Genomic DNA, 461,373 nt, shown 5'->3' on the forward strand with positions numbered 1-461,373 from the left:
CCTTGCCGGCGAGGTCCTCGTCGGTGGTCCGGCGAGCCGCCAGTTCGTAGGCAAAGTTCGGCGCTGCTGTGACCACCCACCGGTCTTCGGCGGCCGCGACGTCGGTGGCCAACTGCTGAATCCAGCGGGCTGGTTTGAGCATGAAGCTGATCGGGCTCAGTAGCGTCGTCGGACAGCCGCTCATGACGCCGAGAAAAATGCCGATGATCAGGCCCATGTCATGATAGAGCGGCAGCCACGATACCGCGCGCAAGCCGGAGGGGTAGTCGATTTTGTTGCCACCGAAGTAGTCGGGGTTCAGCTGCTCGATGTTGCGAATAACATTTTTGTGGGTTACTTCCACACCGGCCGGCGCACGGGTGGAGCCCGACGTGTACTGCAGGTACGCAGTCTTCGGCAGTAAGTCCACATTCAGGTTGTCGCCGCTGAAATCGATATCGAGGGTGTCGACCTCAATGACTTTAGGGGCCCGCTGATGTGGCTGGTCCTTCGCGTATCCGCTGATCTCACCGACGATCGCCGAAGTGGTCAGGATGGCAACAGGAGTGGAATCAGCCAAGGTTCCGACGATGCGTTCGTCATGCTGCCCGAACAGCGGCGCCGAAAGAGGAACCGCGATGAACCCGGCGCGGATCGCGCCGAGAAATGCGACGACGTAGTCGAGGTTCTGCGGTGCCAAGATCACGGCACGGTCACCGGGCGAACCAAACTGGAGGAGCTTTGCGGCGACCGCATGTGTCCGGTCGTACAGTTCGTCCCACGAGATCGTCTCAGCGACTCCGAACGGATCGACGTCGTAGTTGATAGAGGTATAAGCCTCCCCGTGGGGATCCTTGTTCCGACGCTCGGCAAGCAAGGCGGGGATCGAGTACTCGGCAATCGCCATCAGGGACATCCTTCCCGGTCGACTCGGCCATTGCGATGAAGCTGCCGGGCGCTCGCGGTGAAGGGCCGGCAGAACATCGTAGGCATCACGTATTTGTTTCTGACTCAACGCTGTCGAAGAGCGAGTCGAGCAGGCTGTCACCCGCATCGGCGCCCGTGTCGTCATCGGCGTTGCCCTCGGCGTCCGTGGTCGGCGTGGGCGCCACCTTCTCCGCGAGGTGAGCCGCCAGCGCGCCGATGGTCGGGTAGTTCCACAGCATTGTGGCTGACAGTTCGATACCGGCGAGCGTTTCGACCTCGCGACGGATCGACATCGCCATCACCGAGTTGAGTCCCATCTCGGCCAGCGGTCGGTCTGAGTCGACCTCTTCCTCACCGATGCGCAGCTGGGTGGCCAGGATGGCCCGCAGACCCGTCTCGAGCGCGGCGATGACCTCCTCCGGCAACATCTGCGACCACGCCCGTTCCGGTCCGCGGACCTGCTCGGACCCGTCGTCCGTCGATATTGTCGGTGCCATCACGACGTGGGCGACGCCGAACCTGCTCGCGTACTCCCACGCCGCGAAAGCCTCGGCCGGGTCGACCGGCCGTGACCCGTGACGGGCAAGTTCGTCGATAACGACCTGTGCGTCGGCACCGAAGCCCAGCCCGCGCCAAGCCACCCAGTCGAGGCTTGTAGTAACGCCGCCCTGCCGGTGGCGGGTGCGCGCCAGCCCGTCGAGGTACGCGTTGCCCGCTGCATAGGCGCCCTGCCCGGGGACACCGAACACTGTGCCCGCCGACGCGGTGAGATAGAGGAAGTCGATGGTGTCGACCGGGAACACCTCATGCAGCGCTTGGGCGCCTGCCACCTTCGGCCACAGATTCCGACGGAGCCGCTCGTCGTCGATGTCGGTGAGCAGCTGACTGTCGGTCAGTCCGGCGCCGTGGACCACGCCGCGGATCGGCGGCGCGCCCTGATCGTCGCGCCTGTCGAGAAGCGCCTGAAGCGCCTCGCGGGAGCCGACGTCGAGCGAGGCCACCTCCACGGCCACTCCGCGTACCTCAAGCGCACGCAGCGCGGCGACCTTGCGTCGGGTGTCCTCGTCCAGATCGTCGTCGTCCCACCGGCGGCGCGGCGGCAGCGCCGTACGCCCGGCAAGCACGATGCGACGCGCGCCCCGGTCGGCCAGCCACGCGGCGGTCAGCAGGCCGAGCGCGCCCAGCCCGCCGGTGACCAGATATGCCGCGTCCGGACGGCACCGCAGTGCCTCGCGGACGGGTTCGCCGGACAGCGGCACCAGCGACGGCGCGAAGAGTTGTCCGTCACGTAGGGAAAGGATCGACTTCGTCGCAGCGGGCAGGATGCCGGTCAGGGCCGACACGGCAGCGGCCGGGACACCGGCCGACGGCAGGTCCATCAGACCGCCCCACAGGTGCGGGTGCTCAGCCCCGATTACTCCTGCGATTCCCCACAGGCAGCTCTGCCGTAACGCGTGTTGCGAATCCGCGTCGCGGACGCCCTCGGTGACAATCCACAGCCGTGGGTCCCCGCGGTTCTCGCGCGCGGCGAGCCGGCCGACCAGCGCGGCGACCTCACCGGACAGCCGGGCGGCGGTCGTCAGGTCATCGCCGTCGGAGGTGGCGGCGGACTCGGTGTCCGGCACGTACAGCACGCAGGCCGCGGTCGCCTCGTCGGCGGCCGTGTAGCCCGCCGCCTCGAGACCGCTGCGCAGCGCCGCCGCGAGGACGCCGCTGCCGATGACCGCAAGTGTCGTACCAGGGGCGCTGTGCCGCTCGGTGTCCCACGGCTGCCAGGCGAGCGTGTGGGCGACGGTGCGCGGGTCTGTCGGCGCAGACTCCGACGGTCCGGCCTGCACGTCCACGTAGCGCAGACCCCGGATGTCGACGGCGATGCTGCCGTCGGGCATCGTCACCGTGACGTCGAGGAGGAGGTCGTCCCCGCCGTTGGGCTTGCGGTGCACCGCCACCGTTCCGCTGAGGTCAGCCAGTTCGCTCCTCGCCGAGAGAAATTCGACGGCCGCCGGCACCAGGAGGCGTGTGTCGTTAATGTCGGCGAGCCGGGCGATCTGCACCGCCGCGTCGAGCAGCGCGACCTCCGAGGCGTCTTGCCACACCACGTCGGCCAGCACGCCATCGCTGGTGGCGCGGCACGACTGAGTGGTCCAGGGGAAGGGCTGTCCCTCGATGCCCCACTTGGCCTGCAACTGCTCGACGGTCGACCGGCCATAGTCGGTGGCGCCGGTGACGTCCACGGACTGGGCACTGCCGGTGGTCTGCACCGCGGCGATGCGAGCCGTCGCGTGCCGGACCCAGCGGTTCGCCGGGGCGTCCGCGCTCGGGGCCGAGGCCATCGTAACGGTGTTGTCGCTGGCTACGACCTGGATGACGCGGGCCTGGTCCAAGACGATGGGCCGGTCGAACCTCATGTCGGACAGCGCCGCCGCCCCCGCCTCGGCGGCCGCGACGGTCAGTGTACGCAGCAGCACCGACATCGGTACGACCTCGACGCCCTGGATCCGATGAAATCCGGGGTACGGCTTGGCCTCCGGCACCAGCCGGGCCTGCCACAGGTGGGTGGGCGGGCTGGTGGCCACCGACGTCAGATCGCCGAGCAGGGTTCCCGGTCGCGGTGCCGCCGGTCCGCGCCGGTCGGTCTTCGCCGCGGCGACCCAGTGCCTGGTGTGGTGCCATGGCGTGGTGGGCAACACCGGATGCGGCTCGGCTGCGTGGTCAGTCACCGGCGGCTTCGTCGTGTAGGTGCTGTTCAGGTGGGTGTGGAACGACAGCGTCTCGTCGGCAGTCCCATCGCTCTTGTCCGCGGTCTCCCGCACCAGCGTCGGCACGCTGTGGTGGTGAAGGGTGCCCAGGGTGTCACTGATGCCGTAGGTCAGCAACGGGTGCGGACTCACCTCGATGAACGTGCCGAGTTCGGCGCCCGCGGCAGAGACCGCCTGCTCGAAGCGGACCGGGTTGCGCAGGTTGTCCACCCAGTAGTCGGCGTCGAACACCGGCTCTGGGCCGTCGTGCTCGCGGGTGGTGATGAGGATCGGAATGTTGGGCGAGGTGGGCCGCAGGTCCTGCAGCGCCTCACGCAACTCGGGCAGGATCGGGTCGATGGTCGGATGGTGCGACGCGACGTCCACCTCGACCCGGCGCGCCAGCCGGTCTCGGGCGGAAACCGCGGCGATCACGGCGTCAACCTGATCCGGATGTCCGGCGATAACGGTCTGCCGCGGCGACGCGTACACCGCGAGGGTCACGTCGGGATAGTCGGCGATCAGCGCCGTGGCCGCGTCGGGGCCCAGTTCGATCAGGGCCATCGCGCCCTGGCCGGACAGGCGCGACATCAGCTTCGACCGTGTCGCGATCACCTTCAGCCCGTCGGCGACCGACAGCGCGCCGGCGACCACCGACGCGGCAACCTCGCCCATTGAATGGCCGATCACGGCATCGGGGTGCACGCCGTAGGAACGCCACAGCTCGGTGAGCGCGAGCTGCATGCCGACCAGCACCGGCTGGATGCGGTCGATGCCGGTCACGGTCTCGGCGCCCGCGATAATCTGCTGCAGCGAAAATCCGACCTGGTCGACGAACACCGGCTCCAGCTCGGCGATCGCCGCGGCGAAGGCGGGCTCGTCGGCCAGCAGACGCCTGCCCATGCCGGTCCACTGCGAGCCCTGTCCGGAGTAGACGAACACGGTGCCGGGACGACACCCACCCTGGTGAGGTGTCACCACACCGAGGGCGGTCCGGCCGTCAGCGAGCGCCCGCAGGCCGGCCAGCGCGCCCGCACGGTCGCGGCTGCAAACAGTCGCGAACTTGGTGTGCCGGGCCCGGTGGTGGTTCAGCGAGTGCGCGACCTGATAGAGCGGTACCTGCGCTCCTGCGCCGGCCATCCACTCCGCTAGAGTCCCCGCGGTTGTTGAGATCCGCTGCGGGGACTTGCCGGAAACTATCAGCGTGGTGACCGCCGAGCCGGCGCTGGCGCCATTGAGGTCCTGCCCCCCGGCGGCGCCGAAGGGTGCCTGCTCGAGCACGACGTGCGCGTTGGTGCCGCCGAAGCCGAACGACGACACGCCCGCGGTGCGCGGATGTGAGGTGCGGGTCCACTCGGTGGGCTGGTCGACGACCTTGAGTCGCAGGTTGTCAAACGGGATATGCGGGTTGGGCGATTGGTAGTCCAGGTTCGCCGGGATCTGCCCGTGCTGCAATGCCAGCACGGCCTTCGCGAAGCCGGCGATGCCGGCCGCGGCCTCGGTGTGTCCGAGGTTGGATTTGATCGCCCCGATCAGTAGCGGCGCATCGGCGGAACGGCCACGTCCGAGCACGGTACCCAGGGCGCGCGCCTCTATGGGGTCGCCGAGCAGCGTGCCGGTGCCGTGCGCCTCGACGTAGTCGACGTCTCGGGGGTCGATCCCTGCGGCCGCGTACGCCGACCGCAGGACCGCCATCTGCGCGGCCGGGTTGGGCGCCATGAGACCATTAGACCGGCCGTCCTGGTTCACCGCCGAACCGCGCACGACGGCCAGCACCCGGTCGCCGTCGCGCAGCGCGTCGGAGAGCCGCTTGAGTACCGCCACGCCGCAACCCTCGCCGCGCACGAAACCGTCGGCGCGCGAGTCGAAGGCGTGGCAACGACCAGATTGCGACATCGCCTCGGCCTGGTCGAAGCTGCGGGTGACAGCGGGCGAAAGGATCACATTGACGCCGCCGGCCAGCGCGACGTCGGAGTCTCCGGTGCGTAGGCTCTGGCAGGCGAGGTGAATGGCCACCAGCGACGACGAGCACGCGGTGTCGACGGTGACGGACGGGCCACGCAGATCGAAGTAGTACGACACCCGGTTGGCGATGATGCTGAGCGCACCACCGGTACCAGAGTATGCGTTGACTTCCGACAGTTCCTTGGAGGCCATCACGCCGTACTCGCCCAGGCAGGCGCCGACGAACACGCCGGTCTGGCTGTGGCGCAGCGCGTCCGGCCGGATGCCGGCGTATTCGAGTGCCTCGTGGGTCACCTCGAGCAGCAGTCGCTGCTGCGGGTCCATTTTGTCGGCCTCGCTGGGCGAAATTTCGAAGTAGTCCGCGTCGAACTCGTCGATGCCGGACAAGTACGAACCCCACCGTGTGGTGCCCGCCAGCGCGGCGGCGCCTTCGGCGGAGTCGCCGTCGTACCAGGACCAGCGCGTCGGCGGCACCTGGCTGACCGCGGAGCGCCCCTGGGACAGGAAATCCCACAGCTCGTCGGGACCGTGGATGTCGCCGGGAAAACGACAGCCTAGGCCCACCACGGCGATGGCATCCTCGGCGAGCCGGTGCGTCGGCGTGACCTCGGCGGCCATGTCGACCTCGCCCCCGGTCAGGAACTTGGCCAGCGCGTTGATCGTGGGGTACTGCCAGAACTCGACCGGGGACACCGTGCGGCCCAAGAGCTCAGAGAGCTCACCGGTCAGTACGACGGCATCGCTGGACCCGACCGCGAGGTCGTTGAGCGGTGCGTCGACATCGATCCCGTCGGGGCTGCACCCGATGTTGGTGACGAGGTAGTCGACCAACCAGTTCCGTAGGGTGTCCTCGTCGAAAGCAGAGGTCATCTAGTGACGTCCAGACGGCTGAACTCGTCCTGACGGTAGCGATCCACGCAGGCCGAACGCCGTATCTTGCCGCTGGTTGTAATCGGGATCGACCCGGGTGCGACCAGCACCAGGTCGGCCACCCGCACACTGTGGGTTTTCTTGATGGCCGAGGCCACCTCGCGCTTGACCGCACGCAATTTGTCCATTGCCTCGGTCTCGGAGCTGCCCTTCTTCTTCATCTCCACGACGGCGACCAACTGCTCGCTGGTGTCGTCGAGCACCGAGATCGCCGCGACCCGCCCGCCGGTGATCTCCTGGATGGTCGCCTCGATGTCGTCGGGGTAGTGGTTGCGGCCATCTACGATCAGCATGTCCTTGATTCGGCCGATGATGAACATCTCGCCCTCGCTCATCACGCCGAGGTCGCCTGTGCGCAGCCACGGACCCACGGGCGTGCCCTCCGACGGGTTGACGACCTCGCCGCCGAAGGTGCGCTCGGTCTGCTGCGGGTTGCGCCAGTAGCCCAACGCGACCTGGTCGCCGTGCACCCAGATCTCGCCGACCTTGCCGTCGGGGTTCTCGGTGCGGGTCTCGGGGTCGATGATGCGCACCGTCGAGGACCGCGGCTCACCGTACGTGACGAGCTCGGTGCCCGCTTCGGTGCCGCAGCGTTCGGCGTGACCGGCCGCGAGCTTCTCGTAGTCGAACCGCACCGTCGCCGGGCTGTGGCCGGTGGGCGCGGAGATGACGTAAAGCGTCGCCTCGGCCAGGCCGTAGGACGGCCGGATGGTGGTGTCGGGCATGTTGAATGCCTTGAACCGCTCGTTGAACCGCCGGATAGTGCTCGAGTGGATGCGTTCGCTGCCGCTGATGATGCCCAACAGGCCGCCAAGGTCCATGCCCTCTAGGTCGGCGTCGGTCGTCCGGCGGACCGAAAGCTCGAAGGCGAAGTTCGGCGCGGCCGACCATGCGTGCGGGTTGAGTGCGAGCTGCTGGATCCAGCGGGCCGGCTTCTGCAGGAATGCCACCGGGCTCATCAGGATCGCGGAGCGACCCCACTTCTCCTCGCCGGTGTCCGGCGGGCACAGCAGCGAGGCGAACACACCCTGGATGAGCCCCATGTCGTGGTAGAAGGGCAGCCACGACACCATTGTGGTGTCCTGCGGCGGCACCCCGCCGCAGTGTTCCATGTAGTCGGTAAAGATTTGCTCGAGGTTGGCGATCACGTTCCGGTGCGTGACGATCACACCAGCCGGTGCCCGGGTCGAGCCCGACGTGTACTGCAGGTAGGCAGTTTTGGGCAGCTGGCCGACGTTGATCTCGACAGTACGCGGCGAGTCGAAGTCCAGCGCGTCGACCTCGACTACTGCGGGCGATACCCCAACGGGCAGACCGCCGACGTAGGTCATGATGTCGTTGACGACGGCCGAGGTCGTCAGCACCGCGACGGGCTGGCAGTCCTTCAACGCACCGTTCACGCGCTCATCCAGCTGACCCAGGGCAGGTACAGGCAGCGGCACGGCGATGAAGCCGGCAGCCATGGCGCCGTAGAACGCGATGATGTACTCCAGGCTCTGCGGGGCCAGGATAGCGACGCGGTCGCCCTTGGATCCGTGACGCAGCAGCTCTTCGGCGACGACCTGGACGCGGTGGTGGACCTGGGCCCACGTCAGCGACTCGCGGTACCCGGCCGGATCGACGTCGTAGTCGATGAAGGTGTAGGCCACGTCGTCAGGCTGCGTGCGGGCCCGGTCGGCGAGCAGGCCGGGAATGGTCGACTCAAGCAAAGGCATGGCGACGTCCTTTCATCAATTAGTTCTGCGTCCCGGCCCCGTTGCCGTCTGGCAAACCGAATCGCAGCTCGTGGCCGCGCATCCCCCGCTCGCCCGAAGGCTAACACCGACCCGCCACAAATGTTGTGCGATCCGACCAAGGATTAGACCACAAATAGCTTGCCAGCGGGAAGCGGGCCGACCAGCGGAAGTATTGCCCACAGAGAGTAAACGCGGGTTAGCAATTTATTCCCGCCGATGGCGCTGCAATTTTGCCAGCTCTACAAACGCCCCACCTCACTCCGGGGTACCGGGTTGCTCGGACGGAGAACTGCCCGGTAAGCGGGGTGCTAACCAGGGCTGCTGAATACAATGCTCCTTTGGTCTCGACTTGTGCGTAAGAGGTTTGCGAGATCTGCGCGGACGTGTCGTGTTCGGTCCTGACCCGGCGGTAAGAAGCAGGTCCGGGGACGTGTGGACGGGCCCGCGGCCACGTGACGCCCGGACGCGGCGGGTGTGCTCTGCCGAAAATGACGGTTCCCGCCGACGGCTCTGCAGGTGTGGCGAAGACCACAGCCGTGTCGTAGGCTATCGGGCCGCACGCGCCCGGATTTTGCCCTCGATATCGGGCACCACCTCACCGAGGTGCTCGTTGAGGTAGAAGTGGTGCCCCGGCAACTCGGTGGCGGTGAATTCGGCTGCGGTGCGGTCGGCCCACGGCTTCACCTTCTCGGCCGTCGCGATCTCGTCGTCGTCCCCGTAGTAGGCGTGGATCGGGCAGGACAGCGTCACCTCGGGCGGGCAGCTGTACGACGCGATCGCCTTCAGCCCGCGCAGCGTCGGCAGGATCGCCGCCGCGAACCCCGGGTTCTTCATGAACTCGGGGTTGGCGCCCGTCATCGAGCTGACCGCGGCCAGCAGACCGTCGTCGTCGTCGGGGATGTCCTCGTAGCCGACGTGGCCGGGCGCGGCGACCGCCGAGACGAACAGTGCGCCGATCGGCCGGCCCGCCGCCTCGAACCGGCGTGCCACCTCGAAGGCCAGCAGGCCGCCCATGCTGTGCCCGAAGAAGAAGACCGGCCCGCCGTGATCTTTGGCCGGCGACACCATCGTCACCACCTCGTCGGCCAGCGCGGGCAGGCTGGTGAACGACGCGAAGTCCTGCTTGCCGCGCTGCCCGGGGTACTGCACCGCGGTCCGCTTGATGTCCATGGTGAACGTCTTGGCGAACGGCACGTAGTACTGCGCCGACCCGCCCGCGTGCGGGAAGATGAACAACCTGGGCTGTGTCACCGGGCCACCCTATCTTCTCCCCCTCGTCATCTACTCCCCCGCGTCGTCAGGCGTGAGTCCGACTGCCGACTCCTCCTCGCCTCGTTCCTCGGCGCATCGTCGTCAGGCGAACGCTTCCACGGGCGGGCACGAGCACACAAGGTTGCGGTCGCCGTACGCGCCGTCGATACGGCGCACCGGCGGCCACACCTTCGGCCGGAACCCATGTCCCAGCGGATAACCCGCCTCCTGACGGGTGTACGGATGCTGCCAGTCGTCGGCTGTCAGGCATTCCGCGGTGTGCGGGGCGCCGCGCAGAGGATTGTCCTCGGCCGGCCACACACCGGAGCCCACCTTGTCGATCTCGGCGCGGATCGCGATCATCGCCTCGCAGAACGCGTCCACCTCGGCCAGCGACTCGCTCTCGGTCGGCTCCACCATCAGCGTGCCGGCCACCGGGAAGCTCATCGTCGGGGCGTGGAAACCGTAGTCGGCGAGCCGCTTGGCCACGTCGTCGACGGTCACACCGGTCGCCTTGGTGATCCCCCGCAGGTCCAGGATGCACTCGTGGGCAACCATGCCGTTCTCTCCGGTGTAGAGCACCGGGTAGTACTCGTCGAGACGGCGGGCGATGTAGTTGGCCGAGGCGATCGCCACCAGCGTCGCCGACCGCAGTCCGGCCGCGCCCATCATCCGGATGTAGGCCCACGTGATCGGCAGGATCGACGCAGAACCGTACGGCGCCGCCGACACGGTCAGCTCGTCGGAGAGCTCCTCGGCCAGCGGGTGTCCGGGCAGGTACGGCGCCAGGTGCGCGCGCACCGCCACCGGACCCACACCCGGGCCACCGCCGCCGTGCGGGATGCAGAACGTCTTGTGCAGGTTGAGGTGGCTGACGTCGCCGCCGAACCGCCCCGGCCGGGCCAGTCCGACCAGCGCGTTGAGGTTCGCGCCGTCGACGTAGACCTGTCCGCCGGCGTCGTGCACGGCGGCGCAGATGTCGGCGATGTCGTGCTCGTACACGCCGTGCGTGGACGGATAGGTGATCATCAGGGCCGACAGCCGCTCGGCGTGCTCGGCCACCTTGGCGCGCAGGTCGTCGAGGTCGACGTCGCCGTTCTCCCGGCAGGCCACCACGACCACCTTCATGCCGGCCAGCGCGGCCGACGCGGCGTTGGTGCCGTGCGCGCTGGACGGGATCAGGCACACGTTGCGCCCGGCCTGGCCGCGCGCGATGTGGTAGGCCTGGATCGCCAGCAGGCCCGCGTACTCGCCCTGCGATCCGGCGTTGGGCTGCAGCGAGATCTCGTCGTACCCGGTGATCCCCGTCAGCCAGGCCTGCAGATCGGCGATCAGCCGGCGCAGGCCCGGGGTGTCCGAGGCCGGGGCGAACGGATGCTGGCGGCCGAACTCCGGCCAGGTGATCGGCTCCATCTCGGCGGCCGCGTTGAGCTTCATCGTGCACGATCCCAGCGGGATCATGCTGCGGTCCAGCGCGATGTCCTTGTCGGCGAGCGACCGCAGGTACCGCATCATCGCGGTCTCGGTGCGGTACGACGTGAACGCCGGGTGGGTCAGGAACTGCGAGGTTCTGGTTGCGATGTCCGCACCCGCGCGGGCGGCCGGAACCGTGGTGGCCCCCGCCGAGAACGCGGCGAGCACGTCGGCGACGTGCGCGTCGGTGGTGGCCTCGTCGCAGGCGACCGACACGTGGTCGGCGTCGACGAACCACAGGTTGATGCCGCGGCGCTTGGCGGCGTCGACGACCTCGCGCGCCCGGGCCGGCACATGGGCCAGCACGGTGTCGAAGAACGCGGGATGCACCACCTCGACGCCGGCCTCGGACAGGCCGCCGGCCAGGGCGCGGGCGTTGTCGTGGACGCGGCCGGCGATCGCGCGCAGGCCGTCGGCGCCGTGATAGCTGGCGTACATCGCGGCCATCACGGCCAGCAGCACCTGCGCGGTGCAGATGTTGCTGGTCGCCTTGTCGCGGCGGATGTGCTGTTCACGGGTCTGCAGCGCCAGTCGGTAGGCCGGCGCTCCGTCGGCGTCCACCGACACCCCGACCAGCCGGCCGGGCAGCTGCCGCGCGTGCTTGGCGTGCACCGCCAGATAGCCGGCGTGCGGACCGCCGAAGCCCATCGGGACCCCGAACCGCTGGGTGGTGCCGAACGCGACGTCCGCGCCGATCTCACCGGGCGGGGCGATCAGGGTCAGCGCGAGCAAGTCGGCGCCGATCGCCACCAGGGCGCCGCGCTCGTGTGCCTGCGCGACGAGGTCGCTCCAGTCGTCGACGGCGCCGCTGGCGCCGGGCAGCTGGGCGATGACGCCGAAGAAGTCGCCCTCGGGCAGGCCCAGGCGCAGATCGGCGGTGACGATCTCGATGCCGAGCGGCTCGGCGCGGGTGGCGAGCACGGCCGCGGTCTGGGGGTAGACGTCGGTATCAACAGCGAGGCGGCGACCGGATCCGCGCACCGCGCGCTGCATCAGTGTCATCGCCTCGGCGGCCGCGGTGGCCTCGTCCAGCATCGAGGCGTTGGCCACCTCCAGCCCGGTCAGGTCGGTCACCATGGTCTGGAAGTTCAGCAGCGCCTCGAGCCGGCCCTGGCTGATCTCGGGCTGGTAGGGCGTGTAGGCGGTGTACCAGGCCGGGTTCTCGAGGATGTTGCGCTTCAGCACCGGCGGGGTGAGCGTGTCGAAGTAGCCCTGGCCGATCATCGACACCGCGACGGTGTTCGACTGGGCCAGCGCCCGCAGCTCGGCCAGCGCCTCGGCCTCGGTGGCCGCAGGCGGCAGGTGGTCGAGGCCGGGGGCCACGCCGTCGCCGGTCAGTGCGTCGAGGATGCCGGCGGGCAGCGCCTTGGCGGCCAGTTCGTCGAGGGAGCTGACGCCGATGGTGGTGAGCAGCGTGGCGACGGCATCGGCGTCCGGGCCGATGTGACGGTCGACGAAGGCGAGCTCGGTGGGGGTGGGCTGATCAGACACTTAGGACGTCTCCCGACGTTCGGGCGCGAGGAGCGCACGCAGAGCGGCTCCTCCCCCTCTGTCGTCGGCCCGGTCCGGGCGGCCTGAGAGATTCGGCCACCTCGACGCGGGTCAAGATGCCCTTTCCCCATGGGCGGGTGCGGTGCACCGCTTTCCAGAGGCATCGGGGCCTGTCGCGGTCCGGGGTGCCTGAGAGGTTGACGGAGAGGTGTTGCTCCTTCGGCGTCCGTGGCTGGCGGCCACGGAACTCTCCCGCGAGAGGGCGATGCGGGCCCGAGTCTACCGGCCCCGTTTCGCGCTCGCCCGATCAGCCGATCTTGCGGTCGCGGTGCTTACGTCGGGACGCCAGCTCGTCCTCCGGCGCGGAGATCGATTCGCCGCCGTCGGCACGTTCACCGGGGAAGTCGGCGATCGCGCCCGTCAGTTCCCGCATCGCGCCCGAGACGGCGATGCCGAAGACGCCCTGACCGCCCTGCAGCAGGTCCACCACTTCCTCGGCCGAGGTGCACTCGTAGACCGTGGTGCCGTCGGAGAACAGCGTGATGTTGGCCAGATCGGAGACGCCGCGCTGGCGCAGATGGTCGACGGCGACGCGGATGTTGTGCAGCGAGATGCCGGTGTCGAGGAGCCGTTTGACGATCTTGAGGACCAGGATGTCCTTGAAGGAGTACAGCCGCTGGCTGCCCGACCCCGCGGCGCCGCGGATCGAGGGCACCACCAGTGAGGTCCTGGCCCAGTAGTCGAGCTGCCGGTAGGTGATCCCGGCGATCTGGCAGGCGCTGGGCCCGCGGTAGCCGACGAGTTCGTCGGGCACCGAGTCGTCGGGGAACAACCCGGCCTGCACCGGCTCGGCGGCCACCCGGGGAAGAGGGTCCGCCTGAGGAGAGCCGGTGCTCAGATCCAATTGCTCCTGGCGGGGCGTGTCTCCCACTTGTCGAATCCTCTCGCCGATCGAACTCGCGTCGCCTGACCTGCGTGGGCGCACGTTATCCCAGCCCGAACTTCGTTCGAGCATACGCTCGGACGCCTGTCCTGACTGCCCGTCGGGACCAAGTATGGCTGCCCGTCGTGGCGGTGCCGGAAACTCGCCCCGCGTGTCGAGCGCGACGAGACGCATCCGTGACCAATCGGTGCTAGGTGGCAGTCCTAGGTTGCCTTGAAGTCGTCCGGGGAGACGCTGTCGAGGAACTCCTTGAACTTCTCCACCTCGTCCTCGCGAACGGCGCCGGTGGCCTCGTCGTCGTTCTCGTCGGGGATCAGCAGCCCGGCTTCGGCGAGCACGGCCTCCTCGACGTAGATCGGTACCCCCACCCGCAGCGCGATGGCCACCGAATCCGACGGCCGCGCCGAGACCTTGATGTCGCGGTCGAAGATCAGGTCGGCGTAGAACGTGCCTTCCTGCAGATCGACGATGCGTACTTCCTTGAGTGAATGACCAAGTGCGGCAATGACATCACGGAACAGGTCGTGGGTCAGCGGGCGGGCCGGCTCGACCCCCTGCTGTTCCAGGGCGATGGCCGCGGCCTCGGACTGCCCGATCCAGATCGGCAGATAGCGGTCGCCGTTGGACTCCCGCAGCAACAGAACGGGCTGGTTCTGCGGCTGTTCCACGCGGATTCCGACGACGCGAACCTCACCCATGTGTGCCTGCCCTCCGCACCGGTGTTGCCCTGTTCCGTCCGGTCCTGTCGACGGCCCGGACGCGACGGTGAAGCCGTCGAATCGAGTCTAGTCCTCAGCGATCCAGAACGTCGCGTACGGCTGACTTGATCAACGACGTGTGCAACGTGATCGCCAGGGCCGCGACTTCGCGTGCCAGGTCATCGGCACGGTCGCGCGCACCGGCCTTGCCCGCCTTGACGACCGGGCCCGCGATCTGGGCGATCAGATCCGACTGGCGGTCGGCGGCCGACCGGAATGCCCGCAGATGGCGTGGTTCGACGCCGTAGTCGGCCAGCGCGCGGGCGCACTGGGCGATGACGACCGAATGCTCGTCGAAGAACGCCGTTCCCGCGCCTTTGAAGATCGGCGTGATGATGCCCGCCTTCACGAGGGAGTTCAGCAACTCCTCGTCGACGCCCGAGCGTTCCAGCAGCGCCTCCCGGCTGAGCCGGGCCTGCGTCGGGGCGGTCGGCAGCACCGCGTCCGCGCCGTCGGAGCCGCCCACCTGCACCAGCCGCGGGGCGGCGTATGCCGAACCGCTCTGTGGCAGTTCACCGTCGGGCAGCCCGTCCAGCTGGGCCTTGATCACCTTCAGCGGCAGGTAGTGGTCGCGCTGCGCGGTGAGGATGAACCGCAGGCGGGCGCAGTCGTAGGCGGTGAAGCGCCGGTACCCCGACGCGGTGCGCTGCGGCGTGACGAGCCCCTCGGCCTCCAGGAACCGGATCTTGGAGATCGTGACGTCGGGGAATTCCGACCGCAGCGTGTCCAGCACGACCCCGATCGACATCCCGGCGAGCGCCGGGGTCTCGGGTTGGGTCATGGCAGATCGCCGCCGCGGTCGGGTGGTCGGTTACTCGGAGGTGCCGTCGTCGCCCTTGGGTCCGGTCAGGAACACCAGGCGGAACTTGCCGATCTGCACTTCGTCGCCGTTGGCCAGCACCGCGGAGTCGACGGGCTCCCGGTTGACGTAGGTGCCGTTGAGGCTGCCGACGTCGACGACCTGGAACTCGCCGCCCTCGAGGCGGAACTCCGCATGTCGACGGCTCACGGTGACGTCGTCGAGGAAGATGTCACTGTCCGGATGCCTGCCCGCCGACGTGGTGGGCTGGTCCAGCAGGAAGCGCGACCCCGCGTTGGGTCCCCGCTTGACCACCAGCAACGCCGACCCCACCGGCAGCCCTTCGACGCCGGACACCGCGCTCTCGCCGCCCGCTGCGGGCGGCGCGTCGAGCTCGTTGAGGAAGTCGGCGCGGAAGACCGATGTCGTTTCCACGGTGACTTCGTCAGAGTCGGCCCCCGAGTTGAAGTCTTTTTCCGTCACCCGCTGCTCCTCACTGGCTGCTGTGGCGGTATCCGGCCGGGACATCCAGCCGTCGCTCCGCTGGTGTCGACCGTACCGTGCAGTGGACCGCGTTGTGTCCACCACGGCCGGATCCGCATCCTGGTCGCACCGACCCTAACAACACCTACTCGGTCACGTGGGCGCGGTAGCCCTCGGCGTCCAGCAGCGCGTCCAGCGCGGAGCGCAGCGACTCGCCGTCGGCCTGCAGTTCGACCAGCCAGCCCTCGCCGTACGGATCGGAGTTGACCAGCTGCGGGTTGGACTCCAGATCACCGTTGACGGCAACGACTTTCGCGGTGACGGGCGCGTAGAGATCCGACACCGACTTCGTCGACTCCACCTCGCCGAAGGACTCCCCCGCGCTGATCTCGGTGCCGACGTCGGGCAACTGGACGAACACCACGTCGCCCAGCGCGGACTGCGCGAAGTCGGTGATGCCGACGCGGACCGTGTCGTCGCCGTTGCGCGCCACCCACTCGTGTTCGGCGGTGTAGGACAGGTCGGCGGGAATCTCGGTCACGGTGCTCCTTGGTTCTCGTGCGACCTGACGGTCACGTCACTTGACGGGCTGAGCGTATTGGCGCGGTTTCGGTTGCCGCAAGGCGGTCACGTCGACCCGGTCGGACTGTTGTACCACCATCGTCCCGCCCACGCGTTCGATGCTGTCCATCGCTCCGCCGGGAATGTTCATCGCCGCCGCCAGCGTCGGCGGATCTCCAATGGCCACAACCGAATACGCGGGGTTCAGCGTGGCCGAATCGACGACGAGCGCACCCGCGGGGCCGACCACCCAGGTGTCGACGCCGATGCGCACGGACGCCTGCCCGCCGCGGATCTCCATCGCCTCGGCACCCGCTGCGCGCAGTTCGTTGATCACGTCGAGCATCGTCTCGGCGGCCACGCCCGGCGCGGGGTCGGTGATGGTCAGCGTCACCCCCGGCCCGGTCGCGGGCACGGTGCCGATGAGGATCGACAGCGCCGCCAGCCGCGCCCTGGCGTTCTCGATCGCGGCCTGGTCGCTGCTGCCCGACGCCTGCAGTTCGGCAAGTGTCCGCTGCAGGTCCGCGACCTCCGAGTTCAGCGCGGCCTCGCGCTGCTGCAGCGAGTCCAGCAGCACCAGCAGGTCGGCCGGGCGGGCGGTTTCCAGTGAGTCGCCCGAATCGGTCTGACGCACCTGGGTGGCGATCGCCACGCCGAGCACCAGGCACAGCAGCACCGCCAGCACGCCGAACACGCGCCGCCCGCTGCGCGGGGCGGGACGGGCGTCGGGCGGCATCTCGTGGCGGCCGTGCTGGTCGGCCGCGTGGTGGGCGGAGTGGTCGGCGGGCTTGTGCGGCGGATGCTCCTCGGTCACGTCACGCCCCGAACAGCCGCCGCCGCAGCGCCGCGGCGTTGCCGAAGATCCGGATCCCGAGGACGACGATGATCGCGGTGGAGAGCTGCGTGCCGACCCCGAGCTGGTCGCCGACGTAGACGATCAGCGCCGCCACCAGCACGTTGAACACGAACGACACGACGAACACCTTGGCGTCGAAGATCTTCTCCAGGTAGGCCCGCAGACCGCCGAACACCGCGTCCAGTGCGGCGACGACGGCGATCGGCAGGTAGGGCTGGATCACCTCGGGAACGCTGGGGTGGAAAACCACCCCGATCACGATGCCGACGGCGAGCGCGATGATGCCGATCACCCGGATATGCCTCTCACTTCGGCCCCATCTCTTCGGCGAAGTTGAGGTCGCGCACCGAGCCTGCGGGCAGGGTCAGCCCGTCGCCGGCGGCCACACTCACCCCGACCCCGTAGGACGACTCGAGCAGCCGCAGCCGCTGCAGGCCCGAGCTGCGGTCGAAGGTGTCGGCCATCGCGTGCGGCGGACCCACCGCGAGGATGACGTAGGGACTGGAGATGGGTTGATTGTCGACCAGGATGCCGCCGCCCGCCTGCCGGATGGTCACGTTGGGCCCGATGCGCACTCCGCCGACCGAGATCGCCTCGGCCCCACTGAGCCACAGCGAGTTCACCACCAGCTGCAGGTCCCGGTCCAGGATCACCTGCCGGCTGCCCTCGACACGCTGCTTGGACACGTCGGTGAGGTCGCGGGTGACACCGGGATCGGTGACGGTGACGGTCAGCCCTGGTCCGATCACCGGGGTCGCGGCCGCGGCGTAGTTCGCCTGGTCGAGCCCGCCGAGCAGTTGCCTGCCGGTCGCGTCGCCGGCCAGCCGGCCGCGGCGCTCGGAGTCCGCGTCGGCGGCCAGCGCGTTGCGCCGGGCGGTCAGCGCGTCGGTGGCCGCCTCGGCCGAGCGCACACTGGCGGCGAGCACCTGCTGGGATTCCCGCACACCCGGCGCGGTGGCCTTGGCCTGCGACCAGGCCAACGCGAAGACCGCGGCCACCAGCGCGGCGGCCGCCAGCTGCCACAGCCGGTCGACCCCGCGGCGCGGACGCGGTGACCGCGCCGCGGCGGCGTAGCCGGGGTCGAGGTGGTCCGACAGCAGGGACCGCAGCAGCGACGGCACCGGGATCAGCGTGCGGGCGCCCGCCCGGTGCGCGCTGCGCCCGGACGTGGGATCCCAGCCCCCCAGCTGGGTCACGGCACCGACGTTCGGGACGACACCCGGGGCATCCGCCGCGCCACCATGCCCACCTGCAGCAGGTAGAGCACTCCCGACCACAGGTACATCGCCATGCCCCAGATCAGGAAGCCCCAGCCGATGGCCAGCACCACGCGGCTCCACTGCGCGTCGCCCTGCCCGAGCAGCACCAGCGGCAGCCCGGACATCAGCGCGAACGTCGCGGCCTTGCCGATGTAGGTGACCGGCAGCGCCGTCAGCCCGCGGCTGCGCAACAGCGGCAGCGTGGTCGCCAGCACCAGGTCGCGGCCCAGCAGCGTCGCAACGATCCACCACGGCACCGCACCGGCGATCGCCATCGCCACCGGGGTCACGATCATGTAGATGCGGTCGACCGCGGGATCGAGCAGCGCGCCCAGCCGGGAGGACTGGTTGGCGAACAGCCGCGCGATCTTGCCGTCGGCCCAGTCGGACGCCCCGCTGAACATCAGTACCCCGACGGCCCAGGCGTTGGCGTGCAGCACGAGCAGCAGCACCAGGAACACCGGGACCAGCACGAGCCGGATCACAGACAGCGCGTTGGGCACCGTCCAGACCCGGTCGCGCGGCGCCGGGGCCTCCCCGTGTTCCAACCCGCGGGCCATGGGTAGAACCTAGCGGAACACCCCCGGCAGGCTCAGTGCCGAGAGAGTGTCGTCGTTGAGCGGGTTGTCGTGGACCATGTACGTCCACGTCGAGGTCGGCCGCGCCAGCTTCGACAGATCCACCCCCGGCTCGTCCTCGATCGACGGCGCGGTGTCGAAGGTCTGCTGAGCGGCCTCGATCGCATCGGCCGCCAGCGACCCGAACGCGTCGACGGCGAGGCGGTGGAACTCGTCGAGCGGGTTCTGCCGGCCCAGCGCGCGCAGGTGGATGCTCTCCCGGATGTCGGCCAGGTAGGCGAGATGATCGGCCCAGCCGCGGTCCAGGTGGTAGAGCATGATCAACCGGCAGACCTTCTCCAGCTTCTCTTCCCCGACCCGCTCGACTAGGTCGGTGTACCGGTCCGGGGACAGCGCGGCCAGCTCCTCCCGGGCGGTCGCGGTGCGCAGCAGCGTGTCCCGGCGTTCCACCAGGATCGCGCGCTGCTGGGCGATCAGCTGGTTGTACCGCCAGGTGTTGGCGTGCACGTCGAGCAGCCGGCCCTCGGCGATGCGCTGGGCGTGCTCGAGCAGGCTCGCGGCCTTGGGGCTGAGCACCCGGCCGTTCTCGTCGCAGTCCAGCGGCAGCTTGCCCGCGTCCAGGTGCGACACCACGAGGTCGTCCTCCCAGCTGGAGAAGAACACGGTGGAGCCGGGGTCGCCCTGCCGGCCGGCGCGGCCGCGCAGCTGGTTGTCGAGGCGCTCGGTGTGGTGGCGGCCGGTGCCGATCACGTGCAGACCGCCCAGTTCGGCGACGGCGTCGTGGTCGGCTTCGTCGGAGCCGCCCAGCCGGATGTCGGTGCCGCGGCCCGCCATCTGGGTCGACACCGTCACCGTGCCCAGCGTGCCTGCCTCGGCGATGACGGCCGCCTCCTCGGCGTCGTTCTTCGCGTTGAGCACGACCGCGGGCACCCCGGCTTTGACCAGGCGGCGGTGCAGGTCCTCGGACTCGGCCACGTCACGGGTGCCGACGAGGACGGGCTGGCCTGTCTTGTGCACCTCGGCGATGTGCTCGGCGACGGCGTCGTTGCGGGCGGCCGCGGTGACGTAGACGCGGTCGGGTTCGTCCTCGCGGATGTTGGGCGTGTTGGGCGGGATCGGCGAGACGCCCAGCTTGTAGAACTGGCGCAGCTGCTCGCCGGCGGCCAGCGCGGTGCCGGTCATCCCGCACACCGTCGGGTAGCGGTTGATCAGCGCCTGCACGGTGATGGTGTCGAGCACCTCGCCCGTCTCGGTGGTCTCGATGCCCTCCTTGGCCTCCACCGCGGCCTGCAGCCCGTCCGGCCAGCGCTGCAGCGTGGCGATGCGGCCGCGGGAGGCGTTGATCAGGTGCACGGCGTCGTCGCGCACGATGTAGTGCACGTCGCGCTGCAGCAGCACGTGCGCGTGCAGCGCGACGTTGACCTCGGTCAGCGTGGTCGCGACGTGCTCTTCGGAGTACAGGTCGATGCCGCCGAGCCGGGCCTCGACCTTCTGGGCGCCGGACTCGGTGAGGTGGACGTTGCGGCCCTCGGCGTCGGTGGCGTAGTCGGCGCCCTCGACGAGCTCGCCGACGAACCGGATCAGGTCGACGCGCGGCGACTCGCGGTGGCTGGTGCCGGCCAGCACCAGCGGCACCAGCGCCTCGTCGACGAGCACCGAGTCGGCTTCGTCGATGAGCGCGACGTCGGGGTTCGGCGACACCAGGTCGGCGACGTCGGTGACCAGCTGGTCGCGCAGCACGTCGAACCCGATCTCGTTGACCGAGGCGTAGGTGATGTCGCACTCGTAGGCGGCGCGGCGCTCGGCGGGGGTGGAGTCGGCGGTGATCCAGCCGACCGTCAGCCCCATCGCCTCGATAAGCGGTCCCATCCATTCGGCGTCGCGGCGGGCCAGGTAGTCGTTGATCGTGATGACGTGCACATTGCGTCCGGCCAGCGCGTAGCCGGCTGCCGCGATCGCGCCCGAGAGGGTCTTGCCCTCGCCGGTGGCCATTTCGACCACGTCGCCGGCGAGCATCCGCTGCGCGCCCAGCAGCTGCACGTCGAACGCGCGCAGGCCGGTGGCGCGTTCGGAGGCCTCGCGCGCGATCGCCAGGAACTGCGGGATGTCGGCGGAGTCGGCCAGGTCGTCGAGTTCGAGGAGGGTGGCGGCCTTGCGCAGCTGCTCGTCGTCGAGGTCGGCGGCCTTGTCGTCGAACTCGGCTGCCGCGCGGACCTGGTCCATCGAGCGGCTCTGATCCTTGTCCGTGCTGGCCCCGAGCAGTTTCCAGAACCGGCTGGACAGGCGCCCGGTCGAGGATTTGGTCGTCTTCGATGAGGTGCGTGCCACATGATCACGGTACGCGGGCGCGTTCGCCGGGTGCGTGGCTGCCGCGCGTCCCCGGCGCCTCGGCGGTCCTGCGGTAACTTCGCCGCAGGCCGGACCGCGGGAGGGGGTGCGCACACGGTGGACACAGAGTCCTTCCAGCCGACCCTCGACTGGGGCCGTGAGTGGGTCAGCTCGGCGATGTGGGTGCTCACCGCGTTCGCCTCGAGCGCGGTCTGTCTGGGCGTCGTCCTGGTGCTCATCGGGCGGTTCACCGAGTGGGGCCGTCAGTTCTGGCGGGTCACCGGCGAGTACTTCACCGGCCGGGCCAGCCTGAAGGTCTGGGGGCTGGTCGGGCTGCTGCTGTTGTCGGTGATCGTCTCGGTGCGCATCAATGTGCTGCTGACGTACTACGTCAACGACCTGTTCACCGCGTTGCAGATCGCGTTCTCGCAGGGGACGGGCCGGTCGAGCGGCATCGCGGGGTTCTGGGCCACGATGGTGGTGTTCGGCGTGCTCGCGGGCTGCTACATCGTGCGCCTGCTGCTCGACATGTATCTCACGCAGCGGTTCATCATGCGGTGGCGTGTCTGGCTGAGCCGGCGCTTCATCGACGGCTGGCTGGGCGACCTGGCCTACTACCGGGCGCAGTTCGCGGGCCGGCCGATAGACAATCCCGACCAGCGCATCCAGCAGGACGTGGACGTGTTCACCACCGGGGTCGGCGGCGACACCAACAACCCGATCTACAACTCCGGCAACACACTGCTGTTCGGTGCCGTCGAGGCCGTGCTGTCGGTGCTGTCGTTCGGCACGATCCTGTGGCGGCTGTCCGAGCCGGTCACGCTCGGCGGGGTGACGCTGCAGCGGGCCCTGTTCTGGATCGTGCTGGTCTACGTGCTCGTCGCGACGATCGTGGCGTTCGCGATCGGCAGGCCGCTGATCCGGTTCAGTTACCTCAACGAGTTGCGCAACGCCGGTTTCCGATACGCGCTGGTGCGGGTGCGGGACGGCAGCGCGGCGATCGGGCTGTACCGCGGCGAACCCGCCGAGCGGGGTGTGCTGCGCGGGCGCCTCGACGGGGTGATGGACAACTACCGGCACTGGCTGCACCGGATGATGCTGTTCTTCGGGTGGAACGTCTCGATGAGCCAGGCCATCAACCCGCTGCCGTGGCTGGTGCAGGCCCAGGGCCTGTTCGCGCAGCGGATCTCGTTCGGCGGGGTGTGGCAATCCTCGACCGCCTTTGGCGCGATCCACGACTCGCTGTCGTTCTTCCGCAATGCCTACGACCAGTTCGCGAGCTACCGGGCGGCGATCATCCGCCTCGACGGGCTGGCCGACCAGAACGAACGGGCGGGCAGCTTCACCTCGGTGCAGGTGTCCGACTCCGCCGACGGCGGCCTGGCGGTGGCCGGGGTGGAGGTCCGGAAGCCCGACGGCACGACGCTGCTGCACCCGCTCGACCTCGACATCGCGCGCGGCGAATCGGTGGTGATCGCAGGTCCGTCGGGGATCGGCAAGTCGGTGCTGCTGGCCAGCCTTGCCGGGCTGTGGCCGTACGCGACGGGCCGGGTGCGGCTGCCGCAGGGCCGCGACGCGGTGATGTTCGTGCCCCAACTGCCCTACCTGCCGCTGGGTGATCTGCGCGCCGCGGTCACCTATCCGAACCCGCCCGGCGACGTCGACGACACCGCGATCCAGCGGGCGCTGCTCGATGTGGCGTTGTCACATCTGATGATCCGGCTCGGGGACAGCCAGGACTGGGCGAAGGTCCTCTCGGTCGGCGAGCAGCAGCGCATCGCGTTCGCCCGGGTGCTGCTCGGGGCGCCCAGCGCGGTGTTCCTCGACGAGTCGACCTCGGCGATGGACGAAGGTCTCGAGCAGATGCTCTACGGCCTGCTGCGTGAGCGACTGCCCGACATGATCATCGTCAGCGTGAGCCACCGTGCCAGCGTTCACCTGCTGCACGACCGCCGGCTCTCGCTGATCGGCGACGGGCGGTGGCGATTGGAGAAACTCGCGCGTACGGGTTGACGACTCCGCCACGCCGCCACCAGGTTGTCGCGGTACCTTGCCCGCATGCAAGAAATGTTCACCCCGACGCTGGACTGGGGTAGCGAGCTGTGGATTTCGCTGTGGTGGATCGCCAAGGGTTGGGCTCTCGCCGCGGTGGCCACGCTGGTCGTGCTCGCGCTGATCGGCCGGTTCACCACGTGGGGGAAGCAGTTCTGGCGCATCTCGGGCGCGTATTTCACCGGGCCCGAGAGCGTCAAGGTGTGGATCTTCCTGGCGGTTCTGCTGGCCTCGGTGATGATCAACGTCCGACTCGACGTGCTGTTCACCTACCAGAGCAACGACCTGATGACGAGTTTCCAGGCGGTGGTCTCGGGCCTGACGTCGGACAACGACGCGGTGCGGCAGTCGGGCATCGACGGCTTCTGGTCGACCATCGGGATCTTCTCGATCCTGGCCGTGCTGTCCATCACCCAGCTGCTGCTGGACATGTACCTGTTCCAGCGGTTCTGCCTGCGGTGGCGCGCGTGGCTGACCGACCGGATGACCGGAGACTGGCTCGACGGGCGGGCCTACTACCGCGCCCGGTTCATCGACGAGACCATCGACAACCCGGATCAGCGGATCCAGTCCGACATCGACATCTTCACCGCGACCAACGGCCCGCTGCCCAACGTGCCGTACTACGGATCGTCGAGTTCCCTTCTGTTCGGCGCGATCTCGGCGGTGGTGTCGGTGGTGTCGTTCACCGCGATCCTGTGGGAGCTGTCGGGCCCGCTGACGATGTTCGGCATCACGCTGCCGCACGCGATCTTCTTCATCGGCATCGTCTACGTGCTTTTCGCGTCGGTCATCGCGTTCTGGATCGGCCGCCCGATCATCAATCTGTCGTTCCTCAACGAGAAATACAACGCGGCCTTCCGGTACGCACTGGTCCGGTTGCGCGATGCGTCGGAGGCTGTGGCGTTCTACCGCGGTGAGATCGCCGAACGCACCGGGCTGCGGCGGCTGTTCGCCCCGGTCGTCACGAACTACCGCCGATACATCAACCGGTCGCTGCGGTTCAACGGCTGGAACTGGTCGATGGGTCAGATCATCGTGCCGCTCCCCTATCTGGTGCAGTTCCCCCGGTTCGCCGCCGGCGAGATCCCGCTGGGTGCGATGACGCAGTCCGCATCGGCGTTCGGCGCGATCCAGAGCGGACTGTCGTTCTTCCGCAACGCCTACGACCTGTTCGCCGGGTACCGCGCGGCGATCATCCGTCTCGACGGGCTGGTGACCGCCGACGAGCAGGGCCGCGCGCTGCCTGCGCTCGACGTGGCGGGCTGCACCGGCCAGAACGTCACGCTCGAGGCCGTCGAGGTGCGTACCCCGGACGGCAAGCAGCTGATCGACCCGGTGAACCTGCGCCTCGAGCCGGGCGAATGCCTGATGATCACCGGCAAGTCGGGCACCGGCAAGACCACGCTGCTGCGCAGCCTGGCGCAGCTGTGGCCGTTCACGTCCGGGCGGCTGACCTACCCGATCGACGAGAACGAGACGATGTTCCTGTCGCAGATGCCCTACGTCCCGCTCGGCGATCTGCGCGCCGTCGTGTCCTACCCGAGCAAGGCCGGCGACATCGACGACGACCTGCTGCGGACGGCACTGCAGAAAGTCGCGCTGCCGCACCTCGTCGACCGGCTCGACGAGCTCCAGGACTGGGCCAAGGTGCTCTCCCCCGGCGAGCAGCAGCGCATCGCGTTCGCACGGATCCTGCTGACCAGGCCGAAGGCCGTGTTCCTCGACGAGTCCACCTCGGCGCTCGACGAAGGCCTCGAGCTGACGATGTACGACCTGGTCCGCACCGAGCTGCCCGACACGATCCTGGTCAGCGTCAGCCACCGCAGCACCCTGCAGCGGCACCACACTCGCGAGCTGAAGCTGCTCGGCAACGGGGCGTGGGAGCTCGGCGTGATCGGCGGGGAACCCGTCCGGGTCTAGGCCTTGCTCGCGGCGCGGGTTCCCGTCCGCCGCGCTGCGTGATTTCCCGCGCGCCTCCCGAAGAACGAGCCTTCGCCCAGCTGGGTGCCGCTGGCGTACCCCTTGCCGTCCTGGGCGATGTTGGAGGCGCACGCCCCGGCCGCGTACAGCCCGGTGACGGGGCTGCCGTCCTCGCGCAGCACCTCCCCGTCGATGGACACCTTGAGCCCGCCCATCGTGAACCCCGAATACATGGCCCGGCCCAGCGACAGGTCGAACGCCGCCCACGGGCCTTTGTCCTGTGCAGCCACGTATTCGGGCTGCTTGTGGAAGTCGGGGTCGGCACCCTCGCGGGCGTTGGCGTTGTAGCGCTCGAGCGTGGCGGCCAGGTTGCCGGCCGGGATGCCCAGCGCTTCTTCCATCTCCGCGACCGTCTCCCAGCCGTCGATGAACTTGATCAGCGGCATCTCGGGCATCTGCATGTGCGCCTCGTCGACGACCAGATAGGCGACCTGATCCGGTTGCTCGAGCACGAACGCCGAGGTCCGCGCGTGGTAGGAGTCCTCGGCGACGAACCGCTCGCCCTCGGCGTTGACGATCACCCCGGTGAGCAGGATCTCGGGCGGATAGGCCGCGGCGGTGATGAACAGCTCGTGCATGTGCGTCGCGACGCCCCCGGCCGACACGCCGAGCCCGATGCCGAGGCCGTCGTCGTTCGGGTTGCCCAGGATGTAGGGCGCCACGGTGCCGTGGTGCTTGGTCTTGCGTTCGGCCCCGAGTGCGGGGGTGTACTCGGCGACCATCGCGGCGTTCATCGCGAAGCCGCCGGCGGCGATCACCACCGCGTCGGCCCTCACGTCGCCGCTCTCGGCGAAGTGCTTCCACCGCACCCCGACCACGGCCCCGTCGTCGTCGACGACGAGCGCCGTCGCCCCGGTCTCGTAGCGGAACTGCACGCCCAGGTTGGCCGCCCGTTTCACCAGCAGCTCGATCACCATGGAGGCCCCGCCCAGTTCTCCGGGCACGGGCACGGAATGGCCGCGCGGGGCGGGGACGGCCTGCTCGCAGAACGGCCACACCTTCTCGTTGCCCGTGTAGGACAGGCCCTCGGTACCGGGCGGCACGACGACCTTGCCCGGGTAGTAGCTGCGCTCGAACTGGAAGCCGAGGTCCTCCAGCCAGGTGAAGTGCTCGACGCTGCCCTCGCAGTAGGCGCGGATCTTGTCGTGTTCGGGGTCGCGCGACTGGGAGACGAGGTAGTTGTACATCTCCTCCGGGGAATCGTCGTGCCCGGTGGCCTGCTGCACGGCGGTCCCCCCGCCCAGGTAGAAGTGCCCGCCGGCCATCGACGTGGTGCCGCCCGCGGCGGCCGCCTTCTCGAGGACCAGCACGCGCGCGCCTGCCGCGGCCGCACTGACCGCCGCGCATCCACCGGCGATGCCGAATCCGAGGACCACGACGTCCACCTCGTCGGACCACGACGTGACGTCGGCCGAACGGACGGTGTCGGGGATGTGCATGCTCACTTCTGCTCCTGTTTGATGTGGTCGAAGAATGCAGCGAATTCGGCAGGGATATAAGCGATTTCGATATACGGCACGCCGGCGTCGGCGGCCGAGAGGTAGGCGAAGCGCATCCCGCCCGGCATCGTGCCCGCCATCGCCACCTCTGCGCCGTCGCGCTGCGCGTCGCGCACCGCGGCGTCGAACGCGTCGGGGTCGGCGGCGGCCAGGCACACGTGGTGCAGGCCGGGTCCGCTGCGATCGAGGAATTCGGTGTAGACGCTGTCCCCGCTCACCGGGGCGATCACCTCCAGCTGGGTGTCGCCGGCATAGCTCAGCGCGATGTCGGCGACGTGGTCGGCGGGTCTGCCGCGGTAGGTGCACGTCTGCGGGCCGAAGTGAACGCCGGGCATGCGCGTCCACGTCTTCGCGCCGAGCAGCGCGCTCAGCGCGGCTTCGGTGGCCGCCAGGTCGCGGGTCACCCACGCAATCTGGACAGGTGTCTGGTCAAGCATCGGTTCGAGAATATCGCCAGCGGCGCGCCCAGGCTAGAACGTGTTCTACTTTCCGGCGCTAACGCGGGGACGGCGGTCCCCGATAGTCGTGTCATGCGCGCACTCGTACCGCTGGTGGTGGCGGCCGGACTCCTGGCCGGAGCCGCGCCGGCCGGGGCGGCGCCGCCGGAGTTTCCCGACGTCGACGCGTATCCCGCGGTCGACCCGACCGCCTACCAGGTCTTCGGGGCGCACCCGAGCATGTCCGGGTGGGTCTTCAGCACCCCGGCGGGCCTGCGGTGCCAGGACAGCTTGATCCCCGACCTCGGAATCTTCTGCCGTGGCCCGCTGCCCGGCTCCTCGTCCGGGATCTCGACGGCGTCGGTCTCGTTGACGCACGCCGGCGAGTTCGGGTACGACGACGTCGGATCCGACGTGGGGCCCTCCCCCCTGCTGCCGACGGGTTCGCGGTTCGCTGCGGGCAACGGTGTGGTCTGCGCCGTGCCGGCCGCGGACACGCTGGCCTGCCGCGCCGCCAAGCCCGACTCGTGGCCGGCCGATACCCCGGATCCGCCCGACCGGCGCTACGGCGAGCACGGGTTCGTCATCTCACCCGCCGGCAGCTGGACCTACTGAGCGAGCATCCCGGTCAGTAGAGCGACCTGCGTGTCGAAGGCGAGCGCGGGGTCGGTGAGCGTGTCGGATCCGTACTGCCCGAACACCTCCAGGCTGATCGCGCCGACCAGCGCCGCCCACAGCACCAGGCATTTGGTCAGCGCGCTGTCGTCGACGGCGACGCCGAACTCGGCCCGTAGATTCTCGAGGTCTGATGAGAGTGGTTGCGGTGCAGCGGTTTTCGCTGACGGTATGTCTCCGGCGGCGACACCGGCGGCGACGACGGTGAACAAGGCGGCGACGACGCGGGTGCCGGGGCCGACGGTCCGGTCCCGCGGAGCGTGGTAGCCGGGTACCGGGCTGCCGTAGAGCAGCGCCCAGCTCGCCGGCTGGCCGACGGCCCACTGCCGGGCGGCACGGGCGATGGCCGCCAGCTGCGTCCGCCAGTCATCGCCGGCCGCCCGCCGCGCGTCGTCGACGGCCTCGGCCAGCTCGGTGTAGGCGTCGACGAGCAACAGCGTCAGCAGGTCGTCGCGGCTGGCCACGTACCGGTACACCGCGGAGGACACCATGCCGAGGTCGCGAGCGATCGCCCGCAGGGAGAGACCCGCCGCGCCGTCGGTGATCAGATGGCGCCGGCCCAGTTCGACGATGCGGCGCTCGATCCGGTCACGGCTGTCCTGTCGGGTGCCCACGCCGCCAGTGTGGCATATCCGAGAGCACTGCTCTTGAAATCCGTCGCCAGTCGTGCCACTCTCTTTTGAGAGCACTGCTCTCGAAAGTCCAACCGAAGGGAAGCCACGATGTCCGAGCGCTACGACGTTCCGGGGCCGGCCACGCGCCTGTTCAACGGCCTGATCCGCCGACTGGCCGAGAAAGGAGTCAGCGTCCAGGGCAGCACCGCGCTGCGCGTGCGGGGCCGAACGAGCGGCGAGGTGCGCCCGGTGGTGGTCAACCTGCTCACCGTCGACGGCCGCGACTACCTCGTCTCACCCCGCGGCAACACCCAGTGGGCCCGCAACGTGCGCGCCGCAGGCACGGTGGAGACCGGTCCGCGCCGCCGCGCCCGGCGCCGCGGCGTCGTGGAGGTGCCCGACGAGGCGAAAACCGCGCTGCTGAGGCGGTACCTCGACCGGTGGTACTGGCAGGTCAAGGGCCACACCGGTGGGCTCACACCGACGTCGAGCGACGCCCATATCCGTGCGGTCGCCGCGTCGATCCCGGTGTTCGAGATGACGGGTTAGGGCTGCGCCGCCACCGGGGTGATCTGCGCGGATGCGGCGGAGATGGTGTCCGCGCGCGCCTCCTGGCTGGCCGTCTGCCAGGACACCGCCGCCGGGAACGTGCCCCAAGTGCTGTTGAACACGCCGATGAGCACGGTGCGGCCGTCGGGCGTGCTGGTGTACACCGGCCCGCCGGAGTCCCCCTTGCGGCTGACCACGCCGTTGGCCATCGTGAACCAGCCGTTGTTGACCGCGTCGACGGTGCCGCAGCTTTCCCCCGTCACCACGCCGAAGTGGCACACCGGCATGCCCGCCACCGGCAGCACGGCCGGGTCGGTGACCAGGACCCTGCCGCTGGGCAGCACGTTGTTGACCGCGGCGGTCGGCAGTAGCTGGATCACCTCCCAGTCGGCGATCTGGTGGTTGGTGTCGATCGTGGTGCCGTCGGGGGTGTTGTCCCGGAACGAGACCTGGGTGCCGATCACGGTGCCGCCCTTGTCGGTGACGGTGCCCGAGGCCCGGCAGTGACCCGCCGTGAACGCGATGCGGGTCTGCGGATCGACGTAGCCCAGGGTGCACAGCACCGAGTCCTGGTGGATCTCCATGCCCGGGTGGACCAGCACGTCGGGCTGGGCGTTCGCCGGAGCCGACGGCACCAGCAGTGTGGCCAGGGCGGCCAGCAGCGCGGGCAGCATCCTCGGTCCTCGCGACGGCGGTCGGTTCGACACAGCCCCTCCACTCTCCCCGGGTGAGTTCTCGGCGGCCGCCGGGACATCGGGGTGATACCCGTGTGCTCCGACGGTGTAACCGGCTCATCGCGGGTCGATAACGGGGCGTTACACCGGCGCAGCACAGGCTCGTGTCAGGAGTCGAAGCCCAGACCGGCGGCGTCGAGGGCGCGCAGCAACAGGTTGCGACGCCCCGCGGAGTGGTCGGCCCGGTCCAGCGACCACCGGGTGGCCTGGATCCCGGCACTGGCCAACGGCTCGGGCGGGAACGGCAGCGGCTTGCGGCGCACCATCTCCAGCCGGGTGCGCGGCGTGGAGACGCCGTCCAGCAGATCCAGGCACACGTCCGCGGCGAACCGGGTGGCTCCGACGCCCAAGCCGGTGAACCCGTTGACGTAGGCGACGCGGCCTTCCCGTGCCAGCCCCCAGTGGGCGCAGAACCGGGTGTTGGTGTCGATCGGACCGGCCCAGCGGTGGGTGAAGCGCACATCGTCGAGGGCGGGGAAGGTGAGGAAGAAGTGGGCGGCCAGCCGCCGGTAGCTCTCGGCGCGGTCCTCGTAGGTGGACTTGACCCGCCGGCCGAAGTGGTACACCGCGTCGTAGCCGCCCCAGACGATCCGGTTGTCCATCGACAGCCGGTAATAGTGGAACTGGTTGGCGGAGTCGCCGATCCCCTGCCGGTTGCGCCACCCGATGCGGTCGAGCTGGGCGTCGGTCAGCGGTTCGGTGGCCAGCACGTAGTCGTAGACCGGCACGGTGTAGAGCCGGTTGCGGCGCAGCAGGCTGGGAAACACGTTGGTGGCCAACACGATTTGCCGGCACGTCAAGGCCGGCCCGTCGGTGTGCACCCGGATCGACGCGCCGCCGGAGTCGATGCTGCGGGCCGTCGTGTGCTCGAAGATCTCCACGCCCGCCTCGCGGCAGGCCCGGGCGAGCTCGAGGGCCAGCTTCGCGGGGTTGACGATCGCGCAGTCGTCGGCGCTGTAGAGCCCGGCCAGATACGTCGGCGAGTGCACCTCCTCCCGCACCCGCGCGGTGTCGAAGAACTCGCCGTGCTTGTCGGCGGCGGCTTCGGCCAGCCAGGCCACCTGATGCTGCTCTGTGGCCACGGTCAGCATGCCGGTGCGCTGCCATTCGACGTCGAGGCCCAGCTCGGCGATCTCTGCGGCCATCCCGTCGAGGTTCTCCATGCCCAGCGCTTCGAGGGTGTCGATCTCGTCGGGCCAGCGTGACTTCCCGTTGTCGTAGCCATGAGTGAGGCTGGCGTCGACGAACCCTCCGTTGCGCCCGGACGCGGCCCAGCCGATGCGGTCGGCCTCGATCAGGATCACCCGCCGGTCGGGATGGCGGCGTGCGGCGTGCAGCGCGCTCCACAGCCCGGTGTAGCCGCCGCCGATGACCAGCAGGTCGGCGGTGACGGGACCCGACGGCGGCGGGTAGTCCGGCCGCGCCGTGTCCAGCCAGACCGAGCCCAGCGTGCTGCCGGCCAGCGACGTGTCGATCAGCGCGGGGTCGACAGGGGCATCGAAGACGGTCTTCACACCGCGCAGACTACGTCGTGGCGCGCGCCGCCGTGTCCTTCCCGGCCACGCTCGCCGGTTCCCACCCGGGCGGGCCGAAGATGTAGCCGAGCTTGTCCCGGAATCTCCGCGCGGCGCGCACGTCGCGGCCGATCGCGACGTACTCGCGCGTCTGCAGGCGCCAGATGTTGAAGGTGTTCACCGGTTTGGTCAGCCCGTAGTGCGGCCGGAACACCTCGGGCTGGAAGGTGCCGAACAGCCGGTCCCAGATGATCAGGATGCCGCCGTAGTTCTTGTCCAGATAGATCTGGTCCATGCCGTGGTGCACCCGGTGGTGCGACGGGGTGTTGAACACGAACTCGACGGCCCGCGGCAGCGTGCCGATGCGCTCGGTGTGGATCCAGAACTGGTAGACCAGGCTGACCGAGAAGCTGAAGAACACCATCCATGGCGGAACGCCCAGCAGCGGCAACGGGATCCACATCAGGATCTCTCCGCTGTTGTTCCACTTCTGGCGCAGCGCGGTCGCGAAATTGAAGTACTGACTGGAGTGGTGCGCCTGATGGGTGGCCCAGATCAGCCGGACGCGGTGGGCGATGCGGTGGTAGCAGTAGAACAGCAGATCCACCCCGACGAGCGCGATCACCCACGTGTACCACTGGGTGGCCGACAGGTGCCACGGCGCCAGATAGGTGTAGATCGCCGCATACCCCAGCAGCGCCAGGAACTTCCAGGCGCCCATCGTCGCGACCGACACCAGCCCCATCGAGATGCTGGCCCAGGAGTCGCGTGTCAGGTAGGCCCCGGCGGCGGGCCGTCCCGGCTCCGGTGACTGCCCTTGCGAGACAACGTGTTCGAGCTTACGTGCGGCAGTCCACTCGATGAGCAGCAACAGCAGGAAGAACGGGATCGCGAACAGCACCGGATCCCGCATCTGCGGCGGCAGCACGTCCAGGAAGTCCACGTCGCTCCCCCGCTCCTACCGGAAGCTCAGGACGTCGTCGCCCCAGGCGCGGCGTACCGGTCCGTCGAGGTCGTCGGTCACCGAGTCCTGCCGGTCGATGACCAGCGTGGCGCGGTCGTCGGCGCCGTAGGGCCGCCACTGCGGCTCACCGACGAGGCCGGCCGGCACCCCGTCCCTGGCGAAGTTCGTCCAGCGCGCGCGGACGCGGCGCGACACCTGCTCGCCCGCCGCGCGGCCGCCGAGGGCGAACATCGGGTCGCGGCGCACCGCGCCGAGGTTGCCCCAGACGAACGGCAACTCGGTGGCGTGGGCGGCGTGCAGGCGCAGCAACCGCAGCATCGGGGTGGCGAAGTCGAATCGGTACAGGTACACCGGCGCGGAGGTGCGGTGGCCGTCGGCGAACCAGATCGAGGGCATCCGGAAGCCCAGGTCGCCGGCCAGGCCCAGCCCCTTGCCCTTGCGGCGGCCGCGGTAGATGCCCTCGAGCCGGCGCTGCTCGGGCAGCGAGAGATCCGGCTGCTCGGCCGCGATCTCGGCGAACATCGCCCGGATCGATTCCGCCTTGATCGGCATCAGCGGCGACTTCATGTAGCGGAACAGGGCCGCCTCATTGCGGTTGGTGCCGATGATCAGCGGCACCGGATGGGTCTGTCCGGCCCGCGCCAACCGCACCGGGTAGTCGGGGACGATGTCGCGGTCGACGATCGGCGCGAAGGCCAGCCGGCCCGGGGTGTGCACCGGTACTTCGTCGAAGACGGTGCGCGACGCCGTCACGATCGCCTCGATGGGCAGTTCCGCGAGCCGGGACAGGTCGTCGCGGCCCACTCCGACGACGTCGAGGAAGCGCGCGGCGATCCGGCTGGCCGGCTCCGCATCGTAGGACGACGTGACCGGCGAGCTCTGCGCGATCGCGGCGTGGAACAGGCCCTTCGCCGCGGGGCTGCCGAGCAGCGTGGTCACCACGCCTGCGCCGGCCGATTCGCCGAAGAGCGTGACCCGTCCTGGGTCACCGCCGAAGGCGGCGATGTTGTCGCGCACCCATTCCAGCGCGGCGAGCACGTCGCGCAGGCCGAGGTTGGTGGCGAACCGTTCGGAGTCGGCGCCCAGGGTGGCCAGCTCGAGGAAGCCGAGCGCGCCGAGCCGGTAGTTGACGGTCACCACGATGACGTCGCCGTCGGCGGCCAGCCGGCGGCCGTGGTAGAGCGGCTGGCTGGCCGAGCCGAGGATGTAGGCGCCGCCGTGCACCCACACCATCACCGGCTTGGCGGCACCGGCTCGGGTGCCCGACGGCGCCCAGACGTTGAGGCGCAGGAAGTCCTCGCCCTGCGGGGCGCCGAGGTCGATCGGGATGCGGGGGTCGGTGGGCTGGGGGCAGACCGGTCCGACCCGGGTGGCGTCGAACGGTTCGGTCCACGGAATCGGCGGCTGGGGCGCCCGCCAGCGCAGATCACCGACCGGCGCGGCGGCGTAGCGGACCGCCTTCCACGACGCCACCACCCCGTCGTCGAGGCCGCGGACGGGTCCGTAGGTGGTGTCCACAACCGGCCGTCCACCCGCATTGCTGCGGGTCGTCGCCTCCGCGGTCATCGCTGATCTCCTTCGATCGACAGCCGGTACGTAACTGTACCAGCGGCGTGCGCCGCCGAGACGGCCCCGACGGCGCGGCACGACAAAGATTCTCGCTGCTCACAAGTCTCCCGCACCGCGCCGCCCCCTCCCTACGGTGCCGCCATGACCGCCGACATCATCGCCCGAGCCCGTCGACCGTCACCGCACCGCCGTTGCTGCGCACCGCGCGCGACGCGCTGGCCGCCGCAAACCGGGTCGCCGCCGCGATCGCCCCGGGCAGCGCCGAGCGGGAACGCGCCGACGCCGTGCTGACCCCGCAGCTGCTGCTGTCGCACTACGTCATCGCGCACAACATCGCCGGGCTGGGCGCCCGGCAGCCCGCTCCGCGGATCTTCGCCGACCTGCTCGCAGGCGCCCAGCTCGGCAACGCCACCGCCGAGCGGGGCACCGCCCACGCACTGGATCGCCGGACCACGGCGACCCGGCGCGTCGGCGACTGGGTGGTCAACGGCACCAAGTACTACGCGACGGGCACGCTCGGCGCGGCGTGGATCGCGGTGTCGGCGCGGATCGCCGACCGGGACTCGGCGGACACGGCCACGCTGTTCGTGCGGCCCGACCAGCCCGGCGTCACGCTGCATCTGGAGGAGTGGTCGGCCTTCGGGCAGCGCGGTACACGCAGCGGCCGGGTCACGCTGCGCGACGTGACCGTCCCCGCTGACCTGGTGATCGACGAGGGCCCGCCGCCGCACCCGGCCGACGCGCCGCCCAGCGTGGCGGGCGCCTTCGATCAGGCGCTGCACGGCACCCGGCCGCCCCGGCTCGGGCTGGTGTACTGACCCCTACCGCCGCCGGCCGGCCAGCACCCCGCCGAGCACGAGCAGGCTCACCCCGGCGACCACCACGCTGAGCAGCCCGACCCGCAGACTCGCCGCGTCGGCCACCACCCCCACGATCAGCGGGGCCCCCAGGAAGCCCACCCGCATCAGCCAGGTCAGGATCGTCAGCCCGGTGCCGGCGCGCAGTCCCGGCAGTTTGTCGGCGGCGCGCATCGCGGCGGGCACCGCGGTGGCGACCCCCAGACCGGCCGCCGCGAAGCCCGCGATGCTGCCGGGCACCGACGGAAAGGCCAGCGCCGCACCCATTCCCGCCGCGGTGACGGCGCCCCCGGCCCGCGTCACGGCCCGCTCCCCGAACCGGTCGACGAGGCGGTCCCCGATGAGCCGTCCCACGCACATGCACCCCACCAGCGCGACGTATCCCAGCGCGGCCACCGGGCCCGGCGCGCCCAGGCTGTCCCGCAGATACAGCGTGGCCCAGGAACTTCCGGCGTCCTCGACGGTGGCGCCTGCGATCGCGATCCCGACCAGCGCCAGCAGCGTCAGGTACACCGCGGCGCCGGCCGGTGCGGTCCCTTCGCGCCGGGCCGGGTGGTCGTCGTGGTCGGGGCCGTGCAGCAGGAACGGGTAGGCCGCGGCGGCGACGGCACAGAACAGCACCGCGGCGGCGCCCAAGTGGACCGGCCGCGGCAGGTGCACGGCGATCGCGCCGGCGGCCATCAGCCCGCCCGTGACGGCGCCCACCGCCCACACGGCGTGCAGCGAGTTGATGATCGACCGGCCGTACTGTCGTTGCAGCCGTAGGGCGTTGACGTTCTGGGCGACGTCGGTGATGGCGTCGGCGGCGCCGGCGACGAACAGCGCGGCGGCGAGCACCAGCGGCGCGGGAGCCGACGCGGCGATAACGATGAGCACGGCGAGCACCACGGTGGTGGCCAGCGACACGCGCGCGGAGTCGTACCGCCGGATCAGCGTCGCGGCTGCCGGGCCGGCGATCAGTGCGCCCGCGGAGAACGACGCGACCGCGCCGCCGAGCATCGCGTTGGACAGGCCCAGGTCCGTCTTGATCTCCGGCAGCCGGGGCAGCAGGTTGGCGAACAGCGCACCGTTGGTGAGGAAGACGGCGCCGATCGCGACACGGGCCCGCCGGTCGCGCGCCTCGCCGACGTCGAGCGGGTGTGGCGGCATGGTGCACCGACCCTACCGGGCGTCCTGCGCCGTCGACGCGACGCGGCACCGGCGGTGGGGGCAAGATTGCGCCATGCCCGAGCAGGAGCGCACCGCGTCGCTGATCGACCTCGCCACCCGGTACGGCGTGGCCACCGATTACGACGACTGGACCGGCCGGCGGGTGACGGTGCCTGCGACCACGCTGGTCGCCGTTCTGGCCGCGCTCGGCGTGCCCGCGGAGACGGAAGGGCAGCGCGCCGAGGCGCTCGCCGCTCACGAGCACGCTCACTGGGCGCGCTCCCTGCCCGCCTCGATCGTCGCGCGCACCGGGGTTGCCACACCGTTCTGGGTCCACGTGACGCACGGCGACCCGGTCGGCCTGTGGCTGCGGCTGGAGGACGGCAGTGTGCGCACCGGTCTGCGTCAACTCGAGAACAACCGGCCGCCTTACGATCTGGACGGTCGACTGATCGGCGAGGCGACCTTCGAACTGCCCGCCGATCTGCCCGTCGCCTATCACCGGCTGCATCTGCAGGTCGGCTCGTTCGACGCCGCGACGACGGTGATCGTGTCTCCGGCGCGGATCGCGCCGCCCGCGCGGCTGGGCCAGAGCCGGGCGTGGGGACTGTCCACCCAGCTCTACAGCGTGCGATCGCAGAAGTCCTGGGGCATGGGCGATCTGGCCGACCTGACCGATCTGGCGGTGTGGTCGGCCGCCCGGCACGGCGCCGGGTTCGTGCTGGTCAACCCGCTGCACGCGGCGGCTCCGACAGCCCCGATGGAGCCCTCGCCGTACCTGCCGACGTCGCGCCGGTTCGTCAACCCGCTCTACCTGCGGGTCGAGGCGGTGCCCGAATACGCCTACCTGCGCCACCGCAGCCGGATCCGCAAGGCCAGGGCCCAGGTGCAGGCGCGGGCCGACCGCTCGAAGCGCATCGACCGTGACGGCGTGTGGAAGGCCAAACGCGCTGCGCTGCAGAGCATTTACCTGGTCGAGTTCTCGGCCGGCCGCGACATCGCCTACCAGGCGTACTGCCGGCGCGAGGGCCGCAGCCTCGACGACTTCGCGACGTGGTGCGCGCTGGCCGAGCACCACGGCGCCGACTGGCACGGGTGGCCGGCAGAGCTGCAGCATCCGCGCGGTCCTGCCGTCGCCGACTTCGCCGCCGAACACGCCGCCGAGGTGGATTTCCATCGTTGGCTGCAGTGGCTTCTCGACGAGCAGCTGACCGCGGCGCAGGCCACCGCGCTGTCGGCGGGCATGGAGCTCGGCATCATGGCCGACCTGGCGGTCGGGGTGGATCCGGACGGCGCGGACGCCTGGGCGCTGCAGGACACGCTGGCGCTCGGGGTCACCGCCGGTGCCCCGCCCGACGAGTTCAACCAGCTCGGTCAGGACTGGTCACAGCCGCCGTGGCGCCCCGACCGCCTCGCCGAGGCCGCATACGAACCGTTCCGGGCACTCGTGCAGGCGGCGGTGCGGCACGCGGGCGGCGTGCGCATCGACCACATCATCGGGTTGTTCCGGCTGTGGTGGATCCCGCGGGGTGCGCTCCCGACGGAGGGCACCTACGTCCGCTACGACCATGAGGCGATGATCGGCATCGTGGCGCTGGAGGCGCACCGGGCCGGGGCGCTGGTCGTCGGTGAGGATCTCGGCACCGTCGAGCGCTGGGTGCGCGACTACCTGCGCGAGCGCGGCCTGTTCGGCACGTCGATCCTGTGGTTCGAGGCCGACCACGACGGTGCGCCGCTGCCCGCCGAGCGGTGGCGGGAGACCGCCCTGTCCGCGGTCACCACCCACGATCTGCCGCCGACCGCCGGCTATCTGGCCGGCGAGCACGTGCGGCTGCGCGACGAACTGGGTCTGCTTGCTCAGCCCGCCGCCGAGGTGCTGGAGACCGACCGGGCCCATCAGCGCGCCTGGCTGACCGAGCTGCGCCGCGCCGGACTGCTGCCCGACACCGACGCCGACGACGACACCGAGGAGGTCGTGCTGGCCCTGCACCGCTACCTGGGCCGGACGCCGTCACGACTGCTGGCGATGTCGCTGGCCGACGCCGTCGGCGAGACACGCACCCAGAACCAGCCGGGGACCACCGACGAATATCCCAACTGGCGGGTCCCGCTGGCCGGTCCCGACGGGCGGCCGGTGCTGCTCGACGACGTGTTCGACGACCCCCGGGCGGCCGCGCTGTGCGAGGTGATGCGCGCGGCGGTCAAGCCCGCCGCGGGCTGAGCCCCGACCGGCGATGTAACGCCTCGCGCCTGCGCAGCGGTTTCACATTCGTCACCGCTGCGATATGTTCGCACCGCGTCACCGACCCGAGGAGAGAGTTGTCGTGAGAAAGCTCGTCGTGTTCAGCGGTGGCCTGGTGGCCGCCGGAACAATCGCCCTGGTCGGGGCCGGTGCTGCGCTGTCCCAGCCGGCGGGGGCGCCCAGCCCGTACAACGTCACCGGCGAGCAGTACGGCCGCGCGCTGGCCATCCTCAAGAGCCAGGGCATCAAGGCCTACTTCGGCGGCTCCCGCGGCAGCGTGCTGCCGCAGTCGGCCTGCCTGGTCGACCAGCAGAAGGTCACCAGCGGCGGACGCATGCTGTTGTCGCTGGACTGCACCCAGGCCGCCGCCGACCAGATCAAGGCGCAGGGCCCCACGGGCGGTCCCACGGTGGGAGCCAACGGCGTCACCACGGTCACCCCCACGCCGGTCGTCCCGATCGCCGGCGCCCCGGGTGCCGGGGCTCCGGTCGCCGGTGCGCCTCAGCAGATCCCCGGCGGACCGGCGATCCCCGGGCAGCCGCTGCCCGCAGGCTGACCATCGTTCAGCTAACTGGTACCCGCGTTCCCACCAATCGTTCCGGGGGGTCGTAGACTCCCCGTCATGCTGCGACCGCGCCGATTCGCCGACGAGATCGATCCGGGCCCCGTGCAGATCCAGGCCCGCAAAGTGGCGTTCGACGTCGCCGATGTCCCCCTGCACTGGATTCCCGACCATCCGGTCGCCTCGCACGTCATCAGTGTGCTCAACCTGGTGCTGCCGGCCGGCGAACGCTGGTTCGTGCAGACCTTCAACGAGGCGCTGCCGATGGTCCGTGACCCGAAGCTCGCCGATGACATCCGCGGGTTCATCGGCCAGGAGGCCACTCACGCGGACGTGCACGACGCGATCCTGCACGACTTCATGGTCCAGCGCGGCGTCGATCCGGCGCCGATCCTGGCCCAGGTGGAGCACGTCTTCTCGCGCGTGTTGGCGCCGCTGGACTCCGCCGACCCCACCCGGCGGATGAACCACCTCTGCGACCGGCTGTGGATGATCGCCGCGATCGAGCACTACACGGCGGTGATGGGCGACTTCGCATTGAACTGCTCGTGGGACCAGCACGGCGCCGACCCCACGCTGACCGACCTGTTCCGCTGGCACGGCAGCGAGGAGGTCGAGCACCGCAGCGTCGCCCACGACGTCGCAACCTACTTCCACGACAGCTACCTGGCCCGGATACGGGCGATGACGCTGTCGGCCACGATGCTGTTCGTGTTCTTCCAGCGCACGGCGTGGTACCTGCTCAAGAACGATCCGGCCGTCGACGCCGGCTGGTGGGCGTTCAACCGGATGCGGATGCGCGACTCCAGGCTGGGCCTGCTGCCGCGCTACCGCCAACTGTTCGGGTCGGGCACGCTGACCTACTTCCGGCCCGGGTACTCGCCGGAGCAGTTCGGCTCAACCGCCCAGGCGGTCGCCTACCTGGCCACCTCGCCCGCGGCGCGCGCCGCGCACCTGTGATGCGGCTGCTGCCGCACTACCGGCAGACCCCGCCCAGCGCGTCAGGTCGCAGCAGGCACGACCCGGTGCTGGCGCTGGCCGGCGCCGGCATCTCCGGGCTGTTCGCCGCCACGGCACGCCGCCAGATCTCCCCGCCCGCGCGCCGCGACGACACCATCGCGTTGACCATCGCGCGGCGCCGCGTCGTCGCCCGCGACCAGGACGTGGTGGAGCTGACGCTGACCGCGGCCGGCGGCGGGCCGGTACCCCGCTGGTACCCCGGCGCCCATCTTGACCTCCACCTCCCCAGCGGCCTGGTCCGGCAGTACTCGCTGTGCGGTGATCCCGCGGTGGCCGACGCCTACCGGATCGCGGTGCGCCGGATCCCCGGCGGCGGCGGCGGATCGGGCGAGGTGCACGACGCGCTCCCCGAGGGCGCCGTCGTGCACACCCACGGCCCCCGTAACGCGTTTCCGCTGACCGTGCCCGGTCACGGGTCCCCCACGCGCCGGTTCCGCTTCGTCGCAGGCGGGATCGGGATCACCCCGGTCCTGCCGATGCTGCGGGCGGCCCGCCGCCTCGGGGTGGAGTGGTCGATGATCTACACCGGCCGCAGCCGCGACAGTCTGCCGTTCCTCGACGAGGTCGCCGCCTACGGGGCCGCCGTCCAGATCCGCACCGACGACGAATCCGGGTTACCCAGCGCCGCAGCACTTCTCGGTGACTGTCCGACGGGCACCGCGGTGTACGCGTGCGGTCCGGCGCCGATGCTGAGCGCGGTGCGGTCGGCGCTGGCCGGCCGCGACGACGTCGAACTGCACTTCGAGCGCTTCGCCGCGCCGCCCGTGATCGACGGCAGGGCCTTCGAGGTGACCGTGGCCTCGACCGGCGCGTCGATCGCCGTAGCCGAGGACGAGACCCTGCTCGGCGCGCTGCGACGCGCCGGCGTGCCGGCGCCGTACTCGTGCCGGCAGGGGTTCTGCGGGACCTGCCGCACCCGGGTGCTCGACGGTGCGGTGGAGCACCGCGACACGCTGCTCACCGATCCCGAGCGCGCCGTCGGCCAGATGCTGACCTGCGTCTCCCGGGCCGCCGGTACCTCGCGCCTGACGCTGGATCTGTAGGCACGTCGGTAGGATCCGGCCATGCCGTTGGCTCCGGGCGCGACAGTGCTGCCATGACCCTCGCGGTGGCCGACCGGCTGGCGCTGGCCGACCTGGTGCACCTCTACGCCTCGGCCGTGGACGACCGCAGGTTCGCCGAGGTGCCCGAATTGTTCACCGCGACAGCCGAATTCCACCTGCCGGCGCCGCCGGACATCCTCGAGCCGGTGCGCGTGCACCACGGTCATGACGGCGTGCGCACGGCGCTGGCGGCGCTGGCTGCGGTCACCCGGACCGAGCACGCGATCGTCGGGGAGGTCTACGCGCCCGGCCGGCACCCCGACCACGCCCTCGGCCGGATCACGTGCATCGCCCATCACTGGACGGGCGACACCGACGTGGTGTGGCACCTGCGCTACGACGACGAGTACCTGCGGACCCGGGCCGGGTGGCGCATCAACGGCCGCGCGCTGACCGTCAACGCGATCGAGACGCGTCCGGTTCGCCGGCTGCGAGCGCCTCGGCGAGACGGTCCAGCAGCGGGCGCTGGCCCTTCAGCATCTTGGCGCGAGCCGCCTCCAGGTCGAGCCACGCCACCCGGTCGATCTCCGGGAACTCCCTGAGCCGGCCCGAGCGGGGAGGCCATTCCAGCGTGAACGTGTTGCTGACGGCGCCGGAGAGGTCGAGGTCACCGCGCACGGCGAATGCGGTGATGATCTTGCCGCCCGGCTGTCGCAGCGGAGCGAAGTCGATGCGCGGGCCCTCGGGCGGCGGTGTGCCGATCTCCTCGGTGAACTCGCGCTGCGCCGCCTCCCACGGGTCCTCGCCCTCGACGTACTCGCCCTTCGGAATCGACCAGGCGCCTTCGTCTTTGCGCGCCCAGAAGGGGCCGCCGGGATGCCCGATGAGGACTTCGAGACCGGGGCCCTCGCCGCGGTAGAGCAGCAGGCCGGCGCTGAGCTTGGGCATGCGCGACGATAACCCGTGCGAGGATGGACGGTGATGACCCGTCCCGCGCGGTCCGTGCGCCGGTTCGACCCGTTCCGGCCGCTCGACATGCTCACCTCGCTGTGGTCGGCCACCGCGATGGTGCCGGTCAACAGCGGTGCCGCGGCCGCCTACCGGGCGCTGTTCGTGACCGTGCGCCGCCTGGTCGTCGGCAGGCGGCTCACGATGAGCCTGGACGACGGCGATCTGACGTTGACGGTCACCCGATTCGACTCCCGGCTCGACGTGCGGGGCCTCTCGGTCGGTCAGCTCAACGACGTCCGCCTCGTCGCCGGTGATATCCGGTGGCGGACAAGTACTTTCGAGACCGCCACGGTGGTGCTGCACAACGTCCACGTCCGGCCCGGCGCGCCGCCGGTGCTGGTGGCCGCGCCGGTGGAGGTGACACTGGAGGTGCCGACTCCGGTGCTCGACGAACTGTTCGGACAGGCCGCGCCACGGCTGGCCGGCGATGTCGGCGACGACGGTGTGGCCCGTATCCGGTTCGCGCGGCGCCCGCGGCTTGGGCACGTCGAGATCGACGTCCGTGTCGACGGGGCGACGCTGTGGCTGCAGGCCCACACGGTGGCGGTCGGTGCCACGCGCTGGCGGCTGCCGGCCCGCACCCCGGCGTATCGGGTACGGCTACCCGAGCTGGCACACGGCCTGACGCTGACCCGGGTGGAATTCGCACCGGGGGTGGTGCGGGTGTCGGGCAGGCTGCCGCAGTGGCGCACCGAGCTGGACCGGAAACGCTTGGAGGACATCATCACCCAGCTCAGCGTCGGCGTGGCGGTCAACCTGACCAAGCTGGGCCGCTCGCGTTAGAGTCGCCTGCGTGGCCTCCTACGCCCGCTACGTCGCGCTCGGCGACAGCCAGACCGAGGGCCTGTGGGACGGCGACGACACCTCCGGCCTGCGGGGTTTCGCCGACCGCCTCGCCGAGATGCTCGACGCGCTGTCCCCCGCGCTGCAGTACGCCAACCTGGCCGTACGCGGCAACCAGATCCGCGATGTGCTCGACGTGCAGCTGCCCCACGCTCTGGCGATGGGCGCGGACCTGATCACCGTGTGCATCGGCATGAACGACATGACCCGGCCCGGTCCCGGCTTCGAGCAGGCGCTGGTCCAGCTCGACGAGCTGCACAGCGGGCTGGCGGACTCGGGGGCCACGGTGGTGACCACCACGTTCCCCGACCTGGCCCGGATCCTGCCGATCGGGCGGGTGCTGGGCCGGCGGGTGCTCGCGATCAACCACGAGATCCGGGCCGCCGCCCAGCGGCACGGCTTCGCCCTGGTGGACCTCTACGCGGCGCCGTCGATGACCCAGCCGGACACCTGGAGCCCCGACCGGGTGCACGGTTCGGCGCGGGGGCATGCCCTGTTCGCCGAGGCCGCGGCCGAAGCGCTCGGGCTGCCCGGCAGCAGCCACGCCTGGGCCACCGCGGACCCGCAGGCGCGGCCGCCGTCGCTGCGCTCACGGACCTACTCGCAGCTGCTGTGGACCCAGAACATGCTGATGCCGTGGCTTTGGGATCACCTGCGAGGCCGGTCCGTCGGTGACGCGCGGGCGCCGCGCCGGCCGGTGCTCACGGACTGCTCCGACCTGGTGGGTTGATTTGCTCAGATCCCCGTCCACGTCGCGTCGAGTTCCGTCGCGACGTCGATGATCTTGGCTTTCTGCGACGCGGGGCTGTCGATCTCCCCGGCGACATGCGCGGCGATGAACCGCTTGATCTCGGCGTCCACGCCGCCGATGATCCGCACCACCTCGGCGCGCAGCGACTTCGACGTCACGTGGATCGCGATGTCGGCGGCCCGCGGCTTCTCCACGTCGATGATCAGCAGCAGCGGCTCAGCGGCCCGGGCCACCGCGCGCAGCGAGATCTCGCCGAACACCATGAACTTCGGTTTGTCGATCCGCAGGTCGACGATCATGTCGATCTCCAGCGGAATCCGGATCGCGAACGTGATCTCGTCGGCCACCCGCCGGTTCACCCGCGGCGGCAGGATCTGCACCTTGGCCGTCACCTTGGCGAGCCGGCCTGGCCCCTGGGCGATCGGACCCATCTCGAACGCGTCGCCGGCGATCTGGCCGATCGCGTCACCCACCCGTTCCTCGGTCACCGCGACCTCGAAGAACCGGCGGCCGAACTCTTCGTAGCTCATGTATGCGTCCGGAGCGCGACGGGTGGTGTCCATGGTTCTTTTACGTTCTCACGTTCCCGGGTCCGGGCGCGACAACACGGCCGTCCCAACCGCTAGGCGAGCTCCCCGAAGACCCGCAGCCGCGTCAGCGCAGCGCGATCCTCACCGCGCCTGCCGACTTCGCCGATCACGATGCACCGTCTCTCGTCGCGCCGCACGCGGGCCGCAACCGACCGTCCCGACCGGATCAGCTTGTCCCACCGTCCGCCCTCGAGCAGCCTCAGCAGCTCCGAGGCGTTGCGGGGGTCGTCGTCGCCTGCGGTGATCGGCACGTCGCCGACCAGGCGCCGGACGCCGACCTCGTCGCCCCCGCACGCGTCGTCGAGGAACCGGGCGAACACCGCCGCGGCGCCGGTTCCGGTGCCGGCGAATGCGCGCAGGAAGCCGAGGCTGCCGGCGACGCCCTGGTGGGTCACCATCGCACGGCCCAGGGCGAGCCCGGCCGGTGCGGCGGCGACGCCGCCGCTCAGGAAGCGGCGGATCATCGCGGGCAGTTCCCAGTACGCCGACAGCGCCGCGATCCTGAGGCCCTCGGCGGTGTCCTTCACGTCATAGCGGATGAAGGTGGGTACCTCCATCGTCAGCGCCGCGGCCATCCGGATCTCGAGGGTGAGGTCCCGGATCACGGTGGCGCCGACGACGATGTCGGCCTCCGGACGGTGGCCGATCTCGCGGGGCCCGATGAAGGTGTCGAAGAAATGCCCGATGGCCACCCGGCCGCGGTGAGGCCCCGAGCCGACCGGGTCCTCCACCCGCCCGTCCGCGGTGAACAGCCCGACCCACCCGTCGCGATCGTGCGCGGCGGCCGCGGCGAGGGAGCTCTGGGCGGCCGAGAGTACGTCGGCGCGCGTGAAGGGCATACGGTTGCCTACCACCTCGGGCGGCGGAGAGTCGACTGCACCCGCCGCCGCGGGCACACTGGTGTCATCCGCTGTGCTGAGGGCACAGCCTCGCGAGGAGGAACACCATGAGCGGTAACGGGCCTTTCGGCTTCGATCCCGAGGACTTCGACCGTGTGGTCCGCGAAGCCGGGGAGGGGCTGCGCGACGCCCTCGGCAAGTTCATGACGACCTCGGGCGAGCGCGCCGGATGGTCCGTGCTCTTCGACGACCTCGCCCGCGGTGGCAGGCCCCGCCGCCCGGAGACCACCGGGGAGACGGGTGACGGGGTGTGGACGATCTACACCGTCGACGAGTCCGGCGGCGCACACATCGAGCAGGTGTTCCCCACCGAGTTGGACGCCCTGCGGGCGAACAAGACCAACACCGACCCGACCCGCCGCGTCCGGTTCCTGCCCTACGGCATCGCGGTCAGCGTGCTCGACGCCGGCCAGAGCGGCACCGAGTCCGGCCCGGGCTCGACCACCGAGTAGACGCTCCCGCGCCCGATCTTCACTCCGGCCATGCAGTGACGTGGCCCGCATCTCCCGGAAAGCAGTTGGCAGCGCCACATTCACTTGAGCTAATCTGTCGCCGAGTGAGAACTTATATGGGCTAAGTTAAGATCACCCAAACACACGGACACGAGGCCAGGGGTCAGATTGCACGGCATACGTCGGGGGCGCATCGGGGGACACGCGTGATCAAGGTCGCCAGGAAAGTGTGGCTGCCGTTGCTCATCGTGTTCGTCGTGGTGGTCGCCGGGCTGACCGTCTCGCGGATCCGGACCTTCTTCGGTTCCGAGGGCATCATCGAGACCCCGCGCAACTTCGCCGATCTGCCCGAGCCGTTCGACCCCAAGGTCGTCCGTTACGAGATCACCGGCACCGGCAGTTACGCCGACATCAACTATCTGGATCTCGACGCCAAGCCGCAGCGGATCGACAACGCGGCGCTTCCGTGGTCACTGACGCTGAGCACCACCGAGCCGTCCGCGGCCCCGAACATCGTCGCCCAGGGTGACGGCAGCTCGATCACGTGCCGGATCCTCGTCGACGACGAGCTCAAGGACGAGCGCACGACCGACGGGCTGAATGCCCAGACCTTCTGTTTCGTGAAGTCGGCATGAGCACGCCGGTCCGACACGCTGCCCCCGACGCTCCCCCGCCCCCTCGCCCGTCCCGGCCGGTCATCCCCCGGCTGATCCGGACGCTGGCCCTGCCGATCATCCTCGGCTGGATCGCGGTGATCGTCATCCTCAACACCGTCGTCCCACAGCTCGAGACGGTCGGCCAGATGCGTGCGGTGTCGATGAGCCCCGACGACGCACCGTCGCTCATCTCGATGAAGAAGGTCGGTGAGGCATTCCGCGAGGGTGACTCCGACAGCTCGGTGATGATCGTCTTCGAGGGCGACAAGCCGCTCGGCGACGAGACGCACGCCTGGTACGACCAGCTGGTCAAGAAGCTGGAGACCGACGAGAAGCATGTGCAGTCGGTGCAGGACTTCTGGAGCGATCCGCTGACCGCGGCCGGCTCGACCAGCAACGACGGCAAGGCCGCGTACGTCCAGGTGAAGCTCGCAGGCAACCAGGGCGAATCTTTGGCCAACGAGTCGGTGGAGGCCGTCCAGAAGATCGTCGAAGAGGTGCCGCCGCCGCCCGGCGTCAAGGCCTTTGTCACCGGTCCCGCCGCGCTGGCCGCCGATCAGCACATCGCCAGCGACCGGAGCATGACGCTCATCGAGGCGGCGACGTTCACCGTCATCATCATCATGCTGCTGCTGGTCTACCGCTCGATCGTCACGGTGCTGATCACGCTGGTCATGGTGGTGCTGTCGCTGGCGACCGCGCGCGGCCTGGTCGCCTTCCTCGGCTACCACGAGATCATCGGACTCTCGACGTTCGCCACGAACCTGCTGGTGACCCTGGCCATCGCCGCGGCGACCGACTATGCGATCTTCCTGATAGGCCGCTATCAGGAGGCGCGAAGTCTCGGCGAGGACAAAGAGTCCGCCTTCTACACGATGTTCCACGGCACCGCCCACGTGGTGCTCGGGTCGGGTCTGACGATCGCGGGCGCGACGTTCTGCCTGAGCTTCACCCGGCTGCCCTATTTCCAGACCCTCGGTGTTCCGCTGGCGATCGGCATGGTCGTGGTGGTGCTGGCCGGCGTGGTGCTGATGGTGGCGATCATCTCGCTGGCCACCCGCTTCGGGCTGTTGGAACCCAAGCGCGCGATGCGGATCCGCGGATGGCGCAAGATCGGCGCCGCGATCGTGCGGTGGCCCGGCCCGATCCTGGTGGGCACCATCGCGCTTTCGCTGGTCGGTCTGCTGACGCTGCCCGGGTACCAGACCAACTACAACGACCGGAACTACCTGCCCGCCGACCTGCCGGCCAACGAGGGCTATGCGGTGGCCGACCGGCACTTCTCGCAGGCCCGGATGAACCCGGAACTGCTGATGGTCGAAAGCGACCACGACATGCGCAACTCGGCGGACTTCCTGGTGATCGACAAGATCGCCAAGGCGCTGTTCCGGGTGGAGGGCATCGCGCGCGTGCAGGCCATCACCCGTCCGGACGGCAAGCCGATCAAGCACACGTCGATCCCGTTCCAGATGAGCATGCAGGGCACGACGCAGCGGCTCAACGAGAAGTACATGCAGGACCGGATGGCCGACATGCTGGTGCAGGCCGGTGAGATGGACAAGACCATCGCCACCATGGAGAAGATGGCCGGCCTGACCAAGCAGATGTCCGAGATCACCCACTCGATGGTCACCAAGATGGAAGGCATGGTCGTCGACATCGAGGCGCTGCGCGACAGCATCGCCAACTTCGACGACTTCTTCCGGCCCATCCGCAACTACTTCTACTGGGAACCGCACTGCTACAACATCCCGGTCTGCTGGGCGATCCGGTCGGTGTTCGACACCCTGGACGGCATCAACGTGATGACCGACGACTTCAAAGAGATCATCCCGGAGATGAAGCGGCTGGACAGCCTGATGCCCCAGATGGTGGCGCTCATGCCCGAGATGATCTCCACGATGAAGACCATGAAGACGATGATGCTGACGATGTATCAGACTCAGAAGGGTCAGCAGGACCAGATGGCGGCCATGCAGGAGGACTCGGACGCCATGGGTGACGCGTTCGACAACTCCATGAACGACGATTCGTTCTATCTGCCGCCGGAGATCTTCGACAACAAGGACTTTCAGCGCGGGCTGGAGCAGTTTCTCTCCCCCGACGGCAAATCGGTGCGGTTCATCATCGCCCATGAGGGCGACCCGCTGACCGCCGACGGCATCGCCCGGATCGACAAGATCCGCAACGCCGCCAAGGAGGCGATCAAGGGCACCCCGCTGGAGGGCGCCAAGATCTATCTCGGCGGTACCGCGGCCACGTATGCCGACATGCAGGAAGGCAACAACTACGACCTGCTGATCGCCGGCATCGCCGCGCTGGCGCTGATCTTCATCATCATGCTGATCCTGACGCGGGCCGTCGTGGCCTCGGCCGTCATCGTGGGCACGGTGGTGATGTCGCTGGGCGCGTCGTTCGGTCTGTCGGTGCTGTTCTGGCAGCACATCCTCGGCCAGCCGCTGCACTGGATGGTGCTCGCGATGGCGGTGATCATCCTGCTGGCGGTCGGCGCGGACTACAACCTGCTGCTGGTGTCGCGCCTCAAGGAGGAGATCCACGCCGGCATCGGTACCGGCATCATCCGCGCGATGGGCGGCAGCGGTTCGGTCGTCACGGCCGCCGGTCTGGTGTTCGCGCTTACGATGATGTCGATGGCGGTCAGCGAGTTGACCGTGATCGGGCAGGTCGGTACGACGATCGGTCTGGGTCTGCTGTTCGACACGCTCGTGATCCGTGCGTTCATGACACCGTCGATCGCAGCGCTGATGGGTCCGTGGTTCTGGTGGCCGCAACGGGTGCGCAGGCGGCCCATTCCGGAGCCGTGGCCGCGGCCCGGTGGTCTACAGTCCGATCCGGCAGAGGGAGTGAGGGTATGAAGCGGATTCTGATGGGGATCGCCGCGGCGGCCATGACGGTGGGCGCGCTGGGCACCGCCGTACCCGCGGCGGCCGACCCGGACACCGATTTCGCGAACGAGCTTCACGTGTACGGGATCTACGGCCAGAAGGACTACAACGCCTGGATCGGCAAGATCATGTGCAAGCGCGTGTACACCGGTGTGGACCCCGACGTGTTCGCGACCGCGAACTTCGTGCACAACCAGCTGCAGAAGGGCACCACCACCGACCAGGCCTACCAGTTCGTCGCCGCGGGCCTGCGCACCTACTGCCCGGAGAAGCTGCCGATCCTCGACGCGGCAGCCAACCGCCCGGCCGGCTAGCCATGCCGTCGGCCACCCGCAGGCGGTTCAACGAGGCGGTCACCGGCTTCTGGAGCCTCGCGGCTCCGGTCTACGACACCGCCGTCGTCCAGCGCTGGGTGTACCGGCCGGCACAGGACGAGGTGATCGCGGCACTCACCGCGCACGACTCTCGTCGCGTCGCCGACATCGGTTGTGGCACAGGCATTCTCGCTGACCGGATCGCACGGGAGGTGCGGCCCGACGCGGTGTACGGGGTCGACCTGTCGGACGGGATGCTGGCGCAGGCCGCGCAGCGGTCGACGAGGGTGTCGTGGCTGACGGCGCCGGCCGAGGCGCTGCCGTTCGACGACGGCAGCCTCGACGCGGTGGTCAGCACGTCGGCGTTCCACTGGTTCAACCAGCCCGCCGCGCTGCGCGAGTTCCACCGCGTGCTGGCGCCGGGGGGCATTGCCGCGGTGGCGACGCTGAGCCCGCGCCGCTACGTGCCCGAGCAGATGCTGGCCGCGGTGCGGCTGCCGGCCTACGACGCCCCGACCCCGGCGACGATGCGCGCGATGTTCACCGACGCCGGCTTCACGGTGGAGGATCAGCACCGGGTCCGGCGTCCGCTGTGGACGCAGGTGTTGTCCGACCTCATCACGATCGGCGTGAAAGCCGGCCCCACAGCCTGATTCATCCCGGCCGTGCGACCCACGCCGCCGGGATCCGGCACCTCAGCCGTACAGCGACTGAAGTACAGCGCCTCCGTCTGCGTCGTCGACAAGAGGGGTGGCTTCGATGTCCATGAATTCGTACCACTGCGCCATCCAATGGAAGATGGCTTTCGGATCATCGCTTTCTGCGATGGCGAAACCCTTGCCATCACAGCCATGCCAGCGACCGATCAATTGAGCGCCGGCGGGAGGAGAGCCGCCGGTCTCGAGAAATCTCTTGACTGCTGCACGATAGGCGTCGCCGTGCGGCAGTGTCCATGACATCAAGAACTTCATGATCGACTCCTTCAGTACGTTGCTGATGAACCTCCGTTGACGCGAAACGTGTTCGACGTTATTGATGACGAATCTCGGAGAGTAGGGCCCAAGGTCCCGTCCGGGCGCCCGGCGACGATGCACGGGTGTCAGATTCATCCCCAAAGCCGGATCCATCCCCAGGCACACTCGCTGTGCCGTTGATCTGTCAGACCACTCGGCGAGGGTGGAGTCATGGCCCCGACGAGTTCTCTGGTGCAGGACGAGAGACTCTCCTGCCTGTTCGAGGAGTTGGCGGAGTTGACCGGCCGGCGCAACGCCATCGACGGGCGGATCGTGCAGATTTTCGCGGAGATCGACCGCGACGAACTGTGGGCCGCGGCCGGGGCGAGGTCGGTGGCGCATCTGGTGGCATGGAAGGCCGGGGTATCCCCGTCTCGCGCGGAAACCCTTGCCGCCGTGGCTCACCGGGCCGAGCAGTTTCCTCGCTGCGTGGCAGGGCTGCGGGAGGGTCGGCTGTCGCTGGATCAGGTCGGAGCCATCGCCGAGAGGGCCGCCGACGGCTCGGATGCGCATTTGGCCGAGTTGGCGGCCAGTGCCACGGTCGGCCAACTGCGCACCGCGCTCAAACTCCAGCCCGAGCCGGAACCTGAGCCCGCGCCGGATCGTGAGCCCGACGGTGAGTCCGAGCCCGTGCCTGCGCCGGATCCTGGACCGCAACCCTCGATCACGACGACGTCCGATGAGCAGTACACCTCCTGGCTCATCCGGCTCCCCCACGTCGAGGCCGCGGCGTTCGAGGCCGCACTGCAGTCGCACAGGGACGCACTGATCGCCGACTGGAAACAGCAGGCGCACATCATTTCTGCGCCGATGCCCAGCACCGCGGATGCCTTCCTACGACTGGTGAACGCCGGGCGGGACGCCGAGGCCACCGCCCGCCCGCACGGGCAGCGCACCACCGTCGTGATGCACGTCGACGTCAAGGATCGGATCGCGTCGCTGCACCTGGGCCCGCTGCTGACCGACGGTGACCGCCGCTACCTGTCGTGCGACGCCACCTGCGAGGTGTGGTTCGAGCGTGACGGCCGCACCATCGGGGCGGGCCGATCCACGCGCACGGTCAACCGGCGGCTGCGACGGGCGCTGGAGCATCGAGATCGCACCTGCGTGGTGCCCGGCTGTGGGGCCACCCGCGGCCTGCACGCCCATCATCTGCAGCACTGGGAGGACGGCGGCCTGACGGAACTGGCCAACCTCGCCCTGGTCTGCCCGTATCACCACCGAGCCCACCACCGCGGCCTGATCACGATCAGCGGGCCGGCCGATGCGCTGGCCGTCACCGACCACAGCGGTCGGCCACTGAGCTCGGCATCGCTGGCCCGGCCGCCCACTCAGCCCCCGCCGGAGGTCCCCCCATGCCCGGGCCCTACCGGGGAACGCGCCCAGTGGTGGTGGTACCAACCGTTCGAACCACCTTCCACCCGCTGAGCGTGAGAGCCGAAGGCTAGAGCCCGAATTGGTCGTCGACGATGCCCAGCCAGACCTGGGCCGCGTCGATCGCCACTTTCTCGCTGATGAAGGCGTGCTGGGTGCCGGTGTAGATGTCGCGGAACGCGCGCTCGAGCCGGCTGCCCTCACGGATCGAGGTGGTGCCCGCCGCCAGATGCGCCCATTCGGCGCACGCGCGGGCGGTGTCGGTGGCGAACACTGCCGCGACCCGCATGTCGGCCCGCATGGTCGGGGTCAGCTCCTCGCCGGCCGCGACGGCACCCTCCGCCGACCCGAAGGCGTCGACCACCAGGAGCCGCGCCGCGCGCCACGCCGCGACGTGGTGAGCGAGGCCCTTCTGGAAGGTGGGGCGGGTGGCCAGCGCGGCCATGTCGCTCATCCGGAACTTGGTGGCGGCGAGCTCGGCGACGTCGTCGAGCATGCTCTTGGCCACCCCGAGCGCCCACGCGGCGTGACCGGCCGCGGTCACCGGCATCATGCCCATCCGGGTCGCGGGCGAGCTCCCCCGCCGCGGCTCGCGCGTGAACAGCGCGAACGTGCGGCGCTGCGGGACGAACACGTCGTGGATCGCATAGTCGTAGGAGCCGGTGCCCTTGAGGCCCTGCACATGCCAGCCGTCGAGGAACTCGACCTCGGCGCGGGGCACGATCGCGACCTGCATGTCGGGCACACCCTCGCTGACCCAGCGGATCTCCCCGTCGACCATCGGCAGGAATCCCGCCGCGACATACTCGGCGTGCCCGGTACCGGAGCCGAAGCTCCAGGATCCGGTGAGCTGGTAGCCCCCCTCGACGGCGACACCCTGTCCGTTGGGGAAGAACTGTCCGCCCATCGTCACGTGGTTGTCGTGCGCCGTGAAGACCTCGTCGAACCCGTCGTCGGGCAGGTAGGTGGCGGCCGCGAACGACGACGGCATGTTGGCGATCCCGATCCAGCCGAAAGAGCCGTCCTGCCAGGCCATCTCGATCCAGGTGTCGATCATCTCGGCGAAGGACGGCTCCACCCCACCCGCCGGGGCGGGGTTGAAGGCCGACATCAGGCCCGTCGACCAGAGGGCGTCGACGATGCCGGGGGCCAAGGTACGGAGGCGTTCGGATTCGGCGGCGTGGGTGCGCACCACGTCGCGCATGTCGCGGGCCAGTCCGACCACCTGATCACGAGCAATGTGCGAGACCGCTGTCACGGCCTCGACGGTAGCCGGTCAGGGCAGCGCAGTGAACAGATTCACCGGAACTGTCATGTCGGTGTCGGGCAGCAACGGCGCCTCGGCGTCCGGGCCGGGCAACGGCGCGACCACCGGCTCCGCACCGGGAAGGTGCTGCTGGTCCGTAGCCGGCAGGTGCGCCTCGGCGGCCGCCTCCGGCACGGGCACCGCCTCCGGCGCGGGCACCGCCTCCGGCACGGGGACTGCCGCGGGCGCCGGCACCGCCTCCGAAACGGGGACCGCCTCCGGCACGGGGACCGCCGCGGGAACCGGAACCGCCTCGGGCACAGCGGCGGAGACCGGCGCGGCAGTGAGCGGCGCGGCGTACTGGACGTATCCCGTGGACGTCGAGGGTTCGCTGGGTTCGGTGACGACCTTGCGCAGCGGCTCCGCCGCGCCGTCGGCGGGCGCGGTGACGCTGACCCAGCCGGGGTCGGCACCGGCGGGCGGGGCGATCGCACTCGCGGCCGGCTCCACGTGCGGTACCGAACCCGCGGTCAGGAACACTGCACCCACCGCAGCGGCCGCGGCCACACCGAGTGCGGCGGCCACCACGCGGGCGGGCCGGCGCGGGCGCCGTGCGGGGGTCTGTCGCGGCAGCGGCACGGTGAGCGCCTCGGCCGGCTCGACATCGGCCAGCGCGGCGCCGTAGGCCAGAGCCACCAGCGGCGGCATGTCGCATTGGCCGGGGTCGACGAGCACCCGGGTCGCACAGGTCAGCGGGACCGCCTCGGCGTCGACGCCGAGCGACCCCAAGTGGGCGCGCAGCCGAAGGCCGTGAACTTCGGCGTCAGGAGTCCACACCAGCCGCACCCGCTCGACCTCGAGCCCACAGGCGCGGGCCAGCGCATGCGCGCCCCGCGCGGCGGCTGCGGCGGTCGCCGGGCTGGTGTCCCACTCGACCGCGTCGTGATCGGCGACGGTGCGCGCGGCTTCGTCCACCAGCGCCCAGACCACCTCGGTCGCGGTCAACGACAACCCCAGCACTGCGCCCACGGCATCTCCTTCGGTCGTCGAAGCCGGTGTCTGTGATTCATCGGGCGACCTGTGACCACTGTTACAGCGGTGGCAGGCGCTCACGGTCGGGGAGCCTAGTGCCGTCGGTCGGTCCCCGCTCGGCGGACAGCTCCGCTACTCCCCCGGCTGACCTGCCGAAACAGCGCCGGCGGAGCCGCCGCCCGTCGCCGCGATTGCTGGGTTCGACAGAGCTGCAGGTAAAGTGCCCGCCCGTGGGCAGACATCGCTTAGCCACCACACGGCGACGCCGCTGGTCGGCGCCTGCGGCCGCGGTCGCTCTGCCTGCGCTCGCCCTGCTCTCCGTCGGAGCGGATTCGCTGTCGGCGACGACCCACGACGCGCCCTCGGGGTGCTGCGCCGAACTGATCGCCGAGCCCCCGGCCGCCACGCAGTACCGCACCACGCCCGCCGACGACGGCCTGCTGCTGGCGGCCTCGCGGTCGATGCACCGCGACCTGGAGACCGCGCTGCCCCCGGCCGTCGGCTCCGAGACGGGGCTACAGGTGAAGACGATCCTGGTGGCCCGCGCCGTCAGCGCGATCTTCCCGGAGGTCCAGAGCATCGGCGGTGTCCGGCCCGACTTCCTGCGCTGGCATCCCGACGGCCTGGCGATCGACGTGATGATCCCCGACCACCGCAGCTCCGAGGGCATCGCCCTCGGCGACGCGGTGGTGGCGTTCGTACTGCGCAACGCAGACCGGCTGGGCGTCGCCCACGTGATCTGGCGCCAGACGCTGTATCCGGCGCACGGCACCCCGCACCGGATGACCGACCTCGGCTCGGACAACGCCAACCACTACAACCACGTGCACATCGCGACCGTCGGCGGCGGTTATCCGGACGGCCCGGGCCTGTATCTGGGCTGATCAGGCCGTGGTGTTGGCCAGCGCCTCGATGCGCCGGCGCGCCTGCTCGGCCAGCGCCGCGGTGTCGCGTCCGCCCCCGGCGCCGCACGCGGTGATCTCCACGGCGGCGTTGTAGGCGGCGACGAATGCGTTGTCACAGTTCCAATCCGCGGCACGCAGGCTCCACAGCGCGCTGTCAGGCGGCGCCTCCCCGGCCGACGGGGCCACGTCGAACACATAGGTGTGCCCGCTCATCGTCGTGACGGTCACTCGGGTGCCGCGGCAGGACCGGACCGTGTCGACGACGGTCTTCAGCGCGGCGGCCGGGTCGAAGTCGGACCGGTACACCGCGACCATCTCCTCGACGAAGACCGCGCCGTCATCGCTGGTCCAGTGGCCGCCGTCGGTGGCCAACGGTCGGCCTGCGGCGATGAAGGGCGGGTCGACCTCGCGGGCCGGCCCGGCGCACTGCGGCGGTTCGGCCGTGGTGAACAGGTTGCCCTCCTCGCGCTTGACGGCAGGGCTCAGCAGGTCGCCGACCTGCAGCACGGTGATCGGCGCTGCCAGCGCCGCCGGCTGGGGCCGCGCGTCGTCGATCTGACGCGTGCACCCGGTGGCGAGAACGATGGCGGCCGTCGCGGCCGCCACCGGTGCCAGCCGGGCCAGCGGGTTCACCGCCCGAAGCCGGCGTCCCGTAGCGCCTGCGCCATGGACCCGCCTGCGCGGGGATTCTCCCGCTGCGGTGCGCCGGAGCGGCGCGGGGTCTTGTCGGGCCGGCGCGCAGCGCCGCCCGTGCGGGCAGGCTTCGTGGCGGGGCGGGTCTGCTCGGTCAGTCGGAGGGTCAGCCCGATCCGTTGCCGGTCGATGTCGACGTCGACCACCTTCACCCGCACCACCTGGCCGGAGTGCACCACGTCGTGCGGATCGGACACGTAGCGGTCGGCCATCGCGGAGACGTGCACCAGACCATCCTGGTGCACGCCGACGTCGACGAAGGCGCCGAACGCGGCGACATTGGTCACCACGCCCTCCAGGATCATGCCCACTTTCAGGTCGGACACCTTCTCCACCCCGGCGGCGAAACTCGCTGTGGTGAAGGCCGGCCGCGGGTCGCGGCCCGGCTTCTCGAGCTCGGCGAGGATGTCGGTGACCGTGGGGATGCCGAACCGGTCGTCGGCGATCTCGGCCGGCCGCACCGCGCGCAGTGCCCGCTCGTTGCCGATGATCTCGGTCAGCGTGATGTGAGCCCGGTCCAGGATGCGGCGCACCACCGGGTAGGACTCCGGATGCACTCCGGAGCTGTCGAGGGGGTCGTCGCCGTCGCGGATCCGCAGGAAGCCGGCGCACTGCTCGAACGCCTTGGGACCCAGCCGCGGCACGTCGAGCAGGCTGCGGCGGCTGCGGAACGGCCCGGTCCGGTCGCGGTGGGCGACGATCGACTCGGCGAGGGTTTCGGTGATGCCCGAGACGCGCGCGAGCAGCGGCACCGACGCGGTGTTCAGGTCGACGCCGACGGCGTTCACCGCGTCCTCGACCACGGCGCCGAGGCTGCGCGCGAGGATGCCGGGCGTCACGTCGTGCTGATACTGGCCCACCCCGATCGATCTGGGCTCGATCTTGACGAGCTCGGCCAGCGGATCCTGCAGCCGGCGCGCGATCGACACCGCCCCCCGCAGTGTCACGTCGAGGTCGGGCAGCTCGTGCGCGGCGTAGGCCGACGCCGAGTACACCGAGGCGCCCGCCTCGCTGACCATGGCTTTGGTGGGGGCACTGGCGCCGACGGCGCGGATTTCGGCGATGAGTTCGGTGGCCAGCGCGTCGGTTTCCCGCGATGCGGTGCCGTTACCGATCGCGATCAGCTCGACGCCGTGCCGGGCGATCAGCGCGGCCAGCGCCGCCTTCGCGGTGTCCCACTGCTTCTGCGGCTGGTGCGGGAACACCGCACAGGTGTCGAGCACCTTGCCGGTGCCGTCGACGACGGCGACCTTGACCCCGGTGCGGAAGCCCGGGTCCAGACCCAGGGTGGTCCGGTTACCGGCGGGCGCGGCGAGCAGCAGGTCCTTGAGGTTGCGGGCGAACACGGTGACCGCGTCCTGTTCGGCACGCAGCCGCAGCCGCACCCGCGCATCCACCGACGCCGACACCGACAGCCGGGTCCGCCACGCGAAGCCCACCGCGCCGGCCAGCCACGGGGTGGCCGGCGCGCGGACGGTCAGGTCGATGCCGAGCGCCTCGGCGATCATCGCCTGGTATGCCGTGTCGTCGCCGCCGTCGAGGGACAGCGCGAGGACCTGTTCCTTCTCGCCGCGCAGCACCGCGAGCACGCGGTGCGACGGCATGGCGTCCAGCGGCTCGGCGAAGTCGAAGTAGTCGCGGTACTTCTGCGCCGTGGCGGATGCCGCGACGGCGTCGGAGGCGGGCTTCGTCCGTACCGAGCCGTTCTGCCAGAACCTCTCTCGCACCGCGCCGACCAGCTCGGCGTTCTCGGCGGCACGCTCGACGAGGATGTGGCGTGCCCCGTCGAGTGCGGCGGCCACGTCGGCGACGTCGGCGGACAGGAACGCCGCCGCGGCCTGCTCGGGCGCGACACCGGGATCGGTGAGCAGACGGTCGGTCAGCGGTTCGAGCCCGGCTTCCCGGGCGATCTGTGCCTTGGTGCGGCACTTGGGCTTGTACGGCAGATAGATGTCCTCGACGCGGGCCTTGGTGTCGGCGGCCATCAGCGCAGCCCTCAGCTGGTCGGTCAACGCGCCCTGCTCGGCGATCGAGGCCAGCACGGCGTCACGCCGCTCGTCGAGCTCGCGCAGATAGGCCAGGCGTTCGGCCAGCATCCGCAGTTGGCCGTCGTCGAGGCTGCCGGTGGCCTCCTTGCGGTAGCGGGCGATGAACGGCACGGTCGCGCCCTCGTCGAGCAGTCGCACCGCGGCCGCGACCTGGGCTTCGTCGACGGCCAGTTCCGCAGCGAGGCGGGCGTTTACGCTTCTCGGGCCGGAGATCACGGCGGCGCTCGTCGTCACCCGCAGGACCCTACCCAACACCGCCGACAGTTCGGTGCCGGACGCACCGGGTGGCGGCGTCGGCCGGCGTTACGCCACGTGCGCCCGCGGTGTGTCCAGCATCCCGTCACGCATCCGGCGCAGGGACTGGGCCAGCAGCCGCGACACGTGCATCTGCGAGATGCCCATCCGCTCGGCGATCTCCGACTGGGTCAGCGATTCGAAGAACCGCATCACCACGATCCGGTTCTCCCGCTCGGGCAGTGTGTCGAGCTGGGCGCGCAGAGCGTCGCGGTCCTCGACGAACCCGATACCGGGATCGGGCTGGCCCAGCCGGTCGGCGAGCGTGGGACCCTCGTCTTCGTCGCGCGCCGTGCTGTAGTCCAGTGAGCGTGGCTTGAATCCCGCAGCGGCGGTCAGTGTTTCGACGACTTCGCCGCGGTCGACGCCCAGTGCCTCGGCCAGTTCGCCCGCGGTCGGCGACCGGCCGAGCCGCTGGGTCAGCTCGGCGGTGAGCGGACCGAGTGCCGGATAGAGGTCCTTGAGCCGGCGCGGGACGTTGACCGACCAGCTGCAGTCGCGGAAGTAGCGCTTGACCTCGCCGAGCATGGTCGGGATCGCATAGGACAGGAACTCGTTGCCCGCGGTCGGGTCGAAGCGGTTCACGGCGTTCAACAGCCCCACCCGCGCCACCTGAACCAGATCGTCGTGGGTCTCGCCCCGTCGGTCGTAGCGGCGCGCGATCCGCTCGGCGATCGGCAGGCACTGCTCGATGATGTGGGTGCGCAGTCGCTCCCGCTCCTCCGATCCCTCCGAAAGCTCGTGCATCCGCACGAACGCTTCGTGTAGCTCGCAACCGTCGGCGTCGCGTGTGGTCATCATTCGCCTCCAGATCCTCGAATGTTCGGGAGTGAGGCGGGCAGCATCGGTGTTGAACCATCCGCGCCGAGGGCTGGGAAACGTCCTCGCGAGCGTCTCGAGGAACGTCGAACCCTTCGCCTCAAGTATGTCCAGTTCTCCGAGAGATCCTCGTCGAAAAGGCAACACTTCGTAAACTGACTCGGCCGGCGCGGGACAGGTTCGTTCGGCGGCCCTGACCCGGGGTACTCATCCGGACATGCCGTCCGTCACCGCCGCCGACTACGTTCCGCCGAGCAGAGATCTCGGCGATCTGACCGCGGCCGCCCGGGCCTGCCGGGGCTGCGACCTGTTCGAGAACGCCACCCAGACCGTGTTCGGGGAAGGACCGGCCGACGCCCGGCTGATGCTCGTCGGCGAACAGCCCGGTGACCGCGAGGACGTCGCGGGTGAGCCGTTCGTCGGCCCGGCGGGCAGGTTGCTCGACAAGGCGTTGCGAGAGGCTCAGATACCCCGCGAACCCGTGTACGTGACCAACGCCGTCAAACACTTCAAGTTCGTCCCGGCCGAACGCGGTGTCCGGCGCATCCACAAGACACCCAGCCGCACCGAGGTGGTGTCGTGCCGGCCGTGGCTGTTCGCCGAGATGCAGGCGGTGACACCCGAGGTGGTGGTCCTGCTCGGGGCCACGGCAGCTAAGGCGTTGCTGGGCAATGACTTCCGACTGACGGCTCACCGTGGCGAGGTGTTGCGGCTGTCCACCGACGAAGCGCCCGAGGGTGTCGATCCCTCGGTCGTCGTCACGCTGCACCCGTCGGCGGTATTGCGCGGTCCGGCCGACGCCCGCGACGAGTCGTTCGCCTCGCTCGTCGCCGATCTCCGCTTCGCGGCGACGCTGCTGGCCGGCTGAGCGACGTTTGTCCGGCACCTCGCCGGGCAACCGGTGTGTATGCAGCCCACACGTTTCCGCGCCCTGGTCGAGGCAGAGGGCCCCTTCGCGTCCGTGTACGTCGACGACAGCCATGACACCGCCGACGCCGGCAAACAGGCCGAACTGCGGTGGCGGGCCGTCACCGAGGAACTCGCCGCCCAGGGCGCCGACGACCAGCTCGTCGGCACCGTCCGGGCGGCGCTGGAAAGTGCGCCCGCCGTCGTGGGGCGGGGCGGGCGCGCGGTGGTCGCCACCCGCGACGGGGTGCAACTCGACCAACGGCTGATCCGGCCGCTGGAGACGGCGACCGCACGGCTGTCGAGGCTGCCCTACCTGATCCCCGCGGTGGTGCACGGCGTCGACGACCCGCCCTACCTGACGGTGATCGTCGATCACGCCGGCGCCGACCTCGCGATGCACCGCGGGTCCGCCATCCGCTCGTCGACCGTCGAGGGTGACCGCTACCCGGTGCACAAGGCGAGCGGCGCGGAATCGGCGGGATACGGCGACCCGCAGCGCACGGCCGAAGGCGCCCGGCTCAAGAACGTGCAGGAGGTCGCCGACGAGGTCACCGCGGTGTTCGAGGACAGCGATCCGGCCCTCGTCTTCATCGCCGGCGAAGTCCGCTCCCGCGCCGACCTGCTGGCCAATCTGCCGAAACGGGTCGCCGAGCGGGCGATCGAGGTCAACGCAGGCGCGCGGGGCAGCATCGACGACGACGCCCTCGCTCACGACATCGACACCCATCTACGGTTGCGCCGGGTCGACGTCATCGACGATGCGGCGCAGCGGTTCACCGCCGAGCTGCAGCGCGACTCCGGTCTGGCGACCGAGGGCGTGGCCGGCGTGTGCGCGGCGCTGCGCGAAGGTGCGGTGGAGACGTTGCTGATGGGTGACCTCGGCGACGCCACGGTGGTGGTGGGCGATTCCGCGACGATGGTGGCCCCGAATCCGGAGGTGCTGTCGGAGCTGGGGTCAGGCCAGGCGGTGACCGTCCGCGCCGACGAGGCGCTCCCCTTCGCTGCGGTGAGCATCGACGCCGACCTCATCGGCGTCGACGAGAGACTGACCCCGCGCGACGGCGTCGCCGCCATCCTGCGCTACGCGCCGCGCTCACCGGCGTCCTGACAGGGGTATGCCATGCGGAACGAATTCCACGACACACTCGAGAGCCTCGTCACCGATCTCGCGGAGATGTGCGGCCGCGCCTCGGCGATGATGCGATCCGCGACCAGGGCGCTGCTGGATGCCGACCTGTCCGAGGCCGAACACCTGCGCGTCGACCTGACGGAGCTGAGCGCACTGGGCGCCGGTGTGCACGACCGCGCGTATCACCTGCTCGCACTGCAGGCCCCGGTGGCGCGCGATCTCCGCACGGTGGTGTCGGCCCTGCACATCGGCGCGGACGCCGACCGGATGGGAGCGCTCGCCTCACATGTGGCACGCACCGCCGTGCGCCGGTATCCGGAGCGCGCCGTCCCTGACGAGGTGGCCGACCTGTTCACCGAGATGGGTTCGACGGCGGTGCAACTGGCCGCCGACGCCCGTGACGCGGTGCGCGCCAGTGACGCCTCGCTGGCCGAGCGGATCTGCGCCGGTGACGAGCGGATGGACGACCTGCACCGGCAACTGTTCGTGCGCGTGATGGGACCGCAGTGGCGCCACGGCCCGATGGGCGCCGCCGATGTGGTGCTGCTCGGCCGCTTTCACGAGCGTTTCGCAGACCACGCCGTGGAGATCGCCCGGCGCGTCTACTTCCAGGCCACCGGCGCGCATCTGGGTGCGCAGCCGGCCGGCCTCTAGAAGCCGTCCGCGCGTCCGTTGCCCAGATACCGCAGACCGGCCGCCTCCACCGTCGCGGGATCCAGCAGATTGCGGGTGTCGGCGACGACGGCGCCGGGGGCGTGTTCGGCGATCGCCGCCCAGTCGAGGTCGCGGAACTGCGGCCACTCGGTCAGCACCACCACGGCGTCTGCGGACTTCGCGGCCCGGTAGGGGTCGTCCACCGCGGTCACGCCGGCCGAGGACAGCACCGTCGCGTCGATGGCAGGCAGCTGCGGGTCGTAACCGTAGAGCGCGGCACCCTCGGCCGCCAGGTGTGCGCACACCGCCAGCGCCGGTGAGTCGCGGGTGTCGCTGGTGGCGGCCTTGAAGGTGAGGCCGAGCACCGTGATCCGCGCATCGCTCAGCGGGCAGGTCATCGACTGTCGCAGCGCGGCCTGGATGCGGGCGGGCTGTGCGGCGTTGGTGGTGCGTGCGGCTTCCACCTCGGCCATCGCCACCCCTTGCGTGTGTGCCGAATGCACCAGTGCCGCAGTGTCTTTGGGGAGGCAGGAGCCGCCCCACCCGGGTCCGGGCTTCAGGAAGCCGGCCCCGATGCGGGCGTCGGCGCCCATGCACGCGGTCACGTCGCCGATGTCGGCGCCGTACCGGTGGCACAGCTGGGCGAGGGAATTGGTGTAGGAGAGCTTGACCGCGAGGAACGCGTTGCTCGCGTACTTCGCCAGCTCGGCGCTCTCCGGACTCATGTGCAACACGGTCGCCGGGTCGGCGCCGTAGGCGGCGCACACCAGTGCCGCGTCGGCGTCGGAGTCGGCGCCGACGACGACGCGGTCGGGATGGGTGAAGTCGGCGATGGCGCGTCCTTCGCGCAGGAACTCGGGACTGGACACCACGCCGATGCCGCGTGGGCGCAGCCGCTCGGCGACGCGGCGGGTGGTGCCCGTCGGCACCGTGGATTTCACCGTGACGACCGCGCCGGCGCGCAGCACCTGCCCCAGCCGGCCGACGGCGGCGTCGAGGGCACGCAGGTCGGCGGCGCCGTCCGGGCCGCTCGGCGTGGACACGCACACGAACACCACGTCCCGGTCGGCGAGCGCCTCGTAATCGGTGCGGAACGTCAGCAGGCCTGAGGCGATCGTGCGCGTCAGCAGTGCGGGCAGATCCGCCTCGTCGATGATCGGGGTACCCGCGCTCAGCCGTGCGATCTTGTTCTCGTCGATGTCGACCGCGACGACGTCCTGGTCGCGCCCGGCCAGACAGACCGCCGTGGTGAGACCGACGTAGCCGACGCCGACCACCCCGATGCGAAGACAGCGACTCATGGGCACCCCACCAGAGCGGAGCGGGCGGCGTCGAGGACGCGCGGCACCGACAGCAGCAGCAACCCGGCGTCGGGCGTCCCGGCGTGCGGGTCGCCGCAGTCCCCGGCCCACAGCGCCACGTGCCGCCCGTCACCGCGCGGGCCCCACAGTTTCGGCGGGGTGGGGCCGAACAGCAGCACCGAGGGGGTTCCGGTGGCGGTGGCCAGGTGCCCGACGCCGGTGTCACCGCAGATGAGCAGGCGGCAATCACTGATCAGCGCGACCAGGGCCGGCAACCCCGCCGCCGCCGGCCAGGCCGCCGAGGGCGGCAGTCCCGCCCGGGTCACCACCTCGTCGACCAGGGCGGCCTCGGCCGCCGAACCGGTGACGACGACGCGGCACCCCTCGCCGGCCAGCGCCGCGGCCACCGCCGCGTACCGCTGGGCGGGCCACTGTCGGGCCGGGGCGCCCGCGCCGGGATGGAGGACGACGGCGTCGGAGTTGTCGGCGAAGCCCTCGGGCCGATCGAGCTTCAGATCGTCTGCGCGACAGTTGATTCCGGCCCAGTGCAGAAACGCACACCAGCGATCGACCTCGTGCAGGTCGGGCCGCCACGGCGGCCCGGCGATGTCGGGATGGTCGTCGTGGTGATGGGTCAGCAGCATCGCCGGCCGCAGCGCGGTCAGCGCCGTGATGCTCTGTGGGCCCCGGCCGTGCAGGTTCACCGCCAGGTCGGGCTCCTGTGGTGCATCCGGGATCGGGCCCAGTTCCGGCGTGTCCACGACGTCGTCGACCCCGCCGCTGAGCAGCGCCAGTTCGCGGTACTGCCTTGGCGCGGCCAGCAGCAGCCGCGCCGCCGGGTAGCGCCGGCGCAGGCCGCGCAGGGCCGGTATCGCGGTCAGCAGGTCGCCGAGCCCGAGCGCCCGCAACACCACGATGGTGCGGGGATCGTCGGCGGGGGATCCGCTCAGGGCCATGACGATTCCGTGGACGCGCACACCACGAGTTCGCGGATCTCGCATCCCGGCGGCTGGGTCAGCGCGAACAGTACGGTGGCCGCGACGTCGGCCGGCTGGTTGAGCTTGGCGTCGGCGGGCGGCTTGTACTGCTCGGTGCGGCCGTCGAAGAACGGCGTGTGCATGCCGCCCGGGATCAGCAGGGTGACGCCGATCTCACCGGCCAGTTCTGCCGCCAGCGCACGGGTGAAGCCGACGACACCGAACTTGGAGGCGCAGTAGGCGGTCGCGTCGCTGACCGCCTTGATCCCGAGCGTGGAGGCGACGGTGACGATGCGGCTGCGGCCGGTCTCGAGGAACGGCAGCGCCGAGCGGATCACGGCCGCGGTGCCGAGCAGGTTGACGACGACGACCTGCTCCCACTCCTTGGCCGGGACGTCGCGCAACGTGCCGCAGGAGTCGATCCCTGCCGCGGTGAACACGCCGTCGATCCGGCCGCCGGCCTGCTCGGCCAGGCTCGCGACCGCGGCGTCGACGGCGTCGGTGTCGGCGAGGTCGGCGCAGACGTGGATCACGTCGCCAGCCGGGCGCGCGCGGTCCAGGACCAGAGGCGTACCCCCCTGGGCGGCAACGGCATCCACGACCGCGGCGCCCAGGCCGGAGGCGCCCCCGGTGATCAGCACGGCACCGGGCGAGCGGGTGGAGGTGGTGGAGTCGGTCATGTCTTACCTTTCCGTGGGTTGGCCCGACCGCGCGGCGGCGATCAGGGCGGACGAGGAGTAGCCGGCGACCGTGGGCACGATCACGACGTCGCCGCCGTGGCGGGTCACCACGTCGGCCTCGGGCAGTTGGTCGGCGGTGTAGTCGCCGCCCTTGACCCAGATGTCGGGCGCGATGGCGTCGAGGAGGTCGGCGGGAGTCGCCTCGTCGAACACCGCGACGGCGTCGACGCACGCCAGCGCGGCGAGCACCCGGGCGCGGTCCTCGGCAGGCATCACCGGGCGGCTGGGTCCCTTCAGGGCGCGCACCGAGTCGTCGGAGTTGATCAGCACGATCAGGGCGTCACCCAACTCCCTTGCGGTGCGCAGCAATCGGATGTGCCCGGTGTGCAGCAGGTCGAAGCACCCTCCGGTGGCGACGACGGTGCGACCTTCGGCACGCAGCCGGGCGGCCAGCGTGACCGCGTCGGTGGTGCCGTGGTCGGTGTCGGCCAGCGGGCCGCCGTGTGCGGCGGGCACCGGGCTGGAGACCCCCGCCGCCCCGCCGGCGGCGACGAAGCGGGCGGCGGCGTCGACCGCGGCCGCGACGGCCGCCAGGGTGTCCGCGCCCTCGGCGAGCGCGGCGGTGGCGGCGACGGCGAAGCGGTCACCGGCGCCGCAAGTGTCCTCGCGCACCGATCCGGTGGCCAGGGCCGGGGTGACGACGTGGGTTCGGGTGCCGTCGGCGCCGAACACCCGTGCCCCGCGGGCACCCAGCGTGACGCACACCGCGTCGGCGTCCCAGCGGTCGCGCAGAAGCTCACCGGGCACCCGGCTCGCTCCGCAGAAGTGTTGTGCCTCATCCTCGTTCGGCGTCACGAGGCGGCAGCCCGGAACGGGGTCGGCCCCGCGCGGATGCGGATCCCACACCACCGGGGTGTGGGCGGCGGCCGCGCGCAGCGCTTCCCGCAGCGCGGGCAGTGCCGCCACTCCCCTGCCGTAGTCCGCCACGCAGATCGCGCCTGCGCCGGCCAGCGCCTCGGCGGCCGCCCGCGGCAGCGGGCCCGGCACCGGGGCCGCGTCCCCGCGGTCGATGCGCAGCACCGACTGTCCGCCCGCGCGCACCCGGGTCTTGCTAACCGTGGAACCGCGCATCGGCAGCGCGACCACCCGCACGCCAGAGGAGGTCAGCAGCTCCGAGAGCTGTCGGCCTGCCGCGTCGTCGGCGACGCCGGTGATCAGCACGACGTCGTCGTGGGTGCGGGCGGCCAGTAAGGCGGCCAGGCCGGCGCCGCCGGGCCGCTGCCAGCCCCGTTCGACGTCGACGACCGGCACCGGCGCCTCCGGGCTGAGTCGTGTTGCGCTGCCGTCGATGTCGATGTCGAGGAGGGCGTCGCCGACGATCACCAGCGGAGAGGCCGTCATGAGCGCACCGGCCCGAGGATGCGCTCGTCGACCGCCATGCACAACGCGTGTACCAGGAGCAGATGCACCTCCTGCACCGTCGCGGTCGACGGCGCCTCCACGCAGATCGCCTCCGTGCACGTGGCGGCCAGCGGATTGGGCGCGGGCCCGGTCAGCGCCCAGGTGGTCATGCCGATCTCGTGGGCGGCTTTGACCGCGGTCAGCACGTTGTGACTGGTTCCGCTCGTCGACAGGGCCACCAGGACGTCGCCGGGACGACCGTGCGCGCGGACCCCGCGCGCGAAGATCTCGTCGCCGCCGTAGTCGTTGACCACCGCGGTCAGCGCGGAGGTGTCGGCGTGCAGCGCGATGGCCGACAGCGGTCGCCGTTCGTCTTTGAAGCGGCCGACCAGTTCGGCGGTCAGGTGCTGTGCTTCGGCGGCGCTTCCGCCGTTGCCGCAGGCCAGCAGCCGCCCGTCGCCTGTCAGCACGTCTGCCAGGTGCCTGCCCCAGGCGTGCACCTGGTCGATGTGGCCGCTGGTGCGGCGCACGGCGTCGATCAGCTCGTCGAAATGCGTTGCGATCATCGGGATCCTCCTCGGTGCGCTGTGCTGTGCACTGCCTCCAGCAGCGCGCTGTCGGTGATGTCGTCGAGGCATGTGTGGCGGTCCAGCGGGCATGTCCGCGCCCGGGTCGCCCGGCACGGCGCCTGCTGGTCGCCGAGCACGGTGACGGGCACGCCGTGGGGAGCCCACTGCGAGGCGGGCACCACCGGGGCGAACAGCGACACGATCGGCGTGCCGACGGCCGCCGCCAGATGGGCGGTGCCGGTGTTGGGGGCCACCACCACCCGGGCGGCGGCGAGCACCGCGGCCAGTTCAGCGAAGGTGGTCCGGCCGCCCAGGTCGACGGCGTGCCCGGCGGCGACCTCGGCGGTCAGTTCGCGTTCGTCGGGTCCGCCGGTGACGACGACGCGGTGCCCGGCTGCGGTCAGGGCCGCGACCATCGCACGGGCGCGTTCGGTGCTGGGCCGCCGGGCCGGGACTGCCGCCCCGGGATGGAAGACGAGGAACTGGTCCGTCCCGATCCGCTGCCTCAGCTCGGCCGGCATCGACGGGATCCCGGTGACCCGCAGCGCCCCGGCGTCGGCATCGGAAAGCCTGCAACCCGCCGCCTCGGCCAGCGACAGCGCGCGCAGCGGCTCGGGGATGCCGTCGGGCACCTGGTGTCGCAGATCGAGCAGGCTGCCCGGGTAGTCGACGCTGATCGCGCCGACCCAGCCGATGTCGGACATCCGGCACAGCAGCGCCAGCGGCAGCGGTGACTGGTGAAACGAGGTGAAGATGTAGGCGCGGTCGGGTGCGGTGTCCCGCAGCCGCTTGATCAGATCGTCGGCGTGGGCCGCGGTGAGTTCGGGTGAGTCGAAATCGACCCAGGGCGCCTGCCATTCGATGATCTCGTCGACGCCGGGCAGCAGTTCGGCGGCGGCCCGGCCGCGGGGGCCCGCGAGCATCACGATCCGGTCGTGCCGCCGGGCCACCGCCCGGATGGCCGGGCCGGTGATGAGGACGTCGCCGGCGCTGTCGAGGCGGGCGACCAGTGCGGTGCTCATGTCCTTCGGCCCCATGCCGGACTCAGCACCATGTCGACGGCGGCGGTCAGGGTGGGCGCGACCTCGGCGCGCGGGTGCGACCGGGCCGCGGAGATCTCCTCGACCCGGGTGCGGTCGGTGGGCACCAGGATGGCGCGCGCACCCGCGCTCAGGGCGGCCCGCACGTCGCCGCCGGTGTCACCGATGAGCACGCACCGCTGCGGCGGAACACCCAGCGCGGCCGCTGCGGCCACCACCATGCCCGGCGCAGGCTTGCGGCAGGCGCAGCCTTCGTCCTCCCCGTGCAGGCACACATGCCAGCTGTCGAACGGCCCGAGCTGACCTGCCACCTCGGCGTTGACCTCACCCAGTTGCTCGGGGGTGATCAGCCCGCGCGCCACGCCCGACTGGTTGGTCACGATCGCCAGCAGCAGCCCCCGTGCCCGCAACCGGTCCAGCGCGCGCCGGGCGCCGGGCATCGGCACCACGCCGCGCGGGTCGTTGAGGTAGGGGCCGTCCTCGATCAGGGTGTCGTCGCGGTCGAGCAGCACCGCAAGCGGCGGTTCGGCGTCGGCGTTGCGGTGCTGCCATTCTCCGGCCACCCGGTGACCGACCGCCAGCGGTGGAATCAGCATGCTGCTGACCAGGATTCGGCCGAGCTCGGCCGCCGTGCGGGATCCCCCGCGGTATCGGCGGATCGCGAAATCGGCGGTCAGCGCCGCCCAGGCCGAACCCGCGACAGACGCCGCCCGGGGTCGGCGCGCGACGAGTGCAAGCAGCGCCCCGGCGGCTGCCGCCGTGGTGGCGGTGTGCGCGGGCAGTCGTCCGTTGCCCTCGCCGATACGCGCCCGCCAGCGCGGGCCGAATTTGCGTCGCATCAGTGCGTTGTCGCGGTTGCCTGCCTGGACGCGCAGTGACGTCCGCCAGGTCGCGGGCGCGACCGGGTGCTCGCTGCGACGGGCGCCGACGGCGATGCGGTGGCCCGCGGAGGTGATCCGCAGGGCGATGTCGGAGTCTTCCCGGTAGGCGCGCGGGAAGCGGGTGTCGAAGCCGCCGACCTCGACCAGTACGTCGCGGCGGTAGGCCATGTCGGCGGTGATCCACTGGGCGGTTGCCAGGCGCAGCGTGCGCTGCTCGTCGTCGGTGGGTCTGCCGGTGTTCTCGCGGGGGACGTCGAGACGGCCCTGCGACCCCGCGGCACCCGCCGCGTCGGCCGCCGCGAGATCGGTAGCCAGTGCGGAAAGCCATGTCGGCGTGGGCAGGACGTCGTCGTCGAGGAAGCACACCCAATCGGTGTCGGCGGCCCGCCACCCGACGTTGCGGGCCGCGGCCGGCCCGCGCCCTCCGCTCTCGAGCACCTTGACCGTCAGGTCGCACCGCAGTTCCAGGGTCCGGGGTGCGGGCCGGTCGTCGACGACGATCACCTGCGCGGGCCGGGGTCCCTCGCCCCGGTCCAGCGCGGTGATCAACCGCTGCAAGGAGTCCCGGCCGATCGTCGGGATCACGAGCGTGGCATCGAGCGTCACGGGTGCCGCCGGATCAGGAAGGGGCCCAGCACGAGCACGTCGATCGGCGCGCTGCCGAAGCACTCCAGTGCATCGACCGGGCTGTCGACCATCGGCCGGCCCGCGGTGTTGAAGCTGGTGTTGACCAGTACCGGCACCCCCGTTCGTCGGGCGAAGTGCTCGATGGTCGCGTGCAGCAGCGGGAGGCTCTCGTCGACGGTCTGCACCCGCGCGGTGCCGTCGACGTGCGTCACCGCGGGGATGCGGTCGCGCCAGGCCTCGGCGACGTCGTGCACGAACAGCATGTACGGGCTCGGCAGCGGTCCACGACCGAAGATCTCGGCGGCGCGGTCGGCCAGCACCATGGGCGCCACCGGGCGGAACTGCTCGCGACCCTTGACGTCGTTGAGCCGCTCGAGATTCTCCAGCCGGCGCGGATCCGCGAGCAGCGAGCGCCCGCCCAGCGCGCGCGGTCCGAACTCCGAGCGGCCCTGGAACCACCCCACCAGCTGGTTGTCGGCCAGCAGCTCACCGACGGTGTGCGCCAGGTCGTCGGGACGCTCGTAGCGGACCGCGGCGCGGTCGAGGACGGCCTGGATCTCTGCGTCGCTCCATCCCCGCCCCAGCTGCGCCGAGCTCATCGGGGTGATCGGCTCGCCCTCGTCGGCAGCGACCGACAGCGCGGCCCCCAGCGCGGTCCCGGAATCGCCCGCGGCAGGCTGCACCCAGATGTGGTCGAAGCCGCTCTCGGCGTGAAGACGGGTGTTCGCAACGCAATTGAGGGCGACGCCGCCTGCAAGGCACAGGCTGTCGGTGTCCACCCGCTCGCGCAGCCACGACACCAGGTCGAGCAGGACCTCCTCGACGACCTGCTGCACGCTGCACGCCAGGTCGGCGTGCACCGGTTCGGGCCGGGCCAGCGCCGATGCGTGCTCGCCCTTGGCGGCGACGCGCTGGGGTGCGAAGTCGGTCCACTCGATGGGCTCGGTGCGGAATCCGCCGTCCGGGCAGGCGTAGACGCGCTCGCGCATCGCCTCGATGAACCGCGGGCTGCCGTAGGAGCCCATCGCCATCACCTTGTACTCGTCGCTGGACCGGGTGAAACCCAGGTGCTCAGTGAGGCTTTCGTAGAGCAATCCGAGCGAGTGCGGAAGCTCCTGAGTGGCCAGCACGTCGAGCTTGTGGTCGCGGTACACCCCGGCGAGCATCGACGTGCGTTCCCCGCGGCCGTCGACGACGAGCACGGCGCTGTCGGGATACGGCGACGCCAGCGCGGTGGACGCGGCATGGGCGACGTGGTGGCGGACGTGCCGCACCGCCGCCGGATCCAGGCCCGGCAGTGCCGTCGCCAGGAAGCGCGGCGCCCGCTGGGCGTAGAGGGTGCGTAGATACTCCCAGTCGCGGTCCAGACCGTCGGTCTGGCCGGAGTCGTCGACCATCAGCGCCGGGTCGTAGGAGTAGCCGACGGCGTCGAGGTCGCCGGGTTCGATGCCGGCCTCGGCGAGGCACCACTTCGCGGCGGCGACGGGCAGTTCCCACGTGGAGAACGGCACGGCCTGCTTGCCGTGCTTGCGCCGGGAGAACCGTTCCTCTTCGGCGGCGGCGACGATCCGCCCGTCGATCACCAGGGCGGCGGCGGGGTCGTGGAACACCGCGTTGATACCGAGGATTCGCATCGTTTCCTCCTTCTTCAGGTGGCCTGGGCGGTGGGCACGTCGGCGGTCGCGAGGACGTCGCGGAACCAGTCGACGGTGGCGGTGAGCCCGTCGTGATAGCTGACGCTGGGTTCCCAGCCGAGCAGCTCGCGGGCCTCGGTGATGTCGGGGCACCGGCGCTGGGGGTCGTCGGTGACGGCGGGATGGTGCTCGATCGGCACGTCGGCGCCCGCGAGGCCCCGGATGATCTCGGCGATCTCCCGTACCGGCAGTTCGACCGGGTTGCCGATGTTGACCGGTCCGGTCACCGGGCGTGCCGCCAGCGCGATCAAACCGGCGACGGTGTCGTCGACGTAGCACAGTGAACGGGTCTGGGTGCCGTCGCCGGCCACGGTGAGCGGCATGCCGCACAACGCCTGCCGGCAGAAGGTGGGCACCGCCCGGCCGTCGTCGGGCCGCATGCCGGGCCCGTAGGTGTTGAAGATGCGGGCCACTCCGATGTCCGTGCCGTGGTCACGGTGGTAGGCGAAGGCGAGCGCCTCGGCGTACCGCTTCGCCTCGTCGTAGACGCTGCGGGGACCGATGGGGTTGACGTTGCCCCAGTAGCTTTCGCGCTGCGGGTGCTCCAGCGGGTCGCCGTACACCTCGCTGGTGGAGGCCAGCACCACCCGCGCCCCGCAGCGGTCGGCCAGGTCGAGCACGGTCGCGGTGCCCACCGCTCCGGTTCGCAGCGTGGCCAGCGGCAGCCGGAGGTAGTCGGGCGGCGAGGCCGGTGAGGCCAGGTGGAAGATCGCGTCGAAGTCCATGTCGGCCCACGGCTGCGGCAGCGGCGCGGTGATGTCGTGCTGCGCGAACTGGACACCGGGCGGCAGTTCGGCGAATCGCGGGGCGCTCGTCGACAGGTTGTCCACACACACCACCTGCGTTCCCGCGGCGGCCAGCGTGGCGCACAGATGGCGGCCGACGAAGCCCTCACCGCCGGTGACCAGGACGTGGCCGAACCGGGTTTCGGCCGGCGCGCTCCGGGTAGCACCATCGGCCATGACTTCAGAGCCGCGAGGTGCCCGCACGTCGTTCGTCATCGCCAGCCGGAACCGCTCCGCCGAGTTGGCCACGGTGCTGCGTCTGCTGCTCGACACGACGAACTCTCCGATCATTCTGGTGGACAACGCCTCCGACGACGACTCGGTGGACATGGCGCGACGCGTCGCGGACGGCTCGGCCGGCCGACTGACGGTGATCGAGCTGGAGGAGAACCTCGGTGCGGTCGGCCGCAACGTCGGGGTGGCCGAGGCGTCGACACCGTACGTGGCGTTCTGCGACGACGACTCCTGGTGGGACCCGGACTCGATCGGCTTCGCCGAATCGCTGTTCGACGCGTACCCCACGCTCGCCGTGCTGGCCGCGCGAACCCTGGTGATGCCGGGCAGGCGTGAGGACCCCATCGTGGCCGACCTGGCGTCCAGTCCGCTCGGCCATGATCCGGCGCTGCCCGGGCCGTCGATCCTGGGTTTTCTGGCCTGCTCGTCGATCGTGCGGGCGTCGGCGTTCGAAGCGGTCGGCGGGTTCTCGCCGATCATCCATTTCCGCGGGGAGGAGACCCTGCTGGCCTGGGACCTGGCCGCCCACGGCTGGGACCTGTGCTTCTGTGAACGGCTCACGGCCTTCCACCAGCCGTCGACCGAGCGGGCCACCACGTCGGCGCAGGACGCCCGCACCATGCGCAACGCGGTGCTGACAACCTGGCTGCGGCGGCCGCTGCGGTACTGCCTGCGCTCCGGTGCGACGTTCGTGCGGGCCGCCGCCGGCGACCGCGACCACGCGGTCGCGCTGGGCGAGGCGCTGCGCGCGTTGCCTGCGGTGCTGGCCGCCCGCCACCGGCTGCCCGCCGACACCGAGCGGTGCCTGCGCGTGCTCGAAAGCGCCTGAGCCGTCACGACGTCGACCCCGCCATGCGGTCGTAGACCGCTGCCGTCTCCTCGGCGACGCGCTGCCACGAGTAGCGTTGCTGGACGCGCGCCCGGCCTGCGCGCCCGAGCGCGGCGCGCAGGTCGCGGTCCGACAGGATCGGGTTGATCGCGTCGGCGCAGCGCTGCGGGTCGCGCGGCGGCACGAGGCGCCCCGTCACCTCGTCGACGACCGTGTCGAGCATGCCGCCCACCGCCGACGCCACGACCGGTACCCCGCACGCCATCGCCTCGAGGGGGACGATGCCGAACGGCTCGTACCAAGGGGTGGCGGCGACGACGTCGGCAGACCGCAGCAGCATCGGCATCTCGTCACGGGCGATCGCGCCGTACAGGTGCACCCGGTCGGCGACACCGCACTGGGCGGCAACGGAATTGAGGCGCTGAGCCTCGGCATCGGAATCGAGCTCGGATTTGTCGGGGCCCCCGACGATCACCAGCTCGGCGGTCGGCATCTGCGGCATGGCGCGGATGACCGTCTCGAATCCCTTGCGCGGCACCAGCCGGCCCACCGAGACGATGCGCTGAGGTTTTCCGTGGGTGGCGGCGGGCCCGATGTGGCTGAACTCGGCCGGGTTCACCCCGCAGGGCACCACCGACATCGCGGACTCCTCGCGCCCCATCCGCCGCAGCTCGGCGACCTCGTCGGTGCAGGTGGCCGCGACCCAGTCGACGCTGCGCGCCAGTTCCGTCTCCAACCGGATGCGCTCGTCGGGACTGGTGTCGTCACGGCCCTGGTGCCGCCGCTTGACGACGCCGAGCGCATGGAACGTCTGCACCACGGGCACACCGTGGCGCCGGGCCGCCCGAAGGGTGGCCAGCCCCGACATCCAGAAGTGCGCGTGCGCCACGTCGGGCCGCCACTGCTTCCACTGCTCGGCGAGGAAATCGCCGAACTCCGGCATGTACTGCAGCAGTTCGTCTTTGGGTAGCTTCTTCGGCGGCCCCGCAGGCACGTGCACCACCGCGTATCCGTGTTCGGTGTCGACGCGATCGAGCAGGTCGGTGTCGTCGCGCCGGGTGTACACGACGACCTCGTGTCCCTGCGCCGCCAATGCGGCCGACAGTTCCGCGACGGCCACGTTCTGACCGCCGGCGTCGACGCCGCCGAGTAGCGCCAGCGGACTGGCGTGTTCGGACACCATCGCGATCCTGCGCCGCGAACTCTGCGCATTCATTCGCACACCTCCTCGATCAGGCGGTCCCAATCGGCGAGGAAGCGATCGAGGCCGAAATGGGCCAGGGCGTGTTCGCGGGCCGCCTTGCCCGCGACCTCGGCGGCGGCGGGGTCGGAGACGAAGCGTGCCAGCGCTTCGCCGAGCACTCTGCGGTCGGCGCTGACCACCCCCGCGTCGGGCGGAACCGCCAACGGGGCCATCGTCGAGGCGACGGCCACCACCGGCATGCCCGCGCACATCGCCTCCAGCAGCGACAGGCCGAGCGACGTCCACCGTGCGGTGTGCAGGTACACCCTGCGGCGCGCCACCTCGTCGAGAACCGCCGCACCCGATATGTCCCCCCGGCCGGAAACTGTTCCGGCGCAGCGTGGGTCGGTGTTGAGCTCCTCGGTGCCCATGCCCCACACGTCGATCGGCGCGTGCCTGCTCAACGGCGCGAGCAGGTCGGCTCCGACGGTGCGCCAGCGCCGCACCGGCTCGTTGATCATCGCGGCCGCGGCGGCGATCTCCCCGGTGTAGCGGCTGCCCCGGTCGGCCACGCCATGCCCGATGACCCGGGTCGGCGCTGCGCCGCTGTCCCACATCAGCTCGTTGAACTCGGTGACGTGCACCAGCGGGATGTCCGACCGGTCGGCCAGCGGATGCACGCTGTCGACGGCGTAAGGCCGCGGCGCATTGTGCTCGACGTACACGGCCGCCACGTCGGTGCCCGGCCGGCGGCCCAGAAGCCTTGTGGCGAGGTCGATGTCGGCGGGCCGCTGCAGCACCACCAGATCGACGTCGGTGCCGGGGAGGTCCTCGACGCGGACCTCGCGGGCCTGCGGCCACTGTCGGCCGGCCAGCCCACGTCCGTCGGCGTCGCGGTGTTCGTCGACCGGGATCAGATACCGGTGCCTGCCCGCGACGAACGACTCCGTCCAAGAACCGTGCACGTGCCAGATCAGCACGTTGCGTGGCACCTGAAGCGAAGGCATGAGGCGCGAAATACCCTTAAGAGAATTCACCAAACAAGAAACGCCTGGAAAAGTTGGGACCGCTCTGAGCTGCGAAAATGCTGCGCCAACAGGTGAATTGGCGCAGCATCGACTGCCCGGGTGGCTCCGTCGGCGCTCTCAGGCCGAGATCGCGCCGGCACGCCGGGCGGCCGCGTCGTAGACCACCTCGGCGTCGGTGGCGACGCGGTCCCACGAGTAGCGCGAGCGAGCCCGGGCCCGCCCGGCCAACCCCATCCCTTGGCGCAGCACGTTCTGCGCCAGGATCGAGCGGAGCGCGCGGCTCAGGGCCGCGGGGTTGCCCGCCGGTACCAGCAGCCCCGTCACTTCGGCGATGACCGCATCCCGCGGTCCACCGGTCTCGGTGGCCACCACCGCGGCACCGCATGCCATCGCCCGCAACACCGTTCGCGCGTCCGGGTCGTACGGCGCCGGACAGACCGCGACGTCGGCGGACCGCAGCCAGGAGGCGACCTCGCGGTCGTCGGTCGTGGCGGCGACCTGCACGCGCCCGCTCACCCCGAGGCGGTCCGCGGTGGCGCGCAGATGCTTGATGCCGTCGTCGTCGGCACCGCCGTCGCCGATGACGACCAGTTCGGCGGCCGGTAGCGACGGCAGGATCGCAAGCACCTGATGGAGGCCCTGGTCGGCCGAGAAGTCCTGCCCGAGTGCGACGATGCGGTGGCGCTCGGCCCCGCGAGCCGCGGTCTCGCCGTCCGCGCTGTAGGCGTCGACGTCGACGCCGGAGGGCAGCACGCTCACCTGCGCCCGGGGGCAGCCCATCCGGATGACTTCGTGCATCGCATCGCCGCACGCCGTGGTCACCATGGTGGCGTTACGCGCCAGCAGCGTCTCCAGCTTGACGGCGGTGCCGTGCATCGACGGAGCGCCTCCCCGCGGCTGCTGTCGCGTCGCCAACTGATGGAAGGCCTGCACGATGGGCACCGGTCGGTGCTTGGCCGCCAGCTGAGCGGCCATGCCGTAGGCCCAGCCGTGGCAGTGCACGGCGTCGGGCGGGTCCGCGGTCCAGTCGTCGATCAGGAACCGGCCCATCTCTCCGATCATGGGCATCAGATTCTCGGCGCTCCCGTCGCCGTCGGCATCCACCGGAAGGGCGACCACACGGTAGCCGCCGTCCGCCACGCCGCTGTCGATCCGAGAGCCGGTGAGCACGCGCACGTCGTGGCCCCGCCGCGTCAGTGCCGCCGCCAGGCTCGCCACGTCGTATGCGCCCCGCGCGTTCGGGGCGCGGCCCGGCAGATCGCCCACTATCGCCAGCCTCATGCCTGTGGGAAGTCCACAAACGACTCGGGCCAAACCAACGACCGCGAGCACTTCGTTCAGGGGACCGGACAATTCGTGGACTGGATGACCAGATCGGCCGATGGGGGACTGCCGCCGCGGGATCCGGGTACACGACTCGAAATGAGCTTCGCGCGGAAAGGCAGTGCGGTTGCGGCATGCGGGCGCCGAGGACCTCCAGATGACTGACCGCCGTCAGCTGATGATCTCGGCGGGCCGGTCCTCAGGGGTCACCGTCATGGCGATCACCGGAACGTTGGACAGCCGGACCTATCGACAGGTGCGAGACAGCGTGATCGACGCCGCGGTGACCGGCCTGACAACGGTCATCGTCGACGTCAGTGGACTCGAAGCACCCGCGGTGAGCGCATGGACGGCGTTCAGTAGCGCACGCTGGCACGTCCTGACCTGGCCTGATGTCCCCATCGTGCTGGTGTGCGACAACGAGGTGGGGCGAGCACGGATCCGGCGCAGCGGCGTGACGCGGTATGTGCCCCTGCACGGCGATCGGGTGGCCGCGGTCGCCGCGGCCGGCGATGATCACCGCCGACGGCGGCGCGCGCAGACCCAGTTCGACGCGACGCCGTCGAGCATGCGCGCCGCGCGCCGGTTCACCGCCGACCGCCTCACGGCCTGGGCGCGCCCGGACATGGTTCTCACCGCGTCGACCGTGGTGACGGTGTTCGTCGAGAACGTGCTCAATCACACCCTGAGCCGTCCGGTGGTGCTGGTGGAGACCGTCGACGACGTCGTCACGGTCGCGGTCAGCGACTCCGATCCCCGGCCGGCGGTACGTCAGGAGAACCCGCGGAGCGGCGCCCACACCGTCTCCGGCCTCGCGGTGGTCACGGCGGTCAGCCGTGCCTGGGGCTGCAGCCCCACGGCGGGCGGGAAGACGGTGTGGGCGTTACTCGGTCCGGAGAACCGGCTCTGACCTCAGCGCAGGTCGAACCGGTCGTTGTTCATCACCTTGACCCAGGCAGCCACGAAGTCCTCGACGAACTTGCCGCGGCTGTCGTCCTGCGCGTACACCTCGGCGATGGCACGCAGCACCGAGTTCGAGCCGAACACCAGGTCGTTGGCCGTGGCGGTCCACTTCAACTCGCCGGTGGCCCGGTCGCGGCCCTCGTAGACGTTCTCGGTCGCCTGCGACGGCTTCCACTCCGTGCTCATGTCGAGCAGGTTGGTGAAGAAGTCGTTGGTCAGCGTGCCCGGCGTCTGGGTGAACACACCGTGCTTGGTGCCGCCGTGGTTGGCGCCGATGACCCGCAGGCCGCCGATGAGAGCGGTCATCTCCGGTGCGGTCAGGTCGAGGAGATACGCCTTGTCCACGAGCAGCTTCTCCTGCGGGGTCTTCTCCCCCGGACGCGCGTAGTTGCGGAAGCCGTCGGCCTGGGTCTCCAGCACCGCGAACGACTCCACGTCGGTGTCCTGCTGCGACGCGTCGGTGCGGCCGGGGGCGAAGTGCACGTCGATCTCGTAACCGGCGTCCCTGGCGGCCTTTTCGACCGCGGCGGAACCCGCCAGCACGATCAGGTCGGCCAATGAGATCTTCTTCCCGCCCGCCGCGGAGGCGTTGAAGTCCTGCTGGATCTTCTCCAGTGCCGGCAGCACCTTGTCCAGCTCGGACGGCTCGTTGACCTCCCAGTTGCGCTGCGGCTCGAGTCGCAGCCGCGCCCCGTTGGCGCCGCCGCGCTTGTCCGTGCCGCGGAAGCTGGCCGCCGACGCCCACGCCGTCTTGACCAGCTGCGGCACCGACAGCCCCGAAGACAGGATGGTGGCCTTCAGCGAAGCGATATCCGCCTCGTCGACCAGTTCGTGGTCAACGGCAGGCACCGGGTCCTGCCACAGCTGCGGCTCGGCGACCCACGGGCCGAGGTACCGGCTCACCGGCCCCATGTCGCGGTGCATGAGCTTGTACCACGCCTTGGCGAAGGCCTCGTTCATCTCTTCGGGATGATCGAGCCAGCGCCGGGTGATCTCGCCGTAGATCGGGTCGACACGCATCGAGATGTCGGTGACCAGCATGGTGGGCTTACGCGGCGGTCCGCCGAACGGATCCGGAATGGTGGCCTCGGCGTCCTTGGCCTCGAACTGCCAGGCGCCGGCCGGGCTCTTGGTCAGCTCCCATTCGTTGCCGTACAGGAGCTCCAGGTAGCCGTTGCTCCACTGCGTCGGCGTGCCGGTCCAGACGACCTCCAGACCGCTGGTGACCGTGTCGTTGGCATTGCCGGTGCCGAACGGGCACTTCCAGCCCAGACCCTGCTGCTCGATCGGCGCGCCCTCGGGTTCGGGGCCGACGTTGACATCGGCCGCGCCGTGGGTCTTGCCCAACGTGTGGCCACCGACGATCAGCGCGGCGGTCTCCTCGTCGTTCATCGCCATCCGGCCGAACGTCTCGCGGATGTCGTGCGCTGCCGCCAGCGGATCCGGCTTGCCTTCCGGCCCTTCGGGATTGACGTAGATCAGGCCCATGGTGGTGGCGCCGAACGGTTCGGCGAGCTTGCGGTCCTTGTCATTGCTGCCGCCGTAACGCTTGTCGGTGCCCAGCCAGGTGTCCTCCTGGCCCCACAGCATCTCCTCGGGCTCCCAGATGTCCTCGCGGCCGAACGCGAAGCCGAAGGTCTGGAATCCCGCCGACTCCAGCGCGGCGTTACCCGCATACGCGATCAGGTCGGCCCAGGAGATCTTGTTGCCGTACTTGCGCTTGATCGGCCACAGCAGCCGACGCGCCTTGTCCAGGTTGGCGTTGTCGGGCCAGCTGTTGAGCGGGGCGAACCGCTGCGAGCCCTGCCCGGCGCCGCCGCGGCCGTCGAAGATGCGGTACGTGCCGGCGGCGTGCCAGCTCATCCGGATGAACAGACCGGCGTAGCTGCCGTAGTCGGCGGGCCACCAGTCCTGTGAGGTGGTGACCACGTCGATGACATCGCGCTTGAACGCCTCGACGTCGAGCTCGGCGAACTCGGTCGCGTAGTCGAAGTCCTCACCGAGCGGGTTGCCCTTCTCGTTCTGCCTGTGCAGCACGGAGACGTCGACCTGCTCGGGCCACCAGTCCTTGTTCGTCAGCGGCGCATGGACTTTCGGCTCCGGCGAGTCGATCACCGGGTTCTCGCTCTCGCTGTGGCTGTGGGTCTTGGTGTCTGAATGCGGCGGGCGGGCATCGGACGTATCAGAGGACACAACATTCCCTTTCGGTGGTGGATGACGTGCTGATCACGGATGTGATCGGGTCTGCAGGGTGCAGTCGGGGCACAGGCCCCAGAAGATGACCTCGGCCTCGTCGACGTCGAACCCCAGATCGTCCGACGCGGTCAGGCAGGGCGCCTCGCCCACGGCGCAGTCCACGTCGGCGACCACACCGCAGGATCGGCAGACGATGTGGTGGTGGTTGTCGTTGACGCGGGCCTCGTAGCGGGCCAGGTGGCCTGCGGGCTGGATGCGCCGCACCAGACCGGTCGCGGTCAGCGCGTTGAGCGCGTCGTAGACGGTCTGGCGGGAGATGTCGGGCTGTTCGTCCCGCGCGGCGTTGATGATGACCTCGGTGTCGGCGTGCGGATGGTGTTCGACGGCGTGCATCACCGCCATCCGGGGGCGGGTCACCCGCAGCCCCACTGACTTGAGCGCGTCCGCGTACTGAGGATCGTCGGCCATCGGTTCGATCTTGGTCCCTTTTCTGGATGGGATCAAGTTTTTCGCGAAAACAGTTGGCCACGAACACCCAAACGCGTCGTGTGAGGCGCGCGCCGGCGGGTATGGGGCCGCGCATGAGCCAAGCAGAACTCGCACTCGTCACCGGAGCGTCCAGCGGCATCGGCCTCGAACTGGCGCGTAACTTCGCCCGCAACGGTTACGACCTCGTGGTGGCCGCAGACGACGACGCCATCCACGGCGTTCCCGCGGAGTTGGCCTCGCACGGCGGCGCGGTGCAGCCGGTCCAGGTCGACCTGCGCACCCCTGAGGGCGTCGAGCATCTTTTCGCCAGCACCGTCGAGGGCGGCCGGACGTTGACGGCCGCCGCGCTCAACGCGGGGGTCGGACGCGGTGAGATGTTCCTCAAGAGCGAACTGTCCGACGACCTGAGCATCATCGACCTCAACGTGCGCTCCACCGTGCACCTCGCCAAACTGGTGCTCCGTGACATGGCCAACCGCGACAGCGGCAAGGTGCTGTTCACCTCGTCGGTGGCTTCGATGATGCCGGGCTCCTACCAGCCGGTGTACAACGCGTCGAAGTCGTTCGTGCAGTCGTTCGTCAAGGCGCTGCAGGACGAACTGCGGGACACCTCGATCACGGTGACCGCGCTGCTGCCCGGGCCGACCGACACCAACTTCTTCGCCAGGGCGAAGATGCTGGACTCCCCGATCGGCAAGATGGGCAAGGACGACCCGGCCGAGGTGGCCCGCCAGGGCTTCGAGGCGTTGATGCGCGGCGACCGCCAGGTGGTCGCCGCATCACTGAGCTCCAAGCTGATGGGCACGGTGTCGCGGGTGCTGCCGGATCCGGTCAAAGCGGCCGGGAGTCGACTGATCTCGGCTCCGCTGGGGCGCTGATCCCCGAGACCCCCGCGGCCCCCGACGCGGCGATCCTCGCGGCCGCCACCGCCGCCACGAACGCCGCGAGCGCCACCCACCCCCACCCGGCGAGGCCGAACTTCGCGGTGAGCACGAGTGCCACCCCGGCCGCGCAGACCAGTGCGCCGGTGACCCCGGCGCGCGCGCCGCGGACCGGCGCCGGCGCGTCCCACCACGGCAACCGGCGGTGTTCCAGCGGCGAGAGCACCGCGAAGAACACGCCCATCACCAGCGCGAACACGACGGCGCGCATGGCCAGCAGCGCCCAGAAGTGCGGTGCGTGCACGTCGTAGGCGTCCAGCCCGAGGGCGTTGAGGCCGAAGGTGGCCACCGCGATCGCCGGGATGTGCCACAGGTACAGCGTCATCGCCCCGGCGTTGCCCGCGGCCACTGCGCGCCACACCCGCGGCCGCTGCGCCCAGCGCTGCAGCACCCCGGCCGTGAGCACGAAGGCGCACGACATCCACGTGCAGTGCAGCGCGAGCAGCAGCGTCGGCGGCGACACGTTGGAGACGTGCTCGGCGCCGGTCACCACGAGCGACACGTCATAGGGTCCGGCGGCTGCGAGCAGCAACTGCGCGGCGAAGGCGGCGAGCCCGGTCGCCGCGGCGACGCGGACGCCCAGGAGCCGACGGGCGTACGCCACGCCGAAGAGCACCGGGATCAACCAGACCACCAGGAAGTTGGAGACACCCGCCGCCGGGTCGCCGGTCGCGAAGCGTGCCGCGTCAGCGAGCGCAGCAGCGATCAGCAGGCCGGCGAGCACGGCCCCGACGGCACGGCCGGTTCCCAGCCTGGTCAGCGCCGGCACGAAGGCGAGCGCCAGGAGGTAGACACCCAGGAACCACAGCAGCGCCACGCTCTCGCGCCCCACCCGGTCCGCCGAGTCCGCACCGAGCAGCACGCGGAGCACGAGGAGGCCGACCATCCACGCGGCGAGGTAGACGAACACCGGTCGGCACAACCGCTGCGCCCGGGTGAACAGCCAGGCGCCCCACGGTGTGGCCGCGCGGTAGCCGTAGGCGCCCGCGGCGCCGCCCGCGAGGAAGAACAGCGGCATGACCTGCGCGATCCAGGTGACGGGCGCGATGGCGGGCAGCGCCCCGATCAGGTTGGCGATGTGCACGCCGCGGTCGTCGACGGTCGCCAGCAGCAGCGCGCAGTGCCCGAACATCACGACGACGAGGGCGGCGAGGCGCGCGACGTCGACGGCCCGGTCGCGATCGGGTGTCGTGGTGGTCATGGCGCCAGCATGCCCGCTGGACGGGCTTCGGCGAATGAGTAGTACTACGCCGGTGTGCTCAGGGCAGTGCGCCCAGGAAGACGCTCAACGGTCCGTTCGACGATTCGGCCGGGGTGGGCGCCGTCGCGGTCGGCGTCGTTGCGGCCGAAACCGGTACGGGTGCGACGACGGCCTGGACGGGACCGGCGGCCAGTTGAGAGCCGGTGAGGTGCGGCTCGCCGATCAGGCTCGAGAGGGTCTGCGGTTCGTCGGTGGTGATGCCGGCCGCGGCGGCGCTGGTGGCCGGGATCTCCTGAACGTCCTGCACGGTGGCGATCTGCGGGACGGTGGCGCTCGGTGTGTCGGTGTCGATGTCGGCCATCGCCGCCGCGGGCGTCTCGTCGGGGCCGGCGGCCGACACCTCGGCGGGCGTGGGCGGGGCGGCCTCGACGGGCTGAGCCATCGGGGCGGCCACGGGAGCGGCGGCCGGCGGGGGCGCGGGAGCGGCCGCCGGCGCCGCGGCGGGGGCAGGTACGGGTGCCGGTGCGGCGGAGTCGGTCACGGGTGGGGTCGAGGAGAAACCGCCGGTCAGCGCATAGATGCCGACACCGGCGACCGCGGCAACGCTGGCCGCGGCGGCGGTGGCGCTCACGGCCACCGGCACCCGCGACACGAGGCGGACGAGCATGTTGCGGTGGTCGGCGCCGCGCAGGTCGGCGCGAGCGGCGCCGTAGGCGAGGACCAGGTGGGGCGCGATGTGGCGGGCGGTGCGGTTGCGGCCCTCGCGCGCGGCGTCCTGCGACACCGTCTCGACGGTCTCGAATCCGAAGAGCCGCAACTTGGTCCGCAGCCTGATCCCGTGCGCGCGGGCGTCCTCGCTCCACGTCATCCGGACGCCGTCGATGTCGCGTTCGCTTTGCAGGGCGAACGACTGGATGCTGCGAGCGGCCGCCCTGGCTATCTCGTTCGCCGAGTCGAGGGTGACCACCTCGTCGGCGAGGATGGTGCCGTCCTTGGTGTCGACGAGCGCCCAGACAGCACTCTTCGCGGTCAACGAGAGACCCATAACCACGCGCATAGCTACCCCTAGACGACGGCCGGTGTTGGCCCTTTATTCGGCGCGTCTGTGACGGATGTTACGCAGTCGGCAAGGCGGTTTCCCGGATCGTGGCGAAACTGCAATTTACCGGCGCGGCGAATTCGCCGGGATAGCTGACCGAAAATCAGCTCGGCAGCGACTCCAGTGCGGAGTTGAAGGTCGTGCTCGGCCGCATCACCGCGGTGGTCTTCTCCCGGTCCGGGTAGTAGTAGCCGCCGATGTCGACGGCAGTTCCCTGCGCCTTGTTGAGCTCCTCGACGATGGTCTCCTCCTGCTCGGCCAGCGTCTTGGCCAGCGGAGCGAAGTGATCGGCGAGCTCCTGGTCCTCGCTCTGGTTGGCGAGCTCCTGCGCCCAGTACATGGTCAGGTAGAACTGGCTGCCCCGGTTGTCGAGCTCTCCGGTCTTACGGGACGGGCTCTTGTCGTTGTCGAGCAGCTTGCCGATGGCGGCGTCGAGCGTCTTACCCAGGATCGAGGCCTTCTTGTTGCCGGCCTTGTCGCCCATGTCCTCGAAGCTGGCGCCGAGCGCGAGGTACTCGCCGAGGGAGTCCCACCGCAGGTGGTTCTCCTCGACCAACTGGTGGACGTGCTTGGGGGCCGAGCCGCCTGCCCCTGTCTCGTAGAGCCCGCCGCCGGCCATCAGCGGCACGATCGAGAGCATCTTGGCGCTGGTGCCCAGCTCGAGGATCGGGAAAAGGTCGGTGAGGTAGTCGCGCAGGATGTTGCCGGTCACCGCGATGGTGTCCTGTCCGCGGACCACGCGCTCGATCGTGTACCGCATGGCCCACACTTGGGGCATGATCTGGATGTGAAGGCCCTCGGTGTCGTGGTCCTTCAGGTATTCCTTGACCTTCTTGCGCAGCTCGGCCTCGTGCGGCCGCTCGGTGTCCAGCCAGAACACCGCCGTCATCCCCGACGCACGCGCCCGCGTGACGGCCAGCTTGACCCAGTCCCGGATGGGCGCGTCCTTGACCACCGGCATGCGCCAGATGTCACCGGTCTCGACGTCCTGGCTCAGCAGCACCTCGCCGGTGTCGACATCGACGATGTTGGCGGTGCCGTCCTCGGGGATCTCGAACGTCTTGTCGTGGCTGCCGTACTCCTCGGCTTTCTGCGCCATCAGCCCGACGTTGGGGACCGTGCCCATCGTGGTCGGATCGAACTGGCCGTTGGTCTTACACCAGTTGATCATCTCCTGGTACATCCGGGAGAACGTCGACTCAGGGTTGACCGCCTTGGTGTCCTTGGTCCGTCCGTCCGCGCCGTACATCTTGCCGCCGAGGCGGATCATCGCGGGCATCGACGCGTCGACGATGACGTCGCTGGGCGAATGGAAGTTCGTGATGCCCCGCGCGGAATCGACCATTGCGAGTTCGGGCCGGTGCTCGTGGCAGGCGTGCAGATCGTTGATGATCTCCTCGCGCTGGGAGGCGGGCAGTGACTCGATCTTGTCGTACAGATCGGACATGCCGTTGTTGACGTTGACGCCGAGTTCGTCGAACAGCTTCTGGTGCTTGGCGAACGCGTCCTTGTAGAACACCTTCACCGCGTGACCGAACACGATCGGATGTGACACCTTCATCATCGTCGCCTTGACGTGCAGGGAGAACATCACACCGGTCTCGAAGGCGTCCTGCATCTGCTCTTCGTAGAAGTCGCAGAGCGCCTTCTTGCTCATGAACATGCTGTCGATGATGTCGCCGTCGTCCAGCTTCACTTCGGGCTTGAGCACGATCGTCTGACCCCCGGTGGTCACCAACTCCATGCGCACTGTGCGGTCTTTGTCCAGCGTCATCGACTTCTCACCGTGGTAGAAGTCGCCGTGCTTCATGGTCGCCACGTGGGTGCGCGACGCCATCGACCACTGCCCCATGCTGTGCGGGTGCTTGCGGGCGTACTCCTTGACCGCCTTGGGGGCGCGGCGGTCCGAGTTGCCTTCGCGCAGAACCGGATTCACTGCGCTTCCGAGGATCTTGGAGTACCGCTCCTTGATCTTCTTCTCTTCGTCGTTCTTGGGCTCACCGGGGTAGTCGGGCAGGTCGTAGCCCTTGCTCTTGAGTTCTTTGATCGCGGCGAGCAGCTGAGGCACCGAGGCGCTGATGTTGGGCAGCTTGATGATGTTGGTCTCGGGGAACTGGGTGAGCTCCCCCAGTTCGCTGAGGTTGTCCGGCACGCGCTGCTCTTCGGTGAGGCGGTCGGAGAACTCGGCGAGGATGCGGGCGGCCACCGAGATGTCGCGGGACTTGACGTCGATGTCGGCGGCGTGGGCGAACGCGCGGACCACCGGAAGGAAGGCATACGTCGCGAGCAGAGGCGCCTCGTCGGTCAGCGTGTAGAAGAGGGTGGGCTGCTCGGCGCTCATGTGGTGGTCTCCCGGCGTCAGTTTCGGTCAGTACTGGGCACGTCTCGTAGCGGGTGTCGACGGCACCGGCGGTGCCCCTCTCGGCGCCTCTCCCGATGGCATCGCCACCCTCTGGCGCAGCCTACCGAACCGGCCCGCCGCAGGGATCGGTCCGGTGCGCGGTCGAGCAGAGCCGGCGCTTGCGCGGACGACGGCGTCCGGTCAGTCGTTCGGTGTGATGACTGCGCGACCTCGGATCTTGCCGTCGTGCAGCAGCTGGTAGGCGTGTGCCGCATCGTCGAGGGAGAAGTGTTCGACAAGCATGGTGATCTTGCCCGTCTGGGCGAGGCTGATGACGTCGATCAGCTCCGGAATCGCGCCCCAGAAGGGCGAGGCGACTGAACATTCCTGCGCCGGGCTGTGAAAGTTGACGGGCAGGGCTGCGTTACCGAGCCCGACGATGGTGAGATGCCCGAGGACGCGTGACACCTCAGCGGCCATCCTGAGGGTCGGACCGACGCCGACCAGATCGAGCACGAGTTCGGCGCCCTGACCGCCGGTGATGTGCTTGATGCGGGTGATGGCGTCGTCACCGGAGATCAAGGCCTCATCGGCGCCCATCCTGGTGGCGATCTTCAACTTGTCGGTTGACGTGTCCACCGCGACAACGGTTGTCGCTGATGCCAACGCCTTGAGAACCTGGATCGCCATTTGGCCGAGGCCGCCTGCGCCGATGACGACGGCGGCGGAGCCAGGCCCCAGCAGATGCACGGAACGCTTCACGGCGTGATAACTGGTCAGTCCGGCGTCGGTCAGCGGCGCCGCCTCGGCGGGGATCCAGATCACCAAGAGGAATCAGATGGCGCGTCGCCGGGACGAGCAGGTATTCCGCCATGCCGCCGTCGGTGCCGCCGAGCCCGCCGGGACTGGGGTACCCGGGCGTCTGGCAGTAGTTCTCCATCCCCTGTCGGCAATTCATGCAGAGTCCGCAACCCCAGGGGCCGTAGACGATCACCGGGTCGCCGGTGGTGAAACCGGTGGCTCCCGGCCCCATCGTCTCGACCCAGCCGGCGTTCTCGTGGCCGAGGGTGAACGGCAGCGTGAAACCCTTTGTCCCGGCGGGTGCTTCCAACAGATGGAGATCCGAATGGCAGGCGCCGGCACCGCCGACCTTGATCAGCACCTCCCCCGGGCCCGGTTCGGGCACCAGTACGTCGCGAAGCCGGCCCGGCTGCTGCCACTCGACGAACTGGAAAGCCTTGATGGCGTTACCTCGCCTCGGCGATCCGGTCGAACTCGACCTCGAGATGCAGAGGGCCGCGGAAGACCTGGTTCACCCGGTATGGCGGCGGGTCGACGACCAGGCGCGGGTTCTCGACGCGCCGCAGGAAGGTCTCCAGCGCGATGTTGACCTCCAGCCGGGCCAGGGGACCACCCATGCAACTGTGCACGCCGCGACCCCAGCCCACGTGCTCGTTGTCGGGTCTGTGGACATCGAAGGTCTCCGGATCGGGGAACCGCTTCGGGTCGCGGTTGGCCGCGCCGTACAGCAGGTGCACCGCCGAGCCCGCCGGGATGATGGTCCCGCCCACCGCGATGTCGGCGGTCACGCTGCGGCTGGGGAAGAATTGCACCGCGGACTGCAACCGCAGCACCTCTTCGATCGCCTTCGGGATCAGTTCGCGCTTCTCGCGCAGCAATTCGATCGACTCGGGATTGCGCAGCAGGGTCAGCACGCAGTGCGCGATGGTGTTGACCGTGGAGTCGTGCCCGGCGATCAGCAGCAGCATCGCGTTGGCCGCGGCCTCCTGCGGCGTCATCGGCCCGTCGGGTCCGTCCGTGTCGTTGACCAACTTGGACAACACGCAGTCCTGCGGTTCCGTGAGGAACCCCTCGATCAGCTCGGCCATGTACGCGGTCAGCGCGGCACTGCTCTCCTGCCCTTTTCGCTTGCGCGCCTGGCCTTCCTCGGTTTTGGCGTCCGGGCCCATGTCCGTGCCGACCATGAAGTCGAAGATCCAGCCGTGGAAGGTGGGTTCGTCCTTCAGTGGGACACCGAGGATTTGGCAGATGACCGCGACCGGCACCGGATAGGCGTAGTCGTCGACGACGTCGAACGTGGCGCCTCCCCCGGCGATGACGTTGTCCAGCAGCTCGTCGCACAGCGACTGGATGCCAGCCGCCATGTCGGGAATGACGTGCGGCGAGTGCGGCGGCGCGAAGTGCCGCATCACCTGGCGGCGCTGCTTGTCGTGCTTGGCCGGGTCCGACACGATCAGGCTGGCTTCCCGGCCGTAGGCCTGCATGTGCTCGGCGCCTACATCGGGCTGCGCGTGCGCGCCCGGCTGCGCCGAAAGAGGACTCCGCGAGATGTCGGAGCTGACATGCGGGTCGTGCGCGAGCTGAAGCAGCTCGCGGTATCCGGTCACCACGTAGACCCTGTCGGCCACCTGTACGACCGGCGTCTGGCGGAGCTCGTCGAAGAACCGATACGGGTCGTGGCGGTTCTCGTATCTCATCGCCTCGGTCCAGGCGGTTTCCGCGGTTGTCATGGGTGCTCCAGTTCTGGCGGGCTAGCGGCTCTTGAGGCGGAACTCGGCGCCCCGCGAGGTCGGGTCGTGGCCGGTCAGCACGACGTCGGGGATCCCGGTCGGTTCCCGCGGATCCGGGAATCGGGCCGACATCACCTCGGAGTTCGCCGGCACGTCGTACCCCGCCGGTGGAGGCGGGAACGGTGCCGACTGCTCGATCAGCCTGCCGTAGTACTCCAGCCACTTGCCGTGGTTGAAGGTGATGGCGCCGACGATGCGGCCGTTCTTGCCGAACGCGGCGGCGAACCGGAGGTCCTCGACCGAGCCCTGGGTGAACACGATCTCGTCGCCGAAGGAGCACACTCCGACGCCCTTGATGTTGACGCCGAACTGGCCGGACCAGAACTGCGGCAGCGGCAGGTGCGGACGCCGGCCCTTCTCGAGGCTGACCATGTTGTGTGCCGCGGTCTGGGCGCCCAGCACGGCGGCGTCCACATGCTCGATCGCCATGAACTGATACTCGTAGAGCACGTGGGGTGCCCGCGCTATGTCACCGGCGACGAAGATGTTGTCGGTCACCACGCCGTTGATGTCGAAGGCCCGGCACCCGGCATCGCAGGCGACTCCCCAGAACCCGGCGGCGAGTTCGGAACCCTCGAGCCATTCGACATTGCGGATCGATCCCAGCGACGCCACCACCACGTCGACGTCGAGCAGCGTCCCGTCCGACAACTGGGCCTGCCGGACGTGGCCGTCGGCGTCGCCCTTCAACGCCTCCACAGCCACTCCGGTGCGCAGGTCGACGCCGGCGTCGCGATGCATCTTGGCGGCGATGTCGCCGATCACCCCGCCGAGCGGCCCCACCAGCGGGGCGCTCGAGCGCTCGGCGACCGTCACGTCCAGTCCGAGGTCTCGACAGACCGAGGCCATCTCCGAACCGATGAAGCCCGCGCCCACGATCAGGACCCGTTTCGGACGGGCCTTGAACGCCTCCTGGATACGTGCCGCATCATCGCTGGTGCGCAGCGTGAACAGGCCCTTCAGCTTGGCTTCTTCGGGGTTGAACCATGCGCGGGACCGGACCCCGGTGGCGATGAGCAACCGGTCATAGGGCACCGTGTCGCCGTTGGCCAGCACCACTTCGCGGTTGTCGCGGTCCAGGCGGGTCGCCGCGACGCCCAGGCGCCAGTCGGCGTCGACGGCACGCAACCGGGGAAGCTTGGTGTTGCCTGCCGGGACCCATCCCTTGAGCACCTGCTTCGACAGCGGCGGACGGTCGTAGGGCTCGTGGACCTCGTCGCCGATGATGGTGAGCGAGCCGGTGAATCCCTCATCGCGCAATGCCTCCGCGGCACGCAACCCGGCCAGCGACGCTCCGACGATCACGATCCTGCCTTCGGCCTTGAACGTTCTGACGAGCTCGTCGATCATCGGGTAGGAGGTCACAGCGTCGTCCTGTCCGCGGGCGGATCCATCTCGGCGATGATCGCCTGAACCGGGCAGGACGCCACCGCCCGCGCCACCTGCTGACGCTGCGATTCGTCGGGGTTCGGGTCGTAGGCGAGGGCTTCCTCGCCGTTGAGTTGCAGCACCTCGGGTGCGAGCGGGACGCATTGGGCGTATCCCAGACAACGATTGAGGTCGACGACGATACGCATGCCTACTCAGCTCCTTGTCAACCGGCGCTGAGGGCTGGATCAGCGCAGCCCCGCATTCGGAGCGGTCGCGCTGACGCTACGGTAAATGCAGCTTCCTCACGCTGTTATGGGCGAGGTTCTCCTTCCGGCCGAGCAGCGGTTGACCGTGTTCGGATCGCCCGTCCGGAAAGTCCTCGCGCAGAACGTTTCTCAGACGAGACTTCGTGGGCGATACCCGCTCACGTCAGTACCGCTCACCGACCGTGCAGGCGTCCGAGGTTGACGTGCCCGATTCGCGGGCATGGAATGGCAGTCATGCAGAAGGTGTCGATCGAAGCCCTGGCCCGCCAACAGCTCGAGCGCGCGCTCGCCGGTGGCCGCAACGCAGCCGACACGGTGGTGGGTGGGCACGAGCGCATCCTTCGCCAGACGGTCGTCGGCATGACCGCGGGTTCGGAGATGAGCGAGCACGAGAACCCCGGCGAGGCCACCATCTACGTGCTCAAGGGGTCGGTGCGGCTGATCGCCGGCGAGCAGCAGTGGGACGGCCGCACCGGCGACCTGCTGATGATCCCCGACAGCCGGCACTCGCTGCTCGCGCTGGACGATTCAGCGATCCTGCTGACCGTCGCCAAGCGTCCCTGACTCAGGTGGTCGTGGCCGGTTCCTCAGCGTGCGCGTGCCGCCGGTGCACGAACACCCCCAGTGCGACGATCACGACGGCCGACACCACCGACAGCCCGAACGACTGCTGCTGGTCGGGGTCGAAGGCCATCAGCACTAGGATGGCGACGATCGCGACGATCACCACGACCGTCAGGTGGGGGAACAGCCACATCCGCACCGGCGGACGCTCCCCCTCGGCGCGCATCCGGCGGCCGAGCACGAACTGGCTGGCCGCGATCGCCAGGTAGACGAACAGCGCGACGGCGCCACTGGTGGCCAGCAGGTACCCGAAGATCTTCTCCGGCAGCAGGTAGTTGCCGACCACGGCGAGGAACCCGACCGCCGTCGAGGCCACCACGGCCACCCATGGGGCGCCGTTGCGGGCGATCTTCCTGACGGCCTGCGGCGCGTCGTGACGCTCGCTGAGCGAGAACAGCATTCGCGACGCCGTGTACAGCGCCGAGTTCAGGCAGGACGCCGCCGCGGTCAGGATGACGATGTCCATGATCAGTTTCGAACCGGGGATGCCGATCGCCTCCAGCGTGGACTGGTAGGACCGTCGGCGAGTTGGTCGTAGGGCATCAGCGCGACGATGACGAAGATCGACCCGATGTAGAACAGCGAGATCCGCCAGATCACGGTCCGCACCGCTTTGCTGATCCCGTGCTGCGGGTCGGGTGACTCGGCGGCGGCGATGGTGACGATCTCGGTGCCCATGAACGAGAACATCGTGATCAGCATGCCGGCGATCACGGCGCCGAAGCCGTTGGGCATGAATCCGTCCGGCTGCCAGAGGTGTTCGATGCCGCTGACTTGGGAGTCGGGGATGACGCCGGTGATAGCGGCCACGCCGACGTCGATGAACGCGATGATCGCGACGACCTTGATCAGTGCGAACCAGAATTCGAACTCACCGTAGTTGCCGACACTGGCGAGGTTGGTGATGGTCAGCAGCAGCGTGACGGCCAGTGCCCAGATCCATTGCGCGCCACCGACCAGACCGGTCAGGATGTTCGCCGCGGCCGTGGCCTCCACGGGGATGACCAGCACCCAGAACCACCAGTACAGCCAGCCGATCGAGAAGCCGGCCCAGCCGCCGAGGGCACGGTCGGCGTAGACCGAGAACGAGCCGGTGTCCGGGTTGGCCGTGGCCATTTCCCCCAGCATGCGCATCACCAGCACCACCAGCGTGCCTGCCAGCATGTAGGAGATGATCACGGCGGGACCGGCTTCGGCGATCGCGTTGGCCGAACCCACGAACAGCCCGGCTCCGATGATCCCCGCGATCGAGATCATCGTGATGTGCAAAACGCCCACGGCGCCGAAAATCCAAACGCGCCGTCGTCAACATTGCCCGCGAGCACACCACGCGGCGTTAAGGTGCTGATCGTGCGCGCGAACCTGTTAGCCAACGGCCGTGGTCGCTGGCTGGCGGTCGCCGCCTCGCTGGTGATCTCCGCCGGCATGTTCTACGCGCAGGACACCGAGCGAGCGGCGCCGGCCGTACCGGCGCCGGTTGCCCCGGCGGCCGCCCCGTCGAAGGCGATGGCCGCCGCTCCCCCGCTGCCCGAGGCGGAGTTGCTGGCCGCGAGCGCGCCGGTCGACTCGCGGGTGTTCGATCTCTCCCTGCCCCGCGGCGTCGCCCCGGAGCAGGGATTGCAGGTCAAGACCATCTGGGCGGCACGCGCCATCAGCATGATGTTCCCCGAGATCACGACCATCGGTGGCTACCGGCAGGATCCGCTCAAGTGGCATCCGAACGGGCTGGCCATCGACGTGATGGTTCCGAACTATCACTCCAAGGAAGGCATCGAGCTCGGTAATCAGATCGCCGGTTACGCGCTGGCGAACGCGAAGCGCTGGGGGGTGCTGCACGTGATCTGGCGGCAGGGCCTCTATCCGGGCATCGGCGCGCCGAGCTGGACGGCCGACTACGGCAACGAGACCGCCAACCACTTCGATCATGTGCACATCGCCACCGATGGCGGCGGCTACCCGACCGGACACGAGTCCTACTTCATCGGGTCGATGCAGCGTTAGACGGCGATGCTCGGCGCCCCGCACCGCAGGAAGCTCGCCGAGGCCGGGTCGTCACCGCACACCGCGAACAGATCGAGCAGGGTGGTGCCCTCCTCCGGCTGCGGCTGCACCGACGGCGGGGCCGGCGGCCACAGCGGGAAGATGCTCGCGCCCTCCACTCCCGTGAGCTTCGCGACGATCTGCGCGGCCAGGTTGGTGGCCACATAGGCCAGATCGCCGACGAACTGCACCGGGACGATCGCGATCTTGGCGACCAGGCTGATCAGCGGGATGCCCTGATCGGCGAGGTCCTGCAGGCCGGCGGTGAGCTGGGTGGTGGCGCCGAACACGAAGTAGGGCACCGACGTGACGATCGTGCGCAGGCCCTGAGCGAGCTGGGTGCCGATGTCGGGGTAGCCGTACTTGGCGATGATGTTCTGCAGTCCGGCGCGCAGCGCCTCGTCGTCGTTGATCGGGTAGACGTTGTTGTCGGCCTGATCGGTCAGGGACTTGCCGTCTGAGTCGGCAGAGGGCTGCCCGCCGAAGAGGGTCACCACCGTCGGGGTGATGTCGACGATCGAGTAGGTCAGGTTGATCGCACCCGAGTCGAAGCCGCCCCCGTTCGCGATCACGAATGTCGATGTCTCCGGCGGGGATTGGAAGCCGTGGCCCAGGCCTTTCTGCGGCTGGTGGCCGTGGTCGGTGACCACGAGGATGGTCCACTGCTCCCCGCTGGCGGCCACCGCGGCCAGGATCTCGCCGATGTTCTCGTCGACGTTCGTGATGGCGGCGGCGTACTCCGGTGAGTCACCGCCGTGCATGTGCCCGTTCTCGTCGACGCCGACGAAGTAGCTGAAGACGAAGTTGGCGACGTTGAGGTCGGCGCCCGCGATCGCAGCCTTGGTGGCCTCGCCGACCCGATCGTCGCTCTTCGACCAGTCGGTGTCCCCGGCGACCTGGGTGAAGTAGACGTTGTTGTCCACCGGGTCCGAACCGGCGCCCGCGATGCCGGCGATGACGTCCCAGTCGGAGATCGCGGTGGTCTCGATGGAGCTGTCGAATCCCTCGAGCTGGTTGAACACCGTGGGCCAGGTGTCGTACGTCCACGGCGTGAAGACGTTGTTGATCACGCCCGTCTTTTCGCCCCACGCGCCGGTGAGGATCGACGTCCAGGACGGGTTGGAGATCGTGGTGTGCCCGACGATCGTCGATGCGGCCGTCGTCCCGCCCTGCATGAGAGCGAACAGATTGGTGTTGGCCGGATTGGCCAGGATCTTGCTGAGGTTCGTGCCGTCCACGCCGATCACCAGGACGTTGGGCGTGTCGTCCGCGGCCAGTGCGTTCGCCTGCGGTTGCGGGGCGACCGCGGCGCGGCGCAGGGCCTGCCGCTCCTCGCGGGAGGCGGCTGCCGCGGTCAGCAGGGTGGTGGCCGCGAGCGGGGCCGCGGGGTCGGAGTCGGACGGCGACTCGGCCCGCGACGACGCCTGGTTGATCGCCACATCGACGGTGTCCGAGTCGGTGTCGGTGTCGGTGTCGGTGTCGGCGGCGCGGGCCTCGCGTGCGGCCTGGCGTTGGGCCCGTCGGTCCGCCGCGGCGGCCCTGGCGTCCTCCCGGCGCTGCTCCGCGCGGGCCCGTCGCTCGGAACGCGCTGACGCCGCCGAGCTGCCGGTGTCCGCGGGGGCCGAGGCCGAGGGGGTGTCGCCGGTACTCGACGTGGCGGAGTCGTCGGCGTAGGCCACACCGGGCGCTGCGGTGGCCACCGCCCAGCCGACTCCGAGCGTGGCGGCCAGTGCCCCGACCCGTCCGACGTGCCTGGCGTGACTCATGAGGCTCCCCTTCGCCCGACCGTCGCCCATGTGGGTCGCAAATTACGCCGCCGTCAGCTGGCGGCGGCGGTGTTTGGCTCAGATCCGTGCCGTGTCGGCTCTACAGTCGGCCGATGGTGAGCACTCTCCGGTGGACCGGCGGCGCCCGTGTCGACTGACCGCGGCGGCTACCGAACCGAGAACCTGGTCCTCGGGGCGCTTCTCACTACGGCGGCGTTCTTCTGTGTCGCTCTGGTGGGTGCGCTGGCCAAGGTCGCGGGCAATCACACCTCGACCGGTGTGCTGCTCCTCGCCCAGAACGCGATCTGTCTGGCGGCCGTCGCGCCGGTGGCGTTGCGTCACGGGTGGGGTCCGATGCGGACGCAACGTTTTGGGTTGCATCTCCTGCGCGCCGCGACGGGGACCGCCTGCTGGTACGCGTTGTTCTTCGCGATCACGGTGATCCCGCTGGCCAATGCGACGCTGTTGACCTACAGCGCGCCGTTGTGGATGCCGCTGATCGCGTGGGCCGTCACGCGTCAGCGGGTCGCCACGGCCACGTGGGTGGGCGCCGGCGTCGGCTTCGCCGGGGTGGTGCTGGTGCTCCGGCCGCAAGGGCACGGTCTGAGCATGGGCGAGGTGTCGGCGTTCGCGGGGGCGGTACTGCTGGCTGTCGCGATGATGTCGGTGCGGTGGCTGGGGGCCACCGAGCCCACGCTGCGCATCCTGTTCTACTACTTCCTGCTGTCCACGGTGATGTCGATTCCGGTCGCGGCGGCGGATTTCCGGGCCGTCGAGCCGCAGGCATGGCTGTGGCTGTTCGCCGTCGGTCTCGCGCAGCTGCTCTCGCAGCTGCTCGTCGTGATCGCCTACCGCTTCGCGCCGGCGGAGAAGCTGGGTCCGTTCATCTACTCGGTCATCGTGTTCACCGCGCTGATCGACTGGCTGTTCTGGGACCATCGCCCCACCGTGTCGACCTACCTGGGGATGGCGCTGGTCATCGGCGGCGGAATGCTCGCCATGCGCGCCAAAAAGACTGCGGCGCAGACTGTTACGACGACCCCGCGGCGGGATCGCGCCTAGCGGCGCCGTCCTTCGCCCCCGCCGCCGCCACCGCCGCCACGGGGCGGCCTCACGATGACGAAGGTCAGGCCCCAGCCGTCGTTGTTGCACCACCAGCAGTAATTGGGGTTGTACGTCGGCACGGAGCCTGGGCCCTGGCCGGTGTTCGCGCCCCGCACGTCCCCCTGCGAGCACACGCTCGTGCCGGCCGAACTGGTGCAGTCCGCTGTCGCCGTGGGCGTGGCAGTGAGTCCGGCTGCGATGAGGATCGGAACGGTAGCGATAGATACGAGCCGCATGGCGGCCTCCTGTGCACGGTCGCGAGCTCCATATCGCGGAACCGTATGTACCGATGGTAAGCCCGTGGCTACACCGCCGAAGCCACTTCGACGGGCGTACTTCTGATGGGCTGCTGTCTGGCTTGAACTCAGGTACTCCTTGGCGGCTGGCAGCGACCCGCGTCTCCTTCGGCCTTCTCGGTCGCTACTGCGCTCTTGGTCGACTTGGCGCGATACATGGCACGGTCGGCTGCCCTGAGCAACAGTTGGCGTTGGTCGGCTGTGGCGGTGGTGACCCCGACGCTGACCGAGATCTGGACCGTGTGGGATCCCACCCCGTACGGCGCCGACAGCAGCGACGCCACGCGCCTCGCAACGACGACGGCTTCCTCGGGGTCGACCTTCGGTAGCCACACCACGAACTCGTCGCCGCCGAGCCGTGCGGCGAGATCCCCTTCGCGTATCGCCCGCTCGAGCCTGCCGGCGACGGCCTGGAGCAACATGTCGCCGACGTGGTGGCCATACGTGTCATTGACGGACTTGAAGTCATCGATATCGATGAACAGCATGCCGCTGCACGCGTCCGGCGGCAGCCGCTTGAGAGCCCGCTCGACCTGCTCATCGAATGCCGTGCGGTTCGTCAACCCGGTGAGGGCGTCATGGGAGGCCGTATGGATCAGTTTCTGGTGGGCGATGCGACGGATGGTCACGTCCTGGAGATGGACGAGATACCGGGGCTCTCTGCCGATCCGGGTGTCGAGTGCCGCCGTGGTGCGCAACCCCCAGAATGCGGTGCCGTCCGGACGCAGGTAGCGAGATTCGGATTCGTGTGCACCGGATCCTGCTTCGGGCAAAGGGGTAACCGCGTCGAGGCCGTGGTCGTCTCCGTGGGCGAAGGTGTGCAGCGGGCGGCCCACGACGTCGCCTCGTTGGCGTCCGAGCATCACACACAGCGCGTGGTTGGCATCCTCGATGACGCCGTCGGCGTCACAGATGGCGATGCCGATCGGAGAACTACTCCACACCGATCGGATCATTCGTGCCGCGGATTCGCGCTCCTCCTCGGCGTCTACGCGAACCGTGACGTCACGCCAGGTAGAACGCAACTGCGCGGGCTCGCCGGCCGCGTCCCGGATCACCTGTGTCGCCACGTCGAGCCACCGATAACAGCCGTCGCGATGGCGCATCCTCACCGTGCGCGGTGTCAGGACCGCCGCGTCGTCGTCATCGCGCATGAGGGCGACGTCATCGGGATGCAAAAGTTCATAGGCGGTGCGACCGATCATCTCCTCCGGCTCGTAGCCGAGGATGTCTCTGGACGAGTTGGACACCCACAAGAACGTGGTGTCCAAGAGCTGCCATGCGGCGATGTCCGGGGCATGCTCCATCAACAGTCTGTGGAGCCGCGCGGAGGCAGCTGACTGCAAGGCTGCGGCGCGCGCATCGGTGATCACCGCGAGCCGGGTCACGACCCGGTTCGGCCGGTCCTCACGAAAGTCGAAGGGGACGCTGTCCACGGTCAACCAGACGTGTTCTCCTGCTGGGTCGTGGCCGAGGCGGTGGACACCCATGATCGCACCACGGACGGGCTGCCCGGTGTCCACCGCCCGGGTCCAAGGTTGATCTTGTCGGCGCAGAGCGACGCCGTCCGCGCCGACGGCTGCCCACCGCGGGTCGGTCGAGTCACGGCCGAGCACTTCGCCGGGCTCGAGCCCCAGAATTTGCTGTACCTGCGGTGTAGCGGCGACGATCTTCCCGGACGCGGCCTGCACGATGACCGCGGCGGCATCGTCGTCGATGTTCAGACCCGCCGCGACCGCTGCCGCAATTGCCTGGGCGGACGTGCTGTCAGCCACCCGTCTGTTATAGCCGATCGACGGAGCCGTAAACCGAGTTGCTCACCGGACATCTCATGTTCTCCAGCGTTAACAGCGGTGGCGTCGATATTTGCGGATTTCGCACATCCCCGTAGCGAAACCCGCGGTGGCTATCAGCGATGTACATCTCGCCGGCGATGGCGGCAGCCCAAAGTCATCTCATCGCCATCCTTTTCGCCACTTGCGATGCCGAATGCCGGTGACGCTCGGCGCGGCCCCTGGCTCTCGGCCTAGCCTCTCGATGCTGCGCCCGGACACGCGGGATCGTCCCCCGAATCGCCCCCTTGTTCTCTACAGTCGGTACGCGGTCCCGCAGCGGCCCGCGGCATGTGCCGACATCGGGGGGACGCAGTGAGCGAGTGGTTGGTCACCCATCTGCCGTCCTGGCTGCTGCTGATCGTGATCGTCGCCTGCACCGCGGGCACCGCCATCGTCGTTCAGACCTTCGTTCGCCGCCGCTTCCCCGGTCTTCGCGGTGAAGAACACAACGACGTCACGAAGTTCGCCTTCGGCGTGGTCGGTTTCGTGTTCGCGTTCTTCGTCGGGTTCGTCGTCTCGGCCATGTGGGGACAGATCAGTCACGCCGACACCGTCGTCAGGACCGAGGGCGCGGCCGGGGCTCAACTCGCCCGAGACTCCCACATCTTCGACGAGCCGGACCGGGACCGGATCCGCCAGCACCTGTTGGAGTACGAGCAGGCCGCCATCACGGAGTGGGACGAGTCCAACGAGGGCAGGACCTACCCCGAGGCGGATCAGGCTCTCAACCGGCTCTACGGCGCCTACGAGAGCGTCCAGCCCCGTACCGACGCCCAAAAGACGCTTCTGGGAACATCATTCAGCAACTTGAACGACCTGAGCAAAGCACGCACCGAGCGCGTGCTGCAGTCCCGCACCGACACAGGACCGCCATGGTCGCTGTGGGCGGTGATCTTCGTGACCAGCGGCCTGCTCCTGGGCTGCGCGATCATCTACGGCGTCGAGAAGCCGGCCAATCACTATGCGATGGTCGCGATCATCGGCACCCTGGTCGGGGCGCAGCTGTTCCTGGTCACCGAGCTCTCGCATCCCTATGTCGGCGCGGTCTCGACGGTCCCCGACCCGCTGCAGCAAGTCATCCACATGCTCGAGGCCGAACCACGGACCTGAGGGACGGCTGTCGCGCTGCCTCACAGGCCTCGCGTCAACGGCCCTGGGGTCGATGCCGAGTCGATGAAACTTCGGTTGACCGCAATCGAACTCGAGACAAGCGCTGACCCCGGCACATGACGAGAGGACGAGTTTCAGCTTCCTTTCGGTGCTACCTCGCCGATAGGCCAGACATCGCTGATCAACGGTGACACGATACGGAAGGTGGACCCCAGCGGGGACAGTGGCGGCGGACTCACCACGGTAGAAGTGCAGTGTGCGTCCTGCGCTACCGCATTGCCGCCGAACTCCAAGTTCTGCAGCGAATGCGGTGTACCGGTCACCCTGGTCAGTCGATCCGCGGAGTACAAGCAGGTGACGGTCATGTTCGCCGATGTGGTGCATTCGATGGACATCGCGGCATCCGTCGGCGCGGAGCGCCTCCGCGAGATCATGACCGACCTGGCTGAGCGTTGTGCGGCGGTGGTGCGCCGCTACGGCGGCACAGTCGGCGGTTTCACCGGTGATGGCATCATGGCGATCTTCGGTGCACCGGCGGCGCTTGAGGATCACGCTGTTCGAGCCTGCCTGACGGCTCTGGGCATTCAGCAGGAGACCACTCGGTTGTCGACGGTGTTGTTACGCCGCGACGGTGTCGATCTTCGGGTCCGGGTGGGCCTGAACTCAGGTCAGGTGATCGCTGGTGAGATCGGGTCAGGGTCGCTGGGGTATGCCGCGATCGGTGAGCAGGTCGGGATGGCGCAGCGGATGGAGTCGATCGCACCGCCGGGCGGGGTGATGCTCAGCGCGTCCACCGCCCGACTCATCGAACACGCCACGGTGCTCGGGGACCCCGAGCTGGTGCGAATCAAGGGCAAGGACCAACCGGTGGTGGCGCGCCGGCTGATGGGGATGGGCCCGCGGGATCCGCTGGCCGGGCGCACGGAGGCGAGCCTGGTGGGTCGGCACTGGGAGATGGCCGTCCTCGACGCGATGGTGGACCGGACGATCAGCGGCCGCGGCGGTGTGGTGAGTGTGGTGGGACCACCGGGCATCGGAAAGTCCCGGGTGGCCCGGGAGGCCGCGGCACTGGCTGCGGCTCGCGGGGCCGACGTGTATTGGACGTACTGCGAATCCCACGCCAAGGACATTCCCTTCGATGTGGTCACGAGGCTGCTTCGGACAGGTAGCGGTGTAGCGGACCTAGATGACCAGGCCGCCCGCGATCTGGCCCATGAACAGGTCCCGGATGCCGACCCGCAGGATCTTCTTCTTCTCGATGATCTACTCGGCATCGCGCATCCGAATGTGCCGCTGCCCCAGATCGACCCGGATGCGCGGCGGCGACGGCTGACTGCGCTCCTCAATTCGGTGACGCTGGCCCGCACTGATCCTGTGCTTTACATCATCGAGGACACGCACTGGATCGACGAGATCAGCGAGTCGATGATCGCCGACTTGCTCGCTGTCATCCCGCAAACGCCGTCGCTGGTGTTGATCACCTACCGTCCCGAGTACGAGGGAGTGCTGATGCGGGTGCACGGCGCTCAGACAATAGCCCTTGGCCCGCTGGGTGATTCGGACACAGGGTCGCTGATCGGTGAGCTTCTGGGATCGGACCCCTCGGTCGGCGAGCTGAGCCAGACGATCGCGGAGCGGGCCGCCGGTAACCCGTTCTTCGCCGAGGAGATGGTGCGTGAGCTGGCCCAGGGCGGGGTGCTGGCCGGCGAGCGTGGTGGCTATATCTGTCGGATGGATGTCGCCGACGTGAGCGTGCCTGCCACGGTGCAGGCGGCCATCGAAGCGCGCATCGACCGGCTGAGCACCGCAGCCAAGCGGACATTGACCGCGGCGTCAGTGGTCGGAGCGCGCTTCGGGGCGGAGCTGCTAGCCGCGTTGGACATCGATGCAGTGGTCGACGAGCCGCTGAGCGCGGAGTTGATCGATCAGGTGCGGTTCACCCCGAGCGCCGAGTACGCCTTCCGCCACCCACTGATCCGCGCGGTGGCCTACGAATCACAGCTCCGATCGGATCGCGCCGAGCTGCACCGGCGCGTCGCGGCGGCGATCGAATCCCGTGACGCGGCTGCGGCTGATGAAAATGCCGCTCTGATTGCGGAACATCTGAAGGCGGCCGGTGATCTGCATGCGGCGTATGGCTGGCATATGCGCGCCGCAACATGGGCCACCTACCGCGACATCGCCGCGGCACGACGAGGTTGGGAAAGCGCCCGGGTGATCGCCGACGCACTGCCCGCCGAGGACCCCAACCGGACGGCGATGCGCATCGCACCGCGCACCATGTTGTGCGGGATCGCCTGGCGAGTCGAGACGAATGTTGCGGGCGAGCTCTTTGAGGAGTTGCGGGATTTGTGCGCCCTCTCCGGGGACAAGTCATCGCTCGCCATCGGCATGGCGGCGTTGGTGATCGATCACGGGTTCCGGGGGCGGATCCGTGAGGCGTCGCGGCTGGCGTCGGAGGCCTGGGCCCTCGTCGAGTCGATCGGCGATGCGACGTTGACGGTGGGGCTGTCCTTTCCGCCGATCTACGCCAAGGTTCACAGCGGCGAGTGGGATGACGCGCTGCGGTGGTCACAAAAAGTCATCGACCTGGCCGACAGTGACCCGTCGAAAGGGAACTTCATCTTCGGGTCTCCGTTGGCGCTCGCCTTGACGACACGGGCCGCGGGCCGGTATTGCCTGGGTCGTCCGGGTTGGTCAGATGACCTGTGTGACGGCGTGGCCATGGCGCGCAGCGCCGACCCGCTGTCGTACGCCATGGTTGTCGCGTACGTCTACTTCCCCGGAATACCGTTTGGCGTGCTCGCAGCCGATGACCGGTCGGTGCGCGAGATCGAGGATGCGCTACCGATTGCCGAACGATCCGGCGACGACATGGCGGTCGTTTTCGCCGCGGCGATACCGGGCCTTGCGCTGGTGCACCGTCACACGGATGCGGAACGTGAACGCGGGCGCAAACTGCTGGAGAGGTCCGTGACCTGATTCTGCGCCGCGGACACAGCCTGAGCGAGTTACGGCTCATCAACATGTACCTGGCACGTGAGAGCGTTCGGAATGGAGATCGCGATAAGGCCATAGCGTCTATGCGCGCCGCCGTCGACCAACTGGATCGCGAGGGACAACTGCTCTCGTGGGGCATCCCTGCCACGGGTGTTTTGGTGGAGACGCTGCTGGACGGCTGCGCAGAGGGTGACGTAGCCGAAGCCGAGGCTGCGATCGAGCGGTTGGCGGCCGCGCCGGCCGATGAGGGTCTCGTGATGCGCGAGATCTGGCTGCTGCGGATGCGGGCGCTGCTAGCGCGCGCACGTGGTGACGACACCGCCTATCGTGACGTTCTGGATCGCTACCGCTCCATGGCGAGATCGCTTGGCTTCGGGGGGCACACCGCCTGGGCCGAGGCGATGGTCGCGAGTGGGGAATAGTAGGTCACGGGGGCGTCGAGCGCCCTCAACCTCATCGGCTGTGGTAACGGTGTTGTGTGACTGTACATTTCGATGCCGGGAGCGCGCCAGCACGCTCGTGACCCCTCTCGGGGCTGGTTCGTCTACTTCCGCATCTACGGCCCGCGCCGCCGTCGAAGAGAGTGACGACGCCGGCATACGGAAGGTGTTCGATACGCACGTGTTCGGCGCCGCAGAGATGATCAAGGCCGTGCTGCCCGGCATCCGCGCCCGTCGCAGCGGAGCGATCGTCGACGTGTCGTCGATCGGCGCCCAGATCACTCCCGTCGGTTCGGGCTATTACTCGGCCGCCAAGGCCGCGCTCGAAGGTCTCAGCGACGCTTTACGCGGAGAACTTGCGCCATTGGACATCTCGGTGACCATCGTCGAACCGGGCGCCGTCCGCACCGACTTCGCCGGCCGATCCCTCACCCAATCCGCGACCATCATCGATGACTACGCCGATACCGCAGGCAAGCGCCGCAAGGAGCACGACAACGAGCAAGAAAAAGGCACCTCCTCGGAGCGAGAAAGTGCCTCTGACCTGTGTCGGGCTGACAGGATTTGAACCTGCGACCACTTGACCCCCAGTCAAGTGCGCTACCAAGCTGCGCCACAGCCCGCGGTGCCTCCCGGGGATCGCCGGTAGGCGGTCGAAAGCCTACCTCAGCCCCCGCCCCGGATCCCAACCGCCCGGCTCTGTCACCGCCCGCGCCTACCGTGGAGCGATGACTGACGACACCCCGCTGTGGCTGTTCGCCGATCAGCTCGGTCCCGCCGTGTACGGCGGTGAGCATGCCCACCGCGAGGTGCTGCTCGTCGAGGCCACCTCGGCGCTGACCAAACGCCGCTATCACCGGCAGAAACTGCACCTGGTGCTGTCGGCGCTGCGGCACGCCGACCGCGATCTGGGTGACCGCGCGACGCTCATCGAATCCGACACCTACACCGACGCGCTGCAGCAGTTCAAGCGCCCCGTGCTCGTGCACCAACCGACCTCCCACACCGCCGAACGTTTCGTCAACCGCCTGCGTGAGCGGGGGCTGGTCGAGGACGTCCTGCCGACACCGACATTCGCGTTGCCGCGCAAGGACTTCCAGGAGTGGGCCGGTCAGCGCACGCGCTTCCGCATGGAGGACTTCTACCGCGATCAGCGCCGCCGCTTCGACGTGCTGATGAACGGCGCCGATCCCGTCGGCAACCGGTGGAACTACGACGAGGAGAACCGCGAGTCCCCGCCCAAGAAGCAGGACCACCTCGAGGTGCCCGCCCCGTACAAGCCGCGCGAGGACGAGATCGACGAGCAGGTCCGCCACGATCTCGACCAGATGCAGCTGGACACCGTCGGCGCCGACGGGCCGCGCCTGTTCGCCGTCACCCCCGCCGAGGCGAAGCGGGCACTCAGCCGCTTCATCGAGCACCGCCTCCCGCTCTTCGGACGCTACGAGGACGCCATGATGGGCGGCGACTGGGCGATGTCGCACTCGCTGCTGTCGGTGCCCCTCAATCTCGGTGTGCTGCATCCCCTCGTCGCCGTGGAGGCCGCCGAGCGGGCCTACCGCGACGGCAAGGCTCCGCTGGCCGCGGTCGAGGGATTCATCCGGCAGATCCTCGGCTGGCGCGAGTACATGTGGCATCTGTACTGGCACTTCGGGCCCGACTACACCGAGAAGAACGAGCTGAAGGCCCGCACCCCACTGCCGCAGTGGTGGGCCGATCTCGACGCCGACACCGTCACCGCGCAGTGCCTCCACCACGCCCTCAAAGGTGTGCGCGACCGCGGCTGGACCCACCACATCCAGCGGCTGATGATCCTGGGCAGCCACGCCCTGCAACGCGGCTACCGGCCCGACGAACTGACCGAGTGGTTCGCCACGGCCTACGTCGACGGCTTCCGGTGGGTGATGCCGACCAACGTCGTGGGCATGAGCCAGCACGCCGACGGCGGCCTGCTGGCCACCAAGCCCTACACCTCGGGCGGCGCCTACATCAACAAGATGAGCGACCACTGCGGTGGGTGCGCCTACGACCCGAAGAAACGCCTCGGTGACGACGCGTGTCCGTTCACCGCCGGCTACTGGGCCTTCACGCACCGCCACCAGGATCTACTCGCCAAGAACATGCGCACCCGGCGGGCGGTCTCGTCGATGGAACGCCTCGGCGACCTCGAGGCCGTCCTCGAACAGGAGTCAGCGCGCGACCGGTTCTGAACTGACGTCCGAGGCGGTGACCTCCGCCGTCTTCGGTGCCTGCGACACGCGCCACGCGTAGACCACCAGTGACGCCCAGACCACGACGATCAGGGAGTAGATGCCCGTCGACCATGGCCACTGGATGTCGAAGAAGTGCACCAGTTTCTGGCTGTTGGTCAGCACGATGACCCCGCCGACCCCCGTGCCCAGCAGCGCCGGGCTGATCCGGCTGACCAGCCAGGCGGCGATCGGCGCGGCGACCACACCGCCGACCATCAGTCCGACCACCACCGGCCAGTTGTCGAGGAACTCGCGTCCCAGCCCGATCAGAAAGCCCAGCGACGCCGACACCGACACCAGGAACTCCGACGCGCTGACCGACCCGATCACGGTCCGCGGCGCGGTCTTGCCCTGCGACAGCAGGGTGCTGGTGGTCACCGGTCCCCACCCGCCGCCGCCCGAGGCGTCGATGAACCCGCCGAAAAGTCCCAGCGGCGCAAGGAATTTCACGCCATGGCGGGTGCCGCGGCCACCGATGGCGATCGGGGTGCGCAGCGAGAAGCGCAGCAGCACATAGGCCCCGATGGCGACCAGGATCGCGGCCATCAGCGGCGCCGCGTGCTCGGTCGACAGCGACGACAGCACCGTCGCACCGAGGAACGCCCCGACCGCCCCGGGCACACCCAGCTTGGCGACCAGCGGCCAGTCGATGTTCTTGAACCTCCAGTGCGACAGCCCTGAGGCAAGGGTGGTTCCGACCTCGGCCAGGTGCACGGCGGCGCTGGCCTGGGCGGCGCCCACACTGGAGAGGACGAGCAGCGTGGTGGCGGTGACGCCGAACGCCATGCCCAATGCGCCGTCGACGAGTTGGGCGCCGACACCGACGAGCGTGAAGATCAGAAGCGAACGCATGGTTGCCTTCGGAGGATGCGGTCACCGCGGGTGACCGGACGGACGGGTGCGCGTCAGGGACGCGGACAACACCATTCGTCGAACACCATCACGCGGCGAGACGGCCAGAAGGGCTCCAGAGCGGACACGTCAGACGGTGCGGGCGCCACCAGCGCGCTGTCGACCATCGATTTCCCCATCCCCTCGGATTCGGCCAGCCTACACAGCCAACAACCGGTACAGCCCGATCAGTCCCACCACAACGATGACGGCCCGCAGCGCGTTGGGTGAGAGCCGGCGGCCGTAGTGCGCACCGAGGAACCCGCCGATCAGCGAGCCGATCGCGATCAGTCCGGCCGCCGGCCAGCTGATCCGGTCGAAGGCGACGGTGGTGTAGGCGACCGCCGCCACGATGTTCACGATCAACGACAGCAGGTTCTTGGCGGCGTTCATCCGCTGCATGTCCTCGGGCAGCAGCGCCCCCATCGCGGCGATCAGCAGGATGCCCTGGGCGGCGGTGAAGTAGCCGCCGTAGACGCCGACCGCGAACGTCGCCGCCACCAGCGCCGTCATCCGAGCACCGGAGATGTGGTCGGCGGAGCGGCCGGACGCCTCGGCCCGTCGCCGCACCCAGGTCTGGATCCGCGGCCCGACGACCACCAACGCGAGCGCCAGCACCAGCAGCACGGGGACGACCCGGATGAACACCCTCTCGGGCAGGTGCAGCAGCAGCCACGCCCCGCAGCCGGCGCCGACGAACGAGGCCGGGATCTGCCAGCGCAGCCGGTGCCACTGACCGCGCAGTTCCCGCCGGTAGCCCCACGTGCCGGATACTCCCCCGGCGACCAGGCCGACCGCATTGGACATCGTCGAGGTCACCGGCGGATAGCCCAGCGCCACCAGGGTGGGGAACGTGATGAGCGTGCCGGAGCCGACGAGCGCGTTGATGGCGCCTGCGCCGACGCCCGCGAGGGCGATGAGGATCATGTCGACGACCGGCACTCGACTCACCCTATCGGCGCTTGGCGCCTCTCTTTTCGCGCACCCTCACGTTGATGCGGATGGGGCTGCCCTCGAAGCCGAACGTCTCGCGCAACCGCCGCTCCAGGAACCGGCGGTAGCCGGCCTCCAGGAATCCGGAACTGAACAGCACGAAGGTCGGGGGACGCGAGGTGGCCTGGGTGGCGAACAGGATCCGCGGCTGCTTGCCGCCGCGCACCGGCGGCGGCGTCGCCGCGACGACCTCTTTGAGGAACGAGTTCAGCTGGCCGGTCGTGATCCGCTTGTCCCAGGAGGCCAGCGCCGTTTCCAGCGCGGGCACCAGCTTCTGCACGGCTCGGCCCGTCTTCGCGGAGATGTTCACTCGCGGCGCCCACTTGATCTGCGCCAACTGCAGGTCGATCTCACGGTCGAGCAGGTAGCGGCGGTCCTCGTCGACCAGGTCCCACTTGTTGAACGCCAGCACCAGCGCCCGGCCGGCCTCGACCACCATCGACAGCACCCGCTGATCCTGTTCGGTCAGCGGCTGGGAAGCGTCGATCAGCACGATCGCCACCTCGGCGGCGTCGATGGCGCCGTGGGTGCGCACCGAGGCGTAGAACTCATGGCCGCTGGCCTGCCCCACCTTGCGCCGCAGCCCGGCGGTGTCGACGAAGCGCCAGAGCTTGCCCTCCATCTCGATCAGCGAGTCGACGGGGTCGACGGTCGTGCCTGCAACGTCGTGCACGACCGACCGTTCGTCCCCGGAGAGCCGGTTGAGCAGCGAGGATTTGCCGACGTTCGGCTTGCCCACCAGCGCGACGCGGCGCGGACCGCCGCCACCGCCGCCCATCTCGGAGATGGCGGGCAGTTCTTCGAGCACGGCGTCGAGCAGATCGGCCACGCCGCGACCGTGCATCGCGCTGACGGGGTGCGGTTGACCGAGCCCCAGTGACCACAGGGCGGCGGCGTCGGCCTCCCCGCGGTCGTTGTCGACTTTGTTGGCGGCCAGGAAGACGGGCTTGCCGGAGCGCTGCAGGATCTTGGCGGCGGCCTCGTCGGCGGCGGTGGCCCCGACGACGGAGTCGACGACGAACACGATCGCGTCGGCGGTGCGCATCGCCACCGACGCCTGCTCGGCGACCAGTTGCTGCAGGCCCTTCGCGTCGGGCTCCCACCCGCCGGTGTCCTGCACCACGAACCGCCGGCCGGACCAGGACGCGTCGTAGGAGACCCGGTCGCGGGTGACGCCGGGGACGTCCTGCACGACCGCTTCCCGGCGTCCGAGGATCCGGTTCACCAGCGTGGACTTGCCGACGTTGGGGCGTCCGACGACGGCCAGCACCGGCGGCGGTGACGACGCCTCCTCGATCGCCTCAGCGACGTCCTCGGCCCCGACTTCCCAGTCGCCCTCGTCGACCCACGTGCCGTCACCATCGCTCATCGGGTCGCACCGGCTCTCTGTTCGACGAGTTCGGTCAGATGCCCGATCACCTCGTCCTGGGTCATGTCGCTCGTGTCGACGACCACCGCGTCGTCGGCGGCGCGCAGGGGCGACACCGCCCGGGTGGAGTCGAGGTGGTCGCGGCGCTGGACGTCGGCGAGCACGGCCGCGTAATCGTCGGGGAGTCCGGCCGCGACGTTCTGGTCGTTGCGCCGCCGGGCCCGCTCCTCGGCCGAGGCGGTCAGGAAGATCTTGACGTCGGCATCGGGCAGCACGACGGTGCCGATGTCCCGGCCCTCGACGACCACGCGTCCCGGGCCGTCGGCCAGGGCCCGCTGCAGGGCGACCAGCCGGCTGCGTACCTCGGGGACCGCCGACACCGCCGACACCGCCTTGGTGACGGCGTCACCGCGGATCTCGGCCGACACGTCCTCCCCGGCCAGGTAGGACCGGTCCTCACCGGGGTCGTGCCCGACCGCGAGGTCCACATCGCCCACCGCAGCCGCGATCGCCGCCGCATCGCCGACGTCGACCCCGCGGCGCAGCACGCTGAGCGTCACGATTCGGTACATCGCGCCGGTGTCCAGGTACCGGGCACCCAGTGACGTTGCCAATCCCCTTGCCACCGTTGACTTTCCGGTGCCCGCCGGGCCGTCGATCGCGATCACCGTCGAACGGGTCACAAGCCCACCGCCTTGTACAGGTCGCCGATCTCCTTCTGGGTCAGCACCCGGATGCTGCCCGGCCGCTGGTCGCCGAGCGTGACCTCACCGATGTCGGTACGGACCAACTCCCGCACCGGGAAGCCCACCTCCGCCAGCAGGCGGCGCACGATGCGTTTGCGTCCCTCGTGCAGGGTGACCCGCACCAACGACTTGCCCGGCACCGTGTCGACGACCGCGAAGTCGTCGGCGCGCACCGGGCCGTCGTCGAGTTCGACGCCTGCGCGCAGTTTCTTGCCCAGCCCGCGCGGTACCGCACCGAGCACCGTGGCCAGATACGTCTTGGGGACTTCGTAGGAGGGGTGCATCAGCCGGTGCGCGAGCTCGCCGTCGTTGGTCAGCAGCAGCAGACCCTCGGTGTCGGCGTCCAGCCGGCCGACGTGGAACAGCTTCTTGTTGCCGCGGACCCGATGCTCGACCAGGTCGCCGACGCAGGGGCGGCCGCGGTCGTCGGACATCGTCGAGTGCATTCCGCGCGGCTTGTTGATCGCGAGGTAGACGCGGTCGTCGTCGACCGCGATCCGTGCGCCGTCCACCCGGATCAGCGACGCCTGCGGGTCCACGCGGGTGCCGAGTTCGGTGACCACCACGCCGTCGACCTCGACGCGGCCGTCGCGGATCATCTTCTCGGCGACCCGCCGGGACGCGATTCCCGCCTGGGACAACACTTTCTGCAGACGCACGCCGTCGTCGTCGGTCATCGTCAGTCTCGATCCACGTCGAAGGAGGCCCCGGCCTGCGGGGTGGGTGTGCCGTTGAGCTTCATGAAACGTGGCTCTTCACTGAGGGTTTCGCTGATGTCATCGATGACGTCGACGTCGGGCAGCAACGGGGCGATGTCGGGCAGGTCGGTCAGCGAGGACAGCCCGAGGCGTTCGAGGAACAGTTCGGTGGTGGCGAAGGTGACCGCGCCGGAGTCCGGGTCGGTGCCCGCCTCGGTGATCAGGCCGCGCGCCAGCAGCGTGCGCATCACCGCGTCGACGTTGACGCCGCGCACGGCGCTGACCCGGGCGCGGGTCACCGGCTGGCGGTAGGCGACGACGGCCAGGGTCTCCAGCGCGGCGCGCGTCAACCGGGACCGGGCGCCGTCGAGGAGCAGCTTCTCCACGTACGGGGCGTACCGGGCGCGGGTGTAGAGGCGCCAGCCGCCGCCTGCCTCACGTAGATCGATGCCGCTCGCCCGGGCCGCGAGGTCGGCGGCCAGCGCGTGCAGCCGCTCGGAGATCCGGCCGGGCGCCTGGTCGGTGGCGGTGGCCAGCGCGTCGACCGGCACCGGGGTGTCGACGACCAGCAGCAGCGCCTCGAGCACGGCGTCCAGTTCAGCCGTGTCCAGTTCAGCCGTGCCCAGGTCGGCGCCGGGCTCGGTGTCCGGCGCTGCGTCGTGCTCGGTGTCTACGGGAGGACCTTCTGTCATCGTCTTTCTGTTCCGCGTTATTCGGCGTCCGCGGTCGCCAACTGCTCGCTGTTGGGCCGCTCCCCGGTCCACGAAATCTGGAGCACACCAAGCGGTTCTGACTGGTCGAATGCTACCGCCCGCGCTCGATACAGTTCGAGCAGCGCCAGGAAGCGGCCGACGATCTCCATCGGCATCCGGCAGTCGGCCACCAGATCTGCGAACGAAGCCCAGTGGCCGATCCCCCGGTCCTGCAGCATCGACATCAGATTGGCGGCCTGCTCGGGCACCGAGACCGGCACTTGGTGGAGGTGCTCGGTGCCCACCGTCGGGACCGGCCTCGGAGTGAACGCGGTGGCCGCGATCTCGGCGAACCGGGCCGCGTCGACGCCCAGCATCACCTCGGGCAGCAGCTCGGAGTAGCGGTCCTCCAGCGCCACGGCCCGGGGGTAGCTGCGCAGCGCGGCCGACTCCAACTCGGCGAACATCACCGCGACGTGCTTGAACGCGCGGTACTGCAGCAGCCGGGCGAACAGCAGGTCCCGTACCTCGAGCAGCGCGAGGTCCTCTTCGTCGTGCACGTCGCCTGCGGGCAGCAGCCGGGCCGCCTTCAGGTCCAGCAGGGTGGCGGCGACCACCAGGAACGAGGTGGTCTCATCGAGGCCGAGGCGGCTCCCGATCTCCTTGGTGTAGGCGATGAACTCGTCGGTGACCTGGTGCAGCGCCACTTCGGTGACGTCGAGCCGGTGGGCGAAGATCAGCTGCAGCAGCAGGTCGAACGGGCCCTCGAAATTGCTCAGCCGAACCTGGAATCCGGTCGATTTGTCGGCGGACTGGGCGGGATCCGGGGGCCCGCTCACGCGCCGAACCGGTGGATGACCTCGCGCGCCAGCGCCCGGTACGCCTCGGCCCCAGCCGATTTCGGCGCCCAGGTGGTGATCGGCTCGCCGGCCACACTGGTCTCCGGGAAACGCACGGTGCGGGTGATCACGGTGTCGAACACCAGGTCGCCGAAGCGTTCGACCACGCGGGCCATCACCTCGCGAGAGTTGACGGTGCGCGGGTCGTAGCGGGTGATCAGGATCCCGCTGATCGACAGCTTCGGGTTGAGCCGGTCGTGCACCTTCTCGACGGTGTCGGTGAGCAGCGCCAGGCCGCGCAGCGAGAAGTACTCGCACTCGGTCGGGATGATGACGCCGTCGCTGCAGGCCAGCCCGTTGACCGTGAGCAGGCCCAGCGAGGGCTGGCAGTCGATCAGCACGTAGTCGTAGCGGTCGAGCACCGGGTAGAGCGCGCGGGCCAGCGACTGCTCCCGGCCCACCTCGTTGACCAGCTGGATCTCGGCCGCCGACAGATCGATGTTGCTGGGCACCAGATCCAGGCCCGGCACCCGGGTCGTGATCAACACCTGGTCGATCGACACCCTGGGCTCGACCAGCAGGTTGTAGACCGTGTTGTCCAGCTCGTAGTGCGGCACGCCCAGGCCCGCCGACAGGGCGCCCTGCGGGTCGAGGTCGACGAGCAGCACCCTGCGGCCGTACTCGGCCAGGCTGGCGCCCAGGTTGATCGTCGAGGTGGTCTTGCCGACCCCGCCCTTCTGGTTGCACATCGCGATGACCTTGGCCGGTCCGTGCGAGCTGCGCGGTGCCGGATCGGGGATCTCGCGGGGAAGGCGGCCGGTCAGGCCGGGTGTCGGTGCGGGGTCGATGGTGCCGGTGTCGTCGCTCATACCGGACCGTCGCTGGTCAGGCATCCTTGCGGCGTGGCGGACATCGCGGCAAGTTTAACGGTGAGCATCGCGCTGGTGAGGCAGACCCGCAGGCGAGATCGCCGCGAGTGTGCGCAGGCTTCGTAAGCTGGACCGTATGGGACTGACTCAACGGGTGCCGGTGCTGCGTTGGGCGCGCCTGGCACTGGGCATGCCGACGTTCGTCCGCACCGGCCAGATCGGCGACGGGCGGGAAGCCGCCTGCGCCGCGTTCGTCGAGTCCATCGCCCCGCGCGGGGACATCGATGCCGCGCTCTCGGCGATCGACACCTTCGCCCGCCGGGAGGCGATGCTGGTGAACATCGGCGACGAGAAGGGGCCGCTGCTCGATGCCGCGGTGCGCCGGGCGGCACCGGCGCTGGTGCTCGAACTCGGGACCTACTGCGGATACAGCGCACTGCGCATAGCGCGCGCAGCGCCCACCGCACGCGTGGTCTCGGTCGAGTTCTCCGCCGCGAACGCCGACGTCGCGCGGCGCATCTGGACCCACGCCGGCGTCGCCGACCGCGTCAGCTGCGTGGTCGGCACCATCGGCGACGGTGGCCGCACCCTCGACGCGCTGACGGGCGACCACGGCGTCAGCACGGGCAGCGTCGACGTGCTGTTCATCGATCACGACAAGAACGCCTACCTGTCCGATCTGCGGACGATCCTCGACCGTGGCTGGCTGCACCCCGGATCGGTCGTCGTCGCCGACAACGTACGGGTCCCCGGAGCGCCCGGGTACCGCGCCTACATGCGCCGGCACGAGGGCACCCGGTGGCGGACCGTCGAACACAAGACGCACGTCGAGTATCAGTCGTTGCTTCCCGACCTCGTCCTGGAGTCGGAGTTTCTGGGGCCCGCTACCGCGCCCGGGGATGGGCGCCCGCCCACACCTCCCGCAGCGCGTTGACCGTGACCATCGTGTAGATCTGCGTGGTGGTCACCGACGCGTGGCCGAGCAGTTCCTGCACGACGCGCACGTCCGCGCCGCCCTCGAGCAGGTGGGTGGCGAAGGAGTGGCGCAGCACGTGCGGTGACACCGTGGCGGTGACGCCGGCACGGTCGGCGGCGTCCTGGAGCACCTGCCATGCGCTCTGCCGGGACAGCCGTCCGCCGCGGGCGTTGAGGAAGATCGCCGGGGCGCCGCGGCCGCGCCGGGCCAGCTCCGGACGCGCCCGCACCAGGTAGGCCTCCAGGGCGGCCACCGCGGGGCGGCCGATCGGGATCAGACGCTGCTTGCCGCCCTTGCCGCGCAGCAGCACCGACCGGGCGTGTAGGTCGATGTCGTCGACGTCGAGGCCGACGGCTTCGGAGATTCGCGCGCCGGTCGAGTACAGCAGTTCCAGCAGCGCCCGGTTGCGCAGCGTCAGCGGCCCGTCGGCCTCGCTGTCACCACCCGCGGCCTCGAGCAGGGCGAGCACCTCGTCCAGCGACAGGCTCTTGGGCAGCCTGCGGCTCGGCGTGGGCGGTTTGACCTCCCGCGCGACGTCGATGGCGGCGATTCCTTCCGCGGCGGCGAACCGGTGCAGGCCGCGCACCGCGATCAGCGCCCGGGCCGCCGAGACCGCCGAGAGCGCTGGCACGCCGTTGTCGGGGTCGCCGCGGCGCAGCGCGACCAGGAACTCGCTGACATCGGCTTCGGCCGCGCCCGCCAGGTCAGAGACGCCCCGCGACGTCAGGTGCTCGGCGTAGCGCCGCAGATCGCGGCGGTAGGAGCTCAGGGTGTTCGCCGCCGCGCCGCGTTCGATCGCCAGGTGGTCGAGGTACCCCTGGATCTGATCGTCCAGGGTGGAGCCGACCGACGAGAACGTCTGGGTCACGCATGTCCCTTCCTCCGTGCGAACGCCGTGGGCCTGTCGGTCCACGGTGCGTCGACGGCGCGCAGCGCATCGATGCCGGGCATCGCGTGCGCGGCCAGGATGCCGGCGACGGAGATCGAATTTACGATCTCCCCCGAGTACACCTTGGCGACGGCCTCGTCGAGCGCGACACGCTCGACGGTGAGGTCGGCTTCTTCGTGTTCGGATTCGGGGCGGCCGACGTCCCGCAGGCCGGTGGCCAGGAACACCCGCACGCTCTCGTCGCTGAAACCGGGCGCGGAGTCCAGGTCGACCAGCGTGTGCCACGTCTGGGCGGTCAGCCCCGCCTCCTCGGTGAGTTCGCGGGCGGCCGAGACGTGCGGCGGCTCGCCACTCATGTCCAGCAGGCCCGCAGGCAGTTCCCACAGCCGCCTGCCGAATGCGTGCCGGTACTGGTAGACCAGCACGATGCGGCCCTCGTCGTCGAGGGCGACCACGGCCACCGCGCCGTAGTGCTCGACGATCTCGCGCCGCGCCGTCGACCCGCCCGGCATGCGCACCTCGTCGGCGCGCAACGCGAAGATGTTGCCGACGTAGAGCGTCTCCGAGCCGGCGACGGCGAAGTCGTGGTTGCCGGGCTGCCCGTTGCCCGTGCCCCCGTCAGCCACGGGCAGGGGCGTCTTCGAGGGCGTGCTCCACACCGTTGGCCTCGGCCTCGGCGTGCTCCGGGATCTCCGGCATCTCGACGGGCAGCCGTTCGGCGTTCTTGTAGTCCAGCGACGCGCCGACGAACGCGACGAACAGCGGGTGCGGCCTGGTGGGCCGGCTCTTGAGCTCCGGATGAGCCTGGGTGCCGACGATGAACGGGTGCACGTCGGGCGCGTACTCGACGAACTCGACGAGGTGGCCGTCGGGCGAAGTGCCCGAGAACCGCAGGCCGCTCTCGGCTATCTTGTCGCGGTAGGCGTTGTTGACCTCGTAGCGGTGCCGGTGCCGCTCCGACACCTCGGTCGCCTGATAGGCCTGCGCCACAATGGATCCCGGCGTCAGCGCAGCCGGGTAGGCGCCCAGTCGCATCGTGCCGCCCAGGTCGGCCTCGCCGGCGACGATGTGCTGCTGGTCGGCCATCGTGGAGATCACGGGATCCGGGGTGTCGGGGTCGAACTCCGCGGAGCTGGCTTCGGTCAGACCCACCGACCGCGCGGCCTCGATGACGATGCACTGCAACCCGAGGCACAGGCCCAGCACCGGCAGACCGCGCCTGCGCGCGTAGCGGATCGCGCCGATCTTGCCCTCGATGCCGCGAATGCCGAAGCCGCCGGGGATCAGCACCCCGTCGACGTCGGCGAGTGCGGCGGCCGCGCCCGGGTCGGTTTCGCAGTCGTCGGAGGGCACCCAGCGCATCTCGACGCGGGCGTGGTGGGCGAAGCCGCCTGCACGCAGCGCCTCGGCGACCGACAGGTACGCATCCGACAGGTCGATGTACTTGCCCACCAGGGCGATTCGCACGGTCTCACGCGGCTCGTGCACCCGTCGCAGCAGGTCGTTCCACTGCGTCCAGTCCACGTCGCGGAACGGCAGATTGAGCCGCCGTACCACGTACGCGTCGAGCTCCTCGCGGTGCAGCACCTTGGGGATGTCGTAGATCGACGGCGCGTCGGGGGTCGAGATGCACCCGTCGATGTCGACGTCACACATCAGGGCGATCTTGTTCTTGAGCGGTTCGGGCACGTCGCGGTCGCATCGCAGGATCAGCGCGTCGGGGCTGATGCCGATGCTGCGCAGCGCGGCAACGGAGTGCTGGGTGGGTTTGGTCTTGAGCTCGCCCGAGGGCGCCATGAACGGCACCAGCGAGCAGTGCAGGAAGAAGCAGTTCTCCCGGCCCACTTCGTGGCGCACCTGCCGGGCGGCCTCGAGGAACGGGAGCGACTCGATGTCGCCGACCGTGCCACCGATCTCGGTGATCACCACGTCGGGCCGGTTGCCGTCGGCGTCGGCCTCGGCCATCGCCAGCACGCGGTTCTTGATCTCGTCGGTGATGTGCGGGATCACCTGCACGGTGTCGCCGAGGTACTCGCCGCGCCGCTCCTTGGCGATCACCGTCGAATACACCTGCCCGGTGGTGACATTGGCGTATCCCGAGAGGTTCCGGTCGAGGAAGCGCTCGTAGTGGCCGACGTCGAGGTCGGTCTCCGCGCCGTCCTCGGTGACGAACACCTCTCCGTGCTGGAAGGGGTTCATCGTGCCCGGATCCACGTTGAGATACGGGTCGAGCTTCTGCATCGTCACCTGCAGACCACGGGCGGTGAGCAGTTGACCGAGGCTCGAGGCGGTGAGGCCCTTGCCGAGGGAGGACACCACCCCACCGGTCACGAAGAGGTGTTTGGTGGCTGTCAGCGGGTGCTTGCGCAACGGCTTCATTTGGCCTGGCACGGAACCCCACCCTAACACCGACTCCGACACCGCGTCGCTGACACGCGGGCGGCAGGCCCCGCTACTGCGGCACGGTGACGGCGGACGCGCCCTGCCCGGTGCCGTACTGGCCGGGTTTGCCGTTGTTGATCAGCGCGCTCAGCGCCAGCACGGTGGTGATCCGCCCCGATTCGCGGTCGACGTCGTCGACGGTGCTGACGGTGCTGTTCAACGCTTTGTCCGAGCGGGTGACCGCCACCGCGGAGGTACCGGAGGCGGCGCCGTCGCGGCCGGCGAGCACGACGCCCGAGCCGTGCGGCGCCAGCCCGGCGGCGAACCGGGCCACGGTGGCGCCCTGGTTGCCCGCATCGTCACCGAGGGCGCCCCCGGTGACGATCAGTGCGGTGTCGGCGGCTCCGATGCGCTCGGCGCCGTAGGTGATGAACCCGGTGTCGCGCAGCGCGGTCAGCACCGTGTCGCGCTGGTCGTCGTTGACGGGCGGGCGTTTGGGGTCCCTGTCGATCAGCAGCGCGATGCCCAGGAGGTCACCGGCCTGCGAGCCCTGGTCGACGGTGGTGGTGCTCAACTGGGTGCCCGCGGGCACGATCGGTGAATTCACCACCGACAGCAGCTTCTCGGCGGAGTTGGCGTCGACGAACTCCTGGGTCAGGCCTACGGTGCCGGTCACGGTGCCGCCGGCCTCGCTGACGAGCCGGGAGAGCGCGTCGATGTCGTCGTCGTCGGCATCCGGGGTGCGGAACAGCACCACCGATTTGTCCGCGAGGCTGCCGCGCAGAATCCGCGGCGCCATCTGGGCGTCGAAATCGCCTGCTGCGCTCAACTTCTCGTTGAGCGCATTGCGGTCCTCGGTCAGCGAGTCGATCTCGGTCTGCATCTGCGCCTTGTCGTCGCGCAGTCCGGACAGCACGGTGTTGGACAGCAGCCCGGAGCCCAGGGCGATGCCGATGGCCAGCGCCAGGAACACGGCGGCCAGCGAGATGGCGTGCGAACGCAGCGAGATCACGGCGTCCCTCCTACGAGACCAGACCCTGCACCCACAGCAGGAACTGGTTCCAGGTGTGGGTGATCCACTCGAGCACGGCGGCGTCGGCGCGCGACACCCACAGCGCGGCGATGACGGCGATCAGCATCGCCAGCACCAGCAGCGCGATCGCCCCGCCGGAGACGCGGCTGCGGTACAGCGTGGCGACGGCTTTGGCGTCGACGAGCTTCTCCCCCACCTTCAACCGGGTCAGGAAGGTCGACGGGTTGCTGCGCTGACGGGTGCGGTCGAAGAACTCCTCGATGCTGGCGGTGTGCCCGACGGTGACGATCAACGAGGCGCCGTGGTGATCGCAGAGCAGCAGCGCCAGGTCGGCCGCCGATCCGGCGGCCGGGAACGTCATCGCACCGACGCCGAGGTCCTGGATGCGCTCCAGTCCGGAGGCGTGGCCGTCGGCGTCGGCGGGCAGCACCACCTGGGCTCCGCAACGCAGTGCCTCGGTGCTGATCGTGTCCGGGTCTCCGACGATCAGCGCCGGCCGGTAGCCGGCCTTGCGCAGGATGTCGGCCCCGGTCCCGACGCCGACCAGCACGGGCTGGTACTCCTTGATGAACGGTTTGAGCGCCTTGAGGTCGGCTGCGGCGTGCGGTTCCTCGGCGACGATCACGACGTGCCTGCGGTTCAGGTCGACGTCGATGTCGGGGATGCCGATGCCGTCGATCAGCAGGGGGCTCTCGCTGCGGATGAACTCGATGGTGTTCCCGGCGAACGCCTCCAGGTGGGCGACCAACCCGCCCTTGGCCTCCTGCATCAGCTCGTGGATGTCGGCGTCGGTGCGCTCGGTGCCGAGGATCAGCCGACGGTCCCCGGAGTAGACGCCGCCCTCGTTGATCCGGATGCGGGCGCCGTCCTTGACCTTTTTGAAGACCTCGGGGCCGGTGTCGTCGACCAGGGTGATGCCGTTGGCGACCAGCACCTCGGGCCCGAGGTTAGGGTAGCGCCCCGAGATCGACGACGACGCGTTGACGACAGCCGCGATGCCGGCCTCGACCAGTGCGTCAGCGGTGACGCGGTCCAGGTCCTGTGCGTCGATGACGACGATGTCGCCCGGCGTCACCCGTCGCAACAGCCGGTCGATGTCGCGGTCCACACGGGCGGTGCCGGTGATGCCCGGCCGTGAGCCGGCGTTTCGGGAGAGCAGCGCTGACATCTTCATGGGCCGATTCTTGCCAGCAACCCTCCGGATCTGTCGGAGGCGCGCCGTAACATCCGCCCCAGAAGTCTCCTTCTGCCTCAGCAGTCACATAGCTCACGTGGTGAACGCCTGGAACAGTTCGACCAGGTTTCCGGCGGGATCCACGGCCAGGGCCTGCCGGCCGCCGCGTCCCTCGATGACGTCACCGCGGAAGTCGACGCCGGCGCCGCGGAGCGCGTCGACGACGGAATTCAGATCATCGACCCTGAGCTGGAACCTGTTCCAGCCGCCCGGTTCCGGCAGTCCGTCCGGCAGTCGCCGGCCGGCCCCGCCCCCGCCCTGCGGAGCGTTCAGCAACAGAGCCAGATCTCCACGGTGGAGCATGGCAAAGCCGCGTCCCGGGCGCATCACCACCTCGAAACCGAGATTTTTCGTGTAGAACTCGACAGCATCATCGACGTCGTCGACGATGTAGCGCACCCCGAAGTCGGTCATCATCGCACCTCCATCGGTTTACGATACGACTCTGTCCCACAGAAGGACAAGATGTCCCAAGGTAATGAGAGGACCGCGCATGAGCAGTGCCCGAGGCCGGCTGCCCGATCCACGGGTCGAGCACTCACGTCGCGCCATCTGCCGCGCAGCCCTCGACGAGTTCGCCGACAGTGGTTACGCCGGGTTCCGGATGGAATCGGTCGCGGCCCGCGCCGGCGTCGGGAGGAGCACCGTGTACCGGCACTGGCCCGATAAGGCGGCGTTGGTCGCAGACGCCCTGGACAGCGTTCATCAGCAGCCGGACCCTGCGCGCGAGACCGCAGGCAGCGCGCGAGCGCGGGCCGAGATCCTGCTGAACCATCTCGCGCGGGCGTTGACCGAATCAGCGGTCGCGGCATGCATTCCCGCGTGGATCCACGCGGCCGCGAACGACGCGGACTTCCGCGACCGCCTGCACCGGTTCTCGGCGCAGCGCCGTCAACGGCTCACCGACACAATCGCCGCAGGAGTCGCCGAGGGCGAATTCTCCCCGACAGTCGATCCGGAGACGGCGTCGGTCACGCTGTCCGGCGGTGTGTTCTACCGGTGCCTGATGACGCCCGAAGCTCCCGACGCCGGCTTCGTCGCGGACCTTCTCGACACCGTCCTCGGACGCTGAAACTCAACCGGCGTCGACGCGCTCGTTCCGGGCCGCATCCAGGAGTTCCCGCGCGTGCGCGCGCCCGCTGTCGGATTCACCGAGACCCGCCAGCATCCGCGCCAGTTCGGCCACCCGGTCGTCGTCGTCGAGGCGGCGGACCCCGCTGGACTTGGCCCGGGACTTGGTGCCCGCCGTCTCCCCCTCGATGACCAGGTGCGCGTCGGCGTAGGCAGCCACCTGGGGCAGGTGCGTCACGACGATCACCTGGTGGGTGCGTGCCAGCCGCGCAAGCCGGCGGCCGATCTGGACCGCGGCTCGTCCGCCCACGCCGGCGTCGACCTCGTCGAAGACCATCGTGGTGCCCTCCGTCGACACGGCGAGCACCACCTCGAGGGCGAGCATCACCCGGGACAGCTCGCCGCCGGAGGCGCTCTTGTGCAGCGGCAGCAGGTCCGATCCGCCGTGCGCGGCGAACCCGAACTCCACGGCATCGACTCCGTCGCGTCCGGCGTGCACGGTGTCTCCCGAGGCCAGCGTCAACGGCGCGCTGTCGTCGGGACGCGCCGGCAGCGGACCGACGGAGATCGTGAACTGGGCGCCGGACATCGCGAGCCCGGACAGCTCCGCGGTGACCGCCTTGGACAACCCCTTGGCGGCCTTGACCCGGACCTTGGTCAACTCCGCCGCGGCGGCTGCCACCGTGCCCTGCAGCTCCTCGACGCGGCGCGCGAGGCCGGCCAGCGTCTCCTCGGACACGTCGAGTTGGGCCAGGCGCTCACGCGACGTGCGTGCCCACTCCAGCACCCCGTCGATGTCGGGGGCGTATTTGCGGGTCAGCGTCCGCAGCTCGGCCTGCCGGGCCAGCTTTCCCTCCAATGTGCTTGCGTCGCTGGGCAATTCGGCGAGGAAGCCGCCCAGCTCGGCGGACACGTCGGTGAGCACGGTCAGCGCCGTGTCGAGCTGGCCGGCCAGCGACTTGAGCGCCGCGTCGTCGGTGTTCTCCAGCGCCGAGCGGGCCTGGCCGACGGAGTCCGCGGCCGAGAATCCCTCGCCCGCCACGTCGTCGCCGAGCCCCGACAGGGCGGCACGCGCGGTCTGCACCGCCTCGCGCAGCGCATCGAGTTCGGACAGTCGCCGGATGTCGGAGACCAGCGACTCGTCCTCCCCGGGTTGCGGCGCGATGACGTCGATCTCGTTGAGGCCGAACTGGAGCCGGTCGGCCTCCTGCGCCAGTTCGCGGGCGCGGCGCCGCCGTTCGTCCAGGTCGCGCCGGGCCGAGAGCCACTCGTCGCGCAGCGCGCGGTAGCCCTGCAGCTGCGCCGAGACGTCGGCGTACCGGTCGAGCGCAGCCCGCTGCTGGTCGGGACGCATCAGGCGCAGCTGATCGTTCTGGCCGTGCAGCGTGAGCAACTCGCTGGTGAACTCGCTCAGCGACTTCGCAGGCACGCTGCGGCCGCCCAGGTAGGCGCGCGACGGTCCGTCCCGGCTCACCGAGCGGGCGGCGATGACGCTGCCGTCGTCGTCGCGCTCCGCGCCCGAGGAATCGAGGATGGCGTCCACCTGCGCGACGACATCACCCAGATCGTCGGTGACGAACCGGCCCTCGACCACCGCCTTGGCCGAGCCCGACCGCACCCTGGCCGGATCGGCACGCGCGCCGCCGAGAAGGTGCAGGCCCGTCACCACCATGGTCTTGCCCGCACCGGTCTCGCCGGTCAGCACGGTCAATCCCCCGTCGAACTCCGCGGTCGCGGCGCTGATGGCGCCCAGCGACTCGATCCGAATCTCGGCTAGCACTACTGTCCGCGCCATCCTGTGACCGGCAACCGGAACTTGCGCACCAGCCGGTCGGCGAACGGCGCACTGTCCAGCCGTACCCATTTCAGCGGGGTGCCGCAGCGCGTGACCTCGAGCCGGCCGCCGGCGGGCAGCACCATCTCGCGGCGCCCGTCGCAGAACACCAGCGCGTCGTGGCCGCTGGCCTCGATCTCGATGGCGATCAGCGCGTGCGGGCTGGTCACCATCGGCCGGGCGAACAGGGCGTGCGCGTTGTTGGGCACCACGATGATGGCCTCGAGGTCGGGCCACAGCACCGGCCCGCCCGCCGAGAACGCGTACGCGGTCGAACCGGTCGGTGTCGAGACGAGCACCCCGTCGCACCCGAACGACGACACCGGCCGCCCGTCCACCTCCAGCACGACGCCCAGCACCCCGAGCCGCGGCCCTTTCTCCAGGCTGGCCTCGTTGAGCGCCCAGCCGCGGTCGAGCAGTTCGCCGCCGGCCCAGACGGCCACGTCGAGCGTCATCCGCTCCTCGACGCGGTAGTCGCGCCGGATGATGTGGTCCAGGACGGTGTCGATCGAGTCGGCCTCGGCTTCGGCGAGGAAGCCGATCTTGCCGAGGTTCACCCCGAGCACCGGGATCTCGACATTGCGGGCGAGCTCGGCCGCCCGCAGGAAGGTGCCGTCACCGCCGAGCACCAGCACCAGCTCGCATCCCTCGGCGGCACGCTGGTCGGCGTCGACGACCTCGATCTCGACCCCGAGGGCGCGCATGTCGTCGGGCGCGAGGTGCAACGGCCCGCGGTCGACGGCCTCGGCGGACAGCACCCGCAGCGCTATCCCGTTGTCGCTCAACACCTTCTCGACCCGACGGGCGACGTCGGTGGCCTCCTCGCGGCCGGTGTGCACCACCAGCAGGATGGTGCGTTCGAGCGTCATTGGGGACCCTCCTCGACGGCACGGCGAATCGCGGCGGCGAGCGCGTCGCCGTGCAGGGGATCCGCCGTGTCGGCTCGTAGATGCAGGAAGTACTCGACATTGCCCGCGGGGCCGGGCAACGGACTGGCCGTGACCGCCACGGCAGACCAACCCAGCTGGGCCGCTCGTTCGGCGACCGATCGGACCGCGTCGGCGCGCAGCAGCGGGTCGGAGACCACGCCGCCTGCGCCCACTCGGTCCTTACCGACCTCGAACTGCGGCTTCACCATGGGAACGATATCCGCGCCGGGAGACGCGCACGCGGTCAGCGCGGGCAGTACGGTCGCCAGCGAGATGAACGACAGGTCGGCCACGATCACCTCGACCGGCCCGCCGATGGCGTCGCAGGTGAGTTCTCGGACGTTGGTCCGCTCCATCACCGTGACCCGGTCATCGGTGCGCAGCGCCCACGCCAGTTGGCCGTAGCCGACGTCGACGGCCACGACGTGCCCGGCACCGCGGGCCAGCAGGACTTCGGTGAATCCACCGGTCGAGGCGCCTGCGTCGAGGCAGCGCCTGCCCGCGACGTCGACACCGAACGCGTCGAGCGCACCGATCAGTTTGTGCGCCCCGCGTGACACCCAGGACGGTTCGCCGGCGTCCTCCACGGTCAGGTGCGCGCTGACCGCGATGGCCGTCGCCGGTTTGGCGGCCCGCATGCCGTCGACGCTGACCCGTCCGGCACCGATCAACTCGGCGGCCTGCTGGCGGGACCTCGCCAGCCCGCGCCGGACCAGCTCGGCGTCCACACGAGCTCGCCGCGTCACGCGGATCAGCCTTTCTCGACCGATTCCAACGCGCGCACCAGCACGTCGTGCGCCTCTTCCAGGCGGGCGGCCACGGCATCGAGGTCGGCGGCCGTGGGCTCGGTCGGCTCACTCAGGAGTTCGGCGACGTGGGCGCGGATCTGCTCGGGGTCGGTACTCATGTCGTGGTTCACGCTAGTCGATGGCGTCCGACAGCAGCGACCACCGCCGGGCGGCCTGTCGCGCTGCGTCGTCGGCCGCTACGATCCGCCGCCGGCCCGCGGGCGTGTCCGCCGCCCAGACCGCGGCGGCGATCGCCCGCACGATGGACAGGGCGTCGCCGGGATGGTCCCCGGTGGAGTGCACGGAGACCGCGTCGCCGTCGAGGTCGACGCGCCACGCCGGGTGCGGCCCGACGCGCAGGGTGTCGGTGTCGTCGGACAGGGCGCGGAGGTCCTCGGCGAGAAGATGCGGTCGCTCGTCGGGAACCGCGAAGATCGCGTCCTCGGCGTTGTTGACGCCCGAGAGCACCATCAGGCTGGGCAGCTGCGCGGCGTTGGCGCCCGCGATGTCGGTGTCGAGCCGGTCCCCGATCACCAGCGGTGACTCGAAGTGCCCGCGCGCCAACGCATTCGCCATCAGCACCGGCGACGGTTTCCCGGCCACCTGCGGTTCTCGATCGGTGGCGGTGCGCAGCGCCGCGACCATCGAACCGTTGCCCGGAAGCAGACCCCGCTCCGAGGGCAGCGTCTTGTCCACGTTGGCGGCGATCCACAGCGCGCCGGCCCTGATGGCCAGCGCCGCCTCGGCGAGAGCGGGCCACGCGGTCTCCGGCGAGTGACCCTGCACGACCGCCACCGGCTCGTCGGCGAACTCCCGAACGGGCGTCAACCCGACTCCGCGGACCTCCTCGGCCAGCGCGTCCGTGCCCACGACGAGCACCTTCGCGTTCTGAGGGAGTTGTTCGGCGAGCAGCCGGGCCGCGCTCTGCGCACTGGTGACGACGTCGTCGGGCGCAGCGGTGAAACCGAGCTCGCGCAGATGGTCGGCGACCTGGGCGGCGTCGCGCGAGGCGTTGTTCGTCACGAACAGCACCCGGGACTGCACCGAGGCCAGCGTCTCGACCGCACCGGTAGTGGGTTCCTGGCCGCGGAACACTGTCCCGTCGAGATCGAGCAGCAGGCAATCATGCTGCTGCGCAAGTGTGCTCACGTCAGGACAGCTCCGTGATGCGCTCTTCGGCGTCGGTGACCCCGTCGGCGTCGGCGGCCGCGGCCTTGAGGAACCACTGCAGCGCCTCGTCGGCGCGCCCGAGCGCCAGCAGCGTGTCGGCATAGGCGTAGAAGAGCCGGGCGGCGGTCTGACCTGTCCGCGACTGGTCCAGCTGCGGGGTGGACAGGACCGCCAGCGCCTGCTCGTGCTGCCCCAGATCCGAACGGGCGCCGGCCACCACGATGCGCAGCTCGTCGGCGTCATCGCCGGTCAGCTGCGCGGCCTCGGGGCTGCGGGCCAGCTCGATCGCCCGCTCGGGCCTGCCGACCCCGCGTTCGCAGTCCGCGATCAGCGCGAGAAGCGGCGATTTACTGCCCATACGGCGGGCCGCCCGCAGTTCGGCAAGCGCCTGCGCCCAGTCGCCGCAGGCGTAGGCGGCGATGCCGACGGCTTCGCGCACCGCGGCGATACGGCCGGAGCGGGCACGAGCCGCGCGGGCGTGCTCGAGCGCTGCCTCGGGGTCGTCGTCGAGCAGGTCGCCGGCGGCGACGAGATGACGCGCAACGGCGTCGGCGGTGGCCCGATCCAGTGTGGTGAGTTCCCCCCGGATCTCCGGAGAGAGCTGGCGGGCTTCGATCTCGGCGGGAATCGGCGGTCCCGCTGGAGTTCTCGTGTCGTCGTGGGTCCGGGGCTGGGCGGAACGGGCACGCTGGGGTCCCGACGTGCGCGGCGCCGAGCGCTGATCGCGCCGCGGCCCTTGCCGGTTGCCGGCCGAACCGCCGCGCTGGGGCCGACGGTCGCCGCGGCCGTCCTGATTGTCGTGGGACACGACAAAAAGGATACGGCCAAAAAGGGCGGGGCCACAATTGACGAATTGTCGGGGCAATTCCTCGGAAATAGGAAATCGCCCCCCGCCAAATGCGGGGGGCGATTCCAATGTGTGTTCGGCGGTGTCCTACTTTTCCACCCGTGTGGGTAGTATCATCGGCGCTGGCAGGCTTAGCTTCCGGGTTCGGGATGGGTCCGGGCGTTTCCCTGCCGCTATGGACCGCCGTAACTTTATTCACTCGTTTTTGAGTGTGAACTCTTTGTGTCCCCTGTTGGTGTTATTGGTGGTGGGGTGTGGGTTGTTTGTGGTGTGGTTGCGAGGTTTTGTTGTTGTTGTAAGTTTTCGGCCGGTTAGTGCCAGTTCCCTGCGACCATTGCTGGTCTTGTAGGTCTGGTCTATCGATCCCGTGGTCTGCGGGGGGCCTTATCCCACTTGAATGGGTGAGAAGCCTGGTCTTGGAGGGGGTTTCCCGCTTAGATGCTTTCAGCGGTTATCCTGTCCGAACGTGGCTATCCAGCGGTGCCCCTGGTGGGACAACTGGTGGACCAGAGGTTCGTCCGTCCCGGTCCTCTCGTACTAGGGACAGATTTCCTCAAGCTTCTGACGCGCGCGGCGGATAGAGACCGAACTGTCTCACGACGTTCTAAACCCAGCTCGCGTGCCGCTTTAATGGGCGAACAGCCCAACCCTTGGGACCTGCTCCAGCCCCAGGATGCGACGAGCCGACATCGAGGTGCCAAACCATCCCGTCGATATGGACTCTTGGGGAAGATCAGCCTGTTATCCCCGGGGTACCTTTTATCCGTTGAGCGACACCCCTTCCACTCAGAGGTGCCGGATCACTAGTCCCGACTTTCGTCCCTGCTTGACGTGTCAGTCTCGCAGTCAAGCTCCCTTGTGCACTTACACTCAACACCTGATTGCCGTCCAGGTTGAGGGAACCTTTGGGCGCCTCCGTTACTTTTTAGGAGGCAACCGCCCCAGTTAAACTACCCACCAGGCACTGTCCCTGAACCGGATAGACGGTTCGAGGTTAGAGGCCCAATACGATCAGAGTGGTATTTCAACAACGACTCCACAATCACTGGCGTGACCGCTTCACAGTCTCCCACCTATCCTACACAAACCGTATCGAGCACCAATACCAAGTTGTAGTGAAGGTCCGGGTCTTTTCGTCCTGCCGCGCGTAACGAGCATCTTTACTCGTAATGCAATTTCGCCGAGTCTATGGTTGAGACAGTTGAGAAGTCGTTACGCCATTCGTGCAGGTCGGAACTTACCCGACAAGGAATTTCGCTACCTTAGGATGGTTATAGTTACCACCGCCGTTTACTGGGGCTTAAATTCTCCGCTTCACCCCCGAAGGGGTTAACAGGTCCTCTTAACCTTCCAGCACCGGGCAGGCGTCAGTCCGTATACATCGTCTTGCGACTTCGCACGGACCTGTGTTTTTAGTAAACAGTCGCTTCTCACTGGTTTGTGCCACCCCACTCCGCTTGGGCCGCAAGGGCTTACACGGTACAGGGTCCCCTTCTCCCGAAGTTACGGGGGCATTTTGCCGAGTTCCTTAACCATAGTTCACTCGTACGCCTCGGTATTCTCTACCTGACCACCTGTGTTGGTTTGGGGTACGGGCCGTGTGTGCGCTCGCTAGAGGCTTTTCTCGACAGCATAGGATCACCGAATTCGCCTCACTCGGCTATGCATCACCTCTCAGGATATGTGAAACCCGGATTTGCCTAGGTTTCTCCCTACAGGTTTGCCCCAGTATTACCACTGACTGGTACGGCTGCCTTCCTGTGTCACCCCATCGCTTGACTACTACCACCGAAGGTCCCGCGCAGCCCCAGAAACCCTTTGACCCGAAGGTCGCCGGTGATTCTGGTTTTGGGCGGTTAGTACCGGTGATTCATCAGGGACGCTCACACACGGGTACGGGAATATCAACCCGTTGTCCATCGACTACGCCTGTCGGCCTCGCCTTAGGTCCCGACTCACCCTGGGCGGACTGGCCTGGCCCAGGAACCCTTGGTCTTTCGGCGGGCAAGGTTCTCACTTGCCTTATCGCTACTCATGCCTGCATTCTCACTCCCACACCCTCCACCACTCGATCACTCGGCGGCTTCACCGGATGCAGGACGCTCCCCTACCCAGCACACACAAGGTGTGCTGCCGCGGCTTCGGCGGTGTGCTTGAGCCCCGCTACATTATCGGCGCACAATCACTTGACCAGTGAGCTATTACGCACTCTTTCAAGGGTGGCTGCTTCTAAGCCAACCTCCTGGTTGTCTTCGCGACTGCACATCCTTTTCCACTTAGCACACGCTTAGGGGCCTTAGCCGGCGATCTGGGCTGTTTCCCTCTCGACGCACGGAGCTTATCCCCCGCCGTCTCACTGCCGCATTACACCGTGTCGGCATTCGGAGTTTGGCTGACGTCAGTAACCTTGTGAGGCCCATCGGCCATCCAGTAGCTCTACCTCCGACACGAACACTGCGACGCTGCACCTAAATGCATTTCGGGGAGAACCAGCTATCACGGAGTTTGATTGGCCTTTCACCCCTACCCACAACTCATCCCCTCAGTCTTCAACCTAAGTGGGTTCGGGCCTCCACGCGGTCTTACCCGCGCTTCACCCTGGCCATGGGTAGATCACTCCGCTTCGGGTCCAGAACACACCACTACACCACACACTGTTGTGTGGATACGCCCTATTCAGACTCGCTTTCGCTACGGCTACCCCACCCGGGTTAACCTCGCGACATGTCCCTGACTCGCAGGCTCATTCTTCAAAAGGCACGCCATCACCCCACGACAAGTCGAAGGCTCTGACGGATTGTAAGCGCACGGTTTCAGGTACTCTTTCACTCCCCTCCCGGGGTACTTTTCACCATTCCCTCACGGTACTAATCCGCTATCGGTCACTGAGAAGTATTCAGGCTTACCGGGTGGTCCCGGCAGATTCACAGCAGATTCCACGGGCCCGCTGCTACTCGGGGAAAACATTCCACAACAGATGACGGGTTTTCGGTTACGGGGCTCTCACCCGCTCCGGCAGACCATCCCAGGCCACTTCACCTAACCCACCATTTTCTCACTGTCGCCCATCACGGCGGTGATGAGAAGAAACGCCCCACAACACCGCACACACAACCCCCGCCGGGTATCACATGCACACGGTTTAGCCATCCTCCGCTTTCGCTCGCCACTACTCACGGAATCACTTTTGTTTTCTTCCTACGGGTACTGAGATGTTTCACTTCCCGCGTTCCCCCGACACCTATGTATTCAGTGCCGGGTGACACGACATCACTCGTGCCGGGTTTCCCCATTCGGACATCCTCGGATCCACGCTCGGTTGGCAGCTCCCCGAGGCATATCGCAGCCTCCCACGTCCTTCATCGGCTCTCAGTGCCAAGGCATCCACCATGCGCCCTTAAACACTTACAACACAAAACCAAAAAAATGAGTCATCACCCACACACACCCACAAAGGGACGCGCGCAGGTATCAGAAAAATTTGCATTACAACCGGACACACCAGCCCACAAAAGCCAGCGCATCCAGATGCTCGCAACCACTATCCACAAATCAAACACCACACCCCACCACCAAAGCAGGGCAACAACACGACCCAATCCCAGCCCCGCCCACAACAGGCGAGACAGGGAACCAACGGGCTGTTGTCTCAAAGCCCAATAGTGTGTCTGATGGCCGCGCACCGAAAAACCCAGCCGAAGCTGAATCCCGTTCCGGCACATAAATGTTTGTCGAGTGCACCCGACGCGCCTCCACTACAGAGACCCGCCATCCAACGAATCGCCTGACACTCCCGAACTCCCACACGATGCGGGCGGGCCCAGGTCTCGTGGTGCTCCTTAGAAAGGAGGTGATCCAGCCGCACCTTCCGGTACGGCTACCTTGTTACGACTTCGTCCCAATCGCCGATCCCACCTTCGACGGCTCCCTCCCACAAGGGGTTAGGCCACCGGCTTCGGGTGTTACCGACTTTCATGACGTGACGGGCGGTGTGTACAAGGCCCGGGAACGTATTCACCGCAGCGTTGCTGATCTGCGATTACTAGCGACTCCGACTTCACGGGGTCGAGTTGCAGACCCCGATCCGAACTGAGACCGGCTTTGAAAGGATTCGCTCCACCTCACGGCATCGCAGCCCTTTGTACCGGCCATTGTAGCATGTGTGAAGCCCTGGACATAAGGGGCATGATGACTTGACGTCATCCCCACCTTCCTCCGAGTTGACCCCGGCAGTCTCTCACGAGTCCCCACCATAACGTGCTGGCAACATGAGACAAGGGTTGCGCTCGTTGCGGGACTTAACCCAACATCTCACGACACGAGCTGACGACAGCCATGCACCACCTGCACACAGGCCACAAGGGAACCGACATCTCTGCCGGCGTCCTGTGCATGTCAAACCCAGGTAAGGTTCTTCGCGTTGCATCGAATTAATCCACATGCTCCGCCGCTTGTGCGGGCCCCCGTCAATTCCTTTGAGTTTTAGCCTTGCGGCCGTACTCCCCAGGCGGGGTACTTAATGCGTTAGCTACGGCACGGATCCCAAGGAAGGAAACCCACACCTAGTACCCACCGTTTACGGCGTGGACTACCAGGGTATCTAATCCTGTTCGCTCCCCACGCTTTCGCTCCTCAGCGTCAGTTACTGCCCAGAGACCCGCCTTCGCCACCGGTGTTCCTCCTGATATCTGCGCATTCCACCGCTACACCAGGAATTCCAGTCTCCCCTGCAGTACTCCAGTCTGCCCGTATCGCCCGCACGCCCACAGTTAAGCTGTGAGTTTTCACGAACAACGCGACAAACCACCTACGAGCTCTTTACGCCCAGTAATTCCGGACAACGCTCGCACCCTACGTATTACCGCGGCTGCTGGCACGTAGTTGGCCGGTGCTTCTTCTCCAGGTACCGTCACTTGCGCTTCGTCCCTGGCGAAAGAGGTTTACAACCCGAAGGCCGTCATCCCTCACGCGGCGTCGCTGCATCAGGCTTGCGCCCATTGTGCAATATTCCCCACTGCTGCCTCCCGTAGGAGTCTGGGCCGTATCTCAGTCCCAGTGTGGCCGGACACCCTCTCAGGCCGGCTACCCGTCGTCGCCTTGGTAGGCCATTACCCCACCAACAAGCTGATAGGCCGCGGGCCCATCCCACACCGCAAAAGCTTTCCACCACACGCCATGAAACGCGCGGTCATATTCGGTATTAGACCCAGTTTCCCAGGCTTATCCCAAAGTGCAGGGCAGATCACCCACGTGTTACTCACCCGTTCGCCACTCGAGTACCCCGAAGGGCCTTTCCGTTCGACTTGCATGTGTTAAGCACGCCGCCAGCGTTCGTCCTGAGCCAGGATCAAACTCTCCAAACAAAAACCCCCAGGACCAAACCCAGGCAGAATTCGAATCAGAAAAATCCGATCACAAAACAAAAGACACCAAAACTGGCATCTGTAAAAAACGTTGCGCCCCCAAACGGGAAAATGCGGACACAACAAAAAACAACAAACAAAAACCACCAAACACACTATTGAGTTCTCAAACAACACCGCCGACTGACCGCGCACAGATCCCGCGGCGAAAGGCCGCGATCGCTGGTGCGGGCAGATGAGGACTCTCACCGAAGTGAGTGACCCTCTGGGAGTCGGCCGCGCTCTCCGGGCTGGGCCCGTGTCGCAGCGACTCCGATAAGTTACGTCAGGGATAACTCCGAGTCAAATGGCCTGCTAGGGCGTGTCTTTCGACCGGGAACCCAGCGCGCGCACCCCAAGGGTGCGTTGACTCTCGAAAGGCTCAACGCACCGGCCGGCACCTTTGTTCCCAAGCCGGGCGCAGCGCTCTGACCAGGGCATTTGGCCCCGCATGCTCATCCAACGCGTTCCACCCCGGCGATGTTCCGCTTGCCGCGGCGCAGCACCAGCCACCGGCCGTGGAGGAAGTCCGAGGGCTGCGGAACCCACTCGTCTGTGGCGATCTTCACGTTGTTGACCGACACTCCGCCCTCGGCGATGGTCCGCCGGGCGGCGCCCTTGCTCGCCGCCAACCCGGTGGCGACCAGCAGGTCGGTGATCGAATCCGGTCCACCCGGGGCGATTTCGGTGACTTCCCCGCTACTGGCCTCGCGCAGCGCTGCCGCCAGCGTCGGCTCGTCGAGGTCGGTCAGCTCGGCTCGGCCGAACAGGGCCTGGCTCGCGTGTTCCACCGATGCGGTCGCCGCCGCACCGTGCACGAGCGTGGTCAGTTCGCGAGCCAGCCGGCGTTGGGCCGCGCGTTCGTGCGGCCGTTCGCCGGTCGCCGTTCCGAGGTCGGCGATCTCCTGCGCGGAAAGGAAGGTGAACCACCGCAGGTACGGGACGACGTCTACGTCCGCGGTGTTGATGAAGTACTGGTACCAGGCGTACGGACTGGTCATGTCGGGGTCCAGCCACAGGCTGCCACCGCCGGTGGACTTCCCGAACTTCTTGCCCTCGGAGTCGGTGACCAGCGGCGTGGTCAGCGCGTGCACTCCGGCGCCGGTCTTCTGACGCACCAACCGGACGCCGGCGATGATGTTGCCCCACTGGTCGGATCCACCGATCTGCAAGGTGCACCCGTGGCGCTGGTGCAGTTCGACGTAGTCGTTGGCCTGCAGCAGCATGTAGCTGAACTCGGTGTAGGAGATGCCGTCGCCCTCGAGCCTGCGGCGCACGGTGTCGCGGTCGAGCATGACGTTGACCGAGAAGTGCTTCCCGACATCGCGCAGGAACTCGATGGCCGACATCTGCCCGGTCCAGGACAGGTTGTCGGCGATGACGGCGCCGGTGGCCGAACCGTCGAAGTCGACGAAGCGCTCCAGTTGCCCGCGGATCCGGTCTGCCCACTCGGCGACCGTGTCGGCGGTGTGCAGCGTGCGTTCGCCGACGTCGCGGGGGTCGCCGATCATGCCGGTCGCACCACCGGCCAGGACGATCGGCCGGTGTCCGGCCTGCTGGAAGCGCCGCAGCGTGAGCAGCGGGATCAGATGCCCCGCATGCAGGCTCGGCGCCGTCGGGTCGAACCCCGAGTAGGCGGTGACGGGGCCCGCCGCCAGAGCGTCGGCGAGTGCGTCGCGGTCGGTGGACTGGGCGATCAGCCCGCGCCAGTCCAATTCGTCGAGAATGTTGCTGCCCACGGCGTCGATCTTCCCGTACTAGTCGCTCTGGCCAGGAGCGGGTGCCCGTGGGCTGCGCCGGTAGGGCGAGACCTCCGGCCGGCCCGACACCCAGAAGCGCCACGGCCGATCCGCCGCCTTGCTGACCCCGGTCCGCGGACCGGCCGCCGCGCTGGGCGGTTGGCTCAGTGAAAGCCGCACTGGCGCAACGGGGTCGAACAGGTCGAGGCCGTTGTCGGCCATCTCGATGCCCAGCGCCGAGCACAGATTGCCCGGCCCGCGGGCCAGCGCCGACTCCTTGACGAGCTCTCCTCGCCTGCTCCACGCCACGTCGGCGCCGTCGTCGATGACCGCTGCGCGAAGCAACACCGCGCCCGCGACGCCGTCGGTGGCGCACACCACGTTGGCACACACGTGGATGCCGTGGCTGCGGTAGGTGTACAGGTGACCGGCCGGCCCGAACATCACCGTGTTGCGTCCGCCCGGCCCACGGAACGAGTGCGACGCCGCGTCGGGCCACGGTCCGTCGGCCGGCCCGCCGTACGCCTCCACCTCGACGATCACCGCGCTCACCCCGCGGGCGGTCAGTCGTGAGCCCAGCAGCAACTGGGCGGCACTGACCGGGTCGACGGCGAGCCGCTCGGCGCTCACGTCAGCGTCCGAACACGTCGCGCAGCGCTTCGGCGACGACGCGGTAGGCGACGTCCTCCTCGGGATGGACGCCGGGAAAGAAGTAGAACCCGTGCGGCATCCCCTCCGGAAAGTAGTCGACAGTGCGTCCGCCGGCGGCGCGGATCCGGTCGGCGAACGCCCGCGCGGAATCGACGATCGGGTCGTGGGTGCCGGCGACGACGACGGTGAGCGGGTAGCCGGAGAGGTCACCGTCGATGGGGCTGACCCACGGATGGTTCCAGCGTTGCGCGCCGACGTAGGCGCCGCGGATGAAGCCGGCGAATGCCATGTCGTAGACGATGCCCCGCGGCGCCAGCGCGAGAAACGACGGCCACCGTTCGAATTGGAAGTCGGCGAACGCGCCGAGCATCACCACGCCGTCGGGGACGCGCACCCCTTCGTCGCGGGCCCGCAGCGGGATCGCGGCCGCGAAGTTCGAGCCGGCGGAGTCGCCCGCGACCACCACGTGCGCCGGGTCGCCGTTGAGCTCGGGGGCGTGTCGGGTCACCCAGCGGTAGACGTCGAACGCGTCGTCGAGCGGCACCGGGAACATGAATTCGGGCGCGGAGCGGTAGTTCGCCGAGACCACCAGCGCGTCGTTGGTGTCCGCCAGCTTGCGCGCGAGGAAGTCGCAGTCCTCCGAGGATCCGACGGTGAATCCCCCGCCGTGGAAGTAGACGATCACCGGCAGAGGCGTCTGCCCCGACCTGACCGGACGGTAGAGCTGGCAGCGTGCGACGCCGTCGCGCACCGGCAGGTAGACCTGATCGACCGCGACGTCGGGCACCGCTTCGGCGCCGGACGCCGGCACCAGCGCCGGGTCGGGTTGCCGTCCGTCGCCGATGTAGCCCGACCGCACCGGCGCGATCATCAGATCGCGCAACGCGACGGGACGCCGGTTGTTGGCGATCACCCGGTACATCGGCATCGCGGGATCGCCAGGGTCGACATGGGACAGCCCGTCGATCGGGACCGGTGCGGTGACATCGACCGAGCCGGCCGGGATGACCCGCAGCGAATCTGGCACCACCGTCGACATCCTACGGACGCTCTTGACACGGTTCCGTACGCGGCGCACTATTCATCACATGATGAGTTCATCAGTCGATGAATTACCGCCGGGGCCAGTCGACGCGGCGATCGACATCGCCGATCTGCGCGTCCGCCGCGGCGGACGCATTGCGCTGGACGGCGTGACGCTGCGTGTGGCGCGCGGCGCCATCACGGGCCTGCTGGGTCCCTCCGGATGCGGCAAGACGACGTTGATGCGCAGCATCGTCGGCACCCAGATCGTCTCGGCCGGCTCGGTGACCGTGCTCGGGCTGCCCGCGGGCTGCGCCGAACTGCGGCATCGCGTCGGCTACGTCACCCAGAATCCGACGATCTATCCGGACCTGCGGGTCGTCGACAACGTGCGCTACTTCGCCGCGCTGTACGGCAGCGAGCCGAGCGACGTGGACGACGCCCTGGCGGCCGTCGGTCTCGACGACTTCCGCCGGTCCCTCGCCGGCAACCTGTCCGGTGGCCAGCGGACCAGGGTCTCGCTGGCCTGTGCCCTCGTCGCGCAGCCGGAGGTCCTCGTGCTGGACGAGCCGACCGTCGGCCTGGACCCGGTGCTGCGAGCCGATCTGTGGGACCGCTTCGCCACACTCGCGCGGCACGGGACGACGCTGCTGATCTCCAGTCACGTGATGGACGAGGCCGACCGCTGCGAGGACCTTCTCCTCCTGCGCGACGGCAGGCTCCTGGCCCACACCACACCGACCCGACTCCGAGAGGACACCGCATGTCAGTCGTTGGACGAGGCGTTCCTGTCCATCATCCGGCGCGACATCGCAGCCGCACCGGCCTGAGCGCGGCGAGCCCCCGCGCCTTTCTCGCAACGACGGTACGCATCCTGCGCCAGGTCGCCGCCGATCACCGCAGCGTCGCGATGATCCTGCTCGTCCCCAGCCTGATCATCACGCTGATGTACTTCATGTTCGACGACATACCGACCCGGCCGGGCGTGCCGTCCCCGTTCGACAACGCCTGCCTGGTCATGCTGGGCGTCTTCCCCCTCATCGTGATGTTCCTGATCACCTCGATCACCATGCAGCGCGAGCGCGTCTCCGGGACGCTGGAACGCATCCTGACCACGCCGCTGCGCCGCCTCGATCTGCTGGCCGCATACGGCACGGCGTTCTCGCTCGCCGCCGCCGCACAGGCGAGCCTGGCCTGCGTCGTGTCGTTCTGGCTGCTCGGTCTCGACACCGCGGGCAACCCGGCGTGGGTGTTCGCGATCGCGATCCTCAACGCCGTGCTCGGCGTCGGACTCGGCCTGCTGTGCAGCGCCTTCGCGCGCACCGAGTTCCAGGCCGTGCAGTTCATGCCGCTGGTCATCGCGCCCCAACTCCTGCTGTGCGGCATCATCGTGCCGCGCGAGCAGCTGCCCGACTGGTTGCAGTGGATCAGCAACGCGATGCCCGCCAGTTACGCTCTGGAGGCACTCCGGCAGGTCGGCGCCCACACCGAGCTGACATCGGTGGCCGTGCGCGACGTCGCGATCGTCGCCGGCTTCGCGATGGTGGCGCTCGGTCTGGCCGCGGCGACATTGAGGCGAAGGACACCGTAGGCGACGTGACGACCGACCAGGACCGCAAACGCCCGGGACGGCCGCCCGGCACCTCGGACACCCGCGACCGCATCCTGGCCGCTGCTCGAGACCTGTTCGCGCGCAACGGGATCGACAGCACCTCGATTCGCGCGATCGCCGCCGCGGCCGAGGTGGATCCCGCGCTGGTGCATCACTATTTCGGCACCAAGACGCAGCTGTTCGCGGCCGCGATCCACATCCCGATCGACCCGATGACCGTGATCGGCCCGCTGCGCGAGGTGCCGGTCGACCAGATCGGACACGTGCTGCCGTCGCTGCTGCTGCCCCTGTGGGATTCGGAACTGGGTAAGGGTTTCATCGCCACGCTGCGTTCGATGCTGGCAGGCAGTGACGTGTCGATGGTCAGATCGTTCCTGCAGGACGTCATCACCGCCGAAGTCGGCGCCCGCGTGGACGATCCGCCGGGCAGCGGCCCGATCCGGGTGCAGTTCGTCGCGTCCCAGCTGGTCGGGGTCGTGATGGCCCGCTACATCCTCGAACTGGAACCGTTCCGATCGCTGCCCGTCGACCAGGTCGTCGAGACGATCGCACCGAACCTGCAGCGATACCTGACGGGTGACCTGCCCGGGCTCCCCTAGGCCTGATCCGCCGCGCCGGCAAGACGCCGATGCTCGTCGTCGTCGACGGTGACCGCCTCGTCGACCAACAGCACCGGAATGTCGTCCTCGATCCGGTATTTGCGGTGCAGACGCGGGTTGTACAGGCAGTTGTCGATGTACAAGAGCGGCCCCCGATCCTCGGGGCACACCAGCAGCGACAGCAACGCGCTGTCGAGGGTCATCCCGTCCGACCGGGCATCGGGAAGATGTTGTCCCCGGGGTCCTTGATCATCGGATTGCCCGGTCCCCAGCCCGGCCCCATCGGCGCCTGCACGATGCCGGGCGTGGCCGGCGGTGCCACCGCAGGCTGCTGGACCTGGTTGGCGGATCGCATCTGCAACTTCCGCTGGTAGACCAGGGTCTGCTCGAGTGCCGCGATGAGCGGTGCCTGATTGGGACGCTTGTCCAGGGCCGCGGTGATCGCTTCCCTGTTGGCAGCCGACGGCTTGAACCCTTGGCCGCGCAGGATCAGGACCTGGTGGATCAGCTTGGACAGCTGCCCGCCACCGGCGCCGAGGTCATACTCGTTGGCGATGATGGCGAGTGCCTGGTCGGCCGTCATCGGCGGCTTCTGACCGTCGGTGGACGGTGCGGGGACCGGATCAGCCAGCGCCGCAGGTGCCGACATACCGGCCGCGAGACCTCCGACCAGCGCGGCACCTGCCACTGCGGTCGCGGTGGCGCGGCGCCAGTTGCGTGGTGACATCAATCCTCCTAGGAGTCGCCAGCGCGAGCCTAACAGTGCGGCTCAGGCCGGGCATCACTGCCGATTTCCTGCGATCTCGCTGCGCACGGCAGTGGTCAACCGCTTGTACCGATGGGTATCGGCGTCCCGGTACCAGGCGTTACGGGACGCCTTCGGAATGCCCTCGGCCTGCAGCGGGCCTGCCAGCGGGCGATAGGTCGCCGTCAGCGTCATCTCATTGACCACGTGCACGATGTCGGGGGCGGCGCCGACGGGAAGATCGGCCAGCGCCTCCGAAAGATCGGCCGACGGGACGCTGCCCCCCGGACGCAGGGCCAGCGCGGTGACCGCGAGCGTCTCGGAGCCGGCGGGGACGGCGTAGGTGAGGGCCATGTCCACCGCGTCCAGCTGGCCGACCGCGTCGTTGACCGTGGCCGCGAAGACCGGACCGCGGGCCGTGTGGATCACCGCGGCGCGGTTGTCGACGAGCCAGTAATCGCCGTCCTCATCCCGACGGAACAAATACTCCGTGGACACCCAGGTGTCGGCGGGGGCGAACACCCCGCGCTTGACCGATGCCAGCGGGTCGACCGGGCCGCGCGGATGAGCGAGCAGCATCCCGACCTCGTTGACCTCGGCGCGCCGGACGAACCCACGGTCGTCCTCGAGGATCAGGTTGTCCTCGGGATCGTAAGCGGCCAGCGCGATCTCGCCGCCGCCGGGCAGCGGCCTGCCCTTGCTGCCCCTCTTCGCGCCTGCGACGTTGGCCAGCACCGCCTGTCCGTCGGTGGTGGCGAAGAACTCGACGACGGTGGCCGGCTCGAAGGTCTCGACGACCCGCTTCCACAGCCCGACGGGCATACCCGAGCCGATGAACACACGCACCGGGTGGCTGCCCGTCAGCGAGAAGGCCGGGTCGTCGATGACCTCCCGCAGCATCGCCCACGTGTAGGACACCACCGTCACGCCGTACTGCCGGATCTCCTGCAGGAAGCGGTCGGGGCGCAGCTCGCGGGACAACGCGATGCGAGCGCCGGCCACCACCGCCCCGCCCAGGCTGACGAGCAGACCGGACTGGTGGTGCAACGGGGTCAGGCAGTACACGGTGTCGTTGCGGCTCAGGTTCGCCGCCGAGGCGGTGCCGAATGCCGACAGCGCCCATCGGTAGTTGGTGATCTGGCGCGCGACGAGCTCGCCGCTGATCGTGCTGAACGCGACGAACGCGAAATCCCGGGCCAGGCCGGGGTTGGGCCGGTACCACCCGGGCAGGTCGACGCGGTCCGGGTCGATCTTCTCCATGTCGATCACGTCGGCGTCTTCGGGCAGGTGCAGGTCGCGCGATTCGCCGCCGCCGAGCACCAGCACACGCGTGTTGAGTGTGCGCGCGGCCTCGAGATTGCTGGGGTCGGTGATGATCTCGGTGACCGCACCCAGCCGTGCGGCTTCGACGAGATCGGCGTCCGAGGGCATCAGCACTGCGACGGCGCCCAGCCGCGACAGCGCGGCGATCGCGACGAGCGCGCTGGGCCGGGTCTCCATCAGCAGGCCCACCCGGGCGCCCTGTCGCACACCGACGTCGATCAGCCCGCGCACGACGTTGTTGATGCGCCGGTCGACGGCCTCGTAGGTGTGCACGCGGCCGTCGAACAGCAGCGCCTCGCCTTGGGGGACGTCGCGCGCCTGCTCACTCATGATGCGGCCCAACGAGATCCGGGTGTGGTCGTTGACCTGGCCGAGACGGGCGAGTCGCGGCAGGGTGCGGGCGGTCTCGACGGCCAGGGTGCGCGCCGACCTGTTGGCCGACACCAGCGCGCCCGCCGCGGATTTGGCGAGGCTGAACGCCATCTCGGTGGCGGCGGTCGCGCCGTGCGCCAGCCGGGAGGTCAGCGACACCCCGTTGTCGTTGGGCTCGCCCGGCTGCAACGGCATCGGTGTGACGCCTTCGGGCATGCCACCGCCACCGTCGAGCCAGCGCACCCACTGCGCGACGGTCGGCCAGGTCTGGCTGGATGCCTTGGATCCCACCACGAGTCCGAAATGGCCTGCGCGGATGAGGAATTCGTAGACGTCAGCCTTCGGGGCGGCCCGCTTGATGCCGCGCACGGATGCCGGCTGCCCGATGTCGTCGACCTCGCCGATGACCGCGAGCACCGGGCAGTCGATATCGGAGAGCGTCACCAGATCGCCGTGGACGGAGAAGCCGCCGGTCATCATCCGGTTGTGGGCGACGAATTGTTTGAGCAGTTCGGAGATCGCCGGACCCGACCACGCGATCCAGCCCTCGGAGGCCAGGAACCGGCGCTGCTGTTCGCGCGGCAGCAACGCTTCCCGGTCGTGCAGCTGGCGAAGGAACTCCAGCCGCGACTGGGCGGTCTTGATCGGGTCGAGCATCTGGAAGCCGGTGCGTGCCATCCACCCGGGAATGTCGATCCGGTTGAAGACGTGGTCGGCCATGAAGTCGGCCGCGACGGGCGCCAGGCTCGCGGGCAGGTTCATCGGGAGCGCGGCGAGCGTGTCCACCGGGGAGCCGAACGCGATGATGCTCGCGAGATCCTTCGATCGCCGGTACGCCGCCGACTGGTAGGCGAACATGCCGCCCTGGGAGTACCCCGCCAGGTGTACGTCCCGGCCGGTCACCGTCTTGACAGTGTCGACGGCTTCGCTGAGCGCGACGACGTGGTCGGCCAGGTTGCGCTGCATGCCGCCCTCGACCTTGTCGGGCGACCCGAAATCGATCACCCACGGGTCGACGCCGGCGCGGTGCAGGATGCCCACCGCGCCGTCCTGGCGGGTGACGTCCCACATGTCGGCCGACATCATCATCGGATGCACCATCAGCACCGGCGGACCCGCGGGCTTGGACCCGGGGCGGGTGTCGGGCGGAAAGTAGCGGCGCAGCCGGTACATCGGGACGCTCTCGATGATCTGGAACGGCGACGGCACCGAGCCGGTTTCCAGGCCGCCGTAGCGCAGCACCTCGAGACCGTTCTGAGCAGTGGCGACCAGCCGGCCCACCGGTCTGGTTATCGCCGACAGATGCACCAACGCGCGCTCCCCTATCGCTGACCCCGCATCGCCTCGTCCCCGACTGCAGACGTCATCATGGCACAGGACCCGCCTATCATCGGCGGCTGATGGCAAACCTGATCAACCTGGAAAAGGCGACCGTGGGCTACGGCACCCGCACGTTGCTCGACGCCGTCAGCCTCGGAGTCGAGGAAGGCGACGCGATCGGCGTGGTGGGCCGCAACGGCGACGGCAAGACCACACTGCTGAAGGTGCTGACCGGTACGCAGGCGCCGGATTCCGGGCGGGCCACCCACACCTCCGGTCTCTCGGTGGGATACCTGCGGCAGTCCGATGACTTCGCGCCGAACGAAACCGTGCGCGACGTGATCGTCGGCGGCCGGCCCGACCACATCTGGGCCGCCGAACCGGACACCCGCGCGGTGGTCGAGCATCTGCTCGCCGAGGTGCAGCTCGATGCCGCGGCGGCTGCGCTGTCCGGTGGCGAGCGGCGCCGCGTCGCGTTGGCCGAGGTGCTGCTCGGTGGCCACGACGTGCTCGTGCTCGACGAACCCACGAACCACCTCGACGTGGAGGTGATCGGTTGGCTGGCAGGGCATCTGAGCGCGCGGCCGGCGCGGGCGCTGGTGGTGGTCAGCCACGACCGCTGGTTCCTCGACGCGGTGTGCACCAGCACGTGGGAGGTCCACGACGGTGTCGTCGACGCCTACGACGGCGGCTACGCCGCGTTCGTGCTGTCGCGCGCCGAGCGGATGCGGACCGCCGCGGGCACCGAGGCGCGGCGCAGAAACCTGATGCGCAAAGAGCTCGCATGGCTGCGGCGCGGGCCGCCGGCACGGACGTCGAAGCCGAAGTTCCGCATCCAGGCGGCCAACGACCTGATCGCCAACGAACCGCCGCCGCGCGATTCGCTGCTGCTGCAGCGGTTTGCCACGTCCCGGCTCGGCAAGGACGTCTTCGATCTGCACCGCGTCACGCTCACGGTGGGCGATCCGCCGCGCACACTGCTCGACCGGATCGACTGGTCGATCGGTCCCGGCGCACGCATCGGACTGGTCGGCGTCAACGGCACCGGCAAGACGTCGGTGCTGCGGCTGCTGGCCGGCGAGATGTCGCCGACGGCGGGCACCGTCAAGCGGGGTGTGACGCTGCGGATCGGCCATCTGAGCCAGGCGCTGGCCGAACTCGACGAATCCGCACGCGTCCTGGACGCGGTCGAGGACCGGCGCAGGGTCACCGAACTGGCCGAGGGCCGGGAAGTCACCGCCGACACGCTTCTCAAGGATTTCGGGTTCACCGGCGACAAGCTGACCACCCGGCTCAGTGAGCTCTCCGGCGGTGAACGCCGGCGGCTGCAGTTCCTGCGACTGCTGCTCGACGAACCGAATGTGTTGCTGCTCGACGAGCCGACCAACGACCTCGACATCGAAACCCTGACGGTCATCGAGGACTACCTCGACGGCTGGCCCGGCACGCTGATCGTCGTGACGCACGACCGCTACTTCCTCGAACGTGTCAGCGACGTCACCTATGCGCTGACCGGCGGCGGGCGGTGCGAGCTGCTGCCCGGCGGTATCGAGCAGTATCTGGCGGGCCGCGCGGCCTCGACAGCGCCGGAACCGGTCCGCGCTCAAGCCAAGAACGGCGAGTCCGCGGCGGCGAAGGATCGCCGCACTGGCAAGGAGATGGCGCGCATCGAGAACCAGCTCGCCAAACTCGAGGACCGCATCGCCGAACTGCACGAGTCGATGGCCGACGCCGCCGCCGACCACGTGCGCGCCGCAGGGCTCAACGCCGAGCTCGGCGAACTGCTCTCCCGCAAGCAGTCGTTGGAGGAGGACTGGCTGACGCTCGCCGAGGATACTTAACGGCGCCCCTCCCGAAGCCGTGACCGCAGCGACTCCGCGGTCTCCCGCACGCCGCTGAGCTGTCGGGCCACCTGGACCGGCGCCGTGCCGCCGCGCGCGTCGCGCGAGTTCACCGACCCTTCCACGGTGAGCACCTCGCGGACCTGCGGACCGAGCTCGGGGTGCAGGGCGGCGAGTTCGGCGTCCTCGAGCTCCTCCAAACCCACCCCGCGGGCTTCGGCCGCCCGCACCGCCGCACCGGCGGCCTCGTGGGCCACGCGGAACGGAACCCCGCGCCGCACCAGCCATTCGGCGACGTCGGTGGCCAGCGTGTAACCCAACGGCGCCAGCGCGGCCATCCGGTCCTCGTCGAAACTCAGCGTCGCCACCAGGCCCGCCATCGCCGGGAGCAGCAGTTCCAGTTGCGCCACCGAATCGAAGACGGGCTCCTTGTCCTCCTGCAGGTCGCGGTTGTACGCCAGCGGCTGGGCCTTCAATGTGGCCAGCAGCCCGGTGAGGTTGCCGATGAGCCGGCCGGCCTTGCCGCGCGCGAGCTCGGCGATGTCGGGGTTCTTCTTCTGCGGCATGATCGAGCTGCCGGTCGACCACGCGTCGTGCAGCCTCACGTAGCCGAATTCGGTGGTGCTCCACAAGATGATGTCCTCGGCAAGCCGGGACAGGTCCACACCGATCAGCCCGAAGACGAAGGCTGCTTCGGCGGCGAAGTCCCGCGCGGCGGTGGCGTCGATCGAATTGTCGGCTGCCGCTGTGAATCCCAGCTCCTCGGCGATCGCGTCCGGGTCGAGGCCGAGCGACGATCCGGCCAATGCGCCCGACCCGTAGGGCGACACCGCGGCGCGCTTGTCGACGTCGGCGAGCCGGTCCACGTCGCGCAGCAGCGGGTGCGCGTGGGCCAGCAGGTGGTGCGCGAGCAGCACCGGCTGGGCCGACTGCAGGTGCGTCTTGCCGGGCATGATCGCGGTGGGATGGGCGGCGGCCTGCGTCGCCAGCGCCGCGACCACCTCGAGGACGCCGTCGGCGACCCGGCGGATCGCATCGCGCAGCCACAACCGGAACAGGGTGGCCACCTGATCGTTGCGCGACCGGCCCGCCCGCAGCCGGCCCCCGAGGTCGGCACCGACCCGGTCGATCAGCCCGCGCTCGAGCGCCCCGTGCACGTCCTCGTCGGTGACGATCGGACCGAAGCTGCCGTCGGCGACGTCGGCGCCGAGACTGTCCAGGCCTGCGAGCAACCCGTCGCGTTGCTCCTCGGTGAGCAGCCCGGCGCGGTGGAGCACCCGCACGTGCGCCTTCGAGGCGGCGACGTCATAGGGCGCCAGCACCCAGTCGAAGTGCGTCGACTTGCTCAGCGCGGCCAGCGCGTCCGAGGGGCCGTCGGCGAACCGGCCGCCCCACAGCGAACCCTCGTTGGTGCTCACTTGATCCCGAGGTCCCGTCGCGCCGACAGACTCGACGACAACCCGTGCACGTGCACGAACCCCTTCGCGGAGGACTGGTCGAACGTGTCGCCCTCGTCGTAGGTGGCGAGGTTGAAGTCGTAGAGAGATTCCTGGCTCCGCCTGCCGTTGACCGCGATGTGGCCGCCGTGCAGGACCAGCCGGATCTCGCCGGTCACGTGCTGCTGGGTCTGGGCGACGAACGCTTCCAGCGCCGTCTTCAGCGGCGAGTACCAGAGGCCGTCGTAGACCAGTTCGCCCCACTTCTGGTCGGTGCCGCGCTTGAACCGGCCGAGTTCGCGCTCCAGCGTGACGTGCTCGAGTTCGGTGTGCGCGGTGATGAGCACCATCGCGCCGGGCGCCTCGTAGATCTCCCGGCTCTTGATGCCGACCAGTCGGTCCTCGACGACATCGAGGCGGCCCACGCCCTGCGCACCCGCGCGTGCGTTGAGTTGCTCGATGGCCTGCAGGACGGTCACCGGCGCTCCGTCGATGCTCACCGGCACGCCCTTGTCGAACCCGACGATCACTTCGTCCGGACTGCTCCAGTTGACCGTCGGATCCTCGGTGTAGTCGTACACGTCCTTGGTGGGCGCGTTCCAGAGGTGTTCCAGGAAGCCGGTTTCCACCGCACGACCCCACACGTTCTGGTCGATGGAGAACGGCGAGCGCTTGGTGACGTTGATCGGGATGGCGTTCTCCTCGGCGAACGCGATCGCCTTTTCCCGCGTCCATGCGTAGTCCCGGACCGGTGCCAGCACCTCGAGATCGGGTGCCAGCGAGGCGAAGCCGACCTCGAAGCGGACCTGGTCGTTGCCCTTGCCGGTGCAGCCGTGCGCGACGATGCCGCCACCGTGCTCGCGGGCCGCGTCGACGAGGTGTTTGACGATCAGCGGCCGACTCAGGGCCGACACCAGCGGGTAGCGGTCCATGTAGAGCGCGTTGGACTGGATCGCGGGCAGGCAGTACTGCTCGGCGAACTCGTCGCGCGCGTCGACGACGACCGCCTCGACGGCGCCGCAGTCCAGCGCTCGCTGGCGCACGACCTCCATGTCCTCGCCGCCCTGCCCGAGGTCGATGGCCACGGCGACCACTTCGCGACCGGTCTCCTTGCCGATCCAGCTGATCGCCACCGAGGTGTCCAGACCGCCGGAATACGCGAGGATGACGCGCTCGGACATAGGTAACTCCTTACTCGTGGGGATGTTTCAGGCTTTGGCGAGGTTCTCGACGGCCGCGGCCAGCTCGGCGCCGGTCATCGGTTCGCGGGCGATGACGAAGATCGTGTCGTCGCCGGCGATCGTGCCGACGACGTACGGCAGCGCCGCCCGGTCGATCGCGCTCGCCAGGTAATGGGCGGCGCCGGGCGGTGTGCGCAGCACCGCGAGGTTGGCACTGGCGTCAGTCGACACCAGCAGGTCGCCGAGCAGACGCGACACCCGTTCGGTGCCGCCGGTGACGCCACGCACAGGGCTGCCGTCCTCGGGGACGATGTAGACGCCGACGCCGCCGTCGGCGCCCCGCAGTTTGACCGCGCCGAGCTCCTCGAGGTCACGCGACAGCGTGGCCTGCGTGACGTCGATGCCCTCGTCGGCCAGCAGCGCCGCGAGCTCGGTCTGACTGTGCACCGACTGCGCGGACAGCAGCGCGACGATCCGCGCCTGCCGACCCGCGCGCGTCGTCGCGGCCGTCATTGCTCGACTCCCACTCGCTCCGGTCCTCGCTCCGCTGCGATCCTCACTCGCGGTCGTCTTCGCGTCGTCACGAGTGCTCCAGCAGCCACACCAGCAGCGCCTTCTGCGCGTGCAGCCGGTTCTCGGCCTCGTCCCACACCGCGCTGCGCGGGCCGTCGATCACCTCGTCGGTGATCTCGTGTCCGCGGTGAGCCGGAAGGCAGTGCAGCACAACTGCTTCGGAGTCGGCGCGGGCCAGCAGTGCCGAGTTCAGCTGGAACGGCCGGAACGGCCGGACCCGGTCCAGACCGTCGTTCTCCTGCCCCATCGAGGTCCAGGTGTCGGTGACCAGCACGTCGGCGCCGTCGGCGGCAGCGTCCGCGTCGTCGCTGAGCGTCACCGTCGCCCCGGTCTGCTGGGCGCGCGTCTCCGCAGCGGCGACGAACATCGGGTGCGGTTCGAACCCGCGCGGCGCGGCGATGGTGACGTGCACCCCGGCGTTGACCCCGCCCAGCATCAGCGAGTGCGCCATGTTGTTGGCGCCGTCGCCGAAGTAGCTCAGCCGCAACCCTTTCAGGCCACCCTTCCACTCGGCGAGGGTCTGCAGGTCGGCCAGCACCTGGCATGGGTGGAACTCGTCGGAGAGCGCGTTGACGATCGGGACGGAGGCGCCGCTCGCCATCGCGGTGAGCCGCTCCTGGGCGAAGGTTCGCCATACGATCGCGTCGACGTAGCGGGACAGCACGGCGCCGGTGTCCTCGAGCGTCTCCTCCCGGCCGAGCTGGGTGCTGCGCCCGTCGACGACCACCGCGTGCCCGCCCAGCTGGGCGATGCCCATCTCGAACGAGAACCGGGTTCTGGTGGAGTTCTTCTCGAAGATCACCGCGACGCCGCGGGGCCCCTCCAGCGGTCGCCGGGCGAAGGGGTTGCGCTTGAGTTCGGCGGCAAGCGCCAGCACCTCGGCCTGCTCCTCGGGAGTCAGGTCGTCGTCGCGCAAGAAGTGCCGCGTCATGACCCGGCCGCCGTGTCGAGAATGGCCGGCAAGGCGCCGACGAAGGCCTGCACCTGCTCGTCGGTGACCACCAGCGGCGGTGCCAACCGGACGATGTCCGGGGCGGCGGCGTTGACCAGGAAACCGGCGTCACGCGCGGCGACCTCGACCGGCTTGGCGGCCTCGGCGGTGAGCACGATGCCGCGCAGCAGCCCCCGGCCGCGAACGTGGTCGACGAGGGGATGGCCCAGGGCCTCGATCCCGTGGCTGAGTGTCTTGCCCAGCACGTCGGCGCGCTCGATCAGGCCCTCGTCGGCGAGCACCCGCAGCACCGCCAGCGCCGCGGCGGTGCACACCGGGTTGCCTCCGAAGGTGCTGCCGTGCAGACCCGGAGTGAGCAGACCGGCGGTCGCCCCGACCGCCAGACACGCCCCGATGGGCAGCCCGCCGCCGAGCCCTTTGGCCAGCGTGACGATGTCGGGGGTGATGCCGTCGTGCTGATGCGCGTAGAAGGCCCCGGTGCGGCCGACACCCGTCTGCACCTCGTCGAGGACGAGCAGGGCGCCGTGTTGTGCGGTGATCTCCCGTGCGGCGACCAGGTAGCCGGCGGGCGGCACGACGACGCCGCCCTCCCCCATGATCGGTTCGAGGAACACCGCGGCGGTCTGGTCGTCGACGGCGGCGCGCAACGCGTCGGTGTCGCCGTACGGCACGTGGGTGACGTGGCCGGGTAGCGGTTCGAAGGGCGCCTGTTTGGCCGGTTGGCCGGTGAGCGCCAGCGATCCCATCGTGCGGCCGTGGAAAGCATTCTGCGCGGCAACGAGTTTCGTGCGGCCGGTCAACCGGGTGATCTTGAACGCGACCTCGTTGGCCTCGGTGCCCGAGTTGCAGAAGAAGGCCCGGGCCGGCGCACCGAGATGACCGACGAGAGCTTCGGCCAGCGCCACGCCGGGCTCGGTCGCATACAGGTTGGAGGTGTGACCGAGCGTGCTCATTTGACGGTGCACGGCCTCGATCACCGCGGGATGGCCGTGCCCGAGCACGTTCACCGCGATGCCGCCCAGCAGGTCGACATAGGACTTCCCGTCCACGTCGGTGACCACCGCGCCCTCGCCGCCGGCCAGCGCCAGTGGCGGGGTGCCGTAGTTGTTCATCATGACGGCCGACCAGCGATCCAGCAGCGTTCCGCTCATGAGGCCACCACCTTCGTGCCCGCGCCCTCGTCGGTGAACAGCTCGGCCAGCACGCAGTGCTCGACGCGGCCGTCGATCACGTGTGCGCTCGGCACCCCGCCGTTGATCGCCCGCAGACAGGCCTCGATCTTGGGCACCATGCCCTCCTCCAGGGTGGGAAGCAGTTGTGTCAAAGCGCCCGAGCCGATTTCGCTGACCAGGGAGCCGCGGTCGGGCCAGCGGGTGTACAGGCCTTCGACATCGGTGAGCATCAGCAGTTTCTCGGCGCCGAGCGCTTCGGCCAGCGCGGCCGCGGCGGTGTCGGCGTTGATGTTGTACACCAGTCCGTCGGCGTCGGGAGCGATCGTGGAGACCACGGGAATGCGGCCCGCGGCGATGAGATCGCGCACGGCGTCGGTGTTGACCCGCTCGACATCGCCGACCAGTCCGATGTCGGTGGCCACCCCGTCCACCAGCACGGTGCGGCGCACGGCCGTGAACAGATGGGCGTCCTCCCCGGTGATGCCCACCGCGTAGGGGCCGTGGGCGTTGATCAGGTTCACCAGTTCGCGGCCCACCTGACCGAACAGCACCATTCGGGCGACGTCGAGCACCTCGGGCGTCGTGACGCGGAAGCCGCCCTTGAAGTCACCGGCGATGCCGAGCTTGCGCAGCATCGCGCTGATCTGCGGTCCGCCGCCGTGCACCACGACGGGATGGATGCCGCAGTTGCGCAGAAACACCATGTCGGCCGCGAACGCCGCCTTGAGGGTGTCGTCGGTCATCGCGTTCCCGCCGTACTTGACCACGACGATCTTGCCGTGCAAGGCCTTCAGCCACGGCAGCGCGGCGGCGAGCACCTGCGCCTTCAACGGCGTCGCCACACTCATGAGCTGTACGCCGAGTTCTCTTCGACGTACGCGTGCGACAGGTCGGTGGTGCGGATCGACGCCGACGCCGAGCCGACGCCGAGGTCAACGGTGACCGCGATGTCGTCGCCGGACAGGTCCACCTCGCGCGCGCCTTGGGCGCCGACGCTGTCGACGCAGACCGGAAAGCCGTTGAAAGACACGGTGATCCGGTCGGCGTCCAGCGGCACCGGCGCCATGCCGACGGCGGCGAGCACCCGACCCCAATTGGCGTCCGAACCGAACAGCGCTGTCTTGACCAGACTGTCGCGGGCGATCACCCGGGCGGCGGTGACCGCGTCGTCTTCGCTCGCCGCACCGGTCACGGTCACGGTGATCCGCTTGGTGACACCCTCGGCGTCGGCCTGCAACTGTGCACACAGGTCATCGCACACCGCGAGCACCGCGGCGTCGAGATCGTGCTGGCTGGGCGCGATCTCGCTGGCGCCCGACGACAGCAACAGTACGGTGTCGTTGGTGGAGCAGCTGCCGTCGACGTCGAGCCGGTCGAAGGTCGTCGACGCGGCGCGGCGCAGCGCGCGCTCCAGTGCCGCCGAGTCGGCGACGGCGTCGGTGGTGATCACACACAGCATGGTGGCCAGCGACGGCGCCAGCATGCCCGCGCCCTTGGCCATTCCGCCGACCGTCCAGCGGTCCTGATGATGCAGTGCAACCTGTTTGGGCACCGTGTCGGTGGTCATGATGGCGCGCGCCGCCTCTTCGCCGCCGGTCAGCCCGCCGGCCATCTCCCGGACGATCTCGCCGACGCCGGCGAGCACCTTGTCCATCGGGAGCCGGTCGCCGATCAGCCCGGTCGAGCACACCGCGACCTCGATCGCACCGGTCTCGGTGCCCCAGTCCGACAGGGCAGCGGCGACGGCCTCGGCGGTGGCGTGGGTGTCCTGGAATCCGAGCGGTCCGGTGCAGGCGTTGGCGCCGCCGGAGTTGAGGATGACCGCGCGCAGCCTGCCGGTGGTCAGCACCTGCTGCGACCACAGCACCGGAGCGGCTTTGACCTTGTTGCGGGTGAACGCGCCTGCCGCGGCGTGGTCGGGACCCTCGTTGAACACCAGCGCCAGATCGAGCGCACCGGACGCCTTGATCCCGGCCGGGATTCCCGTTGCGCGGAAGCCCGCGGGTGCGGTCACTCCCTGGGTCCGCAACAGCCGGATCCTGTCGGACAGCTCGGTCACGGCGCCACTCCCACGGTCGTCAGTCCCTCGGTCTCGGTCCATCCCACCGCCAGGTTCATCGACTGCACCGCCGCGCCCGCGGTTCCCTTCACGAGGTTGTCGATCGCGGCGACGGCGACGAAAGTCTGCGCGTCCTCGTCCACGGCGATCGCCAACTGCGCGGCGTTGCTCCCGATCACGGCGCCGGTCTTCGGCAGCTGCCCCTCGGGCAGCAGGTAGACGAACGGTTCTGCGTCGTAGGCCTTTTCGTAGGCCGCGCGAAGCTCGGCCACCGACGCCTGCGTGCGCGCGGTGCAGGTGGCGAGGATCCCTCGGGAGGTCGGGATCAGCACGGGCGTGAACGACACGGTGACATCGCCTGCGGCCACCGCCGCCAGGCCCTGCGCGATCTCGGGGGTGTGGCGGTGCTTACCGCCGATGTTGTAGGCGCGGGCCGAGCCGATGACCTCGGCACCGAGCAGGTCGACCTTGGCCGCCCGGCCCGCTCCGGAGGTCCCGCTGACCGCGACCACGGTGACGGCCGGTTCGATCAGTCCGGACGCCACCGCCGGCCACAGGGCCAGCAGCGCGGCGGTCGGATAGCAGCCCGGCACGGCGATCCGGGTGGCACCGCGGAGCCGGTCGCGGGCGCCGGGCAACTCGGGCAGGCCGTACGGCCAGCTGCCGGCGTACTCGGAGCCGTAGAACCGCTCCCACGCAGCGGCGTCGGTGAGGCGGAAATCGGCGCCGCAGTCGACGATCACGGTGTCAGGGCCGAGCTGATCGGCCAGCGCCGCGGAATGACCGTGCGGCAGGGCGAGGAAGACGACGTCGTGGCCGTTCAGGGCGTCGAGCTCGGTGAGCGCCAGCACCCGGTCGGCCAGCGGCAGCAGGTGCGGATGGTGGTCACCGATTGCGGTGCCCGCACTCGCGGCCGCGGTCAGCGCGCCGAGAGTCAGCCTGCCGTCGGCGTACGCGGGGTGTCCGAGCAGCAGCCGCAGGATCTCCCCTCCGGCGTAACCGCTGGCCCCGGCCACTGCGACGGATGTCATCGTCCGATCTTTGCATGGTTATGCAGGAAGTCGCAAACTCATTAAAACCGGTCCGTCGCATCCGCACGCCACAGACGTGCTCGCAGGCGGCACACCCGGCCTCACGGTGGCTGATCCAGCGGCGCCCGGCGAACTTCGAGCCGCTCCGAGCTTCGGCACGGCCGTCGGATCGAGCGACGTCGCCCTCACACCGGCGAACCGCGGTGCGGCATCGACAGGTGGGGCACGAAGGAGAGGCAACCAGGGCATTTGGTCCCTTTCACACCGAAGTGATGGCGCGCAATATCGCGAACAGCGGGGATGAAGACAACTGGCCAACAGGGATGTGATCGATATGGCCGCAGCGCCACAGGACTCCAAGCAAACGGCGTTGACGTGGCAGTTGGTTGAGGCGGCGCCCGGTGCGTTGTTCTACTCCGCCGCGGTTTCGGATGCGCCCACGCATCACCCCCGCCAGCAGGCCTGGCTGCCAGAGGGGTCTTCCGAGGGACTTGCCCGGGAGCATCCCGAGGAGCCGGCCCACCACCGCGCGCTGGCGTACGCCGTCGACATCAGCCGGGCCGGGCTGTTGGCGGCCGCCTTGGGAATCGGAGCGGCGGTGGCCCGCGCACCCGGTGTGGCGTGGGCGGAGCCCACCCAGCCGGATTCCGCATCCTCCACGGAGTCGGCATCCTCGACGTCGGCAACGACCGAGACCGGAACTCCGGCATCGACCTCCCGAACCGACTCGGAGTCGGACACCGGCTCGGAGTCGGGCACCGACGGGCCCTCGACCGCGGAGAGCAGCGCCGACGAAGGACCGGCCTCGGCCGCCTTCCCCGATTCGCCGGAACTCGCCGCCGGCGCGCGTGCATCGACAAGCTCCGACGCCGCGACGGCGGTGGAAGACGGCGCCGGAGACGCGCAGACAGCTGATCCCGGTGACGCCACGGCGCCGGCCGAGGAGGAGTCCGACCAGCAGCTCGCCGCCCCGGCCGGCGAGCAGCAGGACACAGCCGCCGGCCACGCCGTCGAGGACACGACCGGAGAGACACCGGCCGGGACGGCCGCCTCCCTGCGCGAAGCCGACGAGGCTCCCGAGCCGGTGGACACGGAGCAGATCCGGCCCGTCGCACCACCGATGCGCGCGACCGACACAGCCGCTCCGACGATGTCACAGGCCGAGGATGTCGTTGCACCGCAGGATGCCGGCCCAACCGGCGTCCCTGCGCGCCCGGATGGAGCAACGCCGGACATCGGCACAGAGCAGTTGCCCCCTACCCCGCCAGACCAGCTCGGCCCCGCCTCCACGCCGGCACCGCTTGCGCCGATGTCCATCACCGAAAGTGAACCCGTGCCGGCACACGCCACACCGCCGGCTGACGTCGCCACAACCCTGCTGAGCACCCTCGGGCTCACCACGCTCGGGGGTACCAGCTCCCCGGTGCCGGTTGAGCCTCCCGCCACCTGGGCACTGCTGGATTGGGCCCGCCGCCAGAAGGATCAGCCCTCCGGCGAGCAGATCAGCTCCGGGGCGGCCCCGGCCTCCACCGGCCAGTTGGAGGACGTACCCGAGCCCACCGGGAGCGCGATCAGGGGAGGGCTGATGCTGGTCAATCCCGGTGCCGTGCCGCTCGCCTACCACGTGACCGGCGGCCCCGCGCATGGCACGGTCACGATCGAGCCCGACGGCACCTTCGTCTATACCCCTAGTGCTGCCGGCGATTCGGCGGTCACGTTGCAGGACAACTTCACCGTGACGGTCAGCGACGCCACCGGCAACAGCACCACTGTGCCGATCACGCTGATCACCGACCCCGCCGGCACCGCATCGGCACTCAGCCTGCGAGCCAACGACCCTGGCGGCACCGACGCGCTCCATGTCTCCATCGCTCCCGGCGACATCGGCAGCGAGCAGGGTGGCCTGTTGGTACGCAACCCGTCCTACGGCACCACCGCCACCTCCACCACGGCAACCAGCACCACTGTCTACGAGCCGGTGGCCCCAGACGCGGCCAATCCGACCACGCAATCCGAGAACACCGTGGTCGCAACCGTCGGCGTCGGTCGGACACCCACCCGCATCGCGGTCAGCCCGGACGGCACCCGGGCCTATGTCACCAACACCTCCAGCAGGTCGGTGTCGGTGATCGACACCGCCACCAACACCGTGATCGACACCGTGCGCGTCGGCCACCGGCCGACCGCGGTGAGGGTCAGTCCGGACGGCACCCGGGCCTACGTCACCAACACCTACAGCAGGTCGGTATCGGTGATCGACACCGCCACCAACACGGTGATCGACACCGTGCGCGTCGGCCTACGGCCCACCGCGCTCGCGGTCAGTCCCGACGGCACCCGGGCCTACGTCATCAACAGCTACAGCAGATCGGTGTCGGTGATCGACACCGCGACCAACACCGTGACCGACACGGTCTGTGTCGGCAAATTCCCCACCCGGGTGGCGGTCAGTCCCGACGGCAGCCGGGCCTATGTCACCAACAGCCACAGCAGGTCGGTGTCGGTGATCGACACCGACACCGACGCCGTGATCGACACCGTGCGCGTCGGCAGATTGCCCAATCACGTGGCGGTCAGCCCCGATGGCACCCGGGCCTATGTCACCAATACCTACAGCAGATCCGTGTCGGTGATCGACACCGACACCAACACCGTCATCGACACCGTCCGGGTCGGCTGGGCACCCACCGCGGTGACGGTCAGTCCCGACGGCACCCGCGCGTACCTCAGCAACACCTACAGCAGGTCGGTGTCGGTGATCGACACCGCCACCAACACCGTCATCGACACCGTCCGGGTCGGCTGGGCACCCACCGCGGTCGCGATCAGTCCCGACGGCACCCGCACCTACGTCACCAACAGCTACAGCGGATCCGTCTCGGTGATCGACACCGCCACCAACACCGTCATCGACACCGTCGGGGTGGGCCGCGGCCCGGTTGCGGTGGCGGTCACGGCCGGTGGCTCCCTACCCATCGTCACCCCGCCGTCCCCGCCGGTGATCAGCGATCCGACCACCGGCGCGATGACCGGCTTCCTCGGGGTGTTCGACCCCGACGGTGACCCGCTCACCTTCACCCTGGCCCCCGGCGGCGCGCCCAATTACGGCACCGTCACGATCGACGCCACAGGCAACTACACCCACATGCCCAACGGGGCCGCACAAATCCGCGTCGGACTCGGCGTCCCCATCCAGGACAGCTTCACCGTCAACGTCACTCAGCCTTCGGCCGGCGGAAACGGCCAGGTTTACGTCGTCAACGCCAACAGCAACAGCGTTTCGGTCATCGGCGCCGAGCCGACGCCCGTCAGCCGAACACTGGCCGCGGCGACAGCGGCGACAGCGGCGCCGGCTGCGCTCGCGGCGGAGGACGGGTTCTCGACCCAGGTCACCATTGAAAACATCCAGATCGGCCCGGCAGAACTTGTACCTGCGACGATCCCGGGTCTCAACGATACGTTCGATGTGGCGGTCAGTGCTGGCGGCACCCGTGCCTACTTCACCAAACCCGGCGAAAGCACCGTGTGGGTGGTCAACACCGCCGACAACACCGTGACCGTCGACCCCATCTCCGTCGGTTTGTACCCGACTGCGGTGGCGGCGAGCTCGGACGGCACCCGCGTCTACGTCACCAACTACGGCGACGACACTCTGTCGGTGATCAACACCGAACCCAACACTCCCGGCTACAACGAGGTGATCGGCGACCCGATCCCGGGGATCGGTGACGCCGCGGTCGCGGTCGCGATCAGCCCCGACGGCACGCGCGCCTACGTCACCCACTACGGTGACGTCCCCTTGTCTGTCGTCGACATCGACCCCGACAGCGAGACCTACGGCACCGTCACCACCATCGAGGGAACCACCGGCTCGTTCGGGGTGGCGGTCAGCCCCGACAACAACTGGGTCTACGTCGCGACCAACCCGGTATTGGTCATCGACACCAACGCCGACAGCGAGACCTACAACAAAGTCGTCGACACCGTCGGCATCGGGACCGGCAACATGGGCTGGGGGGCGGCGGTCACCCCCGACAGCAACCACGTCTATCCCGACGGCAGCCGCGTCTACGTCACCGGTTTCGACACCGTGTTGGCGATCGACACCGACCCTGCCAGCGCCACCTACAACCAAGTCGTCGGGACCATCTTCACCCCCATGTCGGTGAGTGGGCACGGTGTGGCGTTCAGCCTCCCCGACGGCAGTCTGGCCTACGTCGCCAATTCCAACACCAACAACGTGTCGGTGATCGACACCGACCCTGGCAGCCCCACCTACAACCAGGTCATCGCCACCGTCGACGGGGGCGGGGCTCATGTGGCCGTCACCCCCGACGGTCACCGGATCTACGGCGCCGGAAGCCAAAGCACGGTCATCTCCGTCGTGCCGATCACGTCCTAGCGTCGCGAGACGCTGATGGGACGAGCCGCGGTGTCGTCAGGTCAGCGGCGCTGTTCGGCGCCGAGCCTCTCGGCCGCGGCGCGCACCGCCGCGTCGCGGGCCGCGCTGGCCTCGTCCTCGGTGAGTGTCCGGTCGGGTGCGCGGAACCGCAGCGCCAACGCGAGCGATTTGCGGCCTTCGCCGATCTGCGGGCCGGTGTAGACGTCGAAGAGCCGGACGTCCTCGAGCAGTGCGCCGGCGCCGTGACGGACCGCGTCCACCACGCTCTGCGCCGGCACGCCGTCGTCGACGACGAGCGCGACATCCTGGAAGACGGCCGGGAAGGGTGACACACCCGGTGCGGGCAGCAGCTCGGTCAGGGGCACGGCGTCGAGGTCCAGCTCGACCGCACAGGTGCCCTTCGGCAGGCCGGAGCGCTCGATGACCGCCGGGTGCAGCTGGCCGGCGTGACCCACGACGGTGTCGACGATGCAGACCTCGGCGCAGCGGCCGGGGTGCCAGGGCAGGCGCTCGGCCGCGCGCAGCGTGACATCGACACCGGCGGCACGACCGATGACGCGCACCGCCTCGAAGGCGTCGGCGGGCTCGACCTGCCGGCCGGGACCCCACGGACCCGCGGGTTCGCGGAGTCCGGTGAGCACCGCGGCCACATGCTGGGGTTGCCGGGGCAGCGAGGCGTCCAGGACGGCGATCTCGTCGTCGGTCGGGCGCCGGTCGTTCGGGATCCGCTCGATCGCGCGGGTCTGGTTCGTCGGCTCGACCACCTGCGCGATCGCGAACAGCGCCGTATCGGTGGCACCGCGAGAGACATTGCGCAGCAACGCTTCCAACAGTCCAGGCAGCAGCGTGGTGGCCAGCGCGGGCCGGTCGGACTCGAGCGGGTTGAGCACGTGGGCGGTGCGGCGGCGCGGATCGTCGACCGGAAGGCCCCACTGGTCGAAGATCCCGGCGGGCAGGAACGGGGTGGGCAGGATCTCGACGTAACCGCTGAGTGCCAGCGACTTCCCGATGGCCCGGCGCCGCTTCTGGACCGCGGTCAGTCCGCGGCCGGCCGGCGCGGCGGGCAGCACCGAGGGAATCAGGTCCAGCCCCTCGAGGCGCATGACCTCCTCCACCAGATCCGCCGGCTGCCGCATGTCCGGCCGCCAGCTGGGCGGCACGGCCGTCAGCAGGTCGCCTTCGATCGTGACGCGCGCGCCGATCTGGGTCAGCCGCTTCTGCGCCGCTCCCTGCGCGTACGCCACCCCGGCCGTGCGGTCGGGCAGGTCGACGGGCATGCTCACCGGCGGCGGCGACCAGTCCTGCCGCGGTGGCTCTCCGCGCCAGTCGGTGAGGGTGGGTTGCACTGTGCCGCCGGCGATCTCGGCAAGCAGCGACGCGCAGCGGTCGAGCGCGGCCACGGAGATCGCCGGATCGACCGTGCGTTCGTAGCGGCGACCGGCCTCGCTGTACAGGCGCAGGCGACGCTGAGTGCGCGACACCGCGGCGGGGTCCCAGACCGCGGCCTCGAGTAGGACGTCGGTGGTGCTGTCCCGCACCTCGGTGGTGCCCGCGCCCATGACCCCGCCGATGGCGGCCGTGGCGACGTCGTCGACGATGAGCACGTCGGCCGGGTCGAGGCGGCGTTCCACGTCGTCGAGCGTGACCACGGTCTCTCCGGGTTCGGCGAACCGGACCCGGTAGCCACCGCTGATCAGGCTGCTGTCGTGGGCATGCATCGGGTGGCCCAGTTCGAGCATCACGTAGTTTGTGACGTCGACCGCCGGCGAGATCGCCCTGATGCCGCTGAGCAACAGTCGGCGCTGTAACCACCACGGCGACACCGCACCCGGGTCGATACCGGTCACCGGACGCAGACCGAAACGCTGCACGCCGGCGGCGGGATCGATCGACACCGGCCACGCCTCGCCGTCCACGGGCAGCGGTGCGATGTCGGCGGGGTCGACGTAGTCGAGGTCGTAGGCGTTGGCGATCTCGCGCGCCATGCCGCGGACCGACAGGCAGTAGCCCCGATCCGGGGTGATCGCGAGATGGAACACCACGTCGTCGAGGCCCAGCACGTCGTGGGCGGCCGCGCCGGGCTCCGCGGTGCCCGGTGCGAGCACCAGGATGCCCGAGTGGTCGGCGCCGAGGTTGAGCTCGGACGACGAGCAGATCATGCCGTCGGAGGTGCGCCCGTAGGTCTTGCGCGCGGCGATGGCGAAATCGCCGGGCAGCACGGCGCCGGGCAGCGCGACCACGACGAGGTCACCGACGGCGAAGTTGGTTGCCCCGCAGACGATGTCGCGCGGCTCCGCTTCACCGACGTCGACCTTGACGGCGCGGATCGGCTTCTTGAACTCGGCGAGCTCCTCGATGGCGGTCACCCGGCCGACGGTCAGCGGTCCGCTGACCGGGCCCACGGCGATGATCTCCTCGACCTCGTGGCCGATGCGGATCAGCGTCTGCTCGAGCTCCTCGGGCGACACGTCCCAGCCCGGAGCGCCGGCCTGCACGATCTCCCGCAGCCAGCTGTAGGGAAGGCGCATCAGGCTCCCACCCCGAACGGCAACGAGAAGCGCACGTCACCCTCGACCATGTCGCGCATGTCGGGAATGCCGTTGCGGAACTGCAGGGTGCGTTCCAGCCCCATGCCGAACGCGAAACCCGAGTACTCCTGCGGGTCGATCCCGCAGGCGCGCAACACGTTCGGGTTCACCATCCCGCAGCCGCCCCACTCGACCCAGCCGGGGCCGCCCTTCTTGTTCGGGAACCAGATGTCGACCTCCGCGGAGGGCTCGGTGAACGGGAAGAAGTGCGGCCGGAACCGGGTACGCCCCTGCGGTCCGAACTCGGCCCGGGCGAACGCGTCGAGGGTGCCCCGCAGGTTGGCCATGGTCAGGCCCTTGTCGACGGCGAGGCCCTCCACCTGATGGAACACCGGGGTGTGGGTGGCGTCGAGTTCGTCGGTGCGGAAGGTCCGACCGATCGAGACGATGTAGACCGGCAGCTCGCGCTCCAGCAGGGCGCGGATCTGCACCGGCGAGGTGTGCGTGCGCAGCACCTGCCGGGATCCTTCGGGGGCGACGTGAAACGTGTCCTGCTCGCTGCGGGCCGGATGGTCGGGCGGGAAGTTCAGGGCGTCGAAGTTGAACTGTTCGGTCTCGACCTCCGGCCCCTCGGCCAACTCCCAGCCCATCGCCACGAAGGTGTCGGCGACGTGTTCGGCCAGGATCGTGATCGGGTGCCGGGCCCCGACGGGCTGCCGCGTCGAGGGCAGCGTGACGTCGATGCGCTCGGCTACCAGGACCGCGGCGTCGCGTTCGGCGCGCAGTGTGGCCAGCCGCTCGTCGTAGGCGCTCTGCGCGGCGGTGCGCGCGACGTTGACCCGCTTGCCGGCATCGGCGCGGTCGGCCTTGGGCAGCGACCCGAGCGCCTGGCGTGCCAGTGCGATCGGCGACCGGTCACCGAGGTGGTCGGTCTTGGCGCGCGCCAGCTCGTCGAGGGTCGACGCCTGCGCGAACGCACGACCTGCTGCGCTGACCGCGTCGGCCAACGTTTCGTCGGAAAGATTCACCGGCTGATCAGCCACCCGGCGATCATAGGCGATGGCGCGCTACCCTCACGCCGTGGTGATCCGGCCCCTTCTGATCGTCGGGATCTGGCTGCTGGGGGCGGCCGCGGCGGCGCTGGCCGTGCTCCGGCACGCCGGGTGGGGGCTGGCGGCGGCGGTGCTGCTGGGGCTCGCGGCCGTCGGCACGTGGGACCTGGTGCAGCGACGGCACACGATCCTGCGGCTCTATCCGATCCTCGGGCACATCCGGTTTCTGATGGAACTGATCCGTCCCGAGGTCCGGCAGTACTTCGTCGAGTCGAACATCGAGGCGACGCCGTTCGACCGGGAGACCCGCGATCTGGTTTACGAACGGGCCAAGGGCACCAAGGGCGACGAGCCGTTCGGGACCGAGCGCGACGTCACCGCCGTCGGCTATGAGTTCCTGCGGCACTCGCTGCGGGCGCGGTTCGCCGAGGATCTCGATCCGCGTGTCCGGCTGGGTGGTCCGGACTGCACACAGCCGTACGACATCGCGATGCTGAACGTCTCGGCGATGAGCTTCGGGGCGCTGTCGGCCAACGCGATCTCGGCGTTGAATGCGGGAGCTGCCCGCGGTGGGTTCGCCCATGACACCGGTGAGGGCGGGATCAGCCCGTATCACCTCGCCGGCGGCGGCGACCTGATCTGGGAGATCGGGTCCGGGTACTTCGGGTGCCGTGACGCCGACGGCAGGTTCGACGCCGCCCGGTTCGCCGAGAAGGCGGCACTGCCCGCCGTGAAGGCCATCTCGATCAAGTTGTCCCAGGGCGCCAAGCCGGGTCTCGGCGGTGTGCTGCCCGGAGCGAAGGTCAGCCCCGAGATCGCCGAGACCCGCGGGGTGCCGGTGGGCCGCACGGTGGTGTCGCCGCCGGCGCACAGCGCCTTCGGTACGCCCACGGAGTTCGCCGGCTTCATCGCGATGTTGCGGAGGATCTCCGGCGGCAAACCCGTGGGCTTCAAACTGTGCGTGGGCGCGCGCACCGAGTTCCTGTCGCTGTGCAAGGGGTTTCTTGCCACCGGTATCACGCCCGACTTCGTGATCGTCGACGGCGGGGAGGGCGGCACGGGAGCGGCCCCGCAGGAGTTCGAGGATCACGTCGGGATGCCGCTGACCGAGGGCCTGATGTTGGTGCACAACTGCCTGGTGGGCACCGGATTGCGGGATCGGATCAAGATCGGGGCGTCCGGAAAGGTGGCCAGCGGTGTCGACATCGTCAGCCGGGTCTGCCAGGGTGCGGACTTCACGCTGGCCGCCCGGGCGATGATGTTCGCCGTCGGCTGTATACAGGCGCTGAAATGCAACACCAATCGCTGCCCCACGGGCGTCGCGACCCAGGATCCGGCCCGGAGCCGGGCGCTCGACGTCGCGGACAAGACGATGCGGGTGTTCAACTTCCAGCGCGCCACCGTGGCCAGCGCGGCGCAGATCGTGGCGTCGATGGGGCTCAACGGTTTTCACGAGTTGTCCCCCGCGATGCTGAACCGCCGCACCGGAGGCCGGCGCACCCGCACCTACGCCGAATTCTACGAATGGCTGGTGCCGGGCGAACTGCTCGACGACCCGCCGCTGTCGTGGCGCTCCGACTGGATCACCGCGTCGGCCGACGCGTTCATCTGAGGGGCGGCCGTCAGCAGACGATCGAATCCTGCGGCGGTCAGCGCACCGAGCGCGCCCCAGGCGAGGCCGTAGATCATCGACACCATTCCGTCGGCGAGCACGAGGAAACCGAACGACGCACCGAGTGCCAGCAGGACCGCCCGCGGAACCGACCAGCGCGACTGCACGCCGAAGCGAGTCGACACCAGTACGCCGAGAGTCAGCGCCACCACGTGTCCGACATCGGTGAAGCCCGCCCCACCCGCGATGACGACGGCGGCAGCGGCGAACCAGAATCCGAGCCAGGCCGGCCGCCAGCGCGGCGGGAGCGCGGCAGTGAGTGCACCCACCACGGCCATGGCGCCGTAGCTCATCCCAACATCAGGCGCCCGGGCGATCGACGCCGAGAGCCAGTCGAATTCGACCGCCGTGGCCAGCCCCGCAGCCACCAGAAGCGTCGCGCCCACGTGCCCGGTGACGAAGGTCAGCACGAGGCGCCAACCCCCACAGGTCAATTCGGCCGCCAGCAGCAGACAGACCAACCCGGGCAGCCAGAGATAGATCGATCCGGCGTCGACGACGAACGCGCTGCCGACGAGCGTTCCGACGCGCCCGCGGCTCAAATTGTGCAGATTGGTACTGGCGTGCCGGATCAGCGAGTCGTGCATCGTCGGGTCCATGCGCACCATCACTGCGGTGACCGTCGCCACGATCACCGCATAGCTCACGGTGACCCGCGCGCGCCGCACGATGACGAGCAACCCGGACAGCACCGGATCCACTATGCGCCGGCTGCGGCGTCGTCCTCCTCCTCGTCGCCTGAGAACTGCCTGCGAATCCTCAACCGGTACATGGTGAAGTCGTCGGGCACGCCGTCCTGCTTCCCGGTGAACACCGGCCTTCGGAGTCGCTTGACCGTGACGCCGAGGCGCTCCAGCTCCTCCGGCGCGATCCGCTCGAAGGTGGACTGGGAGACGACGAGCTCGCCGCGGGTGGCCCGCTCCATCACGCGCGCGGCGAGGTTCACGTCGACACCCAGCCAGTCAGAACCAAGACGCTGCGGCCGGCCGGTGTGCACGCCGACCCGCATGCGCGGCGTATAACCCTCGACCTCAACGGTTTTCACGCCCGCGCGGGCAGCAAGGACCGCGCGCACCGCGGTCGCCGGGTCGGTGAACACCGCCATCAGCCCGTCGCCCATCCGCTTGACGATGTGGCCGCCGGACTCCAGCAGCGGCGGCTCCACCACCTGCGCGACGCGCCGCAACAGGCGCAGCGTCGCGTCGTCGCCGGCGCGCAGCGACCACGTCGAGAACCCGACGAGATCGGTGAAGACCAGCGTCACCTCCGCGTTGGCGGGCCGCCCCGAGACCCGCTCGGTGAGGGCCTGCCAGACCTGCAGGGCGCCGAGGCTGACCTCCCGGGTGACTGCTTCGCGTTGCAGCAGCCGGTCCGCGGCCCGCGCGGCCGCGCGGGGACCTCCCACCCCCGCGACCGACAGTGGGTCGCCGAACTCGGGATCTCCCGGCAGTGCCCGACGCGCGCGCCGCAGGAAGGCCACCGCTGCAGTGTGGTGGTTGACGCTGCGCAGCCACCGCAGCGGTGTTGGCGGCTGACCGCCTGCATGCTCACGCGGCGGGTCGTCATCCACGCCGGCCAGCCTAATCCAGCCGATAGGCGGTGCTAAACCGGGAGGTCACAGCGGTGCGGCGGCGGGATGGAGTGTGCGTAACACCCCACCGGCGACTCTCCCGATCCGTAGACAACGGTCGTTGTCAGGCCATATCGTGAGGCGATGCGATCAACGGTGATGGCGAGCTCCGACACGACCGCGGCACCGCTGGGCCCGGATTCGCTGACCTGGAAGTACTTCGGCGATGTGCGCACCGGCATGCTCGGCGTCTGGATCGGGGCGATCCAGAACATGTACCCGCACCTCGGTGCCGCCGTCGAGGACCACTCGATCCTGTTGCGCGAACCGCTGCAGCGGGTCGCGCGGTCGGTCTACCCGATCATGGGGGTGGTCTACGACGGTGACCGAGCCGCCCGGACCGGCGCGCAGATCAAGGGCTACCACGCGACCATCAAGGGCGTCGACGCCGACGGCCGCCGCTACCACGCGCTCGATCCGGAGACGTTCTACTGGGCGCACGCCACCTTCTTCATGCTGATCATCAAGACCGCCGAGTACTTCTGCGGCGGACTGACCGAAGCGGAGAAGCGGCAATTGTTCGACGAGCACGTCCAGTGGTACCGGATGTACGGCATGAGCATGCGGCCGGTGCCGGGCTCCTGGGAGGAGTTCTGCGACTACTGGGACCGCACGTGTCGAGAGGATCTCGAGATCACCCGGGCCACCCGGGACATCTTCTCGATCCGGATTCCCAAGCCGCGCTTCGTCTTGATGCCCACGCCGGTGTGGGACCAGCTGTTCAAGCCGATGGTCGGCGCGCAGCGGTGGATCGCGGCGGGACTGTTCGATCCGGCCGTGCGGGAGAAGGCCGGCATGCGGTGGACACCGGGCGACGAGGTTCTGCTGCGGCTGTTCGGCAAGCTGGTCGAGCTCGCCTTCGTCGCCGTGCCCGACGAGATCAGGCTGCATCCACGCGCCGTCGCCGCCTACCGGCGCGTCGAGGGCAAGGTGGCCCCGGACTCGCCGCTGGTCGAGGCGCCGGCGTTCACGGCTCCCCCGGCCGATCGACGGGACATGCCGATGCACTACTCGCCGCCGCACAAGACGTTGCTGTCCACGGTGGGTTCGCTGGTCCACACCACCTTCTCGCTGGCCGGCGTCCGTCCCGCGCGGGGACGCACCCGGGTCCGGGCGGCCTGACCGGATGCTCGACTGGTCCGACGTCGACATCGCCGTGCGCGACGCGGTGCGCGAATTCGTGGACAAGGAGATCCGCCCCCACGTCGACGCACTCGAGAACGGCGACATGGAGCCCTATCCGGTGATCCGCAAGTTGTTCGCGACGTTCGGCATCGCCGAGATGGCCCGCGACTCGCTCAACAGGCGGCTCGATCGGCTGCGCAGTGGCGAGCAGAGCGAAGGGCCGTCTTCGGGTGGCATGTTCGGCGGTGACGCGGACTCGGCCGGAATGGGATTCGTGGTCGTCAGCGAACTCTGCCGGGTCTGCATGGGTGTCGTCACCGGGATGGGCGTCAGCCTCGGCCTCACTGTGCCGACGATCATGAGCCGCGGCACGCTCGCTCAGCAGGAACGCTGGCTGCCCGATCTGGTGACCTACGACAAGGTCGGCGCCTGGGCGATCACCGAACCGGATTCCGGCTCAGACGCTTTCGGTGGCATGAAGTCGACGGTGGTGCGTGACGGCGAGGGCTATGTCCTCAACGGTCAGAAGACGTTCATCACCAACGGCCCCGACGCCGACGTCGTCGTGGTGTACGCGAAGCTCGACGAGGGCGGTTCCGGGGGCGTCACCGACAGGCGCGACCGCAAGGTCCTCACGTTCGTGCTCGATCGCGGGATGGACGGATTCGTGCAATCCAAGCCGTTCCGCAAGATGGGCATCCACTCGTCCCGCACCGGTGAACTGTTCTTCCACGACGTGCGGCTCGGCCGGGACCGGTTACTCGGCGAATCCGAGCACAGTCCCGCGGGCGACGGCCGCGACAGCGCGCGCTCGAACTTCTCCGCCGAACGGATCGGGGTGGCCGCGATGGCGCTCGGCGTCATCGAGGAATGCCTGCGGCTGTGCACCGACTACGCGAAGACGCGCACGCTGTGGGGCAGCGAGATCGGGCGTTTCCAGCTGATCCAGCTGAAACTGGCTCAGATGGAAGTGGCCCGGCTGAACGTTCGCAACATGGTGTTCCGCGTCATCGAGGCGGCCCGGTCCGGAGCGTCGATCTCGCTCGCCGAGGCCTCGGCGATCAAGTGGTACTGCTCGCAGGCCGCCACCGACGTCGCGATGGAGGCGGTCCAGCTGTTCGGCGGCAACGGCTACATGACCGAGTACCGGGTGGAACAATTGGCGCGCGACGCCAAGTCGTTGATGATCTACGCCGGAAGCAACGAGGTGCAGATCACCCACGTGGCCCGAGACCTGCTCGGCGGCTAGGTTCGGCCGCTATCGGAGCGACTTCTCAAGGCCGAGAACTGAATCCGGCGCGCAGCGCGCGGGCACTCTGGTAGAGGCAGATCGCGCCCGCCGAGGCGACGTTGAGACTCTCGGCTCCGCCCACCATCGGGATGTGAACCCGTGCGGACGCCAGCGCGGTCACCTCTGCGGGCAGACCGTGTGCCTCCGGACCGAACAGCCATGCCGTCGGAACCGCCAGATCGGCGTCGTCCAGACTCACCTCGCCGTCCAGGACCGTGGCCAGCACCTGCAGGCCGGCGCCGCTCAACTGCCACACGGCCGCCGGGGCGTCGGGCTCGCTGATGACCGGGACGGAGAAGATGCTGCCGGCCGACGCCCGCAGACACTTGCCGTTGTAGGGGTCGACACTGGGTCCGGCGAGCACGACCGCATCAGCACCCATCGCGTCGGCCACCCGGATCAGCGTGCCGGCGTTGCCTGGCTCCGAGATGCCCACCGGCACCGCGACCAGCGTCGGCTCGCTTGCCAGCACCGCATCCAGATCGATGTCCGGCATCGTGCACACCGCCACCAGTCCGACCGGAGTCACGGTGTCGGACAACACTTTCGCGGCCCGCTCTGTGACCAACTCGACCGGCACGCCGGACAGGAGATCGGCGAACCGCTGCGCGGCGGCCTCGGTGGCGAACAGTTCCGAAACGAGTCCGCGCCGCAACGCTGCCTCGACGAGGTTGGGCCCCTCGGCGAGGAAACGTGCGGCGCGGCGGCGCCCGACGTGGCGGTGCAGCTTGACTGCGGCCGCCACCCGGGCAGATCGCTCGGTGAGAGTCAGGCAGCCTCGCCCGACGGAGCGTTGACATCCTCCGGCAGAGCGGCCTTGGCGGCCTCCACCAATGCCGTGAACGCGGCCGGATCGCTGACGGCGATCTCGGCGAGGTTCTTGCGGTCCACCTCGATACCGGCGGCCTTGAGGCCCTGGATCAGGCGGTTGTACGTGATGTCGTTGGCCCGTGCGGCCGCGTTGATACGGGAGATCCACAGCTTGCGGAACTCGCCCTTGCGGGCACGCCGGTCACGGTAGGCATAGGTCAACGAGTGCAGCTGCTGCTCTTTGGCCTTGCGGTACAGGCGGGACCGCTGCCCGCGGTAGCCCTTCGACGCCTTGAGGATGGTGCGGCGCTTCTTCTGCGCGTTGACTGCGCGCTTCACGCGTGCCATGGGGGTGTTTCCTTATCTGGGTTCGGGTCAGGGATGGCGCACGAAGCGCCGACAGTGTCAGCCGTTCAGCATCTTCGCGACACGCTTGGTGTCGTTCGCGGCCACCGCGGTCCGGCCGGCGAGCCGGCGGGTGCGGGACGACGGCTTGTGCTCGAGCAGGTGCCTACGGTTCGCCTTCTGACGGACGATCTTGCCGGTCCCGGTGCGACGGAACCGCTTCGAAGCGCCGCTGTGGGTCTTCGCCTTGGGCATGTTTCCTCAGTTCTGTGGTGTGTCGGTCGGTGCCTCGGCGGGCCGTGCACTGGCGCGCTGCGCTGCCGGGGTGTCTGCATCGTGCGCCGCCTTAGCGCGAGTCTTCGCGCCGCGGTGCGGGGCCAGCACCATCGTCATGTTGCGGCCGTCCTGCTTCGCGGACGTCTCGACGAAGCCGTAGTCGGCGACGTCGGCGCCCAGGCGCTGCAGGAGCCGGAAACCCAGTTCGGGCCGCGACTGCTCGCGGCCACGGAACATGATCGTCACCTTGACCTTCGACCCGGCCTCGAGGAAGCGGATCACGTGACCCTTCTTGGTCTCGTAGTCGTGCGGGTCGATCTTGGGACGGAGCTTCTGTTCCTTGACGACGGTCTGCTGCTGGTTCTTGCGAGACTCGCGTGCCTTCTGCGCCGTCTCGTACTTGAACTTGCCGTAGTCCATGATCTTGCACACGGGCGGCTTGGCGTCCGGGGCAACTTCAACGAGGTCGAGATCGGCGTCCGCGGCGACGCGGAGTGCATCTTCGATGCGCACGATGCCTACCTGCTCACCGCCCGGTCCGATCAGACGAACTTCAGGTACGCGAATGCGCTCGTTGACGCGGGTCTCAGTGCTGATGGGGCCTCCCTGGATAGTTCCTGCTGTCCGTGCAGAACCCCATCCCGGCGGCGCATTGTTCCCCGAAGGAACAAATAAGCCCTGCTCACAGCAGGGCCCAATGCCGACCAGGCCAGACATCGGTGACGTCATCGCCGATATCCGGACCGGACCGCGCTACCTTCGAGTGATCGTCGGCGAGCGGTGGGAGTGGGACTCCACTTGCTGTCCCTGGCGTCAGCCGGGACGGTCGCGCATGCCAGTCTAGCAGGCATGACCGAGAGCTCCGCACATCCCGGATCCGCCGAACAGCCGCAGACCCGGGAACTGGCCGACGTCCCCGCGGTCGAGGTGATCACGCGAGCTGCCGTGATGCTGATGAGCGCGGCCGCCGAGAAGCTGGGCCTGTCGGCCCACGACCCCGAGGACAGCCCGTACCGCGACCTCGACGAGGCGCGGCGCCTGATCACCGCGCTGGCGGGCCTGGTGACGTCGTCGGCCGAGTATCTCGGCCCGCACGCCGGCCCGGTGCGCGACGGCCTCAAGACCCTTCAGCTCGCGTTCCGCGAGGCCAGCGCCGCGCCCGACGAACCGGGCAAGGGCCCGGGAGAGAAATACACCGGGCCGGTCTGGTAACACCACATTTGCAGGCCAAGCGCCTATCCTCGCGGCCTATGACCTCAACGGGCATCGCGAGGGCACGTCCGGCATCGTCCTACCGATGGGTGCCTGCGGCGGCCGGCTGGATCGTCGGCATCATCGCGACCCTGTCGCTGCTGGCCAGCATCTCGCCGTTGATCCGATACGTGATCAAGGTCCCGCGCGAGTTCGTCAACGACTACATCTTCAACTTCCCCGACACGAGCTTCGCCTGGGCGTTCGTGCTGGCATTGCTGGCCGCCGCCCTGGCCGCACGCAAGCGCATCGCCTGGTGGATCCTGATCGGCTACATGGTGGCCGCGGTGGCCTGGAACGTCGCCGGCGCCGCCGAGCGGGGCGAGCGATGGTTCCAGGAAGTCGGCGAGATGGTGGGCCTGGCGTTCCACCTCGCCGCAATCGTGTGCCTGCTGCTGGCGCGCGGACAGTTCTGGGCCAAGGTCCGCCACGGCGCCCTGCTCAAAGCGGCGCTCGTGCTGGCAGCGGGGATGGCGGTCGGCACGCTGATCGGGTGGGCGCTGCTGGAGGTCTTCCCCGGCTCGCTCGCCCAACCAGACCGGTTCTTCTACGCGCTGAACCGGGTCAGTGCCTTCGCAGGTGCGGACGCCGACACGTTCTCCGGCCATCCCCACGTGTTCGTCAACGCGTTGCTCGGACTATTCGGCGCGCTGGCCCTCATGGTCGCCGCCGTCGTGCTGTTCCAGTCGCAGCGCGCGGACAACGCGCTCACCGGGGAGGACGAGTCGGCCATTCGCGGGCTGCTCGAGGTGTACGGCAAGAACGACTCGCTGGGCTACTTCGCCACCCGCCGCGACAAGGCGGTGGTCTTCGCTCCCAACGGTCGGGCGGCCATCACCTACCGCGTCGAGGTCGGGGTATGCCTGGCCAGCGGTGATCCGGTCGGCGATCCGAAGGCGTGGCCGCAGGCGATCGCGGCCTGGCTGGAGCTGTGCCAGAGCTACGGCTGGGCGCCGGGTGTGATGGGAGCCAGTTCGGCCGCGGCCCAGGCCTTCCGCGAGGCCGGGCTCAATGCGCTGCAACTCGGCGACGAGGCGATTCTGCATCCCGACACCTTCCGGCTGTCCGGCCCGGACATGCGCGCCGTGCGTCAGGCCGTCACGCGGGCCCGGCGCGCGGGTGTCACCGTCCGGATGCGGCGTCACCGCGACCTGTCCGCCGACGAGATGGCCGCCGCGATCGAGCGCGCCGACACGTGGCGCGACACCGCGGACGAACGCGGATTCTCGATGGCGCTGGGCCGGCTGGGCGACGCGGCCGACGGCGACTGTCTGTTGGTCGAAGCGGTGCAGGGCGGCGACGACACGGTCGTCGCGATGCTCTCCCTGGTTCCGTGGGGATCCACCGGGGTGTCGCTGGACCTGATGCGGCGGGCGCCCCAATCCCCCAACGGCACCATCGAATTGATGGTCAGCGAGCTGTGCTTGCAGGCCGAGGACATCAGCGTCACCCGGATCTCGCTGAACTTCGCCATGTTCCGGTCGGCCTTCGAACAGGGCGCCCAACTCGGCGCGGGCCCGGTCGCCCGGCTGTGGCGCGGGCTGCTGGTGTTCTTCTCGCGGTGGTGGCAGCTCGAGACGCTGTACCGGTCGAACATGAAGTACCAGCCGCAGTGGGTGCCGCGGTACGCCTGCTACGAAGACGCGCGGCTGGTCCCCCGAGTCGGGGTGGCCTCGGTGATCGCCGAAGGCTTTCTGGTGCTGCCGTTCTCGCGGCGCCACGACCAACCGCACACCGGCCACCACATCGCCGCCCCCGGCACGCTCGTGGCCACCGGCCTGCTGCACAGCGACGGGACGGCGCCGGACCTGAACTCGCTGCAGGCCGACCTGCCGGCCGACGACACCCGGTCGCGGCTGCCCGAACAGGTTCGCGTCCGGATGGCCAAGCTCAAGGCACTGCAGGGCGAGGGTGTCGACGCCTATCCGGTGGGCAGCCCGCCGAGCCACACCGTCGCGCAGGCGCTCGACTGCGCCGACGGCACCGCGGTGACGGTCGCCGGCCGGGTCCTGCGGCTGCGCGACTACGGCGGCGTGCTGTTCGTGGCGCTGCGCGACTGGTCCGGCGAAGCGCAACTGCTGCTGGACAATTCGCTCCTGGAGGCGGGCAGCACCGCCGACTTCACCCGGGCCATCGATCTCGGCGACCTGATCGAGGTGACCGGCGCGATGGGCCGCAGCCGGTCCGGTGCCTGGTCGATCCTGGTGCGGCAGTGGCGCTTGATCGGCAAGTGCCTGCGACCCCTGCCCGACAAGTGGAAGGGCATGACCGATCAGGAGGCCCGGGTCCGCGCCCGCTACATCGACCTGGCCGTCAACATCGAGGCGCGCGACCTGATCCGGGCGCGCAGCGCGGTGCTGCACTCGATCCGCGAAACCCTGGTCGGTAAGGGCTTTCTAGAGGTCGAGACGCCGATCCTGCAACAGATCCACGGTGGCGCCAACGCCCGTCCGTTCCTCACCCACATCAACGCCTACGACCTCGACCTGTATCTGCGCATCGCCCCCGAGCTCTATCTCAAGCGGCTGTGCGTCGGCGGCGTCGAGCGCGTGTTCGAGCTGGGCCGGGCCTTCCGCAATGAGGGCATCGACTTCAGCCACAACCCCGAATTCACGCTGCTGGAGGCCTATCAGGCCCATGCCGACTACCGCGTGTGGATCGACGGCGCGCGGGAACTGATCCAGAACGCCGCGCAGGCGGCCAACGGTGCGCAGGTGTTCCTGCGACCGGCCAGGGACGACCCGGCCGGACCCCTCGAGCCCGTCGACATCTCGGGGCCCTGGACCGTCACCACGGTGCACGACGCCGTGTCGCGGGCACTCGGGGAACACGTCGATCCGACCACGGATCTGGCCACGTTGCGCCGGCTGTGCGACAAGGCCGCGATCCCCTACCTCACCCACTGGGATACGGGCGCGGTGGTGCTGGAGATGTACGAGCATCTCGTCGAGGACCGCACCGAGGAGCCGACGTTCTACACCGACTTCCCCACCTCGGTGTCGCCGTTGACCCGCCCGCACCGCAGCATCCCCGGCGTGGCCGAACGCTGGGACCTGGTGGCCTGGGGCGTCGAACTCGGCACGGCCTACAGCGAACTCACCGATCCGGTTGAGCAGCGCCGCCGCCTGCAGGAGCAGTCCCTGCTGGCCGCAGGCGGCGATCCGGAGGCGATGGAGCTCGATGAGGACTTCCTGCAGGCGATGGAGTACGCGATGCCGCCGACCGGCGGCCTCGGCATGGGCGTGGACCGCGTCGTGATGATGATCACCGGCCGCAGCATCCGCGAGACCCTGCCGTTCCCACTGGCCAAACCTCGTTAGCAGCGACCTCACAGCGTGCTCCAAGATCGGGCGGTCAATCTGGAACCGTGACGACGTCCGGGACCTTCATCGGGAACTTCGCGTTTTCCCTGCGCCACCACCTGTCGTTGATGCATGGGTGGCTCCCCGTCGTCGTGCAGGTGGTGGCGGTGGTCGCGCTGGCGACCGCGATCGGTTGGCGCACCCGGCGCTGGCGGCTGATCTGGCTGCCCTGGTCGGCGTTCATCGGCGTGATGCTGGCGGTCGCGGCGTACTGGTACACGCAGACGGCCGGGGTCGCCGACGACACCAATCCGGCCCCGCACACGCTGTGGGTGTGGATCGCCCTGTCGGGCATCGCCGTCGCGGTGCTGATGTCGGGCTGGCGCGACGCGCAGTGGTGGCGCCGGGCGGTGGCGGTCACCGCGGTCCCGCTGTGCGCGCTGTCCGCGGCGCTGGCGCTGAATTTGTGGACCGGCTACTTCCCCACCGTGCAGACCGCGTGGAGCCAGCTCACCGCGGGCCCGTTGCCGGACCAGACCGACCAGGTGACCGTCGCCGCGATGCAGCGCAACCACACGGTCCCGATCAAGGGCAGCGTCGTCGCCGTGACGATCCCGGGCACCGCATCCGGATTCAAGCACCGCGGCGAGTTCGTCTACCTGCCGCCGGCCTGGTACGGGGATGATCCGCCGCCGACGCTGCCGACCGTGATGATGATCGGCGGCGAGTTCAACACCCCCGCGGACTGGATGCGCGCCGGCAACGCGATCAAGACCCTCGACGACTTCGCGGCCGCTCACCACGGCTTCGCTCCTGTGGTCGTGTTCGTCGATCCGGGCGGGGCGTTCAACAACGACACCGAATGCGTGAACGGCACCCGCGGACGGTCGGCCGACCACCTCACCCGCGACGTGGTCCCGTTCATGAAGGCGAACTTCGGGGTGAGCGCCGCCCCGGCGAACTGGGGCATCGTCGGCTGGTCGATGGGCGGCACGTGCGCGGTCGACCTGGCGGTCATGCATCCGGACATGTTCAGCGCGTTCGAGGACATCGCGGGCGATCTGGCGCCGAATTCCGGTGACCGGGCACAGACCGTCAACCGTCTCTTCGGCGGCGACACCGCGGCCTACGCATCCTTCGATCCGACGACGGTGATCACCCGGCACGGCCCCTACCGCGGGGTCCAGGGGTGGTTCGACGTCAACGGCGCGCCGCCGGGCTCCGGCGCGGCGAAGCCCAACGACCAGGCGGTGGCAGCCGAGTCACTGTGTTCACTCGGCAGCCGTTCGGGCATCGACTGTGCCGTCGTGAGCCAACCCGGCAACCACGACTGGCCGTTCGCCTCTGCCGCGTTCGCCGCCGCGCTGCCGTGGCTGGCGAGCACGATCGGCACACCCGGTGTCGCGCCGGTGTCGCTGCCTGCCGCTCCGCATGCGACGCCGGTGGAAACGGCGGCCGCGCGGTAGCGCGCGGCGGTAGCGTGGACGCCATGCCGGAGGACCCCAGCCCCGCACCCGACACCGGCTACAGCGCCGACGGTGTCCCGACGTTCGACGCGGTGCGCGAGAAGATCGAGAACCGCTACGCGACGTCGCTCGGCTCTGCCGAACTGGCATCCGACACACCGGAGGGTCGCACCGCCGCCGAGCAGTACGACGCCCGCCAACGCGCGGCCGCCGAACGGCTCGCGCAGATCCGCCAATCGATGCGCGACGACGAGGGCGACGCTCAGTAGTCGGCGTCGGCGGCCAGCACCTCGGCCAGGAACGCGTCGTCGCCGAGGGTGCGCAACCGCGCCCGCGCGAACACGCGAGCCCGCTCGCGTGCCGGGCGGGACTCCGCCAAGTCCGCGCCCACCGTCACCGAGGCCCCGGTCCAGTCGCGGTCCCACGCCGCGTCCAGCGTGAGCGGATGATCCCCCTCCAACAGCGCGACCGTCGCCGCGCCGGCGTCGTCGAGCGTGCCGGTTCCGTGCACCGCACCGGAACGCAGCCGCACGGAGAGCCCCGCGGGTGACGCGGTGCCCCACACCTCGGCGCGGACGGCGACGCTGACCCGGTCGACGTCGGGCGCCACCTGCCACCGGACCGTGTCCTCGGCGGCGTCGAAGATCCCCGGCGGTACCGCCGACCATGCCACCGAGGACCGGCCGTCGGCGATCGCGGCGCCCATGCCGGGTCGGTCGCCGGGGCCGGCCGCCAGCGCGTAGTCGTCGCGTCGCGCCACCGCCTCGACGAGCCCGCCGATCGGCACGCCGGAGTCCTCGGCAAGCTCGACGCAGGACCGCGCGAGTGTGGCGACACGTGAATCACGGTGACGGACAAGGGCATTCAGCCGCGGACCGTGCGGGCGCACCAGCCCCGCCACGTCGGCGTCGAAGGAGTCGTCGTCGAAGAACTCGTGCGCCGCGGCGGTCAGCAGGGCCAGCTCACCGTCGAGCAGCGCGGCGTCGAGATCCACGATGCCGTCGCGCCGGCTGGCCGGCCACCACCGGCGCAACCAGTGGCCCAGCGCCAGCCGCCGCAGGGTGCTCAACGCACCTGTTTCGACGGTGACATCCGGGATCTCGACGTCCTCGCCGGCGTCTCCGTCCCGCAGCGCCGCCACGATCGCGCCGTGGCCGGACGCACCGACGAGCCGCCACAACCAGTCCGCCCGGTCCAGATCGGTGAGCGTGATCTGCGTCTGCCCCGACGGCTCGTCGATGGTGCGCGCCAGCACGGCACCGGAGACCTCGAGCACCGCGGTCAACGGCGGCGGCTGCGGGTCCGGCCCCGTGGTCCACAGACCCGACCGGTAGGCGAATCTCATGACGGCGGCCCGTCGGCCCCGAGCATCGCCTTGATGCGCTGCCGGTGGTCCAGGCTCACCGAGCGGGCGACACCGTCGAGCAACCGGCGCACGTCGTCGGCGTCGGTGCAGGGCTCCTGCCAGACGTCCCGGCCGTGCAGGCGTGCCCACAACCGGCTCAGGTACGGCTGGCGAAACGCCGCGAGTTCGTCGATGACCTGCTGCTGCCGAGGGTGCACCGCGGCGCCGTCGGCGAGGTGGCGCCGGGCGTGCAACACGTAGGCCTCTTTGCGCAAGCGGGCTTGGATGCGACCCGACAGCGCATGCCGCGGTCGCGCTGCGGGATCCAGCGGCGCGAGATCCGTCGCGACCTCGATGCCCGCGACGAGCGTCGCCTGCTTGTCCTCCCCCAGCAGACCCCACGGTGCGCAGGATCGATCGACCTCCTCGGCGCACAGCAGCGCGATGTCGGGCAGATCGTCACGATCCATGCCGCGGCGCAGCGTCGCGCGCACCCGGTCCACCACGGTCCGGTCCAGCGGACGCTCCCGCTCGGCCGGACGCGTCTCCCGCACCACCTCGGGGCGTTGTTGCGGCTCGACGGACGACAGCCCGAGGTCCACCAGCGACCAGGGCACAACCGAGCCGTCCGTGTGCGCGGCCGCACCGAAGTTGTACGGCGTCTCATCGGCCACCAACGCCGACCACACCCGTTGTCGCGCAACGGATGCGGTGTGCCCTTCGGCGTCCCCGAGCAGCGCGCCGAGGCCGGACAGGAACGGCCCGGCGATCCCGCCGCCGGCACGGACGTCCGCCCAGGCGCGCACGAGTTGGGCGGTCAGGTTCGCGAGGACGTCCGGGTCGGCCAGATGCAGGGTGAGCAGGTCGCCGGTGGTGCGGTCCCGGTCGGCGTGGACCTCCCGCAGCGCCCGTTCGGCGTCGCAGGCGTTGGCTGCCGGTCCGAGGGTGACCGCGAGCTCGTAGCACACCGGGAAGTACAGCTCCTGGGCGTTGCCGTGGGTGATCTTCAACCGTCGACGCTCACGCTTGAGCGCCTCGAACCAGGACGCCGTCGCCCGGAGCGTCCCGGCCTGCTCGACGATCGCCCGGTGCATCTCGGCGGCGACGTCTTCGGTCACGACGGGCGCGGAGTAGCGGGCGTTCACCCGCAGCCGAAGCACGAGCGGATCGATGATCCGCTTCACGGTGCGGGTCAGCGGCGCGCCGTCATCGGCACTGAGCGGCTCCACCCCCGCGCCGATCGCACGCCAGGCAGCATCGATCACCGCACGGCGCGGCTGCCGCACGGCCACAGCCGCCTCGGCGCCCGCGCTCACCGGAACAGGATAGAAGTTGGGCTCGGTAGCCGAGGCGCGCATCGACCCTGTTCGCATGCCGACCGTGCTCACCCTCCTGTTCTTCTGCTTCCTGGCCGCCGGGACCGCGGCCGTTCTGCTCGTTCCGAGCTCCGCCATGGTCAGGTCGCGCGGTGTGGTGGTGGGCCTGCGGTGCACCGGCGAAGTCAGCGACGACTGCCGTGAGGTCGAGCTCGACGTCATCGTCAGCCGGACCGACGGCGGCCAGTTCGCGGCCCGCGAGATCGCGCTGATCCCCGAGTCCGCGCTGGGCGACTTCACCCCCGGCGCCATCATCGACACCTACTACCGTCCGGGCGACGAGACGTCGGTCGCCGTGCGGGTGCCGCGCCGCTAGCGGTCACCGGGCACCGTCCACGGCGAAGGTGGCGAGCGCGGCCCAGTACAGCGGGCTCGCCGTGACGTCGCCTGCGCCCCAGCGGGCGAGCTGGGCGCGTTGCCACGCATTGACGGCCCGTCCCGCCTCGAGCGCTTCGTGCGCGGTGTCGACCGCGATCACGACCTCGGCCATCGGATCGGCGGATTCTCCTGCGGCACCGCAGGATCGCCGGTACCCCGCGGTCGTGGGAAGCGACCACAGCGTCGCCGTCACGAGCACGGCGCCGCCCAGGATCGCCGCGGCCACCAGGCCGGTGGCCTCGTCGAAGCGGTAGTCCCCGCCCGAGGCGCAGGCCAGCAGAGCGACCCGCGCGGGCATCGGCAGCGTGGACGCCATCAGCTCCGCGGCGGTCAGGGCTTCGGGCTCGGCCAGATGGATCGCGGCGCGGTCGGCGTGCCCGACGTCTCCGTCGGCGACCGACGCGTGGCCGACGAACAACAGCCGGCTCGGCTGTCGCCGTAACTGGGCGGCCAGCCAGCCCCGGTCGGCCTGCGGCCGGCGGAACAGCTCCACGGCCGCCCCGACCTCCGGCAGCACCCGACGGTGCGACAGCATGTCGGCGAAGTGGCGGGCCACCGGCGTCGCCGGATCCGGTCTGCCGAGCACCGAACCCAGCGCGGAATCGGGCCGCTGCCCCGGCACCCGCGGATCGAGGACCAGCAGTGGGGCCTCGTCGCTCCGCCACGGCGCGGGCCGGCGCGGCGCGTTGGCGATGTTGGGCGGCGCGGCGAACAGGATGTCGATGACGTCGATCAGGCGCCGGCCGTCGGTGGGCATCGCGAGAACCGACCAGGGCACCTGCGCCAGCCGCGCGGTGGGCGCCACGAACGCCACGGCGTCCGGCGTGGTGGCCTGCTCGGCCAGCAGCCGCCACGCCGCGTCGGAAAGCAGCGCCTCGCCGAGCACCCCGGCGAGATGTCGCTCTGCGGCCGGGGTCGCGAATGAGCCTGCGGCGACGGCTCGTTGGACGGCGTCGAGGACGCTCTCGCCGGCGCGAGGGTCGGGCAGCGCGTCAGCCAGGAGCTCGTGCACCGCGGCCATCGCCGACTCCTCGATCACCCACGTGACGGTGGTGTCCCGGCGTCCGACGACGCGCAGACTGCCGTAGGTCGCGACGCCGACGTCGGCGTAGCGGAGCACCAGCGTGGGGCCGCCCGTCATGGCCATGTGGACCACTCGTCGTCCCCGGCGGTCACCTGCCGCCCGTAGCGGGCGAACGCGAGTTCGCGGTACCGGCTCAGCACCGGTGCGCCGTCGGGTTCCATCCGCAGCGGCGGCAAGGCGCCCAGCCGGGCGAGCGGCCCCGCGCCCACCGCGCCGTGACCCGACGCCACCAGCGCGTACTCGTCGGCCTCGTCGACGGGGACCGCCGCGGTCGCGGTGTCGGCCCAGGCGGCCGTCTCGCCCTCCGGTGCGGTGAAGGTGCCTCGCGCGCAGTGGTATTCGATCAACTCGCTGAGCAGCTCGGTGTTGCCCGACTCCCAGGCCACGGCGAAGGCGCCTGCGAGCATCCGCGCGGAGACGTGCGTGGCCCAGCGCATCCGGGCGTCGGCGTCGGCGAGCGTGTACCGCACCGAGTCGACGGCCAGGGCCGCGGGGATCTTCAGCTCCGCGGCGCGGGCGAACGCGTCGCCCGCGGCGGCCGGGTCGGCGAGCGCCTGGGCGCGCAGCAGTGAGCCGAGATGGTCGTCGAGCCGGGCGTACTGCAGCCAGCTGTGCCGCGGCCAGTCGTCGAGCAGTTCCCGGGCCGCGTTCACCCGCTCGGTGGCTGCGGCGAAGTCTCCGCGGAAGATGTCGACCCAGCTGCGCTGCAGCAGGATTCGGTGGATGTGCAGGGGGCGGCCGAGTTCGCGCCAATGCCGTTCGGCGTGGCCGAGCCGTTCGTCGGCGTCGTCGTAGGCGCCCACGGAGATGCTGAGCAGACCGAAATAGAGCCAGCAGCGCGACACGTCGTGGGCGCGGGCGTGCTCGGCGATGGCCGGGTACGCCTCGTGGACGAGATCCTGTGCCAGCGGCCGGTCTCCCGCGGCCCATGCCGCTGTCGCCCGCTCCAACTGTGCGCGTGCCGTCGCAAGGCGCCAACTGCGCGCACCTGCCCGCGCGCCCGCCCGCCGAAGCCACGGCTCGGCCTCGGTCAGGCGTCCGGTCTCCACGCAGAATCGGCCGTACCCCGTGCCGCCGAGCACCAGCAGGGCGTCGGAGTACAGCGTGCCGTCACCGGGGCCGGAGATCACGTCGAGCACCTCCTGCCACAGCGGCAGAGACTGCACATGGAGGTCGTCGTCGCACAGCGCGACCGCGCACAGGATGCGGGCATGGGTGATGAGGTAGTCGTGTTCGGCGCGCAGGTCGGCGACTATGCCGGCGTCGGCGGTCAGCGCCTGCAGCGACAGCGCGGCGGATTCGTGATCGCCGTGCGCCGCGGCCAGCCCGGTCTGCAGGAACAGCACCCGCCGGCTGTATCGCCGGACCATGTGGGCTACCTGCGCGTCCGCGGGCGTCGGGTAATGGCGCAGGCAGTCGCGCATCCGGGTCAGGCATTCGGTCACCCCGTCGTATGCCGTTCTGATCAGGTAGATCTCGCCGAGCTGCGCGTACACCTCGAGCATCAGATCGTCGCGGTCGGCCTGTTCGATCTGCGGCATCAGCGACAGCAGCAGATCCTTCGCGGCGCCCTCATCGGCCGCGAACGCCAGGTGACGAGCCCGGTCGAGGTCCTGCTCGATCGTCACCGCGTCATCATAGGGAGCGGCGGACGCGTCGGGGGCGCCCGCCGCTCCCCTGCCGGGCATGGTTCAGCTGCAGGTCACGGTCACGGTGAACGGCTTGGTGATCATGCCGGCCATCGGGTTGCTCATGTCGGCGCCCACGGCCTCGCCGGTGATCGTGTACCGCTCGCCGTCGACCTTGACGTCCGCCGAACCGCTCTTGGCGCCCATCGCGTTGGCGACCGCCAGCGCGTTGCCGTCGACCACCATGCCGAGCGACTCGACGACCGGCGGCGCCGCATCGGTCATCACGATGCCCAGCCCCTGCTGGCCGCCGATCGCGCCGCTGGCGACGTTGATCTTGCCGCCCTGCTTGACGCAGGTGACCGAGTTCAGGTCCAGACCGGCCAGGTCCGCGCCGTCGACCTTCACCTCGGTCGTGCCTCCGGTGCTGGCCTGCGCGGTGGTGGCCTGCGAGCTCTGGGTGCCGGAGCTCGGGGCCGCGTCCTTGTCGCCGGAGCAGCCCACCAGCATGGCGGCGCCCGCGGCCAGGCCGATCACACTTGCGGCAACTCGCTTCATCGTTTGCTTCCCTTCGTCGTACTCCGCCTCGGTGGCGTCGTCTGCGAGGAAGTCAAGACGGGGACCGGCGCTACCGATCCCAACTTTGGCTACGGTCGGGAGACGATGCGCACCTTCACCGTTGAGCAGCGCCGTGCGCGCCTCGCGCGCCGCCACGTTCTGAGCCCTGCCGCCATGTCCGCTTCGGTGGCCGACGTCACCGGACGCCTCGTCGCACTGCATGCCACAGATCCGGTGACGCCGTACCTGTCGCTGTGGGCGCGGCTGCCCGACTTCACGGCAGCGGACCTCGACGCTGCGCTCTACCGGGACCGCACTGTGGTCAAACATCTGGCCATGCGCAGGACGCTGTGGGTGGTGCGGCCGACGGACATGCCCGCCGTGCAGGCAGCGGCCAGCGACCGCGTGGCGGCCAACGAGACCCGGCGGCTCGCCGCCGATGTGGAACGCGCCGGGGTGGCGGCCGACGGGCTGGCCTGGCTGGCCAACGCGCGCGACGCCGCGCTGCGCCACCTGCGCGGCTCGGGTCCGTGCAGCGCCCGTGAACTCCGGGAGGCGTTGCCGGAACTGCACGGCACCTACGATCCGGCCCCGGGGAAGACCTGGGGCGGGGCGAGCCATCTCGCACCGAGGGTGCTGACGGTGCTCTCGGCGCGCGGCGACATCGTGCGCGGCCCGAACGACGGCGGCTGGATCACGTCACGGCCGCGGTGGGTGGCCGCCGGCGACTGGCTACCGCCCATCGAGACCGCCGACGCCGACGCCGACGCCGCCAGCGCCGTGCTGCTGCGCCGCTGGCTGGCCACGTTCGGTCCAGCGACTCTCACCGATGTCAAGTGGTGGTTCGGGGCCACCCTGACGTGGGCCCGAAAAGCGTTGTCCGCCATCGATGCCGAAGAAGTGCAGCTCGACGGAGCGCCCGGGTATGTACTGCCCGACGACGAAGACGATCCAGATCCCGAGCCGTGGTGCGCGCTGCTGCCGTCGCTGGACCCCACGACGATGGGGTGGTTCGACCGGGACTGGTACGTGGCTCCGCACCGGGCCGAGGTGTTCGATCGCAACGGCAACGCCGGCCCGACCGTGTGGGTCGACGGCCGGGTCGTCGGCGCCTGGCGTCAGGACGCGGCCGGCCGGGTGGAGCTGGCTCTGCTCGAGAAGGTGGGCCGTCGGGCGGCGTCTGCGCTCGAGGCGCGCGCCGACGAGTTGACGGCATGGCTCGACGGCGTTCGGGTCAATCCGAGGTTCCCCTCACCGCTGAGCAGGGGCGCCTCGTGAACCGGCGCGGCGCCCGCGGCACTCAGGCGCTGACCTTGCGGCGGCTGCGGGTCTTCGGCCTGGCCCGTTGCACGCCGAGCGTCTCGGCGAGGAAGTGGCCCGTGTAGCTGGCCGGGTCGGCGGCCACGTCCTCGGGGGTGCCGGTGGCCACCACGGTCCCGCCCCCCGAACCACCTTCGGGCCCCATGTCGACGATCCAGTCGGAGGTCTTGATGACGTCGAGGTTGTGCTCGATCACGATGACCGTATTGCCTTTGTCCACAAGGCCGTTGATGACCGTCAGCAGTTTGCGGATGTCCTCGAAGTGCAGCCCCGTGGTGGGCTCGTCGAGGATGTAGATGGTCCGGCCTGTCGACCGCTTCTGTAGTTCCGAGGCCAGCTTCACCCGCTGCGCCTCGCCGCCGGACAGCGTCGGCGCCGGCTGGCCGAGCCGGACGTACCCGAGTCCGACGTCCACCAGCGTCTTGAGGTAACGGTGGATCGAGCTGATCGGCGCGAAGAACTCGGCGGCCTCCTCGATCGACATGTCGAGCACCTCGGCGATGGTCTTGCCTTTGTAGTGCACCTCCAGCGTCTCGCGGTTGTAGCGCGCGCCCTGGCACACCTCGCACGGCACGTACACGTCCGGCAGGAAGTTCATCTCGATCTTGATGGTGCCGTCGCCCGAGCACGCCTCGCAGCGACCGCCCTTGACGTTGAACGAGAAACGGCCCGGCTGGTAGCCGCGGACCTTGGCCTCCGTCGTCGCGGCGAACAACGTCCGGATCTTGTCGAACACCCCGGTGTAGGTCGCCGGGTTGGACCGCGGGGTCCGGCCGATCGGCGACTGGTCGACCCGGACAAGCTTGTCCAGGTGGTCCAGGCCGTTGACGCGGGTGTGCCGACCGGGCACCAGCCGGGCACCGTTGAGCTTGTTGGCCAGCACCGAGGCCAGGATGTCGTTGACCAGCGTCGACTTGCCCGAACCGGACACACCCGTCACCGAGGTCAGCACCCCGAGCGGGAACGCGACGTCGATCTCGCGCAGGTTGTGTTCGCGCGCACCGACGACGGTGAGCTGACGTTTCCTGTCGGGGACCCGCCGCATCTCCGGGACCTCGATCTCCTCCTTGCCCGACAGGTAAGCACCGGTGATCGACTCCGGGTTCTTCAGCAGATCCTGGTATGTGCCGCTGTGCACGATCTGGCCGCCGTGCTCCCCCGCGGCGGGGCCGATGTCGACGACCCAGTCGGCGTGGGCGATCGTGTCGAGGTCGTGTTCGACGACGATCAGCGTGTTGCCGAGATCCCGCAACCGCACCAGCGTGTCGATCAGCCGGCGGTTGTCCCGCTGGTGCAGCCCGATCGACGGTTCGTCGAGCACGTAGAGCACGCCGACCAGGCCCGACCCGATCTGGGTGGCCAGCCGGATGCGTTGCGCCTCACCGCCACTGAGCGTCCCCGCCGCCCGCGACAGCGACAGGTAGTCGAGCCCGACGTCGAGCAGGAACCCCAGCCGGGACTGGATCTCCTTGAGCACCTGGCCCGCGATCGCGGCCTCCCGGGTGCCCAGCGTGAGCGCGTTGAGGAAGTCGGCGCAGTCGGCGATCGACAGCTCGGCCACTTCGGCGATCGACTTCGCGCCGAAGCTGCCCGCGGTCATCGTCACCGCGAGGATCTCGGGCTTGAGACGGGTGCCGTTGCACTCGGGGCACGGCACGTCCCGCATGAAGCCCTCGAGGCGCTCCTTCATCTGCTCGGAGTCGGTCTGCTCCATGCGGCGCTGCAGGAACGCCATCACGCCCTCGAAGTCGGCGTAGTAGGACCGGGTGCGCCCGTAACGGTTCTTGTACCGCACGTGCACCTGCTCGTCGCAGCCTTCGAGAATCGCCTTGCGCGCCTTGGCCGGAAGCTTCTTCCACGGGGTGTTCACATCGAACCCCAACTGATCGCCGAGGCCGGCGAGCATCCGGGTGAAGTACTCGGCGGTGTGCCCCATCGCCCAGGGGGCGATCGCGCCCTCGGCCAGCGTCAGGTCCGGATCCGGCACCACGAGGTCCGGATCGACCTCCTTGCGGATGCCCAGCCCGGTGCACTCCGGGCAGGCGCCGTACGGGGAGTTGAACGAGAACGACCGCGGCTCCAGGTCGTCGACAGCCAGCGGATGGCCGTTGGGGCAGGCCAGCTTCTCGGAGAACCGCTGCTCACGGTGCGGGTGGTCGTCCTCACGGTCGACGAACTCGAGCACCACGATGCCGTCGGCGAGGTTCAGCGCGGTCTCGACCGAATCGGTGAGCCGCTGCTTGGCCGACGCCTTCACGGTCAGGCGGTCGACCACGACCTCGATGTCGTGCTTCTCCTGCTTCTTCAGCTTCGGCGGGTCGGTCAGCGAGTGCACCACACCGTCGACGCGTACGCGGCTGTAGCCCTGGGTGTTCAGCTTGTCGAAGAGGTCGACGAACTCACCCTTGCGGGTGCGCACCACGGGCGCGAGAACCTGGAACCGGAGCCCCTCGTCCATCGCGAGCACCTGGTCGACGATCTGCTGCGGCGTCTGACGGGCGATGCGCTCCCCGCAGACGGGACAGTGCGGGGTGCCTGCGCGGGCGTACAGCAGACGGAGGTAGTCGTAGACCTCGGTGATGGTGCCCACGGTCGACCGCGGATTGCGGTTGGTCGACTTCTGGTCGATCGACACCGCGGGCGACAACCCCTCGATGAAGTCGACGTCCGGCTTGTCCATCTGGCCGAGGAACTGGCGCGCGTAGGCCGACAGCGACTCCACGTAGCGTCGCTGCCCCTCGGCGAAGATGGTGTCGAACGCCAAAGACGACTTGCCGGAGCCCGACAGCCCGGTGAACACGATCATCGCGTCGCGCGGAAGGTCCAGATCGACGCCACGCAGATTGTGCTCCCGGGCACCTTTGACAACTAGGCGGTCAGCCACGATGTCCTTTCCCGTCGTGCCCGATGCGCCCTACGGGCGCAGTACAGACCCATGCTAGGTCGACCCACCGACAGCTTTCATCCGCGGTGGCGGCGGAGGCCCCGCGAGGGGAAGTAACGTGAGTCACCATGACCGTCGTCGACGACAACTACACCGGCCACGTCGAGCCGCGCACGGCGGCGCGACGCACACTGCCCGGCGCATCGATCGTCAAGGTGTCGGTGGGCCCCATGGACAACAACGCCTACCTGGTGACCTGTTCCCGCACCGGTGAGACGGTGCTCATCGACGCGGCCAACGACGCGCCGATCCTGCTCGAACTGCTCGACCGGTACGCGCCCACGCTGTCGCTGATCGTGACCAGCCATCAACACCAGGACCACTGGCTGGCGCTCGAGCAGGTGGTCGACGCGACCGGGGCCACCACCGCGGCGCACCGCCTCGATGCCGATCCGCTGCCGGTCAGGCCGGACAGACTGCTCGCCGACGGCGACAGCGTCGACATCGGCGACCTGCACTTCGACGTGATCCATCTGCGCGGGCACACCCCCGGCTCGGTGGCGCTCGCACTCCGCGGCGCGGACAGCGGGGACGACGGGGAGGAGCGCGTGCACCTGTTCACCGGCGACTGCCTGTTCCCCGGCGGCGTCGGTAAGACCTGGAGGGAAGGCGACTTCGAGCAACTGCTGGGCGACGTGTCCAGGCGGGTGTTCGACGCCTTCGCGGATCAGACCGTCGTGTATCCAGGACACGGCGACGACACCACCCTCGGAGCCGAACGTCCACACCTGGACGAGTGGCGTGAGCGCGGTTGGTGAGCGCGCTCTTGCCGGGGATCATCAGGAAGGGAACATGAACACCGATCAATTCGACAAGGTACAACGTGGCACCGGCTTCATCGCCGCGCTCGACCAGAGCGGTGGCAGCACCCCCAAGGCCTTGAAGCTCTACGGCATCGCCGAGGACTCCTACTCCGGCGACGACCAGATGTTCGACCTGGTGCACGAGATGCGGACCCGCATCATCGCGAGCCCGAGTTTCGACGGCGACCGCGTGCTGGGCGCGATCCTGTTCGAGGACACGATGGACCGGGACATCGACGGACGTCCGACCGCTGACTACCTGTGGAACGTCAAGCACGTCGTGCCGTTCCTGAAGGTCGACAAGGGCCTCGCCGACGAGAAGGACGGCGCCCAGGTCATGAAGCCGATTCCCAGCCTCGACGATCTGCTGGCCCGCGCCCGCGACAAGGGTGTCTTCGGCACCAAGATGCGGTCGGTCGTCAAGGCGCCGGGCGCCGGACTGCAGGCCGTGGTCGACCAGCAGTTCGAGATCGGCAGGCAGATCCTGGCCGCCGGTCTGGTGCCGATCATCGAGCCCGAGGTCGACATCCACAGCCCCCAGAAGGCCGAGGCCGAGGACCAGCTCAAAGCGGCGCTGCTGCAGGCTCTGGACCGGCTCGACGACGGTCAGGCCGTGATGCTCAAGCTGACGCTGCCCAGCGTCGACAACCTGTACCGCGACCTCGTCGAGCACCCGAAGGTGCTGCGGGTGGTGGCGTTGTCCGGCGGCTACGACCGCGACGAGGCCTGCGACAAGCTGGCGGCGAACCACGGTGTGATCGCGAGCTTCTCGCGTGCGCTCACCGAGGGTCTGACGGCCCAGCAGAGCGACGCCCAGTTCAACGCGACGCTGGACGCCGCGATCACCGCGATCGCGAAGGCGTCCGCCACCTGACCGCACGCTGACGTGAAAAACCCTGGGTCGGCATGCCGGCCCAGGGTTTCTCCGTTCTGCGGTCTCTCAGGACGTGTGCACGATCAGCACGTCGGACTTCGACCGACGCGCCACGTTCGCGGGAACCGATCCCAACAGACGTCCGGCGATGGTGCTGAGACCGACGTTGCCGACCACCAGCAGATCAGCGCCCAGCTCTTCGACGAGGTCGACGAGCGCGTCGACCGGCGCGCCGACCACGGCCTTCTCCTCGATGTTCTCGGCACCGGCCGCCTTCGCGCGATCGCGGGCCTCCCGCAGGATCGCGTAGATCGGGGCGTTGCCCGACATCTTGTAGCCCTCGTCCTTGAGCACGTCGGCGGCGCGCTGGTCCTCGCTCTGCGGGAAGTAGGCGGTCGCGACGACGAGCTTCGCGCCCGACCCAGCGGCGATCTGACCGGCACGATCCACCGCACGCAACGACGAATCCGAGCCGTCCGTGCCGACCACCACGGTTTGATAGGCGCTCATCCATATCCTCCCAGTGTCAGTTCACTACGCCACCCGAGACAGTAACCCGCTATCCGGCGAGCATGGGGGTGAATCACCACACCGAGGCGCCATTTGCCCAGGATCGGTCACCGCGTGCACCGGCAACGTCACGCTGTCGGTCACGACGTGACGCGGCCGACAACGGCAATCGCGCAGTGCGGCAACGAGACGCCGGTCACCATCGGTCGTCGCGGCGCTCGCCCGTCGCAGCGCCACCGTCCGACGGCCCCCGCCCTGTCTCCGCGGACCACGCCGTGCCTTCGCACACCAGGTCCTCCGGAACCGGCAGGCCCCCGGGCAGCAGCGGCAGGCCGGGCAACCCCTCGGGAAGCGGTACGACGGGGACCGGGACGGCCGGCGCCGCCAAGGGGGCCGGTACCGGCACCACAGGCACCACGGGTCCCGGCAGCGGGGCGGGCACGGACGCGGCGTGCATCAGCGGCGCGGCTTCGACCGCCGGGACAGCGACGTCGGCCGGAACCTCCGCGACAACCGGGCCAGGAACATCGGGGAAGGGTGGCCCCACGGGCGCTGAAAATGCCTCGGATGCAATGACATCGGGAACGGGGGCGGCTGGCTCCGGCGGGGCGGGCGGGGCGGCGGGCGCGGGCGGGGCGGCAGGTGCGGCGGCAGCCACCGGCACCTCCGGCACCGCTGCCGCGGCCTGCGCCAGCGGCGCGGCAGGCGGCGCCTGCGCGACGACGACGGGAGCAGGCGGTAAGACTGCCGGAACCGCCAGCGGCACAACGGGAGCGGCAGCCGGAGCAGGCTCTGGAATCGCGGCCGCATGCTCGATGGACGCTGCCGCGATCGGTGCCGCCTCGACCGGGGCGGGCACCGGACCGGGTGCCGTCAGTGCCGTCAGACCGTGCACCACCTCACCTGCCGGCACCGTGGATGCGGCCGGCACCTCGTCGGGCACAATGCCGTTGAGTGCGTTGGCCGCCGTCTCGAGGACCTCGGGAACCGACGGCGGCGATGCGGCCAGCTGCTGCACCATGTCGAGACAGGGCACGCCCGGGCTCGGCTTCGCCGCAGCCGTCACACTCCCGGCGGCGAGCAGGTAGAGCGCCGCCAACACGGACACGGCACCGACGCGAATGATGTTGGCTGGCATGATCTTTCCCTGAACTCTCATCGGCGCCCCCCGCCGACGAGAAACCTAGCGCGTTCGCGCCCGGGCCGGCGATCCGGTTACCGAATAGATATCGCCGCGAGCTGCTCCGGTGATGAACACGGCGCAGGCCGAAAAGAAACGCTCTGACACCGATTTCGAAATCAGGTCGCGGTACCCAGCACCCGTCGCGCGGCGAAGACAGCGGCCTGATCGATCATTCCGTTCCACAGGTAGGAGAAATGAGCAAACAGGTCGGATCCCTTCGAGCAGTACGGATCGTTGGCGGCGCACAGGTCGATGGCCCTGCTGCCGTACAGCGGGCTGAGCGTGGTGAGCGGCCCCAATCCAGGAAAGTCGCGCGAAGGGTTGCCGAACACCGCAATCGCCGCAACGTGATTGACCATCGTATCGGGCAGCGGCGAGGGCGTGAAGAACCACAGCCTGCGCTTCCCGATGGTGATCAGGTCGATCACGCCCGCTCCCTGCGACATTCCACCCAGGACGATCTTCGTGTTGGGGCAGACCCCCGCCGTGTACTGGACGTGTTTGTTCGCGTCGACCGCGCCTTCGGACGTCGACTTCGAAAAGTCCCAGCTCGCTGAATAATCCACCGCGCACGCGGCGATCTTCTTGCCGATCAACTTCTTCTGCAGGGTGGTGATGAACTGCTTGCCCACCGGGCCGAAGCCGGGCTTGTCGCTGGTGCCGCGCGCGAACACGACCTCCACGTCGGGGCACGCGTCCGCCGCGGCGACCGGCGCGCGAACGGTGGTGGTGCACAGTGCCAGCGCGGTGGTGACCGCGATTCCGAGGGCACGGGCGGCCTGGCGAGTGCGCACGCGAACACGTTGGCACAGTTTCAGCAAACTCCGCCAGCGGAGCAACCCAACGGTGATCGATCAGATGCCGAACCGGGTTGCGTCAACGCTAGGGAATTGCGCGATCGTCGGATATTCGTGCCGTCGCTTTCGCTGGCGGGACAGACCGGATGGCAGAATCACCGCGCTGCACCGACCTCCACCAGAAGCACACCGGCGACGATCAGACCCATGCCGACGATCATCGTCGGGGTGAGCGGTTCTCGGAACAGCAGCCGTGACGCGGCCGCGGTCAGCGCAACGCCGGCCGCCGCCCAGATCCCGTAGGCGACGCCCAGCGGCATGCCCTGCTGCAGCGAGGCCGACAGCAATGTGAAGGCCACGACGTAGCCGACGAGAACCACACCGTAGAACGCGCGTCGGCCGCCCGCGGCGACCCGCAGGGCCAGCGTCCCGGTGACCTCCGATCCGATGGCCGCCATCAGCAGCAGGTACTGCACGGATCACGCACCGTCGGAAGGGTCGTCGACGCGGTGTGAGCCCATCTCCACCAACAGCACGCCGGCGATGATGCATACCATGCCGATTCCCATCACCGCGGTGAACGCCTCGCCGAAGATGATCGCCGACAGCACCGCGGTGAGCGCCACCCCGATGGCGCCCCAGATGCCGTACGCGACACCGAGTCCCATGCCCCGTTTGAGGACGAAGGTCAGGAAGACGAAGGAGGCGAAGTATCCGCCGATGACGATCACGTACAGCGCGGGAGCGATCACGGCGGCTTTGAGTGACAACGTCGCCGCCACCTCGCTGACGATGGCGAGCAACAGCAGAAGCCACGTCATGACGACCCAACGTACTGGCGCGGCCGCGGTGGAGAGCGGGCGGGTCCACCGGGATCCGGTGGAGCACCGCCCGTGCGAGCGAGTGACGGGATTCGAACCCGTGTAAACGGCTTTGCAGGCCGGTGCCTAGCCACTCAGCCACACCCGCACTGACTGTCAGAGTGCCGGCCGTCGCGCGGGCCGAACACCGTTGCGATCCCGCTGAGCCTTAGTCCGCGGGGACGCGCCGCGCGGGACGGCCGCTTCGGATCGACGCGACCGCCGCGGACGCGGCCAGCACCGCGAACACGGCGAACAACCACCGGGACGCCGTCGCATCGCCGCGGTCGGAGACGTTCACCACGATGCCGGCCAACGCGGCGCCGAACGCCCCGCAGATCACCTGCACGGTGTTGATGGCCGCGGCCGCCGCAGGCCCCTCCGCGGGATCGTCGACCTTGCTCATCGCCCACGCCGACAGATGCGGCCACGCGATGCCGACCCCGGACCCGGTGAGGACGAGCCCGGCGGCCCACGCCGCAACGAACCACCCGGAGGCGTCCTGGCGTTGCGTCAACGCACCGATCGTCAATCCCAGCGCCATCACCCGCGGCGCCACCGCGACCGTGCGCACGATCGCCGCCGGCCGGCTCTGCGACGCGCTGCTGATCTCGCCGACAGTCCACCCGACGGCCAGTCCAGCGCCGAGGAAGCCTGCGGCCACCGGGGTGAGATGCGCCAGCCGTTGCCCGAACAGCGGCACGTACATGTCGACCATCGTCGCGGCCATCAGCACGCCCAGCGTCAGGTAGATCCACTTGAGCGGACCGGCGCGGAAAGCGCTGGGCGGAAGTACCGAGGCTCCGGCCCGGCAGTCCACTACCAGGAAAACCGCGACCAAGCCGAAACCCGCGACGACCAATCCCGCGGTGGCGCGTGCGTCGTGCGGGACGCCCGCCGCGCTGACCAGCAGTGCGGCCGCGCCGAGCAGCAGCAGTGACCACACCGGGATACGGAACCGGCTCGGCGGTGCGGCGGTGTCGCGGGGCAGCGCGAGCGGCACCAGCACCGACATCGCGGTCGTCATCACCACGAGCACACCGAAAGCCCAACGCCATGAACCATATTGGGCGAACAGCCCGCCGGCGGCCGGGCCCACCAGCGTCCCGACCCCCCACATCGCGGAGACCAGTGCCGACGCCTTGGTCCACAACGCGCTCGGCAGCGCGGTGTTGATGACGGCGTACCCGAGTCCGGCGAGCAGCCCGCCGGCCGCGCCCTGCACGGTCCGGCCGGCGAGCAGGAACTCCATACTCGGCGCCATCGCACAGCCGAGGCTGCCCGCACCGAACAGGCTGAGCCCGAGCAGATAGGACCAGCGAGGGCCCCACCGCATCAGCACCGCGTGCACCGTGGTGGCCGCCATCACGGAGCCCACCAGGTAGACCGTGGTCACCCACGCGTAGAAGCGCTGCCCGCCGATGTCGGCGACGGCGCTGGGCATCAGGCTGATGGTCAGGAACTCGTTGGTCGCGTAGAGCGCGACGCCGCCCGCGAGCACCGTCGAGGCCCCGAGGTGTCGCGGACCCAGCAGGCCGCGCCACGATCCCACCCGGTGGCCGGTGGGCGCCTCGATATCGGTCACGTCGTCGACCGTAGAACCTCAATGGCGGTTGAGATCAACTCATTTGAGGCCGGCGGCGTCCATGCCACGAAGTTCCTTCTTCAGATCGGCGATCTCGTCGCGGATCCGGGCGGCGAGCTCGAACTGGAGATCCCGCGCCGCGGCCATCATCTGCGCGGTCAGATCCTTGATCAGATCGGCCAGTTCCGCCCGCGGCATGTTGGTGGTGTCGCGACCCTCGAACACCCCGGCGCTGACCGCCCGGCCCGGTTCGCCCTGGGCGCGCCGCCCCCGCGACGCGTTACGGCCCGACCCACCGATCTCGACCGCGGCGTCGGTGTCGTCGGCTTCCCGGTACACCTGATCGAGGATGTCGGCGATCTTCTTGCGCAGTGGCTGCGGGTCTATGCCGTGCTCTTTGTTGTAGGCGATCTGTTTGGCCCGGCGGCGATCGGTCTCGTCGATCGCCTCCTTCATCGAGTCGGTCATCTTGTCGGCGTACATGTGCACCTCGCCGGAGACGTTGCGCGCGGCACGGCCGATGGTCTGGATCAGGCTGCGCGGCGACCGCAGGAAGCCTTCCTTGTCGGCATCGAGGATCGCCACCAACGACACCTCGGGGAGATCGAGACCCTCCCGCAGCAGGTTGATGCCGATCAGCACGTCGTACTCCCCCAGCCGGAGCTGCCGCAGCAGCTCGACCCGTCGCAGCGTGTCGACCTCCGAATGCAGGTAACGGACACGGATGCCCATCTCCAGCAGGTAGTCGGTCAGGTCTTCGGCCATCTTCTTGGTGAGCGTGGTGACCAGCACCCGCTCGTCGCGCTCGGTGCGCTTCCGGATCTCCCCGATCAGGTCGTCGATCTGGCCCTTGGTGGGCTTGACGATGACCTGCGGATCGACCAGACCGGTCGGCCGGATGACCTGCTCGACGAATTCGCCCGCGGTCTGGCTGAGCTCATACGGGCCCGGCGTCGCCGACAGGTACACCGTCTGCCCGATGCGGTCGGCGAACTCCTCCCACGTCAGCGGCCGGTTGTCGACGGCGGACGGCAGCCGGAACCCGAAGTCGACGAGGTTGCGCTTGCGCGACATGTCGCCTTCGTACATGCCGCCGATCTGCGGCACCGTCACGTGCGACTCGTCGATGACGAGCAGGAAGTCCTCCGGGAAGTAGTCCAGCAGCGTCGCAGGCGCCGACCCCGCCGGGCGACCGTCGATGTGCCGCGAGTAGTTCTCGATGCCCGAGCAGAACCCGACCTGACGCATCATCTCGACGTCGTAATTGGTGCGCATCCGCAGCCGCTGGGCCTCCAGCAGCTTGCCCTGCCCCTCGAGCTCCGCCAGCCTGGCCTCGAGTTCGGCCTCGATGGTGGAGATCGCGTGCGCCATCCGCTCCGGCCCCGCGACATAGTGGGTTGCCGGGAAGACCCTCAGCGAGTCGACCTGACGGATGATGTCGCCGGTGAGCGGGTGCATGTAGTACAACGCCTCGACCTCGTCGCCGAAGAACTCGATGCGGACCGCCAGCTCCTCGTAGGACGGGATGATCTCGACGGTGTCGCCGCGCACGCGGAACGTGCCGCGGGTGAAGGACATGTCGTTGCGGGTGTACTGGACGTCCACCAGCAGCCGCAGCAACGCGTCGCGAGGGACCTCGTCCCCGATCTTCAGCTCGACCGACCGGTCCATGTAGGACTGCGGCGTGCCCAGACCGTAGATGCACGAGACCGAGGCCACCACGACGACGTCGCGCCGGGACAGCAGGCTCGACGTCGCGGAGTGCCGCAGCCGCTCGACGTCGTCGTTGATCGAGCTGTCCTTCTCGATGTAGGTGTCGGTCTGGGCGATGTACGCCTCGGGCTGGTAGTAGTCGTAATACGACACGAAGTACTCGACCGCGTTGTGCGGCAACATCTCCCGCAGTTCGTTGGCCAGCTGCGCAGCCAGCGTCTTGTTCGGCGCCATCACCAGCGTGGGCCGCTGCAGCCGCTCGATCAGCCATGCCGTGGTCGCCGACTTGCCGGTACCCGTGGCGCCCAGCAGCACGACGTCGCGCTCCCCCGCCCGGATCCGGCGCTCCAGCTCGTTGATCGCCGCAGGCTGGTCGCCGGCGGGCTGGTATTCGCTGACCACCTCGAAACGGGCGCCCGAGCGGACGACCTGGTCCACCGGGCGGTACTCCGAGTGCGCAAGCACGGGGTGTTCGGTCGCGAAAGCCATGTTCACCAGGGTAGAACCCGGCACCGACATCTTCTGTTCCGCGGCCGACCGACGGTGCTTATCCTGGTCGGCATCCACCCTCCCAAGCGCGAGACCTTCGACCTGGCGACCCGCACCAACACCGACCCGAAGGGTGTCGTGCGGGACGTCGACGTCTACGCCGTCCAACCGTGGGGCCTCTACATGGCCCGTCCGGCACCGGGCCGGGCCCAGTTCCACTACCTCGAGTCGTGGCTGCTGCCCGCGCTCAACCTGCGTGTGACGGTCTTCCATTTCAACCCCGGACACGAGCGCGACCAGGACTTCTATCTCGACGTGGGCGTCTACACCGCCGGGCCACACGCCTGGCACAGCGAGGATCACTACGTCGACCTGGTGCTGCGTACCGGCAGGCAGGTGGCGGTGGCCGACGTCGACGAACTCGTGCTGGCCCTCCAGGAGGGCCTGCTCAGCCGCGCCGACGGCGAACGTGCCATCCGCACCGCAGTGGACACCGTCGAGGCGCTGGCCCGCCACGGCTATGACCTCGACAGCTGGTTGAACACCGTCGGGATCACGCTGACGTGGCGCGCAGCATAGACTCCCCGGTGTGAGTTCGAGCAGACGGACGCGTGCTGCGTGGGCGGTCGGCGCCGCAGCGGTCATGCTGGCCGGTGGGTCCGTGTCGCCGCTGACCTTCGCGGCCGCGGATCCGGAGCCGCCGCCGGTGGCCGAGAACCCGGCCCCGCCCGTGCAGCACAACGTGCTGTACCGCGCCCGCGCCGATGGCACCTCCCGCGGCGCGGTGGTGGCCTACAAGCAGGACGACCAGAACGTCAACAGCGCCCAGCCGACGATGCTGCCGGGACAGACGTTCGAGGTGAACACCGTTCTCACCGATCCCACGCTGGCCGGCATGCAGATCTCGATCCAGTGGCCGTACGGATCGAACCTGCACTGCGAGATCCTCGTCGACGACCAGATCGTGGCCCAGGCCGATCAGTTCATCGCACCCCGGTTCTTCCGCGTCAAGGACGACCCGCTGTACGGAACGCTGCAGTGCGGTGCCCCGCTCGACATCCCGACACCCGCCACGGGCGACACCGGGCCTGCCGCCGAACCCGTTCAGGCCCAGCCCCCTCCGGCGGCCTGACGCGCGTCGGAACACTTGACCCTCACGCGACGTGAGGCGCCAATCTGATCGATGTGACGCGGGAGATGCAGGTGGGCGAACTCACCGTCGGTGAAGTCGCGGAGCGATTCGGCATCACGGTCCGGACGCTTCACCACTACGACGCAATCGGGTTGTTGACCCCGAGTCGGCGGAGCGCCTCGGGTTACCGGGTTTACACGTCAGCCGATCTTGCGCGCTTGTCGCAGGTCATCGTCTACCGCAGGCTCGAGTTGCCTCTCGACGAGATCGCAAGCCTGTTGGAGGAGGGCAACGAGATCAGCCACCTGGTTCGGCAGCGCGAACGCGTCATGTCCCGGCTCGATGAGATGAAGGACCTCGTCGAGGCCATCGATCAGGCATTGGAGAAAGCAATGACGAACACCCCCATGACCGACGACGACATGCGCGAACTCTTCGGTGACAGCTTCGACGACTACCAGGCAGAGGCCGCGCAGAAGTGGGGCGAGACCGCGGAGTGGAAGGAATCGCAGCGCCGAACCAAGTCCTACGGAAAAGACGATTGGGTCCAGATCAAGGCCGAGGGAGAAGCTGTTGAGAAGGCCCTGTCCGACGCGTTCCGTGCGGGCCTCCCGGCCGACTCCGAAGAGGCGATGAACGCCGCAGAGCAGCACCGGCTCCACGTGAATCGCTGGTTCTACGACTGCCCGCCGGCTTTCCACCGCAATCTGGGCGACATGTATGTGAGCGACCCCCGATATGTGGCCACGTATGACGAGTCGTTCGGGCTTCCGGGCCTCGCGGCCTACTGCCGCGAGGCGATCCACGCGAACGCCGACCGAGCGGGCCACTGACGTCGCGTTCGGCAAACCTCAGTCTCTGGGTCGCCAGCCGGTGGCGTCGGCCCACTGCCATGCCCTCCGGTAGGCGTCGAAGAACCACGGCTCCTTGCCCTCCGGCGAGTCCTGCCCCACCGCATGTTTGAGGGCGACGTAGGCGGCCTGCTCGTCGGGGTCGGCCCTGAGCCAGTCGACGAACAGCAGCGCGAACTGCTGCCCGGGCCAGCCCTGCACCCGGACGTGCACGTTCGTGGGGCGTCCCGGATCCGCGGAGCGGTAGAGCCGCTTGCGCCACAGCGCGTCGTCGTCGACATGGTCGAAGTCGACGACGGTGCTGCGCGCGTCCGGTTTGGCGACGTCCTCGGTGATCGGTGTGGCGACGTAGCCGGCCCCCAGCATCGCGTCGGCGATCTCGTCGGCCGTGTCGAGGGCGTCGACGGTGACCTGTACGTCGATGACGTCTTTGGCGGCCATCCCCGCGACGGCGGTGGATCCGATGTGATCGACGCGTGCCGCCCGGTGGCCGCACGCGGTCCGTAACCGCGCCAGTATCCGCTGGGCCTGGGCCGGCCACTGCGGGTCCGACGGCACCAGCTGCGGCAGGGCCTGCGCGGGGCGGCGCGCCGCGACGTTGGCCGCGAACGGCTCGATGCGGTCGTGCCAGAGCCGTCGGGCGGCCGCGGCGAGTTCGTCAGCTGTTCCGGCGTTGTCGAGCCACACATCGGCGACCGCCCGGCGCTGCTCCTCGGTGGCCTGGGCCGCGATCCGGGCCCGGGCGTCCTCCTCGCTGAACCCCCGGTACTCGATCAACCGCTCGACCCGCAGGTCGGCGTCGGCGTGCACCACGATGACGAGCGGGAACATCGGCGCCATCTGCGACTCCACCAGCAGCGGGATGTCCTCGACGATGACGGCGTCGTCCGCAGCAGCCGCGATCAGCTCTGAACGACGTTGCGCCACAAGCGGATGAACGATGCCGTTCAGGGTCGTGCGCTTCTGGTCGTCGCTGAACGCGATGGCTGCCAGCGCGGGCCGGTTCAGCGCCCCGTCAGGACGCAGGATCTCCTCCCCGAACGCCTCCACAAGACTCTTCAGCCCCGGGGTGCCCGGCTCCACCACCTCGCGGGCGATGACGTCACCGTCGACGACGACGCCGCCGAGCTCGCTGAACGTCGCCGACACCGTCGACTTGCCCGCCCCGATTCCTCCGGTCAATCCGATTCGCAGCACGCCCAACAGTGTGTCAGGAAAGTTTTCACGCCCCGACTGTCGGATTGGGTCGGCGCCGTTCGTCGGTCAGGTAGAGAGTGGACGACAGGGTTTCACTCCCGACCCGGAGGACAATACGATGTACTACTTCGCAGTGCTGCAGACACCCGAGCGCGAGCTGAGCCCGGAGGATCTCCAGACGGAGATGCAGGCCTACACCGACTTCCATGCGCGGGCCGCCGCGGCCATCCGAGCCGGTGACGCTCTGGCCTCGGCGGCCGAGGCGGTGCGGATCGACGGCGGGCCGGACCGACCGGTGATCACCGACGGGCCCTTCGCCGAGGGCGCCGAAGTGGCCGGCGGCTTCTACGTGTTCGAAGCCGAGAACCTCGACGAGGCGCTGGAGCTGGCTCGGCAGGTCCCCGCAGCCTCCTACGGCGCGGTGGAGGTGTGGCCGATGGTGCACTGGAATGCTCCCGATCAGCCGACCACCGGCGCCGACTGGCTTGCGCTGCTGCTCGAGCCCGCCGACCAGCTGACCGAGCCGTGCACCCCGGAGTGGGAGGACGGCGCGTGCCGCCACGCAGACTTCAACACCGCAGCGGGTGAGCACGTGCTGGGCGGGGCGCCTCTGCACCTTCCGGCGACCGCGACGACGGTGCGGGTGCGCGGATCCGAGGTGGTGCTGACCGACGGGCCGTTCGCCGAGGGTGCCGAGGTGGCCAACGGCTTCTACCTGCTGCGGGCCGGCGACCGCGAGGAAGCCGCGAAGGTCGCCGCCATGATCCCGGCCTCGGCGGTGCAGCTGCGCCGCCTCGCGGGTGTGTCCGGGCTCTAGCCACGATGCAGGCCCTGGACGGCGTCTTCCGGAGCGAGTGGGGCGGCGCGGTCGCGGCGATCGCGCGGTGGTGCGGCGATCTGACTGTCGCCGAGGACGCCGTCCAGGAAGCCTGCGCCGATGCCGTGCGCACCTGGCCCCGGGACGGGATGCCCGCCGCGCCCGGCGCCTGGCTCATCACCTCTGCGAGGAACCGGGCCCGCGACCGCCTACGGCGCGAATCGATCCGTCCGGGAAAGGAATTGGCCGCGGTGGTCGACGACATCATTGCCCGCACCGAAGGGGCCGAGGTGCCGCACCGCATTCGCGACGACGAACTGCGGATGATGTTCACCTGCGCGCATCCGGCGCTCGATCGGCCCTCGCAGCTCGCGCTGACCCTCCGGCTGGTCTCGGGTCTGACGGTCGCCGAGATCGCGCGGGCGCTGTTGCAGAGCGACACCGCCGTCGGTGCCCGGATCACCCGCGCGAAGGCCAAGATCCGGCACGCCAACATCCCGCTGCGGGTGCCGCCGGCCGACATGCTGCCCGCACGGACACCGCACGTGCTGGCCTGCGTCTACTCGGTCTTCACCGAGGGGTACTGGTCGACAGCCGGACCCTCGGCGGTCCGCGACGAACTCTGCGACGAGGGGGTGCGCCTCGCCGGTGAGCTGAGCGGGCTGCTGCCCGGCGACACCGGGGCCGCGGCGTTGAGCGCTCTTGTTCTGCTGCATGATTCGCGGCGAGCCACCCGGGTCGATCCGCACGGCGCGCTGATCCCGCTCGACGAGCAGGACCGGCGGCGCTGGGATCGTCACAAGATCGCCCGCGGCCTGGACTACGCGCGGCGCGCCGGCGGCTCGGCTGGCCCGTACCTGCCACAGGCCGTCATCGCCGCCGTCCACGCGACCGCGCCGTCCTGGGAGCAGACCGACTGGACGACGATCTGTGCCGCCTACGACCGCTTGCTGGCCATCACCGATTCGCCGGTGGCGCGGGCCAACCGCGCGCTGGCCGTCGGGTTCCGGGACGGACCGGACGCGGGACTGGCCGCCCTCGACGATGTGGCCGACGATGCGCGGCTGGCCCGCTCCGCGCTGCCTGCCACGATCCGCGCGGATCTGCTGCGCCGGGCGGGACGACCCGCCGAGGCGGTGCAGTGGTATCGAGAAGCGTTGGCACGCAACGGGTCCGAACCCGCCCGTCGGTTCCTGCGGCACCGTATCGACGAGTGCGGAGGATGAACACATGACGAAGGCCCCGACTCGGTGAGTCGGGGCCTTCGATCGGTACAGAGTTAGGCGTTGCCCGCCAGCTTCTCGCGCAGCGCGGCGAGCTGCGCGTCGCTGGCCAGCGATCCGCCGCCCGAGGACTCCTCGGACCGCGACGATCCGTTCGACGTCGCCGGACGCGCCGCCTCTTCGGCCTCGGCCGCAGCGAACTTCTCCATCTGCGCGGTGTGCATCTTGTAGCGACGCTCCGCCTCGGCGTAGCGGGCCTCCCACTCGTCCCGCTGCTTCTCGAAGCCTTCGAGCCACTCGTTGGTCTCGGCGTCGAAGCCCTCGGGGAAGATGTAGTTGCCCGCATCGTCGTAGCTGTCGGCCATGCCGTACTTCCAGGCCTCGAACTCTTCGCTGTTGTAGTCCTCGTTGGCCTGCTTGAGGCTCAGCGAGATACGGCGGCGCTCCAGGTCGATGTCGATGACCTTGACCATCGCGTCGTCGCCGACCTGAACCACCTGGTCGGGCACCTCGACGTGGCGCTCGGAGAGCTCGGAGATGTGCACCAGGCCCTCGATGCCCTCTTCGACGCGGACGAACGCACCGAACGGCACCAGCTTGGTGACCTTGCCGGGCACGATCTGGCCGATGGCGTGGGTGCGCGCGAAGTGACGCCACGGATCTTCCTGAGTCGCCTTGAGCGACAGCGAGACTCGCTCGCGATCCATGTCGACGTCGAGCACCTCGACGGTGACCTCGTCGCCCACGGTGACCACCTCGGAGGGATGATCGATGTGCTTCCACGACAGCTCGGAGACGTGCACCAGACCGTCGACACCGCCGAGGTCGACGAACGCGCCGAAGTTGACGATCGAGGAGACGACGCCCTTGCGGATCGCGCCCTTGGTGAGCTGGTTGAGGAACTCGCTGCGCACCTCGGACTGGGTCTGCTCCAGCCAGGCGCGGCGCGAGAGCACCACGTTGTTGCGGTTCTTGTCGAGCTCGATGATCTTGGCCTCGATCTCCTTGCCGATGTACGGCTGTAGATCGCGGACGCGACGCATCTCCACCAGCGACGCAGGCAGGAAGCCGCGCAGCCCGATGTCGAGGATCAGGCCGCCCTTGACGACCTCGATGACGGTGCCCTTGACGGCCTCGTCCTTCTCTTTGAGCTCTTCGATGGTGCCCCAGGCACGCTCGTACTGAGCGCGCTTCTTGGACAGGATCAGCCGGCCTTCCTTGTCCTCCTTGGTGAGGACCAGAGCTTCGACCTCGTCGCCGACGGACACAACCTCATTGGGGTCTACGTCGTGCTTGATGGAGAGCTCACGGGAAGGGATGACACCTTCGGTCTTGTAACCGATGTCGAGCAGAACTTCGTCGCGGTCGACCTTGACGATCGTCCCTTCGACGATGTCGCCATCGTTGAAGTACTTGATGGTCTTGTCGATGGCGGCGAGGAAATCCTCCGCGGAGCCGATGTCGTTGAGGGCTACTTGCGGAGACGTGACGGAGGGACTTGGCATGTGGTGGGTTGCTCCGGACAGGTTCAATCGTAGGGACAGAAAAGGACAGATCTGATGTTCTCGATGTACCTGCGACGTCGAGCACCGGGAGGTGCACACACAGGTACCTGACAAGGCTACTCGACAGGGTCCACGCAGGACAAACCCGCCCCGTCGAGGAGCTACCCTGCTGGACGTGATACGCGTTCGCCGGGTCGGCGCTCCTCTTGGCGTGCTCATCGCGCTGGGCACGCTTGCCGGGCTGATCGTCATCGTACTGACGGCGGTCAATCCTGTCGGCACGTCGATCGGGTTCGTGCTCTCGAGCATCGCGATGACCGTCGTCGTGCTGTGCTACCTGTGGCTGGACCGGTGGGAACCCGAGCCGCCCCGGCTGCTGATCTTCGCGTTCATCTGGGGAACGTCGGCCGCCGTCGTGATCTCCTCGATCCTGCAGATCGTCCTCGAGGCGTGGGTGAACCCCGGCGGCTCCGGCGACATCAGCCCGTTCACCCTGGTCGTGGGCGCGCCGCTGACCGAGGAGGCGGCCAAGGGCGCGTTCCTGCTGCTGATGATGACGGGGATGCGGCGCAACGAACTCAACTCGCTGACCGACTGCCTGGTCTACGCCGGCCTGGTCGGAGCCGGTTTCGCCTGGTTGGAGGACATCCTCTACATCGCCAACGCCGATTCGGTGGCCGATTCGCTGTTCACCGCGGCGCTGCGGCTGATCATGTCCCCGTTCGCCCACTCGCTGTTCACCACGGTGACCGCCATCGGGGTCTGGTACGCGCTGCACCAGCGGTCGGCCGTCGGGAAAGCGGGCGCGATCCTGCTCGGCTACGCCGGAGCCGTCGTCCTGCACGCCATGTGGAACGGCTCGTCACTGCTCGGGGTCGGCGCCTACTTCGGGGTGTACGTGTTCTGGATGATGCCGGTGTTCGCCCTGGCGATCACGCTGGCCGTGCACAGCCGGCGCCGGGAGCAGCGCATCGTGACTGCCACGCTGCCCGGCATGGTGGCCGCCGGCGTCGTCAGCCCCAACGAGGCGACCTGGCTCGGCTCGATCCGGACCCGCAAGCTCGCGATCGCCGAGGCGACGCGGGCGGGCGGCAAGCCGGCAGGCGCCGCGGTGAAGCGTTTCGCCCATCAGGTCGTCGAGCTCGCATTCGTGCGCGACCGGATCGACCGCGGCTTCGGCGACCCGCGCGTCATCGCGCTGCTCAACGAGGAGACCTATGCGCTCTACGCCACCAGGACGGCGTCGCCCGCACTGAACCACCTGGCAGGTTTCCGGACGTCCTGACCGACGGGTCCCGAGAACTGATCATGCGCGCGCACCCGCCCCATGCCGGGCCCTAGGTCTTGAAGTAGACCATCTGATGGGTGGTCACGAGCAGTTCACCGCCGCGGCTCCACAGCTGCGCGGACTGGTCGAAGTAGCCGCGCGAGAAGCGGTTCGCGTGCGCGCGGGCGAGCACAAAATCCCCGCCGATCTCGGCGAGGTCGCTGCCGTCGGCGTGGAAGTACGTCGTCAGCGAGATCGTCCCGGCCGGGGACACCGCGCCGCGGCGCAGATAGACCCGGGGATAGAAGACGTCGCTGACCGCGGTGAGCAAGGCGAAGTCGAAGGCGCGCAGATGCCGGTCACGCACCCACAGCGCGGTCACCGACGACGGCGACGGTTCGGCGTCGGGGCCGGGGATCGCACCCTCGACGAAGCGCATCTCGAAGTTGCGCGCCCACACCACCGTCGGGTGCAGACCCGTGGGAGCGATCTCCTCGGGGGCAGGCACCTGCCAGGGCAAGGCTTCGGTCTCTGACCATGCGTCTCGGCGGATTCCGAAAACCGTTGTCGCCGTTGCTTTGACGACGCCGTCCTGGGACAGCTCGACCAGCCAGTGCTGGTTGGTGCGGTTGGTCCGCACCGCGGTTGCGGCGATGTCGACGTCGCCGTCGGCGATCGGGGCGGCGAAGTTCACGGTCAACGACAGAGGCTCGCCGATCCGATCCGGTTGTTCCTCCACCGCGCGCAGCATGATCGCCGCGGTCAGACCACCGAACGGCCCGACCATGTTCGCCCAGTCCGGGCTGGTCTTGGCGCGCATCCGGCCGGGCGCCGTGTGATGCAACGTGACCGCGTCGTCGAACGAGTGACCCGTCATCAGTGCGCGGCCGCATCCCAGCTGCGGCCGTAGCCCACCGAGACCTCGAGGGGCACGTTGAGCGGGTAGGCGTTGCCCATGTGTTCGCGCACCAGGGCTTCGAGGGCCTCCCGCTCTCCGTCCACGACCTCGAACAGGAGTTCGTCGTGCACCTGCAACAACATTCGCGACGACAGCCCCGCCTCCTTGATCGCGGAGTCGACGTTGATCATCGCGACCTTGATGAGGTCGGCCGCGCTGCCCTGAATCGGTGCGTTGAGCGCGGCGCGCTCGGCCGCCTCGCGCACGTTGCGGTTGCTGCTGTCGAGTTCGGGGAGGTAGCGCCTGCGCCCGAACACTGTGGAGGTGTAGCCGTCCTTGCGGGCCTGATCGACGACGTCGCGCAGGTAGTCGCGGATGCCGCCGAAACGCGCGAAGTACTGGTCCATCTGGACCTTGGCCTCTTCGGTGGAGATCTTCAACTGCGCCGCGAGCCCGTAGGCACTCAGGCCGTAGGCCAGCCCGTAGGACATGGCCTTCACACGCCGTCGAAGATCCGGCGTCACCTCGTCGATCGGGACGTCGAACGCCCGCGACGCGACGAACGAATGCAGATCCTCGCCGGTGTTGAAGGCTTCGATCAGGCCCGCGTCCTGCGACAGGTGCGCCATGATGCGCATCTCGATCTGGCTGTAGTCCGCGGTCATCAACTCCGCGTAGCCGGCGCCGACGACGAAAGCGTCGCGGATCCGCCGTCCGGCCTCGGTGCGGATCGGGATGTTCTGCAGATTCGGCTCGGTCGAGGACAGCCGTCCGGTGGCCGCGATCGTCTGGTTGAACGTGGTGTGAATGCGGCCGTCGGAGGCGATGGAGTTGAGCAGGCCGTCGACGGTGACCTTCAGACGGGTGGCGTCCCGGTGCGCGAGCAGATGCTGAAGAAACGGGTGACCGGTCTTCTCGAACAGGCTCTGCACAGCGTCGGCGTCCGTGGTGTAGCCGGTCTTGGTCCGTTTGGTCTTCGGCATCTCCAGCTCGTCGAAGAGCACCACCTGGAGCTGTTTCGGTGAGCCGAGATTGATCTGCTTGCCGATCACCGTGTACGCGGCCTCGGCGGCGTCGCGGATCTGGCCGGCGAACTCACTCTGCAGTTCGGTGAGTGTGTCCAGATCGACGGCGATGCCCGCGGTTTCGAGATCGGCCAGGACCCGCTGGACGGGGAGCTCCATGCTGCCCAGCAGGGCCGAGGAGTCGATCCGGGCGAGCTCCTCGTCGAGCGCGTCGGCGAGGTCCATCACCGCGCTGGCGCGCAGCAGCAGCGTCTGCACGGCCTGATCGTCCACGCCATCGGAGTCATCGAGCAGCGAGAGTTGTTGTTGCTCAGGGTTGTCCGCGCGCAGTTCGCGCTTCAGGTAGCGCAGGGACAGATCGTCGAGGGTGAAGCTGCGCTGGCCGGGCCGCACCAGGTAGGCGGCCAGCGCGGTGTCGGAGGTGACACCCGCCACCGGCCATCCCCGACCTTCCAGATCGTGCATGGCGAGCTTCGCCTCGTGCAGCGCCTTGGGCTGGGCGGGGTCGGCGAGCCACGACACCAGCGCGGCCTCGTCGCCCGGGTCAAGGGTGGCGGTGTCGAGGTACCGCCCCTCGCCGTCGGGCGCGACGATGGCGATCGCGGTGGCGTCGCTGTCGAAGGCGAGATGGTTGCCCACAACGGCCAGCCCGGACCGGCGCCCGTCACTGTGCTCGGCGAGCCACGCCGCCAGCGTCCCTGGCTGCAGCGCCTCCCCGCGGACCTCGAAACCCTCGTCGACTTCGGGGTCGGCCGAGGCGAGCGTGTCGAACAGCCGGTCCCGCAGCACCCGGAACTCCAGGTCGTCGAACAGCCGGTGTATCTGGTCCCGGTTCCACGGCTGCATCCGCAGCGTGTCGGGCGTCTGCGCCAGCGGCACCTCCTTGACCAGGTCGGTCAGCTCCCGGTTGAGCACCACACTGGACAGGTGCGCGCGCAGCGCGTCACCGACCTTGCCCTTGACCTTGTCCACGTTGTCGACCAGCGCCTGCAGCGAGCCGTACTCGGCGATCCACTTGGTGGCGGTCTTCTCGCCGACCCCCGGGATGCCCGGCAGATTGTCGCTGGGGTCCCCGCGCAACGCCGCGAAATCGGGGTACTGCGTCGGCGTCAGCCCGTACTTCTCGACCACGGCGTCCGGGGTGAACCGGGTCAGTTCGCTGACCCCCTTGCGGGGGTAGAGCACGGTGACGTCGTCGCTGACCAGCTGCAGTGAGTCACGGTCCCCGGTGACCACCAGCACCCGGTAACCCTCGTTCTCGGCCTGGGTGGCCAGCGTGGCGATGATGTCGTCGGCCTCGAAGCCCGGCTCTGCGAGCACCGTGATGCCCAGCGCCCCGAGCACCTCTTTCGTGATGTCGATCTGGCCACGGAACTCGTCAGGCGTGGCCGACCGGCCCTCCTTGTACTCCGGGTACTTCTCCTTGCGGAAGGTCTGCCGGGAGACGTCGAAGGCGGCGGCGATGTGGCTCGGCTGCTCGTCGCGCAGCAGGTTGATGAGCATGGCGGTGAACCCGTAGACCGCGTTGGTGGTCAGCCCGCCCTGGGTCTTGAAGTTCTCGGCCGGCAGCGCATAGAACGCGCGGAACGCCAGCGAGTTGCCGTCCAGCAGCATCAAGGTGGGCTTCTCGTCGGTCACCGACGCGGTCTTGGCTGGGCTCACGGCCTTCACTCTAGGCACCGGGGCCGACACCGGATCCATCGGGAATGACCGCGGAGCGCGTTTGGTTACAGGCGATGTCGATCTTATGTAACACTGTTCTATAAGGATCAGGAGCGCACCACCATGACCAACATCGTCTTCATCCACGGACTCTGGGTCGCCCATACCGCCTGGGAGCCCTGGATCACCTACTTCGCCGAGCGCGGCCATCACGCCATCGCCCCGGCCTGGCCGGGCGAACTGCCCACCGTCGGGGAGACCCGGCAGCAGGCCTCGGCCCAGGCCGGCGTCGGCATCGACGAGCTCACCGCCCACTTCGCGCGGGTTCTCGAGCAGTTCGACGCACCGCCGGTGGTGATCGGACATTCCTTCGGCGGGCTGATCGCCCAGAGACTGCTCGGCGAGAACAAGGCCGCGGCGGCCGTCGCCATCGACCCCGCGCCGATCAAGGGCGTGAAACCGCTGCCGCTCACGCAGCTGCGATCGGCCCTGCCGGTGCTGGGCAACCCGCTCAACAGAGGCCGGGCCAAGGCGCTTACGCAGTCGCAGTGGCGCTACGGCTTCGGCAACACGTTGAGTCCCGCCGAATCCGACGCGCTGTGGGAGCAGTGGGCGATCCCCTCCCCCGGCAAGCCGCTTTTCGAGGCCGCGACGGCCAACTTCGCTCCGCGTTCGCCGGCCCGCGTCGCCACCGCCAACGGCACCCGCGGACCGCTGCTCATCACCGGGGGCACCGCCGACCACACCGTGCCGCTGGTGTCGGCGAAGGCCGCCCACCGGCTCTACCGGAACTCCGAGGCCGTGACGGACTTTCACGAGTTCCACGGCCGTGGGCACTCCCTGACCATCGATCACGGCTGGCGTGACGTCGCCGACGAGACGCTGGCGTGGATGGCGCGCCGGGGCGTGGTCGAGGTGGCGTGACGGTGCCGCGACGCCGGACCGCCAGCGAACAGGTCTCGGTCGCGTTGCTCGACGCGGCCGAGACCGTGCTCGATCGGGACGGCGCCGCCGCGGTCACCGTGCGGGCGGTCGCCCGGGAGGCGGGCGTCGCGCCCATGGGGGTCTACAACAGGTTCTCGAGCAAGGACGGACTGCTCGCCGCACTCGCGATCCGCGCGTTCGACGATCTGGCCGCGGCCATCGACGTCGGACCCGAGGGCGGACCCGCCGACCGGCTGCACCGGGCCTGCCGTGGCTACCGCCGATTCGCCCTGTCGCATCCCGCCCGGTACACCTTGATCTTCGACGTCGGATCACCGGCGGCCGACCCCGCGTCGCCGGTGACGGCACGCGGGCGCGAGGTGTTCGCGGTGCTGGTCGACATGGTCAGGGGTCTGACACTGCGCCGCGGGCTCGATCCCCTTCATGCGGCGCAGGCCCTGTGGAACGGCCAGCACGGCGCGGTCACACTCGAACTGGCCGGAGTCGTCCAGACACCCGATGCCGCAGCGACTTTCGATCAGACGATCGATGTCGTCATCCGTGGCCTCCAGACTCCGCGGGCGTGATCGACCGGCACGCGAGCGCGCAGAACAGTCGGGCCGCCGGGCTGGTGGTCTCGCGGCGCCATGCCCACGCCAGCCGGCCGCGCAGTGCCGGGGTGAGCCGCATCGGGTGCAGCCCGTCGGTACCGCGCGCCATCGATCGCGGCAGGATCGCGACACCGAGGCCATGGCGTGCCAGCTGCGCGAGTTCGGCAGGGCTGGAGGCTTCGAACGCGATCCGGGGACGTAGCCCCGCTGCTGCGCAGGCCGCGTCGAGCCTCGACCGCAGCCCCGTGCCGACGGGAAGCGAGATGAGCGGCTGCTCGCACAATTGGCTGAGCGACAACATCTTCCGAGCCCGCAGCGGATGGCTCGCCGAGACCGCCGGCTCGATGATCTCGTCGGTGATCACCGCATGGTCCAGATCCGCAAGCGCCTCGTCGACAGCGATGGACACGATGGCCGCGTCGAGTGTCCCGTCGGCGAGCTGAGCCAGCAGGACGTCGGAATTGTCCGTGCGCAGGCTGATCTCCACCCCGGGATGGGCGGCATGGAAATCGGCCATCAGTCGCGCCACGTCGACCGGATGCAGCGTCACCGTGCCGATCGCCACCGTGCCCCGCACCAGGTTCGCCACCTCGTCGACCGCCTGCTGGGCGTCGCGGACGGCGGCGAGCGCCGCCCGCGCGTGGGGCAACATCGCGGCGCCCGCCTGCGTCAGCCGGACCTCGCGGCTGGACCGCATCAGCAGTGGCTGGCCCACCTGCCGCTCGAGGCGCTGGATCTGCGCGCTCACCGCAGGCTGAGCCACGCGTTCGAGCTGGGCCGCCCGGGTGAAGCTGCCCTCCTCGGCGACGGCGACGAAGTACTCGAGCTGACGTAGCTCCATAATGTCAGCTTATAGGTGTGCACAGCAATCGGTATTGGACTTATCGATGGCGGTCGACGCACCCTGGGAGCAGAAAGGAGGCCCGAGATGTCCACCTACGTCCTCGTTCCCGGAATGTGCCACGGCAGTTGGTGTTTCGACGACCTGACGGTGTCGCTGCGGGCAGCCGGCCACCACGTGCTGGCGCTCACCCTCACCGGCGTCGCCGAACGCGCGCATCTGTTGCCCGGCGGGGTCAACCTCGACACCCACATCACCGATGTGCTGGCCGCCATCGACAACGACTCGGCCGCTGATGACGAACTGATCCTCGTCGGGCACAGCTACGGCGGCATGGTGATCACCGGAACCGCCGACAGGATTCCCGATCGCGTGGACTCGCTGGTCTTCCTGGACGCGGTGGTGCCCCACGACGGCGAAGCCTGCTGGGACCTGGTCAACGACGAGGAGCGGCGGTGGTACGTCGCCGTCGACGACACCGGTTTCGGCGTGCCGCCGATGCCGTTCTTCGACGACCGCGCCACAGCCCATCCGCTCGCGACGGTGCTGCAACCCCTCCGCCTGCGCGGCGGGCTGAGCCGATTCCGGCAGCGCGTCTTCGTCTACGCACTGGACTGGCCGGGCGACTCACCGCTGCTCCCCTCCTACGAGCGGGTGCGCCACGACCCCACCTGGAACGTGCACGAACTGGACGGCAGGCACAACCTGATGCGGGACAAGCCCGAAGAGGTGCTGCACATCCTGCTCGAGGTCAGCGCTCAGTAGCCGAGAAGCTTCCGGAACTGTTGACCCACAGCCATCGACTCACCCATCCGCTGCACCCAACCGTCGAGAGCGGCTTTGGTGTCGGCGGGGTTCCAGCCCCGCTCTGACGCGAGCGCGATCATGCCGGCCTCGTCGGTGAATCCGCGGGCCTGCGCGTCACGGGCGAGCGCCGCGTAGTCCTGCAGCGACGGCCCGCCGAATGCGGCAGGATCGATCGGCCCGGAGCCGTGCACGTGCACCGATCCCAACTTTCAAACTGGAACACGTTTCAGTTTTTTGGCCGGACTGGGTACGCTGACCGCGTGTCAGCATCCACACAACCCGCGGTCGACGGCTGGTTCGCCACCGACGGGTCGGGTCAGCCCTATCTGATCGGCGCCAAGTGTCACCACTGCGGGACGTACGTGTTCCCGCCGCGCGCGAACAACTGCCCCAACCCCGGCTGCGACGGCGACGAGCTCGCCCAGGTGCCGCTGTCCCGGCGCGGCACGCTGTGGAGCTACACGGAGAACCGCTACGCGCCGCCGCCGCCGTACCCGTCGCCGGATCCGTTCGAGCCGTTCGCCGTCGCCGCAGTCGAGTTGGCCGACGAAGGGTTGATCGTGCTCGGCAAGGTCGTCGAGGGCACCCTGGCCGCCGACCTGAAGGTCGGCATGGAGATGGAATTGACCACGATGCCGCTCTACGTCGACGACGACGGAGTCGAACGCATCGTGCACGCGTGGAGGATCGCCCGATGAGCACACCCGACCCGGTCTACATCCTCGGTGCCGGCATGCACCCGTGGGGCAAGTGGGGACGCGACTTCACCGAGTACGGCGTCGTCGCCGCCCGCGCGGCACTGGCCGAGGCCGGCCTGGACTGGCGCCAGATCCAGCTCGTCGCCGGCGCGGACACGATCCGCAACGGCTACCCCGGCTTCGTCGCCGGCGCGACCTTCGCCCAGAAGCTGGGGTGGAACGGCATTCCCGTCACCTCGAGCTACGCCGCATGCGCCAGCGGATCTCAGGCGCTGCAGAGCGCCCGGACGCAGATCCTGGCCGGCTTCTGCGACGTCGCCCTGGTGATCGGAGCCGACACCACCCCCAAAGGCTTCTTCGCGCCCGTCGGCGGAGAGCGCAAGAACGACCCCGACTGGCAGCGATTCCATCTCATCGGCGCGACCAACACCGTCTACTTCGCACTGCTGGCGCGGCGCCGGATGGACCTCTACGGCGCCACGCTCGAGGACTTCGCACAGGTGAAGGTCAAGAACGCCCGGCACGGGCTGAACAACCCGAACGCCCGGTATCGCAAAGAAGCCACGGTCGACGACGTGCTGGCCAGCCCGGTGGTGTCGGATCCGCTGCGGCTGCTGGACATCTGCGCGACGTCGGACGGCGCTGCCGCGCTGATCGTGGCGAGCAAGGCCTTCGCCGAGAAACACCTCGGCTCGGTCGAGGGCGTTCCGTCGGTGCGCGCGGTGAGCCTGCAGTCGCCGCAGTACCCGCAGCATCTTCCCGAACTGCCGGACATCGCAACGGATTCCACTGCGGTGGTGCCGGGCCCCGAGCGGGTGTTCAAAGACCAGATCCTCGACGCCGCCTACGCCGAGGCCGGCATCGGGCCGGAGGACCTCAGCCTGGCCGAGGTCTACGATCTGTCCACCGCACTGGAACTCGACTGGTATGAGCACCTGGGCCTGTGCGCCAAGGGTGAGGCCGAGCATCTGCTGCGCAGCGGCGCGACCAGCATCGGCGGCCGCATCCCGGTCAACGCGTCCGGCGGCCTCGCCAGCTTCGGCGAAGCCATTCCGGCGCAGGCCATCGCGCAGGTCTGCGAATTGAGCTGGCAGCTTCGTGGCCGGGCCACCGGCCGGCAGGTCGACGGCGCCACGGTCGGCGTCACCGCCAACCAGGGTCTGTTCGGCCACGGCTCCTCGGTCGTCGTCGCGCGGTAGACGGTGGCCGAGACCGTCGCCGTACACGTCAAGCCGGGCAGCACGAAGGGCCCACTGGTCGAGACCGCACCCGACGGCGCGCTGACGATCTATGTACGTGAGCGGGCGGTGGACGGCAAGGCCAACGAGGCCGTCCTCCGGTTGCTCGCCGAACATCTCGGTGTCCCGCGAGGACGCATCCGACTGGCCGCGGGCGCGACGTCCCGGCTGAAGCGCTTCCGCATCGAGTGAGCGTCAGTAGCCCGGGCGGCCGGTGTACGTCGGCGGGCTGGTCGTGGTGGTGACCGCGGTCGGCTGGTTGGTCAGATAGGGCCCGGCGGGCGTCTGGCCCGGCGCGACCGTCAGGGTGATGGCGCCGACGGCCGCCATGCCTGCGAGACCACTTGCGGCGATGAGCTTGAGCATCATGGGTCCACTCCGTTTCCGGGCGCTTCGGCATCGCACCCCTACACAGTGATGACGACGGAGAGGGCCATCGGGTTCACCGTGCCTGCGCGTGCGGCAAGCGAGGAAGGCTACGCGACGCCGAGGTAGGCCGCGCGGATGCTGTCGTCGGCCAGCAGGTCTCGGGCGTTGCCGGTGCGGGTGACCTCACCGGTCTCGAGGATGTACGCGCGGTCGGACCGGCTCAGCGCCTGCTGGGCGTTCTGCTCGACCAGCAGCACCGTGGTGCCGGTCGCGTTGATCTCGGCGATGATCTTGAAGATCTGCGAGATGACCATCGGTGCGAGACCCATCGACGGCTCGTCGAGCAGCAACACCTTGGGGCGGGCCATCAGCGCGCGGCCGATCGCGAGCATCTGCTGCTCCCCGCCCGACAGCGTGCCGCCCACCTGGGTTCTGCGTTCGGCCAGCCGCGGGAACGTCTCGAGGATCCAGTCCAGCCGCTCGTCATGCTCGGCCTTCGACGCGAATTTCCGTCCGTAGCAACCCATTTCGAGGTTCTCGACGATCGTCATCCCCGGGAAGACGCCACGGCCCTCAGGTGCTTGGATCAGCCCGTCGGCGACCCGACGGTGCGCTTTGACACGGCTGACGTCGCGTCCGTCGAACCACACCGAACCCCACGTCAGCGGCAGCAGACCCGAGATCGCCCGCATCATCGTGGTCTTGCCCGCGCCGTTGGAGCCGAGCAGCGTGACCAGTTCACCCTCGTGCACGGTGAGCGACACCGAGTGCAGGGCCTTGATCCGGCCGTAGTGCACCACCAGGTCGCGTGCCTCCAGCAGCACGGGTCGAGAGTCAGGTGAGGTCGTCATCGGGCACCCCCAGGTAGGCGGCGATGACCTTGGGGTCCTCGCGGATCTCGGCGGGCAGGCCGTCGGCGATCTTGCGACCGAACTCCAGCACCACGATCCGGTCGGTCACCCCCATCACCAACCGCATGTCGTGTTCGATCAGCAGGACGGTGTAGCCGTCGTCGCGGATCTTGCGAATCAGATCGATGAGCGCGGACTTCTCGCTCGGGTTGAATCCCGCCGCCGGCTCGTCCAGGCACAGCAGCTTGGGTTCGGTGGCCAGCGCCCGGGCGATCTCCAGCCGGCGCTGATCGCCGTAGGACAGGTTCTTGGCCTTCTCCTCCCCCCGGTGCGCGATTCCGACGAAATGGAGCAATGCAGCCGATCTCTCGACCGCCGAGCGTTCCTCGCGGCGGTGCCGCGGCGAGCGGAACAGCGCGCCGGGCACCGACGTGTGGTGCCGCGCGTCGGTGCCGACCATGACGTTCTCCAGGGCGGTCATCTCACCGAACAGCCGGATGTTCTGGAACGTGCGGGCGATGCCCCGCCGGGTGATCTGGTGCCGCTTGATCCGGCCGATCGGCTCACCGTCGAACACCACCGAACCCGAGCTCGGCCGGTAGACACCCGTGATCGCGTTGAAGCAGGTGGTCTTGCCCGCGCCGTTGGGGCCGATGAGCCCGAGGATCTCACCGCGACGGATGTCGAAGGTCACCGAGTCCAAAGCGGTCAGCCCGCCGAACTTCACGGTCAGATCCGTGGTCTGCAGAAGCACCTCCCCCTCGTCGGCCGCGATCTCGCGGTGCACGCCGGCGAGATCTTCGATGCTCATTGCGCCGGCTCCTTCACCGTCGGCGTGTCCTTCGGACCGGCACGCAACAGATTCCGGGCCGCCTTGCCGTAGGCGAGCAGCTGCTGGCGGGCCGGGAAAAGACCCTGCGGCCGGAAGATCATCAGCACGACCAGCGCCAGCCCGAAGAACAGATACTTCAGGTTGCCCATGTCGATGCCCAGGAAGTGCACGCCCAGAAGGCGGTTGGGCAGGTACACGATGATGAACGCGCCGAGGATGACGCCCAGCTTGTTGCCCTGGCCGCCGAGCACGACCGCGCAAAGGAACAGCATCGAGTTGATGATGTTGAACGTCGGTGGCGCGACGTACTGCACCTGGCCGGCGTACAGCGCGCCGGACAGACCGCCGATCGCGGCACCGATGGTGAACGCCCACAGTTTGAATCGGAAGGTGTTGACGCCCATGACCTCTGCGGCGTCTTCGTCTTCGCGTACCGCGATCCACGCCCGACCGACCCGGCTGCGTTCGAGGTTGCCCACCAGCAGCAGGATGATGACGATCAATATCAGGCCGAGCCAGAACCACCAGGTGCCGTAGTTCGCGTCGCCCGTCGAGTTCGACACCGAGAACACCCCTTGCGGGTTCTTCTCGCTTTCGAGGATGTGTGGAAAGGCCACCCCGTTGAGGCCGCGTGGGCCGTTGGTGATGTCGGCGAGGTTGTCGGCCATCAACCGGATGATCTCGCCGAAGCCCAGCGTCACGATCGCGAGGTAGTCACCGCGCAACCGCAGTGTCGGGAAGCCGAGGATGAGCCCTGTCAGCGCCGTGAACGCCATCGCCAGCGGAACGCACGACAGCCAGGCCCACGGCGTGCTGAAGAAGCCGTCGGGACCGACCTGGTTCCACGGACTCTCCGGGCTGGTGAGCAGTGCCACCGTGTAGGCGCCGACGGCGTAGAACCCCACGTAGCCCAGGTCGAGCAGACCCGCTTGGCCCACAACGACATTCAGGCCGATCGCGATGATCGCGACCATCGCGAACTGCGCCATGGTGCCGCCGAAGCTGATTCCCGGGGTGTCGATGAACGGCGGGGTGAACAACGGCGACAGCGCCAACCCGGCGAACAGGATGATGCCGAACAGCCATTTCTGCACGCGCGACAACCCGTCCCACCAGGCGGTCACCCGCGCCCACGTTGCCCTCATGCCCGTGCCTTCCCCAGGCTTTCGCCGAGTATGCCCGTCGGGCGCACCAACAGCACCAGCACCAGCAGGACGAACGCGACGACGTCACGCCACTGGGTACCGAACACGGCCTGCCCGTAGTTCTCCATGATGCCCAGGATCAGACCGCCCAGAAGCGCGCCGCGCAGGTTGCCGATCCCGCCGAGCACGGCCGCCGAGAACGCCTTGATGCCGAGCAGGAATCCGCCGGAGTAGATGATGCCCTGCGGCACCTTGAGGGTGTAGAGCAGCGCGGCCGCGCCCGCCAGCAGGCCACCGATGAGGAACGTCGTCATGATGATGCGCTCCCGCGACACCCCCATCAACGTCGCGGTGGTCGGATCCTGCGCCACGGCCCGGATCCCGCGGCCGAATTTCGTGCGGTTGATCGCCAGATCGGTCAGCACCGCCAGCACCATCGCGGCGACGATGATCACGATCGTGACGTTGGAGACCGCCACCCCGAAGAACGTGAACTGGGTCTTGGGCTGCACCAGCACTATCGGCTGCTGGGCGTTCGGCCCGCCGTAGCCCGGGATGAGCTTGGGCAGGATGAACAGCACGAACTGCTGCAGGACGAACGACATGCCGATCGCCGTGATCAGGAACGTCAACGAACGGGCGTTCCGGCGGCGCAGGGGCCGGTACGCGACGAACTCCAATCCGACGGCGGCCCCGCCCGAGACGAGCATCGCGAACAGCATCGCCACCCCGAGGTAGACGATCGTCAGCACGACACCCTTGTTGTAGGCGTTGCCGCTCGGGGTGAAGCCCAGGATCATGTCCAGCGCGAAGTAGGCGCCGAACATGCCCAGCATGAAGATCTCCGAGTGCGCGAAGTTGATCAGCCGCAGCACGCCGAACACCAGGGTGTACCCCACGGCCACCAGCGCGTAGATCGCGCCCCAGGACAACCCGTCGATCGTCAACTGCCAGAAGCTGTCGAACAGCGCTCCGACGTTGAAGTTGATGTTGGCGGCCAGGATCATCGGTGGGGCGGACTCCTCGAAAGAGTGCAAAACGCGTCCGAGCGTCGAGCCCGGACGCGTTTCGCGTCAGCGGTTATTGAACTTCGTACATCCAGATCAGCGTGGTGGTGAGCTCACCGGTGGGCGTCCACTGGTACTTACGCGCCACACCCTGGCCGTCGTAGTTGCGCACGAAGTCGAGCAGCGCCGGCCGGGTGATGGCCCCGGAGTCGATGCCCTTGAGCAGGATGGTGCCCAGGTCATAGCCCTCGGTGCTGTAGGTGCCGGGAGCCTGATTGAACTTCTTGGTGTACTCGTCGGCGAAGGAGCCCGTCGCCGGACCGCACGGGCAGGACAGCAGTGCGCCCTTGGAGGACTCACCGGCCTGCTTGACGAACTCGGGGTCCTTGGTGCCGTCCGCGCTGACGAACTTGCCCTCGAACCCGCCGTCCTTGAGCTGCTGGACGAACGGCGCCGCCTCGGCGTAGTAACCGCTGTAGAAGACCGAATCCGGAGCGGCACCCTTGACCTGGGTCACCGCGGCGGAGAAGTCCTTGTCGCCCTTCTTGACCGAGATGTTGCATGCCGAATCCGCCACCGGCCCGAGCGTGTCGCGCACCGCCTGGGCAAGGCCGAGGCCGTAGTCGGTGCTGTCGTCGACGACGCACACCTTCTTGTTGGCGAGCGTGTTCTTCAGGTAGTTGGCGACCGAGGGCCCCTGGACGCCGTCGTTGGCCAGACCGCGGAAGAAGGTCTTCCAGCCGTTCTCCGACAGCGTCACGTTCGTCGCCGACGCGGTGGCCGCGACCAGACCTGCCTGGTCGAACACGCCGCCGGTGGCCTTGGTCTCGCCCGAGAACGCCGGGCCGACCAGGCCGATCGTGTACTGGTCGTCGACGATCTGAGGGGCGATTGCGGTGGCCTTTTGCGGGTCGCCCTCGGTGTCGAACGGCTTGAGCTGCACCTGGCAGCCGGGGTTGGCGGCGTTGTGCTTGTCGATGGCCAACTGGACGCCGTTCTTGATGTTGATACCCAGCGCCGCGTCGGGGCCGTTGAGGGCGCCGGCCATGGCGATCGACACTGGCGGGCAGGTGGCCTTGCCATCACCTGCCGGATCAGCCGGTGAGAGACCTTCGGCGGCCTTGACCTCGGCGCCGCTCTCGTCAATCTGGACCTTCTCGACGATCTTCAGATTCGCTTGCGACGACTCCTCCTCGGGCGCGCTCTGATTGCAGCCGGCAAGAGCCAGCACAATCAGTCCCGCGCTACCGAGAGCAAATGCATTGCGTGCCACGCGACCGCGCACGTCCCACCTCCGTGTCATGTGTTTATCGACACCGTCGTGCCTACCCCGGACGGCGGAGGCGGCGGTGCTTCGCGACGACCATAACCAACGCGCCGCCGCGGTGCGTGATGTTGAGGAACGCGTGGCGTCGATCGGGTGTCCGGATCCGCCGAATGTCGATTTCGGAAACGCAGACTTAACGGACTGTGCCTGGACAGGCCGTCACGGTGCGGCAGGTGCGGCGTCGTCCGTGGGGGGGTCGAGAGTCTCGAGGACCACCTCGGCGACCCGCTTCATGGTGGTTCGGCGGTCCATCGCGGCCCGCTGGATCCACTTGAAGGCCTCGGGTTCGGACATGTTCTGCTTGGTCTGCAGCAAACCCTTGGCGCGCTCCACGAGCTTGCGGGTCTCCAACCGGTCGGACAGGTTGGCAACTTCTTTCTCCAGTTCGGAGATCTCGCTGAACCGGCTGACCGCCACCTCGATCGCCGGGATCAGGTCGGTGATGTTGAACGGCTTGACCAGATAGGCCATCGCGCCGGCGTCGCGGGCACGCTCGACCAGGTCGCGCTGGCTGAACGCGGTGAGGATGACGATGGGCGCGATGCGCTTGCCGGCGATCTCGGCCGCAGCGTCGATGCCGTCGCGGCGGGGCATCTTGACGTCCATGATCACCAGATCCGGACGCAGCGATTCGGCGAGATCGACGGCCTCCTGCCCGTCGCCGGCCTCGCCGACGATCTCGTAGCCCTCCTCGCGCAGCATCTCGGCCAGGTCGAGCCGGATGAGCGCCTCGTCCTCGGCGATGAGCACTCGGCGCGGCGGGGCGGCATCTGTCGGGGACGCAGTCATGGACAACATTGTGTCCGGCGAAGCCGGGATGAGCGACCGCGGGGCCATCCTCTATGGTGGGAGGCCGCACGGCGGTGCACGCACTGCCCGGGAAGCCCTCGTATCCCAACTGGCAGAGGAAACGGATTCAAAACCCGTCCAGTGTGAGTTCGAATCTCACCGAGGGCACTCACGAGCGTTTGCGCTCGCGATCGAGGGGTACCTGCGCCCACCCCGACGTATCGGAGTTCAAATGACAAGTAAACGACTCATGCGAATGACTGGTGTCGCCATCGGCACGACAGCGTTGTTCGCCTTCAGCCCGCTGGTGACCGCCTCGGCGGTCAACAATTTGAAAGGATTCGGTGTACAGGAGACGCTGAAGACCTACGTCAGTTTGTCCGACTTCAGCAGTGAGATCGGATACACGGTTCGGGATCTCAGGCCAAGCGGCGACGTGGTTCCGTTCCCGGTCGCCGGCCGACTGTACGAAGCCAACGTGTCCTCTGCTGCGGTGGTCGGAACGGTCGTTCCACAGCCGAACAATTTCGTGGCCCGCACTCCCGCCGGGGTGGACTATCGCGTGTTGCCGACCGTCTCCACCCTTCCCGGCGCACCTCTGGGTCCAGGCGGCACCACGTCGGGGAAGCTCTACTTCGACGTCGTCGGCGAAAACCCCGACAGTGTCATCTACCAGAGCGACTTTCAGGACCAGCTGGGTTGGGTCGGCCCGCAGCCTGTCGAGCCCGCGGCAGTCGTCCCTGGCACGGACAGCAACGGCGGGTCAACCTCGGGATCCAGCGGTGGCACCAACGGTGTTCCCGGTGAGAGTGGACGCAATCAGCCTGTTGCGCCGGAAGACAGCGTCGCGGGTTCGAGCGGCGGCGGTGCAGGCGGACCCGTCGGCAGCAATCCACCCGTGGACGGCGAAAGCTAAAGCAAGAAGCCCCGCCCTCGTGATGAAGGCGGGGCGTCCCGGGAGAGCCTGGGGGCGGTCAGCTCTCCGATCCGGTGTCGCTGCTGCCGACGCTGGAGGACGACGATTCCTTGGCCGTTTCGTTAGCCGTGGTGTCCTTCTTCTCGTCCTTCTCGTCCTTCTCGTCGGTCTTGGGTTGAGATGACGACTCCGTCTTGGTCTTCTTCGTCGTGAGCTTTTTGATCTCGTTCTTCAGGTGCTTGACGAAGTCGCGCGCGACCTTCTTGGTGTCCTTGTTTGCGGTGTCGTTACCTGTCGGCTCGGCGGCCCGGTGCTTGCCGACGTAATCCGTCGGCTGCGCCGGCGGGGTGACGACATCCGCGGCGTTCTGCACCTTCGCCGCAGTGGCGGCGGTGGTGGTCACGGTCGTGGCGCCGGCATCCGGTGTCGCTGCGGCCGGCAACGGAATGCTGACCAGGCCGTCGACCCATTTTTTCTTTTCGAAGTAACCGTTGCGCCTGTACGCCGAATCGATGATCGGCTTGAGGAACGCCGACAGCTTCGCCAGCCTCACCGGGTCCGCGCCGGCCTCCTCCCAGGGCTTGAGCAACGGCAGGATTTGCTCTTTGTAGGGAATCACGACGTAGGTCGTGGTGCCGTTGTCCTTGTTGGTGACCTGCTTGTAGTGCAGCGGGTCGTTGGCGAAGTCGATGTTGAACGCCGCGTCCACATGCAACCGATCCGCACCTTCAATCGCATTCAGCACCGCGAGGATGTTGAATAGGTTGTCGGGCATGTCGGCGATACCGTCGTACTCCGCGGAGACCATGTAGATGTCGTAGGGCGTTGTCGGTATCCGGGGGTAGTAGCCGGATCCGGTGTAGAAGATGGGGCTGGGCGTCCCGTACATCAGCACGTTCATGTGATCGGCATCGGGGACATCGGTAGAACCTGCTTCCCGCAGATTCTCGAGTCGCTTGAGCGCCTCCATCACCGAGGGTGAGCCTTGGCTGACTCCTCCGATTGTCATCACGGTGCCGTCCGGTTCTGCGAGGACAGCGTTGTACAGATTGGTCGCTCCCGCGGGGATCGACTCGGAGTACGGAGCGTTGCCTGGGAACGGCACCGATGTGCGCGAGTCGTAGACGGCGAAGTATCCGCCGAAGGCGGTCGCCATCTGCTCCTCTGTGAGGACCGCGTAGTTATCGTGGCCCCCGAGGAGCAGTGCCTTTACCCCGTTACAGGTGTCGCCCTGGTCGGCACGGCATGCGTAGTAGGCCGACGCCGATGGTGCTGCCAGCGGCGCGAAGAGCATTGCCGATGCAGTGACCCCGATGCAGGCGACCTGAGCCAATTTCGTTGTCAAGTGATTTCCTCCCCCTGAAACGAGAACCCCCCGATGAGCTCCCTGGTATCGAGGACTTTACATCGCAAACACGCGTGTTCATGCAATCTGGCAACTTTCTTAACCAAACAATTCGCTTCCATAAACTGCTACAACCGTATTTTGATCTTGATACTGCAAACACCATGACGGTGTTTCAGCGCCGCGTGTAGCTGGCCGCCGATTTCCCGCCCGCGCCCGATGTCAGCGGCTGGCACCCTGGCGTGGTGCGCACCCCGAGGGCTTCGACGGTTCGATGGACGGCCGCGTTTCTCTGGACTGCGGCCGGCGTCGGCTATCTCGCGGTGGAAGCGGTCACAGCGGCGCACGTTCCGGACTACAGCTACGCCCGCGACTACGTCAGTGACCTCGGCCGGCCGGCTTCTGACCTGGCGTGGTGGATGAACGCCGCGTTCCGGCTCCAGGGACTGGCGTTCGTCGTCGCCGGAGCGCTGGCCGTGTGGGCCACCCGGCCACGCCGCGGGGGGCTGGCGTTCGTCGTGTTCGCCTGCATGTACGGCGCCGGGTCGGTCGTGGTCGGCCTCTTCCCCAGCGGCGGCAGCGGCATGTGGCAGGTGCTACACGCCGCGGGTGCGACCGCGGCCATCATCGGGGGCAACCTCGCCGCCGGCACGGCCGGCTGGGCAGGCGTGCCCGACGATTCCCAGGCGTCGCGAGTGGCCGGCTACGGGCTCGGCGCCTTGGGCGTGTTGTCAGCGGTGCTGCTGGTGAACACCGAGCTACCCACCGGCCTCTTCGAGCGCGGAGCGATCTACTCGATCATCGCATGGCAGCTGGCTGCAGCGTGGACGGTCGGCGTCAGTACAGATCGAGCCGGCGGTCGTCGAGCAGGTGGACGTGCTCGGTGAGCATCTTGTTCCGACTCAGCGACAGGTCGAGGTCGGCCATCACCGTGCGCTCGCCCGGTCCGGCTTCGGCCACCACCCAGCCGTCGGCGCTTACGATCGCGGTGCCCTCCGTCCACCGCTGACCGCGTTCCACGCCGGCACGGTCGCAGGCCGCCACCGCGACGTGATTGGTGCGTGCCGTCGACATCGCCGTGATGACCTCCCCGGGGTGCTCCCCCTCGGGCCGCGGGAACAGCGGCCAGTTGACCGGGGCGACGATCAGATCCGCGCCGTCGACCACCGCGCGCCGAGTCAGCTCCCCGAATTCGAGGTCGTAGCAGAGCATCACCGCGATCGCGCCGTGCCGCGTCTGCACCACCGGCGGTAGATCGCCGCCGGGAGTGAAGATCAGCTTCTCGCGATCCCACAAATGCGTCTTGCGGTAGACCGCCGTCACCGCTCCCCCGTCGAGCACCGCCGCGCTGTTGTACAGCAGCCCGTCGTCACCCTGTTCGCAGAAGCCCAGCACCACGAGTGAATTTCCTGCCGCCGCAGCCCATTCGGCGAACCGCGGATCATCGGGCGCGAGCGAGGCGGCGCGGGCCTCGGCGTCGTCGGCGAGCATGTACCCCGACGTCACCAGTTCCGGCAGCACGATGACGTCGGCGCCGGCCCCGGACGCGTCGGCCACGGCCGCGGCGACGCGCTCGGTGTTCCCCTCGAGGTCGACGATCACGGGATCGATCTGACAGCACGCGATACGCGTCATTTCAGCAGGTTATCCCTCGACGGAGCGATAAGCTCCGGCCGTGCTGAACGTTCGGCCCGTCTGCGTGCCCGAGGTGGCACTGCAGGGCCGCGCGACCTCCCTGAACCGCCACCGTGCCGAAGCCGTCTCCCGGCGTATCCGTGTGCTCACCATCGCGGGGTGGATCGCCGCGGCCGTGTCGGCGGCCTTCGGGGTCTTCCAGCTGATGATCGGTGGATCGCTGTGGTGGTTGGGCGTCATCAACATCCTGTGCGGGCTGGCGTTCCTGAGCATCCCGCGGCTGTGCCCGCTCGGCGAAATCGTCGCGCCGGTGACGTTCGTCGTCTTCGCCTACCTGTCGGTGGGCTTCTTCTGCTTCACGATGGGCACCGGTACGGGACTGCAGTTCTACTTCCTAGTGTCGGCGTCCCTGGTGGTCCTGGTGCTCGGCGTGGAGCGCATAGCCCTGGCCGCGGTGATCGCGGCCATCGGCGTCGTGCTGATGATCGCGCTGGAGCTCACGGTGCCCAACGACCGGGGCATCGGACCGCCCTGGATGCTGACGGTCGGATTCATCAGTTCGGTGGTGTCGTCGGTGGTGATGATCTTCGCGACCCTCTGGTACACCCTGCGTGAGACCGAACGGGCCGAACGGGCCATGGAAGCCGAATACGAACGCTCCGAACGGTTGCTCGCCAACATCCTCCCCGAGACGATCGCCGACCGGCTCAAAGATCCGGCGCGCTCGGTGATCGCCGACAAGTACGACGACGCGTCGATTCTGTTCGCCGACATCGCCGGGTACACCAAGCGCGCCAGCGACACCGCCCCGGCCGAACTGGTGCGGTTCCTGGACCGGCTCTACACCGACCTCGATGCGCTCGTGGACCGGCACGGGCTGGAGAAAGTGAAGACGAGCGGCGACTCCTACATGGTGGTCAGCGGTGTGCCCACGCCGCGGTCGGACCACCTCGAAGCCCTTGCGGCGCTCGCTCTGGACATGGCCGACGCGGTCTCCGGGCTCACCGACCGGCAGGGCCGGGCCGTTCCGCTGCGGATCGGCATGGCGTGCGGACCCGTGGTCGCGGGTGTCGTCGGCGCCAAGAAGTTCTTCTACGACGTGTGGGGCGACGCGGTCAACGTCGCCTCCCGGATGGAGACCACCGACGTCGAAGGAAGGATCCAGGTGCCCGACGACGTGTACCAGCGGCTGCGCGAGCGCTTCGTACTCGAGGAACGCGGCTACGTGGAGGTCAAGGGCAAGGGCCCGATGCACACCTGGTATCTGGTGGGGCACCGGGCCCAGGCCGTCACACCTTCCGGTTCTCCGACTTGATCAGCCAGGCGAGCTTCTCCAGGCCGTCGATCAGCTGGTGCAGGATGTCGGCCGTGCTCGCATCCTCGGCGTCCACGGTGTCGTGCACCTCCCGCAGCGTGGCCACCGCGGCGTAGACGCGGGCGGCGATCAGGTCGACGACCTCGCCGGTGCTGTGTTCGAAGGCCGGGAACTCGGGCAGCGAGGTGCAGGCGGCCACCGTGTCGGACCTGCCGTCGGGAACCGCGTCGAGCGCGCGCATGCGTTCGGCGATGGTGTCGCTGGCTTCGCGGGCGAAGTCGACGACCTCGTCGAGTTGCAGATGCAAGTCGCGAAAGTTGGTGCCGACGACGTTCCAGTGCGCCTGCTTGCCCTGCAGGTGGAGCTCGATCAGATCGACGAGGACGCGCTGCAGCGCCCCGCTCAGCGCCGGTGAGGCCTGGAATCCGACGACTTCGGCTTCGGTCTTTCGTGTACCCATGACCATGACAACGCCTCCTTATCTGGAATGAGTCCAGTCTAGCGGGTATCGGTTGTCACAGCCTGCCTGTCCTGACGGTCCAGCAGCCGGGCGTAGCCCGAGCCCATGCCCAGCAGGACCAGACCGACCACGATGAACACCGCGACGCGGAACATCCCGTCGAGCGTGCCGAGGTCGAACAGGAACAACTTCGTCACGGCGGCGGCGACCAGTCCGAGACCACCCGCGATGGGCACGGACCGGTCGGCGCGGGGAAGACGGACGGCGTACCCGAAGACCGCCGCCGCCATGGCGATCCAGCAGATGGTCGCGACCATGTGCCCGGCGTAGAAACCGCGACCCGTCCCGCCGATCAACACACCCGCGGTCACGGTGAACGATGTGACCGCATACGCGACCACCGCCGCGGCGCCGGCCCACAGTGTGCGGTCCGCACCGGACATGGACCACGCGATCGCGACAGAGGCCAGCGCAAGCAGCACGCTCGACACCAGCGTCGACGCCCCCGCCGCCGCGCTCACGCCCGTCGGCACGAGCAGTGCCCCCAGCGGCGCCTCAGCAAGGTGAACGCCCCCACCCACGACCGCGAATCCGATTGCCGCCCAACGTGCGACGCTGTCGCGCCGGCCCGCGACCGCCGTGACGGCCGCCATCGCCAGCAGCAGCGGTCCGGCCACCGGCCCGTCGAAGGCGACGGTCACCGCGATCAGGGCCGCCACCGCGGACGTCGCGGAGAACACGTGCCGGGCGATGCCGGGCACGCCCGGCAGCCGGTCGCCGAGGAGAACGAGTGCCAGCAGTGCGGCCGACAGCGCGGCGATCATCAACGCCGCGACCACATGGTCGACGGCCAGTCCGACACAGAGCACCGGGCTCACGCCGGCCGCGGTCAGCAGAGCCACCGCCGTCCGGTTCGCCGTCCCCGGCAGCAACACGATCGCGCCGAACAGCGCCAGCAGCGCCGCGATGCCGCAGCCGCCGGCGAGCCAGAGGTCATGGCGTCCGTCGACGTGGCGCACCACCAACGCGACCAGGAGAGGCAGCGACGCGGCCGCGATGCGGGCGCCGTGCAGCCACACCCAGTCCCTGCCGATCTGCACGGGCAGCGACGCCGCGGAGAGCGCCAGCATGAAACCCACGAGGAGCAGGGTGACGCCGTCGGTCACGATCGGGGCGAGCACCACCAGCGGGACCAGCACCAGCAATCCCAGCTGTTGGGAGTTCCAGCGCCGGGCCAGCGTGAGCCCCGCCCCACCGACCGACGAGGCGAGGATCAGCCCGGCCGGCGCGGGCACCCAGTCGTAGATCGCGGTGACGGCGACGACGTCCATGTAGGCGGCGGCGATACCGGTGGCGGCGAGCGCGATCGAACCGACCCGGCCGCCGGGCCTGCTGTTCAGCCACCAGGCGGCGCCCACCAACGCTGCGGCGAGCACCGCGCCGGCGCCCACCCGGAACTCCGGTCGCAGGATTCCGGCCTGCGCGGCCAGCACGAGCAGCAGGACCACACCGATGAGCGTGACCGCGACGCCCGCGACGGCCAGCAGCTTGCCGATCCAGCCGTCGGACCGCTCCCGCGGGGGCCTCGGCGGAGGCGGTGGCGGGGGCACGTACTGCGGCACGGGGACCGGTGGCGCGACGGGCTGGGGCGCCGGGTACGGCCAGGGCGGCCGCGGGGCGAGGACACGGTCGAGTTCGGCGAGGTCGGCCGACACCCGGGCGAGCTGATGCGACAGCGCGGCGAAGTCCGCCGAGAGCCGGGCCACGACGGCGGTGTGCGGTTCGGTCATGAACCCAGCGTGACAACGTGCACCCGCCCGGCGGATGAGTACAACTACTCGTCGAGGCCGTGTTCGATCGCGTAGCGCGCCAATTCGACCCGATTGCCGACCTGCAACTTGCGGAACGTGGCCTGCACGTGGTTCTCGACCGTCCGATGGCTCAGGGAGAGACGGGCGGCGATCTGTTTGGCGGTCAGCCCCTTGGCGACGTGGCGCAGGATCTCGGTCTCCCGTTCGGTCAGGCTGGGCTGCGCGGGGCCGGTCTCGTCACGGGCGATGCGCCGGTACTCCCCCAGCACCAGACCCGCGAGGCCGGGGGTGAACACGGCGCGCCCCTGCGCGGTCGCCCGCACCGCCTCCGCGAGTTCCTGTTTGGACGCGCTCTTGACCAGATAGCCCGACGCGCCGGCCTTGACGGCCTCGAGCACGTCGTCGCGTTCGTCGGACGCCGAGAGCACCAGGACCCGCGACGACGGTGACACGGCGAGCACCTGCGCGGTGGCCGCAGCCCCGTCACCGTCGGCCAGCCGCATGTCCATCACCACCACGGCGGGCCGCACCACCGCGGCGCGCCGGCCGGCGGAGCCGACGCCGTCCGCCGTCGCCACCACGTCGAAACCGTCGTCGGCGAGATCGCGCGCCACCGCGTCGCGCCAGATGGGATGGTCGTCGACGACCATCACCGTGATCGCGGCACTGTCAGCTCCCATTCCACCCCCATCCCCGGGCCGGTGTGCAGCGTCGCGCTGCCGCCCAACCAATCCATCCGTCCCACAATCGATTTCGCGACGCCGATCCGGCCTTCCCGGACGGCGTCGGCAAGGCGGCCATCGGCGATCCCCACTCCGTCGTCGCGCACACTCACCGTCACCGACTCACCGAGATCCTCGAGCAGAACATACGCCCGCGCCGCGGGACCGGCGTGCGCGTCGACGTTGTCCAGTGCGTTGCCGACGGCGGCGCAGAGTTGATCGGCGACGGCGGCGTCGAGCAGCACCGGATGCGCGGGCACGCTCACCGACACCATGTCGGCGGCGCGGCGGCGCAGCATCGCGCCGAGGTCGGCCTGCGCCCCGTCGCCGGCCGCCTCCTCCCCTGTGACGACCAGCCGGCGCAGCGCACGCTCCTGCTCGCCCGCGAGTTCGGCCAATTGCTCTGTGGCACCGCCGATTTCCCGCCCGCGACGGGCCACCAGCGCGAGCACCTGCAGGACCCCGTCGTGGACGTGCCGGGACAGCCGCTCCCGTTCCTCGACAGACGCCGACAGCCGGGCCGCCCGCTCGAGTTCGGCGTGGGCGCGACGGGCGGTCTGCGCGGCCATGCCGATCGCGAGGCCGACCGCCAATTCGATGACGATGGTCGCGTTGCGGCCGAGGTCGACGCTGACGTACCCCTTCAGCACCGCTCCGAGCGACATCACCACGACACCGGTGAGCATGCCGCCGATCGGACCGAACAGGACGGCCGCGGAGATCGTGGCGTTCGTGGCCCACAGCGTGGTCGGCAGGGACTGGTTGTCCGCGATCCACCGATCGGAGGCGACGAGTTCGGTGGACAACACGAGCGCCACCACGACGACGATCTCGGTCAACACCCAGGCCGGCCGACGCCCGAAGCCCCGCAGGTAGGCCACCGCGCAGGCGATGCTCCACCCGATCAGCAGCGTGAACACCACCCAGCCGCCGGCGGGCCGCTCGAGGTCGGCGTTGACGGCGAACCCGAAGCCCAGCGCGTAGAGGCAGCTGAGCAGGCGGAACACCTGGGCCGCCCGCCACAGCGGCGCGGCGGGGTCGGGCGCTACATCACCTTGGAGAGAAACGCTTTGGTCCGTTCGTGTTGCGGGTTGGCCATGATCTCGCGCGGATCGCCGCGCTCGACGACGACGCCGGCGTCCATGAACGCCACTTCGTCCGCGACCTCGCGCGCGAATCCCATCTCGTGGGTGACGACCACCATCGTCATGCCCTCGGATGCCAGCGTCTTCATCACCCCGAGCACCTCGCCGACGAGCTCTGGGTCCAGGGCCGAGGTGGGTTCGTCGAACAGCATCAGCTTCGGATCCATGGCCAGCGCACGGGCGATCGCAACGCGCTGCTGCTGCCCGCCCGACAGCTGCGCGGGATACGCGTTGGCCTTCTCCGAAAGCCCGACCTGCTCGAGCAGATCCTTGCCGCGCTCGATGGCCTGCTTCTTGTTGACGCCCTTGACCTTGATCGGCGCCTCGACGATGTTGCCCAGCGCCGTGCGGTGCGGGAAGAGGTTGAAGTGCTGGAACACCATCCCGACCTCGCGGCGCTGCTTGGCCACGTCACCGGGCTTCATCTCGTGCAGTTTGCCGCCGCGCTCGGTGTAGCCGACCAGCTTCCCGTCGACGTAGAGTCGGCCCGCGCTCACCGTCTCGAGGTGGTTGATACACCGGAGGAATGTGGACTTGCCCGACCCGGACGGCCCGACCAGAACCAGCACCTCCCCCTGTTGGACCTCCAGCGTGATGCCCTTGAGCACCTTCAGCGCGCCGAAGTCCTTGCACACCAGCTCGGCCTTCACCATCGGCCTCGCGGCTTCAGCCGTTCCCGTCACATCGCACCTGTGCCTGCCTGCGCCTTCGCCAGCGCCTCGAGTTGCTTGGTCGTCAGCTTCCGCGACGCGCCACGGGAGAAGTACCGCTCGAGATAGAACTGGCCGACCATCAGGATGCTGGTCACGACCAGGTACCAGAACGCGGCGACCATGAGCAGCGGCACAGGTTCGAAGGTACGCGCGGCGATCTCCCTGGCGGTGATGCCGAACAGGTCGAGGGTGAACGGCACCGCGGTCACCAGCGACGTGGTCTTCAGCATGCTGATCACCTCGTTGCCGGTCGGCGGGATGATCACGCGCATCGCCTGCGGAAGCACCGTGCGCCGCATCGCGAGCCCCCAGGACATGCCCAGGGCCGTCGACGCCTCCAGCTGCCCCTCGGGGACGGAGCTGATGCCCGCGCGGATGATCTCGGCCATGTAGGCGGCCTCGTTGAGCGCCAAACCCAGCGTGGCCAGCAGGAACGGCAGCGACAGGCTCTGCAGGTCGAGCACGAAGAACGTCGGCCCGAACGGCACCCCCAATCGGAGCTGCTGGTAGATCGTCGGGATCAGACCCCAGAACACCAACTGCACGTAGATCGGCGTGCCGCGGAAGACCCACAGGTACATCCACGACACCCAGCGGAACACCGGGTTGGGCGAGAGCCGCATCACCGCCAGCAACACGCCCAGTGCTACGGCCAACACCATCGAATACACGGTCAGCTGCAGCGTGTTGAACAGCCCGACGGTCAGGACCCGCTCGTTGAAGAGGTACTCGCCGAAGACCGGCCAGCGGAAGGCGGGGTTGGTGGCCGCTCCCCAGACGAACAGGAAGGCCAGGATGAGGATGACGACGGCCGCTACCCACCGCCAAGGGTGCTTCAGCGGTATGGCGTCGATGGCCTCTGGCGGCGCGCCGTCATCACTCATGAATCCCGCTTTCGGTTAGGAGATCGCGCCGTTGATCACCGGCTTGTCGATCATGCCCTCTTCGAGACCCCAATTCGCGGCGATCTCCTTGTACTTACCGGTCTCGATCAGGTGCTCGAGGGCCTGCAGCAGCGACTGGGCCAGCGGCGAACCCTTCGCGACAGGCCAGCCGTAGGGCGCCGAGTCGAACGTCTCGCCGGCCTGCTCGAGCTTGCCGTTGGTCTGCTTGATCGCATACAGCGTCACCGGCGAGTCGGCCGACATCGCGTCGGCCTGACCGAGCACGACCGCGTTGGTGGCCGCGTCCTGGCTGTCGAAGGGCACGATCTCGATCGCCGGCTTGCCCTCGTCGGTGCACTTCTTGCTGCGGGCGGGCAGCTCGTCGGTCTCCTGGACGGTGGTGGCCTGCACCGCGACCTTCTTGCCGCAGGCGTTCTCGGGATCGATGCCGGCGCCCGGCTTCTGCGCCCACAGCGTGCCCGCGGAGAAGTAGGTGACGAAGTCGACCGACTGCTCGCGCTCCTTACTGTCGGTGAACGACGACATCCCGACGTTGAACGTGCCGCCCTGAATCGACGGGATGATCTTGGCGAAGTCGGCCTCCCGGTAGTCCGGGGTCAGGCCGAGCGTGCCGGCGATCGCGTTCATCAGGTCGACGTCGAAGCCGACGATCTTGCCCTCGGGATCCTTGAACTCGTTCGGTGCGTAGGGGATGTTCACGCCGATGACGAGCTTGCCCGAGGACTTGATGGCCTCCGGCACGGTGTTGGCGATCGCCTCGACCTTCTCGGCCGGGGCAGCGCTCGTCGTCGATTCTTTCTCGCTGCCCGAGTCTGAGCCGCTGGCGCACCCTGACAACGCCAGGGCACCCGTCGCGACGAATACGGCCGCCACCCGCCAGATCTTGGCCCGGCGGTCTTGCTTTCCACCCAACACAGTTGCCTCTACTTTCTCTGCGGCATGTCCAGCCAAGGACGTTAACGACCGATGACCCGACGCGCAGCGCCGGTAACGGAACATTAACGACCGTGTAGAGACATCACAGCGGTACCGCGAAACTGGAAGGTGCGGGTCGCCGGTGTGCCACACTGCGCGCATGGAAACCCCTGCTCCCCCAAGCATGTTGCAGCATCTGTGGAAGTCCGCGCTGCTGTCGGGCATTCTCGCGGTGATCCTCGGCGTCATGGTGCTCGTCTGGCCGGCCATCACCATCGTCGTCGCGGCGATCTTCTTCGGCGCCTACCTGCTGATCTCCGGCATCTCGCAGGTCGTCTTCGCCTTCAGCCTGCACGTTTCCGCCGGCGGCCGGGTTCTGCTGTTCCTCAGCGGTGCAGCCGCCCTGATCCTCGCGGTGCTGTGTTTCCGCAGCCTGCAGGACTCGATCCTGCTGCTGGCCATTTGGATCGGTGTCGGATTCATCTTCCGTGGCGTGGCCACGGCGGTGTCCGCGATCAGCGATCCCACGCTGCCCGGCCGGGGCTGGGAGATCTTCATCGGCGTGATCAGCCTGATCGCCGGTGTCGTGATGCTGGCCTCGCCGTTCGAGTCGCTGGCCACGCTGTCGATGGTCGTCGGCATCTGGCTGATCGTGATCGGCGTCTTCGAGACCGTGTCGGCGTTCGGCATCCGCAAGGCCAGCAAGAACATGGCCGAATGGCGGGAGAACGTCACCGCACCGTCCCCGGAATGAGGGCCGAAAGCCCCTAGGAATTCCGGCCCACTTCTCTACTACACTCTGTCGTAGATTGGTCGTAGACTGACCGAGTAGTAGACCTTGGGAGTGGGCCCATGAATGCCTTGGACGTGTCGCGGTGGCAGTTCGGGATCACCACCGTCTACCACTTCATCTTCGTCCCCCTCACCATCGGCCTGGCGCCGCTGATCGCGGTCATGCAGACGGTGTGGCACGTCACCGGCAACCCGTCCTGGTACCGGCTGACCCGCTTCTTCGGCAAGCTGTTCCTGATCAACTTCGCCCTCGGTGTCGCCACGGGCATCGTGCAGGAGTTCCAGTTCGGCATGAACTGGAGCGAGTACTCGAAGTTCGTCGGTGACATCTTCGGTGCGCCACTGGCGTTCGAGGGCCTGATCGCGTTCTTCTTCGAGTCGACGTTCATCGGCCTGTGGATCTTCGGCTGGACCAGGCTGCCGAAGGCCCTGCACCTGGTATGCATCTGGATCGTCGCGTTCGGCGTGAACGCCTCGGCGTACTTCATCATCGCGGCGAACTCGTTCATGCAGCATCCCGTCGGCGCCCGTTTCAACCCGGAGAGCGGACGCGCCGAACTGACCGACTTCGGCGCACTGCTCACCAACAACACGGCGATCTGGGCCTTCCTGCACGCGGTCGCCGGGGCGTTCCTGACCGCAGGCGCGTTCGTCGCCGGCATCTCGGCGTGGCTGATGGTGCGTGACGCCCGATCCTCCGGCGTCGCCGACAGCCGCTCGATGTACCGGCCCGCCGCGATGCTCGGCAGTCTGGTCGCCCTGGTGGCCGCGCTCGGGCTGTTCTTCACCGGTGACATCCAGGGCAAGTTGATGTTCGTCCAGCAGCCGATGAAGATGGCTTCTGCGGAATCCTTGTGCCACACCGAAACCGACCCGATGTTCTCCGTCCTCACCGTCGGCACCCACAACAACTGCGACAGCGTCACCCACCTCATCGAGGTGCCCTACGTGCTCCCGTTCCTGGCCGAGAGCAAGTTCAGCGGCGTGGAGCTGCAGGGGGTCCAGGATCTGCAGCAGCAATATCAGGACAAGTTCGGCCCGGGCGACTACCGGCCCAACCTGTTCGTCACCTACTGGGCGTTCCGCGCGATGATCGGCCTGCTGGCCGTGCCGGTCGCCTTCGCGCTGGCCACCCTGTGGCTCACCCGGGGCGGACGGATACCCGACCAACGCTGGTACGGGCGGTTCGGCATCCTCACCATTCCCGCCCCGTTCCTGGCCAACTCGGCCGGCTGGGTGTTCACCGAGATGGGGCGGCAACCCTGGGTGGTGGTGCCCAATCCGACCGGTGATCAGCTGGTGCGAATGACGGTGCAGGACGGCGTGTCCGGGCACTCCGCCGGTCTGGTGCTGTTCTCACTGGCCACGTTCACCCTGATCTACGGGGTGCTCGCGGTGATCTGGTTCTGGCTGATGCGCCGCTACGTCGTCGAGGGCCCGCAGGAACACGACTCCGAACCCGCCCCGCCCAAGGCGCCCAGCGACGACGACGTCGCTCCCCTGTCCTTCGCCTACTGAGAGGACGTGAAACCATGGGACTGCAGGAACTCTGGTTCTTCCTCATCGCCGCGCTGTTCCTCGGATTCCTCGTGCTCGAGGGTTTCGACTTCGGCGTCGGCATGCTGATGATCCCCTTCGGAGCCGTCGGCGCGGGCGACCCGGAACAACACCGGCGGGCGGCGCTGAACACCATCGGACCGGTGTGGGACGCCAACGAGGTCTGGTTGATCACCGCGGGCGCAGCGATGTTCGCGGCGTTCCCGAACTGGTATGCCACGGTGTTCTCGTCGCTGTACCTGCCCCTGTTGGCGATCCTGTTCGGCATGATCGTGCGCATCGTCGGCATCGAGTGGCGCGGCAAGGTCGACGATCCGCGGTGGCGCGGCTGGGCTGACCTCGGCATCGCGGTCGGCTCCTGGCTGCCCGCGATCCTGTGGGGTGTCGCGTTCGCCGTCCTGGTCCAGGGACTTCCGATCGACGCCGACGGCCGCTCGCAGGCCACGCTGACCGACGTCGTGAACGTGTACACGCTGTTGGGGGGTCTTGCGACCGCCTCGCTGTTCGCGTTCTACGGATCGGTGTTCGTCGCACTCAAGACCGCAGGGCCGGTGCGCGAGGACGCTTTCCGGTTCGCCCGAATCCTGTCGGCCCCGGTGGTCGTCCTCGCCGGCGGCTTCGGCCTGTGGACGCAGCTGGCGCACGGGAAGACCTGGACGTGGCTTGCGTTGGCGGTCGCGGTCGTCGCGCTGCTGACCGCCGTCCGGCTGATGTGGAGCCACGAGCGGGAGGGGCTCGCCTTCGTCTCGACGATCCTCGTCGTCGCGGCCGTCGCTGTGCTCCTGTTCGGCTCGCTGTACCCGAACCTGTTGCCCTCCACGCTCGATCCCGACTGGAGCGTCACCATCTACAACGGCTCGTCGACGCCGTACACGCTGAAGATCATGACGTGGGCGTCGTTGACGCTGCTGCCGTTGGTGATCGGCTACCAGAGTTGGACGTACTGGGTGTTCCGCAAACGCATCACGGCCGACGCGATCCCGGCCTCCGTCGGATTGTCGAGGTACCCGTCCTGACCGAGAACTCCCGCGCCCCCATCGACCCGCGGCTGTGGCGGGTCTCGACGGCGATGCGCCGATTCCTGGCCGCCAACACGGTGTGCGGCGTGGTCATCGCCGCGGCGGCGATCGGCTCGTCGGTGGCGCTCGCGGCGATCGTCGCACGTGTCATCACCGATCCGGCGTCCCGGTCGGTGAGCCTGCTGGCCGGGCCGATCTCGATCCTCGTGGCGCTTTGGGGCGTTCGCACACTGGCGCAGTGGCTGCAGGGCCGGCTCGCCCAGCGCGGCGCCAGCGCGGTGATCGCCGACCTCACCGATCAGGTGCTGCGGACCGCCACGTCGCTGCCCCCGCGCGAACTCAACCGGCGCCGCGACGACGCCGCGGCCGTGGTGACCCGCGGCCTGGACGGCTTGCGGGTCTACTTCACCACGTACCTGCCGTCGCTGTTCCTGGCGGCGATCCTGACCCCCGCCACCGCCGCGGTGATCGCGCTCTACGACTGGCAGTCGGCGGTGATCGTGCTGATCGCGTTGCCGCTCATCCCGATCTTCATGGTGCTCATCGGACTGGCCACCGAGGACCGGTCGGCCGCCGCACTGGCCGCGATGACCACGCTGCAGGCGCGCCTGCTCGACCTCGTGGCGGGCCTGCCCACGCTGCGGGCTCTCGGACGGGCGGAGGGGTCCGTCACAAGGATCGCCGAACTGGGCGCCGCGCACCGGCGCTCGGCAATGGCGACGATGCGCATCGCGTTCCTCTCCGCGCTGGTGCTCGAGCTGCTGGCCACCCTCGGGGTCGCGCTGGTCGCGGTCAGCGTGGGAATGCGCCTGGTGTACGGGCACATTCCGCTGACCGCCGCGCTGACCGCGCTGCTGCTGGCCCCCGAGGTGTTCTGGCCGCTGCGCCGCGTCGGGGCCGCGTTCCACTCCGCCCAGGACGGGAAGACCGCGGTGCAGGCGGCGTTCCGCTTCCTCGACACCGCACCGCCGCCGGCGGCGGGAACGCGCGTTCTGCCCGCGGACGCGCTGACCGTCGAGGTGGACGCCCCCGAGATGGTGGCCGAACCGGGCCGGGTCACGGTGCTCACCGGCCCCAACGGCATCGGGAAATCCACGCTGCTGCAGGCGATTCTCGGGCTCGACCTGCCCCCGGGGGGACACATCCGGATCAACGGCGTCGACGTCGCCGAGCTCGATCCGCAACGGTGGTGGGCCGAGGTGGCGTGGCTGGCGCAGCGCCCGGTGCTGATCCCCGGCACCGTCCGGGAGAACCTGGAACTGTTCGGGGCTCTGCCCGACCTTCAGGACGCCTGTGCCGCAGCGTGTTTCGACGAGGTGCTGGCCGGCTTGCCGGAGGGGCTGGACACCGTCATCGGGCGCGGCGGGCTCGGGTTGTCGCTGGGGCAGCGACAGCGCCTCGGACTGGCCCGGGTGCTCGGCTCGCAGGCACGGGTGCTGCTGTTGGACGAACCGACCGCCCACCTCGATGCGCCGACGGAGGCACGTGTGCTGCGCGCCATCGCCGAGCGCGCCGTTCGCGGCGCGACCGTGATCGTGGTGGGTCACCGGGATCCGGTGCTCGCGATCGGCGACGTCGTGGTCGACATGGGAGGTGTCCATGTGGGCGTATGAGCTGCTGCGGCCCCGGGCCTCGCGGGTCGCGCTCGCCGTCGCGTTCGGGGTGCTGTCGCTGGGCAGTGCCCTGGCGCTGGCCGGGGTGTCGGCGTGGCTGATCACCCGGGCATGGCAGATGCCGCCCGTGCTCGACCTGACGGTCGCGGTGGTCGCCGTGCGGGCGTTCGGTATCTCGCGGGGCGTGCTCGGCTACTGCGAACGGCTGGCCTCCCATGACACCGCGCTGCGGTCCGCGGGTTCTGCCCGCGAGCAGCTCTTCGCCCGGCTCGCGGCCGCGCCCGCCGACGCCGTGTTGCGCCGGCACAGCGGCGAACTCGTCGCACAGGCCGGAGCAGGGGTCGACGAACTGTCCGACGTGCTGGTGCGCGCCGTCGTGCCGATCTGCGTCGCTGCCGTGCTCGGGGTGGCCGCCGTCGGCGCGGTCGGGTTGATCTCCCCCGCCGCGGCGACGGTGCTCGCGGTATGCATGCTCGTCGCAGGCGTGTTGGCGCCCGCGCTTGCCGCACGTGCCGCTTCGAACGCCGAAGAGGTTGCCGCACAGCATCATTCGCAGCGTGACACGGCGGCCATGCTGGTGCTCGAACATGCTCCCGAACTCCGGGTCAGCGGCCGGCTGGCCGGCATCATCGCCGACGCCGGCGAGCAGCAGCGCCGCTGGGGACGCGCGATGGATCGCGCCGCGGCGCCCGCCGCACTCGCCGCCGCCGCTCCCACCGCCGCGATCGGCGTGAGCGTCCTCGGCGCGCTGGTTGCCGGTATCTCCCTGTCGAACGCGGTCGCGCCGACCACCGTCGCGGTGCTGATGTTGTTGCCGCTCTCGGCCTTCGAGGCCATGACCGCGCTCCCCGGCGCTGCCGTCACGCTGACCCGGGCCCGGATCGCCGCCCGGCGACTGCTCGCCCTGACCGAAGCAGTCGATGACGACGGCCGCCGCCCCGACGTGGCGCCGCTGCACCTTCGGCGCGGTGAGCGCGTCGCCGTCGTCGGAGCGAGCGGCTGCGGGAAGACGACGTTGTTGATGCGCACCGAAGGCACGTTCTTCGCCGAGGACGCACACCTGTTCGCCACGACGGTGCGGGACAACCTGCTGGTCGCACGCGGTGACGCCACCGACGCCGAACTGACCTACGCGTTGCACCGGGTGGGGTTGAGCCGCTGGCTCGACCAGCTGCCCGACGGATTGTCGACCGTGCTCACCGGTGGCGCCGCGTCGGTCTCGGCGGGTCAGCGGCGCCGGCTGCTGCTCGCACGGGCGTTGATCTCGACCGCACCGACCGTGCTTCTCGACGAACCGACCGAGCATCTCGACGCCTCCGACGCCGACGCGATGCTGGTCGACCTCCTCACCCCCGGCGGCCTGTTCGGCCCGGATCGGACCGTCGTCGTCGCCACGCATCATCTGCCGGAAACCGCGGGCGTGCGAGTAATCTCACCGGCATGAGCGAACCGCCGCCGCCCCCGTACGGGCCGAGTCCGGGCAGCTACCCGCCCCCACCGCCCCAGTACGGCAGTTACGGTGGCTACGGCGGCTACCCCGTGCCGCCCCCGGCGTCCGCGCCGCGCAACGGCCTCGGCACCGCGGCGCTGATCCTCGCGATCGTCGGGCTGGTGCTGTGCTGGTCCATCGCGGGCGGCATCATCCTCGGCCTGTGCGCGGTCATCATCGGATTCGTCGCCCGCGGCCGCGTCACACGCGGCGAGGCGACCAACGGCGGCGTCGCGATCGCCGGCATCGTGCTCGGCGTCATCGCGATCATCGCCGCACTGGTGTTCATCCCGATCTACATCGGCCTGTTCGATCAGGTCGGCGGGACGGACTACGTGGACTGCCTGAGCCGCGCCGGCAACGACACCGAGGCAGCGCAGCGGTGCGCCGACGAGTTCACCCAGCGCGTCGAAGACCAGTTCTCGATCACGGTCACGCCGACGCCGTAGTCCGCGCCGGGAAATACTTGACGATCCCCTCCTGCACGACGGTGGCCAACAGTCGGCCCGACCGGTCGAAGAAGTGTCCGGAACCCAGGCCCCGCGACTCCGCCGCGACCGGCGACGACGTGGCATAGAGCACCCACTCGTCGAAGCGCACCGGCCGATGGAACCACACCGAATGGTTGGTGGTCACCGCGAAGATCCGGTCGTGGCCCCACGACAACCCATGCGTGGTGATGATCGAGTCCAGCACCGTGGTGTCCGACGAATACACCAGTGCAGCGCCGTGCAGGACGGGATCGTCGGGCATGGCCCCCCGCGCCGTCATCCACACCCGGTTGTGGGCGAGGCGGTCGCCCTTGTCCCGCATGATCCAGGCCGGGTCGTTGGTGTAACGCCATTCGATCGGCCGCAGCGCGTTGACGAAGTGCGGCACCACGTCTTCGTAGCCCTGCAGCAGATCGTCGATCGGCGGGACCGTGAGCGGGTCGGTCAACTCGGGCGGCTGCACGCCGTGCTCGAGCCCCTTGCCGCCGGCCAGGTACGACACCAGCGCCGTGGTCAGCAGCTGCCCGTTCTGCATGACGTCGACCCGGCGGTTGGCGAAGCGCCGCTCATCACGCAGCCGCACCACATGGAATTCGAGGTCTTGGGCCGGGTCTCCGCCGGCGATGAAATGCACCGACAGCGCGCTGGGCGGCACCGGATGCGCCAGGGTGCGGCCCGCCGCGACGAACGCCTGCGCCATCATCTGACCGCCGAACGTGCGCACCGGGTTCTTGCTCGGGTGGGCGCCGCGGAACGTGTCGTCGTCGACGCGTTCCAGGTCGAGGATGGCCAGCAGCTCGTCGAAGTCCGCCGACACACAACCCCCTGGGTCTAGACGTCGTCCTCCCCGATGCGGTGGACGTGGATGAGATTCGTCGACCCTACTGTGCCCGGAGGCGCGCCCGCGACGATGACCACCAAATCGCCGCGCTTGTAGCGGCCGAGTTCGAGCATCGACTTGTCGACCTGACGGATCATGCCGTCCGTGGTCTGGATGTGCGGGACGATGAACGTCTCGGTGCCCCAGGTCAGCGCGAGCTGGCTGCGCACCTCGGGCAGCGCGGTGAACGCCAGCACGGGCAGCGGGGTGTGCAGGCGCGCCAGGCGGCGCACGGTGTCCCCTGACTGGGTGAAGGCGACCAGCGCCTTGGCGTCGAGGCGCTCCCCGATGTCACGGGCGGCGTAGGAGATCACGCCGCGCTTGGTGCGTGGCACGTGCGTCAGCGGCGGGGCGGCCACCGAGTTCTCCTCGACCGCGGAGATGATGCGGGCCATCGTCCGGACGGTCTCGAACGGCCACTTGCCGACCGACGTCTCACCGGAGAGCATCACGGCGTCGGCGCCGTCGAGAACGGCGTTGGCCACGTCGGAGGCCTCGGCCCGGGTGGGCCGGGAGTTCTCGATCATCGACTCCAGCATCTGGGTGGCCACGATGACGGGTTTGGCGTTCTCCCTTGCCATCTGGATGGCGCGCTTCTGTACCAGCGGCACTTCCTCCAGCGGCAGCTCGACGCCGAGATCGCCGCGCGCGACCATGATCGCGTCGAACGCGAGCACGATGGCCTCGAGGTTGTCGATCGCCTCGGGCTTCTCCAGCTTGGCGATGACCGGCACCCGCCGCCCGACGCGGTCCATGATCTCGTGGACGAGTTCGACGTCGGCGGGCGAGCGGACGAACGACAGCGCGACCAGGTCGACACCGAGGCGCAGCGCGAACTCCAGGTCGTCAATGTCCTTCTCCGACAGCGCCGGCGCCGACACGTTCATCCCGGGCAGCGACATGCCCTTGTTGTTGCTGACCTTGCCGCCCTCGGTGACGGTGCACACCACGTCGCTGCCGTCGATGTGTTCGACGACCAGCCCGACGTTGCCGTCGTCGACCAGCACCCGGTCACCCGGGCTCGCGTCCTGCGCCAGCCGCTTGTACGTCGTCGACACCCGATCGTGGGTGCCCTCGACGTCCTCGACGGTGATCCGGACCGTCTCGCCGTTCTCCCAGACGGTCGGTCCGTCGGCGAACCGGCCGAGCCGGATCTTCGGTCCCTGCAGGTCGGCGAGGATGCCGACGGCGTGCCCGGTGCTGTCCGACGCCATCCGGACGCGCTTGTAATTGGCATCGTGATCGGGGTAGTCGCCGTGGCTGAAATTGAGCCGGGCGACGTCCATCCCCGCCTCGACGAGTTTGCGGACCGCCTCCTCGGAGGCGGTCGCCGGACCCAACGTACAGACGATCTTTCCGCGTCTACTCACGGATGCCGAGCATAGTCGTTAATCGATTCAGATGACGGCCAGCGGGAGCGCACCGGGCCTGACCGGCGCGGGAAGGTCCGACTCGCCCATCAGGTAGGTGTCCACCGCATGGGCCGCGCTGCGGCCCTCCGCGATGGCCCAGACGATCAGCGACGCGCCACGGTGAGCGTCGCCACAGACGAACACGCCGGGCGCGTCGGTCTGCCAGTCCTGACCGCAGCGCAGCGTGCCACGCCCTGTCAGCGTCAGCCCGAGACCGTCCAGCAGCGGCATGTGCTCGACCCCGTCGAAACCGATCGCGAGCAGGGCAAGATCGCACGGGATCTCCAGCGACTGCCCCACCGGTGTGATGCGGCGCCGGCCCGCCTCGTCGCGCTCGACCTTCACCTCGGCGATCTCCAGGGCGCGCAGGTTGCCCTCGTCGTCGCCGAGGAACCGCTGCACCGCGACCTGGTAGCGGCGGTCGCCGCCTTCGGCGTGGGCGGGCGAGAGCCGGGTCCGCAGCACGACGGGCCACATCGGCCACGGCGATTGCGAGTCGTCGCGGTACTCGGGCGGTTCGGGGTTGTAGTCCAGTTGGGTCACCGACGCGGCGCCCTGCCGGTGTGCGGTGCCCAGGCAGTCTGCGCCGGTGTCACCGCCGCCGATGATCACGACGTGTCTGCCCTCGGCCGAGATCGGACTCGGCCCGTCGCCCTCGCATTCCTTGTTGGCAGGCACGAGGTGCTCCATGGCGAGGTGCACGCCGGTCAGATGCCGGCCTTCGACCCCGCTGTCGCGGGCGCGCAGCGCGCCGACCGCGAGCACCACGGCGTCGTACTGGGCGCGTAACGCGTCGATCGTCACGTCGACGCCGACCTCGCACTCGGTGACGAAACGTGTTCCCTCCGCGCGCATCTGGGCCAGCCGCTGGTTCAGCGTCGCCTTCTCCAGCTTGTACTCCGGGATGCCGTAGCGCATCAGGCCGCCGATGCGGTCGTCGCGTTCGTAGACCGTCACGTCATGGCCGGCACGGGTGAGCTGCTGCGCCGCCCCCAGCCCGGCGGGCCCGGATCCCACCACCGCGACGCGCTTTCCGGTGGCGATCGCGGCGGGCTGGGGCTCGACGGTGCCGTCCATCCAGGCCTGGTCGGCGATGGTCTGCTCGATCCGCTTGATCGTCACGCTGCCGCCGGTCTGCTCCTCGGCGATCGACAGCACGCAGGCGGCCTCACACGGAGCCGGACAGAGCCGGCCGGTGAACTCCGGGAAGTTGTTGGTGGCGTGCAGCCGCTCGCTGGCCGCGTCCCAGCGGCCCCGGCGCACCAGGTCGTTCCACTCCGGGATCAGGTTGCCCAGCGGACAGCCCGCACTTCCGCTGTGGCAGAATGGAATTCCGCAATCCATACAGCGGCGTGCCTGCTGAGAGACCTCGCCGGCCCGCTGGTGCGGGTCTTGCTGTTCGTACACCTCACGCCAGTCACCGACCCGCTCGTCGACGGGACGTTTGGCGGCCTCGACCTTCGCCACCTCCAGGAAACCGTGCGGATCAGCCACGACTTGCCTCCATGATCGCTGCGTCGACGTCTCGACCCTCGGCCTTGGCCATCCGGGTGGCCTGCAGCACCCGCTGGTAGTCGCGGGGCATGACCTTGGTGAACTGGGCGCTGCGGCGCGGCCAGTCCGACAGCACCGACGTCGCGACGGTGCTCCCGGTGTGGTGGGCGTGCCGCGCAACGACATCACGCAGCCACAGCAGGTCCTCGGGATCCAGGGCCTGCAGATCCACCATGTCGGTGTTGACCCGGCTCGGATTCAGCCCCAGCACGTAGGCGATGCCGCCCGACATCCCGGCGGCCATGTTGCGGCCCACCGGGCCGAGCACGACGACGCGCCCCCCGGTCATGTACTCGCAGGCATGGTCGCCGACACCTTCGGTGACCGCGAGGGCGCCGGAATTGCGCGCGGCGAACCGCTCTCCGACGCGGCCCCGCAGGAACACCTCGCCGGAGGTGGCGCCGTAGAGCAGGGTGTTCCCGGCGATGACGTTGTCCTCGGGCAGGAACAGCACGTCGTCCTGCGGTTTGACGATCACCCGCCCGCCCGAAAGGCCCTTGCCGACATAGTCGTTGGCGTCGCCGATGAGTTCGAGGGTGATGCCCGGCGGCAGGAACGCACCGATGGACTGGCCCGCCGAGCCCGTCAACGTGACGTGGATGGTGTCGTCGGGCAGGCCGTCGGCGCCGTAGCGGCGGGTCACCTCGCTGCCGAGCAGCGTTCCGACCGTCCGGTTCACGTTCCGCACCGGCAGCTCCAGCCGGACGGGATGAGCATCCTCCAACGCGCCCTCGCACAGCTGGATCAGCGTCCGGTCCAGGGCCTGGTCCAGGCCGTGCTCCTGGCCGCGCACTCGCCGGCGCTGCTCGGTGTTCGCGGGCACGGCGAAGATCGGGCGCAGGTCCAGGCCCTTGCTCTTCCAGTGCGCGACACCGGGATCGGTGTCGAGCAGCTCGGCGTGCCCGACGGCCTCGTCGACGCTGCGGAACCCGAGTTCGGCGAGGTTGCTGCGGATGTCCTCGGCGATGAACCGGAAGAAGGTCTCCACGAACTCGGGCTTGCCGGTGTAGCGGGCGCGCAGCTCCGGATTCTGGGTGGCCACTCCCACCGGGCACGTGTCGAGATGGCACACCCGCATCATGATGCAGCCCGACACCACCAGCGGGGCGGTGGCGAAACCGAACTCCTCCGCGCCGAGCAGCATCGCCACCATGACATCGCGTGCGGTGCGCATGCCGCCGTCACACTGCACCGTGATGCGGTCGCGTAACCCGTTGAGCACCAGGGTCTGCTGCGTGTCGGCCAGGCCGATCTCCCACGGAGCACCGGCGTGCTTGAGACTGGTCAGCGGTGCCGCGCCGGTGCCGCCGTCGTAGCCGGAGATGAGCACGACGTCGGCGTGCGCCTTGGAGACACCCGCGGCGACGGTGCCGACCCCGACCGAGCTGACGAGCTTGACGTGGATGCGCGCGTCGGCGTTGGCGTTCTTCAGGTCGTGGATCAGCTGAGCCAGGTCCTCGATCGAGTAGATGTCGTGGTGCGGCGGCGGGGAGATCAGCCCGACACCCGGCGTCGAGTGCCGGGTCTTGGCGATGTTCGGGTACACCTTGTAGCCCGGAAGTTGGCCACCCTCACCGGGTTTGGCACCCTGAGCCATCTTGATCTGGATGTCGGTGGCGTTGACCAGGTAGTCGCTGGTGACGCCGAACCGGCCGGAGGCCACCTGCTTGACGGCGCTGCGGCGCAGTGGGTCGTACAGCCGATCGGCGTCCTCGCCGCCCTCCCCGCTGTTGGAGCGACCGCCGAGCCTGTTCATCGCGATGGCCATCGTCTCGTGCGCCTCGGCGGAGATGGATCCGTAGCTCATGGCGCCGGTGTTGAACCGGGTGACGATCGACTCGACCGGCTCCACCTCGTCCAGCGGCACCGGCGGGCGCACATCCTTCTTGAACTCGAACAACCCGCGCAGCGCACCACCGTCGCGGGCGAGCCGGTTGACCTCATCGGAATACTTCTCGAAAACCTCGTAGCGGCCCGTGCGGGTCGAATGTTGCAGCAGGAAAACCACTTCCGGGGTGAACAGGTGCAGCTCCCCTTCGCGGCGGAAGACGTACTCGCCGCCGACCTCGAGGCGGCGGTGCACCCGTTCGGTGGGGTTCTCCGGGTAGGCGCGGCGGTGCCGCAGCTTGACCTCTTCGGCGATGACGTCGAGCCCGATGCCGCCGAGCTGGGTGGGGGTGCCGGTGAAGTACTCGTCGATGACGTCGGAGTCGATGCCGACCGCCTCGAAGGCCTGCGCGCCGGTGTAAGAGGCGACCGTCGAGATGCCCATCTTGCTCATCACCTTCATGACGCCCTTGCCCAGCGCCTTGAGGTAGTTGCGCACCGCGGTGGCGGGCTCGATGCCGGTGAGTTCGCCCTCCCTGATGAGGTCCTCGATGGACTCGAAGGCCAGGTACGGGTTGACCGCGGCCGCGCCGAAACCGATGAGCATCGCGATGTGGTGCACCTCGCGGGCGTCCCCGGTCTCGACGACCAGCGCAACGGTGGTCCGCTGCTTGGTCCGCACGAGGTGGTGGTGCACGGCGGACACGGCCAACAACGACGGGATCGGCGCCTTGGTGTGGTCGGAGTCGCGGTCCGAGATCACCAGGGTCCGGGCGCCTTTGGCGATGGCGTCGCAGGCGCGCAGGCGCAGGTCTTCGAGAGCGTCGGCCAGACCCTCGCCCCCGCGTTCGACGCGGTAGAGGGCCTTCAGTACGGCGGTGCGTAGGCCGGGCTGCTCACCATCGTCGTTGATGTGCACGATCTTGTTGAGTTCGTCGTTGTCGAGTACGGGCCAGCCCAGCGTGATCTGACGGCAGGACGCCGCCGACGGTTCGAGCAGGTTGTGCTCGGGTCCCATCACCCGTGACATCGAGGTGACCACCTCCTCGCGGATGGCGTCCAGGGGCGGGTTGGTCACCTGGGCGAAGAGCTCGACGAAGTAGTCGTAGAGCAGCTTGGACCGTTGGGACAGCACAGCGGCCGGGGTGTCGGTGCCCATCGAGCCCAGGGGTTCGGCGCCAGAAGCGGCCATCGGTGTGAGCAGGATCCGCAGGTCTTCCTCGGTGTAGCCGAAGCTGATCTGGCGGCGGACCACCGACTCGTGATTGGGTGCAACGCGGGCGCGCTCGGGCAGCGTCTTGAGGTCGAGAAGGCCGGCGTGCAGCCACTCGCCGTAGGGCTCGGCCTGGGCCAGGCCTTCTTTCACCTCGTCGTCGGAGATGATGCGGCCCGCGGCGGTGTCGATCAGGAACATCTTGCCCGGCTGCAGGCGGCCCTTGGCGACGATCTGCGCCGACGGCACGTCGAGGACGCCGCTCTCGCTTGCGAGGATGACGCGGTCGTCGATCGTACGCCACCAGCGTCCCGGCCGTAATCCGTTGCGGTCCAACACTGCTCCGACGAGGATGCCGTCGGTGAAGGTGACGCAGGCCGGACCGTCCCAGGGTTCCATCAGCGAGGCGTGGAACTGCCAGAAGGCGCGCTCGGCGTCGTCCATCGTGGCGCTGTTCTCCCACGCCTCGGGGATCATCATCAGCACGGCGTGGGGCAGGCTGCGGCCGCCGAGATGGAGAAGTTCGAGGACCTCGTCGAACGACGCGGAGTCCGAGGCGCCGGGGGTGCAGATCGGTGAGAGCCGGTCGAGTTCGCCGGGGATCTTGCTGCTGGTGAGCATGGCCTCCCGGGCGTGCATGCGGTTGCGGTTGCCGCGCACGGTGTTGATCTCACCGTTGTGGGCGACGAACCGGAACGGGTGGGCCAGCGGCCACGAGGGGAACGTGTTCGTCGAGAAGCGGCTGTGCACGATGGCGATCGCGCTCATGCAGCGTTCGTCGCGCAAATCCGGAAAGTATTCCGGCAGCTGCAGTGTGGTCAGCATGCCCTTGTAGACCATGGTGCGGCTGGACAGCGACGGGAAGTAGACCTCGCCGCGCTCGGCACGCTTGCGCAGGGGGTACACCCGGCGGTCGAGGTCGATGCCGCCGGGACGCACGCCGTGGTGTTCGGGTGCCGCGACGAACAACTGCGCCATGTGTGGCATACAGCCGAGCGCGGTCTGGCCGACCTCGGCGCCGTCGGGATCGACGGGAAGCTCACGCCAGCCGAGGATCTCGAGGCCTTCTTCTGCGGCGATCGCGGCGATGGCCGCGCACGCGTCGTCGCGGGCGCCCGGATCCTGCGGGAGGTAGCAGATGCCGGCGGCGAAGGTGTTCGTGCCGTCGGGGTGGGGTGCGGGCAGATCGAAGTCGACGGCCTCGCGCAGAAGCTCGACGGGGAGCTGGATCAGGATGCCGGCGCCGTCGCCGCTGTTGGGTTCCGCACCCGCCGCGCCGCGGTGCTCGAGGTGCTCCAGGGCGATCAGACCGTCGGTGACGATCGAGTGGGAGCGGCGGCCTTGGATGTCGGTCACCATGGCCACACCGCAGGAGTCCGCCTCGTTGGCGGGATCGTAGAGGCCTTGGGGTTCGGGCAATGCCGAGAACAGCATGGACGATGCTCCTCGCAGTCCTGAATTTCGTTGTCAGGGACTGCACCGGCCCGTCGCGCGAGTGTATCAGCGGGGGTGCGCGGCTACCCGGTGAGAACGGTCGGGACCAGCGGGAATCCGGGCAGATTTCGGGCGACCGTCCATACAACGGCAGCTGCGATGATGACGGCGAGCATCGGCATGCTGGACACGGTCTTCCCCCGGGAGCGCTGCACGATCACGAACGCGAGCAGCAGCGGTAGGCCGATGAGCAGGAAGGCATTGTCGACGAACGCAGCGGCCAGATCACCGTGGAGCACATCGTGGGTCATGCGCAGTCCGCCGCAGGCCGGGCAGTTCCAGCCTGTGAGGGCTTTGAACGGGCAGGCCGGGAACAGGAAGCGCGGACTATGGGGATCGCCGATGCCGATGTAGGCGAGGCTGCCCACCAGGGCGGCCCCGGTACCGAGGCCGATGAGCAGCCGGTTCCGGCGGGTGGTCGGCGGGCTAGGTGCCATCGCGCAGGGGACGCCCCTCGGGGTCGCGCACCTTGTCGGTGAGGATCAGGACCGCATCGATGATGCCCCAGATGACAGCGCCGATGCCGCAGGTGATGAGGCCGACGACGAGCTGAGCGATGCCCAGACCTGTGTAGCCGAGGTAGATGCGGCCGATGCCGACCAGCCCGAGGAGGCCGAGCAACTGAAGTAGTCCAGCGACCACCTTCGACTTCTCTGACAGCGGCTCCCCGGTCAGCGGGTGCCGACCGTAGGGCGCGGCCGGGTCCATGTAGGCCGGCGGATACTGGCCGAGCGGGGGCGGATACTGCCCCGGCGGCGGACCGTACTGCTGCCCCGGCGGCGGGTATCCGGGTTGCTGCGGCGGAGGCGTGTAGGGATTGCCACCCTCATTGCCACTGAACTGCGGCTCGGTCATGCCCCAAGCATGCCAGACCGTCGACTCAGAATGGCGGGGGTTCGTAGGTGGCGGCCAGCCAGGCCTGTCGTTGGCGTTCTTGTTCGGCGTTGAGTTCGAGGCGCCGCCTTCGCTCCTGTCGGATCCGCTCGCGGCGGTCCTGTTCTCGGGTTGTCGTGCGCATCGGCATCATCGCGGTGCGACCGACCCCGTCTGTCGGCGTCGTGGTGGCCACCGACGCGGTCGGTACCGCCAACCCGGGAAACAGGATCCCCCCGTGCGCCTCAGTGCGGTAGACGTGACCAGTCGGAGCCGTGAGGATGATCGTGCCGTCGGGAAGTTGCTCGTCACGCCACCCGTTGGGCCCGGTGTAAAACGTCTTGATCAGATGATCGGTACGGCAGTAATGCTTCAGCCCGGAGGCATGCGTCGGTCCGAACGGCCACGGCTTCGTATGGTCCAGATCGCACCCGGCCACCGGGCGGTCACACCCCGGAAACCGACAGGTCAGATCGCGCCACTGCAGGAAATCCCGCAGCCCGGCCGAGGGCCGATAGCCCGATTCGGGCTCACTGCTGGGCAGCCGCACCGGCTTGAGTTTCGCCGCCTTCGCCGCGGTGCGCACCGACTCGGCCGGCAGCACACCGAACCCGGCCAGATAACCGGGCCGCCGGCTGGTCCCCTCCAGCGTCGCCTGCTCAGCAAGGACGTGGACGACCACCTGCGCGGCGGACTCGCGGATCTTCGCGGCGGGGCAGTCGGGCGATCCGCACAGGCACGCCAACGACCCCTCGCCTCGCCCGAGCGCGCCACAGGCAGCGGCGCGGCGTTGCTTTTTCGATCGTGGATCGTTGGCGCACACCGAGTCTGCGATCAGATCCAGCCGCTGATCGAACGCCGCGGCGTCGACCGCATCCAGGACACCCCCGACCATCGCCATCCCCGCCGCCTCGAGGTGGGGTTCCACCTCGAGGTAGCAGTTCTGCTCCACCGTCGGCGGGACACGGACGGCGGCGGGATCGTAGTCGGCCACCCACACGTCGATGCGATCGCGCAGCTTGGCCTTCGAGAACCGCATCCACTTGCGGACTTGACCGGCCAGCGACTCGTCCAGGCCGCCGATGATGTCGTCCTCGACGTTCGCGGTGCGCGCGATCACCGCCTGCAGCACGCGGTAGTCGATATCGCCGCGGGCGAACACCGCCGCCACCTGCGGTAACCGCTGATACAACGAAACAGCAAGCCGTACTTGGTTACCCGCGCGGCCACGGCTGATGTTCTGCGCCGCAGACACCTCAGCCGCGACCGCCTCGAACACATCGGTCCGCCAGAACTGGGCCTCTTCGTAGTCGCGGCAGCGCACCTGGTAAAGGCTGGCGATGGCGTTGAGGCGCTGGGCGATCGCCGCAGACTCCGCACGCGAGGCCGCAGCCATCGCGTCGATCAGCGCGGCCGGATCACCGGTATCGAACATACATTCGATTGTAGTGACAGCGGCCGACACCGTCCGGCGCGAATTTCGCGCCTGTGGATAACTGTCAGCGGTTCCTGCGCCGACGGATAAACTGCCGGACCCGCTGACCGACCTCTGCGGGGATGGTTGTCCGAGTGCGGAATTCGCGAGACTGCGTGGACGGAGGTGACGTTGGCGCGGCTGGCTCCGAGTCGGCGGTGAGAGCTTCCGCTGCGTCGGCGCCCTCGAAGGCTGCTGTGTCGGAGACCGGAGCATCGTCATCGACCGCAGCGGCCTCGTCGCTGGCGTCGGCGGCCGGCTCGTCTGACGACTCCACGGTCTCCGTGTCCCCGCCCGCGAGAGCCTCAGCCGCGTCCGTGCCTTCTTCTGCCGGGTCGGCCTGCGCGGATACATCGGCCGGCTCAGCGTCGTTTGATGCGGCTTCCGGAGCGGTCTCGTCGGCGAGCGCCTCGGCAGCATCCTGGCCCTCGACGGCAACGTTGTGCGCCTCGGCGGCATCGTCGGCAGCCGCGGCGACCTCATCACCTTCGACGGACCCCAAGCCCGCCTCCGGCTCGGGCTCAACCTCAGCGATCTCGACCTCGGGCTCGCTCTCGGCGCCATCAGTCTCGGCTTCGACCTGATCGGCCAGCGCCTCAGCGGCGTCTTCGCCCTCGACCGACCCCAGGCCCGCCTCGGACTCAGGCTCGGCCTCGGCCTGATCGGGGGTCAGCGCCTCAGCAGCGTCCTCGCCCTCGACGGCAACCTGGTGCGCGACCTCAGCATCGCCGACAGCCTCCGCGACCTCATCGCCCTCGACCGGCCCCAGACCCGCCTCGGACTCGGGCTCAGCCACGGGCTCGCTCTCGGCGCCATTGGTCTCGGCGTCGACCTGATCGGTCAGCGCCTCAGCAGCGTCCTCGCCCTCGACCGCGACCTCGTGCGCCACCTCAGCATCGCCGACAGCCTCCGCGACCTCATCGCCCTCGACCGGCCCCAGACCCGCCTCGGACTCGGGCTCAGCCACGGCCTGATCGGGGGTCAGCGCCTCAGCAGCGTCCTCGCCCTCAACGGCAACCTGGTGCGCGACCTCAGCATCGCCGACAGCCTCCGCGACCTCATCGCCCTCGACCGACCCCAGACCCGCCTCGGACTCGGGCTCAGCCACGGGCTGGCTCTCGCCGCCATTGGTCTCGGCGTCAACCTGATCGGTCAGCGCATCAGCAGCGTCTTCGCCCTCAACGGCAACCTGGTGCGCGACCGCGGAATCATCGACCGCCTCAGGCTCATCGGTCACGTCCTCCGGCTCGACCAGCGCCTCAGCAGCGTCCTCGCCCTCGACGGCGAGCTCATGCGCCACCGCAGCATCGCCTACAGCCTCCGCGACCTCATCGCCCTCGACCGACCCAAGACCCGCCTCAGGCTCAGCGCCCCCGGACTCGCCCTCCGGCTCAACCAGCGCCGCAGCAGCTTCCTCGCCCTCGACGGCTACCGCGTGTGCCTCGTCCGCCTCATCAACAGCATCCACGACCTCATCGCCCTCGACCGACCCCAGCCCTGCCTCAGGCTCAGCGGCCTCAGGCTCATCGGTCACGTCCTCAGGCTCAACCAGCGCCTCAGCAGCTTCCTCGCCCTCGACGGCTACCGCGTGTGCCTCGTCCGCCTCATCAACAGCGTCCGCGACCTCGTCTGCTTCAAGCGATCCGACACCCGTTTCGGGCTCGGACTCGGTAGCGAGATCGGCTTCAGAGCCCGGTTCGTCCACAGACTCGACGACCAGCTCCTCACCGTCGGCGACCTGGTCGCCCTCGACGGTTTCCAGGTCCGCTTCCCGCCCGACGAGGACGTCGGTCTCGACGGCGTCGTCCTCGGCCGCCTGGGCCACCGACTTCTCGTCATCCTCGGCGGCGACGGTCGCTGCAGCGACCACACCCGATGTCGAGGCTCCGACCGCCAGATCCTTGACCAACTCTTCGACGCGGGACTCGTCGCCCTCCTGCTTGCCGCGCAGCGACGCCGGATCCTCGCGGCCCTTCGGCGCCGCCATGACGTACACCACCGCGCCGATGAACACGAACGTCGACGTAAAGGAGTTGACCCGGATGCCCGCCAGGTGCGTCGCCGCGTCGCTGCGCATCAACTCGATCCAGAATCGGCCCATGCAGTATCCGGCCACGTACATCGCGAACAGCCGGCCGTGCCCGATGCGGAACCGGCGATCGATGATCAGCAGCGCCGCGAACACGAGCAGGTTCCACAGCAACTCGTACAGGAACGTCGGGTGGACCACCTGGATGAGTTCGCCGGTCGACACCCCGTTCAGCGAGTCCGGCACGCCCGCCGAATTCACCCGCTCGTAGATCTCCAGGCCCCACGGCAGCGTGGTCTCGCGTCCGTACAGCTCCTGGTTGAAGTAGTTTCCGATCCGCCCGATCGCCTGGGCGAGAATGATTCCCGGCGCGATCGCGTCGCCGAACGCGGGCAGCGGTATCTCCCGCCGCCGGCACGCGATCCACGCTCCGATACCGCCCAGCGCCACCGCGCCCCAGATGCCGAGCCCGCCGTCCCAGATCCGCAGCGCGGCCGCGAATCCCGCTCCGTCCTCGCCGAAGTAGGTCCGCCAGTCAGTGATGACGTGGTAGAGCCGGCCACCGATCAGACCGAACGGCACCGCCCACAGCGCGACGTCGTAGATGACGCCGGGCTCGCCGCCGCGCGCCACCCAGCGCCGGTCGCCGAGGACAAGCGCGGCCACAATGCCTGCGATGATGAACAGCGCATAGGCCCGCAGCGGGAACGGGCCGAGGTGCCACACACCCTGCGAAGGACTCGGGATGTACGCCAAGACCGTCGATGTCACGCAGTGATCCTCTGCCGTACCCCGTCAGCCAATTCTTCTGTCAGTGCCCGCATCGCGGGGACACCATCGGTCAACGCCGACACCAGCGCCGACCCGACGATCACCCCGTCGGCGTAGGAGCCGATCTGCGCCGCCTGCTCACGCGACCGCACGCCCAGACCGACACCGACCGGGATGTCGGAGAGTTCCTTGATCCGCCGCACGAGTTCCGGCGCCGCGTTGGACACCGCGTCGCGCGCACCGGTGACGCCCATCGTCGACGCCGCGTACACGAACCCCCGTGACGCATCCACCGTCGCGCTGAGCCGCTCCGGCGTCGACGACGGTGCGACCACGAAGATCCGGTCGAGGTCGTGCGCCTCGGAAGCGGCCAGCCATTCGCCGGCCTCGTCCGGAATCAGGTCCGGCGTGATCATCCCGAGCCCGCCGGCCGAGGCCAGGTCGCGCGAGAACGCGTCGACACCCTTGCGCAACACAGGATTCCAGTAGGTCATCACCACGGCGTTGCCGCCGGCATTGCTGATCGCCTCGACGGCACGGAACGTATCGCGCACCCGCACACCGCCCCGCAGCGCGACCTCCGTCGCCGCGGCGATGGTGGGGCCGTCCATGCCCGGGTCCGAATAGGCGATGCCGACCTCGATCACGTCGCAGCCCGCCTCGACGAGGGCGACCATCGCGTCGATCGAGGTGTCCACATCCGGGAACCCGGTCGGCAGGTAGCCGATCAGCGCTGCCCGGCCCTCGTCCCGACAGGACGCGAAAACACTTGCCAACCGGCTCATCTGGCGCCGTCCTCGAGCAGCCCGAACCAGCGCGCCGCGGTTTCGACGTCCTTGTCCCCGCGTCCGGACATGTTGATCAGGATGATCGCTCCGGGGCCCAGTTCGGCGCCCAGCTTCATCGCACCGGCCACCGCATGGGCCGACTCGATGGCCGGGATGATGCCCTCGGTGCGGCTGAGCAGAGACAGCGCGTCCATGGCCTCGGTGTCGGTGATCGGCTTGTACTGCGCCCGGCCGATGTCCTTGAGCAGCGCATGCTCCGGCCCGACACCCGGGTAGTCCAGACCCGCCGAGATGGAATGCGATTCGATGGTCTGGCCGTCCTCGTCCTGCAGCAGGTACGAATACGAGCCCTGGAAGGCGCCCGGCGATCCCCCGGTGAACGTGGCCGCGTGCCGCCCGGTCTCGACGCCGTCACCGGCGGCCTCGTAGCCGACCAGGCGCACGTCGGGGTCGTCGATGAACGCATGGAAGATGCCGATCGCATTTGACCCGCCGCCGACACAGGCGACCACGGCGTCCGGCAGTCGGCCGGCCTGGTCGAGCATCTGGGCACGGGCCTCCAGGCCGATGACCCGCTGGAAATCGCGGACCATCATCGGGAACGGGTGAGGTCCCGCCGCGGTGCCGAAGCAGTAGTACGTGTTGTCGGCGTTGGTGACCCAGTCGCGGAACGCCTCGTTGATCGCGTCCTTGAGCGTCTTCGACCCCGACTCGACCGACACCACCGTCGCACCGAGCAGCCGCATCCTCGCCACGTTGAGCGCCTGGCGCGCGGTGTCGACGGCGCCCATGTAGACCACACACTCCAGACCGAGCAGCGCACAAGCGGTCGCTGTCGCGACGCCGTGCTGGCCGGCGCCGGTCTCGGCGATGACCCGCTTCTTGCCCATCTGCCGTGCCAGCAGCGCCTGCCCGAGCACATTGTTGATCTTGTGAGAACCCGTGTGGTTCAGGTCTTCCCGCTTCAGGAAGATCCGGGCGCCGCCGGCGTGCTGGCTCATCCGTTCCGCCTCGTACAGCGGGGACGGGCGGCCGGTGTAGTGGCGCTGCAACCGGTCCAGCTCGTCGAGGAACGTCTGGTCGCCGCGCGCCTTCTCGTACGCGGCGGTCACCTCCTCGATGACGGCCATCAGCGCCTCGGGCACATACCTGCCGCCGTACACGCCGAAATGGCCGCGGGCATCGGGATCGTGCGCGGTGGGTTCGGCCACCGCCGCGCTGGCGCGCGGCAGTTCCGGTCCGAGATGTGCCGTCACTTAGCGCGCTGGTTTCGGGCACGACGGATGCGTACCGGCGGTGACGAGGTCAGCGACGGCGCTGCGGGGATCTCCACTGGTGACCAGGCCTTCACCGACGAGCACGGCGTCCGCGCCCGCGCCGGCGTAGGCCAGCAGGTCGGCGGTCCCCCGCACCCCCGACTCGGCGACCCGGATGACATTGCTGGGCAGCCCCGGCGCGATCCGCGCGAAGCAGTCCCGGTCGACCTCGAGCGTCTTCAGGTCACGGGCGTTGACACCGATCAGCCTGGCTCCGGCCTGCAGCGCCCGGTCGGCCTCCTCCTCGGTGTGCACCTCGACCAGGGCGGTCATGCCCAGCGATTCGGTGCGTTCGAGAAGCGACTCCAGTGCGGGCTGCTCCAAGGCCGCGACGATCAGCAGCAACAGGTCGGCGCCGTGGGCGCGGGCCTCGTGGATCTGGTAGGGCCGCACGATGAAGTCCTTGCGCAGCACGGGAATCGACACCGCCGCGCGGACCGCGTCGAGATCGTCGAGCGAGCCGTTGAACCGGCGCTGCTCGGTCAGCACGCTGATGACCCGTGCGCCGCCGTCCTGGTAGGCGCGGGCCAACTCGGCCGGGTCGGCGATGGACGCCAGCTCGCCGCGCGACGGGCTCGCACGCTTCACCTCGGCGATTACCGCGATGCCGGGCGCACGCAGCGCGGCCATCACGTCCAGCGGCGCGGGCGCACGCTTGGCCTTCTCCTTGACCTCGGCCAGGCTGACGACGGCCTCGCGAGCGGCAACGTCGGCACGGACTCCTTCGAGAATGGAGTCGAGGACGGTTGCCGAACCCATAGCTGTCGTTTCCCTTCCCCTGACGGCCGTTTGACTCCTAACGAAGGGTAGTCGCCACCACACCACAGCCCGTCACCGCCCCTTGTTGTCCGGCGTGGTCGGGTCCTGCCCGGCGTCGAGCGCATCCCAGATCATCCGCTCCGACATCGCGGCGCCCGGCTCCTCGGCGTCGGTGCGGCGGCGCGTGTACCGCCCCGCGTCTGCGCGACCCCGCGTCGCCGACCTGAGCAGCAGCACCGCGCCGACCAGTGACAGCGCCGCCGCGACCAGCGTGAGCACCGCACCCGTCGAGTGCCGTTCGGTGCCGACCAGGTCGGTGATCGGGACCTCGGCGAGGCGGGCCGCCCGGGCCGCGACGTCGGGAACCACCCACAGGCTGATCGCCAGATAACCCATCGCCGCGCTGGCGGCACCCACCAGCACCGCCAGGATGCGCAGCGGCCAGCCCCGCACCGCCAGCGCCGCCACCGCCGCCGCCAGCACCACCAGCGCCAGCGGGATCAGCGCCGTGGACCAGGTGGCCCCGGTGAGATCGTCGGTCTTGGGATGGGTCAGCCCGTCGAACGAGGTGACCTGCACCCACGTCAGGCGCGACGCGCCCCACAGCCCGCCCGCGGCCACCACCAGCAGCAGCTGCCCGAGGCGGGTCACGGTTCGCTCAACGTCTCGGCCGCCGCGATCGCGCTCAGCACCGCGCGGGCCTTGTTGGCCGCCTCGTTGTACTCGTACGGGCCGTTCGAGTCGGCGACGACGCCGCCGCCCGCCTGCACGTAGGCGGTGCCGCCGCGCAGCAGCGCGGTCCGGATCGCGATCGCGAAGTCCGCGTTGCCTGCGAAGTCCAGGTAACCGAGCACGCCACCGTAGAGGCCCCGACGGGTCTTCTCGACCTCCTCGATCAGCTCCATCGCGCGCACCTTCGGCGCCCCGGACAGCGTGCCGGCCGGGAAGCAGGCGGTCACCGCGTCGAGCGCCGTCCTGCCCTCGGCGAGCATGCCCGTCACCGTCGACACCAGGTGCATCACGTGGCTGTAGCGCTCGATGTGGCTGTAATCCTCGACCTTCACCGTGCCCGGCATGCACACGCGGCCCAGGTCGTTGCGGCCGAGGTCGACGAGCATCAGGTGCTCGGCCCGCTCCTTCTCGTCGGTGAGCAGTTCCTTCTCGAGCAGGACGTCTTCCTCCTCGGTGTCGCCGCGCCAGCGGGTGCCCGCGATCGGATGGGTGGTGGCGCGGCCGTCCTTGACGGTGACCAGCGCCTCCGGGCTGGACCCGACGATCGAGAAGTCCAGTCCGCCTTCGGCGTTCGGCACATTGAGCAGGTACATGTACGGGCTGGGGTTGGTGACCCGCAGCATCCGGTAGACGTCAAGAGGATCGGCGTCGGTGTCCATCTCGAACCGCTGCGACGGCACCACCTGGAAGGCCTCACCCGCCTCGATGTCGCCGACGAGCTTGTCGACGATCGCGGTGTACTCCTCGACGGTGCGCTGCGACCGGTGCAGAGGCGCCGGCCTGCTGAACGTCGCCACCGTCGAGGCCAGCGGTTCGCCCAGCGCCGCGGTCATCACGTCCAGCCGGGCGACCGCGTCGTCATAGGCCTCGTCGACCCGCTCGTCGGTGCCGTTCCAGTTCACCGCGTTGGCGATCAGCGTGATGGTGCCCTCGTGATGGTCGAGCGCCGCGATGTCGGTGGCCAGCAGCAGCACCATGTCGGGCAGACCGAGATCGTCAACCGCGAGCTCGGGCAACCGCTCGAGCCGGCGCACGAAATCGTAGGCGAAATATCCCACCAGCCCCGACGACAGCGGCGGCAGACCCGGCAGGGCCGCGGTCTCGAGCAGCGTCAGCGTCGCGCGCAGCGCCTCGAGCGGATCCCCGCCGACGGGGGCGTCCTGCGGCGTCACGCCCAGCCACGCGGCGTGGCCGTCGCGCACGGTCAGCGCGGACGGGGCGCCTGCGCCGATGAACGACCACCGCGACCAGGATCGGCCGTTCTCCGCGGACTCCAGGAGGAACGTTCCGGGCCGGTTCGCGGCGAGCTTGCGGTACGCCGAGAGCGGCGTCTCGCTGTCGGCGAGCACCTTGCGGGTCACCGGCACCACACGGTGCTCGGCGGCCAACGCCCGGAAGTCCTCACGCGACGTCAGAGCGAGGCTGGCGGTGGACTGCACACCGGCATTGTCCCAGACGTACGGTGAGAACCATGAATCGTGGCGACACCGTGGCCGAGTTCGAACTGCCGGACCAGACCGGGACGACGAGGAGCCTGAGCGGGTTGCTCGCCGATGGGCCGATCGTGCTGTTCTTCTACCCGGCGGCGATGACACCGGGGTGCACCAAGGAGGCGTGCCACTTCCGTGACCTGGCGGCCGAGTTCGCCGCGGTCGGCGCCACCCGGGTGGGCATCAGCGCCGACCCGGTGGACAAGCAGGCGAGGTTCGCCGACCAGCAGAAGTTCGACTACCCGCTGCTGTCGGACACCGATGGAACGGTGGCGACGCAGTTCGGGGTCAAGCGGGGCCTGCTGGGCAAGTTCATGCCCGTCAAGCGCACGACGTTCGTGATCGACACCGACCGCACCGTGCTCGACGTGATCGCCAGCGAGTTCAGCATGGACACCCACGCCGACAAGGCGCTCGACGCGCTGCGCCGGCGTCAGTCGGCCTGATCCAGCAGCAGGTCGCCGTCGAAGCAGGTGTGGTCGCCGGTGTGGCACGCGGCGCCGACCTGGTCGACTTCGAGCAGCACGGTGTCACCGTCGCAGTCGAGCCGCACCGAGTGCACCCGCTGGGTGTGGCCCGACGTCGCACCCTTGATCCACTGCTCGCCGCGTGATCGCGAGAAGTACGTCGCCTCACGGGTTTCCAGCGTGCGGGCCAACGCGTCGTCGTCCATCCACGCGACCATCAGAACCTGGCCGGTGCCGCGCTCCTGCACCACGGCGGCGAACAGGCCGTCCGCGTTGCGCTTGAGCCGCGACGAGATCGCCGGGTCCAGAGTCACGCTCATCGGACGGTTATCCCTTCCGCCGCCATCGCCGCTTTCACCTGGCCGATGGTCAGCTCCCCGAAGTGGAACACGCTGGCCGCCAGCACCGCGTCGGCTCCTGCAACAACGGCGGGCGCGAAATGTTCCACCGCGCCGGCGCCGCCGCTCGCGATCACCGGCACCGACACCGCACCGCGCACCGCGCGCAGCATGGCGAGGTCGAATCCGGCCTTGGTGCCGTCGTAGTCCATGGAGTTCAGCAGAATCTCGCCGACGCCGAGCTCGGCGCCGCGGGTGGCCCATTCCACCGCGTCGATGCCGGTCCCCCGCCGACCGCCGTGGGTGGTGACCTCCCAGCCCGACGACGTGGGTTCGGCACCCTCGGGCACGGTGCGCGCGTCGACCGACAGCACGATGCACTGCGATCCGAACTGCCGGGAGAGCTCGGAGAGCAGTTCCGGGCGGGCGATCGCGGCGGTGTTCACCGACACCTTGTCCGCCCCGGCGCGCAGCAGCATGTCGACGTCGGCCACCGAGCGCACGCCGCCACCGACGGTCAGCGGGATGAAGACCTGTTCGGCGGTGCGCCGCACCACCTCGAGCATCGTCGAACGGCCCGACGACGACGCCGTCACGTCCAGGAACGTCAACTCGTCGGCGCCCTCGGCGTCGTAGACGGCGGCCAGCTCGACGGGATCCCCGGCGTCACGCAGGTTCTCGAAGTTCACCCCCTTGACGACGCGGCCGGCGTCGACGTCCAGGCAGGGGATCACCCGGGTCGCGACATCGCCTCCGGTGCTCACAGGTAGTCCTTCGGATCCCCCGCCGAGGAGACGATCTCGAGCATCTGCTCGTGCACTCCCGGCACGGCGACCAGCGCCGACGGCGACGTCACCGTCCAGGGCTCTCCGGCGAGGTCGGTGACGACGCCACCGGCCGCGCGCACCAGCGCGACCCCCGCCGCGTGGTCCCAGATGTGATGGCCGAAACTGATTGCGCCGCCGAGGATTCCGGCCGAGACGTAGGCGAGGTCGATGCCGGTGGCCCCGTGCATGCGCATCCGCGAACACTGCCTGCTGAGATTCGCCAGCACCGTCGCGCGGTACCTGCCGGGGTAGCGCCCTCGCGAGTCGATGTTGAAGGTGCCGGTCCCGACGATCGCGTCACGGACGTCACCGTGCTCGAGGCGCGCGAGCTCGTCGCCGTTGCAGCGCACCGGGCCGCCGACGATCGCGGTGTAGCACTGCGCCATGAACGGCAGCCACGTCAGGCCGAGGACCGGTTCGCCGTCGACCAGCAGCCCCAGCAGAATCGCCGCCATCGGCGACCCCGCGGCGTAGTTGAACGTCCCGTCGATCGGGTCGAGAATCCACACCATCTCCGAGTCGACCGACTCGCCGCCGAACTCCTCGCCGTGCACGCCGATGCCGGTCAGCCGCTGGAGTTCGGCGACCACCCGGCGTTCGATCGCGAGGTCGACCTCGGTGGCGAAGTCGTCGCCCTTCTTGGCGACCGCGGAATCGGCGCGATGCCCGGCGACGAACTGCGTCGAGGCGCCGTCGAGGATGCCCGCAGCCGTGTCGAGCAGCTCCGAGAGCTGCTGATTGTCGAGGGTCACGCGCCGACCGCGGCGAGTGCCTGCGGCAACGTGAATCGACCGGCGTACAAGGCCTTCCCGACGATCGCACCCTCGACGCCGGCCCCGGTCAGGGTCGCGATCGCCCGCAGGTCGTCGAGGCTCGACACCCCGCCGGACGCGATGACCGGCGCGTCGGTGCGCTCGCACACCGACGCCAGCAGCTCGAGGTTGGGCCCGTTCAGGGTGCCGTCCTTGGTGACGTCGGTGACGACGAAACGCGAGCAGCCTTCGGCGTCGAGGCGGTCGAGCACCGTCCACAGATCGCCGCCGTCGGTCTCCCAGCCGCGGCCGCGGAGTCGGTGCCCGCCGCCAGGCAAGGAAGGGTCGATCAACACGTCGAGCCCGACCGCGACCTTGTCCCCGTGCTCGGCGACCACGCGGGCGCACCACTGCGGGTTCTCCAGCGCCGCCGTGCCGAGGTTGACCCGGGCGCACCCGGTGGCCAGTGCCGCGGCGAGCGACTCGTCGTCGCGGATACCGCCGGAGAGCTCCACGGCCACATCGAGCTTGCCGACGACCTCGGCGAGCAGGTCCCGGTTGGAGCCGCGGCCGAACGCCGCGTCGAGGTCGACCAGGTGGATCCACTCGGCGCCGTCGCGCTGCCACGTCATCGCCGCGTCCAGTGCCGAGCCGTACTCGGTCTCGCTGCCCGCCTGCCCCTGCACCAGGCGCACGGCGCGCCCCTCCACCACGTCGACGGCGGGCAACAGGACCAGCTTCGGTGCGTTCACGCCGGTCAACTTAGCGCCCCGATCCAGTTGGACAGCAACTCGGCGCCGGCGTCCCCGCTCTTCTCGGGATGGAACTGGGTGGCCGACAACGGACCTGCCTCGACGGCGGCCAGGAACGGGACATGGTGCGTCGCCCATGTCAGCACCGCGTCAGGGTCGCCCTCCCACTGCTGGGCGGCGTAGGAGTGCACGAAATAGAACCGGGTGGCCGGATCCATGCCCGCGAACAGCACGCTGTCCGCGGGGGCGTCGACCACGTTCCACCCCATGTGCGGGATCACCGGCGCGTCGAGCCGGACCACCGAGCCCGGCCACTGCCCGCATCCCGCCGTCTCGACACCGAACTCGACGCCGCGGGCGAACAGGATCTGCATGCCCACGCACACGCCGAGCACCGGCCGCCCGGCCGCGACACGGTCGGCGATGATCGTGTCACCGCCGACCTTCCTCAGCCCGGACATGCACGCCTCGAACGCGCCGACGCCCGGCACCACCAGGCCGTCCGCGGCCATCGCGGCACCCGGGTCGGCGCTCACCTCGACCTCGGCACCGACGCGCTCGAGCGCACGCTGCGCCGACCGGAGATTGCCCGAGCCGTAGTCCAGCACGACGAGTTTGGTTGTCACAACGTCCCTTTGGTCGACGGAACCCCGCTGACCCGCTCGTCGTACTCGACGGCCTGGCGCAGGGCGCGCGCCACGGCCTTGTACTGCGCCTCGGTGATGTGGTGCGGATCCCGCCCGTAGAGGGTGCGCACGTGCAGCGCGATGCGCGCGTTGAACGCCAGGGATTCGAAGACGTGCCGGTTCACCACGGTGTGATAGGGCGCCTGCGATCCGGCGATGGTGAACTCCACCATGAAGTCCGGTTCGCCGGTGTGCACGAAGTAGGGCCGGCCCGAGACGTCCACCGCGGCGTGCGCCAGCGACTCGTCCATCGGGATGAACGCGTCACCGAAGCGGCGGATGCCCGTCTTGTCGCCCAACGCCTGCCCCAGCGCCTGGCCCAGCACGATCGCGGTGTCCTCGATGGTGTGGTGGCCCTCGATCTCGATGTCGCCGACGGCCTTGACCCTCAGGTCGAAGCGGGCGTGGGTGCCCAGCGAGGTGAGCATGTGGTCGAAGAACGGCACCCCGGTCTCGACACTCACCTGCCCGGTGCCGTCGAGGTCCAGCTCGACGACGATGTCGGATTCCCTGGTCTTGCGTTCGACCTTGGCGTACCTGTGGGGACGGGTCACTTCACTCCTTGTCGGGCGCTGGCGTTGAGCAGCGCGTCGTTCTCCTCGGCGAGGCCGATGGTGGTGCGCAGATATCCGGGGATGCCGACGTCGCGGATCAGCACGCCGTCGTCGAGATAGGCCCGCCACGTGGCGGCGGCGTCGGCGAACTCCCCGAACAGCAGGAAGTTCGCATCGCTGAGAATCACCCGGAAACCCATGCCGGTCAACGCTTTCGACACCCGCTCCCGTTCGCTGATCAACGTCGCGACACTACCGAGGGTGTCGTCGGCGTGACGCAGGGCGGCCCGCGCGGCGGCCTGGGTCAGCGACGACAGGTGGTACGGCAGGCGGACCAGCAGCATCGCCTCGACGACGGCGGGCGCCGCGACCAGATAGCCCAGCCGGCCACCGGCGAACGCGAACGCCTTGCTCATGGTGCGCGACACCACCAGCCGCGCCGGGTACTCGTCGATGAGCCCGATCGCGCTGGGCTGGGACGAGAACTCACCGTAGGCCTCGTCGACGATCATGACGCCCCCGGTCATGGCGTCCAGCAGCAGCCGCAGGTCGTCGAGCGAAATGCTCTGTCCCGACGGGTTGTTGGGGCTGGTGACGAACACGACGTCGGGATTGTGCTCCTTGATCGCGGTGGCCGCCACGGCCGCGTCGAGGCCGAAGTCGTCGGCGCGGTGAGCGACCAGCCAGGCCGTCTGCGTGCCGTCGGCGATGATCGGGTGCATCGAGTAGGACGGCACGAAGCCGATCGCGCTGCGGCCCGGGCCGCCGAAGGCCTGCAGAAGCTGCTGCAGGATCTCATTGGAACCGTTTGCGGCCCAGACGTTCTCGACGCCCACGCGGACCCCGGTCTGCGCGGTCAGGTAGCCGGCCAGGTCGGTGCGCAGTGCCACGGCGTCGCGGTCGGGGTAGCGGTGCAGTTCGGCGGCGGCCTCGCGCACCGATGCGGCGACGTCGTCGATCAGTGCCTGCGTGGGCGGGTGCGGATTCTCGTTGGTGTTCAGCCGCACGGGCACCGCGAGCTGCGGGGCCCCGTACGGCGATTTTCCGCGCAGGTCCTCGCGCAGCGGCAGCTCGTCGAGGGTCACGGTCCGGCGGGGGCTCACCTCTCGAACCTCCGGCGCACCGCTTCGCCGTGGCTGGGCAGGTTCTCGGCCTGCGCCAGCGTGATCACGTGACCGGCGACGTCTTTGAGCGCCGCCTCGGTGTAGTCGACGACGTGGATGCCGCGCAGGAACGTCTGCACCGACAGGCCGCTCGAGTGGCGCGCACATCCGGCCGTGGGCAGCACGTGGTTCGACCCGGCGCAGTAGTCGCCCAGGCTGACCGGCGCCCACGGACCGATGAAGACGGCGCCCGCGGATCGGACCCGGCCGGCAACGCCGGCGGCGTCGACGGTCTGGATCTCGAGGTGCTCGGCGGCGTAGGCGTTCACGACGCGCAGACCGGCGTCGATGTCGTCGACCAGCACGATCGCCGACTGCTCGCCGCTGAGCGCGGCCGTCACCCGCGCGCGGTGCACCGTCGTCTCCAGTTGCACGGCCAGCTCGGCGTCGGTGGCGTCGGCCAGCGCGGTGCTGTCGGTGACCAGCACGCTGGCGGCCATCTCGTCGTGCTCGGCCTGGCTGATCAGGTCGGCCGCGACGTGCACCGGGTCGGCGGTGTGGTCGGCCAGGATCGCGATCTCGGTGGGACCGGCCTCGGAGTCGATGCCGACCCGCGAGCGGCAGATCCGCTTGGCGGCGGTGACGTAGATGTTGCCGGGTCCGGTGATCATGTCGACCGGGGCGAGTTCGCCCCCGTCGGTGTCGGTGCCGCCGTAGGCGAGCAGCGCGACCGCCTGTGCACCGCCGACCGCCCACACCTCGTCGACGCCGAGCAGTGCGGCGGCGGCCAGGATCGTCGGGTGCGGCAGGCCCCTGAACGCACCCTGCGAATCGGCCTGCGGCGGGCTGGCGATCACCAGGGAGTCGACGCCGGCGGTCTGCGCCGGGACCACGTTCATCACCACGCTGGACGGATAGACGGCGTTGCCGCCCGGCACGTAGAGGCCCACCCGTTCCACGGGCACCCACCGCTCGGTGACGGTCGCGCCGGGGGCGAGCGTGGTGGTGGTGTCGGTGCGGCGCTGGTCGGCGTGCACAGCGCGGGCCCGATCGATGGCGACCTCGAGGGCGGCACGGACGCCGGCGTCGAGCTCGGCCAGCGCCGCCGCCAGCCGGTCGGCAGGCACCCGCACCTGGTCGGGCCGGACACCGTCGAAGGAGGCGCCGTACTCGAGTGCCGCGTCGGCGCCGCGGTCCGCGACCGCGTCGACGATCGGCCGGACGGTGGGCAGCACCGCGTCGACGTCGACACCGCCGCGGGGCAGGGCGGTGCGCAGACGGGCCGTCGACAGCGTCGCACCACGCAGGTCGATGCGCCGCAGGAGCCGGGACGATACATTCACGCTGACCATTGTCCCAGAGCAGCACAAATCAGTATCGGAGGCGTCATGTCCGATCGACCGAACAGAAGCAGCCACCCCAACAACGCGCCCGGCGTGCCGATGATCTTCCCGCCGTGGTTCGAGCGGCTGCAGATCAAGTACATCAATCCGCTGCTGCGTCCGCTGTCGAAGCGGATGCCGGGCCTCGGCGTGATCAAGCACCGCGGCCGCACGTCCGGCAAGGACTACGAGACGATCGTCACGCCGTACCGCAAGGGCTCGGTGCTGGCGATCGGGCTCGCGCACGGCAAGACCAACTGGGTCAAGAACGTGCTCGCCGCGGGCGAGGCCGACATCCGGATCGGCGCCAAGGAGCTGCACCTGGTGCGGCCGCGCGTGCTGCCTGCAGGCACCACGGACCCGTCGCTGCCGCGGATGGCGCAGATGGTGGCCAAGCGGTCCGGGGTGTTCGTCGCCGACATCGCCTGATGAGCACGTCGATGTGGCTGGCCTTCTTCGGCGCGGCCATCCTGATCGCCGTCTCCCCCGGCGCCGGCGCCATCCAGTCGATGGCCACCGGCCTGACGCACGGGGTGCGGCGCGGCTACTGGAGCATCATCGGCCTCGAGATCGGTCTGATGCTGCAGCTGACGCTGGTCGCCGTCGGTCTCGGAGCCGCGGTGGCCAACTCGATTCTCGCGTTCACGATCATCAAGTGGGTGGGCGTGGCCTACCTGGCCTACCTCGCGGTCCGGCAGTGGCGCACCGCCGCGGTGGACCTGCGCACCCAGGTGGACCGGGTGGTCGCCGGTGGGCGCGCGTCGCTGGTGGCACGCGGCTTCCTGGTCAACGCCACCAACCCGAAGGGCCTGCTGTTCTTCCTCGCGGTGATGCCGCAGTTCGTGGTGCCGACGGCGCCGCTGCTTCCCCAGTACCTCGCGATCGGGGTGACGATGGTCGCCGTGGACCTGGTGGTGATGGGCCTCTACACCGGGCTGGCGGTCCGGTTGCTGACGTGGCTGCGCACCCCGCGCCAGCAGACGCTGCTCAACCGCGTGTTCTCGGGACTGTTCGCCACCGCGGCGGTCGTGCTCTCGCTGCTGCGCCGGGGCACCGCGACGGCCTGAGGCTCACCGGCAGCGGTTGCTGACGGCGGCGCTGGCGGCCTCCGCACCCTCCAGCCGCTTGGCCTGCGCCGGATCGGTGTTGGGAACTCCCGCCGTCGCCGCGGCGCCGATGTCCATCAGCGCGTCGGCGAACCTCGTCACCTCCGCGGCCAGATCGGCCGGCGTGGCGGGGTCCAGGCGAGCGAGCAGGTACTGGCCGCCGTCCGACAGCGCCAGGCGGGCGTTGGCGGCGGCCGCGAGCGCGCCACTGACGTCGTCGGGCGGTGTCACGTTCGTGTTCGTCGCGACCCCGGTCCGGACGGTGGCGAAGGCGGTGCAGATCGTCGCCGTCGCCTCGGCGCGCTGGGCGTCGGTGTAGTCGGCGCTGCTGTCGAGGGAACGGACCAGCGCGGCCGCCGAGACGCCCAGCGAGAGCAGTGCCACGGCGAGCGCCGCCGACGGTGACACGCGCATCGGCTAGAGATCCAGCCCGAGGTCGAGCACCCGCACCGAATGGGTGAGCGCTCCGACGGCGAGGTAGTCCACGCCGGTGCCCGCGTATTCCGCGGCGGTCTCCAGCGACAGTCCGCCCGAGGACTCCAGCTTCGTCTCGGGTGATCGGGCGGCGCGCCGCTGCACCGCGATCTGCGTCTGCCACACCGGAAAGTTGTCCAGCAGCACCAGTTCGACCCCTTCGGCCAGCACCTCGTCGAGCTGTTCGAGCGAGTCCACCTCGACCTCGCACGGCAGATCCGGCGCGGCGGCGCGCACCTGACGCAGCGCGGCCACCACCGAGCCTGCGGCGGCGACGTGGTTGTCCTTGATCAGCGCCGCGTCGCCGAGCCCCAGCCGGTGGTTGACGCCGCCGCCGACCCGCACGGCGTACTTCTGCAGCGAGCGCAGGCCGGGAAGCGTCTTGCGGGTGTCCCTGATCTGGGCGGACGTCCCCGACACCGCATCGACCCAGGCGGCCGTCGCGGTGGCGATGCCCGACAGATGGCAGAGCAGGTTCAGCATGGTGCGCTCGGCGGTCAGCAGGCCACGCGTCGGACCCTCCACGGTCAGCGCCGCACCGCCTGCCTCGAGCCGGGTGCCGTCGGGCACCTGGTGCGTCACCCGGTAGCCATCGGCGCCGAGCACCTCGTCGAACACGACCAGCGCGAGCTCACCGCCCGCGATCACCCCCGGTTCGCGGGCCACCACCGACGCCGTCGTGGTGGCGTCGGCCGCCACGGTGGCCAGTGTGGTGACGTCGGGCCCGTACCGCAGGTCCTCGTCCAATGCGCGGCCGATGAGCGTACGGGCGTCGGCGATCTCGTCGGCCGACAGCGTCGAGGTCCTCATCGGCAGCCCGCTGCCACCGGGCCGCAGACGATGCTGGCGGCCTGCGCCGGGTCGGTGTCGGGGAAGTCGCGCCGGTGGTGGCTGCCGCGGGTCTCGGTGCGGGCCCGCGCGGCGGCGGCGACGGCGCCGGCCACCGTGGTAAGGGCTGCATCTTCGAAGGTGCTGCGCGAGTTGATGATTCGTGGGGCGGCCGACTCGAGCTCATCGATCAGCAGGCCCAGCCCGTCGTCGTCGCGGACGACGGAGGCGTGTCGGCTCATGGCCTGTTGCAGCACGGGGCGTGCGAGCACGGGCCGTCTCGGGGGCACCGGCGCGATCACCCGGGCCGGGCCGGCGTCGGCGGCGTGTTCGGTTGCCGCGACACCCGCGCGCCCGCCCACCACCAGACCCTCGAGCAGGCTGTTGGAGGCCAACCGGTTCGCGCCGTGCATCCCGGTGCGGGCCACCTCGCCGGCGGCGAAGAGTCCGGCGATCGCGGTGCGGCCATGGACGTCGGTGACCACGCCTCCGCAGCTGTAGTGCGCACCGGGGACCACCGGGATCGGCTGCGCCGCCGGGTCGATTCCGGCCGCCCGGCAGGCGGCCGTCACGGTCGGGAAGCGGCGCGCCACATCGGCCACGCGCCGCGCGTCGAGATAGACGCAGGCGTCGCCGGACTCGGCCAGCCGCGCCTCGATGGCGGCGGCGACGACGTCCCGCGGCGCCAGGTCACCCATCGGGTGCACGCCGGCGGTCACCGAGGCGCCCTGTGCGTCAACCAATCTCGCACCCTCGCCGCGCAGGGCCTCGGTGACCAGCGGTCGCCGCCCGCCGGCCGGGCCGGTGTAGAGCATGGTCGGGTGGAACTGGACGAACTCGACGTCGGCGACCGCCACCCCTGCCCACATCGCCAGCGCCACCCCGTCGCCCGTGGACCCCTCGGGGTTCGTGGTGGCCTGGTACAGGTGCCCCGCCCCGCCGGTCGCCAGGATCACCGACGGTGCGTACACGGCGCCCAGACCGTCCTCGCTGAGCACCGAGACACCGGCCACCGCGCCGTCATCGATCAGCAGGTCGAGCGCAACGTGGTTGCGGCGGATGTCAAGGTGGGCGGCCGCGTGGTCGAGGGCGCGCTGCACCTCCGCGCCGGTCGCGTCGCCACCGGAGTGGATGATGCGTCGCCGGGAGTGCCCGCCCTCCCGGGTCAGCGCCCATTGACCGGGGGCAGACTCGTCGAAATGCGCTCCGGCACCGACCAATTCGGCGACGGCCCGGGAGCCGTCGGCGACGATGGACCGTACCGCTTCGGGGTCGCACAGGCCGGCGCCTGCCGCGAGTGTGTCGGCCACATGGGCGTCGATGGAGTCACCGTCGGCGTGCACGCCGGGGAGGACGACGGCGATCCCGCCCTGGGCGTAGAACGTGGCGGTCTCGCCCGCCTTGCTCAGCAGCACCACCGTGCGACCCCGGCGATGTGCGGCCAGCGCGGCGGCCAGCCCGGCCACCCCGGTGCCGATCACGACGACATCGGCACGTCGGCGCCAGACGCCGGCGCCGCCGCAGCCGGTGACGGCGGTCATTCCCCGCCGCCGGGCTGCCCGATCTCGATCATCCGCGTCACGCTCCGGCGGGCGGCGGCCGCGACATCGCGGTCGACGTCCACCTCGTCGGCGCCCTCGACCAGGCAGCGCAGCAGGGCGGCAGGCGTGATCATCTTCATGTACTTGCAGGACGCCCGGTCGTTGACGGCCTGGAAATCGATACCCGGTGCGGCACGGCGCAACTGGTGCAGCATGCCGACCTCGGTGGCGACCAGCACCTGCGTGGCGCGCGAGGCTTTCGCGGCGTCGAGCATCCCGCCCGTGGACAGGATCTTGACCCGGTCCGACGGGAAGGCGCCCTCGCCGGCCAGATACAGCGCAGAGGTGGCACACCCGCATTCGGGGTGGACGAACAGCTCGGCGTCGGGGTGGCTGCGGGCCTGCGCGGCGAGCTCCTCGCCGTTGATGCCGGCGTGCACGTGGCACTCACCGGCCCAGACGTGCAGATTCGTGCGGCCGGTCATCCGGCGCACGTGTGCGCCCAGGAACTGATCCGGGCAGAACAGCACGTCGCGGTCGGCCGGGATGGACGCCACCACCTCGACGGCATTCGACGACGTGCAGCAGATGTCCGTCTCGGCCTTCACCGCGGCGGTGGTGTTGACGTACGACACCACGACGGCCCCGGGGTGGTCGGCCTTCCAGGCGCGCAGTTCGTCGGCGGTGATCGAGTCGGCCAGCGAGCAGCCGGCCCGCTGATCGGGAATCAGCACGGTCTTGTCCGGCGAGAGGATCTTGGCGGTCTCGGCCATGAAGTGAACGCCCGCGAACACGATGGTGTCCTCGGGCGCCTCGGCGGCGATCCGCGACAGCGCGAGCGAGTCACCGACGTGGTCGGCGACGTCCTGGATCGCCGGCAGCTGGTAGTTGTGCGCCAGCAGCGTCGCGCCACGCAGGTCGAGGAGCCGGCGGACCTCCGCCGCCCAGGCGGCGTCGCCCTCGACGCCGGAGAAGCCCTCGGGACCGTCGACGATCTTGTCGGTCAGCGCGGCGTCGAAGGATCCCGTGAGTACGGTCATCGCCGTCTCCTTCACTCATCCAGGTTTTCGACTTACAATCGAAAACATGCCATATCGTAGCACCCACCACGAGGTCCTTGCCGCGGTGTTCCAGGTTCGGCCGCAGCAGGGACCGGCCACCGACGGGAAACCGGTGCTTCACGTGCTGTTATGGCAGCGTGCCCTCGATCCGCAGCGCGGCAGGTGGTCACTGCCGGGCGGCCGCCTTGGCGATGACGAGACGATGACGGATTCGGTGCGGCGCCAGCTGGCCGAGAAGGTCGACCTGCGAGAACTCGCCCACCTCGAGCAACTGGCCGTGTTCTCCGACCCCGACCGGGTGCCCGGCGACCGCACGATCGCATCCACCTTCCTGGGCCTGGTGCCCTCCCCCGCGACCCCAGAGCTGCCGTCGGACACGCGGTGGCACCCGGTCAGCGACCTGCCGCCGACGGCGTTCGACCACGGTCCGATGGTCGACCACGCGCACAACCGGCTGGTGGCCAAGCTGTCCTACACCAACATCGGATTCGCTCTGGCGCCAGGCGAATTCGCCCTTTCGACGCTGCGGGACATCTACAGCGCAGCGCTCGGTCACCCGGTCGACGCGACCAACCTGCAGCGGGTGCTCGAGCGTCGCCACGTCATCACCAGGACGGGCACCACCGCACGGTCCGGCCGCAGCGGCGGCCGCCCGGCCGCCCTGTACCGCTTCGCCGACGCGCGCTACCGGGTGACCGACGAATTCGCTGCATTGCGCCCGCCCGGGTGAGTCGGCTGGCTTCTTAACGCATTCTTAAGTAACAATGCCTGGATGGACTTGGGCAATGTGGCACGGGCGACCGGCGCCGAATGGATCGGCCAACCCCACCACGAGCCGCTGCGCCCCAGGCACCGCCCCGTCCTCCCCGCCAAGGATCCCTTCTACCAGCCGCCGGACGGATTCGAGCACGCCCGCCCCGGGACGGTGCTGCGCTCACGGGACGTCGAACTGGCGTTTCTCGGTTTCGTCCCGCAGAAATTCACCGCCACCCAGCTGCTCTACCGCACCACCGATTTCAAGGGAGATCCGCAGGCCGGCGTCACGACCGTGGTGATCCCCACCGAGCGCGATCCCGAACGACCGCTGCCGATCATGTCCTACCAGTGCGCGATCGACGCCGTCGCGAGCCGCTGCTTCCCGTCGTACGCCCTGCGCCGGGGCGCCAAGGCCATCGGCGCCGTCGCGCAATTCGAGTTCCTGCTGGTCGCGGCGGCGCTGGCGGAGGGGTGGGCGGTCTCGGTGCCCGACCACGAGGGCTCGGCCGGCATGTGGGGCGCCCCCTACGAGCCGGGCTATCACATCCTCGACGGGATCCGGGCGGCCATCAACCACCAGTCGTTCGGCCTGACCTCGGAGTCGCCCATCGGGCTGTGGGGCTACTCGGGCGGCGGACTGGCCTCGGCCTGGGCCGCTGAGGTGCAGGACACCTACGCTCCCGAGCTGAACGTCGTGGGAGCGGTCCTCGGCTCGCCGGTCGGCGACCTCGGGCACACGTTCCGCCGGCTCAACGGCAGCATCTACGCCGGGCTGCCCGCCCTGGTGGTCGCCGCGCTGTGCCACATCTACCCCGAACTCGACGAGATCATCAAGACCCACGCCACCGACGAGGGCAAGGCGATGCTCGACCGGATCCAGAAGATGACCACCGCGCACGCGATGGTGTCGATGGCCGGCCGCGACATGGCCAACATGATCGACCGCCCGCTCGAGGAGATCCTGCTGACCCCGGAGGTGCAGAACGTCTTCGCGAGCATCAAGCTCGGCACCGCCGCGCCGACGATTCCGCTGCTGATCGTGCAGGCCGTGCACGACCGGATCATCTCGGTCGACGACATCGACGAACTCACCCACACCTACGCCCGGGGCGGCACGCGCGTCACCTACCACCGCGACCTGCTCAGCGAGCACCTGCTGCTGCACCCCATGTCGGCGCCGATGACGCTGCGCTGGCTGCGCGAGCGGTTCGCCGGCGCGCCCCTGCGCACCCACGTCAAGCGCACCAAATGGCCGACCCTGCTGAACCCGTCGACCTACCGGGGGATGCTCACCCTCGGCAAGATCACGGTGAAGGTGATGACGGGGCGACGGGTGGAGCGTCAACCTCTGTCGCGGTTCGACCGGTAGCCGGCGCGGCCGGCTCGACCGGCGGCCAGGCGCCGAGATCGTCGCGCGGAGTGGACACCGCCCCCAGCACGTAGACGATGGCCGCGACCGCCGCGGGGAACAGCAGCGTGAGCGCCACCTGCAGCGGGGTGTGGCCGAAGAACACCGCAGGCGCCTCCGTCACGTAGTGCACCCGGTTCTGCTCGGAGACCGGAACGGTCGCCACGTCGATGTGGCCGTAGCGCCACCGCACCAGCGCCGCCCCGACGCCTGTCGCCACCGCCGACGCGGTCACCGACCCCAGGCACAGCGCGGCCATCATCACCGGTCCGCGGTGGCGGCGCCACTGCCACACCGCGACCGCGGCCACGACGGCGAGTACCGAGAGCAGACCGACGAGCAGGGCGGCCGCGGTGAAGAAGTGGTCCGCCTCGTTGCCGAGATACGCCTTGACCCGCTCGTTGCTGCGGGTCAGCGCCACCACGCCGTGGATCGGCGGGGCGAGCCAGGCCCACACCGCGCCGCAGAGTGCGCCTGCGCCCGCCAGGCCGACGACCACCCACAGCACCGCGTGGGTCCTCGACCGGGTCATCGGTACAGCTCCAGATCCTTCGAATCCACCTGGCCGTGCCTCGAGCACTTGGCCCACCATCCGTCGGGACGCACCTGCACGATCATCCGCCGTCCGCACTCGGCACAGAACCGCGGCGGTTCCAGCCCCAGCGCAGCGGCTGTCGGCACGGAGCTGCCCGCCGGCTCGCCGGTGTACACGTTGTAGACGCCCGCGCCCACCGGCGCGGGCAGATCACGCACCATCACAGGCTGGCGTTGAGGGCCTTGATCGGCATCTGCAGGTCCTCCAGCAGTTCGAGATCCGCCTCGGCGGGCCTGCCCAGCGTCGTCAGGTAGTTGCCGACGATGACCGCGTTGATACCGCCGAGGATGCCCTTCTTGGCGCCCAGGTCGCCGAGCGTGATCTCGCGGCCGCCTGCGAACCGCAGCATCGTGCGGGGCAGCGCCAGCCGGAACGCGGCGACGGCCTTGAGCGCCTCGGCGGCCGGCAGCACCTCGAGATCACCGAACGGGGTGCCCGGGCGCGGGTTGAGGAAGTTCAGCGGCACCTCGTGCGGGTCCAGTTCGGCGAGGTTCGCGGCGAACTCGGCGCGCTGCTCCAACGTCTCACCCATGCCGAGGATGCCGCCGCAGCACACCTCCATGCCGGCGTCGCGCACCATCTGCAGCGTCTCCCACCGCTCCTCCCAGGAGTGGGTGGTCACCACGTTGGTGAAGAACGACCGCGCGGTCTCCAGGTTGTGGTTGTAGCGGTGCACGCCCATCGCGGAGAGCTTTTCGACCTGCTCCTGGGTGAGCATGCCCAACGAGCACGCGATCTGGATGTCGACCTCGTTGCGGATCGCCTCGATGCCCGCGGCGACCTGGGCCAGCAGACGCTCGTCGGGACCGCGCACCGCGGCCACGATGCAGAACTCGGTGGCGCCCGTCTTGGCGGTCTGCTTGGCGGCCTCCACCAGACTCGGCACGTCCAGCCAGGCGCTGCGCACCGGCGAAGCGAAAAGCCCTGACTGCGAACAGAAATGGCAGTCCTCGGGGCAGCCGCCGGTCTTCAGGCTGATGATGCCCTCGACCTCGACATCCGGGCCGCACCACGCCATCCGCACCTCGTGGGCCAGCGCCAGCAGATCGTCGAGGCGATCGTCGGGCAGCTGCAGCACCTGCAGGGTCTGGTTCTGGTCGAGGCCGACACCCCGCTCGAGCACCTGTTCGCGTGCCACCGCCAGAATGTCGCTCATCGATCGTCTCCTCTTGCCTCACCGGAACACGTCGGCCGAGCCGACAATTGAACGGTGTTCAGGTTAGGGTACGGGCGTGCAGCTCCACAAACGCGACGTGGTCGAGGCGGCGACCTCCCTGCTCGACGATTACGGGATCGCCGACCTGTCGATGCGACGGCTGGCGCGCGAGCTCGAGGTGTCGCCGGGCGCGCTGTACTGGCACTTCGCCAACAAGCAGCAACTACTCGGCGCGGTGGCCGACCGGGTCCTGCAGCCGGTGGGCGCGCCCGCCGGCGACTGGCGGACCCGCGTCGCCGGCATCTGCGCACAGCTGCGCGACGCACTGCTGTCGCACACCGACGGCGCCGAGCTGGTCTCGGCGAGCTTCGCGGCCGGACAGTCCGCCGTGATGGCCGACGTGCTCGGCCGCCTCGTTGACGCGGCGGTCGACGCCGGCGTCGCGACGGCCAATGCGGAGCTGACCGCGCGCACCGTCGTGTACTACGTGCTCGGGTTCACCGTCGACGAGCAGTCGCGCCGGCAGTGGGATGCCGCGGGCGCGGAGCTGTCCGAGGGACCCTCCCTGCTGACCGATGATCCCGGTGCCCGCTTCGACTTCGGGGTGCAGTTGCTGATCGAGGGAATTCTGGCCCGACGGGCGCAGCGCGTCTAGAAGCCGCGGTACTGCGGGATGTCGGCCATCCACTGCGGATCGCCCCGGTCCACCGAGGCGTTGAGGGCCCACATCTGGACCCCCTGCTCGTGGCCCGACACCAACGCGAACCCCAGCTGGCGGCGCGCCTCGCTCGGACCGGGGCGGATGACCACCTCGACGATCTTGCTCGGACGCCCCTCGGCGGTGACGCCGGCGAACTCGCCCTGGGTGTAGGTCGGGCTCTCGGCGACGACGACGTTGTCGGCCTTGGGCGTCTCGTTGCCGCTGCCGACCAGTGCCTCGACATCGGGATAGCGCTGCGCCGGATCCATTTTCAGCACCGGAGCGTAGATGCAGGACAGCAGGTTCTCGCCCTCGTCGGTGGGCGCGAGCTTCTCGGCGTAGTTCACCACCGCCAGATAGGTGTTCACGATCGCCTGACCCTTGGCGTCCGCGTCACCGAGTGCGGCGAACGGCACGGGCGGCTTCTGGTGCGCGCCGGCGCTGCTGTCCAGGGCCGTGCGCCAGCGGTCCTGCCACGCCGGAAGGTTCCCGGAGATGTAGGGCACGCAACGGTCGATCCGGTCGGAATAGCTCAGCTTCATGAACTCGGAGTGGCCCGAGGAGATCGTGGTCGGCGGCGGGCTCGGCTGATAGAAGAAGTTCAAGATGAGCGAGGTGCCGCCGACGATCGCCCCGATGATCGCGATCGAGGTGGTGGTCCACCAGTGCACGCGGCCGGGGCTCCAGTCGGAGATCCGGCCGGGCTCCTCGTCGGATCGCTTGGCCACCGACCAGGAAGTTACCGGAGTTCAGCTGATCCAGTGTTCCTCTTTGGCGTTACCGTCCCAGTGCCGAAGCCCGGTGATCCGGCCCTCCAGATCACGGCCCAGGTCCGGTACCGCCATCGCGGCCGGCAGCCGATCGGGGGCGAGACGCCGCGCCAGGGTGACGTGCGGTGTCCAGTGGCCCGGATCAGTATGTGGCAGCGGCCCTTTCGGCATGTGCGGGACGCAGGCCCGGTGCACGTCCTCATGCAGTGCCAGCAGCCGCGACGAGGGCACCACCAGCCGCACGAGCGTGACGGTGCGACTCCCCCCGAAGAGCATCGGCGCGCCGATCACACACGGCAGCGGCAGGTGCTCGAGCACCGGGAGCAGTGCCGTGTCGACCGCCTCGCCGATGTGCTCGGCGACGGTCAGCGTCACGTGCGGCCGGTTGCTCGGTGCGGTGTGGCCCGCCTGGCTCGGCACACCGGCGGCGGCCAGCGCGTCCCAGAGGCCGCGCACCGCGATCTCGGTGGCGGCGTCGAACAGCACCTCCACGGAGTGCACCACTAGCGCAGGCCAGCCAGCCAGTCCGGGTCGAACGCCGTCGCGCTGATCTGACCGAAGTCCGCGGCGCCGAGCGTGCCCAGCCCCGCGGGCAGCGCCGCACGCACCGGTGCCAGCCGCGCCAGCGCGTCCCGGTTGTCGATCTCAGCCGCGCCGGGCTGGGCCGGCCACGCCCCGATCACCAGGCCGGCGCACGAAACTTCTTGTGCAGCAAGGGCTTCCAGCGTCAACGCGGTGTGGTTGAGCGTGCCCAGCCCGGCCGCCACCACGATCAGCACCGGCGCGGCGAGGTCGGCGGCGAGGTCGCGCAGCGTCACGCCGTCCTCCCCCAGCTCGACGAGCAGCCCGCCGGCCCCCTCGACCAGCGTCAGGCGCCCGGGTGCGTCGGCGCGACGCACCAGCTCGATCAGTTCCGCCCGGGTCGGCAGCGCGGCACCCGCCCGCTGCGCGGCGGCCAGCGGAGCGAGCGGCTCGGGATAGCGCCAGCCCGGATACAGCGCGTCGACGCCGGCGAGCCGGCCGATCTCCACGAGGTCGTCGTCGCCGTCGACGATTCCGGTCTGCACGGGCTTGCACACCGCGACGTCGCGCCCGGCGAGCCGGGCGTGGCACGCGAGCGCCGCGGTGGCGACGGTCTTGCCGACGCCCGTCCCCGTGCCGGTGACGACGAGCACGCTCATCGCGCTGCCAGCACGTCGGTCAGCACGTCACGCGCGAGTGCCATCTCCTCGTCGGACAGTGACGCCCTGGCCGTCAGCCGCAGCCGGGAGGTGCCGGCGGGCACGGTCGGCGGACGGAAACACCCGACCCGCACGCCGCGCTGTGCGCATGCCGCCGCGGCCGCCAGCGCGACCTCCGGCTCGCCCAGGATCACCGACACCACCGCCGACGACGGCACCTCGGCGACCCCACAGAGCGCGGCCAGCGTCGCGGCGTGGTCGAGCACCCGCTGGGCGCGCCACGGCTCGTCGATCAGCACCTGCAGTGCGGCGCGGGCGGCGCCGACGGCAGCCGGCGCAAGGCCGGTGTCGAAGATGAACGGCCGTGCCGCATCGATGAGATGGTCGCGCACCGCCGCGGGGCCGAGCACGACGCCGCCCTGGCTGCCCAGCGCCTTGGACAGCGTCGTCGTCATCACCACGTCGGGTGCGCCGGCCAGCCCGACCTCGTGCAGCAGGCCCCTGCCCCCGGTGCCGCGCACACCCAGGCCGTGGGCCTCGTCGACGATCAGCAAGGCACCGTGCCGCCGACAGGCATCGTGCAGGGCTCGCAGCGGCGCGAGCGTCCCGTCGGCGGAGAACACCGAGTCGGTGACCACTACGGCGCGCTCCTCGGCGCGCGCGGCCAGCGCGGCCTCCACGGCGGCGACGTCGGCGTGGGGCGTCACCACGACACGGCCCCGTGACAACCGGCAGGCGTCGACCAGCGAGGCGTGGGTCAGCGCATCGGAGACCAGCAGCGATCCGGGACCCGACAGCGCGACGACCGCGCCGAGGTTGGCGGTGTAGCCCGAGGAGAACACCAGCGCCGACGCAGTCCCGACGAACGCGGCCAGCTCCTGCTCGAAGACCTCGTGCAGTTCGGTGTTGCCCGTGACCAAGCGCGAGCCCGTCGATCCGGCGCCCCAGGTGCGCAGGGCCGCCACGCCGCCGTCGAGCACCCGCGGGTGCTGCGCGAGGCCGAGATAGTCGTTGGAGGCGAGGTCGAGCTCCGCCCCGACGGGCGCGCGGGTGCGCAGCGACCGTCGCAGCCCGGCAGCGCGCCGCTGGACCTCGACGTCGTCGAGCCACGCCAGCGGCGACAGACCGATGCGCGTCACCGGCACTCCTCACTCGAACGGGGAATTGAACACCGTTCAGGTTAGTGCACGCGCGACCTCGGTCATCGCCGAGGTGATCTGCCCGATCTCCTCGGCCGTGCAGATGTAGGGCGGCATCACATAGACCAGATTGCGGAACGGCCGCAGCCACACTCCGTGCTCGATCGCGGCGGGCGTCGCGACGCGCAGGTCGACGTCGCGGTCGAGTTCGAGGACGCCGACCGCGCCGAGGACCCGCACATCGACGACGTTGCTCAGCTCCGCCGCCGGCTCGAGACCGGCGCGCAGCCCGTGCTCGATCTCCTGGACCCGCGCGCGCCAGTCGCCGGCGAGCAGAAGCTCCACCGACGCGACGCCGACCGCGCAGGCCAGCGCGTTGGCCATGAACGTCGGTCCGTGCATCAGCGCGCCGGGCGGATGGGCGCTGATGGACTCGGCGATGCGCCGTGTGCACAGCGTCGCGGCCAGCGTGAGGTAGCCGCCGGTCAGCGCCTTGCCCACGCACATGATGTCGGGACTCACCCCGGCGTGGTAGGCGGCGAACAGCGCACCGGTGCGCCCGAACCCGGTGGCGATCTCGTCGAAGATCAGCAGCACGTCGTGCTCGTCGCAGATCCGTCGCAGGTCGGTCAGATACCGCGGGTCGTGGAACCGCATGCCGCCGGCACCCTGCACGACGGGTTCAACGATCACCGCAGCGAGTTCGTCGGCGTGCCGGGCCAGCTGCTCTTCGAACGCCTCGCTGTAGTCGGGGTCGTAGGACGACGGCACCGCGGGCGCGAAGACCTGGTCGGCGAGCAGTGAATGCTCCCCGGTCCACAGCGCGTGCATGCCGCCATGCGGGTCGCACACGCTCATCGGGGTGAACGTGTCGCCGTGATAGCCGCCGCGCCAGGTCATCAGCCGGCGCTTGCCTGCATGGCCGCTGCTGCGCCAGTACTGCAGCGCCATCTTGATCGCGACCTCCACCGACACCGATCCGGAGTCGCTGAAGAACACCGTCTCCAGCCCCGGCGGGGTCAGCTCGACCAGCAGCTGCGCCAGGCGCGCCGCGGGCTCGTGGGTCAGTCCGCCGAACATGACGTGGTTCATGGTCGCGAGCTGGCGGGTGATCGCCGCGTCCAGCGCGGGATGGCCGTGGCCGTGCACGGCGGTCCACCACGACGCCATCGCGTCGAGGACCTCGACGGTGCGGCCCTCGTGCGACAGGGTCAGCCAGGCGCCGCGGGCGCCCAGAGCAACCACCGGGGCCATCGCGTCGGCCCCCATCGGGCTGTACGGATGCCAGATGTGAGCGGCGTCGATGGCGCTGATCTCGATAGGCGTCAACGCAGGCACCTTCGGTAGATTAGCCGTCGATCATGATGACCCTCGCTCCCGCCCGGCCGGCCACGACAGCGTCGGGGCTACCACCGGTTACCTCCCTGGGGACGCGGACCGCCGGGTTCTACCGCCACGATCTCGACGGGCTGCGGGGCATCGCGATCGCTCTCGTCGCGGTGTTCCACGTGTGGTTCGGGCGCGTCTCGGGCGGCGTCGACGTGTTCCTGGTGCTGTCCGGTTTCTTCTTCGGGGGCCGGCTGCTGCGCGGGGTGCTCACCCCCGGCGCGTTCCCCCGACCGGTGCCCGAGATCACCCGACTGATCCGGCGGCTGCTGCCCGCGCTGGTCGTCGTGCTGGCCGTGTCCGCTGTGCTGACGATCCTGATCCAGCCCGAAACCCGTTGGGAGACCTTCGCCGACCAGAGCCTGGCCAGCCTCGGGTACTACCAGAACTGGGAACTGGCCACCACCGCGTCGAACTACCTGCGCGCCGGGGAGTCCGTCAGCCCGCTGCAGCACATCTGGTCGATGTCGGTCCAGGGACAGTTCTACATCGCGTTCCTGGCGCTGATCCTGCTGTCGGCGCTGCTGTTCCGGCGGCTCTTCGGCAGACACATGCGCACCGCGTTCGTGGTGCTGTTGACCGCGCTGACCATCGCGTCGTTCGTCTACGCGATCATCGCGCACAACACCGACCAGTCGACCGCCTACTACAACAGCTTCGCGCGCGCCTGGGAGCTGCTGCTGGGCGCCCTCGTCGGGGCGGTCGTCCCGTCGCTGCGGTGCCCGATGTGGCTGCGCACACTCGCCGCGCTCGTCGGGCTCGGTGCGATCCTGTCCTGCGGGGCGCTCATCGACGGCGTCCGGGAGTTCCCCGGACCATGGGCGCTGGTGCCGGTGGGCGCCACGGTGCTGTTCATCCTCTCGGCGGCCAACCGGCACGCCGACCCGCACACCGGCGGCCGCATCCCCGCGCCGAACCGAGTGCTGGCCACCGCGCCGTTCGTGTCGCTCGGGGCGATGGCGTACTCGCTGTACCTGTGGCACTGGCCGCTGCTGATCTTCTATCTGGCCTACACCGGCCGCTCCGCGGTCAACGCCGTCGAGGGCGCAGCGGTCCTGCTGGTGTCCGGCCTGCTGGCCTGGTTGACCACCCGCTACGTCGAGGAGCCGCTGCGCGCCGGCCGCCGCCCTGCGACCCGGCCCGCGGCGAGAGCGCGATCGGTGCCGCTGCGCACCCGGCTGCGTCGGCCGACGATCGTGCTGGGGTCCACGGTGGCCCTGCTCGGCGTCGCGCTGACGGCCACCTCGTTCACGTGGCGCGAACACGTCACCGTGTTGCGGGCCAACGGGAAAGAGCTGGCCGGGCTCTCGGCACGCGACTATCCCGGCGCACGGGCACTGCTGAACCACGCCAGGGTCCCCAAGCTGCCGATGCGCCCGACGGCGCTCGAGGCCAAGAACGACATCCCGAAGTCCACCGTCGACGGGTGCATCAGCGACTTCGACAACATCGGCGTCATCAACTGCACCTACGGTGACATGGCGGCCACCCGCACGATCGCGCTGGCCGGCGGCTCGCACGCCGAGCACTGGATCACCGCACTGGACCTGCTCGGACGGATGCACCACTTCAAGGTCGTCACCTATCTCAAGATGGGCTGTCCGCTGACCACCGAGGAAGTCCCGCTGGTGATGGGCAACAACGACCCCTATCCCAAGTGCCACCAGTGGAACCGGCGGGTGATGGGCAAGCTCGTCACCGACAAGCCCGAATTCGTGTTCACGACCTCTACCAGGCCGTGGAACATCAAACCCGGCGACGTGATGCCTTCGAGCTATCTGGGAATCTGGAAAGAACTGTCGGACAACAGAATTCCGATACTGGCCATGCGCGACACGCCGTGGATGGTGCGTGACGGCGAGCCGTTCTTCCCGTCGGACTGCCTCGCCGACGGAGGTGACGCCATCTCGTGCGGAATCCCCCGATCCGAAGTACTGTCGGATCGCAACCCGACGCTGGACTACGTCGCCCAGTTCCCGCTGCTCAAGCCGCTCGACATGAGCGACGCGGTGTGTCGTCCGGACTACTGCCGAGCCGTGGAGGGGAACGTGTTGATCTATCACGATGCTCACCACATCTCGTCGACCTACATGCGGACCATGACCGGTGAACTGGGCCGTCAACTGGGCGCCGCCACCGGTTGGTGGCCGGTCCGATGACGACGGTCTGGCCGGGCTCGCCGTATCCGCTGGGCGCCGCCTACGACGGCTCCGGCACCAACTTCTCGTTGTTCTCCGAGGTCGCCGAGCGGGTCGAGCTGTGCCTGATCGGCAAGGACGGCCGCGAAGAGCGGGTGAACCTCGACGAGGTCGACAGCTACGTGTGGCACGCCTACCTGCCGACCGTGACCCCTGGCCAGCGCTACGGGTTCCGGGTGCACGGCCCCTGGGACCCGGCCTCGGGGCACCGCTGCGATCCGAGCAAGTTGCTGCTCGACCCGTACGGTAAGGCCTTCCACGGGGACTTCGAGTTCTCGCAGGCGCTCTACTCCTACGACCTGGAGGCCGAGGATCTGGCCGGCGGCGGTGTACCGCCTCGCATCGACTCGCTGGGCCACACCATGACCAGCGTCGTGATCAACCCGTTCTTCCAGTGGGCGTCCGACCGCGCGCCGCGCACCCCCTACCACGAGACGGTCATCTACGAGGCGCACGTCAAAGGGATGACGCAGTCCCACCCGGGGATCCCCGAGGAGCTGCGCGGCACCTACGCCGGTCTCGGGCACCCCGCGATCATCGACCACCTCAAGGCGCTCAATGTGACCGCGATCGAACTGATGCCGGTACACCAGTTCCTGCACGACCACCGGCTGCTCGATCTCGGGCTGCGAAACTACTGGGGCTACAACACCTTCGGCTTCTTCGCCCCGCACTACCAGTACGCCTCCACCCGGTATGCCGGCGGCGCGGTCGCCGAGTTCAAGACCATGGTGCGCGCGTTCCACGAGGCGGGCATCGAGGTGATCCTCGACGTCGTCTACAACCACACCGCCGAGGGCAACCACCTCGGACCGACGATCAACTTCCGTGGGATCGACAACGCCGCCTACTACCGGCTGCTCGACGGCGACCCGCGGTACTACAAGGACTTCACCGGGACGGGCAACAGCCTCAACGCGCGCCACCCGCACACCCTGCAGTTGATCATGGATTCGCTGCGGTACTGGGTGCTGGAGATGCACGTCGACGGTTTCCGTTTCGATCTGGCGGCCACGCTGGCCCGCGAGTTCTACGACGTGGACCGGCTGTCGGCGTTCTTCGACCTGGTGCAGCAGGATCCCGTCGTCAGTCAGGTCAAGCTGATCGCCGAGCCGTGGGACGTCGGTGAAGGCGGTTATCAAGTCGGCAATTTCCCAGGTTTGTGGACCGAATGGAATGGGAAGTATCGCGACACTGTGCGTGATTACTGGCGGGGAGAGCCCGCAACCCTAGGTGAGTTCGCGTCCCGGTTGACGGGATCGTCCGATCTCTACGAAGCGACCGGCCGACGGCCGAGCGCCAGCATCAACTTCGTCACGTGCCACGACGGCTTCACGCTGGCCGACCTGGTGTCCTACAACGAGAAACACAACGAGGCCAACGGCGAGGACAATCGGGACGGCGAGAGCCACAACCGGTCCTGGAACTGCGGCGTGGAAGGCCCCACCGACGATCCGGCCGTCCTCGCGTTGCGCGGCAAGCAGATGCGCAACATCATCGGCACGCTGATGCTCTCCCAGGGCACGCCGATGATCGCGCACGGCGACGAGATCGGCCGCACCCAGCGCGGCAACAACAACGTCTACTGCCAGGATTCCGAGCTGTCCTGGATGGACTGGTCGCTGTGCGAGACGAACGCCGACCTGCTCGAGTTCACCCGCAAGGTCATCAAGTTCCGCAAGAACCATCCGGTCTTCCGGCGCAGGCGCTTCTTCGAGGGCAAACCGATCCGCACGGGCCATCAGGTCCGCGACATCTCGTGGCTGACCCCGTCGGGCAAGGAGATGGACCTGGCGGACTGGGAGACCGGGCTGGGCCAGTGCGTGGCCGTCTTTCTCAACGGCGACGCGATTCTGGCGCCGAACGAACGGGGTGAACGTGTCATCGACGACTCCTTCCTGCTGTGCTTCAACGCCCACGATGTGGATCAGGATTTCGTTGCACCGCAAGGGGGTTACGCGAAGGAGTGGGTGGCCGACCTGGACACCGCCGATCCGACCGGCGCCACCGATGTGACGGTGGCGGCCGGCGAGAAGATCACGCTGGCGCCCCGGTCCCTGCTCGTTCTGCGTAAGACCGCCTGATGACCGTTCTGTCGACCTACCGCCTGCAGATGCGCGGCGCCGCCAGCGGTGAGGCCTTCACGTTCGCCGACGCCGAGAAGCTCGTCGACTACCTCGCCGAACTCGGGGTGTCGCACCTGTACCTGTCTCCCATCCTGACCGCCGCCGAGGGCTCCACGCACGGCTACGATGTCACCGACCCGACCACGATCTCCGCCGAACTCGGTGGCCCCGAAGGGTTTTCGAGCCTGGTTGCGACAGCCAAGGCGGCCGGCCTGGGCGTGATCGTGGATATCGTGCCCAACCACGTCGGCGTCGACGTGCCCCGGCAGAACGCGTGGTGGTGGGATCTGCTCACCCACGGCCGGGATTCGGAGTACGCCTCGTACTTCGACATCGACTGGACGCTGGACCCCGACGGGCGGATTGTCCTGCCCGTGCTGGGCTCCGACGACGACGTGGCCGATCTGGTCGTCGACGGGGACACGCTGCGCCTCGGCGACCTGGTGTATCCGATCAGTCCCGGCACCGCCGACGACGGGGCCTCCGGGTCACAGGTGCACGACCGCCAGCACTACAAGCTGATCGGCTGGCGCAACGGGGTGTGCGGATATCGCCGCTTCTTCTCGATCACCTCGCTGGCCGGGCTGCGCCAGGAGGATCGGGCGGTGTTCGACGCCACCCACGTCGAGGTCAGACGCTGGTTCGACGAAGGGCTCGTCGACGGCATCCGGATCGACCATCCGGACGGATTGTCCGACCCCACCGGCTATCTCAACTGGTTGCGGGAATTGGCAGGATCGCAGGCCTGGATCGTCATCGAGAAGATCCTCGCCGTCCCGGAACCACTGGACCCGAGCCTCCCGGTGGCGGGCACCACCGGCTACGACGCACTACGCGAGGCCGGCGGCGTGTTCGTCGACCCCACCGGTGAGGAGTCATTGACCGCGCTCATCTCCTCCGCAGGGGTGGACTACTCCGGCATGGCCGCCGAGGCCCGCCGACTCAAGGTGCAGGCGGTCACCGTCACGCTCGCCAGCGAGCTGGCCCGGCTGCGCCGCGCGGTCACCGTAGCCACCGGCCGCGATCATGAGCTGCTCGGCGAGGCGATCGCCGAGTTGCTCAGCCACATCCCTGTGTACCGCTCCGATTACCTGTCGCTTCCGCTCGTGCTGCCCGAAGCCGTCTTCGAGACGACCAGGGACCGGCCGGACCTGGACGAGCCGCTGGTGATCCTCGCCGCCGCCCTAGCCGGGAGCACCGAGGTCGGCGTGCGGCTACAGCAGCTGTGCGGGGCGGCTACGGCGAAGTCGATGGAGGACTGCCTGTTCTACCGCGATGCCCGGCTGGTCTCGCTCAACGAGGTGGGCGGTGAGCCCGAGTACTTCGGGGTAAGCGCCGCGGAGTTCCACGCCCGGGCGCAGGCGCGCGCGGCGCTGTGGCCGACGGCGATGACGACCCTGTCGACGCACGACACCAAACGCGGCGAGGACGTCCGCGCCAGGATCGGCGTGCTGTCCCAGGTGCCCTCGCTGTGGACCGAGATGGTGCAGGGCTGGGAACGCACCACCCCCTCCCCGGATCCGCTCACCGGGCTCTTCCTGTTGCAGAACATCTTCGGCGTCTGGCCAACCGACGGCGCGGTGACAGACGAACTGCGCGAGCGGCTGCACGCGTACACCGAAAAGGCGATCCGCGAGGCCGCGCTGCACACCACGTGGAACGACCCGGACAGCGATTTCGAGTCCGCGGTGCACAGCTGGCTCGACGCCGTGCTCGACGGGCCGGTGGCTGCCGGGCTGACCGAGCTGGTGGCGCGCCTCGACGAGCACGCCCGGGCCGACGCGCTGGGCCAGAAGCTGATCGCGCTCACCGGGCCGGGTGTGCCGGACGTCTACCAGGGCACCGAGCTCTGGGAGGACAGCCTGGTGGACCCGGACAACCGGCGGGCGGTGGATTACTCGGCGCGGCGGAGTGCGCTGGCCGAACTGACCCACCCGAAGCTGCGCGTCGTGCGGGAGGCGCTGCGGTTGCGCCGGGAGCGACCCGAGTCGTTCCTGGCCGGCGGCTACCGTCCGGTGCCCGCCGACGGGGCGCACGCCCAGCACGTGCTGGCGTTCGGCCGCGGCGACGACGTCCTCGTTGCGGCGCGCCGGTGGACGGTGCGGCTGACCGAAACCGATTGGGGGGAAACCACTGTGACGCTTCCGCCAGGGGCGTGGACCGACCGGCTGTCCGGCCGCGCGCACACCGGCACGGTGGCGGCTGCGGAGCTGTTCGGTGACCTTCCGGTGGCGCTGCTGGTGCGTGCCGATGCCTGAGCACGAGTTCGCGGTCTGGGCGCCGAAACCCGGCGTGGTCCGCCTGGACGTCGAGGGCACACTGCATCCGATGGACCGCGCCGAGGACGGCTGGTGGCGCGCCGTCGTGGACGCCGCCCCGGATGCGCGCTACGGGTTCGTGCTCGACGACAACCCCAAAGTGCTGCCCGATCCCCGCTCTCCGCGCCAGCCCGACGGCGTGCACGAACGCTCGCAACTGTGGCAGCCGGCGGCCGATGCATGGTCGGATGCCGGCTGGGCGGGCCGCTCGATCGAGGGTGCGGTGATCTACGAACTGCACATCGGCACCTTCACGCCCGCAGGCACGTTCGACGCGGCCATCGACAAGCTGGACTACCTGGTCGATCTCGGTGTCGACTTCGTCGAGGTGATGCCGGTCAACGCATTCGGCGGCACTCACGGGTGGGGTTATGACGGCGTGCTCTGGTACGCGGTGCACGAACCCTACGGCGGCCCCGACGGGCTGATCCGGTTGATCGACGCGTGCCATCGCCTCGGCCTCGGGGTGCTGATCGACGCCGTCTTCAACCATCTGGGCCCGTCGGGCAACTACCTGCCCGAGTTCGGCCCGTACTTGTCCTCGGGCTCGAACCCGTGGGGTGAGTCGATCAACATCGCCGACGCCGGAGCCGATCAGGTGCGGCGCTACATCCTGGACTGCGCGCTGCGCTGGATGCGCGACTTCCACGCCGACGGTCTGCGCCTGGACGCCGTCCACGCGCTCGTCGACACCACGGCGATCCATATTCTCGAGGAGATGTCGGCCGAAACCGACTCGCTGGCAGGCCAACTCGGCCGTCCTCTGTCGCTGGTCGCGGAGAGCGACCTTAACGATCCGCGCCTGATCACCCCGCGTGATCAGGGTGGGCTCGGGATGACCGCGCAGTGGGACGACGACATCCACCATGCGATCCACACCGCGGTGTCCGGGGAACGTCAGGGCTACTACGGCGACTTCGGCACGCTGGAGGCGCTGGCGCAGACGCTGCGGCACGGCTATTTCCATGCGGGCACGTTCTCGTCGTTCCGTCAGCGCCGTCATGGCCGGCCGCTGGACACCGCGACCATCCCGGCGACCCGGCTGCTCGCCTACACGACGACCCACGACCAGGTCGGCAACCGCGCCATCGGAGACCGGCCGTCACAGAACCTGACCACCGGACAGCTGGCGATCAAGGCCGCACTGGCGCTCGGATCGCCCTACACCGCAATGCTTTTCATGGGCGAGGAGTGGGCGTCGTCGTCGCCGTTCCAGTTCTTCAGCAGTCATCCCGAGCCGGATCTGGCCCGCGCGACCGCCGAGGGCCGCAAGCGGGAGTTCGCCGACCACGGCTGGGACGCCGACGAGATCCCCGATCCGCAGGACCCCGCGACCTTCGAGCGGTCCAAACTGAATTGGGACGAGGTCGACGACGGCGACCACGGCCGAATGCGCGCCTTCTACCAGGGCCTGATCGCGCTGCGCCGGTCCGAGCCGGACCTGGCCGACCCGTGGCTGGACCACCTGCGGATCGACTACGACGAGGACGCCCGCTGGTTCGTGATGCGCCGGGGCGCCTTCGCGATCGCGTGCAACCTCGGCGAGAAGGGCGTCGACGTGCCGGTGACCGGCGAGTCGGTGCTGTCCTGGGGCGAGCAGGAGGCGTCCGGCGACGTCACCCGACTGGGTGGCTATTCCGTCGCGGTCCTGAGGGCCGGCGACTGATCACGGCTCAGATCTCGGGCCACCGCTTCGGCCCATGCGCGCACGGATGTGCGATACGCGTCGGCCGTCGTGAGATCGACGTCGGCGATCGACGACGACCAGCCTGACCGTGGGCGCCGGGGCGGGGCGTCCCGGTCTCGCCGGGCGACCCGCTGCGTGCCGTCGACCCTGCGACGAATCTCGCGCTTGATCCGCTCGTCCGGGGTTCGATCGAGGTGGCGCAGGACGAATTCGACCACCCCCCGCTCGTGGCCGTCGGCGTACCGGTTGTGCTGGAGCATGTACGCACCGACGGTGAGGTGGTGCACCGCGCCGAACCCCCGGTCGGAGAAATCCCGATCCAGGCACTCGTGGAACTTCGCCTCGCAGTCGCCGACGCCGCAGTGCCTGCAGAGGCCCATCAGGTCAGGTAGCGGTAGGTCGGCGACCCCGGCTCGAGCAGCTCGACGTGACACTCCGAGGTCTGCATCCGGGCGAGCAGGCCGTCGAGGTCGGAGGCCGAGCCCATCTCGATGCCGACGAGCGCCTCGCCGGTCTCGCGGTTGTTGCGCTTGACGTATTCGAACAGCGTGATGTCGTCGTTGGGGCCCAGCACCTCGTCGAGGAACCGGCGCAGCGCGCCGGGCTCCTGTGGGAAGTCCACCAGAAAGTAGTGCTTGAGGCCGAGGTGCACCAGCGACCGCTCGAGCACCTCGCCGTACCGGGACACATCGTTGTTGCCGCCCGAGATCAGGCACACGACGGTGGATCCGGGCTTGATGTCGGCGTCGAGCAGCGCCGCCACCGACAGCGCGCCTGCCGGCTCGGCGATGATGCCCTCGTTCTGGTACAGGTCGAGCATCGCGGTGCAGACCGCGCCCTCGTCGACGGTGGTGATCGACACCATGTCCCCCGCGGCCGACAGCGCGGCGAACGGCAACGTGCCGACCCGGGCGACCGCGGCGCCGTCGACGAACTGGTCGACCTCGGTCAGCGTGACGGGCTCCCCCTTCGCCAGCGCGGCCACCAGGGCCGCCGCGCCCGCGGGCTCCACGCCGAGCACCGACGTGGTGGTCGTGCGCTCGGCGAGGTAGGTGGTCACACCACTGATGCAGCCGCCGCCGCCGACCGGCACGACCACCAGGTCCGGTTCCGCGCCGAGCTGTTCGAGGATCTCGACGGCGATGGTGCCCTGGCCGGCCATCGTGCGCAGGTCGTCATACGGGGGCACCAGCGTGGCTGCGGTGCGCGCGACATCCTCGCGCGCGGCCTCTGCGGCCATGTCGTAGGTCTTGCCGCCGACGATGAGCTCGATGAAGTCCCCGCCGTGGTAGCGGATCCGGTTGCGCTTCTGCTTCGGCGTCTTGGCCGGCACGTAGACCCGGCCGTGCACGCCCATCGACCGGCATGCCAGCGCGAAGCCCTGCGCGTGATTGCCCGCCGACGAGCACACCACGCCTGCGGCCTTCTCCTCCGGCGTCAACTGCATGAGCAGGTTGTAGGCGCCGCGCAGCTTGTACGAGCGCACGGCCTGAAGATCTTCGCGCTTGAGGTAGACCTGCGCGCCGGTGAGAACCGAGAGTCGGTCGCTGAACTGCAGCGGGGTCTGGGACACCACGCCCGAAATTCGCCGAGCGGCCTCGTCGATGTCCGCGGCGCGCAGCGGCGCAGCGGGATCGATTCTGGGGCTCTGACTCAGCTCGGTGGACACGCCGACCATGGTGCCACTGCACCCCGCCCCAGCGGAAACGCGTGGGTTTCGGCTAGCCGAAAACTCCTTTGCGGGCTATCGTGGAATACATGACCACCGCGGAGGAATTCGGCGACGCCGTGAGCCGTCCCGCCGGGACGGTGTCCATCGCCGGTGTGCCGTGGCCCACCTACAAGGTGGTGGCACTGCTGATCGGTCTGCTCGTGTTCGCCGTGGTCGCCACGGCGACGGCATCGGCTGCTCCCGCCGTGCTCTCCGGCGCCGGTGTGGCCGCCGTCGTGTGGCTCACCCGCCCAGGCAGCCGGGGCCCAACAGCTCCTTGAGGTCGCCCATCAGCGCCGAGGACGGCGTCACCCGCAGGGACTGATCGAGCTCCAGCGTGGTGATCCGCTCCCCGCTGATCAGCCGCAGATGCACCTGTGCGGTGCCGGGATGCCGCGCCAGCACCTGCTTGAGCGCGCTGACCTTGTCGACGGTGCACTGCCGCGTCGGCAGGCTGACCGCGACGGGCCGGTTGACCTGGGCGCTGGAGAAGTCCGGCACGATCAGCTCGTTGGCGATCAGCGAGATCCGGTCGTCGCGGATCGCCACCTTGGCCCCGATCAGCACCACCACGTCGTCGGCGATCTCGGCGCCGAACATCGAGTACGTCTGCGGGAAGAACAGCACCTCGATGCCGCCGGTGAGGTCTTCGATCTGCGCCGACGCCCAGGGCAGACCGTTCTTGTTGACGCGCCGGTTCACCGACGCGAGGATTCCGCCGACGCGGACCTGGGTGTCGTTGGCGACGTCCCCGTCGAGAATCGCCGGGATCTGGGTGTCGACCTGCGCGGCGAGCAGGTGCGCGATCCCGTTGAGCGGGTGGCCGGACACGTACAGACCCAGCATCTCGCGCTCGAGGGCGAGCTTGTGCTTGTCCTCCCACTCGTCCTCGGGCACCTTGATCGTGAAGACCGCGTCGGAGGCGCCGTCCTCCGAGCCGCCGCCGAACAGGTCGAACTGCCCCATCGCCTCGGCCTTCTTGGTGCCGAGCACCGAGTCGACGGCGTCGGTGTGCACCAGGAACAGGCCCTTGCGCGGGTGGCCGAGCGAGTCGAAGGCGCCCGCCTTGACCAGCGACTCCGTCACCTTCTTGTTGCAGGCGGCGATGTCGATCTTGTTCAGGTAGTCCGAGAAGTCGGTGTACTTACCCTTCTCCGTGCGCGTCTTCACCAGTGAGGCAACGACATTGGCGCCGACGTTGCGCACAGCCCCGAGGCCGAAGCGGATGTCGTCGCCGACGGAGGCGAAGTTCTGCACCGACTCGTTGACATCCGGCGGCAGCACCGTGATACCGAGCCGCCGGCAGTCGGCGAGGTAGACCGCGGCCTTGTCCTTGTCGTCACCGACGGAGGTGAGCAGACCTGCCATGTACTCGGCCGGATAGTTGGCCTTCAGGTAGGCCGTCCAGTAGGACACCAACCCGTAGCCGGCAGCGTGCGACTTGTTGAACGCGTACCCGGCGAACGGAAGGATGGTGTCCCACAACGCTTTCACCGCGCCCTCGGAGAATCCGTTGGCGGTCATGCCCTCGCGGAAGCCCTTGTACTCCGCCTCGAGCACCTCGAGCTTCTTCTTGCCCATGGCCTTGCGCAGCGCGTCGGCCTTGCCCATCGTGTACGAGGCGACCTTCTGGGCGATGAACATGATCTGCTCTTGGTAGACGATCAGGCCGTAGGTCTCGGAGAGGATCTCCTTGAGCGGCTCCTCGAGCTCGGGGTGGATCGGTTTGATCGCCTGCCGGCCGTTCTTGCGGTCGGCGTAGTCGTTGTGGGCGTTCATGCCCATCGGGCCCGGCCGGTACAGCGCCAGCACGGCCACGATGTCGTTGAACTCGGTCGGCTGCATGCGGCGCAGCAGATCGCGCATCGGCCCGCCGTCGAGCTGGAACACCCCAAGGGTGTCACCGCGGCCCAGCAACTCGTAGGCCTTCGGATCGTCGAGGGCCAGCGACTCCAGGTCGACATCGACCCCGCGGTTGGCCTTGATGTTCTCGATGCAGTCGCCGATGATCGTCAGGTTCCGCAGCCCGAGGAAGTCCATCTTGAGCAGGCCGATGGCCTCGCACGACGGATAGTCCCAACCGGTGATCACGGCGCCGTCCTGCGGCCGGCGCCACAGCGGGATCGCCTCGATCAGCGGCTCCGAGCTCATGATCACCGCGCACGCGTGCACGCCGGCGTTGCGGACCAGACCCTCCAGACCGCGGGCGGTCTCGTAGATCGTGCGGACGTCGGGGTCGGTGTCGATCAGACTCCGCACCTCGGCGGCTTCCTTGTACCGCTCGTGGCTGGGGTCGGTGATGCCCGACAGCGGGATGTCCTTGGCCATGATCGGCGGCGGCAGCGCCTTGGTGATCCGGTCGGCGATCGCGAAGCCCGGCTGGCCGTAGTTGACGCGCGCCGAATCCTTCAGCGCGGCTTTCGTTTTGATGGTGCCGAAGGTGATGACCTGGGCGACGCGGTCGCTGCCCCACTTGTTCGCCGCGTAGCGCAGCATCTCACCGCGCCGCCGGTCGTCGAAGTCGATGTCGATGTCGGGCGCCGACGGCCGTTCCGGGTTGAGGAACCGCTCGAACAGCAGGCCGTGCGGGATCGGGTCGATGTTGGTGATCCCCAGCGCGTAGGCCACCAGCGAACCGGCGGCCGACCCGCGCCCGGGGCCGACCCGGATGTCGACCGACTTCGCGTAGTTGATCAGATCGGCGACGATCAGGAAGTAGGACGGAAAACCCTTGTCGCAGATGACCTTGATCTCGTACTCGGCGCGGTCGAGGTAGTCCTGCCCGACCGAACCGGGGAAGCGCCGTTCCAGCCCCGCCATCACCTCGTGGCGCAGCCACGACGCCTGGTCGTGCCCGTCGGGCACCGGGAAGATCGGCATGCGGTCGCGGACCGACCAGACGTCGGCGTAGGACTGCACCCGCTCGGCGATCAGCAGCGTGGAGTCGCACGCGCCGGGCACCTGGTCGTCCCACAGGGCGCGCATCTCGGCAGCGGACTTGAGGTAGTAGCCGTCACCGTCGAACTTGAAGCGGGTCGGGTCCGAGAGTGTCTTGCCCGTCTGCACGCACAGCAGCGCCTCGTGGTTGCGCGAGGCGTCGCGGGTGACGTAGTGGCAGTCGTTGGTGGCCAACGGCGGGATGCCCAGCTTCTGCCCGATCTCGAGCAGGCCCTCCCGAACCCGGCGCTCGATGTCGAGCCCGTGGTCCATCAGCTCGAGGAAGAAGTTCTCCGGACCGAAGATCTCCCGCCACTTGGCCGCCGCCTCGAGCGCCTCCTGGCGGTGGCCGAGCCGCAGCCGGGTCTGCACCTCACCCGACGGACAGCCGGTGGTGGCGATGATGCCCTCGGCATGCTCGGCGATGATCTCGGCGTCCATCCGGGACCACTTGCCGAGCTGGCCCTCGAACGACGCCAGCGACGAGAGCTTGAACAGGTTGCGCAGACCGGTCGCGTTCTCGGCCACCATCGTCATGTGGGTGTACGAGCCGCTGCCCGACACGTCGTCGGACTTCTGGCTGGGATCGCCCCACAGCACCCGCTTGGTCTCGAATCGCGACGCCGGTGCGATGTAGGCCTCGACGCCGATGATCGGCGTGATGCCCGCGTCGGTGGCCGCGTTGTAGAACTCGCTGGCGCCGAACATGTTTCCGTGATCGGTCATGCCGATTGCGGGCATCTCGAGGCGCTGCGCCTCGGCGAGCATCGGCTTGACCTTCGCGGCACCGTCGAGCATCGAGTACTCGGTGTGGTTGTGGAGATGCACGAATGACCCGCTCATAGGCAGGCCAGTCTATGGCCGACCGCCGACAGCGCTCGGCGTGTCGCGATGCGTGTCTCGCCGTCGCAGGCTCACGCGTCGACGGGCGCGCCGATCTGTGACGTCAGCAATCCGTCATCGAATAGCTGTAACAATTGCCTGGCAACGATCGAGGCGCTGCCTTCCTCGGCAACGAAGCCGGCGTGGAAGCCCATGCCCCAGAACAGCGACGCCAACATGTCGGCCACCCCGCCGATAGCGCCCGGCGCCAGTTCGCCGCTGCGCTGCGCGGCCTCGACGAGCGCGGTGTAGAAGTCGTGGACCGCAGCGATCACCCGCTGCGCGGCCACGCTGCGGTGCGGGCCCCTGCGTTGCTCGACCCGGGCCGCGACGAGGAAACGCATGGCCGCCGGATCGTCAATGCACAATCGTTGGATAGCCGCGGTGAACGCGATCAGCTGCAGGCGTGGCTGCGGCCGTTCCTGCGCCTCGGCGACACAGGCCGAGACCTGGCTGTGCAACTCCGCCAGCAGCGTCTCGTAGACCTGCTCGCGGGTGCCGAAGTAGTAGTGCAGCGTCGGCCTGCTCACCCCGGCACGGGTGGCGATCTGCTGAAACGTGGCGGCGGCATACCCACACTCGGCGATGACGTCGCGGGCGGCGCGCAGGATCGTCCGTCGGGTCTGTTCCGAGTCGGCTCCCACCGGGCGGCCGCGCCCTCGGACAACCGGCGACGTCGCGTGCTCCACGGGCAAACGCTATGACATTGCTGCCAGCCGGTCAATCAGCAAATCCGCAAAGCTCACATACGCGAGGCCTGCGGTACACGCCGATCGGCACGCGCGCCGCGCACCGCGTCGACGGTGAACACCAGCAGCGCCACCCAGATGAGGCCGAAGCCCAGCCAGCGCGCGGGGGGCATCGCCTCGTGGCCGACGAGCACTCCCCAGGACAGCTGCATCGCCGGTGTCAGGTAGAACAGCAGTCCCAGGGTCACCATGCGCAGACGCTGAGCGGCCGCGGCGAACAGGAGCAGCGGCAGCGCGGTCAGCACGCCCGCCAGCACCATCAGCACCACGTGCTGTGCCCCGTGATCGGTGAACGTGGCGTGCCCGGTGAGCTGCAGCACCACGACGTAGGCCACCGCGAAGGGCGCCGCCAGGCCGGCTTCCACACCGACGCTGACCCGCGGGTCGGTCGGCACCAGCTTCTTCACCGCGCCGTACAGACCGAACGACAGCGCCAGGCCGAGCCCGATCAGCGGCGGCGACCCCACGTCGACCGTCAACACCACGACCGCCGCGAGGGCGATCACCAGCGCGCCGACCTGCCAGCGGTTCAGCTTCTCCCGAAAGATGACCAGCCCCAGCGCGATCGACACCAACGGGTTGATGAAGTAGCCGAGCGCCGCGTCGACCACGTGACCGTTGTTCACCGCGTACACGTAGATCAGCCAGTTGACCGAGATCAGCGCCGCCGCCGCGGTCAGAAGCAGCCACACCCGGCCGGAGATCTGCCGGAGGTCACCGAACCGGCGCACCGCGGCGACCACAACCACCATCAGCACGAAGCTCCAGATGATGCGGTGTGCCAGCACCTCGACCGCCCCTGCGGGTTTGAGCAGCGGGAAGAAGGCCGGGAAGAGCCCCCACATGGCATAGGCGCCGGCGCCGAAGAGCAGTCCGGTCCTCACAGGCGCTGATCGCGCAGCACGTCCAGCGCGTGCTGCAGATCGGCCGGATACGGGCTGGTGATCTCCACGCGGCGGCCGTCGGCGGGATGGACGAAGGCCAGCGAGCGCGCGTGCAGCCATTGCCGCTGCAGGCCGAGCCGGGCGGCCAGCGTCGGATCGGCGCCGTAGGTCAGATCGCCGCAGCACGGGTGATGCAGCGCAGCGAAGTGCACCCGGATCTGATGGGTCCGGCCGGTCTCGAGGTGGATGTCGAGAAGGCTGGCGGCCTGGTGGGCCTCCAGCGTGTCGTAGTGGGTCACGCTGTTGCGGCCGCCCTCGACGACGGCGAACTTCCAGTCGTGCCCGCGGTGCCTGCCGATCGGGGCGTCGATGGTCCCGCTGGACGGATCTGGATGCCCCTGCACCAGCGCGTGATAGCGCTTCTCCACGGTGCGCTGCTTGAACGCCCGCTTCAGCGCGGTGTACGCCCGCTCCGACAGCGCCACCACCATGACGCCGGACGTGCCGACATCGAGGCGGTGCACGATGCCCTGGCGTTCGTGAATGCCCGACGTGCTGATCCGGAAGCCCGCGGCGGCCAGGCCGCCCAGCACCGTCGGGCCGTGCCAGCCGACCGTGGCGTGCGCGGCGACACCGGGCGGTTTGTCGACCGCGACGATGTCATCGTCGGAGTAGAGGATCCCCATCCCCTCGATCTCCTCGGGCGTGTTCTCCACGGGCGGGGGCGCCTCGGGCAGCCGCACCTCGAGCCACGCACCCGCCATCAGCTTGTCGGACTTGCCTGCCGGGGCACCGTCGAGTTCGACACCGCCCTCCTCGGCCAGGGCCGCCGCCGCGGTGCGGGACAGCCCCAGCAGCCGGGCCAGGCCCGCATCGACACGCATGCCGGCCAGGCCCTCGGGCACGGGCATCGACCGTGTCGTCATCGGGTGTCGCCGCCGTCGGGCCGGCGCCTCCCCGTGGTATCGAAGTCGTAGCCGAACAGCGACAACACCACCAGCAGGATCGCCCCGCCGACGACGGACGGGTCGGCCACGTTGAACACCGGCCACCACCCGACCGAGAGGAAGTCGACGACATGGCCGCGCAGTGGCCCCGGCGACCGGAAGAAGCGGTCGACCAGGTTGCCCATCGCGCCGCCCAGGATCATCCCGAGGCCGAGCGCCCACCACGGCGAGACCAGCCGCCGGCCCATCCAGATGATGCCGATCACGACGCCCGTGGCCACCAGCGTCAGCACCCACGTGTAGCCGGTGGCCATCGAGAACGCGGCCCCGGAGTTGCGCACCAGCGTCCAGGTGACGGTGTCGCCGATGATCGACACCGGCTGGCCGGGGGTCAGCAGCTTGACCGCGAGCACCTTGGTGACGATGTCGGCCAGGAGCACCACACCCGCCACGGTGAGCAGGAGGCGAAGCCGCCGTCGCGGTGCCCCGCCGGCTGCCGGTTCCACGGCAGGCTCGCCGGTCGCCGGTTCGGCGGGGCTCGAAGAATCGTCAGTCACGCCGCCCATCATCCCAGGCGCGGTCATGCACAATTCCAGCCATGGGCCGCCTCGTCGTCGTCGCCACCGGCGGCACCATCTCCACCAGTGCCGACGCCGAGGGCGTCAAACGCCCCACCCGGTCGGGAGCCGACCTCACCGAGGGCCTCGACGTCGAGGTGATCGAGGCGATGCGCCTGGATAGTTCGCAGATGACCCCGGCGGACTGGGATGTCATCGGCGCCGCGGTGCGGCGGGCGGCGGAACTCGGCGACGTCGACGGCATCGTCGTCACGCACGGCACCGACACCATGGAGGAGACGGCGCTCTGGCTGGAGCTCACCTACGACGGCGCGGTGCCGGTCGTGCTGACCGGAGCCCAGCGCAGCGCCGACGACCCCGACCCTGACGGCCCCGCCAACCTGCGGCAGGCGCTGGCGGTGGCGGCCGACGCGGACTCGCGCAGCGCCGGTGTGGTGGTCGCGTTCGCCGGGGAGGTGTTCGAGGCGCTGGGGCTGGCCAAGGTCAGCACCACCGGTCTGCAGAGTTTCGCGGGCCGCCCGCTCGGACCGGAGCGTCCGCGGCCCTATCTGGGCCGCCTCAGCGCCGCCGAGGCGCCGCGGGTCGACATCGTCGCGGCCTACCCCGGCGCGGACACCGCCGCGCTGGACGCCTGCGTGGCCGCCGGCGCGCGCGGCATCGTGCTCGAAGGGCTCGGTGCGGGCAACGCGGGCGCCGCTCTGATCGACGGTGTCGCGCTGCACTGCGCGGACGGCGTCGCGGTGGCGGTATCGACGCGGGTCCCCGGCGGCCGGGTCAGCCCCGGATACGGGCCCGGACGAGATCTGATGGCGGCCGGTGCGGTCGTGGCGCCGACGCTGCGGCCGCCGCAGGCGCGGGTGCTGCTGACCGCCGCGCTGGCCGCCGGCTCATCGGCCGGGGACGTCTTCGGCCGCTGGGGCTGACGGCTCGCGGCCCATCGCCTCGACATAGTCCGGCCAGTCCAGGCTGTCCACCGGATTGGCCCGGCTCAGCGCGGGGTCGTCGACGGCGAACGTGCGCGCCGTGCCGGGGCCTGATGCCCGCGTCTCGAAACGGACGGTCATCACCCCGTGGCCGGCGCCCTGCACCCAGCCGTGCCCGTGCGCCGCGTGGTGGACGTCGTCGCCGACCCGCCACGCCGGCGCGGCGGCCGCGACGTCGGACAGGGTGGCAGGCACGCCCGCGTCGGAGGTCTCCTCCATGGCCAGCTCCGGATCGGCGAACAGCGGCTCCTGACGGACCTCGGTCAACCCCGAAAAGCCCACGCCGACAAGGCGCACCGGTCCGATGTCGACCGGGTCGAGCAGCAGCCGGCGGGCGGTGCCGATCAGCGTCGCGGCCTCGGTGGTGGCATATGGCAGCGTCGCCGAGCGGGTGAGGGTGCTCATGTCGGAGCGCTTGAGCTTGACGGTGATGGTGCGCGCCCCCCGGCCGTCCTTCTCCAGCCGCCGGTGCGCATGATCGCCGATTGGCCCGATCGCCTCGCGCAACTGGGCCAGCGTGATCAGGTCCTCGGCGAACGTCGATTCGGCGCTGATCTGCTTGGCCGGTGCGTTCTCCGCGACCGGCCGGTCGTCGACGCCCCGCGCGAGGCGGTGCAGCGCCGGTCCGACCGTCGCGCCGAGAACATCGGCCACCTCGCGTTCGGTGAGCGCGGCCAGTGCGCCGATCGTCTCGATGCCCAGCCGGTGCAGCCTGTCCTCGGCCACCGGCCCGATCCCCCACAACCGGCGGACGGGCAGGCCCGCGAGCAATGTCGACTCCTCGTCCCGCGGTACGACCCGCACGCCGTCCGGTTTGGCCAGGCCCGAGGCGATCTTGGCGATCTGCTTGCCCGAACCCGCTCCCACCGAGGCCACCAAGCCAGTCACCGCGCGGACGTCGGCCCGCAACTGCTGACAGAACGCCGCCGCCTCGACCGCGCTGACACCCGCCAGCTCCGGCGGCTCCCCGAACGCCTCGTCATAGGAAAGCTGTTCCAGCACCGGCACTTTCGCCCGCACCGTGTCGAACACCCGACGGCTGGCCAGCCCGTAGACCACGCCGCGCGGCGGCAGCACGACAGCGCCTGCGCCCACCAGGCGGCGGGCCTGATGCATCGGCATCGCCGAGCGCGCGCCGAACACGCGCGCCTCGTAGCTCGCCCCGGCCACCACGCCGCGCCCGCCGAGGCCGCCGACGAGCACCGGCCGGCCGCGCAGCGTCGGCCGCGTCAACTGCTCGACCGACGCGAAGAACGCGTCCATGTCCAGGTGCAGGACCCATCGCGCGCCCACACCGCGACTGTAGGCGGGCTAGCGTGGCGGACGTGCACGACGTACCGATCCGCGACGAGACGATCCGGCTGGGCCAGTTCCTCAAGCTGGCGAACCTCATCGACAGCGGCGCCGACGCCAAGGGGGTGATCGCCGACGGTCAGGTCCTGGTCAACGACGAGGTCGAGACGCGGCGCGGCCGCCAGCTGCGCAGCGGCGACGTGGTCGCCTTCAGCGGGCAGAGCGCGCGCGTCGGCTGACCGCTTTACGCCGCGAACGTGCGCCCACGGTCGCGGTAACGGCCTCGACGCGACCGTGAGTGCACGTTCGGCGCGCAGAGCGCCCGCGTCAGACCTTGGCGATGCTGACGCGGACGCCGTCGCCGATCTCGGTGCCGTCGGCGGGCTCGCCGAACGAGAAGTCGGTCGCGAGGATCTCGCCCGCGATCAGCTCCGCGTGGCTTCGTGCCCACGGCTCCTTGTCGGCGGGCACGGCCAGCACGACCGCGATCCGGTCGGAGACGTCCAGGCCCGTCGCCTTGCGCAGGTCCTGCAGCTCCCGGATCCGGTCCTTGGCCCAGCCCTCGGCCTCGAGCTCCTCGGTGAGCGTGCCGTCGAGCACCACAAGACCCGCGCCGTCGGGCAGCGCCGCGGTCCACTCCGGGTCGGCGGCCACCAGACGGGAGGTGAACTCCTCGGGCAGCAGCACCGCCGGGCCGGCCGTCAGCGTGCCGTCCGCGTTGAGCACGCCCTCCCCTGCCTTCACCGCCTTGATCGCGGCCTGGACATCCTTGCCAATCCGGGGCCCGGCGGCCCGGGCGTTGACGGCCAGCTCGAACCGGCCGTGCGCGGCGATGTCATCGGTGAGCTCGACGGCCTTGACGTTGAGTTCGTCGGCGATCAGGTCGCGGTAGGGCGCCAGACGCTGCGGATCATCAACCGCCACAGTCAGTTTCAGCAGCGGGAGGCGCACCCGCAGCTTCTTGGCCTTGCGCAGCGACGAGCCCACCGACGCGACCTCGCGCACCAGGTCCATGTCGGCCACCAAGCGCGGGTCGGCGGGCAGCGAGTCCGCGTCCGGCCAGTCCGTGAGGTGTACCGAGCGCTCGCCGGTGAGGTCCCGCCAGATCCGCTCGGTCGTCAGCGGCAGCAGCGGTGCGGCCAGCCGGCTCGTCACCTCCAGCACGGTGTGCAGCGTGTCGATCGCGTCGCGGTCCTCCTCCCAGAAGCGCGACCGCGACCGTCGCACATACCAGTTCGTCAGCGCCTCGGTGAACTGCCGCAGCTGGTCGCAGGCCACCGAGATGTCGCACACATCCAGGGATTCGGTCAGCTCGTCGCGCAGCGCGGCGAGCTTGGCCAGGATGTAGCGGTCGAGCACGTGGGTGGAGTCGGTGCGCCAGGTGCCCTTCTGCGGTGCGTAGAGCGCCAGGAACGAGTACGCGTTCCACAGCGGGAGCAGCACCTGCCGGGCGCCCTCGCGGATCCCCTGCTCGGTCACCACGAGGTTGCCGCCGCGCAGGATCGGCGAGGCCATCAGGAACCAGCGCATGGCGTCGGACCCGTCGCGGTCGAACACCTCGGTGACGTCGGGATAGTTGCGCAGCGACTTGCTCATCTTCTGGCCGTCGTTGCCCAGCACGATGCCGTGGCTGACGCACGTCCGGAAGGCCGGGCGGTCGAACAGGGCCGTCGCCAGGACGTGCAGCGTGTAAAACCAGCCGCGGGTCTGGCCGATGTACTCGACGATGAAGTCGCCGGGGAAGTGCGACTCGAACCAGTCCTGGTTCTCGAAGGGATAGTGCACCTGCCCGTAGGGCATCGAGCCCGAGTCGAACCAGACGTCGAACACGTCCTCGATGCGCCGCATCGTCGAGCGCCCGGTCGGGTCGTCGGGGTTGGGCCGGGTCAGCTCGTCGATGTAGGGCCGATGCAGATTGTCCGGACGCACCCCGAAGTCGCGTTCGAGCTCGTCGAGGCTGCCGTAGACGTCGATGCGCGGATACGCGGGGTCATCGGACTTCCACACCGGAATCGGGCTGCCCCAGTACCGGTTCCGCGAGATCGACCAGTCGCGGGCGCCGGACAGCCACTTGCCGAACTGCCCGTCCTTGACGTGTTCGGGATACCAGGTGATCTGCTGGTTCAGCTCGACCATGCGGTCGCGGATCTGGCTGACCTTGATGAACCACGATGACACCGCCCGGTAGATCAACGGGTTGCGGCAGCGCCAGCAGTGCGGATAGGAGTGCTCGTAGCTGTCGTGGCGCAGCAGCACCGCGCCATTGACACCTGCGGATCCGGTGCCGTTCTTGAGATCGCGGATGATCTGCGGGTTCGCGTCGAACACGTGCTGCCCCGCGTAGTCGGGCACCGTCGCGTCGAAGCGGCCCCTGGCGTCGACGGGAGTGACCGCCTCGATCCCGCCGGCCGCGGCGGTCGCCATGTCGTCCTCGCCGTAGGCCGGCGACATGTGCACAAGCCCGGTGCCGTCCTCGGTGCTGACGAAATCGCCGGGCAGCACACGAAACGCGTTGGGCGAGTCCATGAAGTACGGGAACGGGGGCGCGTAGGTGACCTCGAAAAGTTCCCGGCCGGTGTAGGTGGCCAGCACGGCGGGCTCGTCGCCGAGTTCGCGGGCGTAGGCGCCCAGCCGCGCCTCGGCAAGGATGTAGCGCCCACCGTCGCTCTCGACCACCACGTAGCTGACGTCCGGATTCACGGCGACCGCCTGGTTGGACGGCAACGTCCACGGCGTCGTCGTCCAGATGAGCAGATAGGCGCCGACGAGGTCGGTGAGCGGTCCCCCCACGATGCGGTACCCGACGGTCAGCGCCGGATCCTGGCGGCTCTGGTAGACGTCGTCGTCCATCCGCAGCTCGTGACTGGACAGCGGGGTCTCGTCGTTCCAGCAGTACGGCAGCACCCGATAGCCCTCGTAGGCCAGGCCCTTGTCCCACAACCGCTTGAACGCCCACAGCACCGACTCCATGAAGCCGATGTCGAGGGTCTTGTAGTCGTTGTCGAAGTCCACCCAGCGGGCCTGGCGAGTGACGTAGCTGCGCCACTCCCCGGTGTACTTGAGCACCGACGCGCGGCAGGCGTCGTTGAACTTCTCGATGCCGAGTTCCTCGATCTGCGCCTTGCCGGTGATCGCGAGCTGGCGCTGCACCTCGAGTTCGGCGGGCAGGCCGTGGGTGTCCCAGCCGAATCGGCGGTCGACCTTGTACCCGCGCATGGTGCGGTAGCGCGGCACGATGTCCTTGACGTAACCGGTGAGCAAGTGCCCGTAGTGCGGCAGGCCGTTGGCGAACGGCGGGCCGTCGTAGAAGACGTACTCGGGGGCGCCGTCACGGTGCGCGATGCTCGCGCGGAACGTGTCGTCGCGGTCCCAGTAGTCGAGGACCTCGAGCTCGAGGCTCGGGAAGTCGGGCGATCCACTCGCCGGCTTGGGGTAGGCGCTCACGGCGTCTGTTCTCCTGTGCCAGGTTCCAGGCACGGGGACGACGCCGCGCTTCGCGCGAGCACCGCGGTACCACCCCGCTTGCGTACCTGCGGTACGCCGCTCATTCGCAGGCTGTGACGGGCCCGCCCGTTCGGGTCTAGTGAGCACGCGGTGCGTGCCGTTCTTCCGAAGGCTCCCCGGTGATGGCCGGATCAGTGCCAGTGGCCCACAGTCTAGCGGCCCAGGGAACCTACAGCGGAGCGCCGGCGTCCGAGGTGATCTCGATCAGCGCGAGGGGGAACTGCTCGGCCATCTCCTCGACCGAGTAGCCGTCCAGCCGCGCCGCGTCGTACCACCACTCCACGCGCAGAAGACCGTCGATCCGCTGCACCCGGAGCTCGAGCGCCTTGGTTCCTTCGGCGTCCGCGGTCGGGCCCAGCGTCAGCGCGATCTCCGCGGAGACGCCGGTGTGGCCCGATGCGGCGGCCAGCGCGTTGTGGGCGCCCTGCAGCATCTCGCTGGGCCCCATCGGCCAGGAGGCTGCGCACAGCAGCGAGACCGGCCGGGCCTGCCACTGCTGCTCTGTGCGGACGTCCACGGTGACCGCGCCGTCGCCCCGGGTCCGGCCGAACGTGCGCCCGAGCGCCGCCAGCAGGATCTCCTCGGGCTGCACGCCGAGCCATTCGGCGGCGCCGTCGATCTCCTCGGTCAATTCGCTCGATGGAGCGGTGGCCCATTTCTCCAACCGCACCGCCGAAGACGGCGACACGGCGCGATCGAACACGTCCAGCGCTATCGGCGCGGAATTGACGAAAGTGTGCTTGACCTCGTCAGGCAGGTAGGGAGCGACCATGCAGCTAACCGTACAGGGGTTGTCCCAGATTTGGGAGACTGCTCCCAAAACTGTGACGGCCGTGTCAATTAAGAATGTGTTATCCGTTTGCCGGCAGGGGCTGACCAGAACCGGCGCACGGTTTACAGTGGTCACGTGCCCAGGACGGACGAGAACGGCAGACAGCTCAAGGCCCTGCTCGACTACCTCCTCGACGGAGAGATCGATGCCAAAGACATCTACGACGCCCTCGGCACATCCAGCAGCACCTATTACCGGCGCATCAAGGAGCCGGACTACCCCAACGCCGAGGAACTGCGGCGGGTGGCGGACCGGTTCGATCTGAGTTATCCGGATCTGCAGATCCAGTTCGGCCTGATGACCCGTCAGGAAGTCTTCAGTTACGTCGAATCCGCGCGCGCGGCGGTGGCGACCAGGCAGAAGGCGGCGCAGGCGCCCGTCCGACGCATCCCGCGGTTGTCCGAGCTGACGCCGCGGCTGGACGCTCCGCCGCTCTAAGGTCGGTCCGATCATGGCCCTGGCAACACTCATCGCCATCACGCTCCTGTGCATCGCGTGGAGCCTCTGGATCCGGCGTGTCACCTGGTCGTGCCGCTGGGAGGTGGCCGCCACCCTCAACATCGCGCTGCAGGGCATCGCGGTCCTGCTGATGTCGCCGTGGGCGTCGGAGACCGTCGGCCACTGGCTGTACGGCCTCACCGGGAAGTGGAACCTCGAGGACTACCTCGGCCACGACGCATACATCGTGGCCGCGTCGGCCATCGTCTACAACACCCTGGGCCGGCTCGAGGCCGATCACGCGATGCATCAGCGGTTCAAGCAGTTCGTCGAGCGCCCCGCCACACTGTGCATCCCACTGCTGCTCGCCGCGTTCTGGCTCGGTAACGGGGCCACGGTGTACCGCCGGGACTTCTTCGAGGTGCCGACCGACTTCTGGCTGAACATGTACTGGCTGCTGCTGTGCGGCATGTTGATCTACCTGCTCGCCTACGGGTCGCGGGCCCTGCTGATCCTGCGCAGCGACCCGCGGTCCCGGCGCATCGCCAACACCTACCTGCTGGCCTCGGCGATGGGCGTCATGGCGTGCGTCGTGCGCATCGTCACGGCCTTCGTGCCGGACCTGCAGACCGTCGCAGGAAGCATCCTGGTGTGGATCTTCGCGTGTGCCTGCGGCGCCGGGTTCGCGCTGACGTCGGCGCACTCGTGGCGGATCAGGACGAAGTGGTTCACCCGGGCCCGGACCTGACGACAGTGCCGTGGTCGGCCGACGTCGACCAGGGCTCCTACGCCGGACACCCCGGCATGCTGTATCGGCACGGCCCCGGCACGTTCGCCGAGCTGATCGCCGGGACGCGCCGCTGGACGGACCGCGACTTCCTGGTGCACGGCGAGCGCCGCATCTCCTACGCGCAGTTCCGCGCCGCCCTGCCCCGGGCGGTCGAGCAGCTGGCCGCCCGCGGCATCCGCACCGGCGACCGCGTCATGGTGTTCGGTTACAACAGCCCGGAATGGGTTCTCGCCCTGTGGTCGCTGTGGCTGACCGGGGCCGTGCCCGTCCTGGGCAACCGGTGGTGGTCTCGGACCGAGGTGGCCCACGCCACCACCCTGCTGGACCTGCGTCACATCCTAACCGACACCGCCGTGGACGGCCCCACCTCCATCAGTGAGCTGGCCGAGCTGGCGGAAGCGTTCACCTGCGCGGGAGCCGACGGGGATCTCTTGTCGGCCGAACGCGGACTCGACGACGTGGCGCTGGTGCTGTTCACCTCGGGAAGCTCCGGGATGCCCAAAGCCGTGCAGCTGTCCCGTCGCTCGGTGATCGCCAACCAGCAGAACATCTTCGCGCGCAGCGGGCGGCAGCCGCACCGGCTGACGCCGGACTCCCCCGCCGTGGTCAGCCTCGCGAGCACGCCGATGTTCCACATCGGTGGATGCTCGGCGCTGCTGACGCATTTCCTCACCGGCGGCCGGATCGTGTTGACGCAGGGCCGGTTCGACGCCGGAACGGTGATGGCGTCGATCGAGACCGAACGGGTCGCGGTGTGGGGGGCGGTGCCCACGATGGCCGTGCGCGTGCTCGAACATCCCGACTTCGGCTCCTACGACCTGACCAGCCTGCGGTCCTGGCCGCTGGGTGGTGCGCCGGTCAGCCCGCACCTGCTGCAGCGGATCCGGGCCGCGCTGCCGAACCTGGCCACCCGCGGGCTGAGCAACACCTGGGGCATGACCGAGGCCGGCGGCTTCCTGACGGTCGCCGACGGGCGCGACCTGCTCGAGCGACCCGGAACCGTCGGCAGGCCCTACCCGGTGGTCGAGGTGCTGATCGACCGGCCCGACGCCGAGGGCGTTGGCGAGGTGCTGGCCCGTTCCCCCACCGTGATGCTCGGCTACGCCGGCCCCGACGACGGCACCGTCGGCGCCGAGGGCTGGCTGCACAGCGGCGACCTGGGCCACCTCGACGACGACGGCTACCTCTACATCGACGGGCGCAGCAAGGACATGGTCATCCGCGGCGGCGAGAACATCGCGTGCCCCCAGGTCGAAGCCGCGCTGATGTCACACCCGGCGGTCGTCGAGGCCGCGGTCTTCGGCATCCCGCACGCCGACCTCGGCGAGGAACTGGCCGCGGTCGTCGTCCACCGCGACACAACCGAGGCGCCCGCCGTCGACGCGTTGCGCTCGCACCTGTCGGACGCGGTGGCATCCTTCGCCATCCCGACCGCATGGCGCCTCACCGCGACGCCGCTGCCGACGCTCGCCGGTGAGAAGGTCGACAAGAAGACGCTCGCAGCGGATTTCGGCAAATCGTGACTGCATTGTCAAATTTGACGTTCAACCCGCGCGGCCATCTATCCAGTCAGCGAAATAGGCGTTAGCATGGCCATGGCGCGGGACGGGGAATGGTTGCTTCCGCTTCGGCGCCGGGCGACAGAGTGGACCGCAACCGCAGTGTTCAGCAAACAGCACTGACCCGAGTCGCCGCTCCCCTTCCGAAGACGCGTGCTAGACCGCCTGCGCGGTGACGTCGATGAAAGGTGCGCCGAATTCCGGCACCCGTCGGTAGCCGTTTTTGCGGGCCAGCGCGGCCCCGCGGCGGATCAGCGCGGCGGTGGTGACGAAGCCGGCCTGGTCGCTGACCACGAACGGGGTCAACAACCGGTTGTGCACGAAGCTGAACGCCAACCCCCGGTCAGGATCGGCCCACCCCAGCGACCCGCCGAGACCCACGTGGCCGAAGCCGGGCAGTACCCCGGGCAGCGGCAGCCCGTGGTAACCGAGGTGGAACGACAGCGGCATGATCATGCTGTGGTCGAGTCGCAGGCTGCGTCGGCCGACCAGCGCGGCCGCCGTCCGGCTCGACAGGAACTGGGTGTCGCCGATGCGTCCGCCGTTGGCGATCGCGCCGTACATCCGGGCCAGCGCCCGCGCGGTGGCCACCCCGTTCGCGGCCGGGATCTCGCTGTCGAGCATGGGCGTGTCACCCTGCACGAACGCCTTCACCCCGGGGAAGTACATCGCGCCGAACGCCGCGGAGAACGGCAGCGCGGCCAGATGCGGCGCCACCAGATTGAACACCGGATTCTGCAGCCGGGTCTGCGGACCGATGATGCGGGCCGGCTGTGTCGGCGCCTGCCCCGGGGGGCGGCCCAGATGCAGACCGTCGGTGTTCAGCGGCGCGGCGATCTCGCTGCGCATCAACTCCCGCATCCCGGTTCCGGTCACGGAGCGGGCCAGCCCGGACAGCAGCCAGCCGAACGTGAACGCGTGGTAGGCGGGGCGTCCCACCAGCCAGCTCGCCGGGGCGGCGGCGAGCCGCTCCTCCATGCCGAAGTGGTCCATCAGGTCGGTGCCGGCGACGCCGTTGAGCTGGGACAGCCCGGCCCGGTGCCGCAGCGCGTCACGGACGGTGATCTTCGCCTTGCCGTTGACGCCGAATTCTCGCCAGTACTCGGCGACCGGTGCGTCGTAGTCGATCAGGCCGCGGTCAGCCAGCCGGTGGATGACGGTCGCGGCCACGCCCTTGGTGGCCGAGAACACCATCGGCGCGGTGTCGGCGGTCCAGTGCCGTCTACCCCGGCGGTCCGACCAGCCGGTCCAGACGTCGACGACGGGCTCGCCGTCCAGGTACACCGCCAGGGCGCCACCGCCGAACCGGCGGTGCGGGAACATCTGCTTGAAGGCCCGCACGGCCCACGCGAAGGCGGGGTCGGCAGCTCCCTGGACCCCGGGTGGGAGCGCCTCATTGCGCTCCGGATCGTTGTTGACGCCCGTCACAATGACGTGAATGTACCCCGCCGCGCGGCAAACAATCGGGCAGTTACCAATTCGTTAATCTATGGATTTGCCCGAGTGCTCGACGGCGTCGAGGATCTCCTGTGCGGCAAGCGCCGGCGTCAGTTCCCCGTCCCGGACGCGGCGTTCCACATCGGCACGGACCGCGCGCACCCCGGCACTGGACAGCACCCGGTCGAGCACCGTGTCGCGGACCATCGACCACATCCAATCCACCTGCTGGGTGCGTCGGCGTGCCTCGAACTCCCCGGCCTCGGTGAGCACCCGGCGATGCTCGAGCACGACGTCCCACAGCTCGTGCAGGCCGGTGCCCTCCAGTGCGCTCATGGTCAGAACCGGAGGGCGCCAGAGCGTTTCGCGAGGGTAGAGCAAACGGATGGCGCCAGCGAGTTCGCGGGCGGCGGCCTTGGCCTCGACCGCGTGCTCGCCGTCGGCCTTGTTCACCACGACGACGTCGGCGAGTTCGAGTACGCCCTTTTTGATGCCCTGCAGCGAGTCGCCCGTGCGGGCCAGGGTCAGGAACACGAACGTGTCGACCATGTTGGCGACCGTCACCTCGGACTGCCCCACCCCGACCGTCTCGACGAGGATGACGTCGTAGCCCGCCGCCTCGAGCAGCACGATGGTCTCGCGGGTGGCCTTCGCGACGCCGCCGAGCGTGCCCGAGGTCGGCGACGGCCGGATGTAGGCGTCGGGGTGCACCGCGAGCCGGGCCATCCGGGTCTTGTCACCGAGGATCGACCCGCCGGTGCGCGTGGAGGACGGGTCCACGGCCAGCACCGCGACGCGGTGCCCCTGGTCGATCAGGGACATCCCGAGCGCCTCGATGGTGGTCGACTTCCCGACGCCGGGGACACCGGTGATGCCGACGTGGACCGCCCGGCCCGCGTCGGGCATCAGCTCCAGCAGCAGCTCCTGAGCCTGCTGCCGGTGATCGGCACGGGTCGACTCGACCAGCGTGATCGCCCGCGCCAGCGCGGAGCGGTCACCGCCGCGCAGTGCGGACGCAAGCTCGACCGGACGGCTCATCTAGTCGAGGTCGTAGCCGAGGCGCTCGCCGAGCTTGTGCAGCAGCCCGATCGCGGCGTCGGCGATCACCGTGCCCGGCGGGAAGATCGCCGTCGCGCCCGCGGCGTAGAGCTCGTCGAAGTCGCCGGGCGGGATGACCCCGCCGACCACGATCATGATGTCGGGCCGCCCGACCTCGGCCAGCGCGTCGCGCAAGGCGGGCACCAGGGTCAGGTGCCCGGCCGCGAGCGAGGACACCCCGACCACGTGGACGTCGTTGTCGGCGGCCTGGCGCGCCACCTCGTCGGGTGTGGAGAACAGGGAACCGACGTCGACGTCGAACCCGATGTCGGCGAAGGCGGTTGCGATCACCTTCTGGCCGCGATCGTGGCCGTCCTGACCCATCTTCGCGACGAGGATGCGGGGCCGTCGACCATCCGCCTCGGCGAACTTGGCGACGAGTTCGGTTGCGGTACTGACGTTGCCGGCCATCCCCACCTCGTCTCGATACACCCCGGCGATGGTCCGGATCTCGGCCTGATGGCGGCCGTACACCTTCTCCAGTGCGTCACTGATCTCCCCGACGGTGGCCTTCGCCCGAGCCGCGTCGACGGCCAGCGCCAGCAGGTTGTTGCCCAGACCGTCTTCACCGGCGATGCCGGAAGCTGCTGCGGCGCGGGACAATTCGGTCAGCGCCGCCTGGGTGGCGGCCTCATCCCGCTCACTGCGCAGCCGCTCGAGCTTGGCGATCTGCTCGGCGCGCACCCTGCTGTTCTCGACCTTGAGCACCTCGATCTCGTGGTCCTCGTCGACCTGGTAGCGGTTCACGCCGATCACCGTCTGGGTCCCGGAGTCGATGCGGGCCTGGGTGCGCGCGGCGGCCTCCTCGATCCGCAGCTTGGGGATGCCCTCGCCGATCGCCTGCGCCATGCCGCCATGCTCGGCGACCTCCCTGATGTGCCCACGCGCCTTCTGCGCCAGCTGGTGGGTCAGCCACTCGACGTAGTAGGAACCGCCCCACGGGTCGATGGGCCGGGTGGTGCCCGACTCCTGGGCCAGCAGCAACTGGGTGTTGCGCGCGATGCGGGCCGAGAAGTCGGTGGGCAGCGCCAGCGCCTCGTCGAGCGCGTTGGTGTGCAGCGACTGCGTGTGCCCCTGGGTGGCGGCCATCGCCTCGACGCAGGTGCGGGCCACGTTGTTGAAGGCGTCCTGCGCGGTCAGCGACCAGCCCGAGGTCTGCGAATGAGTGCGCAATGACCTGGATTTCGGGCTTTGGGGTGCGAACTCCGCGACGAGCTCGCTCCACAGCAGCCGGCCGGCCCGCAGCTTGGCGACCTCCATGAAGAAGTTCATCCCGATACCCCAGAAGAACGACAGCCGCGGCGCGAACTTGTCGATGTCCAACCCGGCGTCGAGGCCCGCCTTGATGTATTCGACGCCGTCGGCCAGCGTGTAGGCCAACTCGAGATCGGCGGTCGCGCCGGCCTCCTGAATGTGGTACCCGGAGATCGAGATGCTGTTGAACTTCGGCATCTTGACGCTGGTGTAGCCGAAGATGTCGGAGATGATGCGCATCGAGGGCTTCGGCGGATAGATGTAGGTGTTGCGGACCATGAACTCTTTGAGGATGTCGTTCTGGATGGTCCCGGCCAGCTTCTCCGGCGGCACCCCTTGCTCCTCGGCGGCGACCACGTACAGCGCCAGGATCGGCAGCACCGCGCCGTTCATCGTCATCGACACCGACACCGACGACAGGTCGATGCCGTCGAAGAGCTGGCGCATGTCGAGGATCGAGTCGATTGCCACCCCGGCCATACCGACGTCGCCCGCCACGCGCGGGTGATCGGAGTCGTAACCGCGGTGGGTCGCCAGATCGAAGGCGACCGACAGCCCCTTCTGCCCGGCCGCGAGGTTGCGGCGGTAGAACGCATTGGACTCTGCCGCGGTGGAGAAGCCGGCGTACTGCCGGATGGTCCAGGGCTGGTTGACGTACATCGTGGGATACGGCCCGCGCACGAACGGCGGCAGCCCCGGCAGGCTGCCCAGTGGATAACCGGCGGCGGCGATCTCGTCCCGGTCGGCGGCGATGTAGACGGGTTTGACGTCGATGCCCTCGGGCGTGGCCCAGTCCAGCTGATCGGTGGCGTAGCCGTGCGCGGAGGCCGCCGCGGCCACCTGCTCACCGACCTGCTCGCGCGTCGGCGCGGCGGCGGTGCCGCCGTCGTGCAGCGGCACGTCGGCGAAGCTGCCGAGCGACGTGTGGGCCGGCTCGGTGGTCGGAGCCGGCTCGCCGGCGACATCGTGCAGAGTCATGTCATGCCCCCAATCGGGTCAGCAGATCCGACAGCACGGACACCGCGTCGATCTTCGCGGTCACGTAGCCGTCGGGCTTCGGATCAGCCTCGGCGACCGCCTTTTCCGGCCCGGCAAGGAGGATGTGTCGCACCCCGGCCGCCCGGGCTGCGGTGACGACGTCGGCCACCTCCCCGCCGTAGCGGGCGTCCGTACCGCAGATGACGGCGACCTCCGCGCCGCCGGCCGCCGACACCGCGGCGTCGACCCCGGCGGCGTCGAGCGGTCCGGGGTTGACGGTCTCGATACCGCCGGAGGCGAGCAGGTTCGTCGCGAACGTCGCGCGGATGTTGTGCTCGGCCAACGGGCCCAGCGGCAGCAGCAGCGCGGCGGGCCTGGCGCCGGTCTTCTCCAGGTGGGCGTCCGAGCGGTTGCGCAACGCTTCGAAGTCCGCCGCGTAGCGACGCACGGTCGGCAGCGGATCGCCCTGCGGGAGCGGGATTTCGGCGAGGTCGGGGAACTCGTTGACGCCGGTGATTGCGGTACGCCGGTGCGCGATGTCCACGGCGCGGCGCCCGGCCACCTCGGCGATGCGGTCGCGTACGTGCTCGCGGGCGGCCTGGAAACCGCCGGCGGCCTCGATCTCCTGGAAGTTCGTCCACGCGGCGTCGGCCAGCCGGGAGGTGAGATCCTCGACGAACCAGGATCCGCCCGCTGGGTCGAGAACCCGGCCCAGGTGGGACTCCTCGAGCAGCAGCAGCTGCGTGTTGCGGGCGATCCGCCGCGCGAAACTGCGTGCGGTGCCGGGGAATCCGCCGTCGATGGCGACGTCGAACGGGTGCACGAGCACGGTGTCCGCGCCGCCCACCCCCGCTGCGAAGGCGGCCACCGTGGTGCGCAGCATGTTCACCCACGGATCGCGCTGGGCCATCATCGGCAGCGAGGTGGCCGCGTGCAGGGTCGCCGCACCAGCCTCGGGGGCGCCGGCCACCTCGGCGACCCGGGCCCAGAGTCGGCGTGCCGCACGCAGTTTCGCGATCGTCATGAACTGGTCGTCGTCGGCGGCGAACCGGAAGCTGATCTGCCGCAGCGCCGCGGTGGTGGACAGGCCCGCCTCGAGCAATGCGCGCAGGTAGTCCACCCCGGCAGCGATCGCGGCACCGAGCTCCCATGAGGCGTTCGCACCCAGGTCGTGCAGCGCCGGCCCATCGACGGTGACGGTCCGGACGTGCCCGTCGAAGCCGGCCGCCTTCTCGGCGATCGCGGTCACGTCGGCGAGCGCGGGCGCCGGCCGCCCGGTCAGCGGGGCGGTCAGCGGGTCGCCGCCCAGATCCACCGACAGCCGGGAGCGCTGGTCGTCGTCGAGGCCGTCGAGCAGCGCCAGCAACGCCTCGGCGGCCGCGCGGTACACCTGCCCGTCGCCGGCCACCTCCACCACGATCGGCACCAGATCGAGATACACCCCGTCGAGCACGGGACCCATGGCGTCCGGCGCGATCGCGCCGTCACCGATGCGCAATGCCAGCGCGCTGACCCCTTCGGTCAGGCTCAGCAGCACCGCCCCGTTGACCTCGGCCACGGTGGCGTCACCGGCGGGGAACGCCTCGGCGACCTTCCAGCCCGACTTGACGTCGCGAAGCGCGTCGCCGCCGCGCACGAACGGCCAGCTCCCGGGCAACGCCTGCTCGGGAATCTCGTCGGCGCCGGTGTACAGCGGCCGGATCGGGAAGCCCTCGTAGGTGTCGGAGTCCAGCAACCGCTCGGGCTCGGCACCCAGCTCGGCCGGCTCGCGCCGGCTCGACTTGGCCAGCACGGTTGCCACCGCAGAGCGCCATTGGTCCACATCGGTGGGTGTCTGCACAGCCATCAGGCTAAATGATGTCCGTCACGTCGGTGTCGCGAGGTGATCTGGCCGTGCCCGTACTGTGGGGAGTCGTGAAACCCGTCGTCAGCGCGTTGCGCGCCGTGCCGGCCACGGTGCTCGCGACCCTGCGGACGGTGCCTCCCGCCCGGTTGGCGGCCATGCTGATCACGATTGTGATTCTCGTCGCAGTCGCACTTGCGGTGCCCCTGCCCACTGCGGTGCAGCTGCGCGACTGGGCGACGTCCGTCGGACCCTGGTTCCCGCTGGCGTTCCTGGCCGCGCACGTCGTCGTCACCGTGTTCCCTTTCCCGCGAACGGCATTCACGCTGGCGGCCGGGCTGCTGTTCGGCCCGTACCTCGGCATCCCGATCGCGGTGGTGGCGAGCACGCTGAGCGCGGTCCTCGCGGTTCTGCTCGTCCGTGCGGCGGGCTGGCAGCTCAGCAGGCTGGTCAGCCATCCGAAGGTGGACGCGCTCGACACCCGGCTGCGCGAGCGCGGCTGGGTCGCCGTGATGGCGATGCGCATGATCCCCGCCGTGCCGTTCTCGGTCCTCAACTACGCCGCGGGCGCATCGGCGGTGCGGCTGCTGCCCTACACACTGGCCACGGTCGCGGGCCTGCTGCCCGGCACCGCCGCCGTCGTCATCCTCGGCGACGCGCTGACCGGAAACGTCAGCCCGCTGCTGTTCGTGGTGTCGCTGTGCACCGCCGCGCTCGGGGTGGCCGGCCTCATCTACGAGGTGCGGACGCATCGGCGCACGGCGGACCGTGCACCGTCATCGCCCCGAACAGCGCCAGCAGCGACGACGCCGCCGCCAGCCCCGGACTCCAATCCTTCGCCCTGATGTGCGCCGAGACGGCGAGCGTGAAGTACACCGTCAGCATGAAGGTGGTCAGCCGGGCGAGTGCCGGGAACCGGTAGACCCCCAGCAGCCCCACCGCCGAGGCTCCTTTGACCACCGGCAACACCGGACGCAGTTCTTCGGCGAGGCCGACGTCGTCGAGTGCCTTGCGGACCGGCGCGATGGGTCCGATGCACGCCAGCGCATCACCGGCCTGCATCGCGGCGAGCACCGCGTAGGTGCGCCGGGAGCCGAGCAGGCCTGCCGCGCTCATCGTCTACTCCGCGGCGCCGTGCCGCGGCGCCGCCGCCGGCGGTTGCGTGTAGTCGGTCGCAGGGGGCTGCGCCTGCTGGGACAGTGGCGGGTATTGCGGCGGTGCGTCCAGCGAGCCGGCCACCGGGGTGCGCGCCTCGGCGACCGCCTGCGCGACGGCCTGCGCGATCTCCGGATCGGTCTGGGTGTTGAACCACTCGGCCACCTCGGCGGAGTCGTCCTCCGGTGCGGGCAGGTCCTCCTCCACCGGGGAGGGGGTGTATCGGAAGACGCCGTCGGAGCCGGGTGCGCCGAGCATCTTGGTGAAGCCCTCCAGCGCGGAGCCGAAATCGCTTGGCACCAGCCACACCTTGTTGGCCTCGCCCTTGGCCATCTGCGGCAGCGTCTGCAGGTACTGGTACGCCAGCATCTCGGGAGTGGGGCGGCCCCGCTTGATCGCGGCGAACGTCTTCTCGATGGCCTTGGCCTGGCCCTGCGCCTGCAGGTACTGCGCGGCGCGTTCACCCTGGGCGCGCAGCATCCGGGACTGCCGGTCGGCCTCGGCGGCGAGGATCGCGGCCTGCTTGGCCCCCTCGGCCGCGAGGATCTGCGCCTGCTTCTGGCCTTCGGCCTGCTTGATCGACGCCTCCCGGTTGCCTTCCGCGGTGAGGATCATCGCCCGCTTCTCGCGGTCGGCGCGCATCTGCTTCTCCATCGAGTCCTGGATGGACGGCGGCGGATCGATGCTGCGCAGCTCCACCCGCGCCACCCGCAGACCCCATCGGCCGGTGGCCTCGTCGAGCACCCCGCGCAGCTGCCCGTTGATCGAGTCCCGCGAGGTCAGGGTCTGCTCGAGCGTCATGCCGCCCACGACGTTGCGCAGCGTCGTGGTGGTCAGCTGTTCGACACCGACGATGTAGTTGCTGATCTGGTACACGGCGGCCTGCGGGTTGGTGACCTGGAAGTACACCACCGTGTCGATGTTGACCGTCAGGTTGTCCTCGGTGATCACCGGCTGGGGCGGGAACGACACCACCCGTTCTCGCAGATCCACCCGCGCGCGGATCTTGTCCACGAACGGCAACAGCAGCGTCAGCTGACCCGACACCGTCTTGCTGTAGCGGCCGAGCCGCTCGATCACCGCGGCCTCCGCCTGCGGGATCAGCGCCACCGACTTCGCGACGATGATGATGGCGAACACCACCAGCACTCCGAGCAGGACCAGGCCTGCCACCGCACCTTCCACCGGGGACTCCTCACTCAGACGATCTTGGACACGACCGCGGTGGCTCCGTCGATGTGCACGACGGTCACGTGGTCGCCAGGTTCGTAGACATCGTTCTCGTTGTAGGGCCGCGCCGTCCAGATCTCGCCGTCGAGCTTGACCTGGCCCGCGTGCCGGGCGACCTGGTCCAGCACCAGCGCACTCTTGCCCTCCAGCGCCCTGACCGGCTCGGGCAGCCCGGTGCCGGCGTTCATCCTGCGCCGCAGCGCCGGGCGCACCCCGACCAGCAGCAGCAACGCCACCACCAGGAAGACCAGCCCGTCGGCCCACACCGGCCAGTCCAGCAGCCAACTCGATCCGGCGGCCGCGAGCGCGCCACCGCTGAGCATCAGCAGGAACAGGTCGCCGGTCAGCGCCTCGGCCCCGGCCAACGCCAATGCTGCGATCAGCCAGATCAGCGGTACGGGCATGGCGCCAGCCTAGCGCGCAGGTCCCCTCGCGAGCGGCTAACAACTACACTGCAGCCATCATGTGGTGTCCCAGTGTTTCGCTGTCGGTGTGGGCCAACTCCTGGCTGGCCGGCGCTGCTGCGCCCGACGACGTCCTGGATGCGTTATCCCAATGGACGCCAACGCATTCGGTGACGGCTTACGATTCCGTCGCCGCCGAGCGGACCGGGCTGCCGTGGCCGGATCTGGACAATGCCGGAGCGATGTCACTGCTGCAGACGATGCGCACGGTGGCCCGCGCGGCCGGGGTGCAGCCTTCGATCGCCCTCGCGTTGCCGGTGCCCGGCGACGTCCGCGGCCTGCCACCGGGAACCCAGTTCGGGCGCGACGCGATCGCGGCGGGCGAGGCGATCATCGTCGGGGACGCCGGCGCCGCGATCGGTATGGTCCCCGACTTCGAATACCCGGACGACTATGCGGACTCCCCCGACGGCGACGACTACGAGTTCGAGCCCGAACTGTGCGGATTGTCCTGGACGGTCTATTCGCTCGATAAACTGCCGGTGACCGCCCCCAGCGATCTCGGCGGCGCCGAGTACACGCTGCGCGACGCGGTGCGCTCGGCCGCCGACGCACTCGGTGCGCTGCGGGCCGGAGCGTCGGGCGCCGACGTCGCCGATCCGCGCAGGCTCGTCGAGCAGGTTCTCGAACCGACTCGGGCGCACCGCATCCCCGATCACGCCCCGGTGCGTGCGGTACGGGTGCTCGAGAACGCCGCGCACGTGGACGCGATCATCACCGTCAGCTCGGGACTGATCCCGATCGGTCTGCAGAGCTCCTCTGAGGTTCAGCTCGCCAGCGACGCCCTGCGCCCGTTGGCCGGGGTGGTCCGTTCGGCGCGACTGGCCGCCGTGGACGCGATCCTGCAGTCCGCCTGGCGGGGTTAGGAACTGCTGCACGCAGCGGTGCACAGCGCGCCGTTGACGCTGCAGCCGTAGCCCGGCACCGGGTCGGGGCCGTCGACACGGGCCGCGGGCAACCCGCGCTGCAGTTCGTCCATCAGATCGACTGCCAGCCGGGCGAATCCGGGGCTGCTGTTCGGTGTCGACGCGCGCGCCAGGGCGATCCCCGCCTCGGCGGCCTGCTCGGCCAGTTCGGTGTCGAGATCCCACACCACCTCGATGTGGTCGGCGACGAAACCCACCGGGCAGACGATCACCGCCTTCGACCCGTCGCGCGCCAGTGCGTCGAGGTGATCGCCCACATCGGGCTCCAGCCACGGCACCTGCGGCGGGCCCGACCGGGACTGCCACACCTGGTCGAAGTCCTGGTAGCCGGCCGCGGCAGCGACGAGTCGCGAGGTGTAGCCGACCTGACGTTCGTAGAGGTCCGGGCCGCACCGAGACGCGGCGCGCAGCGGAATCGAGTGCGCGGTGAACACCAGGCGGGCCTCATCGCGCAGTTTCTCCGGCAGGGTCGCCGCGGCGTCGCGGATCGCGTCGGCGAACATCGCGATCAGCAGCGGGTGGTCGAAGTACTGGCGAAGCTTCGTCAGTTCCGGCGCTTCCGGGCCGACGGCGGTGCGGGCCCGGGTGATGTCCTCCTGATACTGCGTGCAGCCCGAGTAGCCGCCCCACGCGGAGGTGGAGAACACCGCGGCCCGGCGAATACCGTTGTCGCGCATGTGCGCAACGGTGTCCTCGACGAAGGGTTCCCAGTTGCGGTTGCCGAAGTAGACCGGCACCTCCATGCCGCGCCGGGCCAGCTCGGCCTCGATCTGCACGATCAGGTCGCGATTGATCCCGTTGATCGGTGACACACCACCGAAATGCAGATAGTGCTCGGCGACGCTGGCCAACCGCTCGCGCGGGATACCCCGCCCCATGGTGACGTTCTCGAGGAACGGCATCACCTGCTCGGGCCCCTCGGGTCCGCCGAAGGACAGGAGCAGCAGCGCATCGAAAGCGCCGGCCGTAGTCATTGGTTCCTCGCGCGAGCGCTCGTCACAGCAGCTGGGTGCTCGCTCCACCGTCGGCGAAGATCACGGTGCCCGTGGTGGCCGGCAGCCAGTCGGACAGCAGCGCGCACACGGTCCGCGCGACCGGAGTCGGATCCTTCATGTTCCACCCCAGCGGTGCGCGCTGATCCCAGCCCTCCTCGAGCAGCTGCATCTGCGCGCCGGCCTCCTCGCCGAGCGCACCACCGACGATGGCGCTCATCGCCAACGTCCGGATCGGGCCGGCAGCAACGAGATTGGAGCGCACCCCGACCTTACCCGCCTCGCGCGCGACGAATCGGTTCACCGACTCCAGCGCGCTCTTGGCGACCGTCATCCAGTTGTAGGCCGGCATGGCCCGGGTCGGGTCGAAGTCCATGCCGACGATGCCGCCTCCGGGGTTCATGATCGGCAGCACGGCCTTGGCCAGCGACGCGTACGAGAAGGCGGAGATGTGGATGCCCTTGGCGACGTCCTCGTAGGGCGCGTCGAAGAAGGGGTTGATGCCCATGCCGGTCTGCGGCATGAAGCCGATGGAGTGCACCACACCGTCGAGCTTGTTGCCTTCACCGATCTCCGCGGTGACCCGATCGGCCAGCGAGTCGAGGTGCTCGGTGTTCTGCACGTCGAGCTCGATCAGCGGCGCCGGATTCGGCAGCCGGTCGGCGATGCGGCGGATGAGCTTCATCCGGTCGAACCCGGTCAGCACCAGCTCGGCGCCCGCCTCCTGCGCCACCTTGGCGATGTAGAACGCGATCGAGCTGTCGGTGATGATCCCCGTGACGAGGATCCGTTTTCCGTCGAGAAGGCCTGCCATGTTCACCTGTCCTGTTCTGTCCTAGTGGCCCATGCCCATGCCGCCGTCGACCGGGATCACCGCACCGGAGATGTAGCCGGCGTCCTCGGAAGCCAGGAAGCTGACCACGCCGGCGACCTCGGCGGCGGTGCCGACCCGCTTGGCGGGAATGAACTCCAACGCGCCCTTCTGGATTCGTTCGTCGAGTGCGCGGGTCATATCGGTGTCGATGTAGCCGGGAGCCACCACGTTGGCGGTGACACCGGCCTTGGACACCTCGCGGGCGATCGAGCGGGCCATGCCGATCAACCCCGCCTTGGAGGCGGCGTAGTTGGCTTGATTGCCGATGCCCCAGGTGCCCGAGACAGATCCGATGAAGATCATCCGGCCGAATCGGTTGCGCTGCATCGTGCGGGCGGCCCGCTGTGCCACCCGGAAGGCGCCGGTGAGGTTCGCGTCGATGACGGTCTGGAACTTCTCCTCGGTCATCCGCATGAGGAAGGCGTCGGCCGCCACACCCGCGTTGGACACCAGCACCTCGACCGCGCCCTGGTGCTCCTCGACCTGCTTGAACGCGCGGTCGACGGACTCGCTGTCGGTGACGTCGCACTCGACGCCGAACAGTCCGTCAGGGACGCCCGACCCGCGGTGGGTCACGGCAACCTTGTGCCCGTCGGCCGCGAGGCGCTGCGCGATGGCCAGACCGATACCCCGGTTGCCACCGGTCACCAGCACCGAGCGGGACACGAATTCCGGCCGGGTCGAAGTCATGCCCGTCAACTTAGTCGGTGCGGTCGGCTTGTCACCAAACGCCCCACTCAGGTGGGCAGCCTGCGGTTGATCAGTAGCGCGGCCAGCGCGGCGCCGGCGAGTACGAGGGCGCCCAGCCGCAGCCAGCCCACGCTCGCATCTCCCTTGATGGTCTCGTAGCCGATCTGTTCCTGCAGGTTGGTGAACACTTCCTTGAGCTGTTCGAGGCTCGACGCGGTGAACGCGTCGCCGCCGGACAGGTCGGCGATCTTCTTGAGCATCTCGTCGTCGACGGGCACGGGCTGACGCTGGTCGTTGATCTCGACGTAGCCGTAGGGCGTGCCGAACGACACCGTCGAGATCGGGACGCCCTGGTCCTTGGCGGTCCGCGCCGCGGTGTAGGCGCCCTTCGGGTTGTCCGGGTTCGACGGAACCGTCTCCTTGCCGTCGGACATCAGCACGACGCGCGCGGGCGGGGGTTCGTCCCCACCGCCGATGACGGCGCCGACGGTCGCGACCGCCTGCAGCGCGGTGAAGATGCCTTCACCGGTCGCGGTCCGGTCGGCCAGCTGCAGCTTGTCGATCGCGTTCTTGGTCGCCTCTCGGTTGGTGGTCGGCGAGACGAGAACGGTGGCGGTACCGGCGTAGGAGATCAAGCCCAGGTTGATGCCGGGGGTCAGCTGGTCGGCGAACTGCTTGGCCGCCTCCTGGGCGGCCGCGAGCCGGTTGGGGGCGACGTCGGTGGCGCGCATGGACTGCGAGACGTCGATGACGAGCATCACCACCGCGCGGTTGCGCGGGATACGCACGTCGTGGGTCGGTCCGGCCATCGCGACGGTGAAGAACGTCAGCGAGAGGATCAGCAGGATCGCGGGCAGGTGGCGCAACCGGCTGGGCCGCTTGGGCGCCACACTCTCGAGCAGCTCCATGTTGGCGAAGCGCAGCATCCGCCGCTGCCGGGACAGCTGCACCACGATGTAGAGCCCGATGAGACCGAGCACCACGAGGAAGAACAGAAAGAACCACGGGTGTTCGAAGCCCGACAGCGACATCGGTCCGAGCAACGGTAAAGTCATGTCCTACTTGTCTTTTCGTCGTTTCGTACGGCTACCGGGCCGCGAGGGCGCCGCGGCGCCGGCTCGCGACGAACCGCACCACATCGGCGATCCAGTCGCGGTCGGTGCGCAACGTCAGCAGCGGTGCGTCGCACCGGCGCAGCGTACGCGCCACATCGGCACGATGGGCTGCAGCGGCCTTCTCGAAATCGGTGCGCAGCTGTTCGTCGATGGTGAACTCACGGGTCCGGCCCGTCTCGGTGTCCTGCAGCACGACATCGCCGACCGGAGGCAGCTCGACGTCGCGCGGATCGAGGATCTCGATGCCGAGCACCTCGTGGCGTCCCGCGATGGCCCGCAGCGGGCGCATCCAGTTGATCGGCCCGAGGAAGTCGCTGATGATCACCGCCATGCCGCGGCGGCGCTCCGGCCTGCGCAGCGCGTCGATCGCCGCCGCCAGATCGCCGCGGACTCCGACCGGTGCGCGCGGGATGGTGGCGATCGCCCGTAGCAGCTCCTGCTCGTGCATGCGACCCGAGAGGGCGGGCACGCGACGCGTCGTCTCGCCGTTGGAGATGATGGCGCCGATCCGATTGCCGCCGCCGCTGTTGAGGAACGCGATCGACGCCGCGGCGGCCACCGCGAGGTCCCGCTTCTCGCACCCGGTCGTGCCGAAGTCGAGGCTGGCGGACACGTCGACCACCAGCCAGGTCTCCAACTCGCGGTCGGCGATCATCTGCCGAACGTGCGGGTGGGTCGTGCGGGCGGTGACCGACCAGTCCATCCGGCGCACGTCGTCGCCGGGCTGATAGATCCGCGACTCCCCCGGTTCGGACCCCGGCCCCGGCAGCAGACCGAGGTGGTCGCCGTGGAGCACACCGTCGAGCTTGCGGCGGACCGTGAGCTCCAGCTTGCGCAGCGCCGCCGTCAGCGCCGGGTCGCGGATCTCCCCGCGCTTCATCGACGGCAGGTCGACGGTGCGGCCGGACGACGAAATGGGAGCCACCTGGTCAGCGGCCGTTCGCCGCGGCCGCTCCGGCCGGGACGACGGGTGGAGCCGAATGACCCTGCTGCGGAATGGCATTCACCTGCGGCAGCGCCACGGTCTGCAGGATGCGGTTGACCACCGTCTCGGCGGAGATCTCATCGGCCAGCGCGTCGTAGGTGAGCACCAGGCGGTGGCGCAGGACGTCGGGGATGACCTCGACGACGTCCTGCGGGATCACGTAGTCGCGGCCACGGACCAGCGCCAGCGCGCGGGCCGCGGCGATGATGCCCAGTGAGGCACGCGGCGAGGCGCCGTAGGCGATCCACGCCTTGGCGTCGGGCATGCCGAACTTCTCCGGCTCGCGCGTTGCGGTGACCACACGCACCACGTAGTCGACCAGCGCGTGATGCACGAAGTTGTTCGCCGCGACGTCCTGGAGGCGCTGCAGGTCGCCGGTGTTGAGGATCTGCTTGGGCTCCGGCGGCTTGACGCCCATCCGGTAGATGATCTCGCGCTCTTCCTCCGGCGTCGGGTAGTCGACGTTGAGCTTGAACAGGAAGCGGTCGCGCTGCGCCTCGGGGAGTTGGTAGACGCCCTCCTGCTCGATCGGGTTCTGCGTGGCCATCACCAGGAACGGGCTGGGCAGCGGGAACGTCTTGCCGCCGATGGAGATCTTGCGCTCGGCCATCACCTCGAGCAGTGCCGACTGCACCTTGGCGGGCGCACGGTTGATCTCGTCGGCGAGCAGGAAGTTGACCACCACGGGCCCGAGCTCGATGTCGAACTCCTCCTTGCCCTGCCGGTAGATCCGGGTGCCGATGATGTCGGTGGGCACCAGGTCGGGGGTGAACTGGATACGCGCGAACGTGCCGCCGACGACCTTGGCGAACGTCTCGACGGCCAGCGTCTTGGCCACGCCGGGCACACCCTCGAGCAGCACGTGCCCCTTGGCCAGCAATCCGACGAGCATGCGCTCGACGAGCTGGTCCTGGCCCACGATGATCCGCTTGACCTCGAAGATCGCCCGCTCCAGCGTGTGCACCTCGTGCTGCAGGCCGCCATTTGTCTGCGCGGGAGCCGACGGGGCGGGAGCGGCGTGCGCGCCTGCGGAGTAGCCCTGGCCCTGGCCCGGCGCCTGTCCGGGGAATCCTCCAGAGCCCTGCGGCGGCCCACTCGGTGAGGTCATCAACGTTCCTTCCACATGCGCAGTACCTGCTGGTCTGTGCGGCGCCGGCCGAAGTTGACCGGACACCCGCCGTCAACTATTCCAGGCGCCTCGGAATCCGTCGACGCCGCCCGAATTAACTCAGCCGCTACTCAGGATTCGATGATGCGCGCCGCATAGGGCTGCATGCCCGAGGTCCGCACCGGACTCACGGTCACTTTGCCGGCGCTACCCGAGGCCTCGAGCATCTTGCCGCCGCCGAGGTACATCGCGACGTGCTGGCTGCCGCCGGGACCCCAGAACAGCAGGTCGCCGCGCTTGGCCTGGGAGATGGGCACCTTGCGGCCGGTGTTGTACTGATCGCCGGAGTACTTCGGGATCAGCACACCGACTCCGGCGTACGAGAATTGGGTGAAGCCCGAACAGTCGTACCCGACGGTGTTGGCGCCCGAGTCGATGCCGCGGCTGGGTCCGGTGGGCTTGCCGCCGCCCCACGAGTACGGCACCCCCATCTGGCTGCCGCCGCGCCGGATGACGTACTCGATGGCCGCCGGCCCGCGGACGACGCCGGGCGCGACGCTGGTCGGGTCAGCGGGTGCAAGGCCGAGGCTCTGCAGGAACTTGTGCCCGAGGTTCATCGTGACCTGGGTGGCCTGCGCGGTGGCGGCCAGCGACGCGTTGGCGATGGCGAGCGGATCACCGGGGGCGCCGGCGCTGATCAGTTTGGGCAGCGTGGGATCCCACTGCCCGGCCTCCGGCTGGGCAGTAGCGGGCGAGGCCGCGCCGATCAGCACCGCGACCGCGGCGGCGAGCGAGACGACAAGGCGACGCAGCGTGATCACCACTCGATCATTCGGGTCACGAACGGCGTCATGCCGCTGGTACGCACCGGGGAGATCTTGACCACCGAACCGGTGTAGGGGGCCTCCAGCATCTGCCCGTTGCCGAGGTACATCGCGACGTGCTGGCTGGCGTTGGGGCCGTAGAAGATCATGTCGCCGCGCCGCATCTGCGCCGACGGCACCTTGCGCCCGGCGTTGTACTGCGAGCCCGAGTAGTGGTCGAGCTTGATGCCGACGCCGGCGAACATGTACAGCATCAGGCCCGAGCAGTCGAAGCCCACCGTGCCCGCGCCGGAGTCGATGCCGCGGCTCGGACCCGCGGCGTTGCCACCGCCCCAAGAGTAGGGCACACCCAACTGCGACATGCCGCGCTTGATCACGTACTCCGTGGCCTGCGGGCCGTTCGCGACGGGGATCGCGCCGTTCGTGATACCCGTCGGGGTCGGCAGCAGGCCGATGCTCTGCAGGAACTTGCGGCCGAGGTTCTGGGTCACCTCCACCGAGGTGGTGATGATCTTCAGGACCGCGTTGATGATCTGGATCGGGTCGCCGGAGACGAACGCGCTCGGGATCTGGGGCAGGGTCATGTCCCATGCGGTGTCGCGGTTGCCGGTACTGGGGTCGACATCCCAGTTCGGGTTGGCGCCCGACGGTGCCGGCTTGGCTCCCGCCCCTGCCGACCCGCCACCCGCGGCGGGCGACGACGGCGCCGAAAGCACTTGCGCCTGCTGGAGTTTCGCCTGGGCCTGGGCCCGCTCGGCGGTGAGTCGGTCGAGCTCGCTCTGCTGATCCTTGAAGGTCTGCTGGGCGTTGGTCAGTGCGTCGACCGCGCTGCGCTGGCTCGTCTCGGCGGCCTTGACCGCATCGTCGGCCTGCTGCTTGGCCAACCGCGCGGCAGACTCCTTGTTCACCTGCTCGGTGCGGGCCCGCGCCAGATCGGTCATGACTTTCTGGGAGCTCAGCGACAGCGCCTGCCCGGTGGCCGCGGTGTTGAGGATGTCGGCCGGATCCTTGGCGGTCAGGTAGGAACTCGACGGGCCGTTGACGTACATCGCGGCGGCGAATTCGTTGAAGCGGCCCTGCGCGGCGTCGATTGCCGCGTCGGCCTCTTTGACCCCGACCGCGCTGGCGTCGACCTGCTGCTGCGCCTTCTCGGCGTTCTCGCGTGCGGTGGCCACATCGAGGATCGCCTTGTTCACGCTCTCCTGCTGCGTCTGGATCGCCGCGCCGAGATCTTGCAGCTTCTGGTTGACGTTGGCCACCTCGGTGACGAGTTGGGCCAGGTCACCGTTGCCGGGTTGCGCTTGGGCGAGGTGCGGCGTCGTCATCACCATGCCGAACGCCAGCGACACCGCGCACAACCGGGTGGCGGGCGCGCCGCCAAGGGGGCGTCTCATTCGACTCAGGTCTCCTCAGGCTTTGCGCAGAAGTCACACAATGCACAACTGCAACTACAGGCACCGATTGCACCGTACGTCACATCTGACGCTAAAGAAACTTTAGCCACAAATTACAACAATGTAATTGCAATGGGCGTTATCAAACAGTGATGTTTGAATTAACGCGTGAGGCGGCTATTCCTCAATCGCTGCTGGTGGAGGCTGCGCTGGAGTCGGTCGACCGTTTGCCGTATTTCTGCAGCATGCGGGTCGCGACAGCGGCGATCAGCACCAGGAATACGAGCACAATCGTGAATGCTGTCCACGAAAAGTGCGGAGTGGTCAGCTCCCCCAGGAAATTCTTCGACGACTGCACCGGATCGCCGGTTCGGGCCAGGTCCTGGCCCGCCTCCAGCGTCGACCGGTCGAGCTGCGGACCGTAGGTGCCGGCGAAGGAGGGACTGAGCGCCAGCACCGTGGATCCGGGGTTCGCAGCACCGACGACGGTGGCGATGTCGCGCAGCGGGGTGTCGATCGGCGGGTTGTTCGCGATGACGACGATCTTGAGGTCGATGCCCTGTTGCTTCGCGTCTTCGACGACCTCGCGCAGCGCCGGCACGTCCGCCTGATCGGCGGGCGGCACGCTGATGCCGTCGTCCTTGACGTCGGCCTGAACCTGATCCATGTCGATCTCCGGCGGTATGTACGCCGGCAGGAACGGAATCACCTGCGGTCCGGTCACACGAGCACGGTACGCGACCCCCGAGGGTGGCGTAGCGCGCACACACCGACAAGACTGGAGGCCACCGTGGGATTCAATACAGGACAAGCGTACTGTTAAGGTGACAAACGCCGCCGACACAGCCCGTCGCGGCGATGATCAAGCCGGGAGTTGATGTGAGCAGCAAGAATTCATCCGTGAACTCGTTCGGAGCGAAAGACACGCTCGAGGTCGGAGACCGTAGCTACGAGATCTACCGTCTGGATGCCGTACCCGGCACCGAGAAGCTGCCCTACAGTCTCAAAGTCCTCGCCGAGAACCTGCTGCGCACCGAGGACGGCACCAACATCACCAAGGACCACATCGACGCGATCGCGAACTGGGACCCGTCGGCCGACCCCAGCATCGAGATCCAGTTCACCCCCGCGCGGGTGATCATGCAGGACTTCACCGGCGTGCCGTGCATCGTGGACCTGGCCACCATGCGCGAGGCCGTCGGCGATCTGGGCGGCGACCCGCAGAAGGTGAATCCGCTCGCTCCGGCGGACCTGGTGATCGACCACTCGGTGATCGCCGACCTGTTCGGCACCGCAAACGCCTTCGAGCGCAACGTCGAGATCGAATACGAGCGCAACGGCGAGCGCTACCAGTTCCTGCGCTGGGGTCAGGGCGCGTTCGACGACTTCAAGGTCGTGCCGCCCGGCACCGGCATCGTGCACCAGGTCAACATCGAGTACCTGGCCAGCGTCGTGATGGACCGCGACGGGGTGGCCTACCCGGACACATGTGTGGGCACCGACAGCCACACCACCATGGAGAACGGCCTCGGCGTGCTGGGCTGGGGCGTGGGCGGCATCGAGGCCGAGGCCGCGATGCTCGGCCAGCCGGTGTCGATGCTCATCCCCCGCGTGGTCGGCTTCAAGCTGACCGGCGAGCGGCGTGCCGGCGTGACGGCGACCGACGTGGTGCTGACCGTCACCGAGATGCTGCGCAAGCACGGCGTGGTGGGCAAGTTCGTCGAGTTCTACGGCGACGGCGTCGCCGAGGTGCCGCTGGCCAACCGCGCCACCCTGGGCAACATGAGCCCCGAGTTCGGCTCCACCGCAGCCATCTTCCCGATCGACGAGGTGACCATCGACTACCTGCGGATGACCGGCCGCAACGAGCAGCAGCTCGCGCTGGTCGAGGCCTACGCCAAAGCACAGGGCATGTGGCACGACCCGAGCCGGGAGCCGAAGTTCTCGGAGTACATCGAACTCGACCTGTCCGACGTGGTGCCCTCGATCGCGGGACCCAAGAGGCCGCAGGACCGCATCGCCCTCGACGACGCGAAGTCGGCGTTCCGCAAAGACATCCACAACTACGTCGGCGAGGAGAAGGAACAGGGCGAGTACTCCAAGCTCGATGAGGCGGTCGACGAGACGTTCCCCGGAAGCGATCCGATTGCGCTGTCGTCCGGCAACGGCGGCACACCGCCGCGGCACTCGGCGGCCGAGGGCGCCGAGGGCCGGCCGACCAATCCGGTGAAGGTCACCTCCGAGGAGCGCGGCGAGTTCATCCTCGACCACGGCGCCGTCACGATCGCCGCCATCACGTCGTGCACCAACACCTCCAACCCGGAGGTCATGCTCGGCGCCGCGCTGCTGGCCAAGAACGCCGTCGACAAGGGCCTGACCAGCAAGCCCTGGGTCAAGACCACGATGGCCCCCGGCTCGCAGGTGGTCACCGAGTACTACGAGAAGGCCGGACTGTGGCCCTATCTGGAGAAGCTGGGCTTCTTCCTGGTCGGCTACGGCTGCACCACCTGCATCGGCAACAGCGGGCCGCTGCCGGAGGAGGTCAGCAAGGCGGTCAACGACAACGACCTGTCGGTGACCGCGGTGCTGTCGGGCAACCGCAATTTCGAGGGCCGCATCAACCCCGACGTGAAGATGAACTACCTGGCCTCCCCGCCGCTGGTGATCGCCTACGCGCTGGCGGGCACCATGGACTTCGACTTCGAGACCGAGCCGCTCGGTCAGGACGAGTCCGGCAACGACGTGTTCCTCAAAGACATCTGGCCCACCCAGCAGGACATCAACGACACCATCGCCAACGCGATCAACACCGAGATGTTCGTGAAGAACTACTCCGATGTGTTCAAGGGCGACGAGCGCTGGCGCAATCTGCCGACGCCCAGCGGCGACACGTTCGAGTGGGACCAGGACTCGACCTACGTGCGCAAGCCCCCGTACTTCGACGGCATGCCCGCCGAGCCGGAGCCGGTCACCGACATCCACGACGCCAGAGTGCTTGCGCTGCTGGGCGATTCGGTGACCACCGACCACATCTCCCCTGCCGGCAGCATCAAGCCGGGGACGCCTGCCGCCCAGTATCTGGAGTCCCACGGCGTGGAGAAGAAGGACTACAACTCCTACGGTTCGCGGCGCGGCAACCACGAGGTGATGATCCGCGGCACCTTCGCCAACATCCGGCTGCGCAACCAGCTGCTCGACGACGTCTCGGGCGGCTACACCCGCGACTTCACCAACGGCGGCGAGCAGGCGTTCATCTACGACGCGGCGCAGAACTATGCGGCGCAGAACATTCCACTGGTGGTGCTCGGCGGCAAGGAGTACGGCTCGGGCTCGTCTCGCGACTGGGCCGCCAAGGGCACCAGCCTGCTCGGAGTGCGGGCGGTCATCGCCGAGTCGTTCGAGCGGATCCACCGCTCGAACCTGATCGGCATGGGCGTGATCCCGCTGCAGTTCCCCAACGGAGAATCAGCGTCGAGTCTCCGACTCGACGGCACCGAGACGTTCGAGATCACCGGGATCGAGGCGCTCAACGAGGGCAAGACGCCCAAGACCGTGCATGTGAAGGCGACCAAGCAGGGTGGGGACCCGGTCGAGTTCGACGCGGTCGTGCGCATCGACACCCCCGGCGAGGCGGACTACTACCGCAACGGCGGCATCCTGCAGTACGTGCTGCGCAACATGCTGAAGTCCTAGCAGCCATGCCGAGGGTGACCGACGATCATCTGGCGGCGCGCCGTCGTCAGATTCTCGACGGCGCCCGGCGGTGCTTCGCCGAGTACGGATACGACAGGGCAACCGTGCGGCGGCTCGAGCAGACGATCGGGCTCTCGCGCGGCGCCATCTTCCATCACTTCCGCGACAAGGACACGCTGTTCTTCGAACTGGCGCGTGAGGACGCGGAGCGGATGGCCGATGTGGCGGCGCGCGAGGGCTTGATCCAGGTGATGCGGGACATGCTGGCCGCACCCGATCAATTCGATTGGCTGGCAACGCGGTTGGAGATCGCTCGCAAACTGCGCAACGATCCGGCCTTCAGCCGCGGCTGGTCGGAACGGTCAGCGGAGTTGACCGCGGCCACCGCGGAACGGCTGCGCCGCCAGAAGCAGGCCGGACGCCTGCGTGACGACGTGCCCGGCGAGGTGCTGCGGACCTATCTGGAACTGGTGCTGGACGGGCTGGTCGCACGGCTCGCCTCCGGCGACGACCCCGAACGGCTCGGGGCCGTCCTGGATCTGGTCGAGGATTCCGTCCGTCAGCGCTGAGTCACCCGTCTGCGGTGATTGGGCCCGCCGCGGCTGCGCATCGTCGCACCCGCTTCCCGCAGCATGCTGTGCACCGAACCGTAGGAGTGGCCGGTCGTGGCCACCAGGGTCCGAATGCTGGCTCCCCCCTCGTAGGCGCTGCGGAGCTCGGTGATGAGCTGATCCCTGTCTTTGCCGTTCTTCTTCATTGACGCCCTCCCGCGCTGTGCAGGACCCGCATACCCAGCGCCGGAAGCGTTGAACCCGATCAGGCCAGCTCGATCAATTCCCGGTATTCATCGGACCAGAAGTCCTCGGTGCCGTCGGGAAGCAGGACCACCCGCTGCGGCTCCAGCGCCTCGGCTGCGCCCGGATCGTGGGTCACCAGTACCACCGCGCCTGCGTAGCTGCGCAGCGCGTCGAGCACCTGCTCGCGCGAGGCAGGATCGAGGTTGTTGGTCGGCTCGTCGAGCAGCAGCACGTTGGCCGTCGACGCGACCAGCCCGGCCAGCGCCAGCCGGGTCTTCTCGCCGCCGGACAGCGTGCCCGCGGGTTGCTCGAGCTGGGCGCCGCTGAACATGAACGCTCCCAGCAGGCCGCGCAGGTCCTGTTCCCCGGTGTCGGGAGCGGCGTGGCGGATGTTCTCCCACACCGACGCCATGTTGTCGAGGGTGTCGTGCTCCTGGGCGAAGTACCCGATCTTGAGCCCGTGCCCAGGTTCCAGCCCGCCGGCGTCCGGCTTCTCCACCCCGGCGAGCAGGCGCAGCAGCGTGGTCTTGCCGGCGCCGTTGAGGCCGAGCACGACGACGCGCGACCCGCGGTCGATGGCCAGGTCGAGGCCGGTGAAGATCTCCAGCGAGCCGTAGGTCTTGGTCAGCCCCTTGGCGATCAGCGGGGTCTTGCCGCACGGAGCCGGCGTCGGGAACTTGATGCGCGCCACCTTGTCGGCGACCCGCTCGTCGTCAAGCTCGGCGATCATCCGCTCGGCGCGGCGCAACATGTTCTGCGCGGCAACGGCTTTGGTGGCCTTGGCGCCCATCTTGGCCGCCTGGGCGCGCAGTGCCCCCGCCTTCTTCTCGGCGTTCGCGCGTTCGCGGCGCCGCCGCTGTTCGTCGGTGGCGCGGGCGTCGAGGTACTTCTGCCAGCCCATGTTGTACACGTCGACCTCGCCGCGGACCGCGTCGAGGAACCACACCCGGTTCACGACGTCGGAGAGCAGGCTGACGTCGTGACTGATCACCACCAGGCCGCCGGCGTGGCTCTGCAGGAAGGTGCGCAGCCAGCCGATCGAGTCGGCGTCGAGGTGGTTGGTGGGCTCGTCGAGCAAGAGCGTGGTGTCCGAGCCGGAACCGGTGTCCGACGCGGCGAACAGGATGCGCGCGAGTTCGACCCGACGCCGCTGGCCACCCGAGAGGGTGCGCAGCGGCTGGGTCAGGACGCGGTCGGGCAGTCCGAGGCTCGCACAGATCCGGCCCGCTTCGCTCTCGGCCGCGTAGCCGCCCAGAGCGGCGAAGCGTTCCTCGAGCTGACCGTACCGGCGCACCGCCTTGTCGCGGGCCGCGTCGTCGGCGACCTCGGCCATCAGCGCCTGCTGCTTCTCCAGCTCCGACAGCAGCGTGTCGAGCCCGCGCGCCGACAGCACCCGGTCGCGGGCCAGCTGGTCGAGGTCCCCTTCTTTGGGATCCTGGGGCAGGTATCCGATCTCGCCGGAGCGGCTGATCGTTCCGGCATAGGGCTCGCCCTCACCGGCGAGGATGCGCATCGTGGTGGTCTTGCCGGCGCCGTTGCGGCCGACCAGCCCGATCCGGTCACCCGGTTGCACGCGCAGCGCCGCTCCCTCGATCGCGAGCAGCGTGCGCGCTCCGGCGCGGACCTCGAGGTCCGTTGCGGTGATCACGCTGAAGCTCCTGAGAAGAACGAGGGCATGGCGAAACCCCATACCGCGGCTGACCTCAAAGGCTAGGGCAGCGGCGGCCCTGTGGCCAATCGGTTATTTGTCGTCGGTGAACAGCGCTGCGCGGTTCTCCTTACGGGCCGCGACGGCTTCCTCGAAGTTGCTGGTCAGCAGCCGTACGTAGAGCTGGCCGAGGCCTTCGGCCTGCATGTGGGCTTCCAGCGAGCCGGCATCGAGCCCACTCCACAGCGTGCGTTTGGTCAGCTCGGTTCCCGGCCGGGAGAACGCCGCGATCCGTTCGGCGATGTCGTAGCAGGCGTCGAGCAGCTCCTCGGCCGGGACCTGACGTGACACCAGACCGATGCGCTCGGCCTCCTCGGCGCTGACGTCGCGGCCGGTGAGCATGATCTCGAAGGCCCGCGAGGAACCGATCGCCCGCGGCAGCAGATAACTGAGGCCCAGTTCACTGGCGGTGAGGCCGTTGTTGATACCGGCGGCCCGGAAGTAGGCGTCGGCCGAGGCGACGCGGATGTCGGCCGCGAGTGCCAGGCACAGGCCCCCGCCGATGGCGGCGCCGTTGACGGCCGCGATCACCGGTTGGTGCATCTTGCGCAGGCCCAGGATGACGTCGTCGAGCACTTCCATCGAGCGCAGCCCGAACGTCGGGCGGGTCAGCCCGTCGACGTGCGGCACGGATCCGGCGGACTTGTGGTCGGCGCCGGAGGAGAAGCCGCGACCGGCCCCGGTGAGCACGACCGCGCGCACGTCGTTGTCGTAGGTGATCTCCTGCAGCGCGGCCCGCAGCGGCACCATGACGTCGAAGGCCATGGAGTTCATCCGCTCGGGGCGGTTCAGCGTCACCAGCGCCACGTGCGGCCGGGGCTTGTCGACGAGGACGAACTGTTCGCGCGCGCTCACGCCTGCACGTTATCGGGCGCGCGAACCGGGCGTCAGCCCTGGTTGTCGTCCTGTGCGGCGATCGCCGCGTCGATGTCGAACTCCTTGACCTTCTGCACGAGGTCTTCCAGCGCGGCGGGCGGCAGGGCGCCGGCCTGGTTGAACACCAGCTTGCCCTTCTTGAACGCCATCAGCGTGGGGATGGAGCGGATGTCCGCCGCGGCGGCGAGCTGCTGCTCGGCCTCGGTGTCGACCTTGGCGTACACGACGTCGGGATGCTTCTCCGACGACGCCTTGAAGGTCGGGGCGAACGCCCGGCACGGCCCGCACCACGACGCCCAGAAATCGACCAGCACGATCTCGTTGTCGTTGATGGTGGTGTTGAACTCTTCGGCGGTGATGTCTTTCGTAGCCACGATTTCCTCAACGTGTCGTGCGGTACGGGTGTTCCCGTCGGCGGATCAGCGGTACTCGGGGTTGGCGAAGTCATACCGGCAGCCCGCGTCCCATCCCGACCGGATGTTGCCGTGCGCCGGCACCCCGCCCGCCGTTTTCAGCAGCCGGGCGAGGTGCATCAGGTTCCACGTCATGAACGTGGTGTTGCGGTTCGTGAAGTCGTTCTCCGGTCCCCCTGAGCCGGGATCGAGGTACGACGGTCCAGGCCCAGCCTCGCCGATCCAGCCGGCATCCGCCTGGGGCGGAATGGTGTAGCCGATGTGCTGCAGCGTGTACAGCACGTTCTGGGCGCAATGCTTGACGCCGTCCTCGTTGCCGGTGATCAGGCACCCGCCGACGCGGCCGTAGTAGAGGTACTGCCCGGCGTCGTTGAGCAGGTGCGAGCCGCCGTAGAGCCGCTCGTGCACCTTCTTCATCACCGAACTGTTGTCGCCCAACCAGATCGGGCCGGCCAGCACCAGGATGTCGGCGGCGAGCAACTTCTCGAAGATCGCCGGCCAGTCGTCGGTGGCCCAGCCGTGCTCGCGCATGTCCGGCCACACGCCGGTGGCGATGTCGTGGTCGACAGCACGCACCACGTCGACGGCGACGCCGTGTTTCTCCATGATCGCGGTGCTGATGCGCACCAGGCCGTCGGTATGGCTCATCTCGGGTGACCGCTTGAGCGTGCAGTTGATGAACAACGCACGCAGATCGCTGAAGTCGAGGCTGAGATCGCTCATCGGGCGCTCCTGTCTTCGTGCCGTCGAGATGCAGTGCGCTGATGCGCGTCGAGCGTTACACGGAGCCCGGCGCGGTAATGGGCAGATGATGAAACATGTGCCGAAACCCGCGCCGAAACCCGAAGTCCTGATCTTCGACGTCAACGAGACCCTGCTCGACATCGAGACGCTGATGCCGGCGTTCGAGGATCTGTTCGGCGACGGGCAGGTGCTGCGCGAGTGGTTCGTGCAGCTGGTCATGTACTCCATGACGACGACTCTGGCCGGCTCCTACGTCGACTTCTTCACCCTCGGCCGCGGCGTCCTGCAGATGGTCGGCACGGTCCACGGCGTTCACGTCACCGACGAAGACTGGCAGCGCGTCGGGGAAGCTCTGAGGTCGATGCCGGCACATCCCGACGTCGCCGCCGGGCTTGCCACGATGCGCGACCGCGGTCACCGGCTGGTGACCTTGACGAATTCGCCGCCGGTCAGCGGGTCGCCCACCCCGCTGGAGCGGGCCGGCCTCAGCCGGTATGTCGAGCAGCAGTTCAGCGTCGACACGTTCACCACGTTCAAGCCGGCCACCCGGTTGTACACCGACGTCGCCGCAGCCCTCGGGGTGCGGCCCGCCGACTGCATGATGGTGGCCGCGCACGTGTGGGACACGATCGGCGCGCAGAGCGCCGGAATGCAGGGCGCATTCATCGCCCGGCCGGGCAACGCCGTCATCCCGGCGCTTCCGCAACCGACGGTCGTCGCGGCCGATCTGCGGGAGCTGGCCCGGCTGCTCGCCTGAACCGGGATCAGACGGTGAAGCCCAGCGCCCGCAGCTGCTCGCGGCCGTCCTCGGTGATCTTGTCCGGGCCCCACGGCGGGTTCCACACCCAGTTGATCTTGATGTCGTTGACCAGCCCTGCCCCGACGAGCGCCGTGCGGGACTGGTCTTCGATGACGTCGGTCAGCGGGCAGGCGGCCGAGGTCAGCGTCATGTCGATCAGCGCCACGTCGCCCCCGTCACCCTTCTCGACGTTCAGGCCGTAGACCAGACCGAGGTCGACGACGTTGATGCCGAGTTCGGGGTCGACCACATCGCGCATCGCCTCTTCGAGGTCGGCCAGGAATTCCTCGTTGGCCAGTGCACCTTCACTCATCAGTTCTCCTCCATCGAAGTCTCTTCGGGCCCGTGGGCCTGGGCCAGCGCTGCTTTGAACGCCGTCCACCCCAGCAGCGCGCACTTCACCCGCGCCGGGTACTTCGCGACACCGGCGAACGCGATGCCGTCGCCGAGCACGTCCTCGTCGCCGTCGATCCTGCCCCGCGACGACACCATCTCCGAGAACGCCGCCACCGTCTTCAGCGCATCCCCGACGGTCTGGCCGATCACCTGGTCGGTCAGCACCGACGTCGACGCCTGACTGATGGAGCAGCCCTGCCCGTCGTAGGAGATGTCGGTGACGGTCTCCCCGTCCTCGGACAGCGCCACCCGCAGCGTGACCTCGTCCCCGCAGGTGGGGTTGACGTGGTGCACCTCGGCGGCGAACGGTTCCCGCAGCCCGCGGTGGTGCGGGTGCTTGTAGTGGTCCAGGATCACTTCCTGGTAGATCTGCTCGAGCCTCACCCGAAGAACTCCACCGCCCGCCGGACCCCGGCCACCAGTCGGTCCACCTCGTCGGCGGTGTTGTACACCGCGAACGATGCCCGCGCGGTCGCCGCGATGCCGAACCGGCGGTGCAGCGGCCACGCGCAATGGTGCCCGACGCGCACCGCGACCCCGTCGTCGTCGAGCACCTGCCCGACGTCGTGGGCATGCACGCCGTCGACGACGAACGACACCGGCGACCCGCGATCGGTCATCGACGCCGGGCCGATGACGCGGACACCCTCGATCTCCGAGAGCCCGGCCAGGGCGGCGGCAACCAGCTCACGTTCGTGCTGCTCGACCGCCGGCATCCCGAGCGCGTCGAGATAACGGGCGGCTGCGGCCAGGCCGACCACCTGCGACGTCATCGGTGTGCCCGCCTCGAACCGCTGCGGGGCCGGCGCGAACGTCGTGGCCTCCATCGTCACGGTCTCGATCATCGAGCCGCCGGTGAGGAACGGCGGCATCGCCCCGAGCAGCGCCCGCTTGCCGTAAAGCACGCCGATCCCGGTGGGTCCCAGCATCTTGTGGCCGGAGAACGCCGCGAAGTCGACGTCGAGGGCGTGCAGGTCGACCGGCTGGTGCGGTACCGACTGGCAGGCGTCCAGGAGCACCAGAGCGCCGACCGCGCGGGCCCGCGCCACCAGTTCGGACACCGGCGCCACCGCTCCGGTGACGTTCGAATGATGGCTGAAGGCAACGATCTTCACGCGTTCGTCGAGCTCGAGCGAGTCCAGGTCGATGCGGCCTTCGTCGGTCACCGCGTACCACCGCAGCGTCGCACCCGTTCGCTGCGCGAGTTCCTGCCACGGCACCAGGTTCGCGTGGTGCTCGATCTCGGTGGTGACGATGACGTCCCCGGGCCCGACCGCATGGTCGAACCGCTTGTCCGCCAATGCATAGGCGACCAGGTTGATGGCTTCGGTGGCGTTCTTGGTGAACACCAGTTCGTCGGCGTCGGCGCCGACGAACGCCGCGATGTCCTCACGTCCCTGCTCGTAGGCGTCGGTCGCCTCCTCCATCAGTTGGTGGGCACCGCGGTGCACCGCGCCGTTGGAGGTGAGCAGGAACTCCCGCTCGGCGTCGAGCACAGCCAGCGGCTTCTGCGACGTCGCGCCGGAGTCGAGGTAGGCGAGTTGTCGGCCGCCGCGCATCACCCGCTGCAGGATCGGGAAGTCCGCCCTGATCGCGCTCAGGTCCAGCGTCCGCGCGACCGTCATGTCAGGCTCCGGCGGCAGCAGCCTGTGCAAAGCGCTCGTAGCCGTTCTCCTCGAGTTCGTCGGCCAACTCAGGGCCGCCGGACTCGATGATGCGGCCGTTGACGAACACGTGCACGAACTGCGGCCGGATGTAGCGCAGGATCCGCGTGTAGTGGGTGATCAGCAGCACGCCGGCGTCTTCGGTGTCGGCGTACCGATTCACGCCCTCGCTGACCACGCGCAGCGCGTCGACGTCCAGACCGGAGTCGGTCTCGTCGAGGATCGCGATCTTCGGCTTGAGCAGCCCGAGCTGCAGGATCTCGTGGCGCTTCTTCTCGCCGCCGGAGAAGCCCTCGTTGACGCTGCGTTCCCCGAAGGCCGGGTCGATGCCGAGGTCGGTCATCGCACCCTTGACCTCCTTGACCCAGTGCCGCAGTTTCGGGGCCTCACCGCGTACGGCGGTGGCGGCGGTGCGCAGGAAGTTCGACATCGAGACGCCGGGCACCTCGACCGGGTACTGCATGGCCAGGAACAGGCCCGCGCGGGCGCGCTCGTCGACGCTCATCTCGAGCACGTCCTGCCCGTCCAGCGTGATCGACCCGGAGGTCACGGTGTATTTCGGGTGCCCTGCGATCGCGTACGACAGCGTCGACTTGCCCGAGCCGTTCGGCCCCATCACCGCGTGGGTCTCCCCCGACTTCACGGTCAGGTTGACGCCCTTGAGGATCGGGATCTCGTCGCCCTCGGGAGTGATCACCGAGACGTGCAGGTCTTTGATGTCCAGAGTGGTCATGATCAGTTACTTCTCGCTTCGGTGATGGCCAGTTCTCGTTCGATGGCTTCGGTCAGACGTTCGCGGACAGACGGCACGGCGATCTTGGCGATGATCTCGTTGAAGAAGCCGCGGACCACCAGGCGCCGGGCCTGGTCCTCGGGGATGCCGCGCGCACGCAGATAGAACAGCTGCTCGTCGTCGAAACGTCCGGTCGCGCTGGCGTGTCCGGCGCCGACGATCTCCCCCGTCTCGATCTCGAGGTTGGGCACCGAGTCGGCCCGTGCTCCGTCGGTCAGCACCAGGTTGCGGTTGACCTCGAAGGTGTCGGTGCCGGCGGCCTCGGCCCGGATCAGCACGTCGCCCACCCAGACGGTGTGGGTGTCCGGCTTGCGCGACTCCGGTTCGCCCTGCAGGGCACCCTTGTACGTGACGTTGGAGCGGCAGTTCGGCTGAGCGTGATCGACCAGCAGCCGGGATTCGAAGTGCTGGCCGTCGTCGGCGAAGTACAGGCCCAGCAGTTCGGCGTCCCCGCCGGGCGCGGTGTACCGGACGCGGCCGGTTATCCGGACCACGTCACCGCCGAGGGTCACCGCGGCGTGGCGCAACACGGCGTCGCGGCCGAGTGCCGCGTGGTGGGTGCTGACGTGCACGACGTCGTCGGCCCAGTCGGCGATCCACACGACGCGCAGCGTCGCCGCGTCGCCGACCACGAACTCGACGTTGTCGGCGTACGTTCCACTGCCGCGTTGGTCGATCACGACGACGGCCTCGGCCAGCTCGCCGACCCGGATCTGCAGGTGCCCGTAGGCCGTGGCGCCCTCGCCGGGGCCGGTGATCGTGACCTCGATCGGGTCGCGCAGCACGGCGTTCTTCGGGACATCGATCAGCGTCGCGGAGGCGAACGACGAATACGCCTGCGCGGCAACCCGATCGGCCGGCGCACCCGCCTGGCCGAGGCGGGAGTCGTCGCGTGCGACCGTCTCCACGCGGACAGCATCAGGTGCGGCGACCTCGATGGTCGCGGTGCCGGTCGCCGTCGCGGAGCCGTCGTGCAGCCCGCGCAGCCGCTTGAGCGGGGTGAACCGCCAGATCTCGTCCCGGCCGCCGGGCACCTCGAACGCGTTGACGTCGAAGGAGGTGAAGATCTCACCCTTGTTCGCCGCCGACAGTGCCGAACCCTCCACTGCCTCGGTCAGATTCGTGCCCGCCACTAGCCGACCGCACCTTCCATCTGCAGCTCGATCAGCCGGTTGAGCTCCAGCGCGTACTCCATCGGGAGCTCCTTGGCGATCGGCTCGACGAAGCCGCGCACGACCATCGCCATCGCCTCGTCCTCGGTCAGCCCGCGGCTCATCAGATAGAACATCTGATCCTCGCTGACCTTGGACACGGTGGCCTCGTGGCCCATCGTGACGTCGTCCTCGCGGATGTCGACGTAGGGGTAGGTGTCGCTGCGGCTGATCGTGTCGACCAGCAGCGCATCGCATTTGACGCTCGAGCGTGACCCGTGGGCGCCCTTGTTGACCTGGACCAGCCCCCGGTAGGACGCCCGGCCGCCGCCACGCGCCACCGACTTGGACACGATGTTGCTCGACGTGTTGGGCGCCAGGTGCAGCATCTTGGCACCGGTGTCCTGATGCTGGCCCTCGCCGGCGAACGCCACCGACAGCACCTCGCCCTTGGCGCGCTCACCGGTCATCCACACCGCCGGGTACTTCATCGTGACCTTGGAGCCGATGTTGCCGTCGACCCACTCCATGGTCGCGCCCGCCTCGGCGCGGGCCCGCTTGGTCACCAGGTTGTAGACGTTGTTCGACCAGTTCTGGATCGTGGTGTAGCGGCACCGCCCGCCGGGCTTGACGACGATCTCGACCACAGCGCTGTGCAGCGAGTCGCTCTTGTAGATCGGCGCGGTGCAGCCCTCGACGTAGTGCACGTACGCGTCCTCGTCGACGATGATCAGCGTGCGCTCGAACTGGCCCATGTTCTCGGTGTTGATCCGGAAGTAGGCCTGCAGCGGGATGTCGACGTGCACACCCTTCGGCACGTAGATGAACGAACCGCCCGACCACACCGCCGTGTTCAGCGCGGAGAACTTGTTGTCGCCGGCCGGGATCACGGTGCCGAAGTACTCGCGGAACAGTTCCGGATGCTCACGCAGACCCGAGTCGGTGTCCAGGAAGATGACGCCCTGGGCTTCGAGGTCCTCCCGGATCGAGTGGTAGACCACCTCGGACTCGTACTGCGCCGCCACACCTGAGACCAGGCGCTGCTTCTCCGCCTCGGGGATGCCGAGCTTGTCGTAGGTGTTCTTGATGTCCGCGGGCAGGTCGTCCCACGTGGCGGCCTGCTTCTCGCTGGACCGCACGAAGTACTTGATGTTGTCGAAGTGGATGCCGTCGAGGTTGGAACCCCAGTTCGGCATCGGCTTCTTGTCGAAGGTGCGCAGCGCCTTGAGGCGGATGTCGAGCATCCACTGGGGCTCGCTCTTCTTCGCCGAGATGTCCCGGACGACCGCCTCCGACAGCCCGCGCTGCGCACTGGCCCCCGCGACGTCGGAGTCGGCCCAGCCGTAGCCGTACTTACCCAGGGAGGCGATGGTCTCCTCCTGGGTCAACGCCTCGGGCTTGACCTCCGGTGTGAGTGTCATTGCGACACACTCCTTTTGTTCGTGTCGGGGCTTCGGCGCGGGCCGTGCGCCGAAGCGGTCATGCGGTCGGATTCAGCGGGACGTGGGTGGTGCAGGCGCAGTCGCCGTTGACGATGGTCGCCAGCCTCTGCACGTGGGTACCCAACACCTCGGCCATCGCCTGCTGTTCGGCTTCGCAGAGTTCGGGGAATTCTTCGGCGACGTGCGAAACCGGACAGTGGTGCTGGCAGATCTGCACCCCCCGGACCGGACCGCGCACCTGCGTGGTGGTGGTCGCGTAGCCGGCACGGCTGAACGCGTCGGCGACCCGGTCGGCTGCGGCCTCGACGTCGTCGGGGCCCGCGCTCGGCGCGACCGGTTCGACACCGGCCAGGATCGTGTCGATGCGCCGACGAGCGAAGGTGTGCACCGCGTCGTCGCCGCCGATCTCGCGCAGCGCGCGCATGGCCGCCGACGCCAGGTCGTCGTAGGTGTGCTCGAGTTTGGCGCGGCCGGCCGCGGTGAGCTGGTAGCGCTTGGCGGGCCTCCCTCGGCCCTCCTGCTGCCACGCCGCGGCCGACTTCGCCTGGGCGTCGCCGGCCTCGATCAATGCGTCGAGGTGCCGGCGCACGCCGGCGGCCGAGAGCCCGAGGCGCTCCCCGATGCTGCCCGCCGTCGTCGGGCCCGACTCCAGCAGCAGCTTGACGATCGCCGTTCTTGTGTCACCGTCGGCGGCATGCGGCGGCACCGTGGAAGGCGCCGTCGACGGCCCCCTCGACGGCACGGTCGTGCCCTCCGGACGGATTTTCACAACACCAGTGTGACGCAATTCGAGGACCGGGTCCACTAAGGAGACCCTTAGCGGCACCGTCGCGATCATCACACCGCGATGGCGGAATGAGCGGGAATATCCGCCCGCTACGCTGCCTGGGTGGCAGCCCGCCGACATTCGCTCAGCACGTCGATCGCCGGCCTGCACGGCGATGAGCGGACCGTCGGCAGCCCGCTCGACGACGCCGAAGTGGTGGCGCTGCACCGCACCCGCCTGTTCGGGGCGACGGGCACCGTACTGATGGCGATCGGCGCCCTGGGCGCAGGCGCCCGGCCCGTGGTCCAGGATCCCACGTTCGGCGTCCGGCTGCTCAACCTGCCGTCCCGCATCCAGACGGTCTCGCTGACGATGACGACGACCGGCGCGGTGATGATGACGCTGGCCTGGCTGATGCTCGGCCGCTTCGCGCTGGGCAAGCGGCGGATGACGCGCAGCCAGGTCGACCGCACTCTGCTGCTGTGGGCGCTGCCGCTGCTGATCGCGCCGCCCATGTACAGCAAGGACGTCTACTCCTACCTCGCGCAGAGCGAGATCTCGCTGCAGGGCAGCGACCCCTACCGGGTGGGCCCCGCGCCGGGCCTCGGCCTCGACCACGTGTTCACGCTGTCGGTGCCGAGCCTGTGGCGGGAGACGCCCGCACCGTACGGACCGCTGTTCCTGTGGATCGGGCGCGGCATCTCGGCGATCACCGGCGAGAACATCGTCGAGGCCGTGCTGTTCCACCGGCTCATGGTGCTGCTGGGGGTCGGCCTGATCGTCTGGGCCACGCCGCGGCTGGCACGCCGCTGCGGTGTCGCCGAGGTCAGCGCGCTGTGGCTGGGTGCGACAAACCCGCTGCTCTTCATGCACCTGGTGGCAGGCATCCACAACGAGGCGCTGATGCTGGGATTGATGCTCGCAGGCACCGAGTTCGCGCTGCGCGGCATCGAAGCGACGTCCGGAGCCGTTCGCGGCCGCTGGTACGCCCCAGGCATGCTGCTCGCCGGCACCGTGCTGATCACGATGTCGTCCCAGGTGAAACTGCCGGGGCTGCTGGCGCTGGGGTTCGTCGCGATGGCGCTGGCGAACCGCTGGGGCGGCACCGTCAAGGCGTTCCTGCTGGCCGGCGGCGCGCTGGGCGCCGTGTCGCTGGCGGTGATGGCGCTGATCGGTTGGGCCAGCGGCCTCGGATTCGGATGGCTGTTCACGCTGGGCACCGCCAACGTCGTGCGCAGCTGGATGTCACCGCCGACGCTGCTGGCGCTGGGCACCGGGCAGGTCGGCATCCTGCTGGGCCTCGGCGACCACACCACCGCGGTGCTCGCGCTGACCCGTGCGATCGGCGTCAGCCTGATCGCGATCATCGTCACCTGGCTGCTGTTCGCGGTGCTGCGCGGCCGCTTGCACCCGGTCGGCGGCCTCGGCGTCGCCCTCGGGGTGACCGTGCTGCTGTTTCCCGTCGTACAGCCCTGGTATCTGCTGTGGGCGATCATCCCGCTCGCCGCGTGGGCCACCCGGCCGGGATTCCGCGCAGCGGTCATCGCGGTCACGCTGATCGTCGGGATCTTCGGCCCCACCGCCAACGGCGACCGGTTCGCACTGTTCCAGATCGTGCTGGCGACGCTGGCCAGCACCATCATCGTGCTGGCTCTGATCGCCCTGACCTATCGGTGGCTGCCCTGGCGGGCGGTGCCCGAGGCGGCGTCGGGCCGGGTGGACGAACCGGTCGCGCCGCCGGCTGCGACGGCTGTGACGGACGACGCCTACGCTGAATCTCCGTGACCCCCCACCCCGCTTCGTCGACGCCCGTACGCCTGCGCGGTGTGCGCAAGCAGTACGGCTCGACGGTGGCGGTGTCCGACCTCGACCTGGAGGTCGGTTCCGCCGAGATCTTCGCGCTGCTCGGTCCCAACGGGGCCGGCAAGACCACCACGGTCGAGATGTGCGAGGGGTTCCTGCGGCCCGACGGCGGCACCATCGAGATCCTGGGTCTGGACCCGGTGACCGACAACGCCGCGGTGCGTGCCCGCACCGGCGTCATGCTGCAGGGCGGCGGCGCCTATCCGGCCGCGCGCGCGGGCGAGATGCTCCACCTCGTCGCCTCCTACGCCGCCAACCCGCTCGACCCGCAGTGGCTGCTCGACACGCTCGGCCTGACCGACTCCGCCCGCACCACCTATCGGCGTCTCTCCGGCGGTCAGCAGCAGCGACTCGCGCTCGCGTGCGCCGTCGTCGGAAGGCCCGAGCTGGTGTTCCTCGACGAGCCGACGGCCGGGATGGACGCGCACGCCCGGCTGGTGGTGTGGGAGCTGATCGACGCGCTGCGCCGCGACGGCGTCACCGTCGTGTTGACCACCCACCAGCTCACCGAGGCCGAAGAGCTCGCCGACCGCATCCTGATCATCGACCGCGGCGTGGCCGTCGCGAGCGGCACTCCGACGGAGTTGATGCGCAACGGCGCCGAGAACCAGTTGCGGTTCCGCGCGCCCCGCATGCTCGATCTGTCGCTGCTGATCGCGGCGCTCCCGGAGAGTTACCGCGCCTCCGAGACGTCCCCCGGCGAGTACCTCGTCGAGGGCCGCATCGACCCGCAGGTGCTGGCGACCGTCACCGCGTGGTGCGCCCGGCTCGACGTGCTGGCCACCGACATGCGTGTCGAGCAGCGCAGCCTCGAAGACGTCTTCCTCGAACTGACGGGGCGGGAGTTGCGCACATGACCCAGCCGAATCGGTTCGCGCCGGGCACCTTCCGTCCCCACCCGCGCCCGGCCCCGGTACCGCGGATGCTGGCCGCGCAGTACGGGCTGGAACTGCGGCTGCTGCTGCGCAACGGCGAGCAGTTGCTGTTGACGATGTTCATCCCGATCACGCTGCTGATCGGCCTGACGGTGCTGCCGCTGGGCTCGTTCGGCCCCAACCGCGCCGCGACGTTCGCGCCCGCGATCATGGCGCTTGCCGTCATCTCGACCGCGTTCACCGGCCAGGCGATCGCTGTCGCCTTCGACCGCCGCTACGGCGCACTCAAGCGACTCGGCGCCACGGCGCTGCCGGTGTGGGGCATCATCGCCGGCAAGTCGCTGGCCGTCGTCAGCGTGGTGTTCTTGCAGTCGATCCTGCTCGGCGCCATCGGTATCGCCCTGGGCTGGCGGCCCGCGGTGGCCGGGCTCGCGCTGGGCGCCGTGATCATCGCGCTGGGCACCGCGGTGTTCGCCGCGCTCGGCCTGCTGCTCGGCGGGACCCTGCGCGCCGAGATCGTGCTCGCGGTCGCCAACCTGCTGTGGTTCGTGTTCGCGGGCCTGGGCGCGCTGACCGTGGAGAGCGCCGTGGTGCCGCGGGCCGTCCAGTGGGTGGCGCGGCTGACGCCGTCCGGTGCGTTGACCGAGGCGCTGACCCGGGCGATGACGCTGTCGGTGGACTGGTTCGGTCTCGCCGTGCTGGCGATCTGGGGTGCGGTCGCGGCACTGTGCGCGCTGCGCTGGTTCCGCTTCACCTGAGCCCCTACTACGGGCGGTAGTTCGCCGGGCTCTACCATCGGACACGTGCCCGTCGGACGACTCTTCCTGCGACTCGTCGACCTGTTCCCCGAACCGAGCCTGCGAGTGCAGCGCATCGTCGCCGCGGCCGTGATCCTGACCCAGGGCGGCATCGCGGTCACCGGGGCCATCGTCCGCGTCACCGCCTCCGGGCTGGGCTGCCCGACCTGGCCGCAGTGCTTCCCCGGGAGTTTCACCCCGGTGCCGCACGCCGAGGTGCCCGTCATCCATCAGGCCGTCGAGTTCGGCAACCGGTTGATCACGTTCCTCGTCGTGCTGACCGCGGCCGCCGCCGTCATCGTGGTCACCCGCGCCCGCCGCCGCCGCGAGGTGCTGATCTACGCGTGGCTGATGCCGGCGTCGACGGTGCTGCAGGCCGTCATCGGGGGCATCACGGTGCTGACCGGGCTGCTGTGGTGGACCGTGGCCGTGCACCTGCTCGCCTCGATGACGATGGTGTGGCTGGCGGTGCTGCTCTACGTCAAGATCGGGCAACCGGACACCGGCGTCCCGGTACGACGGGCACCGAAACCGTTGCGCCAGTTGACCGCGCTGTGCGGCGTCGCCCTGTCGGCCGTCCTCGTCACCGGGACCATGGTCACCGGCGCGGGTCCGCACGCCGGCGACAAGAGCGTCGACAGACCGGTGCCGCGCCTGCAGGTAGAGATCACCACGCTCGTGCACCTGCACTCGTCACTGCTGGTGGCGTACCTGGCGCTGCTGGTCGGCCTGGCGTTCGGCCTGCTCGCGACCCGAACGGCCCGGCCGGTGCTGCGGCGGCTCGGCGTCCTGGTGGCTCTCGTCGTCGCGCAGGGCCTGCTCGGTGCGGTGCAGTTCAACACCGGGGTGCCCGCCGTCCTGGTGGCCTTCCACGTCGCCGGAGCGGCCGCGTGCACCGCGGCGACGGCCGCGCTATGGGCGTCGATGCGCGAACGGGCCGAGCCCGAACCCCTCGAGGGCTGACTCGACGCCCAGCGCGAACAGGCGCTGCTGCCGCGTGCGGGCAGCGTCGTCGAGCTGCCGCCACCCCAGGGACGGCTCGACCAGCTCGAGCTCGAGCACGGCCGGGGCGGCGGCGTCGCCGAGCACGTCGACGCGCGCGTAGAGCAGATCGCCGACGCGGATCCGTAAGTGTGCGGCAGCGGCGGCGAGCGCCGCGTGCCCGACATCCCACAGCTCGAAGTCGGGGTCGGCGGGCTCGAGGCGTTCCTCGGCGTAGGTACCCGACTCGTCGAACTCCGGCTTCTGCCCCGGCGCCGGCAGCATCGGCCCCTTGGTGAAGGCGTGCGACCGCTCACCGCGCAGGAACACCAGCGCGGTCTCGCCGTCGGCCACCCGCGGATCGAAGGGCTGCACCAGCGCCGTCTGTCCGGCGGCGTGCAGCGCCGCAGCGTGCGCGCGAGCCTGGTCGGCGTCGCGAAAACGCAACGCGCCCACCGAACCCGCGCCGACGGCCGGTTTGACCACAACCTCCCCGTCCGGAACGCGCACCCGCTGCCCCGGTGAGAAGAACGCGCTCGGCACCGTCGGCACACCCGCCGCCGCGAGGTCGGCGAGATAGTGCTTGTCGGTGTTCCAGGCGACCACCGACGGCAGGTTGAGCAGGTGCGGCACCCGCCGCGTCCACGCGAGGAACTCGTCGAGCCGGTCGGTGTAGTCCCACGTCGCCCGCAGGATCACCAGGTCGGCCCGCAGCGTCGCGGGGTCGTCCCAGGACAGCCAGCGTGGGTGCAGACCGCGCGCGCGCAGCGCGTCCACCAGTCCCGCGTCGTCCCCGTCGCCCTCGGGCAGGGCCGGGCAGCCGGCCAGCACGATACGGGGGTGGAAGACGTCGGGGCGCGCGAGCTTCATGGCCGGACCGATGCTACCCAGGAAGGCATGATGGGTACCTATGTACGCCATCGAAGTCGCCGAGACCGGCGGACCCGAAGTCCTGTCCTACGTCGAGAAGCCCCAGCCCGCCCCCGGGCCCGGCGAGGTGCTGATCAAGGCCGAGGCGGTCGGCGTCAACTTCATCGACACCTACTTCCGCTCGGGCCTGTATCCGCGTGAACTGCCGTTCGTCGTCGGCACCGAGGTCTGCGGCAGCATCGAGGCGGTCGGCGACGAGGTGGCCGCCCTGAACGTCGGCGACCGCGTGGTCACCGCCCAGGCCCAGGGCGCCTACGCCGACTACTGCGTGGCCCCCGCCGATTTCGTGGCCTACGTGCCCGAGGGCGTGGCGCCCGACGTCGCCGCCTCGGCGCTGCTGAAGGGGATGACGGCCCACTACCTGATCAAGTCGACGTACCCGATCCAGCAGGGCGACACCGTGCTGGTGCACGCGGGCGCCGGCGGTGTCGGGCTGATCCTGACGCAGTGGGCGACCAGCCTGGCTACGTCGGTGATCACGACGGTCTCCACCCCGGACAAGGCCGAACTGTCCCGGCAGGCGGGCGCGGTCGAGGTGCTGGACTACCCGGACGACCCGCAGGCCTTCGGCGCCCGGATCCGCGAGCTGACCGACGGCAACGGCGTCGCCGCGGTGTACGACGGGGTCGGCGCGTCGACGTTCGAGGCGAGTCTGGCCAGCCTCGCGGTGCGCGGCACCCTGGCGTTGTTCGGCGCGGCCAGCGGGCCGGTGCCGCCGTTCGACCCGCAGCGCCTCAACGCCGCGGGGTCGGTGTTCCTGACCCGGCCGAACCTGGCGCACCACACCCGCACACCCGACGAGTTCTCGTGGCGCGCGGGCGAACTGCTGACCGCGATCGCCGAGGGCACGCTGACGGTGACGGTGAGCAACCGATACGACTTGCGCGACGCGGAGCAGGCCCACCGCGACCTGCAGGGCCGCAAGACGGTCGGTTCGGTGGTGCTCGTGCCCTAGAGGTGCAGGAGCGTCGGCAGGTTCAGCGCCGAGTCGACGGCCAGCGCGCAGAACACCACCGCGAGGTAGTTGTTCGACTGCAGGAACAGCCGCAGCGGCTTGACCGGCTCGCCGCGGCGCACGCCGGCGTACAGCTGATGGGCCATCACCAGGAACCAGGTGCCCGCCAGGATCGCCACCGACGCGTAGAGCCATCCGGTGGCCAGGGCCAGCGCCAGCGTCGCGATGACGGTCAGCCAGGTGTAGATCAGGATCTGCTTGGTGACCTGCTGCTCGGTGGCCACCGCGGGCAGCATCGGCACGCCGGCCGCCTTGTAGTCCTCCTTGTAGCGCATCGCGAGCGCCCAGGTGTGCGGCGGTGTCCAGAAGAAGATGATCAGGAACATCACCAGGGCCGGCCACTGGATCGTGCCGGTCACCGCCGACCATCCGATCATCACCGGCATGCAGCCGGCCGCCCCGCCCCACACCACGTTCTGCGAGGTCCGCCGCTTCAGCAGCAGCGTGTACACCAGCACGTAGAACGCGATCGTGGCACCGGCCAGGTGCGCCGAGAGCATGTTGGTGGTCCACCACAGCCAGAAGAACGATCCGACCGACAGCGCCAGCCCGAACACCAGCGCATGGCTGCGCGGCACCGTCGCACGCGCCAGCGGCCTGCGCTCGGTGCGCTTCATCACCTTGTCGATGTCGGCGTCGGCAACGCAGTTGAGCGTGTTCGCACCGGCCGCGGCCAGCAGACCGCCGAACATCGTGTTCAGGATCAGCAGCGGATCCACGCTGCCGCGGTGGGCCAGCAGCATCGCGGGGATCGTGGTGACGAGCAGCAGCTCGATCACGCGCGGCTTGGTCAGCGACAGATAGCCCAGCAGGATTGTGCGGAAACCGTGGGGCCGCGCGTCGGCCGAATCCCCGACGAGGTGGCCTTCGCGGATCCTCACGCAACCAACTCCTTCTCGCCGGACGGCGTCCAGCCCACAGGCATCTACTACAGCCGATGGTAGACCGCTGATGCCCGGCACCGAAATTGCAGGGGTGGATTCGGGTACGCGGGGATGACCCCTGCGTGCCCGCTGCGTTCCGCACTAGGGTGGTTCCTGCGGACCGACACGCCCAACTGAGTCAAGGAGTGCGCCTCGTGACCACGCTCGAAGAGATCTCTTCGCTGACCCGACCGAACCATCCCGACGACTGGACCGACCTCGATTCGCGCGCGGTCGACACCGTCCGGGTTCTCGCCGCCGACGCGGTCCAGAAGGTGGGCAACGGGCATCCCGGGACGGCGATGAGCCTGGCGCCCCTGGCGTACACGCTGTTCCAGCGCCAGATGCGCCACGATCCCAGCGACGTGCACTGGCTCGGCCGCGACCGGTTCGTGTTGTCCTGCGGGCACTCGAGCCTGACGTTGTATCTGCAGCTGTACCTGGGCGGCTTCGGTCTCGAACTGTCCGACATCGAGTCGCTGCGGACCTTCAAGTCCAAGACTCCCGGCCACCCGGAGTTCCGCCACACCAAGGGCGTGGAGATCACGACGGGCCCTCTGGGTCAGGGGCTGGCGTCGGCGGTCGGCATGGCGATGGCTTCGCGGTACGAGCGCGGGTTGTTCGATCCGGACACGCCGGCCGGGCAGAGCCCGTTCGACCACTACATCTACGTCATCGCCTCTGACGGCGACATGGAGGAGGGCGTCACCAGCGAGGCCTCCTCGCTGGCGGGCACCCAGCAGCTGGGCAATCTCATCGTGTTCTACGACAAGAACCAGATCTCCATCGAGCACGACACCAACATCGCGCTGAGCGAGGACGTCGCCGCACGCTACCGGGCCTACGGCTGGCACGTGCAGGAGGTCGAGGGCGGCGAGAACGTGGTCGGCATCGAGCAGGCGATCGCCGAAGCCAAGAAGGTGACGGACCGCCCGTCGTTCATCGCGTTGCGCACGATCATCGGCTATCCGGCGCCGAACAAGATGAACACAGGCGGCGTGCACGGCTCGGCGCTGGGCGATGACGAGGTCGCCGCGACCAAGGAGATCCTCGGCTTCGACCCCGACAAGACGTTCGAGGTCAGCGAGGACGTCATCACCCACACCCGCGGCCTGGTCGGCCGCGGCAAGGAGGCCCACGACGCCTGGCAGCAGGACTTCGACGCGTGGGCCGCACGCGAACCCGGGCGCAAGGCGCTGCTGGACCGGCTGACCGCCGAGGAACTGCCGGAGGGCTGGGACGCCGACATCACCCACTGGGAGCCCGGCTCCAAGGCCGTCGCCACCCGGGCCGCGTTCGGCCAGGTGCTCAACGACGTCGCCCCCAAACTGCCGGAGCTGTGGGGCGGCTCGGCCGACCTCGCGGGCAGCAACAACACCACGATCAAGGGCGTGAAGTCGTTCGGGCCGCCGTCGATCTCGACGTCGGATTTCCAGGCCGACTGGTACGGCCGGGTGCTGCACTTCGGCATCCGCGAGCACGCGATGGGCGCCATCCTGTCGGGCATCGTGCTGCACGGCCCGACCCGCGCGTTCGGCGGCACGTTCCTGCAGTTCTCGGACTACATGCGTCCGTCGGTGCGGCTGGCCTCCCTGATGGACATCGACACCATCTACATCTGGACGCACGATTCGATCGGCCTTGGCGAGGACGGCCCCACCCACCAGCCGATCGAACACCTCGCGGCGCTTCGGGCCATCCCGAACCTGTCGGTGGTGCGCCCGGGCGACCCGAACGAGACCGCCTACGCGTGGCGCAGCATCCTGGCCCGCGGCAACGGCAGCGGCCCCGTCGGTTTCATCCTGACCCGTCAGGGCATCCCGGTGCTGGAGGGCACCAGCGCCGAAGGCGTCGAGAAGGGCGGTTACGTGCTCGGCGGCGGCTCCCCCGCCGACGACGCCGATGTCATCCTGATCGCCACCGGCTCCGAACTACAGATCGCGGTCGAGGCGCAGAAGCTGTTGCGCGACAAGGACATCTCGGCCTACGTCGTGTCGATGCCGTGCCTCGAGTGGTTCGAGTCGCAGCCCAAGGAGTACCGCGACAGCGTGCTGCCGCCGCGGGTGTCGGCACGCGTGGCCGTCGAGGCCGCGGTCGCACAGAGCTGGTACAAGATCGTCGGGGACACCGGCGAGATCATCTCCATCGAGCACTACGGCGAGTCGGCCGACGACAAGACCCTGTTCCGCGAATTCGGGTTCACTCCAGAGGCAGTGGTGGCCGCAGCGGAACGCAGCATTGCGAACTAGCCAGCGATAAGCGAGGAATTGACATGACCCAGAACCAGAACTTGGCGGCACTGTCCGCCGCAGGCGTCTCGGTGTGGCTCGACGACCTGTCCCGCGAACGGCTGCAGACCGGAAACCTGCAGGAACTGATCGACACCAAGTCGGTGGTCGGCGTCACCACGAACCCGTCGATCTTCCAGGCGGCGCTGTCCAAGGGCGACGCCTACGACGACCAGATCAAGGAGCTGGCCGAACGCGGCGCCGACGTCGACGCCACGATCCGCACCGTCACCACCGACGACGTCCGCAACGCCTGCGACGTGCTGGCCAAGGTCTACGAGCAGTCCGGCGGCGTCGACGGCCGGGTGTCCATCGAGGTGGATCCGCGGATGGCGCACGACACCGACAAGACGATCCTGCAGGCGATCGAGTTGTGGAAGATCGTCGACCGGCCGAACCTGCTGATCAAGATCCCGGCCACCGAGGCCGGCCTGCCGGCGATCACCGCGGTGATCGCCGAGGGCATCTCGGTGAACGTAACGCTGATCTTCTCGGTCGAGCGCCACCGCGCCGTGATGGACGCCTACCTGGCGGGCCTGGAGAAGGCCAAGGAGGCCGGCCACGATCTGTCCCGGATCCATTCCGTCGCATCGTTTTTCGTCTCCCGCGTGGACACCGAGATCGACAAGCGGCTCGAAGACATCGGCACCGACGAGGCGCTCGCGCTGCGCGGCAAGGCCGGCGTGGCCAACGCCCGGCTGGCCTACGCGGCCTACGAGGAGGTCTTCCTCGGCGGCGACCGGTTCTCGGCGCTGGGCTCCTCCGGTGCCCGGGTGCAGCGGCCGCTGTGGGCGTCGACCGGTGTGAAGAACCCCGACTACTCCGACACGCTCTACGTCACCGAGTTGGTCGCGCCGAACACGGTGAACACGATGCCGGAGAAGACGATCGACGCGGTCGCCGACCACGGTGTGGTCACCGGTGACACCGTCACCGGTCGCGGCGCGGAGTCGCAGGAGGTCTTCGACCAGCTCGCCGCGGTCGGCATCGACCTGACCGACGTGTTCCTGGCGCTCGAGAACGAGGGTGTGGAGAAGTTCGAGAAGTCGTGGCACGAACTGCTCGAAGCCACCCGGGGCCAGCTCGACGACAAGAAGTGACCCCTCGACGATGAGCCAGCCCTGGCAGAACCCGCTGCGGGACAAGCGCGACAAGCGCATGCCCCGCATCGCGGGCCCGTGCAGCGTGGTGATCTTCGGGGTCACGGGTGACCTCGCCCGCAAGAAGCTGATGCCGGCGATCTACGACCTCGCCAACCGCGGCCTTCTGCCGCCGTCGTTCGCGCTGGTGGGGTTCGCCCGCCGGGACTGGGCCGACCAGGACTTCAGTCAGGTCGTCCTCGATGCGGTCAAGCAACACGCCCGCACGCCGTTCCGCCAGGAGGTCTGGGACCGACTGGCCGAAGGTATCCGCTTCGTGCAGGGCACGTTCGACGACGAGAAGGCGTTCGAGGATCTGGCGGAGACGCTGGCCAAGCTCGACGCCGAACGCGGGACCGGCGGCAATCACGCGTTCTATCTGTCGATTCCCCCTAAGGCGTTCCCGCAGGTGCTCGAACAACTGTCGCGGACCGGCCTGGCGAAGAAGCCCGAGGGCAGCTGGAGCCGGGTGGTCATCGAGAAGCCCTTCGGTCACGACCTCAAGAGCGCCGAAGACCTCAACGCCATCGTGAACAACGTCTTCCCGGAATCGTCGGTGTTCCGCATCGACCATTACCTCGGCAAGGAGACCGTCCAGAACATCCTGGCGCTGCGCTTCGCCAACGAGCTCTTCGAGCCGGTGTGGAATGCGCACTACGTCGACAGTGTCCAGATCACGATGGCCGAGGACATCGGATTGGGCGGTCGTGGCGGGTATTACGACGGGGTGGGCGCCGCGCGCGACGTCATCCAGAACCACCTGCTGCAACTGCTGGCGTTGACGGCGATGGAGGAGCCGGTCAGCTTCCTCCCCGCCGAACTGCAGGCCGAGAAGATCAAGGTGCTGTCCGCGACGCGGTTGGCCGAGCCACTGGACGAGACCACGTCGCGTGGGCAGTACACCGCAGGCTGGCAGGGCGGTCAGCGAGTAGTGGGTCTGCTCGAGGAGGAAGGATTCTCCAAGACCTCGACCACCGAGACCTTCGCGGCGATCACGGTGGACGTCGACACCCGGCGCTGGGCCGGCGTTCCGTTCTACCTGCGCACCGGAAAACGACTGGGCCGCAGGGTCACCGAGATCGCACTGGTGTTCAAGCGCGCGCCGCATCTCCCGTTCGATGCCACCATGACAGAGGAACTCGGACAGAACGCCCTGGTGATCCGGGTCCAGCCCGACGAGGGCATCACGCTGCGCTTCGGGTCGAAGGTTCCGGGCAACTTGATGGAAGTCCGCGACGTCAGCATGGACTTCTCCTACGGGTCCGCCTTCGCCGAGGAGTCGCCAGAAGCCTACGAACGCCTGATCCTCGACGTCCTGCTCGGTGAGCCATCACTGTTCCCGGTCAATCAGGAGGTCGAATTGGCTTGGCGCATCTTGGATCCCGCGTTGAATTACTGGGCATCTCATGGCAAACCCGACCCGTACGAGGCGGGTGGTTGGGGACCTGACTCTGCGTTCGAGATGTTGCGCCGCACCGGCCGCGAATGGAGACGTCCATGATTCTCGACCTGCCGGACACCACGACCGACGTCATCAACAAGAAGATCATCGCGCTTCGCGAAGAGGGCGGGGCGATCACCCTCGGCCGGGTGCTGACGCTGGTCATCGCTCCGACCACCGAAGCGCTGCTCGAGGAGTCGATCGAGGCGGCGAACGCGGCCAGCCGCGAACATCCCTGCCGCGTCGTCGTCGTCGCACCGGGTGACCGCCTGGCCGACGATGCCCGGCTCGACGCGCAGGTGCGGGTGGGCCGCGACGCGGGTGCCAACGAGGTTGTCTGCCTGCGGCTTTCCGGCCCCTTGGCGGGGCATGCCAGCAGCGTCGTCATGCCGTTCCTTCTGCCTGACACGCCGGTCGTCACGTGGTGGCCGGATGTCGCGCCGGATGTGCCGGCCGATGACCCCCTCGGCAAACTGGCGATCCGTCGCATCACCGATGCCACCAACGGCACCGATCCGCTGGCGACGATCAAGGGCCGCCTGAAGGGATACACGCCCGGCGACACCGACCTGGCGTGGAGCCGGATCACCTACTGGCGGGCGCTCCTGACCTCAGCTGTGGATCTTCCGCCGCACGAGCCGATCACGTCGGCGCTGGTTTCCGGCTTGGCGACAGAACCGGCCCTCGACCTCCTCGCGGGCTGGCTGGCTCACCGCATCGATGGTCCGGTGCGGCGTGCCGTCGGTGAACTCAAGGTGGAACTGGTGCGCGACGGTGAGACGATCACGCTCAGCCGGCCCCAGGACGGCGTCACCGCGAGGCTCACCCGCACCGCTCAACCAGAGGCCTTGGTTCCGTTGGCCCGCAGGGAGACCCGCGAGTGCCTGGCTGAAGACATGCGGCGCCTCGACGCCGACGAGATCTACTTCGAGGCCCTGCAGGGCATCGAGAAAGTGCAGTACGTGTGAACACGATCGTGGAGCGCTACCCGGACACCGACCACCTGGTGAAGGCCGCCGGCGACCGCCTGGTGGGCGCGATCACCGCGGCGATCGCGGCCCGCGGGCAGGCCAGCGTGGTCCTGACCGGCGGAGGCACCGGCATCGGGTTGCTCAAGCGCGTCGGTGAACGCAGCGGCGAGATCGACTGGTCGAAGGTGCACGTCTATTGGGGCGATGAGCGGTTCGTGCCCGCGGATGACGACGAACGCAATGAGAAGCAGGCCCGCGAGGCGCTGCTGGACCACATCGACATCCCCGAGGTCAACGTCCACACGATGGCGGCCAGCGACGGCGAGTTCGGCGACGACCTGGAGGCCGCGGCCGCCGGCTACGAGCAGTTGCTCAACGAGACATTCGCCGAGATCACAACCGAATTCGACGTTCATCTCCTGGGCATGGGGCCCGAAGGGCATGTCAACTCACTGTTCCCGGACACCGATGCGGTGCGGGAGACCGAACGGATCGTGGTCGGCGTGACCGATTCACCCAAGCCACCGCCGCAGCGAACCACGTTGACTCTGCCCGCGATTCAGCGTTCCCGCGAGGTGTGGCTGGTGGTGTCGGGCGACGGCAAGGCCGACGCCGTGGCGGCCGCGCTCGGCGGAGCGGCACCGGTCGACATTCCTGCGGCCGGCGCGGTCGGACGCGAGGCCACGGTGTGGCTGCTCGACGAGGCCGCGGCGTCCAAGCTATAGGCGTCTACCCGACGACGATGACGTGCAGCGTGCGCGGACCGTGCACGCCTTCCACCCGGTCCAGCTCGATGTCGCTGGTCGCACTCGGCCCGCTGACCCACGTCAACGGCCGGGTATGCACACCTGAATCAACAAGACGTGCAACGGCTTTCGGCACATCGTCGACGATCTGGTCGACTCGGACCACGCATACGTGCACGTCGGGAACCAGACTCAGCGCTCGTCGGCCCTGACCCGGGCCGTGGTCGAGCACCAGGGTGCCGGTGTTGGCGATCGCCACGGTCGCGGTGGTGACCACGGCGTCGACGTCGTCGAGATCCGCTGCGGTCAGGCCGGCATCGGGCACCCACGGCGCGGCGTCCGGCCACGCCGCCTGCACGGCAGGGTCGCCGACCACGGCGCGTGCACCGGCCAGGGCTGCCGCGATCGCCGCTGCGGCGCCGGCGGTGTCGACGCGGTCGATCCGCGCCCGGTAGTCGGCCACCCGCTCGAGGAACCGCTCCACCAGGTCGCGATCGCCGGTGCCGACGTCAGCGCCGTAGCGCCACGGCACCTCGGCGAGCGCGGGCCGATCGGCCAGTGCCGCGCGGATCCGGCCGAGGATCTCCTCGCGCGCCTCACTCATGACCGCCTCCGGTGCGCTGCCACCAGGCCCGGAACGACTCCGTCGGCGGCACCGGAGCATCGCGTGCTCCGGACCATGCGGTGGCAGGCCACGGCAATGACCGCAGCCGGTCCTTGGTTCCGAACACCTTGCTGCGCAGGGCTTTGCCGCCGATGGCGGCCGTCTTCTCCAGGGCCTCGAGCCGGCGATGGTCGGCCATCAGCCAGCTCGCCGCCGTCATCGCCGCCTGCTCCCCCGTCGGCATCCCGCCGCGGTGCTCGTCGACCACCCGGGTGCGCAGGTGCACGAGCATCGACGGGATGTCTATGCGCACCGGACACACGTCGAAGCAGGCACCGCACAGACTCGACGCGTAGGGCAGCGATTTGTCGATCTCACTTGCAGTTCCCCGCAACTGCGGGGTCAGCACGGCGCCGATCGGGCCGGGGTACACCGAGCCGTAGGCGTGCCCGCCGGTGCGTTCGTAGACCGGGCACACGTTCAGGCATGCCGAGCAGCGGATGCAGCGCAGCGCGTCGCGCCCGTCCACGTCGGCGAGGACGCCCGTGCGACCGTTGTCCAGCAGCACGATGTGCACGTTGCGGGGGCCGTCTCCCTCGGCGGGTCCGGTCCAGACGGACGTGTAGGGGTTCTCCCGCTCCCCCGTACTGCTACGCGGCAGCACCTGCAGGAGCACCTCGAGGTCACGCCACGACGGCAGCACCTTTTCGATGCCGACCACCGAGATCAACGTCTCGGGCAGGGTCAGGCACATCCGGCCGTTTCCCTCGGACTCGACCACCACCAGGCTGCCGGTGTCGGCGATCGCGAAGTTGGCTCCCGAGACGGCGACTCGGGAGCGCAGGAACTTCTCGCGCAGGTGCAGCCGCGCGGCCTCGGCGAGGCGGCGCGGTTCGTCGGTGAGATCGTCGGGCGCCGGCCGGCCCACGCGGCCCATCTCCCGCAGGAAGATCTCGCGCACCTCGGCGCGGTTGCGGTGGATCGCCGGGACCAGGATGTGGCTGGGCCAGTCGCCGCCGAGCTGCACGATGAGTTCGGCCAGATCGGTCTCCCAGGCGTCGATCCCGGCGTCGGCCAGGGCCTCGTTGAGTTCGATCTCCTGCGTGGCCATGGATTTGACCTTGACCACCTCGGTGGCGTCCTGCTCCCGCACCAGGTCGACGACGATCCGGTTGGCCTCGGCCGCGTCCCGCGCCCAGTGCACGGTCGCCCCCGCCGCGGTGGCGTTCGCCTCGAAGGCCAGCAGGTGCTCGTCGAGCCGGTGCAGTGCCGCGTCCTTGATGGCCGCCGCCGCCAGCCTCAACTCCTCCCAGTCGGACAGCTCCTCGACGACGCGGGCACGTTTGGCGCGGATGGTGCCGGTGGCGTGGGACAGGTTGCGCCGCAGCACCGAGTTGCTCAGCGCCGTCTTCGCCGCGTTCGGGAAGGACGGCAGCCCCAGGAACGCCCCCGTGACACCGACGTGCGGATGCCCGCTCATGCGGGAGCTCCCTCACTGCTGGCGAGAACCTCGGCCAGATGCATGACCCGCATGCCGGCGCGCTGCCGCGAGAGCAGCCCGCCGATGTGGGCCAGGCACGAATTGTCGCCGGCGACAAGAACTTCGGCTCCGGTGTCACGGACGGCCCTGGCTTTGTCGGAACCCATCGCCACGGAGGTGTCGGCGTTCTTGATCGCGAATGTGCCGCCGAATCCACAGCACTGGTCGGCCCGGGGCAGGTCGACGAGGTCGATGCCGCGCACCGCCTCCAGCAGGCGGCGGGGCCGGTCGCCGACCTCGAGCATCCGCAGGGAGTGACACGTCGGGTGGTAGGTGACGCGATGCGGGAAGTACGCGCCGACGTCGGTGACCCCCAGGACGTCGACCAGGAATTCGGAGAGCTCGTACACCCGGGGGGCGATCGCGTCGACGCGCGCCGCCAGGTCGGCGTCGCCGGACCGCGCGGCGACATCGCGGTGCTGGTGGCGCACCGAACCCACGCAGGAGCCCGACGGTGCGACGACGGCGTCGTACCCCGCGAAGGCGGCGGTGAACGCGCGGACAGCCGGAACGGCCTCGGCCGCGTATCCGGTGTTGGTGAACATCTGCCCGCAGCACGTCTGCCCACGCGGGAATTCGACCTCACAGCCGAGGCGGCGCAGCAGTCGCACAACTGCTTTCGGCGTCTCGGGCCACATCAGGTCGTTGTAGCAGGTGGCGAACAACGCCACCCGGACGTTCATGCGAGCATCTCCAACACCGTATCCGACGCCCGAGGGGCACGTCATACTTGCCGACATGGCAGACCGAACCGGCAGACCCGTACGGACCGGACCCGAGCGGATCCGCAAGCTCGCGCAGGCGGCGCTGAACGCTGATGTCACCGTCGAGCAGGTCGACACGATCCTCGAGAGTCTGAGCGAGACACTCGAGGACCTCAACAACTCCACCGCGACCCTCGACGCCACGCTGGAACGGTTCAACGACACGATCAACCGCATCAACGAGCTCGCGCCGCGGCTGCACGGGGTGGTCGACCGGATGGAGGGCATCGTCGGACGTGTCGAGCGCATCGTCGGCCTCGGTGAGTCGGTGATCTCCCCGCTGGCGGCTACCGACCACGCGATCCGCGGTGTGGTCGATCGGCTGCGGCGCGGCGCCGGGCTGGGCTGATGTCCGACGACAGGGAGTCACAGATCGTCGACACGCTGGTCGGCGCCTTCGACGATCTGATGAGCGCCGACCCGGACGCGTTCCGCACGAAGTTCCGCAAGATGGCCGCGGATCCGTTCGCGTTCTTCCGCGGCAGCGCATGCGTGTTCTACGCCGACGTGTCGGCGCGCGAGGACCGGTGGGCCGACGAGCGCACCGGCCGGGTGTGGATTCAGGGCGACCTGCACGCGGAGAACTTCGGCACCTACATGGACGGTGCCGGGGTGCTCATCTTCGACGTCAACGACTTCGACGAGGCGTTCGTCGGGCACTTCACCTGGGATCTGCAGCGCTTCGCCGCCAGCATCGCGTTGATGTGCTGGCAGAAGGCGCTGTCCGACGAACAGATCTCGTCGCTCATCGCGGCGTTCGTCCGGGCGTATGTGGATCAGGTGCGGTGGTTCACCGACGTCGACGATGACGCCTCGTTCTCGCTGAACCTGGACACCGCGCGGGGCGCGGTGCTCTCGGCGCTGCAGTCGGCCCGGCTCTCCACGCGCGCCGAGATGCTCGATCGGATCACCGTCGTCGACGAATGCGACCGGCGGTTCCGGGAACGGCCCGGCGCACGGCGCCTCGAGGGGGACGAACGCGACAGCGTCGTCGAGGCGTTCCACCGCTACCTCGACACGATCCCCGAGACGCAGCGTTTCCGGGGCATCGCCTACGACGTCAAGGACATCACCGCCAACACCGGGTTCGGCATCGGCAGCGCCGGCCTGCCCGCCTACACGATCCTCATCGAGGGCTTCAACCAGGCGCTGGACAACGACGTCGTGCTGTCGATGAAGCAGGGCAATGTCGCCGCGCCCAGCCGCGTGGTCGACGACGAGGAGGTGCACGGCTATTTCCTGCACCACGGGCACCGCACGGCCGTCTCGCAGCGCGCCCTGCAGGCGCACGCCGACCCGCTGCTGGGCTACACCGACATCGACGGTGTCGGTTTCGTGGTGAGCGAGATCTCGCCCTACGAGGCCGATCTGGACTGGACCGAGCTGACCGAGCCGGACGAACTGACCGAGGTGGTCTCCCAGCTCGGGCAGGCAGTGGCGAAGGTGCACTGCGTCAGCGACTCCGACAGCGACCAGTCGCTGGTGGGCTTCCAGACCGAGGAGGCGATCGTCGCCGCGATCGGAGACGACGAGGACGACTTCGTCGCCGACATCGTCGCGTTCGGACTCGAGTACGCCGCGGTCGCCCGCGAAGACCACCGGCACTTCGTCGAGGCCTTCCGCGAGGGCCGCATCCCCGGGGTGACGGCGACCTGATTTTCAGCCGCTGTTGCGGCAGCAACGATTCAGCCGCTGTTGCGGAGCGCGGTGGCCAGCCCGCTCATCGTGAGCAGGATGCCGCGCTGCACCAGTTCGTCGTCGTCGCCGGACCGGTAGCGGCGCAGCAGCTCGACCTGCAGGTGGTTCAGCGGCTCGAGGTACGGGAACCGGTTGAACACCGACCGGGCCAGCGCGGGGTTGTCGGCGAGCAGATCGTCGTGTCCGGTGATCAGCTTGTGCATCCGGATGGTGCGTTCGTGTTCATCGGCGATCTTGTCGAAGACCCGGCGCCGCAGCTCTTCGTCTGGCACCAGTTCGGCGTAGCGCGCGGCCAGCCCGAGATCGGACTTCGCGAGCACCTGGGCCATGTTCGACAGCACCGTCGCGAAGAACGGCCAGCGCCGGTAGAGATCCTGCAGGATCTCCAGACGTCCGTCGTCCTCGGCGATGTAGTCCTCGAACGCGGTTCCGGTGCCGTACCAGCCGGGCAGCATCACCCGTGACTGGCTCCAGGCCAGCACCCACGGGATGGCCCGTAGATCGGAGATCGACGTGGTGGGTTTGCGCGACGTCGGCCTGCTGCCGATGTTGAGCGCACCGATCTCGCTGACCGGCGTCGACGCCTTGAAGTAGTCCACGAAACCCGGTGTGTCGTGCACCAGGTCGGCGTAGGCGCGCTGGGCGCGCGCGGCGAGGTCGTCGAGCACCGCGTACGCGGGCTCGGCGGCCTCGCCGAGCCCTTCGACGTCGAGCAGGGTCGCTTCCAGAGTCGCGGCCAGCAGCGTCTCCAGGTTGCGGTGCGCGATGCGGGGCTCGGCGTACTTGGCGGCGATCACCTCCCCCTGTTCGGTGATCCGCAGCGATCCGTTGACCGCGCCCGGCGGCTGGGCCAGGATCGCATCGTAGCTCGGCCCGCCGCCGCGGCCCACCGTGCCGCCGCGACCGTGGAAGAGCCGCAACCGGATTCCGGTCTTGCGGGCCGAGTCGACGAGATCCAGTTCGGCGCGGTAGAGCGCCCAGTTGGCCGCGAGGTAACCGCCGTCCTTGTTGGAATCGGAGTAGCCGAGCATCACCTCCTGGCTGTCTCCGCGCGCCGCCACCACCGCCCGGTAGAGCGGAAGATCCAGGGCCGCTTCGAGTATCGACGATCCGCGTTGCAGGTCGTCGATGGTCTCGAACAGCGGCACGATGCCGACCGGCGCGTAGGGGCGCTCGCCCGAGGCGTCCAGCAGACCCGCCTCCTTGAGCAGGATCGCGGCCTCGAGCATGTCGGAGACGGACTGGCACATCGAGATGATGTAGTTCGGCACCGCCTGCGGTCCGAACACCTCGACGGCGCGCGCCGCGGCGGCGACGATGTCGAGTTCCTTGCGCGCCAACTCCGACAGGTCGGCGCCCGGCCCCGTCAGCGGCCGGCGGGTCGCGAGCTCGTCCGCGAGCAGCTCCACGCGCTCCGGTTCGCTCAGCGAGGCGTAGTCGGAATGCACCCCCGCCCACGCCAGCAACTCGGCGATCACCTCCTCGTGCACATCGGAGTTCTGCCGCATGTCCAGACCGGAGAGGTGGAAACCGAAGACCCGCACCGCTTCCCGCAGCCGGGCCAGCCGGTCGTCGGCGAGCACCGAGCTGCCGTATGCGCGCAGTGACCCGTCGACGACGTCCAGGTCTGCCGACAGTTCGGCGGGGGCGGCGTAGGGCGCCATGCCGAGGTCGAGTTCGTGTTCGGGCTGCCGGTCCAGGATCTGCCGTGCGGTGGCCGTCAACCGTGCGTGCACGACGCGCAGCGCCCGCCGGTACGGTTCGTCGGCGCGCGCCGGTTCGTGGCAGGCGTCGGCCAGCGCGGCCAGCTCGTCGCTGATGTGCACCAGCCGCACAGACATCGACAGCTCTTCCTCCAGCGCGGTGAGCTCGGTGAAGTAGTGCGCGAACGCGGTGTAGGCGGCACTGCCGGTGGCCAGCCGCACCACCTCCGCGGTGACGTTCGGATTGCCGTCGCGGTCGCCGCCGATCCACGATCCCGGCCGCAGTATCGGTTCGGTCAGCAGGTCGACGCCGGGCCAGCGGGCCTGCAGCGCGGCCCGTACCTCGGCGTTCACCCGCGGGATGACGTCGAGGAACGCCGCCGGGTAGTACCGCAGCCCGGTCTCGATCTCGTCCTGGATCTTCAAGCGCGACAACCGGATCAGCGCGGTCTGCCACAGCGTGAGGATGTGGCGGCGCAGTTCCCGTTCGACGTCGCGGCCATCCTCGGTGCGGTGATGACCGTGCAGGCGCAGACGCATCAACTCGGTGATGCGGTGCTGGGTGTCGAACACCGTGCGTCGCCGTGTCTCGGTGGGGTGCGCGGTGATGACGGGCGCGACCAGGGCGCCGACGAGCGCATCGGCGACGCGGCCGTCCTCGAGGTCCGCGTCGTCGAGTTTGAGGTAGGTCGCGGCCAGGGTGCTGTTCTGCGGCGGCTCGCCCGCGGCCTCGTGCACGGCCCGGCGTCGTTCGCGGTGGATGTCCTCGGCGACGTTGGCCAGCAGCGCGAAATGGGTGAAGGCGCGGATGACGGGGATCGCCTGGTGGACGTCGACGCCGTCGAACAGCCTCGCCAGCTCGGTGCGGTCGATCTCCGACCGGCGCACCCGGAACGACTCGACCCGGGCGCGCTCGACCAGGTCGAACGTCGCGTCCCCGTTCTGCTCGCGGACGGTGTCGCCGAGGATGGCGCCGAGCAGGCGGATGTCCTCGCGCATCGGTTCGGTCGCTTCGCGGCCCACCTGGGTGCGCTGCACGGCTCCGATCGGTTCGAGCGTGCTGTCGGCTGTCTGAGACATGGTGCCCAGTATCGACGCAGCCAGATTCCGCCGCATGGCGAGCGCGGTAGCGTGGCCGGATGGATGTGGAGGACGCCGAGGTCGTCGTCGTCGGCGCCGGGCTGGCGGGGTTGCGCTGCGCAGCGGTGCTGGCGGACGCGGGCCGCGAGGTCCGGGTGTGGGAGGCCGCCGACGAGGTGGGCGGCCGGATCCGCACCGACATCGTCGACGGCTTCCTGTGTGACCGCGGTTTCCAGGTGCTCAACCCGGCCTATCCCGAACTGGGTTCGTGCGTCGACGTCGCGGCGCTGAGGCTGCAGCCGTTCGGGCCGGGCGTCGGGGTGCGCCGGGAGCGGGGGTCGGTGGTGCTGGCGCATCCCGTGCGCGCGCCCAAGCGACTGCCCGGCATGCTCGCCCGGCGCGGTGTGCGGCCCGCTGACGCGGTGGCGCTGGCGCGGTGGGCCTACCCGGCGCTGCGGCCGGGCCACCTGAAGCACTCGCCCGGCAAGGACACCACGCTGCTGGCCGCGCTCGACCGATGCGGGGTGTCCGGAGAACTGCGCCGGGTGATCGACCGGTTCCTGTCCGGTGTGGTGCTCGACGACAGCGGGGCGACGTCCAACGCGTTCGCGCTGCTGCTGGCGCGGATGTTCGCCCTCGGGGTGCCCGCGCTGCCCGCGGACGGGATGGCTGCCCTGCCCCGGCAGTTGGCCGCGCCGCTGGGTGAGCGGGTGGCGCTGAATCGTCGGGTGTCCGGGATCACCGCGTCGGAGGGCGGATGGCGGGTCAGCGCCGAGGACGGGACCGCGGTGCGCGCCCGCGAGGTGGTGGTCGCGACCGATGCGACCGCGGCGGCCCAGTGGATCGGCGGCGCGCCGACACCGACCCGCGGCGTCGTCACCGACTGGTGGGCCACCGACCGACCGTGGGCGGGACCACCGATGCTGTGGGTGGACGGCCGTCCCGGCGTGCGGGGTCCCGTCGTCAACGCCGCGGTGATCAGCGCCTCCGCCCCGACGTACGCACCGCCCGGACGGCACCTGGTCGCCGCGTCGGCGCTGCTGGGCAACGGGCATCCGGAGCCGACGGAACCGCAGCTACGGGCGCACGCCGCGGAGATCCTCGGTGTCGACGCCACGGATTGGCAGCCGGTGATCCGGCATGTGATCCCGGACGCGCTACCGGTGCAGCCGCCGCCGCTGACGGTGCGCCGACCGGTCCGGGATGCGTCAGGGCTATGGATGTGCGGCGACCACCGCGACACCGCGTCGATTCAGGGAGCGCTGGTCAGCGGACGGCGCGCCGCGGCCGCGGTGTTGAAAGCGCTGAGCTAGCTGTACTTGATCTGCAGCGCCATCCCGATGATGGCGACCACCCAGATGCCCGTGACGAACAGTGTCAACCGGTCGAGGTTCTTCTCGACCACGGTGGAGCCGGACAGGCTGGACTGGACGCCGCCGCCGAACAGGCTGGACAGACCGCCACCCTTGGCGCGGTGCAGCAGAACCAAGAGCACGACCAGCACGCTGGTCACGACCAGGATGATCTGCAGGGCCAATTCCATGGCCGTCAGACTACAGGGCGCGGATCGCCCGAAGCCAACCGCGTAGAACGGTGTCGAGATCGACGAAAAGGCGCGATCGTCTCGAACAAATCCGCCCAAACGTCGGTTTGGGCGGGGTGAGGGTCAGGGCAGCGGGCCGCCCGCGGCGATCGCCGACAGGGTGGCGAACTGCTCCGCGTCCAGTGAGGCGCCGCCGACCAGCGCACCGTCCACGTCGGGCTGGCCGACGATCTCGCCGACGTTCTTGGCGTTGACCGAACCGCCGTAGAGCACCCGCACCCCGGCGGCGATGTCAGCGGATGCCAGCGCCCCGATCTCAGTGCGGATCGCTTGACACACCTCCTGCGCGTCGGCCGCGCTGGCCACCCGGCCGGTGCCGATCGCCCACACGGGTTCGTAGGCGATGACGGACCGGCCGATCTGCTCGGCCGACAAGCCGGCCAGCGACCCGCGCAGCGAGTTCACGTTGAACTCGACGTGGTCACCCGCCTCGCGCACCTCGAGCTGCTCGCCGATGCAGATGATCGGGATCAGGCCGTGCTTGAACGCCGCCTGGGCCTTCGCCGCGACGAGCGCGTCGTCCTCGTGGTGGTAGGTCCGCCGCTCGGAGTGGCCCACGACGACGAACGTGACGCCCAGCTTGGCCAGGAAGGCACCGCTGATCTCGCCGGTGTAGGCGCCGGAGTCATGCTGGGACACGTCCTGCGCGCCGTAGGTGAGCCGCAACTTGTCGCCCTCGACGAGGGTCTGCACGCTGCGCAGATCGGTGAACGGCGGGATCACCGTCACGTCGACCTTGTCGAAGTACTTGTCCGGCAACGAGAATGCGATCTTCTGCGCCAGCGCGATCGCCTCGAAGTGGTTCAGGTTCATCTTCCAGTTGCCGGCGATCAGCGGCTTACGGGGCACGTGGGGTCTCCTAGTCGAGGGTCACTGCAGGATGTGGATACCGGGCAACTCTTTGCCCTCAAGGTATTCCAGCGACGCACCGCCACCGGTGGAAATGTGCGAGAAACCGTCCTCGGGCAGGCCCAGTTGGCGCACCGCGGCCGCCGAGTCGCCACCGCCGACGACGCTGAACGCGCCCTTGCCGGTGGCGGAGATGATCGCCTCGGCCACCCCCTTGGTGCCCGCGGCGAACGCCGGGAACTCGAACACACCCATCGGGCCGTTCCAGAAGATCGTCTTGGCGTTCGACAGCAGCGCGGTGAACCGCTTGACCGACTCGGGGCCGATGTCCAGGCCCATCTTGTCGTCGGGGATCTTGTCGGCCGCGACCGTGTCGGCCGGCGAATCGGCCGCGAACCTCTCGGCCACCACGATGTCCACCGGCAGGTGCAGCACGTCGCCGTAGTCGTCGAGCAATTTTCGGCAGGTGTCGATCATGCTCTCCTCGAGCAGTGAGCCACCCACCGAAAGGCCTTGTGCGGCAAGGAAAGTGAAGCACATTCCGCCACCGATGATCAGGCTGTCGGCTTTGGTGGCCAGGTTCTCGATCACGGCGAGCTTGTCCGACACCTTCGAGCCGCCGAGCACCACCGCGTACGGCCGTTCGGTCGATTCGGTGAGCTGGGCGAGCACCTTGACCTCGGTGTCGACGAGCTTCCCCGCGTAGTGCGGCAGCAGCGTCGCGACGTCGTAGACCGACGCCTGCTTGCGGTGCACCACCCCGAAGCCGTCGGAGACGAACGCGCCGTCCTCCCCGACCAGCTCGACGAGCGCCTTCGCGAGCGCGAGGCGCTCCGCATCGTCCTTGCTGGTCTCGCGGGGGTCGAAGCGGATGTTCTCCAGCAGCAGGATGTCGCCGTCGGTCAGCCCCTCGGCGCGTGCCAGCGCGTCGCTGCCCACCACATCACCGGCCAGCTGCACGTGCCTGCCCAGCTTCTCGGCCAGCGCCGCGGCCACCGGCCCGAGCGAGAACTTCGGGTCGGGCTCGCCCTTGGGCCGGCCCAGGTGTGCGGTGACGACGACCTTGGCCCCGGCATCACTGAGCGCCTTGAGGGTGGGCACCGAGGCGATGATGCGGCCAGGATCGGTGATACTGCCCTCGTCGAGCGGCACGTTCAGATCCGAGCGCACCAGCACGCCCCGCCCCGAAACCCCTTCGGCGAGAAGGTCGGAGAGTGATCTTATCGAAGATGAAGCCATCGCCGGTTACAGCGACTTGCCGACCAGGCCGACGAGATCGACGAGGCGGTTCGAGTAGCCCCACTCGTTGTCGTACCACGAGACGACCTTGGCCTGGTTGTCGATGACCTTGGTCAGCCCCGAGTCGAAGATCGAGCTGTGCGGGTCGGTGACGATGTCGCTGGACACGATCGGTGCGTCGTAGTACTTCAGGATGCCCTTGAGCGGTCCCTCGGCGGCGGCCTTCATCGCGGCGTTGATCTCCGCGGCCGACGCCGACTTCGCCAGCTCGGCGGTCAGGTCGGTGCACGAGCCCGTGGGGATCGGCACCCGCAGCGCGTAGCCGTCGAGCTTGCCCTTCAGCTCGGGCATCACCAGGCCGATGGCCTTGGCAGCGCCGGTCGAGGTGGGCACGATGTTCAGCGCGGCCGCGCGGGCGCGACGCAGATCCTTGTGCGGCCCGTCCTGCAGGTTCTGGTCCTGGGTGTAGGCGTGCACGGTGGTCATCAGGCCGCGCACGATGCCGAACTCGTCGTTGAGCACCTTGGCCAGCGGCCCCAGGCAATTGGTGGTGCACGACGCGTTGGAGATGATGTTCTGGCTGCCGTCGTACTTGTCGTCGTTGACGCCGAGCACGATCGTGATGTCCTCGTCGGTGGCCGGAGCGGAGATGATGACCTTCTTGGCGCCCGCGTCGAGGTGGCCCTGGGCCTTGTCGCGCTTGGTGAAGATGCCGGTGGACTCGACCACGACGTCGACGCCGAGGTCACCCCAGGGAAGCGCCGCGGGTCCCTCTTTGACCTCGAGCGCCTTGATCTTCGTGTCGCCGACGACGATGGTGTCCTCGCCCTCGAGGCTGACCTCGTAGGGCAACCGGCCGAGGATGGAGTCGAACTTCAGCAGGTGGGCCAGCGACGCGTTGTCGGTGAGGTCGTTGACGGCGATGATCTCGATGTCGGTGTTCTTGCCTTCGGCCTTCTGCGCGTCCAGAGCGCGGAAGAAGTTGCGCCCGATACGGCCGAAACCGTTCACGCCTACCCGGATCGTCACGTCAGTCTCCTACTCGGTCGTTGAACTGCTCGGCAGCCAGCCTAGTGCGTGTGCCTTTCCCAGCGCGCAGTTGCCCCGTCCCTGTTTCAGAGCGATGCGACGCTCTGGTCGACGTAGGGATTGCCCAGCCATCTGCGGCGCAGTTTCTGCAGCGTGCCGTCCTCCTCCAACTCGGCCTGCGCGACCTGCAAACGGGCCAGCAGCGCCGTGTCGGCGGGGGCCACCGCGATCGCGAGGTCCTCCACGGAGAGCCCGCGCTGGACCACCTCGACACCGGGAACGGCCCGCACCAGATACGTCAGCACCGGGGCCAGCTTCATCACCGCGTCGCAGCCGCCCGCCGCCAGGTCCGCGATCGCGGTGCTGATCGCGCCGTAGTCATAGCGCCGGACCCGGGCGGCCCTGCCGTCGGCGACCAGCCCCTCGGCGATGGCCTCGCTGGTGTTGCCGCGCTGCACGCCGATCGTTAGGCCGGCGAGGTCGTCGACCGAATGCACGTGGGGCAGCCGCTCGGTGTCCACCGCGAGGCCCTGCCCGGAGATGACGTAGGGCGGCAGGAACGCCGCCTTCGCCGCGCGCTGCGGGGTGACCGTCGTCCCGGCGATGACGCAGTCGTATTCGCCTGCGTCCAGCCGGTCGAAGATGCCGTCGAAGTCGGCGCCGTCGTATCCGGCGAACCTCACCTCGTCGCCGAGCTTGTCGGCCAGCGCTCTCATCAGCTCGATGTCCAGCCCGGTGTCACCGGGCATAGCGTTGAACGGCGGATCCGGGGCCGCGACGCCGACGGTCAATACAGCCATGGCGCCACGGTATAGCCCGATACTCATCTGATGACCGATTGGGTGATCCCGGCGATCACCGCCTCAGCCAGCCTGCTCGGCACGATGGTCGGCGGGATCGCGACGTACTGGACCTCGAAGAAGAACTACGAACGGCAGACCGTGGCCGAGGAGGAACGCCAGAAGTTCGACCTGCTGCGTGACGCGACGGTCAGATTCGTCTCGGCGATGACCGAGATCTCGGTGGCCAGCGCCGGACTCAAGGAGATCTCCGCACAGTGGGCGGAGGTGACCCAGCGGCTGGCGCACACCGACGACCGCGACCAGTTCCTCGCGATGGCCCGCGAGATCGACCCGTCGATCCCGGCGAATCTCGACCGGCTCGCCATTCTTTTCCGGGTGGTGAGGGCCACCGGAGTGCTCGAAGACGACATCAAGCGCGCCATCACCCTGCTGACCGAGTTGCGGCTGGTCGCACCCAGCGACATCGCCGACAGCGCGCAACGGGTCATCTACACCGCGTTCGCGCAGGAGATCACGAGCGCGCTCTCGCCGGACCGGCGCAACGCCGCGGTCGATGCGTTCAACGCCGCGATCAACGATTTCGTCAACCGGGTCCGGCACTACATGCACGTCGAGGACCACGAATTCGACGCCATCGACAAGAAGGCGCTCGAGCACCTCCTCGAGTTCTAGGCGTCCTCGAGCAGATCCGGCGTCACCGCGGACTCGGTATCCGGGATGCCGTCCTGTTTGGCCTTGCGGTCGGCCATCGACAACAACCTCCGAATCCGCCCTGCCACTGCGTCTTTGGTCATCGGCGGATCGGCCAGCCGGCCGAGTTCCTCCAGCGAGGCCTGCCGGTGGGCCACGCGCAGGCTGCCCGCGGCGGCCAGGTGGTCGGGCACCGTGTCGCCGAGGATGTCCAGTGCGCGCTCGACCCGGGCGGCGGCGGCCACCGCGGCGCGGGCGGACCGGCGCAGGTTCGCGTCGTCGAAGTTGGCCAGCCGGTTGGCGGTCGCGCGGACCTCGCGGCGCATCCGGCGCTCCTCCCACGTCAGCCGGGTGTCCTGAGCGCCCATCCGGGTCAGCAGCGCGCCGATCGCCTCCCCGTCTCGCACCACCACACGGTCGCTGCCCCGCACCTCGCGGGCCTTGGCGCTCACGCCCAGCCTGCGCGCGGCGCCCACGAGTGCCAGCGCGGCCTCGGGACCGGGGCAACTGACCTCCAGCGCCGAAGACCGGCCCGGTTCTGTCAGCGAGCCGTGGGCCAGAAACGCTCCCCGCCAAGCGGCTTCCGCGTCGGCGACGCTGCCGCCGACCACCTGGGCGGGCAGTCCCCGCACCGGGCGGCCACGCAGATCCAGCAGGCCGGTCTGGCGCGCCAGCGCCTCCCCGTCCTTGGCGACCCGCACCACATAGCGGGTGTTCTTGCGGATGCCGCTGGCCGTGAGCACGTGCACGACGGCGGTGTAGCCGTACAGGTCGTAGATGTCCTTGCGCAGCCGCCGCGCGATGACGCCCAGATCGACCTCGGCCTCGACCACCACCCGGCCGGACACGATGTGCAGCCCGCCGGCGAACCGCAGCAGCGAGGCCACCTCGGCGCGGCGAGCACTCACCGAATTCACCACGAGCCGGCTGAGCTCATCCTTGACCTCGGCTGTCATCGCCACGGGTCGTCACCTCTCGGTCCGTTCACTGTCGGTGTGGGCACCGTCTGCGGTCTGCCCGTGGGTGTCGCGCCCCGTTGCAGAACACCCTCCAATGCCGCCGCCAACCTCGCCGGGTCATGTAAAGGTGTACCAGGTCGGCACACGTCGGCGAACTCGACGCGGGCGTCGAGGATCGTCGCGGTGCGGCGCAACTGTTCCCGTTCCCGCTCGCTGGGCACCCGCGACGAGTCGACGATGATGTCGCCGACCGTGAACTCCGGGGCGTGCTGGGCCAGCACGTGGATGTGTCGTTCCACCGAGAAGCCGGCCGTCTCCCCCGGCTCGGCCACCAGGTTGAGCACCAGGGCCCGCTGCGCCGTGGTGGCCCGCAGCGCGGCCACCAGCTGCGGCACCAGCACATGCGGGATCACGCTGGTGAACCACGAGCCCGGCCCGAGGACCACCAGGTCGGAGTTCATGATCGCGTCCACCGCCTGACGGGTGGCGGGCGGATCGCCGGGCAGCAGGCGCACCCGGCGCACCTTGCCCACGGTCGTGGCGATCGCGACCTGGCCGCGGATCGCGCGGCTGACCCGCGGATCGGACTCCAGACCGACGACGTCGGCCTCGATGCTCAGGCCCATCGGGCACATCGGCAGCACCCGGCCCTTGACCCCGAGGACGCGGCCCAGCTCGTCGAGCGCGGCGACGGGGTCGGCGAGCACCTCGTTGAGCCCGGCGAGCATCAGGTTGCCGATGGGATGCCCGGCCAGCGCGCCGCTGCCACCGAAGCGGTGCTGGATGATGGTCGCCCACAGCCGGCCGTGCGGACTGTCGGAGGCCAACGCCGCCAACGCCATTCGCAGATCACCCGGCGGCACCACGTCGAGCTCGCTGCGCAGCCGGCCCGAGGACCCGCCGTCGTCGGCCACCGTGACCACGGCGGTGACGTGCGGGGTGATCCGCCGCGCGGCCGACAGGGTGGCATAGAGCCCGTGCCCTCCGCCGAGGGCGACGATGCGCGGGCTCATTCGCGGCCCAGATCCCGGTGCAGCACCCGCACCGTCAGCGCCGCGTCCTGCAGTCTTTCCGCGAGTGCCTCCGCCATCGCCACACTGCGGTGCTTGCCGCCGGTGCAGCCGATGGCCACGGTCATGTAGCGCTTCCCCTCCCGCCGATAGCCGTCGATCACGACGTCCAACAGCTGATGGTAGGAGTCGAGGAACTCCACGGCGCCGGGTTGGCCGAGGACGTAGTCGCGGACGTCGGGATGCTGGCCGGTGTGCGGGCGCAGGTTGTCCACCCAGTGCGGGTTGGGTAGGAACCGGACGTCCATCACGGTGTCGGCGTCCATCGGCAGCCCGTATTTGTAGCCGAACGACTCCACCGTGACATTGGTGTTGCCCACGGTCTCGGCCGCGAAGGCCCGCTCGATGCTCTCCCGCAGTCCGTGCACCGACAGCGACGACGTGTCGATGACCAGGTCGGCGGCGGCCCGCACCGGCGCCAGCAGCGCGCGCTCGGCGGCGATCCCCTCGGCGAGAGTCTGGTTGCCCTGCAGCGGGTGACTGCGCCGGTTCTGCTCGTAGCGGCGCACCAGGATGTCGTCGGAGGCCTCGAGGAACACCACCCGAGGGGCGATGTCGCGGGCGGCCAACTCGGTGCGCACCCCGTCCAGGTCGCCGGTGAACCCACGCGACCGTACGTCCATCACGACAGCCAGCTGGGTGATCCGGGAACCCGCGGCCAAGCCGAGGTCGACCATCCGCGCGATCAGCTCCGGCGGCAGGTTGTCCGCCACGTACCAGCCCAGATCCTCGAGGACCTTCGCCGCCGTTCCACGGCCCGCGCCCGAGAGTCCCGTCACGAGGACAACGTCGATTCCGCCGGATTCGGTGTGCATGCCCGCTTCTGTCATCCCGTCACTGTGCTTCGATCATCGTCGATAACCGCCACCGCCGCGTCCGGTTCCGGCGGCGAATCCGGCGCGGCGGCCGATTCCACGCCCAGCGCCTCGAGCACGGCCCGGGCCGTGGCCACCCCGATGCCGGGAACCGTGGTGATCTCCTCGACCGTGGCCTGCCGCAGCCGCGCCACCGAGCCGAAGTGGGTGACCAGCGCCTTGCGCCGGTGCTCCCCCAGCCCGCGCACCGAATCCAGCGCCGACGCCGTCATCCGCTTCGAGCGCTTGCTGCGGTGGTAGCTGATCGCGAACCGGTGCGCCTCGTCGCGCACCCGTTGCAGCAGGTACAGCCCTTCGCTGTTGCGGGGGAAGATGACCGGATCCGGCTCCGACGGCACCCACACCTCCTCGAGCCGTTTCGCCAGCCCGATCACCGCGACGTCGGTGATGCCGAGGTCCTCGAGCACCGCGGCGGCCGCGTTGACCTGCGGGGCGCCGCCGTCGACGACGAAGAGGTTGGGCGGGTAGGCAAAACGGCGCGGCCTCCCTTCCGGAGCCGCCCCGGCGGCGACATCGGACACGGCGATGAGATCGCCGGGCTGCTGGGTGTCGCGCAGATGACGGTGGAAGCGCCTGCGGGTGACCTCGGCGATCGAGGCGACGTCGTCGGAGCGCCCGTCGCCCGCCGCCTCGCGGATCGCATAGTGCCGGTAGTCGGACTTCTTGGCCAGGCCGTCCTCGAAGACCACCAGCGAGGCCACCACGTCGGTGCCCTGTACGTGGCTGATGTCCACACACTCGATGCGCAGCGGCGCGTCCTCGAGCCCCAGCGCATCCTGGATGCTCTGCAGCGCAGCGCTTCTCGCGGTGAAGTCGCCGGCGCGCTTGAGCTTGTGCTGGTTCAGCGCCCCTTCGGCGTTGCGCTGAACCGTCTCGGCGAGCGCCCGCTTGTCGCCGCGCTGGGCGACCCGCAGCGACACCCGCGACCCCCGCAGCTGGGACAGCCACGTCTCGAGTTCCGCCGACGTCTCGGGCAGCACCGGGACGAGCACCTGCTTGGGCACCGGGTTGGTGGTCTCGTCCCCGCCCTCGTCGGCGGCCCCGTCGAGCGCGACCTGATCACCGTAGAACTGCGTGAGGAACTGCTCGACGAGATAGGACAGCGTGGATTCGCCCGGTTCACCGGACTTCTCGATGATCCAGCCGCGCTGGCCCCGGACCCGTCCGCCCCGGACGTGGAACACCTGCACCGCCGCTTCCAGCTCGTCGTCGGCGAAGGCCACCACGTCGGCATCGGTGCCGTCGCCGAACACCACGGCCTGCTTCTCCATCGCCCGGCGCATCGCCCCGATGTTGTCCCGCAGGCGGGCGGCCCGCTCGAAGTCCAGTTCCTCGGCCGCGGCGTTCATCTGCTGTTCCATCTCCCGGATCAGCTTGTCGGTCTTGCCTGCGAGGAAGTCGCAGAAGTCCGTCACGATCTGGCGGTGCTGGTCGGCGCTCACCCGCCCGACGCACGGGGCGGAGCACTTGTCGATGTAGCCCAGCAGGCAGGGCCGGTCAATCTGGCTGTGCCGCTTGAACACTCCGGCCGAGCACGTGCGGGCGGGAAACACCCTGGTGAGCAGGTCAAGGGTTTCGCGGATGGCCCAGGCGTGCGAGTACGGCCCGAAGTAGCGCACCCCTTTCCGGCGCGGACCCCTGTACACCTTCAACCGCGGGTACTCCTCGTTCAGCGTGACCGCGAGCACCGGGTAGGACTTGTCGTCCCGGTAGCGGATGTTGAACCGTGGATCGAACTCCTTGATCCAGTTGTATTCGAGCTGCAGCGCCTCGACCTCTGTGGTGACCACCGTCCACTCGACGCTCGCGGCCGTCATCACCATCTGGCGCGTCCGCGGCGCCAGACCCGACAGATCGGCGAAGTAGGAGTTGAGCCGGCTGCGCAGGCTCTTGGCCTTGCCGACGTAGATCACCCTGCGGTGCTGGTCACGGAAACGGTAGACACCCGGTTCGACGGGGATCGACCCGGGAGCGGGTCGGTACGTCGCTGGATCGGGCACGGACCCAGGTTACTGCGGCACCCCGACGGGGTAGAGCGAGTAGGTGGCGGTGCGGACCGTGACCTCGACCCGGGTGCTCGTGGTGCTGCTCGCTGCCGTGCTGGTCTGCGCCGGTTGCGGCGGTCCGCAAACCCCGCCGGCGCCGACGGGTCCGTGCGCGATCGTGACGAACGGCACCCCCCAGGCCAAGCAAGGCGCCGACGACGGATCCGCGCCGGAGACCGCGACCGGCTACCGCACCGGGATGACACCGGTACACACCGGTCATTACGCCGTCGCGACCGCCAACCCGCTGGCCACCCAGGCCGCCTGCGAGGTGCTGCGCGACGGCGGCACCGCCGCCGACGCGCTCGTCGCCGCGCAGGCCGTGCTCGGCCTCGTCGAACCCCAGTCCTCCGGTATCGGCGGCGGCGGATTCCTGCTGTACTACGACGCCGCCGCCAAGTCGGTGCAGGCGTTCGACGGGCGGGAGGTCGCCCCGGCGGCGGCCACCGAGAACTACCTGCGATGGGTCTCCGACACCGACAGGACCGCACCGAAACCCGACGCGCGCGGATCCGGACGGTCCATCGGGGTGCCGGGCGGCATCGTACGGATGCTCGCCGACGTGCACACCACGCACGGCCGCACCGCGTGGCGGGATCTGTTCACCCCCGCGGTCCGGCTCGCCGACGACGGCTTCGACGTCAGCCCCCGGCTGGCGGCCGCCATTGCCGACGCGGCACCGCGCCTGCGACTCGACCCGCAGGCCGGTGCGTACTTCCTCGACCAGGACGGGTCGCCACGGTCGTCGGGCGCCCGGCTCACCAATCCGGCCTACGCAAAAACGTTGGGCGCCATCGCGACCGACCCGGCGGCGCTCTACACCGGGCCGATCGCCGACGACATCGTCGCCGCCGCGACCGACCCGTCGGGCGGACGAACACCGAGCCTGATGACCGCCGCCGATCTCGCCGGCTACACGGCCAAGAGACGGGAAGCGGTGTGTGTGCCCTACCGCGACAAGCAGATCTGCGGCATGCCGCCGCCGTCGTCGGGCGGTATCGCGGTCGCCGAGACCCTCGGCGTGCTGGAGCACTTCCCCATGGCCGACCACCGGCCCACCGACCTCGACCGCGACGGGGGCAGGCCCACCGTGGCAGGCGTGCATCTGATCGCCGAGGCGGAGCGGCTCGCCTACGCCGACCGGGACCGCTACGTCGCCGACACCGACTTCGTGGCCCTGCCCGGCGGCTCCCCCGATGCCCTGCTCGGCGCCGATTACCTCACCGGGCGGGCAGCCCTGATCTCCCCCGACCGCACGATGGGGACGGCGAAGCCGGGCGAGTTCGGCCCGCCCACCGCGCCGGCGGCGCCCGTGCCCGAGCACGGCACCAGCCAGGTCAGCATCGTGGACGCACAGGGCAACGCCGCGTCGCTCACCACCACCGTCGAGTCGGCGTTCGGCTCGTTCCACATGGTCGACGGGTTCCTGCTGAACAACCAGCTCACCGACTTCTCCGCCGAGCCCGCCGGACCGGACGGCGCGCCGATCGCCAACCGCGTGGCGCCGGGCAAGCGGCCGCGCAGCACCATGGCGCCCACCCTGATCTTCGACCGTGGGGCGCAGGGATCGGTCGGCCCGCTCTACGCCGTCACCGGATCGCCGGGCGGCTCCTCGATCGTCCAGTTCGTCGTCAAAACCGTTGTCGGTCTGCTGGATTGGGGACTGGACCCGCAGCAGGCCGTCTCGATGGTGGACTTCGGCGCCGCCAACTCACCGAAGACGAACGTGGGCGGGGAACATCCGGCGATCGACATCTCCGACGACGGCCGTCATGACCCGCTGGTGACGGGGTTACGCGACCTCGGTCATCAGGTCGACATCGCCGATCAGTCCAGTGGGCTGTCGGCGATCGTGCGCGCCGATCCGGGCTGGGTGGGTGGTGCCGATCCGCGCCGGGAGGGCGCGGTCATGGGTGACGGCCGTTGATCCCGGTGTCCTGATACTTCTGCATCGCGGCGCGGACGCGGTCCATCGCGTCGACCGCGCGGCCCTTGTCGACGGCCTGGATCGCCATCACCGGCACGTATTCGTCGTCGGGAAGGTCCAGCCGAGCCCACCGCGCCCCCGGGTGGAACGACAGTCCCCGAACGATGTCCCACGCGAAGACGCGGTAGCCGAACAGGTTTCGCACCGCGACGCCGGCGGCGCCCACCCGCAGGCGCGGCCGCGCGAACAGGCACACGAACCCGCCGATCACCACCCCGAGCAGCGCGATCGCCACCTGATCGGCGGTGCGGAAGATCACGCCGGTGGTGCCGACCTTGAGCAGGGCGCCGACGGTGACGTGTGCGGCCACGATGAGCGCGGCCGCCCCGTAGGCGAATCTCGGGGTGAGGTACGGCTTGACCTCGACGTCCCAGCCCTCGGCGGTCATGAGCCGTCGGCGAGGCGGCGCAGCGTCAGCGCCGTCGACAGGGCGGCGGCGGCTGCCTGGGCACCCTTGTCCTCGGCCGACGCCGGCAGCCCGGCCCGGTCGAGCGCCTGATGTTCGGTGTTCACCGTGAGCACGCCGTTCGCCACCGGTGTCGACGCGTCCAGCGACACCCGGGTCAGCCCCTGGGTGACCGCGTCGCAGACATAGTCGAAATGCGGTGTCTCACCCCGGATCACGACACCCAGCGCGATGACGGCGTCGTGAGTCCTCGCCAACGCCTGTGCGACGACGGGGATCTCGATGGCCCCGAGGACGCGCACCACGGTCGGGTCGGTGATGCCGGCGTCGGCGGCGGTCCGGCGCGCGCCGTCGAGCAGGGCGTCGCAGACGGTCTCGTGCCAGGTGCTCGCGACGATGCCGAGTCTGATGCCGGCGGCGTCCAGATCGGGAAGGTCGGGCACGCCTGCCGCAGGACTCATACCGCCCCGCCGAACTCGCCGGGCAGCGCCTCGTCGAAGTCCTCGAGACCGGTCAGGTCGTGGCCCATGCGGTCGCGCTTGGTCATCAGATAGCGGATGTTCTCGGCGTTGGCGCGCACCGGCAGCGGCACGCGTTCGATGATGTGCAGCCCGTAGCCGTCCAGGCCGACGCGCTTGGCCGGGTTGTTGGTCAGCAGGCGCATCGAGCGCACCCCCAGATCGACGAGGATCTGGGCGCCGGTGCCGTAGTCGCGGGCGTCGGCGGGCAGGCCGAGCTTGAGGTTGGCGTCGACGGTGTCGTCCCCGGCGTCCTGCAACTGGTAGGCCTGCAGCTTGTGCATGAGGCCGATGCCGCGGCCCTCATGTCCGCGCATGTAGAGCACCACGCCGCGGCCCTCGCGGGCCACCATCGCCAGCGCGGCGTCCAGTTGGGGGCCGCAGTCGCAGCGGCGGGAGCCGAACACGTCACCGGTCAGGCACTCGGAGTGCACGCGGACCAGCACGTCGTGGCCGTCCCCGTGCGGGCCGGCGATGTCGCCCTTGACCAGCGCCACGTGTTCGACGTCCTCGTAGATGCTGGTGTAGCCGACCGCGCGGAACTCGCCGTGCCGGGTCGGGATGCGCGCCTCGGCGACACGTTCGATGTGCTTCTCGTGCTTGCGCCGCCACTCGATCAGGTCGGCGATGGAGATCAGCGCGAGGTCGTGCTCGTCGGCGAAGATGCGCAGCTCGTCGGTCTGCGCCATCGCGCCTTCGTCTTTCTGGCTGACGATCTCGCAGATCGCGCCTGCGGGCTGCAGGCCCGCGAGCCGGGCCAGATCCACGGCCGCCTCGGTGTGGCCGGGACGGCGCAGCACGCCGCCGTCCTTGGCACGCAACGGAACCACGTGCCCGGGCTTGGTGAAATCGTCGGCCACGGCGGACGGGTCGGCGAGGAGCCGCATCGTGGTCGCCCGGTCCGACGCCGAGATACCGGTTCCGACACCGATTTTCGCATCGACGGTGACGGTGTAGGCGGTACCGTGCTTGTCCTGGTTGACCGCGTACATCGGCAGCAGGCCCAGCCGGTCGCAGATGTCGCCGTCGAGCGGCACGCACAGGTAACCGGAGGTGTAGCGCACCATGAACGCCACCAGTTCGGGGGTGGCCTTCTCGGCGGCGAAGATCAGGTCGCCCTCGTTCTCGCGGTCTTCGTCGTCGATGACGACGACGGCCTTGCCCGCGGCGATGTCGGCCACCGCACGCTCGACCGGATCCAGCCTCGTCATCTTCACCACCTTGCCGGTTCCCGCACCGAGAACCACCTGTTTCTCCCGTTCAGTATGAACCACGCGGGCAGCCGGGTTATTGCCCGCCCGACGGGCCCGAGAGCCGGTGACGCGGGTCACAGTGGTGCAGCGTCGCCGCTAATCCAGCACGGCGATCGCCTCCACCTCCACCAGAACATCGGGCTCGGCCAGCGCCGCGACGCCGATCCCGGTGAGCGGCGGTGTGGCGGTGATGCCGAGCCGCTCCGCCGCGCGGGTGGCCCCCTGCACCCAGGAAGACATCTTGTCCGGCGTCCAGTCGACCAGATACACGGTCAGTTTCGCGACATCGTCGAACGAGGCACCCGCGGCTGAGAGGGCCACCGACAGGTTCACGAAGCACTGATCGACCTGGGCGGCCAGGTCACCCGCGCCGACCGGTTCGCCGTGTGCGGTGCGAGCTATCTGGCCCGCGACGAACACCAACCGCGAGCCGGTCGCGACCGCGACCTGCTTGTAGATCTCCACGGTGGGCAGGCCCTCGGGATTGAGCAGGGTGATGGCCATGGGGGCTCCTCACTCGGGTCGAACGGCTCCCTGGGTGAGCAGCCGCTCGACGTACTTGGCGATGACGTCGACCTCGAGGTTGACCGGGGCGCCGACGTCGGCACGGCCCAGCGTCGTCAGGTCCAGCGTGGTGGGGATCAGCGACACCTCGAACCAGTCCGCGCCCAGACCGGACACGGTCAGCGAGACCCCGTCGACGGTGATGGACCCCTTCTCCACCACGTAGCGCGACAGCGCCTGCGGCAGTGCGATCCGCACCACGGTCCAATGCTCCGAGGGCGTGCGGGACACCAGGTGTCCGGTGCCGTCGACATGGCCCTGCACGATGTGGCCGCCCAACCGGCTGTTCACCGCCGCAGCGCGTTCGAGGTTGACCCGGGTGCCGACATCGGCGCCGCGCAGGCTCGACCGCTTCAGCGTCTCGGCCATCACGTCGGCGGAGAACGAGCCGTCGGCGAGCACGTCGACGACGGTGAGACACACGCCGTTGACCGCGATCGAATCCCCGTGCCCGGCATCCGATGTCACGATCGGGCCACGGATGACGAAACGCGCGGCGTCGCCGAGGTCCTCTTTGCCGACGATTTCGCCCAGTTCTTCGACGATTCCGGTGAACACGGTGCCCAGCCTAGGCCCCCACTTCGCAGCCGATCCCACGCAGCGGACAACGCGTCCGCCTCGCCGCACCCTCTACGATGCAGGCATGCAGACCCGCCTCCTGGCGCTCGTCGCCGCCCTTTTCGCCGTCGTCGCGCTCGTCGCAGGATGCTCCGGCTCGTCGTCGGAGGATTCCGGCAAGGACCTGCCCGACGCCACGACCCTGCTCCGGGAATCCGCCGAGACCACCAAGGCCCAGACCAGCGCGCACCTGCAGCTCGCGGTGCAGGGCCAGATCGCCGAGTTACCGGTCGAGTCCCTCGAGGGCGATCTCACCCAGAAGCCGGCCGTCGCCGCGAAAGGCACCGCCGACATCGTCTTCCTGGGCCAGAAGCTGCAGGGTGTCGAGTTCGTCGTCTCCGACGGCGACCTGTACGCCGCGATCACGGCAGGTGGCAGCCTGTCGAACTTCGGCCCCGCCGCCGACATCTACGACGTCGCGGCGATCCTGAGCCCCGACAACGGCCTGGCCAACGTGCTCGCCAACTTCAGCGACGCCAAGTCCGAGGGCCGCGAGACCATCGAGGGCGTCAAGACGGTCCGGATCACCGGCAACGTCCGCGCGGACGCGGTCAACAAGATCGCCCCCCAGATCGCGGCCACCGGGCCGGTCCCGGGCACCGCGTGGGTCACCGAGGACGGCAACCACGAGCTGATGCAGGCCCGGCTCGAACCCACCCCGGGCAACAGCGTGACGATGACGCTGTCGAAGTGGGGCGAGCCGGTGACGGTCGCCAAGCCGGCGGTGTGATGCACAGCGCGCCACCGGCGACGGCCGCAGCAGGGACGACGAACCGCCGCATCGCGATCAGCGCGGGCAGCCTCGCGGTGGTGCTCGGCGCGCTCGACACCTACGTCGTCGTCACGATCATGACCGACATCATGCGCGACGTCGGGATCGGCGTGAACCAGATCCAGCGGGTCACGCCGATCATCACCGGCTACCTGCTCGGCTACATCGCCGCGATGCCGCTGCTGGGCCGGGCGTCGGACCGGTTCGGCCGCAAGATGCTGATCCAGATCAGCCTCGCCGGTTTCGCGCTCGGCTCCGTGATCACCGCGATGTCGACCGACCTCACCGTGCTCGTGATCGGCCGGGTGGTGCAGGGCACCGCCAGCGGCGCGCTGCTGCCGGTCACCCTGGCGCTGGCCGCCGATCTGTGGGCGGCGCGCAACCGGGCCGCGGTGCTGGGCGGGGTCGGCGCGGCCCAGGAGCTGGGCAGCGTGCTGGGCCCGCTGTACGGCATCACGCTGGTGTGGGCATTCGGGCACTGGCAGTCGGTGTTCTGGGTGAACGTCCCGCTCGCGGTCATCGCGATGGCGATGATCCACTTCAGCCTGCCGTCGCGGTCCACCGGCGAAGACCCGCAGAAGGTCGACGTGACCGGCGGCCTGCTGCTGGCCGTCGCGCTGGGGCTGGCCGTCGTCGGGCTGTACAACCCCAGGCCCGACGGCAAGCAGGTGCTGCCCAGCTGGGGCGTGCCGGTGCTGATCGCGGCCGTCGTCGCCGCGGTCGCGTTCTTCGTGTGGGAGAAATTCGCCAAGACCCGACTGCTGGATCCGGCGGGCGTGCACTTCCGCCCGTTCCTCGCGGCGCTGGGCGCGTCGCTGACGGCCGGCGCGGCCCTGATGGTGACGCTGGTCAACGTCGAACTGTTCGGTCAGGGTGTGCTCGGCCAGGACCAGAACCAGGCCGCCTTCCTGCTGCTGCGCTTCTTGATCGCCCTGCCGGTCGGCGCCCTGGTCGGCGGCTGGGTGGCCACCCGCCTCGGCGACCGGATCGTCGCGTTCACCGGCCTGCTGATCGCCGCCGGTGGCTATCTGCTGATCGCGAAGTGGCCCGTCGACCTGCTGACGGCGCGCCACGACCTGGGCTTCATCAGCCTGCCCGTGCTGGACACCGACCTCGCGATCGCCGGGTTCGGCCTCGGCCTGGTCATCGGGCCGCTGACGTCGGCGACGCTGCGGGTCGTGCCCGCGGCCCAGCACGGCATCGCGTCGGCGGCCGTAGTGGTGGCCCGGATGATCGGCATGCTGATCGGCATCGCGGCGCTGTCGGCGTGGGGGTTGTACCGGTTCAACCAGCACCTGGCCAGTCTGCCTGCCAACACCGGCGGCAACAGCCTGGCCGAGCGTCTGGCCGCAGAGGCGCACCGCGTGCGCGAGGCGTACGTGCTGCAGTACGCCGAGATCTTCTCGATCACGGCGATCGTGTGCGTCGTGGGTGCGCTATTGGGGTTGCTGATCAGCGCCAAGGGCGAACACGCCGACGAGCCGGAGGAGCTTCAGCAGCGCTCGAGTCCGCGGCCCATCAGCTGAGGCGCGGTGGCCGGCACGACATCACCACTGTCGAAGGTCTCGTCGGAGGTCAGTCCCCGCCAGGCATCGCGGATCACCGCCTTGATGGCGTCGGGAGTGACCGGGCTGTTGCTGAGCCAGTCCTGCAGTGCAGTCATGCTCTCGTCCTTTGTTCGTGCTCACCTTGCGCAACTCTTCGGTGAAAGCGCGATATTCCCGTCCGAGTCTACCGAGCGACCCGCTTCCGCAGGGCCGCTGCCGCGCCCGCCCGCGGGTGTGAGAACGACCACGGAAACCGTTGATGGACAGCGGGTAACGATCAGATAACGATGCCGCGTCCCGTCAGGACGGGATGAGGCTGAGCAACACGTCCGGTCCGACGGGGTGCACCTCGTCGAAACGCCACCGCTGGGCCTGGGCGATGCTCAGCACGCCGACGTCGTCGACGGCGCTGATCGGCCCGCCCAGCAGGATCGGGGCGACGTAGGCCAGGATGCGGTCGATCACCCCGGCCCGCAGGAAGGCTCCGGCCAGTGTCGGGCCGCCCTCCACCAGCACGTCGGTGCGGTCCGACAGCGCCTGGATCACCTCGCGAGGGTCTCGGGTGCGGATCACCATGGTGCGCGAGTCGTCGTTGAGAACCGTTGCGTCAGGCGAGATCTCACGCATACCGACGACGACGCGCAGCGGCTGCTGGGCGGCCAGCGTGCCGTCGGGCAGCCGCGCGGTGAGCGCCGGATCGTCGACGAACACGGTGCCCGTGCCGACGACGATCGCATCGGCGGCGGCGCGCATGCGGTGCACGTCGGCGCGGGCGGCCTCACTGGTGATCCACTGACTCGAGCCGTCTGCGGCCGCACTGCGGCCGTCCACGCTGGTGGCGAATTTCCATGTCACATGCGGCATTCCGGTGCGCTGCTTGTGCAGCCACTCGCGCAGCGGCCCACCGGCGGCCGCGTCGGCACACACCCCGGGGGTGACGCGGACACCCGACGCGGCCAGCCGCGCCGCCCCGCCGGCGGCCACCGGGTTCGGATCGGCCACGGCGAACGCGACATTCGCGATGCCCGCGGCCAGCAGCGCGTCCACGCAGGGCGGGGTGCGCCCCACGTGGTTGCACGGTTCGAGGGTCACCACGGCTGTACCACCGGCCGCCCGCTCCCCCGCCCGGCGCAGCGCCAGCACCTCCGCGTGCGGGCCGCCGGGCGGCTCCGTCGCTCCGACACCGGCGATCCCGCCGTTGGCGTCCAGGATGACCGCCCCCACCGGAGGGTTGGGATATGTTGTGCCCTTGACCTTTTCGGCCTGCTCGAGGGCCGCGGCCATCGCCGCGTCGAGGTTCACCGCGCCAGATGCTTGGACGCCGCCGCGGCCTGATTGCGCAGCGACTGCACGGCCAGCGCGGGATCGTCGGCGCTGTAGACCGCCGAGCCCGCCACGAAGCAGTCGACGCCCGCTTCGGCGGCGGCTTCGATCGTGTCGGTGTTGATGCCACCGTCGATCTCGATGAGGACGGTCAGCTCGCCCGCGTCGACGAGGCGGCGCACGATGCCGACCTTGGGCAGCACCTCGGCGATGAACTTCTGTCCGCCGAATCCGGGTTCGACCGACATCACCAGCAGCGTGTCGAAATCGCGCAGGATCTCCAGGTACGGGTCGACCGGCGTGCCCGGTTTGACGGCCAGGCCCGCCTTCGCGCCCGCGGCGCGGATGTCGCGGGCCACCGCGATCGGGTCGTCGGTGGCCTCGGCGTGGAAGGTGACGTTGTGCGCGCCGGCCTCGGCGTAGGGCGGTGCCCACCGGGCCGGATCGTCGATCATCAGGTGGCAGTCCATCGGGATGTCGGTGACCGCGAGCAGCGACTCGACGACGGGCAGGCCCAGAGTGAGATTGGGTACGAAGTGGTTGTCCATCACGTCGACGTGCAGCCAGTCGGCGCCCTCGACCGCGGCGGCCTCGTCGGCGAGCCGGGCGAAGTCGGCAGCCAGGATGGACGGGGCGATCAGCGGGGCGGTGCGGGCGTGCTGTCCGGGCATGGGGTCAGCCTATCGGGGGCCGGTGACCCGAAGGGCGGCGGCGAACATCGCGTCGGTGCCGTGCCGGTGCGGCCAGAGTTGCACCGACAGATTCTCTCCGACATCGCCGGCCGGATCGAACAACGGTCGGGTGTCCAGCGCGGTGACCGGGTGGCGGCGCAGCGCATCGGCCACCACGCCGGTGGTCTCGGCAAGGTGCGGCGAGCACGTCGCATACAGCACGACGCCACCGGGCCGGGTCAGCCGGATCGCCGAGGCCAGGAGTTCCCGCTGCAGCTTGGCCAGCGGCGCCACATCGCCGGGCCGGCGCCGCCAGCGCGCCTCGGGGCGGCGGCGCAGCGCGCCGAGTCCGGTGCACGGGGCGTCGACGAGGACGCGATCGAAACCCGGCGTCAGCCCCGGGTCGCGCCCGTCGACCCGGACCACGTCGACGGGCAACCCGCGGGTGTTCTGTTCGACCAGCTCGGCGCGCCGCGGCGCGGGCTCCACCGCGGTGACGTGGGCGCCGGCGGGCTGACCCAGGGCGGCCAGCAGCGCGGTCTTGCCGCCCGGTCCGGCGCACAGGTCCAGCCACCGGCCGTTGTCGGCGCCGTCGAGTTCGGCCAGCGTGACCGCCCGCGCGACCAGCTGGCTGCCCTCGTCCTGCACCAGCGCCCGGCCGTCTCTGACCGGGGCGAACCCGCCGGGATCGCCCTCGGACAGGTGCACAGCGTACGGCGAGTACCGGCCGACGGTGCCGCCCACCTGTTCGGCCAGCTCGGCCGCGGTCAGCGCACCCGGCCGCGCCACCAGATGCACCTCGGGGCGGGCGTCGTCACTGGCCAGCAGTGCCGCCAGCTCGTGGGCCCGGGCCCCCAGCGCGTCGGTGAAGGCCTGGGCGACCCACCGCGGGTGCGCATGCACGAAGGCCAGGTGACCGACGGGGTCGGTGGCGGCGGGCGGGGCCAGCTCCGCCACCCAGGACGTCTCGTCGCGGCGGGCGATGGTGCGCAGCACACCGTTGACGAATCCCGCACGCGCCGTGTCGAATTCGATCCCGGCCTGCTCCACGGTGGTGGACACCGCGGCGTGGTCGTCGACGCGGGTGCGCAGGATCTGGTAAGCGCCCAGGCGCAGCAGATCCAGCAGCACCGGATCGATCTTGTCCACCGGTCGGCCCGCGGCCGCCGCGATGACCGCGTCGAGCAGCCCTCGGGCGCGGCAGGTGCCGTAGGTCAGTTCGGTCGCGAACGCCGCGTCGCGGCCGGTGATCCCGCGGTCCCGCAGCATCGCGGGCAGCGCCAGGTTGGCGTAGGCGTCCTTCTCGGAGACCGCGCGCAGCACGTCGAACGCGGCCCGACGGGCGGGGTCGAGCGGGGTGCGCCGCTGCGGGCGCCGCTTGCCGGTCGGGCGCGTCATGTAGCCGAACCGATCTCCTCGAGCCGCGCGCCGCGGGCCCAGTCCGCGGCGTTCATCGGCTTCCTGCCCGGGGGCCGCACGGTCTGCAGTTGCACCGCGCCGGAGCCGGTGCCGACCCGCACGTGTTTCTTGTCCACTTTCAGCCGTCCGGGGCCGAGGTCGGGCTCGTCGACCACCGTCACGGGACCGACCTTGACGCGCTCCTCCCCGATCATCGTCCATGCGCCCGGGTTCGGCGTGACGGCGCGGATCCGCCGGTCGATCACATGCGCGGGCAGGTCCCACCGGATGCGGGCGTCGTCGACGGTGATCTTCGGCGCGACGCTGATCCCGTCGGCCGGTTGGGGCACTGCGGTCAGGGTGCCGTCGGCGATACCGTCCATCGTGGCCTCCAGCAGGGCCGCACCGGCCACCGACAGCCGGTCGAGCAGGTCGCCGGCGGTGTCGGCGGGCCGGATCGTCTCGGTGACCACGCCGTAGACGGGGCCGGAGTCGAGACTGCGTTCGATCTGGAACGTGGTGGCGCCGGTGACCGCGTCGCCCGCGGCGATCGCGGCCTGCACCGGGGCTGCGCCGCGCCAGGCGGGCAGGATCGAGAAGTGCAGGTTCACCCAGCCGTGGGCGGGCACCGCGAGCAGGTCGTCGCCGAGCAGCGCACCGTAGGCGACCACGGCGCAGCAGTCCGGCGCCAGCGCGGCCAGTTCGGCGATGAACTCCGCGGAGTTGGGCCGTTCCGGGCGCAGCACCGGAATCCCATGCTCGAGCGCGAGGTGCGCCACCGGCGAGGGCGCGGGCCTGCCGCGCCGACCCGCGGCGGCATCGGGGCGGGTCAGCACCGCGACGACGTCGTGGCGGGGCGACTCGATGAGCCGACGCAGGGACGGTAGGGCCGGTTCCGGAGTACCGGCGAACACGAGACGCACCGGGCCAGTCTAGGAAGCAGCCCTAGCGGGGGGTCTGGTAGTACTCCTTCTCGCCGACCTTGGTCAGCGGCGCGACGAACATCCACGGGATCGTGGTGAGCAGCCGGTTGAGGGTGGCCACCGAATCGTTGTAGTACTGCCGGGCGAACGCTAGCTTGTCCTCGGTGTCGGCGAGGTTGCGTTGCAGATCCAGGAAGTTGGCCGACGAGTTCAGCTGTGGATAGCTCTGCCCCAGCGCCAGCAGCGGCGCCAGCGCCGAGTCGAGTTGCTTCTCGGCCGCCCCGCGCTCGGCCACCGAGCCGCCCGAGGTCGCCGACGTCAGCGCCGCCCTGGCGTCGGTGACGCGGTCGAGGATCGCCTTCTCATGGGTGGCGAAGGTCTGCACCGTCTGCACGAGGGCGGGGATCAGCGACGCACGCCGGGTCAGTTCGACGTCGATCCCCGACAGCGCCTCGGCGACGCGGACGTCGGCGGACCGGATCTTGTTGTAGCCGGCCACATATCCGATCAGGATCAGCACCACCAGCACGAGCACGACGACGAGCAGGAAAGTCACCATGATCCGCCTCCTCCTCCGCCACCACCGCCACCACCACCGCCGCTGAAGCCACCGCCGCCACCGCCGCTCGACGAGGAGGACGACTGGGAGGCGGTGTAGGCGCCGATCGACGAGGACAGTGCCGTCTCGAAACTGTCGAAGTCCGCCCGCCGGAGCCGCCCGCCACTCCCCAGGAAGACGACGTGGTCGAAGTGGTGTACCAATCCGGCTGCGGGGCAGCCGTATTGGTGTACGTCTCGTACTTCTTCGCCCACGCGGCGGCCACCCCGGCGGCGACGGCGAACGGCACATAGGCGATGTAGAGGTCCTTGCGCGCCGAGAAGTCGAAGCGCGTCTCGGCCGAATCAGTGGCCAGCATGCGGTGGAATCCGCCTGCGCGCGACCACAGTTCGCGCCCGGCCGGGGTCCGCCGGGTGCCGACCCCGTCGCGCCAGGACGCGGCCGAGAACAGGAAGAACGCCGCGAATGGCAGCGCCCACATCGTGGTCGGGAAGCCCCAGCGGAAGAACCCGCACACCATCAGCACGAACGCGACGGCGTTGGCGGCGCGCAGCCACAGCTCCTTCTTGCGTGCCACCATGAGCCCCGAGTCGATCGCCCATGTCCGGACCGCCTCGGCCATGTCGGTCTTGGCCTTGTTCAGCTTTTCCCCCGACTTGACCGACTTCTTGGCGGCGAACTCACTGCCGGCATTGAGCAGTTTCAGCCGCGACGCGACCGCCAGGCTCACCGGGTCGACCCCGGACCACTGCCCTGCCCGGGCGATGCTGCGGATCTTCCACTCTTTGTCGCTGACCTGGTGCAGCGTGATGAGGTCCCGCTCGGCGAGGTAGAACAGGGTCGCGGTCAGACCGTTCTTCGGGACCGCCTCGGTGCGGATGTACTCCAGCTGCACCGGGCCCAGGCCCGGCGGGGGCGCGTACTGCAGCGGGAAGCCGGGTGAGCGCTCCAGCACGCTGCGGAACCACAGGACCGCCAGGGCGCCGAAGGCCATCGTCAGACCGAGCACCCACAGCACGGCGGTGACCGACTGCCCGAGGACCCGGTCCCAGGTGTAGGGCCACGGCAGGGTCAGCCGCGCCGGCGTGGCCACGTCCACCCCGGCGCGCAGCGTCACCGGGGTGCGCGGCGGCAGCGACGACGCCGAGGCCACCACGGTGTTGCCCCGCGCGCGCAGTTCGTCGCACACCCGCCCGACGCCGAAGCCGACCGAGCACTGCACGGCCCCGACGTCGCCGGGCAGGGTCACGGTGATGTCGGCCCGGTCGATGCGGTTGTTCCAGGAGGGTGCGACGACGTTCCAGAAGAAGACCGAGGGGCTCGGGCTCGGGCCAGGCGCGCCGACAGTCTGCGCGAACCGCCGGTCGGCGCCGGTGCCGCCCGGGTCGAGCACCCCGGGGATGCGGTAGCGGAGCTCGAACACATGGGTGCCGTCGCTCAGTGTCCGGTCGGGGTCACCGATCTTGGCCACGCGGAAGCGTTTTCCGCCCTCCCACAGCATCTGGTAGGGCACGGGCCGTCCGTCGAGCAGGATCGAGGTCACGTCGGGCTTCTGCCGAACATGAGAGTCGTTCTGGTTGGCGACATCCCAGTAGCGGAAGATGCCGTGGCGATCGGTGCTGTAGAACTCCGTAGTGATCGTCTCGACCGCGGTCATGTCCCCGGCGCCGTCGACCGCGGCGTCCAGCGTGAAGTTGCTGATCACCACGGGGTCCTCGGCGGGCGTGCCGGCCGAGCCCCCACCGGTGAACACCACCGGCCACAGCAGCCCGAATGCGATGAGCAGCAGCGGGATCGTCGCCTTGACCAGACGCCCCACCGACATGCGCATCACCCTATGTGCAACGGGTCGATCTGGATGCGAACCGGCTCATGATCATGACGTGCGCTCTGCACCGCACTGGCCTTGCGCAGCGCCGCCGACAGCGCCAGCCCATCGTGCCGCGGCACCCGGGCCAGCATCCGGATGACCGGGTGTTCGTCGGCCACCCCGGGCGGCCTGCGCACCCCCACCGGCAGGTCGACCGGCCCCAGCAGGTCGGCCCCGTCGGGCAGCGCGACTCCGCCCAGCAGCGCGTTGACCGCGTCGGACGTGCCGTCGACCGCGGCCATGTGCACGGCTGGGGGCAACCCCACCTCGGTGCGCCCGTCGAGTTCGGCGTCGGCGTGACCGACCGGATCCCACCGGATCAGCGCCTGCACGGTCGGGATCGCGGACTCCGCGACCACGGCGACGACACCGCCGTCGGCGCGGCTGCGGACCAGCGCCGCGGCCGCCATCCAGCGCCGCAGCGTGTCCTCGGCGGCGCGCAGATCCTGGCGGCCGAGCAGCGCCCAGCTGTCGAGCAGCAGCGCGGCGCCGTATCCCCCTTCGGCCGCCGGTTCGACGCCCGGGGTGGCGACCACCACCGCGGGACGCGGGGGCACCGACTCGACGACGGCGTCGCCGCCCGAGGTGACGACCGCGACGCCGGGGAACGCGCGGCCCAGTTCCTCGGCCGTGCGGCGGGCCCCGACCACGACCGCGCGCACCGCGTCGGCGCCGCACCGGGCGCAGCGCAGCGACAGTTCTTCGCGCCCGCACCACCGGCACACCGCCCCCGCGGCATCGCGGCCGGGCAGCGACAGCGGCCCGGTGCAGTGCCGGCACCGGGCGATGGTGCGGCACCGGGCACATGCCAGCGCAGGCACGTAGCCGCGCCGTGGCACCTGGACGAGCACCGGGGCGCCGGACGTCAGCGCCCGACGGGCCGCGTCCAGCGCCATCGACGGCAGCCGCGCCGTCCGCGCCGCCGGGTCGCGTTCCTGCGCGTACGCGCTGTCCTCGAGCGCGAGCACCCGGGGGGCGCAGGCCCGCACGGCCTGGCGCGAGGCGGTCAGGTCGTGCGCCCACCCGCTGCGCACCAGGGCCTGGGACTCCGCGGTGCGCGCGTAGCCGCCGATCACCGCGGCGCAGCGCAGCTGGTGGGCGCGCAGCATCGCCACCTCGCGGGCGTGGGGATACGGCGCGCGCGGCTCGGACAGCGAATCGTCGCCGTCGTCCCACAGCATCACCAGACCGAGGTCGGCCACCGGCGCGAACACCGCGCTGCGCGTGCCGATCACCAGCCGCGCGTCGCCGCGCAGCACCGCGAGCCACCGCCGGTAGCGCTCGGAAGGGCCCAGTCCCGCCGACAGCGCGACCACCCGCTGCGGATCCACCCGCTCGGCACACGCGGCGGACAACCGGTCGACGTCGCGCTGATCGGGCACCACGGCGAGCACCGACCGGCCCGCGTTCACCGTCACCGCGGCCGCTTCTGCCAGCCGAGCGGGCCAGGACTCCCCCGGCAGCGCCTGCCACACCGCCCGGGCCGCGCGCCCGTCCTGCAGCGCGGCCACGAACTGCGCACCGCCGCTGTACGCCGACCAGCCCGCGGCGTCGACCGTCGCCGCGACGAACGCCTCGAGCACGGCGGCGGGACGCTTCTCCACCGTGGCGTGCCGGGGCGGGATGGCAAGCCGCAGCACGTCGGCACGGGTGCCCGCATACCGGGCGGCGACGGCGTCGACGAGGCGGCGCACGTCGTGGGTCAGCACCGGCTCGGCGGACACCACCTTCTCCAGCCAGCCGAGCCTGCCGACATGGTCGGTGTCCGACCGCCGCTCGAGGACGAAAGCGTCGACCAGGCGGCCGTGGAAACGGACCTTGACGCGCACGCCGGGCTGGGCGTCGTCGGACTGCTCGGCCGCGACGAGGTAGTCGAAGTCCCGGTCCAGGTGCGGCACCGTCAGCATCGGCAGCACCCGTGCGATCGGCTCGTGTTCGGCGGCCTGCCGGGTGCCGGTCACCCCTCGGGTCCAGGCCGGCCGAAGAGCAGCCCCGCGGTGATGAACAGCAGCGATGCGGCGTAGAACCACCAGATCGGCACGGCCAGCATCTCGCTGCGCAGCACGAACTTGCTGATGCCGATCATGGCGTCCGACACCGCGAAGCACACCGCGCCCAGCGCCGTCCACGGCGTCGGCAGGTCGGCCAGCAGCGCGGTGCACACCATCGCGCCCAGCACACCGATGTACACCGTCACCGGGACGGCCATCCCGTCGACGATCAGCCGCGGCCAGAACCACACCAGCAGCGCCGCGCAGGCCAGCGCGATCACGCCGGCCGCCGCCGACCGGGCCGGGGTGACGACGGCCAGCGGCAGCAGCGCCGCCAGGAAGCACAGGTGCGCGACCAGGAACGCCGCCAGCCCCAGCACGAAGGACGGCTCCCACCACGGCATCGCGAGAAGGAAGTCGCCCGCAGCCGAGAACACCAGCGCGCCGACCAGCCAGCGCCGCTCCCGCACCACCGGGTGGTTCGCCGCTGCCGCGGCGAGCAGCACCGCGGCCAGCGCCTTGACCGCGGGCTGGGCCGCGAACCGGCCGGTCAGTTCGGCGCCCGCGGGCACCTGCATTGCGGTGACGATCAGGAACACGCCGTATCCCGCCGCAGCCACGGCTGCGGCCGCCCACAGCGTGCGGGCGCGCGGCGCCGCGCGACGACCGGTCACAGGAGTGGGCGTGGTCATGGGCAGAACCTACTAAAACCGGGTGACGCTACCGTGTGGGCCATGGCCGATCTCGATCCCGTGCTGTCGAAGGTGCTCGCCGCCGTCCCGTTCACCCTCACCGCCGACGGCGGGCCCCAGGTGGCCCGGCAGCGCTTCGCCGAACTCCCCCGGATCCCCGTCCACCCCGACGTCACCACCGAGGACCACAGCGTCGACGGTCCCGCCGGACCCGTCCCCGTGCGCGTCTACCGTCCGCCGACCGAGGCGTCCGTGCTGCCGGTGGTGATCTTCATCCACGGCGGCGCCTGGTCGGTCGGCGATCTGGACACCTACGACGCGGCCGCCCGCGTCCACGCGGTCGGCGCCCACGCCGTGGTCGTGTCGGTCGATTACCGCCTCGCCCCCGAGCACCCCTACCCCGCGGCGGTCGAGGACACCTGGGCGGCGACGCAGTGGGTGGCCGCCAACGCCAGCCGCTTCGGCGGCGACCCGGAGCGCGTCGCGGTGGCCGGCGACTCCGCCGGCGGCAACCTCGCCGCCGTGATGGCGCAGCTGGCACGCGACGCCGGTCTGCCGCTGCGCTTCCAGCTGCTGTGGTACCCGTCGACGACGTTCGACACGTCGCTGCCGTCCTTCACCGAGAACGCCGAGGCGCCGATCCTCTCCCTGGATGCGTGCAAGGCCTTCACCCGCTGGTACGTGGCGGACACCGATCTGTCCCGGCCGCCCGCCACGCTGGTTCCCGCCGTCGGCGAACTGGACGGACTGCCCGCGGCCTACATCGCCGTCGCCGGTCACGACCCGCTGCGCGACGACGGCATGCGCTACGCGCAACTGCTCACCGAGGCAGGCGTCGACACCGAACTGCACCACGCCGAGACGCTGGTGCACGGCTTCCTGGCCTACCACGGGGTGGTGCCCGCCGCGACGGAGGCGACCGAGCGGGCTCTCACGGCCCTCAGGACGGCCTTGCAGTAGTCGTTTGTGGGATCGGTAGCCCGGCCGTGGGACTACCGTCCGTTCATGATCAACATCCACACGCTGCGACGCGTCACCGCCGCGGCACTACTGACCGGGGCCGGCGCGGCGGCGGCACTGGGCTTCGGCTCCGGCGCCGCGGCCGCACTGCCCCGCGCGCCACTGCCGGCCTCATGGCCGGGATGCCCCGAGAACAGCCCGGAGGGCCCGTGCCGCTGGTGCCCGGGAGACCCACCGGTGCAGACCGGGAATCTCCGGGTGAACCCCGTGGTCTGGGACAACAGCGTCTGCCACACCTACTGGTACGTCTACCACGGCCAGGGCAACGTGGCGGCGAACATCTTCGAGGGCGAGGCGCCGCCGGCGCCGCCACCCCCGGCACCGAACCTCACCCCGCCGCTGCCGCCGGGATGGTGCTGGTCGCTGTTCCTGCCGACCACCAACTGCCCGAACGGCTGACGCGATGACGCGCATCCTCGCCGTCGCCGTCGCGCTGGCCGGTGCGGTGTTCGGCGCGCCTGCCGCCACCGCGCAGGGTCCCAGCTATCAGGGAGGCAACTGCCCGTCGGGGCTGACCTGCACCCACTGGTGCCCCGGCGACCCCGCCATCCCAGGCGGCCAGGTCCTGAGCTGGGACCCGAACGTCTGCCACGACTGGTACTGGAACTCCTACGGCATCGTCGACGTCAACGCCGGCATGCTGTACCCGTGGAGGTGACGGGGGTCGTCAGACGGCGTTCTTGAGGTCGTCGACCTTGTTCAGCTGCTCCCACGGCAACTCGATGTCTGTACGGCCGAAGTGCCCGTACGCCGCGGTGGGCGCGTAGATCGGGCGCAGCAGGTCCAGATCGCGGACGATCGCGCCCGGCCGCAGGTCGAACACCTCGCCGATTGCCTTCTCGATCTTCACCGGATCGACGGTCTCGGAGCCGAACGTCTCCACGAAAAGGCCAACCGGGGCGGCCTTGCCGATGGCGTAGGCGACCTGAACCTCGACCCGCTCGGCGAGGCCGGCGGCGACGACGTTCTTGGCGACCCAGCGCATCGCGTACGCGGCCGACCGGTCCACCTTCGACGGATCCTTGCCCGAGAAGGCGCCGCCACCGTGGCGGGCCCAGCCGCCGTAGGTGTCGACGATGATCTTGCGGCCGGTCAGGCCTGCGTCACCCATCGGGCCGCCGAGCACGAACTTGCCGGTCGGGTTGACCAGCAGTCGCGGCGAGGAGGTGTCGAGGGTGTCGTGGCCGAGTTCGGTGAGCACCGCGTCGATGACGTGCTGCTTGATCTCCGGCGCCAGCTGGCTCTCGAGGTCGATGCCGTCGGCGTGCTGGGTGGAGAGCACCACGGTGTCCAGCCGCACCGGGGTGGTGCCGTCGTACTGCACGGTGACCTGCGTCTTGCCGTCCGGGCGCAGGTAGTCCAGCGTCCCGTTCTTGCGGACCTCGGTCAGCTTGCGCGAAAGCCGGTGGGCCAGCGCGATCGGCAGCGGCATCAGCTCGGGGGTGTCGGCGATGGCGTAGCCGAACATCAGGCCCTGGTCGCCGGCGCCCTGGGCGTCCAGCGGGTCGGCCGCGCCCTCGACGCGGGTCTCGTGGGCGGTGTCGACGCCCTGGGCGATGTCCGGCGACTGGGCGCCGATGCCGATGTTCACGCCACAGGTGAGGCCGTCGAAGCCCTTGTCGGAGTGGTCGTACCCGATGTCGAGGATGCGGGCGCGCACGGTGTTGGTGATGTCGGCGAAGGCCTCCCTGGCCGCCGTGGTCACCTCGCCGACGACGTGCACCTGGCCGGTGGTCACCAGCGTCTCGACCGCCACCCGGGACTTCGGATCGCCGGCGAGCAGTGCGTCGAGCACCGAGTCGCTGATGGCGTCACAGATCTTGTCCGGGTGCCCCTCGGTCACCGACTCACTGGTAAACAGCCGAGCATCACTCACGTCCGATCCCTTTCCATTTCATTCATGTCTGCGACGGCACGCAGTGCCGGGCGCCTCTAGCACCCAAGCGTGTCCCCCTGCGGCGCGCAACCTTTACGCGCAGCCGATGTCTGTTCGCTGCCCGCTCACCCGGTGTGCAGGAAGCCGGCGATCGCGTCCACAATACGGCTCGCCATCACGGTCTTCGAACCGTGCTCCAGTGCGGACTCGTTGCCGTCGGACGACAGCAGCCATCCGTCGTTGTGATCGACCTCGAAGGCGCGGTTCTCGCCGACGGCGTTGACGACGAGTAGATCGCACCCCTTGCGGCGGAGTTTCGCGCGGGCATGGAACAGAACGTCGCCGTTCGCGTCACCGGTTTCGGCGGCGAACCCGACGATGGCCCGCATGTTGGGCAGCTGACCGTCGGCGCGGGCGCGGACCGCCCCGGCGAGCACATCGTCGTTGCGGACCAGTTCGATCGTCGGCTCGCCCTCGCCGGCCGGGCCCTTCTTGATCTTGTTGACCGCCGGGTTGGCCGGCCGGAAGTCGGCGACCGCGGCAGCCATGACGAGCACGTTCGCGTCCGGCGCATGCTTGGACACCGCGTCCCGGAGCTGTGCGGCCGACCCGACGTGCTCGACGTGGACACCGGCGGGGTCGACCAGCCCGGCGGTGTTGCCCGCGATCAGCGTCACGTCGGCGCCGCGCTGGGCCATGACGCGGGCCATCGCGTAACCCTGCTTACCGGAACTGCGGTTGCCGATGAACCGGACCGGATCGATGGGTTCGCGGGTGCCGCCCGCCGTCACCAGCACCTTGATCCCGGCCAGGTCGTAGGGCAGCGCGTCGCCACGGGCGAGGAGCAGCTGGGCCAGCGTGCTGATCTCCTCGGCTTCGGGCAGCCGCCCCGGTCCGGTGTCGGCGCCGGTCAGCCGGCCCGATGCGGGTTCCATCACGACGACGCCGCGGCGGCGCAGCGTGGCGACGTTCTCGACGGTCGCCGGATGGAACCACATCTCGGTGTGCATCGCCGGCGCGTAGAGCACCGGACACCGGGCGGTCAGCAGCGTCGCGGTCAGCAGGTCGTCGGCCCGGCCGATGGCGGCGCGCGCCAGCAGGTCTGCGGTGGCGGGCGCGACGACGACGAGATCGGCGGACTGCCCGATCCGCACGTGGGGAACCTCGTGGACGTCGTCGAAGACGCCGGTGTGCACGGGGTTACCGGAGAGCGCTTCGAATGTGGCGGCGCCGACGAACTTCAGCGCCGATTCGGTGGGGACCACCCGCACGGAGTGGCCGGCCTCGGTGAGCTGACGGACCACGGTCGCCGCCTTGTAGGCGGCGATGCCGCCGGCGACGCCGACGATGATCCGCTTGCGCTCGGCCATCCCCCGGCGCCGCGTTCCTACTCGCCCTCGGTGTGCTCGAGCAGATCCTCGTGGATCTCGCGCATCGCGATCGACAGCGGCTTCTCCTGCAGACCGGGCTCGACCAGCGGACCGACGTACTCGAGGATCCCGTCACCGAGCTGGTTGTAGTAATCGTTGATCTGACGTGCGCGTTTGGCGGCGTAGATCACCAGCGCGTACTTGCTCGACGCGCGGTCCAGCAACTCGTCGATGGGCGGGTTGGTGATGCCCAACGGCGTGTCGTAGGAGCTGGCTGCGGACGGATCGAGGTCCACGGCGGCCAGCCGCGTGTCGGCGTGCGGGGTGCTCACGAAAAAGATCTCCTGGCGATTCGGATCGAGAATTCAAGACTGTTCGCGCCGCACCGGTGTGCGGGCCACCAGCAAGGATACCAACGCAGCGCAGGCCGATTCCAATTCACTGTTGACGACGACCTCGTCGAAGTCGCCCTGCGCGGCCAATTCGGTGCGTGCCGTCGCCAGCCGGCGGGCCATCACCTCGGGCGTTTCAGTGCCCCGGCCGGTCAGCCGGTGTTCGAGTGTCTGCCAATCGGGCGGGGCGAGGAAGACGGTGACCGCCTCGGGCATCGCCTTCTTGACCGCTCGCGCCCCGGCCAGATCGACCTCGATGAGGACCGGCCTGCCGGCCGCGGTTGCCGCACGGACAGGTGCGGCGGGCGTACCCGAGCGGTGCAGCCCGCCGTGGATCTCCGCCCATTCCAGCAGCTCACCAGTGTCGATGAGGCGCTGGAACCGCTCGGGCGTCACGAACGTGTAGTCCACGCCGTCGCGTTCGCCGGGCCGCGGCGCCCGCGTCGTCACGGAGACGCTGAAATAGAGGTCAGCGACCCGGTCCCGCAGGCAGCGGACCACCGTGGACTTGCCGACGGCAGACGGGCCGGACAGCACCATGACCGGAGCCTGTGGGTGCGTGTCCGGCCCTCCGCCTTCGCTCACTGACCTCCCTTACGAGAAGTCGAACTTTTCCAGCAGGGCCTTGCGCTGACGATCGCCCAGGCCACGCAGCCTGCGGGTCGGGGCGATCTCGAGCTCGGTCATGATCTCCTGCGCCTTGACCTTGCCGACCTTGGGCAGCGCCTCCAGCAGTGCGGAGACCTTCATCTTGCCCAAGACCTCGTTGGTCTCGGCGTCCTTGAGAACCTGCTTGAGGTTGGTGCCGCCGCGCTTGAGCCGGTCTTTGAGCTCGGCTCGGGCTCGACGTGCGGCAGCAGCCTTCTCCAACGCTGCCGCGCGCTGTTCGTCGGTCAACTGGGGAAGGGCCACGGGTTCCTCCGTCTCGTCACCATCTGTTTTTCTCTCGGCCGGTCGTGGTGGATCGCGAACCAGCCAGCGTGGACGACCGTACCCACGCTGGCTGACGAAAGCTAACCCCACCCCCGGGTTCTGCCTTCAAAAGCCCAGCGTGTAGGGCGCAAGGGAGCCTGCGCCGGGATCGGCGCGTGGCCGCGAGCCGAGATTGCCGAAATCGACGCCAGCGGCGGAAATGCCTGCATATCGATGGTTTTACCGCCGACGGGCCACAACCGCCGTCGCCTGCCCGGACGCCGGCGTGCGTCACACCCGCCCCAGGCGGGTGAGTCGAGAAATTTTCGCTGGTCAGTCCCGGTCGGGCGTGTCGCACGGACCATCAGGCCTGCAGGTGTGCCACCGCATCGCGCATCGCGTTCGCGGCGCCGAGCAGCTCCGCCATCCCCGGACCGGCCCGCAGCACCTCGCGGGACACCGCTGGCAGCAACTGGCCCGGTAGGGCGCCGCCCAGCCCCGCCAACGCCTCCGGACGACCGCCCTGGGCACCGACGCCGGGGACCAGCACCGGGCCGCCCAGACCGCTCACATCGGGCGGATCGGTCAGCGTCGCACCGACGACCACCCCGACCGACCCGGACGGCGCGCCGCCGTTGACCGCGGCGGCGGCGTCGACGATCGACTGCGCCACGGTGCGTCCCCCGGCGTCGGCACGCTGCACGGAGGCCCCCTCGGGGTTGGAGGTGGCCGCGAGCACGAAGACACCGCGGTCGTGGGCGAGCGCGGTGTCCAGCAGGGGCTGAAGCGAGCCGAAGCCCAGGTAGGGCGAGGCGGTCACGGCGTCGGCGGCCAGCGGCGAGTCGCCGGCCCAGGCCGCGGCGTAGGCGGCCATCGTCGAGCCGATGTCGCCGCGCTTGGCGTCGGCGAGCACGAGCACCCCCTCGGCGCGCAGCGCCGCGATCGTGCGCTCGAGGACCGCGAAGCCCGCCGAGCCGTACGCCTCGAAGAAGGCGACCTGCGGTTTGACGACAGCGAACCCGGCGAACGCAGTCACGCAGATCTCGCTGAAACGGGCCAGCCCGTCGACGTCTGTGCCCAGCCCCCAGGCACGCAGCAACTCGGGATGCGGATCGATGCCCAGGCACAGCGGGCCGCGCTGCGCCATCGCGCCGGACAGGCGGTCACCGAATCCGCCCACCGTCACGACCCCAATGCGCTGTGCAGGTCCTGCAGCGACATCACGCCGATGTCGCCGCGGATGCCCGCCTCGATGCCCTGCACCGCGGCCGAGGCGCCCTGCACGGTCGTCACGCACGGGATGTTCATCGCGACCGCCGCCGACCGGATCTCGTAGCCGTCGATGCGCGGGCCGGAGTTGCCGTACGGCGTGTTGATCACCATCTGAACGTCCCCCGCCTTGATGGCGTCGACCGCCGACACCGCGGGCCGGTCCGGGCTCGGTTCTTCGAAGTGCTTGCGCACCTCGTCACACGGAATCCCGTTGCGCCGCAACATCTCCGCGGTACCCTCGGTGGCCAGGATGTGGAAGCCGAGGTCGGCGAGGCGCTTGACCGGGAACACCAGCGACCGCTTGTCGCGGTTGGCGACCGACACGAACACGGTGCCCTCGACGGGCAGCGAGCCGTAGGCGGCGGTCTGGCTCTTGGCGAACGAGCTGCCGAAGTCGTGGGCGATGCCCATCACCTCGCCGGTGGACTTCATCTCCGGTCCGAGCAGGGAGTCGATCTGGCTCCCGTCGTGCTTGCGGAACCGATGAAAAGGCAGAACGGCCTCCTTGACCGCCACCGGGGCGTTGCGCGGGACGCGGGCCCCGTCGCCCTCGGCCACCAGGATGCCCTCCTCGCGGAGCCCGGCGATGGTGGCGCCCAGCATGATCCGCGCACAGGCCTTCGCCAGCGGCACCGCGGTCGCTTTGGAGACGAACGGCACCGTGCGACTGGCGCGCGGGTTGGCCTCCAGCACATAGAGCACGTCGTCCTTGAGGGCGTACTGCACGTTGAGCAGGCCCACCACCCCGACGCCGAAGGCGATCGCCTCGGTGGCGCGCCGGACGGCCTCGATGTCACTGCGGCCCAGCGTCACCGGAGGAAGCGCGCACGCGGAGTCCCCGGAGTGGATCCCGGCTTCCTCGATGTGCTCCATGATGCCGCCGATGTAGACCTCGGTGCCGTCGCACAGGGCGTCGACGTCGATCTCGATCGCGTCCTCGAGGAAGCGGTCCACCAGCACGGGGTGCTCGGGTGAGAGTTGGGTGGCCCGGGTGATGTAGCCCTCGAGCGTGTCCTCGTCGTAGACGATCTCCATGCCGCGCCCGCCCAGCACGTAGGACGGCCGCACCAGCACGGGATAACCGATCTCGGCGGCGATGCGACGGGCCTGGTCGAAGCTCGTCGCCATCCCGAACCGCGGGGCGGGCAGGCCGGCGTTGGTCAGCACCTCGCCGAAGCGGCCGCGGTCCTCGGCCAGATCGATCGCCTCCGGCAGCGTGCCGACGATCGGCACCCCGGCCTTCTCCAAGCGCTCGGCCAGCCCCAGCGGCGTCTGCCCGCCGAGTTGGACGATGACGCCGACCACCCCGGGGCCTCCGCGGCCCGAGTACTGCTCGGCGAAGTAGATCTCGAGTACGTCCTCGAACGTCAGCGGCTCGAAGTAGAGCCGGTCGGCGGTGTCGTAATCCGTCGAGACGGTCTCGGGATTGCAGTTGATCATCACGGTCTCGAAGCCGGCCTCACTCAACGTGGTCGCGGCGTGCACACAGCTGTAGTCGAACTCGATGCCCTGCCCGATGCGGTTGGGCCCCGACCCGAGGATCAGCACCTTCGGCTTCTCGGCCTGGGGCGCCACCTCGCTCTCGGCGGCGGGGTCGAGCTCGTAGCTGCTGTAGTGGTACGGCGTCTTGGCCTCGAATTCGGCGGCGCAGGTGTCGACGGTCTTGAACACCGGATGGATGCCGAGCCGCTGCCGCAGCGCGCGCACGCCCATCTCGCCGGCCAGTTCCGGTCGCAGCGCGGCGATCTGGCGGTCGGAGAGCCCGTTGTGCTTGCTGCGGCTCAGCAGCTCCTCACCGAGCACCGGAGCGTCGATCAGCTCCGCGCGCAGCTCGACGAGCCCGCTGATCTGGTCGACGAACCAGGGGTCCACCCCGGACGCGTCCGCGACCTGTTCGACGCTCGCGCCCAGGCGCAGCGCGTACTCGATGTCGTAGAGCCGCCCGTCGGTCGGGGTGCGCAGCCGCTCGAGCACCTCATCGACGTCGCCCTCGATGTCGTCGCCGGTCCAGAACCCGGTGCGGCTGGTCTCCAACGAGCGCATCACCTTGCCCAGCGCCTCGACGAAGTTGCGGCCCAGCGACATCGCCTCGCCCACCGACTTCATCGTGGTGGTCAGGGTGGCGTCGGCGCCCGGGAACTTCTCGAAGGCGAACCGCGGCGCCTTGACCACGACATAGTCCAGCGTCGGCTCGAAGCAGGCCGGCGTCTCCTTGGTGATGTCGTTGACGATCTCGTCGAGCGTGTAGCCGATCGCCAGCTTCGCGGCGATCTTGGCGATCGGGAATCCGGTCGCCTTCGACGCCAGGGCACTGGACCGGGACACCCGGGGGTTCATCTCGATGACGATGAGCCGGCCGTCTCTCGGGTTGACGGCGAACTGGATGTTGCAGCCGCCGGTGTCGACGCCGACCTCGCGCAGGATGTCGATGCCCAGGGTGCGCATCGTCTGGTACTCGCGGTCGGTCAGCGTCATCGCCGGCGCGACGGTCACCGAGTCACCGGTGTGCACGCCCATCGGGTCGAAGTTCTCGATCGAGCACACCACCACCACGTTGTCGTGGCCGTCGCGCATCAGCTCGAGCTCGTATTCCTTCCATCCGTAGATGGACTCCTCGATCAGCACGTTCGCCGAGGGCGACGCGGTGAGTCCGTCACCGGCCATCCGTTCGACGTCCTCGGCCGAGTGCGCCATGCCCGAACCGAGGCCGCCCATCGTGAAGCTGGGCCGCACCACGACGGGCAACCCGAGGTCGGCGACGGTCTCACGCACCTCGTCCATCGTGAAACACACGCGGCTGCGCGCGGATTCGCCGCCGACCTTGCTGACGATGTCCTTGAACTTCTGCCGGTCCTCGCCGCGCTGGATCGCCTCGAAGTCGGCGCCGATCAGTTCGACGCCGTAGCGGTCCAGTGCGCCGTTCTCGTACAGCTTGACCGCCGTGTTCAGCGCGGTCTGTCCGCCCAGGGTGGCCAGCAGCGCGTCGATCTTGTGGCCGCGCTCGGCCTGCTGGGCGATCACCTTCTCGACGAATTCGGCGGTGATCGGTTCGACGTAGGTGTGGTCGGCGAACTCGGGGTCGGTCATGATCGTCGCCGGATTGGAGTTGATCAGCGTCACCTCCAGGCCTTCGGCCCGGAGCACCCGGCAGGCCTGCGTGCCGGAGTAGTCGAACTCCGCGGCCTGTCCGATCAGGATCGGCCCGGAGCCGATCACCAGGATGTGGTTGAGGTCTGCGCGGCGCGGCATTACTTTTCTCCCGCCATCAGCTCGATGAATTGGTCGAACAGGTAGTTCGCGTCGCGGGGGCCCGCAGCCGCTTCGGGGTGGTACTGCACCGAGTACGCCCGCTTGTTGGTCAGCGCGATCCCTTCGACCACACCGTCGTTGGCGCAGGTGTGGGTCACCACCGCCCGGCCGAACGGGGTGTCGAACTCTTCGCCGGCCCCGCCCTCGAGCGCGAACCCGTGGTTCTGCGCGGTGATCGCCACCCGCCCGGTGGCATGGTCCATCACCGGGATGTTGATGCCGCGGTGACCGAAGGTCATCTTGTAGGTCGACCGGCCCAGCGCCCTGCCGAGGATCTGGTTGCCGAAGCAGATGCCGAACAGCGGGACACCCGCGCCGATCACCTCGCGGGTCACCTCGACGACGTGGTCGGCGGTGGCCGGATCACCCGGGCCGTTGGACAGGAACACCCCGTCGGGCCGCAGGTCGGCGATCTCGGCGAAGTCCGCCGACGAGGGCAGCACGTGGGTGCGGATGCCGCGTTCGGAGAAGTTCCGCGGGGTGTTGGTCTTGATGCCGAGATCGAGCGCGACCACGGTGAAGCGTTGCTGCCCTTGCGGTTCCACCACATAGCGGTCGGCGGTGGAGACCTCGCCCGCGAGGTCGGCGCCGAGCATCGAGGCCTGCCCGCGTACCCGGGCGAGCAGCTCCTCGGTGTCGCCCAGTGCGGCGCCGCTGAACACGCCGGCTTTCATCGACCCGCGGCTGCGCAGATGCCGGACGACGGCACGGGTGTCGATGCCCGCGATGCCGACGACACCCTGGCGCGCCAACTCGTCGTCGAGCGTTCCGGTGGCCCGCCAGTTCGACGCACGCGGCGACGGATCGCGCACCGCGTAGCCGGCGACCCAGATCTTGTCGCCGCGGCTCTCGCTGTCCTCGTGGTTCCAGCCGGTGTTGCCGATCTGCGGCGCGGTGGCCACCACGATCTGCCGGTGGTAGCTCGGGTCGGTCAAGGTCTCCTGGTAGCCCGACATGCCCGTCGAGAACACGGCCTCGCCGAGCGTCTCGCCGACCGCGCCGAACGGTGTGCCGGTGAAGACCCGACCGTCCTCGAGCACGAGCACGGCTCTGTCCTCCGTCATGCAACCTCCTCCGGAAGCCATTTCGAGTATTCGCGCCGGTCGTCGGCGCGGAAGCCGGTGTCGATCTCCACTCCCGATGGCAGTCGCCAGCGGATGGCGAGAATGCCCTCGTGGGTCAGCGCCTTGCCCGCCAGGCTCTTCTCGGTGCGGATCGCGGTGATCGCGTCGTCGGGGATCCAGATCGGTCCGGCACCGGTGCGCTGCACCATGATTCCCTCCGGGTAGCGGGTGAGGACGGCCTTGGCGCGGAACCCGAGGTCGCCCGCGGCGACCCGGTCGTTCCAGTGCGGGACGAGCGTGCTGCCGACGTAGAGCCCCTTGGTGGGGGCGACGGTCGCCGAGCCCACCGTGTCGGGCAGCGACGGCAGCGTGCCGACGAGTTCGGCCTGGCGCTCGGCGCGGTGCCGCCAGCCGCGCAGCATGGCCCCGATCAGGATCGCGATGACCAACGCCAGCACAGCGGCCATGATCAGCGAGGCCACCAATGTCCCGGTGTTCATCCGCCGGCCTTCCCGTCGCGGGCGGTGATCGTGCCGCGCAGCAGGGTCGCCGTCACCACGGCAGGGAATTCCATGTCCTCGTACGGGGTGTTGCCGGAACGGCTGGCCAGGTCGGACCCGCGGACCGTCCAGGTGGCGTCCGGGTCGACGACCGTCAGGTTCGCGGGCTCCCCGACCTCCAGCGGCCGGCCCTGATCGGGCAGGCCGACGATGCGCGCCGGCGCCTCGCTCATCACCCGGGCGATGTCACGCCAGGTCAGCAGGCCGGGCCGGACCATCGTCTCGACGACCACCGACAGCGCCGTCTGCAGCCCGAGCATGCCGGGCCGCGCGTTGGCGAACTCGCACATCTTCTCGTGCTCGGCGTGGGGCGCGTGATCGGTTGCCACACAGTCGATCACGCCGTCGGCAAGCGCTTGGCGCAGTGCCACCGCATCGGCCGCCTCGCGCAGCGGCGGGTTGACCCGGTTGCGTCCGTCGTAAGACTCGAGCCGCGAGTCGTCGAGCAGCAGGTGATGCGGGGTGACCTCGGCGGTGATCGAGACGCCCTGCTCCTTGGCCCACCGGATCAGCTCGACGGTGCCTGCCGTGGAGGCGTGGCAGATGTGCACCCGCGCACCGGCGTCGCGGGCCAGCAGCGCGTCGCGGGCGACGATGGATTCCTCGGCGACGCGTGGCCAGCCCGCGAGTCCCAGGCGGGCGGCGTTGGGTCCCTCGTGGGCGACGGCGCCGACGGTCAGGCGCGGTTCCTCGGCATGCTGGGCGATCAGCACGCCCAGGCCGGAGGCGTACTCGAGTGCACGGCGCATCACCAGCGGATCGTCGACGCACACACCGTCGTCGGAGAACATCCGGACCTGCCCGACGCCGGCCGCCATCAGACCCATCTCGGTGAGTTGCTTGCCCTGCAGCCCGACGGTGACCGCGCCGACCGGGTGCACGTCGACCAGGCCGACCTGCCGCCCGCGCTGCCAGACGTGGTCGGTGACGACGACGCTGTCGGCGACCGGATCGGTGTTGGCCATCGCGAAGACCGCCGTGTAGCCGCCCAGGGCCGCTGCGGCCGAACCGGTTTCGATGTCCTCGGCGTATTCGCGGCCGGGCTCGCGCAGATGGGTGTGCAGGTCGACGAAGCCGGGCAGCAGGATCTGACCGGTGGCGTCGATGGTCTCGTCCCCGGCCAGTCCCGAGCCGATCTCGAGGATCTGCCCGTCTCCGACCAGGACATCGACGGGGTCGCCCTCGCCGTAGAGGCGTACGCCTGCGAGCACGACGGTCATGCGCTGATCGCCTCCATTTCGGCACCGACGAGAAGGTGGAACAGCACCGCCATCCGGACATGCACTCCGTTGGAAACCTGTTGCAGCACAGCCGATTGCGACGAGTCGGCCACTGAGTACGCGATCTCCATGCCGCGCAGCATCGGGCCGGGGTGCAGGACGACGGCGTGATCGGCCAACTGCGCCTGCCGCTTCTCCGACAGGCCGTAGCGCACCGAGTACTCACGCGACGACGGGAAGAAGCCGCCGTTCATCCGCTCGGCCTGCACGCGCAGCATCAGCACGGCGTCGGCGAGCGGCAGTTCGGCGTCGAGTTCGTGGGACACGCTCACCGGCCATCCGGCGACCCCGACGGGCAGCAGGGTGGGCGGAGCGACCAGCACCACCTCCGCCCCGAGGGTGTGCAGCAGCGCCACGTTGGACCGGGCGACGCGGCTGTGCAGCACGTCGCCGACGATGACCACCCGCTTGCCCTCGATCGCGCCGAGGCGCTGCCGGATGGTGAGTGCGTCGAGCAGCGCCTGGGTCGGATGCTCGTGGGTGCCGTCGCCGGCGTTGATGACCGACGGGCCGCCGTCCTCGTCGACCGTCCAGTCGGCGAGCTGTTGGGCCGCACCGGAGGCGGGATGGCGGATGATCAGCGCGTCGGCGCCCGCGGCCCGCAGCGTCAGCGCGGTGTCGCGCAGCGATTCTCCTTTGGACACAGACGATCCCGACGCGCTGACGTTGATGACGTCGGCGCTCATCCACTTGCCGGCCACCTCGAACGACACCCGCGTGCGTGTGGAGTTCTCGTAGAACATCGTGATGATGGTCCGGCCGCGCAGCGTCGGCAGTTTCTTGACCTCCCGGCCGAGCAGCGCCTCGCGGAACCGGTCGGCATCGTCCAGGATCGCGGTGGCGTCGTCCCGACTCAGGTCGGCCGCGGTAAGCAGATGTTTCACCTCGTCGGCCCTCCATACGGTGCGATGGAAATCCCGTCGGCTCCATCGTTTTCGGTGAGCCGGACCTTGACGTTCTCGCTGCGCGAGGTCGGCACGTTCTTGCCCACGTAGTCGGCCCGGATCGGCAACTCGCGGTGCCCGCGGTCCACCAGCACGGCCAGTTGCACCGCGCGCGGCCGGCCGAGGTCGCGCAGCGCGTCGAGGGCCGAGCGCACTGACCGGCCGGTGTAGAGCACGTCGTCGACGAGGATCACCAGGGCGCCGTCGATGCCGCCGGGCGGAATCGACGTCGGGGCCAGGGCCCGGGGCGGCTTGGACATCAGGTCGTCGCGGTACAGCGTGGTGTCCAGGGCGCCGTGGGCGACCTCGGTCTGGCTGAACTCCGCGATGTTGCGCGCCAGGCGGGTGGCCAACGTCACGCCTCGGGTGGGGATGCCCAGCAGGATGACTCGCGGTGCGTCGGGTGCGTCGAGCGCGGTCTTCTCGATGATCTGGTGGGCGATGCGGGCGATCGTTCGACTCACGTCCGCCGCGGACATCAATTCCCGGTCACTGGTGGCAGCCACGGGTAACCCGGACCTCCTTCTCCGCCTCACGGGACGGTCGTTAAAGGACGGTCAAACCGCGGCAAGCCTAGCAGGTCGGGCAGCGTGTCAGCTCTGCAGCCTCGCCATCTCGCCGGGCGCCACTGCATACACGGCGTTGTTGGCGTAGTTGGTGAAGTACACGGTGCCGTTCGGACCGACCGCCATGGCGGCGTAGTCGCCGCCCAGTTGGCTCGACGCGATGGAACCGATGACCATGTTGGTCGCGGTGTCGATCACGGTGACCGTCTTGCCACCCTCGTGTACGACGTAGGCGCGGGTGCCGTCAGCACTGACCATCAGGTACTGCGCTCCGACCGGAACCATGATTGTGGCGATCCTCGTGTTGTAGTCCAGGCTGCCGGGTGTGGTGTCGATGACCGCGAACGTCTGCGATGAGTAATCGATCCAGTCGTGCGTCACGCGCGTGTAGGCGCGACGGCCATCGGGGCTGAATGCAATAGTCGCGATGGGCTTGGTGTAACCATCAGGGTTGTCGAGCCGCACGAAGCCCAGAGGTGCCAGCGTGCGCGCATCCATGACGTCCACGCCGGGAATCCACGGATAGCCGCTGGCGGCATAAAGTCGGGTTCCGTCGGGACTGACCTCGATGGCCGAGTAGTAATCGCCGTATTGCGAATTGCCTGCGGCGGCCACCACTGTATTGGTAGTGGCGTCGACCAATGTCACAGTGCCGGCGTAGAAGCTGTCTCCCACCCACATCTCCGAGACGTAGACCTGCTTTCCGTCCGGGCTGATCGCCATGTCTGTGATGCCGGCGGAGTTGGCCCAGCATTCCGTCTCGCATTTCGGCATCGTGATGGTTGCAACGGCCGTTCGGGTGGAGGTGTCGATGACCTTGACCGAGGCCGTCACGTAGTAGGAGTCGTATTGGCCGACGTACAGATATCGGCCATCTGGAGAAGCCACCATCGGAACGTAGCTTCCTACTCCCGGGATGGTGTTGATGACCGTGTTGGTCGTGGTGTCGATGACCGACACGGTGCTGTCTCCGGTGTTGTGGATGTAAAGCCGATTCCCCGAAACAACGGCTTCGACGGGGTGAGATCCCACCGCGACGGGCGTGACCCCAGTGGCCGCTGCGGGCAGGATCGGCACTGTAACAGGAACGTTCACACTTGCTTTGCCGTCGCTGACTGTGATGGTCAAGCTGTCGGAGTCAGGGCCGGATGTCTGCGCCGCCTGCTGTCTGGCGGTCAGGGTGGGTGTGTACAGGTAGGAATACGTGGTGCTGTTCGTGCCGGCCACCGTCGTCACCGTGACTGTGCCCTGACTCGGCTCAGCACTGATGCGGTACGTCAACGCGTCCCCGTCGACATCTCCGACGGTGAACGAGCCTGACACCGCTCCATCGGCGAGGCTCGGCTCGGCCACAGTGGGTCCGGCAGTCAGCGTTGGCGCATTGTTGCCCGGGGTGACGGACACCACCCGTAGTGCCGCATCGCGTGAGTCGGTGACATAAAGCCTGGTCCCATCGGCGCTGACAGCGATGTCGTGGTTCCCCGATTCCGGTATCGCATCGATCGAGAACGTCTGGACGACAGCGCTTGTGGCGGTGTCGATCACCGATACCGTGTCATTTCCGTTGGCCACGAACACCTGTCCACCGTCGGGGCTGACGATGAGTGAAGTGGGTGTCGGACCGACCGTGATCGCTGCCCCGGCGACGCGGTTGGTCACCGTGTCGATCACCGACACGCTGCCCGCGCCATTTGCGACGTACAGCCGGCCACCGGTCGGGGCCAGGGCCACATCGCGGGGTGAGTTCCCCACCTTGATCCGTGTGATCACGGTGTTCCTCGCTGCATCGACGACCGCGATCTGATCCGAGCCTTTCAGTGCCATATAGATGCGGGTGCCATCGCGGCTCATGGTGATTCCGGCCGGCGACAAGCCCACCGATATGTTCGCAATCCGCGTGTTGGTTGCAGTGTCGATCACCGACATTGTTCCGCCGCCGCTGTTCGTCACGTACGCCCTGGACCCATTCGGGCTCAGAACGACCGAAGTCGGCGACAGTCCGACCGCTACCGATGCCAGCACCTTGTTCGTGACGGTGTCGATCACCGCCACCTTCGACGCCGACTTCAGCGTGACGTAAGCCCGGCTGCCGGTCGGATTCAGCGCCACCGCCGATGCCGACCCTCCCACCGGCACTGTCGCCACCACGCCGCCAGTGGCGGTGTTCACCACCGAGACCGATCTCCCCCCCGAATTGGCGACGTACGCGCGAGACCCGTCGACGGACGATGCCACGCCGGCCGGTTCCGCGCCCACCGGAACCGACGAAGTCGTATACGTCGGCAGCACCGCGGCGGCCGTCACAGTGCTTCCCCGACGGGGCATGGATGCGAGCGCGAGCATCGTCAGTGCCGCCGAGGGCGTGCCCGGGTCACCGGCAGCCACCGGCGCCGGGGCCCGCACCGCCACTATCGTCGACGCGAATCTCCGAGGAATTGGTTGTGGCAACGGCGATTCCGCCGGCGCCGACGTCGGTGTGGTCAACGCAGCGATGGGTAAGGCATCCACCGTGGTCCAGGGTACTGCCGCGGGCGGAGGCATCTCCGGTTCCGCTTGAGCGGGGGCTGACGGTTCAGCAGACTCCTCGGTCACCTGCCGGAGGCGCCGCGTCGGCACTGTCGAGCTCAGGCGTGCGCGCGGCCACGATCGCGTCTTGCTGGCGCGGGGCCGGCTACCGTCTGGTCCGTCGTCGGCCGACTGTGCCGCCGCCTCGTCGGTGTCGGTGGGTCGCGAGACGTCGTTGTCCGAGTCGACCGGCTCGGCCCCCCCAGCCGATTTGGCGGACCCGGTACCGGGATCCCTTGAACCGGCCGACTCGGTGTCTCCCCCATCGTCAGAATCCGCGGACTGCGTCGCGGTCTCCGTCCGACCCGAATCCGACGCCTCCGGGTCCGCCCACGCCAGACCCACTGGTCCGGCAATAGCGAGGCCGATGCCCAGCGCGACCGCCAACGTCCCCACGCGCCCGATATGTGCTGTACCGGTCATGACGGCCCCCTGCCCGCGAAATCCTGCTTACCCCAAAGTTTCGTCGCGGAATACGAGTCAGGCCAGGGATCCGAACCGAAGCATCGACCGAAGACTTATCGCGGTTGCCCGCCATCGCCGATAAGAGCACCAGCCAGATCCTGGCGGGACCGGATGCCCAGTTTCGCGTAGGCATTAGACAGGTGCAGTTCGACCGTTCGGAGCGTGACGAACAACGCCTGCGCGATGTCCTTGTTGCTCATCCCCTCGGCAGCCATCTCCGCCACACGGCGCTCGCTTGCGGTGAGCGCGTCTGCGCCGACGGCGGCGCGCCGACGCGGCCGGCCGCCCGCTGCCCTGGTCTCGCGCTCCGCTTGATCGGCCAACGGAGCGGCTCGGCACCGGTGCGCCAGGTCCAGCCCGGCTCGCAGGATGTCACGGGCCTCGTCGTGCTGGCCGGCCAGCCGCAGCGCACGGCCGAAATCGACGAGAGTCTCTGCGCGCCAGAGCAACGCCGGTGAGTCCTGCAATACGTCGACCGCCTCTCGCAAGAGGTCGAGGCGTTCCCGCCCGCCGGCGCACAGTCCACGGACGCGCAGCGCGCCGCCCAACCGACGGGGGGACGCGGCGACCCGGGCGCAGCTCACGGCCTCGTCGGCGATTTTGCGGGCGCTGACGTCCTCGCCCAGGGCGAGCAAGACCGGTACAAGGGCGACGCGTGCATCGCCGGCCCACGGGAACGTGCCACGACTCGACTGGATGCGGCTCAGGGCGTCGAGGAGGTCGTCGCGGGCCAACTCGTGCCGGCCCGCCGCCGCGTGCAGGCGTCCTCGGGCAAGCAGGGGAAGCACCGCGAACAGCGTCGGGATCAGAGCGCCGTCCATGCCCCGTTGCACCAGCAGCCCATCAGCTTCGTCCACCCGTCCCTGATCTGCGAGGGTGTCGATGACCACAACGAGCCCGGGCGTCTTCGTATACGACGCCGCAGCGCCGTGGATGTCGACGGCAGCCCGGCCGTCGACTTCGGCAGCGCGGAGGTCGCCTCTGCGATGGCGGACCAGGCCGCGCAACCACTGTGCTCGGGCGAGCCACTGGGGTGACCCCATCCGTTCGGCGTGCCGCATGGCCCGGGAGAGCATGTGCTCGGCGGCATCGTAACGTTCGGCCTCCATCAAGCAGATGGTGACGTTGGTCCGCCACAGCGGATGACCCCCTTCGCTCACGAGAGCGGGGTGCCGAGCGGCCTGCTCGGCCAGATCTCCAGCGACTGCGACGGGTCCGGCTTGGAGCGCGCGCCGCGCCACGAACGACCGGATCAGACATTCGGCTCGGGTGCGCGCCGGAAAGTCCGAGAACTTGTCCGCTGCCTGCTCGAACCCGTCAGGGAGATCAGGGTTCAGCAACAGCGCCCCGAGACGGGCACCCTCCAATTGCAGTTGCAGTTCGCGATCGTAGAGACCGATCTCCGACGCGGCCTGCTCGTAGAACGGCAGCTGAGCGCGTTGACTGTTCGCGTCCGGGTGGTTGGACCACGCGAGTGCCATGACAGCGCGTGCGCGCGTGAGCGGATCTGCGGCGGTGTCGATCGCTTCCCGTAGGTGCACTGTGGCCGATGCATCGCCGGTCTCGTACTCCGCGATGCCGAGTTCTGACACGATGTCCGGGCGCTCGGCATCGTCCGGCGGCTCGTCGAGCGCGCGCCGCAACAGTGCCACCGCGGTTTCGGGGGCGCCGCCGGCCAACGCCGCTCGCGCCGCTTCCCGCAGCATGGCGACGGCGCGCAGGTCACCGGCCGGCGCCGTCGCCAGCAGGTGCGCCCCGATGACGCCTCGTTCGCAGTGTTGCTCTGCTAATACCCGCACAGCGCGTGCGTGCAGATTCGCGCGTTCGGCGTGGCTCAGATCTTCATAGATCGCGGTCCGGATGAGCGGATGCACGCACCGCAACGGCTCACCGTGCACCAGGATCTCGCTGTCGACCAGGGCTGCGGCCAGGTCCGCTGCCTGCGTCACGTCGAGACCGGTGAAACGAGCGCAGGTGCTGAGACGAGCCCACTCGCCGAGTACCGCGACCGCTCGGGCCAGGGCCGATGCGGCGGGCCCGAGCTGGCTGACACGGATGAGTACGGAAGCTGAGACACGTTCTGGCACCAGTCGATCGACGTCCGACGGATCGATGGTGCGCGCCGACCGGCCTGTACGGCGGAACTCACCGAGCAGTTCCGACAGCAGAAACGGGTTGCCACCGGTTGCGACCGCACATGAATGGCACAGCCGGTCTCCCGCACCCGCACCCAGGAGTGCCCGAACAAGACTGGCCACCGCGTCATCGCTCAGTGGTTGCGGTCGTACGACCGGCGCACGCGATTCCAGTGTCAACGCCCTGAGCTCCGCGCGGACTTTGTGCGGGCTGGTTCGCACCGAAAGTGCCACCAGAATCGGCAATCCCGCGAGCCGGGGCGCGAGGTGCAACAGAAATCGCAGCGACGGATCGTCGGCGCAGTGCGCATCGTCGACGAGCAGGACGAGCGGCGCACGCTCCGCCAGGTTTGCCAGCAGCCAGTAGAGGCCGTGAAGGGTCGCGAAGGCGATGTCCGCGGTACTCGCGGCAGGCTCCACGTCGGTGAACACCGGCTCAGCCAGTCGAGCCGCACCGCCCAGCAGCCGCTCACGCTCCGCGACATCGGCGCCCAGCACCGTGCTCTCCAGTAGCTGGCGCACGATACCGAAGCCGAATCCACGTTCCAGGTCTCCACCGCGTGCGGTGTACACCACCATGCCCGCTGCCGCAGCGCGACCGCGGAGATGGTCGAGGAGCGCCGTTTTGCCGATGCCCGCCGGCCCTTCGATCAACAGCATCGAGCCCGCACCGCCCGCAGCCGCCGCGGCGATCACATCGATGGTGTGTAGATCGTCGTCGCGCTCGAGCAGCCGCGGCGCAGCCGCCCCGCCGTCACCACGCGATTCCACACGCATATTTTGATCTCCGGGCCCATACCAGGTCCCCCGTTGGCGCGAATTGGCCGATGACCCTGCTTCGGAGCTGCCAGAATGTGCGGAGGTCGAGCGGGGGTCACCGTCATGAGAATCGGCAGGATCGGGCTGTGTGCCCTCGTTGCAATCTCAATGTTGATCACCACGGCCGGCTGCGCCAACGACGGCCACATCGCCGACAGCAACGGATCTCAGCTCAGCCCGCTGCGCGTCGCCCTGTTCCCGGCCGGGAACACCTTGCCCGTGGAGGCCGCGGTGACCCGCGGCATCTTCGAACGCCATGGACTGAACGTGACGGTCACCGAAGGCCAGGATCTCCCCCTGTTCATGGCGGCACAGTCCAAGGGCCAGTACGACATCGCGATGAGCGTGCCGACGCTCGTCCTCGTCGGCGCTCAACGAGGACTTGGTCTGCAAATCGTGTCGAGTACCGCTCAGCAAACCGCAGAGCATCCGAATGCCGTGTGGATCACCAAGGACGCATCGATCAAGTCATTGGCCGATCTGCGAGGAAAGACGATTGCGGTTCCCTCACTGACTGGCATCATCACCGATTCCGTCGTCTACCTCCTGCAGCGGAACAGGTTGACCCGCAATGATGTGCACCTGGTCCAGACGCCCTTCCCGGTGATGGGCGATCAACTTCAGGCCGGACGCGTCGATGCGGTCGTCGCGACCCTGCCGTTCAGTGCCGCCATCGCCGCGCGCGGCTTCCAGGTGCACGACGATGTGATAGTCGAAGCCGTTCGCGATGCCAGCGGCGGCGATGTAGACCAGGCGATCACCACGGTGTGGACTGTTTCGCAGAGCTTTGCCGCCGAGCATCCTCACACGATCGCAGCATGGCGGGCGTCTCTGCGCGAAGCCATCGACTCTCTGCGGGCCGACGCCGAAGGAGCGCGGGCGCTGATGGCGGAGTGGCTCAAGATGCCCGCGGCGATTCTGGACAGCGCACCGCTGCCGGATTGGACCGTGGACATCACCGCGCGACAACTGAAGCCCTACGTTGTCATCGCCCGGGATGCAGGCTCCATCGACTCCGATCCCGACGTGAATTCGCTTGTGTGGCAGGGTCCGTGACACTGTGCCTGTACCGGATCGACGGTGTGGATGTTCAGCTGGACGGCGAGCAAGGTACTCGGCTTGTCCTGCAGGACATCACTTTCGACATCCGAGCGGGTGAGATCGTCGCGATAGTGGGCCGCTCCGGGGTGGGCAAGAGCACGCTGCTGCGCGCACTCAGTGGATTGGTGGAGATCTGCCGCGGCACGATGGAGTTCGAGGCGCGCGCGGTAAAGGGCCCGCCCGCCGGTGCGGTGATGGTCTTCCAGGACTACGACAACGCACTGCTGCCCTGGCGCACGGTCGGGCGCAACGTCGAACTCGGCCTCGAAGGCCGAATCTCCCGCAAAGCCCGCCACTCGGTGGCCGCATGCGCCCTCGAAATGGTGAAGCTCGGCGATCGGGCTGACGACTATCCGCGGCGACTGTCGGGGGGAATGGCACAACGCGTGCAGATCGCGCGGGCGCTCGCGATCGAACCCACGGTGCTGTTGATGGACGAGCCGTTCGGGGCGCTCGATGCGATGACCAAGGCTTCCCTGCAGGACGTCCTACTGGACGTGCAGCGCCGAACGGGGGCAACGATTGTCTTCGTCACCCACGACCTCGACGAGGCGATCTACCTGAGCAATCGAGTCATCGTCCTCGAGGGAAACCCCGGTTCCATCGTGCTGATGGCCGATGTCGAACTGCCCCGGGCGCGCGACCAGGTGACGACGCGGGAACTGCCTGCCTTCCTGGCGGTTCGGCACCTGATCGGCGAACGATTGCGGGGCGGTGAATGAGTCGACCCGGCACCGCACTGTCCGCTGTCACCATTCCGGTCTCGCTGATCGCGTTGTGGCAGCTGCTGAGTTGGACACTGCCCTTCGATTATCTGCCCGCACCGGCCGATATCGCGGCCGCGCTGCCCGCCGAAGTGCGCAGCGGCGCTCTGCTGTCGGCCATCGCTCACACGCTCGGCGTCGCGCTGACTGCGTCGGCCATCGCAGGTGGCGTCGGCACGGTTGCAGGTCTGGCGTTTGGATTGGCCCCCCGTGTCGGCAGGTGGGCGACGGCGTCGATCGAAGCGTTTCGTACGGTGCCGGCCGTCACGCTGATCCCGGCGACTGTGCTGGCATTCGGTCCCACCAGACGCGCCGAAATCCTGCTTGCGACCTACGCCGCGGTGTGGCCGATCGTGCTGAACACCGCAGGCGCGGTCGGTTCGGTCCACCCGCGCCAGTTCGATATCGCCAAGACCTTCCGCCTCACCGCGTACGACACGCTGCGCAAGATCGTCATTCCGGCGGCGACGCCGGTGTGGCTCGTCGGCGCCCGACTGTCGGTGATCCTCGCGTTCCTCGTGACCGTCGTCGCCGAAATGGTCATCACCCCGGCCGGCCTTGGCGGGGCATTGGTCCAGTCGTTGAATGCCCTTGCTCCAGAACGCATGTGGGTCTATGCAATCACTTGCGGCGCAGTCGGTTTCGTCCTGAATCTGGTGCTGCGTAATGCGGTGAGGGCGGTCCTGCCGATGCATCCGGTCGCCGGACCCGGCGGCACGGTCCGGCGTGCTCCTGCACCGTCTGCGCGTGGCCTGATCCCGCTTGCCGTGCTGCTGGTCGCCTGGCAACTCACAGCCTCGCCCAATTCCCTGGTGGCTCCGCCGCCGGTCCAGTGGTTCGCCGCGCTCGCCGATCTCCACGCGGAATCATCTCTGCTGCCCGCCGTCGGTCGCACGCTCGTCACGTATCTGGCAGGTCTGTTCGCCGCCACTGTCCTCGGAAGCGCCGCAGGAGCGGTCATCGGCGCGTCTCACCGCATCGACCGCGCGGTCTCCCCGAGCCTGGACTTTGTGGCGGCAATCCCCGGTGCTGCACTGGTTCCCCTTCTGGTGCTGCTGTTCGGGACGAGCCTTGTCAGCGGCATCGCGGCGGTCACCCTGATCGTGACGTGGCCGATCCTGTTGAGCACAGCCACCGCGCGGCGCGCGGTCCCGCTCGTGCGACTGGACGTGTCGCGCACGATGGCCCTGTCGCCATGGCGGCGTTGGTCGGCCGTGATCCTGCCGTCGCTGACACCCGGTGTCCTGCTCGGCGTCCGCGTGTCGTCTGCACTCGCACTTATCGTGGCCCTGTTGACCGACATATTCGGCGCCGGGACGGGCATCGGGCGCCTCTTGATCGAAAGCCAGCAGCGCTTCGACGCGGCCACGGCATGGGGGCTTCTCCTCATCGTCGGCGCGTTCGGATATCTGACGAACAGCGCACTGGCCCGCCTGTCCGCGGTCCGGTACGCATCCGCCGACGCAGCGAACCCGCGCACGGCCGCACCCTCGAGGTCCCGGTAGCCTGTGCCGGGTGAATCTCGACCGCAACAAGGCCTCCGTCGCCGAGGCGATCGACGCCGGTCTGCTGGCCGGTGCCGTGACACTGGTGTGGCGCGCGGGGGATGTGCTGCAGGTCAACGAACTCGGCTACCGCGACGTCGACGTGAAGCTGCCGATGCAGCGCGACACCCTCTTCCGCATCGCCTCGATGACCAAGCCGGTGACGGTGGCCGCGGCGATGTCGCTGATCGAGGAGGGCAGGCTCGCGCTGACCGACCGGGTGTCGACCTGGCTGCCCGAACTGGCCGACATGCGGGTGCTCGCGGAGCCGCGGGGCGCGCTCGACCGCACCGTGCCTGCGCAGCGGCCGATCACCGTCGAGGACCTGATGACCCACCGCAGCGGGTTGGCCTACATGTTCTCGGTGCTCGGCCCGCTGGCCGACGCCTACCGCAAGCTGCCGACCCGACAGGATCAGGATCGCTGGCTGGCCGAGCTCGCCGCACTGCCCCTTGCGCATCAACCCGGCGAGCGACTCACCTACAGCCATGCCACCGACGTGCTGGGCATCGCGCTGTCGCGGATCGAGGGCAAGCCGCTCAGCGAGGTGCTGACCGAGCGGGTTCTCGGCCCGCTGGGCATGTCGGACACCGGTTTTCACGTCGGGAGCACCGGCAGGCGGCGCGCGGCGACGATGTACCAGCTGGACAAGGACAACACGTTGCGCCACGACGTGATGGGGCCCGCCCCGATCGTCGACCCGCCGTTCTGCACCGGCGGCGCCGGGCTGTGGTCGACGGCGGACGACTACCTGACGTTCGCGCGGATGCTGCTGGCGGGCGGGACGGTCGACGGTGTGCGGGTGCTCTCCGAGGAGTCGGTGAGGCTGATGCGCACCGACCGCCTCACCGAGGAGCAGAAGCGGCACGACTTCCTCGGCGCTCCGTTCTGGATCGGCCGTGGGTTCGGGCTGAACCTCTCGGTGGTGACCGATCCGTCGAAGTCGCGCCAGTTGTTCGGACCCGGCGGCCCCGGCACGTTCTCCTGGCCCGGCGCGTACGGCACGTGGTGGCAGGCCGATCCGTCGGCGGACGTGATCCTGATCTATCTCATTCAGAACCTGCCGAACCTGTCGGTCGACGCCGCGGCCGCCGTCGCCGGCAACACATCGCTGGCCAAGCTGCAGAGCGCCCAGCCGAAGTTCGTCCGGCGCACCTATGAGGCGCTCGAGCTCTGAGAGCGAAGGGCCGCGTCGCTCTTTCTGTCTGCTTGTCGGAGTGCCCGGGTAGTGTCGATGGCATGTTCGAACACACGTTCGAGATTGACGCGACGGTCTCGGAGGCCGAGTTGCGCGATGTCGTGGCGCGCTGTGAACGCCTGAAGGCCATTGCGGCGGCGGCCCAAGCCCGGGCGACGGCGTTGTGGGCGGCCAAGCGGCGCGCCGCCGAGGACGCCGCCGGGATACCGGCGCGCAAACGAGGCCGGGGGTTGGCCTCGGAGATCGCGTTGGCGCGGCTGGACGCGCCGGTCAACGGCAACACCCACCTCGGGATGGCCAATGCTCTGGTCCACGAAATGCCGCACACCCTCGCCGCGTTGGAGGCCGGGGTGCTCACCGATACCGGGCCACCCTGATCGTCAAAGCCTCGGCCTGCCTGACCGTGGAAGACCGGCGCGCGTTGGATGCCGAACTGTGCGCTGATCAGCAAGCTCTGGTGGGGTTGGGGAATGCGCGGATCGAGGCCGCCGCCGCCGCGATCGCCGCCCGCCTCGACGCCGCCGCAGTGGTAGAGCGCAAGAACCGGGCCGCCCAAAGCGCCGGAGCCTGGACCCGCTGCGCCCCCAACGGGATGGTGTACCTGACCTTCCTGATGCCGCTGTCTCAGGGCGTCGGGGTCTACGCCGCCCTCAAGCGCGAAGCCGACACCACCGGCGACGGCCGCCCGCGGGGGCAGGTCATGACCGACACCCTCTATGAGCGGGTCACCGGACGGCCCGCCGACAAACCCGCCCCGATCGCGCTGAACCTGGTGCTCGCCGACACCACCCTGTTCGGGGAAGACGACGCCCCCGGCTGGATCCAGGGCTACGGCCCCGTCCCGGCGGTGGTGGTGCGCAACCTGATCTCTGACGCGGTCGCCGACGAGGACGCCAAAGCCACGCTGCGCCGGCTCTACCGGCACCCCACCAGCGGGCAACTGGTCGCGATGGAATCCAAGGCGCGGATCTTCCCGAAAGGGTTGGCGGCGTTCATCGGGCTGCGCGATCAAACCTGCCGCACCCCCTACTGCAACGCCCCGATCCGCCACCACGACCACGCCACCCCCCACCACAAAGGCGGGCCGACCAGCGCGGGCAACGGGGCAGGATCCTGCGAAGCCTGCAACTACACCAAAGAAGCCCCCGGCTGGACCGTCCGAACTCACGACAGCGATGGCCGGCACACCGCCGAATACACCACCCCGACCGGGGCGACCTACCACTCGACCGCACCACCACTACCCGGACCCACACGACGACACAGCGCGATCGAGGGCAGGCTCAGCGTCATGCTCGCCCACCCCCACGCCGCCTGACGTGGCTACGCCCCAAGACGGCTGCCGCGCCGTACATTACGGAGTGTGCAGTCTCCCACCGTGCTGATCAACGGCGCCGGCATCGCAGGGCCGGCGCTCGCATTCTGGCTGAGCCGCAAGGGCTACCGCGTCACCGTGCTCGAGATCGCACCGGGTATCCGGCCGGGCGGGCAGACGGTGGACCTGCGTGGCTCCGGCGGTGACGTCGTCGAACGGATGGGCCTTCTCGACCAGATGAGAGCCCGGGCCCTCGAGCAGAAGGGCGCAGCCTGGGTCCGGTCGGACGGCAGCCGGCGCGCCGAGATGCCGGTGACCGCGTTCCACGGCAACGGGCTGGTGTCGAAGCTGGAGATCCTGCGCGGTGATCTGGCCGGCGTGCTCTACGAGGCCACCCGGCAGGACGTCGACTACCGGTTCGGCGCGACGATCGCAGCGCTCGAGCAGACCGACGACTCCGTGGTCGTGACGCTCGCCGACGGCAACCGCCTGTCGGCCGACCTGGTCGTGGGCGCGGACGGTCCGCACTCGGCGGTACGCCGGATCGCCTTCGGCCCCGAGGAGCGGTTCGTCCGGCCGATCGGCGGCTACAACGCGTGGTTCTCCGCGCCCGACACCGTCGGGCTCGACGGCTGGTTTCTGCTGTATCAGGCGCCCGGCGGGCTCAATGCGTCGATGCGGCCCTCGCACGACCCGTCGATCGCCAAGGCGGGCTTGGCCTTTCAGTCGGAGCCATTGACCTACGACCGCCACGACACCGATGCGCAACGGCAGCTCCTCGTCGAGCGGTTCGCCGGCGCGGGGTGGCACTGCGACGCGCTGCTCGCCGCGGCCGCCGACGCCGACGACTTCTACTTCGACGCCTTCGCCCAGGTGCACCTGCCGACGTGGGGGTCGGGGCGCGTAACCCTGATCGGCGACGCCGGCTACTGCGCGTCACCGCTGTCGGGCATGGGCACCAGCCTGGCGCTGGTCGGCGCCTACGTGCTGGCCGGTGAACTCGGCGCGGCGGACCGGTTCGACGCCGCGCACCTCGCCGCGACGCTGGCCCGCTACGAGGCGGTGATGCGGCCCTACGTCGACCGGTGCCAGGACCTGCCCAGTGGCATCGACCGCTATGCGCCGATGCGTGAGTCCGACATTTCGATCACCGCGTCGGTGATGAAGTGGATGCAGCGCTGGCCGTTCCGGCCGATCGTCGAGAGGATGTGGTTCCAGACCGCGGGGTCGATGGCGCTGCCGGATTACACCTGAGCTCGTCAGACCAGACCGAACGTCGCCGCACGATCGAGGACCGCCTTCGCGCGGGCCCGGGTGGGACCTGCGCTGCCGTCATAGGAATCCGTCGGGGCATCGAGGCGTGCGAGGGTCAGGCGAGCCTCGTCGATCTCACCGGGTGAAGGGCTCAGGAGGGTGTTGACGGTCTCCGCGTGGCCGTCGTCCAGGCAGAGCCGGCCGGTCATGCCGGCGGCCTTGGCGACCTCGGTGTCCCGGGCCAGATGGTGGGCCTGGTCGCGCAGGGTCGGGCCGTCGATCGGCGCGGGCAGCCCGGCGGCCCTGCTGGCGATCACCAGCCGGGCACGCGGGTAGGCCAACACCGCCGGATCGGCGCACATCCCGGTATCGCGTCGGAAGTCGCTGATCCCGAACGCAATTCGCGCACAGGATCGCGCAATGTCAAGGGCCGACTCGATCCCGAGAGCGGATTCGATCAGCGCGACAACGGGCATTCCGGGCGGCAAGTGCTCGGCGGTCGAGACGACGTCGCGCGCCGATTCGGTCTTGGCGAGCATCACCCCCGACAGACCGGGCTTCGCCGCCACCGCAGCGAGGTCGGCCCGCCAGTCCGGCGTCCCTGCGCTGCTGATCCTCACCCACGCGCGTCCGCCGTCCTGCAACCAGTCGGCCACGGCACGGCGGCCGGCCGGCTTCTCCGCGTCCGGCAGACCGTCTTCGACATCGAGCACGAGCACGTCCGCCGCGTGCGCGGGTGCCGAGTCGAAACCCGGCCGTCCCGGCCGCAGCAGCCACGTGCGGGCCACCGACCAGTGTGGCCGACGGGTGCATTTTGCTGGGGAGAAGACCGTCACCCCACCCATGTTCGGGAGGGCGGGTAGATGAACGCCATATTGCGCACATTTTGTTCACAGTGCGCGCGAGAGCACCCGGCCGAACTGCAGCAGTCGCTGCATCTGCGCCAACCCGCCGTTGTCGACGGACTTCACGAACCGGAACGACTCGCAGTAGACGTCGGTCTCGGTCGCCGACTTCTGCCGGGACCGCACGATCAGCTGCGTGTAGAGGCGCAGCTTCACCTCCGCCAACCGGCGGGTGCCGTCGCTGAGGACGTCGTATTCGGTGGACAGCACCTGATCGGTGATGGTGGACAACAGGATCGAGCGCACCGAAGCCGACAGCGCTCGGCGGGGCTCCTCACCGTCCACGTCATCGGACACGTCGTCGTCGGCACGCCACATGATCAACCGCTGACCGTCGGTGACCATCACCTCCTGCCACAGCGCTTCGCCCCACGGCTCCTCGGTGAAGCCACGGGACATCACGAAGGAGCGGATCGCGGCCGGGTCGACGACAGAACGCAGCTGGTCGAGGGCCAGATCTGGGTCACGCAGATAAACCCGCGCCGCCTCGCTGACACTCGAGTACGGAGCCCAGTCCTGCGGCGCGCCCATTACCCGGAGCTGCTGTCCCCACCGGTCCGCACCGCCGCAGCGGCCGCGCGGATCTGCGGCGTCACCAGCATCACCTGACCCAGCACCCCGTTGACGAATCCGGGTGAGTCGTCGGTGGACAGCTGCTTGGCCAACTCGACCGCCTCGTCGACGGCCACCGGTTCCGGGACGTCCTCGGCGTGCAGCAACTCCCACACCGCGACCCGCAGAATCGCGCGGTCCACGGCGGGCAGGCGGTCGAGGGTCCAGCCCTGCAGGTGCGACGAGATCAGATCGTCGACGTGTGCCTTGTGCTCGGTGACGCCCCGCGCCACCGTCACCGTATAAGGGTTCAGGGGCGCGACATCGTGATCGGTTTGCTTCTGCGCCAGCATGTTTCGCCCCTCGGCGACCTCGGCCGGGGTGATGCCGCGGGCCTCTGCCTCGAACAGGAGATCCACCGCGCGTTTACGGGCCTGGTGCCGACCCCGGTCACCCCTGCGGTCACTCACCCCGTCGCTCCGCTGCGCTCCGCTCGCCCTGGTCAGCCATTGACCCTTCCCAGGTAATTGCCGTCACGCGAGTCGACCTTGAGCTTGTCGCCGGTGTTGATGAACAGCGGCACCTGGATCTCGGCGCCGGTCTCCAGCGTCGCGGGCTTGGTGCCGGCGCTGGAGCGGTCCCCCTGCAGGCCCGGCTCGGTGTGGCTGACCAGGAGTTCGACCGTCACCGGCAACTCCAGGTACAGCGGCGAGCCGTCGTGGAACGCGATCTGCACCGGCATGCCCTCGAGCAGGAAGCCGGCCATCCGTCCGACCAGCGCCTCGGGCAGCGGGTGCTGCTCGTAGTCCTCGGAGTCCATGAACACGAAGTCCGAACCGTCGCGGTACAGGTAGGTGGCGTCGCGCCGGTCGACGGTCGCCGTCTCCACCTTCACTCCGGCGTTGTAGGTCTTGTCGACCACTTTGCCGGACAGCACGTTCTTCAGCTTGGTCCGCACGAAGGCCGGGCCCTTGCCGGGCTTGACGTGCTGGAACTCGACGATCTGCCACAGCTGGCCGTCGATCTGCAGGACGAGCCCATTCTTGAAGTCGGCGGTCGATGCCACGGTGGGTTGTACTCCTAGCTTCTAGAGGATCACCAGGTTCTTGCCGAACCTGGTCAGTAGTTCGGGGCCGTTCGGGGTGACCGCCAGCGTGTCCTCGATGCGGACGCCGCCGCGGTCGGGCAGGTAGACACCGGGCTCGACGGTCACAGCGGAGCCAGCAAGCAGTGTACCGGCGGCAGCCGCATTGATTCCCGGCGCTTCGTGGATCTGCAGGCCGACCCCGTGGCCGAGGCCGTGGCCGAAGTTCTCGGCGTAGCCGGCGTCGGCGATGACCTGCCGGGACGCCGCGTCGACGTCCTTGCACGGCACCCCCGGCGCCAGGGCATCGCGCCCGGCCTGCTGCGCTTCCGCGACCAGGGAGTAGATGTCACGCTGCCACTGCGCCACCGGCGACAGCGCGAACGTGCGCGTCATGTCCGAGTGGTAGCCACCGACCAGCGCCCCGAAGTCGATCTTGACGAAGTCGCCGGCGGCGAGGACGGCGTCGGTCGGCCGGTGGTGCGGTATCGCCGAGTTCGGTCCGGTCGCCACGATCGTCTCGAACGACGCCCCATCTGCGCCGTGGGTGAGCATCAACGCCTCGAGGTCGTTGCGCACCTCCTTCTCGGTGCGCCCGGCCCGCAGGCCGCCGTGCTCCACCAGATCCTGCAGCGCGGCGTCGGCCGTGTGGCAGGCCAGCCGCAGCAGCGCGAGTTCACCGGCGTCCTTGACTTCGCGCAGCGCCTCGACCGTGCCGGCCGCGCGGGTGAACTCGACCTGCTCCCCCGCCGCCTTGGTCAGCGCCGCGAACGCATCGACGGTCACCACGTGACTCTCGAACCCGAGCCTGCGCACCCCCGCGGCGGCCGCCCTGGCCGCCAGGTGCGGCCCGCACGCCCGTTCGATCACCACCTCGGCGTCGGGCGCCTGCGCGGCCGCCTGGGTGCGGTAGCGCCCGTCGGTGGCGAGCACCGGCGTGTCGTCGTCGGCGAGGATCAGCAGCGCCGCGTTGGAGCCGGTGAACCCCGACAGGTAGCGAACGTTGACCAGGTCTGTTACCAGCATGGCGTCCAGCTGGGCGTCGGCCAGACGCAGCCGCAACCGCTGGCGGCGGGCAGAAACTGTCACGACGGCTGACGCTACTCGCTAAGGTGAGGCCCCATGAGTAAGTGGCTGCTGCGCGGACTGGTGTTCGCTGCCCTGATGGTGATCGTCCGGCTCTTCCAGGGGGCGATGATCAACGCCTGGGAGACCAAGGCGGGGATGATCAGCATCACCCTGGTCGCGCTGTACGCCGTCGTCGTCCTGATCTGGGGTTATGCGGACGGCCGCGGCGACGCCCGCGCCAACCCCGACCCAGATCGGCGGTCCGACCTGGCGATGACGTGGCTGCTCGCCGGCCTGTTCGCCGGGGTGGTCAGCGGGCTCGTGGCCTGGCTCATCGGGCTCTTCTACAAGAACCTCTACGTCGAGGGCCTGATCAACGAGGTCACCACGTTCGCCGCGTTCACCGCGCTGCTGGTGTTCCTGTTCGCGATCATCGGCGTCGCCCTCGGCAGGTGGCTGGTCGACCGCAAGACACCCGAGCAGCCGCGGCGCCGGGACGGCGACGACGACCGCGCCGACACCGACGTGTTCGCCGCGGTGCGCGACGACCGTGACGGGCGCGACGGCGTGCAGGACTACGACAACGCCGCCACCGAGCAGCACACCTCGCCGGTCGCGGTCGCCGAGCACGACGACGAAACCAAGCGGAACAGCTAAGCGCTGTCCCTGGCCACTTCGGCGTAGGCCGCCGCCAGCAGCGACGGGTCCGGCCCCTCGAGGCGGCCCGGTTTGGCCAGCCCGTCGAGGACGACGAACCGCAGCACTCCGGCGCGGGTCTTCTTGTCGCCGAGCATGGACTCCATCAGCTGCGGCAGCGCATCGGCGTCGTAGCTGACCGGCAGGCCCAGCGAGGTCAGGACGGCGCGGTGCCGCTCGGCGGTCACGTCGTCGAGACGCCCTGCCAGCCGGCCCAATTCGGCGGCGAACACCAGTCCGACCGACACCGCGGCGCCGTGGCGCCACTTGTAACGCTCCCGGCGCTCGATGGCATGGGCCAGGGTGTGCCCGTAGTTGAGGATCTCGCGCAGCGCGGATTCCTTCTCGTCGGCGGCCACCACCTCCGCCTTGACCGCGACGGCCCGCCGGATCAGCTCCGGCAGCACATCGCCGCCGGGTTCGAGTGCGGCCTGCGGGTCCGCCTCGATCATGTCGAGGATCACCGGGTCGGCGATGAAACCGGCCTTCACGATCTCGGCCATGCCGGCGATGATCTCGTTGCGCGGCAACGTCTCCAGCGTCGCGAGGTCGATGAGCACCGCGGCCGGCTGATGGAAGGCACCCACCAGGTTCTTGCCGGCGTCGGTGTTGATGCCGGTCTTGCCGCCCACCGCGGCGTCGACCATGCCGAGCAGCGTGGTGGGCACGTGCACGATGTCCACACCGCGCAGCCAGGTCGCCGCCGCGAATCCGGCCACGTCGGTGGCCGCGCCGCCGCCAAGGCTGACGATCGCGTCCTTGCGCCCGACGCCGATGCGGCCCAGCACCTCCCAGATGAACCCGACGACGGGCAGATCCTTGCCGGCCTCGGCATCGGGGATCTCGACGCGGTGCGCGTCGATGCCCTTGTCCGACAGGTGAACCCGGATCGCCTCGGCGGTCTGGGTGAGTGTGGGTTGGTGCAGGATCGCGACCTTGTGCCGCCCGTCGAGGATGCGCCCGAGGTCGCCGAGCAGGCCGGTACCGATGATGACCGGATACGACGGATCGGTGCGAACCTCTACCGTCACCGGTTCCGTCACTGGCCGTCCTTCTGTCGACACGGGGATCCTTTCCTGGCCGCCACCGCGGCGGGGCTCGGCGGCGCCTCCGTCGACGGTGCGGCCGTCAGTGACAGCGGTGCCCGGCGCCACGAGGGCCGTCTGCGGCGCCGGTCGGATTTGGTTCCATCCGGGTTGTCCAGCCGCGCCACGATGTGGCGCACCACCGCGCCCGGATTGCGGTGGTTGGTGTTGACCCGCATGGTCGACACCTGCCGGTACAGCGGAACGCGGTGGGCGATCAGCTCTTTGAACCTCTCCCCGCGATCGGGGCCGGCCAGTAGCGGTCGCACGGTCGAGCCGCCGGTGCGGCGCACACCCTCGGCCGCGCTGATCTCGAGGTAGATCACGGTGTGACCGCCCAGCGCCTCGCGCACCTCGGCGGTGGTCACGGCGCCGCCGCCCAGTGAGAGCACGCCGTCGTGGGTCGCGAGCGCGTCGCGGACCACCTCTGCCTCGATGCGCCGGAACTCGGGCTCGCCGTCATTGGCGAAGATGTCAGGGATGGTGCGGCCGGTCTTCTTCTCGATGGCCGCGTCGGTGTCCAGCAGTTCCAGCCCCAGTGCCTTGGCCAGCCGCCGCCCGATCGTCGACTTGCCCGAGCCGGGCAGCCCGATCAGCACCGCCTTGGGCGCCATCAGCCCGACGCCCTCACCCTGTCGGCGGCCGGCTCGCGCTGGGCGACGGCGCGCAGGTAGGCGTCGATGTTGGTCCGCGTCTCGGTCAGGGAGTCGCCGCCGAACTTCTCCAGCGCCGCGCGGGCGAGCACCAGCGCGACCATCGTCTCGACGACGACGCCCGCGGCGGGGACCGCGCAGACGTCGGAGCGCTGGTGGATCGCGACCGCCTCCTCACCGGTGGCCATGTCGATGGTGGCCAGGGCACGCGGCACGGTGGAGATCGGCTTCATGGCCGCGCGGACGCGTACCGGCAGTCCGTTGGTCATGCCGCCTTCGAGGCCGCCGGCGCGGTTGGTCGAGCGGATCACCCCGTCGGGGCCGGGATAGATCTCGTCGTGGGCGACGCTGCCGCGGCGGCGCGCCGTTTCGAAGCCGTCGCCGATCTCGACGCCCTTGATCGCCTGGATGCCCATCACCGCGGCGGCCAGTTGGCTGTCCAGCCGGTTCTCGCCGCTGGTGAAGGAGCCGAGGCCGACGGGCAGGCCGTGCGCCACCACCTCGACCACGCCGCCGAGGGTGTCGCCGTCCCGCTTGGCGGCCTCGATCTCGGTGATCATCAGCGCCTCACTGGCCGGGTCGAACGCGCGCACCGGGCTGGCGTCGATCGCCGCGAGGTCGCCGGGGAGCGGCGGCGGTCCGTCGTAGGGGGTGGACGCGCCGATGGAGACGACGTGCGAGACGACCTCCACCCCGAGGGCCTGGCGCAGGAACGCCCGCGCGACGGTGCCGGCTGCCACCCGCGCGGCGGTCTCCCGGGCGCTGGCGCGTTCGAGCACCGGCCGGGCGTCGTCGAATCCGTACTTCAACATGCCCGCGTAGTCGGCGTGGCCGGGCCGGGGCCTGGTCAGCGGCGCGTTGCGCGCGGCGCTGTCGGCGAGCGCGGCGGGGTCGACGGGGTCGGGAGCCATCACGGTCTCCCACTTCGGCCACTCGGTGTTGCCGATCTCGATGGCGATGGGACCGCCCAGTGTCACCCCGTGCCGCAGCCCGGCGAGCATCGTCACCTGATCCTGCTCGAACTTCATCCGGGCGCCGCGGCCGTATCCGAGGCGGCGGCGCGCCAGCTGATCGGCGATGTCGGAGGAGGTCACCTCGACGCCGGCGACCATGCCCTCGACCATCGCCACCAACGCCCGGCCGTGGGATTCACCTGCTGTCGTCCATCGCAACACGTGTCCCAGTTTCGCATGACGCGCCCCGGGGCCGGAAAACGGCGATCAGCTCAGCGCCGCGCGCAGCCAGGCCAGCACCGGCGGGGCCACCTGCGGGAGCGCCGACTCGGCGACGATCCAGTGCGGCAGCCCCGGATGGATCTGGTGCTGTGCGCCGTAGCGTGCGGCGATACGTCGCGACATCCACGGCGCGACGTTGCGGTCCTGCCCGGCGCTGACGCACAGGACAGGGCAGGAGACGTCGGCGGCAGGCACCCGCACGATCGGCGCGCCGAGCATCAGTTGCCGGAACACCCGGCCGGAGTCGCGGACGAACTCCGGGATCAGCCGGTCCTGTTCGGCGGCGGACAACGTGTGCAGCGGCACGGCTCGCATGACGTCCGCAGCCGGCAGGAACGGACGTCCCGCGGCCACACCGGGCATCGACGGCAGGAACCGCGGCAGCGTGCGCAGTTGCGGCCACAGCACGCCGGGCGGCACCGGTGCGGGTCAGGGTGGCGTCATCGGAGGGGTCGCGTCCCGGCAGTGCCGGGACGTGGCAGGCGAATCCGGCGTCGTCGAGGACCTTCGTCCACGGCTGCATCAGGGACGGCCGGCTGAACAGACCGTGCAAGAGAAGGACCGGTGGCGGTGTCACGGTCCGAGTATCGCGACGGAACCGCCCGGGGGCGATTACCCCGAAAGTAGCGTCCCCGCGACGGCGAAAGCGGCCGCCAGACACATCGACGGACCGTGCGGCACCGCCGACCGCGACCCGCGCGCGAGGCGGGCCACGCCCCACAGGCCGGTCAGCAGCGAGGCGCCGACCGCGCACAGCGCCCAAGCCTGCATGCCGAACGCGCCCGTCAACGCGCCCACGCCGATCGCCAGTTTGACGTCGCCGGCACCCAGCGCCGCCGGCGAGCGCAGGTGCACGATCGCGTAGATGCCGGTCAATGCGAGCGCGCCGAGCGTTGCCGGCATGCCGCGCCCGGCCACCGACGCGACCGTGAGGATCACCATCGCACCCGGCACGGTGAGCCGGTTCGGCAGCCTTTGATGCCGAAAGTCGTACGCGCTCAACGCGATCAGCCACACCGCCACCGCGACGGCGGCCGTCTCCCCCACCCTCTCAGGCTAAGGGGCGTCGAGCGCCGCCCTCATCGCCTCTTTCGGCGCGGGCATGCCGGTGAACAACTCCACCTGGCTCAAGGCCTGGTTCAACAACATCTGCAGACCGCTGATCACCAGCCCGCCCCGGGCGCCGACCGCCGCGGCCAACGGCGTGGGCCACGGATCGTAGATCGCGTCCAGCAGCACCGGCGTGCCGGCCAGCGCCTCGGCGTACGGGGCGACGGCGTCGGCGGGCACGGTGTTGACCGCGATGTCCACGCCTGCGGCGGTGTCGGCCAGCGACAACCCGGCGATGTCGCAGAAGTCGGTGTCCAGACCGCAACGGCGCGCGAGGCCCAACACGTCGGCGGCCCTACCGGCGTCGCGGGCGGTGACCGTGACGTGCCGGCTGCCGCGGGCGGCGAGCCCGGCGACGACGGCGGGCGCCGTTCCGCCCGATCCGACGACCATCGCGCGGTCGGTCCGCACGTCGGCGAGCGCGCCCACCACGCCGTCGACATCCGTGTTGTCGGCGAGCCAGCCCGCCGCCGACCGCACCAGCGTGTTGGCCGATCCGACCAGCCGGGCCCGCTCGGTGGCCTCGTCGGCGAACCGCAGCGCGGCGAACTTGCCCGGCATCGTCACCGACACCCCGACCCACTCCGGCCCGAAGCCGGACACCACGGCGGGCAACTGCTCAGCGGTGCACTCGATGCGGTCGTAGGTCCAGTCGTCGAGGCCGAGCGCCCGGTACGCCGCCAGATGCAGCTGCGGCGACCGGGAGTGCGCGATCGGTGAGCCCAGCACCCCGGCCCGTCGAGCGCTCATCGCGCCGAGTCGAGGACACCGTTGCGTCGCGCCAACTCGATGTTGGCCAGGTGCTGCTCGTACTCGCGGGTGAACAACGTCGTGCCCTGCATGTCGATCGTCACGAAGTACAGCCAGTCGCCGGGTTCGGGCTGTTCGGCCGCGGCCAGGGCGGGCTGGCCGGGTGAACAGATCGGGGTCGCCGGCAGCCCCGGCCGCACATAGGTGTTCCAGGGGGTGGCCTGCGCGCGGTCACCGTCGGTGGTGGCGACCTCGATGCGGTCCAGCGCGTAGTTGACCGTGGAATCGAACTCCAGGGTCCGATTCTCGGCCAGCCGGTTGTAGATGACCCGCGCCACCTTGGAGAAGTCCTGCGGTGTGGCTTCGCGCTGCACCAGGGAGGCCACCGTGAGGATCTGGTAGGGCGACATCTTCAGCGAGGTGGCGGTCGTCAGCAGACCGCCGCGCTCGTACTGCCCGGCACTGCTGGAGACCAGTGTCGACAGGATGTCCTGCGGCGTGCCCGACGGGTCGATGTTCCAGGTGCCGGGCGCGATCAGGCCTTCGAGGCGGCGGTGGTCGGCGCCCAGCGCGGTCACCGGGCCGGTCGCCCACTGCGGCACCCCGAGCGCCGCGGGAGGGGCGGCGCCGGCGGCGGCGCGCAGGTCCTCGGCGGGCACGCAGCGGCGGTCACCGTCGAGGTCGACGCAGGTGGCCTTGGAGATCAGCGCGAAGATGCCGTCGGTGACGGCGTTGGTCTTGACGTCGGAGACGTCGTCGAGCTGGCGGCCCTCCGGGATGACCAACTTGCCCACCCGATTGCCCGGATCGGCCAGCCGCGACACCGCGTCGGCGGCCGGGATCTCGGTGCGCACCTTGTAGAAGCCGGGCTGGATCGACGAGATCGCCTCGTTGCCGTCGGCGGCGTCGACGAACGCCTTGATGGTGGCGACGACCTTGCCCTCCTGCAGCGTCTTGCCGATCGCCGTGGTGGAGTCGCCGTCGTGGACCTGGATGACGACGTCGTTGACGCCCGCGCCGGTGTAGTCGTTGCTGCTGCCCCCGAACAGCGAGTGCCACATCCGCGAGCCGAGGAACACCGCACCGATGACGACGACCACGAGCATCGCGACGGCGGCCACCGCGGCGGTACGGCGACGGCGCCGGTGCCGGGCCTCCCGGGCCCGCTGCTGACGGGTCATCCGCTGCCGGGGCGGACCCACCGCCAGGGGTTCGGCACGATCGTTGTGCCAGTCGTCAGCCATCCCCGACCTCTCCGTGTGGGGACAGCGCCGCCCGTCGCTGGTCCAGCCAGTTCTGCAGGATCCCCACCGCTGCAGCTTGATCGATCACCGAACGTTGTCCGCGGCTGCGCACGCCCGCCTCGCGCAGCGTCCGCTGTGCCGTCACTGTCGTGAACCGCTCGTCGACGAGCCGCACGGGCACCGGGCTGACCCGGTCGGCCAGCAGGTCGGCGACCTCGATCGCGTCGCGCGCCGAGGACCCGGCCCGGTCGGCCAGCGTGCGCGGCAGCCCGACCACGATCTCGACCACCTGGTACTCGTCGACCAGCGCCGCGAGGCGCCGTACATGCCTGCCCCCGCGCCGGTCGCGCGGCACGGTCTCCACCGGGGTCGCCAGCACGGCGTCGGGATCGCTGACCGCCACCCCGATCCGCACCGTGCCGACGTCGACACCCAGCCGTCGGCCGCGTCCCGGATCGGGTGCCGACGCGGGGTCACCGGGGCGGTCCGGTGCGCGGTCGGCATCGTTGATGGCGTCGGGCACTCTGGTCAGCTCCGGCCGATCTCCGCGCGCACCGCTGCCAGCGCCGCGTCGATGTTCGCCGCGCCCTGGCCCGACCCCTGCGCGAGGTCCGCCTTGCCGCCGCCGCGACCGTTCACCGCGGCCCCCACCACCTTCACCAGGTCGTTGGCGCGCACCCCGAGGTCCTGCGCGGCCGGATTGACGGCCACCACGTAGGGCACCGCGTCGTCCTCGGCCTCGGCGATCAGTGCCACGACGGCGGGCTCGCTGCCGAGCTTTCCGCGGATGTCGCCGACCAGTGACCGCAGGTCGCCCGCCGAGATCCCGCCGGCCATCCGTTGCGCCACGAGCCGGACCTTACCGACCTGTTCCGCTCCGGCCGCGGCATTGACGGCGGCGGCGCGCGCACCGGCAAGGCGCAGCCTGTCGAGTTCCTTCTCGGCGGCACGCAACCGCTCCACCAACGTCGCGACGCGGGCGGGCACCTCCTCCGAGGGCACCTTCAACGACGAAGCCAGGCCCGCCATCAGGGCGCGCTCCTTGGCGAGGTGGCGGAACGAGTCCAGCCCGACGTACGCCTCGACGCGGCGCACGCCCGACCCCACCGACGACTCGCCGAGGATGGTGACCGGACCGATCTGCGCGGAACGGCCGACGTGCGTGCCGCCGCAGAGCTCGAGGGAGAAGGGCCCGCCGATCTCGACGACGCGCACCTCCTCCGGATAGGCCTCGCCGAACAGCGCCATCGCGCCCATCGACTTGGCGCGCTCCAGGTCTGTGATGAAGCTGTGCACCTCGAAGTCGGCCTCCACCGCCTCGTTGGTGACCTCTTCTATCTGCGAGCGCTGATCCTCGGTGAGCGCGCCCTGCCAGTTGAAGTCGAACCGCAGATAGCCGGGGCGGTTGAGCGATCCGGCCTGAACAGCGTTGGGGCCCAGCACCTGTCGCAGCGCCGCGTGCACCATGTGGGTGCCGGAGTGCCCCTGCGTCGCACCGTGGCGCCACCGCGGGTCGACGGCGGCGACCACGGTGTCACCCTCGACGAACTCGCCGGACTCCACGTTGATCCGATGTGCCCACAGCGTTTTCGCGATCTTCTGCACGTCGGTGACAGCGGCCTTGGCCGTCTCCGACGCGCCGGTACCCCTGATGTCGCCCTCGTCGGCGATCTGCCCGCCCGACTCGGCATAGAAGGGGCTGCGGTCCAAGATCAGCTCGACCCGCTCCTGTGTGCCGTCGCGGCCGGTGTGGGACACCACCGGCACCCGCTTACCGTCGACGAAGATCCCGAGAATGGTTGCCTCGGAGGTCAATTCCTCGAATCCGGTGAACTCGGTGGGGCCGGCGTCGACCAGCTCGCGGTATGCGCTCAAGTCGGTGTGGGCCTGTTTGCGCGCGGCGGCGTCAGCCTTGGCCCGCTGTCGCTGCTCGGTCATCAGGGCGCGGAAGCCCTCCTCGTCGACACCCAGGTCGGCCTCTGCGGCCATCTCCAGGGTCAGCTCGAGCGGGAAGCCGTAGGTGTCGTGCAGCGTGAACGCATCCGAGCCCGACAGCCGGGAGGCGCCGGAAGCCTTGGTGGCGCGGGCCGCCTCGTCGAACAGCCGCGAACCCGAGGCCAGCGTGCGGTTGAACGCGGCCTCCTCGGCGATCGCGATGCGCGCGATCCGGTTGTAGTCGGTGACCAACTCGGGGTACGACGGCCCCATCGCGTCGCGCACTGTGGCCATCAGGTCGGCCATGAACGGATCGTCGATGCCGAGCAGCTTGGCCGCGCGGATGATGCGGCGCAGCAGCCTGCGCAGCACATAACCGCGGCCCTCGTTGCCGGGGCTGACGCCGTCGCCGATGATGATCGCCGCGGTGCGGCTGTGGTCGGCGATGATGCGGTAACGGACGTCGTCGGGGTGATTGCCCTGCCCGTATCCCCGCGGCGCCCTGGCGGCCATCAACTCGATCGCGGGGCGCAGCAGATCGGTCTCGTAGACGTTGTCGACGCCCTGCAGCAGGCAGGCCACCCGCTCGATGCCCATGCCGGTGTCGATGTTCTTGCGCGGCAGCGGTCCGAGGATCTCGAAGTCGTCCTTCGAGGTGCCCTCGCCGCGCTCGTTCTGCATGAACACGAGATTCCAGATCTCGATGTAGCGGTCCTCGTTGGCTTCCGGTCCGCCCTCGATGCCGTACTCGGGCCCGCGGTCGTAGTAGATCTCCGAGGACGGTCCGCACGGCCCCGGGATGCCCATCGACCAGTAGTTGTCGGCCATCCCGCGGCGCTGGATGCGCTCGAGCGGGAGCCCGGCCACCTCCTGCCAGTAGCCGATGGCCTCGTCATCGTCGAGATAGACGGTGGCCCAGAGCTTTTCGGGATCAAAGCCGTATCCGCCCCGATCGGCCGGGTTGGTCAGCAGCGACCAGGCGAACTCGATGGCGCCCTTCTTGAAGTAGTCGCCGAAGCTGAAGTTGCCGGCCATCTGGAAGAAGGTGTTGTGCCGGGTGGTGATGCCGACCTCGTCGATGTCCGGAGTGCGGATGCACTTCTGGATGCTCACCGCGCGGTTCCACGGCGCACTCCTGGCCCCGAGGAAGTAGGGGACGAACTGCACCATGCCGGCATTGACGAACAGCAGGTTGGGGTCGTCGAGGATCACCGAGGCGCTGGGCACCTCCGTGTGTCCCGCGTTCACGAAATGATCAAGGAACCGCTTCCTGATCTCGTGTGTCTGCACGTCGTGGCTGTCCTTCGGGTCTGGTCAGCGGGGCCGATCGGCCGCCACCTGCGAATACTCGACCGCACCACAGTACCGGGCGTGGCTTTCAGCCCGACACGAAGCTCAGTCGGACGTTTCGCCGCGTGTTGTCCCTGTTCAGGTCCACCAGGACGATGCTCTGCCAGGTACCGAGAAGGGGTTCCCCGGACCCGACCGGCACGGTGACCGAAGGCGCCACCAGACCCGGCAGCACGTGGTCGGCGCCGTGCCCCGGCGATCCGTGCGCGTGCCGGTAGCGGTCGTCGCGGGGCAACAGCCGCTCCAGGGTGTCGATCAGGTCGCTGTCGGATCCCGCGCCGGTCTCGATGATCGCCAGCCCCGCGGTGGCATGAGGGACGAACACGTTGCACAGTCCGTCTCCCCGCGACGCGCAGAACTGGCGAACGTCGCCGGTCAGGTCGACGATCCGCCGCCGGGCGGTGTCGACGTCGAGTACTTGGCTGTCCATGGCGACGAGCCTACGGATGCCTGTGCTGATTGACGCGTGCGTTTATTGCCCAATGGGCTCGGGTATGCCGCCCGCAGCCGTAACCCTTGGAGGAACAATGACCATCACAGGCATCATCACCGCAATTCTCATCGGCATCGTGGTCGGCGTTCTGGGCCGCCTCGTGCTGCCCGGTAAGCAGCCCATCGGGATGCTGCTCACCATTCTGGTGGGCATCGTGTCGGCCTTCATCGGCACCGCGATCGCCCGCGCGATCGGTATTCCGACCGCCACAAACGGGATCGACTGGATGGAACTGCTCGTCCAGGTCGTTGTAGCTGCGCTCGGCGTGGCTCTGGTGGCATCGCTCATGGGCCGGCGGCGTGGCCGCACCGGTCTGACGGGCGGCCGCCGATCCGGAATTCTGCGCTGACGCGCTGAATCCGTCCGTGGTGATCCCGGCTGGGCCCCCGACCAGTCGGGATCACCCCCGTCTGCACCCTTTTCAGCCGGCGGCCAGCAGCGCGTCGAGCTTCTCGTAACCCTCCGTCATGCCGCCCTCCATTCCCGAGGACAGCAACGCGTCCCGGGCGTCGGTGTTCGGACAGATCGAGCGGCCACGCAACCGGGAGCGGCCGTCGCCGAGGGCCTCGAACCACAGGTACTCGAGGTTGACCATGTCCGGGGCGCCTTCGAATTCGAAGGTCTGGAGGATGAATTCGTTCTCGCGCACGGTGTGGAACGTGCCGTTGAAGGCGAAAGCACCGTGCTCGGTGCGGTGGACGTAGCGGTATCCGCCATGATCTCGAAAGTTCCACTCGGTCACGTCCATCTCGAGGCCGTGCGGCCCCAGCCAGCGTGCGAGCAGGTCCGGGTCGGCGTGCGCGCGGAACAACGTGGAGACGGGAGCGTCGAACTCCCGGGTGAACTCCATGGCCAGGGTGTCGACGGGAGCCGTCAGCTCCAGGGCTTTGGTCATCGTGTCGGTCCTTCCTTCTCGGTGGCCAGCAGGGCGTCCAGCCGGCGGTAGTTGCGTTCGGCATCCAGGCGGTACCGGTCGATCCAGGCCGTCACCGCCTCCAGTGCCGCGGCGTCCAGGTGCACCGGCCGTCGCTGCGCGTCGCGGGTGCGGGTCACCAGCCCGGCCTGCTCGAGCACCTGGATGTGTTTGGACACCGCCTGTTTGGTGATGGCGAACGGCTCGGCCAGTTCGTTGACCGTCGCGGGGCCACGGGACAGCCGCGCCACCATCGCGCGCCGTATGGGATCCGCCAGCGCCATGAAGGCACGGTCCAGCGTCGCTTCGTCCGCCCCACTCCCCAATAATCAACCTCTCTTTTGATCAATCTATTGGTTGACTAAGACGCTATGCCCGGCCGCGTTCGCTGTCAAGAACGGGATCAGCGTGTGCGGCGGATGATGGCGCGCAGCTTGTCCACCCGGGTCGCGATCTCGCGTTCGGCCCCGTGCGTCGTCGGCCGGTAGTAGTCGACGCCGACGACCTCGTCGGGCGGATACTGCTGAGCCACAACACCGTCCGGGTCGTCGTGGGCGTATCTGTAGCCGACGGCGTTACCCAGCTTCTGAGCTCCCGAGTAGTGCCCGTCGCGCAGGTGGGCGGGCACCAGTCCGGCCTTCCCTGCCCGGATGTCGGCCATTGCCGCGCCGAGTGCGGTGGTGACGGCGTTCGACTTCGGCGCGGTCGCCAGGTGCACGGTGGCGTGCGCCAGCGTCAGCTGCGCCTCGGGCATGCCGATCAACTGCACGGTCTGGGCCGCGGCGACCGCCGTCGGCAGTGCGGTCGGGTCGGCCATCCCGATGTCCTCGCTGGCGAGGATCACCAGTCGCCGCGCCACGAATCGGGGGTCCTCCCCCGCCACGAGCATGCGCGCCAGGTAGTGCAGAGCGGCATCGACGTCGGAACCGCGCACCGACTTGATGAACGCGCTGACCACGTCGTAGTGCTGGTCGCCGTCGCGGTCGTAGCGCACCGCCGCCTTGTCCAGCGACTGCTCGATCACGTCGACGGTCACCTGTCCGGATTCGGCGGCGACCTCCAGCGCTGTCAGCGCGCGCCGCGCATCGCCGGCCGACAGCTGCACCAGCAGGTCGAGCGCCTCGTCGGTGATGGGTACCTTTCCGGCCAGGCCTCGTTCGTCGTCGAGGGCACGCCGGATCACCGTGGCGATGTCGGCCGGGGTCAGCGGCTGCAGCTGCAGGATCAGTGAGCGGCTCAGCAGGGGGGCGACGACGGAGAACGACGGGTTCTCGGTGGTGGCCGCGACAAGCAGCACCACCCGGTTCTCCACCGCCGCGAGCAGCGCGTCCTGCTGGGTCTTGGAGAACCGGTGCACCTCGTCGATGAACAGCACCGTCTGCTCACCCCGGCGCAGCAGCGCGACGCGGGCCTCCTCGATGACCGCGCGCACCTCCTTCACGCCTGCCGACAACGCCGAGAGCGCCTCGAACCGGCGGCCGGTGGCGTGGGAGATCAGCGAAGCCAGCGTCGTCTTCCCGGTGCCGGGCGGGCCGTAGAGGATGACCGAGGCGGCGCCGGAGCCCTCCACGAGGCGCCGCAGCGGCGAGTTCCCGGTGAGCAGGTGCTGCTGGCCGACGACCTCCTCGAGCGAGGCGGGCCGCATCCGCACGGCCAGCGGCACCGACGTCCCCACGGGAGCCGCGGCGGACGCGGCATTCTCGCCGGGAACGTCGAACAGGCTGTCGGACACGCTCCCTGCTTACACGGCGGCGGTGACGAAGTCGATCAGCTCCTCGACCCGGCCGATGAGGTCGGGTTCCAGGTCGGTCCAGTCCCGCACCCGACCGCGGATCCTCTGCCACGCCGCGGCGATGTCGGCCTGATCGCGGTGCCGCCAGCCCAGCGCCTCGCACACGCCGTGCTTCCAGTCCTGCCCCTTGGGAACCACCGGCCAGGCCGCGATGCCCAGGCGGGCCGGTTTGACGGCCTCCCAGATGTCGATGAACGGATGGCCCACCACCAGCGTGTGCTCCCCGCCGGGCCCCTGGCGCACCCGCTCGGCGATGCGGGCCTCCTTCGACCCGGCCACCAGGTGGTCGACGAGCACGCCGAGGCGCCGGCCGGGCCCGGGCCGGAAGTCGGCGACGATCGCGGCCAGGTCGTCGACACCGCCCAGGTACTCGACCACCACGCCCTCGAGGCGCAGATCCTCGCCCCACACCTGCTCGACGAGTTCGGCGTCGTGGCGGCCCTCGACGTAGATGCGGCTGGCGAGCGCCACCTTGGCGCGCGCACCCGCGACCGCCACGGAGCCGGACGCGGTACGGGTCGGCGCGGCGGGGGCCGCCTTCTTCGGGGCGGTCAGGATGACCGGCTTGCCGTCGATCAGGTAGCCGGGCCCCACCGGAAACGGTTTGGTACGGCCGTGCCGATCCTCGAGTTGCATGCGGCCGTACTCGATGCGCACCACCGCGCCGACGAAGCCGGTCTGCGCGTCCTCGACGACCATGCCGATCTCGATCGGCAATTCGGTGGAGCGGGGCTTGCGGTGCGGATTACCGGACAGGATGTCGGCGCCATAGCGATCAGCCACGCCGGTGATCGTAGGGACGGGCGGCGCCACGACGGCTGACCGCGCGAGCGCGTGTTGCCTCGGCGCAGGCGCACCGGGTGCGACCATCGAGCGGTGAGAGACCTGAGCTACTACGGACCCCGCGCCGTCATCGCCGGCGGCTCGGAAGGCGTCGGGGCCGAGTTCGCCGCGCTTCTCGCCGCGGCGGGGGTCGACCTGGTGTTGGTCGCCCGGCGTCCGGAGCCCCTGGAGGCCACCGCCGCACGCTGTCGCGCACTCGGCGCCGACGTGCGCACGGTGACCGCCGACCTGGCCGCCGGCGCCGACGAGGTGATCGCCGCGACGGCCGGCCTGGAGATCGGCCTGTTGATCTACAACGCGGGCGCCAACACCTGCAGCGAGGAGTTCCTCGACGGCGACCTGGATGCCTTCGGCCGCGTCGTCGACCTGAACGTCACCACGATGATGGCCCTGGTCCAGCACTACGCGCGGCCGATGCGGGACCGCCGCCGCGGCGGCATCCTGCTGGTGGGCTCGATGGCCGGTTACCTCGGTTCGACCCGCCACACGGTCTACGGCGGGGCCAAGGCCTTCGGCCGGATCTTCGCCGAGGGCCTGTGGCTGGAACTGCGCGACCACGGCGTCGACGTCTGCGAGCTGGTTCTCGGCGTGACGCGCACGCCGGCCATGGAGCGGGTCGGGCTGAACTTCGACGTGCCCGGCCTGCGGGTGGCCGAACCTGCCGAGGTGGCCGCCGAGGGCCTCGAACGGTTGCCGCACGGGCCGGTCCACGTGGCGGGCGGCAATGAGGCCGACGTCGCCCGCCGCAACGACCCCGACCGCGCCGCGGTGGTGCTCGGCGCGCACCGGTTCATGCAACAGCTGATGGCTAGTCCATCTGCTGGGACTGCTCGCCGACCGGCGCACCCACCTCGGCGAGCTTCACCGGGTTCGAGGTGATCTCGTCGATGACGGTGTGGATGAAACGCATCTTCTCCAGCACCGCGGGCGGCAGCACGAACGGGTACAGGTCTTCCTTGCCCATCGACCGGTTCACCATGTTCAGCGACCACGCCAGGGGCAACCACATCTCGATCATCGTGTCGAAGCTGCTGGGCCCCAACACCCTTCGCTCGAGGGTGGCGGCGGCCGGCGCCATGCCGAACGCCGCGGCCGTGTCCAGGGTGTCGCGGATGTGCAAGTAGTGCGCGAACGTCTCTGCCCAGTCCTCGGCAGGGTGCATGGTCGCATAGGACGACACGTAGTCGTTCTCCCAGCCCGCCGGGGCACCCTGGCTGTAATGGCGATCCAGCGCCGCCTGGTAGTCGGCCTCGGGATCGCCGAACAGATCGTGGTAGCGCTGCAGATAGTCCGGGGACGTGCCGATCAGCCGGTACTGGTAATAGTGGCCGATCTCATGGCGGAAGTGACCGAGCAGCGTCCGGTACGGCTCGTCCATCGAGATCCGCAACTGCTCGCGGTGCACGTCGTCGCCCTCGGCCAGATCGAGGGTGATCACGCCGTTCTCGTGGCCGGTGAACACCTTCTCGAACTGGCTGGACAGGAGGTCGAACGCCAGCCCGTAATCGGGATCCTCGTCACGGCCGACGATGGGCAGCTTCAGTTCGTGCAGTTCGGCGATCAGCCGGCGTTTCGCCCTCTCCGCCGCCGCGAACGCCACCAGAGCGATGGTGTCGGCGTCGTTGGGCCGGGTGCGGGTGAGCGAGCACGACACGCACAGCTTCGCAACCGGCCCCTTCTCCACCAGCCAGTTGCATTCGGCCAGATGCAGATTGGCGCACAGCTGATACCGGCTCTCGTCGACCGCGCCCGCGTGCTCGCTCTGTTCGGGTGCGGCGATCACCAGCAGGGCCATGTCGTCGAGCGAAAAACCCAGGGAGCTGCCGCAATTCAGGCACACCGAGTTCTCGAAGGCCAGTCGCTGACCGCAGTTGGGGCATGTGAAGTCACGCATGCAGGACTCCTCCTTCGTAGGGCGCAACGTCGACGGAGACGTCGATGACGCTGCTGTCCGAGTCGGTGTAGATGATGCCGCGCAGCGGCGGGACGTCGGCGTAGTCACGGCCGAAACCCACTGTCACGTAGCGCTCGTCGACCATCTGGTCGTTGGTCGGATCCAGGCCCAGCCACACGTCTTTCGGCGTCCACACCGACGCCCATGCATGCGTCGCGTCGATGCCCACCATGCGTTCCCTTCCCGGAGGCGGATCTGTGGCCAGATAGCCCGACACGTAACTCGCTGCCAGACCGTTGGCGCGCAGGCAGGCGATCGCGAGCCTCGCGAAGTCCTGACATACCCCTTCGCGGGCTGCCAAAACCTCACCCACCTGGGTGGACACCGTGGTCGAGCCGGACCGGTAGGTGAAATCGGTGTGGATGCGCGCGTTCAGGTCGCGCAGCACGTCGATCAGCGGCCGGCCGGGAGTGAACGTCGGTGCGGCGTAGTCCCGCACCGCATCGGTGATCTCGGGGGGCGACAGGTCGAGGGTGAACTCACACGCCAGGGCACCGTCGGGCCCCACGGGACGGGCGATCTCCCACGGCGCCCTGGCCGAGGCGACCTGATAGAGGTCGGGCGGCGGCGGGTCGACCTCGACGATCGAGCGGCTGGTGACGGTCAGAGCGTGGTGGGGCCGCGTGACGTGGAAGTAGGAGCTCAGATTGCCGTAGCCGTCGCGGCTGGTGGAACTGTCGGCTGCCTCGGGGTCGAGCACCAGCTCGTGGAACAGGCAGCGCTGGCGGGCCGAGTCGCGCGGGGTGAGGAACCCGCGGCCGTAGGAACTGGTGACCACGTCGGAGTAGCGGTACACGGTGCGGTGCGTGATCTCGTAGCGCCGACTCATCACCATCGTCGGTTCGCTCGCACGCTCGCTCACGGGACCATCCGTCGTTCGTCCGGTCCCCACAGCGGCTGCATGTCGCCCGGCAGCGACAGATGCGTCGCGGTGATGACGGTGGAGAGCTCACGCAGGTCGCGGTGGATGGCGCCGAGCAGTCCGTCGAGCTCGGCGCGCCTGCCCTCGGCGGTGCACTCGCCGAGTTCGGCGGGCTGCATGCGGCGCAAGCGCATCGCGATCTCGTCGACCACCCGCTCCGGCCGGGAGGATCCCGACGAGCCGGGTAGCGATTTCAGATGCGTGCGCAGTCGGTCCAACTGGTACACCAGCGACCGCGGGTTCTCGGCATCGAAGAGCACCAGCTCGGCCACCCCGGCGACGCTGACGGTGCCGGGGTTGCGCCTGCGGTAGATCACCAGCGACTCGCAGACCGCCAGCGTCGACTCGGTGATGGTCTGCTCGGCGTCGGGACGGCGCGCCGTTGTCAGCGTGGCACGCAGCAGGGCCGTCAGCGCCAGGGCCCGCTCGATGCGCTTGCCGATGTCGAGCATCGTCCATCCCACGTCGTGCACCATCGACTCGGCGAGCATGCCGGACAGCGCGAGCATGCCTGCCAGCGTCAGCGTGTTCGTCGAGGACAGGAAGGCCTCCCCCTCGGCCTGCGAGTCGGGTGGGCTGTCGCCGGCTTGGAGCAGGGTCCGCTCGAGGGTGGAGAGCACCATCCAGGTGTCGTTGGACATCTGGTCGCGCACGGCGCGGGCCGACAGCCCGAGCCGCTCCACCGACTGGGCCAGCGATCCGGGGCGGTGCCGGTCGGCGGTCAGCGACCACAGCGTCGTCGGAGCGGTGGCGACCATCTCGTGGTGATCACCGGCACCGGTGTCGGTACCGGTCATGGTGCCCAGGGCGGTCAGCAGCACCGGCACGCATTCGCTGCCGTCCATCGCCTGCCGGCTCCGGAATTCGTGGTAGCGCTCCCGGGTCACCGTCAACAGCCGCGCCGTGTGTTCGGCGCGTTCTGCATAGCGGCCGATCCAGAAGAGGTCGGACAGCACACGCGGAGAACTGATTTCGCGAGTCGGGCTGGCCGTGATCGGGGTGGGCAGCATGTCGTCCTCGGACGGCGCCGTCACGGTCGTCTTCTCGGCCGTCACACGTGCCGGAGTGCGCACCCAGATGTCCTTGGCTGCAACGCTGTTCAGATCGTAGGCAGCGGTTCCGGGCGCCAGCAGGTAGCCAAGCCCGCCGATCATGGGCGCGTACCCGCCGCGCTGAGACACCGTGAACAGGCGCATGCCCACGCTCGACGACGACAGCCCCGCGGGCAGGTAGTCGGCGGGCGCCGAGGAGAACTGCGGGAGCTCCTGACCCACCCACTGCCACGGGGTGGCGGCAATCCGCGCGGCGAGCGCCTCACGCCGCGCCGCCGAGAGCTCGGGACCGACGATCGGTTCCCCGCCGGTGACGGGCCGGATGAGAAGCGACGACAGGTGGGTCAGCAGATGGGAGCGCTCGACGTCGATCCCGCCCCAGTACAGCGGTGCGGTGGGCAGCAGCGGCGTCTCGCCGAGCAGATTCTCGGCCATCTCGGGGAGGAAGCGCAGCACGCCCGGGCTCTCCAGCACCCCGCTGCCCAGCGTGTTGACCACGGTCACCGCGCCGCGGCGCAGCGCCTCCACCAGGCCGACGACGCCCAAGCGGGAGTCCGCACGCAGATCCAGCGGATCGGCGTAGGCCGCGTCGACCCGGCGCAGCACCACATCGACACGCTTGAGCGTGCCCATCGAGCGCATCCACACCTTGCCGTCGCGCACCACGAGGTCGGCGCTCTCGACCAGGGGCAGGCCGAGCACGCCGGCCAGGTACGCCTGGTCGAACGCAGTCTCTGAGTGGATGCCGGGGCTGAGCACCACCACCACCGGCTCCTCGGCGGATTCCGGTGCCGCATCGACGAGTGCCAGCCGCAGCGCCTGGGCCCACGGCGACGCGGGCCGCGGCCCGACCTGCTCGTACAGGTCGGGGATGGCGTGGGCGAGGACGCGGCGGTCGGCGAGCGCGTATCCCGCCCCGGACGGGGCCTGGGTCCAGTCGGCGTTGACGACGAAGTCGCCCGACGCCCCTCGGCTGATGTCGCAGCCGTGCAGGAACAGTTGGTGCCGGCCCGGCACCTCGATACCGCGGGCCGCGCGCACGTAACCGGGGTGGGCGAACAGCAGTTGCGGCGGCAGCACCCCGCTGGTGATGCAGTGCTGCTCGCCGTACAGGTCGGTCAGCACGGCGTCGAGCAGCCGGGAGCGTTGCACCAGACCGGATTCCAGCCGGTCCCAGTCGGGAGCCGAGACGATGAGCGGCAGCGCGTCCAGTTGCCACGGCCCGGGCACCGCCGAGCCGTCCTCGAGCTGGATGTAGGTGATGCCGTCGTTGTCGACGAGGTTGCGCACCACGGCGCGCAGCCGGTCCAGCCCGTCGCGTCCGCGGTCCGAGACGCACTCGGCGAGTTCCTGCCATGCCGGTCGCACCCGGCCTGCGGTGTCGACGAATTCGTCGTAACCGGTCGCGGGGGCGCCGCCTGCGGTCCGCACGTCGAACAGCGTCTGCTGGGCCTGCATGGTCTCGTAGGGCACCAGCGGGTTGTCGACGTCGGCCTGGCTGGTGAAGCCGGTGGGTAGTGCCATTACGACAGCACGGTACGCACTCGCCGCAGATCGAGGATTCCCGGCGCGCCCACATCGGTGGATTGCCGGGCCTGCTTCTCCCTGAGCCCGGCCAGATCCACCGCGCCAGGCGTGAATCCGGTGGCCTCGAACCGCCGCCCGCGCCGGGACTCGGCCTCGACCGCGTTCACCGGAGGCGTGTCGTAGGAGCGGCCGCCCGGGTGGGACACGTGGTAGGTGCACCCGCCGCGGGACACCCCAGCCGCGGTGTCGATCAGCTCGATGCGCAGCGGGCCGTCCACGGTGATCGTGGGATGCAACGCGCTGGGCGGTTGCCAGGCCCGGTAGCGCACACCGCCGACCTGGATGTCGGGGTTGTCGGTGGCCAGCAGTGGGACCGGGTGGCCGTTGACGGTCACCAGGTAGCGCTGCCGGTCGGCGCCGATGAGCCGCACCTGCAGGCGTTCCACAGATGAGTCGACGTAGCGCGCGGTGCCTGTCACCGACGACTCCTCGCCCAGCACGTTCCACGGCTCGATGGCGCCGCGCAATTCGATCTCCACGCCGCCGAACACCGCGGTACCGATGCGGGGGAAGCGGAACTCGGTGAACGGGTCCAGCCAGCTGGTGTCGAACTCGATTCCGTACGCACGCAGATCGGCGGCGACCTCGGCGATGTCCTGGATGATGAAGTGCGGCAACAGATATCGGCCGTGCAGGTTGGCACCGTGACGGATCAGCGGGGCGCGCAGCGGCTTCTCCCAGAACCATGCCACCAGCGAGCGCACCAACAGCGATTGCACCATCGCCATCTGGTGGTGGGGAGGCATCTCGAAGCCGCGGAGTTCGAGCAGACCCAGCCGGCCGCGCGCGCTGTCGGGGCTGTAGAGCTTGTCGATGCAGAACTCGGCGCGGTGGGTGTTGCCGGTGATGTCGGTGAGCAGGTGGCGGAGCGCACGGTCGGCCAGCCACGCCTTGGGGCCGCCGGCCTGCGCCGACAGCCGGGCGATCTCGGCGAAGGCGATCTCCAGCTCGTACAGCGATTCGGGGCGGCCCTCGTCGACTCGCGGCGCCTGGGAGGTGGTGCCGATGAACCGCCCGGCGAACAGGTAGGACAGCGCCGGGTGCCGCTGCCAGTAGGTCAGCAGCGACACCAGGAGGTCGGGCCTGCGCAGCAGCGGCGAGTCGGCCGGGGTGAGACCGCCGAGGGTGATGTGGTTGCCCCCACCCGTCCCGCCGTGGGTGCCGTCGACGTCGAAGGACTCGGTGGACAGCCGCGCCAGCCGCGCCTCGGCGTACAGGGTCTGCAACTGGTCGCGCTGCTCGGCGAAGCTGGCCGACGGCGCGACGTTGACCTCGATGACGCCGGGGTCGGGCGTGATCGTCATCGTCTGCAGCCGCGGGTCGGCCGGCGGCCCGTAGCCCTCGATCACCACCGCGCAGCCGATCGCGGCGGCCGCCGCCTCGATGCGGTGCACGAGATCGACGAAGTGCTCCAACTCTTCGGTGGGCGGCAGGAACACGTAGAGCAGTCCGTCGCGGATCTCGGCGACCAGGGCCGTGATCGGCACGGAGTCGGCGTCGGTGACCTCCGCGGACTCGTCGGCATCGGGTTCGAGCGGGGGTCGGTCGTGGGTCGGGTCGGCGTCGAAGGACGGCGGGGGCGGTGCCCAGCTGATCGCATCGAGCGGCAACCGGAGCCCGGCGGGGGAATCGCCGCCCAGCAGCACGATCCGGCCGCGCCGCAGCGTCCAGTTGGCGCTGGCCCAGCCGGCGTCGTCGTCGCGCCGGTGCAGCGGCAGCACGAAGGCGGCCGGATCGGTGACCGCCGCGTCGAGTCGGCTCAGCAGCGCCTCGCGTGCGGCAGCGCTGTCATCCGCCAGGTCGTCGGACTCGGCGACGGGGTGCCCCGCAGGCCGGCGTACCGCGGCGGCCAGCCGGCTGAGCGGGTCCTCGTAGGCCGGCCGGACCTGGGTGTGCGGCAGCGCCAGCCCGTCGGCGATCGCGGTGAGCAGTTGCGCAGGTGCGTCCGGGGCGATCGCGGGTGTTCCCGGGTGTTCGGGCCAGGGATCGGCCAGCAGTGCCGCGTCGTTCCACAGCGGCTGCCCATCGGCGCGCCACATCAGCGCAATCTGCCAGCGCGGCAACGGTTCTCCGGGATACCACTTGCCCTGGCCGCGCTGCACCAACCCCTGCGGCGCCCATACCTGCTTGAGCCGCGCCGCCAGCGCCGAGGCCCGCTGCCGCTTGTGCGGACCGTCGGCGTCGGTCAACCATTCGGGGTCGGTCTGGTTGTCGATGGAGACGAACGTCGGCTCGCCGCCGACGGTCAGCCGGACGTCGGCGCCGGCCAGGCGCTCGTCGACGCGGCGGCCGAGGGCGTCGATGGCCGCCCAGGTCGCGTCGGTGTACGGCAGCGTGACGCGCGGGTCCTCGTGCACCCGGGTGACGACGTTGCTGAATTCCAGTGTGGTCTCGCAGGGTTCGGTCGCGCCGGTGATCGGGGCCGCCGACGCGGGATGCGGCGTCGCCGACAGCGGGATGTGCCCTTCACCGGCGAACAGACCCGAGGTCGGGTCCAGCCCGATCCAGCCGGCGCCGGGTATGTACACCTCGGTCCATGCGTGCAGATCGGTGAAATCGGCGGCCGGCCCGGACGGTCCGTCGAGCGCCTCGACATCGGAGGTGAGCTGCACCAGGTAGCCGGACACGAACCGGGCCGCCAGGCCCATCTGGCGCAGGATCGACACGAGCAGCCATGCCGAGTCCCGGCAGGAGCCGATCCCGGTGCGCAGCGTGGTGTCCGGTGTCTGCACGCCGGCTTCGAGCCGGACGCTGTAGCCGACGTCGGCGTTGACCGCGCGGTTGAGCGCCACCAGGAAGTCGATCGTGCGGGTGCCGGTCGCCACCGAGAAGTTCTTCACCCAGGCTTCGGTGAGATCCCCGGGGCCTGCACCGTCGCCGTCCTCGTCGACCGGCCGCAGATACGGCTTGAGATCCTCGGCCAGCGCCCTCGGGTAGGCGAAGCCCACGTGCTCGGCGTAGTCCTCGATGAAGAAGTCGAACGGGTTGATCACCTTGAGGTCGGCGATCAGCCCGACGGTGATCGTCAGGCTGCGGGTGCGGGTGGGGAACACCAGCCGGGCCAGGAAGTTGCCGAACGCGTCCTGCTGCCAGTTGACGAAGTGGTCGTCGGGCTCGACCTTCAGCGAATAGGCCTCGATCGGTGTGCGCGAGTGGGGAGCTGGCCGCAGGCGCACGACATGCGGGAACACCTCGACGAGGCGGTCGAACGCATAGCTGGTGCGGTGCTCCAGGGCCACCTTGATACCCATAGCGCTTGATCCCACCACAACGGGTGCCGCGGTGCAGATCGCGTCAGGTCTGTGCGCGCCGCGGTATGACGTTGCCGCGTGGGCGCAGCACCAGCACCAGGACGCCCGCGACGACGATGCCGACGAGATTCACCGCAAGCTGGGTTGCGGAACGGGCCGCCACGCCCCAGTCGCCGAGCACGCCCGCGACGGCGGTGAAGCCGGCAGCGGGCACCGTCGTCACCGAGATGAAGACCCCGACCAGCGCCGCCGACTTCGCCGACACCAGCGACAGCATGCCGGCGGCACCGGCCAGCAGCGCCACGACGAACGAGATCGGCCCCACCTGGAAGATGAAGTCGACGTCTTTGACGTTGCGGACGAAGTCGAGGTCCACCCAGCCCACGGCGTGCGCGGCCAGCGTCAGCCCGGCCGTGATGCCCATCGCGATCGGGAACCCGGCCAGCAGCGCGATCGCGGCCCGGCGCGCGAGTTCCCCGCGCCGCTGCACGATCGCCACCGACACCGCCGCCAGCGGTCCGAACTCGGGACCGAGCACCATGGCGCCCACCACGGTGACCGTCGAGTCGGTGACCGCGCCGATCGCGGCGAGCAGGCACGCCAGGGTGAGGAACAGCAGGAAGGTCACCGACAGGGTCGACTCCTCACGCGTGCGGGCGATCAGTTCGTCCCACACCACCGCGTCGGCGGGGTCACCTTCCGCGTCGTCCTCGGCTGCATGCGCCCGGGTGGACAGCACCGTGTCCAGCACGGTCAGCAGGATCGCGCCGCGATGCTGGGCATCGATGGCCTTCAGCTTCTTGATGACGTCGTTGGCGCATTCGCGGGCGATGATCGCCGAGATCTCGTCGCCGGGCGGGTCCACGGCCGCTCCGGCATGGAGCACGATGTGGGCCACCCCGACCTCGCGACGGAGCACGTCGAGGACGTCGTCTCGCATGTCCCCCGGCACGATGACGCGCAACTCCAGCACCGGCGCCAGTTAACCGTGTCCGGAACCCAATGAGAACAATCGGCCGGGAAATGTGGGCACTCCACACCAACCTGTTATAGATTCACACCACGGCGAGCGGCGGCAGGCCGAAGCCGCACGATCAGGAGACATGTCTGTGAATTTTCAACAGAAGGAGTGTCGACCGTCGTGGATGTGAGGACGCGTCGCGATCGCATCGAACACCGGGCCCGGGCCGCGCGCGAGATCAACTACGCACAGCTGGCCGCCGAGTTCGACGTGTCCGAGATGACGATCCGGCGGGATGTCGAAGCCCTCGAGGCGCTCGGTGTGGTCCGCCGCGTCGTCGGCGGGGCGATCGCCCTGCAGGGCAAGGACACCGAGCCGGCCTTCGCCACCCGGATGGCCGACGCCGCCCAGGAGAAGATCCACATCGCCGATGTCGTCGCCGACCTCATCGGCGTCAACGAGACGCTGATACTCGACTCGGGCAGCACCGCACTGGCCGTGGCGAACTCGCTCAAGGGTCGCGGGCTGGGTTTGACCGTTGTGACGCCTAGTGTGCTGGCCGCGCTGGCACTGGTCGACGAGCCCGACACCACCGTCGTGCTGACCGGCGGGGAACTGCGCTCCGGCGAGCTGAGCCTGATCGGGCCGGGCGCCGAGGACACCCTGGCCAATTTCAACTGCGACACCTATGTCATGGGCGTTGCGGGCATCGACGGCGAACGCGGCATCTCCGACTACCACCAGGCCGAGAGCCGGGTGAAGCGTGCCGCCAGCCGCCGCGCCGACCGGGTGATCGTCGCCGCCGACAAATCCAAGCTCGGCCGCGTGACCTTCGTCAGCATCGCGGCGCTGGCCGAGATCCAGGTCATCGTCAGCGACGGCGCACCCGACCATCCCACGCTGACGGCCGCGCGCAACGCCGGCGTCGAGGTCGTCTGCGTTGCCGCACAGGGCGATTCACCGGTCGAGGTGGCGAGGGCCCGATGACCCGGTACACCGTCGGCATCGACATCGGCACCACGGGCACCAAGACCGTGCTGATGGACGTCGACACCGGGATCGTCGCGACCGCGACGCGCGAGACGGCACTGCACTCCTCCGCCCCCGGCTTCGCCGAGGCCGACACCGACCAGTGGTACCGCAACGTGATCGAGTCGATCCGCGAGGTGCTCGCCGCCGGCGGCACGCCGCCCGAGCAGGTGGGTGCGGTGGCGACCTCGGGCATGGTGCCTGCCGTCATCCCCGTCGACGGGACGGGACGACCGCTGCGCCGCGCCATCCTCCAGAACGACGCCCGCGCGCACCGCGAGGTCACCGAGCTCGCCGCGGCGCTGACCGACACCGACCTGGTGCAGCTGACCGGTTCGGCTCTGACCCAGCAGTCGGTGGCACCGACCACCGTGTGGCTGCGGAAAAACGAACCCGACGTCTACGCCGGCACGGCGCACTGGCTCGGCTCCTACGACTGGGTGCTCTGCGCACTGGGCGCCCCGGTGCACGTCGAACAGAACTGGGCACTGGAGTCAGGCCTGTTCGGCATCTGCGGCCAGACCGCCGACGCCGTCCTGCGCGCCGCCGCACTCGACCCCGCGACGCTGCCGCCGGTCCGCCGTCCGGGCACCCAGGTCGGCGAACTGAGCCGCGCCGCCGCCGAAGCCACCGGCCTGCCGGCGGGCACCGCGCTGGTGGTCGGCGGCGCCGACCACGTGCTCTCGGCGTTCGCCGCCGGGGTGAACGGTCCCGGCGACGCACTGGTCAAACTCGGTGGCGCAGGCGACATCCTGGTCGCCAGCGATGTCCCGGTCGTCGACGCGCGGCTCTACCTCGACGCGCATCCGGTGCCCGGCCATTGGCTGCCCAACGGCTGCATGGCCACCAGCGGGAGCCTGATCCGCTGGTTCCAGGCACTCGTCGGCGGCGCGGCGCTGACCGACCTCGACGAGGAGGCGGCGGCCCGGCCCCCCGCCGAAATCCTCTGTCTGCCCTACTTCCTCGGTGAGAAGAGCCCGTTGCACGACCCCGACCTGCGCGGCGTGTTCGCCGGAATGCATCTCGGCCACACCCGGGCCGACATGTACCGGGCGGTGCTCGAGGCCATCGCATTCGGATTCCGCCACCACGTCGACGTGTTCGCCGACATCGGGATCCCGCTGCGCCGGGTGATGATCACCAACGGCGGATCGACATCGACTCTGTGGAAACAGATCCACGCCGACGTGCTCGGCATGGAGATGCGCCCGGTACGGGGACACCCGGGGGCTTCGCTCGGCGCGGCGGTGATCGCCGCGGTCGGTGTCGGCGCCCTCGACGACTTCTCGGACGCGGCGCGCTTCATCACCCTCGACGAGCCCTACGCCCCCGATCCCGCGCGACGCGCGGCGTACGACTCGGCGTACGCGACGTGGCTCGACCTCGGCGCCGCGATGACCCCCATATCCCACGCCATCGCCCGCAACACCCGATGAAAGGAACAGTGCAGCAATGAGATTCAGCCAAATTCCCACCCCCCGGCGGAGTGGCAGGATCGCCCACTCCGTCGTCCTGGCATTGGTGGCCGTCATCGCGATGGTGCTGTCGGGCTGTGCCGGCAGCGGTGGACCCGAACAGACCCAGGCCACCGGCACCGGCGAGGTCTCCAAGGACACCTCGGGCACGGTGCGCATCCTGATGGAGAACGTGCCCGACACCGACATCGTCAAGTCGATGGTGGCCGACTTCAACAAGAGTTACCCCGACGTCGAGGTCAGCATCGAATCGCTGACCTACGACCAGATGCGCGACAAGCTGGTGTCCTCGTTCCAGTCGTCGTCACCGAACTACGACCTGATCGTCGTCGACAACCCGTGGATGGTCGACTTCGCCAACGCGAAGTTCCTGCAGCCGCTCGACGCGCGCATCGACAGCACGCCGGACTACGACGCCGCTGACTTCTTCAAACCCCTGACCGACATCACCACCGTCGACGGGGTGCGCTACGGCGTGCCGTTCTACAACTACGCGCTCGGATACCTGTACAACACCGACGATCTGACCGCCGCCAACCAGAAGGTGCCCACCACGCTCGACGAACTGGTCGCCACCAGCAAGGCCCTCAAGACCCTCGAGCGCGCCGGCATCGCGATGCAGCCCCAGCGCGGCTACAAGATCTTCGAGGAGTGGGGCAACTGGCTCTTCGCCGCAGGCGGGTCGATCTACGACGCCGACGGCAAGGTCACGCTGAACACCCCGGAGGCCAAGCGGGCGCTGGAGGCCTACATCGACACCTACCGCACCGCCGCGCCGGCCAACAGCCTGAACTGGAGCATGGACGAGGCGCAGCGCTCCGTGTCGGCCAACCAGTCGGCATCGATGATCAACTACAACTGGCAGCTGCCCGCGCTCAACGAGCCCGGATCCGGTCCTGCCGCAGGCAAGATCAAGCTCGCTCCCATCCCCGGCGGCAAGCAGGTCCTGGGTTCGTGGAGCTGGGCGATCCCGGCCAACTCCGCGACCTCCGACGCCGCCTGGGCGTTCGCCTCGTGGATCACCGCAAAGCCCAACGACGTCGCCCGCGTCGAGAAGGGCGGCGCAGCCATCCGCAAGAGCACGCTGCAGGATCCGGCCGTGCTGCAAGGGAAGTTCGGCGCCGAGTACTACAAGACGGTCGAGCAGCTACTGGCCAACTCGGCTCCGCTGAGCCAGGGCCCCAGCGGCGAGGAGATGATCCAGGCCGTCGGCACCGAACTCAACGAAGCGGTGGCCGGCACCAAGAGCGTCGACGACGCGCTCGCCGCCGCACAGGCGGAAGCCGAGAAGATCCAGGGCTAGCCGCCCACCCGAGAACCGGAAGCCGACCACCCCACGAAAGGAGCGTAGACCGCCATGAAATTCCAACATGGCATGGTCGCCCCCCTCGTCGCCCTTTTCGTCGGGGTGGTCGGTTTCCCTCTCGGTTATGCCGCCTACCTGAGCATCACCGACTACAAGCTGACCGACCGCGGGGCACCGTCGGTCGTCGGCGCCGACAACTACGTCGCGACGTTCGGCGACGCCGCGTTCTGGCACGCGTTCGGCACCACCGCGGTGTTCGTCGCCGTGGCGGTCGGCTTCGAGCTGATCATCGGGTTGACGATCGCGCTTGCGCTGCAGAAGCAACGCTGGGCGCGGGATCTGACACGGTCGATGTTGCTGGCGCCGATGTTCATCACCCCGATCGCGGTCGGTCTGACGTTCCGCTTCCTGCTCAACGATCAGCTCGGCGCGATCCCGGAGATGCTGCGCGCCATCGGCATCGACTACGACTTCTTCGGGCCCGGCCGGGCCCTGTTCACCATCGCGTTCATCGACGTGTGGCAGTGGACCCCGTTCATGGTGCTGTTGCTGCTCGCCGGCCTGGAATCGATTCCGCGCGAACCGCTCGACGCGGCGCGGGTGGACGGCGCCGGCGGACTGTACGTGCTGCGCCGGATCACGCTGCCGCTGCTGGCACCGGTGCTGGTGGTCGCGATCCTGCTGCGCTGCCTGGACGCGATGAAGGTGTTCGAGTACGTCTTCGCGACGACGCGCGGCGGGCCGGGCACCGAAACCGAGACGCTGCAGTACTTCATCTACCAGACCGGGATCCAGTTCTTCCGCCTCGGCTCGGCATCGTCCATGGCGTTCGTGGTCCTGGTCATCGTGCTGGCCGTCATCGTGTTCGCGTTCCGCCGGTTGGAACAGGACCGCGAGAGAGAACACGTGCGATGACCCGTTCCCGGATGGTCACCGCGTTGCGGGTGGCACTGCTGTGGGCGGCGGGCATCACCGTCGCCTTCCCCCTGGTGTGGATCGCGCTGGCCAGCATCAAAAGCCCCGAGCAGCTCAATGATCCGTTCCTGCTGAACTTCACGCCGACGCTGTCGAGCTGGCGCAACGTGCTTGCCTCGGGCATCCTCGGAGCCGCCGGGCGCAGCGCCCTGGTCGCGCTGGTCACCGTCGGCGTCAGTGTCGTCGTCGGCAGCATGGGCGCCTACGCGATCGCCCGGTTCCGGGCCGGCGGGACGCTGACCCGCTTCGGAATGCTCGCCGCGCAGGTGCTGCCGCCCGCGGTGCTGGTGTTCCCGTTCCTGACGATGGCCTACGCGCTGCGGCTGACCGACACGCTGGTGCCGGTCATCTTCGCTCACCTGAGTTTCGTTCTGCCCGTGGTCACCTGGTTCATGATCGGGTTCTTCGAAGCGGTGCCGCGCTCGCTGGAGGAGCAGGCCCAGGTCGACGGCTTCAGCCGGTTCGCCGCGTTCCGGCTGGTGGTGCTGCCCCAGGTACTCCCCGGAATCGGCGCCTCGGCGATCTTCGGCTTCACGCTGTCGTGGAACGACCTGTTCTACGGGCTGATCCTGGCTCCGGGCAAGGCGGCGATCCTGCCGGTGGCGATCGCCGGTTTCAACACGTTCCGCGGGGTGCAGATCGGCTCGATGAGCGCGGCGATCCTCATCGCGGTGATCCCCGTCGTCGTGGCGAGTTTCTTCATCCAACGCAGGCTGGTGCAGGGCATCAGCGGCGGCGCGGTGAAGTTCTAGTAGAAGGCAGGTTGGCTTCGAATGGCTCAAGTTCGATACCGGGGCGTCACCAAGGCGTACGGGAACACCGCTGTGGTCAGCGATCTCGATCTCGATCTGCCCGACGGCTCGTTCACCGTGCTCGTCGGCCCCTCCGGGTGCGGGAAGTCCACGTCGCTGCGGATGCTGGCGGGGCTGGAGAGTGTCACGTCGGGCACCATCACGATCGGTGATCGCGACGTCACCGCACTGCAGCCGCGGGAGCGCGACATCGCGATGGTGTTCCAGAACTACGCGCTCTACCCGCACCTGACCGTCGCCGAGAACATCGCCTTCCCGCTGCGTGCCACCCGCACACCCCGGCGTGAGGCCCTGGCCCGCGCGTCGGAGATCGCCGAATCGCTCGGCCTGGCGAAGCTGTTGGGGCGCAAGCCCAAAGACCTCAGCGGCGGTCAACAGCAGCGTGTCGCGATCGGGCGGGCCATCATCCGGCAGCCGTCGGTGTTCCTGTTCGACGAACCGCTGTCCAATCTCGACGCGAAGCTGCGCGTGGAGACCCGCACCGAGCTGTTGCAGATCCAGCGGCGGCTCGGCATCACCTCCGTGTACGTCACCCACGATCAGGAAGAGGCGATGACGCTGTCGGACCGCATGGTCGTCATGCGTGACGGCCGGATCGCCCAGCAGGGCCCGCCGCAGGAGGTCTACGCCAGCCCGGTCGACACGTTCGTCGCCTCCTTCGTCGGCAGCCCCAAGATGAATCTGCTCGACGGCGAATACACCGACGGCGGATTCACCCTGTCCAACGGCGTGGCTCTCACCGTCGAGCGACCGGGTGCCCGCGGGCCGGTGCGGCTCGGCGTGCGGCCCGACGATCTGATTCCCACCGTCGCGGGCGACGACGCCGCGGCCCGCGTCGTCCTGATCGAGAACCTCGGCCCGCGCGCCATCGTCACGATCGACGCCCGCGGCATCGACCTGACCAGCGTGGTGGACACCCCGCGCCTGGCCGGTATCACCGAGGGCACCCCCGTCGACCTCGCCGTGCGCCCCGGCGCCGGCCACCCTTTCGACCCCACTACCGGCAAGCGACTCGCCGAGGCGAGCACAGAGAGGAACGAGAGCACACGATGAGCAGAACCGCGGTGGTGACCGGCGCAGGCTCGGGCATCGGACAGGCCATCGCCCACGCACTGGCGCAACGGGATTGGCGCGTGGTCGTCACCGACCTCGACGGCGACGCCGCCGCCGGCGTCGCGACGGCGCTGCCCCATCAGGACGCCGGTCACGAGTCCGCCGCCCTGGACGTGAGTTCCGCCGACGCGGCGTCGGCCGTCGCCGCCGACGTCGCATCCCGATTGGGACTGCACGCCTGGGTCAGCAACGCGGGCGTCTCGTTCATGCACCGCTTCCTCGACGCACCCGTCGAACGCTACGAGCAGACGATGGCGGTCAACCTCAAGGGCGTGTTCGTGTGCGGGCAGGCCGCGGCGCGGGAGATGGTCCGCTCCGGGGTGGCCGGTGCGATCGTCAACACCGCCTCGATGGCGGGCAAGCAGGGCCGGGTGCCGTTCCTGTCCGATTACGTCGCTTCGAAGTTCGGTGTCGTGGGCCTCACCCAGGCGATGGCCTACGAGCTCGGCGAGCACGGCATCACCGTGAACTGCGTCTGCCCCGGATTCGTCGAAACACCGATGCAGTCACGGGAATTGGAGTGGGAGGCCGAGCTGCGCGGCACCACCCCGGACAGGGTTCGGGACATGATGATCGCCGACACTCCGCTGGGCCGGCTCGAGCAGCCCGAGGACGTGGCACGCGCGGTCGCCTTCCTGCTCTCCGAGGACGCCCGCTTCATCACCGGCGAGGCACTCGCCGTCAACGGCGGCGCCTACATGGACTGAGCGGCCGGCCCACTTCCCCACTTCACCCGCAAGAGAAAGGCACCTACAGTGACCACCACCTGGCTCGACGAGGTCTTCCACGTCGCCAAGCCCGTCATCGCGATGCTGCACCTGTCCGCGCTGCCCGGCGACCCCGGCTACGACTCCGCAGGCGGCATCGCCGCCGTGGTGGAGCGCGCCCGCGCCGAACTCGACGCGCTGCAGAGCGGCGGCGTCGACGGCATCATGATCAGCAACGAGTTCAGCCTGCCCTACCTCACCAAGACCGAACCGATCACGGCGATCACGATGGCCCGCATCATCGGCGAACTGCTGCCCGAGATCGCGGTGCCCTACGGGGTGAACGTGTTGTGGGACGGGCGCGCGTCGATCGATCTGGCGGTCGCCACCGGCGCGTCGTTCGTCCGCGAGATCTTCACCGGCGTGTACGCCAGCGACTTCGGGCTGTGGGACACCAATGTCGGCGAGGTGGCCCGGCACCGTGCCCGGGTCGGCGGGGCCGGGGTGAAGCTGCTGTTCAACATCGTGCCGGAATCGGCGCAGTACCTGGCCGATCGTGATCTGGCGGCCATCACCCGCACCACCGTGTTCGCGACCCTGCCCGACGCGATCTGCGTCTCGGGCGCCACCGCCGGCTCCCCCACCGACACCGAGGCGCTGAAGGTGGTCAAGGAGGCCGCGGGCGACGTTCCGGTCTTCGTCAACACCGGGGTGCGCGCCGACAACGTCGCGGCCCAGCTGGCCGTCGCCGACGGCGCGGTGGTCGGCACCTACTTCAAGGCCGACGGTGTATTCGCCAACGCCGCCGAGAAGTCGCGGGTCGAGGAACTCATGAGCGCCGCGAAGAAGTTCCGCGCTCAGCTCTCCTGACCAACCGCACGCCGAGCTCGTCGGCGGGCACCCGGTGCCCCTCGGCGCACACCACCTCGACGCCGGCCTGCGCGCCGCACCCCAGATGGGTCAGGCGAAGTGGCGTGTCGCCGAGGTGCTTACGGCCCCATTCGAACATCGCCCACACCACGGGCATGAAGTCGGTGCCCGCCTCGGTCAGCACGTATTCGTCACGGACGCGCTGTCCGGGCTCACGGTAGGGCTGCTTGGCCAGCAGACCCGCGTCGACGAGCTCGGACAGGCGCGCCGAGGTGGCGGCCTTGGTGATGCCGACGCGGCGCGCGAAGTCGTCGAACCGCGTGGTGCCGTAGTACGCCTCCCGCATGATCAGCATCGCCGATTTGGTGCCGACCAGCCCCATCGTCTTCTCGATCGCGCAATGGCCGACCGCCGACCACGAGTCGCGGTCGACCAGCGGCCCCTGCAGCACTGTCATGCAGATCACTCCCCTGCTGGGTTGTTGTCGGTGAACTCAGGTGTTAGATCTGAGTATAGAGAGCAGTACTCAGCGACGAGTCTCAGGAGGACCCCGCATGGCCGGATATTCAGACCGCGACGCCGTCATCGTCGGCGCGGTGCGCACGCCCGTCGGCAAGGGCAAGCCCAGCGGTGCGCTGCACGACGTGCTGCCCGCCGACCTGCTGGCCCACAGTCTGCGCGAGGTCGTCACCCGCACCGGGGTCGATCCCACCGAGGTCGAGGACGTCATCGCAGGCGCGGTCACCCAGGTGGGCGACCAGGCGGTCAACATCGCACGAAATGCGTTGCTGGGAGCCGGTTTCCCCGAGAGCGTGCCGGGCACCACGGTGGACCGGCAGTGCGGCAGCAGCCAGCAGGCGATCAGCTTCGCCGCGCAGGGGGTGCTCGCCGGAGCGTACGACGTCGTGATCGCCGCCGGTGTCGAGTCGATGAGCAGGGTGCCGATGGGATCATCGGTGCTCCCCGGCAGCAATCCGTTCGGAACCGGCATGACCCAACGCTATCCCGAGGGTCTGGTGGCCCAGGGAATCAGCGCCGAGCTGATCGCCGCGCGGTGGAACCTGTCGCGCACCGAACTCGACGAGTTCTCCGCCGAGAGCCACCAGAAGGCCGCCCGCGCGACCAAGGACGGCCTCTTCGACGCCGAGCTGGCCCCGATCGCGGGGCTGGCGACCGACGAGATCGTCCGCCCCGACACGACGGTCGAGACGTTGGCCGGGTTGCGGCCGGCGTTCTACAACGAGGCGATCGGCGCCCGTTTCCCGCAGATCGGCTGGGAGATCACGCCGGGCAACAGCTCACCGCTGTCCGACGGCAGTGCCGCGGTGATGATCACCAGCGGAGCCGCCGCCCGCCGGCTCGGGCTGACGCCACTGGCCCGCATCCACACCACGGTGGCCGTCGGCTCCGACCCGCTGTACATGCTGACCGGCGTCATCCCGGCGACGGAGAAGGTGCTCTCCCGCGCCGGGCTCGACCTGTCGGACATCGACCTGTTCGAGGTCAACGAGGCGTTCGCGCCCGTCGTGCTGGCGTGGGCGAAAGAACTGGGAGCGCCGGCTTCCGCTGATCTTCTCGCACGCACCAACATCAACGGCGGCGCCATCGCGATCGGCCACCCGTTGGGTGCCAGCGGTGCCCGCATCATGACCACGCTGGTCAACGCCCTGCAGCAGCGCGACGGCCGCTATGCGCTGCAGACCATGTGCGAAGGCGGGGGCATGGCCAACGCCACCATCATCGAGCGCCTCTAGCTCACACCCGGACGAGCTCGAACAGCGGGATCACCCGCTCGGTCTTGGCCTGGTACTCGCCGAACTGCGGGGCCTTCTCCACGACCCGCGGATACAGTGCGTCGCGCTCGTCGCCCGGCAACTCACGGGCCTGCGCGTCGTAGGACCCGGCGCCGATCTCTACCCGGATCCTCGGCTGGGCGTGCAAGTTGTGCACCCACGCCGGGGACTTCGGGGCGCCGCAAAAGAAAACCGCACGAAACGCTGCGTGCGCGACGTCGGCGGCGGACGATGAACCGGTGACCGGGAGCGATCGGCCCGTCGTAGACGTCGTGGTGGTGGGCGCCGGCCTCGCCGGGCTGTACGCCGTCCACCGATTCCGCCGTGCAGGCCTGACCGTGCGGGTGTTCGAGGCCGGTGACGACATCGGCGGCACCTGGCATTGGAACCGCTACCCGGGAGCCCGCGTCGACATCCCGAGCGTCGACTACATGTACAGCTTCGACCCGGAATGGCAGCGCGACTGGCAGTGGTCGGAGAAGTACGCCACCCAGCCGGAGATCCTGCGCTACCTGAACCACGTCGCGGACAAGTTCGACCTGCGTCGCGACATCACGTTCGACACCCGCGTCGACGCGGCCCGCTGGGACGCCGCACTCGCGGTGTGGCGAGTGGAGGCCGGCTCCCAGACGACGACGTGCCGCCACCTGGTGATGGCGACGGGGTGTCTGTCCATTCCAAAGGACCCGGACATCGAGGGCATCGGACGATTCGCCGGCGCGACGTATTTCACCAGCCACTGGCCGCGTGATCCGGTCGACTTCACCGGCCGGCGCGTCGCCGTCATCGGCACCGGATCCTCTGGCATTCAGTGCATTCCGCACATCGCGAGGCAGGCTCGCGAACTGACCGTCTTCCAGCGCACCCCCAACTTCTCCCTGCCTGCCCACAACGGCCCCCTGGCGCCCGGCAAACTCGCACAGATGACGGACGAGTCGGGCTACCGTGCGGCGGCCCGCCTTTCGTTCGGCGGCGTCCCGATAGAGCGCACGATGACGCCCACTTTCGCCGTGTCCGAGGAGGACCGGCAGGACCGCTACGAACGCGCCTGGCAGATCGGCGAATTGCTGGAGCTGCTCAACGTCTACTCGGACGTGATGTCCGACCCGGCCGCGAACCACGAGCTGGCCGAGTTCTTCCGCGCCAGAATCAGAGCGGCGGTCGACGACCCGGAGATCGCCGAAACCCTCTGCCCAACGGGATATCCGATCGGAGCCAAGCGCGTCTGCCTCGACACCGACTACTTCGCCACCTTCAACCGGGACAACGTCCGCCTCGTGGATCTGCGGCGCGATCCCCTCCGGTCGGTCACCGAATCGGGCGTCGACACCGACCACGAGTCCTTCTGTGTCGACGCCATCGTCTTCGCCACCGGCTTCGACGCGGTCACCGGAGCCGTCCTGTCGGTGGACTTCGTCGGCCGCGAGGGCCGGACACTCGGGCAGACGTGGGCTGACGGCCCGCAGACCTATCTGGGCCTGACCGTGCGCGGGTTCCCGAACCTGTTTCTGATCACCGGTCCCGGCAGCCCGTCGGTGCTGTCGAACATGGCGGTCTCGATCGAGCAGCACGTCGACCTCGCCGCCGAGATCATCAGCCACATGCGCGACAACGGGTTCGACACCGTCGAGCCGACCGAGGCCGCGGTGGCAGGCTGGATGCAGCATGTCGACGACTGCGCGTCCATCACCTTGTTCCCGCAGGCGAATTCCTGGTATCGCGGCGCCAACATCCCCGGCAAGCCGCGGGTGTTCATGCCCTACACCGCGGGCGTCGACTTCTACCAGGCGGCCTGTGAGGAGATGATCGCTCGCGACCACCTGGGTTTCCGGTTCACCGGGCCGTCCGGCGAGGTCTGTCGCGACGGGGTGGTGCGCCGGCTGCAGCCCGACGTCCAGATGGTGCTCGAGCAGATCGCGCTGCTGGATCTGCCGCCGCTCGAATCGATGCCGGCCCAGGACGCCCGAGCCACGTTCAGCGCGATCATCGCCATGTATCCCCCGGGCCCACCGGTGGCCGACGTCGTCGACGGCCGATTCCCGGGAGCCGACGGGGATCTGGATTACCGCCTGTACCGGCCGCAGAGCCCCGGCCCTCACCCGATCGTCCTGTACTTCCACGGCGGCGGCTGGGTGCTGGGCGACTCGACCTCCGACGACGCGCTGTGCCGTGATCTCTGCGGGCGCATCGGGGCGATCGTGGTGTCGGCCGACTACCGGCACGCACCCGAGCACCGGTTCCCGGCCGCGGTCGACGACGCCGTCGCTGCGCTGGGATGGGTCGCCGACCATGCCGTCGACATGGGCGCAGACCCTGGCCGGCTCGTGGTCGGCGGCTGGAGCGCCGGGGCCGGGCTGGCGACGGTGGTCTGCCACACCGCCCGGGCCGCGGGCGGTCCGGCCATCGCGGGACAGGCGCTTCTCGCGCCGGTGACCGACAGCGACACCGGCCGCGCGTCGTATGTCGAGAACGGTTCCGGATACGACCTGGACGCATCGCTGATGCAGTGGTTCTTCGACCAGTACTGCGATGTCGGGGACCGACGCGACCCGCGGATCGCACCCCTGCGCGCCGACGACCTCAGCGGCCTGCCGCCCGCGGTCATCGTCACCAACGAGTTCGACGTCCTGCGCGACGAAGGCGAGGCCTACGCACAGGCACTGCGGGCAGCCGGCGTGCCCGTCGAACACATCCGGGCCCGCGGCCACACGCACGGCTCGCTGACCATGGTCGGACTCGTGGTCTCCGGTGCACCGGTTCGCGAGCGGTTCACCGCGGCGGTGCGCAGGTTTCTGGCGGTGCCGGAGGCGGCCACGGCGCCCGTGGCGGCCGGCTAGGCGCCGACGCCGATCACCGAGCGCCTCTGACCATCACCGGGTGGGCCAGCACCGATTCGTGGTTGTAGCCCAGCTCGTTCGGCGGTGTCGAATCCGGCTGGGCTTGGCCGCGGTCGTCGCTGGCACGGACACGGAGCACATGCTCACCGGGGTCAGCGTCCCAGCGGAACTGCCACCTTGCCCAGACGCCCGCAGACCCGGGCGAGGTGAGCATGGCCGGCTCCCATGGGCCGTCGCCGATGCGGCATTCGACCGTGCTGACCCGACCTTCGCCCGCGTAGGCGCGGCCGCGGATCAGCTGCGGGCCTGCATGCAGGTGTGCCGGCCACGGGAGCTCGACCAGGCTGGACAGCGCCGGTTCGGTGATCGCCGGGCCGAGCGCCGGCCCGTGGGCGGCATAGCCGGGTCCGATCAAGACGTAGTCCTCGGTGTTCCACGGGACGTGCAGAGGCGTTGTCGACACCTCGATGCGGCCGAGCCACTTGATGCTGGCCGCACCCAGCCAGCCCGACACCACCAGGCGAGCGGGAAAGCCGTGGTCGGCCGGCAGGATCTCACCGTTCATCGCGATGGCCACGATCGTGTCGTCGGCCAGCGCCTTGACCAGGGGCAAGGGTCGACGGGCCCGGATCGCGTCGAGGGACTCCGGCATCACCTCGCGCGCCTGCGCGGTGAGTTGCGCCGGCTCCAGCAGGTCCCGCAGCCGCACGCCGGTCCATTCGGCCGTACTGATGGCCGAGCGGCCCCACTGGGTGCCGCTGAACGACCGACCGAGTTCCTCGCCGAAGAGCACACGCCGATTTCCCGCGCATTCGATGGTGCGGATCACCGACACCAACGGCAACCGGGTGAGCAGGTCGTCATAGCGGTAGGTGACGGTCTGACCGACACCGTCGCCTTCGATCCGCAGCGTCCACGTCCGGTCATCGATCGCCGGGGTGGGCACGTGGCTGCGGATGAAGAACCGGTCGATCGGCGTGATGTCCGACAGCATCCGCGCCGGATTGGTGCCGTAATCGAGACCGGAGCCGGTGTCTTCCAGCAGATCCGGCGGTGTCGGCTTGACGATGTCGGGCGATGACATGCTTTCGAGCATTGCGGCTCACTCCGCCGCAGGCAAGGCCGCCGGCCCAGGGTCAGCGGGCCCGGACGAGCTCGAACAGCGGGATGGCCCGCGTCGTGTTGGCCTGGTATTCGGCGAACACCGGGGCGAGTTCGACGATCTTGGGGTAAGTGGCCTCGCGCTCGTCCTCGGGAAGTTCCCGGGCGAGCACCTCGTAGGTCTCGGTACCGACCTCGATCCGGGCCCGCGAGTCGGCACGCAGGTTGTGCACCCACGCAGGGTGTTTCGGCGCCCCCGCGTAGGAGCCGACGATGAGCATCTTGTCGTCGACCGTCAGATACGCAAGCGGCGACAGCCGCGGCTGCCCCGACTTGGCGCCCACGGTGTGCAGCAACAGCAGCGTCGCTCCTTCGAAGGGGCCGCCCACCACTCCTCCGTTGGCGCGGAACTCGTCGACGATGGCGCGGTTGAAGTCGTCGAGGGCCGTGGTGTCGGAGTAGAGCTTCTTCTTGTCGATCTCGGTCATGCCTTCTCCAGCTTCTCGGGCTTGGCGTCTATTCCGGATTCCTTGCGCTGCTGCGCGGTGATCGGCGCCGGCGCATCGGTCAACGGGTCGACACCACCGCCGGACTTCGGGAACGCGATGACCTCGCGGATAGAGTCCACGCCCGCGAGCAACGCGGTGATCCGGTCCCAGCCGAACGCGATGCCGCCGTGCGGCGGCGCGCCGAACGTGAACGCGTCCAACAGGAATCCGAACTTGTCCGTTGCCTCGTCGTGGTCGATGCCCATCATCGCGAACACCCGCTCCTGGACGTCGCGGCGATGGATACGGATGGAGCCGCCGCCGATCTCGTTGCCGTTGCAGACGATGTCGTAGGCGTCGGCCAGCGCCGAACCCGGATCGGTGTCGAACGTCGCCACCGACTCGGGTTTGGGTGCGGTGAACGCATGGTGCACCGCGGTCCACGCTCCGGATCCGACGGCGACATCGCCGGACGCGGTGGCCTCGTCGGCCGGTTCGAACAGCGGCCAGTCCACCACCCAGGTGAACGCCCACGCGGTCGGGTCGATCATGTCGAGCCGCTTGGCGATCTCGATGCGCGTGGCTCCCAGCAGCGCGCGGGCGCCCTTGGGAGTGCCCGCGGCGAAGAACACGCAGTCGCCGGGCTTCGCCCCGACGTGGGCGGCCAATCCGTCGCGCTCGGCATCGGAGAGGTTCTTGGCCACCGGGCCTGCCAGCTCACCGTCCTCGCCGACGAGCACATACGCCAGCCCCTTGTGGCCGCGCTGTTTGGCGAACTCCTGCCACCCGTCGAGCGTGCGCCGGGGCTGCGACGCCCCGCCCGGCATCACGACCGCGCCGACGTACGGCGCCTGGAACACCCGGAACGGGGTGTCGGCGAAGTAGTCGGTGCACTCCACGAGCTCCACCCCGAACCGCAGGTCGGGTTTGTCGGTACCGAACCGCCGCATCGCCTCGGTGTAACTGATCCGCGGCAACGGGGTCGGCAGGTCGTAGCCGATGAGCGCCCACAGCGCCCGAAGCACCTCCTCGGACACCGCGATGACGTCGTCGGCGTCGACGAAGCTCATCTCCATGTCGAGCTGGGTGAATTCGGGCTGGCGGTCGGCGCGGAAATCCTCGTCGCGGTAGCACCGGGCGATCTGGTAGTAGCGCTCCATGCCCGCGACCATGAGCAGCTGCTTGAACAGCTGCGGGCTCTGCGGCAGCGCGTAGAACGTGCCGGGCTGCAGGCGTGCGGGCACCAGGAAGTCGCGCGCACCCTCGGGGGTCGAGCGGGTCAGGGTCGGAGTCTCGACCTCGACGAAGTCGTGGGCGGCGAGCACGCCGCGCGCGGCGGCATTGACCTTGGACCGCAACCGAATTGCGTTCCCGGGACCTTCACGGCGCAGATCGAGATAGCGGTACTTCAGCCGTGCTTCCTCGCCGGCGGTCTCGTCGAGCTGGAACGGCAGCGGCGCACTCTCCCCCAGCACCGACAGCGCCGTCGCGTTGACCTCCACGTCACCGGTGGCGATCTCGGCGTTGGCGTTGCCCTCGGGCCGGACCTCGACCACACCCGTGACGGCGACACAGAACTCCGACCGCAGCCGATGCGCCTGGCCGAGCACCTGGCCCTCTTCCAAACCCTCCCGGAACACCACCTGGCTCACACCCGAGGCGTCACGCAGGTCGATGAAGATGACGCCGCCGTGGTCACGGCGACGGGCCACCCAACCGGCCAGCGTCACCGTCTGGCCGGCGTCGGCGGCACGCAACGATCCGGCGGTACGGGTGCGCAGCACGAAATACTCCTCTGGACGGGGATGATCGACGGTCCAGTCTAGAGGTGGGAGAACTTCGGGCTACGCGCCCGGCACCCGCAGGTGCCCGCGGGCCTGGAGTTCGTCGTCATCGACGAGCACCAGCATCGGCTCCCCGGGGACGCAGAGCATGGTGACGGTGAAGCGGCAGCGCTGGTCGTCCCGATTGTTGGCGTCCGAGTAGTGGATCACGTCGCCGCCGGGCTCCCAGAACGCCTCGCCCTGCCGGACCACCCGGGGCGGTTGCCCTTCCAGTTCGAACAGCATCTCGCCCTCCAGTACCAGCCCGAACGCCGGACCGCTCGGATGCCGGTGCGGCGGGGCGCCGGGGCTGCCGGGCGGATAGTCGACGACGACGGTCATCGCGTGCGCGCCGGCAGGGATGAACGGTGGCGTCACCTCCTGGGCCACCGTCATCGCGTCCTCCCATGAGGAGTCGTAGGCCTTGATCACCGTGGGCACCGTTCCGTTCCCGTTGCTGTCGAGCCGATCACGCGATCACCGCGGCCGCGACGGGCGCGACGGCGCCGTGGTTGCGGTGTGCCAGCGCCAGGCGCAGACGACGACGGGCGCGGGACACCCGGGACATCACGGTGCCGATCGGGATGTCGAGGATCGCCGCTGTCTCGGCGTAGGTGTAGCCCTCGACATCGGCATAGAACATCACCTCGGCGAAGCCCTCGGGCAGCGCCGCCATCGCAGCTCTGATGTCACCGTCGCCGAGGGAGTCGAGCAGTTCGTCCTCCGCCGAGCGCACCCCGCCGGGCAACCGGGAGGCGCCCGCCGCCAGGTCATGTTCGGTGATGTCGTCGGTGGGGACCTCGGCCACCCGGGACTGCTTGGCCCGGTGCCCGCTGACCCACCGGTTGTAGAGGATGCGGAACAGCCACGCCTTGAGGTTGGTGCCCTCGGAGAACGTGTGGAAGCCGAGGTAGGCCCGCATCAGGGTGTCCTGCAGCAGATCCTCGGCGTCGGCGTCGCTGCGGGTCAGCCGCCGCGCGCCGCGGGCGAGCACGTCGAGCAACGGTTCCACCTCCGTGGCGAACGTCGCACGGCCGTCGCGGTCCGGCGAACCCGCTCTGGGCAGATAGGTGACGGTCATGGTCGCTCCTCGCTGTGCTGATGAGTCCCGTCGTGGGCTGACTGCTCTCAACACTCGCGGCTCGGCGGGCAAAGCGAACCCTTGCCAACCCGTAGTCCCGCCCCGTGGGCCCCGGGGCCCTACGGGGCGAAAGCCGTGGTGCGTAGCTGCCTGCGCGACGAGATGCCCAGCTTGGCGAAGACCTTGCGCAGGTGCCATTCCACGGTGTGCGCACTGATGAACAGCGAGGCGCCGATCTCGGAGTTGGTCATGCCCTCGGCGGCCAGCCCGGCGATCTGGGCCTCCTGGGCTGTCAGGTCACCTCCCGACCGGGCCGCCGCGGCGCGCACCTTCTCACCGGTGGCCACCAGTTCACGACGGGTGCGCTCCGCGAAACCGCGCGCACCCATCCCGGTGAACAGGTCGTGCGCGGCGGTCAGCTCCCGCCGCGCGTCGGTGCGCCGGTTGGCCCGGCGCAACCACTCGCCGTACTGCAGCCGCGCCCGCGCCCGGTGCACCACGATGTCCGTTCTGCCCAGCCGTTCGACGGCCTCGCCGAACAATGCATCGGCGGCCTCGCCGTCGGCGATCATCGCGCGGGCGGCCGCGAGAATGCCCAGGCCCCAATCACTTTCGACGGCGCCGGCGCTGACCTCCAGCCGCGCCACCGCGTCGCGCGCGACCGCGGCCGCACCCGTGCGCGTCGCGGCCTCGACCAACTCGTAGGCGCACCACCCGTGGAAACCCAGATCTTCATACGAACAACAGTCGTGGGCCGCGGCGAACGCCTGCTCGTAACGGCCGTGGCCGTTGTGCAGCACGGCGGCGGCATAGCCGAGCAGGCCCTGCAGACGTCCCTCCCCCCGTGGCCCCGCGTCGGTGCCGAGTCCGTCGATGAGCTTCGCGGCGACGGCGTCGTCGCCGCGGTGGACGGCCAGCATCACGTCGTGGTAGCGCACCGGCGACTTGGCCGCCGTCGCCGCGGCGATGGAGGCGGCCTCGCGCAGCAACTGCTCGGCCGCGGCGAACTCGCCGGCCATCAGGTGCACGCCGGCGCGGTAAGCCAGCGCGCGCGGCAGCCCGGCCAGCGCTCCGCTGCTACGGGCGTGCCGCACCGCGGCGGTCGCGAGGTGCCGCACCGCGTCCTGGTCCCACCGTTCATGAGCCGCGGACTCCTGCAGGATCGGAAAACCCGGCACCCTCAGCCACCGGCCGACCGCCACCTCATCGGAGTCGGCTTGTGCCCGCATCGCCGCCAGCGCGCGACCCAGTGCGTCGGTACCCGCGCCCGGACCACCGGTGATCCGCTCGGCCATCCCCTGCAGCAGGAGGTCGACCGGCCGGAGCCGGTCGGTCATCTGCGACACCGCCGCCAGCGCGGCGTCGGCGGCACCGGTGAGAGCTGCGGGATCCGCGGCGCGCCCGGCGTACATCAGCGCCGCGATGGCCTCGAGGTAACTCTCTCTCGACGAGTGGACGTCGAGCCGCTGCAGCGTGCGGGCCGCGTCGAGCAACGGCGGCGCGGTGTCGGCGACAGCGGGCGCCCCGCTGTCGCCGGAGCGACTGCGGACGAACTCCATCTGCGCGCGTAGCCGAGCCACCAGCGCCTGTTGCAGCGCAGACAGCTGGCCGAGTTCGGCGATGGCGAGCAACTCGTGGGCGGCCGCGGCGTCGGCGGCATCGCTTTTGGCCTGGGCGGCTGCCAGTGCCCGGGGGCCCCGCAGCGCCGGGTCCGCGGTCAGCGTGGTGGCCCGTTCGAGGAACGTCGCCGCGGCCGCGACGCCGCCGCGGCTCTGCGCCCGCGCCGCGGAGCGTTCCAACTCGGCGGCGATCTCGTCGTCGGGTCCCGCCGCCGCCTGGGCGCCATGCCAGGCCCGGCGGTCGGGGTCGGTCTGCGGGTCCGTCGCGTCGGCCAGCACCCGGTGCACCTCGCGGCGGTCGAAGAGGTCACCGGCGCGATAGGCCGCCGAGCGGATCAGCGGGTGATGGAAGCGCATGCGCGGGCCGAACTCGATCAGCCCGTCGGCCTCTGCGGGCGCCAGCTCGGAGATCGGGATGCCCAGTAGACCCGCCGCACGCAGGAACAACGCCGCATCGCCGACCGGCTCGGCCGCGGCGAGCAGCAGCAGTCGCTGTGTCGAGTCGGGCAGCGAGCGGATACGGCGCACGTAGGTCTGCTCGACGGCCGCCGGCGAGGAGCGCTTGCCGGCGATCCAGAAACCGCCGGAGAGCTCCGCGGCCGACACGCTGCGCGGCACCTCCAGGATGGCCAGTGGCAGCCCGCGGGTCTCGGCGATCACGCGGTCGCGCACCCGCGGGTCGAGGCGGGCGAGCATGACCGAATCCAGCAGTGCCCGAGCGTCGTCGTCGGACAGACCGTTGACCGTCAGCTCGGGAAGGCCGGTGAGCAGTTCCGGATGGTCGCGCACGGCGAAGAGCAGCGCCACCGGCTCGGCGAGCAGACGGCGCGCCACGAAGGCCAGCGTCTGCAGCGATACCTGATCGAGCCACTGCGCGTCGTCGACGACCGCCACCAGCGGCTGGTCCTCCGCGGCGGCGGCCAGCAGGCTCAGGATGGCCAGCCCGACCAGGAACCGGTCGGGGGTGTCGCCCGCGCCGCGGCCGAACGCCACGTCGAGCGCCTCCCGCTGCGGAGCGGGCAACGCGTCGAGGTGCTCGAGCAGCGGCGCGCAGAGCTGCTGCAACCCGGCGTAGGCGAGTTCCATGTCAGACTCGACGCCGGAAACCCCTATCCTGCGGAACTTCTCGGTGCGGGCGGCCACGTAGTCGAGCAGCGCGGTCTTGCCCACCCCCGCCTCGCCCCGCAACACCAGCACCTGGCACGCACCGGGTTCGAGGCCGGCGATCAGCTCATCGAGGAGCGCGCACTCGGCCGTCCGTCCGCGCAGGGACGGCTCCGGACTCGACATGGGGCACCACCGGGTGTGATTTCGATGCTGGCGTGCGGAGTCTATCGAGACGGCTACCCCGTCACCGAGTGGCGGCCGAGCGGAGCAGCCAGTCCTCGAACCGCGTGGTGGACAGCCTCGCTGCGGGACCCGGCACCAGGGTCCGCTCACCGAGGTCAACCCCCCAGTACTTGGCGTCGGGGTCGGCGATCACCGGACGCTTGTCGCCGCGCGCGGTCAGCGCGGTGCGGATCAGGTCCGGCAGCAGCACCGCGTGCGGGCCGCCGATCTCGACGATCCCGTCGACCGGCGCGTCGAGTGCGGCGCGCGCGACGCCCTCGGCGACATCGGCGGCGGCCATCGGCTGGAAGTACGCGGGCGGCATCCGCACGCTGCCGTCCACGGTCGCCGAGTCGGCGAGGGTGTCGACGAACTCGAAGAACTGCGTGGCATGCACGATCGTGTAGGGCACCGGCCCCGCTGCGATGAGCTTCTCCTGGGCCAGCTTCGCCGCGAAATAACCGCTCTGCGAGGCCAATTCGGATGTACCGACCACCGACAGCGCGACGTGGTGACCGACGCCCGCGTCGGCCTCGGCGCGCAGCAGGTTCGTCGTCGCGGCGCGGAAGAACTCCAGGGCGGCATCGTCGAGGGTCGGCGAATTGGACACGTCGACCACCACGTCGGCGACCGAGACGGCCTGCGCGACGCCTTCCCCGGTGTAGGTGTCGACGCCGGTCGACGGCGCCGCGGCGACGGTGTCATGTCCGCGTTCGGTCAGCACGCGGACCACGGTGGTGCCGATCAGGCCGGTGCCGCCGATCACGACGATCTTCATGGTGAGCCTTTCAACGTTTCCTGGGGACTGCTTCGGTGCCCACCAGAACGGATGGCCGCGCCGGCATTCATCCCCTCATCGGCGACCAACCAGATTGGCCTACTGTGTATGGTCATGCACGAGTGTGAGCGCGTCGGTCTGGACTTCGTCGATTCCGCGCCGTACCGCTTCGTCAGCACGGTGGACCTTGCGATCACCCCCGAGCAACTGTTCGAGGTGCTGGCCGACGAGACCTCATGGCCGCGCTGGGCCAGCGTCATCACCAAGGTCACGTGGACCAGCCCGTTGCCCCGGGGCGTCGGCACCACCCGCACCGTCGAGATGCGCGGCGGCATCACCGGCGCTGAGGAGTTCCTGGCGTGGGAACCTTTCGAGCGCATGGCCTTTCGGTTCAACACCTCCACTACAGGCAGCATCGCAGCGTTCGCGGAGGACTACCGCGTCACGCCCACCCCCGGTGGCTGCCACCTGACGTGGATCATGGCGATGAAGCCCGCCGGCCTCGCCGGCCGGCTGGGGCTGTTCGCCGGCCGGCCGGTGATGAGCAGGCTCTTCCAGCGGTTCCTGCACAACCTGCGCCGCTACACCGACCAGAGGTTCGCGGCGCGATAGCCCCCGCGGCCGCCCCGGCGGGTCTATCGTGACCGTCGGAGAACGCGGATGAGTGAGCAACGCACCGGGTGTCCGGCCTGTGGCACCGAACCCCGCGAGGGTGCTCGGTTCTGCGACGGCTGCGGTGCCGCCTTGGCCGCCCCGCGCAGCTTCACCGAGTACAAGCACATCACCGTGTTGTTCGCCGACGTGGTGCACTCGATGGACCTCGCGGCGGCCGTGGGTCCCGAACGGTTGCGCGAGATCATGTCGGACCTGTTCGACCGGTGCACGGCGGTCGTCCACCGCTACGGCGGCACAGTGCACCAGTTCCTCGGCGACGGGGCGATGGCTGTCTTCGGCGCTCCCCTGGCTCTCGAGGACCACGCACTCCGCGCATGCCTGTCCGCGCTGGGCATCCAGGACGGAGCCCGTGCGCTCGCCGAGGAGGTGCGGGTCCGTGACGGCATTGACTTCACGGTGCGCGTCGGACTCAACAGCGGCGAAGCGCTCGCCGGTGAGATCGGTTCCAGCAGTTCGGGTTACACCGTGATCGGGGAACAGGTCGGACTGGCCCAGCGGATGGAATCGGCGGCGCCGCCGGGCGGAGTGATGCTCAGCGTGACCACTGCCCGTCTGGTGGAGCACAGCGCTCGGCTCGGCGAGCTGGAGTGGGTGCGGATCAAGGGTGCGACCCAGCCGGTTGCGGCGCGCCGACTGCTCGCCGTCACCGACCACCGCGACCTCCGGCCCGCGGACGCCACCTTCGTCGGACGGGCTACCCAACTCGCCGAGATCGGGCGCGCCCTCGAGACGGCCCTCGCCGGGCGGGGCGCCGTGGTGACCGTGGTCGGGCCACCCGGCATCGGCAAGAGCCGGATCGCCAGGGAGACCGCGTCCATCAGCCGGTCGCGGGATATCGAGGTCTTCTGGACCTTCTGTCAGTCGCACACAGCCGAAGTGCCGTTCGGTGCCGCCACCGGAATGCTGCGGTCCTTCTTCGGCATCGCCGACTGCTCACCGGAGAAAGCCCGTGCCGCAACGCGCTCGGCGCTGCCCGACGCCGACAACGAAGATCTGCTGCTGCTCGACGACATGTTGGGCATCGCCGAGACGCAGCCGGTGATGGGCGAGATCACCCCGGACGCCAGGAAGCGACGGTTGACGGCGCTGCTCGACACGGCACTGCTCTCTCGTCGCGCGCCGGCCGTCTACGTCATCGAGGACGCGCACTGGATCGACGAGGCAAGCGAAGCGATGCTTGCCGACTTCCTGGGCGCACTCGCTGAGACTCCGGCGCTGGTACTCGTCACCCACCGACCCGAGTACAGCGGTGCGTTGACCGCGACAGCGACGTCCACCATCACGTTGACGCCCCTCGACGACGACGACACCTCGGCACTCGTCGCGTCGCTGATCGGCGTCGACCCCTCGATTCGCGATCTGGCTCACCGAATCGTCGAACGTGCCGCGGGCAATCCGTTCTTCGCCGAGGAGATCGTCCGCGACCTCGCTGAACGTCGTGTGCTCCGCGGTGTCCGCGGTGCCTACCGGTGCACCCACGACGCGGACGTCGTGGTACCCGCGACTGTCCAGGCAACGATCGCCACGCGCATCGACCGCCTCGGATCGGAGGCCAAACGTACGCTGAACGCGGCCGCTGTGATCGGCTCCCCGTTCTCGGAGGAGCTCTTGACGGCGATCCTCGACGAGGTCGCCGTCGACGAGCTGGTCGACGCCGAACTCGTCGCCGTGGTGAGTCGCCAACCGGTCAGGTACGCCTTTCGGCATCCGCTGATGCGGGCGGTCGCCTACGAGTCGCAGTTGAGGTCCCGACGCGCAGCGCTGCACCGCTGCATCGCTGCAGCGCTCGAGCAAGCCGATCCTGCAGGATCGGCCGCCAACGCGGCGTTGATCGCCACCCACCTGGAGGCCGCAGGAGATCTGGACGGAGCGTTCCGCTGGCATATGGAGGCGGGCACCAGGTCGACGCACCGCGACATCGCGGCCGCACGCATGAGCTGGCGTCGGGCTGTTGCCGTAGCCGACCGGATGCCGGAAGCCGACCCCGACCGTAGGGCAATGCAGATCGCGCCGAGGAGCCTTCTCTGCGCGACGATCTGGCGTGTGGGGGGTGAGCTCACCGAGGTGGGTTTCGATGAGCTGCGCGATCTGACGACTGTCGCGGGTGACAAGCGCTCGCTGGCCATCGCGATGGGAGGCCTGGTGCAGATGCTCAACTTCCACGGCCGCTACACCGAGGCCTCCCGACTGGCCTCCGAGCAGGTGGAACTGCTCGACTCCATCGGCGATCCCGGGCTCTCGGTGGCGATGATTCCGATGGTCGCGGCGATCGCCAAGTGGGACGCCGGCGAGATGGCCGAGTCACTAAGCCTGGCTCAACGCGCGATCGACCTGTCGAGGGGGGACCCCACGATGGGCAACATCATTTTCGGTTCACCGCTGGCAATGGCTCTGGCGATGCGCGCGTCGACCCGCTGCTGTCTGGGAATCGCAGGTTGGCGTGAGGATTTCGACGAGGCGCTGACGATCGCGCGAAGCGTGGACAAGTTCAGCTTCTCCACGGTGGTGATGTTCAAGTACATCGCGATCATGAACTGGGCGCTTCTCCCTGACGACATCGCGCTGCGGGACACTGCCGAAGCGCTCGAGATCGCCCGCCAGTTCGGCGACGACTTCCTGCTCACCAACGCCGAATTCACGTATGGACTGGTCCTCGTCCGCCGTCAAGACCAGGACCGCGCACTGGGTTTCGAGCTGCTGGCCAAGGCCCGTGCGGTGGCGCTGAACCATCGGTACACCGTCATCGCCGCGTGGTGCGTCGATCTGGACCTCGCAGCAGAAGCCATTCGGACCGGTGACTACGACACAGCCGTGAACCTCGCAGGCGGCGTCCTGGACAAAGAACGGCGGGCAGGCGAGGGCATCAATCGCGGTTGGTCGACGTCGATTCTGGTCGAGGCGCTTCTGGCGCGGCGCGCACCCGGAGATCTCGACCGCGCCTGCACCGCGGTCGACGCGCTGGCCGCGCTGCCGACGGAACCCGTCTTCCTGTATCACGAGCTTCCGTTGTTGAGAATGCGCGCCATGCTCGCCGAGGCGCACGGCGATCACCGGGCATACGTCGATCTGCGGGACCGCTATCGACGCCGTGCAGCAGAAACCGGCTTCGACGGCCACCGTGCTCTCGCCGGCGCGATGGCCTAGGTCAGGTGAGCCCAGGCTGCCCGCCGTACGCGGTCGGGATCCTCTTCCACCACGTCGCGACTGGACGCGATCAGCCGGGTGCGCCGGTGGTCGACGTCGTAGAGCGGCCAGTTCGCCTCGTCGTGCACCCGGTCGCTGCACGCGAAGTCCAGCCACGCCCGCTGCATCCGAGCGCCCACCGCGGGCTGGAAGCGGCGGCCCAGCGGGTGCAGCTTACGGCCGATGAACGACGCGTAACTGTGCTGCACGTGCACGATCTCGCTGCCGTGGGTGGCGCCGAGGCCGAGCAGACGCAGACTCATCCCGGCGTGGTCGAACCGGTACACCCGGGTCGGCGCGCGACCGCTGTAGGCGTCGGCGAACGCCCAGGTGGGCGCGCCGAACATGACGTCGGACCCGATGGTGATCAACGCGCTGCGCCGCGGATACGCCGGATAGGCCGCCAGCACCGCGTCTTTGGCCTCGGGAGCGACGCGGTCGAAGTACCTGTCCACCGTGGCCCGGGTCGTGGGCAGCATCGGCGGCCGGGTCCAGGCGAACATCGACGCCTCGTGGCTGTTGGTGCCGATGATCAACGGCAGTCGCGCCAGCTCACCGGCGCGGGCCGCGTCGACGGGATGGCGCGGCAACAGCTCGGTGCCGTGGGTCAGCCCGTAGGCCAGCGTGGGTGTGGCGGCCGCGCTCGCCAACTGCACTTGGCCGGCGGCGCGTCGTAACTGCCGCTGCGGCAGGCCTTTCACCTCGGCGGGGCCGACGCCGAGCCGGTCGAGGAATTCC

At 69.4% G+C, this 461,373-nt stretch carries 408 protein-coding genes, 3 tRNA genes, 3 rRNA genes, 8 pseudogenes and 1 riboswitch (2 of these 423 running past the window's edge); of the genes and pseudogenes, 135 read left to right on the top strand and 287 right to left on the bottom strand.

What is annotated here, in order from left to right; genetic code table 11:
- From G6N45_RS18245 to secA2, 15 genes are all read right to left on the bottom strand, one after another.
- On the bottom strand, positions 1-886 hold the 5' portion of the coding sequence (locus tag G6N45_RS18245) for a fatty-acid--AMP ligase (RefSeq protein WP_163723530.1). Its footprint begins 869 nt before the window's first position; only the first 886 of its 1,755 coding nucleotides appear in the window; it begins with the start codon at positions 884-886; its stop codon lies off the left edge, out of view.
- Positions 887-971: 85 nt separating this feature from the next.
- Positions 972-6,479 carry a type I polyketide synthase gene (locus G6N45_RS18250; protein ID WP_163723531.1) on the bottom strand — a complete coding sequence of 1,836 codons (5,508 nt, stop codon included), beginning with the start codon at positions 6,477-6,479 and terminating at the stop codon, positions 972-974.
- A complete protein-coding gene (locus G6N45_RS18255) occupies positions 6,476-8,254 on the bottom strand; it encodes an AMP-binding protein (RefSeq protein ID WP_163723532.1) in 1,779 nt (592 codons plus the stop codon). Before G6N45_RS18255 ends, G6N45_RS18250 begins: the two co-directional genes overlap by 4 nt.
- A gap of 567 nt (positions 8,255-8,821) precedes the next feature.
- Positions 8,822-9,526 (bottom strand): thioesterase II family protein, encoded by a 705-nt coding sequence (locus G6N45_RS18260; RefSeq protein ID WP_163723533.1) that lies wholly within the window; start codon positions 9,524-9,526, stop codon positions 8,822-8,824.
- A 102-nt stretch (positions 9,527-9,628) separates the two neighbouring features.
- Complete coding sequence (gene gcvP, locus G6N45_RS18265; RefSeq protein ID WP_163723534.1) at positions 9,629-12,490, bottom strand: aminomethyl-transferring glycine dehydrogenase; 2,862 nt, start codon at positions 12,488-12,490, stop codon at positions 9,629-9,631.
- Between the two features lie 166 nt (positions 12,491-12,656).
- Positions 12,657-12,755: riboswitch (glycine riboswitch) on the bottom strand.
- Positions 12,756-12,797: 42 nt separating this feature from the next.
- On the bottom strand, positions 12,798-13,421 hold the full coding sequence (locus tag G6N45_RS18270; RefSeq protein ID WP_163723535.1) for a MerR family transcriptional regulator: 624 nt from the start codon (positions 13,419-13,421) through the stop codon (positions 12,798-12,800).
- 215 nt (positions 13,422-13,636) lie between these two features.
- Positions 13,637-14,131 carry a bifunctional nuclease family protein gene (locus G6N45_RS18275; protein ID WP_043409225.1) on the bottom strand — a complete coding sequence of 165 codons (495 nt, stop codon included), beginning with the start codon at positions 14,129-14,131 and terminating at the stop codon, positions 13,637-13,639.
- A gap of 94 nt (positions 14,132-14,225) precedes the next feature.
- The gene (ftsR, locus tag G6N45_RS18280; RefSeq protein WP_163723536.1) at positions 14,226-14,972 is read right to left on the bottom strand and encodes a transcriptional regulator FtsR; all 747 of its coding nucleotides are present in this window, start codon (positions 14,970-14,972) and stop codon (positions 14,226-14,228) included.
- A gap of 30 nt (positions 14,973-15,002) precedes the next feature.
- Complete coding sequence (garA, locus tag G6N45_RS18285; RefSeq protein WP_057147102.1) at positions 15,003-15,473, bottom strand: glycogen accumulation regulator GarA; 471 nt, start codon at positions 15,471-15,473, stop codon at positions 15,003-15,005.
- Between the two features lie 145 nt (positions 15,474-15,618).
- Positions 15,619-16,014, bottom strand: coding sequence for a glycine cleavage system protein GcvH (gene gcvH, locus G6N45_RS18290; protein ID WP_163723537.1), 396 nt, complete (start codon positions 16,012-16,014; stop codon positions 15,619-15,621).
- Positions 16,015-16,050: 36 nt separating this feature from the next.
- Positions 16,051-16,770 (bottom strand): DUF881 domain-containing protein, encoded by a 720-nt coding sequence (locus G6N45_RS18295; RefSeq protein WP_163728635.1) that lies wholly within the window; start codon positions 16,768-16,770, stop codon positions 16,051-16,053.
- Positions 16,771-16,849: 79 nt separating this feature from the next.
- Complete coding sequence (locus tag G6N45_RS18300; protein WP_057147014.1) at positions 16,850-17,182, bottom strand: small basic family protein; 333 nt, start codon at positions 17,180-17,182, stop codon at positions 16,850-16,852.
- A 13-nt stretch (positions 17,183-17,195) separates the two neighbouring features.
- Positions 17,196-18,086 (bottom strand): DUF881 domain-containing protein, encoded by an 891-nt coding sequence (locus tag G6N45_RS18305; protein ID WP_163723538.1) that lies wholly within the window; start codon positions 18,084-18,086, stop codon positions 17,196-17,198.
- On the bottom strand, positions 18,083-18,709 hold the full coding sequence (locus G6N45_RS18310) for a CDP-alcohol phosphatidyltransferase family protein (protein ID WP_179965195.1): 627 nt from the start codon (positions 18,707-18,709) through the stop codon (positions 18,083-18,085). Before G6N45_RS18310 ends, G6N45_RS18305 begins: the two co-directional genes overlap by 4 nt.
- A gap of 9 nt (positions 18,710-18,718) precedes the next feature.
- Positions 18,719-21,055, bottom strand: coding sequence for an accessory Sec system translocase SecA2 (secA2, locus tag G6N45_RS18315; protein WP_163723539.1), 2,337 nt, complete (start codon positions 21,053-21,055; stop codon positions 18,719-18,721).
- A gap of 177 nt (positions 21,056-21,232) precedes the next feature.
- On the opposite strand from secA2, the gene G6N45_RS18320 reads away from it, so the two are divergent.
- Both G6N45_RS18320 and G6N45_RS18325 read left to right on the top strand, forming a co-directional pair.
- Positions 21,233-23,068, top strand: coding sequence for an ABC transporter ATP-binding protein/permease (locus G6N45_RS18320; protein ID WP_275997684.1), 1,836 nt, complete (start codon positions 21,233-21,235; stop codon positions 23,066-23,068).
- A gap of 54 nt (positions 23,069-23,122) precedes the next feature.
- Entirely contained in the window at positions 23,123-25,030 is a 1,908-nt protein-coding gene (locus G6N45_RS18325) for an ABC transporter ATP-binding protein/permease (RefSeq protein WP_163728642.1), read from the top strand.
- On the opposite strand, the gene G6N45_RS18330 is transcribed toward G6N45_RS18325, so the two are convergent.
- Both G6N45_RS18330 and G6N45_RS18335 read right to left on the bottom strand, forming a co-directional pair.
- Positions 25,027-26,535 (bottom strand): FAD-binding protein, encoded by a 1,509-nt coding sequence (locus G6N45_RS18330; protein WP_179965196.1) that lies wholly within the window; start codon positions 26,533-26,535, stop codon positions 25,027-25,029. The two genes, G6N45_RS18325 and G6N45_RS18330, sit on opposite strands and share 4 nt — an antisense overlap.
- On the bottom strand, positions 26,532-27,026 hold the full coding sequence (locus tag G6N45_RS18335) for a VOC family protein (protein ID WP_163723541.1): 495 nt from the start codon (positions 27,024-27,026) through the stop codon (positions 26,532-26,534). Before G6N45_RS18335 ends, G6N45_RS18330 begins: the two co-directional genes overlap by 4 nt.
- A 93-nt stretch (positions 27,027-27,119) precedes the next feature.
- Between G6N45_RS18335 and G6N45_RS18340 the strand changes: the two genes are divergently transcribed.
- The gene (locus G6N45_RS18340; RefSeq protein WP_163723542.1) at positions 27,120-27,641 is read left to right on the top strand and encodes a hypothetical protein; all 522 of its coding nucleotides are present in this window, start codon (positions 27,120-27,122) and stop codon (positions 27,639-27,641) included.
- On the opposite strand, the gene G6N45_RS18345 is transcribed toward G6N45_RS18340, so the two are convergent.
- Entirely contained in the window at positions 27,635-28,315 is a 681-nt protein-coding gene (locus G6N45_RS18345) for a TetR/AcrR family transcriptional regulator (RefSeq protein WP_163723543.1), read from the bottom strand. The genes G6N45_RS18340 and G6N45_RS18345 overlap by 7 nt on opposite strands.
- A gap of 108 nt (positions 28,316-28,423) precedes the next feature.
- Here G6N45_RS18345 and G6N45_RS18350 point away from each other — a divergent pair, with 108 nt between their 5' ends.
- Positions 28,424-28,864 carry a nitroreductase/quinone reductase family protein gene (locus G6N45_RS18350; RefSeq protein WP_163723544.1) on the top strand — a complete coding sequence of 147 codons (441 nt, stop codon included), beginning with the start codon at positions 28,424-28,426 and terminating at the stop codon, positions 28,862-28,864.
- Here G6N45_RS18350 and G6N45_RS18355 read toward each other — a convergent pair.
- The 4 genes from G6N45_RS18355 to G6N45_RS18370 all read right to left on the bottom strand — a co-directional run bounded on the left by G6N45_RS18355 (position 28,861) and on the right by G6N45_RS18370 (position 33,642).
- The gene (locus G6N45_RS18355; RefSeq protein ID WP_163723545.1) at positions 28,861-29,538 is read right to left on the bottom strand and encodes an Rv1815 family serine proteinase; all 678 of its coding nucleotides are present in this window, start codon (positions 29,536-29,538) and stop codon (positions 28,861-28,863) included. The two genes, G6N45_RS18350 and G6N45_RS18355, sit on opposite strands and share 4 nt — an antisense overlap.
- A 167-nt stretch (positions 29,539-29,705) precedes the next feature.
- The gene (locus G6N45_RS18360; protein WP_163723546.1) at positions 29,706-31,112 is read right to left on the bottom strand and encodes an NAD(P)/FAD-dependent oxidoreductase; all 1,407 of its coding nucleotides are present in this window, start codon (positions 31,110-31,112) and stop codon (positions 29,706-29,708) included.
- Between the two features lie 10 nt (positions 31,113-31,122).
- Complete coding sequence (locus G6N45_RS18365; protein ID WP_163728647.1) at positions 31,123-32,025, bottom strand: sterol desaturase family protein; 903 nt, start codon at positions 32,023-32,025, stop codon at positions 31,123-31,125.
- Positions 32,026-32,070: 45 nt separating this feature from the next.
- Positions 32,071-33,642, bottom strand: a complete 1,572-nt coding sequence (locus G6N45_RS18370) for a carboxylesterase/lipase family protein (RefSeq protein ID WP_163723547.1) — start codon at positions 33,640-33,642, stop codon at positions 32,071-32,073.
- A gap of 194 nt (positions 33,643-33,836) precedes the next feature.
- Here G6N45_RS18370 and G6N45_RS18375 point away from each other — a divergent pair, with 194 nt between their 5' ends.
- Complete coding sequence (locus G6N45_RS18375; protein WP_163723548.1) at positions 33,837-34,463, top strand: acyl-CoA dehydrogenase family protein; 627 nt, start codon at positions 33,837-33,839, stop codon at positions 34,461-34,463.
- A gap of 3 nt (positions 34,464-34,466) precedes the next feature.
- Here G6N45_RS18375 and G6N45_RS18380 read toward each other — a convergent pair whose 3' ends face one another.
- On the bottom strand, positions 34,467-35,651 hold the full coding sequence (locus G6N45_RS18380) for an MFS transporter (RefSeq protein ID WP_163723549.1): 1,185 nt from the start codon (positions 35,649-35,651) through the stop codon (positions 34,467-34,469).
- Between the two features lie 73 nt (positions 35,652-35,724).
- On the opposite strand from G6N45_RS18380, the gene malQ reads away from it, so the two are divergent.
- The 5 genes and pseudogenes from malQ to G6N45_RS18405 form a co-directional block, all read left to right on the top strand.
- A complete protein-coding gene (gene malQ, locus G6N45_RS18385; RefSeq protein ID WP_163723550.1) occupies positions 35,725-37,872 on the top strand; it encodes a 4-alpha-glucanotransferase in 2,148 nt (715 codons plus the stop codon).
- 103 nt (positions 37,873-37,975) lie between these two features.
- On the top strand, positions 37,976-38,449 hold the full coding sequence (locus G6N45_RS18390; RefSeq protein ID WP_163723551.1) for a hypothetical protein: 474 nt from the start codon (positions 37,976-37,978) through the stop codon (positions 38,447-38,449).
- A gap of 66 nt (positions 38,450-38,515) precedes the next feature.
- A complete protein-coding gene (locus tag G6N45_RS18395) occupies positions 38,516-39,415 on the top strand; it encodes a metal-dependent hydrolase (protein WP_163723552.1) in 900 nt (299 codons plus the stop codon).
- Positions 39,415-40,518, top strand: a complete 1,104-nt coding sequence (locus tag G6N45_RS18400) for a PDR/VanB family oxidoreductase (protein ID WP_163723553.1) — start codon at positions 39,415-39,417, stop codon at positions 40,516-40,518. The genes G6N45_RS18395 and G6N45_RS18400 overlap by 1 nt, the downstream gene beginning before the upstream one ends.
- Positions 40,519-40,571: 53 nt before the next feature.
- A pseudogene (locus G6N45_RS18405) lies at positions 40,572-40,952 on the top strand (nuclear transport factor 2 family protein); the annotation flags it as partial.
- 22 nt (positions 40,953-40,974) lie between these two features.
- Here G6N45_RS18405 and G6N45_RS18410 read toward each other — a convergent pair.
- Positions 40,975-41,466 carry an NUDIX hydrolase gene (locus tag G6N45_RS18410; protein WP_163723554.1) on the bottom strand — a complete coding sequence of 164 codons (492 nt, stop codon included), beginning with the start codon at positions 41,464-41,466 and terminating at the stop codon, positions 40,975-40,977.
- Between the two features lie 33 nt (positions 41,467-41,499).
- Here G6N45_RS18410 and G6N45_RS18415 point away from each other — a divergent pair, with 33 nt between their 5' ends.
- Positions 41,500-42,312 carry a hypothetical protein gene (locus tag G6N45_RS18415; RefSeq protein ID WP_170312455.1) on the top strand — a complete coding sequence of 271 codons (813 nt, stop codon included), beginning with the start codon at positions 41,500-41,502 and terminating at the stop codon, positions 42,310-42,312.
- 10 nt (positions 42,313-42,322) lie between these two features.
- A complete protein-coding gene (locus G6N45_RS18420; protein WP_163723555.1) occupies positions 42,323-43,102 on the top strand; it encodes an SGNH/GDSL hydrolase family protein in 780 nt (259 codons plus the stop codon).
- A 5-nt stretch (positions 43,103-43,107) separates the two neighbouring features.
- Here G6N45_RS18420 and G6N45_RS18425 read toward each other — a convergent pair whose 3' ends face one another.
- Both G6N45_RS18425 and G6N45_RS18430 read right to left on the bottom strand, forming a co-directional pair.
- Positions 43,108-43,686 carry a hypothetical protein gene (locus G6N45_RS18425; RefSeq protein ID WP_057146992.1) on the bottom strand — a complete coding sequence of 193 codons (579 nt, stop codon included), beginning with the start codon at positions 43,684-43,686 and terminating at the stop codon, positions 43,108-43,110.
- A gap of 59 nt (positions 43,687-43,745) precedes the next feature.
- The gene (locus G6N45_RS18430) at positions 43,746-44,552 is read right to left on the bottom strand and encodes a nuclear transport factor 2 family protein (protein WP_163723556.1); all 807 of its coding nucleotides are present in this window, start codon (positions 44,550-44,552) and stop codon (positions 43,746-43,748) included.
- Positions 44,553-44,659: 107 nt separating this feature from the next.
- Between G6N45_RS18430 and G6N45_RS18435 the strand changes: the two genes are divergently transcribed.
- The 5 genes from G6N45_RS18435 (at position 44,660) to G6N45_RS18455 (ending at position 49,593) form a co-directional block, all read left to right on the top strand.
- On the top strand, positions 44,660-45,064 hold the full coding sequence (locus G6N45_RS18435; protein ID WP_163723557.1) for an Rv0313 family protein: 405 nt from the start codon (positions 44,660-44,662) through the stop codon (positions 45,062-45,064).
- A gap of 206 nt (positions 45,065-45,270) precedes the next feature.
- Positions 45,271-45,699, top strand: coding sequence for an MmpS family transport accessory protein (locus G6N45_RS18440; RefSeq protein ID WP_057146989.1), 429 nt, complete (start codon positions 45,271-45,273; stop codon positions 45,697-45,699).
- Positions 45,696-48,596, top strand: a complete 2,901-nt coding sequence (locus tag G6N45_RS18445) for an MMPL/RND family transporter (RefSeq protein ID WP_163723558.1) — start codon at positions 45,696-45,698, stop codon at positions 48,594-48,596. The genes G6N45_RS18440 and G6N45_RS18445 overlap by 4 nt, the downstream gene beginning before the upstream one ends.
- Positions 48,593-48,940, top strand: a complete 348-nt coding sequence (locus tag G6N45_RS18450) for a DUF732 domain-containing protein (protein ID WP_163723559.1) — start codon at positions 48,593-48,595, stop codon at positions 48,938-48,940. The genes G6N45_RS18445 and G6N45_RS18450 overlap by 4 nt, the downstream gene beginning before the upstream one ends.
- Positions 48,941-48,942: 2 nt before the next feature.
- Positions 48,943-49,593, top strand: a complete 651-nt coding sequence (locus tag G6N45_RS18455) for a class I SAM-dependent methyltransferase (RefSeq protein WP_163723560.1) — start codon at positions 48,943-48,945, stop codon at positions 49,591-49,593.
- Between the two features lie 42 nt (positions 49,594-49,635).
- Here G6N45_RS18455 and G6N45_RS18460 read toward each other — a convergent pair whose 3' ends face one another.
- Positions 49,636-49,911 (bottom strand): DUF3303 domain-containing protein, encoded by a 276-nt coding sequence (locus G6N45_RS18460; protein WP_048469326.1) that lies wholly within the window; start codon positions 49,909-49,911, stop codon positions 49,636-49,638.
- Positions 49,912-50,124: 213 nt separating this feature from the next.
- Here G6N45_RS18460 and G6N45_RS18465 point away from each other — a divergent pair, with 213 nt between their 5' ends.
- On the top strand, positions 50,125-51,381 hold the full coding sequence (locus tag G6N45_RS18465) for an HNH endonuclease signature motif containing protein (protein WP_163723561.1): 1,257 nt from the start codon (positions 50,125-50,127) through the stop codon (positions 51,379-51,381).
- A gap of 16 nt (positions 51,382-51,397) precedes the next feature.
- Here the strand turns inward: G6N45_RS18465 and G6N45_RS18470 are convergent, their stop codons facing one another.
- Together G6N45_RS18470 and G6N45_RS18475 are read right to left on the bottom strand one after the other, a co-directional pair.
- Positions 51,398-52,531 (bottom strand): acyl-CoA dehydrogenase family protein, encoded by a 1,134-nt coding sequence (locus G6N45_RS18470; RefSeq protein ID WP_163728653.1) that lies wholly within the window; start codon positions 52,529-52,531, stop codon positions 51,398-51,400.
- A 72-nt stretch (positions 52,532-52,603) separates the two neighbouring features.
- Entirely contained in the window at positions 52,604-53,602 is a 999-nt protein-coding gene (locus tag G6N45_RS18475; RefSeq protein WP_163723562.1) for a hypothetical protein, read from the bottom strand.
- A gap of 233 nt (positions 53,603-53,835) precedes the next feature.
- Here G6N45_RS18475 and G6N45_RS18480 point away from each other — a divergent pair, with 233 nt between their 5' ends.
- Positions 53,836-54,489, top strand: coding sequence for a VldE C-terminal domain-containing protein (locus tag G6N45_RS18480; RefSeq protein ID WP_163723563.1), 654 nt, complete (start codon positions 53,836-53,838; stop codon positions 54,487-54,489).
- Here the strand turns inward: G6N45_RS18480 and G6N45_RS18485 are convergent, their stop codons facing one another.
- From G6N45_RS18485 to G6N45_RS18495, 3 genes are all read right to left on the bottom strand, one after another.
- Entirely contained in the window at positions 54,490-55,143 is a 654-nt protein-coding gene (locus tag G6N45_RS18485; RefSeq protein WP_308207019.1) for a sensor domain-containing protein, read from the bottom strand.
- Positions 55,140-57,485: a Tex family protein gene (locus G6N45_RS18490; protein WP_179965198.1), complete on the bottom strand. Its 2,346-nt coding sequence runs from the start codon at positions 57,483-57,485 to the stop codon at positions 55,140-55,142. Before G6N45_RS18490 ends, G6N45_RS18485 begins: the two co-directional genes overlap by 4 nt.
- Positions 57,486-57,554: 69 nt before the next feature.
- Positions 57,555-58,343 carry a SigB/SigF/SigG family RNA polymerase sigma factor gene (locus tag G6N45_RS18495; RefSeq protein ID WP_407664218.1) on the bottom strand — a complete coding sequence of 263 codons (789 nt, stop codon included), beginning with the start codon at positions 58,341-58,343 and terminating at the stop codon, positions 57,555-57,557.
- Between the two features lie 238 nt (positions 58,344-58,581).
- Here G6N45_RS18495 and G6N45_RS18500 point away from each other — a divergent pair, with 238 nt between their 5' ends.
- Genes G6N45_RS18500 through phoU form a run of 3 tightly spaced genes read left to right on the top strand, consistent with a single transcriptional unit; the run spans position 58,582 to position 61,056 of the window.
- Positions 58,582-59,232, top strand: coding sequence for a UdgX family uracil-DNA binding protein (locus tag G6N45_RS18500; RefSeq protein ID WP_163723565.1), 651 nt, complete (start codon positions 58,582-58,584; stop codon positions 59,230-59,232).
- Between the two features lie 39 nt (positions 59,233-59,271).
- Entirely contained in the window at positions 59,272-60,381 is a 1,110-nt protein-coding gene (locus tag G6N45_RS18505) for an Rv2629 family ribosome hibernation factor (protein WP_163723566.1), read from the top strand.
- A 12-nt stretch (positions 60,382-60,393) separates the two neighbouring features.
- Positions 60,394-61,056 carry a phosphate signaling complex protein PhoU gene (gene phoU, locus G6N45_RS18510; RefSeq protein WP_163723567.1) on the top strand — a complete coding sequence of 221 codons (663 nt, stop codon included), beginning with the start codon at positions 60,394-60,396 and terminating at the stop codon, positions 61,054-61,056.
- Here phoU and G6N45_RS18515 read toward each other — a convergent pair.
- The 9 genes from G6N45_RS18515 to G6N45_RS18555 are packed head-to-tail and all read right to left on the bottom strand — an operon-like array spanning position 61,053 to position 71,188.
- A complete protein-coding gene (locus tag G6N45_RS18515; RefSeq protein WP_163723568.1) occupies positions 61,053-62,357 on the bottom strand; it encodes a UDP-glucose dehydrogenase family protein in 1,305 nt (434 codons plus the stop codon). The two genes, phoU and G6N45_RS18515, sit on opposite strands and share 4 nt — an antisense overlap.
- Positions 62,354-63,313, bottom strand: a complete 960-nt coding sequence (locus G6N45_RS18520) for a glycosyltransferase family 9 protein (RefSeq protein ID WP_163723569.1) — start codon at positions 63,311-63,313, stop codon at positions 62,354-62,356. Before G6N45_RS18520 ends, G6N45_RS18515 begins: the two co-directional genes overlap by 4 nt.
- Positions 63,304-64,014, bottom strand: a complete 711-nt coding sequence (locus tag G6N45_RS18525; RefSeq protein ID WP_163723570.1) for an SDR family oxidoreductase — start codon at positions 64,012-64,014, stop codon at positions 63,304-63,306. Before G6N45_RS18525 ends, G6N45_RS18520 begins: the two co-directional genes overlap by 10 nt.
- 3 nt (positions 64,015-64,017) lie before the next feature.
- Positions 64,018-65,415, bottom strand: a complete 1,398-nt coding sequence (rfaE2, locus tag G6N45_RS18530; protein WP_163723571.1) for a D-glycero-beta-D-manno-heptose 1-phosphate adenylyltransferase — start codon at positions 65,413-65,415, stop codon at positions 64,018-64,020.
- Positions 65,412-65,981 (bottom strand): D-sedoheptulose-7-phosphate isomerase, encoded by a 570-nt coding sequence (locus tag G6N45_RS18535; RefSeq protein ID WP_163723572.1) that lies wholly within the window; start codon positions 65,979-65,981, stop codon positions 65,412-65,414. The genes rfaE2 and G6N45_RS18535 overlap by 4 nt, the downstream gene beginning before the upstream one ends.
- Positions 65,978-67,006, bottom strand: coding sequence for a glycosyltransferase family 9 protein (locus G6N45_RS18540; protein WP_179965199.1), 1,029 nt, complete (start codon positions 67,004-67,006; stop codon positions 65,978-65,980). Before G6N45_RS18540 ends, G6N45_RS18535 begins: the two co-directional genes overlap by 4 nt.
- Entirely contained in the window at positions 67,003-68,511 is a 1,509-nt protein-coding gene (locus tag G6N45_RS18545; protein WP_163723573.1) for an HAD-IIIA family hydrolase, read from the bottom strand. The genes G6N45_RS18540 and G6N45_RS18545 overlap by 4 nt, the downstream gene beginning before the upstream one ends.
- Positions 68,508-70,166, bottom strand: a complete 1,659-nt coding sequence (locus G6N45_RS18550) for a carbamoyltransferase family protein (RefSeq protein ID WP_163723574.1) — start codon at positions 70,164-70,166, stop codon at positions 68,508-68,510. The genes G6N45_RS18545 and G6N45_RS18550 overlap by 4 nt, the downstream gene beginning before the upstream one ends.
- 14 nt (positions 70,167-70,180) lie before the next feature.
- Positions 70,181-71,188 carry an NAD-dependent epimerase/dehydratase family protein gene (locus G6N45_RS18555; protein ID WP_246228720.1) on the bottom strand — a complete coding sequence of 336 codons (1,008 nt, stop codon included), beginning with the start codon at positions 71,186-71,188 and terminating at the stop codon, positions 70,181-70,183.
- Here G6N45_RS18555 and G6N45_RS27835 point away from each other — a divergent pair.
- On the top strand, positions 71,187-72,074 hold the full coding sequence (locus tag G6N45_RS27835) for a glycosyltransferase family 2 protein (RefSeq protein WP_179965201.1): 888 nt from the start codon (positions 71,187-71,189) through the stop codon (positions 72,072-72,074). The genes G6N45_RS18555 and G6N45_RS27835 overlap by 2 nt on opposite strands.
- A 4-nt stretch (positions 72,075-72,078) precedes the next feature.
- Here G6N45_RS27835 and G6N45_RS18565 read toward each other — a convergent pair whose 3' ends face one another.
- From G6N45_RS18565 to G6N45_RS18575, 3 genes are all read right to left on the bottom strand, one after another.
- Positions 72,079-73,290: a glycosyltransferase gene (locus G6N45_RS18565; protein ID WP_246228721.1), complete on the bottom strand. Its 1,212-nt coding sequence runs from the start codon at positions 73,288-73,290 to the stop codon at positions 72,079-72,081.
- The gene (locus G6N45_RS18570) at positions 73,287-74,231 is read right to left on the bottom strand and encodes a glycosyltransferase (RefSeq protein ID WP_163728666.1); all 945 of its coding nucleotides are present in this window, start codon (positions 74,229-74,231) and stop codon (positions 73,287-73,289) included. Before G6N45_RS18570 ends, G6N45_RS18565 begins: the two co-directional genes overlap by 4 nt.
- A gap of 171 nt (positions 74,232-74,402) precedes the next feature.
- Positions 74,403-75,566 (bottom strand): glycosyltransferase, encoded by a 1,164-nt coding sequence (locus G6N45_RS18575; RefSeq protein WP_163723576.1) that lies wholly within the window; start codon positions 75,564-75,566, stop codon positions 74,403-74,405.
- Positions 75,567-75,765: 199 nt separating this feature from the next.
- On the opposite strand from G6N45_RS18575, the gene G6N45_RS18580 reads away from it, so the two are divergent.
- Positions 75,766-76,518 carry an STAS domain-containing protein gene (locus tag G6N45_RS18580; protein WP_246228722.1) on the top strand — a complete coding sequence of 251 codons (753 nt, stop codon included), beginning with the start codon at positions 75,766-75,768 and terminating at the stop codon, positions 76,516-76,518.
- 2 nt (positions 76,519-76,520) lie between these two features.
- On the opposite strand, the gene katG is transcribed toward G6N45_RS18580, so the two are convergent.
- Both katG and G6N45_RS18590 read right to left on the bottom strand, forming a co-directional pair.
- Positions 76,521-78,764 (bottom strand): catalase/peroxidase HPI, encoded by a 2,244-nt coding sequence (gene katG, locus G6N45_RS18585; RefSeq protein WP_163723577.1) that lies wholly within the window; start codon positions 78,762-78,764, stop codon positions 76,521-76,523.
- A 33-nt stretch (positions 78,765-78,797) separates the two neighbouring features.
- A complete protein-coding gene (locus tag G6N45_RS18590; protein ID WP_163723578.1) occupies positions 78,798-79,235 on the bottom strand; it encodes a Fur family transcriptional regulator in 438 nt (145 codons plus the stop codon).
- Between the two features lie 113 nt (positions 79,236-79,348).
- Here G6N45_RS18590 and G6N45_RS18595 point away from each other — a divergent pair, with 113 nt between their 5' ends.
- Positions 79,349-80,134 carry an SDR family NAD(P)-dependent oxidoreductase gene (locus G6N45_RS18595; RefSeq protein WP_163723579.1) on the top strand — a complete coding sequence of 262 codons (786 nt, stop codon included), beginning with the start codon at positions 79,349-79,351 and terminating at the stop codon, positions 80,132-80,134.
- Here the strand turns inward: G6N45_RS18595 and G6N45_RS18600 are convergent.
- The 8 genes and pseudogenes from G6N45_RS18600 to G6N45_RS18630 form a co-directional block, all read right to left on the bottom strand.
- Positions 80,088-81,398 (bottom strand): acyltransferase family protein, encoded by a 1,311-nt coding sequence (locus G6N45_RS18600; RefSeq protein WP_163723580.1) that lies wholly within the window; start codon positions 81,396-81,398, stop codon positions 80,088-80,090. The genes G6N45_RS18595 and G6N45_RS18600 overlap by 47 nt on opposite strands.
- Before the next feature lie 58 nt (positions 81,399-81,456).
- Positions 81,457-82,431: a hypothetical protein gene (locus G6N45_RS18605; RefSeq protein ID WP_163723581.1), complete on the bottom strand. Its 975-nt coding sequence runs from the start codon at positions 82,429-82,431 to the stop codon at positions 81,457-81,459.
- A gap of 169 nt (positions 82,432-82,600) precedes the next feature.
- Positions 82,601-84,838, bottom strand: a complete 2,238-nt coding sequence (locus G6N45_RS18610; protein WP_163723582.1) for an NADP-dependent isocitrate dehydrogenase — start codon at positions 84,836-84,838, stop codon at positions 82,601-82,603.
- 201 nt (positions 84,839-85,039) lie between these two features.
- Positions 85,040-85,663: a zinc-binding dehydrogenase gene (locus tag G6N45_RS28310; protein WP_308207121.1), complete on the bottom strand. Its 624-nt coding sequence runs from the start codon at positions 85,661-85,663 to the stop codon at positions 85,040-85,042.
- 61 nt (positions 85,664-85,724) lie between these two features.
- Positions 85,725-86,024: pseudogene (locus tag G6N45_RS28315) on the bottom strand (alcohol dehydrogenase catalytic domain-containing protein); the annotation flags it as partial.
- A 61-nt stretch (positions 86,025-86,085) separates the two neighbouring features.
- Positions 86,086-87,369: a cytochrome P450 gene (locus G6N45_RS18620; RefSeq protein WP_163723583.1), complete on the bottom strand. Its 1,284-nt coding sequence runs from the start codon at positions 87,367-87,369 to the stop codon at positions 86,086-86,088.
- Between the two features lie 21 nt (positions 87,370-87,390).
- Positions 87,391-88,779, bottom strand: a complete 1,389-nt coding sequence (locus G6N45_RS18625; RefSeq protein ID WP_163728672.1) for an NAD(P)/FAD-dependent oxidoreductase — start codon at positions 88,777-88,779, stop codon at positions 87,391-87,393.
- Positions 88,780-88,790: 11 nt separating this feature from the next.
- Positions 88,791-89,006, bottom strand: a complete 216-nt coding sequence (locus G6N45_RS18630; protein ID WP_163723584.1) for a ferredoxin — start codon at positions 89,004-89,006, stop codon at positions 88,791-88,793.
- 294 nt (positions 89,007-89,300) lie between these two features.
- Here G6N45_RS18630 and G6N45_RS18635 point away from each other — a divergent pair, with 294 nt between their 5' ends.
- Positions 89,301-89,630 carry a cupin domain-containing protein gene (locus G6N45_RS18635; protein ID WP_163723585.1) on the top strand — a complete coding sequence of 110 codons (330 nt, stop codon included), beginning with the start codon at positions 89,301-89,303 and terminating at the stop codon, positions 89,628-89,630.
- A gap of 1 nt (position 89,631) precedes the next feature.
- Here the strand turns inward: G6N45_RS18635 and G6N45_RS18640 are convergent.
- Positions 89,632-90,947: pseudogene (locus tag G6N45_RS18640) on the bottom strand (amino acid permease).
- Positions 90,948-91,001: 54 nt separating this feature from the next.
- Here G6N45_RS18640 and G6N45_RS18645 point away from each other — a divergent pair.
- Positions 91,002-91,691, top strand: a complete 690-nt coding sequence (locus tag G6N45_RS18645; RefSeq protein WP_308207122.1) for a VldE C-terminal domain-containing protein — start codon at positions 91,002-91,004, stop codon at positions 91,689-91,691.
- Here the strand turns inward: G6N45_RS18645 and G6N45_RS18650 are convergent.
- Entirely contained in the window at positions 91,688-93,496 is a 1,809-nt protein-coding gene (locus G6N45_RS18650; RefSeq protein ID WP_163723587.1) for an alkaline phosphatase family protein, read from the bottom strand. The two genes, G6N45_RS18645 and G6N45_RS18650, sit on opposite strands and share 4 nt — an antisense overlap.
- A 147-nt stretch (positions 93,497-93,643) precedes the next feature.
- Here G6N45_RS18650 and G6N45_RS18655 point away from each other — a divergent pair, with 147 nt between their 5' ends.
- Positions 93,644-94,558, top strand: coding sequence for a DMT family transporter (locus tag G6N45_RS18655; RefSeq protein WP_163723588.1), 915 nt, complete (start codon positions 93,644-93,646; stop codon positions 94,556-94,558).
- Positions 94,559-94,964: 406 nt separating this feature from the next.
- Here the strand turns inward: G6N45_RS18655 and G6N45_RS18660 are convergent, their stop codons facing one another.
- A complete protein-coding gene (locus G6N45_RS18660; RefSeq protein WP_163723589.1) occupies positions 94,965-96,671 on the bottom strand; it encodes a sensor domain-containing protein in 1,707 nt (568 codons plus the stop codon).
- 372 nt (positions 96,672-97,043) lie between these two features.
- Here G6N45_RS18660 and G6N45_RS18665 point away from each other — a divergent pair, with 372 nt between their 5' ends.
- From G6N45_RS18665 to G6N45_RS28095, 3 genes and pseudogenes are all read left to right on the top strand, one after another.
- Complete coding sequence (locus tag G6N45_RS18665; RefSeq protein ID WP_246228724.1) at positions 97,044-97,841, top strand: bestrophin-like domain; 798 nt, start codon at positions 97,044-97,046, stop codon at positions 97,839-97,841.
- A 354-nt stretch (positions 97,842-98,195) separates the two neighbouring features.
- Positions 98,196-101,263 (top strand): annotated as a pseudogene (locus G6N45_RS18670) (ATP-binding protein).
- 142 nt (positions 101,264-101,405) lie between these two features.
- Positions 101,406-101,777, top strand: a pseudogene (locus tag G6N45_RS28095) (SDR family NAD(P)-dependent oxidoreductase); the annotation flags it as partial.
- 53 nt (positions 101,778-101,830) lie between these two features.
- Here the strand turns inward: G6N45_RS28095 and G6N45_RS18680 are convergent.
- Positions 101,831-101,904, bottom strand: a tRNA-Pro gene (locus G6N45_RS18680).
- Between the two features lie 105 nt (positions 101,905-102,009).
- On the opposite strand from G6N45_RS18680, the gene G6N45_RS18685 reads away from it, so the two are divergent.
- Positions 102,010-103,491 (top strand): cryptochrome/photolyase family protein, encoded by a 1,482-nt coding sequence (locus tag G6N45_RS18685; RefSeq protein ID WP_163723592.1) that lies wholly within the window; start codon positions 102,010-102,012, stop codon positions 103,489-103,491.
- Here G6N45_RS18685 and G6N45_RS18690 read toward each other — a convergent pair.
- The 8 genes from G6N45_RS18690 to G6N45_RS18725 form a co-directional block, all read right to left on the bottom strand.
- Complete coding sequence (locus G6N45_RS18690) at positions 103,471-104,385, bottom strand: sulfite exporter TauE/SafE family protein (RefSeq protein ID WP_163723593.1); 915 nt, start codon at positions 104,383-104,385, stop codon at positions 103,471-103,473. The genes G6N45_RS18685 and G6N45_RS18690 overlap by 21 nt on opposite strands.
- 198 nt (positions 104,386-104,583) lie before the next feature.
- A complete protein-coding gene (locus tag G6N45_RS18695; RefSeq protein ID WP_163728675.1) occupies positions 104,584-105,351 on the bottom strand; it encodes a sulfite exporter TauE/SafE family protein in 768 nt (255 codons plus the stop codon).
- A gap of 25 nt (positions 105,352-105,376) precedes the next feature.
- Complete coding sequence (gene der / locus G6N45_RS18700; RefSeq protein ID WP_163723594.1) at positions 105,377-106,786, bottom strand: ribosome biogenesis GTPase Der; 1,410 nt, start codon at positions 106,784-106,786, stop codon at positions 105,377-105,379.
- Positions 106,783-107,469: a (d)CMP kinase gene (gene cmk, locus G6N45_RS18705; RefSeq protein WP_163723595.1), complete on the bottom strand. Its 687-nt coding sequence runs from the start codon at positions 107,467-107,469 to the stop codon at positions 106,783-106,785. The genes der and cmk overlap by 4 nt, the downstream gene beginning before the upstream one ends.
- A complete protein-coding gene (locus G6N45_RS18710; RefSeq protein WP_163723596.1) occupies positions 107,466-108,209 on the bottom strand; it encodes a pseudouridine synthase in 744 nt (247 codons plus the stop codon). The genes cmk and G6N45_RS18710 overlap by 4 nt, the downstream gene beginning before the upstream one ends.
- Before the next feature lie 2 nt (positions 108,210-108,211).
- Positions 108,212-108,922 carry an SMC-Scp complex subunit ScpB gene (scpB, locus tag G6N45_RS18715; protein ID WP_163723597.1) on the bottom strand — a complete coding sequence of 237 codons (711 nt, stop codon included), beginning with the start codon at positions 108,920-108,922 and terminating at the stop codon, positions 108,212-108,214.
- Positions 108,923-108,939: 17 nt separating this feature from the next.
- A complete protein-coding gene (locus G6N45_RS18720) occupies positions 108,940-109,761 on the bottom strand; it encodes a segregation/condensation protein A (RefSeq protein WP_163723598.1) in 822 nt (273 codons plus the stop codon).
- Positions 109,758-110,630, bottom strand: coding sequence for a ParA family protein (locus G6N45_RS18725; protein ID WP_057147743.1), 873 nt, complete (start codon positions 110,628-110,630; stop codon positions 109,758-109,760). The genes G6N45_RS18720 and G6N45_RS18725 overlap by 4 nt, the downstream gene beginning before the upstream one ends.
- 136 nt (positions 110,631-110,766) lie before the next feature.
- Here G6N45_RS18725 and G6N45_RS18730 point away from each other — a divergent pair, with 136 nt between their 5' ends.
- Positions 110,767-111,564, top strand: a complete 798-nt coding sequence (locus G6N45_RS18730; RefSeq protein ID WP_163723599.1) for an O-methyltransferase — start codon at positions 110,767-110,769, stop codon at positions 111,562-111,564.
- Here G6N45_RS18730 and xerD read toward each other — a convergent pair.
- The 6 genes from xerD to G6N45_RS18760 all read right to left on the bottom strand — a co-directional run bounded on the left by xerD (position 111,515) and on the right by G6N45_RS18760 (position 117,558).
- Complete coding sequence (gene xerD, locus G6N45_RS18735; protein WP_246228725.1) at positions 111,515-112,474, bottom strand: site-specific tyrosine recombinase XerD; 960 nt, start codon at positions 112,472-112,474, stop codon at positions 111,515-111,517. The genes G6N45_RS18730 and xerD overlap by 50 nt on opposite strands.
- A complete protein-coding gene (locus tag G6N45_RS18740; RefSeq protein ID WP_246228726.1) occupies positions 112,471-113,121 on the bottom strand; it encodes an NUDIX domain-containing protein in 651 nt (216 codons plus the stop codon). The genes xerD and G6N45_RS18740 overlap by 4 nt, the downstream gene beginning before the upstream one ends.
- The gene (locus tag G6N45_RS18745) at positions 113,114-114,874 is read right to left on the bottom strand and encodes a CTP synthase (RefSeq protein WP_163728685.1); all 1,761 of its coding nucleotides are present in this window, start codon (positions 114,872-114,874) and stop codon (positions 113,114-113,116) included. The genes G6N45_RS18740 and G6N45_RS18745 overlap by 8 nt, the downstream gene beginning before the upstream one ends.
- A 73-nt stretch (positions 114,875-114,947) precedes the next feature.
- On the bottom strand, positions 114,948-115,889 hold the full coding sequence (locus G6N45_RS18750; RefSeq protein WP_163723600.1) for a copper transporter: 942 nt from the start codon (positions 115,887-115,889) through the stop codon (positions 114,948-114,950).
- A gap of 10 nt (positions 115,890-115,899) precedes the next feature.
- Positions 115,900-117,084: a putative cytokinetic ring protein SteA gene (gene steA, locus G6N45_RS18755; RefSeq protein ID WP_163723601.1), complete on the bottom strand. Its 1,185-nt coding sequence runs from the start codon at positions 117,082-117,084 to the stop codon at positions 115,900-115,902.
- 93 nt (positions 117,085-117,177) lie between these two features.
- Positions 117,178-117,558 carry a VOC family protein gene (locus G6N45_RS18760; protein ID WP_163728689.1) on the bottom strand — a complete coding sequence of 127 codons (381 nt, stop codon included), beginning with the start codon at positions 117,556-117,558 and terminating at the stop codon, positions 117,178-117,180.
- Positions 117,559-117,637: 79 nt separating this feature from the next.
- Here G6N45_RS18760 and G6N45_RS18765 point away from each other — a divergent pair, with 79 nt between their 5' ends.
- The gene (locus G6N45_RS18765; protein ID WP_163723602.1) at positions 117,638-118,216 is read left to right on the top strand and encodes a TetR/AcrR family transcriptional regulator; all 579 of its coding nucleotides are present in this window, start codon (positions 117,638-117,640) and stop codon (positions 118,214-118,216) included.
- A gap of 3 nt (positions 118,217-118,219) precedes the next feature.
- On the opposite strand, the gene recN is transcribed toward G6N45_RS18765, so the two are convergent.
- From recN to G6N45_RS18820, 12 genes are all read right to left on the bottom strand, one after another.
- Positions 118,220-119,995 carry a DNA repair protein RecN gene (gene recN / locus G6N45_RS18770; RefSeq protein ID WP_163728693.1) on the bottom strand — a complete coding sequence of 592 codons (1,776 nt, stop codon included), beginning with the start codon at positions 119,993-119,995 and terminating at the stop codon, positions 118,220-118,222.
- The gene (locus G6N45_RS18775) at positions 119,995-120,918 is read right to left on the bottom strand and encodes an NAD kinase (RefSeq protein WP_057147751.1); all 924 of its coding nucleotides are present in this window, start codon (positions 120,916-120,918) and stop codon (positions 119,995-119,997) included. Before G6N45_RS18775 ends, recN begins: the two co-directional genes overlap by 1 nt.
- Complete coding sequence (locus tag G6N45_RS18780; RefSeq protein ID WP_163723603.1) at positions 120,915-121,724, bottom strand: TlyA family RNA methyltransferase; 810 nt, start codon at positions 121,722-121,724, stop codon at positions 120,915-120,917. Before G6N45_RS18780 ends, G6N45_RS18775 begins: the two co-directional genes overlap by 4 nt.
- A 5-nt stretch (positions 121,725-121,729) precedes the next feature.
- On the bottom strand, positions 121,730-121,885 hold the full coding sequence (locus G6N45_RS27740; RefSeq protein WP_170312456.1) for a hypothetical protein: 156 nt from the start codon (positions 121,883-121,885) through the stop codon (positions 121,730-121,732).
- Between the two features lie 13 nt (positions 121,886-121,898).
- Positions 121,899-122,915, bottom strand: coding sequence for an HAD-IIA family hydrolase (locus G6N45_RS18785; protein WP_163723604.1), 1,017 nt, complete (start codon positions 122,913-122,915; stop codon positions 121,899-121,901).
- A gap of 1 nt (position 122,916) precedes the next feature.
- Entirely contained in the window at positions 122,917-123,744 is an 828-nt protein-coding gene (locus G6N45_RS18790) for a tetratricopeptide repeat protein (RefSeq protein WP_163723605.1), read from the bottom strand.
- A 113-nt stretch (positions 123,745-123,857) separates the two neighbouring features.
- Positions 123,858-123,971 (bottom strand): 5S ribosomal RNA (rrf, locus tag G6N45_RS18795).
- Positions 123,972-124,074: 103 nt separating this feature from the next.
- Positions 124,075-127,194: ribosomal RNA gene (locus G6N45_RS18800) — 23S ribosomal RNA — on the bottom strand.
- Positions 127,195-127,626: 432 nt separating this feature from the next.
- Positions 127,627-129,146, bottom strand: a 16S ribosomal RNA gene (locus G6N45_RS18805).
- The 16S, 23S and 5S rRNA genes sit together here, the layout of an rRNA operon.
- 494 nt (positions 129,147-129,640) lie before the next feature.
- Entirely contained in the window at positions 129,641-130,924 is a 1,284-nt protein-coding gene (gene tyrS, locus G6N45_RS18810) for a tyrosine--tRNA ligase (RefSeq protein WP_163723606.1), read from the bottom strand.
- A gap of 18 nt (positions 130,925-130,942) precedes the next feature.
- Positions 130,943-131,554: a DNA-3-methyladenine glycosylase gene (locus G6N45_RS18815; protein ID WP_163723607.1), complete on the bottom strand. Its 612-nt coding sequence runs from the start codon at positions 131,552-131,554 to the stop codon at positions 130,943-130,945.
- A gap of 1 nt (position 131,555) precedes the next feature.
- Entirely contained in the window at positions 131,556-132,605 is a 1,050-nt protein-coding gene (locus G6N45_RS18820) for an alpha/beta hydrolase (RefSeq protein WP_163723608.1), read from the bottom strand.
- Positions 132,606-132,663: 58 nt separating this feature from the next.
- On the opposite strand from G6N45_RS18820, the gene G6N45_RS18825 reads away from it, so the two are divergent.
- The 3 genes from G6N45_RS18825 to G6N45_RS18835 are packed head-to-tail and all read left to right on the top strand — an operon-like array spanning position 132,664 to position 134,809.
- Positions 132,664-133,428 (top strand): ABC transporter ATP-binding protein, encoded by a 765-nt coding sequence (locus G6N45_RS18825; RefSeq protein ID WP_163723609.1) that lies wholly within the window; start codon positions 132,664-132,666, stop codon positions 133,426-133,428.
- On the top strand, positions 133,362-134,189 hold the full coding sequence (locus G6N45_RS18830) for an ABC transporter permease (protein ID WP_163723610.1): 828 nt from the start codon (positions 133,362-133,364) through the stop codon (positions 134,187-134,189). Before G6N45_RS18825 ends, G6N45_RS18830 begins: the two co-directional genes overlap by 67 nt.
- A 5-nt stretch (positions 134,190-134,194) precedes the next feature.
- Positions 134,195-134,809, top strand: coding sequence for a TetR/AcrR family transcriptional regulator (locus G6N45_RS18835; protein ID WP_163723611.1), 615 nt, complete (start codon positions 134,195-134,197; stop codon positions 134,807-134,809).
- On the opposite strand, the gene G6N45_RS18840 is transcribed toward G6N45_RS18835, so the two are convergent.
- The 3 genes from G6N45_RS18840 to G6N45_RS18850 are packed head-to-tail and all read right to left on the bottom strand — an operon-like array spanning position 134,806 to position 138,557.
- Entirely contained in the window at positions 134,806-135,012 is a 207-nt protein-coding gene (locus tag G6N45_RS18840) for a Trm112 family protein (protein WP_163723612.1), read from the bottom strand. The genes G6N45_RS18835 and G6N45_RS18840 overlap by 4 nt on opposite strands.
- A complete protein-coding gene (locus tag G6N45_RS18845) occupies positions 135,009-135,536 on the bottom strand; it encodes a hypothetical protein (RefSeq protein WP_163723613.1) in 528 nt (175 codons plus the stop codon). The genes G6N45_RS18840 and G6N45_RS18845 overlap by 4 nt, the downstream gene beginning before the upstream one ends.
- A 54-nt stretch (positions 135,537-135,590) precedes the next feature.
- Positions 135,591-138,557, bottom strand: coding sequence for an acyl-CoA synthetase (locus tag G6N45_RS18850; protein ID WP_163723614.1), 2,967 nt, complete (start codon positions 138,555-138,557; stop codon positions 135,591-135,593).
- A gap of 92 nt (positions 138,558-138,649) precedes the next feature.
- On the opposite strand from G6N45_RS18850, the gene G6N45_RS18855 reads away from it, so the two are divergent.
- Positions 138,650-140,410 carry an ABC-F family ATP-binding cassette domain-containing protein gene (locus G6N45_RS18855; protein WP_163723615.1) on the top strand — a complete coding sequence of 587 codons (1,761 nt, stop codon included), beginning with the start codon at positions 138,650-138,652 and terminating at the stop codon, positions 140,408-140,410.
- Here the strand turns inward: G6N45_RS18855 and argH are convergent.
- The 8 genes from argH to argC all read right to left on the bottom strand — a co-directional run bounded on the left by argH (position 140,407) and on the right by argC (position 148,814).
- Positions 140,407-141,828: an argininosuccinate lyase gene (gene argH, locus G6N45_RS18860; RefSeq protein ID WP_163723616.1), complete on the bottom strand. Its 1,422-nt coding sequence runs from the start codon at positions 141,826-141,828 to the stop codon at positions 140,407-140,409. The two genes, G6N45_RS18855 and argH, sit on opposite strands and share 4 nt — an antisense overlap.
- Positions 141,825-143,027 (bottom strand): argininosuccinate synthase, encoded by a 1,203-nt coding sequence (locus tag G6N45_RS18865; RefSeq protein ID WP_163723617.1) that lies wholly within the window; start codon positions 143,025-143,027, stop codon positions 141,825-141,827. The genes argH and G6N45_RS18865 overlap by 4 nt, the downstream gene beginning before the upstream one ends.
- Positions 143,028-143,054: 27 nt before the next feature.
- Positions 143,055-143,540 (bottom strand): arginine repressor, encoded by a 486-nt coding sequence (locus G6N45_RS18870; RefSeq protein ID WP_057146293.1) that lies wholly within the window; start codon positions 143,538-143,540, stop codon positions 143,055-143,057.
- 67 nt (positions 143,541-143,607) lie between these two features.
- Entirely contained in the window at positions 143,608-144,531 is a 924-nt protein-coding gene (gene argF / locus G6N45_RS18875; protein ID WP_163723618.1) for an ornithine carbamoyltransferase, read from the bottom strand.
- Positions 144,528-145,703 (bottom strand): acetylornithine transaminase, encoded by a 1,176-nt coding sequence (locus tag G6N45_RS18880; protein ID WP_163723619.1) that lies wholly within the window; start codon positions 145,701-145,703, stop codon positions 144,528-144,530. Before G6N45_RS18880 ends, argF begins: the two co-directional genes overlap by 4 nt.
- Positions 145,700-146,572, bottom strand: a complete 873-nt coding sequence (argB, locus tag G6N45_RS18885; protein WP_163723620.1) for an acetylglutamate kinase — start codon at positions 146,570-146,572, stop codon at positions 145,700-145,702. Before argB ends, G6N45_RS18880 begins: the two co-directional genes overlap by 4 nt.
- Entirely contained in the window at positions 146,569-147,825 is a 1,257-nt protein-coding gene (gene argJ, locus G6N45_RS18890; protein ID WP_275996806.1) for a bifunctional glutamate N-acetyltransferase/amino-acid acetyltransferase ArgJ, read from the bottom strand. The genes argB and argJ overlap by 4 nt, the downstream gene beginning before the upstream one ends.
- Positions 147,780-148,814 carry an N-acetyl-gamma-glutamyl-phosphate reductase gene (gene argC / locus G6N45_RS18895; protein WP_163723622.1) on the bottom strand — a complete coding sequence of 345 codons (1,035 nt, stop codon included), beginning with the start codon at positions 148,812-148,814 and terminating at the stop codon, positions 147,780-147,782. Before argC ends, argJ begins: the two co-directional genes overlap by 46 nt.
- A gap of 334 nt (positions 148,815-149,148) precedes the next feature.
- On the opposite strand from argC, the gene G6N45_RS18900 reads away from it, so the two are divergent.
- Positions 149,149-153,216, top strand: a complete 4,068-nt coding sequence (locus G6N45_RS18900; protein WP_163723623.1) for a YVTN family beta-propeller repeat protein — start codon at positions 149,149-149,151, stop codon at positions 153,214-153,216.
- A 41-nt stretch (positions 153,217-153,257) separates the two neighbouring features.
- On the opposite strand, the gene pheT is transcribed toward G6N45_RS18900, so the two are convergent.
- Both pheT and pheS read right to left on the bottom strand, forming a co-directional pair.
- Positions 153,258-155,744 carry a phenylalanine--tRNA ligase subunit beta gene (gene pheT / locus G6N45_RS18905; RefSeq protein WP_163723624.1) on the bottom strand — a complete coding sequence of 829 codons (2,487 nt, stop codon included), beginning with the start codon at positions 155,742-155,744 and terminating at the stop codon, positions 153,258-153,260.
- Positions 155,744-156,787, bottom strand: a complete 1,044-nt coding sequence (gene pheS / locus G6N45_RS18910; RefSeq protein ID WP_057146298.1) for a phenylalanine--tRNA ligase subunit alpha — start codon at positions 156,785-156,787, stop codon at positions 155,744-155,746. The genes pheT and pheS overlap by 1 nt, the downstream gene beginning before the upstream one ends.
- A gap of 40 nt (positions 156,788-156,827) precedes the next feature.
- Between pheS and G6N45_RS18915 the strand changes: the two genes are divergently transcribed.
- On the top strand, positions 156,828-158,408 hold the full coding sequence (locus tag G6N45_RS18915; protein ID WP_163728696.1) for an FMN-binding glutamate synthase family protein: 1,581 nt from the start codon (positions 156,828-156,830) through the stop codon (positions 158,406-158,408).
- On the opposite strand, the gene G6N45_RS18920 is transcribed toward G6N45_RS18915, so the two are convergent.
- Positions 158,315-159,160 carry a rhomboid-like protein gene (locus tag G6N45_RS18920; RefSeq protein ID WP_179965203.1) on the bottom strand — a complete coding sequence of 282 codons (846 nt, stop codon included), beginning with the start codon at positions 159,158-159,160 and terminating at the stop codon, positions 158,315-158,317. The two genes, G6N45_RS18915 and G6N45_RS18920, sit on opposite strands and share 94 nt — an antisense overlap.
- Positions 159,161-159,168: 8 nt before the next feature.
- Positions 159,169-160,038: an adenylate/guanylate cyclase domain-containing protein gene (locus tag G6N45_RS18925; protein WP_163723625.1), complete on the bottom strand. Its 870-nt coding sequence runs from the start codon at positions 160,036-160,038 to the stop codon at positions 159,169-159,171.
- A 144-nt stretch (positions 160,039-160,182) separates the two neighbouring features.
- On the opposite strand from G6N45_RS18925, the gene G6N45_RS18930 reads away from it, so the two are divergent.
- Together G6N45_RS18930 and G6N45_RS18935 are read left to right on the top strand one after the other, a co-directional pair.
- The gene (locus tag G6N45_RS18930) at positions 160,183-161,220 is read left to right on the top strand and encodes an oxygenase MpaB family protein (protein ID WP_163723626.1); all 1,038 of its coding nucleotides are present in this window, start codon (positions 160,183-160,185) and stop codon (positions 161,218-161,220) included.
- 4 nt (positions 161,221-161,224) lie between these two features.
- Complete coding sequence (locus G6N45_RS18935) at positions 161,225-162,472, top strand: acyl-CoA dehydrogenase family protein (protein ID WP_163723627.1); 1,248 nt, start codon at positions 161,225-161,227, stop codon at positions 162,470-162,472.
- A 25-nt stretch (positions 162,473-162,497) separates the two neighbouring features.
- On the opposite strand, the gene G6N45_RS18940 is transcribed toward G6N45_RS18935, so the two are convergent.
- From G6N45_RS18940 to infC, 4 genes are read right to left on the bottom strand one after another with little or no spacing between them, the layout of a single operon-like run.
- Positions 162,498-163,259: a TrmH family RNA methyltransferase gene (locus tag G6N45_RS18940; protein WP_163723628.1), complete on the bottom strand. Its 762-nt coding sequence runs from the start codon at positions 163,257-163,259 to the stop codon at positions 162,498-162,500.
- 23 nt (positions 163,260-163,282) lie between these two features.
- Positions 163,283-163,672 (bottom strand): 50S ribosomal protein L20, encoded by a 390-nt coding sequence (rplT, locus tag G6N45_RS18945; RefSeq protein ID WP_048421515.1) that lies wholly within the window; start codon positions 163,670-163,672, stop codon positions 163,283-163,285.
- Positions 163,673-163,729: 57 nt separating this feature from the next.
- Complete coding sequence (gene rpmI, locus G6N45_RS18950) at positions 163,730-163,924, bottom strand: 50S ribosomal protein L35 (RefSeq protein ID WP_048421516.1); 195 nt, start codon at positions 163,922-163,924, stop codon at positions 163,730-163,732.
- A 6-nt stretch (positions 163,925-163,930) separates the two neighbouring features.
- Positions 163,931-164,557 carry a translation initiation factor IF-3 gene (gene infC / locus G6N45_RS18955; RefSeq protein WP_163728699.1) on the bottom strand — a complete coding sequence of 209 codons (627 nt, stop codon included), beginning with the start codon at positions 164,555-164,557 and terminating at the stop codon, positions 163,931-163,933.
- Between the two features lie 237 nt (positions 164,558-164,794).
- On the opposite strand from infC, the gene G6N45_RS18960 reads away from it, so the two are divergent.
- The 4 genes from G6N45_RS18960 to G6N45_RS18975 all read left to right on the top strand — a co-directional run bounded on the left by G6N45_RS18960 (position 164,795) and on the right by G6N45_RS18975 (position 170,233).
- Entirely contained in the window at positions 164,795-165,157 is a 363-nt protein-coding gene (locus G6N45_RS18960) for a DUF1844 domain-containing protein (RefSeq protein ID WP_163723629.1), read from the top strand.
- 38 nt (positions 165,158-165,195) lie between these two features.
- Positions 165,196-168,516, top strand: coding sequence for a bifunctional lysylphosphatidylglycerol synthetase/lysine--tRNA ligase LysX (gene lysX / locus G6N45_RS18965; protein ID WP_163723630.1), 3,321 nt, complete (start codon positions 165,196-165,198; stop codon positions 168,514-168,516).
- Between the two features lie 110 nt (positions 168,517-168,626).
- Positions 168,627-169,964, top strand: coding sequence for an alpha/beta hydrolase (locus G6N45_RS18970; protein WP_163728702.1), 1,338 nt, complete (start codon positions 168,627-168,629; stop codon positions 169,962-169,964).
- Between the two features lie 23 nt (positions 169,965-169,987).
- Positions 169,988-170,233, top strand: coding sequence for a hypothetical protein (locus tag G6N45_RS18975; RefSeq protein ID WP_163723631.1), 246 nt, complete (start codon positions 169,988-169,990; stop codon positions 170,231-170,233).
- Here G6N45_RS18975 and G6N45_RS18980 read toward each other — a convergent pair.
- On the bottom strand, positions 170,227-171,309 hold the full coding sequence (locus tag G6N45_RS18980; protein ID WP_163723632.1) for a hypothetical protein: 1,083 nt from the start codon (positions 171,307-171,309) through the stop codon (positions 170,227-170,229). The genes G6N45_RS18975 and G6N45_RS18980 overlap by 7 nt on opposite strands.
- Positions 171,306-172,667, bottom strand: a complete 1,362-nt coding sequence (locus G6N45_RS18985; protein WP_170312457.1) for a hypothetical protein — start codon at positions 172,665-172,667, stop codon at positions 171,306-171,308. Before G6N45_RS18985 ends, G6N45_RS18980 begins: the two co-directional genes overlap by 4 nt.
- A gap of 13 nt (positions 172,668-172,680) precedes the next feature.
- On the opposite strand from G6N45_RS18985, the gene G6N45_RS18990 reads away from it, so the two are divergent.
- Entirely contained in the window at positions 172,681-173,001 is a 321-nt protein-coding gene (locus G6N45_RS18990) for a hypothetical protein (RefSeq protein WP_163723634.1), read from the top strand.
- A gap of 3 nt (positions 173,002-173,004) precedes the next feature.
- Here the strand turns inward: G6N45_RS18990 and G6N45_RS18995 are convergent, their stop codons facing one another.
- The 3 genes from G6N45_RS18995 to G6N45_RS19005 form a co-directional block, all read right to left on the bottom strand.
- Complete coding sequence (locus G6N45_RS18995) at positions 173,005-174,204, bottom strand: CHAT domain-containing protein (RefSeq protein WP_163728705.1); 1,200 nt, start codon at positions 174,202-174,204, stop codon at positions 173,005-173,007.
- Positions 174,201-175,775 carry a hypothetical protein gene (locus G6N45_RS19000; RefSeq protein WP_163723635.1) on the bottom strand — a complete coding sequence of 525 codons (1,575 nt, stop codon included), beginning with the start codon at positions 175,773-175,775 and terminating at the stop codon, positions 174,201-174,203. Before G6N45_RS19000 ends, G6N45_RS18995 begins: the two co-directional genes overlap by 4 nt.
- A gap of 63 nt (positions 175,776-175,838) precedes the next feature.
- Positions 175,839-176,333 carry a lipoprotein LpqH gene (locus tag G6N45_RS19005; protein WP_163723636.1) on the bottom strand — a complete coding sequence of 165 codons (495 nt, stop codon included), beginning with the start codon at positions 176,331-176,333 and terminating at the stop codon, positions 175,839-175,841.
- A 105-nt stretch (positions 176,334-176,438) separates the two neighbouring features.
- On the opposite strand from G6N45_RS19005, the gene G6N45_RS19010 reads away from it, so the two are divergent.
- Positions 176,439-177,611, top strand: a complete 1,173-nt coding sequence (locus tag G6N45_RS19010; protein ID WP_163723637.1) for a winged helix DNA-binding domain-containing protein — start codon at positions 176,439-176,441, stop codon at positions 177,609-177,611.
- A gap of 22 nt (positions 177,612-177,633) precedes the next feature.
- Here the strand turns inward: G6N45_RS19010 and uvrA are convergent, their stop codons facing one another.
- On the bottom strand, positions 177,634-180,537 hold the full coding sequence (uvrA, locus tag G6N45_RS19015) for an excinuclease ABC subunit UvrA (protein ID WP_163723638.1): 2,904 nt from the start codon (positions 180,535-180,537) through the stop codon (positions 177,634-177,636).
- Positions 180,538-180,665: 128 nt separating this feature from the next.
- On the opposite strand from uvrA, the gene G6N45_RS19020 reads away from it, so the two are divergent.
- Together G6N45_RS19020 and G6N45_RS19025 are read left to right on the top strand one after the other, a co-directional pair.
- Positions 180,666-181,355 carry an MBL fold metallo-hydrolase gene (locus G6N45_RS19020; RefSeq protein WP_163723639.1) on the top strand — a complete coding sequence of 230 codons (690 nt, stop codon included), beginning with the start codon at positions 180,666-180,668 and terminating at the stop codon, positions 181,353-181,355.
- Between the two features lie 34 nt (positions 181,356-181,389).
- Positions 181,390-182,274: a fructose bisphosphate aldolase gene (locus tag G6N45_RS19025; protein ID WP_163723640.1), complete on the top strand. Its 885-nt coding sequence runs from the start codon at positions 181,390-181,392 to the stop codon at positions 182,272-182,274.
- A gap of 66 nt (positions 182,275-182,340) precedes the next feature.
- On the opposite strand, the gene G6N45_RS19030 is transcribed toward G6N45_RS19025, so the two are convergent.
- The 8 genes from G6N45_RS19030 to uvrB form a co-directional block, all read right to left on the bottom strand.
- Complete coding sequence (locus G6N45_RS19030; RefSeq protein ID WP_057146316.1) at positions 182,341-182,784, bottom strand: universal stress protein; 444 nt, start codon at positions 182,782-182,784, stop codon at positions 182,341-182,343.
- Between the two features lie 196 nt (positions 182,785-182,980).
- On the bottom strand, positions 182,981-183,922 hold the full coding sequence (locus G6N45_RS19035) for a hypothetical protein (protein WP_246228727.1): 942 nt from the start codon (positions 183,920-183,922) through the stop codon (positions 182,981-182,983).
- 161 nt (positions 183,923-184,083) lie between these two features.
- Complete coding sequence (locus tag G6N45_RS19040) at positions 184,084-184,761, bottom strand: cutinase family protein (RefSeq protein ID WP_163723642.1); 678 nt, start codon at positions 184,759-184,761, stop codon at positions 184,084-184,086.
- Between the two features lie 158 nt (positions 184,762-184,919).
- Positions 184,920-185,240 (bottom strand): DMT family transporter, encoded by a 321-nt coding sequence (locus G6N45_RS19045; RefSeq protein WP_179965204.1) that lies wholly within the window; start codon positions 185,238-185,240, stop codon positions 184,920-184,922.
- 3 nt (positions 185,241-185,243) lie between these two features.
- A complete protein-coding gene (locus G6N45_RS19050; protein WP_163723643.1) occupies positions 185,244-185,585 on the bottom strand; it encodes a DMT family transporter in 342 nt (113 codons plus the stop codon).
- A gap of 77 nt (positions 185,586-185,662) precedes the next feature.
- Positions 185,663-185,733 (bottom strand) — tRNA-Cys (locus tag G6N45_RS19055).
- Positions 185,734-185,793: 60 nt separating this feature from the next.
- A complete protein-coding gene (locus G6N45_RS19060; RefSeq protein WP_163728711.1) occupies positions 185,794-187,200 on the bottom strand; it encodes an MFS transporter in 1,407 nt (468 codons plus the stop codon).
- A 48-nt stretch (positions 187,201-187,248) separates the two neighbouring features.
- A complete protein-coding gene (uvrB, locus tag G6N45_RS19065; RefSeq protein WP_163723644.1) occupies positions 187,249-189,411 on the bottom strand; it encodes an excinuclease ABC subunit UvrB in 2,163 nt (720 codons plus the stop codon).
- A 72-nt stretch (positions 189,412-189,483) separates the two neighbouring features.
- Here uvrB and G6N45_RS19070 point away from each other — a divergent pair, with 72 nt between their 5' ends.
- The 3 genes from G6N45_RS19070 (at position 189,484) to G6N45_RS19080 (ending at position 191,376) form a co-directional block, all read left to right on the top strand.
- A complete protein-coding gene (locus G6N45_RS19070; RefSeq protein ID WP_163728714.1) occupies positions 189,484-189,990 on the top strand; it encodes a ribonuclease FAU-1 family protein in 507 nt (168 codons plus the stop codon).
- Between the two features lie 10 nt (positions 189,991-190,000).
- Complete coding sequence (locus tag G6N45_RS19075; RefSeq protein WP_407664219.1) at positions 190,001-190,543, top strand: Rv2576c family protein; 543 nt, start codon at positions 190,001-190,003, stop codon at positions 190,541-190,543.
- Positions 190,544-190,608: 65 nt separating this feature from the next.
- Positions 190,609-191,376: a MerR family transcriptional regulator gene (locus G6N45_RS19080; RefSeq protein WP_275997871.1), complete on the top strand. Its 768-nt coding sequence runs from the start codon at positions 190,609-190,611 to the stop codon at positions 191,374-191,376.
- Between the two features lie 18 nt (positions 191,377-191,394).
- On the opposite strand, the gene coaE is transcribed toward G6N45_RS19080, so the two are convergent.
- Positions 191,395-192,591: a dephospho-CoA kinase gene (gene coaE / locus G6N45_RS19085; protein ID WP_163723645.1), complete on the bottom strand. Its 1,197-nt coding sequence runs from the start codon at positions 192,589-192,591 to the stop codon at positions 191,395-191,397.
- 118 nt (positions 192,592-192,709) lie between these two features.
- Here coaE and G6N45_RS19090 point away from each other — a divergent pair, with 118 nt between their 5' ends.
- Positions 192,710-193,408 carry a YciI family protein gene (locus tag G6N45_RS19090; protein WP_163723647.1) on the top strand — a complete coding sequence of 233 codons (699 nt, stop codon included), beginning with the start codon at positions 192,710-192,712 and terminating at the stop codon, positions 193,406-193,408.
- 5 nt (positions 193,409-193,413) lie between these two features.
- Positions 193,414-194,634: an RNA polymerase sigma factor gene (locus G6N45_RS19095; RefSeq protein ID WP_163723648.1), complete on the top strand. Its 1,221-nt coding sequence runs from the start codon at positions 193,414-193,416 to the stop codon at positions 194,632-194,634.
- Between the two features lie 53 nt (positions 194,635-194,687).
- Here the strand turns inward: G6N45_RS19095 and rpsA are convergent, their stop codons facing one another.
- Positions 194,688-196,136 (bottom strand): 30S ribosomal protein S1, encoded by a 1,449-nt coding sequence (gene rpsA / locus G6N45_RS19100; protein WP_163723650.1) that lies wholly within the window; start codon positions 196,134-196,136, stop codon positions 194,688-194,690.
- A 175-nt stretch (positions 196,137-196,311) separates the two neighbouring features.
- Between rpsA and G6N45_RS19105 the strand changes: the two genes are divergently transcribed.
- A complete protein-coding gene (locus G6N45_RS19105) occupies positions 196,312-197,421 on the top strand; it encodes a PrsW family intramembrane metalloprotease (protein WP_246228728.1) in 1,110 nt (369 codons plus the stop codon).
- A 52-nt stretch (positions 197,422-197,473) separates the two neighbouring features.
- On the opposite strand, the gene G6N45_RS19110 is transcribed toward G6N45_RS19105, so the two are convergent.
- Both G6N45_RS19110 and polA read right to left on the bottom strand, forming a co-directional pair.
- On the bottom strand, positions 197,474-198,280 hold the full coding sequence (locus tag G6N45_RS19110) for an acyl-CoA thioesterase (RefSeq protein WP_163723652.1): 807 nt from the start codon (positions 198,278-198,280) through the stop codon (positions 197,474-197,476).
- The gene (polA, locus tag G6N45_RS19115; RefSeq protein WP_163723654.1) at positions 198,280-200,988 is read right to left on the bottom strand and encodes a DNA polymerase I; all 2,709 of its coding nucleotides are present in this window, start codon (positions 200,986-200,988) and stop codon (positions 198,280-198,282) included. Before polA ends, G6N45_RS19110 begins: the two co-directional genes overlap by 1 nt.
- A 123-nt stretch (positions 200,989-201,111) precedes the next feature.
- Between polA and G6N45_RS19120 the strand changes: the two genes are divergently transcribed.
- Together G6N45_RS19120 and G6N45_RS19125 are read left to right on the top strand one after the other, a co-directional pair.
- Positions 201,112-201,912 (top strand): alpha/beta hydrolase, encoded by an 801-nt coding sequence (locus tag G6N45_RS19120; RefSeq protein ID WP_163723656.1) that lies wholly within the window; start codon positions 201,112-201,114, stop codon positions 201,910-201,912.
- A complete protein-coding gene (locus G6N45_RS19125) occupies positions 201,909-202,499 on the top strand; it encodes a TetR-like C-terminal domain-containing protein (protein WP_163723659.1) in 591 nt (196 codons plus the stop codon). The genes G6N45_RS19120 and G6N45_RS19125 overlap by 4 nt, the downstream gene beginning before the upstream one ends.
- Here the strand turns inward: G6N45_RS19125 and G6N45_RS19130 are convergent.
- Complete coding sequence (locus G6N45_RS19130; RefSeq protein WP_163723661.1) at positions 202,468-203,364, bottom strand: LysR substrate-binding domain-containing protein; 897 nt, start codon at positions 203,362-203,364, stop codon at positions 202,468-202,470. The two genes, G6N45_RS19125 and G6N45_RS19130, sit on opposite strands and share 32 nt — an antisense overlap.
- A gap of 87 nt (positions 203,365-203,451) precedes the next feature.
- Between G6N45_RS19130 and G6N45_RS19135 the strand changes: the two genes are divergently transcribed.
- On the top strand, positions 203,452-204,129 hold the full coding sequence (locus tag G6N45_RS19135; RefSeq protein WP_163723663.1) for an alpha/beta fold hydrolase: 678 nt from the start codon (positions 203,452-203,454) through the stop codon (positions 204,127-204,129).
- Here the strand turns inward: G6N45_RS19135 and G6N45_RS19140 are convergent.
- A complete protein-coding gene (locus G6N45_RS19140; protein WP_246229139.1) occupies positions 204,123-204,368 on the bottom strand; it encodes a hypothetical protein in 246 nt (81 codons plus the stop codon). The two genes, G6N45_RS19135 and G6N45_RS19140, sit on opposite strands and share 7 nt — an antisense overlap.
- Positions 204,369-204,431: 63 nt before the next feature.
- Here G6N45_RS19140 and G6N45_RS19145 point away from each other — a divergent pair, with 63 nt between their 5' ends.
- The 3 genes from G6N45_RS19145 to G6N45_RS19155 are packed head-to-tail and all read left to right on the top strand — an operon-like array spanning position 204,432 to position 206,299.
- Positions 204,432-204,869 (top strand): Zn-ribbon domain-containing OB-fold protein, encoded by a 438-nt coding sequence (locus tag G6N45_RS19145; protein ID WP_163723666.1) that lies wholly within the window; start codon positions 204,432-204,434, stop codon positions 204,867-204,869.
- The gene (locus G6N45_RS19150; protein ID WP_163723668.1) at positions 204,866-206,068 is read left to right on the top strand and encodes a lipid-transfer protein; all 1,203 of its coding nucleotides are present in this window, start codon (positions 204,866-204,868) and stop codon (positions 206,066-206,068) included. The genes G6N45_RS19145 and G6N45_RS19150 overlap by 4 nt, the downstream gene beginning before the upstream one ends.
- 3 nt (positions 206,069-206,071) lie before the next feature.
- Positions 206,072-206,299, top strand: coding sequence for a DUF167 domain-containing protein (locus G6N45_RS19155; protein ID WP_163723670.1), 228 nt, complete (start codon positions 206,072-206,074; stop codon positions 206,297-206,299).
- A 3-nt stretch (positions 206,300-206,302) separates the two neighbouring features.
- Here the strand turns inward: G6N45_RS19155 and G6N45_RS19160 are convergent, their stop codons facing one another.
- From G6N45_RS19160 to G6N45_RS19190, 7 genes are all read right to left on the bottom strand, one after another.
- Positions 206,303-206,476, bottom strand: a complete 174-nt coding sequence (locus tag G6N45_RS19160) for a hypothetical protein (RefSeq protein ID WP_163723672.1) — start codon at positions 206,474-206,476, stop codon at positions 206,303-206,305.
- A gap of 107 nt (positions 206,477-206,583) precedes the next feature.
- Positions 206,584-207,327 (bottom strand): ABC transporter ATP-binding protein, encoded by a 744-nt coding sequence (locus G6N45_RS19165; RefSeq protein ID WP_163723674.1) that lies wholly within the window; start codon positions 207,325-207,327, stop codon positions 206,584-206,586.
- Positions 207,311-208,138, bottom strand: a complete 828-nt coding sequence (locus G6N45_RS19170) for an ABC transporter ATP-binding protein (RefSeq protein ID WP_163723677.1) — start codon at positions 208,136-208,138, stop codon at positions 207,311-207,313. Before G6N45_RS19170 ends, G6N45_RS19165 begins: the two co-directional genes overlap by 17 nt.
- Positions 208,135-209,304 (bottom strand): branched-chain amino acid ABC transporter permease, encoded by a 1,170-nt coding sequence (locus G6N45_RS19175; protein WP_057146334.1) that lies wholly within the window; start codon positions 209,302-209,304, stop codon positions 208,135-208,137. Before G6N45_RS19175 ends, G6N45_RS19170 begins: the two co-directional genes overlap by 4 nt.
- Complete coding sequence (locus tag G6N45_RS19180) at positions 209,301-210,311, bottom strand: branched-chain amino acid ABC transporter permease (RefSeq protein ID WP_057146335.1); 1,011 nt, start codon at positions 210,309-210,311, stop codon at positions 209,301-209,303. Before G6N45_RS19180 ends, G6N45_RS19175 begins: the two co-directional genes overlap by 4 nt.
- Before the next feature lie 73 nt (positions 210,312-210,384).
- Positions 210,385-211,596, bottom strand: a complete 1,212-nt coding sequence (locus G6N45_RS19185; RefSeq protein WP_057146336.1) for a branched-chain amino acid ABC transporter substrate-binding protein — start codon at positions 211,594-211,596, stop codon at positions 210,385-210,387.
- 201 nt (positions 211,597-211,797) lie between these two features.
- Positions 211,798-212,427: a two-component system response regulator PdtaR gene (locus G6N45_RS19190; protein WP_179965205.1), complete on the bottom strand. Its 630-nt coding sequence runs from the start codon at positions 212,425-212,427 to the stop codon at positions 211,798-211,800.
- A gap of 94 nt (positions 212,428-212,521) precedes the next feature.
- Between G6N45_RS19190 and G6N45_RS19195 the strand changes: the two genes are divergently transcribed.
- Positions 212,522-212,595, top strand: a tRNA-Leu gene (locus G6N45_RS19195).
- Between the two features lie 88 nt (positions 212,596-212,683).
- Complete coding sequence (locus tag G6N45_RS19200) at positions 212,684-213,343, top strand: DUF1942 domain-containing protein (RefSeq protein ID WP_163723681.1); 660 nt, start codon at positions 212,684-212,686, stop codon at positions 213,341-213,343.
- 58 nt (positions 213,344-213,401) lie between these two features.
- Here the strand turns inward: G6N45_RS19200 and G6N45_RS19205 are convergent, their stop codons facing one another.
- Positions 213,402-214,637: a PE-PPE domain-containing protein gene (locus G6N45_RS19205; RefSeq protein ID WP_163723684.1), complete on the bottom strand. Its 1,236-nt coding sequence runs from the start codon at positions 214,635-214,637 to the stop codon at positions 213,402-213,404.
- Positions 214,638-214,933: 296 nt separating this feature from the next.
- Between G6N45_RS19205 and G6N45_RS19210 the strand changes: the two genes are divergently transcribed.
- Positions 214,934-215,575, top strand: coding sequence for a DUF998 domain-containing protein (locus tag G6N45_RS19210; protein WP_163723686.1), 642 nt, complete (start codon positions 214,934-214,936; stop codon positions 215,573-215,575).
- On the opposite strand, the gene G6N45_RS19215 is transcribed toward G6N45_RS19210, so the two are convergent.
- Positions 215,526-216,323: a nitrilase-related carbon-nitrogen hydrolase gene (locus tag G6N45_RS19215; RefSeq protein ID WP_163723689.1), complete on the bottom strand. Its 798-nt coding sequence runs from the start codon at positions 216,321-216,323 to the stop codon at positions 215,526-215,528. The two genes, G6N45_RS19210 and G6N45_RS19215, sit on opposite strands and share 50 nt — an antisense overlap.
- Positions 216,324-216,363: 40 nt before the next feature.
- Here G6N45_RS19215 and G6N45_RS19220 point away from each other — a divergent pair, with 40 nt between their 5' ends.
- On the top strand, positions 216,364-217,638 hold the full coding sequence (locus G6N45_RS19220) for an adenylate/guanylate cyclase domain-containing protein (protein WP_246228729.1): 1,275 nt from the start codon (positions 216,364-216,366) through the stop codon (positions 217,636-217,638).
- Here G6N45_RS19220 and G6N45_RS19225 read toward each other — a convergent pair.
- From G6N45_RS19225 to G6N45_RS19255, 7 genes are read right to left on the bottom strand one after another with little or no spacing between them, the layout of a single operon-like run.
- Positions 217,613-218,098: a Dps family protein gene (locus G6N45_RS19225; RefSeq protein WP_163723691.1), complete on the bottom strand. Its 486-nt coding sequence runs from the start codon at positions 218,096-218,098 to the stop codon at positions 217,613-217,615. The two genes, G6N45_RS19220 and G6N45_RS19225, sit on opposite strands and share 26 nt — an antisense overlap.
- Before the next feature lie 38 nt (positions 218,099-218,136).
- On the bottom strand, positions 218,137-219,888 hold the full coding sequence (locus tag G6N45_RS19230) for a DUF2339 domain-containing protein (RefSeq protein WP_163723693.1): 1,752 nt from the start codon (positions 219,886-219,888) through the stop codon (positions 218,137-218,139).
- A 44-nt stretch (positions 219,889-219,932) separates the two neighbouring features.
- Positions 219,933-220,589: a response regulator gene (locus G6N45_RS19235; protein ID WP_163723695.1), complete on the bottom strand. Its 657-nt coding sequence runs from the start codon at positions 220,587-220,589 to the stop codon at positions 219,933-219,935.
- Positions 220,559-221,638, bottom strand: a complete 1,080-nt coding sequence (gene macS, locus G6N45_RS19240; RefSeq protein WP_407664220.1) for a MacS family sensor histidine kinase — start codon at positions 221,636-221,638, stop codon at positions 220,559-220,561. Before macS ends, G6N45_RS19235 begins: the two co-directional genes overlap by 31 nt.
- A 38-nt stretch (positions 221,639-221,676) precedes the next feature.
- Positions 221,677-222,429, bottom strand: a complete 753-nt coding sequence (locus G6N45_RS19245) for an amino acid ABC transporter ATP-binding protein (protein ID WP_163723698.1) — start codon at positions 222,427-222,429, stop codon at positions 221,677-221,679.
- Between the two features lie 26 nt (positions 222,430-222,455).
- Complete coding sequence (locus tag G6N45_RS19250) at positions 222,456-223,373, bottom strand: amino acid ABC transporter permease (protein ID WP_163723699.1); 918 nt, start codon at positions 223,371-223,373, stop codon at positions 222,456-222,458.
- A gap of 15 nt (positions 223,374-223,388) precedes the next feature.
- The gene (locus G6N45_RS19255; RefSeq protein ID WP_163723701.1) at positions 223,389-224,309 is read right to left on the bottom strand and encodes an ABC transporter substrate-binding protein; all 921 of its coding nucleotides are present in this window, start codon (positions 224,307-224,309) and stop codon (positions 223,389-223,391) included.
- 160 nt (positions 224,310-224,469) lie between these two features.
- On the opposite strand from G6N45_RS19255, the gene G6N45_RS19260 reads away from it, so the two are divergent.
- The 6 genes from G6N45_RS19260 (at position 224,470) to G6N45_RS19285 (ending at position 231,228) form a co-directional block, all read left to right on the top strand.
- Entirely contained in the window at positions 224,470-225,063 is a 594-nt protein-coding gene (locus G6N45_RS19260; protein WP_163723703.1) for an HdeD family acid-resistance protein, read from the top strand.
- 98 nt (positions 225,064-225,161) lie between these two features.
- Positions 225,162-226,619, top strand: a complete 1,458-nt coding sequence (locus tag G6N45_RS19265) for a cytochrome ubiquinol oxidase subunit I (RefSeq protein ID WP_163723705.1) — start codon at positions 225,162-225,164, stop codon at positions 226,617-226,619.
- Positions 226,620-226,633: 14 nt separating this feature from the next.
- Entirely contained in the window at positions 226,634-227,674 is a 1,041-nt protein-coding gene (gene cydB / locus G6N45_RS19270; protein WP_163723707.1) for a cytochrome d ubiquinol oxidase subunit II, read from the top strand.
- A gap of 53 nt (positions 227,675-227,727) precedes the next feature.
- On the top strand, positions 227,728-229,290 hold the full coding sequence (cydD, locus tag G6N45_RS19275; protein WP_163728731.1) for a thiol reductant ABC exporter subunit CydD: 1,563 nt from the start codon (positions 227,728-227,730) through the stop codon (positions 229,288-229,290).
- On the top strand, positions 229,277-230,734 hold the full coding sequence (locus G6N45_RS19280; RefSeq protein WP_163723709.1) for an ATP-binding cassette domain-containing protein: 1,458 nt from the start codon (positions 229,277-229,279) through the stop codon (positions 230,732-230,734). Before cydD ends, G6N45_RS19280 begins: the two co-directional genes overlap by 14 nt.
- Positions 230,731-231,228 carry a DUF4190 domain-containing protein gene (locus G6N45_RS19285; RefSeq protein WP_163723711.1) on the top strand — a complete coding sequence of 166 codons (498 nt, stop codon included), beginning with the start codon at positions 230,731-230,733 and terminating at the stop codon, positions 231,226-231,228. Before G6N45_RS19280 ends, G6N45_RS19285 begins: the two co-directional genes overlap by 4 nt.
- Here G6N45_RS19285 and G6N45_RS19290 read toward each other — a convergent pair.
- The 13 genes from G6N45_RS19290 to G6N45_RS19350 form a co-directional block, all read right to left on the bottom strand.
- Positions 231,212-232,087, bottom strand: coding sequence for an acyl-CoA thioesterase II (locus G6N45_RS19290; RefSeq protein ID WP_163723713.1), 876 nt, complete (start codon positions 232,085-232,087; stop codon positions 231,212-231,214). The genes G6N45_RS19285 and G6N45_RS19290 overlap by 17 nt on opposite strands.
- A gap of 14 nt (positions 232,088-232,101) precedes the next feature.
- Complete coding sequence (pyk, locus tag G6N45_RS19295) at positions 232,102-233,520, bottom strand: pyruvate kinase (RefSeq protein ID WP_163723715.1); 1,419 nt, start codon at positions 233,518-233,520, stop codon at positions 232,102-232,104.
- 27 nt (positions 233,521-233,547) lie between these two features.
- Positions 233,548-235,056: a glutamate synthase subunit beta gene (locus G6N45_RS19300; protein WP_163723717.1), complete on the bottom strand. Its 1,509-nt coding sequence runs from the start codon at positions 235,054-235,056 to the stop codon at positions 233,548-233,550.
- The gene (gltB, locus tag G6N45_RS19305) at positions 235,049-239,590 is read right to left on the bottom strand and encodes a glutamate synthase large subunit (RefSeq protein WP_163723719.1); all 4,542 of its coding nucleotides are present in this window, start codon (positions 239,588-239,590) and stop codon (positions 235,049-235,051) included. Before gltB ends, G6N45_RS19300 begins: the two co-directional genes overlap by 8 nt.
- An 83-nt stretch (positions 239,591-239,673) precedes the next feature.
- On the bottom strand, positions 239,674-240,087 hold the full coding sequence (locus G6N45_RS19310) for a DUF2752 domain-containing protein (RefSeq protein WP_163723721.1): 414 nt from the start codon (positions 240,085-240,087) through the stop codon (positions 239,674-239,676).
- Positions 240,077-240,505, bottom strand: a complete 429-nt coding sequence (locus G6N45_RS19315) for an NINE protein (RefSeq protein ID WP_057146361.1) — start codon at positions 240,503-240,505, stop codon at positions 240,077-240,079. The genes G6N45_RS19310 and G6N45_RS19315 overlap by 11 nt, the downstream gene beginning before the upstream one ends.
- A 25-nt stretch (positions 240,506-240,530) precedes the next feature.
- On the bottom strand, positions 240,531-241,958 hold the full coding sequence (locus tag G6N45_RS19320; RefSeq protein WP_163728734.1) for an HNH endonuclease signature motif containing protein: 1,428 nt from the start codon (positions 241,956-241,958) through the stop codon (positions 240,531-240,533).
- A gap of 64 nt (positions 241,959-242,022) precedes the next feature.
- Positions 242,023-244,797 (bottom strand): prolipoprotein diacylglyceryl transferase, encoded by a 2,775-nt coding sequence (lgt, locus tag G6N45_RS19325; RefSeq protein WP_163723723.1) that lies wholly within the window; start codon positions 244,795-244,797, stop codon positions 242,023-242,025.
- Positions 244,794-245,582 (bottom strand): tryptophan synthase subunit alpha, encoded by a 789-nt coding sequence (trpA, locus tag G6N45_RS19330; RefSeq protein ID WP_057146364.1) that lies wholly within the window; start codon positions 245,580-245,582, stop codon positions 244,794-244,796. The genes lgt and trpA overlap by 4 nt, the downstream gene beginning before the upstream one ends.
- Entirely contained in the window at positions 245,579-246,841 is a 1,263-nt protein-coding gene (gene trpB, locus G6N45_RS19335) for a tryptophan synthase subunit beta (protein ID WP_163723725.1), read from the bottom strand. Before trpB ends, trpA begins: the two co-directional genes overlap by 4 nt.
- On the bottom strand, positions 246,842-247,660 hold the full coding sequence (gene trpC, locus G6N45_RS19340) for an indole-3-glycerol phosphate synthase TrpC (protein WP_163723727.1): 819 nt from the start codon (positions 247,658-247,660) through the stop codon (positions 246,842-246,844).
- Between the two features lie 72 nt (positions 247,661-247,732).
- The gene (locus tag G6N45_RS19345; RefSeq protein ID WP_163723729.1) at positions 247,733-248,311 is read right to left on the bottom strand and encodes a TIGR02234 family membrane protein; all 579 of its coding nucleotides are present in this window, start codon (positions 248,309-248,311) and stop codon (positions 247,733-247,735) included.
- Positions 248,308-249,831 carry an anthranilate synthase component I gene (locus G6N45_RS19350; protein WP_163723731.1) on the bottom strand — a complete coding sequence of 508 codons (1,524 nt, stop codon included), beginning with the start codon at positions 249,829-249,831 and terminating at the stop codon, positions 248,308-248,310. The genes G6N45_RS19345 and G6N45_RS19350 overlap by 4 nt, the downstream gene beginning before the upstream one ends.
- Positions 249,832-249,863: 32 nt before the next feature.
- Between G6N45_RS19350 and G6N45_RS19355 the strand changes: the two genes are divergently transcribed.
- Positions 249,864-250,328 (top strand): peroxiredoxin, encoded by a 465-nt coding sequence (locus tag G6N45_RS19355; RefSeq protein ID WP_163723733.1) that lies wholly within the window; start codon positions 249,864-249,866, stop codon positions 250,326-250,328.
- Here G6N45_RS19355 and hisI read toward each other — a convergent pair.
- The 8 genes from hisI to hisD are packed head-to-tail and all read right to left on the bottom strand — an operon-like array spanning position 250,316 to position 256,713.
- Positions 250,316-250,663 carry a phosphoribosyl-AMP cyclohydrolase gene (hisI, locus tag G6N45_RS19360; protein WP_163728737.1) on the bottom strand — a complete coding sequence of 116 codons (348 nt, stop codon included), beginning with the start codon at positions 250,661-250,663 and terminating at the stop codon, positions 250,316-250,318. The genes G6N45_RS19355 and hisI overlap by 13 nt on opposite strands.
- 2 nt (positions 250,664-250,665) lie before the next feature.
- Positions 250,666-251,451: an imidazole glycerol phosphate synthase subunit HisF gene (gene hisF, locus G6N45_RS19365; RefSeq protein ID WP_163723735.1), complete on the bottom strand. Its 786-nt coding sequence runs from the start codon at positions 251,449-251,451 to the stop codon at positions 250,666-250,668.
- Positions 251,448-252,266, bottom strand: coding sequence for an inositol monophosphatase family protein (locus tag G6N45_RS19370; protein ID WP_163723737.1), 819 nt, complete (start codon positions 252,264-252,266; stop codon positions 251,448-251,450). Before G6N45_RS19370 ends, hisF begins: the two co-directional genes overlap by 4 nt.
- Entirely contained in the window at positions 252,263-253,027 is a 765-nt protein-coding gene (gene priA / locus G6N45_RS19375; protein ID WP_179965206.1) for a bifunctional 1-(5-phosphoribosyl)-5-((5-phosphoribosylamino)methylideneamino)imidazole-4-carboxamide isomerase/phosphoribosylanthranilate isomerase PriA, read from the bottom strand. Before priA ends, G6N45_RS19370 begins: the two co-directional genes overlap by 4 nt.
- Positions 253,024-253,644, bottom strand: coding sequence for an imidazole glycerol phosphate synthase subunit HisH (hisH, locus tag G6N45_RS19380; protein WP_163723739.1), 621 nt, complete (start codon positions 253,642-253,644; stop codon positions 253,024-253,026). Before hisH ends, priA begins: the two co-directional genes overlap by 4 nt.
- On the bottom strand, positions 253,641-254,258 hold the full coding sequence (gene hisB, locus G6N45_RS19385; protein ID WP_163723740.1) for an imidazoleglycerol-phosphate dehydratase HisB: 618 nt from the start codon (positions 254,256-254,258) through the stop codon (positions 253,641-253,643). The genes hisH and hisB overlap by 4 nt, the downstream gene beginning before the upstream one ends.
- Positions 254,255-255,361, bottom strand: a complete 1,107-nt coding sequence (locus tag G6N45_RS19390) for a histidinol-phosphate transaminase (protein ID WP_163723743.1) — start codon at positions 255,359-255,361, stop codon at positions 254,255-254,257. The genes hisB and G6N45_RS19390 overlap by 4 nt, the downstream gene beginning before the upstream one ends.
- Complete coding sequence (gene hisD / locus G6N45_RS19395; protein WP_163723745.1) at positions 255,358-256,713, bottom strand: histidinol dehydrogenase; 1,356 nt, start codon at positions 256,711-256,713, stop codon at positions 255,358-255,360. The genes G6N45_RS19390 and hisD overlap by 4 nt, the downstream gene beginning before the upstream one ends.
- A gap of 36 nt (positions 256,714-256,749) precedes the next feature.
- On the opposite strand from hisD, the gene G6N45_RS19400 reads away from it, so the two are divergent.
- On the top strand, positions 256,750-257,172 hold the full coding sequence (locus G6N45_RS19400) for a nitroreductase family deazaflavin-dependent oxidoreductase (RefSeq protein WP_057146377.1): 423 nt from the start codon (positions 256,750-256,752) through the stop codon (positions 257,170-257,172).
- Positions 257,172-257,810, top strand: coding sequence for a LysE family transporter (locus tag G6N45_RS19405; RefSeq protein ID WP_163723747.1), 639 nt, complete (start codon positions 257,172-257,174; stop codon positions 257,808-257,810). The genes G6N45_RS19400 and G6N45_RS19405 overlap by 1 nt, the downstream gene beginning before the upstream one ends.
- A gap of 3 nt (positions 257,811-257,813) precedes the next feature.
- Here the strand turns inward: G6N45_RS19405 and G6N45_RS19410 are convergent, their stop codons facing one another.
- Genes G6N45_RS19410 through nadA form a run of 4 tightly spaced genes read right to left on the bottom strand, consistent with a single transcriptional unit; the run spans position 257,814 to position 261,732 of the window.
- Entirely contained in the window at positions 257,814-258,263 is a 450-nt protein-coding gene (locus G6N45_RS19410; RefSeq protein WP_163723749.1) for a hypothetical protein, read from the bottom strand.
- Positions 258,264-258,266: 3 nt separating this feature from the next.
- Positions 258,267-259,133: a carboxylating nicotinate-nucleotide diphosphorylase gene (gene nadC, locus G6N45_RS19415; protein ID WP_163723751.1), complete on the bottom strand. Its 867-nt coding sequence runs from the start codon at positions 259,131-259,133 to the stop codon at positions 258,267-258,269.
- Positions 259,130-260,692, bottom strand: a complete 1,563-nt coding sequence (locus G6N45_RS19420) for an L-aspartate oxidase (RefSeq protein WP_163723753.1) — start codon at positions 260,690-260,692, stop codon at positions 259,130-259,132. Before G6N45_RS19420 ends, nadC begins: the two co-directional genes overlap by 4 nt.
- Entirely contained in the window at positions 260,689-261,732 is a 1,044-nt protein-coding gene (gene nadA, locus G6N45_RS19425; RefSeq protein WP_163723754.1) for a quinolinate synthase NadA, read from the bottom strand. The genes G6N45_RS19420 and nadA overlap by 4 nt, the downstream gene beginning before the upstream one ends.
- Positions 261,733-261,778: 46 nt before the next feature.
- Here nadA and G6N45_RS19430 point away from each other — a divergent pair, with 46 nt between their 5' ends.
- Positions 261,779-262,483 carry an NUDIX hydrolase gene (locus G6N45_RS19430; RefSeq protein ID WP_163723756.1) on the top strand — a complete coding sequence of 235 codons (705 nt, stop codon included), beginning with the start codon at positions 261,779-261,781 and terminating at the stop codon, positions 262,481-262,483.
- Positions 262,484-262,525: 42 nt separating this feature from the next.
- Positions 262,526-263,878: a lipase family protein gene (locus G6N45_RS19435; protein ID WP_163723758.1), complete on the top strand. Its 1,353-nt coding sequence runs from the start codon at positions 262,526-262,528 to the stop codon at positions 263,876-263,878.
- Here the strand turns inward: G6N45_RS19435 and G6N45_RS19440 are convergent.
- Genes G6N45_RS19440 through bioB form a run of 3 tightly spaced genes read right to left on the bottom strand, consistent with a single transcriptional unit; the run spans position 263,814 to position 265,668 of the window.
- Positions 263,814-264,449, bottom strand: coding sequence for a DUF2567 domain-containing protein (locus G6N45_RS19440; protein WP_246228730.1), 636 nt, complete (start codon positions 264,447-264,449; stop codon positions 263,814-263,816). The two genes, G6N45_RS19435 and G6N45_RS19440, sit on opposite strands and share 65 nt — an antisense overlap.
- Complete coding sequence (gene bsaP / locus G6N45_RS19445) at positions 264,446-264,673, bottom strand: biotin synthase auxiliary protein BsaP (RefSeq protein WP_163728745.1); 228 nt, start codon at positions 264,671-264,673, stop codon at positions 264,446-264,448. Before bsaP ends, G6N45_RS19440 begins: the two co-directional genes overlap by 4 nt.
- A complete protein-coding gene (gene bioB / locus G6N45_RS19450; RefSeq protein WP_163723762.1) occupies positions 264,673-265,668 on the bottom strand; it encodes a biotin synthase BioB in 996 nt (331 codons plus the stop codon). Before bioB ends, bsaP begins: the two co-directional genes overlap by 1 nt.
- 76 nt (positions 265,669-265,744) lie before the next feature.
- Between bioB and G6N45_RS19455 the strand changes: the two genes are divergently transcribed.
- A complete protein-coding gene (locus tag G6N45_RS19455) occupies positions 265,745-266,323 on the top strand; it encodes a TetR family transcriptional regulator (RefSeq protein ID WP_163723763.1) in 579 nt (192 codons plus the stop codon).
- On the opposite strand, the gene G6N45_RS19460 is transcribed toward G6N45_RS19455, so the two are convergent.
- The 5 genes from G6N45_RS19460 to G6N45_RS19480 are packed head-to-tail and all read right to left on the bottom strand — an operon-like array spanning position 266,320 to position 270,796.
- A complete protein-coding gene (locus G6N45_RS19460; RefSeq protein ID WP_163723766.1) occupies positions 266,320-267,096 on the bottom strand; it encodes a hypothetical protein in 777 nt (258 codons plus the stop codon). The genes G6N45_RS19455 and G6N45_RS19460 overlap by 4 nt on opposite strands.
- A 21-nt stretch (positions 267,097-267,117) precedes the next feature.
- Complete coding sequence (locus G6N45_RS19465; protein ID WP_163723768.1) at positions 267,118-267,642, bottom strand: 2'-5' RNA ligase family protein; 525 nt, start codon at positions 267,640-267,642, stop codon at positions 267,118-267,120.
- Entirely contained in the window at positions 267,642-268,319 is a 678-nt protein-coding gene (bioD, locus tag G6N45_RS19470; protein WP_163723771.1) for a dethiobiotin synthase, read from the bottom strand. Before bioD ends, G6N45_RS19465 begins: the two co-directional genes overlap by 1 nt.
- Positions 268,316-269,458, bottom strand: a complete 1,143-nt coding sequence (locus tag G6N45_RS19475; RefSeq protein WP_163723773.1) for an 8-amino-7-oxononanoate synthase — start codon at positions 269,456-269,458, stop codon at positions 268,316-268,318. The genes bioD and G6N45_RS19475 overlap by 4 nt, the downstream gene beginning before the upstream one ends.
- A 36-nt stretch (positions 269,459-269,494) precedes the next feature.
- Positions 269,495-270,796 (bottom strand): adenosylmethionine--8-amino-7-oxononanoate transaminase, encoded by a 1,302-nt coding sequence (locus G6N45_RS19480; RefSeq protein WP_163723775.1) that lies wholly within the window; start codon positions 270,794-270,796, stop codon positions 269,495-269,497.
- Positions 270,797-270,819: 23 nt separating this feature from the next.
- Here G6N45_RS19480 and G6N45_RS19485 point away from each other — a divergent pair, with 23 nt between their 5' ends.
- The 4 genes from G6N45_RS19485 to treZ are packed head-to-tail and all read left to right on the top strand — an operon-like array spanning position 270,820 to position 279,152.
- Positions 270,820-273,003 carry an acetyltransferase SucT gene (locus G6N45_RS19485; protein WP_163723777.1) on the top strand — a complete coding sequence of 728 codons (2,184 nt, stop codon included), beginning with the start codon at positions 270,820-270,822 and terminating at the stop codon, positions 273,001-273,003.
- Positions 273,000-275,126, top strand: coding sequence for a glycogen debranching protein GlgX (gene glgX / locus G6N45_RS19490; protein ID WP_163723779.1), 2,127 nt, complete (start codon positions 273,000-273,002; stop codon positions 275,124-275,126). The genes G6N45_RS19485 and glgX overlap by 4 nt, the downstream gene beginning before the upstream one ends.
- On the top strand, positions 275,126-277,426 hold the full coding sequence (gene treY, locus G6N45_RS19495; RefSeq protein ID WP_163723780.1) for a malto-oligosyltrehalose synthase: 2,301 nt from the start codon (positions 275,126-275,128) through the stop codon (positions 277,424-277,426). Before glgX ends, treY begins: the two co-directional genes overlap by 1 nt.
- Positions 277,419-279,152, top strand: a complete 1,734-nt coding sequence (treZ, locus tag G6N45_RS19500; RefSeq protein WP_163723782.1) for a malto-oligosyltrehalose trehalohydrolase — start codon at positions 277,419-277,421, stop codon at positions 279,150-279,152. The genes treY and treZ overlap by 8 nt, the downstream gene beginning before the upstream one ends.
- On the opposite strand, the gene G6N45_RS19505 is transcribed toward treZ, so the two are convergent.
- Together G6N45_RS19505 and ilvA are read right to left on the bottom strand one after the other, a co-directional pair.
- Complete coding sequence (locus G6N45_RS19505) at positions 279,119-279,553, bottom strand: DUF5946 family protein (RefSeq protein ID WP_163723784.1); 435 nt, start codon at positions 279,551-279,553, stop codon at positions 279,119-279,121. The genes treZ and G6N45_RS19505 overlap by 34 nt on opposite strands.
- Positions 279,553-280,842 carry a threonine ammonia-lyase IlvA gene (ilvA, locus tag G6N45_RS19510; RefSeq protein WP_163723786.1) on the bottom strand — a complete coding sequence of 430 codons (1,290 nt, stop codon included), beginning with the start codon at positions 280,840-280,842 and terminating at the stop codon, positions 279,553-279,555. Before ilvA ends, G6N45_RS19505 begins: the two co-directional genes overlap by 1 nt.
- 89 nt (positions 280,843-280,931) lie before the next feature.
- Between ilvA and G6N45_RS19515 the strand changes: the two genes are divergently transcribed.
- Positions 280,932-281,165, top strand: a complete 234-nt coding sequence (locus G6N45_RS19515) for a hypothetical protein (RefSeq protein WP_163723789.1) — start codon at positions 280,932-280,934, stop codon at positions 281,163-281,165.
- On the opposite strand, the gene dnaE is transcribed toward G6N45_RS19515, so the two are convergent.
- The 5 genes from dnaE to lspA form a co-directional block, all read right to left on the bottom strand.
- Positions 281,128-284,664: a DNA polymerase III subunit alpha gene (dnaE, locus tag G6N45_RS19520; RefSeq protein ID WP_163723791.1), complete on the bottom strand. Its 3,537-nt coding sequence runs from the start codon at positions 284,662-284,664 to the stop codon at positions 281,128-281,130. The two genes, G6N45_RS19515 and dnaE, sit on opposite strands and share 38 nt — an antisense overlap.
- 71 nt (positions 284,665-284,735) lie before the next feature.
- Positions 284,736-285,392, bottom strand: a complete 657-nt coding sequence (locus G6N45_RS19525; protein ID WP_246228731.1) for a TetR/AcrR family transcriptional regulator — start codon at positions 285,390-285,392, stop codon at positions 284,736-284,738.
- A 53-nt stretch (positions 285,393-285,445) separates the two neighbouring features.
- Positions 285,446-286,336: an EamA family transporter RarD gene (gene rarD, locus G6N45_RS19530; RefSeq protein WP_163723795.1), complete on the bottom strand. Its 891-nt coding sequence runs from the start codon at positions 286,334-286,336 to the stop codon at positions 285,446-285,448.
- Entirely contained in the window at positions 286,333-287,262 is a 930-nt protein-coding gene (locus G6N45_RS19535; RefSeq protein WP_163723797.1) for an RluA family pseudouridine synthase, read from the bottom strand. The genes rarD and G6N45_RS19535 overlap by 4 nt, the downstream gene beginning before the upstream one ends.
- Complete coding sequence (gene lspA, locus G6N45_RS19540) at positions 287,259-287,840, bottom strand: signal peptidase II (protein ID WP_163723799.1); 582 nt, start codon at positions 287,838-287,840, stop codon at positions 287,259-287,261. The genes G6N45_RS19535 and lspA overlap by 4 nt, the downstream gene beginning before the upstream one ends.
- Positions 287,841-287,881: 41 nt before the next feature.
- On the opposite strand from lspA, the gene G6N45_RS19545 reads away from it, so the two are divergent.
- Positions 287,882-288,784, top strand: coding sequence for an asparaginase (locus G6N45_RS19545; protein ID WP_163723802.1), 903 nt, complete (start codon positions 287,882-287,884; stop codon positions 288,782-288,784).
- Here the strand turns inward: G6N45_RS19545 and G6N45_RS19550 are convergent.
- On the bottom strand, positions 288,749-290,137 hold the full coding sequence (locus tag G6N45_RS19550; protein WP_163723804.1) for a DNA polymerase IV: 1,389 nt from the start codon (positions 290,135-290,137) through the stop codon (positions 288,749-288,751). The genes G6N45_RS19545 and G6N45_RS19550 overlap by 36 nt on opposite strands.
- A gap of 23 nt (positions 290,138-290,160) precedes the next feature.
- Here G6N45_RS19550 and G6N45_RS19555 point away from each other — a divergent pair, with 23 nt between their 5' ends.
- Entirely contained in the window at positions 290,161-290,376 is a 216-nt protein-coding gene (locus G6N45_RS19555; protein WP_057146401.1) for an RNA-binding S4 domain-containing protein, read from the top strand.
- An 88-nt stretch (positions 290,377-290,464) separates the two neighbouring features.
- On the opposite strand, the gene ileS is transcribed toward G6N45_RS19555, so the two are convergent.
- Both ileS and G6N45_RS19565 read right to left on the bottom strand, forming a co-directional pair.
- On the bottom strand, positions 290,465-293,581 hold the full coding sequence (ileS, locus tag G6N45_RS19560; protein WP_163723806.1) for an isoleucine--tRNA ligase: 3,117 nt from the start codon (positions 293,579-293,581) through the stop codon (positions 290,465-290,467).
- Between the two features lie 229 nt (positions 293,582-293,810).
- Positions 293,811-294,413 carry a hypothetical protein gene (locus G6N45_RS19565; protein ID WP_163723808.1) on the bottom strand — a complete coding sequence of 201 codons (603 nt, stop codon included), beginning with the start codon at positions 294,411-294,413 and terminating at the stop codon, positions 293,811-293,813.
- Between the two features lie 135 nt (positions 294,414-294,548).
- Here G6N45_RS19565 and G6N45_RS19570 point away from each other — a divergent pair, with 135 nt between their 5' ends.
- From G6N45_RS19570 to G6N45_RS19580, 3 genes are read left to right on the top strand one after another with little or no spacing between them, the layout of a single operon-like run.
- Positions 294,549-294,911 (top strand): XRE family transcriptional regulator, encoded by a 363-nt coding sequence (locus tag G6N45_RS19570; RefSeq protein WP_163723810.1) that lies wholly within the window; start codon positions 294,549-294,551, stop codon positions 294,909-294,911.
- A gap of 13 nt (positions 294,912-294,924) precedes the next feature.
- Positions 294,925-295,659 carry a hypothetical protein gene (locus G6N45_RS19575; protein WP_057146405.1) on the top strand — a complete coding sequence of 245 codons (735 nt, stop codon included), beginning with the start codon at positions 294,925-294,927 and terminating at the stop codon, positions 295,657-295,659.
- On the top strand, positions 295,563-297,224 hold the full coding sequence (locus G6N45_RS19580; protein ID WP_246228732.1) for a class I adenylate-forming enzyme family protein: 1,662 nt from the start codon (positions 295,563-295,565) through the stop codon (positions 297,222-297,224). The genes G6N45_RS19575 and G6N45_RS19580 overlap by 97 nt, the downstream gene beginning before the upstream one ends.
- Before the next feature lie 192 nt (positions 297,225-297,416).
- Here G6N45_RS19580 and lipL read toward each other — a convergent pair whose 3' ends face one another.
- Genes lipL through mutA form a run of 4 tightly spaced genes read right to left on the bottom strand, consistent with a single transcriptional unit; the run spans position 297,417 to position 303,873 of the window.
- Complete coding sequence (gene lipL, locus G6N45_RS19585) at positions 297,417-298,688, bottom strand: esterase/beta-lactamase LipL (RefSeq protein WP_163723812.1); 1,272 nt, start codon at positions 298,686-298,688, stop codon at positions 297,417-297,419.
- 54 nt (positions 298,689-298,742) lie between these two features.
- Positions 298,743-299,735, bottom strand: a complete 993-nt coding sequence (gene meaB, locus G6N45_RS19590; RefSeq protein ID WP_163723814.1) for a methylmalonyl Co-A mutase-associated GTPase MeaB — start codon at positions 299,733-299,735, stop codon at positions 298,743-298,745.
- On the bottom strand, positions 299,736-302,027 hold the full coding sequence (scpA, locus tag G6N45_RS19595; RefSeq protein ID WP_163723816.1) for a methylmalonyl-CoA mutase: 2,292 nt from the start codon (positions 302,025-302,027) through the stop codon (positions 299,736-299,738).
- A 1-nt stretch (position 302,028) separates the two neighbouring features.
- Positions 302,029-303,873 (bottom strand): methylmalonyl-CoA mutase small subunit, encoded by a 1,845-nt coding sequence (mutA, locus tag G6N45_RS19600; protein WP_163723818.1) that lies wholly within the window; start codon positions 303,871-303,873, stop codon positions 302,029-302,031.
- 68 nt (positions 303,874-303,941) lie between these two features.
- Between mutA and G6N45_RS19605 the strand changes: the two genes are divergently transcribed.
- Positions 303,942-304,715, top strand: coding sequence for a TVP38/TMEM64 family protein (locus tag G6N45_RS19605; protein ID WP_163723820.1), 774 nt, complete (start codon positions 303,942-303,944; stop codon positions 304,713-304,715).
- On the opposite strand, the gene G6N45_RS19610 is transcribed toward G6N45_RS19605, so the two are convergent.
- From G6N45_RS19610 to G6N45_RS19620, 3 genes are read right to left on the bottom strand one after another with little or no spacing between them, the layout of a single operon-like run.
- Positions 304,600-304,986: a DoxX family protein gene (locus tag G6N45_RS19610; RefSeq protein WP_163723823.1), complete on the bottom strand. Its 387-nt coding sequence runs from the start codon at positions 304,984-304,986 to the stop codon at positions 304,600-304,602. The genes G6N45_RS19605 and G6N45_RS19610 overlap by 116 nt on opposite strands.
- 3 nt (positions 304,987-304,989) lie before the next feature.
- Entirely contained in the window at positions 304,990-306,210 is a 1,221-nt protein-coding gene (locus G6N45_RS19615) for an SPFH domain-containing protein (RefSeq protein WP_163723825.1), read from the bottom strand.
- Between the two features lie 14 nt (positions 306,211-306,224).
- Complete coding sequence (locus G6N45_RS19620) at positions 306,225-306,659, bottom strand: NfeD family protein (protein WP_057146411.1); 435 nt, start codon at positions 306,657-306,659, stop codon at positions 306,225-306,227.
- 59 nt (positions 306,660-306,718) lie between these two features.
- Between G6N45_RS19620 and G6N45_RS19625 the strand changes: the two genes are divergently transcribed.
- Positions 306,719-307,585, top strand: a complete 867-nt coding sequence (locus G6N45_RS19625) for an Rv1486c family protein (RefSeq protein WP_163723827.1) — start codon at positions 306,719-306,721, stop codon at positions 307,583-307,585.
- On the opposite strand, the gene G6N45_RS19630 is transcribed toward G6N45_RS19625, so the two are convergent.
- From G6N45_RS19630 to G6N45_RS19670, 9 genes are all read right to left on the bottom strand, one after another.
- Complete coding sequence (locus G6N45_RS19630; RefSeq protein ID WP_163723829.1) at positions 307,582-308,619, bottom strand: ferrochelatase; 1,038 nt, start codon at positions 308,617-308,619, stop codon at positions 307,582-307,584. The genes G6N45_RS19625 and G6N45_RS19630 overlap by 4 nt on opposite strands.
- 22 nt (positions 308,620-308,641) lie before the next feature.
- Entirely contained in the window at positions 308,642-309,451 is an 810-nt protein-coding gene (gene inhA / locus G6N45_RS19635) for an NADH-dependent enoyl-ACP reductase InhA (RefSeq protein WP_057146413.1), read from the bottom strand.
- A 21-nt stretch (positions 309,452-309,472) separates the two neighbouring features.
- Entirely contained in the window at positions 309,473-310,201 is a 729-nt protein-coding gene (fabG1, locus tag G6N45_RS19640; RefSeq protein ID WP_163723831.1) for a 3-oxoacyl-ACP reductase FabG1, read from the bottom strand.
- Between the two features lie 47 nt (positions 310,202-310,248).
- A complete protein-coding gene (locus G6N45_RS19645; RefSeq protein ID WP_057146415.1) occupies positions 310,249-311,256 on the bottom strand; it encodes a VWA domain-containing protein in 1,008 nt (335 codons plus the stop codon).
- A 31-nt stretch (positions 311,257-311,287) separates the two neighbouring features.
- On the bottom strand, positions 311,288-312,196 hold the full coding sequence (locus G6N45_RS19650; RefSeq protein WP_163728751.1) for a DUF58 domain-containing protein: 909 nt from the start codon (positions 312,194-312,196) through the stop codon (positions 311,288-311,290).
- 49 nt (positions 312,197-312,245) lie between these two features.
- Positions 312,246-313,409, bottom strand: coding sequence for a chaperone MoxR1 (moxR1, locus tag G6N45_RS19655; RefSeq protein WP_163723833.1), 1,164 nt, complete (start codon positions 313,407-313,409; stop codon positions 312,246-312,248).
- Positions 313,410-313,540: 131 nt separating this feature from the next.
- Positions 313,541-314,227 carry an NlpC/P60 family peptidoglycan endopeptidase RipB gene (gene ripB, locus G6N45_RS19660; protein ID WP_163728754.1) on the bottom strand — a complete coding sequence of 229 codons (687 nt, stop codon included), beginning with the start codon at positions 314,225-314,227 and terminating at the stop codon, positions 313,541-313,543.
- Positions 314,227-315,636: an NlpC/P60 family peptidoglycan endopeptidase RipA gene (ripA, locus tag G6N45_RS19665; RefSeq protein ID WP_407664342.1), complete on the bottom strand. Its 1,410-nt coding sequence runs from the start codon at positions 315,634-315,636 to the stop codon at positions 314,227-314,229. The genes ripB and ripA overlap by 1 nt, the downstream gene beginning before the upstream one ends.
- 175 nt (positions 315,637-315,811) lie before the next feature.
- Positions 315,812-316,351, bottom strand: coding sequence for an Rv1476 family membrane protein (locus G6N45_RS19670; protein ID WP_163723837.1), 540 nt, complete (start codon positions 316,349-316,351; stop codon positions 315,812-315,814).
- A 134-nt stretch (positions 316,352-316,485) separates the two neighbouring features.
- On the opposite strand from G6N45_RS19670, the gene G6N45_RS19675 reads away from it, so the two are divergent.
- Both G6N45_RS19675 and G6N45_RS19680 read left to right on the top strand, forming a co-directional pair.
- Positions 316,486-319,320, top strand: coding sequence for an aconitate hydratase (locus G6N45_RS19675; protein ID WP_170312458.1), 2,835 nt, complete (start codon positions 316,486-316,488; stop codon positions 319,318-319,320).
- A gap of 5 nt (positions 319,321-319,325) precedes the next feature.
- On the top strand, positions 319,326-319,889 hold the full coding sequence (locus G6N45_RS19680) for a TetR/AcrR family transcriptional regulator (RefSeq protein WP_057146421.1): 564 nt from the start codon (positions 319,326-319,328) through the stop codon (positions 319,887-319,889).
- On the opposite strand, the gene G6N45_RS19685 is transcribed toward G6N45_RS19680, so the two are convergent.
- The 5 genes from G6N45_RS19685 to G6N45_RS19705 all read right to left on the bottom strand — a co-directional run bounded on the left by G6N45_RS19685 (position 319,880) and on the right by G6N45_RS19705 (position 323,837).
- The gene (locus G6N45_RS19685; RefSeq protein WP_163723841.1) at positions 319,880-320,077 is read right to left on the bottom strand and encodes a helix-turn-helix domain-containing protein; all 198 of its coding nucleotides are present in this window, start codon (positions 320,075-320,077) and stop codon (positions 319,880-319,882) included. The genes G6N45_RS19680 and G6N45_RS19685 overlap by 10 nt on opposite strands.
- Before the next feature lie 59 nt (positions 320,078-320,136).
- The gene (locus tag G6N45_RS19690; RefSeq protein ID WP_163723843.1) at positions 320,137-321,765 is read right to left on the bottom strand and encodes an ABC-F family ATP-binding cassette domain-containing protein; all 1,629 of its coding nucleotides are present in this window, start codon (positions 321,763-321,765) and stop codon (positions 320,137-320,139) included.
- A gap of 93 nt (positions 321,766-321,858) precedes the next feature.
- On the bottom strand, positions 321,859-322,680 hold the full coding sequence (locus G6N45_RS19695) for an enoyl-CoA hydratase (RefSeq protein ID WP_163723844.1): 822 nt from the start codon (positions 322,678-322,680) through the stop codon (positions 321,859-321,861).
- 32 nt (positions 322,681-322,712) lie between these two features.
- Positions 322,713-323,075: a thioredoxin gene (gene trxA, locus G6N45_RS19700; protein WP_057146425.1), complete on the bottom strand. Its 363-nt coding sequence runs from the start codon at positions 323,073-323,075 to the stop codon at positions 322,713-322,715.
- A gap of 45 nt (positions 323,076-323,120) precedes the next feature.
- Positions 323,121-323,837 carry a flavodoxin family protein gene (locus G6N45_RS19705; RefSeq protein WP_163723846.1) on the bottom strand — a complete coding sequence of 239 codons (717 nt, stop codon included), beginning with the start codon at positions 323,835-323,837 and terminating at the stop codon, positions 323,121-323,123.
- A 97-nt stretch (positions 323,838-323,934) separates the two neighbouring features.
- Here G6N45_RS19705 and G6N45_RS19710 point away from each other — a divergent pair, with 97 nt between their 5' ends.
- On the top strand, positions 323,935-324,615 hold the full coding sequence (locus tag G6N45_RS19710) for a haloacid dehalogenase type II (RefSeq protein ID WP_264061248.1): 681 nt from the start codon (positions 323,935-323,937) through the stop codon (positions 324,613-324,615).
- Between the two features lie 7 nt (positions 324,616-324,622).
- Here G6N45_RS19710 and G6N45_RS19715 read toward each other — a convergent pair whose 3' ends face one another.
- The 7 genes from G6N45_RS19715 to G6N45_RS19745 are packed head-to-tail and all read right to left on the bottom strand — an operon-like array spanning position 324,623 to position 330,941.
- Positions 324,623-324,970, bottom strand: a complete 348-nt coding sequence (locus G6N45_RS19715; RefSeq protein ID WP_163723848.1) for a metal-sulfur cluster assembly factor — start codon at positions 324,968-324,970, stop codon at positions 324,623-324,625.
- Complete coding sequence (gene sufU / locus G6N45_RS19720) at positions 324,970-325,437, bottom strand: Fe-S cluster assembly sulfur transfer protein SufU (protein ID WP_163723850.1); 468 nt, start codon at positions 325,435-325,437, stop codon at positions 324,970-324,972. Before sufU ends, G6N45_RS19715 begins: the two co-directional genes overlap by 1 nt.
- Positions 325,434-326,678 carry a cysteine desulfurase gene (locus G6N45_RS19725; RefSeq protein ID WP_163723852.1) on the bottom strand — a complete coding sequence of 415 codons (1,245 nt, stop codon included), beginning with the start codon at positions 326,676-326,678 and terminating at the stop codon, positions 325,434-325,436. Before G6N45_RS19725 ends, sufU begins: the two co-directional genes overlap by 4 nt.
- A gap of 1 nt (position 326,679) precedes the next feature.
- Positions 326,680-327,450 carry a Fe-S cluster assembly ATPase SufC gene (gene sufC, locus G6N45_RS19730; RefSeq protein WP_163723854.1) on the bottom strand — a complete coding sequence of 257 codons (771 nt, stop codon included), beginning with the start codon at positions 327,448-327,450 and terminating at the stop codon, positions 326,680-326,682.
- A 2-nt stretch (positions 327,451-327,452) separates the two neighbouring features.
- Positions 327,453-328,643 (bottom strand): Fe-S cluster assembly protein SufD, encoded by a 1,191-nt coding sequence (gene sufD, locus G6N45_RS19735; RefSeq protein ID WP_163723856.1) that lies wholly within the window; start codon positions 328,641-328,643, stop codon positions 327,453-327,455.
- Positions 328,643-330,082, bottom strand: coding sequence for a Fe-S cluster assembly protein SufB (sufB, locus tag G6N45_RS19740; RefSeq protein ID WP_163723858.1), 1,440 nt, complete (start codon positions 330,080-330,082; stop codon positions 328,643-328,645). Before sufB ends, sufD begins: the two co-directional genes overlap by 1 nt.
- 58 nt (positions 330,083-330,140) lie before the next feature.
- Positions 330,141-330,941 (bottom strand): helix-turn-helix transcriptional regulator, encoded by an 801-nt coding sequence (locus G6N45_RS19745; protein ID WP_275998280.1) that lies wholly within the window; start codon positions 330,939-330,941, stop codon positions 330,141-330,143.
- A 51-nt stretch (positions 330,942-330,992) separates the two neighbouring features.
- Between G6N45_RS19745 and mptB the strand changes: the two genes are divergently transcribed.
- The 4 genes from mptB to G6N45_RS19765 are packed head-to-tail and all read left to right on the top strand — an operon-like array spanning position 330,993 to position 335,367.
- Positions 330,993-332,654: a polyprenol phosphomannose-dependent alpha 1,6 mannosyltransferase MptB gene (mptB, locus tag G6N45_RS19750; protein WP_163723861.1), complete on the top strand. Its 1,662-nt coding sequence runs from the start codon at positions 330,993-330,995 to the stop codon at positions 332,652-332,654.
- Entirely contained in the window at positions 332,651-333,589 is a 939-nt protein-coding gene (locus G6N45_RS19755; protein WP_057146436.1) for an ABC transporter ATP-binding protein, read from the top strand. The genes mptB and G6N45_RS19755 overlap by 4 nt, the downstream gene beginning before the upstream one ends.
- Positions 333,586-334,365 carry an ABC transporter permease gene (locus tag G6N45_RS19760; RefSeq protein ID WP_163723863.1) on the top strand — a complete coding sequence of 260 codons (780 nt, stop codon included), beginning with the start codon at positions 333,586-333,588 and terminating at the stop codon, positions 334,363-334,365. Before G6N45_RS19755 ends, G6N45_RS19760 begins: the two co-directional genes overlap by 4 nt.
- Before the next feature lie 45 nt (positions 334,366-334,410).
- Entirely contained in the window at positions 334,411-335,367 is a 957-nt protein-coding gene (locus tag G6N45_RS19765) for a COX15/CtaA family protein (protein WP_163723865.1), read from the top strand.
- On the opposite strand, the gene G6N45_RS19770 is transcribed toward G6N45_RS19765, so the two are convergent.
- Positions 335,317-336,255 (bottom strand): ATP-grasp domain-containing protein, encoded by a 939-nt coding sequence (locus G6N45_RS19770; protein WP_163723867.1) that lies wholly within the window; start codon positions 336,253-336,255, stop codon positions 335,317-335,319. The genes G6N45_RS19765 and G6N45_RS19770 overlap by 51 nt on opposite strands.
- Positions 336,256-336,295: 40 nt before the next feature.
- On the opposite strand from G6N45_RS19770, the gene G6N45_RS19775 reads away from it, so the two are divergent.
- Positions 336,296-337,270 (top strand): quinone oxidoreductase family protein, encoded by a 975-nt coding sequence (locus tag G6N45_RS19775; RefSeq protein ID WP_163723869.1) that lies wholly within the window; start codon positions 336,296-336,298, stop codon positions 337,268-337,270.
- Here the strand turns inward: G6N45_RS19775 and G6N45_RS19780 are convergent.
- Positions 337,267-338,211, bottom strand: a complete 945-nt coding sequence (locus tag G6N45_RS19780) for a heme o synthase (protein ID WP_163723872.1) — start codon at positions 338,209-338,211, stop codon at positions 337,267-337,269. The two genes, G6N45_RS19775 and G6N45_RS19780, sit on opposite strands and share 4 nt — an antisense overlap.
- Before the next feature lie 197 nt (positions 338,212-338,408).
- Here G6N45_RS19780 and tkt point away from each other — a divergent pair, with 197 nt between their 5' ends.
- From tkt to pgl, 5 genes are read left to right on the top strand one after another with little or no spacing between them, the layout of a single operon-like run.
- Positions 338,409-340,502 carry a transketolase gene (gene tkt, locus G6N45_RS19785; protein WP_163723874.1) on the top strand — a complete coding sequence of 698 codons (2,094 nt, stop codon included), beginning with the start codon at positions 338,409-338,411 and terminating at the stop codon, positions 340,500-340,502.
- Positions 340,503-340,525: 23 nt separating this feature from the next.
- The gene (tal, locus tag G6N45_RS19790; protein ID WP_163723876.1) at positions 340,526-341,641 is read left to right on the top strand and encodes a transaldolase; all 1,116 of its coding nucleotides are present in this window, start codon (positions 340,526-340,528) and stop codon (positions 341,639-341,641) included.
- A 10-nt stretch (positions 341,642-341,651) separates the two neighbouring features.
- Positions 341,652-343,181 (top strand): glucose-6-phosphate dehydrogenase, encoded by a 1,530-nt coding sequence (gene zwf / locus G6N45_RS19795; protein ID WP_057146443.1) that lies wholly within the window; start codon positions 341,652-341,654, stop codon positions 343,179-343,181.
- Positions 343,178-344,089 carry a glucose-6-phosphate dehydrogenase assembly protein OpcA gene (opcA, locus tag G6N45_RS19800; RefSeq protein WP_163723878.1) on the top strand — a complete coding sequence of 304 codons (912 nt, stop codon included), beginning with the start codon at positions 343,178-343,180 and terminating at the stop codon, positions 344,087-344,089. The genes zwf and opcA overlap by 4 nt, the downstream gene beginning before the upstream one ends.
- A complete protein-coding gene (gene pgl, locus G6N45_RS19805) occupies positions 344,086-344,817 on the top strand; it encodes a 6-phosphogluconolactonase (RefSeq protein ID WP_163723880.1) in 732 nt (243 codons plus the stop codon). Before opcA ends, pgl begins: the two co-directional genes overlap by 4 nt.
- A 4-nt stretch (positions 344,818-344,821) precedes the next feature.
- On the opposite strand, the gene G6N45_RS19810 is transcribed toward pgl, so the two are convergent.
- From G6N45_RS19810 to G6N45_RS19820, 3 genes are read right to left on the bottom strand one after another with little or no spacing between them, the layout of a single operon-like run.
- Positions 344,822-345,442 (bottom strand): LutC/YkgG family protein, encoded by a 621-nt coding sequence (locus G6N45_RS19810; protein ID WP_163723882.1) that lies wholly within the window; start codon positions 345,440-345,442, stop codon positions 344,822-344,824.
- The gene (locus G6N45_RS19815; RefSeq protein WP_163723884.1) at positions 345,435-346,922 is read right to left on the bottom strand and encodes a LutB/LldF family L-lactate oxidation iron-sulfur protein; all 1,488 of its coding nucleotides are present in this window, start codon (positions 346,920-346,922) and stop codon (positions 345,435-345,437) included. Before G6N45_RS19815 ends, G6N45_RS19810 begins: the two co-directional genes overlap by 8 nt.
- Positions 346,919-347,665, bottom strand: a complete 747-nt coding sequence (locus tag G6N45_RS19820; protein ID WP_163723886.1) for a (Fe-S)-binding protein — start codon at positions 347,663-347,665, stop codon at positions 346,919-346,921. Before G6N45_RS19820 ends, G6N45_RS19815 begins: the two co-directional genes overlap by 4 nt.
- 55 nt (positions 347,666-347,720) lie before the next feature.
- On the opposite strand from G6N45_RS19820, the gene G6N45_RS19825 reads away from it, so the two are divergent.
- Positions 347,721-348,095, top strand: coding sequence for an ATPase (locus G6N45_RS19825; RefSeq protein ID WP_163723888.1), 375 nt, complete (start codon positions 347,721-347,723; stop codon positions 348,093-348,095).
- Positions 348,095-349,402 (top strand): DUF2252 domain-containing protein, encoded by a 1,308-nt coding sequence (locus G6N45_RS19830; protein WP_163723890.1) that lies wholly within the window; start codon positions 348,095-348,097, stop codon positions 349,400-349,402. The genes G6N45_RS19825 and G6N45_RS19830 overlap by 1 nt, the downstream gene beginning before the upstream one ends.
- A 29-nt stretch (positions 349,403-349,431) precedes the next feature.
- Here G6N45_RS19830 and ppc read toward each other — a convergent pair whose 3' ends face one another.
- The gene (gene ppc, locus G6N45_RS19835; RefSeq protein ID WP_163723892.1) at positions 349,432-352,227 is read right to left on the bottom strand and encodes a phosphoenolpyruvate carboxylase; all 2,796 of its coding nucleotides are present in this window, start codon (positions 352,225-352,227) and stop codon (positions 349,432-349,434) included.
- A 59-nt stretch (positions 352,228-352,286) separates the two neighbouring features.
- Here ppc and G6N45_RS19840 point away from each other — a divergent pair, with 59 nt between their 5' ends.
- Positions 352,287-353,540, top strand: coding sequence for an FAD-dependent oxidoreductase (locus G6N45_RS19840; RefSeq protein ID WP_163723894.1), 1,254 nt, complete (start codon positions 352,287-352,289; stop codon positions 353,538-353,540).
- Here the strand turns inward: G6N45_RS19840 and secG are convergent.
- From secG to G6N45_RS19865, 5 genes are all read right to left on the bottom strand, one after another.
- Positions 353,537-353,770 carry a preprotein translocase subunit SecG gene (secG, locus tag G6N45_RS19845; RefSeq protein ID WP_048417856.1) on the bottom strand — a complete coding sequence of 78 codons (234 nt, stop codon included), beginning with the start codon at positions 353,768-353,770 and terminating at the stop codon, positions 353,537-353,539. The two genes, G6N45_RS19840 and secG, sit on opposite strands and share 4 nt — an antisense overlap.
- 123 nt (positions 353,771-353,893) lie before the next feature.
- On the bottom strand, positions 353,894-354,679 hold the full coding sequence (gene tpiA, locus G6N45_RS19850; RefSeq protein WP_163723896.1) for a triose-phosphate isomerase: 786 nt from the start codon (positions 354,677-354,679) through the stop codon (positions 353,894-353,896).
- 21 nt (positions 354,680-354,700) lie between these two features.
- A complete protein-coding gene (locus tag G6N45_RS19855) occupies positions 354,701-355,918 on the bottom strand; it encodes a phosphoglycerate kinase (RefSeq protein ID WP_163723898.1) in 1,218 nt (405 codons plus the stop codon).
- Positions 355,919-355,924: 6 nt separating this feature from the next.
- Positions 355,925-356,947, bottom strand: a complete 1,023-nt coding sequence (gene gap / locus G6N45_RS19860) for a type I glyceraldehyde-3-phosphate dehydrogenase (RefSeq protein WP_163723900.1) — start codon at positions 356,945-356,947, stop codon at positions 355,925-355,927.
- Between the two features lie 86 nt (positions 356,948-357,033).
- Positions 357,034-357,747, bottom strand: a complete 714-nt coding sequence (locus G6N45_RS19865; RefSeq protein ID WP_163723902.1) for an ABC transporter substrate-binding protein — start codon at positions 357,745-357,747, stop codon at positions 357,034-357,036.
- A 30-nt stretch (positions 357,748-357,777) separates the two neighbouring features.
- Here G6N45_RS19865 and G6N45_RS19870 point away from each other — a divergent pair, with 30 nt between their 5' ends.
- Positions 357,778-358,422: a hypothetical protein gene (locus G6N45_RS19870; RefSeq protein WP_163723904.1), complete on the top strand. Its 645-nt coding sequence runs from the start codon at positions 357,778-357,780 to the stop codon at positions 358,420-358,422.
- Here the strand turns inward: G6N45_RS19870 and whiA are convergent.
- From whiA to uvrC, 4 genes are read right to left on the bottom strand one after another with little or no spacing between them, the layout of a single operon-like run.
- Positions 358,419-359,396, bottom strand: a complete 978-nt coding sequence (whiA, locus tag G6N45_RS19875; protein WP_179965383.1) for a DNA-binding protein WhiA — start codon at positions 359,394-359,396, stop codon at positions 358,419-358,421. The two genes, G6N45_RS19870 and whiA, sit on opposite strands and share 4 nt — an antisense overlap.
- Positions 359,393-360,412 carry a uridine diphosphate-N-acetylglucosamine-binding protein YvcK gene (yvcK, locus tag G6N45_RS19880; RefSeq protein WP_163723909.1) on the bottom strand — a complete coding sequence of 340 codons (1,020 nt, stop codon included), beginning with the start codon at positions 360,410-360,412 and terminating at the stop codon, positions 359,393-359,395. The genes whiA and yvcK overlap by 4 nt, the downstream gene beginning before the upstream one ends.
- Complete coding sequence (rapZ, locus tag G6N45_RS19885; RefSeq protein ID WP_246228733.1) at positions 360,409-361,299, bottom strand: RNase adapter RapZ; 891 nt, start codon at positions 361,297-361,299, stop codon at positions 360,409-360,411. Before rapZ ends, yvcK begins: the two co-directional genes overlap by 4 nt.
- Positions 361,296-363,344 (bottom strand): excinuclease ABC subunit UvrC, encoded by a 2,049-nt coding sequence (uvrC, locus tag G6N45_RS19890; RefSeq protein WP_163723911.1) that lies wholly within the window; start codon positions 363,342-363,344, stop codon positions 361,296-361,298. The genes rapZ and uvrC overlap by 4 nt, the downstream gene beginning before the upstream one ends.
- A 58-nt stretch (positions 363,345-363,402) precedes the next feature.
- Between uvrC and G6N45_RS19895 the strand changes: the two genes are divergently transcribed.
- Entirely contained in the window at positions 363,403-365,316 is a 1,914-nt protein-coding gene (locus G6N45_RS19895; RefSeq protein WP_246228734.1) for a gamma-glutamyltransferase family protein, read from the top strand.
- Here G6N45_RS19895 and G6N45_RS19900 read toward each other — a convergent pair.
- The 5 genes from G6N45_RS19900 to G6N45_RS19920 form a co-directional block, all read right to left on the bottom strand.
- A complete protein-coding gene (locus G6N45_RS19900; protein WP_163723913.1) occupies positions 365,297-365,764 on the bottom strand; it encodes a PH domain-containing protein in 468 nt (155 codons plus the stop codon). The two genes, G6N45_RS19895 and G6N45_RS19900, sit on opposite strands and share 20 nt — an antisense overlap.
- On the bottom strand, positions 365,761-366,243 hold the full coding sequence (ribH, locus tag G6N45_RS19905) for a 6,7-dimethyl-8-ribityllumazine synthase (RefSeq protein WP_163723915.1): 483 nt from the start codon (positions 366,241-366,243) through the stop codon (positions 365,761-365,763). The genes G6N45_RS19900 and ribH overlap by 4 nt, the downstream gene beginning before the upstream one ends.
- Positions 366,240-367,511 (bottom strand): bifunctional 3,4-dihydroxy-2-butanone-4-phosphate synthase/GTP cyclohydrolase II, encoded by a 1,272-nt coding sequence (locus tag G6N45_RS19910; protein ID WP_163723917.1) that lies wholly within the window; start codon positions 367,509-367,511, stop codon positions 366,240-366,242. Before G6N45_RS19910 ends, ribH begins: the two co-directional genes overlap by 4 nt.
- Positions 367,512-367,649: 138 nt before the next feature.
- The gene (locus tag G6N45_RS19915) at positions 367,650-368,057 is read right to left on the bottom strand and encodes a RidA family protein (RefSeq protein WP_163723919.1); all 408 of its coding nucleotides are present in this window, start codon (positions 368,055-368,057) and stop codon (positions 367,650-367,652) included.
- A 9-nt stretch (positions 368,058-368,066) separates the two neighbouring features.
- Positions 368,067-368,675 carry a riboflavin synthase gene (locus G6N45_RS19920; RefSeq protein WP_163723921.1) on the bottom strand — a complete coding sequence of 203 codons (609 nt, stop codon included), beginning with the start codon at positions 368,673-368,675 and terminating at the stop codon, positions 368,067-368,069.
- 85 nt (positions 368,676-368,760) lie between these two features.
- On the opposite strand from G6N45_RS19920, the gene G6N45_RS19925 reads away from it, so the two are divergent.
- Together G6N45_RS19925 and G6N45_RS19930 are read left to right on the top strand one after the other, a co-directional pair.
- Entirely contained in the window at positions 368,761-369,465 is a 705-nt protein-coding gene (locus G6N45_RS19925; RefSeq protein ID WP_057146506.1) for an LppX_LprAFG lipoprotein, read from the top strand.
- Positions 369,465-371,033 carry an MFS transporter gene (locus G6N45_RS19930; protein WP_163728766.1) on the top strand — a complete coding sequence of 523 codons (1,569 nt, stop codon included), beginning with the start codon at positions 369,465-369,467 and terminating at the stop codon, positions 371,031-371,033. The genes G6N45_RS19925 and G6N45_RS19930 overlap by 1 nt, the downstream gene beginning before the upstream one ends.
- Here the strand turns inward: G6N45_RS19930 and G6N45_RS27745 are convergent.
- The 9 genes and pseudogenes from G6N45_RS27745 to G6N45_RS19970 all read right to left on the bottom strand — a co-directional run bounded on the left by G6N45_RS27745 (position 371,000) and on the right by G6N45_RS19970 (position 380,481).
- Positions 371,000-371,170: a hypothetical protein gene (locus G6N45_RS27745; RefSeq protein ID WP_170312459.1), complete on the bottom strand. Its 171-nt coding sequence runs from the start codon at positions 371,168-371,170 to the stop codon at positions 371,000-371,002. The genes G6N45_RS19930 and G6N45_RS27745 overlap by 34 nt on opposite strands.
- Positions 371,171-371,354: 184 nt before the next feature.
- Complete coding sequence (gene ribD / locus G6N45_RS19935) at positions 371,355-372,356, bottom strand: bifunctional diaminohydroxyphosphoribosylaminopyrimidine deaminase/5-amino-6-(5-phosphoribosylamino)uracil reductase RibD (RefSeq protein WP_163723923.1); 1,002 nt, start codon at positions 372,354-372,356, stop codon at positions 371,355-371,357.
- Positions 372,353-373,048 carry a ribulose-phosphate 3-epimerase gene (gene rpe, locus G6N45_RS19940; protein WP_163723925.1) on the bottom strand — a complete coding sequence of 232 codons (696 nt, stop codon included), beginning with the start codon at positions 373,046-373,048 and terminating at the stop codon, positions 372,353-372,355. Before rpe ends, ribD begins: the two co-directional genes overlap by 4 nt.
- Before the next feature lie 9 nt (positions 373,049-373,057).
- The gene (locus tag G6N45_RS19945) at positions 373,058-374,446 is read right to left on the bottom strand and encodes an RsmB/NOP family class I SAM-dependent RNA methyltransferase (RefSeq protein ID WP_163723927.1); all 1,389 of its coding nucleotides are present in this window, start codon (positions 374,444-374,446) and stop codon (positions 373,058-373,060) included.
- Entirely contained in the window at positions 374,443-375,369 is a 927-nt protein-coding gene (gene fmt, locus G6N45_RS19950; protein ID WP_163723929.1) for a methionyl-tRNA formyltransferase, read from the bottom strand. Before fmt ends, G6N45_RS19945 begins: the two co-directional genes overlap by 4 nt.
- Before the next feature lie 22 nt (positions 375,370-375,391).
- Positions 375,392-375,928, bottom strand: a complete 537-nt coding sequence (locus G6N45_RS19955; protein ID WP_057146501.1) for a LemA family protein — start codon at positions 375,926-375,928, stop codon at positions 375,392-375,394.
- Positions 375,922-377,753: pseudogene (locus tag G6N45_RS19960) on the bottom strand (DUF2207 domain-containing protein). The gene G6N45_RS19955 and the pseudogene G6N45_RS19960 overlap by 7 nt, the downstream one beginning before the upstream one ends.
- Before the next feature lie 5 nt (positions 377,754-377,758).
- The gene (locus tag G6N45_RS19965) at positions 377,759-379,705 is read right to left on the bottom strand and encodes a primosomal protein N' (RefSeq protein WP_163728770.1); all 1,947 of its coding nucleotides are present in this window, start codon (positions 379,703-379,705) and stop codon (positions 377,759-377,761) included.
- 50 nt (positions 379,706-379,755) lie between these two features.
- On the bottom strand, positions 379,756-380,481 hold the full coding sequence (locus tag G6N45_RS19970) for a lysoplasmalogenase (RefSeq protein WP_163723931.1): 726 nt from the start codon (positions 380,479-380,481) through the stop codon (positions 379,756-379,758).
- 42 nt (positions 380,482-380,523) lie between these two features.
- Between G6N45_RS19970 and G6N45_RS19975 the strand changes: the two genes are divergently transcribed.
- The 3 genes from G6N45_RS19975 to G6N45_RS19985 are packed head-to-tail and all read left to right on the top strand — an operon-like array spanning position 380,524 to position 382,159.
- Positions 380,524-381,441, top strand: a complete 918-nt coding sequence (locus G6N45_RS19975; RefSeq protein ID WP_163723932.1) for an alpha/beta hydrolase — start codon at positions 380,524-380,526, stop codon at positions 381,439-381,441.
- Between the two features lie 45 nt (positions 381,442-381,486).
- The gene (locus G6N45_RS19980; protein ID WP_163723934.1) at positions 381,487-381,900 is read left to right on the top strand and encodes a hypothetical protein; all 414 of its coding nucleotides are present in this window, start codon (positions 381,487-381,489) and stop codon (positions 381,898-381,900) included.
- Positions 381,901-381,904: 4 nt separating this feature from the next.
- Positions 381,905-382,159 (top strand): hypothetical protein, encoded by a 255-nt coding sequence (locus tag G6N45_RS19985; RefSeq protein ID WP_246228736.1) that lies wholly within the window; start codon positions 381,905-381,907, stop codon positions 382,157-382,159.
- A 9-nt stretch (positions 382,160-382,168) separates the two neighbouring features.
- Here G6N45_RS19985 and metK read toward each other — a convergent pair whose 3' ends face one another.
- The 13 genes from metK to G6N45_RS20050 form a co-directional block, all read right to left on the bottom strand.
- Positions 382,169-383,377, bottom strand: a complete 1,209-nt coding sequence (metK, locus tag G6N45_RS19990) for a methionine adenosyltransferase (RefSeq protein ID WP_163723937.1) — start codon at positions 383,375-383,377, stop codon at positions 382,169-382,171.
- A 125-nt stretch (positions 383,378-383,502) separates the two neighbouring features.
- Entirely contained in the window at positions 383,503-384,747 is a 1,245-nt protein-coding gene (gene coaBC, locus G6N45_RS19995; protein WP_057146495.1) for a bifunctional phosphopantothenoylcysteine decarboxylase/phosphopantothenate--cysteine ligase CoaBC, read from the bottom strand.
- A gap of 17 nt (positions 384,748-384,764) precedes the next feature.
- Positions 384,765-385,079 carry a DNA-directed RNA polymerase subunit omega gene (gene rpoZ, locus G6N45_RS20000; RefSeq protein WP_057146494.1) on the bottom strand — a complete coding sequence of 105 codons (315 nt, stop codon included), beginning with the start codon at positions 385,077-385,079 and terminating at the stop codon, positions 384,765-384,767.
- 33 nt (positions 385,080-385,112) lie between these two features.
- Positions 385,113-385,679 carry a guanylate kinase gene (gmk, locus tag G6N45_RS20005; RefSeq protein WP_163723939.1) on the bottom strand — a complete coding sequence of 189 codons (567 nt, stop codon included), beginning with the start codon at positions 385,677-385,679 and terminating at the stop codon, positions 385,113-385,115.
- A 54-nt stretch (positions 385,680-385,733) separates the two neighbouring features.
- Entirely contained in the window at positions 385,734-386,051 is a 318-nt protein-coding gene (gene mihF / locus G6N45_RS20010) for an integration host factor, actinobacterial type (RefSeq protein ID WP_067333923.1), read from the bottom strand.
- A 364-nt stretch (positions 386,052-386,415) separates the two neighbouring features.
- Positions 386,416-387,231, bottom strand: a complete 816-nt coding sequence (pyrF, locus tag G6N45_RS20015) for an orotidine-5'-phosphate decarboxylase (protein WP_163723940.1) — start codon at positions 387,229-387,231, stop codon at positions 386,416-386,418.
- A gap of 2 nt (positions 387,232-387,233) precedes the next feature.
- Positions 387,234-390,572 carry a carbamoyl-phosphate synthase large subunit gene (gene carB / locus G6N45_RS20020; protein ID WP_163723942.1) on the bottom strand — a complete coding sequence of 1,113 codons (3,339 nt, stop codon included), beginning with the start codon at positions 390,570-390,572 and terminating at the stop codon, positions 387,234-387,236.
- The gene (carA, locus tag G6N45_RS20025) at positions 390,572-391,696 is read right to left on the bottom strand and encodes a glutamine-hydrolyzing carbamoyl-phosphate synthase small subunit (RefSeq protein ID WP_163723945.1); all 1,125 of its coding nucleotides are present in this window, start codon (positions 391,694-391,696) and stop codon (positions 390,572-390,574) included. Before carA ends, carB begins: the two co-directional genes overlap by 1 nt.
- Positions 391,693-392,196, bottom strand: a complete 504-nt coding sequence (locus G6N45_RS20030; protein ID WP_163723947.1) for a PH-like domain-containing protein — start codon at positions 392,194-392,196, stop codon at positions 391,693-391,695. Before G6N45_RS20030 ends, carA begins: the two co-directional genes overlap by 4 nt.
- A complete protein-coding gene (locus G6N45_RS20035; protein ID WP_163723949.1) occupies positions 392,193-393,476 on the bottom strand; it encodes a dihydroorotase in 1,284 nt (427 codons plus the stop codon). The genes G6N45_RS20030 and G6N45_RS20035 overlap by 4 nt, the downstream gene beginning before the upstream one ends.
- The gene (locus G6N45_RS20040; RefSeq protein ID WP_163723951.1) at positions 393,473-394,420 is read right to left on the bottom strand and encodes an aspartate carbamoyltransferase catalytic subunit; all 948 of its coding nucleotides are present in this window, start codon (positions 394,418-394,420) and stop codon (positions 393,473-393,475) included. Before G6N45_RS20040 ends, G6N45_RS20035 begins: the two co-directional genes overlap by 4 nt.
- Positions 394,417-394,986 (bottom strand): bifunctional pyr operon transcriptional regulator/uracil phosphoribosyltransferase PyrR, encoded by a 570-nt coding sequence (gene pyrR, locus G6N45_RS20045; protein WP_109788776.1) that lies wholly within the window; start codon positions 394,984-394,986, stop codon positions 394,417-394,419. The genes G6N45_RS20040 and pyrR overlap by 4 nt, the downstream gene beginning before the upstream one ends.
- Positions 394,987-395,073: 87 nt before the next feature.
- Positions 395,074-397,218, bottom strand: a complete 2,145-nt coding sequence (locus G6N45_RS20050) for a beta-propeller fold lactonase family protein (RefSeq protein ID WP_246228737.1) — start codon at positions 397,216-397,218, stop codon at positions 395,074-395,076.
- Between G6N45_RS20050 and G6N45_RS28100 the strand changes: the two genes are divergently transcribed.
- Positions 397,202-397,603 (top strand): hypothetical protein, encoded by a 402-nt coding sequence (locus G6N45_RS28100; protein ID WP_246228738.1) that lies wholly within the window; start codon positions 397,202-397,204, stop codon positions 397,601-397,603. The genes G6N45_RS20050 and G6N45_RS28100 overlap by 17 nt on opposite strands.
- Before the next feature lie 526 nt (positions 397,604-398,129).
- Here G6N45_RS28100 and G6N45_RS20055 read toward each other — a convergent pair.
- Positions 398,130-400,982, bottom strand: a complete 2,853-nt coding sequence (locus G6N45_RS20055; RefSeq protein WP_163723955.1) for a LuxR C-terminal-related transcriptional regulator — start codon at positions 400,980-400,982, stop codon at positions 398,130-398,132.
- 111 nt (positions 400,983-401,093) lie between these two features.
- Between G6N45_RS20055 and G6N45_RS27870 the strand changes: the two genes are divergently transcribed.
- From G6N45_RS27870 to G6N45_RS20085, 6 genes and pseudogenes are all read left to right on the top strand, one after another.
- Complete coding sequence (locus G6N45_RS27870; RefSeq protein ID WP_163723957.1) at positions 401,094-402,086, top strand: ABC transporter substrate-binding protein; 993 nt, start codon at positions 401,094-401,096, stop codon at positions 402,084-402,086.
- The gene (locus tag G6N45_RS20065) at positions 402,083-402,853 is read left to right on the top strand and encodes an ABC transporter ATP-binding protein (protein ID WP_197746847.1); all 771 of its coding nucleotides are present in this window, start codon (positions 402,083-402,085) and stop codon (positions 402,851-402,853) included. Before G6N45_RS27870 ends, G6N45_RS20065 begins: the two co-directional genes overlap by 4 nt.
- On the top strand, positions 402,850-404,400 hold the full coding sequence (locus G6N45_RS20070; protein ID WP_163723961.1) for an ABC transporter permease: 1,551 nt from the start codon (positions 402,850-402,852) through the stop codon (positions 404,398-404,400). Before G6N45_RS20065 ends, G6N45_RS20070 begins: the two co-directional genes overlap by 4 nt.
- Positions 404,401-404,410: 10 nt before the next feature.
- The gene (locus tag G6N45_RS20075) at positions 404,411-405,616 is read left to right on the top strand and encodes a serine hydrolase domain-containing protein (RefSeq protein WP_163723964.1); all 1,206 of its coding nucleotides are present in this window, start codon (positions 404,411-404,413) and stop codon (positions 405,614-405,616) included.
- Between the two features lie 62 nt (positions 405,617-405,678).
- Positions 405,679-406,955: pseudogene (locus tag G6N45_RS20080) on the top strand (HNH endonuclease).
- A gap of 45 nt (positions 406,956-407,000) precedes the next feature.
- A complete protein-coding gene (locus G6N45_RS20085) occupies positions 407,001-408,206 on the top strand; it encodes an FAD-dependent monooxygenase (RefSeq protein ID WP_163723967.1) in 1,206 nt (401 codons plus the stop codon).
- Between the two features lie 5 nt (positions 408,207-408,211).
- Here the strand turns inward: G6N45_RS20085 and G6N45_RS20090 are convergent, their stop codons facing one another.
- The 5 genes from G6N45_RS20090 to G6N45_RS20110 form a co-directional block, all read right to left on the bottom strand.
- On the bottom strand, positions 408,212-408,994 hold the full coding sequence (locus tag G6N45_RS20090; RefSeq protein WP_308207120.1) for an HpcH/HpaI aldolase/citrate lyase family protein: 783 nt from the start codon (positions 408,992-408,994) through the stop codon (positions 408,212-408,214).
- 102 nt (positions 408,995-409,096) lie between these two features.
- On the bottom strand, positions 409,097-409,642 hold the full coding sequence (locus G6N45_RS20095) for a hypothetical protein (protein ID WP_163723970.1): 546 nt from the start codon (positions 409,640-409,642) through the stop codon (positions 409,097-409,099).
- A complete protein-coding gene (gene nusB / locus G6N45_RS20100) occupies positions 409,642-410,133 on the bottom strand; it encodes a transcription antitermination factor NusB (protein WP_163723972.1) in 492 nt (163 codons plus the stop codon). The genes G6N45_RS20095 and nusB overlap by 1 nt, the downstream gene beginning before the upstream one ends.
- Positions 410,134-410,165: 32 nt before the next feature.
- The gene (gene efp, locus G6N45_RS20105) at positions 410,166-410,729 is read right to left on the bottom strand and encodes an elongation factor P (protein WP_163723974.1); all 564 of its coding nucleotides are present in this window, start codon (positions 410,727-410,729) and stop codon (positions 410,166-410,168) included.
- Between the two features lie 21 nt (positions 410,730-410,750).
- Positions 410,751-411,836, bottom strand: coding sequence for a M24 family metallopeptidase (locus G6N45_RS20110; RefSeq protein WP_163723976.1), 1,086 nt, complete (start codon positions 411,834-411,836; stop codon positions 410,751-410,753).
- A gap of 33 nt (positions 411,837-411,869) precedes the next feature.
- Here G6N45_RS20110 and G6N45_RS20115 point away from each other — a divergent pair, with 33 nt between their 5' ends.
- Positions 411,870-412,472, top strand: coding sequence for a B-4DMT family transporter (locus tag G6N45_RS20115; RefSeq protein WP_163723978.1), 603 nt, complete (start codon positions 411,870-411,872; stop codon positions 412,470-412,472).
- Here the strand turns inward: G6N45_RS20115 and aroB are convergent.
- From aroB to G6N45_RS20165, 10 genes are all read right to left on the bottom strand, one after another.
- Entirely contained in the window at positions 412,469-413,554 is a 1,086-nt protein-coding gene (aroB, locus tag G6N45_RS20120; protein ID WP_163723980.1) for a 3-dehydroquinate synthase, read from the bottom strand. The two genes, G6N45_RS20115 and aroB, sit on opposite strands and share 4 nt — an antisense overlap.
- Positions 413,551-414,210, bottom strand: a complete 660-nt coding sequence (locus tag G6N45_RS20125) for a shikimate kinase (RefSeq protein WP_163723982.1) — start codon at positions 414,208-414,210, stop codon at positions 413,551-413,553. The genes aroB and G6N45_RS20125 overlap by 4 nt, the downstream gene beginning before the upstream one ends.
- Positions 414,210-415,424: a chorismate synthase gene (aroC, locus tag G6N45_RS20130; RefSeq protein ID WP_163723984.1), complete on the bottom strand. Its 1,215-nt coding sequence runs from the start codon at positions 415,422-415,424 to the stop codon at positions 414,210-414,212. The genes G6N45_RS20125 and aroC overlap by 1 nt, the downstream gene beginning before the upstream one ends.
- Before the next feature lie 45 nt (positions 415,425-415,469).
- The gene (locus tag G6N45_RS20135) at positions 415,470-415,904 is read right to left on the bottom strand and encodes an alpha/beta hydrolase (RefSeq protein WP_163723986.1); all 435 of its coding nucleotides are present in this window, start codon (positions 415,902-415,904) and stop codon (positions 415,470-415,472) included.
- A gap of 192 nt (positions 415,905-416,096) precedes the next feature.
- On the bottom strand, positions 416,097-416,531 hold the full coding sequence (locus tag G6N45_RS20140) for a prepilin peptidase (RefSeq protein WP_163723988.1): 435 nt from the start codon (positions 416,529-416,531) through the stop codon (positions 416,097-416,099).
- Between the two features lie 9 nt (positions 416,532-416,540).
- Entirely contained in the window at positions 416,541-417,344 is an 804-nt protein-coding gene (locus G6N45_RS20145) for a shikimate dehydrogenase (protein ID WP_163723990.1), read from the bottom strand.
- Positions 417,341-418,588 (bottom strand): endolytic transglycosylase MltG, encoded by a 1,248-nt coding sequence (locus G6N45_RS20150; RefSeq protein ID WP_163723992.1) that lies wholly within the window; start codon positions 418,586-418,588, stop codon positions 417,341-417,343. Before G6N45_RS20150 ends, G6N45_RS20145 begins: the two co-directional genes overlap by 4 nt.
- The gene (ruvX, locus tag G6N45_RS20155; RefSeq protein ID WP_163728773.1) at positions 418,581-419,099 is read right to left on the bottom strand and encodes a Holliday junction resolvase RuvX; all 519 of its coding nucleotides are present in this window, start codon (positions 419,097-419,099) and stop codon (positions 418,581-418,583) included. The genes G6N45_RS20150 and ruvX overlap by 8 nt, the downstream gene beginning before the upstream one ends.
- Positions 419,100-419,116: 17 nt before the next feature.
- Entirely contained in the window at positions 419,117-421,813 is a 2,697-nt protein-coding gene (alaS, locus tag G6N45_RS20160; RefSeq protein ID WP_163723994.1) for an alanine--tRNA ligase, read from the bottom strand.
- Between the two features lie 88 nt (positions 421,814-421,901).
- Positions 421,902-422,303: a secondary thiamine-phosphate synthase enzyme YjbQ gene (locus tag G6N45_RS20165; protein ID WP_163723996.1), complete on the bottom strand. Its 402-nt coding sequence runs from the start codon at positions 422,301-422,303 to the stop codon at positions 421,902-421,904.
- A 97-nt stretch (positions 422,304-422,400) separates the two neighbouring features.
- On the opposite strand from G6N45_RS20165, the gene G6N45_RS20170 reads away from it, so the two are divergent.
- Positions 422,401-422,715, top strand: a complete 315-nt coding sequence (locus tag G6N45_RS20170; RefSeq protein WP_057147144.1) for a GlsB/YeaQ/YmgE family stress response membrane protein — start codon at positions 422,401-422,403, stop codon at positions 422,713-422,715.
- A gap of 72 nt (positions 422,716-422,787) precedes the next feature.
- Here G6N45_RS20170 and G6N45_RS20175 read toward each other — a convergent pair whose 3' ends face one another.
- The 4 genes from G6N45_RS20175 to G6N45_RS20190 form a co-directional block, all read right to left on the bottom strand.
- Positions 422,788-423,261: an SRPBCC family protein gene (locus tag G6N45_RS20175; protein ID WP_163723998.1), complete on the bottom strand. Its 474-nt coding sequence runs from the start codon at positions 423,259-423,261 to the stop codon at positions 422,788-422,790.
- Positions 423,258-423,563, bottom strand: coding sequence for an ArsR/SmtB family transcription factor (locus G6N45_RS20180; protein WP_057147660.1), 306 nt, complete (start codon positions 423,561-423,563; stop codon positions 423,258-423,260). The genes G6N45_RS20175 and G6N45_RS20180 overlap by 4 nt, the downstream gene beginning before the upstream one ends.
- Positions 423,564-423,682: 119 nt before the next feature.
- Positions 423,683-425,011 (bottom strand): replication-associated recombination protein A, encoded by a 1,329-nt coding sequence (locus G6N45_RS20185; protein WP_163724000.1) that lies wholly within the window; start codon positions 425,009-425,011, stop codon positions 423,683-423,685.
- 9 nt (positions 425,012-425,020) lie between these two features.
- Positions 425,021-425,854: a DUF3097 domain-containing protein gene (locus tag G6N45_RS20190; RefSeq protein WP_163724002.1), complete on the bottom strand. Its 834-nt coding sequence runs from the start codon at positions 425,852-425,854 to the stop codon at positions 425,021-425,023.
- A 93-nt stretch (positions 425,855-425,947) separates the two neighbouring features.
- Between G6N45_RS20190 and G6N45_RS20195 the strand changes: the two genes are divergently transcribed.
- The gene (locus G6N45_RS20195; RefSeq protein ID WP_163724003.1) at positions 425,948-426,793 is read left to right on the top strand and encodes an SDR family NAD(P)-dependent oxidoreductase; all 846 of its coding nucleotides are present in this window, start codon (positions 425,948-425,950) and stop codon (positions 426,791-426,793) included.
- On the opposite strand, the gene G6N45_RS20200 is transcribed toward G6N45_RS20195, so the two are convergent.
- From G6N45_RS20200 to G6N45_RS20220, 5 genes are read right to left on the bottom strand one after another with little or no spacing between them, the layout of a single operon-like run.
- Entirely contained in the window at positions 426,723-427,808 is a 1,086-nt protein-coding gene (locus G6N45_RS20200; protein ID WP_057147148.1) for a zinc-binding metallopeptidase family protein, read from the bottom strand. The two genes, G6N45_RS20195 and G6N45_RS20200, sit on opposite strands and share 71 nt — an antisense overlap.
- A complete protein-coding gene (locus G6N45_RS20205; RefSeq protein ID WP_163728776.1) occupies positions 427,801-428,703 on the bottom strand; it encodes a transglutaminase family protein in 903 nt (300 codons plus the stop codon). Before G6N45_RS20205 ends, G6N45_RS20200 begins: the two co-directional genes overlap by 8 nt.
- A 23-nt stretch (positions 428,704-428,726) precedes the next feature.
- Positions 428,727-431,366, bottom strand: coding sequence for a circularly permuted type 2 ATP-grasp protein (locus G6N45_RS20210; protein ID WP_163724006.1), 2,640 nt, complete (start codon positions 431,364-431,366; stop codon positions 428,727-428,729).
- Positions 431,366-434,680 carry a transglutaminase family protein gene (locus G6N45_RS20215; protein WP_163724008.1) on the bottom strand — a complete coding sequence of 1,105 codons (3,315 nt, stop codon included), beginning with the start codon at positions 434,678-434,680 and terminating at the stop codon, positions 431,366-431,368. Before G6N45_RS20215 ends, G6N45_RS20210 begins: the two co-directional genes overlap by 1 nt.
- A gap of 43 nt (positions 434,681-434,723) precedes the next feature.
- The gene (locus tag G6N45_RS20220; protein WP_163724009.1) at positions 434,724-435,653 is read right to left on the bottom strand and encodes a DUF389 domain-containing protein; all 930 of its coding nucleotides are present in this window, start codon (positions 435,651-435,653) and stop codon (positions 434,724-434,726) included.
- Between the two features lie 174 nt (positions 435,654-435,827).
- Here G6N45_RS20220 and G6N45_RS20225 point away from each other — a divergent pair, with 174 nt between their 5' ends.
- Genes G6N45_RS20225 through G6N45_RS20260 form a run of 8 tightly spaced genes read left to right on the top strand, consistent with a single transcriptional unit; the run spans position 435,828 to position 443,928 of the window.
- Positions 435,828-436,628, top strand: a complete 801-nt coding sequence (locus G6N45_RS20225) for a DeoR/GlpR family DNA-binding transcription regulator (protein ID WP_082597653.1) — start codon at positions 435,828-435,830, stop codon at positions 436,626-436,628.
- Positions 436,625-438,106 (top strand): FGGY-family carbohydrate kinase, encoded by a 1,482-nt coding sequence (locus tag G6N45_RS20230; RefSeq protein ID WP_163724011.1) that lies wholly within the window; start codon positions 436,625-436,627, stop codon positions 438,104-438,106. Before G6N45_RS20225 ends, G6N45_RS20230 begins: the two co-directional genes overlap by 4 nt.
- 16 nt (positions 438,107-438,122) lie before the next feature.
- Entirely contained in the window at positions 438,123-439,448 is a 1,326-nt protein-coding gene (locus tag G6N45_RS20235) for an extracellular solute-binding protein (RefSeq protein ID WP_163724013.1), read from the top strand.
- Between the two features lie 54 nt (positions 439,449-439,502).
- Positions 439,503-440,366: a carbohydrate ABC transporter permease gene (locus tag G6N45_RS20240; RefSeq protein WP_163724016.1), complete on the top strand. Its 864-nt coding sequence runs from the start codon at positions 439,503-439,505 to the stop codon at positions 440,364-440,366.
- Positions 440,363-441,178 (top strand): carbohydrate ABC transporter permease, encoded by an 816-nt coding sequence (locus G6N45_RS20245; protein WP_163724018.1) that lies wholly within the window; start codon positions 440,363-440,365, stop codon positions 441,176-441,178. Before G6N45_RS20240 ends, G6N45_RS20245 begins: the two co-directional genes overlap by 4 nt.
- 21 nt (positions 441,179-441,199) lie before the next feature.
- Positions 441,200-442,291, top strand: a complete 1,092-nt coding sequence (locus tag G6N45_RS20250) for an ABC transporter ATP-binding protein (RefSeq protein WP_163724020.1) — start codon at positions 441,200-441,202, stop codon at positions 442,289-442,291.
- Positions 442,288-443,058 carry an SDR family NAD(P)-dependent oxidoreductase gene (locus G6N45_RS20255; protein WP_163724022.1) on the top strand — a complete coding sequence of 257 codons (771 nt, stop codon included), beginning with the start codon at positions 442,288-442,290 and terminating at the stop codon, positions 443,056-443,058. The genes G6N45_RS20250 and G6N45_RS20255 overlap by 4 nt, the downstream gene beginning before the upstream one ends.
- Positions 443,059-443,106: 48 nt before the next feature.
- Positions 443,107-443,928 carry a BtpA/SgcQ family protein gene (locus G6N45_RS20260; RefSeq protein WP_163724024.1) on the top strand — a complete coding sequence of 274 codons (822 nt, stop codon included), beginning with the start codon at positions 443,107-443,109 and terminating at the stop codon, positions 443,926-443,928.
- Here G6N45_RS20260 and G6N45_RS20265 read toward each other — a convergent pair.
- Positions 443,888-444,385, bottom strand: a complete 498-nt coding sequence (locus tag G6N45_RS20265; RefSeq protein WP_057147159.1) for a winged helix-turn-helix transcriptional regulator — start codon at positions 444,383-444,385, stop codon at positions 443,888-443,890. The two genes, G6N45_RS20260 and G6N45_RS20265, sit on opposite strands and share 41 nt — an antisense overlap.
- 97 nt (positions 444,386-444,482) lie before the next feature.
- Between G6N45_RS20265 and G6N45_RS20270 the strand changes: the two genes are divergently transcribed.
- Entirely contained in the window at positions 444,483-445,682 is a 1,200-nt protein-coding gene (locus G6N45_RS20270; protein ID WP_163724026.1) for a thiolase family protein, read from the top strand.
- Position 445,683: 1 nt separating this feature from the next.
- Here the strand turns inward: G6N45_RS20270 and G6N45_RS20275 are convergent.
- A pseudogene (locus G6N45_RS20275) lies at positions 445,684-445,908 on the bottom strand (nitroreductase/quinone reductase family protein); the annotation flags it as partial.
- Positions 445,909-445,960: 52 nt separating this feature from the next.
- Here G6N45_RS20275 and G6N45_RS20280 point away from each other — a divergent pair.
- Entirely contained in the window at positions 445,961-448,558 is a 2,598-nt protein-coding gene (locus tag G6N45_RS20280) for a flavin-containing monooxygenase (RefSeq protein WP_163724030.1), read from the top strand.
- Between the two features lie 13 nt (positions 448,559-448,571).
- On the opposite strand, the gene G6N45_RS20285 is transcribed toward G6N45_RS20280, so the two are convergent.
- From G6N45_RS20285 to G6N45_RS20315, 7 genes are all read right to left on the bottom strand, one after another.
- Complete coding sequence (locus G6N45_RS20285; protein ID WP_163724032.1) at positions 448,572-449,642, bottom strand: molybdopterin-dependent oxidoreductase; 1,071 nt, start codon at positions 449,640-449,642, stop codon at positions 448,572-448,574.
- A gap of 52 nt (positions 449,643-449,694) precedes the next feature.
- Positions 449,695-450,147: a nitroreductase family deazaflavin-dependent oxidoreductase gene (locus G6N45_RS20290; protein WP_163724034.1), complete on the bottom strand. Its 453-nt coding sequence runs from the start codon at positions 450,145-450,147 to the stop codon at positions 449,695-449,697.
- A complete protein-coding gene (aspS, locus tag G6N45_RS20295) occupies positions 450,144-451,931 on the bottom strand; it encodes an aspartate--tRNA ligase (protein ID WP_163724036.1) in 1,788 nt (595 codons plus the stop codon). The genes G6N45_RS20290 and aspS overlap by 4 nt, the downstream gene beginning before the upstream one ends.
- A 60-nt stretch (positions 451,932-451,991) precedes the next feature.
- Entirely contained in the window at positions 451,992-452,366 is a 375-nt protein-coding gene (locus G6N45_RS20300) for a cupin domain-containing protein (protein WP_163728781.1), read from the bottom strand.
- Between the two features lie 73 nt (positions 452,367-452,439).
- Positions 452,440-453,051, bottom strand: a complete 612-nt coding sequence (locus tag G6N45_RS20305; protein ID WP_163724038.1) for a sigma-70 family RNA polymerase sigma factor — start codon at positions 453,049-453,051, stop codon at positions 452,440-452,442.
- Between the two features lie 119 nt (positions 453,052-453,170).
- Positions 453,171-455,960 (bottom strand): helix-turn-helix transcriptional regulator, encoded by a 2,790-nt coding sequence (locus tag G6N45_RS20310; protein ID WP_163724040.1) that lies wholly within the window; start codon positions 455,958-455,960, stop codon positions 453,171-453,173.
- 61 nt (positions 455,961-456,021) lie between these two features.
- Positions 456,022-456,777, bottom strand: coding sequence for an SDR family oxidoreductase (locus G6N45_RS20315; RefSeq protein WP_163724042.1), 756 nt, complete (start codon positions 456,775-456,777; stop codon positions 456,022-456,024).
- A gap of 108 nt (positions 456,778-456,885) precedes the next feature.
- On the opposite strand from G6N45_RS20315, the gene G6N45_RS20320 reads away from it, so the two are divergent.
- Complete coding sequence (locus tag G6N45_RS20320; protein WP_163724044.1) at positions 456,886-457,389, top strand: SRPBCC family protein; 504 nt, start codon at positions 456,886-456,888, stop codon at positions 457,387-457,389.
- Between the two features lie 48 nt (positions 457,390-457,437).
- Positions 457,438-460,596 carry an adenylate/guanylate cyclase domain-containing protein gene (locus G6N45_RS20325; protein ID WP_163724046.1) on the top strand — a complete coding sequence of 1,053 codons (3,159 nt, stop codon included), beginning with the start codon at positions 457,438-457,440 and terminating at the stop codon, positions 460,594-460,596.
- On the opposite strand, the gene G6N45_RS20330 is transcribed toward G6N45_RS20325, so the two are convergent.
- Positions 460,593-461,373: the final stretch of a carboxylesterase/lipase family protein gene (locus G6N45_RS20330; protein ID WP_179965208.1), read on the bottom strand. It continues 797 nt past the right edge of the window; the window shows 781 of its 1,578 coding nt (coding positions 798-1,578); the start codon falls outside the window, past its right edge; its stop codon occupies positions 460,593-460,595. The two genes, G6N45_RS20325 and G6N45_RS20330, sit on opposite strands and share 4 nt — an antisense overlap.

This window comes from Mycolicibacterium psychrotolerans, assembly GCF_010729305.1.
Taxonomy (GTDB): Bacteria; Actinomycetota; Actinomycetes; order Mycobacteriales; family Mycobacteriaceae; genus Mycobacterium; species Mycobacterium psychrotolerans.

Excerpts from the sequence above, each read along its gene's own strand:
- G6N45_RS18250 (WP_163723531.1), bottom strand. The coding sequence starts at position 6,479 with ATGACCTCTGCTTTCGACGAGGACACCCTACGGAACTGGTTGGTCGAC.
- G6N45_RS18255 (WP_163723532.1), bottom strand. The coding sequence starts at position 8,254 with ATGCCTTTGCTTGAGTCGACCATTCCCGGCCTGCTCGCCGACCGGGCC.
- G6N45_RS18275 (WP_043409225.1), bottom strand. The coding sequence starts at position 14,131 with ATGGGTGAGGTTCGCGTCGTCGGAATCCGCGTGGAACAGCCGCAGAAC.
- ftsR (WP_163723536.1), bottom strand. The coding sequence starts at position 14,972 with ATGACCCAACCCGAGACCCCGGCGCTCGCCGGGATGTCGATCGGGGTC.
- G6N45_RS18295 (WP_163728635.1), bottom strand. The coding sequence starts at position 16,770 with ATGCCGCCCGACGCCCGTCCCGCCCCGCGCAGCGGGCGGCGCGTGTTC.
- G6N45_RS18310 (WP_179965195.1), bottom strand. The coding sequence starts at position 18,709 with ATGGCCCGCGGGTTGGAACACGGGGAGGCCCCGGCGCCGCGCGACCGG.
- G6N45_RS18320 (WP_275997684.1), top strand. The coding sequence starts at position 21,233 with ATGTGGGTGCTCACCGCGTTCGCCTCGAGCGCGGTCTGTCTGGGCGTC.
- G6N45_RS18325 (WP_163728642.1), top strand. The coding sequence starts at position 23,123 with ATGTTCACCCCGACGCTGGACTGGGGTAGCGAGCTGTGGATTTCGCTG.
- G6N45_RS18335 (WP_163723541.1), bottom strand. The coding sequence starts at position 27,026 with ATGCTTGACCAGACACCTGTCCAGATTGCGTGGGTGACCCGCGACCTG.
- G6N45_RS18340 (WP_163723542.1), top strand. The coding sequence starts at position 27,120 with ATGCGCGCACTCGTACCGCTGGTGGTGGCGGCCGGACTCCTGGCCGGA.
- G6N45_RS18350 (WP_163723544.1), top strand. The coding sequence starts at position 28,424 with ATGTCCGAGCGCTACGACGTTCCGGGGCCGGCCACGCGCCTGTTCAAC.
- G6N45_RS18355 (WP_163723545.1), bottom strand. The coding sequence starts at position 29,538 with ATGCTGCCCGCGCTGCTGGCCGCCCTGGCCACACTGCTGGTGCCGTCG.
- G6N45_RS18365 (WP_163728647.1), bottom strand. The coding sequence starts at position 32,025 with ATGCGGGATCCGGTGCTGTTCGCGATCCCGTTCTTCCTGCTGTTGCTG.
- G6N45_RS18370 (WP_163723547.1), bottom strand. The coding sequence starts at position 33,642 with ATGACCGCGGAGGCGACGACCCGCAGCAATGCGGGTGGACGGCCGGTT.
- G6N45_RS18380 (WP_163723549.1), bottom strand. The coding sequence starts at position 35,651 with ATGCCGCCACACCCGCTCGACGTCGGCGAGGCGCGCGACCGGCGGGCC.
- malQ (WP_163723550.1), top strand. The coding sequence starts at position 35,725 with ATGCCCGAGCAGGAGCGCACCGCGTCGCTGATCGACCTCGCCACCCGG.
- G6N45_RS18395 (WP_163723552.1), top strand. The coding sequence starts at position 38,516 with ATGCTGCGACCGCGCCGATTCGCCGACGAGATCGATCCGGGCCCCGTG.
- G6N45_RS18400 (WP_163723553.1), top strand. The coding sequence starts at position 39,415 with ATGCGGCTGCTGCCGCACTACCGGCAGACCCCGCCCAGCGCGTCAGGT.
- G6N45_RS18410 (WP_163723554.1), bottom strand. The coding sequence starts at position 41,466 with ATGCCCAAGCTCAGCGCCGGCCTGCTGCTCTACCGCGGCGAGGGCCCC.
- G6N45_RS18415 (WP_170312455.1), top strand. The coding sequence starts at position 41,500 with ATGACCCGTCCCGCGCGGTCCGTGCGCCGGTTCGACCCGTTCCGGCCG.
- G6N45_RS18425 (WP_057146992.1), bottom strand. The coding sequence starts at position 43,686 with ATGGACACCACCCGTCGCGCTCCGGACGCATACATGAGCTACGAAGAG.
- G6N45_RS18430 (WP_163723556.1), bottom strand. The coding sequence starts at position 44,552 with ATGCCCTTCACGCGCGCCGACGTACTCTCGGCCGCCCAGAGCTCCCTC.
- G6N45_RS18435 (WP_163723557.1), top strand. The coding sequence starts at position 44,660 with ATGAGCGGTAACGGGCCTTTCGGCTTCGATCCCGAGGACTTCGACCGT.
- G6N45_RS18445 (WP_163723558.1), top strand. The coding sequence starts at position 45,696 with ATGAGCACGCCGGTCCGACACGCTGCCCCCGACGCTCCCCCGCCCCCT.
- G6N45_RS18450 (WP_163723559.1), top strand. The coding sequence starts at position 48,593 with ATGAAGCGGATTCTGATGGGGATCGCCGCGGCGGCCATGACGGTGGGC.
- G6N45_RS18455 (WP_163723560.1), top strand. The coding sequence starts at position 48,943 with ATGCCGTCGGCCACCCGCAGGCGGTTCAACGAGGCGGTCACCGGCTTC.
- G6N45_RS18460 (WP_048469326.1), bottom strand. The coding sequence starts at position 49,911 with ATGAAGTTCTTGATGTCATGGACACTGCCGCACGGCGACGCCTATCGT.
- G6N45_RS18465 (WP_163723561.1), top strand. The coding sequence starts at position 50,125 with ATGGCCCCGACGAGTTCTCTGGTGCAGGACGAGAGACTCTCCTGCCTG.
- G6N45_RS18470 (WP_163728653.1), bottom strand. The coding sequence starts at position 52,531 with ATGCGCGACGTGGTGCGCACCCACGCCGCCGAATCCGAACGCCTCCGT.
- G6N45_RS18495 (WP_407664218.1), bottom strand. The coding sequence starts at position 58,343 with ATGACCACACGCGACGCCGACGGTTGCGAGCTACACGAAGCGTTCGTG.
- G6N45_RS18500 (WP_163723565.1), top strand. The coding sequence starts at position 58,582 with ATGCCGTCCGTCACCGCCGCCGACTACGTTCCGCCGAGCAGAGATCTC.
- G6N45_RS18505 (WP_163723566.1), top strand. The coding sequence starts at position 59,272 with ATGCAGCCCACACGTTTCCGCGCCCTGGTCGAGGCAGAGGGCCCCTTC.
- phoU (WP_163723567.1), top strand. The coding sequence starts at position 60,394 with ATGCGGAACGAATTCCACGACACACTCGAGAGCCTCGTCACCGATCTC.
- G6N45_RS18515 (WP_163723568.1), bottom strand. The coding sequence starts at position 62,357 with ATGAGTCGCTGTCTTCGCATCGGGGTGGTCGGCGTCGGCTACGTCGGT.
- G6N45_RS18520 (WP_163723569.1), bottom strand. The coding sequence starts at position 63,313 with ATGGCCCTGAGCGGATCCCCCGCCGACGATCCCCGCACCATCGTGGTG.
- G6N45_RS18525 (WP_163723570.1), bottom strand. The coding sequence starts at position 64,014 with ATGACCGACTCCACCACCTCCACCCGCTCGCCCGGTGCCGTGCTGATC.
- rfaE2 (WP_163723571.1), bottom strand. The coding sequence starts at position 65,415 with ATGACGGCCTCTCCGCTGGTGATCGTCGGCGACGCCCTCCTCGACATC.
- G6N45_RS18535 (WP_163723572.1), bottom strand. The coding sequence starts at position 65,981 with ATGATCGCAACGCATTTCGACGAGCTGATCGACGCCGTGCGCCGCACC.
- G6N45_RS18540 (WP_179965199.1), bottom strand. The coding sequence starts at position 67,006 with ATGAGCACCGCACTGGTCGCCCGCCTCGACAGCGCCGGCGACGTCCTC.
- G6N45_RS18550 (WP_163723574.1), bottom strand. The coding sequence starts at position 70,166 with ATGCGAATCCTCGGTATCAACGCGGTGTTCCACGACCCCGCCGCCGCC.
- G6N45_RS27835 (WP_179965201.1), top strand. The coding sequence starts at position 71,187 with ATGACTTCAGAGCCGCGAGGTGCCCGCACGTCGTTCGTCATCGCCAGC.
- G6N45_RS18555 (WP_246228720.1), bottom strand. The coding sequence starts at position 71,188 with ATGGCCGATGGTGCTACCCGGAGCGCGCCGGCCGAAACCCGGTTCGGC.
- G6N45_RS18565 (WP_246228721.1), bottom strand. The coding sequence starts at position 73,290 with ATGAATGCGCAGAGTTCGCGGCGCAGGATCGCGATGGTGTCCGAACAC.
- G6N45_RS18575 (WP_163723576.1), bottom strand. The coding sequence starts at position 75,566 with ATGAGGCTGGCGATAGTGGGCGATCTGCCGGGCCGCGCCCCGAACGCG.
- G6N45_RS18580 (WP_246228722.1), top strand. The coding sequence starts at position 75,766 with ATGACTGACCGCCGTCAGCTGATGATCTCGGCGGGCCGGTCCTCAGGG.
- G6N45_RS18590 (WP_163723578.1), bottom strand. The coding sequence starts at position 79,235 with ATGGCCGACGATCCTCAGTACGCGGACGCGCTCAAGTCAGTGGGGCTG.
- G6N45_RS18595 (WP_163723579.1), top strand. The coding sequence starts at position 79,349 with ATGAGCCAAGCAGAACTCGCACTCGTCACCGGAGCGTCCAGCGGCATC.
- G6N45_RS18600 (WP_163723580.1), bottom strand. The coding sequence starts at position 81,398 with ATGACCACCACGACACCCGATCGCGACCGGGCCGTCGACGTCGCGCGC.
- G6N45_RS18610 (WP_163723582.1), bottom strand. The coding sequence starts at position 84,838 with ATGAGCGCCGAGCAGCCCACCCTCTTCTACACGCTGACCGACGAGGCG.
- G6N45_RS18620 (WP_163723583.1), bottom strand. The coding sequence starts at position 87,369 with ATGACAACCGCGGAAACCGCCTGGACCGAGGCGATGAGATACGAGAAC.
- G6N45_RS18625 (WP_163728672.1), bottom strand. The coding sequence starts at position 88,779 with ATGATCGACGAGCTCGTCAGAACGTTCAAGGCCGAAGGCAGGATCGTG.
- G6N45_RS18630 (WP_163723584.1), bottom strand. The coding sequence starts at position 89,006 with ATGCGTATCGTCGTCGACCTCAATCGTTGTCTGGGATACGCCCAATGC.
- G6N45_RS18635 (WP_163723585.1), top strand. The coding sequence starts at position 89,301 with ATGCAGAAGGTGTCGATCGAAGCCCTGGCCCGCCAACAGCTCGAGCGC.
- G6N45_RS18650 (WP_163723587.1), bottom strand. The coding sequence starts at position 93,496 with ATGAGTCACGCCAGGCACGTCGGACGGGTCGGGGCACTGGCCGCCACG.
- G6N45_RS18685 (WP_163723592.1), top strand. The coding sequence starts at position 102,010 with ATGACTGACGACACCCCGCTGTGGCTGTTCGCCGATCAGCTCGGTCCC.
- G6N45_RS18690 (WP_163723593.1), bottom strand. The coding sequence starts at position 104,385 with ATGCGTTCGCTTCTGATCTTCACGCTCGTCGGTGTCGGCGCCCAACTC.
- G6N45_RS18695 (WP_163728675.1), bottom strand. The coding sequence starts at position 105,351 with ATGATCCTCATCGCCCTCGCGGGCGTCGGCGCAGGCGCCATCAACGCG.
- der (WP_163723594.1), bottom strand. The coding sequence starts at position 106,786 with ATGAGCGATGGTGACGGCACGTGGGTCGACGAGGGCGACTGGGAAGTC.
- G6N45_RS18710 (WP_163723596.1), bottom strand. The coding sequence starts at position 108,209 with ATGACCGACGACGACGGCGTGCGTCTGCAGAAAGTGTTGTCCCAGGCG.
- scpB (WP_163723597.1), bottom strand. The coding sequence starts at position 108,922 with ATGACAGAAGGTCCTCCCGTAGACACCGAGCACGACGCAGCGCCGGAC.
- G6N45_RS18725 (WP_057147743.1), bottom strand. The coding sequence starts at position 110,630 with ATGAGCGACGACACCGGCACCATCGACCCCGCACCGACACCCGGCCTG.
- G6N45_RS18730 (WP_163723599.1), top strand. The coding sequence starts at position 110,767 with ATGGGACTGACTCAACGGGTGCCGGTGCTGCGTTGGGCGCGCCTGGCA.
- G6N45_RS18745 (WP_163728685.1), bottom strand. The coding sequence starts at position 114,874 with ATGAAGCCGTTGCGCAAGCACCCGCTGACAGCCACCAAACACCTCTTC.
- steA (WP_163723601.1), bottom strand. The coding sequence starts at position 117,084 with ATGAAGATGTCAGCGCTGCTCTCCCGAAACGCCGGCTCACGGCCGGGC.
- G6N45_RS18760 (WP_163728689.1), bottom strand. The coding sequence starts at position 117,558 with ATGACCGACTTCGGGGTGCGCTACATCGTCGACGACGTCGATGATGCT.
- G6N45_RS18765 (WP_163723602.1), top strand. The coding sequence starts at position 117,638 with ATGAGCAGTGCCCGAGGCCGGCTGCCCGATCCACGGGTCGAGCACTCA.
- G6N45_RS18775 (WP_057147751.1), bottom strand. The coding sequence starts at position 120,918 with ATGACGCTCGAACGCACCATCCTGCTGGTGGTGCACACCGGCCGCGAG.
- G6N45_RS27740 (WP_170312456.1), bottom strand. The coding sequence starts at position 121,885 with ATGAGTACCGACCCCGAGCAGATCCGCGCCCACGTCGCCGAACTCCTG.
- G6N45_RS18825 (WP_163723609.1), top strand. The coding sequence starts at position 132,664 with ATGATGAGTTCATCAGTCGATGAATTACCGCCGGGGCCAGTCGACGCG.
- G6N45_RS18830 (WP_163723610.1), top strand. The coding sequence starts at position 133,362 with ATGTCAGTCGTTGGACGAGGCGTTCCTGTCCATCATCCGGCGCGACAT.
- G6N45_RS18840 (WP_163723612.1), bottom strand. The coding sequence starts at position 135,012 with ATGACCCTCGACAGCGCGTTGCTGTCGCTGCTGGTGTGCCCCGAGGAT.
- G6N45_RS18845 (WP_163723613.1), bottom strand. The coding sequence starts at position 135,536 with ATGTCACCACGCAACTGGCGCCGCGCCACCGCGACCGCAGTGGCAGGT.
- G6N45_RS18855 (WP_163723615.1), top strand. The coding sequence starts at position 138,650 with ATGGCAAACCTGATCAACCTGGAAAAGGCGACCGTGGGCTACGGCACC.
- G6N45_RS18865 (WP_163723617.1), bottom strand. The coding sequence starts at position 143,027 with ATGTCCGAGCGCGTCATCCTCGCGTATTCCGGCGGTCTGGACACCTCG.
- G6N45_RS18870 (WP_057146293.1), bottom strand. The coding sequence starts at position 143,540 with ATGACGGCCGCGACGACGCGCGCGGGTCGGCAGGCGCGGATCGTCGCG.
- argF (WP_163723618.1), bottom strand. The coding sequence starts at position 144,531 with ATGACGCGGCACTTCTTGCGCGACGACGACCTGACTCCCGAGGAGCAG.
- G6N45_RS18880 (WP_163723619.1), bottom strand. The coding sequence starts at position 145,703 with ATGAGCGGAACGCTGCTGGATCGCTGGTCGGCCGTCATGATGAACAAC.
- argB (WP_163723620.1), bottom strand. The coding sequence starts at position 146,572 with ATGAGTGTGGCGACGCCGTTGAAGGCGCAGGTGCTCGCCGCCGCGCTG.
- argJ (WP_275996806.1), bottom strand. The coding sequence starts at position 147,825 with ATGGACCGAGACCGAGGGACTGACGACCGTGGGAGTGGCGCCGTGACC.
- argC (WP_163723622.1), bottom strand. The coding sequence starts at position 148,814 with ATGACATCCGTCGCAGTGGCCGGGGCCAGCGGTTACGCCGGAGGGGAG.
- G6N45_RS18900 (WP_163723623.1), top strand. The coding sequence starts at position 149,149 with ATGGCCGCAGCGCCACAGGACTCCAAGCAAACGGCGTTGACGTGGCAG.
- pheT (WP_163723624.1), bottom strand. The coding sequence starts at position 155,744 with ATGCGCCTTCCCTACAGCTGGCTGCGGGAGATCGTGCAGGCCGGCGCT.
- G6N45_RS18930 (WP_163723626.1), top strand. The coding sequence starts at position 160,183 with ATGCGATCAACGGTGATGGCGAGCTCCGACACGACCGCGGCACCGCTG.
- G6N45_RS18935 (WP_163723627.1), top strand. The coding sequence starts at position 161,225 with ATGCTCGACTGGTCCGACGTCGACATCGCCGTGCGCGACGCGGTGCGC.
- rplT (WP_048421515.1), bottom strand. The coding sequence starts at position 163,672 with ATGGCACGCGTGAAGCGCGCAGTCAACGCGCAGAAGAAGCGCCGCACC.
- rpmI (WP_048421516.1), bottom strand. The coding sequence starts at position 163,924 with ATGCCCAAGGCGAAGACCCACAGCGGCGCTTCGAAGCGGTTCCGTCGC.
- G6N45_RS18960 (WP_163723629.1), top strand. The coding sequence starts at position 164,795 with ATGACCGAGAGCTCCGCACATCCCGGATCCGCCGAACAGCCGCAGACC.
- lysX (WP_163723630.1), top strand. The coding sequence starts at position 165,196 with ATGACCTCAACGGGCATCGCGAGGGCACGTCCGGCATCGTCCTACCGA.
- G6N45_RS18970 (WP_163728702.1), top strand. The coding sequence starts at position 168,627 with ATGCATGGGTGGCTCCCCGTCGTCGTGCAGGTGGTGGCGGTGGTCGCG.
- G6N45_RS18975 (WP_163723631.1), top strand. The coding sequence starts at position 169,988 with ATGCCGGAGGACCCCAGCCCCGCACCCGACACCGGCTACAGCGCCGAC.
- G6N45_RS18980 (WP_163723632.1), bottom strand. The coding sequence starts at position 171,309 with ATGAGATTCGCCTACCGGTCGGGTCTGTGGACCACGGGGCCGGACCCG.
- G6N45_RS18985 (WP_170312457.1), bottom strand. The coding sequence starts at position 172,667 with ATGCGCGCCTCGGCTACCGAGCCCAACTTCTATCCTGTTCCGGTGAGC.
- G6N45_RS18990 (WP_163723634.1), top strand. The coding sequence starts at position 172,681 with ATGCCGACCGTGCTCACCCTCCTGTTCTTCTGCTTCCTGGCCGCCGGG.
- G6N45_RS18995 (WP_163728705.1), bottom strand. The coding sequence starts at position 174,204 with ATGACGGGCGGCCCCACGCTGGTGCTCCGCTACGCCGACGTCGGCGTC.
- G6N45_RS19005 (WP_163723636.1), bottom strand. The coding sequence starts at position 176,333 with ATGAAGCGAGTTGCCGCAAGTGTGATCGGCCTGGCCGCGGGCGCCGCC.
- G6N45_RS19010 (WP_163723637.1), top strand. The coding sequence starts at position 176,439 with ATGCGCACCTTCACCGTTGAGCAGCGCCGTGCGCGCCTCGCGCGCCGC.
- G6N45_RS19020 (WP_163723639.1), top strand. The coding sequence starts at position 180,666 with ATGACCGTCGTCGACGACAACTACACCGGCCACGTCGAGCCGCGCACG.
- G6N45_RS19025 (WP_163723640.1), top strand. The coding sequence starts at position 181,390 with ATGAACACCGATCAATTCGACAAGGTACAACGTGGCACCGGCTTCATC.
- G6N45_RS19030 (WP_057146316.1), bottom strand. The coding sequence starts at position 182,784 with ATGAGCGCCTATCAAACCGTGGTGGTCGGCACGGACGGCTCGGATTCG.
- G6N45_RS19035 (WP_246228727.1), bottom strand. The coding sequence starts at position 183,922 with ATGCCAGCCAACATCATTCGCGTCGGTGCCGTGTCCGTGTTGGCGGCG.
- G6N45_RS19050 (WP_163723643.1), bottom strand. The coding sequence starts at position 185,585 with ATGACGTGGCTTCTGCTGTTGCTCGCCATCGTCAGCGAGGTGGCGGCG.
- uvrB (WP_163723644.1), bottom strand. The coding sequence starts at position 189,411 with ATGGCTTTCGCGACCGAACACCCCGTGCTTGCGCACTCGGAGTACCGC.
- G6N45_RS19080 (WP_275997871.1), top strand. The coding sequence starts at position 190,609 with ATGCAGGTGGGCGAACTCACCGTCGGTGAAGTCGCGGAGCGATTCGGC.
- G6N45_RS19090 (WP_163723647.1), top strand. The coding sequence starts at position 192,710 with ATGTACTACTTCGCAGTGCTGCAGACACCCGAGCGCGAGCTGAGCCCG.
- G6N45_RS19095 (WP_163723648.1), top strand. The coding sequence starts at position 193,414 with ATGCAGGCCCTGGACGGCGTCTTCCGGAGCGAGTGGGGCGGCGCGGTC.
- rpsA (WP_163723650.1), bottom strand. The coding sequence starts at position 196,136 with ATGCCAAGTCCCTCCGTCACGTCTCCGCAAGTAGCCCTCAACGACATC.
- G6N45_RS19110 (WP_163723652.1), bottom strand. The coding sequence starts at position 198,280 with ATGACGGGTCACTCGTTCGACGACGCGGTCACGTTGCATCACACGGCG.
- G6N45_RS19120 (WP_163723656.1), top strand. The coding sequence starts at position 201,112 with ATGACCAACATCGTCTTCATCCACGGACTCTGGGTCGCCCATACCGCC.
- G6N45_RS19130 (WP_163723661.1), bottom strand. The coding sequence starts at position 203,364 with ATGGAGCTACGTCAGCTCGAGTACTTCGTCGCCGTCGCCGAGGAGGGC.
- G6N45_RS19135 (WP_163723663.1), top strand. The coding sequence starts at position 203,452 with ATGTCCACCTACGTCCTCGTTCCCGGAATGTGCCACGGCAGTTGGTGT.
- G6N45_RS19150 (WP_163723668.1), top strand. The coding sequence starts at position 204,866 with ATGAGCACACCCGACCCGGTCTACATCCTCGGTGCCGGCATGCACCCG.
- G6N45_RS19160 (WP_163723672.1), bottom strand. The coding sequence starts at position 206,476 with ATGATGCTCAAGCTCATCGCCGCAAGTGGTCTCGCAGGCATGGCGGCC.
- G6N45_RS19165 (WP_163723674.1), bottom strand. The coding sequence starts at position 207,327 with ATGACGACCTCACCTGACTCTCGACCCGTGCTGCTGGAGGCACGCGAC.
- G6N45_RS19170 (WP_163723677.1), bottom strand. The coding sequence starts at position 208,138 with ATGAGCATCGAAGATCTCGCCGGCGTGCACCGCGAGATCGCGGCCGAC.
- G6N45_RS19175 (WP_057146334.1), bottom strand. The coding sequence starts at position 209,304 with ATGAGGGCAACGTGGGCGCGGGTGACCGCCTGGTGGGACGGGTTGTCG.
- G6N45_RS19180 (WP_057146335.1), bottom strand. The coding sequence starts at position 210,311 with ATGATCCTGGCCGCCAACATCAACTTCAACGTCGGAGCGCTGTTCGAC.
- G6N45_RS19190 (WP_179965205.1), bottom strand. The coding sequence starts at position 212,427 with ATGACTGCGTCCCCGACAGATGCCGCCCCGCCGCGCCGAGTGCTCATC.
- G6N45_RS19200 (WP_163723681.1), top strand. The coding sequence starts at position 212,684 with ATGACTGGTGTCGCCATCGGCACGACAGCGTTGTTCGCCTTCAGCCCG.
- G6N45_RS19205 (WP_163723684.1), bottom strand. The coding sequence starts at position 214,637 with ATGCTCTTCGCGCCGCTGGCAGCACCATCGGCGTCGGCCTACTACGCA.
- G6N45_RS19215 (WP_163723689.1), bottom strand. The coding sequence starts at position 216,323 with ATGACGCGTATCGCGTGCTGTCAGATCGATCCCGTGATCGTCGACCTC.
- G6N45_RS19225 (WP_163723691.1), bottom strand. The coding sequence starts at position 218,098 with ATGGGTACACGAAAGACCGAAGCCGAAGTCGTCGGATTCCAGGCCTCA.
- G6N45_RS19230 (WP_163723693.1), bottom strand. The coding sequence starts at position 219,888 with ATGACCGAACCGCACACCGCCGTCGTGGCCCGGCTCTCGGCGGACTTC.
- G6N45_RS19235 (WP_163723695.1), bottom strand. The coding sequence starts at position 220,589 with ATGGGAGCTGACAGTGCCGCGATCACGGTGATGGTCGTCGACGACCAT.
- G6N45_RS19245 (WP_163723698.1), bottom strand. The coding sequence starts at position 222,429 with ATGGTGAAGGCCGAGCTGGTGTGCAAGGACTTCGGCGCGCTGAAGGTG.
- G6N45_RS19250 (WP_163723699.1), bottom strand. The coding sequence starts at position 223,373 with ATGAGTGATGACGGCGCGCCGCCAGAGGCCATCGACGCCATACCGCTG.
- G6N45_RS19260 (WP_163723703.1), top strand. The coding sequence starts at position 224,470 with ATGGAAACCCCTGCTCCCCCAAGCATGTTGCAGCATCTGTGGAAGTCC.
- G6N45_RS19265 (WP_163723705.1), top strand. The coding sequence starts at position 225,162 with ATGAATGCCTTGGACGTGTCGCGGTGGCAGTTCGGGATCACCACCGTC.
- cydB (WP_163723707.1), top strand. The coding sequence starts at position 226,634 with ATGGGACTGCAGGAACTCTGGTTCTTCCTCATCGCCGCGCTGTTCCTC.
- cydD (WP_163728731.1), top strand. The coding sequence starts at position 227,728 with ATGCGCCGATTCCTGGCCGCCAACACGGTGTGCGGCGTGGTCATCGCC.
- G6N45_RS19280 (WP_163723709.1), top strand. The coding sequence starts at position 229,277 with ATGTGGGCGTATGAGCTGCTGCGGCCCCGGGCCTCGCGGGTCGCGCTC.
- G6N45_RS19285 (WP_163723711.1), top strand. The coding sequence starts at position 230,731 with ATGAGCGAACCGCCGCCGCCCCCGTACGGGCCGAGTCCGGGCAGCTAC.
- gltB (WP_163723719.1), bottom strand. The coding sequence starts at position 239,590 with ATGCTGTTCTCGGCATTGCCCGAACCCCAAGGCCTCTACGATCCCGCC.
- G6N45_RS19310 (WP_163723721.1), bottom strand. The coding sequence starts at position 240,087 with ATGGCACCTAGCCCGCCGACCACCCGCCGGAACCGGCTGCTCATCGGC.
- G6N45_RS19315 (WP_057146361.1), bottom strand. The coding sequence starts at position 240,505 with ATGACCGAGCCGCAGTTCAGTGGCAATGAGGGTGGCAATCCCTACACG.
- G6N45_RS19320 (WP_163728734.1), bottom strand. The coding sequence starts at position 241,958 with ATGTTCGATACCGGTGATCCGGCCGCGCTGATCGACGCGATGGCTGCG.
- trpA (WP_057146364.1), bottom strand. The coding sequence starts at position 245,582 with ATGAGCCGGTTGGCAAGTGTTTTCGCGTCCTGTCGGGACGAGGGCCGG.
- trpC (WP_163723727.1), bottom strand. The coding sequence starts at position 247,660 with ATGGGTTCGGCAACCGTCCTCGACTCCATTCTCGAAGGAGTCCGTGCC.
- G6N45_RS19355 (WP_163723733.1), top strand. The coding sequence starts at position 249,864 with ATGAATCGTGGCGACACCGTGGCCGAGTTCGAACTGCCGGACCAGACC.
- hisD (WP_163723745.1), bottom strand. The coding sequence starts at position 256,713 with ATGGTCAGCGTGAATGTATCGTCCCGGCTCCTGCGGCGCATCGACCTG.
- G6N45_RS19400 (WP_057146377.1), top strand. The coding sequence starts at position 256,750 with ATGTCCGATCGACCGAACAGAAGCAGCCACCCCAACAACGCGCCCGGC.
- G6N45_RS19405 (WP_163723747.1), top strand. The coding sequence starts at position 257,172 with ATGAGCACGTCGATGTGGCTGGCCTTCTTCGGCGCGGCCATCCTGATC.
- G6N45_RS19410 (WP_163723749.1), bottom strand. The coding sequence starts at position 258,263 with ATGCGCGTGTCACCGTCGGCGGCGCTCGCCGTGGCACTGCTCTCGCTG.
- nadC (WP_163723751.1), bottom strand. The coding sequence starts at position 259,133 with ATGAGGACCTCGACGCTGTCGGCCGACGAGATCGCCGACGCCCGTACG.
- G6N45_RS19420 (WP_163723753.1), bottom strand. The coding sequence starts at position 260,692 with ATGACCGCCGTCACCGGCTGCGGCGGCGCCGGCGTCTGGCGCCGACGT.
- nadA (WP_163723754.1), bottom strand. The coding sequence starts at position 261,732 with ATGACCGTACTCACGGGATCCTTCGACGCCGCGCTGACCGACAAGATC.
- G6N45_RS19430 (WP_163723756.1), top strand. The coding sequence starts at position 261,779 with ATGCCATATCGTAGCACCCACCACGAGGTCCTTGCCGCGGTGTTCCAG.
- G6N45_RS19435 (WP_163723758.1), top strand. The coding sequence starts at position 262,526 with ATGGACTTGGGCAATGTGGCACGGGCGACCGGCGCCGAATGGATCGGC.
- G6N45_RS19440 (WP_246228730.1), bottom strand. The coding sequence starts at position 264,449 with ATGACCCGGTCGAGGACCCACGCGGTGCTGTGGGTGGTCGTCGGCCTG.
- bsaP (WP_163728745.1), bottom strand. The coding sequence starts at position 264,673 with ATGGTGCGTGATCTGCCCGCGCCGGTGGGCGCGGGCGTCTACAACGTG.
- bioB (WP_163723762.1), bottom strand. The coding sequence starts at position 265,668 with ATGAGCGACATTCTGGCGGTGGCACGCGAACAGGTGCTCGAGCGGGGT.
- bioD (WP_163723771.1), bottom strand. The coding sequence starts at position 268,319 with ATGAGCGTGCTCGTCGTCACCGGCACGGGGACGGGCGTCGGCAAGACC.
- G6N45_RS19485 (WP_163723777.1), top strand. The coding sequence starts at position 270,820 with ATGATGACCCTCGCTCCCGCCCGGCCGGCCACGACAGCGTCGGGGCTA.
- glgX (WP_163723779.1), top strand. The coding sequence starts at position 273,000 with ATGACGACGGTCTGGCCGGGCTCGCCGTATCCGCTGGGCGCCGCCTAC.
- treY (WP_163723780.1), top strand. The coding sequence starts at position 275,126 with ATGACCGTTCTGTCGACCTACCGCCTGCAGATGCGCGGCGCCGCCAGC.
- treZ (WP_163723782.1), top strand. The coding sequence starts at position 277,419 with ATGCCTGAGCACGAGTTCGCGGTCTGGGCGCCGAAACCCGGCGTGGTC.
- G6N45_RS19505 (WP_163723784.1), bottom strand. The coding sequence starts at position 279,553 with ATGGGCCTCTGCAGGCACTGCGGCGTCGGCGACTGCGAGGCGAAGTTC.
- G6N45_RS19515 (WP_163723789.1), top strand. The coding sequence starts at position 280,932 with ATGACCACCGCGGAGGAATTCGGCGACGCCGTGAGCCGTCCCGCCGGG.
- dnaE (WP_163723791.1), bottom strand. The coding sequence starts at position 284,664 with ATGAGCGGGTCATTCGTGCATCTCCACAACCACACCGAGTACTCGATG.
- G6N45_RS19535 (WP_163723797.1), bottom strand. The coding sequence starts at position 287,262 with ATGACGACACGGTCGATGCCCGTGCCCGAGGGCCTGGCCGGCATGCGT.
- G6N45_RS19545 (WP_163723802.1), top strand. The coding sequence starts at position 287,882 with ATGGGCCGCCTCGTCGTCGTCGCCACCGGCGGCACCATCTCCACCAGT.
- G6N45_RS19565 (WP_163723808.1), bottom strand. The coding sequence starts at position 294,413 with ATGGTCGCTCCCTACCTGCCTGACGAGGTCAAGCACACTTTCGTCAAT.
- G6N45_RS19575 (WP_057146405.1), top strand. The coding sequence starts at position 294,925 with ATGGCCCTGGCAACACTCATCGCCATCACGCTCCTGTGCATCGCGTGG.
- meaB (WP_163723814.1), bottom strand. The coding sequence starts at position 299,735 with ATGAGCCGTCCGGTCGAGCTTGCGTCCGCACTGCGCGGCGGTGACCGC.
- scpA (WP_163723816.1), bottom strand. The coding sequence starts at position 302,027 with ATGACTCTGCACGATGTCGCCGGCGAGCCGGCTCCGACCACCGAGCCG.
- mutA (WP_163723818.1), bottom strand. The coding sequence starts at position 303,873 with ATGGCTGTGCAGACACCCACCGATGTGGACCAATGGCGCTCTGCGGTG.
- G6N45_RS19610 (WP_163723823.1), bottom strand. The coding sequence starts at position 304,986 with ATGAGCGCGGCAGGCCTGCTCGGCTCCCGGCGCACCTACGCGGTGCTC.
- G6N45_RS19620 (WP_057146411.1), bottom strand. The coding sequence starts at position 306,659 with ATGCCCGTACCGCTGATCTGGCTGATCGCAGCATTGGCGTTGGCCGGG.
- G6N45_RS19625 (WP_163723827.1), top strand. The coding sequence starts at position 306,719 with ATGTGGTGTCCCAGTGTTTCGCTGTCGGTGTGGGCCAACTCCTGGCTG.
- G6N45_RS19630 (WP_163723829.1), bottom strand. The coding sequence starts at position 308,619 with ATGACTACGGCCGGCGCTTTCGATGCGCTGCTGCTCCTGTCCTTCGGC.
- inhA (WP_057146413.1), bottom strand. The coding sequence starts at position 309,451 with ATGGCAGGCCTTCTCGACGGAAAACGGATCCTCGTCACGGGGATCATC.
- fabG1 (WP_163723831.1), bottom strand. The coding sequence starts at position 310,201 with ATGACTTCGACCCGGCCGGAATTCGTGTCCCGCTCGGTGCTGGTGACC.
- G6N45_RS19645 (WP_057146415.1), bottom strand. The coding sequence starts at position 311,256 with ATGACTTTACCGTTGCTCGGACCGATGTCGCTGTCGGGCTTCGAACAC.
- G6N45_RS19650 (WP_163728751.1), bottom strand. The coding sequence starts at position 312,196 with ATGAAGCGCGGGGAGATCCGCGACCCGGCGCTGACGGCGGCGCTGCGC.
- moxR1 (WP_163723833.1), bottom strand. The coding sequence starts at position 313,409 with ATGACCTCACCGAGTGGGCCGCCGCAGGGCTCTGGAGGATTCCCCGGA.
- G6N45_RS19675 (WP_170312458.1), top strand. The coding sequence starts at position 316,486 with ATGATCAAGCCGGGAGTTGATGTGAGCAGCAAGAATTCATCCGTGAAC.
- G6N45_RS19680 (WP_057146421.1), top strand. The coding sequence starts at position 319,326 with ATGCCGAGGGTGACCGACGATCATCTGGCGGCGCGCCGTCGTCAGATT.
- G6N45_RS19685 (WP_163723841.1), bottom strand. The coding sequence starts at position 320,077 with ATGAAGAAGAACGGCAAAGACAGGGATCAGCTCATCACCGAGCTCCGC.
- G6N45_RS19705 (WP_163723846.1), bottom strand. The coding sequence starts at position 323,837 with ATGAGCGATCTCAGCCTCGACTTCAGCGATCTGCGTGCGTTGTTCATC.
- G6N45_RS19715 (WP_163723848.1), bottom strand. The coding sequence starts at position 324,970 with ATGAGTGAAGGTGCACTGGCCAACGAGGAATTCCTGGCCGACCTCGAA.
- G6N45_RS19725 (WP_163723852.1), bottom strand. The coding sequence starts at position 326,678 with ATGACGGTCGCGCGGACGCTGGACCTGAGCGCGATCAGGGCGGACTTC.
- sufC (WP_163723854.1), bottom strand. The coding sequence starts at position 327,450 with ATGACCACTCTGGACATCAAAGACCTGCACGTCTCGGTGATCACTCCC.
- sufB (WP_163723858.1), bottom strand. The coding sequence starts at position 330,082 with ATGACACTCACACCGGAGGTCAAGCCCGAGGCGTTGACCCAGGAGGAG.
- G6N45_RS19745 (WP_275998280.1), bottom strand. The coding sequence starts at position 330,941 with ATGATCGCGACGGTGCCGCTAAGGGTCTCCTTAGTGGACCCGGTCCTC.
- G6N45_RS19760 (WP_163723863.1), top strand. The coding sequence starts at position 333,586 with ATGACCCAGCCGAATCGGTTCGCGCCGGGCACCTTCCGTCCCCACCCG.
- G6N45_RS19770 (WP_163723867.1), bottom strand. The coding sequence starts at position 336,255 with ATGAAGCTCGCGCGCCCCGACGTCTTCCACCCCCGTATCGTGCTGGCC.
- G6N45_RS19775 (WP_163723869.1), top strand. The coding sequence starts at position 336,296 with ATGTACGCCATCGAAGTCGCCGAGACCGGCGGACCCGAAGTCCTGTCC.
- tal (WP_163723876.1), top strand. The coding sequence starts at position 340,526 with ATGACCCAGAACCAGAACTTGGCGGCACTGTCCGCCGCAGGCGTCTCG.
- zwf (WP_057146443.1), top strand. The coding sequence starts at position 341,652 with ATGAGCCAGCCCTGGCAGAACCCGCTGCGGGACAAGCGCGACAAGCGC.
- opcA (WP_163723878.1), top strand. The coding sequence starts at position 343,178 with ATGATTCTCGACCTGCCGGACACCACGACCGACGTCATCAACAAGAAG.
- G6N45_RS19810 (WP_163723882.1), bottom strand. The coding sequence starts at position 345,442 with ATGAGTGAGGCGCGCGAGGAGATCCTCGGCCGGATCCGCGCGGCACTG.
- G6N45_RS19815 (WP_163723884.1), bottom strand. The coding sequence starts at position 346,922 with ATGAGCGGGCATCCGCACGTCGGTGTCACGGGGGCGTTCCTGGGGCTG.
- G6N45_RS19820 (WP_163723886.1), bottom strand. The coding sequence starts at position 347,665 with ATGAACGTCCGGGTGGCGTTGTTCGCCACCTGCTACAACGACCTGATG.
- G6N45_RS19825 (WP_163723888.1), top strand. The coding sequence starts at position 347,721 with ATGGCAGACCGAACCGGCAGACCCGTACGGACCGGACCCGAGCGGATC.
- G6N45_RS19830 (WP_163723890.1), top strand. The coding sequence starts at position 348,095 with ATGTCCGACGACAGGGAGTCACAGATCGTCGACACGCTGGTCGGCGCC.
- ppc (WP_163723892.1), bottom strand. The coding sequence starts at position 352,227 with ATGTCTCAGACAGCCGACAGCACGCTCGAACCGATCGGAGCCGTGCAG.
- G6N45_RS19840 (WP_163723894.1), top strand. The coding sequence starts at position 352,287 with ATGGATGTGGAGGACGCCGAGGTCGTCGTCGTCGGCGCCGGGCTGGCG.
- secG (WP_048417856.1), bottom strand. The coding sequence starts at position 353,770 with ATGGAATTGGCCCTGCAGATCATCCTGGTCGTGACCAGCGTGCTGGTC.
- G6N45_RS19855 (WP_163723898.1), bottom strand. The coding sequence starts at position 355,918 with ATGGCTTCATCTTCGATAAGATCACTCTCCGACCTTCTCGCCGAAGGG.
- G6N45_RS19865 (WP_163723902.1), bottom strand. The coding sequence starts at position 357,747 with ATGGCTGTATTGACCGTCGGCGTCGCGGCCCCGGATCCGCCGTTCAAC.
- G6N45_RS19870 (WP_163723904.1), top strand. The coding sequence starts at position 357,778 with ATGACCGATTGGGTGATCCCGGCGATCACCGCCTCAGCCAGCCTGCTC.
- whiA (WP_179965383.1), bottom strand. The coding sequence starts at position 359,396 with ATGACAGCCGAGGTCAAGGATGAGCTCAGCCGGCTCGTGGTGAATTCG.
- yvcK (WP_163723909.1), bottom strand. The coding sequence starts at position 360,412 with ATGAGCCCGCGCATCGTCGCCCTCGGCGGAGGGCACGGGCTCTATGCC.
- rapZ (WP_246228733.1), bottom strand. The coding sequence starts at position 361,299 with ATGACAGAAGCGGGCATGCACACCGAATCCGGCGGAATCGACGTTGTC.
- G6N45_RS19900 (WP_163723913.1), bottom strand. The coding sequence starts at position 365,764 with ATGACCGCCGAGGGCTGGGACGTCGAGGTCAAGCCGTACCTCACCCCG.
- ribH (WP_163723915.1), bottom strand. The coding sequence starts at position 366,243 with ATGAGTCCTGCGGCAGGCGTGCCCGACCTTCCCGATCTGGACGCCGCC.
- G6N45_RS19910 (WP_163723917.1), bottom strand. The coding sequence starts at position 367,511 with ATGACGAGGCTGGATCCGGTCGAGCGTGCGGTGGCCGACATCGCCGCG.
- G6N45_RS19915 (WP_163723919.1), bottom strand. The coding sequence starts at position 368,057 with ATGGCCATCACCCTGCTCAATCCCGAGGGCCTGCCCACCGTGGAGATC.
- G6N45_RS19925 (WP_057146506.1), top strand. The coding sequence starts at position 368,761 with ATGCAGACCCGCCTCCTGGCGCTCGTCGCCGCCCTTTTCGCCGTCGTC.
- G6N45_RS19930 (WP_163728766.1), top strand. The coding sequence starts at position 369,465 with ATGCACAGCGCGCCACCGGCGACGGCCGCAGCAGGGACGACGAACCGC.
- G6N45_RS27745 (WP_170312459.1), bottom strand. The coding sequence starts at position 371,170 with ATGACTGCACTGCAGGACTGGCTCAGCAACAGCCCGGTCACTCCCGAC.
- rpe (WP_163723925.1), bottom strand. The coding sequence starts at position 373,048 with ATGCCCGGACAGCACGCCCGCACCGCCCCGCTGATCGCCCCGTCCATC.
- G6N45_RS19945 (WP_163723927.1), bottom strand. The coding sequence starts at position 374,446 with ATGACGCGCCCGACCGGCAAGCGGCGCCCGCAGCGGCGCACCCCGCTC.
- G6N45_RS19955 (WP_057146501.1), bottom strand. The coding sequence starts at position 375,928 with ATGGTGACTTTCCTGCTCGTCGTCGTGCTCGTGCTGGTGGTGCTGATC.
- G6N45_RS19965 (WP_163728770.1), bottom strand. The coding sequence starts at position 379,705 with ATGCTGACGGTGCCGCACCTGGACCGGGACTTCGACTACCTCGTCGCG.
- G6N45_RS19970 (WP_163723931.1), bottom strand. The coding sequence starts at position 380,481 with ATGACCACGCCCACTCCTGTGACCGGTCGTCGCGCGGCGCCGCGCGCC.
- G6N45_RS19975 (WP_163723932.1), top strand. The coding sequence starts at position 380,524 with ATGGCCGATCTCGATCCCGTGCTGTCGAAGGTGCTCGCCGCCGTCCCG.
- G6N45_RS19980 (WP_163723934.1), top strand. The coding sequence starts at position 381,487 with ATGATCAACATCCACACGCTGCGACGCGTCACCGCCGCGGCACTACTG.
- G6N45_RS19985 (WP_246228736.1), top strand. The coding sequence starts at position 381,905 with ATGACGCGCATCCTCGCCGTCGCCGTCGCGCTGGCCGGTGCGGTGTTC.
- coaBC (WP_057146495.1), bottom strand. The coding sequence starts at position 384,747 with ATGGCCGAGCGCAAGCGGATCATCGTCGGCGTCGCCGGCGGCATCGCC.
- gmk (WP_163723939.1), bottom strand. The coding sequence starts at position 385,679 with ATGGTGCTGTCCGGCCCGTCTGCCGTCGGCAAGTCCACGGTGGTCCGC.
- carB (WP_163723942.1), bottom strand. The coding sequence starts at position 390,572 with ATGCCGCGCCGCGCAGACCTCAACCACATCCTGGTGATCGGCTCCGGG.
- carA (WP_163723945.1), bottom strand. The coding sequence starts at position 391,696 with ATGACGGAGGACAGAGCCGTGCTCGTGCTCGAGGACGGTCGGGTCTTC.
- G6N45_RS20030 (WP_163723947.1), bottom strand. The coding sequence starts at position 392,196 with ATGAACACCGGGACATTGGTGGCCTCGCTGATCATGGCCGCTGTGCTG.
- G6N45_RS20035 (WP_163723949.1), bottom strand. The coding sequence starts at position 393,476 with ATGACCGTCGTGCTCGCAGGCGTACGCCTCTACGGCGAGGGCGACCCC.
- G6N45_RS27870 (WP_163723957.1), top strand. The coding sequence starts at position 401,094 with ATGAGAATCGGCAGGATCGGGCTGTGTGCCCTCGTTGCAATCTCAATG.
- G6N45_RS20070 (WP_163723961.1), top strand. The coding sequence starts at position 402,850 with ATGAGTCGACCCGGCACCGCACTGTCCGCTGTCACCATTCCGGTCTCG.
- G6N45_RS20095 (WP_163723970.1), bottom strand. The coding sequence starts at position 409,642 with ATGGGCGCGCCGCAGGACTGGGCTCCGTACTCGAGTGTCAGCGAGGCG.
- G6N45_RS20115 (WP_163723978.1), top strand. The coding sequence starts at position 411,870 with ATGAGTAAGTGGCTGCTGCGCGGACTGGTGTTCGCTGCCCTGATGGTG.
- G6N45_RS20125 (WP_163723982.1), bottom strand. The coding sequence starts at position 414,210 with ATGGCGCCCAAGGCGGTGCTGATCGGGCTGCCCGGCTCGGGCAAGTCG.
- G6N45_RS20145 (WP_163723990.1), bottom strand. The coding sequence starts at position 417,344 with ATGAGCGCTCGACGGGCCGGGGTGCTGGGCTCACCGATCGCGCACTCC.
- G6N45_RS20150 (WP_163723992.1), bottom strand. The coding sequence starts at position 418,588 with ATGGCTGACGACTGGCACAACGATCGTGCCGAACCCCTGGCGGTGGGT.
- G6N45_RS20165 (WP_163723996.1), bottom strand. The coding sequence starts at position 422,303 with ATGGACAGCCAAGTACTCGACGTCGACACCGCCCGGCGGCGGATCGTC.
- G6N45_RS20170 (WP_057147144.1), top strand. The coding sequence starts at position 422,401 with ATGACCATCACAGGCATCATCACCGCAATTCTCATCGGCATCGTGGTC.
- G6N45_RS20175 (WP_163723998.1), bottom strand. The coding sequence starts at position 423,261 with ATGACCAAAGCCCTGGAGCTGACGGCTCCCGTCGACACCCTGGCCATG.
- G6N45_RS20180 (WP_057147660.1), bottom strand. The coding sequence starts at position 423,563 with ATGGCGCTGGCGGATCCCATACGGCGCGCGATGGTGGCGCGGCTGTCC.
- G6N45_RS20200 (WP_057147148.1), bottom strand. The coding sequence starts at position 427,808 with ATGCGTGACTTCACATGCCCCAACTGCGGTCAGCGACTGGCCTTCGAG.
- G6N45_RS20205 (WP_163728776.1), bottom strand. The coding sequence starts at position 428,703 with ATGGTGATGAGTCGGCGCTACGAGATCACGCACCGCACCGTGTACCGC.
- G6N45_RS20210 (WP_163724006.1), bottom strand. The coding sequence starts at position 431,366 with ATGGCACTACCCACCGGCTTCACCAGCCAGGCCGACGTCGACAACCCG.
- G6N45_RS20215 (WP_163724008.1), bottom strand. The coding sequence starts at position 434,680 with ATGGGTATCAAGGTGGCCCTGGAGCACCGCACCAGCTATGCGTTCGAC.
- G6N45_RS20230 (WP_163724011.1), top strand. The coding sequence starts at position 436,625 with ATGACCCGGTACACCGTCGGCATCGACATCGGCACCACGGGCACCAAG.
- G6N45_RS20235 (WP_163724013.1), top strand. The coding sequence starts at position 438,123 with ATGAGATTCAGCCAAATTCCCACCCCCCGGCGGAGTGGCAGGATCGCC.
- G6N45_RS20240 (WP_163724016.1), top strand. The coding sequence starts at position 439,503 with ATGAAATTCCAACATGGCATGGTCGCCCCCCTCGTCGCCCTTTTCGTC.
- G6N45_RS20245 (WP_163724018.1), top strand. The coding sequence starts at position 440,363 with ATGACCCGTTCCCGGATGGTCACCGCGTTGCGGGTGGCACTGCTGTGG.
- G6N45_RS20250 (WP_163724020.1), top strand. The coding sequence starts at position 441,200 with ATGGCTCAAGTTCGATACCGGGGCGTCACCAAGGCGTACGGGAACACC.
- G6N45_RS20255 (WP_163724022.1), top strand. The coding sequence starts at position 442,288 with ATGAGCAGAACCGCGGTGGTGACCGGCGCAGGCTCGGGCATCGGACAG.
- G6N45_RS20265 (WP_057147159.1), bottom strand. The coding sequence starts at position 444,385 with ATGACAGTGCTGCAGGGGCCGCTGGTCGACCGCGACTCGTGGTCGGCG.
- G6N45_RS20270 (WP_163724026.1), top strand. The coding sequence starts at position 444,483 with ATGGCCGGATATTCAGACCGCGACGCCGTCATCGTCGGCGCGGTGCGC.
- G6N45_RS20285 (WP_163724032.1), bottom strand. The coding sequence starts at position 449,642 with ATGTCATCGCCCGACATCGTCAAGCCGACACCGCCGGATCTGCTGGAA.
- G6N45_RS20290 (WP_163724034.1), bottom strand. The coding sequence starts at position 450,147 with ATGACCGAGATCGACAAGAAGAAGCTCTACTCCGACACCACGGCCCTC.
- G6N45_RS20300 (WP_163728781.1), bottom strand. The coding sequence starts at position 452,366 with ATGACGGTGGCCCAGGAGGTGACGCCACCGTTCATCCCTGCCGGCGCG.
- G6N45_RS20305 (WP_163724038.1), bottom strand. The coding sequence starts at position 453,051 with ATGACCGTCACCTATCTGCCCAGAGCGGGTTCGCCGGACCGCGACGGC.
- G6N45_RS20310 (WP_163724040.1), bottom strand. The coding sequence starts at position 455,960 with ATGTCGAGTCCGGAGCCGTCCCTGCGCGGACGGACGGCCGAGTGCGCG.
- G6N45_RS20315 (WP_163724042.1), bottom strand. The coding sequence starts at position 456,777 with ATGAAGATCGTCGTGATCGGCGGCACCGGCCTGATCGGCACCACCGTG.
- G6N45_RS20320 (WP_163724044.1), top strand. The coding sequence starts at position 456,886 with ATGGTCATGCACGAGTGTGAGCGCGTCGGTCTGGACTTCGTCGATTCC.
- G6N45_RS20325 (WP_163724046.1), top strand. The coding sequence starts at position 457,438 with ATGAGTGAGCAACGCACCGGGTGTCCGGCCTGTGGCACCGAACCCCGC.